General features: G+C 72.1%; 408 protein-coding genes, 5 pseudogenes and 2 riboswitches (1 of these 415 only partly in view). Of the genes and pseudogenes, 219 read left to right on the top strand and 194 right to left on the bottom strand.

Annotation, left to right across the window (positions count from 1 at the left end; all coding sequences use genetic code 11):
- Positions 1–535: pseudogene (dinB, locus tag ACIA6A_RS02065) on the bottom strand (DNA polymerase IV) (its annotated part extends 536 nt beyond the left edge of the window); the annotation flags it as partial.
- A gap of 52 nt (positions 536–587) precedes the next feature.
- Here dinB and ACIA6A_RS02060 point away from each other — a divergent pair.
- Positions 588–1004, top strand: coding sequence for a cupin domain-containing protein (locus ACIA6A_RS02060; protein WP_396095519.1), 417 nt, complete (start codon positions 588–590; stop codon positions 1002–1004).
- 100 nt (positions 1005–1104) lie between these two features.
- Entirely contained in the window at positions 1105–1485 is a 381-nt protein-coding gene (locus tag ACIA6A_RS02055) for an Hsp20/alpha crystallin family protein (protein WP_396095518.1), read from the top strand.
- 69 nt (positions 1486–1554) lie between these two features.
- Here the strand turns inward: ACIA6A_RS02055 and ACIA6A_RS02050 are convergent, their stop codons facing one another.
- Complete coding sequence (locus tag ACIA6A_RS02050; RefSeq protein WP_396095517.1) at positions 1555–2250, bottom strand: carbohydrate-binding protein; 696 nt, start codon at positions 2248–2250, stop codon at positions 1555–1557.
- A gap of 248 nt (positions 2251–2498) precedes the next feature.
- Between ACIA6A_RS02050 and ACIA6A_RS02045 the strand changes: the two genes are divergently transcribed.
- Positions 2499–3689 (top strand): beta-1,3-glucanase family protein, encoded by a 1191-nt coding sequence (locus ACIA6A_RS02045; RefSeq protein WP_396095516.1) that lies wholly within the window; start codon positions 2499–2501, stop codon positions 3687–3689.
- 3 nt (positions 3690–3692) lie between these two features.
- Here ACIA6A_RS02045 and ACIA6A_RS02040 read toward each other — a convergent pair whose 3' ends face one another.
- Genes ACIA6A_RS02040 through ACIA6A_RS02030 form a run of 3 tightly spaced genes read right to left on the bottom strand, consistent with a single transcriptional unit; the run spans position 3693 to position 6082 of the window.
- Positions 3693–4193, bottom strand: a complete 501-nt coding sequence (locus ACIA6A_RS02040; RefSeq protein WP_396095515.1) for a DUF3558 family protein — start codon at positions 4191–4193, stop codon at positions 3693–3695.
- Between the two features lie 49 nt (positions 4194–4242).
- Positions 4243–5142, bottom strand: coding sequence for a TIGR03619 family F420-dependent LLM class oxidoreductase (locus ACIA6A_RS02035; RefSeq protein ID WP_396095514.1), 900 nt, complete (start codon positions 5140–5142; stop codon positions 4243–4245).
- A 4-nt stretch (positions 5143–5146) separates the two neighbouring features.
- Positions 5147–6082, bottom strand: a complete 936-nt coding sequence (locus ACIA6A_RS02030; RefSeq protein WP_396095513.1) for a GNAT family N-acetyltransferase — start codon at positions 6080–6082, stop codon at positions 5147–5149.
- 104 nt (positions 6083–6186) lie between these two features.
- Here ACIA6A_RS02030 and ACIA6A_RS02025 point away from each other — a divergent pair, with 104 nt between their 5' ends.
- Complete coding sequence (locus ACIA6A_RS02025) at positions 6187–6936, top strand: tetratricopeptide repeat protein (protein ID WP_396095512.1); 750 nt, start codon at positions 6187–6189, stop codon at positions 6934–6936.
- On the opposite strand, the gene ACIA6A_RS02020 is transcribed toward ACIA6A_RS02025, so the two are convergent.
- The 6 genes from ACIA6A_RS02020 to ACIA6A_RS01995 form a co-directional block, all read right to left on the bottom strand.
- Positions 6920–7573 (bottom strand): SDR family oxidoreductase, encoded by a 654-nt coding sequence (locus ACIA6A_RS02020; protein WP_396095511.1) that lies wholly within the window; start codon positions 7571–7573, stop codon positions 6920–6922. The two genes, ACIA6A_RS02025 and ACIA6A_RS02020, sit on opposite strands and share 17 nt — an antisense overlap.
- Positions 7574–7577: 4 nt before the next feature.
- Positions 7578–8291 carry a hypothetical protein gene (locus ACIA6A_RS02015; protein WP_396095510.1) on the bottom strand — a complete coding sequence of 238 codons (714 nt, stop codon included), beginning with the start codon at positions 8289–8291 and terminating at the stop codon, positions 7578–7580.
- Positions 8292–8471: 180 nt separating this feature from the next.
- Positions 8472–9518: a LacI family DNA-binding transcriptional regulator gene (locus tag ACIA6A_RS02010; RefSeq protein ID WP_396095509.1), complete on the bottom strand. Its 1047-nt coding sequence runs from the start codon at positions 9516–9518 to the stop codon at positions 8472–8474.
- A 35-nt stretch (positions 9519–9553) separates the two neighbouring features.
- On the bottom strand, positions 9554–10810 hold the full coding sequence (locus ACIA6A_RS02005; RefSeq protein ID WP_396095508.1) for a DUF1996 domain-containing protein: 1257 nt from the start codon (positions 10808–10810) through the stop codon (positions 9554–9556).
- An 11-nt stretch (positions 10811–10821) separates the two neighbouring features.
- Positions 10822–12498 carry a discoidin domain-containing protein gene (locus tag ACIA6A_RS02000; RefSeq protein ID WP_396095507.1) on the bottom strand — a complete coding sequence of 559 codons (1677 nt, stop codon included), beginning with the start codon at positions 12496–12498 and terminating at the stop codon, positions 10822–10824.
- A 269-nt stretch (positions 12499–12767) separates the two neighbouring features.
- Positions 12768–13394, bottom strand: a complete 627-nt coding sequence (locus tag ACIA6A_RS01995; protein WP_396095506.1) for an alpha/beta hydrolase — start codon at positions 13392–13394, stop codon at positions 12768–12770.
- Between the two features lie 120 nt (positions 13395–13514).
- Between ACIA6A_RS01995 and ACIA6A_RS01990 the strand changes: the two genes are divergently transcribed.
- From ACIA6A_RS01990 to ACIA6A_RS01970, 5 genes are read left to right on the top strand one after another with little or no spacing between them, the layout of a single operon-like run.
- On the top strand, positions 13515–14750 hold the full coding sequence (locus tag ACIA6A_RS01990; protein WP_396095505.1) for an NAD(P)/FAD-dependent oxidoreductase: 1236 nt from the start codon (positions 13515–13517) through the stop codon (positions 14748–14750).
- 5 nt (positions 14751–14755) lie between these two features.
- Positions 14756–15436 (top strand): DUF1365 domain-containing protein, encoded by a 681-nt coding sequence (locus tag ACIA6A_RS01985; protein ID WP_396095504.1) that lies wholly within the window; start codon positions 14756–14758, stop codon positions 15434–15436.
- Positions 15433–16674: a class I SAM-dependent methyltransferase gene (locus ACIA6A_RS01980; RefSeq protein WP_396095503.1), complete on the top strand. Its 1242-nt coding sequence runs from the start codon at positions 15433–15435 to the stop codon at positions 16672–16674. The genes ACIA6A_RS01985 and ACIA6A_RS01980 overlap by 4 nt, the downstream gene beginning before the upstream one ends.
- Positions 16671–17900 carry a class I SAM-dependent methyltransferase gene (locus tag ACIA6A_RS01975; protein WP_396095502.1) on the top strand — a complete coding sequence of 410 codons (1230 nt, stop codon included), beginning with the start codon at positions 16671–16673 and terminating at the stop codon, positions 17898–17900. The genes ACIA6A_RS01980 and ACIA6A_RS01975 overlap by 4 nt, the downstream gene beginning before the upstream one ends.
- Positions 17888–18631 carry a DUF1295 domain-containing protein gene (locus ACIA6A_RS01970; RefSeq protein WP_396095500.1) on the top strand — a complete coding sequence of 248 codons (744 nt, stop codon included), beginning with the start codon at positions 17888–17890 and terminating at the stop codon, positions 18629–18631. Before ACIA6A_RS01975 ends, ACIA6A_RS01970 begins: the two co-directional genes overlap by 13 nt.
- A gap of 89 nt (positions 18632–18720) precedes the next feature.
- Here the strand turns inward: ACIA6A_RS01970 and ACIA6A_RS01965 are convergent, their stop codons facing one another.
- Positions 18721–19521: an SAM-dependent methyltransferase gene (locus tag ACIA6A_RS01965; protein ID WP_396095499.1), complete on the bottom strand. Its 801-nt coding sequence runs from the start codon at positions 19519–19521 to the stop codon at positions 18721–18723.
- A 59-nt stretch (positions 19522–19580) separates the two neighbouring features.
- Between ACIA6A_RS01965 and ACIA6A_RS01960 the strand changes: the two genes are divergently transcribed.
- The 4 genes from ACIA6A_RS01960 to ACIA6A_RS01945 all read left to right on the top strand — a co-directional run bounded on the left by ACIA6A_RS01960 (position 19581) and on the right by ACIA6A_RS01945 (position 21198).
- Positions 19581–19871, top strand: coding sequence for a SelT/SelW/SelH family protein (locus tag ACIA6A_RS01960; RefSeq protein WP_396095498.1), 291 nt, complete (start codon positions 19581–19583; stop codon positions 19869–19871).
- A 227-nt stretch (positions 19872–20098) separates the two neighbouring features.
- Entirely contained in the window at positions 20099–20266 is a 168-nt protein-coding gene (locus ACIA6A_RS01955; RefSeq protein WP_396095497.1) for a Panacea domain-containing protein, read from the top strand.
- Complete coding sequence (locus ACIA6A_RS01950; RefSeq protein ID WP_396095496.1) at positions 20263–20553, top strand: hypothetical protein; 291 nt, start codon at positions 20263–20265, stop codon at positions 20551–20553. The genes ACIA6A_RS01955 and ACIA6A_RS01950 overlap by 4 nt, the downstream gene beginning before the upstream one ends.
- 33 nt (positions 20554–20586) lie before the next feature.
- The gene (locus ACIA6A_RS01945; protein WP_396095495.1) at positions 20587–21198 is read left to right on the top strand and encodes a hypothetical protein; all 612 of its coding nucleotides are present in this window, start codon (positions 20587–20589) and stop codon (positions 21196–21198) included.
- Here ACIA6A_RS01945 and ACIA6A_RS01940 read toward each other — a convergent pair.
- Positions 21185–24412 (bottom strand): GH92 family glycosyl hydrolase, encoded by a 3228-nt coding sequence (locus ACIA6A_RS01940; protein ID WP_396095494.1) that lies wholly within the window; start codon positions 24410–24412, stop codon positions 21185–21187. The two genes, ACIA6A_RS01945 and ACIA6A_RS01940, sit on opposite strands and share 14 nt — an antisense overlap.
- A 143-nt stretch (positions 24413–24555) precedes the next feature.
- On the opposite strand from ACIA6A_RS01940, the gene ACIA6A_RS01935 reads away from it, so the two are divergent.
- The 4 genes from ACIA6A_RS01935 to ACIA6A_RS01920 are packed head-to-tail and all read left to right on the top strand — an operon-like array spanning position 24556 to position 30808.
- Complete coding sequence (locus ACIA6A_RS01935; protein ID WP_396095493.1) at positions 24556–27324, top strand: EAL domain-containing protein; 2769 nt, start codon at positions 24556–24558, stop codon at positions 27322–27324.
- Complete coding sequence (locus tag ACIA6A_RS01930) at positions 27321–28469, top strand: type III PLP-dependent enzyme (RefSeq protein WP_396095492.1); 1149 nt, start codon at positions 27321–27323, stop codon at positions 28467–28469. The genes ACIA6A_RS01935 and ACIA6A_RS01930 overlap by 4 nt, the downstream gene beginning before the upstream one ends.
- Positions 28466–29635, top strand: coding sequence for a hypothetical protein (locus ACIA6A_RS01925; protein ID WP_396095491.1), 1170 nt, complete (start codon positions 28466–28468; stop codon positions 29633–29635). The genes ACIA6A_RS01930 and ACIA6A_RS01925 overlap by 4 nt, the downstream gene beginning before the upstream one ends.
- 30 nt (positions 29636–29665) lie before the next feature.
- Positions 29666–30808 carry a 4-hydroxybenzoate 3-monooxygenase gene (locus tag ACIA6A_RS01920; protein WP_396095490.1) on the top strand — a complete coding sequence of 381 codons (1143 nt, stop codon included), beginning with the start codon at positions 29666–29668 and terminating at the stop codon, positions 30806–30808.
- Positions 30809–30841: 33 nt separating this feature from the next.
- Here the strand turns inward: ACIA6A_RS01920 and ACIA6A_RS01915 are convergent, their stop codons facing one another.
- From ACIA6A_RS01915 to ACIA6A_RS01870, 10 genes are read right to left on the bottom strand one after another with little or no spacing between them, the layout of a single operon-like run.
- Positions 30842–31489 carry a hypothetical protein gene (locus tag ACIA6A_RS01915; protein WP_396095489.1) on the bottom strand — a complete coding sequence of 216 codons (648 nt, stop codon included), beginning with the start codon at positions 31487–31489 and terminating at the stop codon, positions 30842–30844.
- A gap of 45 nt (positions 31490–31534) precedes the next feature.
- Positions 31535–31834, bottom strand: a complete 300-nt coding sequence (locus tag ACIA6A_RS01910) for a hypothetical protein (protein ID WP_396095488.1) — start codon at positions 31832–31834, stop codon at positions 31535–31537.
- Positions 31831–32436: a hypothetical protein gene (locus ACIA6A_RS01905; protein WP_396095487.1), complete on the bottom strand. Its 606-nt coding sequence runs from the start codon at positions 32434–32436 to the stop codon at positions 31831–31833. Before ACIA6A_RS01905 ends, ACIA6A_RS01910 begins: the two co-directional genes overlap by 4 nt.
- A complete protein-coding gene (locus ACIA6A_RS01900) occupies positions 32433–33251 on the bottom strand; it encodes a TIGR04255 family protein (protein WP_396095486.1) in 819 nt (272 codons plus the stop codon). Before ACIA6A_RS01900 ends, ACIA6A_RS01905 begins: the two co-directional genes overlap by 4 nt.
- 10 nt (positions 33252–33261) lie before the next feature.
- Positions 33262–34101, bottom strand: coding sequence for an alpha/beta fold hydrolase (locus tag ACIA6A_RS01895; RefSeq protein WP_396095485.1), 840 nt, complete (start codon positions 34099–34101; stop codon positions 33262–33264).
- Between the two features lie 10 nt (positions 34102–34111).
- Positions 34112–35227 (bottom strand): arabinogalactan endo-beta-1,4-galactanase, encoded by a 1116-nt coding sequence (locus tag ACIA6A_RS01890; protein ID WP_396095484.1) that lies wholly within the window; start codon positions 35225–35227, stop codon positions 34112–34114.
- A 59-nt stretch (positions 35228–35286) separates the two neighbouring features.
- A complete protein-coding gene (locus ACIA6A_RS01885; RefSeq protein ID WP_396095483.1) occupies positions 35287–36300 on the bottom strand; it encodes a LacI family DNA-binding transcriptional regulator in 1014 nt (337 codons plus the stop codon).
- A 28-nt stretch (positions 36301–36328) separates the two neighbouring features.
- Positions 36329–37174: a carbohydrate ABC transporter permease gene (locus ACIA6A_RS01880; protein WP_396095482.1), complete on the bottom strand. Its 846-nt coding sequence runs from the start codon at positions 37172–37174 to the stop codon at positions 36329–36331.
- Complete coding sequence (locus ACIA6A_RS01875) at positions 37174–38157, bottom strand: carbohydrate ABC transporter permease (RefSeq protein WP_396095481.1); 984 nt, start codon at positions 38155–38157, stop codon at positions 37174–37176. Before ACIA6A_RS01875 ends, ACIA6A_RS01880 begins: the two co-directional genes overlap by 1 nt.
- Entirely contained in the window at positions 38154–39452 is a 1299-nt protein-coding gene (locus ACIA6A_RS01870) for an extracellular solute-binding protein (protein ID WP_396095480.1), read from the bottom strand. Before ACIA6A_RS01870 ends, ACIA6A_RS01875 begins: the two co-directional genes overlap by 4 nt.
- 183 nt (positions 39453–39635) lie before the next feature.
- On the opposite strand from ACIA6A_RS01870, the gene ACIA6A_RS01865 reads away from it, so the two are divergent.
- On the top strand, positions 39636–41918 hold the full coding sequence (locus tag ACIA6A_RS01865; protein ID WP_396095479.1) for a beta-galactosidase: 2283 nt from the start codon (positions 39636–39638) through the stop codon (positions 41916–41918).
- A gap of 88 nt (positions 41919–42006) precedes the next feature.
- On the top strand, positions 42007–42384 hold the full coding sequence (locus ACIA6A_RS01860) for a hypothetical protein (RefSeq protein WP_396095478.1): 378 nt from the start codon (positions 42007–42009) through the stop codon (positions 42382–42384).
- A 5-nt stretch (positions 42385–42389) separates the two neighbouring features.
- Here the strand turns inward: ACIA6A_RS01860 and ACIA6A_RS01855 are convergent, their stop codons facing one another.
- The 3 genes from ACIA6A_RS01855 to ACIA6A_RS01845 form a co-directional block, all read right to left on the bottom strand.
- Positions 42390–42815 (bottom strand): PPOX class F420-dependent oxidoreductase, encoded by a 426-nt coding sequence (locus ACIA6A_RS01855; RefSeq protein WP_396095476.1) that lies wholly within the window; start codon positions 42813–42815, stop codon positions 42390–42392.
- A gap of 62 nt (positions 42816–42877) precedes the next feature.
- On the bottom strand, positions 42878–47131 hold the full coding sequence (locus ACIA6A_RS01850) for a GH92 family glycosyl hydrolase (protein ID WP_396095474.1): 4254 nt from the start codon (positions 47129–47131) through the stop codon (positions 42878–42880).
- A complete protein-coding gene (locus tag ACIA6A_RS01845; RefSeq protein ID WP_396095473.1) occupies positions 47119–47538 on the bottom strand; it encodes a hypothetical protein in 420 nt (139 codons plus the stop codon). Before ACIA6A_RS01845 ends, ACIA6A_RS01850 begins: the two co-directional genes overlap by 13 nt.
- A 563-nt stretch (positions 47539–48101) precedes the next feature.
- Here ACIA6A_RS01845 and ACIA6A_RS01840 point away from each other — a divergent pair.
- On the top strand, positions 48102–48650 hold the full coding sequence (locus ACIA6A_RS01840; protein ID WP_396095472.1) for a hypothetical protein: 549 nt from the start codon (positions 48102–48104) through the stop codon (positions 48648–48650).
- 35 nt (positions 48651–48685) lie between these two features.
- On the opposite strand, the gene ACIA6A_RS01835 is transcribed toward ACIA6A_RS01840, so the two are convergent.
- Complete coding sequence (locus tag ACIA6A_RS01835) at positions 48686–49729, bottom strand: MerR family transcriptional regulator (protein WP_396095471.1); 1044 nt, start codon at positions 49727–49729, stop codon at positions 48686–48688.
- 189 nt (positions 49730–49918) lie between these two features.
- Here ACIA6A_RS01835 and ACIA6A_RS01830 point away from each other — a divergent pair, with 189 nt between their 5' ends.
- The 3 genes from ACIA6A_RS01830 to ligD all read left to right on the top strand — a co-directional run bounded on the left by ACIA6A_RS01830 (position 49919) and on the right by ligD (position 52436).
- Positions 49919–50956 (top strand): LacI family DNA-binding transcriptional regulator, encoded by a 1038-nt coding sequence (locus tag ACIA6A_RS01830; RefSeq protein WP_396095470.1) that lies wholly within the window; start codon positions 49919–49921, stop codon positions 50954–50956.
- Positions 50957–51106: 150 nt separating this feature from the next.
- Positions 51107–51460 carry a hypothetical protein gene (locus ACIA6A_RS01825; RefSeq protein WP_396095469.1) on the top strand — a complete coding sequence of 118 codons (354 nt, stop codon included), beginning with the start codon at positions 51107–51109 and terminating at the stop codon, positions 51458–51460.
- Between the two features lie 4 nt (positions 51461–51464).
- On the top strand, positions 51465–52436 hold the full coding sequence (gene ligD / locus ACIA6A_RS01820; RefSeq protein ID WP_396095468.1) for a non-homologous end-joining DNA ligase: 972 nt from the start codon (positions 51465–51467) through the stop codon (positions 52434–52436).
- Here ligD and ACIA6A_RS01815 read toward each other — a convergent pair.
- The 3 genes from ACIA6A_RS01815 to ACIA6A_RS01805 are packed head-to-tail and all read right to left on the bottom strand — an operon-like array spanning position 52433 to position 54841.
- Entirely contained in the window at positions 52433–53671 is a 1239-nt protein-coding gene (locus tag ACIA6A_RS01815; protein WP_396096426.1) for an MFS transporter, read from the bottom strand. The genes ligD and ACIA6A_RS01815 overlap by 4 nt on opposite strands.
- Positions 53668–54219, bottom strand: coding sequence for a winged helix-turn-helix domain-containing protein (locus ACIA6A_RS01810; RefSeq protein WP_396095467.1), 552 nt, complete (start codon positions 54217–54219; stop codon positions 53668–53670). The genes ACIA6A_RS01815 and ACIA6A_RS01810 overlap by 4 nt, the downstream gene beginning before the upstream one ends.
- A 46-nt stretch (positions 54220–54265) precedes the next feature.
- Entirely contained in the window at positions 54266–54841 is a 576-nt protein-coding gene (locus ACIA6A_RS01805) for an exonuclease (protein WP_396095466.1), read from the bottom strand.
- 158 nt (positions 54842–54999) lie between these two features.
- Between ACIA6A_RS01805 and ACIA6A_RS01800 the strand changes: the two genes are divergently transcribed.
- Positions 55000–56001, top strand: coding sequence for an intradiol ring-cleavage dioxygenase (locus ACIA6A_RS01800; RefSeq protein ID WP_396095465.1), 1002 nt, complete (start codon positions 55000–55002; stop codon positions 55999–56001).
- Positions 56002–56652: 651 nt separating this feature from the next.
- Here ACIA6A_RS01800 and ACIA6A_RS01795 read toward each other — a convergent pair.
- Genes ACIA6A_RS01795 through rnhA form a run of 3 tightly spaced genes read right to left on the bottom strand, consistent with a single transcriptional unit; the run spans position 56653 to position 59123 of the window.
- A complete protein-coding gene (locus tag ACIA6A_RS01795; RefSeq protein ID WP_396095464.1) occupies positions 56653–57822 on the bottom strand; it encodes an epoxide hydrolase family protein in 1170 nt (389 codons plus the stop codon).
- Complete coding sequence (locus tag ACIA6A_RS01790; RefSeq protein ID WP_396095463.1) at positions 57819–58622, bottom strand: LLM class flavin-dependent oxidoreductase; 804 nt, start codon at positions 58620–58622, stop codon at positions 57819–57821. Before ACIA6A_RS01790 ends, ACIA6A_RS01795 begins: the two co-directional genes overlap by 4 nt.
- A 33-nt stretch (positions 58623–58655) precedes the next feature.
- Positions 58656–59123: a ribonuclease HI gene (gene rnhA, locus ACIA6A_RS01785; RefSeq protein WP_396095462.1), complete on the bottom strand. Its 468-nt coding sequence runs from the start codon at positions 59121–59123 to the stop codon at positions 58656–58658.
- A 209-nt stretch (positions 59124–59332) separates the two neighbouring features.
- Here rnhA and ACIA6A_RS01780 point away from each other — a divergent pair, with 209 nt between their 5' ends.
- On the top strand, positions 59333–60247 hold the full coding sequence (locus ACIA6A_RS01780) for an ATP-binding cassette domain-containing protein (RefSeq protein ID WP_396095461.1): 915 nt from the start codon (positions 59333–59335) through the stop codon (positions 60245–60247).
- Complete coding sequence (locus ACIA6A_RS01775) at positions 60244–61005, top strand: ABC transporter permease (RefSeq protein ID WP_396095460.1); 762 nt, start codon at positions 60244–60246, stop codon at positions 61003–61005. The genes ACIA6A_RS01780 and ACIA6A_RS01775 overlap by 4 nt, the downstream gene beginning before the upstream one ends.
- A gap of 17 nt (positions 61006–61022) precedes the next feature.
- On the opposite strand, the gene ACIA6A_RS01770 is transcribed toward ACIA6A_RS01775, so the two are convergent.
- Positions 61023–61391, bottom strand: coding sequence for a hypothetical protein (locus ACIA6A_RS01770; RefSeq protein WP_396095459.1), 369 nt, complete (start codon positions 61389–61391; stop codon positions 61023–61025).
- Between the two features lie 17 nt (positions 61392–61408).
- Here ACIA6A_RS01770 and ACIA6A_RS01765 point away from each other — a divergent pair, with 17 nt between their 5' ends.
- From ACIA6A_RS01765 to ACIA6A_RS01735, 7 genes are all read left to right on the top strand, one after another.
- Positions 61409–62503 carry an FAD:protein FMN transferase gene (locus ACIA6A_RS01765; protein ID WP_396095458.1) on the top strand — a complete coding sequence of 365 codons (1095 nt, stop codon included), beginning with the start codon at positions 61409–61411 and terminating at the stop codon, positions 62501–62503.
- Complete coding sequence (locus ACIA6A_RS01760) at positions 62500–63093, top strand: ferric reductase-like transmembrane domain-containing protein (RefSeq protein ID WP_396095457.1); 594 nt, start codon at positions 62500–62502, stop codon at positions 63091–63093. The genes ACIA6A_RS01765 and ACIA6A_RS01760 overlap by 4 nt, the downstream gene beginning before the upstream one ends.
- Positions 63090–64307: an NADH-ubiquinone oxidoreductase-F iron-sulfur binding region domain-containing protein gene (locus tag ACIA6A_RS01755; RefSeq protein ID WP_396095456.1), complete on the top strand. Its 1218-nt coding sequence runs from the start codon at positions 63090–63092 to the stop codon at positions 64305–64307. The genes ACIA6A_RS01760 and ACIA6A_RS01755 overlap by 4 nt, the downstream gene beginning before the upstream one ends.
- Positions 64304–64519 (top strand): ferredoxin, encoded by a 216-nt coding sequence (locus ACIA6A_RS01750; protein WP_396095455.1) that lies wholly within the window; start codon positions 64304–64306, stop codon positions 64517–64519. The genes ACIA6A_RS01755 and ACIA6A_RS01750 overlap by 4 nt, the downstream gene beginning before the upstream one ends.
- A 634-nt stretch (positions 64520–65153) precedes the next feature.
- Entirely contained in the window at positions 65154–66665 is a 1512-nt protein-coding gene (locus ACIA6A_RS01745) for a sugar transferase (protein WP_396095453.1), read from the top strand.
- Between the two features lie 89 nt (positions 66666–66754).
- Positions 66755–67738: a glycosyltransferase gene (locus ACIA6A_RS01740; RefSeq protein ID WP_396095452.1), complete on the top strand. Its 984-nt coding sequence runs from the start codon at positions 66755–66757 to the stop codon at positions 67736–67738.
- A 17-nt stretch (positions 67739–67755) separates the two neighbouring features.
- Complete coding sequence (locus ACIA6A_RS01735; RefSeq protein WP_396096425.1) at positions 67756–69684, top strand: delta-60 repeat domain-containing protein; 1929 nt, start codon at positions 67756–67758, stop codon at positions 69682–69684.
- A gap of 227 nt (positions 69685–69911) precedes the next feature.
- Here the strand turns inward: ACIA6A_RS01735 and lysS are convergent, their stop codons facing one another.
- The 4 genes from lysS to ACIA6A_RS01715 all read right to left on the bottom strand — a co-directional run bounded on the left by lysS (position 69912) and on the right by ACIA6A_RS01715 (position 75200).
- Complete coding sequence (gene lysS / locus ACIA6A_RS01730) at positions 69912–71642, bottom strand: lysine--tRNA ligase (protein WP_396095451.1); 1731 nt, start codon at positions 71640–71642, stop codon at positions 69912–69914.
- Between the two features lie 118 nt (positions 71643–71760).
- On the bottom strand, positions 71761–72612 hold the full coding sequence (locus ACIA6A_RS01725) for an LLM class flavin-dependent oxidoreductase (RefSeq protein ID WP_396095450.1): 852 nt from the start codon (positions 72610–72612) through the stop codon (positions 71761–71763).
- 114 nt (positions 72613–72726) lie between these two features.
- Entirely contained in the window at positions 72727–74199 is a 1473-nt protein-coding gene (locus ACIA6A_RS01720) for a diguanylate cyclase (RefSeq protein ID WP_396095449.1), read from the bottom strand.
- A 119-nt stretch (positions 74200–74318) separates the two neighbouring features.
- Positions 74319–75200, bottom strand: coding sequence for an alpha/beta hydrolase (locus tag ACIA6A_RS01715; protein WP_396095448.1), 882 nt, complete (start codon positions 75198–75200; stop codon positions 74319–74321).
- A gap of 189 nt (positions 75201–75389) precedes the next feature.
- Between ACIA6A_RS01715 and ACIA6A_RS01710 the strand changes: the two genes are divergently transcribed.
- The 5 genes from ACIA6A_RS01710 to ACIA6A_RS01690 all read left to right on the top strand — a co-directional run bounded on the left by ACIA6A_RS01710 (position 75390) and on the right by ACIA6A_RS01690 (position 81419).
- Complete coding sequence (locus tag ACIA6A_RS01710; RefSeq protein WP_396095446.1) at positions 75390–77660, top strand: putative bifunctional diguanylate cyclase/phosphodiesterase; 2271 nt, start codon at positions 75390–75392, stop codon at positions 77658–77660.
- Positions 77661–77685: 25 nt separating this feature from the next.
- Positions 77686–78123 carry a MarR family winged helix-turn-helix transcriptional regulator gene (locus tag ACIA6A_RS01705; protein WP_396095445.1) on the top strand — a complete coding sequence of 146 codons (438 nt, stop codon included), beginning with the start codon at positions 77686–77688 and terminating at the stop codon, positions 78121–78123.
- Positions 78124–78208: 85 nt separating this feature from the next.
- Positions 78209–79627 (top strand): MATE family efflux transporter, encoded by a 1419-nt coding sequence (locus ACIA6A_RS01700; protein ID WP_396095444.1) that lies wholly within the window; start codon positions 78209–78211, stop codon positions 79625–79627.
- A gap of 26 nt (positions 79628–79653) precedes the next feature.
- Positions 79654–80847 (top strand): threonine synthase, encoded by a 1194-nt coding sequence (locus ACIA6A_RS01695; protein WP_396095443.1) that lies wholly within the window; start codon positions 79654–79656, stop codon positions 80845–80847.
- Positions 80844–81419, top strand: a complete 576-nt coding sequence (locus ACIA6A_RS01690; RefSeq protein WP_396095442.1) for a DUF664 domain-containing protein — start codon at positions 80844–80846, stop codon at positions 81417–81419. The genes ACIA6A_RS01695 and ACIA6A_RS01690 overlap by 4 nt, the downstream gene beginning before the upstream one ends.
- A 6-nt stretch (positions 81420–81425) precedes the next feature.
- On the opposite strand, the gene ACIA6A_RS01685 is transcribed toward ACIA6A_RS01690, so the two are convergent.
- The 5 genes from ACIA6A_RS01685 to ACIA6A_RS01665 all read right to left on the bottom strand — a co-directional run bounded on the left by ACIA6A_RS01685 (position 81426) and on the right by ACIA6A_RS01665 (position 88896).
- A complete protein-coding gene (locus ACIA6A_RS01685) occupies positions 81426–82547 on the bottom strand; it encodes an LCP family protein (protein WP_396095441.1) in 1122 nt (373 codons plus the stop codon).
- Positions 82548–82735: 188 nt separating this feature from the next.
- Complete coding sequence (locus ACIA6A_RS01680; protein ID WP_396096424.1) at positions 82736–83662, bottom strand: pyridoxamine 5'-phosphate oxidase family protein; 927 nt, start codon at positions 83660–83662, stop codon at positions 82736–82738.
- Positions 83663–84011: 349 nt separating this feature from the next.
- Positions 84012–84542 (bottom strand): sigma-70 family RNA polymerase sigma factor, encoded by a 531-nt coding sequence (locus ACIA6A_RS01675; protein ID WP_396095440.1) that lies wholly within the window; start codon positions 84540–84542, stop codon positions 84012–84014.
- Positions 84543–84821: 279 nt separating this feature from the next.
- Positions 84822–87653 (bottom strand): AfsR/SARP family transcriptional regulator, encoded by a 2832-nt coding sequence (locus ACIA6A_RS01670; protein ID WP_396095439.1) that lies wholly within the window; start codon positions 87651–87653, stop codon positions 84822–84824.
- 37 nt (positions 87654–87690) lie between these two features.
- Entirely contained in the window at positions 87691–88896 is a 1206-nt protein-coding gene (locus tag ACIA6A_RS01665; RefSeq protein ID WP_396095438.1) for a winged helix-turn-helix transcriptional regulator, read from the bottom strand.
- Positions 88897–89332: 436 nt separating this feature from the next.
- Between ACIA6A_RS01665 and ACIA6A_RS01660 the strand changes: the two genes are divergently transcribed.
- Both ACIA6A_RS01660 and ACIA6A_RS01655 read left to right on the top strand, forming a co-directional pair.
- Entirely contained in the window at positions 89333–89521 is a 189-nt protein-coding gene (locus ACIA6A_RS01660) for a hypothetical protein (protein ID WP_396095437.1), read from the top strand.
- Positions 89522–89690: 169 nt separating this feature from the next.
- Positions 89691–90614 (top strand): 2-hydroxyacid dehydrogenase, encoded by a 924-nt coding sequence (locus ACIA6A_RS01655; protein ID WP_396095436.1) that lies wholly within the window; start codon positions 89691–89693, stop codon positions 90612–90614.
- Between the two features lie 17 nt (positions 90615–90631).
- On the opposite strand, the gene ACIA6A_RS01650 is transcribed toward ACIA6A_RS01655, so the two are convergent.
- Positions 90632–90784: a hypothetical protein gene (locus ACIA6A_RS01650; RefSeq protein ID WP_396095434.1), complete on the bottom strand. Its 153-nt coding sequence runs from the start codon at positions 90782–90784 to the stop codon at positions 90632–90634.
- 228 nt (positions 90785–91012) lie between these two features.
- Here ACIA6A_RS01650 and ACIA6A_RS01645 point away from each other — a divergent pair, with 228 nt between their 5' ends.
- From ACIA6A_RS01645 to ACIA6A_RS01630, 4 genes are read left to right on the top strand one after another with little or no spacing between them, the layout of a single operon-like run.
- Positions 91013–94141, top strand: a complete 3129-nt coding sequence (locus ACIA6A_RS01645; protein ID WP_396095433.1) for an FtsX-like permease family protein — start codon at positions 91013–91015, stop codon at positions 94139–94141.
- On the top strand, positions 94138–96819 hold the full coding sequence (locus tag ACIA6A_RS01640; RefSeq protein WP_396095432.1) for an FtsX-like permease family protein: 2682 nt from the start codon (positions 94138–94140) through the stop codon (positions 96817–96819). The genes ACIA6A_RS01645 and ACIA6A_RS01640 overlap by 4 nt, the downstream gene beginning before the upstream one ends.
- A gap of 2 nt (positions 96820–96821) precedes the next feature.
- Complete coding sequence (locus tag ACIA6A_RS01635) at positions 96822–97754, top strand: ABC transporter ATP-binding protein (protein ID WP_396096423.1); 933 nt, start codon at positions 96822–96824, stop codon at positions 97752–97754.
- Entirely contained in the window at positions 97747–98424 is a 678-nt protein-coding gene (locus ACIA6A_RS01630; RefSeq protein WP_396095431.1) for an ABC transporter ATP-binding protein, read from the top strand. Before ACIA6A_RS01635 ends, ACIA6A_RS01630 begins: the two co-directional genes overlap by 8 nt.
- Before the next feature lie 6 nt (positions 98425–98430).
- Here ACIA6A_RS01630 and ACIA6A_RS01625 read toward each other — a convergent pair whose 3' ends face one another.
- From ACIA6A_RS01625 to ACIA6A_RS01610, 4 genes are all read right to left on the bottom strand, one after another.
- A complete protein-coding gene (locus ACIA6A_RS01625) occupies positions 98431–98631 on the bottom strand; it encodes a hypothetical protein (RefSeq protein WP_396095429.1) in 201 nt (66 codons plus the stop codon).
- Positions 98632–98655: 24 nt separating this feature from the next.
- Positions 98656–98943 carry a hypothetical protein gene (locus tag ACIA6A_RS01620; protein WP_396095427.1) on the bottom strand — a complete coding sequence of 96 codons (288 nt, stop codon included), beginning with the start codon at positions 98941–98943 and terminating at the stop codon, positions 98656–98658.
- A 12-nt stretch (positions 98944–98955) separates the two neighbouring features.
- The gene (locus tag ACIA6A_RS01615; RefSeq protein ID WP_396095426.1) at positions 98956–99645 is read right to left on the bottom strand and encodes an NUDIX domain-containing protein; all 690 of its coding nucleotides are present in this window, start codon (positions 99643–99645) and stop codon (positions 98956–98958) included.
- 142 nt (positions 99646–99787) lie between these two features.
- The gene (locus tag ACIA6A_RS01610) at positions 99788–102022 is read right to left on the bottom strand and encodes a putative bifunctional diguanylate cyclase/phosphodiesterase (protein WP_396095425.1); all 2235 of its coding nucleotides are present in this window, start codon (positions 102020–102022) and stop codon (positions 99788–99790) included.
- 85 nt (positions 102023–102107) lie between these two features.
- On the opposite strand from ACIA6A_RS01610, the gene def reads away from it, so the two are divergent.
- On the top strand, positions 102108–102647 hold the full coding sequence (def, locus tag ACIA6A_RS01605; RefSeq protein ID WP_396095424.1) for a peptide deformylase: 540 nt from the start codon (positions 102108–102110) through the stop codon (positions 102645–102647).
- Between the two features lie 88 nt (positions 102648–102735).
- Here def and ACIA6A_RS01600 read toward each other — a convergent pair whose 3' ends face one another.
- Positions 102736–103221 (bottom strand): TetR family transcriptional regulator, encoded by a 486-nt coding sequence (locus tag ACIA6A_RS01600; RefSeq protein ID WP_396095423.1) that lies wholly within the window; start codon positions 103219–103221, stop codon positions 102736–102738.
- Here ACIA6A_RS01600 and ACIA6A_RS01595 point away from each other — a divergent pair.
- Complete coding sequence (locus ACIA6A_RS01595; RefSeq protein ID WP_396095422.1) at positions 103168–103791, top strand: MFS transporter; 624 nt, start codon at positions 103168–103170, stop codon at positions 103789–103791. The two genes, ACIA6A_RS01600 and ACIA6A_RS01595, sit on opposite strands and share 54 nt — an antisense overlap.
- Positions 103792–103822: 31 nt before the next feature.
- Here the strand turns inward: ACIA6A_RS01595 and ACIA6A_RS01590 are convergent, their stop codons facing one another.
- A complete protein-coding gene (locus ACIA6A_RS01590; RefSeq protein WP_396095421.1) occupies positions 103823–104377 on the bottom strand; it encodes a CGNR zinc finger domain-containing protein in 555 nt (184 codons plus the stop codon).
- Between the two features lie 60 nt (positions 104378–104437).
- On the opposite strand from ACIA6A_RS01590, the gene ACIA6A_RS01585 reads away from it, so the two are divergent.
- From ACIA6A_RS01585 to ACIA6A_RS01575, 3 genes are all read left to right on the top strand, one after another.
- Positions 104438–105688 carry an MFS transporter gene (locus tag ACIA6A_RS01585; RefSeq protein WP_396095420.1) on the top strand — a complete coding sequence of 417 codons (1251 nt, stop codon included), beginning with the start codon at positions 104438–104440 and terminating at the stop codon, positions 105686–105688.
- 199 nt (positions 105689–105887) lie between these two features.
- Positions 105888–106481: an RNA polymerase sigma factor gene (locus tag ACIA6A_RS01580; RefSeq protein WP_396095418.1), complete on the top strand. Its 594-nt coding sequence runs from the start codon at positions 105888–105890 to the stop codon at positions 106479–106481.
- A gap of 52 nt (positions 106482–106533) precedes the next feature.
- Positions 106534–107079, top strand: a complete 546-nt coding sequence (locus tag ACIA6A_RS01575) for a hypothetical protein (protein ID WP_396095417.1) — start codon at positions 106534–106536, stop codon at positions 107077–107079.
- 72 nt (positions 107080–107151) lie between these two features.
- On the opposite strand, the gene ACIA6A_RS01570 is transcribed toward ACIA6A_RS01575, so the two are convergent.
- Positions 107152–107514: a nuclear transport factor 2 family protein gene (locus ACIA6A_RS01570; RefSeq protein WP_396095416.1), complete on the bottom strand. Its 363-nt coding sequence runs from the start codon at positions 107512–107514 to the stop codon at positions 107152–107154.
- Between the two features lie 78 nt (positions 107515–107592).
- Positions 107593–108960: a S8/S53 family peptidase gene (locus tag ACIA6A_RS01565; RefSeq protein ID WP_396095415.1), complete on the bottom strand. Its 1368-nt coding sequence runs from the start codon at positions 108958–108960 to the stop codon at positions 107593–107595.
- Positions 108961–109127: 167 nt separating this feature from the next.
- On the opposite strand from ACIA6A_RS01565, the gene ACIA6A_RS01560 reads away from it, so the two are divergent.
- Genes ACIA6A_RS01560 through ACIA6A_RS01550 form a run of 3 tightly spaced genes read left to right on the top strand, consistent with a single transcriptional unit; the run spans position 109128 to position 113294 of the window.
- Positions 109128–111692, top strand: coding sequence for a CHAT domain-containing protein (locus ACIA6A_RS01560; protein WP_396095414.1), 2565 nt, complete (start codon positions 109128–109130; stop codon positions 111690–111692).
- Between the two features lie 60 nt (positions 111693–111752).
- Entirely contained in the window at positions 111753–112316 is a 564-nt protein-coding gene (locus ACIA6A_RS01555; RefSeq protein WP_396095413.1) for a redoxin domain-containing protein, read from the top strand.
- Positions 112317–113294, top strand: a complete 978-nt coding sequence (locus ACIA6A_RS01550; protein WP_396095412.1) for a hypothetical protein — start codon at positions 112317–112319, stop codon at positions 113292–113294.
- Here the strand turns inward: ACIA6A_RS01550 and ACIA6A_RS01545 are convergent.
- Genes ACIA6A_RS01545 through ACIA6A_RS01535 form a run of 3 tightly spaced genes read right to left on the bottom strand, consistent with a single transcriptional unit; the run spans position 113181 to position 115059 of the window.
- Positions 113181–114083, bottom strand: coding sequence for an LLM class flavin-dependent oxidoreductase (locus ACIA6A_RS01545; protein WP_396095411.1), 903 nt, complete (start codon positions 114081–114083; stop codon positions 113181–113183). The two genes, ACIA6A_RS01550 and ACIA6A_RS01545, sit on opposite strands and share 114 nt — an antisense overlap.
- 44 nt (positions 114084–114127) lie before the next feature.
- A complete protein-coding gene (locus ACIA6A_RS01540) occupies positions 114128–114568 on the bottom strand; it encodes a MarR family winged helix-turn-helix transcriptional regulator (protein WP_396095410.1) in 441 nt (146 codons plus the stop codon).
- A gap of 20 nt (positions 114569–114588) precedes the next feature.
- Complete coding sequence (locus ACIA6A_RS01535) at positions 114589–115059, bottom strand: GNAT family N-acetyltransferase (protein ID WP_396095409.1); 471 nt, start codon at positions 115057–115059, stop codon at positions 114589–114591.
- Positions 115060–115156: 97 nt separating this feature from the next.
- Between ACIA6A_RS01535 and ACIA6A_RS01530 the strand changes: the two genes are divergently transcribed.
- From ACIA6A_RS01530 to pqqB, 8 genes are all read left to right on the top strand, one after another.
- Positions 115157–115795, top strand: coding sequence for a hypothetical protein (locus ACIA6A_RS01530; protein ID WP_396095408.1), 639 nt, complete (start codon positions 115157–115159; stop codon positions 115793–115795).
- Positions 115796–116044: 249 nt separating this feature from the next.
- On the top strand, positions 116045–116716 hold the full coding sequence (locus tag ACIA6A_RS01525) for a class I SAM-dependent methyltransferase (RefSeq protein WP_396095407.1): 672 nt from the start codon (positions 116045–116047) through the stop codon (positions 116714–116716).
- 5 nt (positions 116717–116721) lie between these two features.
- The gene (locus tag ACIA6A_RS01520; RefSeq protein WP_396095406.1) at positions 116722–117966 is read left to right on the top strand and encodes a diaminopimelate decarboxylase family protein; all 1245 of its coding nucleotides are present in this window, start codon (positions 116722–116724) and stop codon (positions 117964–117966) included.
- Between the two features lie 68 nt (positions 117967–118034).
- Positions 118035–119234 (top strand): pyridoxal phosphate-dependent aminotransferase, encoded by a 1200-nt coding sequence (locus tag ACIA6A_RS01515; protein ID WP_396095405.1) that lies wholly within the window; start codon positions 118035–118037, stop codon positions 119232–119234.
- Complete coding sequence (locus ACIA6A_RS01510; protein ID WP_396095404.1) at positions 119231–120034, top strand: 2,3,4,5-tetrahydropyridine-2,6-dicarboxylate N-succinyltransferase; 804 nt, start codon at positions 119231–119233, stop codon at positions 120032–120034. Before ACIA6A_RS01515 ends, ACIA6A_RS01510 begins: the two co-directional genes overlap by 4 nt.
- The gene (locus ACIA6A_RS01505) at positions 120031–121266 is read left to right on the top strand and encodes a class I SAM-dependent methyltransferase (protein WP_396095403.1); all 1236 of its coding nucleotides are present in this window, start codon (positions 120031–120033) and stop codon (positions 121264–121266) included. The genes ACIA6A_RS01510 and ACIA6A_RS01505 overlap by 4 nt, the downstream gene beginning before the upstream one ends.
- Positions 121263–128537 (top strand): amino acid adenylation domain-containing protein, encoded by a 7275-nt coding sequence (locus tag ACIA6A_RS01500; RefSeq protein ID WP_396095402.1) that lies wholly within the window; start codon positions 121263–121265, stop codon positions 128535–128537. The genes ACIA6A_RS01505 and ACIA6A_RS01500 overlap by 4 nt, the downstream gene beginning before the upstream one ends.
- Before the next feature lie 110 nt (positions 128538–128647).
- On the top strand, positions 128648–129499 hold the full coding sequence (pqqB, locus tag ACIA6A_RS01495) for a pyrroloquinoline quinone biosynthesis protein PqqB (RefSeq protein ID WP_396095401.1): 852 nt from the start codon (positions 128648–128650) through the stop codon (positions 129497–129499).
- Positions 129500–129506: 7 nt separating this feature from the next.
- Here pqqB and ACIA6A_RS01490 read toward each other — a convergent pair whose 3' ends face one another.
- The 8 genes from ACIA6A_RS01490 to ACIA6A_RS01455 all read right to left on the bottom strand — a co-directional run bounded on the left by ACIA6A_RS01490 (position 129507) and on the right by ACIA6A_RS01455 (position 137505).
- Positions 129507–129863 (bottom strand): hypothetical protein, encoded by a 357-nt coding sequence (locus ACIA6A_RS01490; protein WP_396095400.1) that lies wholly within the window; start codon positions 129861–129863, stop codon positions 129507–129509.
- Positions 129864–129907: 44 nt separating this feature from the next.
- On the bottom strand, positions 129908–130078 hold the full coding sequence (locus ACIA6A_RS01485) for a hypothetical protein (protein WP_396095399.1): 171 nt from the start codon (positions 130076–130078) through the stop codon (positions 129908–129910).
- A 50-nt stretch (positions 130079–130128) separates the two neighbouring features.
- Positions 130129–131034: a MerR family transcriptional regulator gene (locus tag ACIA6A_RS01480; RefSeq protein WP_396095398.1), complete on the bottom strand. Its 906-nt coding sequence runs from the start codon at positions 131032–131034 to the stop codon at positions 130129–130131.
- Positions 131035–131087: 53 nt separating this feature from the next.
- Positions 131088–133400: a putative bifunctional diguanylate cyclase/phosphodiesterase gene (locus tag ACIA6A_RS01475; RefSeq protein WP_396095397.1), complete on the bottom strand. Its 2313-nt coding sequence runs from the start codon at positions 133398–133400 to the stop codon at positions 131088–131090.
- Positions 133401–133506: 106 nt separating this feature from the next.
- Entirely contained in the window at positions 133507–135087 is a 1581-nt protein-coding gene (locus ACIA6A_RS01470) for a diguanylate cyclase domain-containing protein (protein WP_396095396.1), read from the bottom strand.
- Positions 135084–135515, bottom strand: a complete 432-nt coding sequence (locus ACIA6A_RS01465) for an STAS domain-containing protein (protein ID WP_396095395.1) — start codon at positions 135513–135515, stop codon at positions 135084–135086. The genes ACIA6A_RS01470 and ACIA6A_RS01465 overlap by 4 nt, the downstream gene beginning before the upstream one ends.
- Positions 135516–135569: 54 nt before the next feature.
- Entirely contained in the window at positions 135570–136565 is a 996-nt protein-coding gene (locus tag ACIA6A_RS01460; RefSeq protein WP_396095394.1) for an NAD-dependent epimerase/dehydratase family protein, read from the bottom strand.
- A gap of 70 nt (positions 136566–136635) precedes the next feature.
- Positions 136636–137505 (bottom strand): GyrI-like domain-containing protein, encoded by an 870-nt coding sequence (locus tag ACIA6A_RS01455; protein WP_396095393.1) that lies wholly within the window; start codon positions 137503–137505, stop codon positions 136636–136638.
- A gap of 100 nt (positions 137506–137605) precedes the next feature.
- Here ACIA6A_RS01455 and ACIA6A_RS01450 point away from each other — a divergent pair, with 100 nt between their 5' ends.
- Positions 137606–138391: a phytanoyl-CoA dioxygenase family protein gene (locus tag ACIA6A_RS01450; protein ID WP_396095392.1), complete on the top strand. Its 786-nt coding sequence runs from the start codon at positions 137606–137608 to the stop codon at positions 138389–138391.
- 40 nt (positions 138392–138431) lie between these two features.
- Here the strand turns inward: ACIA6A_RS01450 and ACIA6A_RS01445 are convergent, their stop codons facing one another.
- On the bottom strand, positions 138432–139286 hold the full coding sequence (locus ACIA6A_RS01445) for a shikimate dehydrogenase (RefSeq protein ID WP_396095391.1): 855 nt from the start codon (positions 139284–139286) through the stop codon (positions 138432–138434).
- A 122-nt stretch (positions 139287–139408) separates the two neighbouring features.
- Between ACIA6A_RS01445 and ACIA6A_RS01440 the strand changes: the two genes are divergently transcribed.
- The 4 genes from ACIA6A_RS01440 (at position 139409) to ACIA6A_RS01425 (ending at position 142657) form a co-directional block, all read left to right on the top strand.
- Positions 139409–140074, top strand: a complete 666-nt coding sequence (locus ACIA6A_RS01440) for a TetR/AcrR family transcriptional regulator (RefSeq protein WP_396095390.1) — start codon at positions 139409–139411, stop codon at positions 140072–140074.
- A gap of 12 nt (positions 140075–140086) precedes the next feature.
- Positions 140087–140269: a hypothetical protein gene (locus ACIA6A_RS01435; RefSeq protein ID WP_396095389.1), complete on the top strand. Its 183-nt coding sequence runs from the start codon at positions 140087–140089 to the stop codon at positions 140267–140269.
- Between the two features lie 119 nt (positions 140270–140388).
- The gene (locus tag ACIA6A_RS01430) at positions 140389–141429 is read left to right on the top strand and encodes a LacI family DNA-binding transcriptional regulator (RefSeq protein WP_396095388.1); all 1041 of its coding nucleotides are present in this window, start codon (positions 140389–140391) and stop codon (positions 141427–141429) included.
- A gap of 367 nt (positions 141430–141796) precedes the next feature.
- Positions 141797–142657 (top strand): Cof-type HAD-IIB family hydrolase, encoded by an 861-nt coding sequence (locus tag ACIA6A_RS01425; protein ID WP_396095387.1) that lies wholly within the window; start codon positions 141797–141799, stop codon positions 142655–142657.
- A gap of 14 nt (positions 142658–142671) precedes the next feature.
- Here ACIA6A_RS01425 and ACIA6A_RS01420 read toward each other — a convergent pair whose 3' ends face one another.
- Entirely contained in the window at positions 142672–143814 is a 1143-nt protein-coding gene (locus tag ACIA6A_RS01420; RefSeq protein ID WP_396095386.1) for an ROK family transcriptional regulator, read from the bottom strand.
- Between the two features lie 92 nt (positions 143815–143906).
- Between ACIA6A_RS01420 and ACIA6A_RS01415 the strand changes: the two genes are divergently transcribed.
- Entirely contained in the window at positions 143907–145193 is a 1287-nt protein-coding gene (locus tag ACIA6A_RS01415) for a DUF1479 domain-containing protein (RefSeq protein WP_396095385.1), read from the top strand.
- Between the two features lie 20 nt (positions 145194–145213).
- Here ACIA6A_RS01415 and ACIA6A_RS01410 read toward each other — a convergent pair whose 3' ends face one another.
- The 8 genes from ACIA6A_RS01410 to ACIA6A_RS01375 all read right to left on the bottom strand — a co-directional run bounded on the left by ACIA6A_RS01410 (position 145214) and on the right by ACIA6A_RS01375 (position 163634).
- Positions 145214–155641 (bottom strand): beta strand repeat-containing protein, encoded by a 10428-nt coding sequence (locus tag ACIA6A_RS01410; RefSeq protein WP_396095384.1) that lies wholly within the window; start codon positions 155639–155641, stop codon positions 145214–145216.
- A 130-nt stretch (positions 155642–155771) separates the two neighbouring features.
- Positions 155772–156512 carry an energy-coupling factor ABC transporter ATP-binding protein gene (locus tag ACIA6A_RS01405; RefSeq protein ID WP_396095383.1) on the bottom strand — a complete coding sequence of 247 codons (741 nt, stop codon included), beginning with the start codon at positions 156510–156512 and terminating at the stop codon, positions 155772–155774.
- Positions 156509–157270 carry a cobalt ECF transporter T component CbiQ gene (gene cbiQ / locus ACIA6A_RS01400; RefSeq protein WP_396095382.1) on the bottom strand — a complete coding sequence of 254 codons (762 nt, stop codon included), beginning with the start codon at positions 157268–157270 and terminating at the stop codon, positions 156509–156511. Before cbiQ ends, ACIA6A_RS01405 begins: the two co-directional genes overlap by 4 nt.
- Positions 157271–157621: a PDGLE domain-containing protein gene (locus ACIA6A_RS01395; protein ID WP_396095381.1), complete on the bottom strand. Its 351-nt coding sequence runs from the start codon at positions 157619–157621 to the stop codon at positions 157271–157273.
- Positions 157618–158331, bottom strand: a complete 714-nt coding sequence (locus ACIA6A_RS01390) for an energy-coupling factor ABC transporter permease (RefSeq protein WP_396095380.1) — start codon at positions 158329–158331, stop codon at positions 157618–157620. Before ACIA6A_RS01390 ends, ACIA6A_RS01395 begins: the two co-directional genes overlap by 4 nt.
- Positions 158332–158491: 160 nt before the next feature.
- Positions 158492–159400, bottom strand: a complete 909-nt coding sequence (locus ACIA6A_RS01385) for a helix-hairpin-helix domain-containing protein (protein WP_396095379.1) — start codon at positions 159398–159400, stop codon at positions 158492–158494.
- A gap of 81 nt (positions 159401–159481) precedes the next feature.
- Entirely contained in the window at positions 159482–161668 is a 2187-nt protein-coding gene (locus tag ACIA6A_RS01380; RefSeq protein ID WP_396095378.1) for a putative bifunctional diguanylate cyclase/phosphodiesterase, read from the bottom strand.
- Between the two features lie 55 nt (positions 161669–161723).
- Complete coding sequence (locus ACIA6A_RS01375; protein WP_396095377.1) at positions 161724–163634, bottom strand: hypothetical protein; 1911 nt, start codon at positions 163632–163634, stop codon at positions 161724–161726.
- 153 nt (positions 163635–163787) lie between these two features.
- On the opposite strand from ACIA6A_RS01375, the gene ACIA6A_RS01370 reads away from it, so the two are divergent.
- Complete coding sequence (locus ACIA6A_RS01370; RefSeq protein ID WP_396095376.1) at positions 163788–164408, top strand: TetR family transcriptional regulator; 621 nt, start codon at positions 163788–163790, stop codon at positions 164406–164408.
- A 507-nt stretch (positions 164409–164915) separates the two neighbouring features.
- Positions 164916–166358, top strand: coding sequence for an FAD-dependent monooxygenase (locus ACIA6A_RS01365; RefSeq protein WP_396095375.1), 1443 nt, complete (start codon positions 164916–164918; stop codon positions 166356–166358).
- Here ACIA6A_RS01365 and ACIA6A_RS01360 read toward each other — a convergent pair.
- Together ACIA6A_RS01360 and ACIA6A_RS01355 are read right to left on the bottom strand one after the other, a co-directional pair.
- Positions 166337–168088, bottom strand: a complete 1752-nt coding sequence (locus ACIA6A_RS01360; protein WP_396095373.1) for a glycoside hydrolase family 3 protein — start codon at positions 168086–168088, stop codon at positions 166337–166339. The two genes, ACIA6A_RS01365 and ACIA6A_RS01360, sit on opposite strands and share 22 nt — an antisense overlap.
- An 11-nt stretch (positions 168089–168099) precedes the next feature.
- Positions 168100–169362 carry an MFS transporter gene (locus tag ACIA6A_RS01355; RefSeq protein WP_396095371.1) on the bottom strand — a complete coding sequence of 421 codons (1263 nt, stop codon included), beginning with the start codon at positions 169360–169362 and terminating at the stop codon, positions 168100–168102.
- 247 nt (positions 169363–169609) lie between these two features.
- Between ACIA6A_RS01355 and ACIA6A_RS01350 the strand changes: the two genes are divergently transcribed.
- Positions 169610–171943: an ROK family protein gene (locus ACIA6A_RS01350; RefSeq protein ID WP_396095370.1), complete on the top strand. Its 2334-nt coding sequence runs from the start codon at positions 169610–169612 to the stop codon at positions 171941–171943.
- 59 nt (positions 171944–172002) lie between these two features.
- Here the strand turns inward: ACIA6A_RS01350 and ACIA6A_RS01345 are convergent, their stop codons facing one another.
- The 3 genes from ACIA6A_RS01345 to ACIA6A_RS01335 all read right to left on the bottom strand — a co-directional run bounded on the left by ACIA6A_RS01345 (position 172003) and on the right by ACIA6A_RS01335 (position 175258).
- Complete coding sequence (locus ACIA6A_RS01345; protein ID WP_396095369.1) at positions 172003–172401, bottom strand: hypothetical protein; 399 nt, start codon at positions 172399–172401, stop codon at positions 172003–172005.
- 161 nt (positions 172402–172562) lie between these two features.
- Entirely contained in the window at positions 172563–174800 is a 2238-nt protein-coding gene (katG, locus tag ACIA6A_RS01340; protein ID WP_396095368.1) for a catalase/peroxidase HPI, read from the bottom strand.
- A 29-nt stretch (positions 174801–174829) separates the two neighbouring features.
- Positions 174830–175258, bottom strand: coding sequence for a Fur family transcriptional regulator (locus tag ACIA6A_RS01335; RefSeq protein WP_396095367.1), 429 nt, complete (start codon positions 175256–175258; stop codon positions 174830–174832).
- Between the two features lie 106 nt (positions 175259–175364).
- Between ACIA6A_RS01335 and ACIA6A_RS01330 the strand changes: the two genes are divergently transcribed.
- The gene (locus ACIA6A_RS01330; protein ID WP_396095366.1) at positions 175365–176252 is read left to right on the top strand and encodes an aldo/keto reductase; all 888 of its coding nucleotides are present in this window, start codon (positions 175365–175367) and stop codon (positions 176250–176252) included.
- A gap of 43 nt (positions 176253–176295) precedes the next feature.
- Here ACIA6A_RS01330 and ACIA6A_RS01325 read toward each other — a convergent pair whose 3' ends face one another.
- On the bottom strand, positions 176296–176697 hold the full coding sequence (locus ACIA6A_RS01325) for a hypothetical protein (protein WP_396095365.1): 402 nt from the start codon (positions 176695–176697) through the stop codon (positions 176296–176298).
- On the bottom strand, positions 176694–176888 hold the full coding sequence (locus ACIA6A_RS01320; protein ID WP_396095364.1) for a hypothetical protein: 195 nt from the start codon (positions 176886–176888) through the stop codon (positions 176694–176696). Before ACIA6A_RS01320 ends, ACIA6A_RS01325 begins: the two co-directional genes overlap by 4 nt.
- Positions 176889–177130: 242 nt before the next feature.
- On the opposite strand from ACIA6A_RS01320, the gene ACIA6A_RS01315 reads away from it, so the two are divergent.
- Genes ACIA6A_RS01315 through ACIA6A_RS01305 form a run of 3 tightly spaced genes read left to right on the top strand, consistent with a single transcriptional unit; the run spans position 177131 to position 179818 of the window.
- Positions 177131–177781: a transcriptional regulator gene (locus ACIA6A_RS01315; protein WP_396095363.1), complete on the top strand. Its 651-nt coding sequence runs from the start codon at positions 177131–177133 to the stop codon at positions 177779–177781.
- On the top strand, positions 177778–178869 hold the full coding sequence (locus ACIA6A_RS01310; protein ID WP_396095362.1) for an alanine racemase: 1092 nt from the start codon (positions 177778–177780) through the stop codon (positions 178867–178869). The genes ACIA6A_RS01315 and ACIA6A_RS01310 overlap by 4 nt, the downstream gene beginning before the upstream one ends.
- Positions 178870–178873: 4 nt before the next feature.
- The gene (locus ACIA6A_RS01305; RefSeq protein WP_396095361.1) at positions 178874–179818 is read left to right on the top strand and encodes an ornithine cyclodeaminase family protein; all 945 of its coding nucleotides are present in this window, start codon (positions 178874–178876) and stop codon (positions 179816–179818) included.
- Here the strand turns inward: ACIA6A_RS01305 and ACIA6A_RS01300 are convergent.
- Complete coding sequence (locus tag ACIA6A_RS01300) at positions 179775–180476, bottom strand: ArsR/SmtB family transcription factor (protein WP_396095360.1); 702 nt, start codon at positions 180474–180476, stop codon at positions 179775–179777. The two genes, ACIA6A_RS01305 and ACIA6A_RS01300, sit on opposite strands and share 44 nt — an antisense overlap.
- A 63-nt stretch (positions 180477–180539) precedes the next feature.
- Between ACIA6A_RS01300 and ACIA6A_RS01295 the strand changes: the two genes are divergently transcribed.
- The 3 genes from ACIA6A_RS01295 to ACIA6A_RS01285 are packed head-to-tail and all read left to right on the top strand — an operon-like array spanning position 180540 to position 183337.
- Positions 180540–181934, top strand: a complete 1395-nt coding sequence (locus ACIA6A_RS01295; protein ID WP_396095359.1) for an isocitrate lyase/phosphoenolpyruvate mutase family protein — start codon at positions 180540–180542, stop codon at positions 181932–181934.
- A gap of 1 nt (position 181935) precedes the next feature.
- Positions 181936–182925, top strand: coding sequence for a zinc-binding dehydrogenase (locus tag ACIA6A_RS01290; protein WP_396095358.1), 990 nt, complete (start codon positions 181936–181938; stop codon positions 182923–182925).
- Positions 182926–182935: 10 nt separating this feature from the next.
- Positions 182936–183337: a DUF1992 domain-containing protein gene (locus ACIA6A_RS01285; protein ID WP_396095357.1), complete on the top strand. Its 402-nt coding sequence runs from the start codon at positions 182936–182938 to the stop codon at positions 183335–183337.
- Here the strand turns inward: ACIA6A_RS01285 and ACIA6A_RS01280 are convergent.
- Positions 183321–185147: a DUF6114 domain-containing protein gene (locus tag ACIA6A_RS01280; RefSeq protein WP_396095356.1), complete on the bottom strand. Its 1827-nt coding sequence runs from the start codon at positions 185145–185147 to the stop codon at positions 183321–183323. The two genes, ACIA6A_RS01285 and ACIA6A_RS01280, sit on opposite strands and share 17 nt — an antisense overlap.
- Before the next feature lie 76 nt (positions 185148–185223).
- Positions 185224–185841 (bottom strand): DUF6230 family protein, encoded by a 618-nt coding sequence (locus tag ACIA6A_RS01275; RefSeq protein WP_396095355.1) that lies wholly within the window; start codon positions 185839–185841, stop codon positions 185224–185226.
- A gap of 312 nt (positions 185842–186153) precedes the next feature.
- Between ACIA6A_RS01275 and ACIA6A_RS01270 the strand changes: the two genes are divergently transcribed.
- Positions 186154–187761, top strand: coding sequence for an ATP-binding protein (locus ACIA6A_RS01270; protein ID WP_396095353.1), 1608 nt, complete (start codon positions 186154–186156; stop codon positions 187759–187761).
- Entirely contained in the window at positions 187761–189707 is a 1947-nt protein-coding gene (locus ACIA6A_RS01265) for an ATP-binding protein (protein ID WP_396095352.1), read from the top strand. The genes ACIA6A_RS01270 and ACIA6A_RS01265 overlap by 1 nt, the downstream gene beginning before the upstream one ends.
- Here the strand turns inward: ACIA6A_RS01265 and ACIA6A_RS01260 are convergent, their stop codons facing one another.
- On the bottom strand, positions 189708–190310 hold the full coding sequence (locus ACIA6A_RS01260) for a hypothetical protein (protein ID WP_396095350.1): 603 nt from the start codon (positions 190308–190310) through the stop codon (positions 189708–189710).
- On the bottom strand, positions 190307–191185 hold the full coding sequence (locus tag ACIA6A_RS01255; protein WP_396095349.1) for an ATP-binding cassette domain-containing protein: 879 nt from the start codon (positions 191183–191185) through the stop codon (positions 190307–190309). Before ACIA6A_RS01255 ends, ACIA6A_RS01260 begins: the two co-directional genes overlap by 4 nt.
- Positions 191186–191326: 141 nt before the next feature.
- On the opposite strand from ACIA6A_RS01255, the gene ACIA6A_RS01250 reads away from it, so the two are divergent.
- Positions 191327–191989 (top strand): hypothetical protein, encoded by a 663-nt coding sequence (locus ACIA6A_RS01250; RefSeq protein WP_396095348.1) that lies wholly within the window; start codon positions 191327–191329, stop codon positions 191987–191989.
- A gap of 76 nt (positions 191990–192065) precedes the next feature.
- Positions 192066–194513 carry a glycogen/starch/alpha-glucan phosphorylase gene (locus ACIA6A_RS01245; RefSeq protein ID WP_396095347.1) on the top strand — a complete coding sequence of 816 codons (2448 nt, stop codon included), beginning with the start codon at positions 192066–192068 and terminating at the stop codon, positions 194511–194513.
- Here the strand turns inward: ACIA6A_RS01245 and ACIA6A_RS01240 are convergent.
- Positions 194453–195034 carry a hypothetical protein gene (locus ACIA6A_RS01240; protein ID WP_396095346.1) on the bottom strand — a complete coding sequence of 194 codons (582 nt, stop codon included), beginning with the start codon at positions 195032–195034 and terminating at the stop codon, positions 194453–194455. The two genes, ACIA6A_RS01245 and ACIA6A_RS01240, sit on opposite strands and share 61 nt — an antisense overlap.
- Before the next feature lie 43 nt (positions 195035–195077).
- On the bottom strand, positions 195078–197606 hold the full coding sequence (locus tag ACIA6A_RS01235) for a hypothetical protein (RefSeq protein ID WP_396095345.1): 2529 nt from the start codon (positions 197604–197606) through the stop codon (positions 195078–195080).
- Between the two features lie 299 nt (positions 197607–197905).
- Here ACIA6A_RS01235 and ACIA6A_RS01230 point away from each other — a divergent pair, with 299 nt between their 5' ends.
- Positions 197906–198391, top strand: a complete 486-nt coding sequence (locus ACIA6A_RS01230) for a hypothetical protein (RefSeq protein ID WP_396095344.1) — start codon at positions 197906–197908, stop codon at positions 198389–198391.
- On the opposite strand, the gene ACIA6A_RS01225 is transcribed toward ACIA6A_RS01230, so the two are convergent.
- Positions 198381–199016, bottom strand: coding sequence for a TetR/AcrR family transcriptional regulator (locus tag ACIA6A_RS01225; protein ID WP_396095343.1), 636 nt, complete (start codon positions 199014–199016; stop codon positions 198381–198383). The genes ACIA6A_RS01230 and ACIA6A_RS01225 overlap by 11 nt on opposite strands.
- A gap of 17 nt (positions 199017–199033) precedes the next feature.
- Between ACIA6A_RS01225 and ACIA6A_RS01220 the strand changes: the two genes are divergently transcribed.
- Positions 199034–199903: an SDR family NAD(P)-dependent oxidoreductase gene (locus ACIA6A_RS01220; RefSeq protein ID WP_396095342.1), complete on the top strand. Its 870-nt coding sequence runs from the start codon at positions 199034–199036 to the stop codon at positions 199901–199903.
- A 171-nt stretch (positions 199904–200074) separates the two neighbouring features.
- Here ACIA6A_RS01220 and ACIA6A_RS01215 read toward each other — a convergent pair whose 3' ends face one another.
- The 3 genes from ACIA6A_RS01215 to ACIA6A_RS01205 all read right to left on the bottom strand — a co-directional run bounded on the left by ACIA6A_RS01215 (position 200075) and on the right by ACIA6A_RS01205 (position 203410).
- Positions 200075–200989, bottom strand: a complete 915-nt coding sequence (locus tag ACIA6A_RS01215) for a carbohydrate ABC transporter permease (protein WP_396095341.1) — start codon at positions 200987–200989, stop codon at positions 200075–200077.
- Positions 200986–201975 carry a carbohydrate ABC transporter permease gene (locus ACIA6A_RS01210; protein ID WP_396095340.1) on the bottom strand — a complete coding sequence of 330 codons (990 nt, stop codon included), beginning with the start codon at positions 201973–201975 and terminating at the stop codon, positions 200986–200988. Before ACIA6A_RS01210 ends, ACIA6A_RS01215 begins: the two co-directional genes overlap by 4 nt.
- 67 nt (positions 201976–202042) lie before the next feature.
- Positions 202043–203410: an ABC transporter substrate-binding protein gene (locus ACIA6A_RS01205; RefSeq protein ID WP_396095338.1), complete on the bottom strand. Its 1368-nt coding sequence runs from the start codon at positions 203408–203410 to the stop codon at positions 202043–202045.
- A gap of 638 nt (positions 203411–204048) precedes the next feature.
- Between ACIA6A_RS01205 and ACIA6A_RS01200 the strand changes: the two genes are divergently transcribed.
- Together ACIA6A_RS01200 and ACIA6A_RS01195 are read left to right on the top strand one after the other, a co-directional pair.
- The gene (locus tag ACIA6A_RS01200) at positions 204049–204324 is read left to right on the top strand and encodes a hypothetical protein (protein ID WP_396095337.1); all 276 of its coding nucleotides are present in this window, start codon (positions 204049–204051) and stop codon (positions 204322–204324) included.
- The gene (locus tag ACIA6A_RS01195; protein WP_396095336.1) at positions 204321–204731 is read left to right on the top strand and encodes a hypothetical protein; all 411 of its coding nucleotides are present in this window, start codon (positions 204321–204323) and stop codon (positions 204729–204731) included. Before ACIA6A_RS01200 ends, ACIA6A_RS01195 begins: the two co-directional genes overlap by 4 nt.
- Positions 204732–204737: 6 nt before the next feature.
- On the opposite strand, the gene ACIA6A_RS01190 is transcribed toward ACIA6A_RS01195, so the two are convergent.
- The gene (locus tag ACIA6A_RS01190) at positions 204738–205679 is read right to left on the bottom strand and encodes an MHYT domain-containing protein (protein WP_396095334.1); all 942 of its coding nucleotides are present in this window, start codon (positions 205677–205679) and stop codon (positions 204738–204740) included.
- A gap of 402 nt (positions 205680–206081) precedes the next feature.
- Here ACIA6A_RS01190 and metH point away from each other — a divergent pair, with 402 nt between their 5' ends.
- Complete coding sequence (gene metH / locus ACIA6A_RS01185) at positions 206082–209663, top strand: methionine synthase (RefSeq protein WP_396096422.1); 3582 nt, start codon at positions 206082–206084, stop codon at positions 209661–209663.
- A 48-nt stretch (positions 209664–209711) separates the two neighbouring features.
- On the opposite strand, the gene ACIA6A_RS01180 is transcribed toward metH, so the two are convergent.
- Entirely contained in the window at positions 209712–209864 is a 153-nt protein-coding gene (locus ACIA6A_RS01180) for a hypothetical protein (protein ID WP_396095333.1), read from the bottom strand.
- A gap of 353 nt (positions 209865–210217) precedes the next feature.
- Here ACIA6A_RS01180 and ACIA6A_RS01175 point away from each other — a divergent pair, with 353 nt between their 5' ends.
- Complete coding sequence (locus tag ACIA6A_RS01175; RefSeq protein ID WP_396095331.1) at positions 210218–212302, top strand: hypothetical protein; 2085 nt, start codon at positions 210218–210220, stop codon at positions 212300–212302.
- A 486-nt stretch (positions 212303–212788) separates the two neighbouring features.
- On the top strand, positions 212789–213229 hold the full coding sequence (locus ACIA6A_RS01170; RefSeq protein ID WP_396095330.1) for a hypothetical protein: 441 nt from the start codon (positions 212789–212791) through the stop codon (positions 213227–213229).
- A 180-nt stretch (positions 213230–213409) separates the two neighbouring features.
- Here the strand turns inward: ACIA6A_RS01170 and ACIA6A_RS01165 are convergent, their stop codons facing one another.
- Positions 213410–215266 carry a hypothetical protein gene (locus tag ACIA6A_RS01165; RefSeq protein ID WP_396095329.1) on the bottom strand — a complete coding sequence of 619 codons (1857 nt, stop codon included), beginning with the start codon at positions 215264–215266 and terminating at the stop codon, positions 213410–213412.
- A gap of 156 nt (positions 215267–215422) precedes the next feature.
- Here ACIA6A_RS01165 and ACIA6A_RS01160 point away from each other — a divergent pair, with 156 nt between their 5' ends.
- The 3 genes from ACIA6A_RS01160 to ACIA6A_RS01150 all read left to right on the top strand — a co-directional run bounded on the left by ACIA6A_RS01160 (position 215423) and on the right by ACIA6A_RS01150 (position 217142).
- A complete protein-coding gene (locus ACIA6A_RS01160) occupies positions 215423–215809 on the top strand; it encodes a peptidase inhibitor family I36 protein (protein WP_396095328.1) in 387 nt (128 codons plus the stop codon).
- Between the two features lie 69 nt (positions 215810–215878).
- The gene (locus tag ACIA6A_RS01155) at positions 215879–216655 is read left to right on the top strand and encodes an SAM-dependent methyltransferase (RefSeq protein WP_396095327.1); all 777 of its coding nucleotides are present in this window, start codon (positions 215879–215881) and stop codon (positions 216653–216655) included.
- Between the two features lie 31 nt (positions 216656–216686).
- Positions 216687–217142, top strand: a complete 456-nt coding sequence (locus ACIA6A_RS01150; RefSeq protein ID WP_396095326.1) for a hypothetical protein — start codon at positions 216687–216689, stop codon at positions 217140–217142.
- Positions 217143–217283: 141 nt separating this feature from the next.
- Here ACIA6A_RS01150 and ACIA6A_RS01145 read toward each other — a convergent pair whose 3' ends face one another.
- Genes ACIA6A_RS01145 through ACIA6A_RS01135 form a run of 3 tightly spaced genes read right to left on the bottom strand, consistent with a single transcriptional unit; the run spans position 217284 to position 222843 of the window.
- Entirely contained in the window at positions 217284–219860 is a 2577-nt protein-coding gene (locus ACIA6A_RS01145) for a molybdopterin-dependent oxidoreductase (protein WP_396095325.1), read from the bottom strand.
- A complete protein-coding gene (locus ACIA6A_RS01140) occupies positions 219857–220663 on the bottom strand; it encodes an FAD binding domain-containing protein (protein WP_396095324.1) in 807 nt (268 codons plus the stop codon). The genes ACIA6A_RS01145 and ACIA6A_RS01140 overlap by 4 nt, the downstream gene beginning before the upstream one ends.
- 5 nt (positions 220664–220668) lie before the next feature.
- Complete coding sequence (locus ACIA6A_RS01135) at positions 220669–222843, bottom strand: putative bifunctional diguanylate cyclase/phosphodiesterase (protein ID WP_396095322.1); 2175 nt, start codon at positions 222841–222843, stop codon at positions 220669–220671.
- Between the two features lie 67 nt (positions 222844–222910).
- On the opposite strand from ACIA6A_RS01135, the gene ACIA6A_RS01130 reads away from it, so the two are divergent.
- Positions 222911–223567, top strand: coding sequence for a response regulator transcription factor (locus ACIA6A_RS01130; RefSeq protein WP_396095321.1), 657 nt, complete (start codon positions 222911–222913; stop codon positions 223565–223567).
- A 47-nt stretch (positions 223568–223614) separates the two neighbouring features.
- On the opposite strand, the gene ACIA6A_RS01125 is transcribed toward ACIA6A_RS01130, so the two are convergent.
- From ACIA6A_RS01125 to ACIA6A_RS01115, 3 genes are all read right to left on the bottom strand, one after another.
- Positions 223615–224526: an endonuclease/exonuclease/phosphatase family protein gene (locus ACIA6A_RS01125; protein WP_396095320.1), complete on the bottom strand. Its 912-nt coding sequence runs from the start codon at positions 224524–224526 to the stop codon at positions 223615–223617.
- 168 nt (positions 224527–224694) lie between these two features.
- A complete protein-coding gene (locus ACIA6A_RS01120) occupies positions 224695–225882 on the bottom strand; it encodes a molybdopterin molybdotransferase MoeA (RefSeq protein WP_396095319.1) in 1188 nt (395 codons plus the stop codon).
- An 80-nt stretch (positions 225883–225962) separates the two neighbouring features.
- Complete coding sequence (locus ACIA6A_RS01115; RefSeq protein WP_396095318.1) at positions 225963–226862, bottom strand: MerR family transcriptional regulator; 900 nt, start codon at positions 226860–226862, stop codon at positions 225963–225965.
- Positions 226863–226997: 135 nt separating this feature from the next.
- Between ACIA6A_RS01115 and eno the strand changes: the two genes are divergently transcribed.
- Entirely contained in the window at positions 226998–228278 is a 1281-nt protein-coding gene (eno, locus tag ACIA6A_RS01110; RefSeq protein ID WP_396095317.1) for a phosphopyruvate hydratase, read from the top strand.
- A 25-nt stretch (positions 228279–228303) separates the two neighbouring features.
- On the opposite strand, the gene ACIA6A_RS01105 is transcribed toward eno, so the two are convergent.
- Positions 228304–228627, bottom strand: a complete 324-nt coding sequence (locus tag ACIA6A_RS01105; protein ID WP_396095316.1) for an STAS domain-containing protein — start codon at positions 228625–228627, stop codon at positions 228304–228306.
- Between the two features lie 627 nt (positions 228628–229254).
- Here ACIA6A_RS01105 and ACIA6A_RS01100 point away from each other — a divergent pair.
- The 11 genes and pseudogenes from ACIA6A_RS01100 to ACIA6A_RS01050 all read left to right on the top strand — a co-directional run.
- Positions 229255–229434 (top strand): annotated as a pseudogene (locus ACIA6A_RS01100) (hypothetical protein); the annotation flags it as partial.
- Positions 229429–230355, top strand: a complete 927-nt coding sequence (locus ACIA6A_RS01095) for a serine/threonine-protein kinase (RefSeq protein WP_396096421.1) — start codon at positions 229429–229431, stop codon at positions 230353–230355. The pseudogene ACIA6A_RS01100 and the gene ACIA6A_RS01095, both read left to right, overlap by 6 nt.
- A 113-nt stretch (positions 230356–230468) precedes the next feature.
- On the top strand, positions 230469–231605 hold the full coding sequence (locus ACIA6A_RS01090; RefSeq protein ID WP_396095315.1) for an inositol-3-phosphate synthase: 1137 nt from the start codon (positions 230469–230471) through the stop codon (positions 231603–231605).
- Positions 231602–232582 carry an SCO3242 family prenyltransferase gene (locus tag ACIA6A_RS01085; RefSeq protein ID WP_396095314.1) on the top strand — a complete coding sequence of 327 codons (981 nt, stop codon included), beginning with the start codon at positions 231602–231604 and terminating at the stop codon, positions 232580–232582. The genes ACIA6A_RS01090 and ACIA6A_RS01085 overlap by 4 nt, the downstream gene beginning before the upstream one ends.
- The gene (locus tag ACIA6A_RS01080; protein ID WP_396095313.1) at positions 232579–233421 is read left to right on the top strand and encodes a sugar phosphate isomerase/epimerase family protein; all 843 of its coding nucleotides are present in this window, start codon (positions 232579–232581) and stop codon (positions 233419–233421) included. Before ACIA6A_RS01085 ends, ACIA6A_RS01080 begins: the two co-directional genes overlap by 4 nt.
- Positions 233418–233996, top strand: coding sequence for an EboA domain-containing protein (locus tag ACIA6A_RS01075; RefSeq protein WP_396095312.1), 579 nt, complete (start codon positions 233418–233420; stop codon positions 233994–233996). Before ACIA6A_RS01080 ends, ACIA6A_RS01075 begins: the two co-directional genes overlap by 4 nt.
- A complete protein-coding gene (locus tag ACIA6A_RS01070; protein ID WP_396095311.1) occupies positions 233996–234847 on the top strand; it encodes a TatD family hydrolase in 852 nt (283 codons plus the stop codon). Before ACIA6A_RS01075 ends, ACIA6A_RS01070 begins: the two co-directional genes overlap by 1 nt.
- Entirely contained in the window at positions 234847–235986 is a 1140-nt protein-coding gene (eboE, locus tag ACIA6A_RS01065; protein WP_396095310.1) for a metabolite traffic protein EboE, read from the top strand. Before ACIA6A_RS01070 ends, eboE begins: the two co-directional genes overlap by 1 nt.
- Positions 235987–235998: 12 nt before the next feature.
- Complete coding sequence (locus tag ACIA6A_RS01060; RefSeq protein WP_396095309.1) at positions 235999–237381, top strand: alkaline phosphatase family protein; 1383 nt, start codon at positions 235999–236001, stop codon at positions 237379–237381.
- The gene (locus tag ACIA6A_RS01055) at positions 237378–238448 is read left to right on the top strand and encodes a polyprenyl synthetase family protein (RefSeq protein ID WP_396095308.1); all 1071 of its coding nucleotides are present in this window, start codon (positions 237378–237380) and stop codon (positions 238446–238448) included. Before ACIA6A_RS01060 ends, ACIA6A_RS01055 begins: the two co-directional genes overlap by 4 nt.
- Before the next feature lie 60 nt (positions 238449–238508).
- Positions 238509–239033: a hypothetical protein gene (locus ACIA6A_RS01050; protein WP_396095307.1), complete on the top strand. Its 525-nt coding sequence runs from the start codon at positions 238509–238511 to the stop codon at positions 239031–239033.
- 21 nt (positions 239034–239054) lie between these two features.
- Here ACIA6A_RS01050 and ACIA6A_RS01045 read toward each other — a convergent pair whose 3' ends face one another.
- Entirely contained in the window at positions 239055–239462 is a 408-nt protein-coding gene (locus tag ACIA6A_RS01045; protein WP_396095306.1) for a RidA family protein, read from the bottom strand.
- Between the two features lie 153 nt (positions 239463–239615).
- On the opposite strand from ACIA6A_RS01045, the gene ACIA6A_RS01040 reads away from it, so the two are divergent.
- The 10 genes from ACIA6A_RS01040 to ACIA6A_RS00995 all read left to right on the top strand — a co-directional run bounded on the left by ACIA6A_RS01040 (position 239616) and on the right by ACIA6A_RS00995 (position 255607).
- Complete coding sequence (locus ACIA6A_RS01040; protein WP_396095305.1) at positions 239616–240935, top strand: serine/threonine-protein kinase; 1320 nt, start codon at positions 239616–239618, stop codon at positions 240933–240935.
- An 876-nt stretch (positions 240936–241811) separates the two neighbouring features.
- Positions 241812–244742, top strand: a complete 2931-nt coding sequence (locus ACIA6A_RS01035; protein WP_396095304.1) for a glycoside hydrolase family 3 C-terminal domain-containing protein — start codon at positions 241812–241814, stop codon at positions 244740–244742.
- Entirely contained in the window at positions 244742–247621 is a 2880-nt protein-coding gene (locus ACIA6A_RS01030) for a beta-galactosidase (protein WP_396095302.1), read from the top strand. Before ACIA6A_RS01035 ends, ACIA6A_RS01030 begins: the two co-directional genes overlap by 1 nt.
- Before the next feature lie 40 nt (positions 247622–247661).
- A complete protein-coding gene (locus tag ACIA6A_RS01025; RefSeq protein ID WP_396095301.1) occupies positions 247662–248669 on the top strand; it encodes a LacI family DNA-binding transcriptional regulator in 1008 nt (335 codons plus the stop codon).
- Between the two features lie 222 nt (positions 248670–248891).
- Entirely contained in the window at positions 248892–250190 is a 1299-nt protein-coding gene (locus ACIA6A_RS01020; protein ID WP_396095300.1) for an extracellular solute-binding protein, read from the top strand.
- Entirely contained in the window at positions 250187–251089 is a 903-nt protein-coding gene (locus ACIA6A_RS01015; protein ID WP_396095299.1) for a carbohydrate ABC transporter permease, read from the top strand. The genes ACIA6A_RS01020 and ACIA6A_RS01015 overlap by 4 nt, the downstream gene beginning before the upstream one ends.
- A complete protein-coding gene (locus tag ACIA6A_RS01010) occupies positions 251086–251967 on the top strand; it encodes a carbohydrate ABC transporter permease (protein WP_396095297.1) in 882 nt (293 codons plus the stop codon). Before ACIA6A_RS01015 ends, ACIA6A_RS01010 begins: the two co-directional genes overlap by 4 nt.
- Before the next feature lie 12 nt (positions 251968–251979).
- Entirely contained in the window at positions 251980–254223 is a 2244-nt protein-coding gene (gene yicI / locus ACIA6A_RS01005; protein WP_396095295.1) for an alpha-xylosidase, read from the top strand.
- 73 nt (positions 254224–254296) lie between these two features.
- Positions 254297–254671, top strand: a complete 375-nt coding sequence (locus tag ACIA6A_RS01000) for a hypothetical protein (protein WP_396095294.1) — start codon at positions 254297–254299, stop codon at positions 254669–254671.
- A 45-nt stretch (positions 254672–254716) separates the two neighbouring features.
- Complete coding sequence (locus ACIA6A_RS00995) at positions 254717–255607, top strand: LLM class flavin-dependent oxidoreductase (protein WP_396095293.1); 891 nt, start codon at positions 254717–254719, stop codon at positions 255605–255607.
- 9 nt (positions 255608–255616) lie between these two features.
- On the opposite strand, the gene ACIA6A_RS00990 is transcribed toward ACIA6A_RS00995, so the two are convergent.
- Positions 255617–256060: an SRPBCC domain-containing protein gene (locus tag ACIA6A_RS00990; protein WP_396095292.1), complete on the bottom strand. Its 444-nt coding sequence runs from the start codon at positions 256058–256060 to the stop codon at positions 255617–255619.
- A 54-nt stretch (positions 256061–256114) separates the two neighbouring features.
- Between ACIA6A_RS00990 and ACIA6A_RS00985 the strand changes: the two genes are divergently transcribed.
- Positions 256115–256729, top strand: coding sequence for a TetR/AcrR family transcriptional regulator (locus ACIA6A_RS00985; protein ID WP_396095291.1), 615 nt, complete (start codon positions 256115–256117; stop codon positions 256727–256729).
- Here ACIA6A_RS00985 and ACIA6A_RS00980 read toward each other — a convergent pair.
- The 3 genes from ACIA6A_RS00980 to ACIA6A_RS00970 are packed head-to-tail and all read right to left on the bottom strand — an operon-like array spanning position 256674 to position 264090.
- Positions 256674–261290: an SbcC/MukB-like Walker B domain-containing protein gene (locus ACIA6A_RS00980; protein WP_396095290.1), complete on the bottom strand. Its 4617-nt coding sequence runs from the start codon at positions 261288–261290 to the stop codon at positions 256674–256676. The two genes, ACIA6A_RS00985 and ACIA6A_RS00980, sit on opposite strands and share 56 nt — an antisense overlap.
- Positions 261287–262438, bottom strand: a complete 1152-nt coding sequence (locus ACIA6A_RS00975) for a TIGR02678 family protein (RefSeq protein WP_396095288.1) — start codon at positions 262436–262438, stop codon at positions 261287–261289. The genes ACIA6A_RS00980 and ACIA6A_RS00975 overlap by 4 nt, the downstream gene beginning before the upstream one ends.
- Positions 262435–264090 (bottom strand): DUF2397 domain-containing protein, encoded by a 1656-nt coding sequence (locus ACIA6A_RS00970; protein ID WP_396095287.1) that lies wholly within the window; start codon positions 264088–264090, stop codon positions 262435–262437. The genes ACIA6A_RS00975 and ACIA6A_RS00970 overlap by 4 nt, the downstream gene beginning before the upstream one ends.
- Before the next feature lie 162 nt (positions 264091–264252).
- Here ACIA6A_RS00970 and ACIA6A_RS00965 point away from each other — a divergent pair, with 162 nt between their 5' ends.
- The 4 genes from ACIA6A_RS00965 (at position 264253) to ACIA6A_RS00950 (ending at position 266801) form a co-directional block, all read left to right on the top strand.
- Positions 264253–265068, top strand: coding sequence for an SDR family oxidoreductase (locus ACIA6A_RS00965; protein ID WP_396095286.1), 816 nt, complete (start codon positions 264253–264255; stop codon positions 265066–265068).
- Between the two features lie 22 nt (positions 265069–265090).
- Positions 265091–265825, top strand: a complete 735-nt coding sequence (locus ACIA6A_RS00960; protein WP_396095285.1) for a dienelactone hydrolase family protein — start codon at positions 265091–265093, stop codon at positions 265823–265825.
- Between the two features lie 408 nt (positions 265826–266233).
- The gene (locus ACIA6A_RS00955; RefSeq protein ID WP_396095284.1) at positions 266234–266512 is read left to right on the top strand and encodes a hypothetical protein; all 279 of its coding nucleotides are present in this window, start codon (positions 266234–266236) and stop codon (positions 266510–266512) included.
- 154 nt (positions 266513–266666) lie between these two features.
- Positions 266667–266801, top strand: coding sequence for a hypothetical protein (locus tag ACIA6A_RS00950; RefSeq protein WP_396095283.1), 135 nt, complete (start codon positions 266667–266669; stop codon positions 266799–266801).
- A 4-nt stretch (positions 266802–266805) separates the two neighbouring features.
- Here the strand turns inward: ACIA6A_RS00950 and ACIA6A_RS00945 are convergent, their stop codons facing one another.
- Complete coding sequence (locus tag ACIA6A_RS00945) at positions 266806–267390, bottom strand: TetR/AcrR family transcriptional regulator (RefSeq protein WP_396095282.1); 585 nt, start codon at positions 267388–267390, stop codon at positions 266806–266808.
- Between the two features lie 43 nt (positions 267391–267433).
- Here ACIA6A_RS00945 and ACIA6A_RS00940 point away from each other — a divergent pair, with 43 nt between their 5' ends.
- Positions 267434–268309: an LLM class flavin-dependent oxidoreductase gene (locus ACIA6A_RS00940; RefSeq protein ID WP_396095280.1), complete on the top strand. Its 876-nt coding sequence runs from the start codon at positions 267434–267436 to the stop codon at positions 268307–268309.
- Here ACIA6A_RS00940 and ACIA6A_RS00935 read toward each other — a convergent pair.
- From ACIA6A_RS00935 to ACIA6A_RS00905, 7 genes are all read right to left on the bottom strand, one after another.
- Entirely contained in the window at positions 268288–269082 is a 795-nt protein-coding gene (locus ACIA6A_RS00935; protein ID WP_396095279.1) for a S1 family peptidase, read from the bottom strand. The genes ACIA6A_RS00940 and ACIA6A_RS00935 overlap by 22 nt on opposite strands.
- A 193-nt stretch (positions 269083–269275) precedes the next feature.
- Positions 269276–270382 (bottom strand): aromatic ring-hydroxylating dioxygenase subunit alpha, encoded by a 1107-nt coding sequence (locus ACIA6A_RS00930; protein WP_396095278.1) that lies wholly within the window; start codon positions 270380–270382, stop codon positions 269276–269278.
- Positions 270383–270386: 4 nt separating this feature from the next.
- Positions 270387–271520, bottom strand: a complete 1134-nt coding sequence (solA, locus tag ACIA6A_RS00925; protein WP_396095277.1) for an N-methyl-L-tryptophan oxidase — start codon at positions 271518–271520, stop codon at positions 270387–270389.
- A gap of 10 nt (positions 271521–271530) precedes the next feature.
- Positions 271531–273858, bottom strand: coding sequence for an FAD-dependent oxidoreductase (locus ACIA6A_RS00920; RefSeq protein WP_396095276.1), 2328 nt, complete (start codon positions 273856–273858; stop codon positions 271531–271533).
- Positions 273855–275726 (bottom strand): ABC transporter permease, encoded by a 1872-nt coding sequence (locus ACIA6A_RS00915; protein WP_396095275.1) that lies wholly within the window; start codon positions 275724–275726, stop codon positions 273855–273857. The genes ACIA6A_RS00920 and ACIA6A_RS00915 overlap by 4 nt, the downstream gene beginning before the upstream one ends.
- Before the next feature lie 37 nt (positions 275727–275763).
- Positions 275764–276783, bottom strand: coding sequence for a glycine betaine/L-proline ABC transporter ATP-binding protein (locus tag ACIA6A_RS00910; protein WP_396095274.1), 1020 nt, complete (start codon positions 276781–276783; stop codon positions 275764–275766).
- Positions 276784–276811: 28 nt separating this feature from the next.
- Positions 276812–278377, bottom strand: coding sequence for a GMC family oxidoreductase (locus ACIA6A_RS00905; protein ID WP_396095273.1), 1566 nt, complete (start codon positions 278375–278377; stop codon positions 276812–276814).
- Positions 278378–278458: 81 nt separating this feature from the next.
- Here ACIA6A_RS00905 and ACIA6A_RS00900 point away from each other — a divergent pair, with 81 nt between their 5' ends.
- Entirely contained in the window at positions 278459–278878 is a 420-nt protein-coding gene (locus tag ACIA6A_RS00900; RefSeq protein WP_396095272.1) for an SMI1/KNR4 family protein, read from the top strand.
- 27 nt (positions 278879–278905) lie between these two features.
- Here the strand turns inward: ACIA6A_RS00900 and ACIA6A_RS00895 are convergent, their stop codons facing one another.
- Both ACIA6A_RS00895 and ACIA6A_RS00890 read right to left on the bottom strand, forming a co-directional pair.
- Positions 278906–279637: a cation transporter gene (locus ACIA6A_RS00895; protein WP_396095271.1), complete on the bottom strand. Its 732-nt coding sequence runs from the start codon at positions 279635–279637 to the stop codon at positions 278906–278908.
- Positions 279637–279966 carry an ArsR/SmtB family transcription factor gene (locus tag ACIA6A_RS00890; RefSeq protein WP_396095270.1) on the bottom strand — a complete coding sequence of 110 codons (330 nt, stop codon included), beginning with the start codon at positions 279964–279966 and terminating at the stop codon, positions 279637–279639. Before ACIA6A_RS00890 ends, ACIA6A_RS00895 begins: the two co-directional genes overlap by 1 nt.
- Positions 279967–280103: 137 nt before the next feature.
- Here ACIA6A_RS00890 and ACIA6A_RS00885 point away from each other — a divergent pair, with 137 nt between their 5' ends.
- A complete protein-coding gene (locus ACIA6A_RS00885) occupies positions 280104–280529 on the top strand; it encodes a hypothetical protein (RefSeq protein ID WP_396095269.1) in 426 nt (141 codons plus the stop codon).
- 92 nt (positions 280530–280621) lie between these two features.
- Here the strand turns inward: ACIA6A_RS00885 and ACIA6A_RS00880 are convergent, their stop codons facing one another.
- Positions 280622–281281 (bottom strand): MSMEG_1061 family FMN-dependent PPOX-type flavoprotein, encoded by a 660-nt coding sequence (locus ACIA6A_RS00880; protein WP_396095268.1) that lies wholly within the window; start codon positions 281279–281281, stop codon positions 280622–280624.
- A gap of 98 nt (positions 281282–281379) precedes the next feature.
- On the opposite strand from ACIA6A_RS00880, the gene lepB reads away from it, so the two are divergent.
- Complete coding sequence (lepB, locus tag ACIA6A_RS00875; protein ID WP_396095267.1) at positions 281380–282015, top strand: signal peptidase I; 636 nt, start codon at positions 281380–281382, stop codon at positions 282013–282015.
- Positions 282016–282090: 75 nt separating this feature from the next.
- Here lepB and ACIA6A_RS00870 read toward each other — a convergent pair whose 3' ends face one another.
- Positions 282091–285180 carry an ATP-binding protein gene (locus ACIA6A_RS00870; protein ID WP_396095266.1) on the bottom strand — a complete coding sequence of 1030 codons (3090 nt, stop codon included), beginning with the start codon at positions 285178–285180 and terminating at the stop codon, positions 282091–282093.
- 123 nt (positions 285181–285303) lie between these two features.
- On the opposite strand from ACIA6A_RS00870, the gene ACIA6A_RS00865 reads away from it, so the two are divergent.
- Positions 285304–285876, top strand: coding sequence for a hypothetical protein (locus ACIA6A_RS00865; protein WP_396095265.1), 573 nt, complete (start codon positions 285304–285306; stop codon positions 285874–285876).
- Here ACIA6A_RS00865 and ACIA6A_RS00860 read toward each other — a convergent pair whose 3' ends face one another.
- Positions 285877–286617, bottom strand: coding sequence for a hypothetical protein (locus tag ACIA6A_RS00860; RefSeq protein ID WP_396095264.1), 741 nt, complete (start codon positions 286615–286617; stop codon positions 285877–285879).
- Between ACIA6A_RS00860 and ACIA6A_RS00855 the strand changes: the two genes are divergently transcribed.
- The gene (locus tag ACIA6A_RS00855) at positions 286616–286828 is read left to right on the top strand and encodes a hypothetical protein (RefSeq protein ID WP_396096479.1); all 213 of its coding nucleotides are present in this window, start codon (positions 286616–286618) and stop codon (positions 286826–286828) included. The genes ACIA6A_RS00860 and ACIA6A_RS00855 overlap by 2 nt on opposite strands.
- On the opposite strand, the gene ACIA6A_RS00850 is transcribed toward ACIA6A_RS00855, so the two are convergent.
- Both ACIA6A_RS00850 and ACIA6A_RS00845 read right to left on the bottom strand, forming a co-directional pair.
- Positions 286804–287718 carry a HEPN/Toprim-associated domain-containing protein gene (locus ACIA6A_RS00850; protein ID WP_396095263.1) on the bottom strand — a complete coding sequence of 305 codons (915 nt, stop codon included), beginning with the start codon at positions 287716–287718 and terminating at the stop codon, positions 286804–286806. The genes ACIA6A_RS00855 and ACIA6A_RS00850 overlap by 25 nt on opposite strands.
- Positions 287719–287943: 225 nt before the next feature.
- The gene (locus ACIA6A_RS00845; protein ID WP_396095261.1) at positions 287944–288153 is read right to left on the bottom strand and encodes a hypothetical protein; all 210 of its coding nucleotides are present in this window, start codon (positions 288151–288153) and stop codon (positions 287944–287946) included.
- A 306-nt stretch (positions 288154–288459) separates the two neighbouring features.
- Here ACIA6A_RS00845 and ACIA6A_RS00840 point away from each other — a divergent pair, with 306 nt between their 5' ends.
- The 8 genes from ACIA6A_RS00840 to ACIA6A_RS00805 are packed head-to-tail and all read left to right on the top strand — an operon-like array spanning position 288460 to position 297816.
- Positions 288460–290064, top strand: coding sequence for an ABC transporter substrate-binding protein (locus ACIA6A_RS00840; protein WP_396095260.1), 1605 nt, complete (start codon positions 288460–288462; stop codon positions 290062–290064).
- Positions 290061–290972, top strand: coding sequence for an ABC transporter permease (locus tag ACIA6A_RS00835; protein WP_396095259.1), 912 nt, complete (start codon positions 290061–290063; stop codon positions 290970–290972). Before ACIA6A_RS00840 ends, ACIA6A_RS00835 begins: the two co-directional genes overlap by 4 nt.
- 4 nt (positions 290973–290976) lie before the next feature.
- On the top strand, positions 290977–291768 hold the full coding sequence (locus ACIA6A_RS00830) for an ABC transporter permease (protein WP_396095258.1): 792 nt from the start codon (positions 290977–290979) through the stop codon (positions 291766–291768).
- A complete protein-coding gene (gene nikE / locus ACIA6A_RS00825) occupies positions 291765–293276 on the top strand; it encodes a nickel ABC transporter ATP-binding protein NikE (RefSeq protein ID WP_396095257.1) in 1512 nt (503 codons plus the stop codon). Before ACIA6A_RS00830 ends, nikE begins: the two co-directional genes overlap by 4 nt.
- Positions 293273–294370 carry an LLM class flavin-dependent oxidoreductase gene (locus ACIA6A_RS00820; protein WP_396095255.1) on the top strand — a complete coding sequence of 366 codons (1098 nt, stop codon included), beginning with the start codon at positions 293273–293275 and terminating at the stop codon, positions 294368–294370. Before nikE ends, ACIA6A_RS00820 begins: the two co-directional genes overlap by 4 nt.
- Positions 294363–295670: an NtaA/DmoA family FMN-dependent monooxygenase gene (locus ACIA6A_RS00815; protein ID WP_396095254.1), complete on the top strand. Its 1308-nt coding sequence runs from the start codon at positions 294363–294365 to the stop codon at positions 295668–295670. The genes ACIA6A_RS00820 and ACIA6A_RS00815 overlap by 8 nt, the downstream gene beginning before the upstream one ends.
- A complete protein-coding gene (locus ACIA6A_RS00810; RefSeq protein WP_396095253.1) occupies positions 295667–296698 on the top strand; it encodes an LLM class flavin-dependent oxidoreductase in 1032 nt (343 codons plus the stop codon). The genes ACIA6A_RS00815 and ACIA6A_RS00810 overlap by 4 nt, the downstream gene beginning before the upstream one ends.
- Complete coding sequence (locus ACIA6A_RS00805; protein ID WP_396095252.1) at positions 296698–297816, top strand: LLM class flavin-dependent oxidoreductase; 1119 nt, start codon at positions 296698–296700, stop codon at positions 297814–297816. Before ACIA6A_RS00810 ends, ACIA6A_RS00805 begins: the two co-directional genes overlap by 1 nt.
- Here ACIA6A_RS00805 and ACIA6A_RS00800 read toward each other — a convergent pair.
- Positions 297790–298374: an XRE family transcriptional regulator gene (locus ACIA6A_RS00800; RefSeq protein WP_396095250.1), complete on the bottom strand. Its 585-nt coding sequence runs from the start codon at positions 298372–298374 to the stop codon at positions 297790–297792. The two genes, ACIA6A_RS00805 and ACIA6A_RS00800, sit on opposite strands and share 27 nt — an antisense overlap.
- A gap of 47 nt (positions 298375–298421) precedes the next feature.
- Here ACIA6A_RS00800 and ACIA6A_RS00795 point away from each other — a divergent pair, with 47 nt between their 5' ends.
- From ACIA6A_RS00795 to ACIA6A_RS00785, 3 genes are all read left to right on the top strand, one after another.
- On the top strand, positions 298422–299294 hold the full coding sequence (locus ACIA6A_RS00795) for a class I SAM-dependent methyltransferase (RefSeq protein WP_396095249.1): 873 nt from the start codon (positions 298422–298424) through the stop codon (positions 299292–299294).
- 133 nt (positions 299295–299427) lie between these two features.
- Positions 299428–300414 carry a LuxR C-terminal-related transcriptional regulator gene (locus ACIA6A_RS00790; protein ID WP_396095247.1) on the top strand — a complete coding sequence of 329 codons (987 nt, stop codon included), beginning with the start codon at positions 299428–299430 and terminating at the stop codon, positions 300412–300414.
- Between the two features lie 5 nt (positions 300415–300419).
- On the top strand, positions 300420–300950 hold the full coding sequence (locus ACIA6A_RS00785; protein WP_396095246.1) for a hypothetical protein: 531 nt from the start codon (positions 300420–300422) through the stop codon (positions 300948–300950).
- On the opposite strand, the gene ACIA6A_RS00780 is transcribed toward ACIA6A_RS00785, so the two are convergent.
- Positions 300951–301577 carry a hypothetical protein gene (locus ACIA6A_RS00780; RefSeq protein WP_396095245.1) on the bottom strand — a complete coding sequence of 209 codons (627 nt, stop codon included), beginning with the start codon at positions 301575–301577 and terminating at the stop codon, positions 300951–300953.
- A 75-nt stretch (positions 301578–301652) separates the two neighbouring features.
- Here ACIA6A_RS00780 and ACIA6A_RS00775 point away from each other — a divergent pair, with 75 nt between their 5' ends.
- Positions 301653–302210 carry a TetR/AcrR family transcriptional regulator gene (locus tag ACIA6A_RS00775; protein WP_396095243.1) on the top strand — a complete coding sequence of 186 codons (558 nt, stop codon included), beginning with the start codon at positions 301653–301655 and terminating at the stop codon, positions 302208–302210.
- Here ACIA6A_RS00775 and ACIA6A_RS00770 read toward each other — a convergent pair.
- On the bottom strand, positions 302183–302452 hold the full coding sequence (locus ACIA6A_RS00770) for a hypothetical protein (protein ID WP_396095242.1): 270 nt from the start codon (positions 302450–302452) through the stop codon (positions 302183–302185). The genes ACIA6A_RS00775 and ACIA6A_RS00770 overlap by 28 nt on opposite strands.
- A 174-nt stretch (positions 302453–302626) precedes the next feature.
- Here ACIA6A_RS00770 and ACIA6A_RS00765 point away from each other — a divergent pair, with 174 nt between their 5' ends.
- Positions 302627–303769, top strand: coding sequence for an LLM class flavin-dependent oxidoreductase (locus tag ACIA6A_RS00765; protein ID WP_396095241.1), 1143 nt, complete (start codon positions 302627–302629; stop codon positions 303767–303769).
- An 88-nt stretch (positions 303770–303857) separates the two neighbouring features.
- Positions 303858–304664, top strand: a complete 807-nt coding sequence (locus ACIA6A_RS00760; RefSeq protein WP_396095240.1) for a polysaccharide deacetylase family protein — start codon at positions 303858–303860, stop codon at positions 304662–304664.
- A 61-nt stretch (positions 304665–304725) separates the two neighbouring features.
- Here ACIA6A_RS00760 and ACIA6A_RS00755 read toward each other — a convergent pair whose 3' ends face one another.
- The 5 genes from ACIA6A_RS00755 to ACIA6A_RS00735 form a co-directional block, all read right to left on the bottom strand.
- Entirely contained in the window at positions 304726–305385 is a 660-nt protein-coding gene (locus ACIA6A_RS00755; protein WP_396095239.1) for a hypothetical protein, read from the bottom strand.
- Between the two features lie 12 nt (positions 305386–305397).
- The gene (locus ACIA6A_RS00750) at positions 305398–307050 is read right to left on the bottom strand and encodes a protein kinase (protein WP_396095238.1); all 1653 of its coding nucleotides are present in this window, start codon (positions 307048–307050) and stop codon (positions 305398–305400) included.
- Between the two features lie 60 nt (positions 307051–307110).
- Positions 307111–308019, bottom strand: coding sequence for a GNAT family N-acetyltransferase (locus tag ACIA6A_RS00745; RefSeq protein ID WP_396095237.1), 909 nt, complete (start codon positions 308017–308019; stop codon positions 307111–307113).
- Positions 308020–308164: 145 nt separating this feature from the next.
- Entirely contained in the window at positions 308165–309106 is a 942-nt protein-coding gene (locus tag ACIA6A_RS00740) for a PDR/VanB family oxidoreductase (RefSeq protein WP_396095236.1), read from the bottom strand.
- Between the two features lie 11 nt (positions 309107–309117).
- Entirely contained in the window at positions 309118–309474 is a 357-nt protein-coding gene (locus tag ACIA6A_RS00735; protein ID WP_396095235.1) for a cupin domain-containing protein, read from the bottom strand.
- Between the two features lie 106 nt (positions 309475–309580).
- Here ACIA6A_RS00735 and ACIA6A_RS00730 point away from each other — a divergent pair, with 106 nt between their 5' ends.
- Positions 309581–310174 (top strand): GNAT family N-acetyltransferase, encoded by a 594-nt coding sequence (locus ACIA6A_RS00730; protein ID WP_396095234.1) that lies wholly within the window; start codon positions 309581–309583, stop codon positions 310172–310174.
- A gap of 6 nt (positions 310175–310180) precedes the next feature.
- On the opposite strand, the gene ACIA6A_RS00725 is transcribed toward ACIA6A_RS00730, so the two are convergent.
- Genes ACIA6A_RS00725 through ACIA6A_RS00715 form a run of 3 tightly spaced genes read right to left on the bottom strand, consistent with a single transcriptional unit; the run spans position 310181 to position 313076 of the window.
- Positions 310181–311557, bottom strand: coding sequence for an FAD-binding oxidoreductase (locus tag ACIA6A_RS00725; protein ID WP_396095233.1), 1377 nt, complete (start codon positions 311555–311557; stop codon positions 310181–310183).
- Positions 311554–312381 (bottom strand): sulfurtransferase, encoded by an 828-nt coding sequence (locus tag ACIA6A_RS00720; RefSeq protein WP_396095232.1) that lies wholly within the window; start codon positions 312379–312381, stop codon positions 311554–311556. Before ACIA6A_RS00720 ends, ACIA6A_RS00725 begins: the two co-directional genes overlap by 4 nt.
- On the bottom strand, positions 312378–313076 hold the full coding sequence (locus ACIA6A_RS00715) for an alpha/beta hydrolase (protein ID WP_396095231.1): 699 nt from the start codon (positions 313074–313076) through the stop codon (positions 312378–312380). Before ACIA6A_RS00715 ends, ACIA6A_RS00720 begins: the two co-directional genes overlap by 4 nt.
- Positions 313077–313291: 215 nt before the next feature.
- Here ACIA6A_RS00715 and ACIA6A_RS00710 point away from each other — a divergent pair, with 215 nt between their 5' ends.
- Positions 313292–313927, top strand: coding sequence for a hypothetical protein (locus ACIA6A_RS00710; protein ID WP_396095230.1), 636 nt, complete (start codon positions 313292–313294; stop codon positions 313925–313927).
- A 66-nt stretch (positions 313928–313993) separates the two neighbouring features.
- On the opposite strand, the gene ACIA6A_RS00705 is transcribed toward ACIA6A_RS00710, so the two are convergent.
- Together ACIA6A_RS00705 and ACIA6A_RS00700 are read right to left on the bottom strand one after the other, a co-directional pair.
- Positions 313994–314377 carry a hypothetical protein gene (locus ACIA6A_RS00705; RefSeq protein WP_396095229.1) on the bottom strand — a complete coding sequence of 128 codons (384 nt, stop codon included), beginning with the start codon at positions 314375–314377 and terminating at the stop codon, positions 313994–313996.
- Between the two features lie 82 nt (positions 314378–314459).
- Positions 314460–314747, bottom strand: a complete 288-nt coding sequence (locus ACIA6A_RS00700) for a hypothetical protein (RefSeq protein WP_396095228.1) — start codon at positions 314745–314747, stop codon at positions 314460–314462.
- Positions 314748–315673: 926 nt separating this feature from the next.
- On the opposite strand from ACIA6A_RS00700, the gene ACIA6A_RS00695 reads away from it, so the two are divergent.
- From ACIA6A_RS00695 to ACIA6A_RS00665, 7 genes are all read left to right on the top strand, one after another.
- Positions 315674–316534, top strand: coding sequence for a LysR family transcriptional regulator (locus tag ACIA6A_RS00695; protein WP_396095227.1), 861 nt, complete (start codon positions 315674–315676; stop codon positions 316532–316534).
- 84 nt (positions 316535–316618) lie between these two features.
- Complete coding sequence (locus ACIA6A_RS00690) at positions 316619–317158, top strand: GNAT family N-acetyltransferase (RefSeq protein ID WP_396095226.1); 540 nt, start codon at positions 316619–316621, stop codon at positions 317156–317158.
- Between the two features lie 19 nt (positions 317159–317177).
- On the top strand, positions 317178–318284 hold the full coding sequence (locus tag ACIA6A_RS00685) for a M20 family metallopeptidase (RefSeq protein ID WP_396095225.1): 1107 nt from the start codon (positions 317178–317180) through the stop codon (positions 318282–318284).
- A 221-nt stretch (positions 318285–318505) separates the two neighbouring features.
- The gene (locus ACIA6A_RS00680; protein WP_396095224.1) at positions 318506–318784 is read left to right on the top strand and encodes a hypothetical protein; all 279 of its coding nucleotides are present in this window, start codon (positions 318506–318508) and stop codon (positions 318782–318784) included.
- 15 nt (positions 318785–318799) lie between these two features.
- Positions 318800–320203, top strand: coding sequence for a DUF4331 domain-containing protein (locus ACIA6A_RS00675; protein WP_396095223.1), 1404 nt, complete (start codon positions 318800–318802; stop codon positions 320201–320203).
- The gene (locus ACIA6A_RS00670; protein ID WP_396095222.1) at positions 320200–320541 is read left to right on the top strand and encodes a phospholipase; all 342 of its coding nucleotides are present in this window, start codon (positions 320200–320202) and stop codon (positions 320539–320541) included. The genes ACIA6A_RS00675 and ACIA6A_RS00670 overlap by 4 nt, the downstream gene beginning before the upstream one ends.
- Before the next feature lie 108 nt (positions 320542–320649).
- Positions 320650–321006 (top strand): hypothetical protein, encoded by a 357-nt coding sequence (locus ACIA6A_RS00665; RefSeq protein ID WP_396095221.1) that lies wholly within the window; start codon positions 320650–320652, stop codon positions 321004–321006.
- 48 nt (positions 321007–321054) lie between these two features.
- On the opposite strand, the gene helR is transcribed toward ACIA6A_RS00665, so the two are convergent.
- The 4 genes from helR to glgC form a co-directional block, all read right to left on the bottom strand.
- On the bottom strand, positions 321055–323181 hold the full coding sequence (gene helR, locus ACIA6A_RS00660; RefSeq protein WP_396096420.1) for an RNA polymerase recycling motor ATPase HelR: 2127 nt from the start codon (positions 323179–323181) through the stop codon (positions 321055–321057).
- A gap of 233 nt (positions 323182–323414) precedes the next feature.
- Complete coding sequence (locus ACIA6A_RS00655) at positions 323415–325211, bottom strand: hypothetical protein (protein ID WP_396095220.1); 1797 nt, start codon at positions 325209–325211, stop codon at positions 323415–323417.
- 46 nt (positions 325212–325257) lie between these two features.
- Positions 325258–325590 (bottom strand): YciI family protein, encoded by a 333-nt coding sequence (locus ACIA6A_RS00650; RefSeq protein ID WP_396095218.1) that lies wholly within the window; start codon positions 325588–325590, stop codon positions 325258–325260.
- Positions 325591–325753: 163 nt separating this feature from the next.
- A complete protein-coding gene (gene glgC, locus ACIA6A_RS00645) occupies positions 325754–326986 on the bottom strand; it encodes a glucose-1-phosphate adenylyltransferase (RefSeq protein WP_396095217.1) in 1233 nt (410 codons plus the stop codon).
- A 60-nt stretch (positions 326987–327046) separates the two neighbouring features.
- Here glgC and glgA point away from each other — a divergent pair, with 60 nt between their 5' ends.
- On the top strand, positions 327047–328270 hold the full coding sequence (gene glgA, locus ACIA6A_RS00640; protein WP_396095216.1) for a glycogen synthase: 1224 nt from the start codon (positions 327047–327049) through the stop codon (positions 328268–328270).
- On the opposite strand, the gene ACIA6A_RS00635 is transcribed toward glgA, so the two are convergent.
- Positions 328252–329154, bottom strand: a complete 903-nt coding sequence (locus ACIA6A_RS00635; protein ID WP_396095215.1) for an NAD(P)/FAD-dependent oxidoreductase — start codon at positions 329152–329154, stop codon at positions 328252–328254. The two genes, glgA and ACIA6A_RS00635, sit on opposite strands and share 19 nt — an antisense overlap.
- Before the next feature lie 44 nt (positions 329155–329198).
- Between ACIA6A_RS00635 and ACIA6A_RS00630 the strand changes: the two genes are divergently transcribed.
- Positions 329199–330860 (top strand): glycoside hydrolase family 10 protein, encoded by a 1662-nt coding sequence (locus ACIA6A_RS00630; RefSeq protein WP_396095214.1) that lies wholly within the window; start codon positions 329199–329201, stop codon positions 330858–330860.
- On the opposite strand, the gene ACIA6A_RS00625 is transcribed toward ACIA6A_RS00630, so the two are convergent.
- Together ACIA6A_RS00625 and ACIA6A_RS00620 are read right to left on the bottom strand one after the other, a co-directional pair.
- On the bottom strand, positions 330850–332484 hold the full coding sequence (locus tag ACIA6A_RS00625) for an ABC-F family ATP-binding cassette domain-containing protein (RefSeq protein WP_396095213.1): 1635 nt from the start codon (positions 332482–332484) through the stop codon (positions 330850–330852). The genes ACIA6A_RS00630 and ACIA6A_RS00625 overlap by 11 nt on opposite strands.
- 12 nt (positions 332485–332496) lie before the next feature.
- A complete protein-coding gene (locus ACIA6A_RS00620) occupies positions 332497–333297 on the bottom strand; it encodes a PhzF family phenazine biosynthesis protein (protein WP_396096419.1) in 801 nt (266 codons plus the stop codon).
- A 106-nt stretch (positions 333298–333403) separates the two neighbouring features.
- Between ACIA6A_RS00620 and ACIA6A_RS00615 the strand changes: the two genes are divergently transcribed.
- The 12 genes from ACIA6A_RS00615 (at position 333404) to ACIA6A_RS00560 (ending at position 345831) form a co-directional block, all read left to right on the top strand.
- Positions 333404–334825, top strand: a complete 1422-nt coding sequence (locus ACIA6A_RS00615) for a sigma 54-interacting transcriptional regulator (protein ID WP_396095212.1) — start codon at positions 333404–333406, stop codon at positions 334823–334825.
- Positions 334826–334827: 2 nt separating this feature from the next.
- Positions 334828–336783: a VWA domain-containing protein gene (locus ACIA6A_RS00610; protein ID WP_396095211.1), complete on the top strand. Its 1956-nt coding sequence runs from the start codon at positions 334828–334830 to the stop codon at positions 336781–336783.
- A gap of 239 nt (positions 336784–337022) precedes the next feature.
- Positions 337023–337640, top strand: a complete 618-nt coding sequence (locus ACIA6A_RS00605; protein ID WP_396095210.1) for a CDP-alcohol phosphatidyltransferase family protein — start codon at positions 337023–337025, stop codon at positions 337638–337640.
- Positions 337637–338659 (top strand): DUF881 domain-containing protein, encoded by a 1023-nt coding sequence (locus ACIA6A_RS00600; RefSeq protein WP_396095209.1) that lies wholly within the window; start codon positions 337637–337639, stop codon positions 338657–338659. Before ACIA6A_RS00605 ends, ACIA6A_RS00600 begins: the two co-directional genes overlap by 4 nt.
- Complete coding sequence (locus ACIA6A_RS00595; RefSeq protein WP_396095208.1) at positions 338656–338988, top strand: small basic family protein; 333 nt, start codon at positions 338656–338658, stop codon at positions 338986–338988. Before ACIA6A_RS00600 ends, ACIA6A_RS00595 begins: the two co-directional genes overlap by 4 nt.
- A 940-nt stretch (positions 338989–339928) precedes the next feature.
- A complete protein-coding gene (locus ACIA6A_RS00590; protein ID WP_396096418.1) occupies positions 339929–340801 on the top strand; it encodes a DUF881 domain-containing protein in 873 nt (290 codons plus the stop codon).
- A gap of 28 nt (positions 340802–340829) precedes the next feature.
- Positions 340830–341210 carry a glycine cleavage system protein GcvH gene (gene gcvH, locus ACIA6A_RS00585; protein WP_396095207.1) on the top strand — a complete coding sequence of 127 codons (381 nt, stop codon included), beginning with the start codon at positions 340830–340832 and terminating at the stop codon, positions 341208–341210.
- A 225-nt stretch (positions 341211–341435) separates the two neighbouring features.
- On the top strand, positions 341436–341888 hold the full coding sequence (locus ACIA6A_RS00580) for an FHA domain-containing protein (protein ID WP_015622093.1): 453 nt from the start codon (positions 341436–341438) through the stop codon (positions 341886–341888).
- Between the two features lie 59 nt (positions 341889–341947).
- Positions 341948–342631 carry a MerR family transcriptional regulator gene (locus ACIA6A_RS00575; RefSeq protein WP_396095206.1) on the top strand — a complete coding sequence of 228 codons (684 nt, stop codon included), beginning with the start codon at positions 341948–341950 and terminating at the stop codon, positions 342629–342631.
- A 339-nt stretch (positions 342632–342970) separates the two neighbouring features.
- Entirely contained in the window at positions 342971–343435 is a 465-nt protein-coding gene (locus ACIA6A_RS00570) for a bifunctional nuclease family protein (protein WP_396095205.1), read from the top strand.
- A 221-nt stretch (positions 343436–343656) separates the two neighbouring features.
- Positions 343657–344217 carry a MerR family transcriptional regulator gene (locus tag ACIA6A_RS00565; RefSeq protein WP_396095204.1) on the top strand — a complete coding sequence of 187 codons (561 nt, stop codon included), beginning with the start codon at positions 343657–343659 and terminating at the stop codon, positions 344215–344217.
- A gap of 48 nt (positions 344218–344265) precedes the next feature.
- Complete coding sequence (locus ACIA6A_RS00560; protein ID WP_396095202.1) at positions 344266–345831, top strand: PP2C family protein-serine/threonine phosphatase; 1566 nt, start codon at positions 344266–344268, stop codon at positions 345829–345831.
- On the opposite strand, the gene ACIA6A_RS00555 is transcribed toward ACIA6A_RS00560, so the two are convergent.
- Positions 345806–346690: a LysR family transcriptional regulator gene (locus ACIA6A_RS00555; RefSeq protein WP_396095201.1), complete on the bottom strand. Its 885-nt coding sequence runs from the start codon at positions 346688–346690 to the stop codon at positions 345806–345808. The two genes, ACIA6A_RS00560 and ACIA6A_RS00555, sit on opposite strands and share 26 nt — an antisense overlap.
- A gap of 65 nt (positions 346691–346755) precedes the next feature.
- On the opposite strand from ACIA6A_RS00555, the pseudogene ACIA6A_RS00550 reads away from it, so the two are divergent.
- Positions 346756–347523: pseudogene (locus ACIA6A_RS00550) on the top strand (EamA family transporter); the annotation flags it as partial.
- 74 nt (positions 347524–347597) lie between these two features.
- Here ACIA6A_RS00550 and ACIA6A_RS00545 read toward each other — a convergent pair.
- A complete protein-coding gene (locus ACIA6A_RS00545; RefSeq protein ID WP_396095200.1) occupies positions 347598–348455 on the bottom strand; it encodes a DUF6745 domain-containing protein in 858 nt (285 codons plus the stop codon).
- A 116-nt stretch (positions 348456–348571) separates the two neighbouring features.
- Between ACIA6A_RS00545 and ACIA6A_RS00540 the strand changes: the two genes are divergently transcribed.
- Both ACIA6A_RS00540 and ACIA6A_RS00535 read left to right on the top strand, forming a co-directional pair.
- Entirely contained in the window at positions 348572–349990 is a 1419-nt protein-coding gene (locus ACIA6A_RS00540; RefSeq protein WP_396095199.1) for an OmpA family protein, read from the top strand.
- A 441-nt stretch (positions 349991–350431) separates the two neighbouring features.
- The gene (locus tag ACIA6A_RS00535; protein WP_396095198.1) at positions 350432–351436 is read left to right on the top strand and encodes a LacI family DNA-binding transcriptional regulator; all 1005 of its coding nucleotides are present in this window, start codon (positions 350432–350434) and stop codon (positions 351434–351436) included.
- Here the strand turns inward: ACIA6A_RS00535 and ACIA6A_RS00530 are convergent.
- Positions 351428–353176, bottom strand: a complete 1749-nt coding sequence (locus tag ACIA6A_RS00530; RefSeq protein ID WP_396095197.1) for a sensor histidine kinase — start codon at positions 353174–353176, stop codon at positions 351428–351430. The two genes, ACIA6A_RS00535 and ACIA6A_RS00530, sit on opposite strands and share 9 nt — an antisense overlap.
- Complete coding sequence (locus ACIA6A_RS00525) at positions 353173–353856, bottom strand: response regulator transcription factor (RefSeq protein WP_396095196.1); 684 nt, start codon at positions 353854–353856, stop codon at positions 353173–353175. Before ACIA6A_RS00525 ends, ACIA6A_RS00530 begins: the two co-directional genes overlap by 4 nt.
- Before the next feature lie 162 nt (positions 353857–354018).
- Here ACIA6A_RS00525 and asnB point away from each other — a divergent pair, with 162 nt between their 5' ends.
- Both asnB and ACIA6A_RS00515 read left to right on the top strand, forming a co-directional pair.
- The gene (asnB, locus tag ACIA6A_RS00520) at positions 354019–355974 is read left to right on the top strand and encodes an asparagine synthase (glutamine-hydrolyzing) (RefSeq protein WP_396095195.1); all 1956 of its coding nucleotides are present in this window, start codon (positions 354019–354021) and stop codon (positions 355972–355974) included.
- A gap of 50 nt (positions 355975–356024) precedes the next feature.
- A complete protein-coding gene (locus ACIA6A_RS00515; RefSeq protein ID WP_396095194.1) occupies positions 356025–356804 on the top strand; it encodes a DUF3152 domain-containing protein in 780 nt (259 codons plus the stop codon).
- 74 nt (positions 356805–356878) lie between these two features.
- On the opposite strand, the gene ACIA6A_RS00510 is transcribed toward ACIA6A_RS00515, so the two are convergent.
- Complete coding sequence (locus ACIA6A_RS00510) at positions 356879–357409, bottom strand: cupin domain-containing protein (RefSeq protein ID WP_396095193.1); 531 nt, start codon at positions 357407–357409, stop codon at positions 356879–356881.
- Positions 357410–357513: 104 nt separating this feature from the next.
- Here ACIA6A_RS00510 and ACIA6A_RS00505 point away from each other — a divergent pair, with 104 nt between their 5' ends.
- From ACIA6A_RS00505 to ACIA6A_RS00485, 5 genes are all read left to right on the top strand, one after another.
- Positions 357514–358107 carry a TetR family transcriptional regulator gene (locus ACIA6A_RS00505; RefSeq protein WP_396095192.1) on the top strand — a complete coding sequence of 198 codons (594 nt, stop codon included), beginning with the start codon at positions 357514–357516 and terminating at the stop codon, positions 358105–358107.
- Between the two features lie 154 nt (positions 358108–358261).
- On the top strand, positions 358262–358912 hold the full coding sequence (locus ACIA6A_RS00500) for a nucleotidyl transferase AbiEii/AbiGii toxin family protein (protein WP_396095191.1): 651 nt from the start codon (positions 358262–358264) through the stop codon (positions 358910–358912).
- A gap of 14 nt (positions 358913–358926) precedes the next feature.
- The gene (locus ACIA6A_RS00495; RefSeq protein WP_396095189.1) at positions 358927–359346 is read left to right on the top strand and encodes a DUF4259 domain-containing protein; all 420 of its coding nucleotides are present in this window, start codon (positions 358927–358929) and stop codon (positions 359344–359346) included.
- Entirely contained in the window at positions 359343–359777 is a 435-nt protein-coding gene (locus ACIA6A_RS00490) for an oxidoreductase (RefSeq protein ID WP_396095188.1), read from the top strand. Before ACIA6A_RS00495 ends, ACIA6A_RS00490 begins: the two co-directional genes overlap by 4 nt.
- 320 nt (positions 359778–360097) lie before the next feature.
- Positions 360098–362584 carry a DEAD/DEAH box helicase gene (locus tag ACIA6A_RS00485; RefSeq protein ID WP_396095187.1) on the top strand — a complete coding sequence of 829 codons (2487 nt, stop codon included), beginning with the start codon at positions 360098–360100 and terminating at the stop codon, positions 362582–362584.
- Between the two features lie 36 nt (positions 362585–362620).
- On the opposite strand, the pseudogene ACIA6A_RS00480 reads toward ACIA6A_RS00485, so the two are convergent.
- Positions 362621–363054: pseudogene (locus tag ACIA6A_RS00480) on the bottom strand (M24 family metallopeptidase).
- Positions 363055–363545: 491 nt separating this feature from the next.
- A complete protein-coding gene (locus ACIA6A_RS00475) occupies positions 363546–363680 on the bottom strand; it encodes a hypothetical protein (protein ID WP_396095186.1) in 135 nt (44 codons plus the stop codon).
- A 163-nt stretch (positions 363681–363843) separates the two neighbouring features.
- On the opposite strand from ACIA6A_RS00475, the gene ACIA6A_RS00470 reads away from it, so the two are divergent.
- Complete coding sequence (locus ACIA6A_RS00470) at positions 363844–364197, top strand: VOC family protein (RefSeq protein ID WP_396095184.1); 354 nt, start codon at positions 363844–363846, stop codon at positions 364195–364197.
- 75 nt (positions 364198–364272) lie between these two features.
- Positions 364273–365016, top strand: coding sequence for an SDR family NAD(P)-dependent oxidoreductase (locus ACIA6A_RS00465; protein WP_396095183.1), 744 nt, complete (start codon positions 364273–364275; stop codon positions 365014–365016).
- On the opposite strand, the gene ACIA6A_RS00460 is transcribed toward ACIA6A_RS00465, so the two are convergent.
- Both ACIA6A_RS00460 and ACIA6A_RS00455 read right to left on the bottom strand, forming a co-directional pair.
- On the bottom strand, positions 365006–365344 hold the full coding sequence (locus ACIA6A_RS00460) for a hypothetical protein (RefSeq protein ID WP_396095182.1): 339 nt from the start codon (positions 365342–365344) through the stop codon (positions 365006–365008). The genes ACIA6A_RS00465 and ACIA6A_RS00460 overlap by 11 nt on opposite strands.
- Positions 365341–365733, bottom strand: a complete 393-nt coding sequence (locus ACIA6A_RS00455; protein ID WP_396095181.1) for a hypothetical protein — start codon at positions 365731–365733, stop codon at positions 365341–365343. Before ACIA6A_RS00455 ends, ACIA6A_RS00460 begins: the two co-directional genes overlap by 4 nt.
- A gap of 55 nt (positions 365734–365788) precedes the next feature.
- Here ACIA6A_RS00455 and ACIA6A_RS00450 point away from each other — a divergent pair, with 55 nt between their 5' ends.
- Entirely contained in the window at positions 365789–365959 is a 171-nt protein-coding gene (locus ACIA6A_RS00450; RefSeq protein ID WP_396095180.1) for a hypothetical protein, read from the top strand.
- A complete protein-coding gene (locus tag ACIA6A_RS00445) occupies positions 365956–366306 on the top strand; it encodes a hypothetical protein (RefSeq protein WP_396095179.1) in 351 nt (116 codons plus the stop codon). The genes ACIA6A_RS00450 and ACIA6A_RS00445 overlap by 4 nt, the downstream gene beginning before the upstream one ends.
- Before the next feature lie 299 nt (positions 366307–366605).
- On the opposite strand, the gene ACIA6A_RS00440 is transcribed toward ACIA6A_RS00445, so the two are convergent.
- The 3 genes from ACIA6A_RS00440 to ACIA6A_RS00430 are packed head-to-tail and all read right to left on the bottom strand — an operon-like array spanning position 366606 to position 368612.
- Positions 366606–366977, bottom strand: a complete 372-nt coding sequence (locus ACIA6A_RS00440; protein ID WP_396096417.1) for a hypothetical protein — start codon at positions 366975–366977, stop codon at positions 366606–366608.
- A gap of 43 nt (positions 366978–367020) precedes the next feature.
- Positions 367021–367977 carry an SDR family oxidoreductase gene (locus tag ACIA6A_RS00435; RefSeq protein ID WP_396095178.1) on the bottom strand — a complete coding sequence of 319 codons (957 nt, stop codon included), beginning with the start codon at positions 367975–367977 and terminating at the stop codon, positions 367021–367023.
- Positions 367978–367988: 11 nt separating this feature from the next.
- Positions 367989–368612: an NADPH-dependent F420 reductase gene (locus ACIA6A_RS00430; protein ID WP_396095177.1), complete on the bottom strand. Its 624-nt coding sequence runs from the start codon at positions 368610–368612 to the stop codon at positions 367989–367991.
- Positions 368613–368737: 125 nt separating this feature from the next.
- Between ACIA6A_RS00430 and ACIA6A_RS00425 the strand changes: the two genes are divergently transcribed.
- Entirely contained in the window at positions 368738–369646 is a 909-nt protein-coding gene (locus tag ACIA6A_RS00425; protein WP_396095175.1) for a LysR family transcriptional regulator, read from the top strand.
- A 97-nt stretch (positions 369647–369743) separates the two neighbouring features.
- Here the strand turns inward: ACIA6A_RS00425 and mgrA are convergent, their stop codons facing one another.
- Positions 369744–370739 (bottom strand): L-glyceraldehyde 3-phosphate reductase, encoded by a 996-nt coding sequence (gene mgrA, locus ACIA6A_RS00420; protein WP_396095174.1) that lies wholly within the window; start codon positions 370737–370739, stop codon positions 369744–369746.
- Between the two features lie 60 nt (positions 370740–370799).
- Positions 370800–370907, top strand: a riboswitch (glycine riboswitch).
- A gap of 69 nt (positions 370908–370976) precedes the next feature.
- Here mgrA and gcvP point away from each other — a divergent pair.
- Entirely contained in the window at positions 370977–373787 is a 2811-nt protein-coding gene (gene gcvP, locus ACIA6A_RS00415) for an aminomethyl-transferring glycine dehydrogenase (protein ID WP_396095173.1), read from the top strand.
- Between the two features lie 172 nt (positions 373788–373959).
- On the opposite strand, the gene ACIA6A_RS00410 is transcribed toward gcvP, so the two are convergent.
- Positions 373960–374160 carry a DUF5999 family protein gene (locus ACIA6A_RS00410; RefSeq protein WP_396095172.1) on the bottom strand — a complete coding sequence of 67 codons (201 nt, stop codon included), beginning with the start codon at positions 374158–374160 and terminating at the stop codon, positions 373960–373962.
- Between the two features lie 717 nt (positions 374161–374877).
- Between ACIA6A_RS00410 and ACIA6A_RS00405 the strand changes: the two genes are divergently transcribed.
- The 3 genes from ACIA6A_RS00405 to ACIA6A_RS00395 are packed head-to-tail and all read left to right on the top strand — an operon-like array spanning position 374878 to position 376462.
- On the top strand, positions 374878–375372 hold the full coding sequence (locus ACIA6A_RS00405; protein WP_396095171.1) for a peptide deformylase: 495 nt from the start codon (positions 374878–374880) through the stop codon (positions 375370–375372).
- Positions 375369–375965 carry a class I SAM-dependent methyltransferase gene (locus tag ACIA6A_RS00400; RefSeq protein ID WP_396095170.1) on the top strand — a complete coding sequence of 199 codons (597 nt, stop codon included), beginning with the start codon at positions 375369–375371 and terminating at the stop codon, positions 375963–375965. Before ACIA6A_RS00405 ends, ACIA6A_RS00400 begins: the two co-directional genes overlap by 4 nt.
- The gene (locus tag ACIA6A_RS00395) at positions 375965–376462 is read left to right on the top strand and encodes a YciI family protein (protein WP_396095169.1); all 498 of its coding nucleotides are present in this window, start codon (positions 375965–375967) and stop codon (positions 376460–376462) included. Before ACIA6A_RS00400 ends, ACIA6A_RS00395 begins: the two co-directional genes overlap by 1 nt.
- Here the strand turns inward: ACIA6A_RS00395 and ACIA6A_RS00390 are convergent, their stop codons facing one another.
- The 5 genes from ACIA6A_RS00390 to ACIA6A_RS00370 form a co-directional block, all read right to left on the bottom strand.
- Entirely contained in the window at positions 376463–377362 is a 900-nt protein-coding gene (locus tag ACIA6A_RS00390) for an alpha/beta fold hydrolase (protein ID WP_396095168.1), read from the bottom strand.
- Entirely contained in the window at positions 377359–378444 is a 1086-nt protein-coding gene (locus tag ACIA6A_RS00385; RefSeq protein ID WP_396095167.1) for a tartrate dehydrogenase, read from the bottom strand. Before ACIA6A_RS00385 ends, ACIA6A_RS00390 begins: the two co-directional genes overlap by 4 nt.
- A 3-nt stretch (positions 378445–378447) precedes the next feature.
- Entirely contained in the window at positions 378448–379704 is a 1257-nt protein-coding gene (locus ACIA6A_RS00380) for an MFS transporter (RefSeq protein ID WP_396095166.1), read from the bottom strand.
- Entirely contained in the window at positions 379691–380923 is a 1233-nt protein-coding gene (locus ACIA6A_RS00375) for an aminotransferase class I/II-fold pyridoxal phosphate-dependent enzyme (protein ID WP_396095165.1), read from the bottom strand. Before ACIA6A_RS00375 ends, ACIA6A_RS00380 begins: the two co-directional genes overlap by 14 nt.
- Before the next feature lie 64 nt (positions 380924–380987).
- A complete protein-coding gene (locus ACIA6A_RS00370; protein WP_396095164.1) occupies positions 380988–382187 on the bottom strand; it encodes an acyl-CoA dehydrogenase family protein in 1200 nt (399 codons plus the stop codon).
- A 375-nt stretch (positions 382188–382562) separates the two neighbouring features.
- On the opposite strand from ACIA6A_RS00370, the gene ACIA6A_RS00365 reads away from it, so the two are divergent.
- Positions 382563–383843: an acetyl-CoA carboxylase biotin carboxylase subunit family protein gene (locus ACIA6A_RS00365; RefSeq protein WP_396095163.1), complete on the top strand. Its 1281-nt coding sequence runs from the start codon at positions 382563–382565 to the stop codon at positions 383841–383843.
- Between the two features lie 54 nt (positions 383844–383897).
- Here the strand turns inward: ACIA6A_RS00365 and hemB are convergent, their stop codons facing one another.
- The 5 genes from hemB to ACIA6A_RS00340 all read right to left on the bottom strand — a co-directional run bounded on the left by hemB (position 383898) and on the right by ACIA6A_RS00340 (position 390713).
- Positions 383898–384875, bottom strand: a complete 978-nt coding sequence (gene hemB, locus ACIA6A_RS00360; RefSeq protein WP_396095162.1) for a porphobilinogen synthase — start codon at positions 384873–384875, stop codon at positions 383898–383900.
- 73 nt (positions 384876–384948) lie between these two features.
- Positions 384949–386289 carry an acetyl-CoA carboxylase biotin carboxylase subunit family protein gene (locus tag ACIA6A_RS00355; RefSeq protein WP_396095161.1) on the bottom strand — a complete coding sequence of 447 codons (1341 nt, stop codon included), beginning with the start codon at positions 386287–386289 and terminating at the stop codon, positions 384949–384951.
- Between the two features lie 65 nt (positions 386290–386354).
- Complete coding sequence (locus tag ACIA6A_RS00350) at positions 386355–389171, bottom strand: amino acid adenylation domain-containing protein (RefSeq protein WP_396095160.1); 2817 nt, start codon at positions 389169–389171, stop codon at positions 386355–386357.
- Between the two features lie 16 nt (positions 389172–389187).
- Complete coding sequence (locus ACIA6A_RS00345) at positions 389188–390012, bottom strand: SDR family oxidoreductase (RefSeq protein WP_396095159.1); 825 nt, start codon at positions 390010–390012, stop codon at positions 389188–389190.
- Entirely contained in the window at positions 390009–390713 is a 705-nt protein-coding gene (locus ACIA6A_RS00340) for a thioesterase II family protein (RefSeq protein WP_396095158.1), read from the bottom strand. Before ACIA6A_RS00340 ends, ACIA6A_RS00345 begins: the two co-directional genes overlap by 4 nt.
- 498 nt (positions 390714–391211) lie before the next feature.
- Between ACIA6A_RS00340 and ACIA6A_RS00335 the strand changes: the two genes are divergently transcribed.
- From ACIA6A_RS00335 to ACIA6A_RS00325, 3 genes are read left to right on the top strand one after another with little or no spacing between them, the layout of a single operon-like run.
- Positions 391212–393743, top strand: a complete 2532-nt coding sequence (locus tag ACIA6A_RS00335; RefSeq protein ID WP_396095157.1) for a beta-ketoacyl synthase N-terminal-like domain-containing protein — start codon at positions 391212–391214, stop codon at positions 393741–393743.
- Positions 393736–394485, top strand: a complete 750-nt coding sequence (locus tag ACIA6A_RS00330) for a thioesterase II family protein (RefSeq protein ID WP_396095156.1) — start codon at positions 393736–393738, stop codon at positions 394483–394485. The genes ACIA6A_RS00335 and ACIA6A_RS00330 overlap by 8 nt, the downstream gene beginning before the upstream one ends.
- Positions 394482–395744: a condensation domain-containing protein gene (locus tag ACIA6A_RS00325; protein WP_396095155.1), complete on the top strand. Its 1263-nt coding sequence runs from the start codon at positions 394482–394484 to the stop codon at positions 395742–395744. Before ACIA6A_RS00330 ends, ACIA6A_RS00325 begins: the two co-directional genes overlap by 4 nt.
- A 55-nt stretch (positions 395745–395799) precedes the next feature.
- Here the strand turns inward: ACIA6A_RS00325 and ACIA6A_RS00320 are convergent, their stop codons facing one another.
- Entirely contained in the window at positions 395800–397536 is a 1737-nt protein-coding gene (locus tag ACIA6A_RS00320; RefSeq protein ID WP_396095154.1) for a non-ribosomal peptide synthetase, read from the bottom strand.
- 144 nt (positions 397537–397680) lie between these two features.
- On the opposite strand from ACIA6A_RS00320, the gene ACIA6A_RS00315 reads away from it, so the two are divergent.
- Positions 397681–399240, top strand: coding sequence for a condensation domain-containing protein (locus ACIA6A_RS00315; protein ID WP_396095153.1), 1560 nt, complete (start codon positions 397681–397683; stop codon positions 399238–399240).
- A 16-nt stretch (positions 399241–399256) separates the two neighbouring features.
- On the opposite strand, the gene ACIA6A_RS00310 is transcribed toward ACIA6A_RS00315, so the two are convergent.
- From ACIA6A_RS00310 to ACIA6A_RS00290, 5 genes are all read right to left on the bottom strand, one after another.
- Positions 399257–400252 carry an aldo/keto reductase gene (locus ACIA6A_RS00310; RefSeq protein ID WP_396095152.1) on the bottom strand — a complete coding sequence of 332 codons (996 nt, stop codon included), beginning with the start codon at positions 400250–400252 and terminating at the stop codon, positions 399257–399259.
- A 123-nt stretch (positions 400253–400375) separates the two neighbouring features.
- Complete coding sequence (locus tag ACIA6A_RS00305) at positions 400376–401521, bottom strand: type III PLP-dependent enzyme (protein ID WP_396095151.1); 1146 nt, start codon at positions 401519–401521, stop codon at positions 400376–400378.
- Positions 401508–403118 carry an IucA/IucC family protein gene (locus tag ACIA6A_RS00300; protein WP_396095150.1) on the bottom strand — a complete coding sequence of 537 codons (1611 nt, stop codon included), beginning with the start codon at positions 403116–403118 and terminating at the stop codon, positions 401508–401510. The genes ACIA6A_RS00305 and ACIA6A_RS00300 overlap by 14 nt, the downstream gene beginning before the upstream one ends.
- Positions 403115–404725: an IucA/IucC family protein gene (locus tag ACIA6A_RS00295; protein ID WP_396095149.1), complete on the bottom strand. Its 1611-nt coding sequence runs from the start codon at positions 404723–404725 to the stop codon at positions 403115–403117. The genes ACIA6A_RS00300 and ACIA6A_RS00295 overlap by 4 nt, the downstream gene beginning before the upstream one ends.
- Positions 404726–404908: 183 nt before the next feature.
- Positions 404909–405793: an alpha/beta fold hydrolase gene (locus ACIA6A_RS00290; protein ID WP_396095147.1), complete on the bottom strand. Its 885-nt coding sequence runs from the start codon at positions 405791–405793 to the stop codon at positions 404909–404911.
- Positions 405794–405828: 35 nt separating this feature from the next.
- Between ACIA6A_RS00290 and ACIA6A_RS00285 the strand changes: the two genes are divergently transcribed.
- Positions 405829–406425, top strand: coding sequence for a TetR/AcrR family transcriptional regulator (locus tag ACIA6A_RS00285; RefSeq protein WP_396095146.1), 597 nt, complete (start codon positions 405829–405831; stop codon positions 406423–406425).
- Here ACIA6A_RS00285 and ACIA6A_RS00280 read toward each other — a convergent pair.
- Complete coding sequence (locus ACIA6A_RS00280) at positions 406422–407405, bottom strand: NAD-dependent epimerase/dehydratase family protein (protein ID WP_396095145.1); 984 nt, start codon at positions 407403–407405, stop codon at positions 406422–406424. The genes ACIA6A_RS00285 and ACIA6A_RS00280 overlap by 4 nt on opposite strands.
- Positions 407406–407483: 78 nt before the next feature.
- Between ACIA6A_RS00280 and ACIA6A_RS00275 the strand changes: the two genes are divergently transcribed.
- On the top strand, positions 407484–410726 hold the full coding sequence (locus ACIA6A_RS00275) for an NACHT domain-containing protein (protein ID WP_396095144.1): 3243 nt from the start codon (positions 407484–407486) through the stop codon (positions 410724–410726).
- Here ACIA6A_RS00275 and ACIA6A_RS00270 read toward each other — a convergent pair.
- Positions 410713–411237 (bottom strand): 2'-5' RNA ligase family protein, encoded by a 525-nt coding sequence (locus tag ACIA6A_RS00270; protein ID WP_396095143.1) that lies wholly within the window; start codon positions 411235–411237, stop codon positions 410713–410715. The two genes, ACIA6A_RS00275 and ACIA6A_RS00270, sit on opposite strands and share 14 nt — an antisense overlap.
- Before the next feature lie 278 nt (positions 411238–411515).
- On the opposite strand from ACIA6A_RS00270, the gene ACIA6A_RS00265 reads away from it, so the two are divergent.
- The 5 genes from ACIA6A_RS00265 to ACIA6A_RS00245 all read left to right on the top strand — a co-directional run bounded on the left by ACIA6A_RS00265 (position 411516) and on the right by ACIA6A_RS00245 (position 415875).
- Positions 411516–412442, top strand: coding sequence for an ABC transporter ATP-binding protein (locus ACIA6A_RS00265; protein WP_396095142.1), 927 nt, complete (start codon positions 411516–411518; stop codon positions 412440–412442).
- Positions 412439–413218, top strand: a complete 780-nt coding sequence (locus tag ACIA6A_RS00260) for an ABC transporter permease (protein WP_396095141.1) — start codon at positions 412439–412441, stop codon at positions 413216–413218. Before ACIA6A_RS00265 ends, ACIA6A_RS00260 begins: the two co-directional genes overlap by 4 nt.
- Complete coding sequence (locus ACIA6A_RS00255; protein ID WP_396095140.1) at positions 413155–414261, top strand: sensor histidine kinase; 1107 nt, start codon at positions 413155–413157, stop codon at positions 414259–414261. Before ACIA6A_RS00260 ends, ACIA6A_RS00255 begins: the two co-directional genes overlap by 64 nt.
- Entirely contained in the window at positions 414258–414869 is a 612-nt protein-coding gene (locus ACIA6A_RS00250; protein WP_396095139.1) for a DNA-binding response regulator, read from the top strand. The genes ACIA6A_RS00255 and ACIA6A_RS00250 overlap by 4 nt, the downstream gene beginning before the upstream one ends.
- 145 nt (positions 414870–415014) lie before the next feature.
- Positions 415015–415875 carry a sigma-70 family RNA polymerase sigma factor gene (locus ACIA6A_RS00245; RefSeq protein ID WP_396095138.1) on the top strand — a complete coding sequence of 287 codons (861 nt, stop codon included), beginning with the start codon at positions 415015–415017 and terminating at the stop codon, positions 415873–415875.
- Here ACIA6A_RS00245 and ACIA6A_RS00240 read toward each other — a convergent pair.
- Together ACIA6A_RS00240 and ACIA6A_RS00235 are read right to left on the bottom strand one after the other, a co-directional pair.
- Positions 415863–416846, bottom strand: coding sequence for a hypothetical protein (locus tag ACIA6A_RS00240; protein WP_396095137.1), 984 nt, complete (start codon positions 416844–416846; stop codon positions 415863–415865). The genes ACIA6A_RS00245 and ACIA6A_RS00240 overlap by 13 nt on opposite strands.
- On the bottom strand, positions 416843–417169 hold the full coding sequence (locus ACIA6A_RS00235; protein WP_396096416.1) for a PadR family transcriptional regulator: 327 nt from the start codon (positions 417167–417169) through the stop codon (positions 416843–416845). Before ACIA6A_RS00235 ends, ACIA6A_RS00240 begins: the two co-directional genes overlap by 4 nt.
- 54 nt (positions 417170–417223) lie before the next feature.
- Here ACIA6A_RS00235 and ACIA6A_RS00230 point away from each other — a divergent pair, with 54 nt between their 5' ends.
- The 7 genes from ACIA6A_RS00230 (at position 417224) to ACIA6A_RS00200 (ending at position 424820) form a co-directional block, all read left to right on the top strand.
- Positions 417224–418816 (top strand): ABC-F family ATP-binding cassette domain-containing protein, encoded by a 1593-nt coding sequence (locus tag ACIA6A_RS00230; RefSeq protein WP_396095136.1) that lies wholly within the window; start codon positions 417224–417226, stop codon positions 418814–418816.
- 12 nt (positions 418817–418828) lie between these two features.
- A complete protein-coding gene (locus ACIA6A_RS00225) occupies positions 418829–419800 on the top strand; it encodes a tyrosine-type recombinase/integrase (protein ID WP_396095135.1) in 972 nt (323 codons plus the stop codon).
- Between the two features lie 57 nt (positions 419801–419857).
- Complete coding sequence (locus ACIA6A_RS00220) at positions 419858–420703, top strand: undecaprenyl-diphosphate phosphatase (RefSeq protein WP_396095134.1); 846 nt, start codon at positions 419858–419860, stop codon at positions 420701–420703.
- Positions 420700–421695, top strand: a complete 996-nt coding sequence (locus ACIA6A_RS00215; RefSeq protein ID WP_396095133.1) for a DUF3626 domain-containing protein — start codon at positions 420700–420702, stop codon at positions 421693–421695. The genes ACIA6A_RS00220 and ACIA6A_RS00215 overlap by 4 nt, the downstream gene beginning before the upstream one ends.
- Positions 421696–421779: 84 nt before the next feature.
- Positions 421780–423006 carry a cytochrome P450 gene (locus ACIA6A_RS00210; RefSeq protein WP_396095132.1) on the top strand — a complete coding sequence of 409 codons (1227 nt, stop codon included), beginning with the start codon at positions 421780–421782 and terminating at the stop codon, positions 423004–423006.
- A 55-nt stretch (positions 423007–423061) separates the two neighbouring features.
- Complete coding sequence (locus ACIA6A_RS00205) at positions 423062–423859, top strand: lysophospholipid acyltransferase family protein (RefSeq protein WP_396095131.1); 798 nt, start codon at positions 423062–423064, stop codon at positions 423857–423859.
- Positions 423860–423873: 14 nt separating this feature from the next.
- Positions 423874–423940: riboswitch (guanidine-III (ykkC-III) riboswitch) on the top strand.
- Between the two features lie 10 nt (positions 423941–423950).
- On the top strand, positions 423951–424820 hold the full coding sequence (locus ACIA6A_RS00200; RefSeq protein ID WP_396095130.1) for an MBL fold metallo-hydrolase: 870 nt from the start codon (positions 423951–423953) through the stop codon (positions 424818–424820).
- Here ACIA6A_RS00200 and ACIA6A_RS00195 read toward each other — a convergent pair.
- Together ACIA6A_RS00195 and ACIA6A_RS00190 are read right to left on the bottom strand one after the other, a co-directional pair.
- The gene (locus ACIA6A_RS00195; protein ID WP_396095129.1) at positions 424817–425371 is read right to left on the bottom strand and encodes a LuxR family transcriptional regulator; all 555 of its coding nucleotides are present in this window, start codon (positions 425369–425371) and stop codon (positions 424817–424819) included. The two genes, ACIA6A_RS00200 and ACIA6A_RS00195, sit on opposite strands and share 4 nt — an antisense overlap.
- A complete protein-coding gene (locus ACIA6A_RS00190; RefSeq protein WP_396095128.1) occupies positions 425368–427956 on the bottom strand; it encodes a LuxR C-terminal-related transcriptional regulator in 2589 nt (862 codons plus the stop codon). Before ACIA6A_RS00190 ends, ACIA6A_RS00195 begins: the two co-directional genes overlap by 4 nt.
- A gap of 203 nt (positions 427957–428159) precedes the next feature.
- On the opposite strand from ACIA6A_RS00190, the gene ACIA6A_RS00185 reads away from it, so the two are divergent.
- From ACIA6A_RS00185 to ACIA6A_RS00165, 5 genes are read left to right on the top strand one after another with little or no spacing between them, the layout of a single operon-like run.
- The gene (locus ACIA6A_RS00185; RefSeq protein ID WP_396095127.1) at positions 428160–429683 is read left to right on the top strand and encodes a dynamin family protein; all 1524 of its coding nucleotides are present in this window, start codon (positions 428160–428162) and stop codon (positions 429681–429683) included.
- Positions 429680–431521, top strand: a complete 1842-nt coding sequence (locus ACIA6A_RS00180; protein WP_396095126.1) for a dynamin family protein — start codon at positions 429680–429682, stop codon at positions 431519–431521. Before ACIA6A_RS00185 ends, ACIA6A_RS00180 begins: the two co-directional genes overlap by 4 nt.
- A complete protein-coding gene (locus ACIA6A_RS00175; RefSeq protein ID WP_396095125.1) occupies positions 431521–432123 on the top strand; it encodes a hypothetical protein in 603 nt (200 codons plus the stop codon). The genes ACIA6A_RS00180 and ACIA6A_RS00175 overlap by 1 nt, the downstream gene beginning before the upstream one ends.
- Positions 432124–432143: 20 nt before the next feature.
- Complete coding sequence (locus ACIA6A_RS00170) at positions 432144–433511, top strand: MFS transporter (protein WP_396095124.1); 1368 nt, start codon at positions 432144–432146, stop codon at positions 433509–433511.
- Between the two features lie 16 nt (positions 433512–433527).
- Positions 433528–433884 (top strand): GntR family transcriptional regulator, encoded by a 357-nt coding sequence (locus ACIA6A_RS00165; protein WP_396095123.1) that lies wholly within the window; start codon positions 433528–433530, stop codon positions 433882–433884.
- A 10-nt stretch (positions 433885–433894) separates the two neighbouring features.
- Here ACIA6A_RS00165 and ACIA6A_RS00160 read toward each other — a convergent pair whose 3' ends face one another.
- Entirely contained in the window at positions 433895–434572 is a 678-nt protein-coding gene (locus ACIA6A_RS00160; protein ID WP_396095122.1) for a hypothetical protein, read from the bottom strand.
- An 85-nt stretch (positions 434573–434657) separates the two neighbouring features.
- Positions 434658–435362, bottom strand: coding sequence for a VOC family protein (locus ACIA6A_RS00155; RefSeq protein ID WP_396095121.1), 705 nt, complete (start codon positions 435360–435362; stop codon positions 434658–434660).
- Positions 435363–435393: 31 nt separating this feature from the next.
- Here ACIA6A_RS00155 and ACIA6A_RS00150 point away from each other — a divergent pair, with 31 nt between their 5' ends.
- On the top strand, positions 435394–435963 hold the full coding sequence (locus tag ACIA6A_RS00150; protein WP_396095120.1) for an AAA family ATPase: 570 nt from the start codon (positions 435394–435396) through the stop codon (positions 435961–435963).
- On the opposite strand, the gene ACIA6A_RS00145 is transcribed toward ACIA6A_RS00150, so the two are convergent.
- A complete protein-coding gene (locus tag ACIA6A_RS00145) occupies positions 435929–436258 on the bottom strand; it encodes an ArsR/SmtB family transcription factor (protein WP_396095119.1) in 330 nt (109 codons plus the stop codon). The genes ACIA6A_RS00150 and ACIA6A_RS00145 overlap by 35 nt on opposite strands.
- Positions 436255–436716, bottom strand: a complete 462-nt coding sequence (locus tag ACIA6A_RS00140) for an SRPBCC domain-containing protein (protein WP_396095118.1) — start codon at positions 436714–436716, stop codon at positions 436255–436257. Before ACIA6A_RS00140 ends, ACIA6A_RS00145 begins: the two co-directional genes overlap by 4 nt.
- Positions 436717–436810: 94 nt before the next feature.
- On the opposite strand from ACIA6A_RS00140, the gene ACIA6A_RS00135 reads away from it, so the two are divergent.
- On the top strand, positions 436811–437458 hold the full coding sequence (locus ACIA6A_RS00135) for a hypothetical protein (RefSeq protein WP_396095117.1): 648 nt from the start codon (positions 436811–436813) through the stop codon (positions 437456–437458).
- Positions 437459–437637: 179 nt separating this feature from the next.
- Here the strand turns inward: ACIA6A_RS00135 and ACIA6A_RS00130 are convergent, their stop codons facing one another.
- Positions 437638–438018, bottom strand: a complete 381-nt coding sequence (locus ACIA6A_RS00130) for a hypothetical protein (protein ID WP_396095116.1) — start codon at positions 438016–438018, stop codon at positions 437638–437640.
- A 68-nt stretch (positions 438019–438086) separates the two neighbouring features.
- On the opposite strand from ACIA6A_RS00130, the gene ACIA6A_RS00125 reads away from it, so the two are divergent.
- A complete protein-coding gene (locus tag ACIA6A_RS00125; RefSeq protein WP_396095115.1) occupies positions 438087–439037 on the top strand; it encodes a tyrosine-type recombinase/integrase in 951 nt (316 codons plus the stop codon).
- Here ACIA6A_RS00125 and ACIA6A_RS00120 read toward each other — a convergent pair.
- From ACIA6A_RS00120 to ACIA6A_RS00110, 3 genes are read right to left on the bottom strand one after another with little or no spacing between them, the layout of a single operon-like run.
- Positions 439034–439855, bottom strand: a complete 822-nt coding sequence (locus ACIA6A_RS00120; protein ID WP_396095114.1) for an alpha/beta fold hydrolase — start codon at positions 439853–439855, stop codon at positions 439034–439036. The genes ACIA6A_RS00125 and ACIA6A_RS00120 overlap by 4 nt on opposite strands.
- Positions 439856–439866: 11 nt before the next feature.
- A complete protein-coding gene (locus ACIA6A_RS00115; RefSeq protein WP_396095113.1) occupies positions 439867–440286 on the bottom strand; it encodes an organic hydroperoxide resistance protein in 420 nt (139 codons plus the stop codon).
- A 13-nt stretch (positions 440287–440299) separates the two neighbouring features.
- The gene (locus ACIA6A_RS00110; protein ID WP_396095112.1) at positions 440300–440743 is read right to left on the bottom strand and encodes a MarR family winged helix-turn-helix transcriptional regulator; all 444 of its coding nucleotides are present in this window, start codon (positions 440741–440743) and stop codon (positions 440300–440302) included.
- A 64-nt stretch (positions 440744–440807) separates the two neighbouring features.
- Between ACIA6A_RS00110 and ACIA6A_RS00105 the strand changes: the two genes are divergently transcribed.
- Positions 440808–441308 (top strand): GNAT family N-acetyltransferase, encoded by a 501-nt coding sequence (locus ACIA6A_RS00105; RefSeq protein WP_396095111.1) that lies wholly within the window; start codon positions 440808–440810, stop codon positions 441306–441308.
- Here ACIA6A_RS00105 and ACIA6A_RS00100 read toward each other — a convergent pair.
- The gene (locus ACIA6A_RS00100; protein WP_396095110.1) at positions 441278–442048 is read right to left on the bottom strand and encodes an endonuclease/exonuclease/phosphatase family protein; all 771 of its coding nucleotides are present in this window, start codon (positions 442046–442048) and stop codon (positions 441278–441280) included. The genes ACIA6A_RS00105 and ACIA6A_RS00100 overlap by 31 nt on opposite strands.
- Before the next feature lie 148 nt (positions 442049–442196).
- On the opposite strand from ACIA6A_RS00100, the gene ACIA6A_RS00095 reads away from it, so the two are divergent.
- Both ACIA6A_RS00095 and ACIA6A_RS00090 read left to right on the top strand, forming a co-directional pair.
- Complete coding sequence (locus tag ACIA6A_RS00095) at positions 442197–442664, top strand: heme-degrading domain-containing protein (protein WP_396095109.1); 468 nt, start codon at positions 442197–442199, stop codon at positions 442662–442664.
- On the top strand, positions 442661–443482 hold the full coding sequence (locus ACIA6A_RS00090; RefSeq protein WP_396095108.1) for an LLM class F420-dependent oxidoreductase: 822 nt from the start codon (positions 442661–442663) through the stop codon (positions 443480–443482). The genes ACIA6A_RS00095 and ACIA6A_RS00090 overlap by 4 nt, the downstream gene beginning before the upstream one ends.
- On the opposite strand, the gene ACIA6A_RS00085 is transcribed toward ACIA6A_RS00090, so the two are convergent.
- The 3 genes from ACIA6A_RS00085 to ACIA6A_RS00075 form a co-directional block, all read right to left on the bottom strand.
- On the bottom strand, positions 443479–443829 hold the full coding sequence (locus ACIA6A_RS00085) for a DUF6204 family protein (protein ID WP_396095106.1): 351 nt from the start codon (positions 443827–443829) through the stop codon (positions 443479–443481). The genes ACIA6A_RS00090 and ACIA6A_RS00085 overlap by 4 nt on opposite strands.
- 27 nt (positions 443830–443856) lie before the next feature.
- Complete coding sequence (locus tag ACIA6A_RS00080) at positions 443857–445506, bottom strand: sulfatase (protein ID WP_396095105.1); 1650 nt, start codon at positions 445504–445506, stop codon at positions 443857–443859.
- Between the two features lie 68 nt (positions 445507–445574).
- Positions 445575–446324, bottom strand: coding sequence for a TetR/AcrR family transcriptional regulator (locus ACIA6A_RS00075; protein WP_396095104.1), 750 nt, complete (start codon positions 446322–446324; stop codon positions 445575–445577).
- Between the two features lie 99 nt (positions 446325–446423).
- Here ACIA6A_RS00075 and ACIA6A_RS00070 point away from each other — a divergent pair, with 99 nt between their 5' ends.
- Entirely contained in the window at positions 446424–448547 is a 2124-nt protein-coding gene (locus ACIA6A_RS00070) for an MMPL family transporter (RefSeq protein WP_396095103.1), read from the top strand.
- Between the two features lie 22 nt (positions 448548–448569).
- The gene (locus tag ACIA6A_RS00065; RefSeq protein ID WP_396095102.1) at positions 448570–449076 is read left to right on the top strand and encodes a hypothetical protein; all 507 of its coding nucleotides are present in this window, start codon (positions 448570–448572) and stop codon (positions 449074–449076) included.
- On the opposite strand, the gene ACIA6A_RS00060 is transcribed toward ACIA6A_RS00065, so the two are convergent.
- Positions 449033–450190 (bottom strand): hypothetical protein, encoded by a 1158-nt coding sequence (locus tag ACIA6A_RS00060; RefSeq protein ID WP_396095101.1) that lies wholly within the window; start codon positions 450188–450190, stop codon positions 449033–449035. The two genes, ACIA6A_RS00065 and ACIA6A_RS00060, sit on opposite strands and share 44 nt — an antisense overlap.
- A 10-nt stretch (positions 450191–450200) precedes the next feature.
- Complete coding sequence (locus ACIA6A_RS00055; RefSeq protein WP_396095100.1) at positions 450201–451190, bottom strand: DUF808 domain-containing protein; 990 nt, start codon at positions 451188–451190, stop codon at positions 450201–450203.
- A 107-nt stretch (positions 451191–451297) separates the two neighbouring features.
- Here ACIA6A_RS00055 and ACIA6A_RS00050 point away from each other — a divergent pair, with 107 nt between their 5' ends.
- A complete protein-coding gene (locus tag ACIA6A_RS00050; protein ID WP_396095099.1) occupies positions 451298–451804 on the top strand; it encodes a hypothetical protein in 507 nt (168 codons plus the stop codon).
- Here the strand turns inward: ACIA6A_RS00050 and ACIA6A_RS00045 are convergent.
- The gene (locus ACIA6A_RS00045) at positions 451753–452340 is read right to left on the bottom strand and encodes a GNAT family N-acetyltransferase (RefSeq protein ID WP_396095098.1); all 588 of its coding nucleotides are present in this window, start codon (positions 452338–452340) and stop codon (positions 451753–451755) included. The genes ACIA6A_RS00050 and ACIA6A_RS00045 overlap by 52 nt on opposite strands.
- A gap of 193 nt (positions 452341–452533) precedes the next feature.
- A complete protein-coding gene (locus ACIA6A_RS00040; RefSeq protein WP_396095097.1) occupies positions 452534–453412 on the bottom strand; it encodes a helix-turn-helix domain-containing protein in 879 nt (292 codons plus the stop codon).
- A gap of 179 nt (positions 453413–453591) precedes the next feature.
- Here ACIA6A_RS00040 and ACIA6A_RS00035 point away from each other — a divergent pair, with 179 nt between their 5' ends.
- Both ACIA6A_RS00035 and ACIA6A_RS00030 read left to right on the top strand, forming a co-directional pair.
- The gene (locus tag ACIA6A_RS00035) at positions 453592–454431 is read left to right on the top strand and encodes an SDR family oxidoreductase (RefSeq protein ID WP_396095096.1); all 840 of its coding nucleotides are present in this window, start codon (positions 453592–453594) and stop codon (positions 454429–454431) included.
- A gap of 112 nt (positions 454432–454543) precedes the next feature.
- A pseudogene (locus ACIA6A_RS00030) lies at positions 454544–455147 on the top strand (metallophosphoesterase); the annotation flags it as partial.
- Between the two features lie 315 nt (positions 455148–455462).
- Here ACIA6A_RS00030 and ACIA6A_RS00025 read toward each other — a convergent pair.
- On the bottom strand, positions 455463–456122 hold the full coding sequence (locus tag ACIA6A_RS00025; RefSeq protein WP_396095095.1) for an HAD family hydrolase: 660 nt from the start codon (positions 456120–456122) through the stop codon (positions 455463–455465).
- A 112-nt stretch (positions 456123–456234) separates the two neighbouring features.
- On the opposite strand from ACIA6A_RS00025, the gene ACIA6A_RS00020 reads away from it, so the two are divergent.
- The 4 genes from ACIA6A_RS00020 to ACIA6A_RS00005 are packed head-to-tail and all read left to right on the top strand — an operon-like array spanning position 456235 to position 461183.
- Positions 456235–457014 carry a TnsA-like heteromeric transposase endonuclease subunit gene (locus tag ACIA6A_RS00020; protein ID WP_396095094.1) on the top strand — a complete coding sequence of 260 codons (780 nt, stop codon included), beginning with the start codon at positions 456235–456237 and terminating at the stop codon, positions 457012–457014.
- On the top strand, positions 457007–459118 hold the full coding sequence (locus tag ACIA6A_RS00015; protein WP_396096415.1) for a Mu transposase C-terminal domain-containing protein: 2112 nt from the start codon (positions 457007–457009) through the stop codon (positions 459116–459118). The genes ACIA6A_RS00020 and ACIA6A_RS00015 overlap by 8 nt, the downstream gene beginning before the upstream one ends.
- Positions 459119–459123: 5 nt before the next feature.
- Complete coding sequence (locus ACIA6A_RS00010; RefSeq protein WP_396095093.1) at positions 459124–460176, top strand: TniB family NTP-binding protein; 1053 nt, start codon at positions 459124–459126, stop codon at positions 460174–460176.
- Positions 460173–461183 (top strand): hypothetical protein, encoded by a 1011-nt coding sequence (locus tag ACIA6A_RS00005; protein ID WP_396095092.1) that lies wholly within the window; start codon positions 460173–460175, stop codon positions 461181–461183. The genes ACIA6A_RS00010 and ACIA6A_RS00005 overlap by 4 nt, the downstream gene beginning before the upstream one ends.
- Positions 461184–461373 lie beyond the last annotated feature (190 nt).

Here is a 461373-nt window from a genome sequence, read left to right as displayed (position 1 = left end):
GGCGTTCGACGGGCAGGGGGTGCAGGAATGCCAGTTCCTCGCCGGCCGGCACCACCAGCAGACCGTCGGGTTTGCCGACCGCGCTGGCCACCTTGGCCAGGAACTTGGTGCGGGCCACGCCGACGGTGATCGGCAGGCCGGCCCGGGTGCGGACCTCGGCGCGCAGGCGGGCGGCGATGGTGGTGGGGCTGCCGCTGAGCCGGAGGAGGCCGCCGACCTCCAGGAAGGCCTCGTCGATGGAGATGCCCTCGACGAGTGGGGTGGTGTCGTGGAAGACCTCGAACACGCGTTTGCTCGCCTCGGCGTAGGCGTTCATCCGGGGCGGCACCACGATCGCCGTGGGACAGAGGGCTCGGGCCCGGGCCAGGCTCATCGGGGTACGGACCCCGAACGCCTTGGCCTCGTAGCTGGCCGCGAGCACGACCCCGCCGCCGACGAGGACCGGCCGGCCGCGCAGGGTGGGGTCGTCGCGTTGCTCGACCGACGCGTAGAACGAGTCCAGGTCGGCGTGCAGGATAGTTGCCTGGTCAGCCACCTGACGATCTTCGCACAGGTGTTCGAACAACGGGGAGCGCGAGGATGATTCCATGACGACGCGACCGCCGCTTGCCGAGGCCCTCGACCTGATGCCACACCCGGAAGGCGGGTGGTTCCGCGAGACGTTCCGGTCCGGGACCGTTTTCGAACCCGAGGGGTACGCGGGCCCGCGCCACGCCGCGACCGCCATCTACTTCCTGCTGCAGCCCGGTGAGTTCTCCGCGTGGCATGTCGTGAAGTCGGACGAGTTGTGGTTCCTGCACTCCGGGTCGCTCGAACTGCGCTACGGCGGTTCGGCGGAGCAGCCGTCGGAGCCCGGGGAGGCGGTGCTGCTCGATCGGGGCAATCCGCAGGCGCTCGTACCCTCGGGAGTGTGGCAGTCCGCTTTCCCTGTGGGTGATGAACCGGTGCTGGTCAGCTGCGTGGTGTCGCCGGGTTTCGACTTCGAGGACTTCCGGTTGGCGTAGGTGTCCCAGCTCACGCCCGGGTGCGGAAGGTCCGGCGGCCCGGTCGGGTTCTAAGACTTGAGTGCCTAGCGCTCAACTTTGAACCTTGGAGGAGATCCTGATGGTCCGCGAATTCGACCGCCTGACCGCCCGCGTGTTCGAGAGCCCCACCCGTAACTCGGGTGCCCGGCTGGACGCGTACCGCGAGGGTGACAGCTTCGTCATCGACATCGACCTGCCCGGCGTCGACCCGGCCGGCATCGACATCTCGGTCGACCGGAAGGTCCTGACCGTCCGGGCCGAGCGCAAGCGCGCCGACCGCGAAGGCGTGCGTTACGTCGTCGCCGAGCGTCCGGTCGGCACCGTCAGCCGGCAGGTGTTCCTGTCCGAGACCCTCGACACCGACCGCCTCGAGGCCCGCTACGAGAACGGGGTGCTGACCCTCGCCATCCCGGTCAGCGAGCAGGCCAAGCCGCGCAAGTTCGAGGTCGCGGCAGTCTGAACAGCGGTCTGATCAGCAACAACGAAAGCCCGGGGCAGCCGCCCCGGGCTTTCGTGACGCCGGCGGGGGTCAGCGGCCGAACGCGAAGAAGTTGATGTTGGCGAAGTCGCTGCCGTCGGAGGCGGTGAACGTCAGATACAGGGTGTGCTTGCCGGATGCCGGGGAGATCGTCGTGGTCAGCGTCTGCCAGGTCTGCCAGCCGCCGGTGTCCGCGATCGTGAGGCTGCCGATCGGGGCCGAGCCGAGGGTGTCGAGGCGGAGTTCGAGCTGGCCGTTCACGCTGCCACCGGCGCCCGACGCCGCCCGGACCCCGAACTGGGTGGCCGGGGTGTTGCCGAAGTTGATGTCGTTGTACTGCAGCCAGTCGCCGTTGTTGATCCAGCCGATGTTGCGGCCGCCGCCGGTGTCCTCGGTGTCCTGGGGCTCGGTGCCCTGCTGGTTCGCGGTGTCCTCGGCCTGGATCGTCGAGTACGCGCTCGTCCCGCCCTTCGGCTCGTCGGGAGTCGGGGAGGGCGACGGTGACGGCGACTTCGACGCCGAGGCCGACGGTGACGGCGACTCGGATGCGGAGGGTGACGGCCCCGACGCGACAGGCAGGGGCGCCGCGGCGGCCGGTGCCGGGGTGGACGAACTGCCCTGGAACCACCCGATCGTGTAGCCGACCAGCAGCAACGCCAGTCCGGCGACGGCGAGCAGCACCCGCTGCTGAGTGATCTTCGAGCGGGAGCTGTACACCCCGGGCTGCGGGGACGCGGTCGTATTCATCGGGTCGGAAGGATAGCCGAGCGGTGCGCCCGTTGTCGCTCAAGACTGCCCGAAAATCTCCCGTCGTAGCCATCGGTTGACATCGTTGCGCGGCCCGCCGCAGGGTGTGAGGACGCCCCGCGATGCGGAGCGTGACGGCCAGCGCGTATCCCCCTTCCATGTCCGCCCCGAAGCGCTGCTGGCCGGCGTGGGATCCCTCCCGGTCTCGGCCGGGCCCGCGCGAACCGGGGCCGGACCCTGGAGTGCCTGTGCGCTTGAATCGCCAATCCCTGCTCGGCATCGCCGTGGCGGCGGTCGCCGTCCCCGCCGCCGTCGCGGTCATCCCCACCGCCCAGGCGGCGACCGGACCCGATCTGCTGCCGCTGACCGTCACGAACGATTCCGGCCGTACCGAGGCCGTGCACCTGTACGTGCTCGGCGAGTCCGGTGGCAAGCTCGGCTACGTCGACGCGGACGGCGTGTTCACGCCCTGGACCGGGGGCGCCAACCCGCCCGCGCCGGCCCCGGACGTGTCGATCGACGGTCCCGCGAACGGGGCCAGCACCACCATCGAGGTGCCGCGGGGCATCTCCGGCCGGATGTACATGTCGTTCGGTGACAAGCTCGACTTCAAGCTGAGTCAGGACGGCGGTCTCGTGCAGCCGGCGCCGTGGGCGGCCGGCGACGCGAACAGCGACATCCTGTTCGACTGGAGCGAGTTCACCTACAACGATTCCGGGATCTGGCTGAACAGCTCGCAGGTCGACATGTTCGCCGTGCCGCACAAGGTCGGCGTGACCGGATCGGACGGCACCACCGCCGAGACCGGTGAGCTGAAGCCCGGTGGCCGTGACGCGGTGGTGGCCGGGCTGGTCACGGACACCGACTTCGCCAAGCTGGTGCAGACCCGCGACGACGGTACGGTGCTGCGGGTGCTCGCCCCGGGCAAGGGCGCCGACGCGGGCGGCTTCGACCCGGACTACCTGGCCGGTTACATCGACGAGGCCTGGGACGCGTACGCGGACACCGACCTGACCGTGAAACCGTTCGCCGACCAGCCGGACAAGGTGTTCACGGGCCGCACCGCGGGCGACACGATGACGTTCACCGACGCCACCGGGGCGCAGGTCGCCACCATCACGAAGCCGGCCACCGCGGACGTCTGGGGTTGTGACGGCAACCTGGCCGCCCCGAACGACCTGGTCGTCGGCCCGATCGCCCGGAGCCTGTGCGCGGCGTTGCAGCGCACCACGCTGGGCTCGCAGAGCGTCGAGCCGAGCACCGACGCGTCGACGTTCTACCGCACCAGCCCGACGAACGAATACGCCAAGCTCATCCACGCGAACATGGTGGACGGCAAGGCGTACGCGTTCGCGTTCGACGACGTCGCCAACCAGGAGTCGCTCGTGCACAGCGGCGACCCGACGGCGATGAGTATCACCCTGACGCCGTTCCGGTAAAGATCAGACCCGGGGGATCACCGTCTTGGCGGTCTCCCGGGCCTTGTCCAGGTTCTCCTCGTCGCTGTCGCCGTGCACGTACACGTCGATCGAGACGGTGCCGTACAGCACGTACAGGTGGCCGGCCAGCGTGAACGCGTCCTCACCGACCCCGTCGACCGGCTCCGCGCCCTCGATGACCGTGTCGAAGTCCGCCTCGGTCGTGCGGGACAGGAACACCGCCAGCTGGCCGCCGGACTGCTGCCACTGGCAGAAGCGGGTGGTGGAGTCGGCCTCGGCGCCGTCCACGTCGGTCTGGGTGATGTCCCGCCCGGTCAGCGACGTCACCTCGGCGTCACTGAGCAGCGTGCACGGGTCCGGGAGATCCCCGGCGTCCTTGACCGAGTCACCGAGCCCGGAGTTCGCGGACGGAGTGGCGGCGGGCGGGGCGGCCGGCGAGACGGTCGACCCGCATCCGCTGAGGACGGCGAGCGCGACAGCGGCGACAGCGAGGTGGCGGTTCATGTCACCAGAGTGCCGTCCAGCTGCAAATACGCGAAAGCGACGTCAGTCTTTAGGGCGCCAGCGCGGTCAGGATCTCCTCGGCGCGTTCCCCGGCGGCGCGCGGGTCGGCGTCCGGGGAGCCGATCGACGGGTGCCAGTTGAGGTCGTAGAAGAGCTCGGTGACGCCGGCTTCCTCGTACAGCTGGGCGCCGCCCTTGATCTGCTCCCACGTGCCGGACAGCGGCACACTGTCGTCTCGCACCCCGGGTTGGACCACCCCGCGCACGATGATCCGCATGGTGTCGGGGTCGCGGCCGGACTCCTCGGCCGAGCGGCGCACGATCTGCGCGCCCCGGGAGATCTCGTCGAACGTGGCCCGGCTGCTGCTCACCCATCCGGCGGCGATCCGCCCGGCCCGGCGCAACGCGACCTCGGCGGTGCCGCCCAGCAGGATCGGCGGGCCACCGGCCTGTACGGGCGCCGGGGCCATCCGGCTCGGCGGGACCTGGTAGAACTCCCCGTCGTATGCGGCGACCTCGTCGGTGAACAGGGTCCGCAGCACCGCCAGGTACTCCTCGGTGCGGCGTCCGCGCGGGTTCGGGTCGGAGCCGGTGGCGGCGAACTCCACGTCGGACCAGCCGGTGCCGAGCCCCAGGTCGAAGCGGCCCCGGGAGAGCACGTCCAGCGTGGTGGCCTGCTTGGCGAGGTACGTGGGGGAGACGTAGGGCAGGTTGATCACCGCGACGCCGAGCCGGATCCGGGTGGTCCGGGCGGCCGCGTAGGTCAGCGCCAGCATCGGGTCGAGCACGCTGTGGTAGACCGGCGCCATCTCCTGCCCGGTGCCGACGAGCAGTCGCTGGAAGCCCCACAGTGCGTGGTAGCCCAGCTCCTCGGCGCGCATCGCGAACCCGGTCAGGGACATCGGGTCGGCCCACACCCCGGCGACCGGGGCCCCGCAGCTGATCAACATGAGGTCACCGTACGTCAATCTTCTTGATCATCTGTTGTGCCGTGAGCTCGAATCCCAGGCGCGCGTAGAGCGCCCGCGCCCGCACGTTGTAACCGTGCACGTTGAGCCCTATGGTCCGCAGCCCGCGTCCGCGCAGCTCCCGCTGCACGGCGGCGATCACCCGGCTGCCGTGACCCCGCGACCGCCACTTGGCGTCGATCTCGATGTTGTGCAACCAGCCCGTCCCGGGGTGGTGCCGGGGTGGCGGGCCCGCCCACACCCAGCCGGCCTCGACACCCTCGGCCACCACGGTCCGCAGGATCGCGCCCCCGGTCGCCGCCCCGTCGGGCAGCAGCGCGGCGATCTTCCGCTCGGCGGCCGCGCGTGCCTCGGCCGCCGGGCGTCCTTCCTCCTCGCGCAGGTCACCGGCATAGTCCTCGACGAGCGCGGCCATCCGCTCGTCGTAGTCGCGCATCGGCACCAGCGTGATCCCGTCCGGTGACGGGATGTCCACCAGCTCCCGGGCCCACTGCTGGTTGGTGATCGCATAACCCTGGCGCTCGTAGAGCCGCTGGGCGGTCACATTGGAACCGAAGACGTTCAGGCCGACCGTGGTGATGCCCCGCCCGGCGAGGTCCCGCTCGGTCAGCTCGAGGATCCGGGCGGCCCAGCCCCGCCGGCGGAACGCGGGATCGACCTCGAGGGAGCTGATCCAGGCCATGCCGGGCATGAGCGTGCCGGGCAGCGACACCCAGATCCAGCCCACCTCGGCGCCGCCGCCGACGACTGCTCGGCGCAGGACCTGGCCGGGGGTGGCCGGACCCTGCGGCAGCAGGTCGGCGATGCCCTGGGTGGCCCGCGCCTCGGCCTCGCGCACGGTAAAGCCCTCGGCCTCGGCCATCGCCTCGGCGGTCGCCATGATCAGCTGGGCGCGGTGCTGCTCGAAGTCGGCTCGGGTCATGTCCTCAAAGGTCAATTCCACCCCGAGACTGTCTCACGGTCCCCGGACAGGGGGCCCGGCCGCGAACCGCAGCGGTGGCGCCCGCCGGGCAGTAACCTCCGCATATGGGGACGACGGGGGAAACGGTCGCAGCCGGTAACGAAGCCATGTATCAGGCGGCGTTCCGGACAGGCGACTACAGCGAGGCCGAAAGCATCTTCACGAAACTGCTGTCCTGGGCCCGGGGGCGGGGCGACCGGGCCGCGGAGGCCGCCGCGCTCGACCGGCTCGGCATGCTGTTCCACTTCCGGGCCCTGGAGCGCGACCGCACCGCGGCGGACACCACCACCGAGGTGCGGTTCTTCGAGCAGGCCCTGTCGATCCGCCGGGACCTGGACGACCCGGCCGGCATCGCGGAGTCCGCCTTCGGCCTCGGGCTCGTCCATCAGGTGCTGCGCGGCGACTGGGACACCGCGATGCCGCTGTACCGGGAGGCGTTCGCCCTCGCCGAGCAGCACGGCGACCTGCTGCTGCGCTCCGAGGTGCACCGGCACATCGGCTTCTTCCACGCGGTCGGCGACCTGCAGTCCGATCTGGCCCTGCACCACCTCAAGATCTCCCACGACCTGCGCGCCGAGCTGGGCGACCCGCGCTGGATCCCCGGCGGCACGGTCGCGCTCGGCATCGCGGAACTCGCCGACGGCCTGCGCGACCAGGGCCTGGCCCACCTGCGCCAGGCCCTCCAGCAGGCCCGCGACGCCGGTCTCAGCGCCCAGCGGGTCGGCTGGATCGAGCAGTTCCTGCACGACACCGAGGCGGAGCTCCACCCGGTGGGCCGCCACCCCGCCGCGGAGGTGGCTAAAGTCCGGCCGTGAGCGCGGTCAGTGCCCGCGGGATCGGGGTCTCGCCGCCGAACAGCTCGAACGTGAGCCCGATCGTCGCCGGCTCGATCAGCGTGTGGGCCAGCACCGCGGCCACGTCCGCGCGGGGGACCGGGCCGCGACCGCCGAGGTCGAGACTGGCCGTCACCAGGCCGGTGCCGGGGTCGTCGGTCAGCGAGCCCGGGCGCACGATGGTGTGATCGAGCCCGGCGGCCCGCACGTAGTCGTCGGCATCCGCCTTGGCCTGCAGGTATTCCTGCATCGAACCGCCGAGCGACGCCGGGTCCTGCGCGCCGATCGAGGACACGAGCACGTAGCGGCGTACCCCCATGGCCTTGGCCGCGTCGGCCAGCTTGACGGCACCGCCCAGATCGACCGTCCGCTTGCGTGCGGCTCCACTGCCCGGCCCGGCGCCGGCCGCGAACACCACGGCGTCGGCCCCCTGCACGTACGCGTCGAGCGTCGCGTCGTTCTCCAGGTCGCCGATGACCGGCACGGCACCGACCGCCCGCAGGTCGTCGGCCTGGTCGGGGGAGCGGATCAGGCCGCGCGCGGTGTCGCCGCGCGCCGCGAGCAGCTTCAGGAGGCGGAGCGCGATCTGGCCGTGCCCGCCGGCAACAAGAATGTCCATGCCCTCAGTCTTCTCCGCCGGGCGCCGCCGTGAACGCGACGTCGCTCACGTCGGCGGCCAGTTCGGTGAAGTCCGTGCCGTAGGCCTCCGGCTCACGGACCCGCAGGACCAGACAGAAAGGCCGATCCGCACCGTACGTACGCAGCAGAGCACTGTGCCGATTCGCCAGGTAACGGGCGGCGGCGAGGTTCCCGTCCGAGCTGAGTCCGCCCAGGTAGATGACGGGGTGGGCGGCTCCCGGCGCCGTGAAGCGGGCCAGGATGGCGTAACGCTCCTGGTCGCTGTTCACATACTCGGCGCCGTCGACCACCACGGAGAGCGTGGCGCCGTTGTCGTTGACGCGGTAGGTGACGCCCCGCAGGACCGTGCGCAGGTGGACGGCGGCGCGCGGGTTCGCGGACGGGCCGCCGACGCAGAACTCGGTGACCCGGCCCAGCTCCTGTCGCAGGTCGGAGCCGCCGATGAGGTCGGTCTTCGCGCCGCACTCGCGGACCAGCGCGGTCAACTCGACCAGGGCGGCGACGTCGCGCCGGTGGACGCTGTCCTGGCTCGGGGCGGAGAAGTGGCGCGAGGTGACCAGCAGGGCCGTGGCGCCGGCGCTCAACCCCAAGAACGAACGTTCTTTCTCGAGGCGGCGGCGCCGGATCGCGAACTGGGCGAGCCAGACGGCGGTGCCGGCGATGACGCTGGCAAGAAGATTGATCAACAGGTCACCCACGCGTTCATGGTGACCGATGCCGGCACGCGCCGGCGGCACGGGGTCTGGCACGGTCGCGCGCGGCGAAGGGCGGGGTCAGGCGCGGTCGCGCGCGGCGAAGGGCGGGGTCAGGCGCGGTCGCGCGCGGCGAAGGGCGGGGTCAGGCGCGGTCGCGCGGCAAAAGCGGGCAGTGAGGGCGGGTCAGGCGGAGTCGCGGACGATCAGGGTGGGCTGGAAGGTCACCGAGCGGGGCAGCCGGCCCGGGGTGGCGATGTGGGCCATCAGGACCTCGGCCATCTCGGCGGCCATCTCCTCGACCGGCTGGCGGATGGTGGTCAGGCGCGGGCGGCAGTCCAGGGCCGCGCTGCTGTCGTCGAAGCCGACCACCGCGACGTCGTCCGGCACCCGGTGGCCGAGGTCCTGGATCGCTCGCAGGGCTCCCTCGGCCATCAGGTCGTTGCCGACGAACAGGCCGTCCAGGCCGGGGTGCTCGGCGAGCAGGCGACGGGCGCTGGCCTCGCCACCGGCCCGGGTGAAGTCGCCCTCCACCGTGGGGACGTCCGCGAGACCGCGGTTGGCGAGGTAGGACCGGAAGCCGTCGAGGCGGTCCTGGCCGGACGGGATGTCCAGCGGGCCGCTGATCGTGGCCAGCCGGCGGCAGCCCCGGGCCAGCAGGTGCTCGGCGGCCAGCCGGGCACCGAGGCGCTGGTCGACGTCGACGAAGCTGGCCGCCAGCGGGGCCGCCGGGCGGGCCGAGACGACCGCGGGGATGCCGAGGTCGTGCACCTGGCGGGGCAGTGGGTCCCGTTCGTGGCTGCTGATCAGCAGGACCCCGTCGACGTGGCCCTGGCGCAGGTAGCGCAGGACGTGGTGGTGATCGGCCGCGTCGGTCGGGATGATCACGAGGTGGATGTCGTGCGGGCGCAGCGCTCCGGTCGCCCCGGCGGTGATCCGGCCGAAGTAGGGGTCGGTGAAGATGCGGTTGAGGAACGACGAGTCGTGCGGGCGGTCGGGTTCGGAGATGACGAGCGCGACCGAGTTGGACTTGCGGGTGACGAGGGACCGGGCCGCCACGTTGGGGACGTACCCGGTGTCGGCGATGGCCCGCTCGACGATCTCGCGGATCTTCGCGTCGACGGTGGTCGCGCCGTTGATCACCCGGGACACGGTGGCCCGGGAGACCCCGGCCGCTTCCGCGACCTGGTCCATCGTCGGGTTCTGGCCCCCGCGCCCGCCCCGGCTGTTCATGGGCTCTGTTATAGCAGCGCCGGGGCGGGCCATGATCAGGGACGACCGTTCGTGCCGCACTTCACGATGGGCCGGATGCAGTCGTTGACCCGGCGGGCCATCTCGTCCACCGGCCACGCGTTGAAGAAGTCGCCGTGCATCGTGAAGCCGCGGCCGGAGGCGAGCCGGAAGCCGGCCGGGTTGCCGTTGACCGGGTATCGCATGACCTGGCGCAGCTTCGGCACGACCACCGGGTGGGTGGCCGGGCACGCGTTGCCGACCGGGTACGCCATGTGGCTCTTGTGATCGGCGGAGTCCAGGTTGACGCCGTCCCAGCAGTGCGGGAAGTCGAGGTAGGACTCCAGCATCGAGCCGGCCGGGCAGGTGACGAAGTCGGCCGAGGAGCCCACCTCGCCGGCCGCGAGACAGGACCAGCGGGAGATCGTGTTGTCGTTGGGGCCGGTGGCCTTGGCGTTGCCGGCGACGATCCGCAGGCCCAGCGGGAACGGCTGGGTGGTGGCGATCAGGGCGTCGCTGACCCCTTCACCGAGGTAGTAGAAGATGCCGGTGGTCGGCTCGACCGGCACGTCGTTGTTGTAGAAGGTCGGGATCCAGTACGCCGACTTGTCGATCGACGGGTTGCAGTTGCTGTTCGCGTTGAGCAGGTCGGTGACGGTGGTGCTCGCCTTGGTGGTCTCGCTGCCGAAGAAGCTGTGCATGTGCGAGGCGCCGGGCATGTTCGGGAAGATGATCGGGTCGTCGGGCAGGCGGTGGCTGGCCGGGCAGTCGGCGAGGAATTCCGCGACCCGTACCGCGCCCGGCGGGATGGTCGGTGGCGTCGCCGGGCCGCCTCCCGTCCCGTACACCTCGAATTCGGCGAGCGAGACCCCCCACTGGGTGGCGCGGGCGGTCGATTCCATCCGGACGTAGCGGCCGGTGCCGGAGACCGTGACGGTCTGGCGGCCCACGGCGCCGGTGAGACCGGCTTTCAGGGTGGTCCACGTGCTGCCGTTGGCGGAGATCTTCAGGCTGAAGGTACGCGCGTACGCCGCCTCCCAGTCGAGGACGACCGACGACACGGTCGCGGTGCCGCCGAGGTCGACCTGCAGCCACTGGGGATCGCTGAACGCGCTGGACCAGCGGGTGCCGGCGTTGCCGTCCACGGCGTTCGCAGCGGGGAACGCGGCGGATTCGGTGGACGACGCGGTGGCCGCGCGTCCGGAGGAGAGCAGGGGATCGGCGGCGCTGGCACCACCGGGGGTCGTCGCCAGGCAGGCGAGCAGGACGGCGGCGACGGTCACGATCTTTCGCATCGGGGCTCCCATCACTGGTAGACGCGGACGTAGTCGACGAGCATCCGGGCGGGGAACGGGGTGGTGGCGTCGATCGGTCCGGGGAAGTCGCCGCCGACCGCGAGGTTGAGGATCACGTAGAACGGGTGGTCGAAGATCCAGGGACCGCGGGTCGCCTCGACGGTGGCCTTGCTGGCGTAGAAGACCTGGGCGCCGTCGAGCAGGAATTTCATGCCCTTGCTGTCCCACTCGACCGCCCAGACGTGGAAGTCCTGGGAGAGGTCCACGGTGGCGTACTTCTGGCCGTAGCCGCCGGCGCCGTTGTACTGCGGGGCGTGCAGCGTGGAGTACGCCTCGGAGGTGTTGCGGCCGAGGACCTCCATGATGTCGATCTCGCCGTTGTACGGCCAGGGGCGGCCGGTGAGGAAGTCGGCGCCCATCATCCAGAACGCGGGCCAGAGGCCGTTGCCCTTGGGGACCTTGATCCGGGCCTCGACGCGGCCGTACTGGACGTGGAACTTGTTGCTGGTGTTCATCCGCGCCGAGGTGTAGTCACGGCCGTTCGACGCTTCCCGGCGGGCCTCGATCACCAGGTTGCCCTGGCCGTCGGTCTGGGCGTTGTTGCTGTTCTCGCTGTAGTACTGGACCTCGCCGTTCTGCGGGACGCCCGGGTCGTACGTCCATTTCGCGGTGCTCGGCTTCGTACCCGATCCGTCGTTGAACTCGTCGTTGAAGACCAGCCGGGTGGCCGGGAACGTGGGGTCGGCGGGCCGGGCCGGCGGGGTGGCCGGCGCGCCGCCGGTGCCGTACACGTTGAAGTCGTAGAGCGAGTAGCCGTACGGGCCGGAGCGCGCGGTGCCGTACATCCGTACGTAGCGCCCGGTGCCGGTGACGTTCAGGACCTCCTTGAAGCCCCGGCCGGTGGTGGTCGAGTAGATGTCGGTCCAGGTCGTGGCGTTCGGCGAGACCTGGATCTTGTACGCGGTGGCGTAGGCCGGGTCCCACTGCAGTTCCACCCGGCTGATCTGGGCGGTGGCACCGAGGTCGACGTAGATCCAGCCCGGGTCCACCCAGCCGGTGGTCGAGCTCGTCGCCCAGCGGGTGGCCGGGTCCAGGTCGAACGCCTTGGGCACGGTGCACGGGTTGCAGTTGACGTCGTTCTGCTCGCTCGACGCCGCGCCCGGCTTGTTGTAGGACAACAGGATGTCGCCCTGGGCGGAGTTGGCGTAGACCTGGAACTCCCACAGCGAGTACCCGTACGCGGGCAGCGCTCGTTCGGTCAGGTTGAGCCGCACATAGCGGGCGGTGCCGGTGACCGGGATGTTCTGCGCCCCGGCGTTGCCACGCAGCGTGCCGGTGGCGTCGGTGAACGTGCTGCCGTTCGTGGAGAGCTGCACGGTGAAAGCGGTCGCGTAGGCGCCTTCCCAGTTCAGGGCGACCCGGGTGATCGCCTGCGGGGAGCCGAGGTCGACCTGCAGCCACTGGGGTGCGGCCGAGAACGCGCTGGACCACCGGGTGCCGGTGTTGCCGTCGGTGGCGGCGGAGGCCGGGGTGCCCTCCCACTCGGCGGAGGACGCGGTGGTCGGGCGGCCCTGCGAGACGATCGCCTCGGCGGCCTCGGCGCGGCCACCGGTGACCACGAAGAACGTGCTGATCAGGGCCAGGGTGGCGGCGGCGAACCCACCACCGCGGAATCGGGCTGAACTCATACGGGGTCCTCCTTGGGGGATCAAGGATTGTGTCGTGGCGGTTACCGAGCGTTTACAAGGGGGAGAAAGCGCTCTTTGGAAAGCCACTGTGAACCGTCGAGTTCATGGGTGTCAATGCCTGGTGAGAGCTCGGGAAGCGCTTTCTCGATCGCGTTCCCGGAGTGTTTCAGGCATGTTGACGCAGGTCGGCGCGGTGGGGCGGTCGGGCCGGGGTCGGCACGCCGGGTGCCGAAACCTTGAGGTTCCGGAACCTGGCACCCGATATGTCGCTAATCTGCAAACGATGACTCCGTGGCCGATGCCACGAAGCCGGTGACCAGCCGGGTCCAGAAGATCGGCCGGCGCAACAGCGCGTGCGTCTCCCCGGGCACGGGCACGAACGACGCGCCGACCCGCGCCGCGTAGGCGGCCGACAACGCCGGATCCGTCACCCGGTCGCCGTCACCGTGCGCGATGAGAATCGGGGCGTTCGAGTGTGGTGCCGGTTCCCCCCGCTCGATCCACGGCGCCAGCGCGCACACCCCGGCGACCCCGGGTCCGCCGGCCAGCCGCAGCGCCGTCCGGCCGCCCATCGAGTGCCCCACCAGCACGATCGGCGCGCCCGGGTGCAGCCGCCGGGCCTCGTCCAGCGCCCAGCGGGCGTCGGTCACCGGGTCCTCCGAGGGGGCGTTCCAGCCGCGCAGGCGGTAGCGCAGCAGCCACACCGCCACCTCATCGCCGCGCGTGCGGGACCGGACAGCCCGGGCGAAAGGCACCATTCGCAGGTACGCGAGCCCGCGCCGGGCCGGTTCGGTGCTGTGCGCCTGACCGCCGTGCAGGAACAGCACCACCGCACGGGCGCCCCGCTCGGGACCGGATCTGACCAGGCTGGGCATCACGGAGCTGAGCGTCGTCACATCTGACATTCGGCGCGCGGGCCCGTTCGGGTAGGTGCTCATCGGTGTCCAATCCGGGGCGGTTCGGGTGCCGAATGGCCTGCAAGAACAACTGTTACCCGCCAGAGCTGGGGGAACCCCATGAGATCCGTCGCAGTCATCGGGGCCGGGGTGTCCGGGCTGACCGCCGCGTACCTGCTGCGCCAGGCCCGCGAGGTCACGGTCTACGAGGCCGACGTGCGCCTCGGCGGCCACGCGCACACCCACGACGTGGCCGACGCGGCCGGGGCGCTCGCCGTCGACTCGGGGTTCATCGTGCACAACCGGCGCACGTACCCGTCGCTGCTCAAGCTGTTCGCCGAGCTGCGCGTGCCGACCCAGGAGACCGAGATGAGCATGTCGGTCACCTGCCGGGGCTGCGGCCTGGAGTACGCCGGCGCGAAGGGCCCCCGCGGCCTGCTCGCCCGCCCGCCGGCGCCGAGCTACCTGGCCACGCTGGCCCAGGTGCCGGTCTTCCACCGCCGGGCCCGGGCGCTGCTGGCGAGCGGGGACGACGACATGACCCTCGGTGAGTTCACCCGCCGTCACAGCGCGCACTTCGTCCGGCACTTCGTGATCCCGCTCGTCGCGGCGGTCTGGTCCTGCGGCACCGAGGTCGTCGCCGACTACCCGGCCCGCTACCTGTTCCGCTTCCTGGACCATCACGGCCTGCTCGGCGTCACCGGCTCGCCGACGTGGCGCACGGTCACCGGCGGTTCCCGCACCTACGTCGACCTGCTGGCCAAGGAGCTGACGTCGGTCCGGGCCGCGACCCCGGTGCGCTCCGTTTCCCGTACGGCCACCGGTGTCGAGGTCCGCGACGACAGCGGCGAGATCCGCGGGTACGACGAGGTGGTCGTGGCCACCCACGCCGACCAGGCCCTGGCGCTGCTGGAGAACCCGACCGACGCCGAGCGCCGCACGCTCGGGGCGTTCGGGTACTCCCGCAACGAGACGGTCCTGCACACCGACGCGTCCGTGCTGCCCCGGGCCGCCGCCGCGCACGCGAGCTGGAACTACCTGCTCCCGGGCTGCGGTCCGGACAGCGGGCCGCCCCGGGTCACGTACGACATGAACCGCCTGCAACGCCTCGACGCCCGTAGCCGTTACCTGGTCACGCTGAACCCGGCCGGCCGGGTGCGGGACGCCGACGTGCTGGCCCGGATGACGTACGAACACCCCATCTACACCCCCACGTCGGTGGCCGCCCAGCGTGGCCTGCCGGCGCTGAACGACGGCCGGACCGCGTTCGCGGGGGCGTACCACGGGTGGGGCTTCCACGAGGACGGCTGCCGTTCCGGGGTCGCCGCCGCCGCGTCACTGGGGGTCACGTGGTGAAGCCGGTGATCTACGAGAGCACGGTCCGTCACGTGCGTACGACCCCGCTGCGGCATGCGTTCGACTACCGCACCTACCAGTGGCTGGTCGACGTCGACGAGCTGCCGGGGAACCGGGTGCTGGCGTCCTTCGAGGCCCGCGACCACCTCGGCGACCCGGACGCCACGATCCGCCGCAACGTCGACGACCACCTCGCCGCGAACGGGATCGACCTCGACGGCGGGCGGATCCTCATGCTCACCAACGCCCGGGTGTTCGGCTACGTCTTCAACCCGCTGACCGTCTACTGGTGCCACCACCGCGACGGACGGCTGGCCGCGGTGCTCGCCGAGGTGCACAACACGTACGGCGGCCGGCACTGCTACCTGCTCGGCCCCGACCAGGCCCGCGTCGACAAGAAGTTCTACGTGTCGCCGTTCTTCCCGGTCGACGGCTCGTACCGGATGAGTCTGCCGGTGCCCGGCCCCGAGCTCGCGCTGACCATCGCGCTCGACCGCGACGGTGGCCGCCCGTTCGTGGCGAGCCTGCGCGGCCGCCGCCGGCCCGTCACCACCATGGCCCTGCTGCGTCACCCCTTCGTGACGTTCGCGGTCACCGCCCGTATCCGCCTGCAGGGGGTCCGCCTCTGGGCCCGTGGCCTGCCCGTCTTCGACCGTCACGCCTCGATACCGGAGAACGTCTCGTGACCACTGTGCTCACCTCACCTGATACCCCGGCCGTCGACGCCCGGCGCTGGCCGGACCTCGCCACGGTCCCGTCCGGCCGGGTGCGGGCCCGGATCGCCGCCCGGTTGTTCCGGCGCATCACCTCGCGGCTGGCGCTGCGGGTCGCGTACCCGGGAAACAGGGTGACCGGAACGACCGGCCCGGCCATGCGGATCGTGCGGCCGGCGGCGTTCTTCGCGCGGCTCGGCGCCGGCGGGTTGATCGGTTTCGGCGAGGCCTATCAGGCGGGTGACTGGGAAGCCGATGACCTGGTCGGCGTGCTGACCGTTTTCGCCCAGCGGATGGGCACGCTGGTGCCGCCCCGGCTGCAATGGCTGCGGCACCTGCACGGCACCCGCGCACCGCGCGCCGACCGCAACACCCGCGAGGGCTCCCGGCGCAACATCCACCGCCACTACGACCTGTCGAACGAGCTGTTCGCGTTGTTCCTGGACCCGTCCATGAGCTATTCCAGCGCGCTGTTCGACACCTCGGACGACCTGACCACCGCCCAGCACCGCAAGATCGACCGCCTGCTCGACGCGACCGGCACCGGTCCCGGATCCCGCGTCCTGGAGATCGGTACGGGCTGGGGAGAACTCGCGATCCGGGCCGCTCGGCGCGGTGCCCAGGTGCTCAGCGTGACGCTCTCCGCCGAGCAACGGACACTCGCATTGCAACGGGCCGCCGAGGCCGGCGTGCCGGATCGCGTCGAGGTGCGGCTCTGCGACTACCGCGAGATCGAACCGGTCGCGGGCGGCTACGACGCGATCCTCAGCGTGGAGATGATCGAGGCGGTGGGCGCGGCGTACTGGCCCGCCTACGCGTCGGCGCTGGAGCGTCACCTCGCGCCCGGCGGCCGGATCGGGCTGCAGATGATCACCATCGCGCACGAGCGGATGCTGGAGACCCGGCACAACTACACCTGGATCCACAAGTACGTGTTCCCGGGCGGCCTGGTCCCGTCCATCCCGGCGATCGAGGCGGTGCTGGGCGACGCCGGGCTGGCCGTGCGCGACCGCCTCGACTTCGGCGCCGACTACGCGACCACGCTGCGGCACTGGCGCACGGCGTTCGAGGCCCGGCCGGCGCAGGTCGCGGCGCTCGGCTTCGACGAGACGTTCGCCCGTACCTGGACGTTCTACCTGGCCTACTGCGAGGCCGGTTTCGCCGCCGGCTACATCGATGTTTCCCAACTGGTGATTGGACGCACCTCATGACCGCCGTGATGATCGAATCCGGGGTCGCACCCAAGCTGGCCGGGCTGGTCGCGAGCGTGCTCGGCGGCCCGCTCCCGGTGCGCCTGCGGGCCTGGGACGGCTCCGAGGCCGGCCCCGCGACCGGGCCGGTGCTGGTGATCCGCGACCGGCGGGCGCTGCGCCGGCTGCTGTGGACCCCCGGTGAGCTCGGGATCGCCCAGGCCTACATCGCCGGCGAGATCGACGTCGAGGGCGATCTCGGCGCGGCGCTGCGCCGGGTGTGGCAGCCGAGGCCCGGCGGCTTCCACCTGAGCTGGTCCGAGCGGCTGCGGGCGCTGCGCACCGTACTCTCCCTGGGGGTCGCCGGCCCGAAACCGCCGGCCCCGGACATCGAGGCGCGGATCGACGGCACGCTGCACAGCCGGGAGCGCGACAAAGCGGCGATCAGCTACCACTACGACCTGTCGAACCGGTTCTACGAGCTGATCCTCGACGAGCGGATGGCGTACTCCTGCGCCTACTGGATGTCGGACGCACCCACCTACGGCCTGGCCGAGGCCCAGACCGACAAACTGGACATGATCTGCCGCAAGCTGGGTCTGGAGCCCGGCATGCGGCTGCTGGACATCGGCTGCGGCTGGGGGGCGCTGGCGCTGCACGCGGCCCGGCACTACGGGGTACGGGTGACCGGTGTGACCCTTTCCGAACAGCAACGGGAATTCGTCCTGGCCCGGGTCGGCGACCTGCCCGTCGAGATCCGGTTGCAGGATTACCGTGACATCCCGGACGGCCCCTACGACGCCATCTCCACCATCGAGATGGGCGAACACGTCGGCCGGGATCAGTACCCCGTCTTCGCGGCCCAGCTGCACCACCTCGTCCGGGCCGGCGGCAAGGTGCTGGTCCAGCAGATGTCCCGCGGCGCGCACGCCCCCGGCGGCGGCGCGTTCATCGAGTCCTACGTGGCCCCGGACATGCACATGCGCCCGCTCGGCCGGACCATCGACCTGCTCGCCGAACCGGGCTTCGAGATCCGTGGCGTGCAGGCGATGCGCGAACACTATGTCCGTACGATCGATGCCTGGTCCGACACCCTGGAAAGTCGCTGGACCGAGGCGGTGACCCTGGTCGGCGAGCCGATGGCCCGGGTCTGGCGCCTCTACCTGGTCGGCGCCGCCATGGCGTTCGACGCGGGCCGAATGGGCGTCGACCAGATCCTCCTCGAAAGGCCGACGTGGTCCTCGTAACCGTCGTCTCCCTCGCCGCGGCCGTCCTGGTCATGCTGGCGGCGTTCGCGGTGAGCCTGCGCACCGGCATCCACGGCGGCGTCGACGTGGCCTGGGGCCTGGGCTTCGCCGCGGTGGCCGCCGCGGCGGTGGCGGTGACCGGCCAGGGCTGGCTGGTGGCGGCGCTGACCGCGGTCTGGGGCCTGCGCCTGGCCGCCCACATCGCCCGCCGCTACACCGGCGAGGAGGATCCCCGCTACGCCGAGATGCTGGCCGGGCACGGCAAGCTGTACGCGCTGGGCAAGGTGTACCTGACCCAGGCGGTAGCCCTCTGGTTCATCTCCGTCCCGGTCCAGGTGGCGATCTGGCACGGCCGGGTCACCTGGTGGTCGGCGCTCGGCGTGGCACTGTGGGCGCTCGGCTTCGTCTTCGAGACGGTCGGCGACCGCCAGCTGGAACGCTTCCGCGGCGACCCGGCCACCAAGGGCAAGGTCCTCGACACCGGCCTCTGGCGATACACCCGCCACCCCAACTATTTCGGCGACGCGTGCGTCTGGTGGGGCCTGTTCGCCCTGGCCTGCGTCCACTGGACGGGCTGGCTCACCGTCTTGTCCCCGCTGCTGATGACGTGGTTCCTGGCCAGCAAGACCGGCAAACCGCTGCTGGAGAAACACCTCGCCCGGACCCGCCCCGGATACGCCGACTACGTGGCCCGCACCAGCTCCTTCATCCCCCGCCCACCACGGGCGTGAGCCGGTGCAGGCTCTGGAGCGCGGCGAGGAAGGCCCGGTGCTGATCCTCGCCCACCTCGGCCGCACCCCGGGCCGGGCCTGACGGCCGGTCAGTTCTTGCGGGCGACCGCGCCCCAGATCGCGACGTCCTTCGGGTCGGGCAGCGGGACGCCGTCCTCGGGCCGCCACTCGCTGACCACGGTGACGCCCGGCTCGATCAGCTCCAGGCCGTCGAAGAGGGTGTCGACCTCGGCGCGGGTCCGCATCCAGACGTCGGACCGGCCCGTCGCACGCATCTGCTCGTGTGCGGCCCGGTGCTCCGGCGGGGAGAAATCCATGGTGGCGTGCGTGACGACCAGGTAACTGCCGGCCGGCACCGCGTCCATCAGCTCCCGGACCAGGGGCTGTGCGGCGCCGTCGCCCGGCACGAAGTGCAGGACCGCGACCACGATCACCGCGACCGGCTGGGACAGGTCGAGCGTCTGGGCGGCCTCGGCGAGGATCTTCCCCGGCTCACGCAGGTCGGCGTTCAGATAGGCGGTGGCGCCCTCGGGCGTACTGTTCAGCAGGGCCCGGGCATGCGTCATGACCAGCGGATCGTTGTCGACGTAGACCACCCGCGACTCCGGGGCGATCCGCTGGGCGACCTCGTGGGTGTTGTCCGCGGTCGGCAGCCCGGTGCCGACGTCCAGGAACTGCCGGATCCCCCGCTCGGTGGCCAGGAACCGCACGGCCCGCTGCAGCATCGCCCGGTTCGCCCGGGCACCGATCCGCACCCCGGGGAACGTGCGGGCGAACTCCTCCCCGGACTCCCGGTCGGCGGCAAAATGGTCCTTGCCACCGAGCCAGTAGTTGTACCGCCGAGCGGGATGCGGCACCGTGGTGTCGATCCCGGCGAAGTCACCGTCCATGCTGGACACCATAGTGCGGTGCGCAACCGGGCAGTGCCCCTGAGCGATACTCGATCATTGTGACGACGAAGCAACCCCGCCTGGAGATCGAATACTGCACCCAGTGCCGCTGGCTGATGCGGGCCGGCTGGATGGCCCAGGAGCTGCTGACCACGTTCCAGAAAGAGCTGGGCGAGGTGGCCCTCATCCCCGGCACCGGCGGCGTCTTCGACATCCGCCTCGACGACGAGACCATCTGGTCGCGCAAGGAAAGCGGCCACCCCGACCTGGCCGAACTCAAGCGCCTCGTCCGGGACCGCATAGCCCCGGACCTCAGCCTGGGCCACTCGGACCGCCCCGCCACGACGTGAGGCCCGTCGCGGCGGGATGAGTGCCTTGTCACTGGCGTCCGTGGCGGGCGAGGCGGTACTGATGGTGGACACCAAGTGATTCGGCCGGGGTCGCGAATACGTGACATTCGGGTTCGGGCAGGTCCGCTACGCTGGAGAAACGCCGTCACATCAGGAGTTCGGCAGTGCCCACCAACGCGAATGACGTAGCCGCCGCAGTGCTGACTCATGTCGGCCCTGTGGAGGCGATGTGTCTCCAGAAGCTGGTCTATTACAGCCAGTCATGGCATCTCGCCCTCCTGGGCGAGCCTCTCTTCCGGGACACCATCCAGGCCTGGCGCGACGGCCCGGTGACGCTGACCCTGTGGGATCAGCCCGGGAAGGCGTCCTGGAAGACCGGCCGAGCAAGGCCGTGATCTCGACCGAGCCGATGAAGCGTTTCTACCGTGACCGCTCGCTGGCCGGGCTCGGTGTGGCCGACCTCGTCTCGGGAGGGCTCGAGGGCATCCCGCAGCCGGGGATGGACGCGGAGGAGCGCCGCAGGATCCTGGCCGGGATCCGCCGTTCCCTCAGCCGGTCCGAGCCGGGATCGCCGGAGCCGGTCGGCTCGGCTTTCGACACCAGCGGTGCGCAGAGCGGGCCGCTGGACCTGGATGTCCACCTGAACCGGGAGCGCCCGCGACGTGGCACCGCGGCTCAATGACCTCGAACCCGATCTGCATGCGTCGTCTTCGATGTGAATATTCTGCTGGATGTCGCGGATCTGCTCGGGCCGCCGTTCACGTGGGCGAAATTCAACGAGTCGGCAGTGCGGAACAACGCGGCCCCGGTGCCGAATCAGCGTGATCGTCGAGTCGACAGCCTGCGCGCGGTGGCAGTGACGACGACCGGCCGATTCGCCGGGCCGGACCTGCTGCAGGTGTGGAGTTCGGATCACATCGATCAGCTCTTGGTGCGTAAAGCGCACCAGCCTCGGAACGGTGGGGTGCCGGAGAGCTGTGGACTCGGCTGGTCCTTGGACGATGCGGAAGCGCTCCTCGTTGATCTACTCGACGAACTTGTGTATGAGAAGACGGGCGGCGGGCGGGTCGAGATCGTCGGTGTCTCGGGCAACCCACCGCTGGATCACGAGGATGCCCGGGTCTTCACGACCGCGTTGGCTGCTGCTGGTGACGCCGCCCCGCCGTCCATCAAGTACTGCGTTACCCGTGATCGCCGATTCAGGTCGGCTTCCGGGCTGAGTGACAACGTCCTGGTCCGCTATCCGGACGAGTTCCTCGACCTGGTTCGCCGTTCGCGTGCCGCGCTGGCCGTGGGCAAGATGCGCCCTCGTGCTAGCGGAGGGTGAGGGCGTACAGGTTGAGGCGGGGGTCGTTGGGGAGGGTGATGGAGCGGATCTGTTTGCCCTCGGTCAGCGGGAGCGCTGCCGCGAAGAGGCTGACCGGCGGGCCGTCGGTTCCGGTGCCGGCCTTGATGCGGTGGGGCATGGCCAGGACCTGGGTGGTTCCCGGGGCCGCGGTGCCGCACCAGTCGGCGATCGTCACCGGGGCAGCGGACGTGGTGCCGTCGGTGTAGCCGATGGTCAGGGCTGCGGTCACCGGGCCGTTGTGGGTGGTGGCCACCAGGTCGGCGGTGGTGAAGGCGCCGGCCGGGAGCAGCAGGGACTGGCCGAGCGCCCGGGTGAAGTTCGGCTGGGTGCCGGTGGGGCCGGGCGCCTGGTAGGTCACGCCGTTCCAGGTCACCGGGCCGGCGGGCGGGAGGAGGTCCGCGTCGTAGCTCCAGCCTCCGCCGTCGAAGTTTCCCTCGCCGGAGGAGGCCACGGTGGCCGTACCGTCGAGGTCGGGAGTGAGGGTGACCTGGCAGACGGCGCCCGGGGTGACGCAGGTGGTGGGTTCGACGACCTTGATCGTGGCCGTGCGGGTGACCGTCGCGGCACCGGGGGTGGTCACCGTCAACGGGACCGGGTACGTGCCCGCCGGTGTTCCGGCCGGGGCGGTGACCGTCACCTTCACCTCGGCCGACACCGGGAGGCGGCGGCTGAGCAGCGGTTTCGTCGGGGACACGGCGACCTTGAAGCCGGGCGGTGCGGTTGCCTTCACCCTCGGGATGACCGCGAGCGGGGCCTGGGCGACAAGATCGAGGGTGAAGGCTGTCGACGACGGTGCGGGGGACGCTGCCGGCAGCGCGGCCGAGGCGGGGCGCAGGGTCGCGTCGACATGGGTACGCCCGTCGCGCTGCGCGTTGTTCACCGAGGGCGGCTCCGCCGCGGTGGACGTGCCCCAGGTGGACGGCTTCGTGCCCAGCGTGTGGGTGAGCGTGCCGCCGCCGGCGATCTGGGACCAGTCGACCCAGTTCCTGGTGACCGGGCGGCCGTTGAGGGACACGCGCTGGATGTAGCGGTTGGTGTCCGAGGCGCCGGGTGCGGTGATGGTCAGGACCGATGATCCGGTGCGGATCCGGGCGGTGGGGAACTGGGGGCTGGAGACGGCCAGGAAGTTGGCGCCGCTCATCGTCGGATAGAGGCCGAGCGACGAGAAGACGTACCAGGCGCTCATCGTGCCGAGGTCGTCGTTGCCGGTCATGCCGTCCGGGCCGGTGGTGAACAGCGTCATCGCGGCCCGGACCACGGTCGCCGTCTTCGCCGGTTGGCCGGCCCAGTGGTACATGTACGGCGCGAGCAGGTCAGGTTCGTTGTTCGGGTTGTACGTGGACTTCGCGTAGTAGTCGTACGGGCTGGCGATCCAGTCCGTCCGTGCCGTGCCCGCGGGGTCGGTGAGCAGCTTGTCGTAGACGAAGAAGTCGTCCAGCCGCTTGGCGGTCGCGGCCCGGCCGCCCATGAGCTTCACGAGCCCGGCCGGGTCCTGGGGCACGAGCCACTGGTACTGGTAGGCGCCGCCCTCGTGGAACTGTTCGGCCGCGGCGACCGGGTGGTACGGCGTGAGCCAGGTGCCGTCGGTGGTGCGGGGGCGGAACTGCTTGATCGAGGAGTCCCACAGGTTGCTGTACCACTGGCCGCGGGCCGCGAACAGTGCGGCGTCGGCCTTCTTGCCCAGGCCACGGGCCATCAGGGCGAGGGAGGCGTCGGCGGCCGCGTATTCGAGTGTCGCCGAGGCGGGGTGCTTGCAGTCGTTGTCGCCGCCCTTGTGCACGCAGTCCGTACCCAGTGTGAGCCCGGACGGGATGTAGCCGCGGGCGGCGTAGTAGTCCTGCCCGGTGCGCCCGTTGTAGGGGGAGTCCGCCGGGGGCTGGGCCGTGGCGTTGGCGCGCAGCAGGGCGTACGCCTCCTGTTCGTGGCCGGCGAGCAGGCCTTTCGACCAGGCCTCGACCAGGAACGGGGTGACCGGGTCACCGGTCATGATGTTGGTCTCGCTGTTGGCCAGCGCCCAGCGGGGCAGCCAGCCGCCGTCGCGTCCGACCGCGACCACGGACAGTGCGACGTTGCGCGCGACGTCCGGGGCGAGCAGTTCGAGGAGCTGGTTCTGCGGCCGGTACGTGTCCCACAGCGAGAAGTTCTGGTACGGCGTGTAGCCGTCGGCGGTGTGCACCTGACGGTCGAAGCCGACGTAGCGCCCGTCCACGTCGCCGGCCAGGTTCGGGTGCAGCAGCGAGTGGTAGAGCGCGGTGTAGAACGCGCTGCGCCGGTCGGCCGGGCCGCCACCGATCGTGATCCGGTCGAGCTCGCCGGCCCAGGTGGCGCGCAGGGCGGCGCGGGTGGCGTCGAAATCGTACGAGTCCCCGGTCTCGGCCGCCAGGTTCTTGCGGGCGCCGTCGGGGCCGGTGTAGGACAGCGCGACCTTCACGACCACGTCGCGGTCCGTGCTCGCGTCGAACGTGACCCAGGCGCCGTTGTTGCCGCTGCCGGCCGCGTCCCGGCTGCCGGCGGACAGCGAAGACCCACGCCAGCTTCCGTACGACGTGAACGGCCGGTCGAACGAAGCGGTGAAGTAGACGGTGTGGTCGTCCTTGCCGGCGCAGAAGTTGCCGGCGCGCACCCGGCCCTCGACGGTCCGGTCGCCGACCACGTGGATCTCGGAGTCGAACACGGACTGGTTGGCCTTGCCGGTGTTGAACAGGACGTTCGCCGCGCCGGTGGACGGGAACGTGTAGCGCTGCCAGCCGGTGCGCGCGGTGGCGGTCAGCTCGGCCCGGGTCGCGTACTTCGACAGCCCGACCCGATAGTAACCGGGGGAGGCTTCCTCGTCGTCGTGCGAGTACGCCGAGCGGTAGGCGTCGGGGTCGGCACTGCTGACCGCGCCCGTGGTGGGCAGCATGGGCAGCTCGCCGGCCACGCCGCAGCCGACGCCGGAGAGGTGGGTCTGGCTGAAGCCGTAGATGCTGTTCTGCTGGTAGTCGTAGCCGCCCTGGCCGCCGGTGTCCGGGCTGACCTGCACCATGCCGAACGGCGCGCTCGCGCCGGGGAACGTGTTGCCGAAGTTCTGCGTCCCGACGAACGGATGGACCAGGTCCACCGGGTCGGGATCCGCCCCCGCGGCGGCCGCGGGAGCGCCGGGGGTCGCGAGGACCGACAGGAGCAGGGTGGACGCGAGTATCCGTCGAAACATGGGAAACCTCCTGGTGACAACGTTGTCACGGGATAGTTACCTGTGTCAATGTGCACCTCATTTGCACCTGGTGAAGGGCTCAGGTTCGGGCGGCGCCCCCCGATTGCGGCAGGTGCGAGACCCCCCGACCCGAGAAGAGCGCGATGGCAACCATCACGGAACCGCCGGCGACCGGCCTGCGCCGCTGGGCGCGGGTCAGCGTCGCTGTCACCGTGCTGGCCGCGGCGTTCGCCCTGGTGCTGAGCACCGGGATCGGTGGCCCGGACACCTCGCTGGCCATCTCCAACCTGGGCCTGTGCGCCGCCGCGATCACCGCCGCGGTCTGCTGCCTGGTCCGCGCCGCCATGTTCCGTGGCCGCCGCCGGGCCGGCTGGGCCCTCATCGGCCTCGGCGTGCTCTCCTGGGGACTCGGCCAGGTCACCGCGGTCTGGCTGGAGACGTTCACCGGCTCGGTGCCGCTGCCCTCACAGGCCGACCTGGGCTATCTCGGCATGGTCCTGCTCACGCCGGCCGGGCTGCTCGTGCTCCCGGCCGCCGCGCAGACCCTGGCCAACCGGGCCCGCAGCGTGCTGGACGGCCTGATGGTGGCCGCGTCGCTGATGCTGATGGCCTGGATCTTCGTCGTGGAGCCGATCATCGAGGCCGGCGGCGACAGTGCGCTCGGCCTCGCGGTCAGCCTCGCGTACCCGCTCGGTGACGTCGTCATCGTCACCATCGTGATCTACATGCTGGCGCTGCAGCGCCGCACCGGACGGCACTTCACCCAGCTGGCCCTCGTCGGCGCCGGCATCGTGGCGTTCGCGGTCTCCGACATCGGGTACGCGTACCTGAACCTCACCGGCGCCTACCACTCCGGTGGTGTCACCGACATCGGCTGGTTCACCGGCTTCGCGCTGATCCTGCTGGCCGCCACCCGCCCGGTCACCGCCGCGCCGGACAGCCGGTCGGCCGAGCCGCACCTCGGCGCGCAACCGTTCGGCGTGCTGCTGCCCTACGTGGCAGTGCTCGGTGCGCTCGTCACCAGCGTCGTCTGGTTCGCGAGGACCGGCCAGAGCAGCGCGTTCGTCGCGTACACCCGCTCGGCCCTGATCCTGCTCATCGTCGGCCGCCAGCTGCTCACCCTGCTGGAGAACCGGGGCCTGACCCGCAACCTCGAGGCCCGCGTCGCCGACCGCACCGCCGAGCTGTACGCCAGCGAGCAGCGCTTCCACGCGCTCGTGCAGCACAGCTCCGACGTGGTCACGGTGGTCGGCGTGGACAGTGCGGTGCTGTACCAGAGCGAGTCCGTGCAGCGCGTGTTCGGATACCCGGCACAGGTGCTCACCGGGCGGCGGCTCACCGGCGTGCTCCACGCGGAGGCGGCCGGACGGCTCGCGGACGCGCTGCGATCGGTGAGCGGGCGCCCGTACGCGTCGACGGTCCTCGAACTGACCGTGCGCCACCGCGACCGCCGGTTGCGGCAGGCCGAGATCACCGTCACCAACCTGCTCGGCGACCCCAACGTGGGTGGCCTGGTGCTCAACACCCGCGACATCAGCGAGCGCAAGGAACTGCAGGAACAGCTGGTGCACGAGGCGTACCACGACGCGCTGACCCAGCTCGCCAACCGGGCGCTGTTCCGCGAACGGGTCGCCGAGGCGCTGGAGCACCGCGCCGACGACAGTGATGTGACCGTGCTCTTCCTGGACCTGGACGGGTTCAAGGAGGTCAACGACAGCCTCGGGCACCTGGCCGGCGACATGCTGCTGGTCCAGGTCGCCGACCGGCTGACCCAGTCCGTCCGCGAGGGCGACGTGGTGGCGCGGTTCGGCGGCGACGAGTTCGCGGTGCTGATCCGCACCCCCACCGCCGACAACGACGCCGAGGCGGTCGCCCAGCGGATCGTGGACGGACTGCAGGAGCCGTTCCGGGTCGAGGAGCGCGACCTGCACGTACGCGGCAGCATCGGACTGGCCCTGTTCGCGCCCGGCGACACGAAGGGTTCGCACGCCGAGGACGCCGAACAGCTCATGCGCAACGCCGACCTGGCCATGTACAAGGCCAAGGCGATGGGCGGCTGCGCGTACGCGAGGTATGACCCGCAGATGCTCGAAGGTCTCGTCGAGCGCCTCGAACTGGAGGCCGACCTGCGCCTCGCGCTGGACCGTGGCGAGCTGAAGCTGCACTACCAGCCGACCATCGACATGACCGACAGCCGGGTCATCGGTTTCGAGGCGCTGGTCCGCTGGCAGCACCCGACCCGGGGCATGATCCCGCCGATGGACTTCATCCCGCTCGCCGAGGCCACCGGGCTGATCGTGCCGCTGGGCCGCTGGGTGCTGGAGGAGGCGTGCCGGCAGGCGATGGCGTGGGCGGAGCAGACCGGTCAGCCGCCGGTGAAGATGGCCGTCAACGTGTCGGTGCGCCAGTTCGACCGTACGGATCTGGTCGCTGAGGTCCGTGACGTGCTCACCCGGACCGGGATGCCGGCCGACCGGCTCTGCCTCGAGATGACCGAGAGCGTGCTGATGACCGACACCGAGGAGAACCTCGCCCAGCTGGTGCAGCTCAAGACGCTCGGTGTGACGCTGGCGATCGACGATTTCGGCACCGGTTACTCGTCGCTGGCGTACCTGCGCCGGTTCCCGGTCGACACCCTCAAGATCGACCGCTCGTTCGTCGAGCGGCTCGGTGAGCAGAACGACGACGCGGCGCTGGCCAGCACGATCGTCCAGCTCGGGCAGAGCCTCGGGATGTCCACCGTCGCCGAGGGCATCGAGGAGTACGGCCAGCTGGCCGCGCTGCGGGCGATGGGCTGCACGTTCGCCCAGGGCTTCTACTTCTCCCGCCCGGTGCCCGCCGCCGACGCCGGCCGCCTGCTGCTCGACGCGTCCCCCGACCTGCTGCAGAACCGCCTCCTGGAGAACCGATGACCACGGCCCTCGCCGGTGCACTGGCCCCCGAAGTGCTCTCGATCATCGACCTGCCGACGCCCTACCTGGTCACCGATCTGGGCGAGGTCGCTCGCCGGCTGCGGGCGTTCCGGGCCGCCCTGCCGGGCGTCCAGCCCTTCTACGCCATGAAGTGCAACCCATCTCCGGAAATTCTCGCTACGGTACGGGCGAACGGCGCGAGTTTCGAGATCGCGTCCCTGGGCGAGTTGCGGATGCTCGAACGGCTCGGCGTGCAGCCCGCCGACGTGTTGTACAGCAACCCGGTCAAGCCACCGTCGCACATCGCGGCCGCGCACGCCGCCGGGCTGTGGCGCTTCAGTTTCGACTCCCCGAACGAGCTGCGCAAACTCGCCGAGCACGCCCCGGGCAGCGCGGTCTTCCTGCGGCTGCACGTGGACGACACGTCCAGTTCGTTCCCGCTGTCGCGCAAGTTCGGCGCCGAACCCCACGAGGGCCACGACCTGCTCGTGCTGGCCCGGCGTCTCGGGCTGCGGCCGTACGGGATCACGTTCCACGTCGGCTCGCAGTGCGCGAACCCGGCCGCGTGGCGCCAGGCCGTCGAGATCTCCGGAAAGATCATGGCGAGCCTGCTCGACGAGGGCATCCGCCTGGAGATGCTCGACCTCGGCGGCGGTTTCCCGGCCCGGTACGTCGAGCACGTGCCGTCCATCGAGGAGATCGGCACGGTGGCGATGACGGCCATCGGCGAGCTGCTCCCGTACCGTCCGGGTCTGCTCGCCGCCGAACCCGGCCGCAACCTGGTCGCCGAGGCCGGGGTGATGGCGGCCGGGGTGATCGGCCGTGAGTTCCGCGGCGGCGCCAACTGGCTGTTCCTGGACGTCGGCGCCTACAACGGCATGATGGAGACGGTTCAGCTGCCGACCGGCTGGGACTTCCCGGTGTGGTCGTCGGTGGCCGGGCACGGCGAGGTCGCCGAGTTGCCGTTCACCGTCACCGGTCCCAGCTGCGACAGCTCCGACACCATGTTCCACGGCCTGCTGCTGCCCGCCTCGATCGACGTCGGCGACGTGCTCTACATCGGGTCGGCGGGCGCCTACACGCTGAGTTACGCGTCGGCGTTCAACGGCTTCCCGCCGCCCACCCCGCTGTTCGTCGGGTCGTGAACGGCGGCCGCCATCGGGCCGGCCGGCTGCGCGAACTCCTGATCTCCGGGGTGGCCGACTCGTTCGGCATGGCCCTGGGCTGGACCGTCCTGGTGCTGCTGGCGCTGTCCCGCGGCGGGCTCGCCGAGGCCGCGCTGTACAACGCCGCGATGCTGCTCGGCGTGGTGCTGTCGGCCCCGGTCACCGGCTGGCTCACCCACCGCTACTCCGGCCGGCACCTGCTGCGCGGCGCCGCCGGCATCGAGATGCTGCTGCGGGTCGGCGCGCTCGCCGGACTGCTCGCGGGCCTGCCGTCCGGGCTGATCGCGGTCGCGGTGGTGCTCATGCACATCGCGGCCTGGGTGGGTTTCGCGGCGATGCGGGCCGAGGTCGCGGCCGTCGACGCCGGCCCACGGTCGATGACCCGGTACGCGCTCGCGATCGCCGCGGTCGAGGCCGCCGGCACCGGGGTGGCCGCCCTGCTGCCGAACTCCCCGACCGGCGGCACCCTGATCGCGATCTACCTCGTGTACGCCGGATCCCTGCTCCCGACCATCCGCAGCGCCCGCCGGGCCCGGACCGCCCCACGCCGCACCCGCCGTCGCACCCGCGGCGGCAGTCTGGCGGTCTCCCCACGCCTGCTCGCCGCCGGCGGCGTGGTCATGCTGGTCGCCTCCGGGCCGACGCTGCTCGCCGTCCCGCTGACCACCGAACTGCACGGCCGGCACTGGGTCGCCGGCGCGGCGGTGGCGTTCAGCCTGGGCTGCCTGCTGGCCACCGTGGCGGTGCACGCGATCGGCACGATGCGGCTCCCGGCGGTGCTGCGCTGGTCGCTATGGGGCCTCGGCATGCTGGTCGGCTGGATCACCGCGCCGTACCACGCGATCAGCGTGATCGCGGCCCAGTTCCTCGCCGGCCTGAGCCAGACCGCGTTCGAGGGCGACATGGACGCCCAGGTCGCGGCCAAGGCCCCACCCGACGCGGTGACCACGGCGCTGGCCTACAGCGCCTCGTCCCGCGCGCTCGGCGGCTCGATCGCGGTCAAGCTGCTGCCCGTCATGGTGCTGGCCCAGGGCATCGACAAGGCGGTCAGCACGATGTCGCTGCTGCTCGGCGTCGCCGCACTGCTGCTGTGGGCCCTCACCAGCATGCCCTGGATCCACCGCGGGAGGGTCGCCACCGGGTAATGTCGGCGTGTCCATCCACAAAGGAGTGAGATGCGCGAGACCACCACCGTGACGATCATCGGGGCGGGTCCGGCCGGGCTGACGCTCGCCACCCTCCTGCAGCGGGCCGGCATCGACTGCGTGGTGCTCGAGAAGCACTCCCGCGCGTACGTGGAGAATCGGCAGCGGGCCGGCATCCTGGACCACCCCGCGACCGCGATCTTCGAGGAGAACGGCCTCGCCGACCGGGTCCTGACCGGCGCCCCGCCCGAGACGCAGCTCGAGTTCCGTTACGACGGCCAACCCCACCTGCTCAACGGCCCCGAGCTGACCGGCGGCCGGGCCGGCCGCCTCGTCCCGCAGCAACTGCTGGTGCGCCGCCTCATCGAGGTCTTCCTCGAGGGCGGCGGTGACCTGCGCTTCGACGCCCTCGACGTGACGATCGACCCGTCCGAACCCCGCGTCACCTACCGCGATCACGAGCTGAGCTGCACCTACGTCGCGGGCTGCGACGGTTTCCACGGCGTCAGCCGGTCGAGCATCCCGGCGGGCGTGCTCACCGAATACCCGTTCGACCACGGCATCGGCTGGTACACCTTGCTGGCTGACTCACTGCCCCCGCGACACCCGCTGCTGGCGATCAGCTCGCACGGCTTCGCGGCCCACTTCCCCCGCGGCCCCCGGGCCAGCCGCTACTACCTGCAATACCGCCCGGACGAAGACCCCAGTCAATGGACCGACGAGTACGCATGGCAGCAGCTCCGCCTCCGCCTCGGTGACACCGAGCTGCCGGAAGCGCCGTTCACCGCCCGCGAGATCGTCGAGATGCGCAGCTACGTCGTCGAGCCCATGCAGCACGACCGGCTCTTCCTGGTCGGCGACGCGGCCCACATCATCACCCCGATGGGCGCCAAGGGCATGAACCTCGCCCTCCTCGACGCCCGGGACCTGGCCCGTCTCCTCATCGACGGCGACGAGAAAGGGCTGCGAGAATACTCGTCGGCCTGCCTGCAACGCACCTGGAACTACCAGGAATTCTCCCGCTGGTTCACCGAGATGGTCCACGACGCCGGCGACGTCTCGACTGCCGGCCCCTTCCGCCGCAAACTCGCCAAGGCCCGCTTCGACCGCCTCTTCACGTCCCCACCGGCAGCAGCCGCCTTCGCCGACCTCATGGTCGGCACCCTGCACTGATCCACCTCGCCGACCTCAGCGAATACACCTGCGTCAGGCGAGATCGGGCGTCGGTGCTGAGAGGTGGTCCAGGTCGAGGAGCTCGCTGCGTCTGACGCGGGTCAGCGGGAACTCGTCGGCCGGCACGACTTCTGCGCCGATGAAGCTGACCGCCGTCCGAACCTGCTCGGATGCCTGGGCCGGTGGCCGGCATCTCGCGGCCCAGGCGTCGCCGAGGGCCATCCACAGGTGGTGCCGTTCGATCGGGTCGACGGCCTTCACGAGCCGCCCGGTGATGTCGCCCGCGGTTCGGATCAGGTCTTCGCCCGCACCACGAAGCCACGTGGCGAGCTGATCGGGCAGGTCGGGGATGTGGTCGTCGGCGAAGGTGGGCAGAGTCCCGGGCTGGACAATGACGCAGAGCGTGAGCTCGAACGGGAGGCTTCCCCAGCCGTCGGCCGCCTCGACCCGGAGCTCGACGACCTGCTCCAACGCTTGCCCCTCAGGGCTTTGGGGCTTGCGTGCCTTGGAAGCGACGACGCTCTCCAACGGACGCAGCCATGGCGTGACGTCGTCAGGGAAGGGAAAGCGACCGAACTTACGGGCGACGGCACCGGCAAAGCGGCGCGACTGCTCGTCGGTCAGTACACCGGGGGTCCGGGTGAGAGCGGCGAGCCGGTTCTTCGCGATCGTTCCCAGCACGTCCAGGTCAGCGAAGTCTCGCTCCCCGGCCTGGGGCAGGTGCGCCTAGCGAGGCCGTTTACCGTCCCGGGCGTCCTTCGCCTCGTCCGCGGTGAGCCGGATGCGGCGGGCGATCTGGACCGCCGGCCGCCCCGGCAGCACCACGTCACAGGTCTGGCTGATCAGCACCAGGCCCAGCGGTGCCGGCACCGCGACAGGTTCACCGTGCGGCCCGAGGACATGAACGCTTGTCAACCCTTCGAGGAGGTCGGCCTGCTGGTAGCCGCGCAGGGCCGCTGCCGTCGACTCGTCAAGCTTGCCCAGCTCAGCGATCTCAGCGGCGGGCATCGTGGTCTCGGTCGTCACATCGGTGCCGTGTCATCGTGCCGCGCCCCCAGGAGTTCCTGAGGACTGAAGGGCGTGCCGGAGATGTCGCGGGCGCCGGAGCGGTGACGGGCACGGAACTGGTCGACGATGCTGGGGCCTTCAGCGGACGGAGCGAGAAGTGCGGCGCGGCGTTCGTCGGGACCACCGGGAATCGCCCTCAGCAGAGCTACCAACCGGCCCAGGGTTTCCGCGTTGACGGCGTTCATCCGTCCTCCGCTCGCCCAGAGATGGACAGCGCGTCGTGAGACACCGAACAGACGGCCCAGTTGATCCCAGGTGAGGCCGGAAGCCTCATGCAGCCATTTGACACCTGAGCCCTGGTCCGGGACCTCCCCATCTCGATCATGCGCTGGGCGGGGTTTCGTGCGCGAGACCAGGCCGGTGCCCATGGTGCGAGCGGTGGATGTCCAGTCGCCGATGTAGCGCACCTGTGGTTCGGCCACCGGTGTCGTGGTCGCGGTGCCCGTCATCAGCCCCGAGAGTGCGAGCCCGCCGGCGACCATCCACGCCAAGGTTCGGGGAACGGACTGGCCGGCATCCTCGGATTCCGGCAACGACCCGTCGCGATGAACGGCACTCACCGGGGCTCACCTCCGAACCACGTCAGGAAATCTGGGGTTACCACCCAGCGGAAATAGCGATAGGCGCGTTCTGCGAGCTGCCGGAGATGCTGATCGACATCGCCGGCAGCTACGTCGTGACGTCCTGAACGGAAGGCGTCGAGATCCAGCACCCAGCTGTTGTCCGGGACAGGCTGGATGGTGGGGTCGAGCACCGCCCCCGGAGGCAGCATGCCCCATCGTGCCTGCAGGCCGTTGTGGTCGTCCAAGTGATACAGCGCCTCGTGGATGCTGTGGCTGAGGCGCACGTCGCAACCCACGAGTGCCTGGACCCCGCCGAGTGCTTCCGGCCGGACGAGTGACGGAAGAGCGGCAAGGGTCTCGAGGTCGGTGATCCGATTGATGTAACGCACGCCGAGCCGTTCCACGAAGGGCGGGCGGACCACCTGTTCGAATCGTTGCCAGGCATGGGCCACCCGGGCGGCGAAGTCCTCGCGCGATGTGTAAGCGGCGGTGTCCACAGCGAGGAAACTGTCGCCGAAAGAGATCTGCCACTGCTCGTCGGCGCTTCTCAGCTGCCATACCCGTGCAGCTCCCGGTGCCTGTGTCACCCCATCGGGAGTGATGGTGACCGCGACCTCCCGCTGCTCGGTCAGAATGGGGTAGTCGCCGCTCATGGACATGGCGAACAGGTTCGCCATGTCATCGCCCGTGGCGAGTGTGGCCAGCCGGGGAAAACGGATCTGGGCGAGCACGCGCAGGAGCGGCGCGTTCCTCAACGGCAGCTCCGCCAGCCGCTCGGCCCCGAAGGGGGTCTCCACCGTTCCATCCGCCATACTTCACACTCTACTTCACCATGGTTCGGGCGCCCGACTCCACGATGCTTTTGAGGAGACCGCCCAGCTCGTGGGGGCGTTCCACCCAGGGTTTGTGGCCGGCGCCCTCGATCAGGCAGAACCGGGATGTGGGTACGGCTGCCGCGAGCGTTCGTACCGTATGGGCCGGTCTGGGGTCCCGGTCGCCGTGGATGAACCAGGTCGGCATCGTCAGGTGGGATGCCTGGGCCAGCAGGTCGGGGGTCTCGGCGGTGAGGGCTCGGTTCGCCGCGTAGTTGATCGGCAGGTCGGTCGCGGCGTCGGCGAGGGCGTGTTGCCACGCGGTGGCCGGGTCGGCGAAGTCGGTGCACCAGGACAGGGCCCGGTATTCGGTTTCGTCGGCGGGGGAGCGGGCCGGCAAGCTCTCCAGGTGGGCGAGGCGACCCTGCTGCTCGGGGGTCATGCGTTCGGCCCGGGTGCGGTGGTAATCGGTTCGCCAGTCGCCGGCGCCGGTTCCGCTCAGGTAGATCAGCGCGGCGGTGTTCCCGGCACACGACGCGGCGTACGCGTAAGCAAGGTTGGCTCCGAAAGAGTGACCCGCGACGATCCAGCTGTCGTGGCCCCAATGGTCGCGCAGGGCTTCGATGTCGGCGACGGTGCGGGCGATGCTCTGCTCGTCGCTCGGGTCGGATCCGCCGCAGCCGCGCTGGTCGAAGCGGTGCACGACGGTGAGCGGGTCGAGCAGGCGAGCCACCGGTTCGAGGTAGTCCCAGAGGCCGGGGCCGCCGTGCAGGAGCAGGACCGGTGGGTGGCCGGCCGCGGAGCCTGTGGTCCAGGTTCGCAGCCGGACACCGTCGTCCACTTCGATCATTCGCCCGAAGTTACGGGGTCCAGCGCAGGTTCGGGTTCACGTGCCCGGTCCAGTCGAACGTGGCCATGTTGTCCCAGCCGTCGCCCGTACCGTTGATGTTGGCCGGGTCCCAGCCGTTGCCCTTGATGGCGTACCAGGTGGGTTCCCAGTAGAAGACGCCCATCGCTCCCGCGTTGCGGGCGGTGTTCTGGACGTAGGTGAACTGTGTGGCCTGCCCGGACCAGGAGGCCGGGAGGTTGTCGCAGAGCACCGTGCCGGGGATCGAGTTCTTCTCGCTGTCGGCGTCGGCGGTGGTGAACTGGTACGCCGTCTCCGCGATCACCACCGGCTTGCCGTACCGGGTCCGTACGTCGGTGATGACGTTGTAGAGGTTGGCCAGCGTGCCGTGCCACATGCAGTAGTAGCTCAGCGCCGTGATGTCCCAGGTCACGCCCTGGGCCTTGATGCCGTCGTAGAACCAGCGGGCGTTGCTCATGCTGTCCGCGTCGGCGACGTGGATCATCACCTGGGTGGCGCTGTTACAGGCCTTGGTCGCGTTGTAGCCCTGCTTGAGCAGGCTCGCCAGCGGCGCGAAGTTGTTGTTGCTGACCTGCCCCTGCGGCCAGAGCATGCCGACGTTGATCTCGTTGCCGATCTGCACCGAGTCGGGGGTGGTGCCCTGGGCTTTCAGGCTGGTGCAGATGTCGTACGTGTAGTTGTAGACGTCGGTCTGCAGCTGGGCGAGCGTGTGGGAGTTCCAGGCGGCGGGCTTGTACTGCTTGCCCGGGTCGGCCCACGTGTCGGAGTAATGGAAGTCGATCAGCAGCTTCAGGCCCTTCGCTTTGAGGGAGCGAGCTTGCTGCAGCACCTTGGCCTTGTTGTTGTAACCGCTGGCCGGGTTGTTCCAGATCCGCAGCCGGCCGTAGTTCATGCCGGCCGACTTGAGGATGTCGATCGGGTCCGCGGCGGTGCCGGCCGCGTTGTAGTACGTGGCGCCGAGGTCGAGGCTGCGCTGCAACGACGAGACATCGCCGCCGAGCATGGACAGGGTCGTGGCCGCGGAGGCCGGTGGGGTGAGGGCGGGAGCGGTGAGGAGCAGGGCGGTGGCGCCGAGGGCGGCGACCAGGGTCCGGATGCGGGGAGGCATCGTGGATCCTTCCGGTAGGGGGATATGTGCGGCGCCGGTGACAACGCCGTGGTGGAGCCCTATTGAGGAGAGGATTCGCGCAGGACCAGCGTGGTGGGCACGGTGATGGAGATCGGCGTGCGGCCGGCGATGACGTCGGTGAGCAGGCGGACCATCTCGTCGCTGATCCGGTCGAGCGGGTTGCGTACGGTGCTCAGCGGTGGGTGCAGGGTGGCGGCCAGGCCGGAGTCGTCGAAGCCGACGATGCGGATGTCGCCGGGCACGTCGCGGCCGGCCTCGCGCAGCACCGGCAGGGTGCCCGCGGCCATCGCGTCGGAGGCGGCGAAGACACCGTCGATGTCGGGGGCGCGGGCCAGCAGTTCGCGCATGGCGGCCGTGCCGCTCTCGTGGTTCCAGTCGCCGTGCGCGATGAGTGCCTCGTCGACCGCGATCCCGTGCGAGGTCAGCGCCTCGGTGTACCCGCGGAGCCGGTCGACGCCACCGGCGGTGTCCTGCGGCCCGGTGATGTGCGCGATGCGCCGGCACCCGGCGGCGAGCAGGTGCTCCACCGCCGAGCGGGCACCGGCCCACTCGTCGGCGGCCACCGAGCTGATCGACGCCTCGTGCCCGAGCACCTTGCCGCACGCCACGATCGGGATGCCGGCGCGGACGAGCTGGCCCAGCAGCGGGTCCCCGGAGTGCGGGGAGACCAGCAGCACCCCGTCGACGTGACCGCCGCTGAGGTACGTCACCGCGCGGGTGCGTTCCTCCGGGGTCGCCGCGATCATCAGGATCAGGGTCAGCTCGCGCGCGGACAGCGCCTGGGCCACCCCGCGCAGCAGCACCGCGTAGTTCGGGTCCTGGAACAGCAGGTGCTGCGGTTCGGAGAGCAGGAAGGCGATCGAGCCGGACCGGCCGGTGGCCAGCGAACGGGCGTGCTGGTTCGCGGTGTAACCGGTCCGGGCGATCGCGTCGGTGACCGATCGGACGGCCTCGGGGCTGACCCATTCCTTGCCGTTGAGGACACGGGAGACGGTGGCGTAGGAAACCCCCGCCTCACGAGCGACGTCGCGGATCGTCGGTCGCTTGCGCACTCCAGGGATCATAGTGGTCACCCTCGTCTCAGCCCTTGACCGCACCCGAGGCCAGGTCGACCTGCCAGTAGCGCTGCAGCGCGAGGAAGAGCGCGACGAGCGGCACGATCGACAGCAGCGCGCCGGTCACCACCGAGGTGTACATCGCCGGCTGGGACGCGCCCTGGTTGAGCAGGCCGCTGAGACCCACCGTCACCGGGAAGAGCTTGTCGTCGCCGAGCATGATGTACGGCAGCATGAAGTTGTTCCAGACCGCCACGAACTGGAACAGGAACACGGTCACCAGCCCGGAGCGCATCATCGGCAGCACCACCGTGCCGAAGGTGCGCCAGTCGCCCGCGCCGTCGACCCGGGACGCCTCGAGGACCTCGTTGGGGATGGCGGCGGCGGCGAAGATCCGGGCCAGATAGATCCCGTACGGACTGATGATGCTCGGCAGCAGCACCGCCCAGTACGTGTTCGTCATGCCGACCTTGGCCAGCAGCAGGTACTGCGGGATGGCCAGGATGACACCGGGTACGAGCACGCCGGCGAGCACCATGTTGAACACGACGCTCTTGCCAGGGAAGGTGAACTTGGCGAGCGCGAATCCGGCCATGGCCGACACGAGGGTGGAGGCGAGCGCCCCGAAACCGGCGTACAACGCGGTGTTCGCCATCCAGCGCCAGTACAACCCGTCGCGGTAATTGCTGAGGTCCGCGATGTTGTCGAACAGGTGCGTGCTCGGCGTGAACGTGAACGTCGAGAACAACTCGTCGGAGCTCTTGCTCGCCGCGACCAGCACCCACAGCACGGGCAGCAGGCAGTACACCGCGCCCAGCAGCAACAGGATCGTGGCGGTGGCACTGCGTTTCTTGACCAGCGTCGCGGCCATCAGTCCTCCTGCCGGAATGCGCGGGAGCCGACGAGCTTCAGGAAGCCGAAGGACAGCGCGAACGTCGCGAGGGCGATGATCACCGAGGTGGCCGCCGCGGAGTAGATGTCGTTGCGGGTGAAGGCGTCCCGGTACACCTTCATCAGCGGGGTCCACGTCGCCGAGATGGTGTTGCTCAGCGGGCGCAGGGTCATCGGTTCGGCGAACACCTGCAGCGTGGCGATGAGCGAGAACACGAACGTCATCACCATCGACGGCGCGATGATCGGGATCTTGATGCGCCAGGCGATCTGGACCTCGGAGGCGCCGTCGAGCCGGGCGGCCTCGTACATGTCCTGGGGGATGGCCTTGAGCGCGGTGTACAGCACGATCATGTTGAAGCCGGTGCCGCCCCAGATCGCGATGTTGGCGACCGCGTACAGCACCCACGACGAACCGAGCAGGTTCGGCGAGCCGAGGCCGCTGCCTTCCAGGATGTCGTTGATCGGGCTGATCCGCGGGAGATAGAGGAAACCCCACAGCAGGGACGCCACGACGGCCGGCACGGCATAGGGCAGGAAGATGGCGGTACGCGTGAAGCCGCCGACCTTGGTCCGCCCGGCGTCCAGCAGCAGGGCGAACAGGAGCGCGAGCCCCAGCATGACCGGGACGACGATGAGGCCGTACGCCCCGATCCGGCCGACGCTGGGCAGGAACTCGGCGTCGGTCAGCGAGCGGGCGTAGTTCTCGAACCCGGCCCACACCTCGGTGCGGGAGCCGGAGCCCAGGCCCAGGCCGGAGACCTTCACCTTGCGCAGGCTCAGGTACGCGGCGTAGACGATCGGCGCCCCGAGGAACGCGATGAACAGCACGATGGCGGGGGCGAGGAACGCGTACGGGGTGCCCGCGCGCCGGCTGTGGTGCCGGGGCCGGCGGCCCGCCGCCGTGGGGACGGCGGCGGACCTCTCCGTGACAGGCTGCTCGGTGGCGGGCACCGTGGTCATCCGGCGACCTTGAAGCCGGTGTTCTTCATGTCGTCGACCGTCTGGGTCTGCATCGTCGCCAGGGCGGCCGTGAACTGCGCGCTCTGCTTGGACTCCGCCGCCTTGCCGAACGCGTCGTTGAAGGCGCTGTACGCGACGTTGACGTTCGGGCCGTACGTGAACGGGTTGCCGATCTTGGCCGCGTCGGCGGCGATGGTGTAGAAGTCGGCCTGGTCCGCGAAGAACGCCGGCGGGGTGGTCAGTGCGGCGGCCGAGTCGATCGTGGCGGGGTAGACGTTCGCCGTGCTCGCCAGCAGCTTGATCGCGGCCGGGTCGGTGTTCAGCCACTGGATGAACTGGGCGGCCTGCTTCGGGTGCTTGCTCTGCTTGGTCACCGCGGTGGCGGAACCGCCCCAGTTACCGGTCTTGGGTGCGGCGGCGTCCCACTGCGGCATCGGCGCGGCGGCCCACTTGCCCTTGGTGCTGCCGGCGTTGCCCTCGAGCACTCCCGGCGCCCAGACCGCGCTGACCCAGCCGACCTGCGTGCCGTCGTTGAGCGCCGCGTTCCACTCCGGGGTGTACATCGGGGTGTTGAGGACGGCGCCTTCCTGCACGAGGCCGCCCCAGAAGCCGGCGACCTTCTGCGTCGCGGCGTCGTTGATGTTGACCGACCAGGTGTCGCCGTTGATGCCCCACCAGGAGGCGCCGGCCTGCTGGGCGAGCCCGGTGAACAGCCCGGCGTCGGTGGCCGAGAAGGTGCCCAGGTACTGCTTGGCGTCCGCGGCGTGGATCTTGCGGGCCGCGTCGGCGTACTCGTCCCAGGTCTTCGGGGCGGCGATCTTGAGCTTGTCGAGGACGTCCTTGCGGTAGAAGAACATCAGCGGGGCGTTGTCCTGGGGGACCGCGTACACCGCGTCGCCGCCCAGGGTGACCGAGTTCCAGTTCGACTCGGGGAACTTGTCCTTGAGCGAACCGGTCTCGGCCTTGATGTCCGCGAGCGCGTCCGCGGAGACCAGGGTCGGCACCTTCTGGTACTCGGCCTGCATGATGTCGGGCGCGCCGCTGCCGGCCTTGACCGCCGTGAGCAGCTTGGTGACGGCCGGGTCGCCGCCGTCCTGCTTGTTGACCGTGACCTTGATGTTCGGGTTCGCGGCGTTCCAGGTCTCGACGACCTTGTCCATGTTCGGGGTCCACGTCCAGTACGTCAGCTCGACCGGGCCGGTGGCCTCAGCGTCATCGGAGCTGTCCGAGCTGCTGCACGCGGCCGTCAGAAGAAGAAGGGATGCGGCGAACGCGCCGACGAGTGCTTTTTTCAACGATCCTCCTCGATCGGGAGGCCACTGCCGCCGGAGAAGGACGTCCGGAGCAGTGCCTGTGACCGGTTACAGTGATCTGTGTTTTCCGTCATGTCAAGGGCTTGCGTCAACCCGGTTAACGCGGTGTATCGTCCGCGCAGTTGCCTGTGACCGGTTACAGGCCCCAAGCGAAGGGAACCTTCGTTGGCGACCGATCACCCCGCGCAGCCGCTCGTCGTACGGCATCACCCGTGGACCGAGCCGCTGCGCCACCCGGCGATGAGCAACGAGCAGGACGTGCGTCCCGGCATCGCGCTGACCAGCCGTTATCTGATCCGGGACGGATCACCGATCATCCCGGTTTCGGGCGAAATGCACTACAGCCGCGTGCCGCGGGACCGCTGGGCCGAACGGCTGCGGCAGATGCGGGCCGGCGGGGTCACCGTCGTGGCCACGTACGTGCTCTGGCTGCACCACGCCGAGCACCGTGACCAGCCGCGCTTCGACGGCAACCTCGACATCGCCGCGTTCGTCGACGAGGTGCACGCCGCCGGGCTGGACATCATCCTGCGCATCGGCCCCTGGGTGCACTCCGAGAGCCGCAACGGCGGGTTCCCCGACTGGGTGCAGCAGGCCCCGGTGCGGCACCGCACCGACGACCCGGCCTACCTCGACCTGGTCCGCGAGTGGTTCGGCCAGCTCGGCGCCGCCCTCGAGGGCCGCGCGTCGCAGCACGGCACGGTGCTCGGCATCCAGCTCGAGAACGAGCTGTACACCGAGCCGCAGCACCTCGTCACGCTCAAGCGGCTGTCGCGCGAGGCCGGCATGTCCGCGCCGCTCTGGACCGCGACCGCGTGGGGCGGCGCCGACCTGCCGCCCGAGGAGGTCCTGCCGCTGTACGGCGGGTACGGCGACGGCTTCTGGGTCGACAGCGACGCCCCGTGGGACCCGTCGTTCCGCGACCACTACTTCTTCTCGCACGTCTGGGACGACCCGGGCATCGGTGCCGACGTGCGCCGCGCGCAGAACATCGCGTCCGCGCAGGGCGGCCCGCGGACGCCGTCCGAGCTCTTCCCGCCGGCCACCTGCGAACTCGCCGGCGGCATGGGTACGGCCTACCACCGCCGTCCGCGCCCCTCCGGCCTGGACACGGCGACCGTCGGCCACAACAAGATCGGCAACGGCTCCGCCTGGCAGGGCTACTACATGTACACCGGCGGCACCAACCCCGCCGGTGATCAGGGCATGCAGGAGTCGCACGCGACCGGCTACCCCAACGACATGCAGCGCCTCGGTTACGACTTCCACGCGCCGATCGGTGAGGCCGGCGTCGCGTCGGACAGCTACGAACTGCTCCGCCGCCAGCACGCGTTCCTGCGCGCGTTCGGCCCCGCGCTCGCCGAGATGCCGTCCAGCCTGCCCGTCGTGGTCCCGGCCGGCGTCGACGACAGTACGACCCTGCGCTGGGCCCTGCGCTCGAACGGCGACAGCGGCTTCCTGTTCCTGTCCTGGCACCAGCCGCACATCCCGCTCGACACCTACCGCGACGCCCAGTTCCAGGTCACCCTCGACGACGACACCACGCTGGTGCTCCCGTCGCGCCCGATCGACATCCCGGTCGGCACCCTGGCCCGCTGGCCGCTGCGGTTCCACGGCCTCGACTGGGTCACCGCCACCGCCCTGACCCTGCTCCCGGGCGACGTCCCGACGCTGGTCCTGACCGCCGAGCAGGGCATCGAGGTCGAGGCGTCGATCGCCGGCACCCCGTTCGCGGTGACGCCCGGGCTCGCCCCGACCCGGGTCGAGACCCCGGCCGGCCCGCTCGACCTGCTGGTCCTGGACGCGGCCACCGCCGCCATCGCCTGGGTCGGCGACGACCGCCTGCTGCTCAGCGCCGACGAGCTGGCCTGGGGTCCGGACGGCCGGGTCACCGCCCGGTCGGCCGAGACACCGACGATCCATGTGTACGACGTGACGGCGCGCGCCTTCACCGATCTCCCGCTCACCCCGCCGGCCGGATCCGGCGCGATCGACCCGGCCGGGACCACGCTGGTGCGGCCGGCCGGCACCGCGGTGCCCGTCGCGTACGGCAAGCACGACGGCCGTCAGTCGGCACCCACGCCGGAGATCTTCGACGAGCTCGCCGCCGTCCACCGGGTGGAACTGCCCGCCTGGGCCGGCGACGCCGGCATGGACGCCCTGGTGGAGATCGACTGGGCGGGCGACATCGCGGAGCTGCGGGTCGACGGCCGGACCGCCACCGACCGCTTCTGGGACGGCACCCGCTGGCTGGTCAACCTGCGGGACGCGGGCTACCGGGCCGGCAGCGACCTCACGCTGCACATCCTTCCGCTGGCCACGGGCTCGACGGTGCACCTCCCGGACGACGCCCACGAGCGTCTGCTGGCCACCGAGGGTCAGCTCCTGGCCGTCGACAGCATCCGGGTCATCGGCCGCCGGGTCTGGCACGAAGCCGCCCGCGGCTGATCTTCCCCGCCTGTCACCGCCCGGCCGGGCTCCCCGTCCGGCCGGGCGTGGCAGGCATCGAGCCTCTTGCGGGGCGTACGGTCGGCGCATGCAGACGCTCCCCGCCGAGACGCTGACCGCCATCGGCCGCATGACCGTGGCCGCCACCGAGCTGGAGCACCTGCTCGCCTGGATCGGCGCGGACCAGGCCGGCGGCGACGCGGCGGCCGTCTTCGCGATCCCCGGCGAACCCCTGCTCGCGGCCCGTGCCTCGGCCGACTTCGCCCCACCGGCCCACCGCGACGAACTGATCCTTTACGTCGAAGCGGCCGGCACCCAGCTCGCCCAGAGCCAGGCCGCACTGCGGGCCCTCTGGCGCGACGACGCCCGCCGTGACCCCGACCTCTTCAACGACATCGCCGGCCGGCTCCTGCGCCACACCGACAACCTGCACGAACTGCTGCGCTCAGCGCTGCCGGCCACCTGAGCCGATCAGCCCACCACCCAGCCGTACAGACGCTCGACCCGCAGGCTGAGCACCAGCCGGCCGTCCGCGACCATCACGCTGCGGTATTCGTCCCAGTCGGGGTGTTCCTTCTTGGCGATCAGGCGGTAGATCTCGACCAGCTCGTCGGCGGTCGCGTCGTGCTCGCCGGCGGCCGGGACCGACAGCGACGCGGTCACCTCGGCCGCCACGTAACCGCCGTTGGCCGGCCCGACACGGATCGACGCGCGCGGGTCCCGGCGCAGGTTGTGCACCTTGGCCAGCGTGGCCCGGGTCGAGATCCGCAGGGTACGGGTGTCCGGGCCGGCGGTGTAGTTGACGTCGGAGAGCTGGGGGCGCCCGTCCTTCTTGATGGTCGCCAGCGTGCAGAGATCGGTCGCTTCGATCGCGTTCCACAGATCGTCATCAGACATCTGCACACAGTAGAACGCCGCGGCCCCCTGGTGTGGGGACCGCGGCGTTCGTACCCGGGAGATCAGAGCTTGGCGCACTGACCCAGGCGCGGGCCGCTCACCCTGGTGGGCAGGCCGTTGTTGACCGGTGCCGGCTGGTTGCCGGCGCAGGTCAGCACCCCGTTGATGGAGCCGGCCGCGACGGTGGTCGCGGTCGTGTTGGCCAGCAGCGTGACCGGGCCCTTGACGGTGGAGTTCTCCAGCTGGACCGGACCCGAGCCGGTCACCGTGACCGGGCCGGTGATCGTGCTGGACAGCACCGACACCGTGCCCGCGCCGGTCGCGGTGACCGCCGCGCGCAGCGTCGCGCCCCGCACGTACAGTGAGGCACCCCGGGTCACCGAGATCGCGCCGGTGACCGTCGAGCCCTCGGTGACGCAGGTGACGCCGGACTTCACCGTGAGCGCCCCGACCGTCTTGTCGGCGATCGTGGTGGTGCAGGCCGGGGCCGGCTTGCCGAGCAGTTCGACCTCGGCCAGCGTGGTGGTGGCCTCACCGGTGTTGGCGGTGACGTCGAGCTTGTACTGCGAGTACCGGCCCGGCTTGGCGATCTTGAACGGCCTGGTCTGCAGCCGCCAGTCGAACGTCTGCGCCATGCGCTCGTCGATCGTCGTCCAGGTGGTGCCGTCGTACGAGCCGGACAGCTTCCACGCCTTCGCGTCGCCGGCCACCGCACCCGAGGTCAGGGTGTAGTAGTCGGCCTGCTCGCCACCGCCGGCGAACCGGTACGTCCACGACGGGGTCGCGGTCGGGAAGACCACCCGGGTGGCCGACGTGTCGTCCACCAGCGCCGGCTCCGACGCGGTGCCCTTGCCCGTCCCGGTCAGGTCACGCAGCGGGTTCGCCACCGCGTCACCCTTGGTCAGCGACGGCGGCGCCGCGTCCTTGCCGGTGCCCCACGTCGACGGCTGCGGACCCATCGCGAAGTCCAGCGTCGCACCCTTGGCCAGCAGGTCGTGCGGCAACGACGTCGACGTGTACGCCTTCCCGTTCACCTTCAGCGACTGCACGTACACATTCTTGGCGCTGTTCTTCGGGGCGTTGACCACGATCTTCTTGCCGCCGCCGAGGTTCACGGTCGCCTTGGTGAACAGCGGCGACCCGATCGCGTACGCCGGGTTGCCCATCTGCAGCGGGTAGAACCCGAGCGCGCTGAAGATCTGCCACGCGCTCATCTCGCCGTTGTCCTCGTCGCCCGGGTACCCCTGGCCGATCTCGCTGCCCAGGTAGAGCCGGGACAGCGCCTCGCGGACGGTGGCCTGCGTCTTCGACGGCTGACCGGCGTAGTTGTACATGTACGGGATGTGGTGCGACGGCTGGTTGCTGAAGCCCCACTGACCCATCCGGACGTCGCGTGCCTCGAGCATCTCGTGGATCGTGCCGCCGTACGAGCCGGGGAAGTTCGCCGTCTCCGGCGTCGAGAAGAACTCGTCCAGCTTGCCGGCCAGCGCGTCCTTGCCGCCGTACAGGTTGGCGAGGCCCTGACCGTCCTGCGGCACGTGGAACGCCATGTTCCAGCCGTTGGTCTCGGTGTAGTCGTAACCCCAGACCCGCGGGTCGTACGTCTCCGGGGTCCGGCGCCAGTTCCCGGCGGTGTCCTTGCCCTGGAAGAACTCCACGGACGGGTCGAACATGTTCACGTAGTTGAGCGCGCGGTTCTTGAAGTACTCCGCCTGCTCCTTGTACTCGGCGGCCTTCGGGCCACCCTTCTTCGCGAGCGCCTCGGCCATGTTGGCGATGCCGAAGTCGTTGATGTAGCCGTCCATCGCCCAGGACATGGCCTCGCCGGTGGCGTCGCTCGGCGTGTACCCCTTGAAGATCGAACTGCCCAGCGCCTTACGGCCGACATTGTCGTTGGGCGGGGTCACGGTCGCGTTCTTCACCGCGGCCTCATACGCCTCTTCCGCCGGGATCCCGGGTACGCCCTTGAGGTACGCGTCCGCGAAGGCGACGTCGGAACTGGTGCCGACCATGAGGTTGGCGTACCCCGGTGCGGACCACCGGGAGATCCAGCCGCCGTCGCGGTACTGCTGCACGAACCCGTCGACCATCTCGCCGGCCTCGGCCGGGGTGAGCAGGGAGTACGCCGGCCAGGTGGTGCGGTACGTGTCCCAGAAGCCGTTGTTCACGAACACCTTGCCGTCCTTGACCGGTGCCCCGGTCTGCGTCGGCGTGCTGGCCGGGCTGGTCACCGCGGACTGCACGGTGTGCTTGAAGACCGGGCTCGCGGCGGTGCCGGTGTTCTCGTACGCCGAGTTCGGGTACAGGAACAGCCGGTACAGGTTGGAGTACAGCGTGACGAGCTGGTCCTCGGTCGCGCCCTCCACCTCGACGGTCTTCATCTTGGCGTCCCACGCGGCCCGCGCGGCGTCGCGCACCGACGTGACGGTGGCGTCGGCGGCGAGTTCCAGCTCCAGGTTGTGCTTCGCCTGGTCCACACTGATCAGCGACGTGGCGATGCGCATCGACACGGTCCTGTCCGCGCCGGCGTCCACCTTGACGTACCCGGTCGACGGGCGGTTGCCGCTGGGCAGCATCCCGCTCGCGGTGATCGGGGCGTCGACGGTGGCGTACATGAACATCCGGGTCCACCCGGCGGACAGGCTGCCGCTGTTCACGTCGGACCAGCCGCTGACCGCGTTTTTCGCCGCGTCGATGGTGAGCCCGGCGTTCTCGTTCACGTTGTCGAAGATCAGGTTGCCGCTCTCACCGGGGAACGCGAAATTGAACAACGCCGCGTGGTCGGTGGGGGCGAACTCCGTCTTCAGCCCGTTGTCGAACGTCACGCCGTAGTAGTACGGCTTGGCGACCTCGTTCTCGTGCCCGAAGGCGAGCGAGCGGGCGGTCCGGTCCGCGTCCGGCGTGTCGGGGGCGGTCGACGGCATGACCTGGAACGTCTGCCGGTCACCCATCCACGGGCTGGGCTCGTGGCTGGTCGAGAACGCCTGCAGCGTCGGCCGGTTGTCGGCGTTGTTCGCCCGGTGGTATTCGTACAGCCAGCTCGTGGTGCCGGCGTCGGTCACCGGGGTCCAGAAGTTGAAGCCGTGCGGCACCGCGGTCGCCGGGAAGTTGTTGCCCCGCGAGAAACCACCCGAGGACTGCGTGCCCCGGCGGGTCTCCGCGTACTCGGCCAGGTGGGCCCGCGGCTTCGCCTTCGCGACCGGGGCCAGCGTGATGTCGTCGAACCACGCCCGGAAGCTGGAGCTCTCCGTGCCGTCCGGCTTGTCGTACGCGACCAGGATCCGGTCGACGGTCTTGCCCTTCGCGACGTCACCGATCCGCGCGACCCGCTTGTTCCACTGCGAGGTCAGCAGCGTGTTCGACGTACCCTGCGCGGTGGGGCTGACCACGATGCCGTTCGTGTCCTTGGCCCCGAGCTGGGAGAGATACGTCCCGTCGGTGAACGCCAGGTCCACCGCGGTGTACGTGGCCGGGTTGCTCGCGTCCCGGCGGTTGAACTCCGGGAACACCAGGTAGGACAGCTCGGTGTCGGCCTTGACCGCCACATCGACGTCGAAGACCTTGTTGTACGAGTACCCGCGCCCGTCCGCGACCTGGCGCCCGGAGATCTGCAGCGCCTTGAGGCCGGTGTACCCGACCCCGGACTTCGCCGTCGGGGAGCTGGCCGGCCCGTTGCCGATCCGGCTCCTCACCGGCCCGCCGGCATCCTCCGGGGTGGTGTTCGCGTCGGCCAGGTCCAGGTCGGCGAGCTGGGTGAGGTTGCCGGAGGGGTGCCCGGTGATGTTCAGCCGGTAGATCAGGAACGATCCCGGATTCGCCACCGAGTACGTTTTGGTCTGGAACCGCGCGCTGAACGTCTGCCCGGCCTGCGTGTCGACCGTGGTCCACGTGGTGCCGTCGGCCGAACCCTCCAGGGTCCAGTCCCGCGGGTCCCGCTGGGCGGCGTCGTTGGCCGAGGTCAGCGCGTAGCTGATGACGGTGGCCGGGGCGTCCAGCGTGTACTGCGCCCAGCTCGTCGGCGTGTCGACCAGCCACTTCGAGTCAGGATTGTCGTCGTTGAGGTTGTTCACACCCTCGTTGCTGTTGGGCTCACGGTTCGCCGCGACGGCGACGACCCGCTCGTAGAGGCTGCCCGGCAGGCCATGGGTGAACACGCCGTCGACGCCGCCACTGCGGTCGCCGTCGACGGTGTCGGTCCAGGCCGGCTGCGGGTCGGCGGCCTCGAACGACGACGCGAACGAGGTCGCCGACGCCGCCTGGGCCGCGCCACCGGGGGTCGCGGCCGCAGCCGTGGCCGCCAGGCTCACGGATAACATTGCGACACTCCATCGTGGCCGATGCATGCCGTCTCCTTGTCGCAGGACGTGGGGTTACGCGGGGTGTTGCGCGGGTGGGGAAACATCCGCGACACATCGTCATCGCTAAGTACATCGATCCGCAAGGTCTCGACCGCACACGATCGCGCATTTATGACATCGATGTCAGTCATCCCTCTCCACTCCTTGCGTCCTGCTTTCACCGGGCATATGGTCGAGGCCTGTGACCGCACCCATGTGCGATCTTGTGCACTTCCCACGCGCCCGTCCCACGCGCCCTCAGTGCGGCCGACGATCACCAGCCGCACCTGGCCCCGCGCCCGCAGCTTCGCGCCGGCGAGGCTGGTTCGGATCACCAGCGTCCAGCCGATATCCTCATGCGACAGTCCGCGCGACCGCCACACCATCTTGAACTCCCGCCGCTGCCGCTCCCGCCGCTGCCGCTCCCGCCGCTCCCGCCGCTGCCGCTCCCGCCGCTGCCGATAGTGCCCACTCGCTGCTCATACCTGTTCGCCGCAGCTCCGGGACCCGCGGCGGCGGGCATCATGCTTCTGTCCACCTGCTGCTACTTCCGCCCGTCGCCGCCAGCCGGTGCGCGACCGCCCCACGACCCGCTGGGCAATGCTGGGGGAGGGCGGCGGCTCCCCGGCCGCCACGATCCGCACGGCAGGTCAAGGCCAGTGCGGCCCTGCGGCCCTGCGGCCCTGCGGCCCTGCGGCCCCGATGCTCGGCAACGCCACCCTGCGCGACGACAACCTCTTGAGGTAGATCTCCGACGTGGCGAGAATGACCACCCGGCCGACGATCCGTGAGGACGCTCCGGAATGCCTTGTCGACAGGCGTTCGGGTGTCCCTCAGCTTCAGCCCTCGAGCCGTCCGCGCCGCTTGACAGCCCACCCCCTCGAACCTTGTGCACTCGCGTGGACTACAGGCCTGTTCCCCTCGGTGCGGACCGTTTTAAGGTGGGCTGGTGACCGACGTGGACACCCCCGCCACCGTGCTGGCCCGATTCGCCCGCTCCCCGCTGCGTCCCGGTCTCACCGCCGCTGAGCTGGACGCGGTCGAGCAGGAGTTCGGCTTCTCCTTCGCCGATGATCACCGGGCCCTGCTGGCGGCGGCGCTCCCGGTCGGCCGCGGCTGGCCGGACTGGCGGGACGGCGATCGTGACCAGCTCCGCGAGAAGCTGGCCATGCCGGTCGAGGGCGTGCTCTTCGACGTGGCCGAGAACGGTTTCTGGTATGCCGGGTGGGGCGCCCGCCCAGCGGCGCCGGCCGCAGCGGCGACGGTGGCCCGGGGCTTCCTGCTCACCACCCCGCGGCTGATCCCGGTCTACTCCCACCGGTACCTGCCGGCGGGCCGGGGCACCCAGGGGCATCCGGTCCTGTCGGTGATGCAGACCGACGTGATTCTCTACGGTCCGGACCTGGCCGGTTACCTCAAGCACGAGTTCGGTGGTGAGCGCCCTTCCCTCGACGGCGTCCGGGCGACCGTGCCCTTCTGGCGTGACCTCGTCCGATAGAGCCCCGGCGGGCGCGTGGTGGTTGACCAGCGTGTTCATACCGGCACGACATCCGCGACGACACAGCCGATGTTGTCGGGCGCACCTGCCTCGTAGGCGGCGGCGATCAGCCGGTCGACCGCATGCTGAGGGTCGCCCCCGGCCAGCAGGCCGGCCAGCTCCGGCACCACTGTCCACAGCCCGTCGGTGCAGAGCAGGTAGCGGTCGCCGGCCAGCGCGGTCCGCAGGGAGAGGTCGGCCTCCCCGGAGGAACCGAGCGCCCGCACCAGTAACGGCCGTTGGGGGTGGCCCGCCGCCTCATCCGCACGTAGGGCACCGGTGTCGACGAGCTGCTGCACGTAGCTGTGGTCGTCGGTGAAGCGCGACAACTCGCCGCCACGCAGCAGGTAGGCCCGGGAGTCGCCGATGTGGGCCACCCCGACCCGGCTGCCGGACCAGACCATGGCGGTGAGTGTGGTGATCGCCTGTTCGTCGCCGTCCCCGCCGGACAGAACCCGGACCGCCGCGTCGGCATCCTGCATCCCGCGCTCCAGCACCCCCAGCGGTGAGGAGGCCGGGGTCGCGGCCCGGAACGCCTCGATCGCCGCGGCGGCGGCCCGGTCGCCACCCGGGCCGGCGCCGTCCGCCACCGCGAGCAGGGTGCTGCCCGCCCAGGCCTGGTCCTGGTCGGTGTCGCGGACCTTGCCGATCGAGCAGCCGGTGGCGAACCGCAGGCCGAGGGTGGGGTTGTGCTCGCTCATCGGTGCTCCCTTGCCGGTCAGATAGTCGGTGACGAATGTCGCCAGCCGGTCGCGGGCGGCGAGCTCCGCGGCGGCCTCGGCCATGAACCTCCGGACCGCGGTCGCCGCCTCGGCACCGGGCATCTCGGCGATCGCGCGGATCCGGGCCAGCGGCATCTCGAGCCGGCGCAGCCAGGCCAACAGCCGCGCACGGTCGAGTTGCGCCAGGTCGTAGTAGCGGTATCCGGTCTCGGAGTCGACCGCGGCGGGCGGCAGCAACCCCAGCTCGTCGTAGAGCCGTAGTGCCTTGGGCGACAGCCGTGCCGCCCGGGCGAACGCTCCGATGGTCACCAGGTCCATGCGGAGAGCCTCATCCCTGCCCCAGGGGCCGAGTCAAGTCGCGGCGAAGGACAAAAGCGCGCCGGGGAGGAAGGACGCCTATCGGATGGATTCGGGCGTCGATCGCTGAGCGCGAGCGGACATCGATGTCATACTGCTGTCCCTTGCACGTACTCACTACCCGCACCGCCATGCAGAATCCGGAGCACCATGTCCGCATCCCGGCCCGCCGAGGGTTCCTTCGACCCGGCGGGGCGCCAGCCCACCCTGACCCAGGTCGCGGCCCTCGCCGGAGTCAGCCTCAAGACGGCTTCCCGGGCGCTGAACGACGAGCCGAACGTCGCCGAGGCCACCGGCCGCCGGGTTCGCGAGGCCGCGGACCGGCTCGGGTACCGGCTCAATGGCATCGCGCGCGAGCTCCGGCGCGGGGCGACCTCCGCGCTGGTCGGGCTGATCAGTGGCGACCTGACCAACCCGTTCTACTCGGCGGTGGCCAGCGGCATCGAGCGGGAGCTCCGCCAGCACGGGTTGCAGCTGGTGACGGCCAACAACGACGAGGACGCGGATCTGGAACAGGCGCTGGTCGACGCGTTCCTGCAGCGCCGCGTACGAGCCCTGCTGGTGGTGCCGAGCGGTGAGCGGCACGATTTTCTGGCGATCGAGGGCAACCGCGGGGTGCCGTTCGTGTTCCTGGACCGGCCGCCGGACGGCGTGGACGCGGACACCGTCGTGATCGACAACGCGGGTGGGGCCCGGGCGGCCGCTGAGCATCTGCTGGGTGGTGGGCACCGGCGGATCGCGCTGATCGCGGACCTGGAGCGCAAGGCGCCGCAGCGGGGCCGGATCGACAGTTTCGTGCAGTCGATGGAGTCGGCCGGTAACGATGAGTGGCGGCCCTATCTGCGGACCGATGTCCATGATGTGCACCGCGCGGAGGAGACGGTCCGGGATCTGCTGGCGCTCGATCCGCCGCCGACCGCGCTGTTCACCACGAACAACCGGCTGACCACCGGCGCGTTGCGGGCGTTGCGGGGACGCACCGACCAGCCGGCGCTCGTGGGCTTCGACGATTTCGACCTCGCCGACGTGATCGGCACGACAGTGGTGGCGCACGACGCTGTCGCCATGGGGCGGGAGGCGGCGCGGCTCGCCCATGAGCGGATCAGTGGTTATCGCGGCCCCGCCCGTACCGTGACCATCTCGACCACCGTGATCCCGCGCGGCAGCGGGGAGCGACCACCCGCCTGAGGCGGATTGTGCCGGATCGGCGCGGCGGGCGGCGCTGCGAGCTGCGGCAACGTCCCCTAAAGTGCTAGGGGCTGTGGTGGAAGTGGAGCCGCGCCTCGCCTCGACGCCACTTCCAGAACAGCCCCTAGCCGTGACGTTGGAGTACCCGTTGTGACACTGGAAATCGAACGGCCCGCCGATGTCGAGCGGCCCATCGTGCGCAGGACCGCCGAGGACGTCCGGGCTGACCGCCGCGCTGCCGCCCGCCGCCACCAGGCCGCCCTGCATGTGGTGGCGGTCACCCTCGCGTGGCTGGTCTGTGTGCCGCTCGTCCTCGGCTGGGGGGTGCTCGGTCCGCAACGCCAGGACGGGGTGGTTCTGTTCGCCGCGCTGCTGGCCGTCGTGATGCCGTTCACCGCGGCGGTGATCGCGACCCGCAGCGGGTTGTACTTCACCGGTGGGTGTTACGTGGTGCTGACCCTGGCCATGATCGTCCCCGCGGTCAGCGTGGTGCAGGCAGGATGAGGGTATGGCGGCCGAGAAGGAAGAGCGTGACGGCGTACCCCTGACCAATCTGGACCAGGAGCTCTTCCCGGATGCCGGGGTGAGCAAGCGGGAGCTGGTCGACTATCTCGACGCGGTCCGGGAGCGGATCGTCCCGGTGTTGCGGGACCGGCCGCTGTCGGTGATCCGGGTGCTGCGTGGCCAGGACCGCTTCATGCAGAAGAATCTGCCGAAACACACCCCGGAGTGGGTGCCGCGGACGACGGTCTGGGCCGAGGCGTCGCACCGTGAGGTGACCTATGCGCTCTGCAACGACCGCCGGACCCTGCTGTGGTTCGCCAACCAGCGCGCGGTCGAGTTCCATCCCACGCTGATGACGGTGGCCGACCATGATCACCCCACCCACCTGATCATGGACCTGGACCCGCCGGAGGGCGGCGACTTCGCGCTCGCGGTGGCCGCGGCCCGGCTGGTCCGGCGGGCGCTCGCCGACGTGGGCCTGGACGGAGCGGTGAAGACCAGCGGCGCGAAGGGCCTGCACGTGTTCGTCCCGCTCGACGCAAGCGCGCAGACCGGGGATGTCGCGGCCGCGACCAGGGCGGTCGCGGCCCGGGCCGAGCGCCTGGATCCGGAACTGGCCACGACCGCGTTCATCCGCGAGGACCGGCACGGCAAGGTCTTCCTCGACGCGACACGATCCGGTGGGGCGAGCGTGGCGGCCACCTACAGCCCGCGGGCACGACCGGGTCTGCCGGTCTCCTTCCCGGTGGGCTGGGACCGGCTCGGTGACATCAGGCCCACCGATTTCACCGTACGGACGGTGCCCGCGATTCTCGGCGACAGCGACCCGTGGGCGGAGTCGATGCCGGCGCCGCAGAGCCTCGACGCCGGCCTGATCGAACACGGGCACACCATCCCGGTCGCCCGGGTCGCGGCCATGCACGAGGGCAAGCGGCGGGCCCGGGCTAAACGGGCGGCGCAGGACGGGGCCGGCTAACCGGCCAGGGCGACGTCCGCCCGGCTCCGGGGCAGGTCACGACGCCCACGGAAGGGGCCGAGCAGGATGATCAGGCCGCTCACCGCGTACCCCAGGGTCATGATGGTGATCGCGGCCCGAACGCCGAAGGCGGTCGCCGCCGCGCCACCCAGCACGGCCCCCACCGGGATCGCGCCGAGGTTGACGAACTGCATGCCGGTCACCACCCGGCCGAGCAGAGCGGCCGGGCAGTAGGCCTGCCGGAAGCTGCCGGCGAGCACGTTGCCGGCGATCACCCCGAAGCTGACGCCGACCATGCCGGCGACGAACAGGACGAGCCCGGCGCCGGGGCGGGTCAGCGGCACGAGCAGGGCGGCGACGCCGGCGAAGACCTTGCAACCGACGATCGTACGGGCGGCGCCGAACCGGCCGGCCAGTCCGGGCGCGGCGGCCGCGGCGCCGATCCCGCCCAGCGCGGTGATCGACAGGAGGACCCCGACCGCGGTGGTGCTGAGCCCGACCTCCCGCACGAGGAACACGATGAGCAGCGCGTTCATGCCGGTGAGCAGCAGGTTGGCGGTCGCGCCGTGGATCGTGAGGTTGCGCAGGTAGCGGTCGTGGGCCAGCCAGCGCACGCCGGTGACGATGTCGTGGCCGATGCTCGTGCCCCGGACCACCTCGGGCCGGCGTTCCGGCCGCGGGATGCGCCACAGGAAGAACGCCGAGATCAGGAAGCTGACGGCGTCCACCACCAGCCCGGCGACCGCGGAGACGGCCGCGATCAGCGCGCCGCCGAGCGCCGGGCCGGCGACCTGCGCGGCCGACTCGGTGCCCTGCAGGATCGCATTCGCGCCGACCAGTCGTTCCTTGTCGAACATCGCCGGAAGGTACGCCGTCCAGGCGACCGTGAAGAACACCGAGGCGACGCCGAGCAGCATGGCCACGGCGAGCAGGTGACCCATGGTGAGCAGGCCCAGCCAGGCGGCGACCGGCACACTGATCACCACCCCGGCGGCGCACAGATCACTGGCCAGCATCACCGGGCGGCGTGCGACGCGGTCGATCCAGGCGCCGGCGGGCAGGCCGATGACCAGCCACGGCAGCCAGGCCGCGGCGGTGAGCAGACTGACCATGAACGCGCTCGCATCGAGGACCTGCATCGCGATCAGGGGCGTGGCGATCGTGGCGACCGACGTGCCGAACTTGCTGACGGTCATGCCCGCCCACAGGTTCCGGAACGCCGGGTCGCCGGTCAGGGCCGTCCGGGGAACCCCCGGCTCATGAAGAACACCGGTTCCCGTTCGGGGGCCGGCGGCCGGTTCGCGTACTGATTCATCAGCTCCTGGACCTTCTCGCCCAGCTCGGCGAGCTCCGCCGGGCTCAGACGCAGGAAGCTGTCGGTCGAAAACGCGGTGGACACCCATGGTTCCTCCTTGGCTGCGGGGCTGCCGATCCAGGTGGTGGCGAGTTCGACCTGTCGCTGCAGGCCGAGGGCCACGGCGGTGTCGGCGGCCGCGAGATCCGCGGCGTCCCCGGCGAAGTCGGCGACCGACCAGGTGATCGCCTGGTCGGGCATGCGCCACCAGTGCTCCTTGCGGTTGCGGGCGAGCTCGGGCGCTTCCTCGATGAGCCCGGCTCCGGCGAGAACCCGCAGGTGGTGACTGATGTTGGCGACCGCCTGACCGGTCACCCGGGCCAGCACGCTCGGCATGGAAGGGCCGTCGACCCGCAGGACATCAAGAAGCCTTCGGCGTACGGGATGAGCGACCGCCTTGAGCACGGCGGCGTCCTTGATCTGTGCCATGCCTCCACTGTGGCATGGTTAAGAGATGTTGCGCAACAGCTCTTTACTAAACGCCGGTCCACTCGGCGATGTTGCAGAACAGCTCCGCCTGCTCGAGCGCGTCATCAAGCGCGTGATGGGTGTGCTTCCCCGTCGGCTTCAGGTGCTCCGGCATCGAACGCTTGCCCACACCGCGGATCGGCACGTGGGCCTTCTGCGCGTACAACGTCTTGATGTCGAGGTGCGCCGAGTGCCCGAACGGCGAACCGCCGGTGAAACGGACCTGATACCAGTACGTGAACATCCAGTCGAAGCCCAGCGGATACCCCACGAACACCGGCCGGGCCCGGTGCCGGCCGGCCATCTCCTCGATCCAGGCGACGTTCTCCGCCATGGCCCGCGCCGGTGCCGCCCCGGTCCGCGCCAGCGCCGCCCGGTCCAGCCCGCTCACGGCCAGCGCCGCGGGCACGAAATCCGGTGAGATCGGCTGCAACTCCCGATAGAACGTGGCCGGCTCCACCCGCGCGAAGACGTTGCCGTCGAACGTCGCGGCGACCGCCATTCCGAGGGACAGCATCGAGTACGGACCCGGGATCGGGCCGTCCGCCTCGATATCGGTGGAGATGTAAAGGTCAATCGGCACGCGGGCGATCCTAGGGCCGTTCACAACTGCGGGGGAACATATTTCACTCTCCCGGTTCGTCCCTTTCCCCTCATTTACCCTCCACATGGACATCACAGGCCGCACACAGCGGGCGCCGGTTTGCTGGTTGCAATCCGTTCTCGAGGGAAGGCGACACCATGCAGGAGCCCGAAACCAACGCCGCGTACGTACGCCGGGTGCACGACAAAGGTTTGGCCTTCGACCTGCGCACGATGTCCCGCCGCCGCCTGCTCGCCGGCCTGGGCGGGGTGGGAGCGATGGCCCTGGTGGCAGCCTGCGGCACCGACTCGGACACCGCGTCGCCCAGCAGCAGCAGCAGCGCCACGTCGGCGAGCGGCTCGCTCACTGAGGTCGAATCGGAGACGGCTGGACCGTACCCCGCGGACGGCTCGAACGGCCCGGACGTGCGAACGCTCGACGGAATCGTCCGCAAAGACATCCGCACGTCGTTCGGCGACGCCAGCGGAACGGCCGAAGGCGTTCCCCTCGAATTCTCCCTCGTGGTCCAGGACCTCACCGGAGCACCGGTCACCGGGGCGGCGGTCTACGCCTGGCACTGCGACCGGGACGGCAATTATTCGCTCTACTCGGAAAGCATTGCCAAGGAAAACTACCTCCGCGGCATCCAGGAAACCGACGACACCGGAACGGTATCGTTCACGAGCATCTTCCCGGCCTGCTACACCGGCCGCTGGCCGCACATCCACTTCGAGGTCTACTCCTCGCTGGAGAACGCCACCAGCGGCGACGGCCCGATCGTCAAGACCTCCCAGATCGCCATCCCCGAGGACGCGGCGGACGCGGTCTACGAGACCGACGGCTACAGCAAGAGCGTGTCCAACATGAGCCAGGTCTCCCTCGCCACCGACAACGTCTTCGGCGACGATTCGGCAGCCACCGAACTCGCCACGATGACCGGCAGCGCCACCGAGGGCTACCAGGCCACACTCACGATCGCGGTGGACCCGGGCGGCGAGGAAACCGGAGGCGGAAACGCCCCCGGAGGCGGCGCGCCCCCGTCCGGAGCCCCCGGCGGTGACGGAACCCCGCCCTCCGGAGCTCCCGGCGGAGGTGGCACGCCCCCGTCCGGCGGCCCCGGCGGAGGCGGAACCCCGCCGTCCGGAGCCCCCACCAGCTGACCCACCACCGCACAGGCTGGCCGGCCAGGTGTCCGTCGCCCGGCCGGCCACCCGGGCAGAGGTCTCATCCGGGTTCCGATCCCGTCCCGGCCGAACCATCCAGGTCGACCGATCGTGGTACGTCGAAAAGTCGATAGCTACCGATCAATGCCCCTCGCACAATCGGACACATGACCGCGCCCGGCGACGAAGCCCTCATGATCACGCTGCTGGCAACCTTCACCGCCTGCACGGGCTACGCAGCCGGCCGCCTGCACCAATGGCGCCGGTCCCTGGCGGACCGCGAGGATGCCTATCGCGACGGCTACGACGAAGCGACCCACAACGTCTTCTCCATGGCAGCCCGCATAGCCTCCCCCCACCGCGCCACACCCACCCCGGCACCCAGTCATGCGCCGGCATCCACCCCAATGGCGGCACCTTTGCCCGCGTCAGGAGTTGGGCCGGGTCCGCGGTCGGCGCCGCTGCCGCAGGTCGCAGGTGCTGCGGGTGGGCGCCATCATGTGCCTGATGAGCTGGTCGAGGCGGCGACCTATCGGCTGCCGCCGGACCGGGTTGCCCGGGCCAAGGTTCCGGGATCGGAGCTGCCTTCCGCGGGGCCGGACCAGGACTCGGGCGGGTCCGCTCGGGCCGAGGGTTCGCGGGCCGCTGTCACGCAGCCGGTGGTGCCTCGTCCGCGGACGCCGGCTCGGAACTCGAAGATCTGAGGGCCGGGTTCCGCAGAGCTCGGAAGCAGGCCCGCACCTCCTCGACGAAGAGGTCCGGCTGCTCGAACGCGGCGAAGTGGCCGCCCCGGGCCGGCTCGCTCCAGTAGCGGATGTCGGTGAAGCGTTTCTGGGCCCAGCGGCGGGACGGGCGGGGATTCTCCCTCGGGAAGATCGTGCAGCCGGTCGGCACGGTGATCTCGTCGGTCGTGCCGATCCGGAAGCGGGCCTGGACGTCGCGGAAGCTCTCGCGGTAGAGCCGGGCCGCGGACGCGCCGGTGCCCGGCAGCCAGTAGAACATCAGGTTGTCGAGCAGGTCGTCGTCGGTGAGCGGGTTGCCGTCGGTCCAGGCCTCGAATTTCTCGATGATCCATGCGCAGAGGGCCGCGGGGGAGTCGACCAGGGCGTACCCGATGGTCTGGGGTCTGGTGGTCTGTTGCAGGGAGTAGGCGTCGCCGTCCTGGCCCGCTGTCTCGAGGTCGTCGAGGGCGGCCCGTTCGCCGGGGGTGAGATCGTCGAGGGTCGCCGGGTCCGGGGCGACCAGCGGCGGGGTCAGGTGCAGGCCGATCACCGATTCCGGGAACTGCTGGGCGATGCTGGTGCTGACGCTGGTGCCCCAGTCGTGGCCGCTCGCCGCGAAACGGTCGTAGCCGAGCCGTCCCATCAGGGTGGTCCACGTGCGGGCGATGCGTTCGACCGTCCAGCCGGCGGTGGTGGGCTTGTCGCTGAAACCGTATCCGGGCAGGGACGGGCACACGACGTGGAAGTCGGCGGTGAGCGGCTCGACGACCCGGGCGAACTCGACGATCGAACCCGGCCAGCCGTGGGTCAGGATCAGTGGGGTCGCGTCCGGGTCGGCTGATCGCGCGTGCACGAAGTGGATCCCGAGGCCGTCGATCTCGGTACGGAACTGCGGCAGGCGACCGAGCCGGTGTTCGGTGGCCCGCCAGTCGTAGCCGTCCGCCCAGTAGGCGCACAGCGCGCGCACCCGGTCGAGGGGCGGGCCCTGCTCCCACCCCGCGGTGGTGGCGGGCTCGGGCCATCGGGTCCGGTGCAGGCGGTCGCGCAGGTCGGTGAGCTGGTCGTCGGTGGCCCGGAGCTCGAACGGGGTGATCATGCCGGCGGGCCCGCGGCGATCCGGTCGCGGATCTGCCGCATCCGCTCGGGGCTGTGGTGCGGCAGCTCCCAGCGTGTCTCGAGCCACCAGGTGCAGCCCGCCTCGGCCCAGGGAGCGACCTGGGCCCGGGCCGCCACCGGATCGTCCGCCGGGGTCTCGCCCTCGGTCAGGACGTCGAGGCCGGGTGCGGCGTCGTGGTCGGTCAGCCACGCGCGCAGCGCACGGGCGTCATCGGGGGTCTCGAGGCCCTGGGGGATGACGCCGTCGCAGCGCAGTGCGCGGCGCAGGGATTTCGGCCGGGGCCAGGCCGCGACCACCCAGATCGGGATGTGCTCCTGCACCGGCGCGCCGACCTCGGCCAGGTCCGGGCGGGCGACGTCGTAGTCGTAGTGCGGACCGTGATGGCTGGTGCCGCCGGCCCAGAGGGCCCGCAGGAGATCGATGCCGTCGTCCATCATCGCGGCGCGCTCGCGCAGGTCGGTGACCTCGCCGGTGTCCGGGAGGTCGGTGGCCGTCGCGCCCACGCCGATGCCGAGGATCGCCCGGCCGCCGGACAGCTGGTCGACGGTCGCGACCTGGCTGGCGACCTTCCACGGGCGCCGCCAGGGCAGCGGCGTCAGCATCGTGCCGAGCCGGATCCGGCTCGTGAGCGTCGCCATCGCCGCGAGCAGGCTCCAGGCGTCCACGCCGGACGCTGCCTCCCATACGAAGACGGCGTCCCAGCCGGAACGCTCCGCGAGGACCGCTTGCTCGACCTGCTCGGGCCCGGTGCCGCCGGGCAGAACCACCCCGTACTTCATGCCCGCGAGATTAGCCGCGGGGTCCGACATTTTTCAGACGCGCGCCGAGGCCAGGGCTTCCTGCAGGCCACGGGCGGCGAGGCGGTCGGCGCGCTCGTTCTCGGGGTGGCCGGCGTGTCCTTTGACCCAGTGCCACTGGACGTCGTGGCGCTGGACCGCGGCGTCGAGCAGCTTCCAGAGGTCGACGTTCTTCACCGGCTGCTTGGCGGAGGTCTGCCAGCCGTTGGACTTCCACTTGGGCAGCCACTTCGTGATGCCGTCGCGTACATAGATGCTGTCGGTGTAAAGACGGACCGGCAGCGGAGCGCGGGTGAGGCTCTCCAGGGCGCGGATCGGCGCCATCAGTTCCATGCGGTTGTTGGTCGTCGAGGTGGCCTCGCCGCCGCAGAGGTCCTTCTCGCTGGTTCCCCAGCGCAGCACGGCGCCCCAGCCGCCCGGTCCCGGGTTCGGCGCGCAGGAGCCGTCCGTGTAGATCTCCACCGTGGTGAGCGCGCCCGTCATGGCGAGCACCCTAACGGATCTGAAGTGTCAGGCCGCCGGACCGGTGACCTGCGTGACGTTGCAGGTCCTCGGGGGGAACCGGGTTCCGGTCCGGCGGCCTGCCCCCGCAAACTGGGTTTGGGAGCGCTCCCACGGGCTAGCTTAGCGGTAAAGAGCGGTCTCGGCCACACCCCGGCCGGTACCCGCGGGACGGCAAGTACAGTTTCGGCATGCTTGAGAACGCCGTCGAGGTGCGGGACGTCGTCGTCAAGTACGGCGAGGTGACCGCGGTCGACGGGGTCTCCCTGTCGGTCCCGCGCGGATCGATCCTCGCCCTGCTCGGCAACAACGGCGCCGGAAAGACAAGTCTGCTCCAGGTCTGCGAGGGTTTCCGCGGCCCGGACGACGGTTCCGCGCGGGTGCTCGGCCTCGATCCGATCGCCGACCACGACGCGCTGATGCCACGGCTCGGCATCATGCTGCAGTCCGGTGGCGTCTATCCCTGGGCCACGGCCGGGGAGATCCTGCGGCTCTTCGCCTCCTACTCCGCGAATCCGCTCGATGTGGACATGCTCCTCGACCGCCTCGGCCTGCGGAAGTTCGCCAAGACCCGGTTCCGCCGGCTCTCCGGTGGCGAGCAGCAGCGGCTGTCGCTCGCGGTGGCCCTCGTCGGCCGTCCCGAGCTGGTCTTCCTCGACGAGCCCACCGCCGGCATGGACGTCGGGGCCCGGCAGACGACCTGGGAGCTGGTCGACAGCCTCCGCTCCGACGGCGTCTCGGTGCTGCTCACCACCCATCTGCTCGACGAGGCCGAGAGCCTCGCCGACCAGGTCGTCATCATGGACAACGGCGTGGTCGCCGCGACCGGCACGCCCGCCGAACTCACCGCCGCCGCCGGGATCGACCTCCTTCAGGTACGAGCGGAGCCCGGGCTCCCCATCCCGGGGCTGGCCGCCCTCCTTGACGCCAAGGTCATCGAGGAGGGTCCGGGCGAGTATGTGATCGCCGGTGCCCTGGACACGGACTCCCTGGCCGAGGTGCTCGCCTGGTTCGCCCGGGCCGGTGCGCAGGTCACCGCCGTGAACACCCGCAGGCGCACGCTCGAAGACGTCTACCTGGCCCTGACCGCGGGAGCGACCCGATGACCGCCGGCACCTTCACCCCCGCCCCGGGACGCGCTCCCATGCGCGCGATCCTCAAGAGCCAGATCCGGATGGAGCTGGTGCTCACCGCCCGCCGCGGTGAGGCCGTGGTGCTGGCGATGGGTGTGCCGCTGCTGGTGCTGCTCGGCGCCGGGCTCACCCGGGCCACCAACGTGCCCTCGGACGACCGGCTCGGCTATGTGGTGCCCGGGGTGCTGGCCCTGACCGTCATGTCCACCGCTTTCACCGGCCAGGCGATCACCACCGGGTACGAACGCAGCTACGGCGTGCTCAAGCGGCTCGGCGCCTCGCCGCTCACCCGCCCCGGCCTGCTCTTCTCGAAGACCGCGGCGATCCTCGCCCTGGTCGGCCTGCAGATCCTCGCGCTCGGCCTGGTCGGCGTGGCGGTCGGCTGGCGCCCCGGCCTCGCGCACCTGCTGCCGGCCGTCGGCGTGACCGTGCTGGCCACCGCCGCCTACTGCGGCTTCGCGCTGCTCATCGCCAGTCTGCTGCGGCCCGAGACGGTGACCGCCGGGGCGACCCTGATCTACGTGCTGATGCTGGCCGCCGGCGGGATCATGTTCGCCGCGCCCGATCTGGGCCCGGCCGGGCACTTCCTGCTGCCGCTCGCGGCGCACGCCCAGGCGCTGCGGGACACCCTCACCGACGGCACCGCGGTGCCCGGGTCGATCTGGCTCAGTCTCACGCTCTGGGCCGTGGCCGGCCTGACGCTGGCCGCCCGCAAGTTCCGCTGGGAGTAACCACCCACAGGAACCCCTCAGGGCAGCCACAGGGCTGAGAGAGGTCGCTGCCGCACATTTGTTGAGTCGTCAACGAATGAGGGAGGCGATCCGATGGACCGGGACACAGCTCTTCGCCGCACCACGGCGATCACCGGGGTGTTCGTGGCTGCCGGGATCGCCGGCACGCTGGCCGTGGGCATGGCAGCGGCCCAGGCCGCGACGACCACCAGCACGGGTACGGACTCGAGCAGCACCGACTCGACCAGCTCCGGCAGCGGCGGTTCGGCGAGCACGGACAGCAGTTCGGGCAGCAGCTCGGACAGCAGCAGTTCGGGCAGCGGCACCTCCGGCAGCAGCGACTCGCCGCAGCTCTCCAGCGGTGGCAGCGACGCCGGCCAGGCCACGTCGGGCGGGTCCTGACATGCCGCTCGTCGAGACGCTGCCGGTCGGCGCGGACACCGCGCAGTGGCCGGTCTGGGGCACCACGGCCCGGATCGTGGTCACCGACCCGGCCGCCGTCGACGCCGCCGCCGAGCTGGTGCGCGCGGAACTCGCCGCCGTCGACGAGGCGTGCAGCCGCTTCCGCCCGGACTCCGAGCTGCGCGCCGCCTGCCGGACCGGCGGTCGCCCGGTGACGGTCTCACCGCTGCTGGCCGACCTGGTCGCGGCCGCGTTGGAAGCCGCCCGGCAGACCGGCGGCGCCGTCGACCCGACGGTCGGCGCGGCTCTGTGCGGCCTCGGCTACGACCGCGATTTCGCCGCGATCACCGGGGTCGGCTTCGACCGTGATTTCACGGCGCTCCCTGGCGTGGGGCGCGACCGTGACGGCATCGCGATCACCGGGGTCGGGTACGACCGTGATTTCACGGCGCTTCCCGGCGTGGGGCGCGACCGTGACGGCATCGCGATCACCGGGGTCGGGTACGACCTGGACTTCGCGGCTGTCACCGGGCGACGGGTCGCGGCGGCGGTGCGGGTCTTTCCGGCGCCTGACTGGCGGGCCGTCGTGCTCGAGGGTGAGCGCCTGACCGTGCCGGACGGGGTGCTGCTGGACCTCGGCGCCACCGCGAAGGCGGCCGCCGCGGACCGGGCCGCCGCCCGGGTCGCCCACCGGCTCGGCGTCGGCGTGCTGGTCGCGCTCGGCGGGGACATCGCCACCGCCGGGGCCGCTCCGGACGGCGGCTGGCGGGTTCTCGTACGGGACCGGCCCGGTGACCCGGACTGTGTCGTCCGGCTGCCGGCCGGGGCGGCGCTGGCCACCTCCAGCACCGCCGCCCGCACCTGGGGACGTCCCGGCGAGCTGCTCCACCACATCGTCGACCCGCGGACCGGCACGCCGGCGCGCCCGGTGTGGCGTACGGTCTCCGTCGCCGCGTCCACCTGCCTGCGGGCGAACACGTTGAGCACCGCCGCCGTCGTCCGTGGCCGGGACGCCCCGCGGCTGCTCGACGGAACGCCGGCCCGCCTGGTCACGCCGGATCTGGACGTGGTGCGCCTGGGCGGGTGGCCGGCATGACCGACGCGCTCTGGTATTTCGGCCGGGGGACCGGACTGGTCTCGCTGGTCCTGCTCTCCGTGGTGGTCGCGCTCGGCGTCGGCGCCCGGTCCGGCCGGACCGCGTTCGGCCTGCCCCGCTTCGCGGTCAACCTGCTGCACCGCAACGCCGCGCTCCTGGCGGTGGTCTTTCTGGCCGGGCACGTGCTCAGCCTCTACTTCGATCCGTACGCGCAGCTGCGGTTCTTCGATCTGTTCGTGCCGTTCGGCGGGGCCTATCGCCCGTTCTGGCTCGGTCTGGGCACCGTCGGCCTCGATCTGATCGTCGCGCTGGTCGTCACCAGTCTGCTGCGCCGCCGGCTCGGGGCGCGGGCCTGGCGGGCGGTGCACTGGCTGGCCTATCTGTGCTGGCCGGTGGCCGTCCTGCACGGCCTGCAGACCGGCTCGGACGGCGGTACGTGGTGGTTGCGCACCGTCACGGCGGCCTGCGCCGCTCTGGTCATCGCCGCCGTCGTCTGGCGCCTCACCCCCGCCTTCGCCCGTTTCCCCGGCCGCGCGCCCCGGCGTCAGCCCCGGTCCGCCTCGCGGCGTGAACTCCAGGAGATCCGATGAGCATCGTGGACACGCTGCCCATGGTCGGCCGGCGGCTGCTCGCCGGTTCCACCGACGGGCGGCTCGACGAACACCTGCGCCGGTACGGCCGGCCGCCGCGCCTGGACGGCCCGCGGCTGGTGGGGCTGTTGCGTGCTGCCGGGCTCACCGGTCGTGGCGGCGCGGGGTTCCCGACCTGGCGCAAGGTGGAGGCCGTGCTCCGCGCCGACGGCGTCGCGGTGGTCGTGGCCAACGGGTCGGAGGGGGAGCCGGCCAGTGGAAAGGACCGGGCGCTCCTTTCGTACCAGCCGCATCTGGTTCTTGACGGCCTGCAGCTTGCCGCCGGAGCCCTCGGCGCGCGTCAGGCCCATGTCTATGTCGCCGCGGCCGCGGCTGCCGGGGTGCGCGCCGCCCTGGACGCGCGGCGTGGCGCCGGGTTGGATCCCGTCGCGGTGACGGTGACCGTCGCGCCGGACCGGTTCGTCGCGGGGGAGGAGTCAGCCGTGGTCAATGCCGTCTCCGGGCGGCCCGCGGTGCCCTCGGACAAGTGGGTGCGGGTCACCGAGGCGGGGGTCGGTGGTGCGCCCACGCTGGTGCAGAACGTCGAGACCCTGGCTCACCTGGCGCTGATCGCCCGCTTCGGACCGGACTGGTTCCGCGAGGCCGGGACGCCCGGCGAACCGGGTACGTTCCTGGCCACCGTCAGTGGCGCGGTCCACGCCCCGGGGGTGTTCGAGGCCGGCTACGGCGTCCGGCTGGGTGACCTGATCGATGCGGCCGGGGGGCCCGCCGAGCGGTTGCGGGCGGTGCTGATCGGCGGCTATCACGGCGGTTGGGTGCCGGCCCGGCCCGACCTGGAAATCAGCCGCGCCGGGCTGGCTGCCTACGGCGCGACGCCCGGGGCGGGCATCGTGCTGGCGCTGCCGGCCGGCGTCTGCGGGCTGACCGAGACCGCGCGGATCGCCGGATACCTCGCCGGGCAGGTCGCCGGGCAATGTGGTCCGTGCGTGAACGGCCTGCCCCGGCTGGCGACCACCCTGGGCGATCTGGCCGCCCGGCGGTTGCGGCCCGGGTTGACCGCCGAGGTGGAACGGCTCGCTGTGCTGGTGAGCGGGCGCGGGGCGTGCCGGCATCCCGACGGCAGCGTGCGGATGATCCGGAGTGCGATGCGGACATTCGAGGAGGAGGTCGCCGCGCATCTGGTGGGGCGTTGTGTGGCGGAGGAAGCGCGATGAGCGAAAACAGACTTCACATCGACTGGACCGCCTGCGACGGACGCGGGCTGTGTGCCGAGTTGCTGAACGAGATCCTGATCGAGGACGAGTGGGGTTACCCGCTCGCCCGCAGCGGCGAGACCGCCCCCACGGTGCCGGAACCGCTGCGGAAGAACGCTCGCCGGGCGGTGGACCGCTGTCCCGCTCTCGCATTACGCCTCGTCAATAGCTGATTTCCCATCGGGCCGGTCTTTTTTCACTATGGTGAAGAAAGACCGGCCTTAATGATCTCTCTCGGTCGGGAGCGCTCCCATATGGATCGTGGAAAACTGAGAGTGAACTGGAAACTCGCTCGGAATGGCCTCCGGCAAGCAGCAATATTGACGCGTGTCAAGTACGCAGTGGCGCGGAGACTTGCCGCTGCCGAATGGTCACGTCCTGTGCCGACAGTGGCGGTGCACAATGTTTCGTATCGAAGATCACAACTCCCCCTGTCGTAGTCGGCCGGCGGCACTGTGTTAGCGTGCTGAGTCGCGTACCGCACCAGCCGGACATATCGCTGGGCCGTATGCCACCAAACCGGACTGTGGACAAGTCTTCCGTCGTGGCTGCTTAGACCGCTATATTGTCCGCAGTGGATCGGGTGCCGCCCGCGTCGGCCGCCAGGAAGCTTTCAGCAATGTGTGTCGAACATCGATAAAGATTGCGACACGCGGGTTCGGAAATTACGCGATCTTCGTCTAGCGTTCACCGCCAGGGTGTTCCTTGCGCTTGTTTCTTGTGAGGCCAAGGGGTGGGGTGCGTGGCAACTGTGATGTGCAGGAAATTGCCGGGTGGGCGTGGGGTCTCACTGGAGGCAGAGGCGTCGTGACAACGACGGATACGGCGACGGACGGTGTCGCCACACAGGAGATCCCGCGAACCCCGCAGTATTCCGGCTTCACCGAAAGGGATCTCGGTGAGATCGCCGGGCGGGGGCAGGCCGACCGCTGGGTGTGGGAGGCGCGCTACGTCAAGCTGCTGCTCGTCGTCGACTTCTCGGCGACGGTCGCCGCGACGCTGGCCGCGTTCGTCCTGCGGTTCCAGGGTGCTGCCTACGCCGAGTGGTATCTCATCCTGTCCGCGCTCATCCCGCCCGCCTGGGTGGGCCTGCTCGCCCTGAGCCATGCCTACGAACGGCGCGTGCTGTTCGTCGGCGGCGAGGAGTATCAGCGGGTCCTGCGCGCCGGGCTGCACCTGACGGTCGGCATCGTGCTCGCGTCCTATGTGGCGCATACCGACATCGCCCGCGGCTATCTGCTGATCGCCCTGGTGCTCACCACGTTCCTGTCGTTGCTCGGCCGCTTCCTGCTGCGCGGCATCCTGCACCGGGCCCGGCGCGGCGGCGCGTGCATGCACCGGGTGCTCGTCCTCGGCCACGCCCCCGCGGTCGCCCAGCTGACCCGGCAGCTGCACCGCCGCTATCACCACGGGTTCCAGGTGATCGGCGCGTGCCTGCCGTTCGACCAGGTCGCCACCGCCGGCGCGACGCTCGGCGTGCCCGTCTTCGGCGGGCTCGGGGCGGCCGCCAACTCGGCCACCGCGGCCGGCGCCGACACCGTGATGGTGCTGTCCTGTCCCGAGCTGGACGGCCCGATGCTGCGCCGGCTCGCCTGGGAGCTGGAACGCGACGACATCGATCTGTTCGTCTCGTCCTCGCTCGTGGACACCGCGGGGGACCGGATCACCGTCCGCCCGGTGGACGGGCTGCCGATGATGCACATCGAACATCCCCGCCTGTCCGGCGCGCGGCGGCTGGTCAAGGGCCTGTTCGACATGACGGTGGCGCTGGTTCTGCTGCTGCTCCTAGCCCCGGTGTTCCTCGTGATCGCGATCGTGATCACGGTGGACACCGGCGGACCGGTGTTCTTCCGCCAGGTCCGCGTCGGCCGCGGCGGCGAGCCGTTCCGGATGGTCAAGTTCCGGTCCATGCACGTCGACGCCGAGGCCCGGCTGGCGGCGGTCCGCGGCGACAACCCCGGGGTGCTGTTCAAGATGCGGGAGGATCCGCGGATCACCCGCTCCGGCCGGCTGCTGCGCCGCTACTCCCTCGACGAGCTGCCGCAACTGGTCAACGTGCTGCTGGGGGAGATGTCGCTGGTCGGCCCCCGCCCCCCGTTGCCCGCCGAGGTCGAGAAGTACCCCGACGACATGCGGCGGCGGCTGGTCGTCAAACCCGGGATGACCGGGTTGTGGCAGGTCAGTGGACGGTCCGATCTGTCCTGGGAGGACTCGATCCGGCTCGACCTGCAATACGTCGAGAACTGGTCGCTCACCGTCGACCTGGTGATTCTCATGCGGACCGCGATGGCGGTCGTGCGGGGTTCAGGAGCGTACTGAGGCGCGCGGTTGCGTACTGGACGCGTGGCTCGGACGAAGGAACTGTGGGGTCATTTCGTGGTATCAGGTGATGGCGAGGTGAGAGCTGCGTGACGAAGACCCTGCTGGTCGCATCCAGCGGCGGCCACCTCGCCGAGCTGCACGACCTCGTGCCGCGGCTCGGCGTCGGCGCCCGCCGGTGGGTGACGTTCGACAACCCGCAGAGCCGCTCGTTGCTGCGCGGCGAGGACGTGGAGTTCGTGCCCGCCGCGACGAGTCGTGACCTGATGGGCGTACTGAAGGATCTGCGGGTGGCCCGGCGCATGCTCCGGGCCGAGCGGTTCGACCGGGTCATCAGCACCGGTGCGAGCGTGGCCATGGCGTTCTTCGTCCCGGCGACCGCCGCGGGGATCGAATGCTGGTACATCGAGAGCGCCACCCGCACCGAGGGGCCGTCGCTGACCGGCCGGCTCGCCGCCCGGGTCCCCGGCGTCCGCCTCTACACGCAGTATCAGGGCTGGGCCGGCGGCCCGTGGAGCTACGGCGGGTCCATCTTCGACGCGTTCGAGCCCGAGGCGCTGACCGACCCGCCGCCGATCCGCCGGGCCGTCGTCACGCTCGGCACGCACGAGCGCTATGCGTTCCCGCGCCTGCTCGCCCACCTGACCCGCCTGTTGCCGCCCGAGTGGGAGGTGCTCTGGCAGGTCGGCTCGACCGTGATCGACCGGATGCCCGCCGGGGCCCGCCGCCAGGTGCCGGTCGGCGAGATGCGCCGGGCGCTGGCCGCGGCCGACATCGTCATCTCGCACGCCGGGGTCGGGTCGGCGCTGGCCGCGATGCAGGCCGGCAAACGCGCGGTGTACGTGCCACGCCGCCGCGTCCACGCCGAGCACGTCGACGATCACCAGGTCGAGATGGCCCGTGAGCTGGAAAGCCGCAAGCTGGTCGTGGCCCGGGAGGCCGAACAGGTCACGCTCGAGGATCTGCGCACGGCGGCCGCGTGGTCGGTGCGAGCCGTCCCCGGCGTCCCGCCGTTCCGGTTGACCCCGGCCATGGGGAATGTCCGAACCGCCAAGGAGGAACTGTGTTCGTGAAGAGGCCGGTCACCAGGATGCTGGTGCCCGTCGCGGTGGCGGGGCTGACGGTCGCGCTGTCCGCGGTCCCGGCGAGCGCCGTGTACATCCCGCCGACCGAGGCGGCGGCCCTGGTCTCGGCGAACCCGGCGGACACCACGCCGCACGCCCAGAACGGCAGCATGCGGGCGTTCGCGCAGATCGGCGACATCGCGTACGCGGGTGGCTCGTTCACCGGCGTCAAAGCGGCCGGCGCCACCAGCTGGTCCGCGGCCGGCAACCTGATCGCCTACAACGTCACCACGGGTGCGATCCAGACCGGGTTCGCGCCGGTGCTCGACGGCACCGTGCAGACCCTGGCGGTCAGCCCCGACAACAAGCTCATCGTCGGCGGCAGCTTCGGCACCGTGAACGGGGTCGCGCGCAAGAACCTCGTCGAGCTCAACCCCACCACCGGCGCCACGATCAGCGGCTGGGTCGGCCGGGGCGACGGCGGCACCGTGCGGCGCGCGATCGTGCACGGCAACGACCTGTACATCGCCGGTGCGTTCCACTGGGTCAACGGCACCGAGCACTCGCTGCTGGCCCGGCTCAACGCCACCACCGGTGCGATCGACAGCACGTTCCAGGTCGACGCGAGCGGCGCCCGGCCGTACGCCAACTCCACCGAACTGGTCTGGGGCCTCGACGTGGCACCCGACGGTGACACGGTGGTGGCGGTCGGCAACTTCACCACGGTCAACGGCAGCGCCCGCAACCAGGCGGTCATGATCGACACCTCGACGGGTACGCCCACGGTGGCCAACTGGAGCACCGACCGTTACGTCGATCCGTGCTCCAGCACCGCGTTCCCGTTCTACGCCCGCGACGTGGACTTCAGCGACGACGGCACGTATTTCGTCATCGTCGCCGACGGTGGCTCCGGCACGGCCGGTGGCTACTGCGACCGGGCGGTCCGGTGGGAGACCGCCGACCGGGGCACCAACGTCACCGCCACCTGGATCGCCGACACCGGCAAGGACTCGATCACCTCGGTCGAGGTCGTCGACGGCGTCGTCTACACCGCCGGGCACTTCCGCTGGATGAACAACGCCAACGGCACCGACGCGGCCGGCGACGGCGCGGTCAACCGGTACGGCATCGCCGCGCTCGACCAGCAGAACGGCGTGCCGCTCGCCTGGAACCCGACCCGCTCGCCCGGCAACGCCCTGCCCACCGGCGGGGTCAGCTGGGGCCCGATCGTCTGGGAGCTCTGGAAGGGACCGAACGGCCTGTTCATCGGCCAGGACTCCGACGGCCTCGGCGACGAGTACCATGGCCGGCTCGGCTACTTCCCCGACTCCGGCGGCCGCACGATCGGCGTTCTCGACGCGCCGCAGACCGCGTCCGGCTACCTCTACCTCGGCGCCGGCGACGGGCAGATCAAGAAGATCTCGTACGCGTCGAGCGGCCTCGGCACCCCGGCGACCGTCAGCCAGCCGCAGCTCACGTCCGCGAAATCGGCGTTCGTGCTCTCCAACAAGCTGTACTGGGCGAAGTCCGACGGCGCCCTGAACGTGTCGGTGCTCAGCGGCAGCGGCGTCATCGGTGCCCCGTGGGTCGGCAGCGGCTACAACAGCTGGTTCTCGGCGGCGAGCATGACCGGGGCGTTCTTCCTCAAGGGCCGGATGTATTACACGACCGCGTCCAGCAACGCGCTCTACTACCGTTACCTCACCCCGGACGGTGCGGTGGTGGGCTGCACGGCGTACACCCTGCCGACCTCGGGCCTGGACTGGCGCACCGTACGCGGCATGACCTGGGTCGCCGGAAAGATCGTCTACGGCTCGGCGGACGGTTCGCTGCGCACCGTCGCCTTCGACCCGACGGCCACCACCGCGGTAGTGGGCGCCAACCCGACGGTGCTCGCCACCTCCAGCACGGCAGCGACCTGGAACAACCCGACCCTGTTCTTCGCAGCGTCATGATCACCCGTGGGGGGGGGGGGGGGGGGGGGGGGGGGGGGGGGGGGGGGGGGGGGGGGGCGGGGCGGGGGGGGGGGGGGGGGGGGGGGGGGGGGGGGGGGGGCGGGGGGGCGGGGGGGGGGGCGGGGGGGGGGGCGGCGGCGCGGGGGGGGGGGGGGGGGGGGGGGGGGGGGGGGGGGGGGGGGGGGGCGCCCCCGCCCCCCCCCCCCCCCCCCCCCGGGCACGTGAACCTACTGGCCGATCAGGGTGCGGAGGCGGTCGGCGCCGACCGCGAGCAGGAGCGTGGGCAGACGGGGGCCGGTCTCCTTGCCGATGACGGCACGGTAGAGCAGGACGAAGAACGAGCGCTGCGCGACCTTCAGCTCGGGCGTCGGGCTGGTGTCCGGCGGGAGGCCGGCCATCTTCTTCGGTACGCCGTAGACGAGTGTCGTCAGCCCGCCCAGTGACCAGTTGGCGGCCAGGCCCTCGGCGAGCAAACGCAGCGACTCGCGCTGGTCGTCGTCCAGGGCGGCGAGGAGTTCCTTGTCCGGCTCGGTGCGGACCCGGGTGCGGGCGTCCGCCGGCATCTGGGTGTTCACCCAGGTCTGGGCCTTGTCGAGGCGCGGGCGGACCTGGGTCAGGTCGGTGACCGGCTGCTCCGGGTCCAGGTCGCTCAGGATCCGCAGGGTCTGCGCGTCGTCGCCGGTGGTGATGTCGGCGATCGACGCGAGCGTGCGGTACGAGATGCGCACCGGGGTCACCGGCAGCGTGGTCGTCGCCGTGCGGGCCGCCCGGTCGTGCGCGACCTCGTCGGCCGGCGCGGCCGTGCCCGCGGCGATCTTGGCCTCGAGCGCGTCCCACTCGTCGTAGAGGCGCTGGATCTCGGCGTCGAACGCGACCTTGAACGACTGGTTCGGGCGGCGGCGGGCGTACATCCAGCGCAGCAGCGGCGCCTCCATGATGGCCAGCGCGTCCCCGGGGGTCGGCGCCCCGCCGCGGGAGCTGGACATCTTGGCCTGGCCGCTGATGCCGACGAACGCGTACATCGGGCCGATCGGCTGGGTGCCGGCGAACACCTCGGCGACGATCTGCCCGCCGACGACGAACGACGAGCCCGGCGACGAGTGGTCGACGCCGGACGGCTCGAAGTGCACGCCCTCGAACGCCCACCGCATCGGCCAGTCGACCTTCCAGACCAGCTTGCCCCGGTTGAACTCGCTGAGCAGGACCGTCTCGGTGAAACCGTCCTCGGCACACACGTACGTCAGGGCGGTGGTCTCGTCGTCGTAGGCGGTGACCGTGGTGAAGTCCTTGCCGCACCGGCCGCAGTAGGGCTTGTACGGGTAGTAGCCCGACCCCGCGCCGCCGTCGTCCTCGTCGGCGGCACCGGAACCCGCGGCGGCCTCGGCAGCGGCGGCGGCGTCGGCCTCGTCCAGCTTGGCGTTCTGCTTCTGCTTGCCGGCCGGGCGCCCCTTGGTGCGGTAGCGGTCCAGGATCTCGTCGATGCGCCGGCGCTCGCGCATGGCCAGCAGGATCTGCTCCCGGTAGGCCCCCGAGGTGTACATCTCGGTCTGGCTGATGCCCCGGTAGCGCACCCCGAGCTCGGCCAGCGAGTCGATCATCGCGGCCTTGAAGTGCTCGGCCCAGTTCGGGAAGCGGCTCCCGGGCGGGGCGGGCACCGAGGTCAGCGGCTTGCCGATGTGATCGGCCCACGACTCGTCGATCCCGGCCGGCACCTTGCGGAACCGGTCGAAGTCGTCCCACGAGATCAGGTGCTCGACCTCGTACCCCCGGCGGCGGATCTCGTCCGCGACCAGGTGCGGCGTCATCACCTCACGCAGGTTGCCCAGGTGGACCGGCCCGGACGGGCTCAGCCCGGACGCGCACACCACCGGCGTACCCGGCGAGCGGCGTTCCGCCTCGGCGATCACCTCGTCGGCGAACCGGCTCACCCAGTCGACGGCTCCTGCAACTTCAGCCACGATCTCCAACTTCCGTCTCGTCTGTCGGACCCCATTTTCCCGTACCCCGGGAGCCGCCCGGCACTGCCCCCCGCTCGACCACGGTGACGGCGGGCCGGAGGCCGTCAGGGGCGTCCGGTCAGAACACGATCTCGGCGACGCGGGAGATCTCGTCGAGGTCGTCGGTGGTCGGGTTGAGGAACAGTTCCTCGGCGCCCAGGTCGGCGAACGCCTGGACCACGTCCTTGACCTGTCCGGGGGTGGTGCGTACGCCGCTGACGGCGAGGTCGGTGAACGGGCCGGAGCCGGCGTAGTAGTCGGCGACGTTGGCGAGGCCCCGGCCGGGGTCGCCGAGCGCGACGTACGCGATGGCGACCAGGCGGGGTTCGCCGTCGCGGCCGGCCTCGCGCCACGCCGCGCGGGCGGCGTCGAACGTGTCACCGATCATGGCGGCCGGCAGCGAGGGGGCGACGTACCCTTCGCCGTGCTCGGCCATCCGCCGCAGGGCCCGCGGGCTGCCGGCGCCGAACAGCAGGGGCACCTGCCGGGTGCCGGCGGGCACGCCCGGGCTGGTGCCGCCACCGATCGGCTCACCGGCCCACACCGAGCGGTAGGTCTCCAGGTCGCGGTCCATCCGGCGGCCGCGGTCACCGGGGCCGAAGCCCTCGGCGAGGAAATCGTCCGGGCGCTGCCCGACACCGATGCCGAGGGTCAGCCGGCCGCCGGAGACGCCGTCGATGCCCGCGATCTCCTTCGCGAACAGGGCACCCGGCCAGACCGGGGCGAGCATGACATTGCTGAACAGCCCGATCGTGCTGGTGGCCCCGGCCGCGGCGGCCAGCGCCACGGTGTCCAGCACGCCGGGGTAGGCCAGCCGGCCCACGGTGCTGACCGCCGAGAAGCCGGCCCGTTCGGCGGCGACCGCCCACGCGGGGATCACCGCGGCTTTCACATCACGGACCTGGTTCGGGATGCCGATGCCGATCTTCACAGGAATTCCCTTCGTCGAGGAAGCAACGGAGGAAATGTATCCCTTGTGGACAAACGACCCCGCGGCCGAGGGTGCACGGCCGGGGGTGGGCGGCCGAGCGGTGGGCGGACCTGGTCAGGAGGTGGCGCCGGCCACCTGGTCGCGGCCGGCGTGCTTGGCGGCGTACAGGGCGCGGTCGGCGGCGAGGACCAGTTCGTCGACGTCGCCGCAGGGGGTGGGGATGCCGGACAGGCCGACCGACACGGTGACCGTCTGCTGCCGGTTGAGGCCGACGGTCATCGGGGCCGAGGCGATGCCGCGGCGGATGCGCTCGCCCACCATCCGGGCCTCGCCCAGGTCGGCGCCGGGCAGGACCACCGCGAACTCCTCGCCACCGTAGCGGGCCACCAGGTCGCCCGGGCGCACCAGGCGGCGCAGGCGGTCGGCGACCTCCACGAGGACCTGGTCGCCGCTGTTGTGCCCGTACGTGTCGTTGACGCTCTTGAAGTGGTCGATGTCGAGCAGCAGCATCGCGACCGGCACGCCGGAGCGCGACGACCGGGCGGTCTCGGTGTGCAGGGCCTCGGTGAGGTACCGGCGGCTGCGCAGGCCGGTGAGCCCGTCGGTGATGGCGGCGTGCCGCTGGGCCTGGACCAGGCCCGCCATTCGGGCGAGGACCAGCAGGAACAGCACGATGCAGGCGAGCATCCCGGCCGCGACCGGTGGTTCGGTGCCCAGCAGGTGCTGCACCAGCATGGTGACCGGCGCGATCAGCGCGGCGGTCGCGAGCAGGACGAGGCGGCCGGGGGTGGCGTCCGGGGTGGTGGTGGACGACGGTGCGATCATCAGCTCGACCGACGGGTGCAGCAGACCGGCGGCGAGCACGAACGCGGCCGCGATCCAGATGCCGTCCAGCACGTTGGCGACCTCGTACGAGCCGTTCATGGTCTGCATGAAGTAGGCCGTGTCGGCGAACAGGACGAGACCGAGGTGGGCGCCGAGCGCGCCGAGCGACGGGGTCCGGGGCCCGGCGCCGAGCATCAGCCGCGCGCCGACGGCCAGCAGCATCAGGTCGCCGACCGGGTAGGCCACCGACACCAGGGTGGCGAGGTTCTCCGGGGCCACCGCGACGGTGGGTGCGATGACGAGGGCGTACACGAGGAACCCGGTGCCGACCGCGACGATCGACGCGTCGACGACGCTGGCGAGGTCCCAGCCGGGGGTGCGGCGGCGCACGATGAGCAGCATGCCCGCGGCGAGCAGTGGGTACGTGGCGAGATAGCTGAGGTCGCCGGCGCTGGGGTAGACGACCTCACCGCCCGCCAGGGCCAGGATGTAGAAGATGAGATCGCCGACGACACCGGTGGCGGCTCCGGCCGCGATCAGGAGCAGGGCCGCGCGGGCCGTGCGGTGGCGGCGGGCCGCCACGATCGCGGCGGCGACCACGGATCCGTTCGCGCTCGCGTACGCGGTCACCTGGAGGGCGGCCCAGTGCGGTCCCAGCGCGATGAGCGCGTAGTACAGCACGGCCACGACGGGGGCGGCGGCGAGGCACCACTGCCACGCGGCCGGGCGCCGGGCCAGCGGTACGGCGTCGGATCTGCTCATGCGGTCAGGGTGGCCCCCGGCCGGTAGCACTGCGGTCCGGTCCGGGTGCGGGCCGGTAGTCGTTCGGCCGGTGGCCGTTCGGCCGGTGGCCGGCGCGGCACGCACCCGGACCGTCGCGGTCAGGAGTGCGGGCAGGTGTCACGCCATTCCTGGATCGCCGAGCCCGACGGGGCCGGGCACAGGAACTGCTCGTAGCGGGTGTCGTTGTCGATGAAGCGCTTGAGCCAGGAGATGCTGTACTTCGCCACCGTGACGTTCGTCGACGTGGGTGCCGAGTGTGACGCGTTGTTCAGCTCGAGGTACGCCTTGTCGAGGGTGCTCGGCAGGCTGGTGTAGAACGGCTCCGCGTGCGAGGCCACCGGCGCTACGGAGTCGCTCTCCGCCCCGATGATCAGGGTCGGCGTCTTCACCGTGGTCCACGACTTGGTGGTGTGGTACGGCGTCATCGGGATCGACGCCTGCAGGGCGGGCCGGGTCCGGGTGGCCGCGAGGCTGCCGCCGCCGCCCATCGAGTGGCCCATGACGCCGAGCCGGGTGGCGTCGATCCGGGTCCGGACCGAGCTGCTGCCGGTCAGGTAGTCCAGGGCGGCCAGCAGCTGGGTGCCGCGGCTGTCGGGGGAGTCCAGGGTGCTGGAGGTGTCGATGGTGAAGACCACGAAGCCCTGTGACGCGAGCCGCGGTCCCAGCCAGGCGACCGCGGACTGCGACGCGGTGAAGCCGGGGGAGATGGCCACCGCGCCGAACGTGCCCACGGCGGTGCTGGTCGGGTAGTAGATCGTGCCGCCGCCGAAGCCGCTGACGGCGGAGCGTGCGACGGTGACGGTGGCGGTGGCGAACGAGCCCCGGCTCGCTTCGATGCTGCTGACGGTGGGGGCGGGCCCGCGCTCGTACGGGTTCGCCGCCGCGGCCACGGCCGGGGCGGTGGTCCCCGCGAACGCCGTGGCAAGGGCGAGGGTGCCGACGAGAGCGGCGCGCAGGGCACGTGTCACTTGTGATGACATGCTTCGTACTCCCTAGGACGGGTGCGCGTCTCTGATTGAGACTCATCGATACGCTACGTGTGTGCACGTGAACAGGTAATCCTGCCGGGCACCGAACCTCGTGGTATGGCAGCGCTGTCATACGCCATGAGCTGCGGGCCGGTACCCGGTCCGGGCTCAGTCCGGGCGTGCCGCGGCCGATGTCATGACGTGGCGCGAAACCGGGAAGGCGCGGATCGGCTCGCCGGCGCGGCCGTCGCGGGCAGCACGGTGCTGGTCGCCGCGTTCCTGGTCTTCCACCTCGGCGGCTGGGGTGACGACGACCTGCGGGTGTTCGTGACCGACGCGGTCTACGTGCCGGTCTCGGTGGTCTTCACGCTGCTCTCGGTGCGCACCGTGCGCCGTCGCGGGCTCGACCCCCGGACCCGCCGGGCCTGGCAGTTCATCGCCGCCGCGTTCCTCTGTCAACTGGCCGGCCACACGTCGTGGTTCGTCGAGGACGCGATCCTGCACTCGCTCACGTACCCGGCGTTCGCCGACTACTGCTTCCTCGCGTTCGTCCCGTTCATGCTGACCGGTCTGCTGCTGCTGGCCGGCGTGCGGCGCACCCGGGCCGACGCGGTCAAGCTGGCCCTGGACGCGCTGACCGTCGGGGCCAGCACGTTCATGGTGCTGTGGTACCTCGTGCTCGGCCCGATCATCGTCGCGCGGGACGCCACGATCAGCGGGATCGCGTACTCGGCGGCGCTGCCGGTGGGGGACCTGCTGCTCGTACTCGCGCTGGCGATGCTGCTGCTGCGCCGCTCCGTCACGGTCGCCGTGCGGCTGCTGGCCGGCGCGGTGGGGCTGTTCGTGGTCGCGGACACCTCGTACGCGTACCTCCAGCTGCACGACGGTTTTGTCGGTGGCATGTGGCCCGACCTGCTGTGGCTGGCCGGCTGCCAGCTGCTGGTCCTCGCCGCCCACCGCGGCTACCACGAGGGCGGGGCCGGGCCCGGCGGTGACCGGCCGGCCCGGTCGCGGGCGGGCTGGCTGCCGTACGGCGCGATCGCGCTCGCCTACGCCCTGCTCGGCGTGCTGGCCCGGGCCGAGGGGATCTACCCGCTCGGCGGCATGATCATCGGCGCGATCCTGCTGACCTCGATCGTGGTCGCCCGCCAGATGTACGCGCTGCGCGAGAACCGCGAACTCGCGGTCACCGACGGCCTCACCGGCCTGGCCAACCGGACCCTGGTCGCCGAGCGGCTCGCCGGGCTCACCCGCCAGCCGCTGCGCCCGGGCCGGCACGCCGCCGTCCTGCTCATCGACCTCGACCGCTTCAAGCCCATCAACGACGGGTACGGCCACGAGGCCGGCGACGCGGTGCTCTGCGCGGTGGCCACGGCGCTGCGCTCGGTGATCCGCTCCGGCGACACCGCGGGCCGCCTCGGTGGCGACGAGTTCGCCGTCATCCTGCAGAACCTCCCCGATCGCGCGGTGGCCGAGCGCATCGCCCAGCGTCTCGTCGACGCGCTGCGGACCCCGGTGATCTTCGGCGCGCACCTGCTCGGCGTCGAGGCCAGCATCGGCGTGGCGATCCGCGACGAGGACACCGCCGGCGGGGAGGCGCTGCTGCAGCACGCGGACACCGCCATGTACGCGGCGAAGCGTTCCGGCCGGGGCCGCTATCAGCTCTACACCCCGGATCTCGACCTGCGGGCCCGGGACGCCGAACTGCGCCGGGCGATCGCCGGCGACGAGCTCGTGCTGCACTACCAGCCGATCGTGGACCTGGCCCACGGCGGCATCGTCGGGGTCGAGGCGCTGGTCCGCTGGCGCCACCCGGCGCGGGGCCTGCTCCTGCCGGGCGCGTTCATCGACCTCGCGGAGGAGACCGGGGCGGTGGTCCCGCTGGGCGAGTGGGTGCTGCGCGAGGCCTGCCGGCAGGGCGCCGAGTGGCGCTCGGCGCTGCCCGCCGCCGAGGGGCTGCGGCTCAGCGTCAACCTGTCGCCGAAGCAGGTCGTGCTGCCCGCCCTGGTCGAGATCATCCGCGGGATCCTCGACGAGACCGGCTTCCCGCCCGATCGGCTGGTCCTCGAGCTGACCGAGGGGGTGATCCTGGAACCGGACGCGCCGACCGTCGCACGCCTCGAGGCCCTGCGGGACCTCGGCATCCGGATCGCGGTCGACGATTTCGGTACCGGCTACTCCGCGCTGAGCTACCTGCGCCGCCTGCCGGTCGACATCCTCAAGATCGACCGTTCGTTCGTCACCGGGATCGCCGGCGACGTGGAGGCGCGCACGGTCGCCGAGGCGGTGGTCCGGCTCGGCATGGCGTTCCGGATGAGCGTGGTCGCCGAGGGCATCGAGACGGCCGGGGAGGCCCGGATGCTGGCCGGCATGGGGTGCGGCTTCGGTCAGGGCTACCACTTCCACCGGCCGCTGGAGGCCGCCGTGGCGACCGGGGTGCTGCGCTCCATCAGTATGAGCATTGACAGTTAGAGCCCTAACAGTCATAGTTCTTACTATGGACGCACCGCAGCTCACCAGCACCCTCGACCTGCTCCGCTGGATCGGCTGGGCCCAGCGCAAGGCCGGCGAGGACTGGATCAAGGAGCGCGAGCTGAGCCACGAGCAGAGCTTCGCGCTCGGCTACCTGGTCCAGCGGCCCGGCGCGATCCAGCGCGACCTCGCGCAGGTCACCCGCACCAGCGCGGCCAGCGTCTCCAGCCTGCTGCAGGGCCTCGAACGCCGGGGCCTGGTCGAACGCCGCACCGATCCCGGCAACGAGCGCAGCAAGCGGGTGTACGCCACCCCGGCCGGCGCCGAGCTCATCGCCGGGTTCCACGCGGCCATGGCCGGCATCGAGGAGAGCCTGCTGGGCCCGCTCGACCCGGCCGAACGCGAGTCCCTGCACGCGCTGCTCACCAAGGTCACCGCGGAGCTGCCGCACCCGACCCGCTGACCCCACCCGCTTCCCGCTCCCCGCTCCCCGCTCCCGTGACGGTGTCCCGCCGTCGCGCGCTGGACCCTGCCCGAAAGGCACCGCCATGACCGTCACCCCCACCGACGTACCCGGCACCAACCGCTGGTACCTCTCGTCCGCCCCGATCGTCCGCGCCCTCGTGCACCTCTGCGTGCCGATGGCCGCCGCGATGCTCGTCGGCGCCGTCTACAACCTGGTCAACGCCGGCTTCATCGGCTCGCTGCACGACACCGCGCTGCTCGCCGCGGTCACGTTCGGCGCCCCGGTGCTCGGCCTGGTCATGGCGATCGGCAACGTGTTCGGCGTCGGCGGCGGCGCGCTCGTCTCGCGGCTGCTCGGCGCGTCGGAGCACGACCCGGCCCAGGCCGCCGGGATCAGGCACGTCTCGTCGTTCGCGCTGTGGGGCTCGGTGCTCACCGGGGCGGTGTTCGGCGGCGCCGGGCTGCTCCTGCTGCACCCGGTCGTGGCGCTGCTCGGCGCGGACACCGCCGCCGTGCCCGCGACCCGGGCGTTCGTCGGGGTCATGCTCGCGTTCGTACCCGTGCTCGCCGCGTCGGTCTGCCTCGAGCAACTCGTCCGCGCCGAGGGCGCCGCCCGGCAGGTGATGCTCGGCCTGATCGCCTCCACCGCCGCGAACGTGCTGTTCGATGTCCTGTTCATCCTCGTGCTGCACTGGGGGGTCGCCGGGGCGGCGCTGGCGATGGGACTCGCGAACCTCGTGGTCATCGGCTACTTCGCGGTCTGGCTCGCCCGGCACAGCGAGCACATGAGCCTCGCGCCGCGCTGGTTCACGCTCGCGCCCGAGGTGCTGCGCCCGGTCCTCGGCGTCGGCGTCGGCACGCTGCTGCAGTCCGCGTTCCTGATCGTCACCTCGCTGGTGCTCAACGACCTCGCCGCCGGGTACGGGGACGGCCCGCTCGCCGCCATGGGTGTCGCGGTCCGCATCGCCCAGGTGCCGGAGTTCCTGGTCATGGGCGTCACGTTCGGCGTACTGCCGCTGCTCGCCTACTCGTACGGCAAGGGTGACCGGGCCCGTCTGACAGCGGCGCTGCGCGGCTCCGCGGTCGCGGTGGGCGGCATCGCGCTGACGTTCGCGGTGGCCGTGTTCGTCTTCCGCGACCAGGTGTTCTCGGCGTTCGTGGCGGACCCCTCGGTGCTCGCGACCGGCGTCACCATCCTCACCGCGCAGCTCGTGGCGATGGTCGCGAACGGCTTCACCGGCCTGCTCACCTCGCTGTTCCAGGCCACCGGGCGGGCCCTGGCCGCGACCGTGATGTCGGTGACCCAGGGCGTGCTGTTCATCCCGGTCGTGCTGCTCGGCAACCTCTGGTTCGGGCTGGGCGGCATCGTCTGGGCGCTGACCGTCACCGAGGTCACCGTGGTCCTGGCCGGGGTGGTGCTGTGGCTCGGGTTCCGGGCCGCCATCGACCGGGGCCTGGCCCAGGGCAGCCTGGAGCGCGCCCTCGAGCTGGCCGAGGCGTGAGCAGGCCCGGTGGGTACGTTGAGGTCATGAGCCACTCCTCCCTCGGTCATCTCGAATGTTCCCGGACCGGCGAGCGCTACGACGCCGACGTGGTCCAGGGGGTCAGCGCGGCGGGAGTGCCGCTGCTCGCCCGCTACGACCTGGAGCTCGCCGGGCGGAGCATGACGCGCGAGGCCCTCGCCGGGCGGACGCCGACACTGTGGCGATACCACGAGGTGCTGCCGGTGCGGGACCCCGCCGCGGTGGTCTCGCTGGGGGAGGGGATGACGCCCCTGCTGACACTTGCACGGTACGGGGCCCGGATCGGCGTACCGAGGCTGCTCATGAAGGACGAGGGGCTGATCCCGACCGGCACGTTCAAGGCCCGCGGGGCCGCGGTGGGTGTGTCCCGGGCGGCCGAGCTCGGTGTCACCGGCGTGGCCATGCCCACCAACGGCAACGCCGGCGCCGCCTGGGCCGTCTACGCCGCGCGCGCCGGGCTGCGATGCCTCATCGCCATGCCGCTCGCGGCGCCGGCCATCACCCGCACCGAGTGCGTCGCCGCGGGCGCCGAGCTGCTGTTGGTGGACGGGCTGATCGGCGACGCCGCCACGGTGGTCAACGCGCTGGTCCGGGAGCGCGGCGGCTACCAGGAGGTGTCGACCCTGAAGGAGCCCTACCGGCTCGAGGGCAAGAAGACGATGGGGTACGAGATCGCCGAGCAGCTCGGCTGGCGGGTCCCGGACGTCATCCTGTACCCGGCCGGCGGCGGGGTCGGGCTCATCGGCATCTGGAAGGCGCTGCTGGAGATGCGGGAACTGGGGCTGATCGGGGAGAAGCTGCCCCGGCTCGTCGCCGTGCAGGCCACCGGCTGTGCCCCGATCGTCGAGGCGTTCCACGCCGGGGCCGAGGTGAGCACCCCGTTCCCGGACGCGCACACCGTCGCGTTCGGCATCACCGTGCCCAAGGCGCTGGGCGACTTCCTCGTGCTACGGGCCGTACGCGAGACCGGCGGCACCGCGATCGCGGTCAGCGACGACGCGTTGCTGGCCGAGCTGCGGCAGCTCGCGGCGGACGAGGGGACGTTCATCTGCCCCGAGGGCGCGGCCTGCATGGCGGCGGCGCGCGAGCTCCGGGAGACCGGCTTCATCGCCGAGGGGGACACGGTCGTGGTGCTGAACACCGGCACCGGCCTCAAATACCCGGAGACCGTCGAGGTCGCCGCTACCGTGGTCGGATGACCGCAGACAGCCCGTGGGAGCCGCCGTTCGCCGGCACCGAGGCCGAGCATCTCGCCGGTGCCCTCGACCGGCTCCGGGTGACGTTCCGGTGGAAGGCCGACGGCCTGGGCGCGAACGGGTTGCGGGCCCGGATCGGCGCGTCCGCGCTGACCCTCGGCGGGCTGCTCAAGCACCTCGCGCTCGTGGAGGACTCCATCTTCGTGATGAAGTTCCGCGACGAGCTGCCGATGGCCTGGGCCGGGACCGCCGCCGGCGCCGAGGACTGGGAGTTCGAGTCGGCGGCCGAGGATCCGCCCGAGCGGCTGTACGCGTACTGGGACGACGCCGTGGCGCGCTCGCGGGCGACGTTCGGCGCGGCGATGGCCGGCGGCGGCCTGGACCAGCCGGCCGCGATCACCGGCCCGGACGCCCAGGTGGTCAGCCTGCGCCGGCTGGTCTGCGACCTCATCGAGGAGTACGGCCGGCACACCGGGCACGCCGATCTGCTGCGCGAGTCCGTGGACGGGCTGACCGGCGAGGACCCGCCGCCCGGGTGGCGGCCCCGCTCGGGCCGCGACCCGTTCGCGTCCTGAGCGCGGTCAGCTCTCGGTGATCCAGGAGGGGTTCTCCTGCAGGAACGTGTCGACCTTGTCCTTCTTGACGGACTCGAGCAGGTCCATCGTCGTGTCGCTGAGGATCTCGACGCTGCCGATGCCGGAGATCGACTCGCTGTTGAACGTGCCGTCGTTGGTCTTGATGGTGATGAGGTCGTCGGGGTTCGTGCCGCGCAGGGCGAACGCCCAGTCCTCCAGCGAGATGCCGCCGTTGTCCACCGTCATCGTCCTGCCGACGGCGGTGACCAGGCCGGGCAGCTTCGTGGGGGAGCTGAGCCCGTCCTTCACCGCCTGCCTGATGATGGCCTTGAGCAGCTGCTGCTGGTGACGCTGCCGGCCGTAGTCGGAGTCGCGCAGCGCGAGCAGGTCGCGCTGGCGGGCGAAGTCGAGGGCCTCCACCGGGGTGAAGCAGTGGTCGCCCTTCGCGTAGAAGTTCGCCGTGACGCCGGCGACCTTGCGCGGGTTCGCCCCGGACGAGTCGGTCTTGTACGGCACCGCCTGCTTGCCGTCCGCGGTGTGGCCCACGTGGATCGAGGTGACGTCCTCGTCGACGTACATGCAGACCTTGCCGAGGACCTTGACGACGTCCTTGAAGCCCTCGAAGTCGATGATCGCGCCGGCGTCGGGGGTGATGCCGGTGAGCTCCTTGACGGTCAGCGCGAGCAGCTCGAAGCCGTGCGCCTCGGCGGCGGCACCGTCGAGGCCCCGGCTACCGAACGCGAACGCCGAGTTGATCTTGTTCTTGCCGCCGGGGTAGCTCTGCGCGCCGTTGTCGTACGCCGGGATGTCGACGTAGCTGTCGCGGGGCAGCGACACCATGTAGATCGGCGAGTGGTCGGCCGGCAGGTGCACCAGGATGATCGAGTCCGACCGGCTGGGCTCCTTGTTCTTCCAGCTGGGCCGGGTGTCCAGGCCGACGAGAAGGATGTTCTTGGCACCCTTCACGTCGGCCCGTTTGCGCTCGGTGGTGGTCTTCGCCTTGCCGATGAGGTTCTGTTCGGTCACGGCCCCGGTGGCGGAGCTCAGCACGACCTTGGCGCCGACCAGCGAGCCGCCGCTGGCGATGACCAGGAAGACCCCGGCACCGATCAGCCAACGGGCCCACACCGGGGACGGGCGACGCCTCGCTCGCGCTGTTTTCCTCACACTGTTCCCTTTCGGCCGTGGACCCTCGGTACTTAAGACGGGTTCGGACCCGGCGAACGTTGCGTCGGTCGGGGAAGCCGGATGTTAGCTCAGCGAATCCAGGGATTCCTGTGTCACAAAACGCCTGGAAAGCCTTCCACGGCATCAGATCATCCGATGTCAGGTACCGAATGTGATCTCTGTCTCGCCGCCTTCGCGAGGGCCCGGTACTCCGCCCACGGGACCACCGGCCGGGCCAGCTGCCGCTTGGCGAGATAGCGGTCGGTGGTGGCGCGGCACCGGCGCATCGTGGCGACGACATCGGCCGGGCCCCGGCCGGCCGGCTGCGTCACCCCGGACGGCGTCAGCACCCAGGCGTCACCGTCGCGCTCGAGCGTGCCCCGGACCAGCGCGTTGTGCAGGGCGCTGAGCTTCTCGTCGTGCCGGTGCACCAGCAGGCTCGCCGGTCCGGGCGCCGCGGCGCCGCCGTCGACGGCGAAACCGCCACCGGGGTGGTCGGCCACCGCGGTCCGGTGCAGCTGGGGGGCGCCACCGGCGTCGAGCGAGGCGAGCACGGCCGACGGGTACGCGGAGAGCACGTCACTTCCCACCACAGTGGACCCGATGACCGTGGAGACGCCGGTGGTGCCCGCCGCGACGACCTCCACGGACGCCGGGGTGACCTCGATGAGCAACCGCATGAAGTAGAAGTCGGTGAACCAGCGGGCCGGCACCGACGGATACACCCGCGAGCCGGGCTGCCGGGCGTACAGCCGCAGCCACAGGTCGCGCAGCTCGCCCTCCGGCTCGGTGTGCACGACGTCGGCGCAGGTGGCGGTGCCCCGGACCAGCACGTGCGGCGGGTCGGCGAGGCCGCTGCCGGTGGGGTCGGAGAACAACAGGGCGACCCGCCCGTCACGGCGTACGTTGAAAGCCTTCTGGGGGAAGCCGATCGAGGTCGTCAGCAGGAAGCCCCCACCGGCCCGGGGAAGCCCCGAGGCCGGCCAGGCGACCGGCGTGCCGTCCTTGGCGAGAGTGACGAATTCACAGGTGCGGTAGGCGTCGACGAGCGGCGCCACGGAGGGATCGGCAAGCATCACGCCGCCATGATGCAGCAGCGCGGAACCGGCCCGGAAGCCCCCGTCGCCGATCCGGACCGGCGTCCCGGCAAAAGATCACGGTAGGGTGCTGAACCGCGGCCCGGCGGCGATCCGTATGACCGGGCAGGACACCCAGCGGCACGCGATCCGGACGGAACCGCCAGCATGAGGACGTCGCACAGCCGGCCCACCGAGCCCCTCCTGCCCGACGTCGCGATGCCCGACGTTGCGATGCCCGAGGTGGCGATGCCCGATGTCGTGATGCGGGACTTCATGGAGCTGGACGGGCCGCCCGAGGACGGCGATCTGCTCCTGCAGCGGACCCTGCGACAGGTGCGCGCCGAGTTCAGACGTCGAGGCCGGTCTTCAGGGCCCGCAGCGCGTAGTGGGCGCGGGACTTGACCGTGCCGACCGGGACCCCGAGCTCGGTGGCGACCTCCTCGGTCGACGCGCCGCGCAGGTAGACCTTCGCCAGGATGTCGCGGTGGGCCGGGCTGAGCCGGCTGAACGCGTGCCGCATGGAATGCGCCGCCAGCGCGCTGGCGGTGGTGTCGTCGCCGCCCGGGACCCAGGTGAAGTCCATGAGGTTGACCTCGGCCGGGCGGGTGCGGCGCATCCGGACCGTGTCGATGACGAGCCGGCGGGCGACGGTGAACAGCCAGCGGCGGGCGCCCTCGTCGTCGCGGGGCACGGCCTCGATGTGCCGCCAGGCCCGGAGCATGGTCTCCTGCAGCAGGTCCTCGGCGGTCTGGCGTTCGCTGCGGGTGAGCCCGAGCAGGAACCGCAGGAGATCGCCGGCGTGGTCCGCGTGCAGGGCGGTCATCCGGTCGACCGGCCCCACGGCCGGTGGGGCACTCGGTTCCAGGACGGTTGTCACGACAATTCCCCCGGTGCAGACGAATGCGGATGGACCGCTTTCCGGCAACCGTAGGAGGACCCACTGATATCCCAGTGACAATGGACTGACGAACGAGTGTAGTGACCGGCTGTAGCTGTTTATCTGCGCATGGTCGTCAATGCGGAGGCCGGGGTGTCGTCCGTTCATTATGGTTCTTCCGGGCTGTGCGTCAACAGCCATTCACCGAACGTCATCGACTCCACGGTGAACTCGACGGCCCCGCCGCCGTTGTCCTGGGGTATGCGCAGGGACGGGGTCTCACCGGGCCGGGCTGAGTAGCCGGACCCGTTCCCGGATCGCCCGCGCCACCGGCGACCGGCCGTCCGGGACGAGCGCCAGCGCCTCCCGCCAGACCTCGGTGGCGGCCGCGTCGTCGTCGCCCTCGGCGAGCACGTCACCGATCAGCGCGAGCGCGTCCGCGGCCGGGGCGTCGGCGGCCGCCCCGCGGTAGGCGCCGGCGGCCTCCCGCCACGCCCGGACCGCCTCGTCGGTCCGGCCCCGGTGGTGGTGCATCCGCCCGAGGACCAGCCACGCGTCGCCGATGCCGCTGAGGTCCTGATACCCCTCGAAGATCCGCATCGCCTGCCGCGCGAGCTGCCCGGCCTGGTCGTGCAGGCCCAGCGCGGTGCTGGACGCGGCCATGACGACCAGCGCGTCCGCCCGCTGCTTGCCCGCCCCGCCGCGGCGCATCCCGGCGAGCTCGGCGATCGCGTCGGCGTGGCGGCCCTGCTCGCGCCGGATCATCGCCAGGTTGATCCGGACCCGGGTCAGCTCCCCGCTCAGCCCCAGCTCCGTCAGCAGCTCCCGGCCCCGCTCCAGATGGAAGACGGCCTTGTCGAAGCGGCGCAGGAAGTAGTGCGCCCCGGCCAGGCTGCGATGCATCCGGGCCTGTCCCGGGAGATCGTCGGCGATCGCCGCGCCCTGCAGGGCCACCTGCGCCGTCGCGGCCCAGTCCAGCCACCGGCCGCTGTGCTCGAAATGCTGCTGCATCGCCAGTGCCAGCCGCCACGCGTCACCGGCCCGGCCGTCCGCCGCGGCCGACCGGACCAGCTCGGTCAGGACGGGCTGCTCGGCGGTGAACCAGCGCATCGCCTCGGTGCGACCGGCGAAACTCAGCCCGGCGTCCGCGCCGCCGGCCTCGGTCAAGGGCTCGAACACGGGGTACGCGAGCAGGTGCCGATGAGCGGCATAGGCACTCGCCCGGTAGAACCGCCCGGCGCCGGCCGCGGCGCGTTCGCGCTCGGCCGCCGTGTCGTGCTCCGCGCTGAGCTCGATCGCGTAGGCCCGCAGCAGATCGTGGGTCCGGTACCGCCCGGGCTGCCGCTCGATGATCAGGTGGGCCCGGTTGAGCTCGCCGATCAGCGCCCGGGCGGCCCGCACCGGCACGCCGGTCAGGGCTGCCGCGGCGGCGATCGACAGGTCGCGGACCGGATGTGCGGGCATCAGCCGGAACAGCCGCGCCGCGCCGTGCGACAACGCACGGTACGACCAGGAGAAGACGACCCGCAGATCGGTCCCGGGATCGCTGCTGTCGAAACCGTCCAGACTGCCCTGGGCGGCGGCGAGTTCCCCGGCGATGCGTTCCAGCGGGACGTCCGGGCTCCCGGCCGCCCGGGCCGCCACCACGGCCAGGGCCAGCGGCAACCGCCCGCAGCTCTCGATGATCCGCTGCACCGCCCCGGGCTCGGCGCCGACCCGCTCGGCACCGATCCGGCGGCTCAGTCCCTCCCGGGCCTCCACAGCCGTGGGCAGGCCCAGCGGCAGCGGATGGGCGCCGGAGGAGGTGAGCAGCCCGGTCAGCCGGTTGCGGCTCGTCACCAGCACCAGGCACCCGGGGGCGCCGGGCAGCAGATCGCGCACGTGCTCGGAGTCGCGGCAGTTGTCCAGCACGATCAGCACCCGTTTGCCGGCGAGCGCACTGCGGAACAGCCCGGCCTGCGCGTGCGGCTCGGCGGGCACGTCCTGCGGGGCGATCCCCAGTGCCCCGAGGAATCCCCGCAGCGCCTCGCCCGGGCTCATCACGGACCCCTGCCGGTCGAATCCCCGCAGGTCGACGTAGAGCTGCCCGTCGGGGTAGCCGGCCGCGAGCAGATGGGCCAGACGCACGGCGAGCGTGGTCTTGCCGACGCCGGGCATCCCGTCGATCGCGATGACCTGCGGCCCGCCCGGCCCGGTCTGTCCGGCGATCCGCCCGGCCCGCGCGACCAGGTCGCCGCGCCCGGCGAAGAACGGCTGGTCCGGGGGCAGCTGAGCGGGCCGGTAGACCGCGCCCGGCGCCACGGGGGCGGTAGCCGCGGCGGTGATGGTGGTGGGCGCCGCCCGGCGCCGGGCGGCGTCGTAGGCGTGGCGGAGTTCGGGGCCCGGGTCGACGCCCAGCTGGTCACGCAGGCGTTCCCGGACGGCCCGGAACGTCTCGATCGCCTCCGCCCGGCGGCCGTCGGCGGTGTAGGCGCGCAGCAGCCCGGCCTGCAGGGTCTCGTCGAGCGGGTGGTGCTCGGCGGCCTGCAGCAGATACGGCAGCACCCGTCGGGGCTCGCCGGTGCGGGTCGCCGCGTCCGTCGCGTCCCGGACGGCCCGGACCCGTTCGGCCTCGATGCCGGTGAACGCGGGGTGGGTGTGACCGGCCGGTTCCAGGCCGGTGGCGCACCGGCCCTGCCACAGCGTCAGCGCCGACAGGTAGTCCTCGAGCGCGCGCCCGTGGTCGCCCGCCCGGGTCCGTTCCCGGGCCTGCCGGACGTCGGCGCGGAAGCGGAGCAGGTCGACGTCGTGACCGGTCACGCTCAGCTGGTAACCGGAGAGCCGCCGGCTGATGAAACGTCCCGCGTCGCGGGCCGCGAGCCCGGGCTCCAGGACCCGGCGCAGGGCCCCGACCTGCCGGTGCACCACGTTGGCGGCGCTGGCCGGGGCGTCGCCGGCCCAGAGCAGCTCGGCGAGGTCCCGCATGCCCACGAGAGCACCCGCCCGCGCCAGCAGCAGGGCGAGGACGAGCCGGGGCTGGCGGGCACCGGGATCGAGCTCCGTGCCGCCACGAGTGACTCGTAGCGGACCCAGGAGCTGGAACCGGACCGGCCCGGTGGTGGCGTCGCGCATCGCCGCCACGGTATCTCCTCACGACGTGAATCAAGTACTACCGACGATCATGGTTCTGTCGGATACCCGGCGCTCCCGGGTGCCCGTTCACCGGCCCGGGGACGTCCGCGCGGGGGCCGGCCCGCCCGACCGCCCGGTCGGCCAGGTCGTCGATGGCGGCGGCCGAGGCCAGCAGGCGGGCGCCGGCGAGCACCGGGTCGCCGGGCACGGCACCGGCCACGATCCGCGGGGCGGACAGCACCAGCCCGGTCACGGCCGCGCGCACCGCCTCCGGGCCGGCGCCGAGGTCCGGCGCGAGCACCACCAGCTCCGGGTCGGCGATCAGGCAGGCCAGCACGACCGCGCCGGCCACCCGGCGCACCGGCGGGGGGACCCGGTCCAGGTCGAGGTGCGCCAGGTCGAGGTGCGCCAGGTAGCGGTCCAGGACACCCGCGGCCCGGTGCGCGCCCTCGTGCGGCCGCCCGTCGCGGACCAGGGTCACCGTCGTCTCCGGATCGGCCGCGACCAGGACGAACGCCGGGTGTCCCCGGCCGGCCCCGATCCGGGCCTCCGCGATCGCCGCGAGGTAGGCGTTGCTGTGTACTCGCACCGGGGCGTCGAGCCGGTCCCGCAGCTCCCGGGCCGGCGGCCCGGTCCCGGGCGGCGTACCGATCACCACACCGGACAGACCGGCCGTCCGGGACCCCGGGCCGGGACCGCGCACCGGCCGTCCGGCCGCCCCGGCCCGCCCGGCCGCCGGCGGGTGCCGGGCCCACGACCCAGCGCTGCCCGACCCAGCGCTGTTCAACCCGGTGCTGCCCGACCCCGGTCCGCCGTCCATTGCGGGGGCCGCGGTGGCGCGGACGACGAGGTCGGCCAGTTGTGCCGGGCCGGCGCCGCCCGGTGCGGTGACCGCGGTGCCGTCGCCCTCGAAGCCGCCGGCGACCGCGGTGATCGACCCGCCCGCCACGTGGACGGTGACGAACCGGGTGGGGGGCAGCCGGAACAGCCGGGGCTTGGGACCACGTACGGTCGGCCGCCGGGTGACCGTCCGCACCGTTCCCGTCTCGGTGAGCTCGCGGAGCAGTTTGTTCGCGGTGACGATCGACATGCCGACCGCCGGTGCCAGCTCGCGGATGGTCAGCTCGCCGCGCCGCTGCAACGCCTCCAGGGTCGCCACGACGAGGCCCCGGCGCAGTTCACGGTTGGTCCGCGACCACCGGGTGTTACCGGTGGCCGGCGGTGTCTCTCCTGTCGCGGTCATCAACCACATCGACGTGCGGGCGAGTCCGGCGTTCACCGTCGGGACGTAGTTTCGCGGAACGCCGTCCGCCGCCGGCGGCACCGCGGCTTCACAAGATCCGCACTGGTTCGGCACTACGGCCGCCTACCGTGGTGCTGCCTGATCCGAGCCCGCCACTGCCACAGCCCGGCCGGGGGGCGTCCGGGGTTGTGGACGAAGGGGCCCGGTGTGCGAACCGGGCCCCTTCCGGCCGGCCGGTGTCGCCACGCCGGGCCCAGGACGCAGAACCGCACGAGCATCATCGGCGCGGTGGTCGACGGTGCGGTCCGGCGTTACCGCGCCGCCGGCTCCGGCCCGGTCTGCGTGGTCCGGCCCGGCCACCCCTCGCCGGGCCGTCCCGTCTCGGGCTGGGAGGACCTGCGGATGCCGGACCTCGAGGAGCATCTCACCGTCGTCCATGTCGAGCCGGTGGCAACCGTTCGCCGCGCCGAGCTGCGCCGCCTGCGGACCCCGACAATGGTGCTGGTGGGCGGTCCTGCAGCACGAGCACCACAGCGGCCGGTATGCGCACCGGGACCATCCGGCGGCGTTCACCGGGGCGGTGGCCGGCTTCCCGCACCTGGTGGCGGCCGAGCGGGAGGTATGAGCTACGTCACCGTGTACCGGAATGAACCGGGGCTTTTGCTGCTCGTTTGTAGCGGTGAGGTGGCCAGCGTCCCCCCGTGCGGTGGCCACCTCCTCACTCTGCGTCCCTTGTGATCATCGGCACTCACGTTTTCCTGAATGCTGGACACTTTCTCGCGTTCGATAGCGATGTGAGCGCAAAGATCTGGATCCCGCACAAGGCCGGTCTGGCCTACTTCGACAACCTCCCGCCGGAGGTGGTCGTCGAGGTCGCCGACAATCCCGACACCCTGCCGTCCGCACCCGGGGGCGTCGAGTTCTGGGTGCCGACGATCCTGGGTCAGCCGTCCCTGCGCGGCCTCGCGGGCGAGCTGCCGGACCTGCGGGTGGTGCAGTTGCCCAGCGCCGGCTCGGACGCCTGGACCGGCGTCGTGCCGCCGCACGTGACGCTCTGCGACGCGCGGGGCGTGCACGACGCGGCCACCGCCGAATGGGTCGTCACCGCGATCCTGACCAGCATCCGGGCGTTCCCGGCGTTCCAGCGCGCGCAGCGGGCCCGCGAGTGGGCGCACACCTGGCTGGCGCCGACCGCCGACGTGGCCGGCAAGCGGATCCTCATCATCGGAGCCGGCAACATCGGTACGGCCACCGCGCGCCGGCTCGCCCCGTTCGAGGTCGAGCTGACCATGGTGGCCCGCACCGCCCGGCCGGACAGCGGCGTACGCGCCGTCGAAGAGCTGCCGGAGCTGCTGCCCCGCGCCGACGTGGTCGTGCTGCTGGTGCCGCTGACCGACGGCACCCGGGGGCTGGTGGACGCGGAGTTCCTCGCCGCGCTGCCGGACGGCGCCCTGGTCGTGAACGCCGCCCGGGGCCCGGTCGTGGACGCCGCCGCGCTGCGGGCCGAGCTGATCGGCGGCCGGCTCCACGCCGCGCTCGACGTCACCGACCCCGAGCCGCTGCCCGCCGACGACCCGCTCTGGGGGCTGCCGAACGTACTGATCACCCCGCACGTGGGGGCGATCACCGAGGGGATGCTGGACCGGGTCTACCGGCTGGCCGCCGCGCAGGCCGCCCGGCACTTCGCCGGTGAGCCGCTGCGCAATCTCGCCCGCTGAGCATCGGGGCCGGACGGTCAGGGTCGTACCGCGGGAGCCGCTTTTCGCAACGCGTTCCGGGCGCGCAGTTCCAGCGCGTCGTCGACGGTCTTGCGGCTGGGGGCGTGCTCGGCATCGTCGTCGTGCCCGAAAAACGACGTCGCGGTGACCGTGCGCGCCACCGGGTCCACATCGGTGACGGTGCCGAGCAGGAACTCCGCGTTGCGCTGCCTGCGTCATATCGAACTCCTTCTCCGTGGCCCTCCGATCCTGGGGACGGTCCAGCCCGGTGGATCGTGACAGTTCGTCCATATCGGAGCCGAAAATGTGCCCGGGGGCCGATCAACAAACCCCACCGCGGCGGCGTCTTACCTCTATAGTCGCTTCCGCGCGACGGGGGACGTGGGAGGAAGCACGGGATGAGTCTGGTGGTGCGACGTGCCGGTGCGGCACGCTCGCTGCTCGCGGCCGCGGGGGCCCTGGCGCTGATCGCCACGCTCCTGCTGACCGGTCTCGTGGCGTTCAGCCGCCAGGTGGTCGCGGCGGGAGCGGCCGGGGTCGTGGCCGCGGCACCGGCCGAGAGCGCCGTGCTGGTGCGCGGGTCCGCCGGGAAGGGCGCCGCCGGGCTGCGCGAACGCGACGCGGCCGTGCGCGGCCGGTTCGCCGGCGGCCTGGGTTCCCGCCCGGTCTCCGTCGCCGGCGCCGGGTACGCCGCCGGCCGGGAGCTGTCGGGCGACACCGGCGACGCGGTCCCCGACTCCGGCGGCGTGGTCTACGCCGCGGTGGCGTTCCTGGAGAACCTGCCCGCGCACGCCGAGCTCACCGCCGGTGCCTGGCCCGAGGCGGGTGCGTCACCGGTGCGGGCCGCGGTGGGCGCGGGCGCCGCGCGCGTCCTCGGCCTGGGTGTCGGTGACCGGGTGCCGGTCACCGACCGGGTCGACGGTTCGGTCACCGAGCTCGTGGTCAGCGGCGTCTGGCAGCCGCGCGTGCCCACCGACCCGTACTGGCAGCTGGCCCCGGACGTGGCCGCCGGGGTGGGCGCCGGCTCGGCGACCTACGGCCCGCTGGTCGTGGACCGGGCCGACTTCGACCTCCGCTTCATCACCAGCGCGTCCGCCGCCTGGCTGGTGCGGGCCGACCTCGCCGGCGCCGGCGTCCCGGACGTGCGCCGGGCCGCCGACGCCGCCGCGGCCGAGCGCACCGAGCTGGCCGCCGCGACCGGTCTGGGCAGCTCCGCCGTCGTCGAGAGCCGGCTGGGCGACCTCGCCGACCGGCTCGCCCGCGCCGACCTGGTCGGCCGGTCCGCGCTGGTCACCCCGCTGCTGCTGGTCGCGGTGCTCAGCGGCCTCGCCCTGGTGCTGATCGCGGCGCTGCTCACCGAGCACCGCCGCGGCGAGTCCGCGCTGCTGCGGGCCCGGGGCGCCACCTCCGCGCAGCTGGCCGGCCTGTCCGCCGGGGAGGCCGTCGCGGTGGTCCTGCCCGCGGTCCTCGTCGCACCCCCGCTCGCCGCGGCCGCCGTGCGGTACGCCGCGTCCCGGTCCTGGTCCGGGCTCACCGTCGCCACCGCGGCGGGGTGGTGGCCCGCTCCGGTGCTGTGGCTGGTGGCGATCGCCGCCGGGGCCGGCTGCGCCGTCGCGATCACGGTCCCGGCGCTGCGCGGGCGCACCTACGTCGACGACCTGGTGGCCGGGTCCCGCCCGAACCGCCGCGCCGCCGTCCAGCGCGCCGGCGCCGACGTCGTGCTGATCGCCGTCGCGGTGCTCGGCTGGCTGCAGCTGCGGCAGTACTCCTCACCGGTGGCCGCCGGCGCGTCCGGCGGCCTCGGCATCGACCCGCTGCTCGCCGCCGCCCCGACCCTGGGCATCCTGGCCGGTGCCACGCTGGCCCTGCGGCTGCTGGCGCCGGCGGCCCGGATCTCCGAGCGGCTCCTGGGCCGTGGTCACCGGTTCGCCCCGCTGTTCGGGATGTGGCAGGCCGGCCGCCGCCCGCACGCCGGCCCGGTGCTGCTGCTGGCCCTGGCGGTCGCCGCGAGCACGGTCGGGTGGTGCCTGGCCGCCACCGCGGAGCGTTCCGGCACCGACCAGGCGGACCACGACGCCGGCGCCGACCTGCGCCTCGTCGAGACCACCGGGACGGCGCCGGCCGGCCGGCTCGCGACGCTCACCGGCCTGCCCGGCGTCACCGAGGTGCTGCCGGCGTGGCGCGAGAGCGTGCAGGCCGGTCCGGACGCGGACCCCGCCGATCTGGTCGCGATCGACGCGGACGCGGCCGGGAAGGGCGTACACCTGCGCTCCGATCTCTATCCCGGCGGTGCCGCCGCCCTGACCGCGGCCCTGACCTCGGCTCGGCCCGCCCCCGCGCTGCTGGAACTGCCCGCGGGCGGGCGGCTGACCGGCCGCATCGAGCTGGCCGGATCGCTCGGCGTGCCGTCGCTGACCGCCGTGTTCGTCGACCGCGACGGCGCCGACGTGCCGGTCCGGCTGGAACGCGGCCTGTTCAGCGTCGAGCTGCCCGCCCGCAACGGCCCGCTGCGGCTGGCCGGCGTGCTGACCGGCACCGACGCCGGATGGTGGAACGAGGCGGTGACGATCACGATGTCCGGGCTGGCCGTCGACGGCACGCCGGTGCCGCTGGACGACCGGTGGACGGTCGCCGGGCGCATCGAGAAGGCCGGGGACGTGCGGGTCGCGGACGGCGTCCTGGAGGTGACCATCACGCCCGCGGGCACCGGCCGGGTCCAGTTCGGCGTGGTCCGCCCGGTCGCACCGGGGCCGGTGCCGGTGGTCGCCACCGCCCGGGCGCGGGACAATCTGCGGCTCGGCGCCGGCCGCGACACCACGCTGCGGATCGGCGGCGCCGACGTGCCGGTGCGCCTGGCAGGCACGATCGTGGCGGTGCCGGGCTCGGCGAGCGACGCCGCCGTGCTGGTGGACCTGCCGACGCTGCAGGCCCGGCTGCTGTACGGGGCCGGGCTGACCCACGGTGTCCAGCAGTGGTGGCTGACGGTGCCCGCGGCGACGCACCGGGAGGCGGCCGATCGGGCCGCCGCCCTGCGCAACCTGCGGGTGATCGACCGCCGCGACGCGGCCGCCGCCGCGGCCACCGACGCGTACGGCGTGGGCGGCCGCACCGCCCTGTTCGCCGCGGCGATCGGCGCCCTGCTGCTGGCCGCGGCCGGGGTCCTGGTGGACGTGCGGACCACCGCCCGGCGGCGGATCGGCGAGCTGGCCGTGCTGCACACCCTCGGCGCCGGCCCGCGGATGCTGGCCCGGTCGATGGTGACCGAACAGGCGTTCCTCGCCGGCGTCGGCGTGCTCGCCGGCCTGGCTGTCGGCGTCGGCGTGGCGGCCACTATGGCGCCGCTGCTGATCCTGACCCCGCAGGCGTCGCGCCCGGTCCCGCCGCCGTTCCTCGTGGTGGACTGGTGGCGCGCGGGCGGCACCGCGGCGCTGCTGCTGGCCCTCGCCCTCGGGCTGAGCGCGCTGGCCGGCTCGACCCTGCGGCGGCGCCTGGCCACCGCCCGGCTGAACCTGGGAGCGGACAAGTGAGCACGGTCCTGCGCCGGATCCGGGCGTACTCCGGTCATCTCGGGTTGTCCGCCACCCTCGCGCTCGCCGCGGCTCTGCTGGCCGTCGCCGCGCCCCGGCTGGTGAACGACTACACCGACGGTGGCCTGCGCGGCGACGTCAGCGCGTTGCCGTGGGCCGCCCGCGACCTCTCCTACACCGCGACCCCGGCGCTGGTCGGCGACGCCGACCCGCAGGACGGCCCGCGGATCCTGGGTGAGATCGAGAAGGCGCTGCCCGCCCCGGTGCCGGGCTTCGTCGAGGACCGCTGGTTCGTCGCCGACACGGATGTGCCCGGCGTGGCGGTGTCCGGCCCGGCCCCGTACACCGGGCCCTGCCGTCCGTCCCTGCGGATCCGGCACCAGAGCGGTTCCGGCGAGGCCGTCACCGTGGTCGAGGGCCGGTCCCCGGCCTCCCGGACGGTCGCCGAGGCGATGGTCTCGCGGGAGACCGCCCGGCTCGGCGGCCTGCGCGTCGGCACCCGGCTGGACCTCGCGGACACCACCGGCGGGCAGACCCCGATCCGGGTCGTCGGCATCTTCGAGCCCCGGGCCGCCACCGCGCCGTTCTGGGACGGCCTGGACAACGAGCGGCTGCTCTGCCCGATCCCGGACGACGGTTTCACGTTCCGGGCGGACCTGCTCACCGACGCGCCCGGGGCGCTGCTCGCCGGGCGGGGGACCGGTCGGCTCGCCTACCACTGGCGTTTCCGGCTCGCCACACAGACGCTGACCGTCCCGGACATCGAGCCGCTGATCACCGCGGTCGTCGACGGCCGCCGCACGGCCGGGCAGCGGGACCTGCAGCTGTCCACCGGTCTCGACGGTGCGCTCGAGGCGTTCGACGAGCAACGGCGCAGCGCCGAGGCGACCGTGGCGATCGTCGGTTCCGGTCTGGCCGCCACCGTGCTCGGTCTGCTGGTGCTGGCGGCGCTGCTGATGGCCGACCGGCGGCGCGAGGAGTTCACCCTGCTGCGGGCCCGGGGCGCCACGGCCGGCACGGTGGGCCTGCGGACACTCGCCGAGACCGCGGTGGTGACCGTGCCCGCGGTCCTGGCCGGCTGGTTCGCCGCCACGTGGTTCCCCGGCCGTCCCGGGGGTCTGGAATGGGTCCTGATCGCCGCGGTGCTGGTGCTCGCCACCGGCGTCGGGCCGGTGGTCGCCGCCCGCTCCCGGGCCCACGGCGGACGGGTCGTGCCCCGGTTCAGCGCGCGCCGGGTCACCGTGGAGGTGTCCCTGCTCCTGCTCGCCGTGCTCGGTGTCGTCCTCGTGCGGCGCCGCGGCCTGCAGGACGGCGTCGACCCGTTCCTGTCGGTCGTGCCGTTGCTGCTCGGGGCGGCGGCCGCGCTGCTGGTCGTGCGCCTCATCCCGTGGCCCCTGCGGCAGGCGGTCCGGCTGGCCGCCCGCGGGCGGGGCCTGGTGGCCTTCCTGGGCCTGGCCCGGGCGGGCCGGGGCGCGCCGCTGGCCGCCGGGCCGGTCGCCGTGCTGATCGTGGCCACCGCCACCGGGGTCTTCACCGCCGCCGTGAGCACCACCATCGGCGACGCCCGCGACGACGCCACCGATCTGGCGATCACGGCCGACGCGCAGGTGACCGGATTCGGTTTCGCGCCGGACACCGGCGCTCTGCTGACCCGGGTGCCGGGGGTGACCGCGGCGGTCCCGATGCTGATCGGCTCCGGCGTGCCGGTGGTCGGCGCGAACGGGCGCCGCCGCACCCAGGACCAGCTGGTCGTGGTCGACGGAGCCGCCGCGAACGCGGCCCTGGCCCGCCGCGGCGACGGGCCGCGCCTGCCCGGGGCGCTCGGCGCCGGCCGGGACACCGGCCCGATCCCGGCGGTGGTCTCGTCCGAGACGGCGGCGCTGGTCGGCACCGGCGGCACCGTGAGCGTGCAGGGCCAGTTCTACCCGTTCCGGGTCGCCGCCGTCACCGACAGCCTGCCCGGCCTCGGCCTCGGCGGCACCCGGCACTTCATCGCGCTGCCGTGGAACGCCCTGCCGGTGCCCGCGGTCCAGCCACTGGTGCCCACCCGCTACCTGATCGCGGGTGAGGGGTTCGGCGCGGACGCGGTGCTGGCCGCCGCCGACGCGGGCCAGCGGGAGTACTACCTCGGGCTGCTGCGGCGCACCGTCGACGCGGACGCCACCGAGGTCACCGACGCGCAGCTGCCCCGGCGGGCCGCGATGGTGACCTGGGAGCAGTACCGCCACGATCTGCAGTCCGACGGCGTGAACGCGCTGCTCGGCTTCGTCTTCACCGGCGGTGCCGCCGGTTCGGTGGTGCTCGCCCTGCTCGCGGTCGGCCTGGCCGTGCTCGCCGACGCCCCGGGCCGGGGCCGGTCGCTGTCGCGGCTGCGCACGCTCGGCCTGACCGGCGGCCAGGGCCGCAACCTGCTGGTCCTGGAGCTGGCGCCGCTGCTCGCGGTGGCGTTCGTGGCCGGGACCGCGGTCGGCTGGGCGCTGCCCCGGCTGATCGGCGCGGCGCTGGGCCTGGACGCGTTCACCGCCGGCATGCCGGCCCGCGTCGGGATCGACCCGCTGCTGCTGGTGGGGGCGCTCGGCCTGCTGGTGGCCGGCCTGGTCACCGCGGTGACGGTGGAGAGCGCGGCGCACCGCCGGATGCGCCTCGGTGAATCGCTACGCCTGGGAGAGGAGAACTGATGATGGGTCCTGATCTCGGCGAACTGCAACGCCGGGCCGCGGAACGCGCGTCGGCCCGCGCCGGTGGTGCCGACCGGCTGCGCGGGCACATCGTCTGCGACGGCCTGGTCCGCATCTTCAAGACCGAGGGGGTCGAGGTCGTCGCCCTGCAGGGCCTCGACCTGGTGGTCGACCGCGGCGAGCTGATCGCGGTGGTCGGCGCGTCCGGCTCGGGCAAGTCGACGATGCTCAACATCCTCTCCGGCCTGGACGTGCCCACCGCCGGCATCGCCCGGGTGGCCGGTTTCGACCTGCTCACCATGAACGCGAAGCGCCGGCTGCGGTACCGCCGCAAGGTCGTCGGATTCGTCTGGCAGCAGACCGCGCGCAACCTGCTGCCGTACCTCACCGCCCGCGAGAACGTCGAACTGCCGATGGGCCTCGCCGGCCGGGTGAACCGCAAGCGGGCCCTGGAGCTGCTGGAGATGGCCGGTGTCGCGCACTGCGCGGACCGCCGGCCCGGCCAGATGAGCGGCGGCGAGCAGCAGCGCACCGCGGTGGCGGTCGCGGTCGCCAACGACCCGGAGATCCTGTTCGCCGACGAGCCCACCGGGGAGCTCGACGAGGCCACGGCCGCCGACGTCTTCGGCGCGCTGCGCACCATCAATGCCGAGCTGGGGGTGACGATCGTGGTGGTGACCCATGACCACGCCGTGTCGGGCCAGGTCCGCCGGACCGTCGCGATCCGCGACGGCCGGACCGCGTCGGAGGTACGCCGCAGCGCCCGCACCGGCGCCGACGGCGCGCAGGAGATCGTGTCGCAGGAGTACGCGGTGCTCGACCGGGCCGGCCGTATGCAGCTGCCGTCCGGTTTCGTGGACGCGCTGAGCCTGCGCGACCGCGTCAAGCTGAGCCTCGAGCAGGACCACGTGCAGGTGCGGTCCGGCGATGAGTGACATCCTGATCCGGGCCGAGGGCCTGGGCCGTGATTTCGGCACCGGCGACCGCGCCGTGCACGCGGTGCGTGACGTGTCGTTCGAGACCGGCCGGGGCGAGCTCGTCGCCGTCCGGGGCCGCTCCGGCGCCGGCAAGACCACGCTGCTGAACATGATCGGTGGTCTCGACCGCCCCACCCGGGGCCGGGTCGAGGTGGACGGCCACGACGTGTCCGGGGCGAGCGAGGACGCCCTGCTCGGCCTGCGGCGCGGCACGATCGGTTTCGTGTTCCAGTCGTTCGGGCTGATCCCGATCCTGTCGGCGGCGGAGAACGTCAGCGTCCCGCTGCGCCTCGCCGGCCGGGATGCCAGGGAGCGCGACGAACGGGTCGGGCTGCTCCTGGAACTGGTCGGCCTGGGCGCTCAGGCGGCCCAGCGGCCGTTCGAGCTCTCCGGTGGTCAGCAGCAGCGCGTGGCGGTGGCCCGGGCCCTGGCCAACGACCCGCCGCTGCTGATCGCGGACGAGCCGACCGGCCAGCTGGACTCGGACACCGGCCGGGCGATCATGGATCTGTTGCGCGCGCTGGTCGACGCCCGGGGCATGACCGCGCTGGTGGCGACCCACGACGCGAGCCTGATGGACCGCGCCGACCGGGTCCTCACGCTGCGCGACGGCCGGTTGGAGGCCTGAGAGTGCTCAGCCCCGGCCCTTGAGGACGAAGCCCATCCCGAGCAGCCAGGGGAAGATCGCCAGCACCGCGCCCTTGACGTCACCGAACGCCAGCATGCCGAGCGCGATCAGGCACAGCACGACGCCGATGAGCAGCGGCGCGCGCCCGGGTGGGCGCCGCCGGTCGGGCAGGCCCGCCACGATCTTGTCGAAGTCGTCGGCGGGCACTGCGGCACCTCCGTGGGGGACGGATCAGAACGGGGGCGCGTCCTCGCCCATCAGTGCGAGCACGACGCCGCCCTTGCCGCTCTTGAGGCCCTGGACGACGACCTTGCCGGTGCCGCCGTCGGGCAGCTCGAGCGTGAAGGTCTTGCCGACCGGGCTCTTGGGGCCGTTGCCGGCGCTGTTCGCGGGCCGGAAGTCGCCCGCCCACGGCGGGGTTCCGCCCTTGCGAGCGGGCTCGCTGAAGAGCGCGGCGGTGCCGGGTGTCCTGGTGCCGTCAGCGGCGAGAAGAGTCGAGGCGGTGCGAAAGGTAGCCATATACCCGCAAGGCTATCCTGCGACGGGCCCGATGGCGCTACCGAAACCGCGGAACGGGCCCCGGAGTGCGGCCCATTGCAGCAACATGATGGTTTTCGCGTCGTTTATCCGCCCGTCGGCGGTCATCGCCAGGGCCTCGGCGAACGGCAGTTCGACCACCGCGATGTCCTCGCCCTCGTCGGCCAGCCCGCCGCCGGCCGTGGTCCGGGTGGCGGGGGAGTACGGCGCGGCGTAGAAGTGCAGGCGCTCGGTGACCGAACCCGGGCTCATGTACACGTCGAAGACATGCTCGAGGTCGCCGATGGTGATGCCCAGCTCCTCCTCGGCCTCGCGGCGGATCGCGTCCTCGGGGTGGTCGTCGTCGAGCAGGCCCGCGGCGGTCTCCAGCAGCATCCCGTCGGGGTGACCGTTGACGTACACGGGGTACCGGAACTGGCGGGCCAGCAGCACCGTGCCGCGCCCGGCGTCGTACGGCAGGATCGTCGCGCCGTTGCCGCGGTCGTAGGTCTCGCGCTGCTGGGTGCTCCAGGTGCCGTCGGCGCGGCGGTGGTCGAACGTCGTGCGGCGCAGGACGTGCCACGCGGCGGCGAGGACCTCGACGTCGCGGACCCTGACGTCCGGGTTGCCGGTCAGGTCGCGCCCGGTCCGGTCGAGGCCGGTGCGGCCGCGGGCGTCGGGGACGTCGGTGCCGGGGATGCTCATGGCGCCGAGGGTAACGCCCAGATGATCTTCAGGACGGCACCGGCGTCGTCCGGCATGCCGGCCAGGATCCCGGTGGCCCGGTCCGGCGCGGCCCGGTCCGGCGCGGCCCGGTTGGGCGCGGCCCGGTTGGGCGCGGCCCGGTTCAGGCGGTGGGCTGCCGGTCCCGGACCGAGGCGGCGAACCCGGCGGCCGGCATCGGCTTCGCGAACAGGTAGCCCTGCGCGACCGTGCAGCCCAGCAACTGCAGCTCGGCGACCTGGGCGGTGGTCTCGATGCCCTCCGCGACGGTGGTCAGGCCGAGGACCTGCGCCAGCCGGATCACCGCCTCCGCCACCCCGGCACCCCGGGTGGTGCCGTCCAGTTCCGCCACGAAGCTGCGGTCGATCTTGAGGATGTCGACCGGGAGCCGGGTCAGCAGGTGCAGCGACGAGTAGCCCGTACCGAAATCGTCGACGGCGACCCGGATGCCGTGCCGGCGCAGCGCCTCCAGGGCCGGCACCGCGACCTGCTCGTCCACGATCGCCGACTCGGTGATCTCGAGGACCAGCGCTTCGGCCGGCAGCCCGGTCCGGGTCAGCACGGTGAGCACGTCGCCGAGGAACGACGGTTCCCGCAGCTGGCGGGCCGAGACGTTGACACTGGCGTACAGCTCGGCGGCGCCGGGCAGGTCCCGGCGCCAGTCCTGGACCTGGCGGCAGGCCTGCTCCAGCACCCACCGGCCGATGCCGGTGATCGCCCCGGTGCGCTCGGCGATCGGGACGAACTCGTTCGGCGCGACCGGTCCGAGGACCGGGTGCCGCCAGCGCAGCAGGGCCTCCACCGCGACCGGACGGCCGGTGCCCAGGTCCACCAGCGGCTGGTACGCGAGCTCGAACTGCCCGTCGTCCAGCGCCGTCTCCAGCGCGTCGCTCAGCGTCGCGTCGCGGTTGCGGCGGTCGGCCATGTCCGGGTGGTACACGCGCCAGCCGTGGGTGCCGGCGCGCTTGGACTCGTACATGGCGACATCGGCGCGGTGCTGGAGCTCCTTGGCGGTGTCGCCGGGGGCCGGCAGGGCCATGCCGATGCTGCACCGGATGGTGATCGTCTCGCCCGCGACGTGCAGCGGATTGCCGGCGAGGACGGCGAGCACCCGCTCGGCCACGGCGACCGCCTCGCCCTGCGCCCCGATCCCGCGCAGCAGCACCACGAACTCGTCGCCACCGACCCGGGCCGCGAGGTCCCCGCGCCGCACCGACTGGCGCAGCAGGCGGGCGAACTCGACCAGTACCCGGTCCCCGGCGTGGTGCCCGAGCCGGTCGTTGACCTGCTTGAACCCGTCGAGGTCGAGCAGCATCAGGGCAACCGGCTCATGACGCTGGGTCGAGCGCTCCAGGGCGTCGGCCAGCCCGGTCACGTTCGCGAGCCGGGTCAGCGTGTCGGTGACGTTGAGCCGGCGGCTGTCCTGCAGCGAGATCAGCTGGCGGACCGCGAGGGCGGTGGTCATGACGGTCTGGCCGAGGGTCAGCCCGCCCCAGACCAGGAACGCGTGCTCCCGCACGGTCACCACGAGCAGCAGGACGTTGCCGAACCCGACCGCCACGTACGGCAGGTGGGTCGACCAGGCGGGCATCCGCGCCGGGCCGGGCGCCCCGGCGTCACCGGTGGGGGCGGCGCACTGCTGCATGGCGGCCACGGTCATGATCAGGGACGCGAGCACCAGCGCGACGTTCGCGTACGCGTTGCCGGTGGAGGCCTGGCCGTCGACGCGTACGGCGGAGAACGCGGTGTCCCCGACCGCGTACAGCAGGATGCCCGCGAGCAGGACCGTCAGCGGCTGGCCGAGCCGGGCGACGGCACCGCGCAGCAGCACCGCGCTGACCGCCACCAGCAGCAGCAGGTTCCCGAACGGGTAGCCCAGCTCGAAGATCCAGCGCAGGTCCGGTTCCCGGCGCAGCGCCTGGTTCAGCACGAAGTACCAGATCAGCATGAAGCCGCTGCTGAGCACCGTGACGACCTCGGCGATGAACGCGAGCCGCTGGCGGGTCTCCAGGCGCTGGGCCGAGACCGACAGGGCGGCCGCGGTCAGGCAGGCGAACATGGCCAGGCCGCTGCCCACGCCCACCCACCACCAGGGCTGGGAGTCGCGCACCGCGTCGACGGAGAAGCTGATGGTGCTGGCCAGCGACAGCCCTCGCCCGGCCGCGGCCAGCCGCCAGGTGGTCCGGGCGGTCGTCCGGCGGGCGGCGCGCAGACCGTACGCGAGACCGAGCGCGTCGAGTACGAGCAGCGACAACCCGAGCACGGCGCTGCTCGCCCCGGCGTTCGTGAGGGCGACGACCTGCCCGAGCAGGGTGACCCCGATGAGCGCGAGAGCGGCCCTGGGCAGCTGTCCGATCATGCGAGTCCCATCGGTCGGCAACAGGCCCGATGCAGCGCTCGTGCCCATTGCACCCGATCTGCAACCGGGGACTACTTTGGGGGCCATGACTGTTCTGCCGATCCGGCTCGTCGGTGATCCCGTGCTGCGCGCGCCCGCCGTGCCGGTCACCGATTTCGACGCCGAACTGGGCAAGCTCGTCGCCGACCTCACCGAGACGCTCGCCGACAGCGGGGGAGCGGGGCTGGCCGCCCCGCAGCTCGGCGTCGGCCTGCGGGTGTTCGCCCTCGCGCCGCAGCTCAGCGACGGTGAGTTCGACCACCTGGTCAACCCGGTGCTGGAGTTCCCGGACGAACAGGATCAGGACGGCCCCGAGGGCTGCCTGTCCATCCCCGGCATCTACCTCGACACCCGGCGCCGCAGGAACGTGGTGGCCAAGGGCTACACGAAGCACGGCGACCCGATCCAGCTGGTCGGCGAGGGGCTGCTGGCCCGCTGCGTCCAGCACGAGACCGACCACCTCGACGGGGTGCTGTTCATCGACCGGCAGCGGCCGGAGCAGCGCGAGCGCCTGCTGGCCACGCTGCGCGAGGCCGCGTGGACCGACGGCTCGGACCTGCCGGAGATCCGTACCAGCCCGCACTGACCCCGGCGGGCGAACCCCGGACGTATCGACTATCGTGGTTACCGACGCCGTTGCGAGTTCTTCCCCCGTGGAATTCGCAGCGGCGTCCCTATTTCTCCCAGGGTGCCGCCACCGCGAGGAGGATCTCCTCCAGGTGGGCGAGCGGGTCGGCCGGCGCGTCGCGGAAGTAGCCCTCGTACCAGACCCGGAACGCCGCCACCGTGGCCGCCGCGTGCAGCCGCAGCCGCCAGTCCGGGGAGCCCCCGCGCCGCGCCGCGACCAGCCGGGCGATCTCGGCCTCCTGATCCGGGCGCACCCCGATGTACGCGGTCCGCAGGTGATGGGAACCGGCGACCACGATCCGCAGGCCGGTGAGCCAGTCGCGGTGCCCGATCACGAAGCGCCCCAGTTCCAGCATCGCCAGCCGCAGCACCTCGGTGTCGCCGGGCCCGGGCGGTGCGGTGCCGAGGAACGCCGTGACGATCCGGGCCATCCGCCGGACCGGCTCGGCGACGACGTCGTCCTTGCTGGCGAAGTAGCGGTGGAACGTCCGTGGCGCGATGTCCGCGGCCGTGCAGATGTCGGTGACGGTCACGTTGTCGTAGCCGCGTTCGACGAACAGCCGCCACGCCGCCTGCTCCGTGTCACCGGGTACGGCTTCGGTTCGTCGATCCTCGTCGGCGGCCTGTGCATGCTGCCCGGCGGCATCATGATGCTGCTGCTCTCCCCGGTCTCGGCCAAGCTCGCCCCCCGCACCGCGCTGACCGTCGGTGCGTTGATCATCGCCGCCGGGTTCGGCACCCGGATCGTGCTCACCGGCCACCTCTGGCAGGTCGTCCTCGGGGCCACCATCGCGGGCGCCGGCACCGGCATCGCGTACGCGGCCATGCCCGGCCTGATCATGCACGCCACCCCGCGCTCGGAGCTGGCCGCGGCCAACGGCCTCAACACCCTGTTCCGCAGCGTCGGCAGCTCGCTGGCCAGCGCGATCGGCGGCGCCATCCTGGCCTCGCAGACGATCTCCCTGGGCGGCCACGACCTGCCCTCGCTGGGCGGTTACCGCCTGCTGTTCGGCATCTGCGCGGGCGCCGCGGTCCTGGCCGCGCTGCTCGCCCTGGTCATCCCGCGGTCCTCGGCCACCGCGGACGCCGCCCTCGCCGACTGACCGGCCGTCGCGACCTGCGCCTGCCGCGGCCTCAGCTCCTCCGGTCGCGGTAGGCGCGCATCTTCGCGCGGCTGCCGCAGATGCTCATCGTGCACCAGCGGCTGCGCCCGGCCGGGCTGTGGTCGTAGTAGACCCATCGGCACCCGTGCGCCGCGCAGGCCTTCAGCCGGGGCCAGGTGCCGTCCGCCGCGGCGGCGGCGATCACGGCCGCCACCTCGGCGATGATCCGGTCGGCCGGCGCGAGGCCCGGGCCCGGGACCGTGCGGGCGGCGCCGGCGGCGTCGATCTCGAGGATCAGAGAGCCACGGCCCAGCACCGTACGCAGTGAGCGGCGCGACCGTTCGTCCACCGCGACCCCGGCGTGGGCCCCGCACGCGTCCCGGATCGCCTCCCGCAGCTCCCGGATCACCGCCACGTCGGCGTCCCCGAGCCCGCCGGTGGGCAGACCGTGCGCGTCGCCGAACGACGTCAGCCCCGCCGGATCGGTCAGCCGGTCGGTGCCGCCCTCCAGGTCAGCGGTGTTGGCGAGGTCCTGGACGAGGGCGAGCGCGGCCGGTGCCGGAGCGCGGTCGCCGGGCTGTGCCATGCGGCCACGTTACCGCTGTGCCACGATGACCGGTAACCGTTACCGGAAGGACCGCATGAGATGGTAACCACGGATCCGCCCCGCTCGTCCTTGCTGCGCCGGGACCCGGATTTCCGCCGCTACTGGGCCGGGCACACGATCTCCGCGTTCGGCACCCAGCTGTCCGCGGTCGCACTGCCGCTGGTCGCGGTGCTGACCCTGGACGCGGGCGCCGGGAAGGTCGCCGCCGTGGCCACCGCCGCGTACCTGCCGAACGTGCTCGTCCCCCTCGTCGCCGGGCACCTGCTCGAACACCGCCGGCGACGCGGGGTCATGGTGACCGCCGACGTGCTCCGGGCGCTGCTGGTGGCGGTGGTGCCCGTCGCGTACACGATGGATCTGCTCTCGATCCCGCTGCTGGCGGCGGTCGCGTTCCTGATCGGCGCGGCGAGCGTGGTCTTCGACACCGCGAGCTTCGCCTACCTGCCCGCCATGGTGGCCGAGCGTGACCTCGCCGCCGCCAACCGCGCGGTGCAGGGCTCGGCCACGGTGGCCCAGGTCGCCGGTCCCGGGCTCGCCGGTGGCCTGGTCGCGCTCGCCGGGCCGCCCGGGGCGCTGCTCGCCGACGCGGTCAGCTACCTGGCCAGCGCGGTGGGGATCGCCGCCGCCCGCCGTCCGGAGCCGGCCCCGCCGCGACCCGAGGGCCCGGCCGGCTTCTTCGCGGGGCTGCGCCCGATCGTCACGGACCCGTTCCTGCGGTCACTGACCGTGCACGCCGCGGTCTACAACGCCGCGGCCCAGATCCTGACCGTCAACCTCACCCTGTACGTCGTGGGCGAGCGCGGTCTCACCCCCGGGGCCTACGGCCTGATCCTCAGCGCGGGCGGAGCCGGTTCCTTCCTCGGCACCCTGATCGCCCTGCGCCTCGCCGCGGCGCTGGGTTTCGGCCGGGCGTTCGCCGCCGCGCTGGTGCTGTCCACCCTGGTGCCCCTCGGCTACGCGGTCCTGCCCGGTCACGGCGCCGGGTTCGCCGTGGCACTGGCCGCCGCGCAGGCGGTGGCCGGCGTGGGCCTGGGCATCGCGAACGTGCTGTCGGTGACGTTGCGCCAGGTCGTCGCGCCGCGGGACGCGCTGGCCCGCACCGGCGCCGGGTACCGCCTGTTCATCTACGGGGTGATCCCGGTGGGCAGCGCGCTGGGCGGGGTCCTCGGCGAGGCGTGGGGCAGCCGGGCCGGGGTCGCCGCCGGTGCGGCCGGGGTGGCGACGTCGATCGTGCCGATGCTGACCCGCCGCATCCGGGGGCTGCGCACGCTGCCCTCGCGGACCCCGTGATCACCCCATCGGGCGGGATCGGGCGGCCTTCCGGGTGGTCCCGGGTCCACCGTGTCGCATCGGCGGGACGTGACGTGGCGTGGTCTATGGTGAATCGGTATATCTACGACCGCCGATGGGCGTTCCGGGCGCCGGATCCCCTCCCGGCCCCCATGCCGGGGGCTCAGCATGTCGGCGGGCGGTGACCTCGGAGGCAACAATGATCGACACCGCGCCGGCCGGGGACATGGCCCTGCTCGTCAGCAGGGCCCTCGACGGGGACCACGACGCGTGGAACAGGATCGTGGACCGGTTCAGCGGACGGGTCTGGGCGATCTGCCGGATCCACAACCTCGGTGCCGCGGACGCCGCCGACGTGTTCCAGCAGACCTGGTTACGGGCCCTCGAGAAGCTCGGCGCCCTGCGCGACCCGGACCGCTTCGGCGCGTGGATCGCCACCACCTGCCGCAACGAGGCCCGGGCGACGCTGCGCCGCAGCCGGCGCACCCAGCCGGTGGACGACACCTGGGTGCTGGACCGCGAGGCCGGCCCGGACGGTGACCCGGAACACCCGGTCCTGGTGGCGGCCCGCGACGCCGAGCTGTGGGACGCGTTCTCCCGGCTGGGTCCGCGCTGCCAGCGGGTGCTGCGGGTGCTGGTGGTCGAGGCGGAGGACCGGCGGCCGTCCTACGAGCTCGCGGCGGCGGCGCTCGACATGCCGATCGGCAGCCTGGGGCCGACCCGCAAGAGATGCCTCACTCAGCTGCGCCAATTCCTGACAGAAGGTATCGACGGCGGAACTCGCGAATCGTGACAGGTACCAGCGTGCTACGCAACGCGTTCTTCCCCCGCCCCGAGGAGACCCCGTGACCGACCCCCACCAGAGCGCCGACCGGGCGCCGGACGACCTCCCACCCGAGGAGGAAGCGCTCATGCGGCGCATCGAGGCGATGTTCGACGAGACCGACCCGGTGCCGGCCGGGCTGGTCCGGCTCGCCCAGGAGAGCTTCATCCTGCGGTCGCTGGACGCGGAGCTCGCCGCGCTCGTGGAGGACTCCGAGAGCGCGTCGGCCGAGCCCGCGGGCAGCCGCGCGATGGCGGTCCGGGGCCCCGGCACCGCCCCGCAGCCCCGCCAGCTCACGTTCCAGGTCGTCGACGAGCGCGGCCACGACGAGATCGTCATCGCCGTCCAGGTCGAGGCCGTGGGCCGGCGCCGGCGCCTCACCGGTCACCTCGCCCCCCAGGGCCCGGCCGTCATCGAGGTCCGCCAGGCCGCCACCGCCGAGCCCCGCAGCGTCGACGCCGACGGCCGCGGCCTGTTCATCATCGACGACGTCCTGCCCGGCCCGATGAGCCTCACCCTGCGCCGCGCCGGCGTCCCGGCCGTGGCCACCGAGTGGACCCTGGTCTGACCGCGGGCCACCCCCGCACCCGCCCCCGGACCACCTCCGTCTGAGGTCCGGGGCGCTGCCGTGCCCGGTGGGTCACCCGCCGTCCAGGGTGCTGAACTGCACGCCGGCCAGCCGCCAGCCCCCGGGCAGCTCGACCCAGGTCTGGCCGGCCCGGACGGTCAGCGCCATCTCCTGACCGCGCCAGACCGACCGGCTGCGCTGAACGCACCGGACGACGGCCGCGTGACCGTAGTGGGACACGTCCACCTCGTCGCTCTCGAGACTGAGGTAGGCGAGATCGGCGAACTTACCGGTCCACTGTGCCTTGTCGAGCACGTGGCCCCGCTCGCCGATGGAGCGGAAGTCGTCGGCCAGCAACGCGTTCAGGGTGCCGGTGTCGGCCCGGAGCTCGGCGTCGTCGAAAGCGCGATGGAGCCGGTGGATGTCAGAGGTCACGGGCCGATTGTGCCCGGCCGGGTGGCACGCGGGACGGCCCGGGACCACGTGTGGTCCCGGGCCGTCGGTGCGGCTGTGTCAGAGCGGGGTGCCGGGCAGCAGGTGGACCGTGGCGCCCAGGCCGGGCCGGGCCGGGCGGCCGGCGACGAGCTGGTCGAACGCGGCCCGGGGGCTCAGCGACGCGTCGTCGCCGCACAGTGCCGCCACCGCGGCGCTGATCTGCGGGGCGGTGAACGAGGTGCCGCTCCAGGTCGCCCACGCGTCGGTGCCGAACATGACGTCGGTGCCGATGTTGTTCTCCGGCGGGAGCTTGCCCTCGACGAACGTGGACACGATGCCCACGCCCACGGTGGAGCAGTGCACCCAGGACCCGTGGTTGGAGAACGTGGCCGGCTGAAGGTCGCTGGTGAGCGCGCCGACCGCCTTCACGCCCGGGAACGCCGCGGGGTACAGCGGCAGGTCCTGGCCGTCGTTGCCGGCGCTGGCCACGATGAGCACGTTGGGGTGCTCCTCGGTGATGTGCTGCACCGCCTCCTGCATGGCCAGCGGCGGGATGCCGTCCACGGCCGGCGCGCCGAACGAGGCGTTGATCACCAGGCGCTCGCCGCCGGCGTCCTCGGCCGCCTTGATCAGCATGTCCGCGGCGGCCTCGTCGGTACCCAGGCCGTCGGTGGTGGTGAAGCGGTAGACCACGACCTCGCAGTCCGGGGCGATCTGGCGCACGATGCCGGTCGCGAACGTGCCGTGCCCGCCGAACCAGTCGATGCGGTCGAGCGGGGCCAGCACGTTCACCGGGTCGACACCCTCGCGGACGACACCGGTGTCCCAGCCGTCGCCGCGGGCCGCGGCGGTCAGCCCGGTGTCGATGACGGCCACCCGGATCGGGGCGGTGGCACCGTGCGACGCGAAGACCGCCGGGGCGACCGTGCTGCCCGGGTACGAGTCGCCCTTGATCACATAGCCGAGCGGGACGATCGAGTTGACGTTCGCGCTGATCCGCTTGTCGCCGCGCAGGCGCTTGGCATCGGCCCGCAGCGCGGCCGCGTCCTTGGCGTCGCGGCTGCGGTACACCCGGGTGCGCCGCCGGCGGGGGCTGCGCTCCGCCCGGTCGTCGGCGTCGTACCCGGTGAGCAGCTCGTCGAGGCCCGCCTGGTCGAGGCCCTCCTCGTCCGGGTCCACCTCGATCACGAGCTGGTTCAGCGAGGCGAGCATCGCGCGGGTGCCGGCGTCCGGCAGGAAGTGCAGGAACGGGGTGGCGTGCTCGGCGGTGGCGGTGAGCTGGCGCCGGCGGATCCGCTCGAGCACCACCTCCTGCTCCTGGCGGGCGCTCTTGTCGGCGTTCGGGCTCGCCAGCTTGGAGACCTGCAGGCGCACGGCGATCTGGTCGTGGGCGAGCTGATCGGGGGTGCGCGGGTCGGGCAGCGGCCAGCGGGCGGCAGCGGTCATGGATTCTTCTCCCTTGTCGTCGGTAGTCTGACGGCGGGTTTCTCCGTCAGGTCATCCGGGGCGGTACGAGATGGGTGCGGACTCTTATGGGTGAAACGGCTACGGGCTCCGTAGTGGACGCCGGTGCTCGTCTCAGGGACGAGGCCGACGCCGCCTACAGGAGAGTCGTGCTCGATCCGGTCAGATACGCCGCGGGCGCAGAAGCTCTGGTGGTGTCGGCGACCACCGCCGGTGACAGCGAGGCTCTGGTGGCGAGCCTGCGGGCCCTGGCCTGGGTGCGGCACGTCAACCTGGACAACGAGGCCGCCCGCAGACTTCTCGACCGGGGGGTACGCCTCGCCGCGCGCTGCGGCCTCGATCAGCGCCTCGGCGATCTGCTGATGACCCGCTCGGTGGCCCTGCAGGAGCTCGGGCGCTACGACGCCGCCGCCCGTGACCTGCGCCGCGCCGAGCCGCTGGTCGACACCGCCGAACGGCCCGACCTGCGGCTGCAACTCGCCGTCCTCGACCACAACCGGGGCCGCCTGCAGGCCGCCGCCGACGCGTACACCGGCCTGCTCGGGGACCCGGCGTGCCCGCCCATCGTCTGGGTGAAGGCGGCCAACAACCTCGCCCACGTGCAGACGCTGCTGGGCCGCCCGCACGAGGCGCTCGGCCACCTCGACCGGGCCGCCGAGCTCGCCGCGGACATGGGCACCCGGATCCCGGCCGTGATCGCGGCGAGCCGGGCGTTCTCCAGCTACCACGCGGGCCGGCTCACCGAGAGCGTGCGCCGGTTCGAGGAGGCCGGACGACTGCACGCGGCGGCCGGCCTGCCGCTGGGTGAGCACCATGTGGAGTACGCCGACGTGCTGCGTGACCTGCGGTTGCTGGACGAGGCGATGGCCGCGGCCCGGTCCGCGCACGCCGAGTTCGAGCGGCACGGCGCCCGGTTGATGGCCGCGGAGGCCCGGCTGCGCTGCGCCCGGCTCGCGCTCGAGCTGGGCGACCCGGCCACGGCGGTGCTCGACGCCGAGGCGGCGGTGCGCGACTTCCGCCGCCAGCGCCGCCCGGCCTGGGCCGCCCGCGCGACCGTCGCCGAGGCGGAGGCCCGGGCCGCCCTCGACGGCGACTCGGTGGCGGTGCTGCACCGGCTCCGGCGGGCCGCGGCCACCCTGCGGCGGCTCGGCCTGCGCGAGGAGGCCGCGTACGGCTATCTGGCCGCCGGCCGGGCCGGGCTCGCGCTGCACCGCCCGGACGACGCCCGCCGCGACCTGACCGCGGTCGGTGAGCTCGCCGACGGCCAGGCCCTGCTCGTACGGTTGCGCGGGCACCTGGCCCGGGCCCTGCTCGCCGAGGCCCGCAACCCCGGTGCGCAGGATCCCGGTGCGGTGCTCCGGGCCTGCCTGCGCGGGCTGCGGGACCTGGCCCAGCACCGGGCCGCCCTGCCGTCGCTGGAACTGCGCGTGCTCGCCTCCGGGCACGGCGCCGAGCTGGGTGAGGTGGGGCTGCGCACGCTGCTGCCGGGCGGGTCGGCGACACGGGTCTTCGCGTGGCTGGAACGCACCCGGGCCGCCGCACTGCTGCGGGTCCACCCACCGGCCACCGGCGTCGACGAGGACGTCGTCGCGCTGCGCAACGTCGAGGAGGAGCTGCGGACCGCGCGCCTGGGCCGCGGCGAGGAGCCGGCCACGCTCCTGGCCCGGCTCAACTCCCTGGAGACCCGGATCCGGCGCCGCTCCTGGTCCGGTGACGAGGGGGTCGGCGGCGAGGCAGCGACCCCGGCGAGCGTCCCGGAGCTGCGCCGCGCGCTGGACGGGCAATGGCTCGTCGAGTACGCCGTGGTCGGCGACCGGGTGCTGGCCGTGGTCATCGAACCCCGGCGGGCCCGGATCGTGGAACTCGGCACGGTGGCCCCGCTGCAGCAGGAGGTGGCGGCCGCCGAGTTCGGGCTGCGCCGGCTGCTCAGCGGCACCCGGTTCGCCGCGGCGGCCCGATCGGCGGCCCAGGAGGCCGTCGACGCCCTGTCCCGGCTGCTCATCGCGCCGGTGGGGGTGCCCCCGGACGTGCCGCTCGTCGTGGTGCCGTCGACGCAGCTGCTCGGCGTACCCTGGTCGGCCCTGCACCGGGCCCCGGTCTCGGTGGCGCCGTCCGCGGGTCTCTGGGCGCATGCCCGCCGGGCGCGGCCGGTCCCGGCCGGCGGTGTGGTCGTCGTCGCCGGTCCCGACCTCGAGGACGCCCCGGCCGAGGTCAAGGCGGTGGCGGCCGAACACGAGCGGGCCCGGGTGCTGCTCCCGCCGGAGAGCACCGCCGAGACCACGATCGCGCTGATCCGCGACGCCGGTCTGGCCCACTTCGCCTGCCACGGCCGGTTCCGCTCGGACAGCCCGCTGTTCTCGTCGCTGCAGCTCAGCGACGGCCCGCTGACGCTGTACGAGATGCTGGCGCACGGGGTCGCCCCGCGCCGCGTGGTGCTCGCGTCGTGCCATTCCGGGGCCCAGCAACCGTACGGCGGCAATGAGGTCCTGGGTTTCGCCGGTGCCATGATGTCGCACGGCAGTGCCGGGGTCGCCGCGGCCGACGTGCCGATCCCGGACGGCGCGTCGGCCGGCGCGATGACGGTGCTGCACCACAGCCTCGCCCGCGGCGACACGCTCCCGGCCGCGGTCTGGCACGCCCGCGCGGCCCTCGCCGAGGGTGGCGCGGAGGAATACGTCGCGTGGTACGGCCTCACCGCGTACGGTCCGGGGTGAGCGACCGGGGTCACAGAGACCTATCAATTCCGTAGGAGATTACCGGGTATTCTGGTCGACATGTCCGTTACCTCGGCCCAGCCGCGACCCGGCACCGACGCCGCGTTCCAGCGCCAGATGGAGCGCGACGCCGTCTGGCACCGCATGATCGCCCCGGGGGCCCGGGTCCCCGACCTGGCGGTCATCGAGGCCGACCTGGGCCCGGTGCACCTGCGCCGGCTGCTCGACACGGGCCCGCTCGTGCTCATCTTCTTCCAGCACGCGGGTTCCGCCGACTGCGCCACCGCACTGTCCGGCTACGACCGTGCGCTCGAGGGTCTCGACGCCCACGTGGTCGCGGTCAGCCCGCAGCGCCCGGAACGCCTCACCGAGCTCAAGCACCGCCTCGGCCTGCGCATGCTGGTCGCCGCCGACCCGCGCCACCTGCTGATCGACACGTTCAACCTCGGCTTCCTCAGCCCGGCGGCGAAGCCGGCGCTCGGCACCGGCCGCGTGACCCTGCCCTACCCGGCGGTCGTGGTCGCCGACCGTCAGGGTGTCATCCGTTATGTCGACGTCAGCCCCGACCCGGCGCCACGCACCCCGGCGGCCGCCATCATCGACGCCGTCGCACCCCGCACCTGAATGGACGCCTGCGGTCCGGCCGGGGCCGAGGCCCTCCTGGCGCACGGCCATGCCGGCGTGGCCCGGGAGTTCGCCGGCCGTGGCGACTGGCAGTGCGCGCGGGTGCTGGCCCGGTCCCTGAGCGCGGCCGGTGACCGCGACGGCGCCGAACGCCTGCTCCGCCCGTTCGCCGCGGCCGGCTGGTGGCCGGCCGTGGAAGCGCTGGCCGTCCTGCTCGGCGAGCCCGGGATCGACCTGGTCCGCTCGCACCCGGAGACGCTGGCGTCGCTGCTGGGCGCGACCGGCCGGCTCGACGACCTGCTGTCGCTGGCCCGCGGAGCCACCGGCACCCCCGCCGTGCTGCGGGCGCTGGTGTCGGCGACCGCCGGGCGCGGGCGCGACGACGAGGTCGAGGCGGTGCTGCGCGAGCACGGCGACCCTGCACTGCTGCTGGCCGAGGTGTGGGAACGGCAGGGCCGGGTGGACGAGGCCATCGCGCTGCTGCGCCCGGTCCCGGCGGCGGTGCCCGGCGCCCGGGCCCACCTCGCCGGCCTGCTCGGCGAGCTGCTCGTCGACCGGGGCCGCCCGGACGAGGCGATCGCCGTCGTCGACGAGCTCGGCGACCCCGGCTGGCAGGTGTGCCTCACCCGGGCCCGGCTGCTGATCCGCTGCGGTCGCGCCGACGAGGCCGTCGCCCATCTCACCGCGCACCCGGCGGCCGCGCAGCCCTGGGAGTCCGCGCCGGTCGCCGAGATCCTGACGCTCGCCGGCCGCCCTGACGAAGCGCTGGCGGCGCTGCGCCGGGGCGACGACAGCGACCTGCTGGTGGCGATGCTGATCGAGCGCGGCCTGCTCGGCGAGGCGGTGTCCATCATGGACGACCGGTCACGGCGTCCGGCCGACCCGGTCCCGGACCCCTGGGGCGATCTCCCCGGCCCAGCGCTGCAGGGAAACTGCGTCCGGAGCGCCGCCGGTGGGGGAGAACAGGGTGAAACCTGACGCCCCGTGCTCCAGCACCGCGGTGGTCAGCTCCTCGATCCACTGCCCGGTGGAGCCGCCGGCCCAGCGGCCCGTGTCGTCGCGGGTGGACGGCAACGGCCGGTCGGTGATGCGGCCCGGCAGGTTGTACACGGTCCGGATGTCGCGCGGGTCCCGCCCCGCGTCGATCGCCGCCCTGTCGATGACCGGCCGCGAGGTACGGTAGCGCTCACTGAGCCAGTCGGCTCCGTGGCCGGGGATCCAGCCGTCCGCGACCCGCCCGGTCACGGCCAGGGACTTCGCGCCGACCGAGCCGGTCCACACCGCGGGGGCCGGCACCGGCGCCGGGTCGATCCGCTCGACCCGGTAGTGCGCGCCCGCGTGGGTCACCGGCGGGCCGCCCCCGGAGAGCTTCCTGATCAGCACGATGGCCTCCTCGAACGCTTCCACGGCCGCGGCGGGCGACAGCGGGGCCGCACCCATCGCGGCGATGCGTTCCCAGATGCCGCCCGCGCCGGCCCCGAACACGACCCGGCCGCCGGACAGGGCCGACAGCGAGGTGATCGTGCGCGCCAGCATGGGGGCCGGGCGCAGCGGCACATTGGTCACGTTGACCAGACCCGCTATGCGGTCGGTGCGGCCGAGGACGAAGCCCAGGACCGCGTACGCGTCCAGCCGGTCGCCGAGATAGGGATGATCGGAGAGCGAGAAATGGTCGAGCCCGGCCTGATCCGCCTGCTGGACACCGCGCAGCAGGTCCGCTGTGTCCGCGATGGCATGCTGGGTGCCGAAACCGAAAAGAATGGACATCCGTGTCCCCCGATTTTTAGTTCGCAGTACGAACTATAGGGGCCTCAGGTGGGATCGGGGAAGACCACCGGCACCTCGTTGTCGAGCACGACCCGGGCGAGCAGCCCGGCCAGCGCCACCCGCTCCGGGCCCGTCAGCCCGGCCGGCAAGCCGTCGATCCGACGGCACGTCTCGTCGTAGAAGGCGGCGGCCAGCACCCCGCCCCGCCCGGTGAGCCCCACCCGCACCCCGCGGGTGTCGTCCGGGTCGGGGAACCGGTGCACCAGGCCGATCCGCTCGGTGCGGTCCACCAGCCCGGACAGGCTCGACCTGGCGAGCCCGAGGACGCCGCTCAGCTCACCCATGGCGTACTCCCGGCCCATGAGTACGCACAACAGCTGACCCTGCTGGGAGGTGATGCCGTGCTCGCGGGCCGAAGCGGCGTAGACCGCGTCCACCAGGAACGCGGCCCGGACCAGCGCGGTCACCACGCCCATGCTCGCCATGCCGGCAGCCTACTGCCCGCTCAGCCGACCACCGGGCTGCGGCGCTCGACCAGCACGACGTCCCGCCAGGTGCCGTGCAGCCGGCCGACCTTCTCGCGGAACCCGATCGTGCGGAACCCGCATCGCCGGTGCAGTGCGAGACTGGCCGCGTTCTCCGGGAACACCCCCGACTGGATCGTCCACACCCCGGCGGCCTCGGTCGACGCGATCAGCGCCGCCATCAGCGCGCGGCCCACCCCACGCCCGGCCGCGGCCGGATCCACGTAGACCGAGTTCTCGACGACCCCGGCATACACCGGCCGGGCCGAGACCGGCGAGCAGGCCACCCACCCGGCGACCGTGCCACCGGCGACGGCCACGAACCGGTGCGCGGCGAGTTTCCCGTCCCCGAAGGCCGTCCATGACGGCGTCACGGTCTCAAAGGTGGCATTCCCGGTGGCGATGCCGGCGGCATAGATCCGCAGCACGTCACCGGCATGCGCATCCGTCATCGGGACAACCTCGACACCCACCCCGGCCCCACCCTCTCCATCACGCTGCCCCGAGAATAGCCGCGCCGTGGTGCCGCACGATCGCTACTGTCCCGGCATGGGGTCGGACTGGACGTGGGAACTGCGGGTCCCGGTGGCGGGGGAGATCGCGCTGCGTGAGGCGTACGCGCTGGCGGCTGAGCGGGATCTGCGGCCGCGGCGACCGGACGGCCTGATCAACCTGTTCGGTCCGGACGCCGAATCCCGCCAGGTGGACGATCCGCGGGTCGCCGTCGCGGCCATGGCGACCGGTGGTGGACACGGCCAGTTCTGGACCGGTGAGGACGTCGACGTGTTCGTGAGCTGGGACGACGGGGTTCTGACGTGGTCGCTGGACTCGGTCTTCCGCCCGCGGCGGCCCGGGCCGGGGGCCGACGGCTTCCGTGAGGTGCACGCGCGCCTGACGGACCTGTGGCTCACCGCCGCCCAGCGTCTCGGCGCCGGGGTCGGCCGGGTGCTCGACGAGTGGTCCTCCGAGCAGGTGTGGCACCTTGCCGGAGGTGACTGGCCGGCCGAGCTCGGGTGGCTGACCTACCTCGGCCCCGGCGGCGACCTCCGGACGCCGTTGCCGCCCGACGTGGCCGCCCGGACGCGCCGGCTGGACGGCGGGGCGCTGCTGGTCACCCTGCTCGATGATCCGGCCGCTGTCGACGCGCTCCGTTACGAGGACATCCACCGGGAGTGGCTCGGGGTCTGATCAGGATTCGCCGGCCGGGCGCGGCGCCCGCGACGGCTGTCCGGACCGGACCTGCACCGGGCACCGTGGAATTGTGGGCCCCCGCGACATGAACCTGTGCCGACTTCCGTGTTCACAATGGAACAACTGCGCTGGACGGATCGGGCATAGCGGAGCAAATACGGTTAGTTGACCTTGAAATCGGAGCCCTGTTGACTCGGCGCCGACCGCGGAGAACCCGCGGGATCGGCGACCGAAGGACACGATCTCATGGGCCGCGACGAAGCGTTGTCGACGCTGACCGAGATGGACGCGTTGCGCGATTTCTACTGCTCCGGCGACCGCTCCCTGTTCGACGTGTGGGAGGACGGGGGTGCCCGCGGGGACTCGGTGACGCCGTCGACGTCGTCGCCGGAGTACCGCGCCTGGATGCGGGACCGGGTGCTGGCCGCCGGTGGTGGCGCGGTGCTCAGCCTGGGCTGCGGGAACGCCGCCGTGGAGCGGGAGCTCATGGGCGCCGGTCTGCGCGTGCTCGCGGTCGACGCGCTGCAGGAGGCCGTGGACGTGGCCCGGGCCAAGGGCGTCGACGCGGTGCGCGCCGACATCATGACGTGGGCGCCCGCCGGGAGCTGGCCGGTCGTGTACTCCGACGGGCTCTTCGGGCACCTGTACGCGTACCACGGCGATCTGTCCTTCGTCTTCGACCGGATCCGTTCGTGGCTGGTCCCGGGCGGGACGTTGATCGTCTCCAACGACGCGCCCCGCGACGGCGGGCCGGTGCAGCAGGCGCCGGGGGTGCCGGGGTTCCGCTGGCTGTCCGGTGAGTACCTGCGCGACCAGGCGCTGGCTGTGGGTTTCCGGGACGCGGTCGTGGAGAGTTACCGCTACGAGCGCCCGCTGTCCGGCCCCCGGACGCGCGCCGTGCTGACCGTGACCGCCTGATGCCGATGAGCGCCGGTTTCGCGAGCCGGCTGGACCCGGTGCTGCCCGCGGTGGCCGAGCATTTCGGGACCCCGTTCCACATCTACGACTTGCAGGGGCTGCACGAGACCGCGACCGCGTTCCAGGACGCGTTCCGCGGCCTCGCGTCCCGGGAGTACTTCGCGGTCAAGGGCCAGCCCAACCCGGCCATGCTGCGGCGGTTGCGGGAGTACGGCTTCGGGTTCGACTGCAGCTCCCCGGCCGAACTGGCGGCGGCGACGATGGCCGGCGCCACCGGCGAGGACATCTGCTTCACCTCCAACAACACCAGCCTCGGCGAGCTCGCCGAGGCGCTCGAGCTGGGCGCGATCATCACCGCTGACGACGAGACGGTGGTGGACAAGCTGATCGCGATGGGCGCACGGCCGCGGTCGCTTGCGCTCCGGGTCCATCCGGGTACGGCCGGAGCGGTCGGCGAGTCCTACCTGGGCGACACCGAGTCGGCCAAGTTCGGGGTGCGCGTGGACCGCCTCGCCGCGGTCGCCGCGAAGGCCGCCACCCTGCGCCCGCACCGGTTCGGGCTGCACATGATGCTCGGCTCGGGGATCCTGCGCCCGGAACCGTTCCTGCTCACCCTCGACCTGCTGCTGGAGCAGGTCGCCGCGCTCGGCCTCGACGTCGACTTCCTCAACCTGGGCGGGGGGATCGGCATCCCGTACCGGCCGCAGGAGCAGGCGTTCGACCTGCCCGCGTTCGCCCGGGCGGTCCGGGAGCGTCTCGACGCCGCCGGGGTCCGGCCGCGGATCCTGTTCGAGTGCGGGCGTTACATCCTCACCCCGCACGGTGTGCTCGTCACCCGGGTGCTCAACCGGATGAGCAAGTGGCGCGAGATGGTCGGCGTGGACTCCGGCATGAACGCGCTGATCCGGCCGGGGATGTACCCGCACGCCTACCACCACATCACCGTCCACGAGGGGCAGGGTCGCCCGCTCGAGACCGTCGACGTGGTCGGGTCGCTGTGCGAGAACAACGACAAGTTCGCGATCCAGCGCCGCCTCCCGCGCACGGCCGAGGGTGACCTGCTGCTCGTGCACGACACCGGGGCGCACGCGCTGTCGATGGCGTTCACCTACAACGGGCGGCTGCGCCCCCAGGAGCTGATCCTGCACCCGGACGGCACGGTGGAACGGATCCGTCGCGCCGAGACGATCGAGGACTACTTCGCGACGCTCACGTGTGACGCCGACCGGCTCGAGGTCGTGCGACAGTGACGCCCTCGTTGCCAATGACGCCCTCGTTGCCAATGACCCCCTCGTTGCCGGTGACGCCCTCGTTGCCGGTGACCCCCTCGTTGGTGACCCGCGAGCAGCTGCTGGCGCTCGCGGGGACGTCCGGGCAGCCGGTCCTGGACCTGTCGCTGGGCGTGCCGGCCGATCCGCCGCCGCGGGTGGTGCCGGGCCCGGCGGCGCTCGCCGGGGGGTACCCACCCAGCGCCGGGACGCCCGCGTTCCGGGCGGCGGCCGCCGGCTACCTGCTGCGCCGGTTCGGGGTACGCACGGACGCGGTCGCCGCCTGCGCCGGGGCCAAGGAATTCGTCGCCGGGTTGCCCGTGCACCTGCGTCGCCTGCGCGCCGACCCGCGGCGGGACGTGGTGCTGATCCCCGCGCTCTGCTACCCGACGTATGCGGTGGGGGCCGAGCTGGCGGGGCTGCGGGCGTACCGGATGCCGGTCGGTCCTGATCTGCGGATGCGTCCCGAGGAACTGGCGCCGGACATCGCCGGGCGCGCTCTGCTGCTGTGGGTGACCAGCCCCGGCAACCCGGCCGGGGTGCTGGAGGACCTGCCGGCGCTCGCCGCGTGGGGCCGGGAGCACGGTGTGGTGGTCGCGTCCGACGAGGCCTACGCCGAGACGACCTGGGCCGGCCCGCCGCGCACGATCCTGGGCACGGGCACGGGCACGGGCACGGGCACGGGCACGGGCACGGGCGTGGGCGTGGGCGTGGGCACGGGCGTTGGTTCGGGTTTGAGCGCGGGCACGGGCGTGGGCTCGGGCGCGGGCTCGGGCGGGGTGCTCGCGGTGCACAGCCTTGCCAAGCGCTCCAACGCGCCCGGCCTGCGCGCCGGCTTCTACGCGGGCGACCCGGACCTGGTTCGTGCGCTGATACGCAGCCGTCGCGACGCGGGCCTGATGGCGTCGGCCGCGTCCCAGGACGCCGCCGCCCAGCTGCTCGCCGACGACGGGGCCGCGGACGCCCAGCGCGACCGCAACCGGGCCCGGGTCACCGGCCTCGTCGACGCGTTGCGGCACCACGGATTCCCGTGCGACCGGCCCGGCGGCGGCCTGTTCGCCTGGGTCGCGGCCCCGGCCGGTGACGGTGCGGCTTTTGCGCGGCGGCTCGCGGTGGACGCCGGGGTCGTGGTCGCGCCCGGCCTCGGGTACGGACCGGCCGGCGCCGGATCTGTCCGGATCGCCGCGGTGCGCGATCCCGCCGAGGTGGCCGCCCGGCTCGCTCTGCTGAGACCTGAGGAGACGGTGTGATCGACGAACTGTGGGAGCGGCGGGCCGAGCTGTCGCCCGCCGACGACAAGGCCGTACACGTGGTGACCGAGGCCCTCGACCGGCTGGACCGCGGCACCGACCGGGTCGCGACCGTCGGCCCGGACGGCGGGGACGTGATCGTCGACGAGCGGGCCCGCCGGGCGATCCTGCTCGCGTTCCGGCTGTACGGGCTGACCGACTCGCAGGCCGGCCCGTTCCGGTACCGGGACCGGCTGCCGCTCAAGCACCGGTTCGACGGTGTCCGGATGGTGCCCGGCGCGATCGCCCGGTTCGGGTCCCACCTGGCGCCCGGGGCGGTGCTGATGCCGTCGTTCGTCAACATCGGCGCGTACGTCGGGTCCGGGACCATGGTCGACACCTGGGCGACGGTCGGGTCGTGCGCGTCCGTCGGGCAGCGCGTGCACCTGTCCGGCGGCGTCGGCCTCGGCGGCGTGCTCGAACCCGCCGGGGCCGTCCCGGTCGTGGTCGAGGACGACGCGTTCGTCGGGTCCCGCTCGATCGTCGTCGAGGGCGCCCGGGTGCGGACCGGCGCGAAACTCGGCGCGGGCACCCTGCTCACCGGCACCACCCGGGTCGTCGACGCGCAGACCGGCGAGGACCTGCCGCGCGGCGAGGCACCGGCCTGGTCGGTGTGCGTCACGGCCTACCGGCGCCAGAGCTTCCCCGGCGGCGACTTCAGCACCCCCTGCCTGCTGGTGCTGCGCCGCCTCGCGCCGGGCGAGACCCCGGACAACCTGCAGATCAACGACCTCTTCCGAGAGCACGGGTACGCCGCATGAGCACCTTTTCCGCCGACGACCTGCGCGTGGTCGAGGGGTGGCGTGACGTCTACGACTTCCTCTACGAGGACGGCTGGGCCGATGTGATCGGCGAGGACTTCACCGGCTGGGACAGCGTGTACGACGGGACGCCGATCCCGGTCGCCGAGATGCGCGAGTGGCGGATGGCCACCGTGGACCGGGTGCTGGCGCTGCGACCGCGCCGGGTGCTCGAGATCGGCGTCGGGGACGGGCACATCCTGGCCAAGGTCGCCCCGCTCGTGGACCGCTACGTCGGGACGGACCTGTCCTCGGTCGCGATCGACACGTTCCGGGCGAAGCTCACCCACCATCCCCGGCTCGCCGCGAACGTCGAGCTGCACCCGTACGCCGCGCACGAGACCGGCCGGCTCACCGAGACCTTCGACACCGTGATCCTCAACTCGGTGGTGCAGTACTTCCCGGGCCTGGACTACCTGCGGGCGGTCATCGACGCGGCGTCGGCCCGGCTCACCCCCGGCGGCCGGATCTATCTCGGCGACGTGCGCAACGCCCGCAGTGCCCGGGTCCTCGCGTCGGCGGTGCAGCTGCGCCGGATGCCGGCCGGGACGTCGCCCGAGCGGCTGCGGCGCGAGGTCGCCGCGCACCTCGGCCAGGACCGCGAGCTGCTCGTCGACCCGGCCTGGTTCGCCGCGCCCGGCCCGGCGGACATCCAGCTGCGCCGTGGGTACGCCCACAACGAGCTGACCCGCCACCGGTACGACGTCGTGCTCCACCCGGACCGGTTCTCCCTGGCAGAGGCCCCGGTCCTCCCGTGGGGCGGCGACCTGGGCGCGCTCGGGCGGCACCTGCGGGCCGAACGGCCGGGGCGGCTGCGGGTGGTGGACGTACCCGACGACCGGCTCGCCGCCGAGGTGGCCGCCGACCGAGCCCTGCACGACCCCGGCGCTGCCGTGCATGCGTCTGGCGCTGCTGTGCACGAGCCCGGCGCTCCCCTGAACGAGACCGGCGCCGCCTCGCCCGGGCCCGCGGCCGGCCGGGACGGCTCCGGTTCGGCGGTCGATCCGGAGTCGTTCCATGAGATGGCCGCGGAGCTCGGGTACCGGGTCGCGGTGACGTTCGCGCCCGGTGACCCCGGCGCGGTGGATGTGTTGTTCGTGGCCGGGGACAGTGCCCCGGCCGTGTGGACCGACGTGCTGCGGCCCGGTGACCCCGGAGCCGGCACGAGTGACAGGCTGAGGAGCGACAGGTGACCACGCAGACCGCGTACCGTCCGGGGCCGGACCGCGACGAGACCCGGACCGGGCTGCTCGCCGCGATCCGGGAGCGGGTGACGGCCGGCCCGTCGGCCGTGGCACTGGTCGAGGGGGACCGGGCCCTCACCTACGCCGAGCTGTACGCCGAGGCCCAGGGCGTGGCCGCCCGGGTGGTGGCCGCCGGGGCCCGGCCGGGTGACCCGGTCGGGCTGGCCGCCGTGCGCGGGGCGGACACCGTCGTCGCGATGCTCGGCATCCTGCTCGCCGACGCCGGCTTCGTGCCGCTGGATCCCACCGACCCACCCGGCCGCCTCGCCGGCATCGTGCGCGACGCGGGTGTGCACATCGTGGTCACCGGCCCTCGCTTCAGCTCCGCGTTCACCGGCGCGGGGTTGCGCTGCGTCGCCGCCGCCGGACCGGTGGCCGAGGCCGATCCGGTCGCGGTCGGTCCCGCGGGCCTGGGCTGGGCCGACGACCCGGACGCGCTGGCGTACGTCATCCACACCTCGGGCACCACCGGGCGGGCCAAGGGGGTCGGTATCCCGCGGCGGGCGCTCGAACACTTCAGCCGGGTCGCCGTCGACTACTACGAGATGCGGCCCGGCGACCGGATCCTGCAGTTCGTGTCGATGTCGTTCGACGCGTGCATCGAGGAGGTGTTCCCGCCGCTGCTGGCCGGGGCCACGATCGTGCTGCGCGACGACGAGATGATCTCCTCGATCGCGGGGTTCCTGGACCGGTGCGCGGCCTGGGAGATCAGCGTGCTGTTCCTGCCCACCGCGTACTGGCACGAGCTGGTCGACGCGATGGTGCGCGACGGCCTGCGGCTGCCCGCCTCGGTGCGGGTGGTCACCGCCGGTGGGGAGGAGATCCGCTCGGACCGGGTCGCGGGCTGGCGGGCGCTGCCGCTCGACCCGCGGGTGCGGCTGGTCAACGAGTACGGCCCGACCGAATGCACCGTCGTCGCCACCGTCGACGAGCTGGCCGGCCCGCGCAGTGACGCCGAGCTGCCCACCGAGCCGACCGTGGGGCGCCCGCTGCCCGGTGTCGCGTTCCGGGTCGTCGGCGAGGACGGTGCCGACCTGCCCGCCGGACAGGACGGCGAGCTGCTGCTCGGCGGCCCGGTCGTGGCGGTCGGGTACCTCGGCCAGCCCGAGCTCACCGCGAACCGTTTCGGCGTGGGGCAGGACGGGCAGCGTTACTACCGCACCGGTGACCGGGTGCGGCTGCGCCCGGACGGCCGGCTCGCGTTCCGGGGCCGGATCGACCGCCAGCTCAAGGTCCGCGGCTTCCGGGTCGAGCCGGCCGAGGTCGAGCGGGCGCTGCTGGCCCACCCGGCGGTCCGCGACGCCGTCGTCGACCTGGACCGGGCCCGTGGCGCGCTCGCCGCCTACCTGATCATGGACGGTACGGACGTCGGTGCGCTCCGGGCGTACCTGAAAGATCATCTCCCCGCGCACAGCGTGCCGTCGCGTCTCGTGCCGGTGGCGTCGTTCCCGCGCAACGACCGTGACAAGGTCGACTTCCCGGCCCTGCACGGTGCGCCGGAGCTGTCGACCGTCCCGCAGGAGGACGGCACCGAGCTGGAGCGGCAGGTGGCCGCGCTGGCCGCCGGGGTGCTGAAGGCCGGTGCGGTCGGCCTGGACGAGTCGTTGCTGGACCTCGGCGCGCATTCGCTGAGCCTGGTGCAGATCAGCACCCGCATCACCCGCGACCTGGGTGTCCGCCTGACGATCGCCGACCTGCACGCGACCCCGACCGTCCGGGCGATCGCCGCCCTGGTCGCTGCCCGCGCCGCGGATGAAGCCGGTCCCGCGGCGGAGGGGAGGGCCGGCCTCGTCGCGAGGGAAGGCGGCCTCGTCGCGAGGGCAGGCGGCTTTGTCGCGAGGGAAGGCGGCCTTGTCGCGGGGGCAGGCGGCTTGGTCATGGGGGCAGGCGGCTCTGCCGGGGATGAGGTCAGCCCGGTTGCTGCGGGGAAGACCGGCCTTACCGGGGCCGATGGCGGCGTCGGGGCCGGCCTTGCGACTGCGGGTGTGGTGCGGCCGCTCACCGAGTTTCAGCGGGACACGTGGCTGGCCGAGCAGTTCCATCCCGGTACGCCGCTGCACACCATCGGGCTGCGGTACCGGATCACCGGGACCGCCGACCCGGCGCGGATCCAGGCGGCGCTCGACGGGGTCGTCGCCCGGCACGACGCGCTGCGGGCCACGTTCCGGCAGGACGGTGACGAGCCGGTCATGGTGTTCGGCGGTCCGGCCCGCCCGGTGCCGCTCGCGGTCCACCACGCCGGCGGCGACCCGGCCGCGCGGTTGCGGGCGGAACGTGGGCGTACCGTCCTCGATCCGGCGGCCGGCGGTCTGATCGCGGCGACGCTGCTGCTGGGCGACGACGGGACCGAGCTGGTCGTGGCCGTGCACCACCTGGTCTTCGACGGCTGGTCCGCGACGACGCTGGCCGAGGACCTGGCCGCGCTGCTCGACGGTGTGGAGCCCGAGCCCGCCGGGGACTACGCCGGTCACCTGGCGGGCCCGCGGCCGGACTCGCTGCCGTACTGGAAGCAGCGGCTGGCAGGTCTCGACACCGAGGTGCTGGTGCCGGCCGACCGGCCGCGCCCGCCGGTGCGGTCGTTCCGGGGCGGTCTCGTCGAGCGGCCCGTCGACCCGGGGCTGCTCACCGCCGCCGGGGAACTCGCCCGCCGGTCCGGGGCCAGCGTCGCGACCGTCGTGCTGGCCGCGCTGCAGGCCGTGCTGTCGCGGGTCACCGGGCGCACCGACATCACCGTGCTGTCGCCGGTCGCGCACCGCACCGACGCCGGACGGGAGCGGACCGTCGGCGCGTTCATCACCGTCGTGCCGCTGCGCACCGACGTCTCCGGCGACCCGGACTTCGCGACACTGGTGACCCGCGCCCAGGACACCGTGCTGGGCGCGCTCAGCCACGACGACCCGCCGATGGGGCGGCTGCCCGCCGCGCTCGGGCTGCCGGGCCGCCCGGACCGGGGACCGCTGACGCAGGTCATGCTCATCGTGCAGAACACCCCGCCTGCGATCGCCACCAGCGGCGACACCCGGGTGGAGTTCCTCGGCGGCACCCACCCGGACATGACCAAGCTCGATCTGACGTTCAGCGTCGACTTCCCCGACGGCGCCCCCGTCCTGTACGCGGAGTACGCCGCGGAGCTGTTCGACGCGGCGAGCGTGGAACGGCTCGCCGACGAGGTGCTGACCCTGCTCGCCGCCGGGGTGGCCGACCCGCGGCAACCGGTTGCCAGGCTGCCCCTGTTCTCCGCGTCGCAACGGGTCCGGCTCCTCGACGCGGCCTCGGCACCGTCCGCACCGGACCTCGGTGCCCCGGCGGACCTGATCGCCGGGTTCGCCCGCACCACCCCGGACGCGATCGCGGTCAGCCTCGGCGACGAGCGGTGGACGTACCGGCGCCTGGACGACGAGGCGGCGACGCTCGCCACGCGGCTCAGTGCCGCCGGGGTGGGGCGCGGGGACCGGGTCGCGATCCGGTTGCCGCGCAGCCCCGGCAGCTACGCCGCGATCCTGGCGGCGTGGCGGGTCGGCGCGGCATACCTGCCGGTGGACCCGGACTACCCGGTCGACCGCCAGGAATACCTGCTCGCCGACGGCGACGTCCGGGCGGTGATCGGCCCCGGCGGCATCGAGGCGAGGCCGGCCACCGCGGGTTCCGCCGCCCTGGGTTCCGCCGCCCTGGGTTCCGCCGTCGCGCAGGGCGACGCTGCAGGGTCCGACGGCGTGCGGGGTGACGGCGTGCGGGGCGACGGCGTGCAGGGCGACGGCGTGCAGGGTGACGTCGCGTACGTGCTGTACACCTCGGGCACCACCGGGAAGCCCAAGGGTGTGCTGGTGTCGCACGCCAACCTGCGGCACGCCGTCGCCGGCTGGCGGGCGGCCTACGACCTGCGTCCCGGGCAGGTCCACCTGCAGGCGGCCGGGTTCTCGTTCGACGTGTTCGCCGGCGAGAGTCTGCGGGCCCTGGCAACCGGTGGCCACCTGGTCGTCTGCCCCCGGGAGACGCTGCTCGACGCGGACGCGCTGCACGAGCTGCTGCGCACCGAGAAGGTCGCGGTCGCCGAGCTTGTCCCGACCGTGCTGCGCGGTCTGCTCGGCCACGATCGCCTGCCCGACCTGCGGATCCTCGCCGGCGGGGCGGAGAAATGGTACGTCCACGAGTATCGCCGGGCCCGCGCGCTGGTCGGTGCGGGCGGGCGGGTCGTCAACTCGTACGGCGTCACCGAGGCGACCATCGACAACGCGTACTTCGACGGTGACGTGGCCGGGATGGGTGACGACGCGGTGCTGCCGATCGGGCGGCCGTACCCGGGCAACGTGCTGACCGTGCGCGACCCGTACGGCGAGCCGGTCCCGTACGGCACCGCGGGCGAGTTGTGGATCGGCGGCGCGGGGGTGGCACTGGGCTACCACAATCGTCCCGAGCTGACCGCCGAGCGGTTCCGCGACGGGTGGTACCTGACCGGTGACGCGGCACGGGTGCGTCCCGACGGCACGGTGCACCTGCTCGGGCGGCTCGACGATCAGGTGAAGGTCAGCGGGCACCGGATCGAGCTGGGGGAGGTCGAGGCCGCGCTGGCCGCGCTGCCCGGGGTCACCGCCGCGGCCGCCGACGTGCGCGACGGTCGGATCGCCGGATACCTGGTCGGTGTCACGGGACGTGAGCCGGGGCTGCGCCGGGCTCTGCAGGACACGTTGCCGCACTTCGCGGTGCCCGCCCACCTGGTGTCCGTACCGGAGCTGCCGTTGACACCCAACGGCAAGGTGGACCGCCGCGCCCTGCCGGACCCACCACCGGAGAACCACGACGCGGCGCGGGCCGAACCGGAGACCGCGACCCAGCGCGGGCTGGCCACGATCTGGGCGACGCTGCTGGGCCGCGGACCCGGACCCGACGACGCGTTCTTCGCGCTCGGCGGTGACTCGTTCTCGGCGCTGCGGATGGCCCGCGCGGTGCACGCGGAGTACGGCGTGCGGATCGCGTTGCTCGACCTGTACCGCAACCCGGTCCTGCGGGACCTCGCCGCCCACCTCGACAGCCTGCTCGCCCCGGCCCCCGACCCGGCGGCACCGGCGGCCCCGGCGGCCCCGGCCACGTTGCTGCAACGGCTCACCCGCGACGACACGGACCCGACCCGGGGCACGCTGATCTGCCTGCCGTACTCCGGTGGGCACGCGCTGTCGTTCGAGCCGCTCGCCGCGGCCATGCCGGACGGCTGGGCCGTGCACGCGCTGCAGGTGCCCGGCCGGGACTGGAGCAGGCCCGACGAGCCGTCACCCACGTTCGACGACCTGATGACCGCGACGCTGGCGGAGGTCTCCGCACTGCCGGGACCGTTCTATCTGTACGGCCACTGCCACGGTTCCGCGATGACCATGGAACTCGGCCGCCGCATGGAGGCGGCCGGGATGCCGTTGAAGGGAGTGGCGGTCGGGGCGATGTTCCCGATGGCCCGGCTGCCCGGCAAGGTCGCCGACTGGGTGTACCGCCGCTTCCAGCCCGACCGGCTCGTCTCCGACCGGGCCATCCTCGACGAGATCCGCGCCCTGGGCGGCGGTTTCGACGAGTTCGCCGACCCGGCCGAGCGGGCGTTCGCGATGCGCGCGGTCCGCCACGACGAACGCGGCTCCGAGGACTTCTACGCCCGGACGCTGCGCGACGACGGCGGCCCGAAACTGAAGGCCCCGATCCTCAGCGTCGTCGGTGACAAGGACCGGGTCACCGAGCTGTACACCGAGCGCTACCGGGAATGGGAGCAGTACTCCGACGACGTGTCGCTCGCGGTCATCCCCAAGGCCGGTCACGGGTTCCTCAAGCATCAGGCGGTGCCGCTGGCCGGCATCCTCGGCGGGGACTGGCCGGCGCCCGTACCCCGCGAAAAGCTCGACGGCCCGAAACCCAGCCTGCGCCGCTTCGGGGTGGTCGCGGCCGGGCAGTTCGTGTCGCTGGTCGGCAGCGCCCTCAGTCAGCTCGTCATGAGCCTGTGGGTGTTCCAGCAGACCGGGAGGATCACCGACTTCGCGTTCATCAGCGCGGTCGCCCTGCTCCCCGGCATCCTCGCCGGCCCGTTCGCCGGTGCCGTCGCCGACCGCTACGACCGCCGCAAGGTCATGCTCGTCTCCGACGGCGCGGCCGGCCTGGCCACGATCATCCTGATCGGTCTCATGTGGGCGGACAACCTGCAGATCGCCCAGGTGTACGCCCTGTGCGCGCTCACGTCCCTGGCATCGGCCTTCCAACGCCCGGCCTACGCGGCCGCCATCTCCCAGCTGGTCCCGAAGGCGTTCCTCGGGCAGGCGAACGGCATCGCCCAGCTCGGTGTCGGAGCGGGAGCGCTGTTCGCCCCGATGCTCGCCGCGCCGCTGCTGGCGGTCCTGCCGCTGCAGTCGGTGCTGCTGGTCGACGTCGCGACGTTCCTGGTCGCGGTGGTCACCCTGCAGGCCGTGCGGTTCCCGGACCGGGCGTTCAAGAAGCGCGAGGAGACCGTACGGGCACAGATCCTGCACGGCTGGCGCTTCATCGCCAAGCGCCCGGGCCTGGTCTCGGCCCTGTGGTTCTTCACCGTCGACCACATCTTCTACACCGCCGGGTTCGCGCTGATCGTCCCGCTGATCCTGATCGAGCACGACACGGCCACCCTCGGCCTCGTACTCAGCGCCGGCGGCGTGGGTACCCTGGTGGGCGCCCTGATCATGAGCGTCTGGGGCGGCACCGTCCGCCGTACCGACGGCATGATCGTCTTCATGGCGGTGAACAACATCGGCCTCATGGTGGTCGGCCTGTTCACCGAGCCCTGGCTGCTGGTCCTGGGCATGTTCACCATGTCGGCCTCCGAGTCGCTGATCAACGGCCACTGGATGTCGCTGATCCAGGCCAAGGTCGGCTTCGACCTGCAGGGCCGGGTCCTGAGCATCTTCATGACCGTGATGATGCTGACCATGCCGCTCGGGTACGTCCTGGTCGGCCCGGCCGCCGACCACTGGTTCCGCCCCCTGCTCGAACCCTCCGGAGCCCTGGCCGGCACGCTCGGCCCGGTCCTCGGCACCGGTCCGGGCCGGGGACTGGCCCTGGTCATCGTGGTCAGCGGCATCATCATGACGCTGTGGGCGGCCCGGGGCTGGTTCAACCGCCGGTTGCGCTTCGTCGAGGACGCCCTGCCCGACCTGACCCCCACCGGTGAGATCGAGGACCGCGACACCCAGCAACGCCTGGCGGACGCCCGCCTCTGACCCGTCGACGGAGCGGGGGCCGCACCCGGCCCCCGCTCTGGTGGTCGCCGCCGGCGCGTGCCAGGATCGACGCGTTCCCCTGCCCCGGCGCGTCATCAAGGCGGTGTCCCGTGAGAGTGCTGTTCCTCGGCACCGCCGCCGGCGGCGGGCTGCCGCAGTGGAACTGCGGCTGCCCCGGCTGTGCCCGGGCCCGCCGCACCGGCACCGAGCGCACCGGGGACGGCCTCGCCGTGACCGGCGACGGTGACGCGTGGTACCTGATCAACGCCTCTGCGGACATCCGCACCCAGCTGCTGCGCACCCCCGGCCTCGCCCCGGCACCGGGGACCCGCCGCACCCCCGTGCGCGGCGTGCTGCTCACCAGCGCCGAACCCGGCCACACCCTCGGCCTGGCCGCACTGCGCGAAGCCGAGTCCCTGACCGTGCACGCCACCGAGACGGTGCTGGCGGTGACCCCGTCGCTCGCCCTCGCCGCCGCTCGCACCGAGGTGACCACCCGCCCGGTCGTCGCGGGCAAACCGCTCGACCTCGACGGCGGCCTCACCGTCACCCCGGTGGCGCTCGGCACCAGGAAACCCCGCTACGCGGCCGCCGCGCCGGACGCCACCGACGGGGTGACCGGCTACCGCGTCACCGCCAACGGCCGGACCCTGGTGTACGCCCCGTGCCTGCCCGGCTGGAGCGAGTCCTTCACCGAGGCCACCCTCGGGGCCGACGCCGTGATCCTGGACGGCACGCACTACCGCGAGGACGAGATCCCCGGCCGCAGCGCCCGGGCCGCCGGCCACCTCCCGATGGTCGACTCCCTGCCGCTGATCACCGGCCACCACGGCCCGGCCTACGTGTACACCCACCTCAACCACACCAACCCGGCCGCCCACGAGGACACCACCGAGCACCGGACGGTGACCGCGTCCGGTGCCCGCGTCGCCCCCGAGGCCGGCGACCTCAGCTTCGCCTGACGAGCGTTCAGAGATCCCCGAAGCTCGTCACCCCGGCCGCCGCGGTCAGCTCGGCGCGGATGTCCGGGCACGTCTCGCGCGCCTGGGCGTCGATCACGTCGCCGTCGAGCTGGTCGAGATGGTCGCCGTACAGGTCGGCGATGCTGGTGGTCAGCTGGGCCATCACGCCGATCTCGGTGCCCGGCTCCTTGATCCGGGGCGCTTCCTTCTCCAGGTACGCACAGAGCTCGTCCGCCGGGATCGGGGCGGCGGCGGCCGGGGCGTCGGCGGGAGCCGGGCCGGCGGTGGTGGGGGAGGAGGAGCAGCCCGTCAGTACCAGGGCGAGCACCAGGGTCACGGAGGCGAATACCGGTCGTGGAGTCATGGCCCGAGGGAAACCCGCCCCGCTTAAGGACGTCTTAACGCCCGTCAGGACGTCGCGCCGGGCTCGTTGACGATGATCGGCTCGCGGTACAGCACCTGCAGCAGGAGGTCGCCCTTCTTCGTCTCCCTCGTCGACCAGGGGAGCCGGCCCCAGGTGGTGCCGCTGTCCTGGTCCTGGCCGACGAGCTTGCCGGTGTCACGGTCCTCAGGGTGCATCACACGGGTACTTCGCCGCCACCCGAAAAGTGTTCGCACCGGGCGGCTGCCTAGGTGAGGGCGTTCCGCAGAGCTGTGGCCAGCCAGCGCAAGTCCTCGGTGGCGTCGGACGCGCCGCGTTCCCCGCGCACCCGGGAGACCAGCCCGCGGTACCGCTCCGCGCCCGCGTCGATGCCTGCCTCGAGGGATACCAGGATCGCACCGAGATCGGCATCGCCGAACATGGTGGCGACCAGGTCGGCGGCGGCCGGCTCGTCGGGGCGAACGCCGTTGTCCCTGGCTCGGGCGACGGTGTCCACGATCTGCCGGGCCCACCAGATGCGTGCACCAGGTGGCGTGGTCCGCCCGGGTACGGGGGTGTTCAGTTCCAGGAACGTCCGCATCCGGGCCCGGAAGTCCGGGTCCTGCAGCAGTCCCGCCACGGTGATCCAGGCGTCCACCTGCTCGGGCGACGGATCATCGGGCAGGTCGATGCGCAGGTCGCGTACCCGGTCGCGCAGGTCCGGGCCGATGTCGAGACCGCCGTACACGTCCGCGGTGAAGTCGTCGATGATCCGCAGACGTTCCGTGGCGGACAGCCGTGCCAGCCGGTTCATCAGTGCTGTCTCCTCAGTGGTGGATCGGCGTTTCGACACGGTGGACAGGACGGCCCGGCTGACCTTCAGGGCACGGATCTGGGCGTCGATCGCGGCCACGTGCGCGTCGGCGACCTCGGCGACGGTGGCCCGGCCGTCGAGCACCCGCCGTACGTCGTCGAGGCCGAGCCCCAGCTCCCGTAACGTGCGGACGAGGTCGACGCGGGCCACGGACGTGGCGTCGTACAGCCGGTAGCCGCTCGGTGAGCGGCTCACCGGCGGGACGGCTCCCTCGTCGGACCAGAAGCGCAGGGTTCGTGCGGTGAGGCCGGTGCGGCGCGCGAGCCGGCCGATGGTGAGCAGGTCTGCTTGTTCGTCCATGGGTGCATCCTCGACGTTGCAGCGGCTGGAAGGTCAACCGCTCACCGCGAGCGTCACGAGACCCGTTGCCGGGCCTGCAGTGATCGGGCGAGTTCGTCGGGGGTCATCGGCCGGGCGAAGTGGTATCCCTGGGCGTACCGGTAGCCGGCGGCGAGAAGCCTGGCCGCCTGTTCGGGGGTCTCGACGCCCTCGGCGACGGCTTTCATGCTGAGTCCGTTGGTGAAGCCGATGATGTTCTCGACGATGACGGCGCCGGTGCCGTCGGAGGCGTCACCGCTGACGAAGGACTTGTCGATCTTCAGGACGTCGACCGGGCAGTCGAGCAGCAGGCTCAACGACGAATGGCCGGTGCCGAAATCGTCCAGCGCGATCTGCAGACCGAGTGCTTTGAGCGCGGTGATGGCCTGCACCGCGGTGTCGGCGCTGAGGACCGCTGTCTCGGTCACTTCGATGAGCAGGCGGCTCCGGTCGACGCCGGCGCGGTCGATGATGCCGGCGATGGCCTGGGTGAAGCCGGGTTCGGCCAGTTGCCGGGCCGAGACGTTGATGCTGATCCGGGGCGGGGCGTCGGTACCGTAATCGCGCTGCCAGGCCGCGGCCTGGCGGCAGGCCTGGTCGAGGACCCAGTAGCCCAGCTCGATGATGAAGCCGTTGCGTTCGGCGAGCGGGATGAAGATGTCCGGTGACACCAGGCCGTGCTCGGGGTGGCGCCAGCGCAGCAGGGCCTCCACGCCGGCGAGTTCCCCGTCGGGGAGGGTGACGATGGGCTGGTAGAGCAGGTGCAACTGCTCGCCGGTGATGGCCCGGCGCAGGTCGGTGCTGAGCCGGGCGGTCTCCTCGGCGAGCGTGTCCATGATCGGGTCGAACCAGGCCCACCGGTCGCCGCCGGCCGCTTTCGCGGCGTACATGGCCACGTCGGCGCGGCGCAGCAGTTCCTGGGGGTCGTCGGTGTGCCGGCTGTCGGTGACACCGAGGCTGACCCGGGGCAGGGCCTGCGTGCCGTTGAGGTCGACCGGGTCCCGCAGCACGGTCAGGGTGGTGTCCAGCAGCGTGTCGAGCTCGCCGGGTGCGAGGTCGTCGAGCAGGACGACGAACTCGTCGCCGCCGAGACGCGCCACGGTGCCCCGCGAGCCGGTGACCCGGTCGAGGCGCGCGGCGACCGTACTGATGAGAACGTCTCCCATGCCGTGGCCGAGCCGGTCGTTGACGGTCTTGAAGTCGTCGAGGTCGAGCACGAGGACGTGCAGGGTGCCGCCGTGCCGGAGCAGCTCACCGGTGCGGTGCTCGAAGAACGCGCGGTTGCCGACGTCGGTGAGCTTGTCGTGGGTGGCGTCGTGCTCGAGTTGCCGCTGGTAGTGCCGCATCCGGGTCAGGCTCGCGTCGACGGTGTCCAGCAGCTGCTGGTTGTCGCGCAGCACCACGATCTGGCGGGCGATGACCAGGGCGGTGAGCAGCACCGACGCCACCTCCATGATCACCGTCTCCCGCGGGTCACCGGTGCCGGTGAGCAGGAGCAGGGCATCCGCGGCGGCGACGGCGACGTAGGGCACCGGGTTGATCCGGCGCGAGCGGCGCCGCGGTCTCGGGCCGGCCGGTGCGGTGCGCATCTGCCGGGCCGCGGCGAGCTGCACACTGAAGGCGGCCGTCGACACCGCCACGAAACTCGACGACAGATAGGGCTTGTCGATGAGGAAGGGGGAGAGCCCGCCGAGAACGGAGCTGACGGCGGTGCCCGTCGCCAGGTGGTACAGGGCCCGGCGGTTCAGCAGTCCGGCACCGGCGAAGGCCACCTTGGCGAACGTGATCATCGAGACGAACGAGATCATGCAGATGGACAGCATCGCCGCCGCCGAGCCGGTCTGTGCACGCCAGAGCTGGTGCTCGCTCAGGGAGAAGTGCCACAGGAACGCGCTGGTGGTCACGAGCACCACGCAGGAGTCCAGTGCGAACCGGACCCAGTCCGCCCGGCTGCGCTGCCAGGCCGGCAGGCGCAGCAGGGCCCAGATCACGATCGCGGTGACGGCCAGGTACAGGACCATCGTCAGCGGGCCGAGGCGCTGCGACGGTGCGGTACCACCGACGGCGTCGTGGGCGTTGGCCAGGATACCGACGCCCAGCAGGGCACAGGCCAGGCTCACGTGGTGCCAGAAGCGGCGGGTGCCGGCGTCGAAGCGCGGGTCCCGAGCCGCCCGGCGGCAGCTGTGGGCGGCCAGGCCGGCCATGACGGGCAACGGGAGCCAGCCGAGCACCGGGTGTGCGTGGACGTGTCCCAGACCGGCGCCGAACCAGAGGAAGCTGGCGGCCAGCAGCACGCCACCGGCCAGCATGGGCGCGCGATCTCGGGTGAGGTGCCGTGTCAGGGGCATGCTGGGCGTCCTCCGCTACCGGTGCCGGGACTCGTGTCGATCGGTTCACCGGCGGCCGGGTTGAGGAGATCCCGCGTTGCACGAGAGGTGCGGATCAGCGCGGCGGTCAGCCGGCGACGATGAAACGGGCCTTGCCGGCCTTCTTGGCCGTGTACATGGCCAGGTCCGCCTCGCGCAGCACGTCGTCCGCCTCGTCCCCGGGGCGGTTGAGGGCGATCCCCACGCTCGCCGTCACCGTCGCCGTGCCGCCCCGCAGCAGGTAGGGACGGCCCACCGTCTCCACGATGCGGGCCGCCGCCACCCGGACGTCCGCGGTCAGCGCGAGACGCTCGGTGAGCACGGCGAACTCGTCGCCGCCGAACCGGGCGATGGTGTCGCTCGCCCGCAGGCAGGTGCTGAGGCGGCCGCCGACCTCGCGCAGCAGGGCGTCGCCGCTGGCGTGGCCGAGGCGGTCGTTGACCTGTTTGAAGCCGTCCAGGTCGATGAAGATCACCGCGAAGGACTCGCCGGTACGGGCATGGGTGACCAGGGCGTGGGTGACGCGCTCGTGGAAGAGACTGCGGTTGGCGAGACCGGTGAGGGGATCGTGGAAGGCGAGGTGTTCGAGCTCGCTCTCGCGTTCGCGCAGCCGGTGCTCGACCTCCTCGCGGCGGGCGATGTCGCCGCGCAGGTCGGCGGTGGCCTGCTCGACCTGGGTGACGGCCCGGTTGCGGGCTCCGGCGAGCACCCCGACCAGGACGGCGAGGATGATCGTGATGCCGAGGCAGGAGCCGGTCGCCACCGTCCGCAGGGTCTGGTCGGCGCCGGTCAGCAGCGCGTCGGTGGGATGGACGGTGAGGCGCCACACCCGCTGGCCGACGCTGACCGCGCGTTCGCGGACCAGGGCCGGGTCGGTGTCCTGCCGGCCGGGGACCGTGCTGGCGATGACGGTGCCGGTCGGCTCGTTCACGACCACCCGGACCACGCCGCGGGCGTGGTCGCTCAGCGTGCGGTCGAGGAAGTCGGCGCCGTGCACGCCCATGACGAGCCAGCCCCGGAAGACGCCGGTACGGGTCGTCACGCGGGCCACGAGACTGAAGGACGCCGCCGGCACCGCCCGGCCCCGGTCCTTGATCAGCACGTACGCGCGGGTGGCGGTGAGGTCTCCGCTGAAGCGGGCCGCGAGCAGCGCCTCGCTGAGCTCCGGGGCGGTGCCGACGTCGGTGCCGGGGGCGACCGGGGCGCCGTCCAGCGAGCGGGAGTAGATCACGAAGTCGTGCGACGGTCCGGGACCGGACGGGGCGAGGGTGAGCCCGGTGGCGCCGTGGGCCCGCCAGTAGCGCTGGGCGGCGGGGATGCCGGTCTCGGTGACCCGGCTGACGAACGCGAGGCCGCTGGCGCCGGGCAGCCGGTCGGCGTCCAGGCCGTCGGTGATGTCGTGGAAGTCGTCGCTCTCGAGGTCGGTCTGCGCGGCCACCGCCCGGGACATGTCGGTGAGCGTCTCGCCGTACCGGTTGATCTCGTCGGTGACGGCGGCGCTGACCTCGGTCGCGTAGCGGTCCATCGACTGGGCCTCGTAGCGTTGCTCGCTGCGGCTCAGCGTGAAGCCGACCAGCGCGGTCACGATGCTGCCGGCCAGGAGCACCGCGGCGACCAGCAGCACGGCGGTCCAGCGACGGCGGGCGCCGGCCGCCGTATTCCACGTCACATGTCACTCATCGGCAACCGGCCGGGAAACCTGACCGCACCGCCGGGACCGTACCGCTGGGGCAGCGCCCGGACGTTGCGTCCGAAACCGGTCGCGGAGTCCGGGGTGGCCCCGAACAGGTCGAGGACCCCGGTGACGACCAGGATCGTCCGGACCACGCCCCGGGCGTTGATGATCTCCGCCCGTTTGCCGGACTCCCGGGCCCGCAGGCAGCCGGCCACCACCGCCCCGACGGCCTCGGAGTCCAGGAACAGGGTGTCGTGCAGGTCGACCACCAGCAGCGGGGCGGCGTTGTCGGTGGCGGCGTCGGACAGTTCGCGGCGCAGGTCGTCGCAGGCGTCGCCGTCGACGTCGCCGGAGAGCCGGACACAGACCTCCCGGCCGCCGTCGATCATGACCCGGGTGATGCCGTAATGGTCGGAGCTCATCGTCCTGTTGTAGCAGCAGGCCCCGGTGACGTCCCTCGATCGGATGGTCCCCGGCTACCGCGCCGATCGGAACGCGGAGATCAACGCCCGTTCCTTCTCCGGGCTCAACCCGGCCCTGCGCGGCCGCTCCAGCCCGCGGGCCCGTTCGAAGGCCAGGATGTCGGCGATCATGGCGGCCCGGTCCCGGTGGTGCAGGCCCGCGGCCACGGCGGCCGCTCCGGTACGGGTGGACCACCCCTCGTGTCCCGGCTCGACCAGCCACATGGCCAGGGAGTCCGTACCCATGTACTGCTCGACGCCCTGCTCCACGAGCCATGACGCGGGCACCTCGACCACCGGCCCGGTGTGCCCGCCGGCGGCCCGGCACAGCTCGACCCATGCACCGAACGGCACCACCGGGCCGACCACGTCGTACGCGCCGGTGGTGCCGCGCCGCGCGCTGTCGAGGATCCACGCGGCCTGGTCGCGGACGTCGACGACCTGGGTCGCCACGTCCGGGGTGCCGGGCACCAGCAGCGGCTCCCGCGGTGAGCGGGCGGCCCGGGCCACCCACGCCCCGGACCGGTCGCTGGTGTCACCGGGCCCGCCGATCAGCCCGGACCGGGCGATGAGCAACCGGTCCCCGAGCACCGCGGCACAGGCCCGCTCACAGGCCACCTTCGCCTCGCCGTACAGCTCCCGGTCCACCTCGTCGAGGTCGGTGCCGTCCCGCAGCGGCGACGACTCGTCGGCCCCCGGCTTGTCGAACGCCGCGTACGCGTTGCCCGACGACACGTACGTCCAATGGCCGGCCTGATCACCCAGGGCGGCGACGGCCCGGCGTACGAATCCGGGTTGCCAGGAGACGTCGACCACCGCGTCCCAGTGCCGGTCCCGCACCCCGTCGTAGGCGGCCGGGTCGGTGCGGTCGGCGCTGACGAGCCGGCTGCCGTCCGCCACCGGCCCGCTCTCACCACGGGCCAGGCACGTGACGTCGTGCCCCCGGCCGACGGCCTGCCGGGCGATCTCCCGGCCGAGCCACTGCGTCCCACCGAGCACCAGGATCTCCATCCGCCGAGCAGACCAGCCCGTCGTACGGTCAGGCAAGCCACGTTCGCGCGTGGCTGAACGCCAGGAGCCGTCAAGCCGGTTCGACGGGCAGCCAGAGTTCACAGGTCGCGGTGCTGAAGTCGTCCGCACGATCGAGCACCGCCACGATCTCCGGGCCCGGCCGCAGCCGCCAGGGGTTGGAGGGGAACCACTCGGTCGCGGTGGTGGCCCAGGTGTGCTGCAGGGTCCGCGGATGCGGCCCCGTGGTCCGGACGACCACCCATCGGCCGGCCGGGACCTCGATGACGGCGAGACCGCCGGGGACCGGCGTGGCCGCGGACACCGCGACCCCGTGCAGGTAGGTCAGCTCGCTGCCCTCGGTGCGGTCGGGGTCGAGGTCGGCACTGACCGCGAGCAGGCCCGCCGGCTCGGTGTCACCGAGGGCCCCCAGGCGCGGGTGTTCCTCCGCGGGCAATGCGGTGAGGTGCTGCCGGATGTGCGGGTTGACGCCGTGGTGGAGCAGCGGTACGCGGGCGGCGTGCCCCACCAGCCGGAACCCGGGTCGGTCGGCGATGCGGGTGTCCATGCGTTCGCCGCCTTCCACGGTCAGGTGGAACCTCAGCCGCGGCTGGGTGCGCAGGGGACCGCCGGCGCGGCGCACCTCACCGGGGCCGGCGCCGTGGACCGCCCGGAACGCCCGCCCGAACGCCTCGGCCGAGCCGTATCCGTGCCGGACGGCGACGCTCAGCAGGTCCTGCTCACCGCGGACGACATCGGCGGCGGCGACGGTCATGCGGCGCCGGCGCACGTACTCCGACAGCGGCATGCCGGCCAGCGACGAGAACATCCGGCGCAGGTGGTACTCGGTCGTGCCCAGCGTGCGGGCCACGACCGTGACGTCGAGGTCCCCGGGCAGGCCCTGTTCGACGAGGTCGACGAGCCGGTTGAGTGCCGGGATCATGAAGCCTCCGTACCGGGTCGATCGTGGTGGACGGCGCGCCGACAGAGATGGCGCGAAAAGTGTCGGGTGGCCGGGGCCGGTGCCGTCGCACGATAGCGGCATGGACGACACGACCCTGGTATCCCGCTTCCTGCGCGACGGCTTCGTGAAGCTGGCGGGTGCCGTCGCGCCCCGCGTGGCCGCGGACTGCGCCCGGCTGCTGTGGCGGGAGACGGGCTGCGACCCCGGCGATCCGGCGACGTGGACGAAGCCTGTGCACCGGGTGCCCGGCATGGCGCAGGGGCCGTTCGCCGCCGCGCCCAACTCCCCGTTCCTGCACCACGCGTACGACCTGCTCGTCGGCGCGGGACGCTGGGAGCCGCGCTACTCGCTGGGCACGTTCCCCCTGCGTTTCCCGCACGAGCAGGAACCGGCGGACGACGGCTGGCACATCGAGGGCAGCTACCTGCCCGAGGGCGAGAGCTGGTACTTCACCGATGTGCGCTCCCGGGGCCGGGCGCTGCTGATGCTGTTCCTGTTCAGCGAGGTCGGCGAGCGCGACGCCCCGACCCGGATCCGGGCCGGCTCGCACCTCGACGTGCCGGGAGTGCTGCAGAAGTACGGGTCGGCCGGGGCGAGCGGCCTGACCCTGGCACCCGAGCTGGAGGCGGTCTCCGCTCACCGGCCCCTCGCCCTCGCCACCGGCTCCCCGGGCGACGTCTTCCTGTGCCATCCGTTCCTGGTGCACGCGGCGCAACCCCATCACGGGGCGCGGCCGCGTTTCATGGCCCAGCCGCCGTTGCTGCCGGCCGTGCCGTACGAACTGGCGCGGGCCGACGGCGCGTACTCACCCGTGGAGATCGCGATCCGCCGGGGCCTCGGCCTGGACACCCCCGGCGCCGGCTGACCCGGTCGTCCTCGCCGGTCCCGGCATCGTCGCGATCGGCCTACCCGTGGGCGGACAGCGCCCTGAAGTCGGCGGCCATCGCGGCGACGTCGGGCCGGTGGCCGGTGAACAGCTCGAACGCCGCGGCGGCCTGGTGCACCACCATGCCGCCGCCGTTGAGGGTGCGGCAGCCGAGCGCCGCCGCGGCCCGCAGCAGCGCCGTCCGTGGTGGGCTGTAGATGATGTCGGTGACCCACAGTCCAGGGTGGAGCAGCTCGGCCGGCAGGGGCAGCCCGGGGTGCGCGGCCATGCCCACCGGCGACGCGTTGATCAGGCCGTCGGCGTGGGCGAGCAGCTCACCGAGCCGGTCCGGGGTGGCTCCGCGGGCCGGCCGGCCGTGTCCGCGCAGTGCCGCGGCCAGGCTCTCGGCCCGGCCGGGGTCCGGGTCGACGACGGTGAGCCGGCCCGCGCCGAGACCACTGATCGCGTACGCGACCGCGTGTCCCGCCCCGCCGGCGCCGAGCTGCACCACCTCGCCCAGGCGGGCCCCGGGCAGCCCGCGCACGAAACCCTCGGCGAAGCCGGCCCGGTCGGTGTTGTGCCCGGTCGCCCGGCCGTCGCGGAACACCACGGTGTTCACCGCCCGCAGCTCGGCGGCGCCGGGGGAGAGGTCGTCGAGGTGCCGGACGACCTCCTGCTTGCAGGGGTGGGTGATGTTCAGGCCGTGGAAGCCGAGCCGCCGGGCGGCCCGGAGCAGGTCGCCGACCTCGCTCGGGGCGGCGCCCAGCCCGGTGATGTCGATGAGCTGGTACAGCAGGCGCAGGCCGGCCCGGTCGGCCGCGCGTTCGTGCAGCGCCGGGCTCAGCGACGCGCCGATCCCGGCGCCGATGAGGCCGACCAGACAGCGTTGCGGCACCCGGCACCTCCATCAATGTACGAACTGGTACGTTAGTTAACCGGGCCTGCCGGGTCAACAGAGCACGCGTGGGGCACTGGGCATCGGATGGGGCACTGGGCACCGCGTGGGACACTGGGCGCATGGCAGCCACCCCGGTCCCCGCCGAGCAACGCCGCCGGGACGCCGGGCGCACCCGGGCCGAGATCCTCGAGGTCGCGTCCGCCGAGTTCGCCGACCGGGGTTACGCGGGGGCGCGGGTGGACGAGATCGCCGCCCGGACCCGCACCACCAAGCGGATGATCTACTACTACTTCGGCGGCAAGGAGCAGCTCTACGTCGCCGCCCTGCAGGCCGCCTACGCCCGGATCCGCGCCGCCGAGCAGCGCGTCGACGTGGCCCACCTCGACCCGGTGGCGGCCATCCGGCGCGTCGCCGAGGTCACGTTCGACCACCACGAGGCCGACCCCGACTTCATCCGGCTGGTCAGCATCGAGAACATCCACCGCGGTGAGCACATCGGGCGGTTGCCGAGCCTGGTCCACCTCAACACCCCGGCGGTCAGCCTGCTCGGCGGGATCCTCGAGCGGGGCCGGGAGCAGGGGCTGTTCCGCGACGGGGTGGACGCGCTCGACGTGCACATGGCGATCAGCGCGTTCTGCGTCTTCCGGGTCGCCAACCGGCACACCTTCGGCGCGATCTTCGGCCGCGATCTGGTCGATCCGGCCCGGCGGCCGCACTACCGCACCATGCTTGCCGATATGGTCGTTGCATACCTGACCGCACCCCCACCTTCACCATCACCATAGGAGCCGCAAGGCATGGTTCCCGAGAACGTCACCAACCCGCAGTTCCGCCGGGACACCACCGGTGAGGACGCGGAGCCGGAGCGCGCCCCCGCCGACCACAGCGACGAGGCGATGGCCCGGCTGCGCCGCCCGTTCGACCCGCAGCCCGCGGACCGGACCGTGACGCCGCGCCCGGGGGACGGCACCCCCGCCTAGCTCCCGCCGCCCGGACCTCGCCGCCCGGACCTCGCCGCCCCCATCCCTCGCCTCTGGCGGTCGCGGCAAATCATGAGAACGCGCCGGATGCGGTGCTCGTCCCGGTTAGCCTGAGCGCGATGACAAACCGGGCGCCCACGATCTACGACGTCGCCCGCCTCGCCGGGGTGGCCGCGTCGACCGTCTCGCGCGCCTTCTCGCGCCCGGGGCGGGTCGCCACCGGCACCGTCGACCGGATCAAAGCGGCGGCCACCGAGCTCGGTTACCGCACCAACGCCATGGCCCGGGCGCTGCCCACCGGCCGTACCAGCATGATCGCCCTCATCGTCACGGACGTGACCGACCCGGAGACCGCCGAACTGCTGCGCGGCGCACAGGAGGCCGCCGGGGAAGCCGGCTGGACCACGGTCGTCGCCGACGCCCAGGACGACGGTCCCAGCCAGCGCGAGGCCCTCGAACGGGCGCTGTCCAGCGTCGACGGCGCGGTGGTCGCCGCCCCGCACGCCCCCGACGAGGCCCTGCGCGAACTCGCCGCCCACCGCCCGGTGATGCTGCTCGACCGCAGGCTCACCGGGCTGCCCAGCGTGGTCCCGGACATCCAGGACGGTATGCGGCGCACGGTCGCGCACCTGGCCGGCCTCGGTCACGGGCTGGTCACCTACGTCGCGGGCCCGGCCGACGCCTGGGCCGACGGGATGCGCCGGCGGGCCCTGCGCCAGGCGGGCTGCGAATTCGGCGTCCAGTCACGACGGATCGGCCCGTTCCCGCCGACGGTCGCGGGCGGCATGACCGCCGCCGGGGAGCTGCTGCACCGGCCCACGACCGCCGTGATCGCGTACGACGACCTGATCGCGATCGGCCTGATCCGGGCCCTGACCGCGCGCGGCATCCAGGTGCCGGGCGAGGTGAGCGTCGTCGGTTTCGGCAATGTGGCCGCGGCGGCGCTGATCAGTCCCGGACTGACCACGGTCGGTTCACCGCTGCGGGAGATGGGCGCGATGGGCGTACGGAATCTGCTGGCCCTGCTCGACGACGCCGGCCCGCGCCCGGCCGACCAGGTCTCGCTCCCGACCCGCCTGGTCCTGCGCGGATCGACCGCGGCCCGCCGTCGCCCGTTCACCGCCCCGGCCCGCGGGGGCACCCTGATCGCGGTGCGCTGACCGGCCCGGTTCGGCCGAGGCGAGATCGGGCCGGTGGGCAGGACCGTGAGCAGCGCCCCGCACACGCCCTCGTTCTCCCGCCCGAGGAGCGTGGCCGTCGGATCCGGTGGCGTATTGCGGCGATCGGCCTGTTCATCGCCCCGGAGGCCGGAGCACCTCTACTGGCCCCTTTCATCCCAGCAACCTAGGATGATTTAGGGGGTGCGGCCTGGGTCACTGCCGGGCCGCGCGGGCACGGGGAGAGGCGGCCGGCTGTGTAGCGTCGGGATCTTCCCGGACCGGGCTGGGCTTTCCGGGCTGAGCTTTCCGGGCTGGGCTTTCCGGCTGGGCTTTCCGGCTGGGCTTCCGGGCGGGTTGAGGAGATGGCATGACGGCGACCGTGACGACCACCGAGGCGCTGCCGGACGGGCCGGTCGACCTGCGGCTCGTCGTGGTGGACATGGACGGCACCCTGCTCGACGAGCACGGCCGCGTGCCGGACGCGCTGTGGCCCCTGCTCGACGACATGCGCGCGCGTGGGGTGGTCTTCGCGCCGGCGTCCGGCCGGCAGTACGCGACGCTGGCCCGCGAGTTCGAGCGCGCCATCGACGGTATGTCGTTCATCGCCGAGAACGGCTCGTACGTCGTCCGGGACGGGGTCGAACTCAGCTCCGACGTCCTCGACCCGGCGTTCGTCCGCGAGGTGATCGGGGCGCTGCGCGCGCTCACGGCCGCGGGCTCGGACCTCGGCGTCGTGGTGTGCGGCAAGCGGTCCGCCTACGTCGAGCGGACCGACGACGCGTTCCTCGGTGAGGCCGGGCGCTACTACGCGGCACTGTCCACGGTCGACGATCTGCTGGCGGTCGGCGACGACTTCCTCAAGGTCGCCGTCTACGACTTCGCGAACGCCGAACGCGACACCGCGCCGCACCTGGCCCGCTTCCACGACGGCACCCGCCGCGTCGTGGTCTCCGGCCCGCACTGGATCGACCTGATGAGCGCCACCGCCGACAAGGGTGCGGCGGTCCGCCGGCTGCAGGCCGAGCTCGGCATCACCGCGGCCCAGACGGCGGCGTTCGGTGACTACCTCAACGACCTCGAGATGCTCGACGCGGCCGGTCTGTCGTTCGCCATGGCCGACGCCCACCCCGAGGTGGCGGCCCGGGCCCGTTACCGTGCTCCGTCGCACCGCGACCACGGTGTGGTCACGGTCCTCGCCGATCTGCTCGGGCGGCCGGCCCGCCCCTGATCCCGCGGGCTGTCTCAGCCGGCCCGTGTGGCGGCCTCGACGATCGCGCCGCGCAGGCGGGTGACGGCGTCGGCCCGGGCCCCGATGAGGGACGGCTCGGCGGTCAGGGTCGCGGCCCGGACCGGGACCGGGCGGGGCAGCTGCCCCGCCTCGGCGGCGATCGCGGCGAGCAGCGCCGGGTGCCCGCCCCAGGAGCCGCCGACGATCACCGTTGCCGGGTCGGCGAGTGCCACCAGGGCGTTCAGGACGCCGCCGACGGCTCGTGCGAGGCCCGCGCGTACCGCGGGGTCGGCAGCCGCGGCGAGGAGGCGGCCGGCGTCGATCGCGGTGGAGCCCGGCCGGCGCAGGGCGAGGTGCCCGAAGACGTCGATGAAGGACATCGCCGTGCCGTCCGGGCCGGTGGTCGTCAGGTGGGCGAGCTCGCCGGCCAGCCCGCTGCCGCCGCGCCGGACCTCGCCGTCGCTGACGATCGCGCAGCCGAGGCCTTCGCCGAGGTGCACGTACGCGAAGTCGTCCCGGTCCGGTGCCGCGTCCCGTTCGGCGCGGGCCGCCCAGTTGACGTCGTTGTCCACGGTCACCGGCCCGTCGACGTGCGGGTCCAGGACCGCCACCGGGTCCAGGTCGCCGAGCAGGAACGGGGCGTCCGGCATCCGGCGCAGGCGCCCGGTCCGGCGGTCCACCGGGTCGGCCGCGCTCACCACCGCCAGCCGCGCCCTCGCCGGGCGGGCGGCGGCGATGGAGGGGGCGGCGCTGGGGGTGAGGGCCGCGGTGAGGGCGGCGGCCACGTCGCTGGGGACCGCGGGGATGTCCAGGGGGTGGGTGGTCCGGGTGCGGACGTCGCCGTACGCGTCGACCCGCTCGGCCACGATGCCCTCCGGCCCGATGTGGATGGCCAGGGCGGTGCCGGCGTCCGGGGTCAGGGCGTAGTAGGAGCCGACCCGGCCCCGGCCGCGGCCGCCGGGGGTGCGTTCCCCGGTGTCGGCGAGGATGCCCCGTTCGGCCAGGCGCCGGACGCTCTCGCCCGCGGTCGGTTTGGAGAGGCCGGTCGCGGTGGCGATCTCGGCCCTGGTCAGGCGCCGGTGCCGGATGAGCGCGCGCACGACGTGCTCGTCGGTGAGGGTGCGCACCAGGTCCAGGGACGGCTTCGCGGGATCCACCCCGCCGATTCTAGGCAGGACTCTTGTCTGGAGAGCGGCCGACCCGTACCGTCCTTGCAAGTAAGGAGACTTGACTAGAAGGAGTCGCCACCATGTCGGTAGCCACGTTGCCCGCGTTGCCCCACTGGGAAGAGACACCGGCCGACCTCAGGGCCGCGATCCGCGAGGTCAAGGCCGCTCTGCGTACGAGAATCGCCGCGTCCGGCCGTACCGTCGAGGAGGTCTTCGCCGTGGTGGAGGACCGCGTGCGCGCCGCCGTCGAGGAGATCGAGGCCGTCCGCGGCCGGGGCGAAGCGGTCTGGCCGGTGATCGACTACGCCGACATCGCCGCCGGCACGGTGACCCCCGACCAGCTCGCGGCCCTGCGGCGGCGCGGCTGCCTCGTGGTCCGCGGGCACTTCGAGCGCGAGCAGGCCCTCGGCTGGGACCGCGACATCGTGCGCTACGTCGAGGACAACCACTTCTTCGAGAACTACCGCGGCCCGGGCGACGACTTCTTCGGCAGCGTGGGCTCCAAGCCCGAGATCTACCCGGTGTACTGGTCACCGGCGCAGATGCAGGCCCGCCAGAGCGACCGGATGGCCCGGGTCCAGGCGTTCCTCAACAGCCGGTGGAAGCACGAGTCCGAGGGGACCCGGTGGTTCGACCCGGAGCGCGACTCGCTCTATCCCGACCGGATCCGCCGCCGCCCGCAGGGAGCCGGCTCCGGCGGTCTCGGCACCCATCTCGACCCGGGCACCCTCGACCTCTGGATGACCGAGGCGTTCCAGAAGGCGTTCCGCCATCTCTTCGACGGGACCCCCGAACAGTACGATCCCTGGGACGCCGCCCACCGGACCGCGGGACCGCAGTACCCGGGCAGCACGATGTGCTCGGCGTTCCGTACGTTCCAGGGCTGGACCGCGCTGTCCGACATGGACCACGACCAGGGTGTCCTGCACACCGTGCCGGTCCCCGAGGCCATGGCCTACCTCATGCTGCGCCCCCTGCTGCCGGACGTCCCGGACGACGACATGTGCGGTGTCACCGTCAACCAGGTCTTCCCCGCCGGCGAGAAGTGGCACCCGCTGCTGATGCGGGCGCTCAGCGGCATCCCGGACGTCCGCGCCGGCGACTCGGTCTGGTGGCACTGCGACATGATCCACAGCGTGGCCCCGGTCCAGGACCAGCGGGGCTGGGGCAACGTCATGTACATCCCGGCGGCCCCGTGGTGCCCCCGCAACGAGGCGTACGCGGCCTCGGTCCGGGAGGCCTTCGAGACCGGCTCCAGCCCGGGCGACTTCCCCGGGGAACACTACGAACGGACCTGGCCGGACCGTTTCCACCCCGCCGACCTCAACCCCACCGGCCGCCGCGGCCTGGGCCTCGACCCGCTCTGACCGGTACGGGTCGCCGCCGGTCAGGAGCGGTCGGCCGGCTCCGGGGTGGTGGGCTTGCGGGGTCCGCGGTCACGGGCTCCCACCCGGGCCACGCCGCCGCCGAGGACCATCAGGACGGCCAGCAGGATCAGGCCGGTCAGGTCCTTGCCGGTCTTGGGCAGGCCGTCGCCGCCGTTGTCCGTACCGGTCGACGGGTTGTCGTCGGTGCCGTCGCCGGTGTCGTCCGGGTCATCGGTGTCGCCGGGGTCGTCGGTGGCGGCGGCGGTGATGGTCAGCTCGGCGGTCGCGGTGTTGTTGACCGTGTTGCCCTCGGCGCTGGTCGTGCTGATCTGCACCGTGACCGGGTACTTTCCGGCCTGGGCGGTCCTGGCCACCGCGAGGTACAGCCAGAGTTCGCTGCTCGAGCCGACCGGGGCCTCCGGGCCGGTGCAGGTGACCGCGTTGGCGTCGACGTCCGGGGCGGCCTCGCAGGTGAGCTGGACCGTGTCGGCGGCGGTGGCCTGGGCGGTGAAGGCCGCCGTCGACGCGTCGAGCAGCACCAGGGCCTTGGTCAGGGTGGTGCCGGCCGGCGGGTCGATCAGGAAGCTGACGTCGGAAGCGCTCTGCGAGCCGTTGTTGCTGTACGGGAGCTTCAGCAGGATCGGCTTGCCCTTGACGACGGTGGGGGCCGGGTCGGAGTACTCGATGTCGAGGTCGACGGTCGGCGCGACCACGGTCAGGTTGGGCAGGGCCAGATCGCCGGTCCCGCCGCAGGTGCCGGTGGTGCCCGCGTCGACGCAGCCGCCGGTGAGGGTGGTGCCGACCGTGGCGGTGGAGCTGACCACCAGCGGCAGCGCCAGTTGTACGGTCTCGTCGGCGGCGATCGGCAGGGTGCAGGTCACCACGCGCTCGCTGCTGCCCTCGGCGCAACCGGCCGGCAGGGTGCCGTGGGTGGTGCCGGTCGGCAGCACGATGGTCGCGGTGTAGGGAGCGGCGTCCTGCGGGCCGCTGTTGCTCAGGGTGATCGGCAGGACGGTGGTCTGCCCGGGCGCGGGGCGCGGGATCGACGGGGCGCCGACGGTCACCGTGACCGTGTAGCCCGCGGCCGTGGTGGTGACCAGGGTGCCGGTGCCGGTGACGAAGTCGCTCACGTCGGCGTTGTTCGCCAGTTTGACGCCGGCGGCCTGCCAGGCGGTGCCCGCGGTGACCGCGGTGCCGACCGTCACCGCGATCGTGACGGTGAGGTCCTGCCCGGCGATGAGGCCGGTGACCGGGCAGGTGATCGTCGAGGTGGTGACCGTGCAGGCGGCGTCGCCGGCGGTGGCACCGGTGACCGTCATGCCGGCGGGCTTGCCGGCCAGCGGCACCGTGAGGGTCAGCGCGTCCTGGTCCACCTCGGAGCTGATCGCGATCGTGCCGGAGCCGGCGGTGCCGGCCGGGACGGTGGCCGGGGTGATCGTCAGGGTCGCGGTGTCGCGGACCGGCCGGTCGGCGGCCTGCTCGACCACGGTGGCCGAGCCGCCGCAGACCGCGGTGCCGGTGCCGACGGTCACGCAGCCGGCGGCGACGAGGTCGCCGTCGACCGCGGCCGAGGACACCACGACCGGGACGGTCCAGAGCTTGCCCGCGCCCACCGCCTGGTCGAAGCGGCAGCTCAGGGTCGTGGTGCCGGCGGCCGTGCAGTCGATCGCGGCCTGGCCCGACAGGGCGCCGAACGCGCTGTTCGAGGGTGCCGTGACGGTGGCGGTGACGCCGGTCGCGTCGGACGGGCCCGGGTTGACGACGGTGACCGCCAGGCTGGTGATGTCGGCCGGGCTGAGCGTGCCGCCGGGGCCCACGAGGGACGCGGTGACCGGCGCGACCGGGGTGCCGGTGACGGCGAGGGTGCCGCCGCCGGTGGCCGACTCGGTGCCGGCGGTGAGTGTGATGCCGGTGGCGGTCCAGGTGACCCCGGCGCGCAGCGCGGCGGTGGCGTTGACGGCCAGCGTGATGAGGCTGCCGGTGCCCTGGGCCACGGTGACGCCGGTGCAGCGGACCTGGTTCGGGGAGGTGTCCCGGGTGCAGGTCGAACCGTTCGGGCCGCCGTACCCGGTGACCGTCAGGCCGGCCGGGAGACCGGTGAGCGGGACGACGATGGTCGTGCCGGTCACCGCGGTCGTCGCGGTGCTGGTCGTGCGGATGAACGCGTTCGTGGTCGTGCCGGGCGTGACGGTGGCGGGGGTGACGCTGAGCTGGACCCGGCCGCTGAACGGGACGCCCAGCACGATCGGGGGCAGGTCGTCGTCACAGCCGGTGTCACCCACCGAGTCGACGCAGCCGCCGGGCAGCGGGGTGCCCGCGGTCGCGGAGGCCGGCACGTTGACCGGCAGGGTGAACCGGACGTCGCTCGCCGCGTCGACGTCGACCGTGCAGGTGGCGACCGTGGTCGTGGTCAGCACGCAGTAGCTCACGCTGGGCGTGCCGAACGTGGTGCCGGCCGGCGCCGTGAAGGCGACCCGCCTGGCGCGGGCGTTCGACGGTCCGCTGTTGGCGACGGTCACCGCCAGGGTGGCGACACCGCCGGGCAGGACCGTGCCCGGCGCGGGCGGGACGACGGTCACCGTGAGCGTGCTGGCGGCGGCGCCGACGGTGGCGACAGCGACGGTACGGGTGACCGTGGCGGCCGCCTGCGCGACGGCGATCGCCGGGCTCCAGACGCCCTGGGCGGCGGCGGCCGTGGCGCTCAGCGTGAGCGCGATGCCCGTGCTGCCGCCCGCGGTCAGGCTGATGCCGGAACACGTCGCGGTGCCGGTGGCGATGACGCAGTCGGTGGTGCCACCCTGCCGCGCCGCGGTGACGGTGACCCCGGTGGGCAGCCCGGCGAACGGGACGGTGACGGTCAGTCCGGCGCGAGCGTCGGCCGAGGTCACGGTCACGGTCGCGATCCGGGTGTTCCCCGGGGTGATCGACACGTTGTCGGCGCTGACCGTGAGCGCCTGGGAGAGGGTGCGGCTCACGTTCACGGCAGGCAGCGGGTCGTCGCCGGTGCAGGCGCCGTCGGAGGCCTTGTCGAGGCAGCCGCCGCCGAGCACGGCGGGTGCCGCGGCGTCGGCCGGGATCGGGATCGGGATCGACCAGAGTCTCGGGGCGGCGGTCGCGGCCAGGTCGAAGCGGCAGGCCAGGCGGTCGGCGGCCGGGTTGGGCGCGCAGTCGGCGAGGACGTCGCCGGTGAGGGCGCCGAACGTGGTGCCGGCCGGTGCGACGACGCCGGTGGTCACGCCGGTGGCGTCCGAGACGCCAACGTTGTCCACGGTGACGGTCAGCGTGGTGGATCCGCCGGGTTCGGTGGTCCCGGCCGGGAGCGACGACACGTACGTGATGTCGACGTCCGGGTCGCCGGTGCCGATCAGCGTGGTGGCGGTGCCGATGCTCTGCCCGGAGCCGTCGGTCAGGGTGACCGCCGGTTTCCAGGTGACGCCGGTGCCGAGGTTCGCCGCGGCGGTCGCCGTGACCGTGAGGACCCGTTGCGAGCCGGTGCTCAGGTCGACGCCGGTGCACACGATGCCGGCGGTCCGGGTACAGGTGGAGCCGGCCGGACCGGTCGCGCCGGTGATGGTGAAGCCGGCCGGCAGCGCGCCGGTGGGCACGGTGAGCGTCAGCCCGGTGCGGGCCGCGTCGGCGTCCGCCACGACGTATCCGCTGACGGCCGGGCCGCCGGGGACGGCGGTGCCCGGGTCGGTGCTCAGGGTGACGTCCTCGTCGAGCGGGGTCTCGAGGTCGATCGGCGGGAAGTACGTGTCCGGCGGGTTCGTGCAGGCGCCGTCGATGTTCGCGTCGTAGCAGCCGTCGTCGTAGGGCTCGTCGGTCTCGGCGGTGGCGGGCACCACGATTCCCAGGACGAACGTGAGGTCGCCCTCGGGCAGGTCGCGGGTGCAGTCGACCAGCGTCGCCGTGCCGGTGCAGAACGTCGACGCGGGCGTGGTCAGCGGCGCGAACGTGAGGCCGGTGGGCGGGACGAACCGCACCCGGGCCTGCCGGTACAGCGACGGGCCGGCGTTGGTGACGGTGACGTCGAGGTCGCCGGTGCTGCCGGGCAGCAGCGTGCCGGGGGCGGGGACCTGGACGGCCACGGACAGCGGGTGCACGGGGGCGCCGACGGTGGCGGTGGGCACCGTACGCGTCGCGGTCTCGGCGCCCCGCACGATGGTCACCGAGGGCGACCAGGGGGCGGCCGCGGCGCCGGGGTCGGCGCTGAGCGCGAGGGCGATCCGGACGGTGCCGCCGGCGGCGAGGTCCACGCCGGTGCACTCGGCGATGCCGCCGGTGACCGGGCAGTTCGTGCCGCCGCGGGTGGCGGTGGTGAGCGTGAGACCGGCCGGCAGCGTCGCGGTGTCGATCCGGACGGTCACGCCGTCCCGCTGCTGCGACGACTGCACACTGAGCGTCGCGGTGCCGGTGTCACCGGGGGTGATCGCCGGGTTGTCGGCGCTCACGGTCAGCAGGCTGTCGAGCGTCGCGCGCAGCGTGATGTCGGGCAGGACCACGTCGTACGTGCCGCCGCAGGCGTTGTCGCCGTCCAGGTCGGCGCAGCCGCCGGTGACCGCGGTGGCGGTGCTGCGGTCGGCCGGGATGCGGATCGGCAGGGTCCAGGTCAGCGGGTCGTCGGTGGCGGCGAGGCTGACCCGGCAGGCGAGCGCGGTGCCGGCCGGGGACGCCGTGCAGGAGTCCGCGGCGGGGCCGGAGAGCGGGCCGAACGTGGTCCCGGGCGGCGCGTTGACGGTCACCGGCGCGTCGGCGGCGTCGGACGGGCCGGTGTTGTCCAGCGTGAGGGTGACCTCGGCGGTCTCACCGGGCAGCACCGTCCCGGCCTCGGGCCCGGTCGTGGTGCCGGTGAGCCGGTAGCTGGCGGTGCCGGTGTTCAGCAGTACGCCGGTGCTGGTCGCGGTGGCGTTGTCCTGGTCGGTGACGGTGATCCCGGCGGCGGTCCAGGTCGCGCTCGCCGGGGCGGCGGCGGTGACCGACAGCGGGATCCGTACGGTGGCGGCGTTGCCCGCGGCGATGCTCACGCCGGTGCAGCGGACCTGGGTGGCGTCGCTGACGCAGGTGCCGTTCGGGGCGACGCTGGGCGTGCCGACGAACGCGTAGCCCGGCTTGTCGGTGAGCGGCACGACGATGGTCAGGCCGGTCTGCGCCGGGTCGGTGGCCACGACGACCCGGGCGACGCCGGTGCGGCCCGGGGTCACGGTGGCCGGGGTGGTGCTGATGGTCACCTGCTGGCTGAACGGGGTGGCCAGCTGCAACGGCGGGATGGGCTTGTCGGTGGGCTCGGTGCACGCGTTGTCGTTGTTCAGGTCGACGCAGCCGCCGGGCAGCGGGGTCCGCGGGTCGGCGCCGGCGGGCACGTCCAGCGGCACCTCGAAGCGCAGCGGGTCAGCCGCCGCGGTGATGCTGAACGTGCAGGTCAGCCGGGTTCTCGCGGGGTTGGCGGTGCAGCGCTGGGCACTCAGGCCGGTCAGTGTGCCCAGCGTGCTGCCGGCCGGGACGGCGATGCCGATGGTGGCGGTGGCCCGGTCGGACGGGCCGAGGTCGTCGACGTCCACGGTCAGCGTGCCGGAACCGCCGGGCAGGATCGGGTTCTGCGGCGCGGTCACGACCGCGGACAGCGGGGCGACGGGCGGGCCGACGACGGCCAGCTGCCGGTCGCCGGTGAGCTGGTCGCCGCCACCGGCGTCGACGGTCACCCCGGTGGCGGTCCAGGAGGTGCCCTCGGCGGCGGCCGGGGTCGCCCGTACGCGCAGGGTCACGCTCGTGGTCTGCCCGTCGGCGACGGTGATGCCGGTGCAGCGGATCTGCCCGCCCGCCGTGGTGCAGGCGGCGTCGGCGGGGGTGACGGTGAGCGAGCCGGGTACGGCGCCCAGCGGCACGGTCAGTGTGAGGTTGCTCAGTGCGCCGTGCAGCGCGGTGACACCGACGGTCGCGGTCTCCTCGGTTCCCGGGGTCACGGTCGCGGCAGCGGTGACGAGCTGGGCGCGCCGGTCGAACGGCACCTTGAGCACGATCGGCGGGACCGGCTTGTCGCCGGTGCCGGCGCAGCCCGGGGTGCCGGACAGGTTGACGCAGCCCCCGCCGTGCGGGGTGAACGGGTCCGCGTCGGCGTCGACGAGCAGCGGCAGCACCAGGTCGGGCGTGCTCGCGGTGGCCGCGAGGGTCACGGTGCAGGTCACCGACACGGTGTCGCCGGCGCGGACGCAGGACGTCCCGGCATCGCCGGTGAGCGGGCCGAACGTGGTGCTGGTGGGCGCGGTGACGGTGAACGTGCGGGCGGTCGCGTCGGACGGGCCGGCATTGGTGACGACCACGGTCAGGGCGGTGGTGCCACCCGCGGTGACGGTGCCGTCCGGGGGACCGGTGACCGTCGCGGTGACCGCGTCACGCGGCGGGCCGGCGACGGCGACGGTGCCGGTCCCGGTGACCGAGTCGGTGCCGTCCGAGACGACGATCTCCGAGACGGACCAGGACACCGGGGGTACGACCGAGGAGGCGACCGCCACCTGCACGATCACGTCCTTCTGGGTGCCGGCGGTGAGCGTGACCCCGGTACACGTGATCGCGGTGGGTCCGGTCGTGCAGGTGCCGCCGTCGACGGTCGCGGACGGGGCGGTGAACCCCGGCGGCAGCTCGTCGAGCGGGATGCTGACGCTCAGGCCGCTCTCGGGGCGGGTGGCCTTCAGCGTCACCCGGCCGGTACCGGACAGGCCGGGGACGATCGTGCCGGGCGTGGTGCCGACGGTGAGGACGTCCGCCAGCGGCGTGGCGAGGTAGATGGCCGGGATACCGGGGTCCCCCGGGGTGCCGGGGATGCCCGGGTCGCAGACGCCGTTGTTGTTGAGGTCGACGCAGCCGCCCTCCACCGGTTCGTCCGGGTCGAGGCCGGGGGCGAGCACGATCGGGAACGCGTAGTCGGCGTCGGCCTCGTCGGCCAGGTCGAACGTGCAGACGGCGCGGAGGTTGTCCGGGCTGAGCGTGCAGTCGTCGGCCGTCGGCGCGGTGAGCGGGCCGAACGTGACGCCGGCCGGGGCGATCACCTGGATCTGGGCGTTCACCGCGTCGGACGGGCCGAGGTTCTCGACGTTGACGCCGATGGTGCCGCCGTCGCCGGGTTGCAGGGTGCCCGGGTCGGGCACGGTGACCGTGGTCCGCAGCCGGTAGCCGGCGGCCCCGACGGTGGCGAGCAGCGGCGAGGCGGTGACCTGGTCGGTGCCGTCCGAGACGGTGACGCCGGTGGCGGTCCAGGTGGTGCCGGTGGCCGCCGAGGGGACCGCCGCCACCACGATCGCGATGCCGGCGCTGGTGCCGTTCTCGGCGCCGACGCCGGTGCAGACGATCGAGGCGCCGACGGTGCAGGTGGCGCCGGACAGGGTCGCGCTGCGCACGCTCAGGCCGGCGGGCAGGACGAGCGGCACGGTGACGGTCAGGCCGCTCAGGTCGCCGTGCACGGCGTTGACGTCCAGCGTGGCGGTGGCCTCGTCACCCGGGGTCACCGTGGCCGGGGTGGCCGAGACCGTGACCCGCTGGTCGAACGGCACCTTCAGCATGATCGGGTCGAACGCCACGTCGGGGGCGCCGCCGCAGGTGCCGTTGTTGTTCAGGTCGACGCACGCGCCACCGTATGGGGTGGTGACGTCCGCGCCGCCGGGGATGACCACCGGCAGGGTCAGCTGTGGGCTGGAGACACCGGCGGCGAGCGTGACCGTGCAGGACGCACTCGCGCCGCCGGGGGCGACGGTGCAGGCGGTGGCGGCGGCACCGGCCGGGGTGCCGAACGTGGTGCCGGTCGGCGGGATCACCCCGAACACGGTGGCCGGGGCGTCGGAGGGCCCGGCGTTGCGGACGGTCAGGTTCAGCTCGGTGGTCTCGCCCGGTTCGACGGTGTTGTCCGCCGGGCCGGAGACGGTCGCGGTCAGCTGGTACTCGGGGGTGCCCGCCACGGTGAGGGCGCCGCCGGTGGTGACCTGTTCACCGCCGTCGGAGACCGTGGCGGGGCTGACGTTCCAGGTCGCCGGCGGTGTCACCGAGGAGGCCACCGCCACGGTCACGCCGATCGTGCGGGCGGCCGCGCCCGCGGTCAGGTCGACGCCGGTGCAGGAGATCGCGGTCGTCCCGGCGACGCACGACGCGCCGGACGGGGCGGTGGTCCCGGTGACCGTGAAGCCCGTGGGCAGGCCGGTCGTCGGGATGGTGACGACCAGGTCGTCCTCGTCCTGGGTCGAGCTCAGGCCGACCGTGCCGGTGCCGCTGCGACCGGGCACGACGGTCGCCGCCGTGGTGGTGACGGTGAGCCGGTTCGCGATCGGGGTACGCAGCTGGATGGACGGCAGGGGCACGTCCTGCGGGTCGTCGCAGTCGGTGTCGTCGTTCAGGCTTGCGCAACCGCCGGTGAGCGGCGTCGCCGGGTCGGCCTGCGCGGAGACCAGCAGCGGGAGCGTCAGCGTGATCGCCGGCCCGGCTTTCGGGATGTCGTCGGTGCAGCGCACGGTGGTGGGGGAGAGCTGGGTGCAGTCCGCGGCGGCACCGGTGCGCGGGCTGTCGAACGTGGTGCCCTGCGGCGCCACGACCACGTAACTCGCGTTCCGCGCGTCGGAGGGGCCGTTGTCGGAGACGACCACGGTCATCGTGGTGGGCTGCCCGGGCCGCACGGTGCGCGCGGCGGGTCCGGTGGCGGTCGCGGTGAGCGTCCAGCGCGGGTCTGCGGTGACGATGGCGCCGGTGGCCGTACCGGTGGAGTCGCCGCTGGTCGCGGTGACCGGGTCACCCGCCCCGGCCGACCAGTTCGCGGTGACGCCGGGGGCCAGGGTTACCGGCACCGAGACGGTGACCGTGCCGGTGGCCGGCACGGTGACGCCGGTGCAGCGGATGCCGGCCGTGCTGGTGCAGGTGCCGCCGCCGGTCGTGGTGACGGCGCCGACGGCGTATCCGGCCGGCGGCGCGGGCAGTGTGATCGTGGTGCCGGTCGCCGGGATGATGCCCAGGTTGCGTACCCGCACCGTCGGCGTGGCGGGGCCGTCGCCGGGCACCGCGGTGGCCGGCGTGATGCTCACCCCGGCGTCGAGGTTGACGTCCGGGTCGCTGACCGTGAACAGGCGCCCGTCGCCGCTGACCGCGACGCCGTTGAGGCTCGCCGTGACGCCGGTGACGGTCCAGGTGACCCCGGGCGCGGTCGTGGTGGTCGCCGCCGCCCGGACGCTGACGGTGGCCGTGCCGCCGCCCGGCACGGTGACGTTGGGGCAGGTGATCGCGGTGGCGTTGGTGCCACAGGCGACGCCGCCGACGGTCGCGGAGACGACCGAGATCCCGGCGGGCTTGTCCGCGAGCGGGATGGTGACCGTGGTGGTCGCGTCGGACGGGCCGTCGTTGGTGACGGTGACCGTGGTGGTGGCCTGCTTGCCGGCCGCCAGGGTGTTCGGGGTGACGGTGACCGAGCCGCTGGTGCTCCGTGCGGCGAGCCGGTTCACCAGGGTGCCGCCGCCGCTGACGCTGATCGTGGTGCCGGTGACCGCCGCGACCGGGGTGCTCACCGCGGTGATGGTCGACGCGGCCGGGGACCAGTCGGCGGCGGAGACGGCCGACGCGGCCAGCGACACCGGCAGCGACACCGCCACGTTGCCGTTGCCGGGGACGGTCACCCCGGTGCACACGACGTGGGTGGTGTTGGTCGTGCAGGTGCCGCCACCGCCCACGGTCGGGGTCCCGAGCGTGTATCCGGTGGGCGGGAGCGGGATCCGGATCGTGGTGTTCGGCGCCGCCACGTCACCGGTGTTGGTCACGGTGACCCTCGGGGTGCCGTTCTCACCGGGCGCGAACGACGCCGGGGTCCGGTTCACCGCGCCGAGCTTCACGATGCCCGAGCAGATCGACTCGCCGACGATGACCGAGCCGTCGAGCACGGCACCGCCCTCGAGCAGGCCGATGTCCAGCGCGCGCACGGTGTAGTCGAGCTTGCCCGTGCCGCTGTTGTAGGCGACGATCCGGCGGTCGACGGTCGCGTTGAGCACGCCCGGGACGCCGACGGCGAGGTTCGCGGACGGGTTGACCACCGCGCCGCCGATGTTCAGGTTGGCGATGTCCGTGGTCGAGGCCAGCGTCGAGGCGTTCATCGTGCAGCTCGTGCTGATCGCCCCGACCGAGACGGCGCCCAGCAGGCTCAGCCCGGCCGTCCCGCCCGAGCCGGTGGCGCCACCGGGGGCCGACGGTCCCGCCGAGGCGCTGACCGCACCGAGGTTCAGCACCCCGGGCACGTTGGTGCCGACGACGTTGGCGCTCTGCGCGGCACCGCCGGTGACCGTGTTCCACGTCCTGGCCGGGTCGGGCAGCCTGATGTCGAGCGGCACCAGGCCGAGCAGCACGTCGATGCTGATCCGCGCGCCCTGCCCGGTGGCGGTCACGGCTCCGGCCGCCGCGTACGCGGCTATCGGCGGCCCCATCAGAAGCACAAGGAGAAGCGTGATGGCTGCTAAAGCCACCTTTTTCATCTTCTGGAGCGCGCGGGTCGGCACCAGCGAACCCTAGAACGGACTTATCCGAGCAGTCTTCGTTTTTCGGATTTTGGGGGTACGCCGCTCGCTAACCGCGTACCGGGTGGAAACCGTAGGGAAGCTCCAGCCGGTGCGCGTGCAACAGGGCCTCGTCGGCCAGGATGTCGGCGGTCGGGCCGTCGGCCGCGATGCGGCCGCCGTCCAGGATCACCGAACGGGCACAGAGCTGCATCGCGTACGGGAGGTCGTGCGTCACCATCAGCACGGTCACCGGCAAATCCACCAGGATCTCGGCCAGCTCACGCCGGCTCGCCGGGTCCAGGTTGGACGACGGCTCGTCGAGCACCAGCAGCTCCGGGCGCATCGCCAGCACGGTGGCCACGGCGACCCGCCGCCGCTGCCCGAACGACAGGTGGTGCGGCACCTGGTCGCGGTGCTCCGCCATGCCCACCGCCTCGAGCGCCTCGTCGACCCGGGTCCGCAGCTCGGCGCCGCGCAGCCCGAGGTTCGCCGGTCCGAACGCGACATCCTCGGCGACCGTCGGCATGAACAACTGGTCGTCCGGGTCCTGGAACACGATCCCGACCCGGCGGCGGATCTCGGCCAGCCGGGCCCGGTCGCGACCGTCCACCCGCAACCCACCGATGTCGACGGTGCCGGCGCCGCCGTGCAGCACGCCGTTGAGGTGCAGCACCAGCGTCGTCTTGCCGGCGCCGTTCGGGCCGAGCAACGCCACCCGCTCACCCTCGGCCACCGTGAGGTCGACACCGCGCAACGCCACGCTGCCGTCGGGATAGGCGTAGGTCAGGCCCTGGATCGCCAGGCTCATCGCAGGACCGCCAGCAGGGCGATCGCCGCGGCCGCCATCGGCAGCACAGCCGACTGCGCCCACTGTGCGGCCGTCGCCCCACCCGCCTCCGGACGGGGCAGCCGCCCGTCGTAACCGCGCGACACCATTGCCAGGTAGACCCTTTCGCCCCGCTCGTACGCCCGCAGGAACAAGGATCCCACGCTCACCGCGAACGCCTTCACCTGCCACAGGAACCGCGGGTCGTAGCCGCGCGACAACCGGGCGATCCGCATCCGCCGGGCGTCGTCGGCGAGGATGTCGAGGTAGCGCAGCATGAACGTGGCGATCTGGGTGAACACCGACGGGCAGCGCAGCCGGTCCAGCCCGAGGATCAGGTCACGCATCGTGGTGGACGCCGCCAGCAGCAGCGACGCCAGCACGCCCAGGGTGCCTTTGGCGAATATGTTCCACGCGCCGTACAACCCGTCGACCGACAGCGACATCCCGAGCCAATCGACGCGCTCGCCGTGCCCCGCGAACGGCAGGGCCACGGCGAGCAGCACGAACGGCAGCTCGATGGTCGCGCGCTTGGCCAGCCACCATCCGGGTACGCGCGCCAGCACCGTCACCGCCACCAGCAGCAGCGCGTAACCACCGAACGCCCACACCTCGGTGCGCGGGGTGGCCACCACCACGATCGTGAACAGCAGCGTCGTGAGGACCTTCACCTCCGGCGCGAGGCGGTGCACCGGGCTGTCCCGCTCCAGGTGCAGCGGATGCGCGTGACCCGCCCCCATCTAGACCTTTTCTTTCGTGTCGCGCCGGCGCGCGAGCCAGAAGACGCCGCCGCCGATCCCGAAGGTGATCAGCACGCCCAGCACACCGGAGAGGCCGGTCGACAGATACTCGTTGTCGATGCCCCTGATGCCGTAGTCCGCGAGCGGGCTGCCGGCCATCTGGTGGTCCTGCTCCTTCTGCAGCATGCACGTGCCGCCGGTGATCTCGCCGCCGGCGTCGAACGTGCAGCCCTCCCGCGCGGTCGCGTCCAGGCCGTCGGGGCTGCCCGAGGCGAACGAACTGACCACGCCGGCCAGCAGCAGGGCGACCAGCAGGCCGCCGGCCAGGAACCAGCCGAGTCGCTTGCTCACACCGCACCTCCGGTGGTGACGACGGGCTCGGCGACCGGTGCCGCCGGGCGGAAACGGCGCAGCGCGTACACCAGATCGGGGCGGACCCGGGCCACGGTCGCCACCGTGGTCGCCGCGATCAGGCCCTCACCGATGCCGATCAGCACGTGCACACCGGCCATCGTGCCGGCGACGGTGGCCAGGGAGAGGTCGGTGGTGCCGCCCAGCCAGTACTCGAACACGAAGCCCTGCGACGCGAGGACCACACCGACGACCGAGGCGATGAAAGCGGTCGCCCCCACCCCGCCCGGGGTCTTCGGCAGCACCCGCATGAGCCCGGCGACGAGCAGGTAGCCGGCGGCCGTACCGATCAGGGCCATGTTCGTGATGTTGAGCCCGAGCGCGGTGAGGCCGCCGTCGGCGAACAGCAGGCACTGCACGATCAGCACGGTCGAGACGCAGAGCGCGCCGACCCACGGCCCGACCAGGACGACGGCGAGCGCGCCGCCGAGCAGGTGGCCGGAGACGCCGGGCAGCACCTGGAAGTTGAGCATCTGCACCGCGAAGATGAACGCGGCGACCAGCCCGGCCATCGGTGCCAGCCGGTCGTCGAGGTCGGCCCGGGCCCGCCACACGCAGAACGCGAGTGCCAGCACGGCGAGGACGGCGAACAGTGCCGACACCGGCCCGTCCACGATCCCGTTGGCGATGTGCATCGCCTGTGTGTCCATCGATCCTCCCCAGGAACGCCGATGTGGCTTCCGCAGCATATTTGGCCGACCCAGCAGTTGCACAGTATTGGCAACTAGGTCACATGTGCGGCGCCGCGCCGGGTCGCCGAAGACACGTGGGGCCCGGCCGTTCCCGGCCGGGCCCCACACGCACTACTGGTTACTTCGCGGCTACCAGAGCCTGGGCGCGCTCCGGCCACGTGCCGACGGTCGGCGCGAGGCGCATCCCGGCGGCGGTGATCATCGTGCGCAGGGTGGTCACGTCGGCGGCGGCGAGCTCCGCGTACGTGGTGATGCCGCCGGCCGCGAGGGCCATCGCCATCTTCGGGCCGATGCCGGCGATCCGGGTCAGGTCGTCCGGCTCGTGGTCGAGCGACCCCTCGGGCGCGTCCGCCTGAGCGGCGGCCTGTTCCTGCGGGGTGACGGCCTCGTCCTCGGGGGAGACGGCCCGGTCCTCCGGCGAGACGGCCTGGGCCGGGACGACGGCGACGGGCACGACGGCCGCGGCCACCGGTTCCGGCTCGACGACGGGTTCCGGCTCGACGACCGGCTCGGGCTCGACGACCGGCGCGATCTGCACCGCGACGGGCTCGGGGACCACGAACGGCTCCGCCTTCGGTGCCGCGGCAGACTCGGCCGCGACGGGCGGCTTGGTCTCGGTGAACAGGTCGGGCTCGGGAGCCGCGTCCGACGTGGTCTCCACGAACAGGTCGGGCTCGGCGACCGCGACGGGCTCCGGGTCCTTGACGGGCTCCGGGTCCTTGACGGGCTCGGCCGCGACGGGCTCCGGGTCCTTGACGGACTCGGGCTCGGCGGCGACGACGGGCTCGGTGACGACGGGCTCGGCGGTGGGCCGGGTAACGGTTTCCGGCTCGCTGACGGCGGTGTCGGCGACGGGTTCGGTGCTGGATTCATCGGGGGCGGTACGGGGTTCGGGGATCACGGCGGTGACCGGCTCAGCGACCGGTGCTGCTGCGGGGGTCGCCGGGGCGGACTTCATGCCCCGGGCCAGCCAGCCGGCAATCACCCCGACCACGAGCCCGCCGACGAGGAAGAGGAACGATGCCACGGCTTGCCTCCGGACGGCTTTTGGCGTTGATGTAGCGCGCATCATAGGGGAGAGCTGCGCCGCCACGTTCACGCACCGCCGTCAGTTGTGTGCCACCACCGCCCGGCGTTCGCCCAGGAAGTCCGGTTCGGTCATTGGTCTGCCGAAATGGTAGCCCTGCGCGAGCCGGTAGCCGAGCCGGTGCAACTCCGCCGCCTGTTCCGCGGTCTCCACGCCCTCGGCCACCGCCAGCAGGCCGAGACCGTTGCTCACCTGGATCAGCGCGGTGGCGATGACCGCGTGCCGGCCCGCCATGGTGATGCTGTCCACGAACGATTTGTCCACTTTGAGCACATCGACCGGGATCGTCTGGAGCAGGCCCAGCGACGAGTGGCCCGTACCGAAATCGTCCAGGGCGATCCGCACGCCGAGCTCGTGCAGATCCTTGACCGCCTGCACGGCCTGACCGCCGCCGAACACCGCGGTCTCGGTGACCTCGACGATCAGGTGCCGCGCGCCCAGCCCGGACCAGGCCAGCACCTCCGCGACCAGGCCCGGGAACCCGGGCTCGGCGAGCTGCCGCGCGGACACGTTGACCGACATGCGTTCCGGCGCCTGGTCGCCGTACGTGGTGCGCCACATGACGGCCTGTGCGCACGCGGTCTTCAGGATCCAGGCGCCGAGCTCGACGATGAGCCCGTTCTGCTCGGCGACCGGGATGAAATCGGCGGGGCTGACGAAGCCGCGTTCCGGGTGCTCCCAGCGCACCAGCGCCTCCACCGACACGATGCGGCCGTCCGGCAGCGACACGATCGGCTGGTAGACGACGCGGAACTGACCGGTGTCCAGCGCGGTCCGCAGCTCCGCGCCCAGCCGGGCCTGCTCACCCGCGACCACGTCGAGTTCCGGCAGGTAGGGCCGGTGCCGCACACCGTCGTGCTTCGCCGCGTACATGGCGATGTCGGCACGACGCAGGACCTCGCCGGGGTCCCCGGTGCCCGTACCGTCGGCGCTGCCGATGCTGGTGCCGATCAGCAGGTCGTGCCCGTCCACCTCGACCGGCCGGTCGAAGCAGGCGGAGAGCCGCTCGACCGCGCCGCCCAGGTCTCCCGCCACGAGCACGGCGAACTCGTCACCGCCCATCCGGGCCACCAGGTCGCCGGCGCCCATCGCACCGGCCAGGCGCCCGGCGACCAGCTCGAGCAGCCGGTCACCGACGGGGTGCCCGAACCGGTCGTTGACGTCCTTGAAGCCGTTGAGGTCGAGCATGGCGACCCGCGGGGAGCCGGCCGCCGCCAGCCGCTCCTCGAACACCCGCCGGTTCGGCAGCCCGGTCAGCGGGTCGAGCAGGGCCAGGTCCTCGAGCTGCCCGGCCTGCCGGCGCACCTGGGCCACGAACCCGAGCAGCCGGGCCATCACCAGCAGCACCAACAGCGTCGAACCGATCCCGACAGCCTGCCAGTCGACCCGGTCGGGGTCCTGGGCACCTTCGACGAACAGCACCGCCGGCACCAGCATGGTCGCCAGCCCGGGCAGCAGCAGCCGCCGGGACCCGGTCCGTTCCCGAGGGGCGTCCGGGGTGTGCGCGGACGGGTGCAGGGCCGCGCCCGCCCAGCAGAGGTAGGCGCAGGCGAACGAGCCGAGGACCCACCCGCCGTACGCCGGCAGCAGCGCGGGGAACACGTTGTAGACGACGTTGCCGCTCAGGGTCACGACGCAACCGAAGGCCAGCATCCAGCCGCTCGGCCCGCGCCGCCCGCGCCGCAGGATCAGCGGGCTGACCGCGGCGACCATGACGACGCTGGCGGTCGGGTACGCGATGGTCGCCAGCCGGACCAGGACCGTCGCCGAGGTGTCGGCGGCGATCGGGCCGATCACGAAGACCCAGTAGACCAGCCCCAGGCCGGTGACGATCAGCGCGGCGTCGATCAGCCCGGCCCGGCTCGGCCGCCGGCCGCGCACCAGCCGGAACAGGGCCAGGACGAAGAAGGGGTACGCCGACAGGTAGCAGGCGTCGGCCCACGACGGGAACAGGCTCGACGGGCTGAGCGCGTACACGAGGTCGCCGGTGGCCCAGAAGAATTCGCCCACCGCGAAGACCAGCCACGCACGCGGGTCGGGTGGCCTGTTGCGCCGCACACCGAGCAGGGTGAGCACGACCGCGACGTAGCCGATCACGGCGGAGAGGATGCCGGAGTGCGCCGCCGACGGCAGTGCCGTATAGCCGGCGCAGGCCGCGACGCCCATCACCGGCCAGAGGATCCACCACCGGTCGGCGAGTCTCAGCACACCCGCTCTGTTCGGCGCCGGACCCGCCCGCTTGAGGAGATCTTGAGGAACGGCCTCAGATCCGCCCGGCGGCCACCGTGAGCGCCGAGACCCCGGCCACCGCGTCCAGGTCCACCCGGTCGTCGGCGTCGGCCCAGCTGCGCGTCGAGAACGTCTCCCCGGCGCCGACGCCCTGATGCCGCAGCCCGTCGAACGTCACCTGCCCGGCTCCGCGGCCGACCCGCAACCGCACCGGCACCGCCTCGGCCGTGCGCACCTCGAGAAGATTGACCCCACCCGACATCCGTACGTTCAGGGTCCCGTCCGGCGGCGGCAACGTCAGATCGATCCGGCCGGCGCCCCCGCTGATGTCGACCGCCCCGACCCGTCCGCCGCGCAGGTCGATGGTGCTGTGCTCCACCCCGCCGGCCATCCGCAGATCCCACCGCACCCGGTCACTGAGCACGATCTCCACCGCATCCGGATCCCCCTCCAGCCGCAACCGGATCCGGCCGTCGCGGTCCTCGGCGTCCGGGGCGGCGGCCTGTCCCTCCGGGGTGCTGATCCGATACAACCCGTCGCCGAGATCGGCGGTGCGAAGACTCACGGTCCGTGCCCCGTCCACCACCTCGAAACCGGCGGCGGTACGACCTCCGCGCGGCGCCGTGGCAACATGCGACACCCGCGCGGCGGCGGCGGGCGGCGCCCACTGCCGGTGCCCGTCCCCGGCGGCCGACCCACCCGGCCCGACGGTGACCACGGCGATCCCGGCGAGCACCAGCACGACGGCCACCACCCCGGCCCCGACCAGCCACCGGTTCCCGGGCCCGCCGGCCGGCTCCACGCCGCTGCCCCGTCCCTCCCCGCTCCCCGCACCCGGCCCGCTCCCCACACCCGGCCCGCTTCCCGTGGCCAGCCTGCTGTTCATGGTCCGGTCGCCGTGCGTGGTCCGGTCGCTGTCCGTGGTCCGGTCGCCGTGCGTGGTCCGGTCGCTGTCCGTGGTCCGGTCGCTGTCCGCGGTTCGGCCGGTGCCGGTGTGCGGTCCGGTTCCCGCGGCCGGAACACCGGGCGCCGCCGTCCGCCCGCCCCGGGTCGAGAAGGGGGCCGCTGCCCAGACATGCTCCGGGGTACCCGCCGGCCACGACGGGAGAACGAACGGTCTGTCCTTCCGCGGCCCGCGCCCGGCGGCCGCACCGTCCGGTCCGGGTTCACGCTCATCGCGGCTCGCCGCCGGGCCGGTGACCACATAGTCGCCCAGATCCGCGGGGCGGTGCGGGCCGGTGTGGCCGTGCTGGTCTCCCGGCCCCGAGTGGCCTTCGTGTTCCGGGCGGCTTTCCGGTTCCGGGCGGTCGTCCGGGCTCGAGAAGATGTCCAGTCCCAGGTTGGCGTCATGGCCCCGGCCGGCGTCACGGTTTCGTCCGGCGTAGTGGCCCAGGTCGGCGTCGTGGCTTCGTCTGGGGTGATGGCTCAGGTCGGCGTCGTGGCCTCGGTCAGTGTCGTGGCTCAGGTCGGCGTCGTGGCCTCGGCCGGCGTCATGGCCCAGGTCCGTGTCCAGGCCCGGGTCGGTGTCCAGGCCCAGGTCGGTGTCATCGCCTCGACCGGCGTCATGGCCCAGGTCGTAGTCCAGGCCCGGGTCGGTGTCCAGGCCCACGTCGGTGTCATCGCCTCGGTCGGCGTCGTGGCGGCGGGTGTCCTCGGGTCCCGGATGGGTGGCGGGGCCCGCGGGCGTGCCTTGCTCGTCCGCCGCGGCCCAGGGGTCCGCAGCCGGCGGTGGGGGAGCGCTCTCCCCGGGCGCGCCGGGCGGTGTGGTGGCCGGTCGGTGGTTGGTCAGGGCGAGGGAGAGGGCGGCGCGGGCCAGGGTCGGGCCGTTCCAGCCCTCGCGGTCGGTGCCGGTCAGCGGGATCTCGATGGTCGGTTCATCCTCCGGGCGCGGGGTGTCGGGCGCGGGCCAGTCGGGGGGATTGGCGGGCTCGGCGTTTCCCTGCATGGCGGGTGCCTCCAAGTCGAGGCCCCGGGCTGAGGGCCTCCAGGTCGGGTGCCATCCAGCGGTACGGCCGAAATGCCCGCCCGGGTCGACTTCCAACGAAACTTGCGTGTTCCGCATATTTGCGTGGCGCGCAACTTGAGCTACGGTGGGGGCATGGGGCTGCGAGAATCCAAGAAGGCGGAGACCCGGGCCGCGCTCGGCTGGGCCGCGATCCGGCTGACCGTGGAGCGCGGCTTCGACAACGTCCGGATCGAGGAGATCGCCTCCGCGGCCGGCGTCTCGCCCCGCACGTTCAACAACTATTTTTCCAGCAAGGCCGAGGCCATCACCTCCCGCCATCTCGACCGTCTGCTCCGGATCGCCGGCGAACTGCGCCGCCGTCCGCCGGAGGAACCGCTGTGGACGGCGCTCACGAGGGCCACGCTCAGTCAGTACGAGTCCGGCCCCGAGGTGCTGGCCCACCCCGTCCCGGACCGGGTCCAGTGGATCGCCGGCCTGCGCGTCATGGTCGCCGAGCCCGGTCTGCGCGGCGAGATGCTCCGGGCCGGGGCGATCGCCGAGGCCGAGATCGCGGTCGCTGTCGCCGAGCGCACCGGCACCGACCCGGGGACCGAGCTCTACCCGCACCTCGTGGCGGCCACGCTGATCGCGGCGCTCAACGCCACCCAGGACCACCACCTGCGCGCCGGCATCCCGGCCCCGATGGAGGACCTGCTCCCCGCCGCCCTGGCCCAGATCGCAGCCGGCCTGCCCCCACCACCACGCCCAGCCTGACCCGGCCCGACCCCCCGACCCGACCCGACCCGACCCGGCCCGACCCCCCCCGGTCCGACCCCCCCGACCCGGCCCGGCCCGACCCCCCGACCCGACCCGGCCCGGCCCCTCGACCCGACCCGGCCCCCCGACCCGACCCGGCCCCCGGGACCCGACCTGACCCGGCGCCGATTCGGCCCCGTCTGATCCTGGCCTCGCGAAACCGCAGCCGGGACTGACCACCGCCCCGACCCCGACCGCATCTGGCCCAGCCTCACCGCAGCCGCCGACCCGGACCCGTCCTGGCCGCCGACCCGGACCCGTCCTGGCCGCCGACCCGGACCCGTCCTGGGCGCCGACCCGGACCCGGCTCGACCCGGCCTGACCGCGGCTGCGTGCTGCACGTCCGGGCGCGCACGAACGTGCCCTGCACGGGACGTGGGCGGGCGGGTTGATGGCGGCTGTCCATTGAAGATCGCGCCTGCGGAGACGTGGGCTGATGACCCGTACCCATGGAAGGGATTTATTGTGATTGATGTAGTTATCGCTGGTGCCGGACCGAACGGGTTGATGCTTGCCTGTGAGCTCGCCCTCGCCGGCGTCCGGCCGGTCGTGCTGGAGAAACTGACCGGCCCGACCACCGAGCAGCGGGCGAACGGCCTCGTCGGGCAGGTCGTGCGGGTGCTGGACCGGCGTGGGCTCTATGAACGCCTGACCGGGGACGCCACACCGCCCGTGCCGGCCGAGGGTTTCGTCTTCGGGGCCTTCCCGCTCGATCTGACCGGCATCGGGGACCACAGCTTGTTCACCCTCATGGTGCCGCAGCGCCGGATCGAGCAGATGCTCACCGAGCGTGCCGCCGAGCTGGGTGTGGAGATCCTGCGGGACCACGAGGTCGTCGGGCTGGAGCAGGACGAGCGGTCCGTGACCGTGCATCTGCGGGACCGGCCGCCGGTCGAAGCCGCCTACCTGGTCGGCGCGGACGGGGGCCGCGGCACCGTGCGCAAGCTCGCGGGGATCGCTTTCCCCGGCGTCACCACCGACGCGTCGGTGTGGCTGACCGGGCATGTCGCGGTGGATCCGGCGGTGGTCGACGGGGACGGCGGGCTCGTCATCGACGGGTACGGCACGGTGCCCCCGTTCCGGCACACCCGCACCGATCGTGGGGTGATCGTCTGGGCGCAGCCGCCGGGGCGGGATCCGATGGTGTCCACGGCGGAGTGGGGCCGGCCGGCCGGGGGCGAGGCGACGCTGGCGGAGCTGGCGGCCAGCGTGGAACGGGTCACCGGTGGCCGGGTCGGGTTGCGGGCGCCGACCGGGCCGGGGCCGCATCTGATGCGCCGGTTGGAAGGGGGCAACACCCGGCTCGCGCAACGGTATCGGCAGGGCCGGGTGCTGCTGCTCGGCGACGCCGCGCACGTGCATTCCGCGATCGGCGGCCCCGGCCTCAACCTGGGGCTGCAGGACGCGGTCAACCTGGGGTGGAAGCTGGCCGCCGAGGTGCGCGGCGTCGCGAGGAAGGGGCTGCTGGACACGTACGAGAGTGAACGCCGTCCCGCCGCGCAGCGGGTGACCATGCACACCCGGGCCCAGTCCGTCCTGATCGGACCCGGCGGTGAGGTGACCGCGCTGCGGGAGCTGTTCGGGGAGCTGGTGGCACTGCCGTCGACCCGGGTGCGTCTCGCCGCTCTGCTGGCCGGCACCGACGTGGTCTACGACATGGGGGCGGCGACCGGCCCGTTGGTCGGGCGGCTCGCCCCGGATCTGCCGGGGTTGCGGGAGGTGACCCGGTCGGGCCGCCCCCTGTTGATCGACCCGACCGGGAATCTCACGCCGGGGCGGGCCGATCATCATGTCGACCCGGCCGCCCCGACGGCGATGCTGGTACGTCCCGACGGCTATGTCGCCTGGCAGGGCGACACGGCCGACGGACTCCAGGAGGCGCTGGACTACTGGATCGAGAGCCCGTGACCGTACGCGAACAGCGGCGCGACCGTGTCGTTCGGTACGTCCTCGCGCGACGCCTCGACGGCCGCCATGGACGACGGCAGCTCGAACGGGAGCGTGCCCGTCGCCGGGAAGCGGCCGAACAGGATGTCCAGCAGCGCCTCGTCGCTCGCGCCGAACGTGCCGGTCAGGGCCGCTGAGTCGATCCCGGTGAGGACGGCCGGGCGGTCCAGCATCACGTCGACGACCGTGGGCAGGTCCAGCGTGCGCAGCGGGGCGAGTTCCTCATCGGTGTAGTCGAGGCGGCCGGCGTGGAAGAACGCCTCGAAGCCGCCGCCGCGCTGCTCGAACGGAGCGCCGCGCCGCACGATCGCGACGTCCGCCTCGGCCGGGGTGCCGACCACCGTGGCGTAGCGGGCGGCGACCGCGGGGTCGACCCCGTCGAGGTGGACCGACGTGCCCTCGGCCAGCGGGAGCAGGGCGTCGTTGCGCAGGACGACGACCGACCTGCGCTGGGCGTCGAGGCCGGCCGCCATGAACTCCGGGGTGCCGACGGTGGAGGCGACCACGGTGGTGTCGACGAAACGGCGTTCGTCGAACAGGCCGAGGCGGAACTTGTCGCGCAGGATCCGGCGCACGGACACGTCGACGCGGTCGGTGCCGATCCGGCCGGATGCGACGAGCTCGACGATCAGTTCCGCGCAGTACTCGCCGCCGAGCTGGTCCACGCCCGCGTTGAGGATCTTCTCGACCCGTTCGAGGCGGGAGAGGTTCTCGACGCCCCAGGCGCGGGCCGGCATCGGCGCGCCCATCACGTTGTCGGCGTCGGTGACCAGGCCCCAGTCGGTGCAGACGACACCGTCGAAGCCGTAGTGGTCGCGCAGCAGCCCCTGGACGATGCCGTGGCTGAAGCTGAAGCCGACCTCTTCGTACGGCGTGCCGACCGGCATCCCGTAGTACGGCATGACCTGGGCGACCCCGGACGCGAACGCCGCCTCGAACGGCTTGAGGTGCAGATCCCACCGGCCGCCGGGGTAGACCTGCTCACGCCCGTACGGGAAATGCGCGTCCTCGCCGTTCATCTGTGGCCCGGCGCCGGGGAAGTGCTTGACCATCGCGGCCACGCTGTCGCCGGTGAGCGACGCGCCCTGCAAGCCCTCGACGTAGGCCGTGATCAGCGCGGACACCACATCGGCGTCGGAGCCCAGGGTGCCGCTCGTGCGCGCCCAGCGGGGCTCGGTCGCGAGGTCGGCCATCGGGTGCAGCGCGACCCGGATGCCGGTGGCGAGGTACTCCTGGCGGGCCACGTCGGCGAAGCGCCGCAGCACCGCCGGGTCCTTGATCGCGCCGAAGCCGATCGGCTCGGGCCACAGCGAGTAACCGCCGGCCGCCGCGCTGGTCGCCGGATTGTCGAGCACGCCGTGGCGCGGGTCGGTGGAGACGGTGACCGGGATGCCGAGCCGGGTGGTCCGCGCGAGCTCCTGGACCCGGTTGTGCCACTCGGCGATCCGGGTCGGCGTGGTCGGCCGCAGGGTCAGGATGTTGACGTGGTTGACGAGCTGCTCGCGGACCAGCCAGTCGGTCGAGGGGAACATGTCGGGTGCCGCGCCGGCCGGTTCGTACAGCGTGCCGTCCGGGTTGACCGCCGCCATCGTGTGGAACATCAGACCGGCCTTCTCGGCCAGGGTGAGGCGGTCCAGCAGATCGCTGACGCGCTCCTCGACACCGAGATCGGGGTTTTCGTACGGGAACATGGTCCGGCCTTTCAGCGAGCGCCGCGGATGAAGTGGACGAGGACGGAGCCGACGAGCGCCATGACCGCCCCGAACAGGAACAGGGCGCCGTAGTTGCTGCCCGGACCGGCGCCGATGGCCAGGATGGGGGCGGCGATGATCGGCACCAGGGACTGCGGGAGCGCGTTGGCGATGTTCATGACGCCCATGTCCTTCGCCGCGTCGTCCGGGTTCGGCAGCACGTCGGTGGCGAGCGCCAGGTCGACGGCCAGGTAGAGACCCTCACCGAGGCCGAACAGGGCGGCGGTGGCGAGGAAGATCCCGAAATTGTCGGTGAATCCGATGATCAGCAACGAGACGGCGACGACGGCGCCGGCCACGAAGACGAACGGACGGCGCTTGCCCGTACGGTCGGAGAGCCACCCGCCGAACGTCGAGCCGATCAGCATGCCGGCGGTGGTCAGCACCGTGGCGATCAGCACCGCGCCGGCGACGTTGTCGGTGGTGTACCCGAACCGGTCGATCAGCAGGTACGCCTGGTACGACGTGAGCGACGCGATGCCCATCCAGACCATGAACCGGCTGAGCACGTTCCACGCGAAGTCGGGGTGCCGCCGCGGGTTGATGTAGAACGTCCGGCCGAACTCCTTGAGCGTGTACCGGCCGAACGTGCCCTTCTGGGCCGGACGGTCCTTGACGACCGTCACGAGCAGCGCGACCGAGACGACGCCGATCAGCGCGGGCACCATGAACATCAGGAACGTCTTGCCGGACAGCAGCGCCGCGAGCCCGGTGCCGACCAGGATCGCCACCGAGGTCATCAGGCCGAGGATGCCGCTGACCCGGCCGCGCTGGTGCTGCGGGATCTGGTCCGGGATCAGCGCGGTGATGGTCGACAGGGAGGCGTTGATGCCGAGCTGGGCGAGGGCCCAGCCGGCGGTCAGCACCAGCACGCTGCCGCCGGTCGCGACGACCAGCAGGCCGAGTGCGCCGACCAGGATGCCGCCGATCAGCCACGGGCGCCGCCGGCCGAATCGGGAGGTGGTGCGGTCCGACATCGCGCCGAAGAACGGATTGCCGATCAGGGCGAGAAGGGCACCGACGGAGAGTACGGAACTGAGCGCGGAGTTGCGGTTGTCCGGGGCGATCTGGGCGACCCGGATCGACAGGGTCACCACCACCGGGGTCAGCACGGCGACATAGATGCCGAGCTGGGCGAACGCCATGGCGGCGATCAGCCGGGCCGGGGCATCCGGCCGGTCGGGGGCCACCGCGGTGGTTCGTACGTCCGTCATGGGTTCGACTGTGGTCATCACGCACCTCGATGTACCTGGGACTGTCCGCCTCCCACCGGCGGCCTCGTCCTCGAAGTTATCGATCGGAATGCCGCTAATCCAAGGCCAAATGACGGCCCAGTTTCCGTTGAATTAGCTATGCGTTTCGTATCCGCTCGCTCTTTGGGGGCTTTCTGTCCGTTTTAGGTGATCCCGGCACCCGCAATTACGTCTGTTTACGGCAGAACCCCGGGCGTACTCTGGGTCCATGACCCCCCGCCCGGGCGGCCGGCGTGTCCACGTCGTCAGCCGCGACTACCTGCTCTCCCTGGTCCGCGAGACCGGTGGGATCAGCCGCGCCGGACTCGGCCGCCGCACCGGCATGGCCCGGGTCACCGTCAACGGCCTGGTCACCGAGCTGATCACCGCCGGTCTGCTCGCCGAGGGCGCGGCCGGCCCGGCCACCGGACCCGGACGCCCGGCCCGGCTGCTCACGCTGGGACCCGCCGCCGGCTGCGTCGTCGGCGCCGTCGTCAACGGTACGGGGGTGCGCGTCGCGGTCGCCGACCTGACCGGCACGATCCTCGTCGAGCACGACCGCGACCTCGACCACAGCTCCGTGGCGGCCGACCTCGACGCCGTCGCCGACCTGATCCGCGGCTGTGTCGCCGAGGCGACGTCGTCGCACGAGCCGGGCCGGATCTGGTCCACCGTCGTCGGTTTCTCGGCGCCGATCTCCACCGCCACCGGCGCGATCGTGGCCAGCAGCGTGCTGCCCGGCTGGAGCAACGTCGTCCCGGCGGCCGAACTCACCCGGCGCCTCGGGCACCGCGTCACCGTGCGCAACGACGCCGACCTGAGCCTCATCGGCGAGGTGGCCCACGGCGCCGCCGGCGGCCACCAGAACGTCTGCTACCTGCGGATCAACACCGGCATCGGCTGCGGCCTGCTGCTGGAGGGCCACGTGCACCACGGGGCCACCGGTGCGGCCGGCGAGATCGGCCACGTCCAGGTCGACGAGACCGGCGCGCTGTGCCGCTGCGGCAACCGCGGCTGCCTCGAGACCATCGCCTCACCCCGCGAGATCCTGGCCGTGCTCGCCACCACGTACGGCGAGACGCTCACCGCCGAACAGGTCACCGGCCTCGCCCGCCGCGACGCCGCCGCCGAACGGGTCCTCGCCGACGCCGGCCGCATGATCGGGCGGGTCGTCGCCGACCTGGCCAACTCGATCAACCCGTCCCTGGTCGTGCTCGACGGCCCGCTGATCGAGCCCGAGGGCACCATCATCACCGGTGTCCGCGAATCCCTGCGCCGTTACGCCCAGCCCGAGGTCGCCGACGCCACCGAGGTGCGGGCCGGCGCGCTCCACGGCCGCGCCCCGATCGTCGGCGCGGTCACCGCCGCGGTCGACGCCACCCCCGCCGCCCGCGGCAGCCGGGTCTTCGACACCGCCCCGGACGAACACGCCTCCCCGGGCCGCCGCGAACGCGCCGTGCGCCGCGGCATGATCACCGACCTGCTGCACACCCGCGGCGCGACCGAACGCAGCGACATCGTCAGACTCACCCGCCTGCCCCGCGCCGCGGTCATCGAGCTCCTCGCCGAACTCGCCGCGGCCGGCACCGTCGAGACCACCGCACCGCCGCCCACCGAACGCCGCGCCGGCCGGCCGTCGCCGCGCTACCGGCTCGCCGCACCCCCGGGCCTGCTGCTGGGCCTCGCCATCAGCGCGTCCGGCATCCGGGCCGTCATCACCGACGGCGGCGGCACCGTACGCCACGACGCGACGACGGCCGTACCCATCGGTCTCGACGGCGCCACCCACCTGCGCCGCGCCGGGGAATTCGGCCGCGACCTGATCCTGGGCGCCGGTCACCGGCTCGCCGACCTGCGCGCCGCCGCGGTCAGCGTGCCCGCCCCGGTCGACCCGGCCACCGGCCGCTTCGGCACCCGCGGGGTGCTGCCCATGTTCGCCGGCTTCAACCCGTCCGACGAGATCGCGGCGGTGCTGGGCGTCCCGGTCACCGCCGAGAACAACGCCGACCTGGCCGCCCTCGCCGAGAGCCGCCGCAGCGGCGCCCGGGACCTGCTCTACCTGCGCGCCGACCAGTACACCGGGGCCGGCATCATCGCCGCCGGCCGCATGCACCGCGGCGCCATCGGCTACGCCGGCGAGGTCGGCCACCTCAACGTGCGCGAGGTCGGCCCGTTCTGCGTCTGCGGCAGCCGGGGCTGCCTGTCGGTCTACCTGTCCCCGGCCTACTTCGCGGCCCTGCTCGACCACGGTGCGGCACCCGCCCACCCCACCGAGGCCGACCTGCTCACCCTCGCGGCCGGCCACCACCGCCCGGTCCAGCGCGCCCTCGCCGACGCGGGCCGCCTCATCGGCCGCTCGGTGGCCTCGCTCTGCAACGTCCTCAACCCGGCGGTCGTCGTGGTCGGCGGCGGCTTCGCCGCGGCCGGCCCGTTCGTCGTCGACGGTGTCCGCGAATCCCTGCTGCGCCACTGCTCACCCAGCGCCACCGCCGGCCTGACGGTGATCCCCAGCGCCCTGGGCGCCGACGCCGAGGTCCTCGGCGCCATCGCATCCCTGCTCTGACATCGCCGGAGCCCACCCCGCCGGTGCGCGGTCGGCGGGGTGGGCTGCGCCGTCCGGAGTCAGTCGGCCCGGTAGCCGTCGAAGTAGCCGGCGGTCTGCGTCTCGATGGCGTAGGCGGCGCCGTCCAGGACGTTCGTCGCGATGACGTTCCACTGGTTCTGGTATGCCGTCTTCCAGCTGTTGCAGGTGCCGGTGCGCTGGAAGCACACCCGGACCGACTTGGTGCCGGTGGGCCGGATGTTGATGTCGGAGCAGCTGGACGTGGTGAAGAGCCAGCCCTGCCCCGGCACCCGGGCGCCGGACATGATCCGGAACGGCTTCGCGTCGCCGTAACAGCTCTGGACGGTGGCGTCGCCCGCCGGAGCCGGCGCCGCCTGAGCGGGCACGGCGAGCGGCGCCGCCACGCAGGCGGCGGCCACCGTGGTGACCGCGATCGCCCGGCCGAGTGCCTTGTTCATGAGTGTGTCCCTTCGATGACGACGGTGAACCCTGCCCGCACAGGCAAACATCGCCATCTACACCGGACCTACACAGACGCAGGAGCCCGGCCGGTCTGTGACCGGCCGGGCTCCTCAGGCAGTGCTGAATCAGGATCGTGCTGAATCAGGATCGTGCTGGATCAGACGAGATCGAAGCGGTCGAGCTCCATGACCTTGGTCCACGCGGCCACGAAGTCCGTGACGAACTTGTCGCGGGCGTCGGCGCTGGCGTAGACCTCGGCGAGCGCGCGCAGCTGCGAGTTGGAACCGAACACGAGGTCGACCGCGGTGGCGGTCCACTTCACCTCGTCGGTGGCCAGGTCGCGGATCTCGTACACGTGCTCGTCGGACTTCGACGCCACCCACCGGGTGCCGGGGGAGAGCAGGTTGGTGAAGAAGTCGTTGGTGAGCACACCGGGCTTGTCGGTGAACACGCCGTGCTTGCCGCCACCGACGTTGGTGCCGAGCGAGCGCAGACCACCGATGAGGACGGTCATCTCGGGCGCGGTCAGGTCGAGCATGTACGCCCGGTCGACGAGCAGCACCTCCGGCTGGGTCTTCTCGCCGGCCCGCAGGTAACCGCGGAACGCGTCGGCGCGCGGCTCCAGGACGCGGAACGACTCGACGTCGGTCTGCTCCTGGGTGGCGTCGGTGCGGCCCGGGCGGAACGGCACCGTCACCTCGGTGCCGGCGTCCTTCGCGGCCTTCTCGACGGCGGCCGAACCGGCCAGCACGATCAGGTCGGCGAGCGAGATCCGGGCGCCACCGGCGGCGTTGAACTCGCCCTGGATACCCTCGAGCGTGCTCAGCACCGTCGCGAGCTGCTCGGGCTGGTTGACCTCCCAGCCGCGCTGCGGCTCGAGGCGGATCCGGGCACCGTTGGCACCGCCGCGCTTGTCGGTGGACCGGAACGTCGCCGCGGAGGACCAGGCGGTGGAGACCAGCTGGTCGACGGTCAGGCCGGAGGCCAGGACCTTCGCCTTGAGGGCGGCGATGTCGGCGTCCCCCACGAGCTCGTGGTCGACGGCCGGCACCGGGTCCTGCCACAGCTGGGCCTCGGGGACCCACGGGCCGAGGAAACGGCTGACCGGGCCCATGTCACGGTGCAGGAGCTTGTACCACGCCTTGGCGAACGCGAGCGCGAACTCGTCGGGGTTCTCCAGGAACCGGCGCGAGATCTTCTCGTACGTCGGGTCGAAGCGCAGCGACAGGTCGGTCGTGAGCATCGTCGGGAGGTGCTTCTTGGTCGCGTCGAACGCGTCCGGGATGATCGCCTCGGCGTCCTTGGCGACCCACTGCTTCGCGCCACCGGGGCTGGTGGTGAGCTCCCACTCGTACCCGAAAAGGATCTCGAAGAAGCGGTTGCTCCACTGGGTCGGCTTGTCGGTCCAGGTGACCTCGAGGCCGCTGGTGATGGTGTCGCCGCCCTTGCCGCTGCCGTGCGTGCTCAGCCAGCCGAGGCCCTGCGTCTCGATCCCGGCGCCCTCGGGCTCCGGGCCCACGTTGGTGTCGGCCGGGCCGGCACCGTGGGTCTTGCCGAACGTGTGACCACCGGCGATGAGCGCGACGGTCTCCTCGTCGTTCATCGCCATCCGGGCGAAGGTCTCCCGGATGAAGTACGCCGCGGCGCGGAAGTCCGCACTGCCCTTGGGGCCCTCGGGGTTGACGTAGATGAGACCCATCTCGGTCGCGCCGACGTCCTCGGCCATCTTGTCGTCGCCCACGTAGCGCGCGTCACCGAGCCAGGCGTCCTCGGGACCCCAGAAGATCTCCTCGGGCTCCCACACGTCCTGCCGGCCGAAACCGAAACCGAAGGTCTTGAAGCCCATCGACTCCAGCGCGACGTTGCCGCCGAGCACGAGCAGGTCGGCCCACGAGATCGACTGGCCGTACTTCGCCTTGACCGGCCACAGCAGGCGGCGGGCCTTGTCCAGGTTGGCGTTGTCGGGCCAGCTGTTCAGCGGCGCGAACCGCTGGCCGCCGTCACCGGCACCACCGCGGCCGTCCTGGATCCGGTACGTGCCGGCGGCGTGCCAGCTCATCCGGATCATCAGACCGCCGTAGTGGCCGAAGTCGGCCGGCCACCAGTCCTGCGAGCTGGTGAGCACCTCGGTGATGTCCCGCTTGATCGCCTCGACGTCGAGCCCGGCGAACGCCTTGGCGTAGCTGAAGTCCTCGCCCAGCGGGTTGCCCTTGGCGGAGTGGGCGTGCAGCACCGACAGGTCGAGCTGGTTGGGCCACCAGTCCTGGTTCGTGTGCGGCCGGCCACCGGTCTTGGGCTCCGGTGCGTCGATCGCCGGGTTCTCGCTCTCGCTGCCGGTCGCGGTCACCGAGCTGTGGTCGATCGGGCAGCCGCCCTTGTCCTGGGTGTCGCTCATGTGCTTGTTTGTTTCCTTCCGAGCCGGGATCAGTGGGCGATGCTGGTGGCCGCGCAGCCGGGGCAGGTGCCCCAGTAGACGACCTCCGCCTCGTCGACCACGAAACCGTGGTCGTCGGAGGCCGTGAGACAGGGGGCGTGGCCGACGGCGCACTCGACGTCGGCGATCGCGCCGCAGGAGCGGCACACGACATGGTGGTGGTTGTCGCCCACGCGGGTCTCGTAGCGGGCGATCGCACCGGCGGGCTGGATGCGGCGCACCAGACCCGCGTCCGTGAGAGCACGCAATACGTCATACACCGCCTGGTGCGAGACCGTGGGGTGTTCGGCCCGCACGAGCGCGATGATGGTGTCGGTGTCGACGTGCGGGTGGTCGTGCAGCGCGCCGAGGACGGCCAGTCGCGGCCGGGTCACCCGCAACGAGGCCACCCGGAGCTGTGCCTCGAAGTCGGATGTCACCGGATCAACCTAGGGCCTTTTCTGGAATAGTTCAAGTTTAGCCGCGCGGCCTGGGGGTCAACGCTGGTACCCCTCTCGCACCCGGCCGGTGGCCTAGCGTCGGGGCATGACCCCAGAACTCGTCCTCAACAACGGCGTCACCATGCCCGCGCTCGGCCTCGGCGTCTTCCAGAGCCCGCCGGAGGAGACCGCGGCCGCGGTCGAGACGGCGCTGAACCTCGGTTACCGCCACATCGACACCGCGGCGGCGTACGGCAACGAACGGCAGGTCGGCGACGGCATCCGCCGCTCCGGCATCGACCGGGGCGACGTCTTCATCGAGACCAAGGTGTGGGTCAGCGACTACGGTTACGACGAGACGCTGCACGCCTTCGACAAGGCCACCCGCAAACTCGGCGTCGACCAGCTCGACCTGCTGATCCTGCACCAGCCGGCCACGGACCGCTTCGATCGTACGGTCGCCGCGTACCAGGCCCTCGAGAAGCTCCTCGCCGACGGCCGCGTCCGGGCGATCGGCGTCAGCAACTTCATGCGCCACCACCTCACCGACCTGCTCGCCCGCACCGAGATCGTGCCGGCGGTCAACCAGATCGAGCTGCACCCGTACTTCGCCCAGCCGGACGTCCAGAAGGTGGACGCGGAGCACGGCATCCTCACCCAGGCCTGGTCACCCATCGGCGGCATCACGTTCTACCCCGGCTGGGGTGAACAACGCCGCAACGTCCTGCAGGACCCGGCGATCGCGGCGATCGCGGCGGCGCACGGCAAGACCCCGGCCCAGGTGATGCTGCGCTGGCAGCTCCAGCAGGGCCGCTCGGCGATCCCCAAGTCCACGAACCCGGGCCGCATCGCCGAGAACTTCGACATCTTCGATTTCGAACTGACGGCCGGCCAGCTGGCCGCCCTCGACGCCCTCGACACCGGCATCCGCAACGGCCCCGACCCCGACGTCCCCCGTACGGCGATGTTCGACCGGGTCATCCCCGAGGACTGAACCCCGCGACGCGAGGCCGTCCCAGGACGGCCTCGCGTCATGCTCAATGAACGAACGGGATCGCGAGCTGGCCGCCATCCAGCTTCGAGTAGAGATCCGGCCGAGCCGACAGCACCCAGGTCTGGGAATCGATGGCCGCCCAGGCGGCACTGGTGGCGGAGTAGGCGCCGACGAGTCCGTGGAGTTCCGAGACGGCCTCCCAGTCCGTGGCGTCGCCGTCGAGGAGGACGGTGGCCTCGTGGCCGGCCAGGAGGCGAAGCCGGTCACGATCGGTGGCGAGCTGTACGGCTTCCACGAGGCAGGCGAGCGGAAGCCCGGCCGCCGCGCCGTTCTCGCTGACCTGGGTCAGTGCTTCACCGACGGCAATTGACTGGTCGGCGTAAGCCAGTATCGCGGTGGCGTCGAAAACGAGGCTGACACCACGCGGGTGCTCGGGGTCGCTCATGCGTCGGCGGACCTCGGCGGGAGCCCGATCTGCGCCCGCATGCGGTCATACACCTCGGGGGTGAGGCGGGCTCGCGCCGCGTCGATCTTGACCTTGGCGCGGGCGAGGCCCTCGGGCGTGACCACGATCCCGGCCCCGGCGACGAGGTCGGCCAAGGTGTTGCCGGTCCCCGGCACGTGCTCTTGCTCCATGACTATCATCCTAGCTCCGTCGGGCCTTTCCTGTCCCGTCCGGCTCTGTCCCGTCCGGCTCTGTCCCGTCCGACGAGGTGCCGGGCTGCTCTCCGTTGGATCGAGGTTCGCGAAGGGTTGCCCCATGCAAAGTAGTCTAACGCCAACCCCCGCCGGGGATGCAAGCCGGTGAATTAGAAAACCTGTACGAATTTTTCTGGACTGAGTGTCCAGCTCCTGGACTTTTGGTCTAGACTCCCAGCATGGAGCAGGTGCGGGACGGAATTCTGGCCGCGTTGGTGCCGGTGGTCGAAGGGCTGGCGGCGACGTTCGGCGCGTCGTGTGAGGTCGTGCTGCACGACTACCGGCGGCCGGACGCCTCGGTGGTCGCGGTCGGGGGGAGCCTGACCGGCCGGCGGGCCGGCGGGGCGATGAGTGAGATCGGCCTGTCCGTGCTGGCCCAGGGCGACGAGGCGGTCAACGATCTCAACTACGTCACCCGTACCCGGACCGGCATGATCATCAAGTCGTCGACGCTGCCGCTCAAGGATCCGGCGGGGCACCTCTTCGGCGCGCTCTGCGTCAACATCGACGTCACGGCGTTGCGCACGGCCCAGGACCTGCTCGCCGACCTGGCCGGGCTGGCCCCGCGGGAGCTGCCCACCACCACGTTCAGCGACGATCTCGAGGACGTCGTCGACGCGGTCGTCCGGGCCGCCGAGCGGGCCATCGGCAAGCCCGCCCGTGACCTCACCCGGGCGGAGCGGCTGCACGTCGTGCTGGGTCTGGAGGAGCAAGGGGCCTTCCTCGTCCGCGGTTCCGCGTCGCGCATCGCCACCGCGCTCGGGGTCTCCCGGGCCTCCCTTTACGCGGATCTCGCCGAGGTCCGCCGCCACATCTCGGAGTCGACATGAACCTGCACGATCCGCGAACCCCCTATCTGCTGCTGGACCGGTCCGTGGCCGAGGCCAACATCGCCCGCCTGGCCGCCCGGACGGCCGCTCTGGGGGTGACGTTGCGGCCACACCTCAAGACCACGAAGTCGGTGGACGTGGCGCGACTGATCCTCGGTGACCGGCCGGGACCGATCACGGTGTCCACGCTGGCCGAGGCCGGGGCGTTCGCCGCCGCCGGGTTCACCGACATCCTGTACGCGGTCGGCATCTCCCCGGCCAAGGTCGACGACGTCCTCGCCATCGATGCCCGGGTGACTGTGCTGCTGGACAGCGTCGAGCAGGCCGAGGCGGTGGCGGGGCGGGTCCCCGCGCTGATCGAGATCGACGGTGACGGGCACCGTGGCGGTCTGGCCCCGGACGACCCCACCCTGGAACGGATCGCGGGGATCACCGACGTCGTCGGGGTGCTGGTGCACGCGGGGGAGTCCTACTACGCCCGGTCCGTGGCCGAGCTCGAAGCGGCCGCGGAGCACGAGCGGGCGGTCGCCGTCGCCGCCGCCGAACGGTTGCGCCGAGCCGGGCATGCGTGCCCGGTCGTCAGCGTGGGGTCGACCCCCACCGCGCACGTCGCCCGGGACCTGACCGGGGTGACCGAGGTGCGGGCCGGCAACTATGTGCTGTTCGACCTGGTGATGGCCGGGATCGGGGTGTGCCGGGTGGAGGATCTGGCCGCCTCGGTGGTGGTCACCGTGATCGGGCACCGGGCGGAGCGGGGCTGGATCATGACCGACGGCGGCTGGATGGCGACCTCACGGGACCGGGGCACCGCACGACAACCCGTCGACCAGGGGTACGGCCTGGTCACCGCGCTGGACGGCACCGCGTACCCGGATCTGGTGATGGCCGACGCCTCGCAGGAGCACGGGATCCTCGCGGTGCGGGCGGGCAGCGGGCAGCCCCTTCCCGATCTCCCGGTCGGTGCCCGGGTGCGCATCCTGCCGAACCACGCGTGCGCGACCACCGCCCAGCACGACGGCTACCACGTGCGGGCGGACCCGCGGGCCACGGCGATCGACGGCTACTGGCCGCGGGTCCGGGGCTGGTGACCCGATGACCGTCCGCATTCTCACCGAGGAGCGCACCGCCGCGCTCGTAACCCGCGAGCTCGCCCTCGACGCGGTGCGCCGGGCCCTGATCGCGGCGGCCGGGGACGGCAGCGTGACGTTCCCGCCCGTCGCGGGGCACGCCGTCGACGCCGGGAACAGGTTCACCGTCAAGTCCGCGGCCGCGACCGGGCTGACCGGGGTCAAGGTGGGCAGCTACTGGCCCGCCAACGCGACCCACGGGCTGGCCCGGCACGGCTCGACCATCGTGCTGCTCGACCAGGCGACCGGCCGGTTGCGGGCCGTGGTGGAGGCCTCCACCGCCAACGCGTTCCGGACGGCCGCCGCCGACGCTGCCGCCGCCGAGGTCCTCGCGCGCCCCGATGCCCGTGTCCTCACCGTTTTCGGGGCGGGGGAGCAGGCCTTCCACGAATGCCTCGCGCTGAGTGCGGTTCGTCCTGTCAAGACGGTCAACGTCGTCTCCCGTACGCCGGAAAGGGGCCGGGCGTTCGTCGCGAGGCTCGCGGAAGCGGGTCTGGACGCCCGGCTCGCGACCGCCGCCGACGCCTGCGCCAGCGCGGACATCATCGTCACGGCGACCACTGCCCGCGCCCCGCTGTTAGACGTCGCGTGGGTGCGGCCCGGCACCCATGTCGCGAGCATGGGCTCCGACGCGGTGGGCAAGCGCGAGCTACCCGCCGAGCTGCTCGCCACCGCGCGGGGCTTCTGCGACCTGCCCGCCCAGTCGGTCACCATCGGCGAGTACCAGCACGTCCCGGGGATCACCCCGGCCCCGATCGGTGCCGTCCTCTCCGGGTGGGCACCGGGCCGGCTCACCGACGGCGACGTGACGGTGTTCGACAGCTCGGGGATCGCCCTGCAGGACCTGTTCCTGGCCGAAGCCCTGCTCAGCGCGGATCCCACGCCGGATCCGCCCCGAACAGGCCGGTGAACCCGTGGGATCCGGCCGGGGTGACCCGGACCGCGCGACCGGTGCCGATGCGGGTGACCCAGCCCTGCGCCAGGACGTGGTCGCAGACGGCGGCCCCGGCGACACCGGCCAGGTGCTCGCGGCGTTCGGTCCAGTCCACGCAGCCCCGGGCGAGCGGGCGCCGCGACGACGCCACCGCGCCCAGCGACTCCAACCAGGCGAGCCCCGGGCCGGTGACCGTGAACCCGGCGGCGCGCGACAGATGGCCGGTGCGTTCCAGTGCGTCCGTGACGGCCACGCCGAGGCGCCCGGCCAGGTGGTCGTAACAGGTCCGGCCGCGGGCCAGCGCCGCCGAGGCGGTGGCCGCCCGCAGCCCACGCGGCGGTTCGGGCAGCGGTCCGGGCATCGCCGGCAGGTGGGCGGCCAGGTCCTCGACGAGCTGGGCGGTCCGGGCGTCGGCCAGGCGCACGTAACGGTGCCGGCCCTGCCGGAGCTCGCTGAGCATGCCCCCGGCAACCAGCTTGTTGAGATGCTCGGTCGCGGTCGCCGGAGCCACCCCGGCATGCCCGGCCAGCTCCCCGGCGGTCCACGCCCGGCCGTCCAGCAGGGCGAGGCAGAACGAGGCCCGGGTCTCGTCGGCGATCAGGGCGGCGAAGCGGGCCAGTGCGGACGCGGTCATGGCCCTATTCTGCGGCGGCGACGTTTCGGCGGTCGCCGAACGGTCCCGGCCGTACCGTGGGCCATGCCCGATTTCCACGACCTGCACCGCCCCGGCGACCCGTTCCTGCTCCCCAACGCCTGGGACGTCGCGTCGGCGGCGGCCCTGGCCGGTGCCGGTTTCCCCGCGGTGGGCACGACCAGCCTCGGCGTCGCGTCCGCGCACGGTCTGCCCGACGGCCGGGGCCACGGCCGGGCCGAGACCGTGGCCCTGGTGCACCGGCTGGCCCACCTCCGAGTCCTGGTAACCGTCGACATCGAAGCCGGTTTCGGCGCCGGCCCAGCCGAGATCGCCGACCTGGCCGCAGAACTCGCCGAAGCCGGAGCAGTCGGCCTGAACATCGAGGACAGCAGAACCCCCGCAGCCCGCCAACCCCTCGCAGCCCGCCAACCCCTCGCAGCCCGCCAACCCCTCGCAGGCCGCCATGCCCCCGCGGACAGCTGGGCTGTCGCGGACGGCCGGGCCGCTACACCGCACCACCCACACCCGACCGGTCGTCGCCCTGCACACCCCGCACCGAATCCCCAGCACGCCGGAGACGGCCGGACCCCCGCACATGGCCCGGCCTCCGCGGACCGTCAAACGGCTTTGGACGGCGGGGCCTTCGCGCACGGCGAGGTCTTCGCGCATGGCCAGGCCTTCGCGGACGGCGGGGCCTTCGCGCACGGCGAGGTCTTCGCTCATGGCCAGGCCTTCGCGGACGGCGGGGCCTTCGCGCACGGTCAGGCGTTCGCGGATAGCCAGGCCCTCGCTCGCGGCCAGGTCCTCGCCGGCAGTGAAGCCTTCGCCCACAGCCAGGTCCTCGCGGACAGCGAGACCTTCGCTCGCGGCCGGGCTCTCGCCGACAGCCAAGCCTCTACGGCCGGCCAGGCGTCCGGGGGCGGCCAAGCCTCTGCGGCCGGCCAGGCGTCCGAGGGCGGGCAGGCGTCCGGGGGCGGGCAGGCGTCCGGGGGCGGGCAGGCGTCCGGGGGCGGGCAGCCGGGCGGCCATCTCGCTCCGCCCGAGGTGCAGGCCGCCCTGATCACGGCGATCAAGGACCGGGCGCCGGATCTCTTCGTCAACGCCCGCACCGACACCCACTGGCTCGGGTCCTCGCCCACCCTCGACGCCACGGTCGCCCGGCTGCGGACCTACGTCGCCGCCGGTGCCGACGGCGTGTTCGCGCCCGGGATCAAGGACCCGGACGCGATCCGGGCGGTGATCCGGGCCGTGGACGCGCCGCTGAACGTGTTGCTGCTGCCCGGGATGACGGTGCCGGGCCTCGCCGGGCTCGGGGTCGCCCGGATCAGCACCGGGTCGATGCTCTTCCGGGCCGCGCTCGGTGCCGCACTGGACGTCGCGCGGTCCGTGGCCCGCGGTGAGCCGGCTCCGGACGGGCTCCCCGGTTACGGGGCGGTCGACGCTCTGGCCAGGAATTAAGATGACGCCCATCATGATGACGATGCGTGCGGTCGTGCTCAGCGAGCCGGGTCCGGTCGGCAACCTGCAGATCCGGGACCTGCCGATCCCGCGGCCCGCGCCGGGCTGGGTCCGGATCGCGGTCCGGGCCTTCGGGCTCAACCGGTCCGAGGTGCACCTGCGCCGGGGCCTGGCCGAGGGTGCCCGCCTGCCGATCGTGCCCGGCATCGAAGCCGTCGGGGTGGTCGACGACGCCCCGGACAGTGACCTGCGGCCGGGTCAGCAGGTGGCCGCGCTGATGGGCGGGATGGGTCGCTCCTTCGACGGTGGGTACGCCGAGTACACCGTCGTGCCGCGCGCGCAGATCGTGCCGTTCACCTCGGAGTTGCCGTGGGACGTGCTCGGTGCGGTGCCGGAGACGCTGCAGACCGCGTACGGGTCGCTGGCGATCGGTCTTGATCTTCAGCTGGGGCAGAGCCTGTTGATCCGCGGTGGCACCTCGTCGCTCGGGTTCGCCACCGCGGCCCTGGCCAAGGCTCTGGGCGCCACGGTGCTGGCCACCACCCGCCACCGTGACCGGCTCGACGTGCTCGCCGCGCATGGTGTCGACCATCCGCTGGTGGACGACGGTGACGTGGCCCGGCAGGTCCGCCGGATCCTCCCGGACGGGGTCGACGCCGCGCTCGAACTGGTCGGCACCCCGACCCTGCCCGACACGCTGAACGCCACCCGTGTGCACGGCACGGTCTGTTTCGCCGGGATGCTGTCCGATCAGTGGACGGTCCCGGAGTTCTACCCGATCGCCTACATCCCCCGCGGCGTACGCCTGACCGGCTACGGCGGGGACGCCGCCGACCTGCCCGCCCCGGTCCTGCAGCGGGCCCTCGACGGCATCGCGGCGGGAACGTTCGCCATGGGGCCGTTGCGCACGTACCCGCTGGACCGGATCCGGGACGCGCACCAGGCGCTCGAGGACAACAGCGGCAGCGGCAAGATCGTCGTGACTATCTAGGATGGACGGTATGGCGAGCTGGTACGAGTCGCACATCGATCGCAAGATCCGCGAGGCGCAGGAACAGGGTCAGTTCGACGACCTACCGGGCAGTGGCAAGCCGCTCAGCGACCACGGCCAGGAATACCAGGAAGACTGGTGGGTGCGCGACTGGCTGCGCCGCGAAGGCGAGTCCGGCGGTGCGCTGCCGCCGACCCTGGCGGTCCGGCGCGAGGCCGAGGACCTGCACCGTACGGTGGATCAGCGCCGTTCCGAGACCGAGGTCCGGGCGTACGTGGTGGCCCTCAACGAGCAGCTCCGCAAGGCCCGCGCCGGCCTGCTCGACGGGCCTCCCGTGCTGCTGCCCCCGCTCGACGCCGACAAGGTCGTCCGCGGCTGGCGGGAACGCCGAGGGCTCAGCTCCGCTCCGTGACCCCGAGCGGCTCGGCCGTCAGGGTGTCGCAGTGCACGAACGCCTTGTCGATCGTGACGTCGGTGAACCAGAGGACCGGCAGCGTCAGCGGGGGCGGCGCCTCCGGGGTGAACACCACCGGGATCAGGCCGAACAGCTTGCCCGCGAACCGGGTCGCATAGAACGTGACGTCGCCCTCGATGGTCAGTTTGCGGCTCTCGAACAGGGTGCGGCGGCCCTCCCGCTCCGGCGCACTCAGTGCGAACGGCTCGGTGACCGCCTTGTCCATACTGAACTTCAGCGCCCGCAGGCCGCCGGTCGCGGTCGGCAGGTCCACCACCCCGTCGTACGTGGATTCGTACATCGTCAGCAGGTCCGTCTCCAGCAGCGCGGGGCGGGCCGCGACCAGGGGTACGTCACCGGCCCGCCCGTCCTTGAACACCCGCGGCCCCAGGCAGGGGATGTCCTCGAGGCCCGGCGCCGGGGACGGAGACGCCGAGCTGTCCGGGGAGGCCGGGGCGCGGCCGGTCGAGGATGAAGCGGTAGCTGACGGTGAAGCGGTGGCTGACGGGGACGCGGTGGCTGACGGGGACGCGGTGGGTGACGGTGGGCCGGGCAGGGTCGGCAGCGGAATCTGCGGGGTGACACTCGGCGCCGGCTCGGCGGTGACGGAGGGCGAGGCGTCCGGAGAAGCGTCCGAGGAGGACGCGGGCGCCGCACTGCCGTCGTTACCGAGGCCGATCAGGTCACCCACGCCGTCGATGAAGTCGTTCCAGTCCTCGGTCAGCGGATTGCCGGTCTCCCCGGCGTCCGGGGACGAGGACGAGGACGAGGACGAGGACGAGGACGAGGACGAGGACGACGGGGACGCACCGGGAGTCGTTCCGGTTCCCCGTGCCGTCGGCGTCTTGCCGGCTGCGGGAATGTTGACCTTCGGAGCTTCCGTCCCCGCACCGGACGACGCCGCCGCGGCGCTGGTGGAACGGGACGGCATCCCCTCAGGGCAGTCGTCGTCGGCCCGGGCCGGGGCACGGCTCCCGGCGGCCAGCACCATCGCGGTCACCGCCAGCGGCACCATGGTGATCACCAGCGCCCTGCGATGAACCCGGCGCCCCGGCGACCCGTCCTCCCCACCCGCCACCGCTGAACGTCCCGCTCCGGGTGAGGCCCCCGTGCCGGGCTGGGCTGGGGCCCCCGTGCCGGGCTGGGGTGAGGGCTCCGCGCCGGGCTGCGTGGCCTCGGCGGTGGGCGGTGTGGTCCTGCCGGTTTCCGCGTGGGCGTCGGCGAGACGGTCGGGCCTACCTGACATACCGTCGGGCGGGCGGGTGACCACGTCCGGTCCCAGGCCGGGGACGATCTCCGGGGTCGAGGTCATGGGGGCCAGGTCGACCGTATCGCTGGGTGGGGCGGTGGGGGAGCGCGGGCCCGGGGACTGCCGGGGGCGGGGGACCCAGGCCAGGACGAGGGCTCCGCCGATGATGCCGAGCAGCATGCCCAGGCCGAACCCGCCGAAGTTGAGGCCGATGAGGCTGTAGACCGCGGTCAGCAGGCCGAGGATGCCGTAGAACAGTCGCTGGCCGGGGGTTGTCCAGGTCAGGGCGCCGCAGAGGATCAGGATCAGCGGCAGGAGGTAGCTGAGGAAACCCTCGGGACCGAAGTGGACCTCGAGGTCCCCGATGGTCTGGTTGGCGCTGAGGAAGAGTTCCAGGCCGGCGATCAGCAGCAGCAGACCGCCCCAGAACGGCCTGGTGCGGCGCCAGGTGCGAAAGCCGGGGCGGTAGGTGTCGCGGACGGCGCTCCGCAGGCCCGCCCAGGTTGTCGGTGTTGCCACGTGCTCCCCTCCGAGTGTGCGCCAGGCATGGTCGAGGCCCGCGGCGGTGCGTCCGCGGGCCTCGGGTCCGTGGGGGTCAGAAGCACTCCGGCGGGGCGCCCTTGAGGTCGACGTTGATCTTGAGGTTGAGGCCGGTGAGGGTGAACGTGCCGGCCGTGGTGGAGACCGCGGTCTGGCGCAGGCCGGTGATGGTCACGTGTTCGGCCTGCTGGCCGAAGTCGCCGGCGTGCGGGTCCGCGTCCTTGTTACCGATCTTGAGGGTGCTGGCGTCCTGGCCGATGTTGATGTCGGTGAACTCGGTGTCGCCGCTGAGTTCGCTGACGCCGATCAGCAGGTTGGTGGCCCGGGCCGGTTTGCCGGGGGTGCGGCCCGCGCGGATGGTGAGCGACACCGGCGAGCCCGGCACCTTCACCGACTGGCACAGGTTGGCCAGCGAGGCCGAGTTGATGCTCGAGATGGCGACCGGGATCTGGGTGCCGTCGACGGTGTGGACCGTGCCGCCGTACTGGGCGAAGCCGGAGCCGTCGAGCTCGTCGGCGGAGATCTTGAACGACCTGCCGGACACCGCGAACGAGGCCGCGAACGCCCCGTTGGCCATGCCGATGACCAGGGCGGTGGCGGCGGCGACGGGCACCGCCGCGGCCACCGCGAATCGACGCCAGCTGGTCCGGCCGTGAAGCGGTTCGCCTGTCACCCGTTCCTCCTAGGGATTGAGGGGTTGAGCCGTGGTTGACGAGCGGAATGTTGCCCCTACCGGCCAGTAGGGACAAGGGGTCCGGCTACCGGCCGGTAACGTCCCAGAAACATGATCGAACTACGGAGGGTCACATCCATGCCAGCCAATGCCGACAAACGTCACAAGACCACCGGTGTGACCGTCACCACATGTGCGTGACGGGCTAATGTCACGAATGGGTAACGACTGTCAGGAGGCTCACAGCTACGTGCACCCGAGGTGCTGTGACCAGGCGTTCAAGTCCGGGCGAAGGATGCCGAATAAGGTCACGTGAGCGAACGTGAGCGGGAGCGGCTGCGCGCGCTGCACGAGTACCACCTCCTCGACGCCCCCGCGGACGACGAGCTCGAGGCCGTGGTCCGGGTGGCCGCGATGGTGGCCGGCGTCCCCACCGCGACGCTCAACCTCATCGACGAGCAGCGCCAGTGCCAGCTCACCACGACCGGGTTCGTGGGCGGCGACTCGCCCCGCGAGGACTCCATGTGCGCGGTGCGCTTCGAGACCGGCGAGTTCACGTACGTCCCGGACGCCAGCCTCGACCCGACGTTCGCGGCCAACCCGTGGGTCACCGGGATCCACGCGGCGGTCCGCTTCTACGCCTCCGCGCCGCTGGTCACGCCACAGGGCCACGCGCTCGGCAGCCTGTGCGTCTTCGACGCCGAGCCCGGCGAGCTGGACCGGGTGCAGATCGCCCGGCTCAAGGACCTCGCCCAGGTCGTCCTCGCGCTGTTCGAGCGCCGCCGGCAGTCGCGGATCAACGCCCGGTTGTTCCTGGAGGCCGAGGCCCGCCAGCAGTTCACCGACGCGGTCCTGGAGACGATCGACGTCGCCGTGGTCGCCGCCGACCCGGACGGTCACCTGACCCTGTTCAACCGGGCCAGCCGCGACTGGCACGGACTGGACGCCGACCCGTCGGTCGAACCGGTCGAGTTCGCCAATCGGTACGCGCTGTTCCGCGCCGACGGTGTCACCCCGATGCCGGTCGACGAGATCCCGTTGCTGCGGGCGCTGCGCGGGGGTGCCGTCCAGGACGCCGAGATGGTCATCCAGCCCGCCGGGCGCGCCCCCGTGCACGTCGTCGTCGGTGGCCGGGCGCTGACCGCGGCGGACGGGCAACCGCTGGGTGCGGTGGTCGCGATGGCCGACGTCACCGCCGACCGGGCCCAGCGCGACGCCCTGGAACAGGCCCTCGCCGAGTTGCGCCGCTCCAACACCGAGCTGGAGCAGTTCGCCGGGGTGGTCAGCCACGACCTCGCCGCCCCGCTCGCGGTGGTCAGCGGCTACCTGGAACTGCTCGCCGACAACTACCACGATAACCTCGACGCGCAGGCGCACAAGTGGATCGACTCGGCGACCCGTGCGGTGGGCCGGGTCCAGGGGCTCATCGACGCGCTCCTCTCGTACGCGAGGGCGGGTAGTGAGCCCTGCCGGCGCGCCAGGGCCGACCTGGGCGAGGTCGCCGATCAGGCGCTGATGGATCTGCGGGAGGTGGTCGGCGGCGCCGGGGCGACCGTGTCCGTGGCCGCCGGCCTGCCCCGGCTCGCCGTCGACCCGACGCTGATCCGCCAGCTGCTGCAGAACCTCATCGGCAACGCGGTGAAGTACCGCCGCCCGGACCGGCCGTGCCGCGTCGAGGTGGCCGCGGCGCCCGACGCCGACGGCTGGCTCGTCACCGTCACGGACAACGGCATCGGCATCGCCGAGGCCGACCGCGAGCGGGTCTTCGAGATGTTCACCCAGGTCGACGGCGCCAAGGCCGGGTACGGCGTCGGGCTGTCCACCTGCCAGCGCATCGTCCAGCGGCACGGCGGCCGGATCCGGGCCGAGCCGGCGCCCGGCGGCGGCACCCGCATCGCCTTCACGCTGCCGGAGGCGTGATGGGCTCCCTCGGGCGCCGGCTGCACGCCGGTTTCGTGCTGCTGATCCTGCTGTTCCTCGCGTTCGTCGTCGCCCAGCTCCTGGTCAGCGAACGGACCCAGACCCGGCACAGCGAGCGCGCCGAACGGCTGGACGCCGCCCACGACGCGAACGTCGCCGTGCTGCAGCACATGACCGACGCGGAGACCGGCGTGCGCGGCTTCCAGCTCACCGGCGAGCCGATCTTCCTCGAACCGTACGAGAAGGGCCGCGTCGGCGCGTTCACGTCGTTCGACGCGGTGTCCGCCGGTTCCTCGGACCCCACGGTGCTGCGCCTGCTGGCCGAGGAACGGGCGGCGGCCGCGCAGTGGCTGTACACGTACGCCACACCCGTCGTGAACGCCGGCGAGGCCGACCCTGAGTACCCGCTCACCCGGCGCGGCAAGGACCTGTTCGACCGGGTCCGGACCGCCAACGCCGCGGTGGACGCGGCGATCGTGAGCGAGCAGGCCGACGTGGCGGACGCCGACCGGCAGGAACAGCGCCTGGTCCAGCTGGTGTTCGAGCTGTCCGGGCTCGCGTTGCTGCTCGGCGGCATGGTGTTCGCCGCATGGAGCCGCAAGAGCCTGATCGCCCCGCTCGAGCACATCCGGATGACGCTGCGCCGGCTCGCCGCCGGTGAGCTCTCCGCCCGTGCGACGCCGTCCGGGCCGCGCGAGCTGCGCGCGGTCATCGGGACCCTCAACGACCTCGCCGCCGAGACCGAGCGCCTGCACGCCGCCGACCGGGCCCGGATCCAGCGCACCGACCTGCGCCAGGCGGTCGCCGTCCAGCTTCGCGACGTCAGCGAGCCCGAGCTCACCGGGCGGCGGGTGGCCGCCATGATCGGCGAGGCGCTGGGTGCCGACGCGGTGCACGGGCACATCGCCCTCGACGCCGATCGCGGCCTGAGCGTGCGCTGGCCGGACCACGCGCCGTCGCTGTCGTCGCGGACCGTCCAGGACGTCCTCGGCGGGGAACCCGGCGCCGCCCTCACCGTGCCGCACATCGCCGGGGCCGTGGCGGTGCCGCTGGCCGCCGACGCCGACTGCCCGGCGGGCCTGTTGTACGTGGTGCGCCGGGACCGGCCGCGCTGGACCGACGAGGAGCGCCGTCTGCTGGTCACCCTGGCCCGCGAGATCGACCACGCGGTACGCCAGCAGCGCCTGCACGACCGGCAGTCCCGGCTGATCGGCGAGCTGCGGGTGCTCGACGAACGCAAGGACGTGTTCGTCTCCACCGTCACCCACGAGCTGCGCACGCCGCTGACCAGCATCCTCGGCTACACCGAGATGCTCAACGACGGCGACGGCGGCGACCTGTCACCGCTGCAGCAGCGCGGGGTCAGCGCGATCCTGCGCAACGCGCACCGGCTCCAGGCCACGGTCGGTGACCTGCTGCTGCTGGACAAGTCGGGCCACGCGATCGAGAAGGCGGACCGGGCGGACACCGGCGCGACCGGACCGGTCGACCTCGCGGCGCTGACGGCGGGCGTGCACACGGAATTCGCCCCGCTCGCGCGCAGCCGCGAGGTCGGTCTCGACGGCGACGTCGCCACGGCCTGGGTGCACGGCGACGCCCGGCGGCTGGAACGCGCGGTGCGCAACCTGTTCGACAACGCCATGAAGTTCACCGGTGCGGGCGGGCACGTCAGGTACCGGGTCACCGCCGGTAACGGCAGCGCGGTGCTCACCGTGACGGACACCGGCATCGGCATCCCCGACGGCGACCTGCCCGGCCTGTTCACCCCGTTCCACCGCGCGGCGAACGCGATGGACCGGGCGGTGCAGGGACCCGGCCTGGGGCTGGCCATCGTCCGGACCATCGTGACCGAGCACGGCGGCACGGTCACGGTCGACTCCCGGCTCGGTGAGGGCAGCACGTTCACGGTCACCGTGCCGGTTGCCGCCGTCGCGCACCGGCCGTGATCAGTCGCTGCGCACGTCGCGGTGCACGGCGAGCACCGCACCGGCCACCACGGCCAGGGTCCACAGCTCGAAGGTCCGCAGCGCGCCCGTCTCGGCGGCCACGGCCTGCAGGTAGGACGTGAACGGCAACGGCAGGGTGAGGCCGCCGTACATGCCCTCGATCAGCAGCACCCACGCGGAGAAACCGATGAACAGGTACGCCGCCCGGCGCGCGATGGCCGCGCTGGCCGCCCCGAAAACGGCCATGACCGCGGCGACGGTCAGCGTCCGGCGGTAGTAGGCCGACTCGCCCTGCATGAGCGTGGTGATGCCGCTGAGCGCGGTGAACACGACCGCCACCAGTACCGCCGTGACGAGCTGCGCGAGCAGCACCAGCAGGCGGCGCGGCCGCGCAAGGTACAGCAGGATCGCCGTACGGTGCTGGTAGTGCTGGGTCACGCCCATCACCGCGAGGCCGAACGAGCCGATCCCGGCCATCAGCCCCCACATGTCGGCGCTGATGATGCCGAGACTCAGGCCCAGCGTGCCGAACGCGGCGATGGAGACCCAGCTGGACCGGATGGTCGCCATCCGGTACAGCTCGCTGCGGATCAGGGTGATCATCGGGCGCTCACCCGGTCCAGGAAGATCTGCTCCAGGTTCGGGGCGTCGCTGCTCAGCTCGTACACCGGCACCTGCGCCTCGAACGCGAGATCACCGGCGTCCTCGGCGGACAGTCCGGTCACCTCCAGGGCGTACCCGTCGGTCTCCACCTCGGCACCGGCCTGTTCGAACGCGCGCCACAGCTTCTGCGGGTCCCGGCCGCGGACCCGCAGCTTGCGGGTCGTGGAGCCGTACAGGTCGGCCAGCGGGGCGGCGAACTGGATCGTGCCCCCGGCGATGATGACCACGTCGTCGATGAGCTGGGCCAGCTCGGCCAGCAGATGACTGGAGATCAGCACCGTGCCGCCGCCCTGGGCGTGCGCCTTGAGCAGCTCCCGCAGCCACGCCATGCCCTCGGGGTCCAGCCCGTTGGCCGGTTCGTCGAACACCAGCACGGACGGCTCACCCAGCAGCGCGGTGGCCACCGCGAGCCGCTGGCGCATGCCGAGCGAGTAGTCACCGGTGCGCAGTCCAGCCTCGCCGGCCAGCCCGACCTGCTCCAGCAGCAGCTCGACGCGCTCCGCCTTGACGCCGGCCAGCAGCGCCTGGGTGTGCAGGTGCGCCCGCCCGGTCTGTCCTGGATGGCTGATGCCCTGTTCCATCACGGCACCGACCTCGCGCAGCGGGTGCTTGAGATCGCGGTACCGCTGCTTGTTGATCAGCGCGGTGCCGGAGGTCGGCCGGGTCAGGCCGAGCAGCATCCGCAACGTCGTGGTCTTGCCCGACCCGTTCAGGCCGAGGAACCCGGTGACCCGGCCCGGCGCGGCGGTGAAGCTGACCGCGTCGACGGCGGGAACCCGGCGATAGGTCTTGGTCAGTTCGACGGTCTCAATCATCGTGCCGCGGATTATGGCAGGCGCCGGCGAGCCGCGGGCACCCCCGTTTCGATCGACGGCAACCGGTTGGCACCGGGACGCGTACCCGGTGGCACCCGGGCGGGGCGAGTCTGGTGTTCCCCCGATCAAGGAGTTCCGCTGATGCGCCTGCGCCGGACCGCTCTCGCCGCCCTCGCCGCGGCCGCGCTCGTCGTGCCCACCGTGACGACCGCCGCCCTGGCCTCGACGCCGTCGCCCGCCGCCCCGGTGTCGGCCGCCGCGGTGTCGGCCGCCCCGGTATCGGCCGCGCACAAGGGTTCCGAGCCGTCGGAGACCGTCGAGCCGAGCAAGAGTGCGACAGCCAAGCCGACGAAGACCGGCAAACCGGCCAAGCAGGTCAGGTTCGCCGCGGACGGGCGGGCCACCGCGGTGGACGCCACGGCCGGCACGGTCACCCTGTACGTCAGGAACGGCACCAAGGAGGTCCGCAGGAGCACGATCACGGTGTCCGTACCCAGCTCCGCCAAGCTGCGGGTGAACGGCCGGAGGCTGACGCTGTCCGCGGTGACCGCGGGCTTCCGGATCGATGTCGTCGGCCGCAAGGTCGACGGGGTCTGGACCGCGAGCGTGCTCATCGCCACCGGGAAGGTCCGGGCCACCCCGTCACCCTCGGTCGCCCCGTCGACGTCGCCCTCGGTGGCTCCCTCGCCCTCGGCATCCGCTCCGGGAGACGACTCCGACGACGACGGCGACCACGACGCGGGCGACGACCACCCGTCGGCGTCACCCTCCGTGTCGCCTTCGGTCGATCTCAGCGACGACTGACCGCTCGGCAAGATCCGAAACGCCGCGTTCACCGCTTCGGTGCGCGGCGTTTCGGACATGGGCAGATACTGGCGGCGTGACTGTGTCCAACGACGGCGGCACCGCCGACGAGTTCGAGATCGATCTCCTGCGCAACCTCGCCCACCAGCGCGGCACCACCCGCCAGTCGGCGAGCGCGCAGGACATCTACCAGGCCCTCGCGCTGACTGTCCGTGACCGGCTCGTGGACCGGTACGTGCGGACGGCCGCGACCTACTACGAGACCAACCCCCGCTTCGTGTACTACCTCTCCGCGGAGTACCTGCTCGGCAAGCAGCTGTCGCAGAACCTGCTGTACTCCGGCACCCAGCACGACGCGTGGCTGGCGCTCGAGAAGCTCGGCGTCGACCCGGGCGAGCTGGAGAAGCTCGACGTCGAGCCCGGCCTCGGCAACGGCGGTCTGGGCCGGCTGGCCGCGTGCATCCTCGACGCCCTGGCCACCCAGGACGTCCCCGCGGTCGGCTACGGCATCCGCTACGACTTCGGCATCTTCAAGCAGACGTTCGAAGCCGGCGCGCAGGTCGAGCGGCCCGACGACTGGGCCTTCTACGGCAACCCGTGGGAATTCCCCGCCCCGGACGACCAGCAGCAGGTCGGGTTCTACGGCCACGTCGAGGACGGCAGGTGGACGCCGGGGGAGATCGTCCTCGGCGAGCCCAGCCACATGCTGGTGCCCGGCTACGGCACCGGCACGGTCAACCTGATCCGGCTCTGGCGGGCCCGCGCGAGCCGGGCGTCGTTCGACCTGTCGCTGTTCGGCGAGGGCCGCTACGGCGAGGCCGTGAACGCGATGGTGCGCTCCGAGAACATCACCAAGGTGCTGTACCCGGACGACAGCACCGAGCTGGGCCGCGAACTGCGCCTCAAGCAGCAGCACTTCCTGGTGACCTGCGCGCTGCGCGACATCGTGCGCCGCTACCGGCTGCGCAACAGCGACTGGGACGGGTTCGCCGACAAGGTCGCGATCCAGCTCAACGACACCCACCCGGTCATGGCGATCGCCGAGCTGACCCGGGTCCTCGTCGACGAGGAACACCTGGAGTGGGGACGGGCCTGGGCGATCGTGCGGCGGGTGTTCGCGTACACCTGTCACACGCTGCTGCCGGAGGCGCTCGAGACCTGGCCGGTCACCCTGGTGGAGCGGCTGCTGCCGCGGCACATGGAGATCATCTACCTGATCAACCACCACTTCCTGCAGGAGGTGGCCCAGCACTACCCCGGCGACCAGGCCAAGCTGCGCGAGCTCTCGATCATCCAGGAGGAGCCCGAGCGCCGGGTACGGATGGCACACCTCGCCGTCGTCGGCAGCGCCGCGGTCAACGGGGTCGCCGAGCTGCACTCCCGGCTGCTGCGCGAGACCACGCTGCGGGCGTTCGCCGCGATGTGGCCGGAGCGGTTCCACAACGTCACCAACGGCATCTCGCCGCGCCGTTTCCTGGCGCTCGCCAACCCCCGCCTCACCGGGCTGATCACCGCACGCCTCGGCGACGACAAGTGGCTGAGCGACCTGGACCGGCTGTCCGGTCTCGAGGGTGCCGCCGACGACAGCGGCTTCCGGGACCGGTGGCGTGAGGTCAAGCGGGCCAACCGCCGCGACCTGGCCAGCTACGCCCGCACCGCGACCGGTGTCGCGCTCGACCCGGACGCCATGGCCGACGTGATGATCAAACGGTTCCACGAGTACAAGCGGCAGCTGCTGCGGGTGCTGCACGTCATCACGATCGTCCAGCGGATCCGCCGCGGCGACACCGCGAACCTCGTGCCACGCTCGATCGTGTTCGGCGGCAAGGCGGCCCCGGGCTACTACGCGGCCAAGCGCGTCATGCGCCTCGCCAACTCGGTGGCCGACCTGGTGAACACCGACCCCAAGCTCTCCGCGTACGTGAAGATGGTCTTCCTGCCGAACTACAACGTCTCGCGCGCCGAGCTGATCATCCCGGCGGCCGACCTCTCCGAGCAGATCTCGCTCGCCGGCAAGGAGGCGTCCGGCACCAGCAACATGAAGCTGGCGCTCAACGGCGCCCTGACCATCGGCACCCTGGACGGCGCCAACGTGGAGATCCGCGACCGGGTCGGCGCGGAGAACTTCTTCCTGTTCGGCCTCGACACCCAGCAGGCGGTGGCGCTCAAGGAGTCCGGATACCGTCCCCGCAGCTGGTACGAGTCCGACTTCGAGCTGCGCGAGGCGATCGACTTCGTCGCGGCGGGGGAGACCCACGAGCTCGCCGAGGACCTGCTCAACCGCGACGAGTACCTCACGCTGGCCGACTACCGCGCGTACGTGGACTGCCAGGACGAGGTGTCGCGGGCCTGGCAGGACCGTGAGGCCTGGACCCGGATGTCGATCCTCAACGCGGCCCGCAGCGGCTTCTTCTCCGCCGACCGCACGGTCCGCGACTACGGCCGCGAGATCTGGAACCCGGGTCAGCCGGCCGTGCAGACCGTGGCTGCCGAGGGGCAGAGCTTGAGGGAGGCGGGGAAGTAGCGGCGGTACGCGAACGGGCCGATGTGGTAACTCACGGTCAGGCCGTCGAGGGTGGCGTCGCGGGCCGGGACGGCGAACTCGTACAGGATCTCGATCGTGTCGTCCGTCCGGGGCCGGATGCGGTATCCCCGGGGGCTGTGGCGTTCCAGGGCGTCCCACGCGCCGGGCAGCGGGAGGCCGTGGATCGCCACCGACCCGGCGCCCAGCACCGGGTACCGGGTCCCGTCCCAGACGAACGGGCCGGCCGTCGTCGTGAGACCGTGCACGCCGGTGAGCGTGACCTCGTCGACGACGACGGTGTGATCGGTGCCGTTGTGCAGTTCCACCGCGCCCCACAGGACGCCCTGGTCGGTGGGCTGGACGCGGCCCGCCAGCCCGCCCAGGGCGCCGCCGTCGAGCGGGCCGTCGCGCCGCAGCGGACCGGGCCCGAGGCCGAACACCCCGATCAGGACGGCGGTGACCAGCACCGCGATGATGGCGAGACCGATACGGCGCTCGCGCGCGATGCTCTGAACCGGCATCTGATGATCGTTGCCGGGCGGGGCCGGACCGGTCATCGTCCGTTCAGGTGAGCCGGGTGGCGCAGCGTGCCCACAGGGCGGGCCATCCGGTCCGCAGCCAGGACGCCGGCACCAGCAGACCGTGGGCGGCGATCCGGTCCCGGAACCCCTCCGGCACGCCGCCCAGCTCCCGGGCGTCCGCCCACGCCCCGGTCCAGATCTCGTCGCGCAGCGAGGTGGCCGGGAAGCCCGGCACGCGTACCCGCCGCCGCGCGGTGACCGCGGTGACCCGGCCGGCGTCGCCCAGCCCGCCCCAGGACGCGACCGTCAGGACGGCGGCGCGCAGCAACGGGCCGGGTGGCCGGGCGGCCATCGCCGCGGCCAGGAGCGGGTCGTCCGCCGCGATCAGGGTGCCCAGCGCCGCGCGTACCCGCAGTGCCACGATCTGCGCCGTGCGCGCGGGTGCCACCGCCGGCCGCCGGCCCAGCTCGCGCAGGGTGCGTGGAGCCGGTTCGTCGCGGAGCAGCGGGGCCAGCCGATCGCGTACCGCTGCCGGAAGGCCCCCGATCGCCTCCGTGAGCGGACGACCGGCCGTCGCCGTCCACAACCGGGCCAGGGCCGCCGGGTCGTCGAGCGCGTCCCGGACCGCCCGCCGCAGCGCCGCCGCCGTGAGCCGGCGCAGCGCGACCAGGCTCTCCGGGACCGGATCCGCGCCGATCAGCGCGGTCAGCGCGGGCTCCGGGCGCACCGGCGGCGCCGCTGCGCACGCCGCGACCAGCTGATCCTCGAACCGCGGGGACGACGGTCGCCGCCGGGCGGTCCGGACCGGCACGGGTTCGTGGTCCGGCACCTCCGGCATCGGTACGGGCAGAGCGCGCACCCAGGCACCGACCCGCTCGGTGAGCTCGGCCGGGGGATCCACGTTGAACCGCGCCTTGATCTGCTCCAGCCGCCAGCCCCTGCCGGTGCGCCCCACGCTCACGTTGGCCAGGATCGTGCCGTCCGGCCCGCGCAGCGCCAGCAGGGCGGTCGTCCCCTCGGCGGCCTCCTCGTCGTAGACGGCGATGCAGTTGCCCATGTACCGCGCCCACTCGGTGAGCGTGCTCCCGGTGCGGGCGACCTCGATCCGGGCGTCGGTACCGGGCAGGACGCTCCCGTGGGCGGCGGCCACCGCGGGTGGCACGGCGAACTCGGCGACCCGTCCCGCGGCCGCGTCCGCGCCGGCGACCAGACCGGTGAGCAGCGCCGCCCAGTCGCGGGGCCGGGCCGCGACGGTGCCGCCGAGCGCGACCAGCTGCGCGGCCCGGGCGGCGGCGAGCGGGATCGAGCCGGTGTCCCCGTCGTCCTCGGGCGGGGGCAGCGCGTGCGGGCGGTACCGCTGGTGCTGGAGCAGGGCCCCGGCCAGCCCCGTCAACCGGGCCTGGGCGTCGCTCAGCTCGCCCAGCCAGAGCAGGTCACCGACGATCTCGACCCGGTGCGGTTCGACGCCGGGGGCGGCCCGCAACCGCTCGGCCAGCACCGGGCGTTCGCCGTCCTGGTCCTGGGCCCAGGTGCCGAGCCGCTCCGGCGAGAAGTAGCCGACCCGCTCCCGCCAGCCGGCGAGATCCGCGTGGCGGATCCGGTCCAGGGCCGCGAGAGCGCGGGGTTCCTCCCGGAAGCCCCGGTCGGTCAGCATGTCGTCGGCGGCGGCCCAGGCCACGGCGACGTGGTCCCGGGCGGTCGTCAGGCGCCTGCGGACCCCCTGTTCCTGCTTCGGGCTCAGGGCGTTCTGCTTGCCGAGTAACCTGGCGAAATCGTTCAGGTACGCGCTCGGGCGGGCCGGGTGCGCGGTGTGCCCCGCGGCCGGGCGCACCGCGTCGGTGAGCTCCCGCCTGCTCAGCAGCGCCGCACCGGCCTCGATCTCCGCGCGGTGCCGCCGCAGCCCCTGCTCCACCCCGTGGTCGACCACCGCGACGGCGACCCGGGCCAGCACGGTCGCGGCCAGGGCGTCGTGCAGCGCCCGGAGGTAGCGGTCCTCCCAGAACGAGTACGGCGGGTACCAGAGCGCCGCCGCGCTCAGGGTGGACCCCGGCCCGACGGCCCGCTCGACGATCGTGTCCTCGTAGAGCTGCCGGCGGTAGAACAGCGGCGCGTAGAGGCTCTCGGCGCTCTGCGACCGGTGCAGCCGCTCGGTGCGCCGCGTCGCCACGATGGTGGCGCAGGACCGTCGCCAGAGGTCGGTCAGCACGGTGAGGCGCCGCCGCCGTGTCAACGGCTCCAGCACCCGGCCCAGGTGGGCCCCGACGACGGACGGCAACCCGTGCGGGAACGGGTCCTCGTCGCCCGGGAGACCCATCAGCTCGACCAGCTGTTCCGGCCCGAGCAGGTCACTGACCGCCACGGCATAGCGCAGCACCGGCCACCGTCCGGCCCCGATCGCGTCGAGGGCGGCGGCCCCCAGCGGTTTCGTGGCGTCCGGCCCGAACAACGCGACCAGCAGCGCGGCGCCGGGCCCGGTCCGAGCGGCGAACCGGGGCACGGCGAGCGCGGCCAGCACGCCGTCGCGGCGGTCGCCCGTACCCCCCGTCGGTCCGCGCGGAGCGGAACCCACCACCCAGCGCGACCCCCGCGCCCGCGGCGACCACACCCCCGGCCGCGACCAGCTCACCCAGCGCGGCCAGCGCTTCGGCCCGCACCGCGTCCCCGGCGTCCGCGGGACCGACGGCGACGGGCGTGCCGGGCGCGAACCGGCCGGCCGCGGCGGGTGAGCTGGTCGCCGCCGGGACGACACACTCCGCGGCCCGCACGGCGACCCCGCCCGCCAGCATGATTCTCACCGGACCATGATGACCGGCCCGTCCACCCGGTTTCGGTACGGTGTATCGGCTGGTGCCGCGATGCCATGATCGTGCTGTGACGACGGACGTGCTCCATGAGTGGTCGGTGCGGCGGGCGATGGCCGCGGCGGCCGTGGTGAGTTTCTCGGCGGCCGTCGTCGTGCAGGTGGTGCTCGGTGCGGTCCTGCGGACGGGCATCGGCCCCGCCGTCGTCTTCGTGGTCGTCTACACCCTGGTCTTCACCGGGGGATCGGTGCTGCTCGATCGGGCCCGGCCCACCCGCCTGCGGGCCACCGCCGAGGGCCTCGAACTCGCCGGGGCCCGCCGCGACGGGGTGTTCCTGCCGTGGCCGGTCGTCACGGCCGTCCGGGTCCGCTGGTTCTGGCCGGTCGCGACGCTCGAGGTGACCGTGCCGGAGGCGCAGACCGGCCGGGTGGTCCCGCTGGCCCGTGGCGGCCGCGGACCGCTCCGGAGGCGCCGGGCGGGCCACGTACGTTTCGTCGTGCCCCTGGCCGGTCTCCCCGCGCCCGCCGCGACGATCGGCGCGGACCTCAAGGGGTAGGGGCTTCACCGGTGCCGTGGCGCGCGACCATCGTGCGGACGGCTTCGTCCACGACCTCGGTCGTGCGCTCAGGGGTCACCGTCCAGTCGGGGAGCACCAGGCGTGGCCAGAACAGGTAGTTGGAGATCATCCCGAGGAACTGTGTCACGGCCATCTCCGGATCGGCGATGTCCGCGGCTCCCGCGTCGTGCTCGGTCACGAGGTAGGTCCGGACCGCCTCGAAGTACGGCAGTTTGCCCTGGGCGAAATGTGCCTTGGCCAGTTCGGGGAAGCGTGGCAGCTCGGCGATGACGATGCGGAACAGGTCGGTCATCTCCGGCTGGACCACCAGCGCCGCGTAGCGCCGTCCGAGAACCGTCAGGCCGGCCGTCAGGTCGCCGGCCGGCGGCGCGTCGGCGACGTGCTTCTCGGCCCACGAGTCGATGACTATGGCGTCGAACAGTGCTGCCTTTGTCGGGAACTGCTTGAACAGCGTCGCTTTCGAGACACCGGCGCTGTCGGCGACCCGCGCCAGGGAGGCCCGGTCATAGCCCAGCTCGAGGAAGAGCCCGGTGGCAGCTTGCACGATGAGCGCGCGTTTCTCCCGGGCCACGCGCTGGTGGTAGGCCGACGGTGCTGGGGTCATGCGCCCATCATAGCGAGGTGAGTGGGTTGACTCACCATTGCCAGGGGCGTAGCTTCGCCCATGGTGAGCCGATCGACTCACCACTTGCTCCAGCACTCGGAGGACCGCATGTCCCGCTTCGCCCATCAGACCGTTCTCGTGACCGGCGGCAGCGGCGGGCGGGCGCCAGCCACGTCCGCGCGCTGCACGCCGAGGGTGCCAACGTCGTCATCGGTGGCATCGATGCCGGGCGTGGCGCCGCCCTCGCCGCCGAGCTGGGGGACCGGGCGCACTTCGTCCGCCTCGACGTCGCCCGGGAGGAGTCGTGGGCCGCCGCCGTCGCGGAGACCGAGATGGTGTTCGGCGCGCTCACGGTCCTGGTCAACAACGCCGGGGTGCAGAACCCGCCGGCCCTCGTCGAGTCCACCGACCGGGCCACGTGGGATCGGATCCTCGACATCAACCTCACCGGCACGTTCCTCGGCATCAAGGCGGCCGCCCCGGCGCTACGGCGCGCCGGGGGAGGAACGATCGTCAACATCGCCTCCACCATGAGCCTCGGCGGCACCGCGTTCTACGCGCCCTATGTCGCGAGCAAGTGGGCGATCCGCGGGCTCACCCGGACCGCTGACCTCGAGCTGGGCCGGGACAACATCCGCGTCAATGTCATCCACCCCGGGGTGGTCGCCACGCCGTTCATCACCGAGCCGGCGGCCGGCAGCGACACCCCGATCGCCGACCTCTACTCGCCCGAGCCGTTCGCCGTCGCGCGACTCGGGCAGCCGGCCGACATCACGGCGCTGCTGGTGTTCCTGGTCTCGCCGGACGCGGCCTTCATCACCGGCGCCGAGTACGTCATCGACGGGGGACTGCTGCTCGGCCCCGCCCTGCAGAAGCAGGCCGCGTGAGGACCGCGGACCGGCGCGGCGACCGGCCGGTACGCCGACCTGCGCGCGGACCCGGCCTTCACCTTCCACCTCAGGAACGGCGCCTCGATCATGGGGCACGTCGGCCGGGAACGGGGACGGCCCGCGGCCCCGCCGGTGAGCGGGACCACGGGCCGTTGCCGGTGGTGGCTTCTAGCCCTTGACGCTGCCCGCGAGCAGGCCGCGGACGAAGTAGCGCTGCAGGAGCAGGAAGATGGTGACCGGGACCAGGATGGACACGAAGGCGCCCGCGGACAGCAGGTGCCAGGCCGTGCCCCGGGTGCCGCTGAGGTTGGCCAGGGCGACCGTGAGGGGTGCGATCTCCGTGCCACCGCCACCGAACACGAGGCCGACCAGCAGGTCGTTCCAGACCCAGAGGAACTGGAAGATGCCGAACGCCGCCAGGGCCGGCCGCAGCAGCGGCAGCAGGACCCGGAAGAAGATCGCCACGTGGCCCGCACCGTCGATGCGGGCCGCCTCCAGCAGGGTGGCCGGGATCTCCCGCATGAAGTTGTGCAGCAGGTAGATGGCCAGCGGGAGACCGAAGATGGCGTGCGAGAGCCAGATCGTCCAGAACGTGTTCGCCAGGCCGCCGTCCACGTACAGCGTGAGCAGCGGGATCAGGGTGACCTGCAGCGGCACGATCTGCAGCGCGAAGATGACCAGGAACAGCAGGTCACGTCCGGGGAACTTGATCCAGGCGAACGCGTACGCCGCGATCGTCGCCAGCGTCAGCGGGATCAGCACCGAGGGGATGGTGATCACGATGGAGTTGACGAAGTACGAGCCGAGCCCGGCGCCGTCGTTGGCGTCCAGGACCGCCTTGTAGTTGTCGAGCGTCACCTGCGGGTCGGTGAAGAACGTCCACCAGCCCGTCGTCTTGATCGCGCGTTCCGGGCGGAACGACGAGACGAGCAGGCCGAACGTCGGCAGGGTCCACAGGATGGCGATCACGACCGTCACGATCGAGGCCACCGGCGAACTGAGCTTGCGCTTCATGAACGAACTGTTGGACTCGTCCTTGACGGCTTCCGGCAGCACCGGAGTGGTCGGTAGGGCGGTGGTCATAGCGCCTCCGAACGCTTGAGCTGCCGGACGTTGTAGACGACGATCGGGATCACCATGATGAACAGGATCACCGCGAGCGCGGCGCCCAGCCCCTGGTTGCCGCTGCGGAAACTCTGGCTGTAGAACTCGTTGGCGATGACGCTCGTGCCGTACTGGCCACCGGTCATCGTCCGGACGATGTCGAACACCTTCAGCGTGCCGATGGCGATCGTGGTCAGCACCACGACCACCGCCGGGCGGATCGCCGGCAGCGTGATGAAGCGGAACATGCCCCACGTGCTGACACCGTCGAGGCGGGCGGCCTCGATGATGTCGTCCGGGATCGCCTTGATGGCCGCCGACAGGATGGTCATCGCGAAGCCGGCCTGGATCCAGATCAGCACGATGATCAGCAGCAGGGTGTTGAGCCAGTTGATCAGCAGCCAGTTCTGCGGGGTGCCGCCGAGCCAGACGACGATCTGGTTGAGCAGGCCGATCTGCTTCACATTGGCCTGGTCCGGCCGGTACGCGTAGACGAAGCTCCAGATGATCGACGCGCCCACGAACGAGATCGCCATGGGCAGGAAGACCAGCGCCTTGGCGAACGACTCGAACTTCGACTTGTCCACCAGGATCGCGTAGACGAGGCCGATCGCGGTGGCGACGAACGGGGTGACCAGGACCCAGATGACGGTGTTGCCGAGCACCTTGAGCTGCTCGCTGTCACCGAAGATCGTCTGGTAGTTGTCCAGCCCGATGAACGAGTTCCCGGCCGCGTCGAAGAACGACTGGAAGATCGTGCGCACGCCCGGGTACACGAGCCCGACGGCGAGCATGAGCAGGGTCGGCAACAGGTAGAAATACGCCGTCAGCCGGTCGGCCAGCTTGCCCCGGAACAGGGTGGCCAGGAACAGGATGATGCCCACGACGGCGGCGAAGAGCAGGATCGCGGCGATCATCAGCCCGAATTTACCGGCGTTGGTGTCTGCGGTTAACACGCGACCCATACCTCCTTAGCAAGAGAGGAGAAGAGGGCCGGTCGCCTGTGGCGACCGGCCCCGGGGATTGCCTAGCTCACTTCGCGGGCCACGCCTTTTCGACGTTGTCGACCGTGGTCTTGGTGTCCTGACCGGTGATCCAGTTCGTCATCTGCTTGAAGATGGCGTTGGAGCCGACCGCGGCGGGCATCTGGTCCGAGCCGTCGAAACGGAAGACGGTGCTCGGGTTCTGCAGCAGCTCGGCCGACAGCTTGTCGATCGGGTTGCTCACCTTGGTGGTGTCCAGGCCCTTGTTGGCCGAGATCCAGCCCTGCGACAGGCCGGCCTTGATGTTGGCCCAGGTGTCCGTGGACAGGTACGTCTGGAACGCCTTGACCTCGGGACGGTCGGAGAACGCCAGGTTGAACTCGCCACCGCCGAGGACCGGCTTGCTGGCGGCGTCGTTGCCCGGCAGGTAGAACGCGAAGACGTCGCCGTCCTCGGCCACCTTGGTGTCCTTGTCGAAGTTCGCCGCGTAGAAGCTCGCCTGACGGTGCAGCGAGCAGGTGCCCTCGAGGATCGGCAGGCCCGCCTCCTGGAACGTGGTGGTGGCGATGCTCTTGACGTCGCCGAGACCGCCGTTCACGTAGGCCGGGTTCTTGAGGTACGCGCCGACGGCGTCGAGCGCCGCGGTGGACTCGGGGCCGTTGAACGGGATCTCGTGGCTGACCCACTTGTCGTAGGCCTCCGGCCCGGACAGCCGGAGCATGAAGTCCTCCATCCAGTCGGTGAGCGGCCAACCGGTCGCGTCACCGCTGGCGATGCCCGCGCACCACGGCTTCTTCTTGTCGGCGACCATCTTGTCGCTGAGCGCCTTGAGGTCGGCCAGCGTGGTCGGCACGGTGTAGCCGGAGTCCTTGAACTCGGTCGGCGAGTACCAGACCAGCGACTTCACGCTGGCACCCGACGGCGCGGCGTAGAACTTGCCGTTGGCGCTGCCGTACGCCTTCCAGTCGGCACCCCAGAACTTGTCCACGTTCGCGGCGACCTCGGCCGGGGCCTCGACCGCCTTGCCGGTGGCGACCAGCTGCTGCAGCAGACCGGGCTGCGGCACGATCGCGAGGTCCGGCGGGTTGCCGGCCTGCGCGCGGACCAGGATCTGCGCCTCGAAGGCCTTGTCGCCCTCGTACTTGATCGTGACGCCGGTGCACTGCTCGAAAGGCTTGTAGGAATTCTTGTACGCGGTGTCCTCCGGCGTGACGATGCCCGTGTATACGGAGACCGTCTTGCCCTTCAGATCGCCGTACGACGCGTACGGCGCGCAGTCGATGGCCTGCGCCGAGGCGCCCGCCTCGGCGTCCGTGTCGTCGCTGCTGCTACAGGCGGTCATTCCGAGCACCAGGCCAACGCCCACGGTGCCGGCGAGCGCGCCCCTCAGGCGCTGACTCTTCGCAAGACCGAACATGCCTCTCCCTATGTCACATCACATCACGCCGGGGCGTGACAACGCCGTCACCGTCTCCGGTTCCCCCGGCTGTCAGTCAAGAGCGCGAGGACGTGTTTCGCAATGTTTCCGAATGATCAACCGAGTAACGATTCGGCAGCGGGTCGAGGCCGTAGGGTGCGGTTATTGGTCTTCTTCCAGTGAAAGCGCTGGCCAGGAACCACTTCTGAATGGCTTGCGTCTATGCGGTGACGTTGCTGACGGTGCAAGATTTTTCATGACTCACGCCGTGGGAGCGTTCCCGGCGTGTCGCTTCCGGCAAGATCTACGGCCGGATCGTGCCCGGATGCGACGAGCCTCACAGCGAACGGGCACCGTTCCCACACCGTCCGGGCATCTCCGGCCTTCCGGCATCGCCACCGGCCTCCTCAGCGCCGTGCGGCGGGGGCCACCCGCCCCCGCCGGGTTCCGGCGCACCGATCCGGCGCACTGTGTCGTCGCCGTCAGGGGCACCGCTGGGTCTTCCCCCAGGGTTGCTGTACGACTATAGTCGTACGCACATGGGCGCGTCCTGGTCGGATCCAGGGCGGCCCACCTGCGACCAAGAAGGTATGACGATGCAGCAGCAATTCATCACACCTCAGAGATATGCTTCCGGTATGACCGAGCGCATCACGCTGAGCCTGCCCGACGACGTTGCCGCGACGCTGCGTGCCGCGGGCAACATGAGCGCCTACGTGACCGAGGCTGTCCGGCGGCGCACCGTGCGTGACCGGCACAACGAGGCGATGCGCGCGGTCGGCCTGGATCCGGAGGCCCTCGGCACCGAGGAGGCCAAGCGGCGTACCCGCAGCCGTCTGTATGTCTCCCCGGAACGGCAGGTCGCTGGCCGGGAGTTCGCCCGCCGGCTCGCCGCCGGGGAGGTGACCCTGTGAGGATCGCCGTCGTGTTCGACGCGAGCGCCGCGCGGGCCTACGCGCAGCACAGTATCGATGTCGGGGAAATCCTCGCGGAGATCACCGATGCCATCGACAATGGCGAAGATGTCCGTGCGGCTCTGCCGGCAATGAGCTACCTGACTGCCCTCACTGCCGACAACGCCGCGCATCTGCGACGGCTGGCCGGTCATCCCGCCGTCGCTGTGGTCGGCAACCGGCCCGAGCACGCCTTTCCGGCCGGGGAGATCGCAACTTCCTACGGCGTGCCCGGCGACACGGCGGCCTCGCTGTCTCTGGCGCAGGAGTACGGCACCGTTCTGCTGACCCGGCACGGTGCGGCCTTGCGCCGGAGCCCGCACCCGGAGATCGCCGATCGCCCCATCGACATCACCGGCGGTGAGTGAGCCGCGTCAGCGTTGTTCGCGGTCCCGGTAGGTCCAGGAGCCGGCGCCGAGGGCCGAGCCGCGGGGGCCCTGGTCGCCGCTGGTGCGGCTGATCTCGCCGTCGGCGAAGGTGCCGGTGGGGCGGCCCGCGATGCGGGTGTCGGCCGGCGCGGGTGCGGCGGCCTGGACGGGTGGTGACATGGCCTGGCGGCGGGCCGCGAGGTATTCCGCCGCCGCGCGGTCCTCGTCGTTCGGGGTGGCCATGAGCGCGTAGAGCAGGCCCACGAGGCCGAAGACGACGGTGAGGCCGATCGGGACCAGCAGGGACGTCCCCGAGGCGCCGGTCGGGACGACGTCGTCCCGGTGGGCGTGCACCGTCATGGCGGACATGCCCGTGAAGTGCATGCCGTTGACCGCGATGCCCATGATCAGGGCGGCGCCGAGGACGCCGGCCGGCCGGCTGACCGTGGCGGCGAGCCAGAGTGCCGCGGTGGCGGCGACGACCGCGATGGCGATCGACGCGGCGACCCGGCCCGGGCCGTACGTGATGCCGCCGTTGAGGTGCATGGCGGCCATGCCCATGTAGTGCATCGCCGCGACGCCCAGACCGGCCAGCACGCCGCCGATCACGATGCGCACGGGACGGCCGCGGGTGCCGCCGAACACGATGAGCAGGCCCGCTCCCACCGCCGCGACGGCGAGGACCGCGCTGGCCGCGGTCAGCGGGACGTCGTACTTGATGGTGGTGCCGACCACGCCGAAACCGAGCATGGCCACGAAGTGCATGGTCCAGATACCGGTGCCGCCGATGGCGACCGCCGACAGCGTGAGCCACCAGGCCCGTGCGCCGGTCGTGGCGGCCTGGCGCAGGCGGATCGCGCACACCAGTCCGAGCAGTGATCCGAGTACGGACAGTGCGTAACTGATCGCCGGTGTCACCCAGCCGTGCTGAAAGTGATGGACTTCCATGTTGCTGTACCCCCCAGGTAATTCCCCGGGCCGCATCTTGCCTGCTGGAGGTGGCCATCGCGGGGTCCGGAGGGCGTACCGGACCAAGATCGGCCCGTTCGGACTACCCGAGGCCATCTGACCAGCCGACAGTCCGGTGTCCCACGGACTGGAAGGGGGTCCTCCTGCGGGCCTCCTGTGCGGTCGATACGACCGGCTTCGGGTACTGTTTGTCGCCAGGCCGAGGGGCGCTGCGACGGGGAAACCCGCCACGCTCGGCTGAGACTCGTGACGGGCAGATCCTGGCAGGGGTCCCACACCGACCAAGGGCGCCTCCGAGAACTCCGCGGAGGTGGTCACATGGCAACAGCTGTGCGGAACGACGTGGCTCAGATGGACGTGGCACAGACACTACGTTCGCTGATGGCCGAGCGCATCCTCGTGCTCGACGGCGCGTGGGGCACGATGCTGCAGGGCGCCAAGCTCACCCCCGCGGACTTCCGGGGCGAGATCATCGGCGCCGAGCACCCCAAGGACGTCACCGGCGACCCCGACCTGCTCAACATCACCCGGCCCGACATCATCCTCGACGTCCACCGGCAGTATCTCGCCGCCGGCGCCGACATCACCACCACCAACACGTTCACCGCCACCAGCATCGGCCAGGCCGACTACGGCCTCGAGTCGATGGTGCGCGAGATGAACATCCAGGCCGCCCGGCTCGCCCGGCAGGCCGCCGACGAGATCGGCGGCAAGTTCGTCGCCGGGTCCATCGGCCCGCTGAACGTGACGCTGTCGCTGTCGCCCAAGGTCGACGACCCGGCCTATCGCGCCGTCACGTTCGATCAGGTCAAGGCGTCGTACGCGGAGCAGATCTCGGCCCTGGTCGAAGGTGGCGTCGACCTGCTGCTGATCGAGACGACGTTCGACACGCTCAACGTCAAGGCCGCGGTCGCCGCCGCGCGTGAGGTCGCCCCGGCGCTGCCGCTCTGGATCTCGGTCACCATCGTCGACCTGTCCGGCCGCACGCTGTCCGGGCAGACCGTGGAGGCGTTCTGGCGCTCGGTCGAGCGGGCCCAGCCGCTCGTCGTCGGCGTCAACTGCTCGCTCGGCGCGGCCGAGATGCGCCCGCACGTGGCCGACCTGGCCCGCCTCGCCGACACGTACGTCGCCTGCCACCCCAACGCGGGCCTGCCCAACGCGTTCGGCGGCTACGACCAGCAGCCCGCCGAGACCGCCGCACTGATCGGGGAGTTCGCCACCGCCGGCATGGTCAACATCGTCGGTGGCTGCTGCGGCACCTCCCCGGCGCACATCAAGCAGATCGCCGGCGCGGTCCAGGGGCTCGCCCCCCGGGTCATCGCGGCGCCCGCGCCGGCCACCCGGTTCAGCGGCCTGGAGCCGTTCGAGATCGGCCCCGACACCGGGTTCGTCATGATCGGCGAGCGCACCAACGTCACCGGCTCGGCGAAGTTCCGCCGGCTCATCGAGGGCGGCGACTTCCAGGCCGCCACCGACGTGGCCCTGGAACAGGTCCGCGGCGGGGCCAACCTGCTCGACGTGAACATGGACGCCGACCTGCTCGACAGCGAGCAGGCGATGACCACGTTCCTCAACCTGATCGCGACCGAGCCCGAGGTGGCCCGGATCCCGGTGATGATCGACAGCTCCCGCTGGTCGGTGCTGGAAGCCGGCCTCAAGTGCGTGCAGGGCAAGGGCGTGGTCAACTCGATCAGCCTCAAGGAGGGCGAGGAGCCGTTCCTGGCCCAGGCCCGCAAGATCCGCGACTACGGCGCCGGCGTGGTCGTCATGGCGTTCGACGAGCAGGGCCAGGCCGACACCACCGAACGCAAGGTCTCCATCTGCGGACGCGCGTACGACCTGCTCGTGAACGAGGCCGGGTTCGCGCCCGAGGACATCATCTTCGACCCGAACGTGCTCGCCGTGGCCACCGGCATCGCCGAGCACAACGGGTACGCCAAGGCGTTCATCGACGCGCTGCCGCTGATCAAGGCACGGTGCCCGGGTGCCCGTACCAGCGGTGGCATCTCGAACCTGTCCTTCTCCTTCCGCGGCAACGACGTCGTGCGCGAGGCCATGCACTCGGCCTTCCTGCTGTACGCGGTCCGCGCCGGCCTGGACATGGGCATCGTCAACGCCGGCCAGCTCGCGGTGTACGCCGACATCCCGGCCGACCTGCTCGAGCTCGTCGAGGACGTCATCTTCGACCGCCGCGAGGACGCCACCGACCGGCTGGTGACGTTCGCGTCCACGGTCACCGGCTCCGGCACCAAGCGGGTCGTCGACCTGTCCTGGCGTGAGGGCCCGGTCGCCGAGCGCCTGTCGTACGCGCTGGTGCACGGCATCGTCGACTTCGTCGAGGACGACACCGAGGAGGCCCGGCAGCAGTTCGCGCGCCCGCTCGAGGTCATCGAGGGCCCGCTGATGGACGGTATGAAGGTCGTCGGTGACCTGTTCGGCTCCGGCAAGATGTTCCTGCCGCAGGTCGTCAAGAGCGCCCGGGTGATGAAGCGCTCGGTGGCCTACCTCGAGCCGTTCATGGAGGCCGAGAAGGAGAAGGCCCGCCTCGAGGGCCGCGTCGACACCGGCCGCGGCCAGGGCAAGGTCGTGCTCGCCACGGTCAAGGGCGACGTGCACGACATCGGCAAGAACATCGTCGGCGTGGTGCTGGGCTGCAACAACTACGAGGTCATCGACCTCGGCGTGATGGTGCCCACCGCGAAGATCCTCGACGTCGCGCTGGCCGAGGGCGCCGACGCGATCGGCCTGTCCGGCCTGATCACGCCGTCGCTCGACGAGATGGTCGCGGTCGGTGCCGAGATGCAGCGCCGCGGCCTGAGCCTGCCGTTGCTCATCGGCGGCGCGACCACCTCCAAGCAGCACACCGCGGTCCGGATCGCGCCGGTGTACGAAGGTTCCACCGTCCACGTCCTCGACGCCTCCCGCGTCGTCGGAGTGGTCTCCGACCTGCTCGACGAGGGCCGCGCCGAGACCCTCGACACCGCCAACCGGGTCGAGCAGGAACGGCTGCGCGAACAGCACGCCAACCGCCGCTCCCAGCCGATGCTCACCGTGCACGAGGCCCGCGCCAACCGCGAGGTCGTCGACTTCACCGACCTGCCCACCCCGTCGTCGCCCGGTCTGCACGTCGTCGAGCCGTCGATCGCCGAGCTGCGCACGATGATCGACTGGCAGTTCCTGTTCCTCGCGTGGGAACTCAAGGGCAAGTACCCGGCGATCCTCGACCAGCCGGTGGCCCGCGAACTCTTCGACGACGCCAACACCCTGCTCGACACAATCATCGAGGACGGATCCTTCCAGGCCAAGGGCGCGTACGCGTTCTGGCCCGCCCACGCCGAGGACGACGACATCGTCCTCGACAACGGCTACCGTTTCCCGATGCTGCGCCAGCAGACGGTCAAGCCGGCCGGCCGCGCCAACCGCTGCCTCGCCGACTACATCGCCCCCGGCCGCGGCGACCACCTGGGCGGCTTCGCGGTCGCCATCCAGGGCGCGGAGGAACTCGCCAAGAAGTACGAGGACGACCAGGACGACTACCGCGCCATCATGGTCAAGGCCCTCGCGGACCGCCTCGCCGAAGCCTTCGCCGAGCACATCCACCTGCAGGTCCGCCGCGAATGGTTCGAACCGGACGCCGACCCCGATCTCGCGGACCTGCACGCGGAACGCTTCCGTGGCATCCGCCCGGCACTCGGCTACCCGGCCAGCCCGGACCACAGCGAGAAGAAGGAACTGTTCGAGCTCCTCGAGTCCGACAAACTCGGCATCGGCCTCACCGAGTCGTTCGCGATGACCCCGGCGGCGGCGGTCAGCGGCCTGATCTTCGCCCACCCGCAGGCCAAGTACTTCACGGTCGGCCGCCTGGCCAAGGACCAGATCGAGGACTACTCCAAGCGCCGCGACATGCCGATCGACGAGGTCGAGAAGTGGCTGCGGCCCAACCTGGCGTACGACATCGCATAACCGCGCGACGTCCGGTTGTGGAGACCCCGCAACCGGACGCCCCGGCGGTCATCGGCCCGGGTAGTCTCCGGTGAAATTCCAGGAGAGCAGAACAATCAGGTACCAGAGGCCATAGAGCCCGACCAGGACGGCCAGCCCCCAGCCGAGCCACTTGACCACCTTCGGCGTCCGCCTGCCTGCCACCCGTTCAGCCTGCCACACGATTCACCTCCCGCCGCCGCGTTGCCGAGGTCTTCGCACCGGCACCGGGCGGCTCTCGCAATCACTCCAAAACCGGTCGCGCAACTGCCCGCCGAAGTCCGCCCCATCACCCCGATGCTTGCGGCATCTTTCCTGCCGGAGTGGTCTCCGGAGCGCGAAATCCGGCGCACGGTTCTGCCGACGTGAGTGCGACGCTCTGCTGTGCGGGCGCCACTCGATCCACAGTGGCTCCCGCTAGCACTTCATAGAGAATTCTGTCCATAGTCCATTCGGGGAAGAATCCCACGTGGAGCTTGCCGACCTATGCAACCATGGCTATATGGGGGCGCAAAGGCGCATACGGAAGGCTCACGATGAAGAATGCGAAAGGTGGGCTGGTCGCTTTCCTGGTAGGTTCCATTCTGACCGGAGCAATCTATGCCGACCAGGGCTTGGGGAAGGCTGCACTGTGGGCGAACCTGCTCGTACTTCCGAGCATCATTGTCCTGGGCTGGCAGCAGTATGCTGAATACGTTGAATCCCGGCGCACCGATGAAGATCGGGCCTCTGTAAATTCGGAAAGTATCGAACGCTGGGAAATAAAATTGGCCGAGATCCTCGAGGGTCATTATTCGGACGAGTACGCCCGACAGTTGCGCGGCGCAAGTGAGATCAAGACGACATGGAAGGTTGCGGAAAAGAACCTTCAAGGCGGCCGTCGGCCGCCTGCGGCCATAGCGGCGGCTGCCTACAGCGCTGCTGATCGAGAACTTAAGACTTTTCATTCTCTACGCGTACCGCGCATGGTAATTCTAGGGGCAGCAGGAGCAGGGAAAACTACATTCGCCTTGCGCCTTGCCTTATCAATGTTGGGCGAAGCGGGCCGCAGCCTTCCGGTGGTGGTTTCTGCGGACTCATGGCGCGTTGACCAAGAAAATTTCGCAACCTTCATGGAACGGGAGATGGCTACGGCATACCCATCGATCATGGTTGGCAAGAAGCCGAGCTCGCGCCGCCAGGGGCCATCATCTGTAGCTGCCCGATTGCTGGCGTCCGGAAGAGTGACGCCCATTGTCGACGGCTTGGACCGACTTTCCCGGACCGGACAGGCCACCGCACTTTCCTCGATCAATATTTGGCTCGGTAAGGACCGTTCGTTGATCCTCACTTGCACAGGTGAGGACTACCGATGGCTGATGGAGAATGAATCCCCCGTACTTCTGTCGGGATCAACCGCAATTGAGATACAGCCCGTCTCCCCCAAGGCTGTCATCGAATACCTAGCTCACAATACGACCGGCCTCGTTGAGGTACGCTCGAAGCGGGATCCCTCGTCTGATTTGAATGTCTTGGCATCGTACGCAACAAGCCCACTTCTCGCCTCGGTGCTCCGCGACGAGCTGACGGCCCAGGGATGGTCTCACGATCGTATGCATGAGCTCGCCTCGCGGTCGGCCGACGATCTCCGGCGCCAGATATTCAGCGCTTTCGCACGTCAAACGTTTCAGAACGTTTCGGATATCTTCGGCGTCTCGCCGCTCACTGCGCAACGGTGGACATACAAGATTGCGCAGGGTACCTCCCAGCGGGGCCTCACGCGATTCGGCTGGTGGGGAATTGTATCCTGGTTGCCCAGATGGGCTCTCGCACTGGCCTCCGGGTTGATAGCTGCCATCATGGATTTCACGACAGGTGTAGCGTTCGGAGGGATCGGCCCTACAGCAATCATCGTGAATTCGGTGAACAGCATGGTCGTGGGTGCAACAGTCATGCTGGGCGTAGGTTTGGGGATGCGAACGCGTCCCTCGCGCATCGCCCTCCGCTGGCCGACTCTCAGCGAGCTGGCGCTTGGGCTCATCAGTGGTGCCTCCATTGGATTCGTGAGCGGTCTGGCAATCTACATCGCTCTCGTCATCGGTCACCGGACAGCGAGCTGGGGCCTGGTTCCCGCAGCAGTGTTGGTCGGATCTACGATAGGCCTGATAACCGGTCTCGCCTCCGCGTTCGACTCTGGCCCCGGCAAGCAGGACGGGCTAGCGCCCGAGCTGATCGTGAAAAGAGCGCGCCAAGGCGCCGTGGGATACGCGGCCGCCGTGAGCGGCATGTCGACGATCGTATACTTCTGTGCATATCGGTTGGCGATACCACTTTTCCCGACCGCAGGTGACTGGGGAACACCTACACGTATAAGTTTCGCCGGCGCGGCAATGGGGGCGTCAAGCACCTTCATCGCGATGGTCGGTCTCACGAGATGGTGCCAATTCCGAATTTCTCATGTGTGGCTCACGCTTGCGCGTTGGACGCCGTGGCGCCTTATGAAATATCTGGATGCCCTCGTGACGGTAGGTTTACTCATACCTGCCGGACCTCGTTATCGCTTCGTCCATAGCCAGCTGCAAGAAGCGATCATCTCGATGAGGCCAGAAAGGAAACGGATCGAACTAAGAGTAAAACGATGATGAAGTCTCACATTAATGGGTGGACGAGCAGCATCATGTGAATGTTTCCAGCGGCTGACTCATCTGCCGCACTCCGGTGGCTCGTGGTAGTCGGAGGTGACGACGGTGTGCTACGCGTCGACATTCAACTTCGCAACGGGCGCTCGTCCACCAGCACAACGACGGAGCTGCCGAGCTCATGGGTGGACTGCGCGGGCAACGTCGAGTGCCTCCGCCCGCGGGTCGGCCATGTCCTGGCGCTCCTGTCCGTATCGTTCGGCCCCGGCCATCGACTGCTGAACCCAGTGCCCGTTTACCCGTTCATGACCTCGCAGGTGCCCTCATGTGCCGCTGAGAAGCGCGTGGTGCGTTGGTTTCCTCCGACGTGTGCCTTGATCGTCGATGAACCTGGTAGCGCGCGTCGGGCTGGGTCAGGTGGTCCCTGACGATCTGGCACGGGCACCACATGCGTGGCACGGCGGGTCTCAGAGCGCGGTGTGGCCGGACGTGGCCGCCCATCTGATCGTGCAAGGGGCGGAAGGGGAAGCGACCTCGGAGCTTGCCGGTCTACCTCGGACAGCGTCGCCCTGGGCGGTGGATCACCTGGTACCCAGCCTGCTGGCCGAGCTCGCCATCCCGGAATTGTCAGCGCAGCAGGTTGGCGACCTGGTAGCGCGGGTGTTCGGATACGTCGCCGCCATCCGGGCCGGCACCGACGAGTTCGCGGCGGTCCGGGCACTGGCCCGACTTGCTCCGGACAATGACTATCCCGATGGCGATATCGGCGACGCCTACTCTGCCTCGGAATGGCTGGACTGCGAGTGTCATGTCAACTCGCCCGAACGCGACGCCGCCACCGCCATGGAGAGCACCCTCCGCGGCAGCGAGCCCTTGGTCATCGACCCAGGACTCCTGTGGGCCCTGAGCACCACGTGGTTCCGGCGATAGTCCAGTCCGACTGGCGCACCGGTATCCGATCTGCCCTGGAGTGAACCGGCTCGGCGAGGCGGGGCGGGGCACCCGGCCGGGACAGATTTCCGTCCGGTGCGGCCTTGCCTGTACGGACGCCCCGGACGCGGCGGTGCAACGTCTCGCCGGGTGGAGGTCGTGGATCCGCAAGCGGGGTCGTCACAGGGGGTGGCAGGTGTCGGGCTCGCCGGGGCGTGCGTCGTAGCAGCCGTACTGGAGGCCGTTCGCTGACTGGTCGAGGCCGGCGTCGGTGAAGTGGACGAGCGACACCCAGCCCCACTGGCCGTTGTCCGCCCGGGTGTACGCCCACCAGAAGTTGGTGGACGAGTTCTCCTTGTACGACTCGCCCGGCTGCTGGCCCAGGAACCAGTGGGCACTGTTGCCGGTGAGGGTGCCCACGCGCGCGGACGCGTGGTCGGGGCGGCTCATGACCGGCACGTTCGGGGTTCGCAGGGTGCAGTGCTGGCCGTGGACCCGCGCCGCGGCGATCCAGCTCGGCACGGTGCAGTGGCCGCCGCCGCCTCCGATGACGTGGTTGGTGAGCCAGTCGTCCAGCACGGTGAGGTTGGCGCTGCTGAGGTAGTCGACGCTGGCGTACATGGCGTCGGTCCAGGATCGGCTGTGGTCGGGGCAGTCGATCAGGTCCCATACCCGTACGTGGTGGCCGGTGGTCTGGGCTTGGATGATCTCGTCCCAGTGCACCGTCTCGATGGACTTGTCGTCGCTGTAGGTGCAGTCCGCGTTCGTGGCCGGGGCCGGGAAGCTGATCACCGGGACCAGGTCCGCGTTGTACTGACCGGCGTCGGCGGCGAAACTGCCGTCCAGGAACGCGTACGTGTCGGTCTGTCGCGTCAGCAACCCACGCACCGAGTCGTAGCCGCCGGCGCCGGCCGGGAACTGCTCATCGTTGTGACTGCCGGTGATGACCACCTGCACCGGCCCCCAGTGCCGCGCGGTCGCGTCGACGTGGAACAGCATGCCGCGGTACGCCTCGAGCGCGCTCATGATCTGCTCGGCGACCACGAGAGGGTTGTTCGGCGCAGCGCCCGCGTCCGTGGGGAGCGTGCAGCCGGTCGGGGTCTCCACGCAGTTGATCGCGACGAAGAGGAAGACCGGTTGGTGGTATCCCGGGTAGACCCGGCCGCCGGTGGCGTTCACCCGGGCGCTGAGTCCTTGCAGGTACGTCGGCTCGAAGGGTCTCTCGGTGATCCGGGCGCCGCGACTGTCCCGGCAGGTGTCGCCCTCGACGTGGTGGCAGAGCACCAGCGCGCCGTCACGCAGGGAGACGTCGGTCCCGATGCTGGTGAAGCCGTGGTCGAGGGCGTCATGCAACGGCCGCGGGTTGAGGTGGTCGTCGGATGCGTGCCCGTGCTCCAGGGGCGTCACACCGGCCACCGCTGCCGCGACGGGTGCCGCCGCGGCCGGCCGCTGCCGGGGTTCCTGGCCGCGCAGGACGAACGCGGCGGCGACGCCGGCGATCACGACGGCGCTCAGGGCGCCGATGACCAGCGCCCGGCGCCGGCCCGGCCGGCGCGTGGTGAAGTATGCGTCGATCACCACGGGTTCCCCCGGGGACCTGGTGACGACCTGAGGCGCGGGTACGGCTCGTGGCGCGCGTTCGTCGGCCTGCCGGGCGGCGTCGAGCAGCGCCGACACGCGGGTGCTGGCCACCACGAGCCGCTCCGCGTCGACGTCCGTCAACGGTGTGCGGGCGATGACGTGCGCGGCCCGGGCGACGGCGACGACGAGAACCGGATCGGTGAGGTGGCGCAGGTCGCCGGCGAGCACCGACGCCACGTCGTCCTTGTCGACGGACAGGCCGGGGGCCAGCCGGTGGGCCCGGATCACTTCCGCCAGGTGGCGCAGGGAGCCGGGCTGCCGCCTGCGACGGGGCGCCGGCGAGCCGGGCGGTGGGGTGTACACACCGACCCGGGCGGCGTGCACCACCGCGGCATTGAGCTGGGAGGCCAGGAGCTGCGCGGCCTCGTACACCTCGATCCACCACGCTTCCCGCACCCTGATCCTCTCTCCCGAGCCTGCCATCGATCGACACCCTAGCCGGACCGTAACTGTCTGACCAGGACAGATAGCGCTATCTGGGGGACAGATCACTGTTGTCCGGGCCGATCGCGCCGGCCCACCATCGAACCGTTCAACCATGAAGGAGGATCGATGGACGAAGGTCAGAAGTCACGCCGTACGGTTCGAGCGGTACTGGCGGTGGTGTTCGCTCTCGTGGCGACCGTGGCCGGCGCCGTGGTGAGCTCGCCGGCGCAGGCCGCAAGTTGCCACGCCTCGGGGTATGCGTGTCTGTACGCCGACAACGGTTTCCTGAAGTTCCAGGACGACTTCCGGGCGGACCGGGCCCTGCCCAGCGGCTGGAACAACACGATGAGTTCGTTCCGGAACCGGACGACCTGCGCGGTACGGCTGTACGACTCGGCCGGCGGCACCGGTAAGTACGTCACGGTCCCCGCCCACACGGAGGTGCGCAGCCTGGGCAACAAGTTCGGGAAGTTCTGGAACGACCGGGTCAGTTTCCTCGATTTCTGCCCGTGAGCTGACCGGCCGGGGAGGCATTGCCTAGGATCACTGTCTCCCCGCCGCCTCAGCGCAGAGGATGTCCTGATGACCGATCCCCGCATCGACGCGACCCGGCCGAGCAGCGCCCGGGTGTGGAACTACCTGCTGGACGGCAAGGACAACTTCGCCGTCGACCGGGAATTGGGGGACGCGCTCTGTACGGCGAATCCGGCGATCGCGGCCGTCGCGCAGGCGCAGCGGCGGTTCCTCGTCCAGGCGGTGACGCTCCTCGCCGGTGAGGCGGGGGTCCGGCAGTTTCTGGACATCGGCACCGGTCTGCCCACCGCCGACAACACCCACGAGGTCGCGCAGCGGGTGGCGCCCGCGTCACGGGTCGTCTACGTCGACAACGACCCCCTCGTGCTGGTGCACGCCCGTGCGCTGCTGACGAGTTCAGCCGAGGGAGCGACCGCCTACATCGACGCCGCCGTGGAGGATCCGGAGCGGATCCTGAGCGAGGCCGCCCACACCCTGGACCTCGGCCGCCCGGTGGCGTTGACCATGATCGGCATCCTGGGCAACGTCGCCGACTACGAGCAGGCCCGGTCGATCGTGGCGCGGCTGCTCGACGCGGTCCCGTCGGGCAGCTACCTGGCGGTCAGCGACGGGACGAGCACCAGCGCGGCGAGTGTGGAGAGCCAGCGGGTCGCCAAGCAGAACGGGCACCCGTACAACCTGCGCACGCCCGAGGAGATCCGCGGCTACTTCGAGGGCCTGGAGCTGCTGGAACCCGGCCTGGTCCCGACGTCCCGGTGGCGGCCGGCACCGGGAACGGCACAGCCCGACCTCGACGTGTACTGCGCGGTGGGCCGCAAGCCCTGATGCTTGACCGTTATCTCTACCGTTTCCGGCTATGAGACGTACTACGGCACTTGTCGCGGCAACGGTGTTCGTGGCTCTGGTGGCGGGATGCTCGGCGGACGCGGCCCCGCGTGACGGGTCACCCACCCCGACCGATGCCGCCGAGGTCGAGCGGGTGGCGGGGGTGCACCTGCCGGCGTCGGCCGAGTTGCTCAGGGCGGAGACGGTGGGTTTCCAGGATTCGCAGGTGTGGGCGGTGTTCCGGATGCCGGCGAAGGAGCTGGACGGTTTCCTCGAGCGCGGGAAACTGCCCGACCCCGAACCCGGCCTGCACGCGGTCGCGGGATCGTTCGACACGGTGCCGGGATTGGATCCGGATGCGGCGGTCACGGTCTCCGGCATCAACCAGTGGGACGCGGTCTCGCCCGAGGGTTACTACCGCAAGATGATGTTCGACCTCGACGACCCGGGCGAGGTGACCACCTACCTGGTCGCGGTCATGCCATGACCAGGCAGGTGGCGAGAGGTCAGGGCGCGGAGGACGGCGGGGGCCGCTCGGCGCCGGTTTCCTCGCCGAGGGGGTCGTCGGCACAACATCGATTCCTATGAATGAGCTGTGGTTGATCTTAGGCCGGTCATACCGGAAGGGTCATTCCGCCGGGGCGGCGGCCTGCAGTGCCAGCCAGATCCGGTCGCTGGTGAACGGCGGGTCGGTGAAACGGATGCCGGTCGCGTCCCGCAGCGCGTTGGCCAGGGCCGGGGCCACCGGGTTGTACGGGCTCTCGCTCATCGATTTCGCGCCCAGCGGCCCGATCGTGTCCTCGGTGGACGCGAACACCACCTCGGTGTACGGGATGTCGGCGAACGACGGCAGGTGATACTGCCGGAAGCCGGTCGTGGTGACCTCGCCGGTGCCCGGGTCCAGCACCATGCGCTCGGTGAGCGCCGAGCCGATGGCCTGGGCGACGCCGCCCTCGACCTGGCCGCGGCACTGCAGCGGGTTCAGCACCCGGCCCGCGTCGGCGCTGTGCACGCTGCGCAGGATGCGGAGTTCGCCGGTGCCCGGGTCGACCGCGACGCGGAACCACTGGGCGTTGAACGCCACCGACCGGGGGCTGCCCTTCCAGTGCCCGTGCCCGCTGACCGGCGCCGCCTCGCCGGCGTCGATCCGGGCCCGCAGCTCCTGCGCCGCGGCCAGCACGGCCTGACCGGCGACGACCACGCCGGTGGAGGCGAACGCCCCGGTGTCGTGGGTGACCACGTCGGTGTCGGACTGCCGGATCGTGATCCGGTCGGTGGTGGTGCCGAGCACGTCGGCCGCGATCTGGGCGTGCACCGTGGTGCTGCCGTTGCCGAACTCGGACGTGCCGACCGCGATCTCGTAACGGCCGTCGCCCAGCAGGGTCACGGTGGCGTCGGCGAAGTGGCCGCCGGGCGGTCCCGCGGCGATCATCGCCATCGCCATGCCGTCCCCGACCAGCCAGCCCGCGGGGGCGTCGGCCGGGGGTGCGGCCGCGGCGTCCCGGATCGCGGTCAGGCACTGGTCGAGGCCGTAGCTGGCGATGGTGAGGTCGTCGGCGTGCGAGCCGGGCGCGGTCATCGGCTCACCGGGGAGCACCACGTTGCGCTCACGCAGCAGCACCGGGTCCAGGCCGAGGCGGCGGGCCAGTTCGTCCAGCACCGACTCGACGGCGAACGACACCTGGCCGAGACCGTACCCGCGGAACGCCCCGGCCGGGACGGTGTTCGTGTAGACCGCGTACGCGTCGGTCCTCTTGTTGGCGCAGCGGTACACCGAGATCGACTCGTGGCAGCCGTGGAACATGACCGACGGCCCGTGGTTGCCGTACGCGCCGGTGTTCGAGACCACCCGCAACGACAGGGCGGTGAGCGTGCCGTCGCGGCGGGCGCCCGCTTTCATCCGTACGGTGAAAGGGTGTCGGGTCGTCGCGCCGGTGAACTGCTCGGCGCGGGTGTATTCGTGCTTGACCGGCTGCCCGGTGGTGCGCACCGCGAGCGCGACGAGGTCCTCGACCAGCATCTCCTGCTTGCCGCCGAAGCCGCCGCCGACCCGCCCGGTCAGCACCCGCACCTGGTCGAGGTCCAGGTCGTAGAGGTCGGCCAGGGCGCGCCGGGTCAGGAACGGCGTCTGGGTGCTGGAGCGCAGCGTGAGCCGGCCGCGTTCGTCGAGCCAGCCGATCGCGCCGTGCGTCTCCAGCGCGGCGTGCTGCACCCGGCCGGTGCGGAAGGTCTGCTCGTAGACGACATCCGCCTCGGCGAAACCGTCCTCGACCGACCCGATCTCGTCGTCGAGCCGGCCGATGACGTTGGACGTCCCGTGGACTGCGGGGGCGCCGGGCAGCAGCGCCTCCTCGGGGTCGAGCACGGAGGGCAACACGTCGTACGTCACGCGCAGCAGCCGGCAGCCCTGCTCGGCGGCGCCCTCGGACTCCGCGACGACCGCCGCGACCCGCTGCCCGACGAAACGGACCACGTCGTCGAGCACCCGGGTGTCGTACGGGTCCTCATCGGGGTGTTCGTGCCGGGCGGTGGAGAACCGCCGCTCCGGCGCGTCACGGTGGGTGAGCACGGCCCGGACACCGGGCACGGCCAGTGCCGCGGTCGCGTCGATCTCGAGGATCCGGGCGTGCGCGTGCGGCGACCGCAGCACCGTGAGGTGCAGCATGCCCGGCACGTCCACGTCGAACGTGTAGCGGGCGGTCCCGGTGACGACCTGCGGCCCGGCGGGCGCGCCCAGCCCCGCCCCGACCGCCTCGCCCGCGGCCGGTTCCTCGACGGTGCGCACCCCGTGGATCGCGTCGGCGACCGCGCGGTAACCGGTGCACCGGCACAGATTGCCCTTGAGGGAACGGGGCAGGTCGGCGAGCCGGTCGTCGTCCAGCGCGGCCGTCGTCATGATCATCCCGGCGGTGCAGAACCCGCACTGGAAGCCCTGCGCGTCCAGGAACCGCTGCTGCACCGGGTGCAGTCCGTCCGCCGGGGCCAGCCCCTCGATCGTGGTGACCCGCTTGCCGGCCGCGCGGAACGCCGGATAGACGCAGCTGTGCACCGGCTGCCCGTCGACGTGCACCGTGCAGGCCCCGCAGTCGCCGGTGTCGCAGCCCTTCTTGACGCCGAAACAGCCCTCCTCGCGCAGGAACGTGCGCAGGCACTGACCGGGCCGGGGCTCGCGGTCGTGGTCGGCGCCGTTGATCCGGACCGTCATGCGGCCAGCTCCGCCCGGATCTCCCGCGCGAACCGCACGGTCAGGTGCCGGCGCCAGGCCGGCAACCCGTGCACGTCGTCGGTCCACGCGTCGTCCGGGATCAGGTCGCCGATCCCGTCGACGAGGTCCTGCTCGGACGGCATCGCCGGGAAACGCAGCTGGTAGGGCCGCACGGTCGCGGCGGTCACGGTCAGGACGAAGCCGCCGGCCGGGGTGCGGCGCCCGGCCAGCAGCGCGGCCGACCGGCCGTGGGTGAACAACGACCCCTGACGGTACGCGGTGGGCCCGGTCAACGACCCCGCCGGAAGGGTGACCGAGCGCAGCAGCTCGCCGTCGCGCAGCACCGTGCGCCCGTCGCCGGTCACGAACGCGGTCACCGGGACCCGCCGCTCGCCGTCCGGCCCGAGCAGCAGGCACTGTCCGTCGAGCGCCGCGGTCAGCGCGATCATCGGCCCGGCGGGCAGCGCGGCGCAGAGGTTGCCGCCGACGGTGGCGACGTTCCAGATCTTGAAGCTGGCCAGGAACGCCTGGCAGCAGCCGGTGGTCAGCCCGTGGAACGCGGTGAACCGCTGCGCCCCGCCGAACCGGGACAGCTCGGCCACCGTGCAGGTCGCGGCGATCTCCAGCCCGTCGTCACGCACGGTGATCGGGGGCCAGCCCGCCGCGGCGAGGTCGAGGAGCCGGACGACCCCGGGCCGGGGCTCACCGAACAACGCCGTGCCGCCCGCCAGCCACGCGTCCCCGGGCCGCCACTGCCCGGCCCGGGCCGGGCTCACCACCTCGGTCACTGTGTGCAGATCCACGCACGCTACGTTACTCGCGGTGTGTTTCCGCTCAGCAACGCGTCGGCTGTCAAAGGTTTCGCGTACAGGTACCCCTGGCCCCGGTCGCAGCCCAGCGTCCGCAGCTCGGCGGCCTGTTCGGTGGTCTCGATGCCCTCGGCGATGGTGTCCAGGTGCAGCACCTGGGCGAGCCGGATCACCGCCTCGGCGATGGCCCGGCCCTCGGGGGTGCCGTTGAGCTCGGCGACGAACGCCCGGTCGATCTTCAGGATGTCGACCGGCAATCGGGTCAGGTACTGCAACGACGAGTAACCGGTGCCGAAATCGTCGATCGCGACCCGGATCCCGTGCTCGCGCAGGGCCTGCAGGACCGGCGCGTGGGTGTCGTCGACCAGCGCCGACTCGGTGATCTCCAGGACCAGGTCGCGCGGGTCGGTGCCGGTGCGCCGCAGCACCGCCAGCACGTCGTGCACCAGGGTCGGGTCCTGCAGCTGCCGCGGCGAGAGGTTGACGGACATGTAACCGCCGTCCGGCCGTACGGTCAGGGCCTGCTCGAGGACCCACAGGCCGATGCCGCTGATGTCCCCGCTGCGCTCGGCCAGCGGGATGAACCGCACCGGGCTGATCGGCCCACGGGTGGGGTGTGCCCAGCGCAGCAGCGCCTCGGCACCGGCGGTCCGCCCGCCGGCCAGCTCCACGATCGGCTGGTACAGCACGTGCAGCTCACCGCGCTCCAGGGCGTGCCGCAGGTCCTCGGCCAGCGCGGCGTCCTCGGCCCGGCGGTCGGTCATCGCCGGGTCGTAGCTGGTGAACGTGTGCGTGCCGGCCCGTTTCGCGTGGTACATAGCCAGGTCGGCGCGGCGCATCAGGTCCTTGACGGTGTCCTGCTCGGTCCCGTCGGTGACCCCGATGGACGCCCGGATCGGCACGGTGTCGTCGTCCAGCGTCACCGCCGGGGTGTCCAGCAGTCGCTCGGCGACACTCTCCGGGTCGACGGCACCGGGCAGCCACACCGCGAACTCGTCCCCGCCGATCCGCGCACAGGTGTCACCGTGGCGCACATTGGCCCGCAGATGGTGGGCGAACGTGACCAGGAAGTGGTCGCCGGCCGGGTGCCCGTACGCGTCGTTGACCAGTTTGAAGCCGTCGAGGTCGATGAGCAGCAGCGCGCCGGTCTCGTGGCGGCGCAGGCTGCGGGTGATCGCGTTGTCGAGGCCGGTGCGGTTGGCGAGACCGGTGAGGACGTCGGTGACCACCAGCTCCCGGCTGTCGCGCAGCGAGATGACCTGGCGCGCCATGATGGCGGCGGTCATCACGATCAGGCCGACGACCAGCCCGCCCCAGGGCAGCAGGTCGTCCTCGCGGAACGTGACGGTCAGCATCAGGCCACCGCCCAGCGCCAGCGCCAGTACCGGCAGCCGGGCTGACCACGACGGCTGGTCCGCGAGCCGCTCCCGCACCGCGGGGGAGCGGGTGCCGGTGCTCAGCATGATCGGGGACAGGGTCATCAGCAGGGCACCGAGCACGATGCCCGCGTTGACCGGGACCGAGGACTCCGGGTGCAGGCCGCGCAGCGCCATCGACGACCAGACGGTGTCCGTCACCGCGTAGACGAGCATTCCGGCGACCAGCGGCGCGACCGGATGGGTGACCCGGGGCATCGCCCCGCCGAGCAGGAGCGTGCTGGCCGCCATGAGCAGCAGCAGATCCCCGATCGTGAAACCGATCGTGGCCGTCCAGAGCGGCCCCGGCTGCCAGTGCTCGAGCAGCGGGTCCAGGGCGAAATACCAGATCAGCATGAAGCCGCCGGCCAGCACGGTCAGTATCTCGGCACCGAACGCGGACCAGCGGCGGGCGCCCCGCAGCTCCCCGACCCGGCTCGTGAACGCCGCGACGGCCAGCAGGACGAACATCGCCATGCGGCACGAGGTGGCCACCCACCACCACCCCATGGCGTCCCGCGCGACGGCGGCCCCGGCCACCGCGCCACCCAGCACGGACGCGCCCCGGCCGAGCGCGGCCAGGCGCCAGGACAACGGGTACGGGCTCCGGCGTGCCGCCAGCAGGAAGTACACCACCCCGGCCGTGTCCAGGACCAGCAGCGTGGCCATGAAGATCCACTGGCGGGCGTCCGGGTAGCCCGCCGCGGTCACTGTGCCGGCCACGGCCACCGCCGTCGCCGCGTACCCGGCCCTCGTCACACTCTTCGCATCGGCAGTCCGGTCACCTTTCTGAACCGCGCGGGGCCGGTGATCCGTACTGTTGCGCATGAGGGTCTTGCTGGTAGAGGACGACGAGTCCATCGCCGAGCCGTTGGTCGACGGACTCGCCCGTTACGGCATCGTCGCCGATCACGTCGCGACCGGCGCGGCCGCGCTCGCCGCCCCGCCCACCGACATGGTGCTGCTCGACCTCGGGCTGCCCGACATCGACGGCATCGAGGTCTGCCGCCGGCTGCGCCGCGACGGCGACATCCCGCTGATCATGCTGACCGCGCGCGGCGACGAGACCGACCGCGTCCTCGGCCTGGAACTCGGCGCCGACGACTACCTGCCCAAACCGTTCAGCGTCCGGGAACTGGTCGCCCGGATGCGGGCCGTCGACCGCCGGACCCGGCCCTCGGCCGAGGTCCCGGTCCGCACGCACGGCCCGCTGAGCATCGACACCCGCACCCGGGAGGTACGCCTGCACCGCATCCCGGTCTCGCTCAGCCCCAAGGAGTACGACCTGCTCCTGCTGCTCGCCGCGGACCCCGGAGCCGTGGTCGCGCGCCGGCACATCCTCGACACCATCTGGGGTCCCTCGTTCTTCGGGCCGGGCAAGACCCTCGACTTCCACGTCGCCAGCCTGCGCCGCAAACTCGGCGACGCCGGCTGGATCGAGAACCGCCGCGGCGTCGGGTTCCGGCTGGTCGTCCAGGCCTGACCCGGTGGCTGCCGCCCGTCGTCTGCCCTGCTCGACGTCGCCGCGGGTCAGGCGGTGTCGAGCTCCGCGAACGCGGCACGGTGGTCGCTGCCCGGTGCCTCGACCACCCAGGACCGCTGGGTGGACATGCCGCGCTGCAGGATGTGGTCCGGCCGCATGACGGGAAGCTTCGACGGCCAGGTGAATCCGAAACCCGAGCCGGCTTCGACCTGGGTGTCCTCCAAGGGCTCGAACGCGGCGAACTGGCGGTCCGTCGTGGTCGTGTTGAGGTCGCCGGCCAGCAGCAACCGCGGGCTCTCGTCCGCCGCGATGGTCCGGGCCAGCGAGGCCACGGTCTGGTTGCGTTCGGCGGTCGCCGCGGGCCGGGCCGAGGCGAGGTGCGCCACGTAGATCCGCAGCGGCCCGTCCTGGGTCGGCACCGTGACCCGCAGGGCCCGGGTCCACCCGATCCCGATGTCGACCGGCGACATGTCGGACAGCGGCACCTTGCTCCAGATCCCGACGGTCCCGGTCACCGTGTGGTGGATCCAGGTCCGGTCGAGCGCCAGGCCCGCGGCGGCCCGGTTGCCGACGGTGAGTTCCTGCAGCACCAGCACGTCGGGGTCGGCCTCGGCGACCGCGGCCAGCGCCGTCCGCGGCTCCGGGTTGGTGGCTCCGAGGTTGAGGGTGGCGACCCGCAGATCGTGGTGGTCGGCACCGGACCGGGGCACGAGAACCGGACCGAACATGACTGTCCACAGGATCGAGGGAACCAGGCTCACCACGAACGCCCACCGGGACCGCCGGACCACCGACGCGCCGAGCAGCAGCGGCAGCACCACCCCGAACCAGGGGAGTCCACTGTCGATCGCCGTCCCCAGCCATCCCGGCACCAGCGAGTGCAGCCCGAGAACACCGGCGACACCCACCGCGACGGCCGCCGTCACCGCACTCCCGATGCGCCATCGCCGGTTCTTCACGTCGCCAACCCTAACGAACTTCGCCGACCGCCCTCCGTCATTCCCGGCTCCCATGGACGGCGTCACACCGGGCACCGCGACGGCAAGGACCGGTCCTGGCCGTAGGAACAGCCGAACCGATCGATGCCCGGAGTGCCCTGCGAAGACCGTCCGGCAGCCGCCGCCCGCTCATGACCATCCCCGCAGCGACAGCAGATCGGCTGCCGCGCCGCCCACCCAGCCGTCCTCGAGCACGGCGAGAGCATCCGCCGCGGCCGCACCCGCCAGACTGGCCGGCCGCGATCCCGGCACCACCATCGCGTGATCACCTCGCGTCACCACCGGCACGAGCCGGGTGATCCCGGACGTCACCCGGACGTCGCCGAGCACCGGCAGCCGCAGCAGACCCGCCGCGGCTGTCGTCACCGGGAGCGCCCCGCTCATCGCGGACAGCAGGGGCCGGAGCAACGTCACCGCGGCGACCAGGCCCGCGAACGGATTGCCGGGCAGCCCGACGAGCCACCTGCCACCGGCAAGCGCGGCGAGGACCTGCGGATGCCCCGGCCGGCACGCCACCTGATCGACGACCATCCGTGCCCCGGCCCCGTCGAGAACGTCCCGCAGGTGGTCGGCCCGCCCGGCCGACGACGACCCGCTGACGGCCACGATCTCGGTGTCCGTGGCGGCGATCGCCTCGGCCAGCAGCCGGGGATCGTCGCGCACGATGCGATGGTCGGTGACGGATCCTCCGGCCGTCGCGGTCAACGCCGTGATCATGGGGCCGAAGACGTCCCGGACACTGCCCGCGCCCGGCACGCCGCTGGGCACGATCTCGTCGCCCGTGACCAGCAACCGCACCCGGGGCACCGCGTGCACCGGCACCACGTCGACCCCACCCTGGGCCAGCAGCCCGCACACCGCCGGGGTCAGGCGCCGGCCGGCGGGCACCAGCGGATCGCCGCGCCGCGCATCCTCCCCGGCCCGCCGGATGTGGCGGCGTCGCCCGGCGACGCCGGAAACCGTCGAGCCGTCGACGACCACCTCCTCGTACGGGATCACCGCGGTTGCCGTGGCGGGCACGACCGCCCCCGTCATGATCTCCACCGCCTGCCCCGGCGTCAGGGGTGCGGCCCACGGCGGCGCACCGGCGAGCAGCCTGCCGGTGACCTGCCACGGACCGGAGCCGCACACGGCATACCCGTCCATGGCGGCCGTGTCGAAACCCGGCAGATCCGTGCGGGAGTGCACGGGCCCGGCCAGGACCCGCCCCGCGGCCTCGCGCAGGGCGACGGTCTCGATGGGCAGTGGGGCGGCCACCGTCGCGGCTTTCGCGAAGGCCTCGCGCCACGGGATCCCGTTCGTATGATTCGCAGACATCACCGCGAGTGTCACATCCGCGCGATCGCGCCGCCGGGCAGCCCTGCCCGGACCGGCCCGCCGCACCATCACCGCCGTCGTCACGGCCGGTCCTTGCGGCGGGTGAACCAGCGCATGACGTCGAGGGCGTGCGAGGCCGGCTCGGAGATCGGGTGGAAGATGTGCTCGATCACGCCGTCGAGCACGACCAGGGTCAGCCGGAGATACAGCGTCATGTCCCCGGCCGTGAACGTCGGCAGCCCGATCGCCGCCGCGAGCGTCAGCCGGGGATCCGGCACCAGGGGGTAGGGCAGGCGCATGCGGTGCACCAGCTCGCGTTGGTAACCGGCCGGCTGGGCGGACAGCCCGTAGACCCGCGCCGCACCGACCCGGAGCAGCTCACCGTGATGGTCGCGGACCCAGGAGGCCTGCTCGGTCCCGGCCCGGGCGCCGGGGATCTCGCTGAGCCCGTTGGTCAGGTCGACCCCGGGCCGCCCGGTCAGCGGGAACACGAAGATGATGCTGCGACCCGCACCGAGCGCCCCGAGATCGACGGGCTTGCCGTCGGTGGCGTAGAACCGCAGCGACGGCATCCGGGCCCCGACCAGCCGGCCCGGATCGTGAATGCCGGCGTCACCCAGCTTGACGACCTCGCCCGCCGCGGCGTCGAGCCGGGCGTCGAGGGCCTCGCGTTGCGCGGTGAGCTGACCGATACGTCTCTGCAGCTCGGTGATGGCACTGCGATAGGTGGCCAGCGCCGCGTCGCACGCGTCGGGCCTGTCGTTGCCGTCCGCCAGCGACTCGACGAACGGACGGGTCTCCTGCACGGTCAGCCCGAGAGCGGTCAGCTCCCTGATCTGCGCGACCATCCGCTCGGCTATCGGTTCGTACTCCCGGTAGCCGTTGCCCAGCCGCCGGGGCACGACCAGCCCGGCCGCCTCGTAATAACGCAACGCGCGAACGGTCGTCCCGGTCCGTCGCGCCAGCTCTCCCACTCGCATGCTGAGGACCTTAAACCCGCACCTCAAGGTACGGGTCAACGTGACGAGCCTCGCCTGTGGACAACCGGTTCTCGATCTCCCCGGTCTGTAAGACTTTCGCCCCGACAAGCCCATCACCGGACACGGGGAGTCAGCATGACCGTGATCGAGAAAGTCATCGGCCGCCAGATCCTGGACAGCCGGGGCAACCCGACCGTCGAGGTCGACGTCGTCCTCACCGACGGTTCACGGGGCCGCGCGGCGGTCCCCTCGGGCGCCTCCACCGGCATTCATGAGGCTGTCGAGCTCCGCGACGGTGACCCGGCCCGCTTCCACGGCAAAGGCGTGCGCCGGGCCGTCGCGGCCGTCAACGGGCCGCTGGCCGCCGCCGTGACCGGCCTCGAGGCGCAGGACCAGTCCCACGTCGACGAAACCATGAAAGACCTCGACGGTACGAAGGGGAAGAGCCGTCTCGGTGCCAACGCGATCCTGGGGGTGTCCCTGGCGACGGCCCGGGCAGCGGCGGCCGCCCAGCGCGAACCGCTCTACCGGTATCTCGGTGGCCCGGAGGCCACTGTCCTGCCGATCCCGATGATGAACATCCTCAACGGGGGTGTCCACGCCGACAACGCGCTCGACATGCAGGAGTTCATGATCGCCCCGGTCGGTGCGACGTCGTTCGCCGAGGCCGTCCGGATGGGTTCCGAGGTGTTCCACACCCTCAAGAACAAGCTCGCCGTCGCCGGTCACGACCTCAACGTCGGTGACGAGGGTGGCTTCGCCCCGGAGCTGACCACCGCGGAACAGGCTCTCGACTTCCTGATGCTCGCGATCGAGGAGAGCGGATACACCCCGGGCAGCGACATCACCCTCTGCCTGGACCCGGCAAGCTCGGAGTTCTACTACGACGGCGTCTACGACTATGTCGGTGAAGGCCGCAAGCGCTCGATCGACGACCAGGTCGGCTATGTCGCCGAGCTGTGCGAGCGGTATCCCATCTCCTCGATCGAGGACCCCATGGCGCAGGACGACATCGTGGGCTGGACCCGGCTGACCGAGGCGATCGGTCATCGCGTGCAACTCGTGGGCGACGACGTGTTCTGCACGGATGTGACCAGGCTCCAGGCTGGCATCGCCGGCGACTACGCCACCTCGATCCTCGTCAAGGTGAACCAGATCGGCACACTGACCGAGGCCCTGGCCGCGGTCCGTGCCGCCCACGACGCGGGCTACACGGCCGTCATCTCGCACCGGTCCGGCGAAACCGAGGACACCACCATCGCGGACCTGGCCGTCGCCACCGGGTGCGGGCAGATCAAGACGGGTTCGCTGTCCCGCTCGGATCGCACCGCGAAGTACAACCAGCTGATCCGCATCGAGGAAGAACTGGGCGACCGAGCGAAGTATCAGGGCGCCGCCCTCACCCTCCGCCGCTGAGTTGTCCTGCTCGAGGCGCCCGCGGTCAGGAGAGGGTGTGCCGGAGCAGTTGGCGCGGCACTCCGGCCGCGGTCAGCTGGCCCGCGATGGCGGCGGTGCTGTTGTCCAGGAAGATCGCCACGCGCTGGTCGTCACAGATCGTGCACGCGGCGGCGAGCGTGCCGAGGTTGATCGAGTCCAGGTGCGAGACGTCACCCAGGTCGAGGATGAGCCGTGACGGCCGGACCCGCCGCACCGCGTGGTCCAGCACCCGGCGCAGCTCAGCCGCACAATCCGGACCGACAACCCCATGTGGCTGGATGATCAGGTCGCCGTCGGGCCGAGACTCCATATCCACGCTGTCAGACATCGCGTTACCTTCCGGTTTGTCCTGCGTGTCCAGCCGTCAGCGTAACGGTGATCACTCCCGCGGTCGACTCCGGCCACGAGGACAACGGCGCTCACCCGGCGCCGGAAACGGAGCCGGCGACCGCGATACCACGGCAGCGAGGGGGTGATACCTGCGAGAACATTCGACAAGAAAATGTCGCCGCGTCCCGAAGAATCGATCAAGGCGCCCGGTGCGGCGCCGGGCGCACGGTTCGAGCGCTGGGTCCACGGTTCGAGCGTTGGGCTCGCGGTTCCAGCGTTGGGCCCATGGTTCGAGCGCTGGGTCCCGCGGGCCGAGCGGCGGGGCGCATGGTTCGTCCTGCCGCTCCGCCACGGGCTGGCCTGTTCGCACCCGCCAGGCCGGCCGGTGGTTGCTCCGGGCCGGTGGCCGGGCTGTCGCCGCGCCGTGGCCGGGCTGTCGCCGCGCCGTGGCCGGGCGGACCGCTGACCGGTGCGCGAGGTGCGTCGAAGCGGGGTGGCGGGGGTTCATGCGGGCGACTCATAGACGGGCCGAGGGAATGGGGCTTGAACGGAGTGTGTGCGGGTCATCAACAGGGAGGGACTATGCGATGTGGATCACGCATGGCCCGGTGGTGGGAAGGTTTCCATGGGGGAGGTCCCGGGCAAGGGGCGGCCCGTGGAAGATCGGTACCGGCTGGACGAGCGGCTCGGCGTGGGTGGGATGTCCGTCGTGTGGCGGGCGTATGACCAGGTCATGGAGCGCTACGTCGCCATCAAGGTACTTTCCGTGACTGGAGTGCGGCGGGTCGGTGCGCTCGAGGTGGACGGGCCGGGCGCCCCGGTGGCGGGGGCGGATGCACCGGGTGGCCGGGCTGACGGCGGCTGGGCTGACGGTGGCCGGGCTGACGGTGGCCGGGCTGACGGTGGTCGGGCTGGCGGCGGCTGGGCTGGCGGCGGCTGGGCTGACGGTGGCCGGGCTGACGGTGGCTGGTCGGGGGAGGTCTCGGCCGGGGGTGATCGGCTGCGGGTCGAGGCTCGGGCCGTGGGTGGGCTGCGGCATCCCAATGTCGTCGAGGTCTACGAGTTCGGGGAGGAGCCCGGGGAGTTCGGGGCGCCGGCTACCCCCTACGTGGTCATGGAGCTGGTCGAGGGGCGGACGCTGGCCCAGGTGTTCGCGGACGGGCCGTTGCCGTGGCGGACGTCCGTGCGGATCTGTTCGCAGGTGGCGGCGGGGCTGGCGGCCGCGCACGCCGGTGGGGTGGCTCACCGGGATGTGAAGCCGGGCAACGTCATGGTCACATCCGGCGGGGTGAAGCTTCTCGACTTCGGGATCTCCGCGCCGATCGGGTCGGCCGACGAGCAGGACGGTGAGGTGCTGGGGACCCCCGCGTATCTTGCCCCCGAGCGGCTGGACGGTGGGCCGGTGCGGGCCGCGGCCGATGTCTACGGCGTGGGGCTGCTGCTGTACCGCGCGCTTGCCGGGCGGATGCCGTGGCAGGCGTCGACGGTGACCGAGATGGTCCGGGCCCATCTGTACGCCGAGCCGCCCGCGCTGCCGGTGATCGAGGGGCTGCCTCCCGTGGTGTCCGCCCTCCTGCAGGACTGCCTGGCCAAACGCCCCCACCAGCGGCCGGCCGCGGCTGAGGTGGCCCGGATCCTGGAGGACTCGTTGCGGCCGGTGAGCGCCCGGCTGTCGAGCAGCCGGCGGCACTTTCGTCGGGAGCGACGGAAAGTTCCTTCTCGCTGATCGGAAACTTTCTTCATATCGAGGGTTTCCTTTCTCCCGGGGCCTGGGTTAGCGTCGCTTCACGTAACACAAGCGACACAAAGTGTTACGTGGGACCCCCGGGAGGATGCTGCATGCGTACCGGAATCTGGTTCATCGGCGCTCGTGGCTCGGTGGCTGTCACCGCCACTGTCGGGGCTGCCGCGTTGCGGGCCCGGCTGGCCGACGCCACCGGGTGTGTGACCGAGCTGCCGCCGTTGCGCAGCCCGGCCCTGCCCGCCTGGTCCGATCTTGTCTTCGGTGGGCATGACGTGGTCACGCTGCCGCTGGTCAAGAAAGCCGACGCGCTCGCCGCCGCCGGGGTGCTGCCCGGGCGGCTCGTGGCCGCGCTGGCCTCGGAACTCGCCGCGGTCGAGAAGGAGCTGCGGCCACTGCCGACCGGGGACACCCAGGCCGTGGTCGCCGAGCGGATCGTCGCCGATCTGCGGGACTTCCGGGACCGGCACGCACTGGACCGGGTGGTGGTCATCGACGTCGCGACCACCGAACCCGTCATCGAGCCGCATCCGGCGCACGCCACGCTGGCCGATCTCGAGCAGGCGCTGACCGGCAGCGAGCCGGTGCTGCCGTCGAGCGCGCTCGGTGCGTACGCGTCCATGAAGGCTGGTTGTTCCTTTGTGGACTTCACGCCGTCGACCGGGGCGCGGCTGCCGGCACTGGCCGAGCTGGCGTGGCAGGAAGGCGTTCCCTACGCCGGCAATGACGGCAAGACCGGGGAAACCCTGGTCAAGTCGGTGCTCGCGCCGATGTTCGCGCTGCGGCACCTGCGGGTGACGAGCTGGTCCGGGCTCAACCTGCTCGGCGGCGGCGACGGCGCCAACCTGGCCGACCCGGCCGCGAACGCCGCCAAGGTCGCCAGCAAGCAGCGGGTGCTGGGCGACGCGCTCGGCTACGAACCCGAGGGGACCAGCCGCATCGACTACGTCGCGGAGATCGGCGACTTCAAGACCGCGTGGGACCTGGTCACGTTCTCCGGTTTCCTCGGCACCGCGATGCGGATGGAATTCACCTGGCACGGCTGCGATTCCGCCCTGGCCGCGCCGCTCGTGCTCGACCTGGCCCGGCTCACCGCGGCCGCGCACGCCGCCGGCCGCAGCGGGCCGCTCACCGAGCTCGGCTTCTTCTTCAAGGATCCGCTCGGCGACGGACCGTCCGCCCTGGCCGAGCAGTGGGCCGAGCTCGTGACGTTCGCCGCCGGGCTGCGGGGATGAAGAATCCACTCCGTACGCTGACCGAACTCGTCCGGGCACCGGCGGCGCTGTCCGTCCCGGGTGATGTCCTGGCCGGGGCGGCCGCGGCCGGAGTGCTCGGCCGCCGCAGTGCCGGGCTCGCCTCCGCGTCGGTGCTGCTCTACTGGGCGGGCATGGCCGCGAACGACTGGGCCGACCGCGACCTGGACGCCACCGAACGCCCCGAACGGCCCATCCCCTCCGGCCGGATCTCACCGACGGCCGCGCTCGGAGTCGCCGCGGGACTGACCGCGGCCGGACTCGCGGTCGCCGGTCGCACGGGCGGCGGACGGGCGTTGTCGGTTGCTGTCCCTTTGGCCGCCGCGGTCTGGGCCTACGACCTGCGTCTCAAGAACACCGCGGCCGGCCCGGCGGGCATGGCGTTGTGCCGCGCGCTCGACGTGCTGCTGGGGGCGACACCGGGCCATCCGGTACGAGCGGTGCCCACCGCCGCGGCGATAGCCGTCCACACGTACACGGTGACGGCGCTGTCCCGGCACGAGGTGTCCGGCAGCCCGTCGGCGGCGTTGCCGTCGGCGACCCTGGCGACCACCGCCGCCCTCACCGCTGTCGTGGCCGCTACCCGCCCGGCCCGGCCCGGGGGCAACGCAGAAAGAGCCGGCAACCCGGAAAGAGTCGGCGACCCGGAAAGGTCCGGCAGCGCAGTAAGGTCCGGCAACGCGGAAAGAACGGTCGTTCTCGCGGGTGGGCGGGGCCGGGACGCGGTTACCGCAATTCTCGTGGGGGAGTACGTCCGGGGTTACGGGCCGGCGCAGGCGCGGCTCTTCGCTGATCCGGGCGCGGGCCGGGTGCGGGCCTCGGTGGGGGCGGGGATCACCGGGCTGCCCGCGCTGCAGGGAGCGCTGATCTCGCGGTCCGGTCGGCCGTTGGTGGGGCTCGCCCTGGCCATGGCGGCGCCGCTGGCCCGGCGGCTCGCACGGACGGTCTCGCCGACGTGACGGGGGATCCGGGGCTGCGGTTCGGGTACGGGACGAACGGGTTCGCCAATCATCGGCTGGGGGACGCGCTCGCGGTCATCGCCGACCTCGGGTACGTGGGGGTGGCGCTCACGCTGGACCACGACCATCTCGACCCGTTCGCGGCCGGGCTGGCGGGGCGGGTGGCGAAGGTCGCCGATCAGTTGCGGGACCGGGGGCTCGGGGTGGTTGTCGAGACCGGCGCCCGGTATCTGCTCGATCCGTGGCGCAAGCATGCCCCGACGCTGCTGCACGACGACCGGAAGGTGCGGCTGGACTTTCTGCGCCGGGCCGTGTCGGTGGGGGCCGATCTGGGAGCTGAGGCCGTCTCGTTCTGGGCCGGGGTGCGGCCGGACGAGGTCGCCGCGGACGTCGCGTGGCAGCGGCTGGTGGACGGGTGTGCCGAGATGACCGCGTTCGCCACCGGGCAGGGCGTTCCGGTGGGGTTCGAGCCGGAGCCGGGGATGCTGGTCGAGGATCTGGCCGGGTGGCACCGGTTGCGCGACGCGATGGGGGCTCCGGACGGGTTCGGGCTGACCCTCGACATCGGGCACTGCCGGGCCGTCGAGCCCGATCCGGTGCCCGACTGCGTGGCCGCCGCCGCACCGTACCTGGTCAATGTGCAGATCGACGACATGCGGCGCGGGGTGCACGAGCATCTGGAGTTCGGGGACGGGGAGATCGCGTTCCGTCCCGTGCTGCGGGCGTTGCGGGACGGCGGATACCGGGGGCTGGTCGCGGTGGAGCTGCCGCGGCACTCGCACGCCGCTCCCATGGTCGCCCGGCGCTCGCTGGAGTTCCTGACGGAGGCCGCGCGATGAGAGCTGAGGAGATCCGGGCCGCGCTCACCGGCGTACCGGAGCACTTGTGGTTGACCGACGCCGTGGCCCGCGTGCGTGCCGACCCGGACGCCGCCGGGTCGCTGTTCGCCCGGGCCGGGCGCAAGCTGGGCCGGCAGCCGGTGGCGGACGGCTGGACCGCCGCGGAGGCCGGCCGGGTGGTGTTGCTACTGGCGCTGGACGATCCGGAGCGGGTCGCGCGGCTGTACTGGCAGGGTGATCCGGCCGAGCGCCTGGCCGTCCTGCGGGCGCTGCCGTTGCTGGACATCGGCGCGGCCGGGGTGCCGTTGGCCGAGGACGCGTTGCGGACCAACGACAAACGGCTGGTCGCGGCCGCGCTCGGGCCCTACGCCGGGCATCTCGACGACGCGACCTGGCGGCAGGGGGTCGTGAAGTGCGTGTTCATGGGGATCCCGCTGGCCGTCGTGGACCGGCTGGAGGAGCGGGCCGACGACACGTTGACCGGGATGCTCACCGCCCTGGCGGTCGAGCGCGAGGCGGCCGGCCGGGCCATGCCTGAGGATGCCGAAGCCCTGGTCACGAACAAGGAGCAATGATGCGCGTCTTCGATCCGCACATCCATATGACCTCCCGTACGACCGACGACTACCGGCGGATGGCCGATGCGGGGGTGCGCGCGGTGGTCGAGCCCGCGTTCTGGCTCGGGCAGCCGCGCACGAATCCGGGGTCGTTCGCCGACTACTTCGACTCGCTGCTCGGCTGGGAACCGTACCGGGCGTCGCAGTTCGGGATCCGGCACCACGCCACGATCGCGCTGAACCCCAAGGAGGCCAACGATCCGCGGTGCAAGGGGGTGCTCGAGCTGCTGCCGCGCTACCTCGACAAGGACGGGGTGGTCGCGGTCGGGGAGATCGGGTACGACGCCATGACCCCCGCCGAGGACGAGGCGTTCGCCGCGCAGCTCGATCTGGCCGTCGCGTTCGAGCTGCCCGCGCTGGTGCACACGCCGCACCGGGACAAGGCCGCCGGCACGAGGCGCACGCTGGACGTGGTGGCCGCGTCCGGGATCGCCGCCGAGCGGGTCGCCGTCGACCACCTCAACGAGGTGACCGTCGCCCCGGTCAAGGACAGCGGCTGCTGGATGGGGTTCTCGATCTACCCCGACACCAAGATGACGCCGCCGCGGATGGTGGAGATCCTCAAGGCGTACGGGACCGAGCGGGTGCTGGTGAACTCCGCCGCCGACTGGGGGCACTCCGATCCGCTGCTCACCGTGGCGACCGGGGAGGCGATGCTCGCGGCCGGGTTCACCGAGGACGACGTGGACCGGGTGCTGTGGCGCAATCCGATCGCTTTCTACGCCCAGTCGGGCCGGCTGGATCTGGCCATGGACACCGCGCCGCAGGACACGTTCGCCGGGAGTTCCATCAAGCGTGGCGGCAGCTGATGCGGCTGCGGCACCCCGACGGGACGGCGGTGCATCTGTCCTACTGCACCAACGTGCACGCCGCCGAGGACTTCGCGGGGATCCTCGCGCAGCTGGACACGTACGCGGTCCCGATCCGGGAACGGCTCGGCACCGACGTGCTGGGCCTGGGGCTGTGGCTGGCCGCGCCGGTCGCCGCCGGGCTCGCCGCGGACGTCGCCGCACGGCAGCGGCTGCGCCGGGCGCTGGACGAACGGGGGCTGGAGGTGGTCACCCTCAACGCGTTCCCGTATCAGGCGTTCCAGGCGCCCGTGGTCAAGCACGCGGTCTACCAGCCGGACTGGACCACGCCGCACCGGCTCGCGTACACGATGGACTGTGCCCGGATCCTGGTCGACCTGCTGCCGGACGACGCGGTCCGGGGATCGATCTCGACGCTGCCGCTGGCCTGGCGCGACCCCTGGGACGCGGCCCGCGCGTCGGCCTGCCGCCGGGCCCTGGACGACCTGGCCCGGCAGCTGCACCGGCTGCCCCGGCCGGTGCGGGTGGCGTTCGAACCGGAGCCGGGCTGCATCATCGAGACCACCCGGGAGGCGGTCGCGCTGCTCGGCGACGCCGACACCTCCGTGCTGGGGGTCTGCCTCGACCTGGCCCATCTCGCCTGCGCGTGGGAGGACCCGGCCGTCGCGGTGGACCGGCTGCGCGCGGCCGGCATCCCGGTGGTGAAGACCCAGATCTCCGCGGCGCTGGCCACACCGTACCCGCGCCGGGACGCGGCCGTGCTCGGCCAGTACGTGGAACCGCGCTTCCTGCATCAGACCCGCGGCCCGTACGGGCTGTCGGCCGACGACCTCGACGAGGCGCTGAGCTCCCCGGGCGGGGAGGACCAGCCGTGGCGGATCCATTACCACGTGCCGTTGCACCAGGCGCCCGTGCCGCCGCTGGAGAACACCGCGTGGATGCTGCCGGAGGCGTTGCGGGAACTGGCCGGTGGCGACACCGCGCTGTGCGACCACTTCGACGTCGAGACGTACACGTGGCACGTGCTGCCGCCGGCCTCGCGCCCGGACGGGCCGGCCGAGCTGGCCAACGGCATCGCCTCCGAACTGTTCTTCGCCCGAGCCCAGCTCACCGCGCTGGGCCTGTCCACCACCTCTTGAGGGGGTACCGCTGTGAACCCGGTCGTGGTCCTCGACGTCGTCGGTCTCACCCCGCGCCTGCTGGAGCACATGCCACGGCTGTCGCGCCTGGCCACGTCCGGTTTCCGGGCGCCGCTGGGCACGGTGCTGCCCGCGGTCACCTGCTCGGCGCAGTCCACGTTCCTCACCGGCGCGCTGCCCGCCGAGCACGGCGTCGTCGGCAACGGCTGGTACTTCCGCGACCTGGGCGAGGTCCTGCTCTGGCGGCAGCACAACGCGCTGGTCGGTGGCGAGAAGGTGTGGGACGCGGCCCGGACGCTCGCCCCCGGCTTCACGGTGGCCAACATCTGCTGGTGGTACGCGATGGGCGCGGCCGTCGACTGGACGGTCACCCCCCGGCCGGTCTACCACGCCGACGGGCGCAAGGACCCGGACTGCTATACGTACCCGCCTGAGCTGCACGACGACCTGGTCGCCGAGCTGGGGACGTTCCCGCTGTTCAGCTACTGGGGCGCGAACGCGGGCATGCCGTCGTCGGAGTGGATCTGCCGGGCCGCCGTGAAGATCATGAAGGACCACGAGCCCGATCTCACCCTGGTCTACGTGCCCCATCTCGACTACGACCTGCAGCGGTACGGGCCGTCGGGCCCCGAGGCGGTCGCCGCCGCCGCCGAGCTGGACGCGGTCCTCGCCCCGGTCCTGGACGCCGCTCTCGAGCGCGGGGCGACGGTCGTGGCGCTCTCCGAGTACGGCATCACCGACGTGAACCGCCCGGTCGACGTGAACCGTCTGCTGCGCCGGTCCGGGTACCTCGACGTGTACACGCAGGCCGGCATGGAGTATCTCGACCCGTGGACGTCGCGGGCGTTCGCCGTGGCCGACCACCAGGTGGCGCACGTGTACGTGGCCTCCGCCGAGGACATCGCGGACGTCGCCAAGCTGTGCGCCGAGCTGCCCGGGGTGTCCGAGGTGCTCGACAGGACGGACCAGGCGGCGCACGGGCTCGACCACGAACGCTCCGGGGACCTCGTGCTGGTCGCGGAACCGGACTCCTGGTTCACCTACTACTACTGGCTCGACGACGCCCGCGCCCCCGACTTCGCCCGCCTCGTCGAGATCCACCGCAAACCCGGGTACGACCCGGCCGAACTGTTCTTCGACCCGGCCGGGCCGGCCGCCGCCAAGGGTCGCGCCGGGCTCGCCCTGCTCCGCAAGAAGATCGGCCTGCGCTACACCATGACCGTGGTCGGCCTCGACGCCGGCGCCCGGGCCGTCCGGGGCTCGCACGGGCGGCTGCCCACCGACCCGCTCGACGCCCCGGTGCTGCTCTGCTCCGACGCGTCGTCGGCGCGGGAGTCGTACGCGGCCACCGACGTCAAGGCCCTGCTGTTGCGGCTCGCCGGGCTCACCGCATGACCGTCGACATGGCCCCGGAGACCGACGCCGCCGGGCTCGCCCGCCGCTGCGAGGCCGCCCTCATCGAATACCTGGACCGGCAACGGCCGCACTGGCCGGACGGCACGCCCCGGGGAGTGCTCGACGCCGTACGCCGCTTCGTGCTCGCCGACGGCAAACGCGTGCGCCCGCTGTTCTGCTACTGGGGCTGGCGCGGCGCCGGGCGCCCCGACGGCCGGCCGATCGTCACCGCCGCCGCCGCGCTCGAACTGTTCCACGCGTTCGCCCTGATCCACGACGACATCATGGACGGCTCCGAGACCCGCCGCGGCCGCCCGACCGTGCACCGCCACTTCGCCGACGTGCACACCAGCCGATCCTGGAAGGGCGACCCCGTCCGGTACGGGTACAGCGCCGCCCTGCTCTGCGGCGACCTGTGCGCGGCCTGGGCCGATCAGTTGTTCCACGAGTCCGGCCTGCCCATCGAATGGATCCACCGTGGCCACCGCCTCTTCACGGTCATGCGCACCGAGGTCATCGCCGGGCAGTACCTCGACCTCGTCTCCGGGGTCGGCGACGGCTCGGTGGCCGGCGCCCTGACCGTCATCCGGATGAAGGCGGCCCGCTACACGGTCACCCGCCCGCTGCAGATCGGCGCCGCCCTCGCCGACGGCGGCCCGGAGCTGCACGCCGCGCTGCAGGCGTTCGGCGACCCGCTCGGCGACGCGTTCCAGCTGCGCGACGACGTCCTCGGCGTGTTCGGCGACCCGGTCCTGACCGGCAAACCCGTCACCGACGATCTGCGCGAGGGCAAACCCACGGTCATGCTCGCCATGGCCCGCGACCGGGCCGGCCGCGCCCAGGCGGCCCGGATCCGCGAACTGTTCGGCACCCCCGACCTCGACGACGCCGGGGCCGCCGAGCTGCGCGACATCATCACCGCCACCGGCGCCCGCGACGGCATCGAGGACCTGATCACCCGCCGCACCACCGAGGCGATGACCGCCCTCGCCGCGGCCCCGCTCAGCGTTCCGGCCCGGACCGCCCTGGAGGAGCTGGCCTCGTCAGTGGTCGCCCGGGACCGCTGATCGCGTTTCCCCCCGGGCGGGCAGGCGGCGCTCATCGGACCGGCGACTAAGCTCTGCACCGTGCCCTACGGAATCGTGCTGCTGCCGGATCCCGGGACGAGCGCCGCGCTGGTCGCGCTCGCGGCCACGATCGGGGCGGACGCCGGCCCGCTGATGCTCGTCGGCGACCAGGCCCCGCCGCACGTCAGCGTGCTGCACGTGGACGGCGGGTCCGAGGAGGACCTGCGCTACTGGGCCCGCTCGCACGCCCGGGACTTCACCGTCAAGATCATCGGCCTGCTGTTCGCCGCCGTGCCGCCCGGTGACTACTACGTGCCCGAGGGCGGCTACTACGCCGGCCTGGAGGTCGTCCGGCGGCCCGGCCTCGACGAGTTCCACCGCGAGACACTCGACTGGGCCGAGAGCGCGGGCGCGACCCCGCTCGGCGCGGTGGGCACCGACTACCGGCCGCACGTCACCCTCGGCATGACGGCGCGCCCACCCCGGCTGCCGGACCTCGACACCCTGCCCTCCGGCGAGTTCACCCTGAGCCCCGCCATCGCCCCGCTCGGCCCGTACGGCACGTTCCCCACGCTCGCCCGCTGACCCCCACCTCGCACTCCGGCGTCAGCTCGCGGTGGCGGTGACCTCCACCTCGAGGACCGCGCCCGGCAGGAAGAGGCGGCTGACCTCGACGGTGGTGCTGGCCGGTGGGGGCGTGCCGGGGAAGAACCGGCGGCGGACCGACGCGTACGCGGGCAGGTCACCGAGGTCGGTGACGAACGTGCGGAGGTGCAGGACCGCGCCGAGCCCGGACCCGTGCGCCGCCAGCAGCCGGCCGATCAGGTCGAAGATCCGCCCGGCCTGGGCCGCCATGTCACCCGGCGCCACCACCACGCCCGCGTCGTCGACCGCCACCTGGCCGGAGAGCAGCAGCAACGCGCCCCCGCCGGCCAGGTCCACCCGCGCGACGTGGGCGAACCGGTCGCCGAACGGTGCGGCGACCGACGCGGGATTGTCCAGTGTGGTTCTCATGCGACGGACGCTACCGATCACCCTGCCATGCCACCAGCGACTGTTTCGCATCACGGCCATGCGTGAACGGCATGGGCCGGGTGGGCATCGGCCAACCCTGCCCAACGACGACCCGGTAGGCCGGTGACGGGCGGGTGGATCACCGTGCGCTCCGTGGACATTCCGGCGTACGGCCATTGCCCGCGCGCCCGGATCGGCACCACCATCGTCGGCATCCCCGACCGTAGCGGAAGGATCCGACCCCACGTGCCGACCAGCACCCCCAGCCCCGGCGACGACGGGGCCGCCACGGCGGATCTCAGCGGCCGCCGGGTCGGCAGTGAATACGTCCTGATCTGCCCGGTGGGTCAGGGTGCCACCGGAACGGTCTGGCGCGGCCTGGAGAGTTCCACCGGTGACCAGGTGGCGGTCAAGCTGCTGCACGAGGGACTGGTGCGCCAGCCGAAACTGGTCACCCGCTTCGTCCAGGAACGTTCGATCCTCAAACTGGTCCGCCACGAGCACGTCGTCGGGGTCCGGGGCCTGTTCAGCGTGGGGGAGTCGCTCGGGCTGGCGATGGACTTCGTCGCCGGCGGCAGCCTGCGCGAACGCCTGCGCCGCGACGGCCCGGTGGCGCCCGGCGAGGCGGCCCGGCTGCTGGCCCAGGTCGCCGCCGCGCTGGCCGTCGCGCACGGGCTCGGGGTGGTGCACCGCGACGTGAAGCCGGACAACATCCTGCTGCAGGCCGACGGCGAGCACCCGGACGTACGCCTCACCGACTTCGGCATCGCCCGGGTCCTCGACAGCCCCGGCCTGACCAGCTCGCACGCGGTGATCGGCACGCCGCACTACATGGCCCCGGAGGCGATCAGCGGCGGCGAGGCGGCCCCGGCGGCCGACGTCTACGCGCTCGGCATCGTGCTGTTCGAGCTGGTGGCGGGGCGGACGCCGTACGCGGGGGAGTCGTTCGCGGTGCTGCGCGCCCACCTGGACGACCGCCCCCGCCGCCCGGTGGGCATGCCCGGCCCGGTGTGGGCGCTGATCGTCCGCTGCCTGGACAAGGATCCCGCCCGCCGCCCGGAAGCGGCCGCGCTGCAGGACAGCCTGCGCACCCTCAGCCGCGAGATGGCCGGCGTGCCCGCCCTGCCCGGGGTGCCGGCGCCGCCGGTGGGGGACCGGGGCGACGCGCGACCGGGAGCCGCGGCGGACGTCCCGCGGCCGCGGCCGAGGCGCCGTCCGCAGAACCGGCCGCACGAGTGGGCCTGGGGCCGGCGCGGCCTCCTCGGGCTGATCATCCTGGGTGTCCTGGCCGGTGGCTGTCATTCCTGGCGCGACAGTCCGGCGGCGCACCCGGGCGAGCCCGTCCCGGCCCGGCCCGGCTCCCCGGCCGGTCCCGTGACACCGGTGACGTCGGTCGCCCGGCCGTCGTCCCGTGCCGCATCCGCCGCGTCACCCGTCACGGGATCGCCGGGAAGTACTGATAAAAACGGCTAAATCGGTCAAGGGTGCGGCGGCACCGCTGAGGGCGCCGCCGGCCCGGGCTGCCTGAGTGCGGCCGGCACCGGTCCGGCCGATGGCACTCAGCGCGACGACGGCCTGGGTGATGCCGGCCCGGGTGACGACGGCCTGGGTGATGGGGCCCCGGGTGACGACGGCCTGGGTGATGGGGGCCTGGGTGATGGGGGCCTGGGCGATGACAGCCTGGGTGATGGGGGTCAGGGGGACGGCAGCCGGGCCGGGAGTGGGCCGTCGTGCGCGGGGCGGGCCGGCTGCGACAGTGACGGCATTGACGGGCGGGCCGGGAAGCGGAACGGGTGGCAGTGCGGGGCCGGGTACTCGAGCAGGGCCCTCGGGCATCTGGTGATCGCTCGACCGTGTCATGCGCCGGGTGACGCCGTCTCGGTCGTGGGGCGGCTGGAGGCTCCGCCGGGGACCGGGGCCGATGGACGTGCTCGACCTGGACGGCGACACCGGCGAGCACCTGCGCGCCCACCCGGTGCAGGAAGCATCACGACGGTGGTCCGGTCACCGTGGACGTGCGCCGGGGTGGACCGTACGTGGTGCGGCTGAGCTGGCGTTGTCCGGGCCGTGCGATGGTCCCCGGTGGCAGTACCCGGGGGTCGGCATTCGGCTGGTGATCCATTCACCAGCATTACCGGGAGATTTCGGCACAAGCGTCCTCGGATGTTGCCAGACGCATTGTGGGCCATCTATGGTTGGCAACCATCCACCGCAATTCCCGCTCCCGGCACCGGCCTGTCTGTCGAAGCGCTTCGACACCGGTTGAACTGCCATAACTGTTCGCACCCTTTCCGGAAAAGGTGATCCGGGAGGGGCGATTCCGCGTGTCCTCCGCGAAGGAAAATGACCATGCGAAACAGATTCCTGCGACGTGGCGTGGCCGCGGTCGCGCTCACTCTTCTGACGCTGCCCCTGGTGCCCGGCGCCGCGCTGGCCGGGCCCGAGTATCCGTTCCGTGATCCGCGGTTGAGCCTGGACAGACGGGTCGGCGACCTGGTCGGGCGGCTCACCCTCGACGAGAAGATCTCGCTGCTGCACCAGTACCAGCCGGCCATCCCGCGGCTGGGCATCAAACTGTTCAAGGCCGGCACCGAGGCGCTGCACGGTGTGGCGTGGTCGAACGACGCCGACAACGGCGGTGCGGTCGTCACCGCGAGCGGCACCTCCTTCCCGCAGGCGGTCGGGCTGGCGAGCACCTGGGACCCGGCGCTGCTGGAGCGCGTCGGTGACGTCGTGTCCGACGAGGCGCGCGGCTACCACCAGCAGAACGAGCGGGTGTTCGGGCTCAACCTGTGGGCCCCGGTGGTCAACCTGCTGCGCGATCCCCGGTGGGGCCGCAACGAGGAGGGCTACTCGGAGGACCCGCTGCTGACCGGCGCGATCTCCACCGCGTACGGGAAAGGGCTGATGGGTGACGATCCCCGCTACATCAAGACCGCGCCGACGCTGAAGCACTACCTGGCCTACAACAACGAGAAGGGCCGCGACGTCACGTCGTCGAACGTGCCGCAGCGGGTGCTCAACGAGTACGACCGGGCCGCGTTCAAGCCCGCGCTCGAGGCCGGCGCCGCGACCGGGGTGATGGCGTCCTACAACCTGATCAACGGGCGCCCGGCCACGGTGGACCCCGATCTCGCCGGCCTGGTCCGCTCGTGGAGCGACAAGCCGCTGTTCAACGTCAGTGACGCGTACGCGCCGTACAACCTGACCGGCTCGCAGCAGTACTTCGCCACCCAGCCGGAGGCGAACGCCGCGGTGGTCAAGGCCGGGCTGGACAGCTTCACGATCAACGATGCCAACGGTGAGCCGATGGCCACCGCGCTGAAGACGGCGCTGCAGCAGGGTCTCATCGCCGAGAGTGACATCACCCGGGCGGCGGGGCACGCGCTGAGCATCCGGTTCCGGCTCGGTGAGTTCGATCCGGACGGTGGCCCGTACGCGCGGATCGGTGCCGACGTCATCAACGCCCCGGCGCACCAGGCTCTGGCCCGCGAGACCGCGGCCGAGGCGATGGTGCTGCTCAAGAACGACAAGCGGGCGCTGCCGCTCGCCACCGGCAAGAAGGTCGCGGTGGTCGGGCCGCTCGGCGACGTGCTCTACAACGACTGGTACGGCGGCCACCTGCCGTACCAGGTCACCGCCGCGGACGGGATCCGGGAGCGGGCCGGGTCGGTGACCACCAGTGAGGGCTCGGACCGGATCGCGCTCAAGGACGTGACCACCGGACGGTACGTGACCTCGACCGGCACCACCGACACCACGCCCGTGACGGCCACCGGCACCACCGCGGACGCCGCCGCCCAGTTCGACGCCGTCGACTGGGGACAGGGCGTGTCGACGCTGCGCAACGTCGCCAGCGGACGCTATCTGGGCTACAACTGGGGGCCGTTCCTGACCCGCGACGAACAGCCCAACGGCTGGTACGTGCAACAGCAGTTCAAGCTGGAGGAGCAGGCCGACGGCACGGTCGTGCTGCACTACGCCGGCAACGAGACGAGCGAGAGCTGGTTCGGCGCGAACACGTACCTCACGGTCGGCGCGGACGGCGCGCTGACGCTGGGCTCGGCCACCGCCGAGGGCGCCGCGCACTTCGAGAAGCAGGTGCTGACCAGCGGCATCGACCAGGCCGTGGCGGCGGCGAAGAGCGCGGACACGGCCGTCGTGGTGGTCGGCAGCATGCCGTTCATCAACGGGCGTGAGGCCGACGACCGCACCACCACCGCGCTCGCGGAGGGCCAGCAGGAACTCCTCGAGGCGGTGCTGAAGGCGAACCCGAGGACCGTCGTGGTGCTGCAGACCAGCTACCCGGACACGATCAACTGGGCGCAGCAGCACGTACCCGCGATCGTCTGGACCACCCACGCGGGTGCCGAGACCGGCCACGCCGTCGCCGACGTGCTGTTCGGCACGACCAACCCGGCCGGCCGGCTCACCCAGACCTGGTACGCCTCCGACGCCCAGCTGCCGGCGGACCTGAACCAGTACGACATCATCACGACCGGCCAGACGTACCTGTACAGCAAGGTCAAGCCGCTCTACCCGTTCGGCCACGGCCTGTCCTACACCGACTTCCGGTACCGGAACCTGCGCGTGCAGGGCACCAAGGTCACCGTCGACGTCACGAACACCGGCAGGGTCGCGGGTGACGAGGTCGTGCAGCTCTACACGCACCAGCGCACCTCGCGGGACAAGCAGCCGGTCAAGGAGCTGCGCGCGTTCCAGAAGGTCAACCTGAAGCCGGGCCAGACCCGCACGGTAACCCTGCGCTTCGACCGCGACGACCTGGCCCACTGGGACGTCACCCGGCAGCGCTGGGTGGTCGAGTCGGCCACCCACGACGTGCTCGTCGGCTCGTCCTCGGCGGACATCCGCCAGCGCGGCACGCTGCGCGTCAAGGGTGAGACCATCCCGCCGCGCGACCTGACCCGCACCACCCGGGCCGAGGCGTTCGACACCTACCAGGGTGCCACGCTGGTCGACGAGTCCAAGCCCAGGGGCACCGCGGTCGGCTCGAACGCCGACGGCACCTGGATCGCGTTCAAGGACGCGGTCGCCGGTCGCACGTTCACCGCGAAGGTCGCCAAGGAATCGGCCGGGACCGGCACGATCCAGATCCGGCAGGGTTCACCGACCGGCAAGCTACTCGGCACGGCCCAGGTCGATTCCACCGGCGACCGCTATGTGTACGCGACGACGAGCGCGACCCTGCCCAGGGCCCGGGGCGACATCTACCTGGTCCTGAGCAACGGCATCCGGATCGCCGAATTCCGGGTGCGATGATGCGGCGCCTGCTCACAGCGCTGCTCGTAGCGGTCCTCGGCGTGTCCGGATGGGGGACTCCCGCCCGGGCCGCCCCGTCCCCGGCAGCCCCGTCCCCGGCAGCCCCGTCCCCGGCAGCCCCGTCCCCCGCTGCTCAGCCCAGGGTCACCTACGACAGCCACTCGATCATGATCGACGGCGAACGGGTGCTGCTCAACGCCGCGGAGTTCCATTACTTCCGGCTGCCCAGTCCCGACCTGTGGCGCGATGTGCTCGAGAAGTACAAAGCGGCCGGATTCAACGCCGTGTCGCTGTACTTCGACTGGGCCTACCATTCCCCGAAACGGGGCGTGTACGACTTCACCGGCGTCCGTGACGTGGAGCGCCTCCTGCGTACCGCCGAGGATCTGGGTCTGTGGGTGGTCGCCCGGCCCGGCCCGTACATCAATGCCGAGACCACCGGCGGCGGTTTCCCGGCCTGGCTCAAACGGGTCCCGGGCCGGGCCCGCAGCAGCGCTCCGGGATACACCGAGGCGTATCGGGAATGGCTCGGCCGGATCAATCCGATCATCGCCCGGCACCAGGTGACCCACGGCGGAACGGTGCTGCTCTACAACGTCGAGAACGAATACCAGGCGAACACCGACGCGCAGTACATGGAAGATCTGCAGACGCTGGCCCGCGCGACCGGCATCGACGTGCCGGTCACCACGAACGTCTGCTGCGACGCGGCGTCCTGGGCCTCGACCTGGGGATCCGGGCCGGGCGCGGTGCAGATCCCGGGTGTCGACGACTACCCCCAGACGTTCGACTGCGGCAACGCGGCCACCGTCTGGGGCGACTGGGGTGAGGGCGTCACCGAACGGATCCGTGCCGACGCGCCGGTCTTCGCCGCCGAATACCAGGCCGGTGCGATCGACCTGAACAACGCGGGATACGACAAGTGCCGGGAGCTGACCGGCCCGGCGTACATGAAGTATTTCCAGAAGAACAATCTGATCGAGAGCGGCGCCACCGCGCTGAGCTATTACATGGGTTTCGGGGGGACCAACTGGGGCTGGCTCGGGCAGCCCAATGACGTCTACACGTCCTACGACTACGGCGCGGCGATCACCGAGGCCCGCCAGCTCACCCCGAAATACGACGAGTTCAAACGGCAGGGCTATTTCCTGCGCGCCCTGACCCCGTTGCGCAAGACCGATGCGACGACGGGCCCGGCGTCGAGCAATCCGCTGCTGCGCACCGCGGCCCGGACCGATCCCGACACGGGTACGCAGTTCGTGCTGCTGCGCCACACCGACCGCGCGGCGCGGTCCGACGACACGTCGACGCTGGACTGGACCACGCCGGACGGCCACTACGCGGTGCCGGTACGGCTGCTCGGCCGGGACGCGAAGATCCTGGTCGCCGGCTACGACCTGGGCGGCCAGCGGCTCGCGTACTCCACCTCGGAGATCCTCACCCACGAGCCGATCGCCGGCCGTGACGTGGCCGTCCTGTACGGCACCGAGGGCACCGCGGGCGAGACGGTCCTGCGCTACCCGTCCCGACCCCGGGTGACGGTGCTCGACGGCCGGGTCTCGTCCTCGTTCGCCGGGGGAGACCTGCGCCTGTCCTACACCCACCAGGGGCTCGCCCGGGTCCTGATCACCGGCGGGGGCCGCCGCCCGCTGCTGCTCATGCTCGGCACCGACGCCGAGGCCGCCACGTTCTGGCGCGCCGACACGTCCGCCGGCCCGGTCCTGGTCCGCGGCACCGACCTGCTGCGCTCCGCCGAGCTGGAGCGTGGGGCGCTCGCGCTGCGGGCGGACACCGCGAAGCGCGGCGAGCTGGAGGTGTGGTCCGGCGGGCGGTCACGCGGCGTGACGGTCAACGGGCGGGCGCTGGCCGTGCGGGGGACCGCGAGCGGCTCGGTGACCGGGTCCGTGGCCGGCCCGGCGCCGGTCCGGCTGCCCGTGCTGACCGGGTGGCGGGAACACGCGGAGGCTCCCGAGGCCCAGCCGCGCTTCGACGACGCGGCCTGGCGGGTCGCGGACGCCGGCCTCGCGTCGGACGACTACGGGTTCCACAGCGGGGCCGTCTGGTACCGCGGGTCGTTCACCGCCGCCGGCACCGAGACCTCCGTCGACCTCAACGCCGTCACCGGCCGCCGGGGCACGTACCTGGTGTGGGTGAACGGACGTTTCCTGGGCTCGGCCGCCGGTGGCACCCAGGCCGACTCCGACGCCCCGGCCAACCCGGATCCCGGGCCCGGTCACTTCGCGGTCCCGGCCGGGCTGCTGCGGGCCGGGAAGCCCGCGGTCGTCTCGGTGCTCGTGCAGAACATGGGCAACAACGACGACTGGACCGCCGACGACGACCGGTTCCGGCAGCCGCGCGGGCTGGTGCGGGCCTCGGTCGCCGGGGCCACTGCCCCGGTCACCTGGCGGATCCAGGGCGCGCGGGGCGGCGAGGACCTGGCCGACCCGATGCGCGGCCCGCTCAACACCGGCGGCCTGTACGGCGAGCGCAACGGCTGGACGTTGCCGCAGTTCCGGGACGTGGGCTGGCCCCGGGCCACCGCGGGCGTCCCGGTGGGGGTCACCTGGCGGCGTACCGCATTCCGGCTCGACCTGCCCCGCGGGCAGGACACGTCGGTGGCGCTGCGCTTCCCGGACCCGCCGCCGGCCGGGCAGCGGGTGCAGCTGTTCCTGAACGGGTGGAACCTCGGTCATTACGGCGGCGGGATCGGCCCGCAGACCGATTTCGTCCTCCCGGCCGGGCTGCTGCGTGAGCACGGCACGAACACGCTGGCCCTGGCCGTGGTCGCCGACCGTGCGGGGAGCCTGGGTGCACCCCGGCTGGTGACCGCGGGCACGCGGCGTGGTGGAGTGCCGGTCTCGGATGTGGCCGGTCGTTAGGATGCGCTCGGAGCACAGGACGCGGGACGGGGGAGGGGCGATGCCGACGATCAGCGACGTCGCCCGGGCCGCCGGGGTGTCGATGAGCACGGTGTCGTACGTGCTCAGCGGCCGCCGGCCGATCTCCGCCGAGACCAGTGCGCGGGTCCGTGCGGCCATCGCTGACCTCGGGTATCACCCGCACGCCGGGGCCCGGGCGCTGGCCAGCAGCCGGACCAGCGTGCTGGCCCTCGTGGTGCCGTTGCGCGCCGACGTCAACGTCCCGGTGATCATGCAGTTCGTGACCGCGGTGGTGACGGCGGCGCGCGCGGTCAACCACGACGTGCTGCTGCTGACGAAGGACGAGGGCACCTCCGGGCTGGAACGGGTCGCCGGGGCCACGATGGTCGACGCGCTGATCGTCATGGACGTGGAGAGCGACGACCTGCGGCTCCCGGCGCTCGGCGCGCTCAAGCAGCCGTCGGTGCTGATCGGGCTCCCCGACGACCCGGCCGGCATCGCGTGTGTCGACCTGGACTTCGCCGCCACCGCGATGGAGTGCCTGGCGCATCTGGCCGGGCACGGGCACCGGCGGATCGCGCTGGTCGGTCCGTCGCCGTCGGTCTACGAACGCGGGACCACGTACGCGGGCCGGTTCCTGGACGGTTTCACCAAGGGTTCGCGGGAGCTCGGCCTGGAGACGGTCGCGCACTCCTGCGAGCCGGGGACCGCCGGGGTGCGTGACTGCCTGGCCTGGATCGACACCGAGCAGCCGGGCACGACCGCGCTGGTGGTGCACAACGAGGAGGCGCTCGGCCCGCTGCTCGAGGAGCTGCGGGCGCGGGGGCGGCGCATCCCCGGCGACCTGTCGATCGTGGCGGTCTGCCCCCGCGACGTGGCGACCGCCGGGCCGGTGCGGCTCACGTCGGCCGACATCCCGGCCCACGAGGTCGGCACGCTGGCGGTACAGACGGCGATGGACCTGCTCGACGGCCGCCCGGCCCCGGGCGCCCGCCTGCTGCCCCCGATCCTGGTGGAACGCGACAGCTGCGCGCCACCGCCCGGTTAGGCCCGGCCCGGGACGTACCCGGCGATCTGCCGCGCCCGGCCGGCGGAGGGGGCCGTCCAGCCTGGTGGGACGGGGATCCGTCGAGAAATCTCCAGGACACACTGTTGACATCGGTGGGCAGCAAAACCTAGCGTCTGCCCCAGCCCCATCGTCGAAGCGCTTCGATCATGCTGTGTCGAAGCGCTTCGACGGTCCCGGAAGCCACCCCCTGGGAGTGACGGCATGTTCAGACCACGACTCGGCATCGCACTGATACTTTCCCTGTCCCTCGGCGTCGCCGCCTGCGGTTCCGGCGGCGACAGCGACGAGGGCGCCGACGCGAAATCGTTGACGCTCTGGCACTACGAGGCGCCCAACAGCGCCATGGGCATCGCCTGGAACAAGGCGATCGAGCTGTTCAAGACCAGCCACCCGGGCGTCGAGGTGAAGTTCGAGGAGAAGAGCTTCGAGCAGATCCAGCAGAACGCCGGGATGATCCTCAACTCCGACAGCGCGCCGGACATCCTCGAGTACAACAAGGGCAACGCGACGTCCGGCCTGCTCAGCAAGCAGGGCCTGCTGACCGACCTGACCGACGAGGTCACCGCGCGCGGCTGGGACAAGAAGCTCTCGCCCAGCCTGCAGACCACCGCCAAGTACGACGACGACGGCATCATGGGCAGCGGCAAGTTCTTCGGCGTGCCCAACTACGGCGAGTACGTGATGGTCTACTACAACAAGGACCAGTTCAAGAAGTACAACCTCGCCGTGCCGACCACGTACGAGGAGTTCACCAAGGCCATGGACACGTTCGTCCAGAACAAGGTGACCCCGGTCGCGAACGGCGGCGCGGAGTACCCGGCCCAGCAGATCTTCTACGAGCTGGCGCTGTCCAAGGCCGACCGGGCCTGGGTCGACGACTACCAGCTGTACAAGAACAAGGTCGACTTCAAGGGCCCGCAGCTCACGTACGCCGCGCAGACGTACGCCGACTGGGTCGCCAAGGGTTACATCGGCAAGGACTCCGCCGGTATCAAGGCCGAGGACATGGGCGTCAGCTTCATCCAGGGCAAGTTCCCGATCATGTACTCGGGTTCCTGGTGGTACGGCCGCTTTGCCGACGAGATCAAGAACTTCGAGTGGGGCACGTTCCTGTTCCCGGGCAGCTCGCTGCACCCCGGATCCAGCGGCAACCTCTGGGTCGTCCCGGAGAAGAGCAAGGCCAAGAAGCTCGCGTACGACTTCATCGACATCACCATGACGCCGGAGATCCAGAACCTGCTGGGCAACAGCGGTGGCGTGCCGGTCGCGGCGGACACCGCGGCGATCACCGGTGACAAGAACAAGGAACTGATCGACAACTTCGCGAAGCTGTCGGCCGCCGACGGGCTGGCGTTCTACCCGGACTGGCCGGCCCCCGGGTTCCAGGACACCCTCACCTCCGGGGTCCAGGGCCTGATCAACGGGTCCAGCACGCCGCAGAAGCTGCTCGAGGACCTGCAGAAGCCGTACGACGAGAACCTGGCGGACCTGGGCAAATGAGTTCGCGACAGGGAGGCCGCAACGCCGGCTACGGGCTTTACCTGATCCCCGGGGTGCTGGCCTCCCTGGCGGTGATCGTGGTGCCGCTGATCATGACGGTCGGGGTCAGCTTCACCAAGTGGAACGGCATCGGCGAGGCCAAGTGGATCGGCGTCGACAACTACACCCGGCTGTTCGCCGACGACCTGTTCTGGGCGTCGTTCGGGCACATCCTGCTGCTCATCGTGGCGATGGCGATCATCCCGACGTTCTTCGGCCTGGTCATGGCGGCAGTGCTGTTCGACTACGTCGCCAAGGTGCTCGGTGAGCGCTGGGCCAAGCTGTTCCGCTCGGGGTTCTACCTGCCGCAGGTGCTGCCGGTCGCGGTCACCGGCATCATCTGGGTCTGGATCCTGCACCCCAGTTTCGGGGCGCTCAACCGGATCCTGGACACCGTCGGGCTCGGCTCGCTGAGCCGGGACTGGCTCGGCAACCCCGACTACGCGTTGTTCAGCGTCATGGGCGTGATGATCTGGTTCCAGTTCGGCTACCCGATCGTCATGTTCATGTCCGGCCTGCAGCGCGTCGACCCGGAGCTGTACGAGGCGGCGGCGCTGGACGGCGCCGGCTGGTGGTCCCGCTTCCGGCACATCACGGTCCGGATGATCCGCCCCGAGCTGTACGTCGTGCTGGTCACCACCACGATCGCCGCGCTCAAGATCTTCGGGCAGGTGTTCGTGCTGACCGGCGGCGGACCGAGCAACGCCACGCTCGTCCCGTCGTACTTCGCCTACAAGAACTTCTTCGAGAAGGCCCAGGTCGGCTACGGCTCGGCGATCTCCACCGTGCTCACCGTCATGATCGTGATCCTCGCGATCGTGTTCCTGCGCCTGCAGAACCGCCAGGAGTCCCGCTCATGAGCGTCATCACCGCCGCCCCGCCGACGCAGGCGCCCCCGGCGACCCGGGCGAAGAAGCACCGCAGCCCCGGCCGCTGGGTCGTGCTGGCGATCCTGCTCGCCCTGCTGCTGCTCGTGATCGCGCCGATGCTGGTGATCACGGTCAACGCGTTCAAGACGCCGGCCGACTACGCCAACAACGGGCCGCTCGCCCTGCCCGAGTCGATCAGCTTCCAGGGCATCATCGACTTCTGGGAGCGCATCGACTTCACCCGTAAGCTCTTCAACAGCCTCGTCACCAGCCTGTCGGTGGCGGTGCTGGGCGTGCTGCTGAGCGTGTTCAACGCGTACGCGCTGGGCATCGGGCGCGTCCGCGGCCGGATCTGGTTCCTGGTGTTCTTCCTGGTGGCGAACCTGCTGCCGCAGGAGGTGCTGGTCTACCCGCTGTACTACATCTCCAAGGAACTGCACCTGTACGACAGCCCGATCTCGATCATCATCATCTTCACGGTGATCCAGAGCGCGTTCGGCACGTACCTGCTGACCAGCGTCTACGAGGAGTTCCCCCGGGAGCTGCTGGACGCCGCCGAGGTCGACGGCGCCGGCCGCTGGCTCACGCTGTGGCGCGTCGTCGTCCCGGTCAGCCGGCCCACCCTCGCCGTGCTGTTCACGTTCTTCTTCATCTGGACGTGGAACGAGTTCTTCCTGCCGCTGATCTTCCTGGTGTCCAACGACAACCAGACGGTCCCGGTGGCCCTCGGCGTGCTGCAGGGCGACCGGCTGATGGACGCGACCACCACCAGCGCGTCCGGGCTGATCGGCATCCTGCCCGCCCTGATCTTCTTCCTGATCTTCCAGCGCACCCTCACCCGCGGCATCACCGCCGGCGCCATCAAGTAAGGGACGGCCTCGTTGAAATTCACCGACGGTTACTGGCGCAAGCGGGACGGCCTGACCGTCCTGCACCCGGCCCAGCTGCAGGACTCGCGGCACGACGAGACGTCGCTGACCGTGTTCGCCCCCGCGAAACGGGTCCAGAGCCGCAGCGACACCCTGGACGCCCCGATCATCACGGTCACGGTGACCGCCCCGGCGCCCGACGTCATCCGGGTCACGCTGGGCCATTTCCTCGGCGCGCGCCCGGCGTTCCCGAATTTCTCCATCGAGGAGACGGCCAACGCTCCGCACGTCGACAGGACGAGCCTGACCTCCGGCGCGCTCACCGCTCAATTCCGTGACGGTGACCGCTGGGGCCTGGACTTCCTCGCCGGCGGCAAGCGCCTCACCGGCTCCGGCTGGAAGGGCATGGGCATCGTCGACACCGCCGACGGTGAGCACTACGTGCACGAACAGCTCGACCTCGGCGTCGGCGAAGCGGTCTACGGGCTCGGCGAGCGGTTCGGCCCGCTGGTCAAGAACGGTCAGAGCGTCGACATCTGGAACGAGGACGGCGGCACCGTCAGCGAGCAGGCGTACAAGAACGTGCCGTTCTACCTCACCAACCGGGGGTACGGCGTCCTGGTCGACCACCCCGGCAAGGTCTCGTTCGAGGTGGCCTCCGAGGTGGTGTCGCGGACCCAGTTCAGCGTCGCCGGCCAGTCGCTGTCCTACCTGGTCATCTACGGTCCCACCCCGGCCGACGTGCTGCGCAAGTACACCGCGCTGACCGGCCGCCCGGCACTGCCCCCGGCCTGGTCGTTCGGGCTGTGGCTGACCACGTCGTTCACCACCAGCTACGACGAGGAGACGGTCACCGGGTTCGTCGACGGGATGGCCGAGCGCGACCTGCCGCTGAGCGTGTTCCACTTCGACACGTTCTGGATGCGCGAGTTCAGCTGGTGCGACTTCGAGTGGGACCCGCGGATCTTCCCCGACCCGCCAGGCATGCTCAAGCGCCTGGCCGACCGCGGGCTGCGTACCTGCGTCTGGATCAACCCGTACATCGCCCAGCGGTCGGCGCTGTTCGCCGAGGGCATGGCCAACGGCTACCTCGTCAAGCGCGCGAACGGCGACGTGTGGCAGTGGGACCGCTGGCAGGCCGGCATGGCGCTGGTCGACTTCACCAACCCGGACGCCGCCGCCTGGTACGCCGGCAAGCTCAAGGTGCTGCTGGAGATGGGCGTCGACGCGTTCAAGTCGGACTTCGGCGAGCGGATCCCCACCGACGTCGTCTGGCACGACGGCTCCGACCCGGAACGCATGCACAACTACTACGCCCAGCTCTACAACAAGTGCGTGTTCGACATCATCCGGGAGACCCGCGGCGAGGGCGAGGCGGTGCTGTACGCCCGGTCCGCGACCGTCGGCGGCCAGCAGTTCCCGGTGCACTGGGGCGGCGACAACTCCGCCACGTACGAGTCGATGGCCGAGACCCTGCGCGGCGGGCTGTCGCTCGCCGCGTCCGGGTTCGGTTTCTGGAGCCACGACATCGGCGGCTTCGAGGGCCTGCCCGACCCGGCGGTGTTCAAGCGGTGGATCCCGTTCGGGCTGCTCACCTCGCACTCGCGGCTGCACGGCAACCAGACGTACCGGGTGCCGTGGCTGTTCGACGAGGAGTCCGTCGAGGTGCTGCGCGCGTTCACCCGGCTCAAGCTGCGCCTGATGCCGTACCTGTTCGCGGCCGCCCACCGCGCCCACGACGAAGGCCTGCCGGTGATGCGGCCGATGGCGCTGTCCTTCCCGGACGACCCGGCGGTCACCCACCTGGACCGGCAGTACATGCTCGGCGACGACCTGCTGGTCGCCCCGGTGTTCAGCGAGGCCGGCGACACCGATTACTACGTCCCGGCCGGCCGCTGGACGAAATACCTCACCGGCGAGACCGTCGAGGGACCGGGCTGGATCACCGAGACGCACGGTTTCGCCAGCGTGCCGCTGCTGGTCCGGCCGGGCGCGGTCATCGCGGTCGGGTCCCGCGAGGACCGGCCCGACTACGACTACCGCGACGGGATCACGCTGCGGCTCTTCGAGCCCCAGGACGGCACCCGTACCGTACGGGTACCCGGGCCCGATCCCACGGAATTCACCGTGACGGTGTCCTCGTCCCACCTCCGGGTGACCCGTTCCGGCGCGGAACTGCCGTGGCGCGTCCAGATCGGAACCTCGGAACCGGTCGATGTCCCGGCGGACCGGGAGAGCGTCGACATCGCGGTGTGAACTCCATGGTGGACCCGGTTCCGTCGCACTCCGGGTCCACCATCGCACTGATGACCGGTGATACGTTGCGGTCATGTCGGAGTGTGAGCGTCTCCTCGCCGAGTACGAGGCGCTGCGGGCGGAGATCACCCTGCGGTCGCTGGACCGCGACGTCGTGGTCAGGCAGGCACTCGTGGCACAGCAGGCCGCGCACCTGGACGAGACCCGGGCGCAGCAACGGCTCAGCGAGCTGCGGGAGGCCTACCGGGCCGACCCCACGGCGTTGTGCCTGGTCGCCGCCGCGGACCAGGCCGAGGGCGCCTACGAGGACGCCCGGATGGCGGCGCTGACCGTCAGTCAGGAGGCCTCGGCGACCGCCAAGAAGGCCCTCGCCCGGGCCGAGGCGGACAGTGACCAGCTGCACGAACTGGGCCTGCGGCTGCGCGAGGCCCGCCGGGCCCGGCTGTGAGGGCGCCCGGGCCGTGACAAGCTGGGGCCGTGACAAGCTAGGGCCATGCGCGTTTCGATCTGGCCCGGTGCCGCCCAGCCCTACTCCGACATGCTCGAGGTCGCCCAGCACGCGGCGGCGACCGGGTGGGACGGCGTCTGGGTCGCCGACCACTTCATGCCCAACGCTTCCCCCGGCGTCGACCCGCGCCATCCGGTCCTGGAAGCCGGCTCCCTCGTGGCCGCGCTGGGTGCGGTCGTGCCCCGGGTGCGCATCGGCACCCTCGTCTACGGCAACACGTACCGGCACCCGGCGCTGCTGGCGAACATGGCCGCGACCGCCGACCACATCTGCGGGGGACGGTTCACGCTCGGCGTCGGCGCCGGCTGGCAGGTCAACGAGCACGAGCAGTACGGCATCGAACTGCCGCGGGTCAAGCAGCTCCTGGACCGCTTCGAGGAGGCGCTGCTGGTGCTACGCGGCCTGCTGCGGGAGCCGAGCACCACCATCGACGGCACGTATTACCAGCTCACCGACGCGGTCTGCGAGCCCAAGCCGCTGCAGGACCCGCTGCCGTTGCTGATCGGTGGCAAGGGCGAGAAGCGGATGCTGCGCATCGTCGCCGAGCACGCCGACCTGTGGAACAGCTGGGGCCTGCCGGAGACGATCGCCCACCGCATCTCCGTGCTCGACGCCCACTGCGCCGCGGTCGGCCGGGACCCGGCCGCGATCTCACGGACCGCCCAGGCCCTGGTCGTGGTCGACGGCCCGGTGCCGCAGGCCGGCCCGCCGGCGATCGGCGGCACCCCGGCGCAGCTGGCCGCGACCGTCGAGGAATACCGCCGGATCGGCCTCGACGAGCTGATCGTGCCGGACGGACTGCTCGGCACCGGCGCCGACCGTCTCAAGGCGATGGACACGGTGCTGTCCATCGTGCGTGACCAGGGTTTGCTGTAGCAGGGGTGATCAGGCCGGGAGCTCGGGATCGTCGAGGACCGAGGGTAACGCCACGGTCAGCATCGTGGCCCGCACCGACCGCAGGAGCCGGCCCATGAAGAAGCCGCCGACGCCGGTGAAACCGGTGTGCTCCCAGGTGAAACGGGTGCCGCCGGGGATCGGCCGGAGGCGGTAGGCGACGAAGCTCGGCGCGGCCCCCTCGTCGCCGATCCACGAGTAGCGCAGCAGCGCCGGCGCGCCGACCTCGAGGACCTCGCAGTCGACGACGCCGCGCCAGCCCGCCACCGGCTCGGCGACGAACCGGAACGTCGTGCCCGCGACCGGCGCGAAGCCCTCGGGGCGGCCGCCCCGGCCGGTCGTGGTCCAGCGCGGGACCAGCTCGGGATCGGTGAGCACACGCCAGACACGCTCGATCGGATGCGGATAGTCGCGGGTGATCCGGAACTCGCTCATCGCCATCCCCTTTTTACTGTGACTGTAAAAATACAGTAGCAGTAAGATCGACCCGTGAGCCTGCGCGAGGAGAAGAAGCGGCAGATGCGGCAGCACCTGTCCGACACGGCGACCCGGATGTTCGTGGAGAGCGGGTTCGACGGCGTCCGGGTGGCCGAGGTGGCGCGGGCGTGCGGGGTGTCGGAGAAGACGGTGTTCAACTACTTCCCGACCAAGGAGGCGCTGCTGCTCGACCGGCTCGAAGGCACGACGACGGCCCTGCGGGAAGCGCTCGCGTCGACCGCGCACCCGCCGATCGAGGCCGCGCTGCGCCTGCTCGACGCCGAGCTCGACGGGTTCGCCGGCAACCCGGAGGGCTACCGGCGCTTCGGTGAGCTGCTGGAGGCGGCACCGTCGCTGCGGGCCTACCGCAACGACATGATGGACCGGTTCGTCGCCGTGGCGGCCGAGGCGCTGGCGGCCCGCGCCGGCGTCGACCCGGCCGATCCGGAACCGCAGATCACGGCCGCCGCCCTGCTCGGCCTGTGGCGCGTGCAGTACCAGAGCCTGCGCCGCCACCCCGGCGAACCGGCGACGGTACGCGCGGAGGTGCGGCGGGCCGCGGCCGTGCTGCTCAACGGGCTGGAGAAACCGGGCCGGGTCCGGAACCCCCGTCCGCAAGGTCGGTGAACAGGGTCGGGCCGGTCTCCTCCGGGCGGTGCGGGGCCAGCATGCGCACCGCGTGGTCGGGGACGGTGATCTGCTCCAGGGTCCGGCCCGCCCACAGCATCAGCGACAGGTCGACGCCGGGGGCCGGGGCCGGGGCGCGGGAGATGATCCAGACCGCGGCGGCCGGCACCTGCGCGGCGGCGACCAGCGGGGCCGGGCCGGCCAGCAGGAAGTCCAGGTCGAAGTCGACGAGCAGGCGCAGCATCGTGGCCCGGTTGCCGGGGTCGACCCCCTCGAACGCCTCGTCCAGCCACAGTGGTCGCGGCGCGTCCGGCGACTCGGTGTACAACGCGACCAGCGTGGCCAGCAGCGGCTGCAACAGGGTCACGACCTTGCCGCCGCCGGAGTCCACGCCGTGCACCTGCTTGGTCAGCGGCTTGAAGTCGCTGCCCTGCACCCGGAACTCCGCCACGACGTCGAACCAGGTGCGGTAGTCCAGCAGCGCGGCCAGGTGCTCGGTCCAGTCCTGGGTGCTGCCCTGCCCGGCCTCCTGCGCCTCGCGCACCCGGTCACCGAGGAACTCGCGGATCTGCTCCTGCGACGCCGCCGACTCGATCGTGCCGTTCTCCAGCGCGCGCAGGATCGCGTACCCGGCGCGCTGCCCCTCGGCCGGGTGGCGCCGCAGCCGCAGCGTGGTCCGGTTCGCGCCGGTCGGGTGCCGCTCGAGGACCTTGTTGACCAGGGTGAGCAGCGCCAGGACCTTCTTCAGCCGGTCCCCGAGGTGGTCGATGAACGTCGACGACAGCAGTTCGGTGTAGATCTGGTCGAGCTTCTCGTTGTGCGCGGTGGCCAGCTCGGCGACCAGCTCCTCCAGATGCCGGATCGCGTCGGCGGGCGGGTGCTGGGTCCCGGACGCGTCGACCAGCACCAGCACGGCGGGCAGCCCGGCGTTCTCCTCGGCGTCCACGGTGATGACCGACCGCCCACCGGAGGCCTCGAGCACCGTGCGCAGCTCGGCCACCGGTGTCCCGACGACCTTGGCCATCGCCGCCTGCGTGCGCCGGGCCCGTTCCTGCGAGGTCTCCGGCCAGTTCGCCGGCCGCAACACCCGCACGGCCGCCCCGGCCTGCGCCAGCGCCACCTCCAGCGTCCGGGCCGGGTCGCCGGCCGGCTGCGGTGGCGTGGGAGAAGGCGGTGCCGTGGGAGACGGTGGTGGTGTGAGCAGGTCGCGGGCGGCGGCCAGGCCGGCGTCGACCGGCACCCACCAGGCGGCCAGGGTACCCGCGCGGCGCTGCTCGGTGGCGGCCAGGTCCCGTTTGCGCTGCTCCACCTCGCCGGTCACCCGCGCGGCGACCTCGGCCAGCTGCACCCCCCGCTTGCGGCTCGCGTCGATCCGGACGTCGAGCTCGGCCCGCTGGGTGTCCAGCCGCCGGGCGAGTTCGAGCTGCTCCTGGTCGTCGCGCGCGACCGACTCCTCGGCCTCGGCGGCCCGCAACCCGGCGGCCTCGGCCTCCCCGGCGGCGTCGGCGGCCTGCCGGGCGGCTTCCTCAGCGGCGTCCGCGGCCGACGACGCGGCCTCCGAACTGCTGCTCAGGTCACGTTCGGCGGCAGTACGCCCGGCCAGGGCGAGACCGAGGTCGGCCACCGCCTGCGCGGCCCGGTCCAGCTCGGCGGCGACGACGTCGAGCTGGTCGTCGGTGACCGGCAGGCGCTGCGCGGTGGCGTGCGCGGAGACATCGGTCCCGGCCTCGTCGGCCCGGTCCTTCGCCCTGGCCCCGGCGTCCCCGGCCCGGGCCATGATCTCCTCGGCCCGGTCCCGCTCGGCGTCGGCCGCCCCGACGGCCGCCCCCGCGGCGATCGCGTCGGCGTCGTCCGGCGCCGCGGCCGCGTCGGCCCGCAGCCGTGCCACCCGGTCGTTCAGCCCGGCGGCCCGCTCCCGCAACTCCTCGGCGGCCCGCTGCCCGGCCGCCGCCCGGTCCCGCAGGTCGGCGATCCGCCGCAGCCGCGCGGCATGCCGGGCGGCGACCCCGATCAGCTCGGCCCCGTCCGGCCCGGGCCCGGCCCGCCCGGCCGCCACCGGCGTCCACCACGACCCGTCCCCACCGACGAGAACACCCACGCCGGTCCCGCTCACGTCGGCCCTGGCCTCGCCTTCGCCGGACGCCCGGCCGGCGGCGGTGACGCCGGGGGACGACGGGGCATGCGGGGAGCCGCTCGGGGCGTACCCGACGGCGGAGAGAAGGCGGCGGACGGCCCCGGCCGTTTCCCCGGCGTCCTCGGCCGGCTGCAGCACATCCGCGAGGGTCCCGCCGGCCGGTAGGGCGACGCCGGTCACGGGCGTCCCGCCGGCGAGGATGTCTCCGCCGACCGTAAGGGTGCCGTCGGGCGTGAGGGTCCCGCCGGCGGCGGCGGTCCCGCCGACCGCGTGGGTCCCGCTGACCGCGTGGGTCCCGCTGACCGCGTGGGTCCCGCCGGCCGGGGTCGAGTCCGCGTGGGTCCCGCCGGCCGGGGTCGAGTCCGCGGGGGGAAGGGTGAGCACCGTTTCCAGGCCGTCGCGGGTGGGGGACCAGGTGGCGTCCGGGGTGAGCCAGGCGTCGAGGAGGCCGGCCGCGTCGAGGGCGGCCTCCACGTGGTCGAGGATGCCGGTGGGCAGGCCGGGGACCGGGTCGACGAGTCTCCACAGGGGAGCGCCGGTCGCGGACGGGAAGGGTGGGCGGTCGCGGCGGGTCCAGCGGGCCGGGCCGGCCGGGTCGGGGTCGTCGGTGCGGTCCAGGCGGTCCGCCTCGGTGGCGGCGGCCAGGGCTTCGCGGTCCGCGGCCGCGGCCTGGGTGCGCAGGGTGCCGACCTGTTCGGTGAGCGGGGTGACCGCGGGTTCGAGCCAGTCGGCGGTGATCAGGCCGCGCAGCACCGCCCGGGGGCGGGCCCGGCCGACCGAGGCGCCGACCTGGGCGAGCCAGCGTTCGCGCAGTGCCACGTCCGGGGCCGGGTCGCCGGTGCGGACCGACCAGCGTTCGAGGTCGTCGGAGAGTTGCTGCAGCGCCGACGAGAGCGTCTCGGCCGCCGCGTCGGTGGTGCCCTCCCGAGTGTCGAACTCGCGGCGGGCCGCGGTGGCCTTCTCGTCCGCGGCCTCCCAGAGGGTGACCGCCTTCGCCGCCGTGCGCAGCAGTTTGCGCAGCACCGAGACGCTGCCGCGGCGTTCGGCGACGGCCGCGGTGAGCCGGTCCAGGTCGCCGTGGCCGGCCCAGCCGGGGGCGTCGTCGCCGAGCCCGGCGCGGACCACCGTCTGCGCGGTGTGCCCGGCCACGGTCCCGGCCCGGCCGCGGGCCGCGTCGGCGCCGCGCCGGGCGTCGTCCAGGCGGGCGGCCCGGCGGTCGCTCTCGGCGCGGGTGCGCGCGGCGTGGTCGGCGGCGACCCGGGCGTGCCGGCGGGCGTTGCCGGCCTCCTTGCGCAGCGTCTCGGCGTGGTCGGCCCGGCCCGCCGCGTCGAGGTACGCCTTGGAGCGCAGCAGTTCCTCGTACCGGGTCTGCGCGGCGCGGGTGGCCTGCAGCAGCTCGTCGGTGCGGGTGGACTCCCCGTCGAGTTCCGCGCGGGCCTTGTCGAGGCGGCTCCCGGCGCCGGCCACGTCGCGCCCGGCCCGGGCCACGGCGGCGTCCGCGTCGAGCAGGTCGTCGGCGTGCAGGCGCAGCACCGCGTCGGCCCAGGGGCGCCAGGCCCGGGTCACGTAGCCGGCGATCGCGTCGCGGGCCTCGCGGGCGGAGTCCCGGTCGCGGCGCAGCTGTTCGAGCTGCTGCCAGCCCTCGGCGAGCTCCTCGACCTCGGAGCGGGCGATCGGGGGCAGCGCGGAGCGGATCTGCCGGGTGAACCAGTCCGGGTTGAGGCGCTGGCCCAGGTGCGGCGTGCGCAGCACCTTGAGCATCTCCAGCACGGTGGAGTACCGGTCGGTGTCGGCGAACCCGAACAGCTCGGTGGCGAGCCGTTCGGCGTACCTGCGGCCGCTGTCGAACACGGTCAGCCCGTCGACGCCGAGCAGTTCCCTGGGCTCGACGACGGCCTGGCCGGTGGCGAGGTCGAGGCCGGCACGGACCCGGGCGGTGCCCCGGCAGGTGATCCAGGACGGGGGCATCGCGGCGACCCCGCGCTTCGCCTGCGCGTACAGCATCGTGGTGTAGAACTCGGGGCCGGCCGGCCCGACCCGGCCGTATTCCACCCAGGCCCAGCCGCGGTTGGTGGTCGCGGACGCGTCGCGCCGGTCCCGGGCGTCGTCGGTGGGTTCCACGTAGTAGCGGAACGCCTTGTCGGACTGGCCGAACGTGTCGACGTACTGCCGGTCGAGGTCACCGGCGAGCATGATCAGCGTGGTGAGCGCCATCAGCGTCGACTTGCCGGACTGGTTGGCGCCCACGAACTGGCCGCGGCCGTCGGCGAACCAGTACTCGGCGACGTCGAACTCCCACAGGTTGACCACGCCGGCGCGCAGCACCTGCCACCGCTCCCGGGCCGGGGCGGGCAGCTCGTGGCCGGTCATGGCGTCGCGCCACGCGGCCAGCTGACGGTCGGTGGCGGACGGTCCCAGGGTTGTCATGCGTGCCTTCGGGTGGTGTCGGTGATGGTGACGCCGGGTGCGCGGTACCGCCCGGCGACGCTCAGCAGGGTCCAGGAACCGTCGGCCGCCACCCGGAGCAGGCCCAGCTCGCCGAGTCCGGCCTCCGCGTCGGCGCGTACCGTGCCGGGCACGGTCTTCTGGGCCTTGTTGAGATAGTCGCCGCGCCAGGCGGTCAGGTCCTCGACCACCTCGTCGACCTGCGCGGACGTGAGCGCGACGGTGCCGTCGGCGGCCCGGGTGCCGTGCTGGCCGGCGAGGTCGGCCATGAGCAGCGCCACCCAGTCCGCGGCCCGGGCGCGGGGCCAGTCCGCGACGGTCGCCCGGTGCTCGTCGTCGGTCAGGACCAGGACCATCCCCTCGGTACGGACCTCGAGCCGCCCGCCCGTCATCCGCGCGACGTCGTTCGCCCGCCGCCCCCGGCCCGCCCGCAGCTCGTCCGCGTCCGGCACGTCGGCGTAGAGCACGGCGGGCGTCTCGATCAGCGCGCGCAGGTGCAGGACGGTGCGGGTCGTCCCGGTGTGCTCCGGTTCGTCCGGGACGTCGGCCAGCGCGAGCTCCAGGATGTCCGGGCTGGTCATCAGCAGCAGGGCGTCGCGGTCGACGTCGTACCCGGCGCCGGGCCCGGACCCGCGCTCGGTCCACTCGTCGAGCATCGCGTCGTCGCTGGTGCGCCGGCGCAGCACGCCCCACGTGTCGAGGACCTTCGCCGCGTCCCGCAGCGCCTTGCGCTGGGCGCGTTCGTCCGGGTCGTAGCCGGTGACGCTCAGGCCGGGCGCGGCGAGCAGGTCGCGGACCATGTCGGACAGGCGCTGCAGGGTGACCGCGCCGGAGATCTCCTCGCAGCACGCGGCCAGGCAGCAGACCAGGGACAGGACCCGCCGGGCCGGGGCGTCGTGCGGGCGCGGCGGGGCGGTCACGGCGGCGTCGATCGGGACCCGGATGAGGCGTACGGCGCGGCCGACGCGTTGCACCCGGTAACCGAGGCGGCGCGCGGTGTCGCTGACCGCCTGCAGGTGCCGATGCACGAGGCGCAGCAGTTCCGGGTCGGTGGACGGGGTGACCAGCGGGCGTTCCAGCAGCCCGGTGAACGCCCGCTGCGCGTCGCGCACCGCCGCGCTGGTGCTCACGCCGGCCTCCCCGCGTCGCGGGCCGCGGAACCGGCCGCGGTGGTGGCAGCACCGGTGGTGGCGGCAGAACCGGTGATGGCAGCCGCGGGGGCGGTGGATCCGGTGGCGGCGGAGGCCACGGCGGTGATGTGCAGGCGGATGTCGGGGTGCACGAGGCGCCCCTGCGGGGTGTGCACCACGGCGGCGGGGGCACCCGCCGGGGCCGGCTCGGCGCGCAGCACCCAGCGGTCGTCGCCGGTGCGGGCGGTGCGGATCCCGGCGGCGTCGTCGCGGGTGCCGGCCACCACGGCGAGCATCACCAGCAGGACGTCCAGCTCGGGGTTGGTGAGCTCGTGCCACTGCGACAGCCGCTGCCCGGACCGCGCGACGACCGCCGCCTCGGTGCGGGCGGCCGCCGACTGCGTCTCCAGCGCCCGGGACCTCGCCGCGCGGCGGCCCTCGGAGCGGTCCTGGATGCGGGCGGCGGTGCCGGTGGTCGCCTTGGGCCCCTGCTTGCGCAGCCGGGCCTCGACCGGCACCGGTTCGGCGTCCCAGAACGAGGTGGCGCCGGGGCTGCCGGCCGGGTCGGGGGCCACCCCGGGCAGGTGCCGGGCCGCGAACAGGCCGGTCGCCGCGCACCACAGGTCCCACCCGGCCCGGTCGTCGGCGGTGGCCTCGATCCGGCCGGCGAGGGTGAGCAGCTCGGCGCGGCGCGACACGTGGCCGCCGACCGCGGCGAGCGTGCGCTGGCCTCGTACCAGAGGGGAGATCGTGTCCCTCATCTGCCGGCGCAGGCGGCGGGCCTGGCACTGCGGCCCGTCGAACCACCGCCCGAGCGTGGCGAGGGTCCGGGTGAACGTGGCGGCCAGCTCGCCGACCGCCGCGTCACCGGCGGACGCGCCCAGCGACCGCACCGCGACCCGCCGCCAGGCCGCGGCGTCGACGGTGCCCAGCTCGCGCACCAGGCCGGTGATGGTGTCGGAGTGGGTGTCGATCCCGGCGCCCCACATGTCGACGTAGCGCCGCAGCGTCTCCTGGACCTGGACGAGCTTGTCCGGGTCGGGCGCGCCGGCCTGCGCCCCGGCGAGCCGGGCCTGCCAGGCGGCGGCCGCGTCGGCCATCGCCCGGTGCGTCGTGCGGATCACCGACCACGCGGCGGCCGCGGCGGCGGGATCACCGCCCAGGGTGTCGCGCAGCGTCGTCAGGTGCGCGGTCAGCACGCTCGGCGCGAACGTCGCGACGGCGGCGTCCGCGTCGTCCTCGTCCATGCTGCGCACCGCCCGGTGCAGGGCGGCGGCGGCCGGGGTGAGCTGGTAACGGTCGAGGTTGCGCAGGAAGTCCTCGTCGCGCCGGGCCCGGTCCTGCCAGACGTCGACGACCTTCCAGCTGCGCAGCCGGCGCATCCGCGCGTCGAGGTTGAACCCGGGGGCGTCCAGGATCGCCGGATCGGTGCCGGCCCGGCGCAGGTGCCCGCGCAGCAGGTCCGGCAGGTCCGTGGCGGCCACCCCGGTCAGGGTGTACTCCTGCTGGGCGAGCAGCACGTCGACGATCAGGCGGTACTGAGCGGCGCGGGGACCGGCCAGGTAGGCGGCCTGGGGGAGCCCGGCGGGCAGCCCGGCCAGCTGCCAGACGCCCTCGTCCTCGTTGTCGTCGGTCGTCACCGGCTGCGCCACGGTTCACCCCGTCCCTCGCTCGAAGAACTGCGAGCATAAGGGCGGGGTACGACAGGCCCGGCCCGCCGTGGCCCGGCAGTGAGAAGGACCATGCCCCTGCCACATCATCCTTTCCGGCTACATCACCTGACATGGGTGGGTTTCCCCTGACACGCTGCGGCAATGACAAAGCGGCGCTGGCTGATCACAGGTTGTTCCTCCGGGATGGGGCGGGCTCTCGCCGAGCATCTCGCGATCGCGGGGGAGGATGTCCTGGCGACCGCCCGCGACGTGACCACGCTCGCGGCACTGACCGGACCCGGCGTCCTGACCGCGACGCTCGACGTGCGCGACGAGGCACAGTGCGCGGCGGCCGTACGCCTCGCGGTGGAACGTTTCGGCGGGGTGGACGTCCTGGTCAATAACGCGGGCTACGGCCAGTTCGGCACCGTCGAGGAGATCACCGACGCCGAGCTCGAGGCCCAGTTCGACACCAACGTGTACGGGCCGTGGCGCCTGATGCGACACGTCCTGCCGGTCTGGCGCGAGCAGGGCAGCGGCCACGCGATCTTCTCGTCGTCGGTGTCCGCGTCGCACGCCTTCCCGGGCCTGTCGGCCTACACGGCGAGCAAGTTCGCCCTCGAAGGCCTCGCCGAGGCGGTCGCGGCCGAGACCGCCCCGTTCGGCGTGCGGACCACGATCCTGCAGCTCGGCATGTTCGCCACCGGGTACGGCGACAAGCTGCGCCTGCCCGCCCACCGTATCGAGGCCTACCAGCCGCTGGTCGCCGGCATGCTCGACGGCGCCCGGGCCATGGGCGCGAGCACGCAGGCCAGCCCGCCCGAACTGTTCGCCGAGACCGTCCGGCGGATCGTGGACATGCCGGCCCCGCCGCTGCGGATCGCGTTCGGTTCCACCGCGCTGGACCTCGTCGACTCCGCACTCGCCACCCGGCGCAACGATCTTGAAGCGGCGCGCCGCCACCACGTACCCGCCTAGGCACTCAGTAAGGTCTCTCGGCATGAAGCTGCGCGAGGAAGAAGTCATGGTGCCGGGTCCCGGCTCCGCGATCCGGTCGATCGTCATCGGCCCGGCCGGCGCGGGCCCCTGGCCCGGGGCCCTGCTGTACACCGACATCTTCCAGCTGACCGAGTCGACGCTGCGCACGGCCCGGCGGCTGGCCTCGCACGGCTTCGTGGTCTGCGTCCCCGAGATCTACCCGCACGGCGAGCTGGCCGGTGTCGTGCTCGAGTTCGACGACGCCGGCAAGCAGCGCGGCATGGCGGGCGCGGCCGCGACCACCATCGAGCAGTTCGACGCCGACCGGGTCGCGGTGCTCGACTACCTGGAGCAGCGCGACGACATCACGGCCCTGTTCGCGACCGGCTTCTGCATCGGCGGTCACCTGGCGTTCCGTGCCGCGTTCGACCCGCGCGTCCAGGCCACGGTCTGTTTCTACCCGACCGGCCTGCACAACGGCGCGCTCGGCGCGGACGCCGACGCGGGCTCGCTCGCCCGGGCCGCCGACATCCACGGCCGTCTCCTGGTCGTCTTCGGCTCCCAGGACCCGCACGTCCCGGCCGACGCCCGCCTGCGGATCCTCACCGCCCTGTACGCGGCCGGCCTCGACGACCTGGAACTGCACCTCTACCAGGGCGGCGAACACGCCTTCATGCGCGACATCGGCGCCCGCCACGACCCGGTCCTGACCGACCTGGCGCTGACCGAGGCGGTCTCCTTCCTCACCGGCCGGTGACGGCCCGGCGGTGGGGTCGGCACCGGGACGCCCGCCGCCTGCGGGGAGACCCCCGCTCCGGCCGTTTCCTCCGGGCCGGAGACCAGGACCGTGGTGGTCACCGTGGTGCTGGAGGAACTGGCGGGGCGGGTGCCCGCGGTCCCGGTCATCGTGCGGCGGTGATCCGTAGTGGACGGTCGGCCGGTCCGCACCCCACCAGTCCCAGTAGCGACACGGTTACTCCCTGACACCGAAAGGCGGCGTTCCCGGCCGTACGGATGACCGTGGGTGGTTCGTTGCGCACGATGGGAATTCTGCTTCTTGCAAGCGCTCTGAACTGGGAAAACAGCCAATGTCGCGAGGTTGTTCCGGGGTGGGGAGGGGCACAGGTGACACCCACGCTGAGTCATCACGTTACGGTTGTTCACTATGACGACCTACTCCGGCCCAGCAAGGCTGATCCTCGTGGACGGCACCCCTGTCGCGGGCATGGCTTCGCTGAGCACCAACCAGCGCGGCGGCCTCAACGGCTGGGGCGGGACCTTCCGCCCCGACCAGGCCAGCGCGGAGCTGCGCGAAGCGGGCGAGGGCCTGCAGGTCGAGCTGCCGTACGAGCAGTTCGGCACCGTCGCCGTGACCGGCACCCGCAAGCTGCTCGCCACGCAGATGCTGATGTCCCTCGTCGGCCAGGGCCCCGCCCCCTTCTGACCCTCCGGGGTTGATCCCGCCCGGCGGCGAGGACCGTGCGTGCTGCTGCGCGCGGTCCTCGCCGTTGCTCTTCGGCGCCTGCCGTTCCCGCCCGTACGGGCGCCGGGCGGGCGCATACTGGAAGGTGTTCGCAGGTCAGCGAGGGGAGACCGTCATGATCAAGCGTTTTGTCACCCTGGGTGCACTCACGCCGCTGCTCATTCTCCTGATCATCTGGGCGCACGGTAACGCCCAGCGGGTCGAGCGCCGCACCGATCAGACCGTCTGCACCATCCGTAACGCCTGCTGAGCGCTCAGGCGCGCAGGCCGTCGATCAGCAGGTTGACCAGGAGCCGGGCGTTGTAGTCGGGGTCGTTCTCGGTGCCGGCGCAGAGGTTGCCGATGGCGCGCATCAGCTCCAGCGGGCGGATGTCCGGGCGGACCTCACCGGCTCGCACGGCGGCGCCGAGCAGGTCCGTGCAGACCGGCAGGAGCCGCTCCAGGAAGTAGGCGTGCATGGCCTTGAAGCCGGTGTTGTCGGACTGGAACGCCTCGGCCAGGCCGTGTTTAGTGACCAGGAAGTCGGCGAACTGGTTGAGCCACTGGCCGAGGGCCGCGTGCGCGGTGGGCCCGGCGGCCAGCAGGGCCGGCCCGGCCGCGGCGCACGCCTCGATCTGGTGGCGGTAGACCGCGATGATCAGGTCCGCCCGGGTGGGGAAGTGACGGTAGATCGTGCCCAGGCCGACGCCGGCCCGGGCGGCGATGTCGCGGACCGGGGCGTGCACGCCCGCGATGACGAAGATGGCGGCGGCGGCGTCCAGCAGGGTCTGCTCGTTGCGCCGGGCGTCGGCGCGTTTGCGCGGTGTGGTGGGGTCGGGCACCGTGCCATTCTGCCCCATCACCCGGATTGCTAAACGGAACAGTGTTCCGTATGTTGGGGGCATGACACCGCGATTCGGGATCATGACCGCGCCGACGCAGGTCGGCTACGACGACGTGCTGCGGGTGTGGCGGGAGGCGGACGAGATCCCGGCGATCGAGCACGCCTGGTTGTACGACCACCTGATGCCGATCGGCGGCGACCCGGACGGGCCGACCTTCGAGGGCTGGACGCTGCTCACGGCGCTCGCCGCCCAGACCGTACGGCTGCGTCTGGGTCTGCTGGTGACCAGCAACCGCCTCCGCCCGCCGGCCATGCTGGCGAAGATCGCGACGACCACGGACATCGTCTCCCGCGGGCGGCTCGACTTCGGGATCGGGGTGGGATCGCGGCCGGGTCACCCGCTGGCCCGCCGGGAGTACGCCGCGCACGGCATCGCGTTCCACGACACCGCGCACGCGGTCGGCAGCCTCGCCGAGGCGTGCACGATCATCCGGCGGCTCTGGACCGAGGAGCAGCCGTTCGACGTCGACGGCGAGTATTACCAGCTCACCGGCGCGTTCGGCAACCCGAAGCCGGTGCAGCGCCCACATCCGCCGATCATGATCGGCGGGCGCTCCGCCGCGACGTTGCGGGTGGTCGCCGAGCACGCCGACCTGTGGAACATCCCCGGCGGCGACATCGCCGACGCGATCGGCCGGTCCGCGCTGCTCGACCGTTACTGCGCCGAGATCGGCCGCGACCCCGCCACCATCACCCGCTCCATCGTCCTGCAGGCCTCGTACGAGGATCCCGCCGCGACCCGGGACGCGATCGGCGAGGCGCTCGGCGCGGGTTTCGCGCACATCATCGTCGGCCTGGCCGCGCCGTACCCGGTGGGGGTCGCGCGGTGGGTCGCCGACGAGTTGTTCGCGCCTCAGGGCAGCGTCACCCCGTAGGCGGCGAGCGGCTCGCGGATCGGCTGGTAGTAGGTGACCCCGCCGGAGGTGCAGGTGCCTGTGCCACCGGACAGCAGACCCACCACCACACCCGTCGCGGCGACGTAGAGCGGGCCACCGCTGTCCCCGGCCTCGGCGCAGATATTGGTACGGATCAAGCCGGAGACCGTGCCCTCCGAGTAATTGACCGTGGCGTTGAGCGCGGTGACGGTGCCGCAGCGTACGCCGGTGGTCGCGCCGCTGCGGCAGACCGCCTGGCCGATCGTGGCGGTCCCGTACGCCGTCAGCGGTGTCAGCCCCGGGTACGTGTGCACGGCGCTGGGGTGCGGCACCAGCGTGTTCGTGTAGCGCACCAGCCCGAAATCGTCACCCGGGAAACTCGACCCCGCGCGGGACCCGAGCACGGTCGCCGCCCCGGTGGACCATGTGGCGCCCGCGGCGGTGCAGTGGCCCGCGGTGAGGAAGTAGGCGATGCTGCCCGAGCGCACGTTCACGCCCAGGGAGCAGCGGCCCGTACCGGAATGGATGCTCTCGCCCCCGGCGATGAGCGTGCTCAGGCGGCCCGGCTCGTGCCGCACCACAGCCCCGGACGCCCGCAACGCCGCGACCTGCGTCGCGCTCACGGTGTCGTCGACGGTCACGACCGTGCGCCCGGTGCCCGGGTCCAGGACGACGGCCGTGCCGGGGGCGGTGGGAACGGTGGAGGCCTGGGCGGGCGCCGGGACGATCAGCAGCAGGATCGCGACCGGAACGGCGAACAGGAAGCGTCTCATCCGACCAGCATCCACTGTGGTCGATGGCGTCGTCAGCAGCGCCGCAGAACAGACCCGGGCCCACCAATCGTCAGGTATCCGCCGTTAATCGCCGCTCAGCCTCTGCCGACAGCGGTGGGGCGCACCACGAAGACCACCCGGTCGGCGGCCGCGCGTCAGCCGGCTGCCGACCGGGTCCTCGAGCCGGGCCGGCTCAGGCCAGGCGGGTGCGGACCCAGTCGTGGAAGGCGGAGATGTGGTGTTCGCTGGGGACCAGGACGCCGCCGGACGCGTAGGCCTGGGAGGCCATGCCGGGCTGGCAGGCCTCGCAGGCTTCGAAGTCCTGGCGGTTGACCCGGTCGAAGAGCTCGACCGAGCGCGACAGATCCACCCCGGACGCTATCACCGACGGCAGATAGAGCCAGTCGCACTCGACGATCGTGCGGTCGGCCGCGAGCGGGAACATCCGGTGGATGATGACGTGGTCGGGGACGAGGTTGATGAAGACCTGGGGCTTGATGGTGACCGCGAAGTACCGTCGGTCCTGGTCCGGGGCGATGCTGTCGATGGTGGCCACGCCGGGGCTGCCGTCGACCGTGAAACCCTGGATGTCCGGGCCGAACTCGGCGCCGTGGCCCACGTAGGACTGGGCGGCGTATCCTCCGGCGAATTCCGGCAGGACATGCACGAGCTCGGGGTGGATGGTCGAGCAGTGGTAGCACTCCATGAAGTTCTCGATGATCAGTTTCCAGTTGGCCGCCACGTCGTACCGGATGCGCCGGCCGACCTCGAGGTCCGCGATGCCGTAGCGTTCGACGGACTCGAGGTCGCCGAGGCGCTCGACGCAGGCACCCTGGACCTCGTCCTCGAACGACGGCGGTTCGCCGGGGGCCAGGCAGACCCAGACATACCCCAGCCATTCGCGTACGTGGACCCGGCGCAGTCCGTACTCGACCCGGTCGATGTCCGGCATCTTCACCAGGTTGGGGGCCGCGACCAGCGTGCCGTCCAGGTCGTACGCCCAGGCGTGGTACATGCACTTGAAGGTGCGCTTGACCGACCCCTCGTCCGCGGCGCACAGCTGCGCGCCGCGGTGCCGGCACACGTTGAGGAACGCGCGGGCCTCGCCGGACCGGTTGCGGGTCACGAGCACGGATTCGCGGCCGACGGTCACCGTGCGGAACGCGCCGGGTGCGGCGATGTCGGAGCCGCGGACGACGCTGAACCACATCGTGGCGAAGACGCGGTCCTGTTCGATCGCGAACAGCGCCGGGTCGGTGTAGTAGTGGCCGGGCAGCGTGGGCAGCAGGCTGCTGGTCATGGTGTCACCCCTGGAAGCGGTGCGGGTCGAACAGGGCGATCGGGAGTTTCGTCGTGCCGGTGGTGGCGAGGTCCGCGATGATCTCGCCGACCACGGGCACGAATTTGAAGCCGTGACCGGAGAATCCGCACGCCACCGTGACCGACGGCGTGCGCGGGTGCGGGGCGATGATGAAGTGCTCGTCGGGCGTGTTGCTGTACAGGCACGTCTTGGCCCGCAGGAACGTCCCCGGCAGGTCGGGCAGGTGCCGCCGCGCCCGGGCCGACATGTCCGCGATCTCGGATTCGTGGACGACCCGGTCGATGGTTTCCGGCGTGGTGGGCACGCCGCGCCGGAAGAACGCGATCTTCGCGCCGCCGGACGGGCCGTCGATGGCGGGGAAGCCGTACACCTGGCTGCCGTCGCGGTCCTCCCAGATGTAGATCGGGAAGTTCGCGGGCCGGAACGGGTCCACGCCACCGGACGGCTGGAACCAGTACTGCACCTGGCGCTCGATGACGAACGGCACGCCGAGGTCGGCCAGCAGCTGCGGCGCCCAGGGGCCGGGAGTGATCACCAGGTGCCCCGCGGTGTAGCTGCCGGCGTCCGTGTCGACGCGCACCCCGCCGTCGGCCGTCGGTTCCCAGCGGACCATCGGCTCGTCGAAGCGCAGATCGGCCGTGGTCAACTGAAGATGCGCGCGGACGGTCTCCTCCGGCCGGACGAATCCGGCTTTGGCCTCGTAGAGCGCGACCTCCTCCGGGTCCGGGTCCATCGCGGGGAAGCGGCGGCGCAGCTGCTTCGCGTCCAGCATCTCGTGTTCGAGACCCCACTGCTGGGCGCTGCGCAGACTGCCGGCGACGGTCAGGCTGTCCGGCTGACCGACCATCACCCCGCCGGTCAGGCTGATCACGTCCCGGCCGGAGTCGTGCGCCAGCTTCTCCCACAGCTCGTACGCGCGCAGCAGCAACGGCACGTACTCGGGGCTCTCGAAGTACGACTGCCGGGTGATCCGCGAACCGCCGTGGCTGGCGCCCCGGTCGTGGGCGGGCCCGAACTTCTCCAGGCCGAGCACCCGTTGCCCGCGCGCGGCCAGATGGCAGGCGGCCGCGCTGCCCATCCCGCCCAGTCCCACCACGATGACGTCGTAGCTCGCCATGACAGATCTCCTAGCGCCGGATGCGTTCGTGTTTCGGGTCGAACAGGGGTTCGGCCGCCACGGTCGCGTCGATGAACCGGTCGAAGTAGCCGACCCGGACCGGGGTGCCCGGCACGGACAGCGCGGCCGGCAGCCACGCGTACGCGATCGGTGCACCCACGCTATGACCGTAGGCGGCGCTGGTGACGTAGCCGGCGGGTACGCCCCCGGAATACACCGGTTCCTTGCCCATCGGTACGTCGCCGGTGTCGTCCAGCAGCAGGCAGGTGAGTCTGCGCCCGGGTGGGGGCCGGCCGGCGAGGGCGGCCCGGCCGGTGAAGTCACCCTTGTCGAGGCGCACGGCGAAACCGAGACCGGCCTGGTACGGATCGTCGTCGGCGGTCATGTCGGTGCCCCACGCCCGGTAGCCCTTCTCGAGGCGCAGGCTGGTGAACGCCGCCCGCCCGGCCGCGACGGTCCCGAGCCCGGCCCCGGCCGCCCAGAGCGTGTCCCAGAGCCGCCGGCCCAGGTCGGCGCGGGTGTAGACCTCCCAGCCGAGCTCCCCGACGTAGGACACGCGCAGCATGGTCACCGGGACGTCGCCGAGGTGGCCTTCGCGGGCCTTGAAGTAGCCGAAGCCGGTGTGTGACACGTCGATGTCGGCGAGCGGGGCGACCAGGTCGCGGGCGCGGGGCCCCCACACGCCGAGGCAGCAGGTGCCGCCGGTGATGTCGCGGACCGTGACGCCGGGCGGGGCGGCGCGCAGCAGCCGGTCGAGGTCGAGCGGCCCGTTGACGCCGACCTGGAAGCGCTGCTCGCCGAGCCGGGCCACGGTGACGTCGCTGAGGATGCCGCCGGTGTCGTCGAGCAGCAGCGTATAGACCACGGTGCCGACCGGGCGGTCCACGTTGTTGCTGGTCAGGGCTTGCAGGAAGGAGACCGGGCCGAGCACCTCGAGGCGGGTCAGCGGGGTCATGTCGTACAGCGCCACGGCTTCGCGGGTGGCCTTCGCCTCGGTCGCGGCGACCGGGGACCAGTGCCGCGACGACCAGGCGTCGCGCTCGGGGACGTCGCCGGGCGCGTTCGCCGCGTACCAGAGGGGCCGTTCCCAGCCGCCGGCCTCGCCGAAGACCGCGCCGAGCGCTTCCTGGCGTTCGTGGAACGGGCCGACCCGCAGGCCGCGCACCGACGGCGGGTCCAGCGGGTGGATGATGTCGTACACCTCGACGAAGCTGCGGATCGAGCGTTCCCGCACGTACGACGGGGACAGCTGGGCCGCGTCGAAACGGTTGAGGTCGGCCTCGTGCAGGTCGACGCCGGGGCGGCCGTCGACGATCCACTCGGCCACGGCCCGGGCGACACCGGCGGAGTGGGTGACCCAGACGGCCTCGGCGGTCCAGAAGCCGCGCAGCGACAGGGATTCGCCGAGCAGCGGGAACCCGTCCGGCGTGAACGAGAACACCCCGTTGAAGCCGCTCTCGATGCCGTCCAGCGCCGGCAGCAGCTCCACCGCCGCGTCCCAGGACCCGGTGAAGTCGTCCGGGGTGAACGGCAGGATCGAGGAGCCGACGGCGGTCACGTCGACGGGCATCGGGCGGTGCAGGTACGAGCCGATGCCCAGGTGGTCGCCGTGCGAGCGGAAGTACAGGTCCCGGTCCTGGTGGCGCAGGACGGTGTCCGGGGGCGTGGCGACGGTGGTGCTGCGGGCGTACTGATGGGCCATGGGCAGAAGCGGGACCGGCACGCCGGCCAGGGCCCCGACGGCCTGTCCCCAGAAGCCCGCGCAGTTGACCACGACGTCGGCGCGATAGTACGCGCCGGGGGTGCGCACGCCGGTGACGTGGCCGTCGGCGCGCTCGATCGCGATGACCTCCTGGCCGCCGTGGAACACCGCGCCGCGGTCGATGGCGAGCCGGGCCTGGAAGTGGCAGGCGGCCCCGGCCCGGGCGAGGCCGTCGCCGGGCACCAGCAACCCGCCCAGCACGGTGTCGCCGAGCAGCGGATACCGCTCCCGGCACGCGGCGGCGCCGATGATCGAGGACGCGATGCCCCAGGAGGTGGCGAAGCCGTGCCGGCGGTGCAGCTCGGCCAGCCGCTCGGGGGTGGTGGCGACCTCGAGACTGCCGACCGGGTCGAAGACGCCCAGTTCGGTGTACTTGTCCACGGTGTAGCGGGCGAGCGCCGACATGGTCCTCGACGGGTTCGTCTGGAAGATCAGCCCGGGGGCGTGGAAGCTGGAGCCGCCGGTGTCCTCGAGCGGTCCCCGCTCCAGCACCGTGACGTCGGTGACCCCGCGCCGGGTCAGCTCGTCGGCCAGCGCGCACCCGACGATCCCGGCCCCGATGAGCACAACTTTCATGCCGAGCGTCCCTTCGAGAGTCCCTGGGTCAGCCGGTCGAGCACGATGCCGAGCAGCACGATCGCGAAGCCCGCCGCGAGGCCCTTGCCGAAGTCCTCGCGCTGGGCGAAGCCGGCGACCACGTCGTAGCCCAGCGCGCCGGCGCCGACCAGGCCGCCGACCACGACCATGGCCAGGACCATCACGATGCCCTGGTTGGCGGCGAGCAGCAGACCGCCGCGGGCCATCGGGAGCTGCACCTTCCACAGCAGCTGGGTGGGGGTGGAACCGGCCGAGCGCGCCGCCTCGACCACGGTCGCGGGGACGTCGCGGATGCCGCGCTCGACGAGCCGGACCACCGGGGGCACGGCGAAGATGATCGCGGCGACGATCGCGGTGAACCGGGTCGCGCCGAACAGCGCCACGGCGGGCAGCAGGTAGACGAAGGACGGCATGGTCTGGGCGGCGTCGAGCAGCGGCCGCAGCCCGGTGGCGAACCGGTCGTGCCGGGCGCAGAGCACGCCGAGCAGCACGCCGATCGCCATCGTGACGAGCGTGGCGACCAGCACCGTGGCGAGCGTCTGCATGGCGTGCAGCCACAGGCCGAGCCCGGCGATCCCGGCGGCGGCGAGGGCGGCGATCAGCGCCGAGCGCCAGCCGCTGACCAGGGTGCCGAAGACCGCGACGACCAGCACGAAGAACCACCAGGGCGTGGTGGTCAGCAGGCTCTCCAGCGGGTTGAGCAGGACCGCGCTGACGGCGTTCCTGATCGCCGTGGTCGCGTCGTACCCGTGGAACTCGACCCAGTGGGTGATGTCGTTGACCGCCGGCGCGAAGGAGAACGTCGGCCACGAGTCGCCCCAGGGGAGCAAAGCCGCGACGACGGCGACGATGACGGCCGGATATGTCCGCTTGATGGACCGGCCGCGCGCGGCGGATGTCACCCGGTCCAGGACGATGGCGAGGACCACGATGGCCAGGCCGGCGTCGAACGCGGCGCCGACGTTGACCCGTTCCAGGGCCTGGACGATGGTCGAGCCCAGGCCGGGCGCGTCGATCAGCGCGGTGACCACGGTCATCGACAGTGCCAGCATGATCGTCTGGTTGACCGCGAGCGCGAGCGCCGGGCGGGCCATCGGCAATCGCACCTTGCGCAGCACCTGCCAGCGGGTCGAGCCGAGCGCGGTGGCCGCCTCGACCGTGGTGGGGGACACCTCCTGGATGCCGAGCTGGGTGATCCGGATCGTCGCCGGGACCGCGTAGATCAGCGTGGCGATGACCGCGGCCGGCTCCCCGATCAGGAACAGCAGCGTCATCGGGGCGAGGTAGGCGAACGTCGGCATGATCTGCATGACGTCCAGCACCGGCCGCAGCACCGCGCCGACCGCGCGGACCCGGGCCGCGAGCACCCCGATCGGCACGCCGGCGACCACCGACAGCAGCACGGCCGACAGGGTCAGCGCGAGCGTGTCGACGCTCTCGTCCCAGAGGCCGAGCACGCCCAGCACCAGGAACCCGGCGACGGCCAGCGTCGCCGCCCGCCACCCGGCCAGCAGGAACGCGACCGCCCCGGCGGTGCCGATCAGCCCGGCCGCGCCGAGGGCGGCCAGCAGCGCCTGGATCCCGCCGACCAGCTCCACCACGCCCAGGCGCACGTAGTTGAGGCCGTAGAGGAAGACCGGGCTGGTGTCGCGGTTGTCGTCGACCCAGTTCCGCACATCGGTGAAGAACCGGAACGCGGCCGTGTCGTCGGTGTCCGCGGCCCCCGCCGACCGCACGGCCAGATAGGCGCCCACGGTCACCACGACCAGGACCCCGATGACGGTACGCCGCCCCGGGCGCGGGATCCGGGCCAGCCGCGACGTCGTCGCCGCGAGAACCGCGGTCACGCTCCGCCCCCTCGCGGCAAGCCGCACCGTGCCGCGGTCATGCCGCGACCCGATCATGGTGTCCGGCGATGATCGGCAGCAGTTCGTCGACGCCGACCACCTTGTCGCCGACGCGCAGGGGGCCGCCGGCGTGCAGGATGAGCGGGATGGCATCGCGGATCAGCATGGTCCCGGGCAGCGGCTCGCCGGTCGGCTCGTCGGCCGCGGTCACCGGGCGGGCGATCCACCGCACGCTGAGCACGTCCGCGCGCGGCACGTCCCGGACGAAATCCGCCACGTAACCGTCGGCGGGCGCCCCGACGAGCTCCTCCGGTGTGCCGAGCTGCACCAGCTCGCCGTCGCGCAGCACCGCGATCCGGTCGCCCAGCGTCAGCGCCTCGGACAGGTCGTGGGTGATGAAGACCATCGTCCTGCCGACCTCGGCGTGCAGCCGGCGCACCTCGGCCTGCATGTCGCGGCGGATCAGCGGGTCGAGCGCGCTGAACGGCTCGTCGAACAGCAGCACCGCCGGATCGGTGGCCAGCGCCCGGGCCAGCCCCACCCGCTGCTGCATGCCGCCGGACAGCTGATCCGGGTACTGGTGCTCGTGCCCGGCCAGCCCGACCAGGTCCAGGACCTCACCGGCCCGCCGGTGGCGGTCGGCCTTCGCGGTGCCCTGGATCTCCAGGCCGTACGCGACGTTGTCGATGACCTGGCGGTGCGGCAGCAGGCCGAAATGCTGGAAGACCATGGCGACCCGGTGCCGGCGCAGCTCCCGCAGGCGTTTCGGGTTCATCGCCCGCACCGGCTCCCCGTCGATGCTGATCTCGCCCGACGTCGGCTCGATCAGCCGGGTCAGGCAGCGCACCAGGGTGGACTTGCCGCTGCCGGACAGGCCCATGACCACGAAGACCTCACCCCGCTCGACGTCGAAGCTCACGTCACGGACGGCGGCCACATTGCCGGTCCTCTCGCGCAGCTCGGCCCGGGACAGCGCGGCCAGCTCGGAGCCGGGCACCCGCTGCGGTTTCGGGCCGAACACTTTCCACAGGTGGTCCACGGCGATGGTGGTGGGCATGTCCGGTCCCTCGGGATAGGTGGTCGGATCAGTCGGTGCGGTCGGCCCTGATCAGGTCGGCGGCCTTCTCGCCGATCATCAGCACGGCGACCACGGGGTTGACCGAGGTCATGGTCGGGAAGACCGAGGCGTCCGCGATCCGCACATTGGCGAAACCGCGCAGCCGCAGCGCCGGGTCGACCACGGCCAGCTCGTCGGTGGTCGCGCCCATCCGGCACGTCCCGGCCGGGTGATACACCGTGTGGTGCGCGGCCCTCCCGTACGCGGAGAGCTCCTCGTCGCTCTGCAGCTCCGGACCCGGCGCGATCTCCCGGGTGATCCAGGACGCGAACGGCTCGGTCGCGGCGACCTCGCGGGCCAGCCGCAACCCGTCCACCACGGTCTGCTCGTCGTAACCGTCCGGGTCGGTGAAATACCCGAAATCCAGCGCCGGTTTGGTGTCCGGATCCGCGTCGGTCAGCCACAACCGGCCCCGGCTGCGGGGGCGGGGCACGTTCGGCGTCATCGCGAAACCGTGCGCCGGGACGTCGTACCCCAGGCGTTCGGTGTTGACGGTGAAGGTGAGCTGATAGAGGTGGAACATCAGGTCGGGGCGGTCCCCGTCCGGGTCACGGCGCACGAACAACCCGGCGTCGGCGTCCATCGCGGACTCCGGCGGCACCGGCCGCGACGCCTCCCACAGGATCAGCGACTCCGGGTGGTCGAGCAGGTTCGCCCCCACCCCGGGCACGTCCGCCGCCACCTCGATGCCCAGCGCCTCCAGGTCGGCGGCCGGCCCGATCCCGGACAGGAGCAGCAGGCGCGGGGTGTCGATCGCGCCGGCGCTCAGCACGTACTCGTCGCCGGTGATGGTCTCGGTTCTCCCGTCCCGCCGGACCCGGACCCCGGTCACCCGGTCGCCGGAGGTCTCCAGCCGGTACGCCCACGTGTCGGTGAGCACGGTCAGGTTCGGCCGGTCCAGGTAGGGGTGCAGATACTCCACCGACGACGACGACCGCACCCCGGTGTCCGGGTGGTAGCCCACCGGGAAGAACCCGGTGCCGTCCACGAACGGCTCCGCGTTGAAATCGTCGCGGACCGGCACCTTCAGCGCGGTGTGGCAGGACGCGATGAAATCCACGGCCAGCTGATTACGCTCGACGACCGGCACGATGGAGATGGCGAGCCGCTCCCAGTACGGCAGCATCCGCTCGTACGACCAGCCGGCGGCCCCGGCGGCCACCCAGTCGGCGAAATCCGCGGCCGGCGGCAGGAAACTGATCATCGTGTTGTGCGACGAACACCCGCCCAGCACCTTCGCCCGCGAATGCCGGATGTGCGAATTGCCCCGCGGCTGCGGCACCGTCGGATAGTCGTAGTCGAACTCCGTCTCCAGCAGGTTGATCCAGTTCCGGAGCTGCAGGACCCGGTCGTCACCGACATCGGACGGCCCACCCTCGATCAGGCAGACCCGGACACCCGGATCGGCGGAGAGACGGGAGGCGACCACCGCACCCGCGGTCCCACCGCCCACGATGACCACGTCGTACCCGCTGGGATTCAGCTCCCGCCACCACCTTGAGTCGCTGCGTGGTGACAGCTTCAGGTGATCCACTGTCGAGGGTCAATGGTGACCGCAGACTTTTACCTGTGCGCAACAATCCTTCGCGCCCCTGGCTCTCGTAGGATGCGAACTATGCTGGCCGTCTCCTGGCGCGATGTGGTCCTCGCGGTACTCCCGTCCGCCGAGCTCACCGACGGTGCGCCACCGGCCGCGCTCGGCACGGCCACCGACCGGCTCGGCCGGCCGCTGCCACCCGACCTGGTGTCGCTGCTGACCGACACGGACGGCATCCGCGACCCCGACGGGCAGGCGCTGGTGTGGCCGATCTCGCGCATCGTGCACGACAACGAGGAGCTGCGGGATCTGCCGGCGTTGAAGGATCGTGAGGCTCTGCTGTTCTTCGGGGACAGTGGTGGGGGCAAGGATCTTGTCGCTTACGACGCGATGAGTCCGGCTCATATCCTGATCTGGGACCGGGACACCGATGAGCGGATCCCGGTCGCGGTCAACCTTGCCGACTACTTCACCCGGGTGCTGGTGGAGGACTACTGACGGCGCTTCGCTCGCGCTGGGTGGGGGTCACTGCCGAGGTGGGGCGAGATCGTCAGGCTGTTTTGTGCAGCAGGCGCCGGCGCAGCTGCCGGGCCGGGGCAGGGGCGTGCCCTCGCCGGTGGGCGGGGGTGGGCAGCAGAGGTTGCCCTGCCAGGCTTCGCGGCCTTCTTTGATTGCTACGGCGGCGATTGCCAGTGCGGCGATCGGGTCGGCCCAGCTCCAGCCGAACAGGCTGTTGACCAGGAGGCCGGCCAGCAGGACGCCGGACAGGTAGGTGCAGAGCAGGGTCTGCTTCGAGTCGGCGACGGCGGTGCGGGAGCCGAGCTCGCGACCGGCGTGGCGCTGGGCGTAGGACAGGCCGGGCATCACGGCCAGGGAGACGGCGGCCAGGACGATGCCGGTCGTGGAAGGTGCCGCGTCGGTGCCGCCGAGCAGGGCACGCACCGATTCGATGCTGACGTAGGCGGCGAGGGCGAAGAACGAGATGGCGATGACGCGCAGGGCGGTCTTCTCCCGCTTCCCGGGATCGGATCCGGCGAACTGCCAGGCGACCGCCGCGGCGGAGGACACCTCGATGACCGAGTCGAGGCCGAAGCCGAGCAGGGCGGTCGAGGAGGCGGCGGTGCCCGCGCTGATCGCGACGACGGCCTCGACGATGTTGTAGGCGATCGTGGCGGCGACCAGCCGGCGGATCCGGCGGGTCAGCACCGCGCGGCGCCCGGGCGCGGCTGCGGCGAGGGGGAGCGGCGGAAGGCTCATCAGCAGCAGTCCTGGCCGGCGGCGTCGGGGCAGGCCGCCGGGTCGACGGCCAGCACGAGGCCGAGCAGGTCGTCCAGGGCGTGCCGGATGCGGGTGTCGGTGAGTTCGTACCGGGTGCGCCGGCCCTCGGGGACGGCGACGACGAGGCCGCAGCCGCGCAGGCAGGCCAGGTGGTTCGACAGGTTCTGCCGGGTGACACCGATCAGGTCGGCCAGCTCGGCCGGGTAGCCGGGTGCGTCACGCAGGGCGAGCAGCAGCCGCGCCCGGGTGGGGTCGGACAGGGCGTGGCCGAAGCGGGCAAGGATCTGGCCGGGTGTCACCGTCTCCATGACCCAACTATACAGTCATCGCTGTATTCAGCGAAATCTGTATAGTGCCCCGGGTCTGCGATCATGCGGGCGTGCTGAAATTCTTCTCGGTTTTCCGGGTCACCACCAAGCATGTCCGGGTTGCGGAGTCATCCTCTGTGGAGCTTCCGCGCAGCGCCGAGGTCATGTGGGCGTTCATGGCGTCCGCGGCGTCGTCCGTCGAGCTGCAGGACGACACCGAGAGCGGGGTGACCCTGCCCGGCAGCCCGGAGGGCCTCGGCGAGATCCAGGTCTTCATCCATCAGGACGGGGACGTCCGGTGGGCCAGCGCGATCGAGGTCGTCGAGTTCGAAGCCGGCCGGCGTGCGGTGACCGTGGGGATGGGTTACGAGCTCCCGGCGTACGTGGGCCTCACGATCGACCCGCTCGGGCCGGATTCCTGCCGGGTCCCACAGGACATCCGGATCGATTTCCCCCCGGGTTCCCCCGTGGCTGAGGTACGACAGCGCCGCGAAGGCTGCCAAGCGTCGTTGCGCAGCTCGGTGTCGCGGCTCGTGGAGCTGGCGCCCGGGCTACCGGCCTGATCGGGCCCGGGTCGCCTCGATCGCCTAGACCGCCTCGAGCGCCTCGATCGCCTCGATCGCCCGGGCGCCCTGCAGGAGCAGGACCTGGCGGGTCATTCGTATCGGTATCTCAGCGCGTCCGCCTCGGTCTGCTCGATGGCGGCGATGGTCAGGTCCGGCATCCGCAGCTGGGCGAGCGTCACCTCGGCCGACGTCGGCTGGGCGTCGGCCGGCAGCCACTGCTCCGGCTTCCACGTGCCGCTGCGCAGGAACGCCTTGGGGCAGTGCGGGTACACCTCCTCGATCCCGACCACCAGCGCGCTGGCCGGGGGCTTGCCCACGGCGGTCAGCCGCGTCAGCAGCTCGGGGCGGGTGGAGACGCAGGCCCGGCCGTTCAGCCGCAGCGTCGTGGCGCGTCCGGGGATGACGAACATCAGCCCGGCCCGCCCGGTCGCGACGACGTTCTGCAGGGTGTCGAGGCGTTTGTTGCCGGTCGCGTCCGGGATCGCCACCGTCCGGGAGTCCAGGACGGCGACGAAGCCGGCCGGGCCGCCGCGCGGGGAGACGTCGCAGTTGCCCTCGGCGTCCACGCTGGCGACCAGGACCAGGGACGCACAGCCGATCAACCGCCTGGTCTGCTCGGTGAGCTCGGTCATCTGCTTGCGCACGGCCGCGTCGCCGGGGAGCGCGTAGACGTCGCGCAGCGTCTCGAGGTCGGACACGGCGTCCTGGCGCAGCGCGTCGAAGGCGGTGGCGGGGGCTGCTGGCGTCATACCACCAACCCTACGTGGGGGGACGGCTGGACGCTCCGGGCTGACCGGCGCCGGCCTCACGGCGCCGGCGCGTTGAAGCGGGCGCGTAGGCTCCGGGCGTGATTGACGAGCAGACCGGGAAACGTCGTGGGTCGTTCTGGCGTGAGCTGCCGATCCTGGTCGGGGTGGCGATCCTGGTCGCCGTCCTCGTGCGGACGTTCGTGCTGCAGACGTTCTTCATCCCCTCGCCCTCGATGCAGCACACGCTCGACATCGACGACAAGGTGCTGGTCAACAAGCTGGTCTACGACTTCCGCGACCCCCGCGACGGGGAGATCATCGTCTTCGAGGCGCCCCGGCGGTGGCAGACCGGTGACGAGGGCGAGGATTTCATCAAGCGGGTCATCGGGGTCGGCGGCGATCATGTGCAGTGCTGCGACGCCGCGGACCGCATCATGGTCAACGGGCACGCGCTCGACGAGCCGTACATCTTCCGGGGTGCCGACGGGGTGCCGAACGCCGCCGCGAGCGCGCCGTTCGACGTCACCGTGCCCGATGGCCGGATCTGGGTGATGGGTGACCATCGTGAACAGTCCGCCGATTCGCTGGCGCACTGGCAGGCCAGTCAGAACATTGAGGAGGCGACGATCCCGGCGGGTTCCGTCGTGGGCCGTGCCTTCACGGTCTTCTGGCCGGTCGGCCGGGCGACGTGGCTGACCGTGCCACCGACGTTCGACGGTGTTCCCGCGTCCTGAGCTGCGCGGACCGGGCCGGAGTGTCGGTCCTGTTCCGGTCGTCGATGAAGCTCACCGAGCGGTTCGCGACCGACATCACGCCGGGCGACTGCTTCCGGTGACGGTGGCCATCAGCGCGTCGATGCGTGCGGTGGTGCCCGGGCCGTACCCGTCGTGGCCGCCACCCGTCAGCGGTGCCGTCAGGTGGGCGAACTCGGCCGGGGCGAACATGGTCGTCAGCGCGGCGCCGGTGCGGATGCCGAGGGCCCAGAGCTCCCGGGCCGTGTCGTGCCCGCCCCGGCGCTCGGCCAGCAGGGCCCCACCGATCGCCCACGCGCCCAGCAGCGACAGGTCGTGCCCGCCGCTGATGTCGTCGCGGGCCCGGATGAGCAACGCCGCCGCGGCGGCCGGCGGCCGGCCGGTGGTGGCGGCCAGGTGCAGGACGGCGGCGGCGACGCGCAGCAGGACCCGCTGGTGCGGCTGCGGGTCGGTGAGGTGGTGGGCGGCCCGGGCGATCTCGGCGGCGCGGCGCAGCATTGTGGCCGGGTCGCCGCGCTGCCAGGCGAGGTTCGCGAGACCCAGGTGGGCCTGCGCGTGGTCCCATTCCTGGGCCTGGCCGCTCACCGCGGTGTCGTGCAGGCGGCGTTCGGCGCCGGCGTCGCCGTCCAGGGCCAGCTGGGTGTCGAGCAGCACCCGCACCGAGCGGGCCTCCGGGTCCGCGCCGATCAGTTCCATGTGGCGCACGCTGCGGGCCAGCCACGCGACGGCGGTCCCGGCGGTGCGCGCGTCGACCGAGTTGCCGGCCCCCTGCGCGGCCATCCCCATGCCCCAGTGGTCACCGGCGGCCTCGAAGCAGTCGTACGCCTCCTCGGCGTCCTCGAACACCCTGGCGCCGTCCATACTCTCCCGGATCGCCGACCGGGCGAACAGACCGAAGGCCCGCACGTACGGGTCGTCGTGCGCGAGCAGCCCGTCGACACCGGCCCGCGCCTGGCCGGAATGGAGGTCGCGCATCAGCGGCAGCACCCCGGCCAGCGCGGTGTTGCGTGGGGATATCCCGGCCGCCCGGTTGCTGAGCACCGCGCGCAGCGTGCGGTTCGCCAGCACCGTGAGGCGCATCGGTCCGGTGATGCCGGCGTTGACCCCGATCAGCAGGCTGACCAGGGCGATCCGGTCGGCGTCGGCGCCCTCGCCGCGCAGCAGGGCGGACCGGCTGCGGGCCACCGGGTCACCGGCGTGCAGCAGCGCCCCGCCCCACGCGCTGACCTCGAGGTGCAGCCCGCGGATCATGGCCGGATAGAACAGCGCGGCGGCCAGGTCCACCGCGGCCGGTTCGTCACCGGTGTCCAGCGCCCAGCGCAGCGCCGCGAGCAGGTTCTCCTGCTCGCGGGCGACGACGCCGATCGTCTCCAGCTGGCGGGGCCCGACGATGTCGGCGGACAGGCCGACCGCGAGCGCCCGGGCCCAGGACACCAGCCCGGTCATCGCGGGGGCACGGTCGCCGAGCCGGGCCTCGCCGTACTCCCGGACGGTCTCCAGCATCCGGTAGCGCGGCGGGCCGGCACCGTCCTCGATCACCAGCAGCGACTGCTCGACCAGCACGGCCAGTCCCCGGCGCACGTCCGGGCGGCCCGCCACCGCGGCGGCCGTCGCGGCGGTGAACGGCGCGGGGATCACCGCGAGCCGTTGCAGCAGCTCGCGTTCGTCGCCGGCGAGCAGCTCCCGGCTCCAGTCCACCATCGCCCACAGGCCGGCGTGCCGGTCGGGCAGCCCGCGCAGCGCGGCGTCGAGCAGCGTGAACCGGTCGCTCAGTCCGGCCAGCACGTCGTCGATCGGCATGTGCCGCAACCGGGCCGCGGCGAGTTCCAGCGCCAGCGGCAGGTTGTCGAGGTGGTGGCACACCCGCAGCGCCCGCCCGGTGTCCCAGGCGGACATCGCGCCGCCCGCCCGGGCCCGGGCCTCCAGCAGGGCGAGGGCCTGGTCGTCGGGCAGCGTCGCGAGGCGGTGCACGACCTCCCCGGCCAGCCCGAGCGGGGCCCGGCTGGTGGCGAGCACGGCCACGTCGGGCGCGGCGTCGAGCAGGTCGGCGACCACGGCCGCGGCGGCGTCGAGCAGGTGCTCGCAGTTGTCGAGCACGACCAGCCCGTCCAGCTCCGCCGCGGCCACCCGCAGCCGGTCGCGGGGGCTGAGGACCCGGCGTTCCGGGGCCAGCGCGGTGGTCGTCTCGCTGCCGCCGAGCGCGGTCAGCACGGCCGGCGCGACCTGTTCGGGGAGCCGCAGACCGGCCAGCTCGACGACGCGGACGGCACCGGTGGCCCGCCGGGCGACCTCGGCCGCGAGTCGCGTCTTGCCCGCGCCACCGGTCGCGACGACGGTGACCAGCGGCGCCGTGGCCAGGGCGGACCCGACCGCGGTCACGTCGCGCTCGCGGCCCACCAGCACGGTGCCGGGCCGTCGCCACGAGGCCGGCATCACCGAGCGTACGGCGCGCCGCGGCCCGGTGCCGGTCAGCTCGCCGCGCAGCAGGGCGAGGTGCACGTCGGCGACGACCGGCGAGGGGTCGGTGCCGTAGCGGTCGGCCAGGTCGGCGCGCAGGCGGGCCACGACGTCGAGCGCCTCGGCGTCGCGGCCCTGCGCGGCCAGCACCCGCACCAGCAGCGCCGCGGCGGGTTCGTCGGGCGGGGTCCGACCGGCCAGGCGCCGCAGGTCGTCCTGCTCGTGGGCGCCGGCCCCGGCCAGGGCGCACTCGGCCCGCACCGCGGCGACGTCGGCGAACAACCGGGCCACCTCGGTGCCGGTCAGGTCGGGCACCTCGGGGAACAGCGCCCGCGCGGCGTCGGCGGCCGTCCGCGCGGCCGCCGGGTCGCCGGCGCGCAGGGCGGCGCGGGCCCGGGCGGCGAGCTCGCGGGCCGCCCCGATGTCGGTCTCGACCGCATCGGCGGGGGTACGGTAGCCGCCGGGCACCGCCACGACCGGCACGCCCAGCCGCCGGACCCGTGACACCAGGGCCTGCACCGCGCCGGTGGTGTCCTCGGGTGGGTCGCCCTGCCAGACCGCGTCGGCCAGCGCCGCCGCGGACACCGCCCGCCCGCGCGCCGCGACCAGCTCACGGACCACCACCGCCAGGCGTTTGCCGCCCACCGGCGTCCCGTCGACGGCCAGCGGGCCGAGCGTTGTGATCCGCACCCGTGCAGGCTACGGCGTCACCGTTTCCCAGGGACTGACCCGGTCCCGCGGGCCGAGCTCGGCACCGCTCCCGCGAACCTGATGAGGGTGGCGGTTCGTGCCGGGCCCGGGCACGATCGGTTCGTGCATGATCTTGTCGAGCTGCTGCGGCTGCCACCCCTCGAAGAATCGCACCGGCGGTCCGGTGACTGGACCGCGGTGGAAACGGCCGTCGGCGCCGTCCTGCCCGGCGACTACAAACGGTTCGTCGACGCGTACGGTCCCGGTGCGATCGACGACCACCTGCTGGTCTGCGCACCCGGCGCGACCCCCGGCTGGACCGACCTGCTGGAGAACAACGAGACGGCCCAGGAGAGCTGCCGGATCTGGTTCGGCGACAGTTCCCTCCAGGCCGGGGCCTGGCCGCTGGGTGACCCGGCGCACTGGGCGGGCGACGACCGGCCGGACTGGTTCCGGCCCGGCGACGATCTGATCTCCTGGGGTACGACGCCCAACGGTGACTTCCTCTTCTGGCACGTCAGACCGGGCGTCGCCCCGGCTGACCACCCCGTAGTCCTGCGCGAACGGGGCCCGGCCTTCGAACGCTTCGAGGGCGGCTTCACCGAGGTCCTCACCGGCCTGCTCACCGGCACCGTCCACTCCCGGTACCTGAGCCGGTGGCTGACCGCCCCGCACTCCTACGGCCCGGCGTCCTGATCAGCTGAACAGGGACGTCACGTCGTACCCGTGGCTGACCATGAGGTAGAGCATGGTGACCGGAAAGGTCAGCACGGTCGTGGCCGCGCAGGCGAGCACGGTCCGGACGGTGACCTTGCGGGCCCGCGGGCCGAGCCACGCCGCCGCGGCGAGGCCGCCGCCCCAGGGCAGGGCGGCGGTGAGGGCCACGGTCCCCGCGAGCATGATCGCGTCACTCCCGGCGAGGGCGATGACACCGGGTACCCCGACGGCGACCACGGCGCCGGCCACGAGCAGGCGCAGGCTCCGGGGACGCAGAGCGGCCCACCCGCGGGCCGGCTCCCGCCACAGCAGGGCCACCGCGAAGCAGGCGGCGACGGTCCCGGCCAGGGCGATTCCGGCGGCGACGGTCACCACGGTCGCGAGCTCGTGCTGGCTCATGTCCACCACGCCGGCACCGTCGGCGTTGAACCAGTCCCGGACGCCGACCACGGCCCGTCCGGCGATCTGAGCGGCCAGCACGGCGGCCACCGCGGCGGCCGGGCGGTGGACGGCGGGCCGGGTGGCCAGGAAGACTCCGGTCGCGGCGAGGGCCACGGCGAAGATCGGGAACCAGACCGGCCAGTACCAGACGGGACCGCCGGCATCCTCGTAGCCGTCCCTGGTGCCAAGTTTGCCCGGCACCGCCGCACCGGCCCCGGCTGCCACGGCGCACACGGTGATGACCACGCCGGCCACGGCGGTGGTGACATTGCGGGGCATGCGGACCTGCTTCAGCGGCGTCGGATCACGGTCACCCCGATCAACGGCGAAACCCCCGGCCCGGGTACGCGGCCCCGGCGCCATCACCATCCACTCCGCGAACCCGGCCGGCGCCGCCAAGATGGCCCAGGTGCTGCGGCACTGGGGTTACCCGGTGCGCATCGCGTCACATTCCCCGGAGGTCGGCTACCTCGGCGAGTCATCGATGTAGTCCGAGGGCCTGCCCTCCATCAGGCCGGGAAGCGGTCCGGGGAGCCGCTTCGCGACCGTGAGAAGGGCCTCGACGCTCTCGCGGAGATCGTCGTCGGACAGGAAGTTGTGTGGGTTCTCCGGGTGATGGATCATGTTGCGGACGGCACCCGGAAGGGTCATGTGCTGAAGGCTCACCGTGCCGTTCCGATTCATCTTCGAGTATGGCGTCGCCCGATCAAGTCCGTGGCCGACGAGCCAGTCGTCGAACGCCTTCACCTCGGTCCTACCGGCGTGATCCTGCAGGCGCCCGAACATCGTCGTGTGGTTGACGATGAACGTCTGCCGATCGATGTCGGTCAGGTCGTCGAGAGTCGCCCAACCGCTGTCGATCAGGTCCTGGTGTTGCCAACTCAGTGGCAGGGGACGGCTTTCGACGCGATCGGCCAGCACGCGGAGGGTGAGCGTGACGTCGAGGTTCGCGATGAACTCCTCGAGCAGCGCGTCGTCCGAGTCCCATGCGGCCAGCAGGCTCACGACGAACGCCCGGAAATCCCAGATGTACGGTGCGAGGTCCGCCGGCGTGAGCGAGGCGAAGTCCACGCCGGTGAGGGCCGCATGAAAGTCGTCGAAGGAAAGCCGTAGGTCGGCAGTCCGGTTCCAGCGCGCCACGGCATGGTCGAACGTCGTCTTCGTCTCCTGATGGGAGTAGCCGAGATGACAGAGCCGGAAGAGAGCCTCGTCCAGGGTGGTCTGAAATCCTGGCCTTGTCTTGACGACGCCGGCGGCATACCGGTAGTCGACGTCGGTGAGACTCCCCGGTGGGAAGAGCCAGTGGTGATTTCTCCACCGCCGGTTCTGACCCCAGTCGATGTCGATGCCGTTCAGTGACAGCGTGATGGCGGTACCCACGGTCAGATCCTCGCGCGGCAGTCAGTCTGAGGAAGACGCGGGCCCCACCACGATCAGGTAGACCAGGGTGAAAGCGGCGAACAGCCAGACCGTCCAGGAGCGGGCCCCGACGGATGACGGTTCTGGCCATCGCCAGAGCCAATCACACCCGCCGATCACGGGCAACGAGGCCGGTGCGGGTGGCCGGATGGCCCGGCCCGGCGGGCGGGCCATCCGGCGGCGGCGCTAGGCCGGGCTGTGCACCGTGGTGCGGTACAGGAAGCCGTGCAGAGCGGCCGTCAGCGCTTCGCGATCTGGACCATCCTCGATGTACGGATACCCGTGATGGTGGAGCAGGTCGGCCATTACCTCGATCAGAACGTCGGAGAACCGGGGATCAGCCTCCGGCGCCGAGAGAGGGTACGTGCGCGACGAGCGTTCCTTGGTTACGGTCATGACAGGTCGCCTCCTGGTGGCGATCGAGGCCTCCGGTGAGTGTTCGTAGCACTCCCGGAGGCCGCCTTTTCGCTGACGCACCAGTGAATATAGACGCTGATATGCGGAAACAGCCGGACGGCGAAGCCTTGATCCGGGCTGGGAGATCGCACTATCTGAAGCGCCTTGACAAAGTGTCCAACCCGGCATGGTGCCCTTGTCAGCGCGCGGGCGAACAGTGTCCGCACCATGGGGGTGCACTCGTGCTGGACAAAAAGTCCAACCCGGCGCCTTGCGGTAATCCTAGTTCAGCTATAGGAATTAGGTATGAACCGCAGGAGCGCCGCTGTCGTCCTCGCCCTAGCCATGGCCATCGCCGGTTGCGACTCCGCCGGCGGCACCGCCGCCGGCGCCGGGCAGCCGGTCAGCGGCGGCTCGCTGATCTGGGGCGTGGAGACCGAGCCGATCACGTTCAACCCGCACCAGTACGCCCAGGCCAAGGCCCGGCTGCTCGTCGCGAACACGTTCGAGGGCCTGCTCACCCACGACGAGAAGGGCGGCTACCTGCCCTGGCTCGCGACCGGATACGAGGTGTCGCCCGATGGGAAGTCGTACACGTTCAAACTGCGTACCGGAGTCCTGTTCAGTGACGGAACGGCCTTCGACGCCGCCGCGGTCGAGGCGAACATCGACCAGCTCCGGGCGCCCGGTTACGCCCCGGCCGTTGCCGCCGTACAGCTGAAGAACCTGACCGGGGTCGAGGTGGGCGACCCCGGCACGGTGGTGTTCCGGCTGGCCCGCCCGGACGTGCTGCTGCTCGACTTCATCGCGTCGCCGCAGGGTGCGGTGGTGTCGCCGAGATCGCTGGCGCAGGCGAAGAACCTCAAGGCCGGCGGGCCCGAGCTGGCCGGCACCGGGCCGTTCGTGCTGGACCGGTACATCTCCGGGCAGGAGGTGCATTTCGCCCGCAACCCGAGGTACTGGGGGAGCCGGCCCGCCTACCTGGACGAGGTGACGTACCGGTTCCTGAAGGAGTCGTCGGTGCGGGTCGGGGCGCTGACGTCCGGGCAGGTGCAGGTCATCGAGGGGGTGCCGGCGACCGACCAGGCGCTGATCACCGGGGACCCCGCGCTGACGTTCGCCACGGGACTCAACTCCGGCTCGGCGTACTCGTACTACCTCAACGTGGCGCACGCGCCGTTCGACGACCTGCGGGTGCGCCAGGCGTTCCGCGACGCGGTCGACGTGGACACCGTGCTCACCGCGGTCTACCGGGGCACGGCCACCCGGGCGTGGAGCGTGATCGGGCCGACCAGCCCGTTCTACGACCGGACGCTGGAGGGCACGTACGGCAACAACCCGGCGCGGGCCAACCGGTTGCTCGACGAGGCCGGGTGGACCGGGCGCGACGCCGACGGCTTCCGGACCAAGGACGGCAGGCGACTGACCGTACGCCTCGTGCAGAACGCGCCGTTCGTCCGGGACCGCCGCGACATCCTGGCGCAGACGATCCAGGCCGCGGTCAAGCAGAGTGCCGGCATCGACCTGAACGTGGCCGTCGTGGACCAGGGCACCGCCACGAAGGCGCTGACCGACGGCGCTTACGAGGTGTTCGACAACTCGCGGGCCGACACCGACGCCGGGGCGGCGCTGAACCTGCTGCTCAGCTCGCAGGGGGCGATCAACCGCACCGGGGTCAGGGACGCCGCGCTGGACGCGCTGCTCGAGCAGGGGCAGTCGAGCACCGCGGTGGACGCCCGGCTGGCGGCGTACACGAAGGTCCAGGCGAAGGTCGTCACCGACGAGGCGCTGATCCTGCCGCTGTACGCCCCGGCCGACCAGATCGCGGCGAGCCGGAGCGTCGGTGGTCTCGGTTTCGAGCCCACCGCGGGCGTCCCGGTCGGCGCGTACGGCGTCTGGCTGGCGCGATGAGGGCGGTGCTGCGCCGGCTCGGGGCCGGGGTGGTGGTGCTGTGGGCCGCCGCGACCGCCGCGTACCTGGTGCTGCTCGCCGCGCCGGGCAGCACCGTGGACACCATCGTCGGTGACGGCGCGGACACCCCGGCGATCCGGTCGCAGATCATCACCGAATGGGGTCTGGACCGGCCCGCGGTGGTGCAGTACGTCGCGTACCTGTGGCGGGCCGCGCACGGTGACCTCGGCCGGTCGTACCTGTTGCAGCGCCCGGTGAGCGAGGTCGTCGGTGGCCCGGTGTGGCCGACGGCGCAGCTGGCGCTCGCCGCGTCGGTGCTCGGGATCCTGCTGGCGTTCGCTCTGGCGCTGACCACCCGGCGGCCGTGGGCGCGCCGGGTCAGCTCGGCCGCCGAACTGGTGCTGGTCTCGACGCCACCGTTCCTCATCGGGATCGTGCTGCTCAGCGTGTTCTCGTTCCGGCTGGGGCTGTTCCCGGTCTCCGGTGCCCGGGGCGGGGCCGCGCTGGTGCTGCCCGCGCTGACGCTGGCGCTGCCGGTCGCCGGGGTGCTGACCCAGGTGCTGCGCGACGGCCTCGACCGGGCCCTGGACCAGCCGTTCACCGTCACCGCCCGGGCCCGGGGCCTGCGGGAGAGCGCGGTCCTGCTGCGCCACGCCCTGCGGCACGCGCTGCTCCCGGCGGTCGCGCTGCTCGGCTGGCTGGCCGGGGCGCTGCTCGGCGGCGCGGTGATCATCGAGCTGGTGTTCGGGCGCCCCGGCCTCGGCCAGGTCACCCTGACGGCCGTGAACAGCAAGGACATGCCGGTGGTGCTGGCCGTCGTGGTCCTGGCCGCGTTCGTGTACGTCGTGGTGAACACGATCGCCGACCTCGCGTACCTCGTCGTCGACCCGCGGCTGAGAAGGGACTGACGCCATGAAGCTGTCCGCAGCGTTCCTGGCCGTGGTGGTGCTCGCCGTCGCCTGGCCGTCGTCGCTGGGCGGGGACGACCCGCTCGCCGCCGACCCGTCGCACGTGCTGCAGGCGCCCGGCCTCAGCCACTGGTTCGGCACCGACCAGCTCGGCCGCGACGTGTTCGACCGGGTCGTCTGGGGCGCCCGGCACTCGCTGTCGATCGGCGTGACCGCGACGCTGATCGCGGTCACCGCCGGGATCCTGCTGGGCGTGCTGGCCGGGCTCTCGCACCGGTACGCCGACGAGGTGCTCAGCCGCGGTTTCGACGCGTTGTCGGCGTTCCCGTTGCTGCTGCTGGCGCTGCTGTTCATCGCGGTCGCCGGGCCGGGCACGCTCGCGCTGACCGTCGCGATCGGCATCGCCACGCTGCCGCACTACGCCCGGGTGGTCCGGGCCCAGACGTTCGTGGTGCGCCGCGCCGGGTACGTCACCCAGGCGGTCGCGTCCGGGGCGTCGCGCACCCGCCTGGTGGCCCGGCACGTGCTGCCCAACGTGCTCGGCCCGCTCCCGGTGCTCGCCATGATCGGGCTGGGTGAGGCGGTGCTGTACGCCGCCGGGCTCAGCTTCCTCGGCATGGGACCGCAGCCGCCGTCGCCGGAGTGGGGCGCGATGCTCAACGACGGCCGCGGCTACCTGCGGATCGCCTGGTGGGCCTCGATCCTGCCGGGCCTGGTGGTCACGCTCACGGTCGTCGCGCTGACCGTCACCGGCCGGCACCTGCAGCACCGCTTCGAGGGACGGGAGCCGCGATGAGCACCCTGGTGGACGTCGAGGACCTGCACGTGAGCTTCGGTGCCGTGCACGCGGTGCGGGGCATCTCGTTCACCGTCGCGGCGGGCGAGTGCGTGGCGATCGTGGGGGAGTCCGGGTCGGGCAAGAGCGTCACCGCCCGTACCCTCGTGGGTCTCGCCGGCCCCGGCTCGGACGTGCGCGCCGGGCGCCTGGAGCTGGGCGGGCACGACGCCCGCCGCTACGGCGACCGGCAGTGGCGCGCGCTGCGCGGCGGGTTCGCCGGGCTGGTGCTGCAGGACGCGCTGGTCTCGCTGGACCCGCTGCGCCGGGTGGGCGCCGAGATCGGGGAGGCGCTGCGGGTGCACCGGCGCCGGGAGACCCCTGAGGAGCTGCTGGCCGAGGTGCACGTGCCGGAGCCGGGACGCCGGGCGCGGCAGTACCCTCACCAGCTCTCCGGCGGGCTGCGCCAGCGCGCGCTCATCGCCTCGGCGCTGGCCGGGCGGCCGCCGCTGCTCATCGCCGACGAGCCGACCACCGCGCTGGACGTCACCGTGCAGGCGCAGATCCTCGGACTGCTCGCCGAACGCAAGGAGGCCGGCGAGGCCCTGCTGCTGATCAGCCATGACCTGGCGGTGGTGGCCCGGCTCGCCGACCGGGTGCTGGTCATGAACGACGGGCTGATCGTCGAGGCCGGGCCCACCGGTGAGCTGCTGGCGGGGCCCGGGCACCCGTACACGAAGACGTTGGTCGCGGCCGCCTCGCTGCAGCGCCGTCCGCGGCCGGCACCGCGCGAGGGCCTGGTCGTGGACGCCACCGGCCTGCGCAAGACCTATGGCCGGCAGACCGTGGTCGACGACGTCGGCCTCACCGTCGGCCGGGGCGAGATCGTCGGGCTGGTCGGCGAGTCCGGCTCGGGCAAGACGACCGTCGCGCAGCTGCTGTTCGGCCTGACCGAGCCCACCGGCGGGACGGTGCGCTTCGAGGACCGGCCCTGGTCCGGTGTCCCGGAACGCCGGCGCCGCCCGCTGCGCCGCAGGATGCAGCTGATCTCGCAGGATCCGCTCTCGTCGTTCGACCCCCGCTGGACGGTACGCACGATCGTCGCCGAGGCGCTGCCCCGCGGCGAGTCCCCGGAGCCGTTGCTGGAGCGGGTCGGCCTCGACGCGGGATTGCTCGACCGCTATCCCCGGCAGCTCTCCGGCGGGCAGCGGCAGCGCGTCGCGATCGCCCGGGCCCTGGCACCCCGGCCCAGCCTCATCATCTGCGACGAACCGGTCTCCGCGCTCGACGTCTCCGTGCAGGCCCAGGTCCTCGACCTGCTCGCCGGCATCCGCCGCGACGACGGCACCGCCCTGCTGTTCATCTCCCACGATCTCGGCGTGATCCGCCACCTCGCCGACCGGGTCCTGGTCATGCGCGGCGGCCGGGTGGTCGAGCACGGCCCGGTCGAGGACGTCTTCGCCCGGCCCGTCCACGAGTACACCCGCGCGCTGCTGGCCGCGGTCCCCACGCTGGAGGTCTCCACATGAGCTCGCCGTTCCCGCTCGCGGTCGCGCTGGACGGGCTCGGGTGGCACCCCGCGGCCTGGCGCACCTCACCGGTCCCGGCGACGGCCGTGTTCGGTGCGCAGTACTGGGTGTCGCTGGTCCGCGAGGCGCAGGCCGGGCTGATCGACCTGGTGACGTTCGAGGACACGTTCGGGCCACCCGGCGACGAGCCGGGCGAGCTCACCGGGCGCCTCGACGCGGTGCTGGTCGCGTCGCGGGTCGCGCCGGTGACCGAGCACATCGGGCTGGTGCCGGTGGCCACCACCACGTTCACCGAGCCGTTCCACCTGTCCACCGCGCTGGCCACGCTGGACCACCTGAGCGAGGGCCGGGCCGGGTGGCAGGTCCGGGTGTCCGACCGGCCCGGCGAGGACCGGCTGCTCGGGCGGGCCCCGGCCACCGCGCTGTACGACGAGGCCGCCGACGCGGTGGAGGTGGTCCGGCGGCTCTGGGACAGCTGGGCCGACGACGCGGTGATCCGCGACGCCGCCACCGGGCGCTATGTCGACCGGGACAAGCTGCACCACGTCGACTTCGTGGGGGAGTGGTTCTCGGTGAAGGGGCCGTCGATCGTGCCCCGGCCGCCGCAGGGCCGCCCGGTCGTCGCCGCCCTCGCGCGCTCGGCGGTGCCGTACGAGTTCGCCGCCGGCTCCACCGACCTGGTGTTCGTCACCCCGTCGGACGCCGGCGACGTCGCCGCGATCCTGCCCCGGGTGCCCGGTCCGATGGTCTTCGCGGACCTCGTGGTGTTCCTGGACGACCACGCCGGCACCGCGTGGGACCGCCGGACCCGCCTCGACACGCTGCACGGCTCCCCGTGGCGGCCGGACGCGCTGGTCTTCACCGGCACCCCGGAACAGCTCGCCGACCTGCTGCTCGACTGGCGTGAGGCGGGCGTGGACGGCTTCCGGTTGCGGCCCGGCGCGCTGCCCTACGACCTGGAGGCGATCACCCGGTTGCTGGTACCCGTGCTGCAGGACCGGGGGGTCTTCCGCACCCGGCAGCCGGGCGGCACGTTGCGGTCCCGCCTCGGCCTGCCGCCCGCGCTCAACCGTTACGAGGTGCCCGTTGCCTAAGCAGATCATCCTCGCCGCGCACTTCCCGGGCGTGAACAACACGACCGTGTGGAGCGACCCGGCGGCCGGCAGCCAGATCGCGTTCAGCTCGTTCGCGCACCTGGCCCGCACCGCCGAGCGGGGCACGTTCGACTTCTTCTTCCTGGCCGAGGGGCTGAGCCTGCGCGAGCAGCGCGGCCTGATCCACGACCTGGACGTGGTGGGGCGCCCGGACACGCTCACCGTGCTGGCCGGGCTCGCCGCCGTCACCACCCGGCTGGGCCTGGCCGGCACGCTCAACGCGACGTTCCACGAACCGTACGAACTGGCCCGGCAGCTCGCCAGCCTGGACCACCTGTCCGGGGGCCGGGCGGCCTGGAACGTGGTCACGTCGTCCGGTGCGTTCTTCGGCGAGAACTTCCGGCGCGGCGGGTTCCTCGACCACGCCGATCGCTACACCCGGGCCGGGGAATTCATCGACACCGCGCGGGAGCTGTGGGACTCGTGGGCCGCGCTGGAACCGGACCGCGACACGGGGATCTTCGCCGACACCGGCTCGTTCGCGCACACCGGGCCGCAGTTCGGCATCTCCGGGCGGTTCGGCGTGCCGCGCAGCCCGCAGCGACACCCGGTGGTGCTGCAGGCCGGCGACTCCGAGCAGGGCCGGGAGCTGGCCGCGGCGAAGGCCGACGCGATCTTCTCCCGGCACCACGAGCCGGCGGACGGCCGCGCGTTCTACCGCGATGTCAAGGCCCGGGTGGCCCGGCACGGGCGCGACCCGGACAGCCTGAAGATCATCCCCGGGGTGTCGTTCGTGCTCGGTGACAGCGCGGCCGACGCGCAGGAGAAGGCCCACCACATCCGGCGTCAGCAGGTCAGCCCGCAGACCGCGATCCTGCTGCTGGAACAGGTCTGGAACCGCGACCTGTCGGCCTACGACCCGCAGGGGCCGCTGCCCGCCGTCGAACCCCTGGTGGAGGCGGAGTCGATCAGTCAGGGCCGGGCCGCGCAGCACGCCGACCGGCTGGCCACGGCGGCGGAGTGGCGCGCGACCGCCGAGCGCAAGAACCTCAGCATCCGCGAGCTGATCATCGAGGTCACCGGGCGGCAGTCGTTCATCGGCACGCCGGCGCGGGTCGCCGCCGAGATGGACGAGTACGTGCAGACCGACGTGTGCGACGGGTTCATCCTCGTGCCGCACCTGACCCCGGGCGGGCTCGACGACTTCGTGGACACGGTCGTGCCGCTGCTGCGCGAACGCGGCGTCCTTCGTTCCGAGTACACGACCACCACGCTGCGCGGACACCTGGGGCTGGCATGAAGTTCCTGCTCATCACGCTGATCACGCACACGTCTGCGGCAACGGCGCAGGCGCGCCTGCGCGAGGTGGTCGACAACGCCGTGCTGGGCGAGGAGCTCGGCTTCGACGGGTACGGCGTGGGCGAGCGCCACGAGCGCCCGTTCCTCTCGTCCTCGCCGCCGGTGGTGCTCAGCCACATCGCCGCGAAGACGTCGAGGATCCGGCTGTTCACCGCGGTCACCACGCTCAGCCTGCTCGACCCGGTGCGCGCGTTCGAGGACTACGCCACGCTCGACAACCTCTCGGACGGCCGGCTCGAACTGATCATCGGCAAGGGCAACGGCGCCGCCCAGGCCAAGCTGTTCCACGTCACCGCCGAGGACCAGTGGGACCGCAACCGGGAGGGTTACGAGCTGTTCCGCCGGCTCTGGCGCGAACCGAAGGTGACCTGGTCGGGGCGATTCCGGCCACCGCTGGTGGACGCCGAGACCTGGCCGCGCCCGCTGCAGCAGCCGATCCGGGTCTGGCACGGCAGCGCCACCAGCCGCGAGTCGGTCGAGCTGGCCGCACGGTACGGCGACCCGCTGTTCTCGGCCAACGTCAGCAACCCGATCGAACCGTACGCGGAACTGGTCGCCCACTACCGCGACCGCTGGCGGCACCACGGGCACGACCCGGCCGACGCCCTGGTCGGCGCCGGCAGCGCGGGCTATTACGCGGCGAAGACCTCCCAGGAGGCGATCGAGACGTACCGGCCGATCTTCGAGCAGCGGCTCGCCACGTTCCGGCGCGCCGGGGTGGAACCGGTCTTCACCACCCTCGAGGACGCCGTCGCACGCAGCTCGATCCTCATCGGCAGCCCCGCGCAGATCACCGAGAAGGTACTGCGTTACCACTCGGTCCTCGGCCACGAGGTCATGCACCTGCACGCCGACGGCGACGGACTGACGGAGAAACAACACTGGGCCACACTGGAACTGTTCCAGAGCGACATCGCGCCCGTACTGCGCCGGGAGATCCCGAGCCGGCCCCTGGAAGGGGAATTCTGATGCCCGTACCGCTGTCCATCCTGGATCTCGCCAACGTCGTGGCCGGCGGCACCACCGGCGACGCCCTGCACCGCAGCATCGATCTGGCCCGGCACGCGGAGGACGCCGGCTACGCCCGCTACTGGGTCGCCGAGCACCACTTCACCGCCGGGGTGGCCAGCTCGCAGCCCGCCCTGCTGCTCGGGCAGATCGCCGCGGCCACCGACCGGATCCGGCTCGGTTCCGGCGCCGTGCAGACCGGGCACCAGACGCCGCTGTCGATCGTCGAGCAGTTCGGCCTGCTGGACGCGCTGTACCCGGGCCGGTTCGACCTCGGTCTGGGCCGCTCCGGCCAGAGCCGGCAGGAGGCCCTGGCCGCGCCCCGCGCCCCCGTGCCGGACGCGGAGGAACGCGTCGTCGACGGTCTGCTCATCCCGAAGCCGTTCTCGTTCGTGAAGCTGTACGCCTCGGGGCGCTCGAAGCTGCTGATGCCCCTGCTGCGGCAGCCCGGTGCCGAGACGCCGCCGTTCGCCGAGACGCTCGACCAGATCGAGGCGCTGCTGGCCGGCCCGATCACCGACGATCTCGGCAACGCCGGGTCGGCCGTGCCGGGGGAGGGCGCCGACCTGCAGATCTGGTTGCTCGGCAGCAGCGGCGGGGAGAGCGCCCGGGCCGCCGGGGAGCGCGGGCTGCCGTTCGCCGCGAACTACCACGTCGCCCCGGCCACGGTCCTCGAGGCGGTCGCGGCCTACCGGGCGGCGTTCCGGCCCTCGAAGGCCCTGGCCGCACCGCACGTGATGGTGTCGGCCGACGTGGTGGTCGCGCCGGACGACGCCACGGCCCGGGAGCTCGCCGAGCCGTTCGCCGTCTGGGTGCACAGCATCCGCACCACCGGCGAGGCGGTGCCGTTCCCGTCCCGGGAGCAGGCCGCCGCGCACGTGTGGGACCAGCGGGGCCGTGACCTGGTGGCCGACCGGGTACGGACCCAGTTCGTCGGTGCGCCCGCGACCGTGGCCGAGCGGCTGCGGACGTTGCAGCGGGTGACGGGGGCCGACGAACTGCTTGTCACCACGATGACGTACCACCACACCGACCGGGTGCGCTCCTTCGAGTTACTCGCCAAGGAGTGGTTCGGCTGACAGGTGGCTGCGCCGGCCCTCGTGGTCCAGGATGCCGATGATCTCGGCGGGGCCGTCGTGCGCGCCGAACGCGTGCGGGATCATCGTGGAGAACTCGGCGGCCTCGCCGGCGTGCACCAGGATGGTCCGCTCGCCGAGGCTCAGCGCGACGGTCCCGGACAGCACCGTGAACCAGTCCCACCCGGGGTGCACCCGCTGCGGGCCGGAGGCGGCGAGCGTCGCGGTGAGCCGCAGCTTGGCCACCGTCATGCCGGTCGGCCCGGACTCGCGCGACAGCAGCCACATGGTGCGCCCGCGGGCCTCGTCGCGCAGCGGCCGGATCACCACGTCGCCGTCGTCGGCGGGCTCCACGAGCTGGTCGAGCGTGGTGCCCAGGGCGCGGGCGATCGGGGCGAGCTGGTCGAGGGCGATGCGCCGGTGCCCGGTCTCGATGCGGCTCAGCGTGGACGGGCTGAGGTAGCACCGGGAGGCCAGCTCGTCGAGGGACCAGCCGAGCGCGGTGCGCAGCCCGCGGATCCGCATCCGGACCAGGGCGTCGAGATCACCGTCTTGCTTCATACGCAAGATACTATGTCGTCGACGCAATGCTCGCCTACCGTCGGGACATGGCACACGATCACGGGCACGACCACGGCCACCACAGTCACGGCCACCACGACCACGCGGAGGACACCTACGCCGAGATGCTCGATCTCGACGCCGAGGTGCTGCACGAATACCACGCCGGCCTGCAGGATCTGCTGCACCAGCTGTCCGGCGACCCGCGGCGCATCCTCGACGTCGGCAGCGGGACCGGCACCGGCACCCTGGCGCTGGCCCGCAGCTTCCCGGCCGCCGAGATCCTCGCCCTCGACGTCTCCGAGGACCTGCTCACCCGCCTGGTCGCCAACGTCCGCGCGCAGGGCATCGGCGACCGCGTCCACCCCGTACGGGCCGACCTCGACGCCGGCTGGCCCACCCTCGAACCGGTCGACCTCGCCTGGGCGTCCGCGTCGATGCACCACCTCGCCGACCCCGGCCGGGTGGTGGCCGACGTGCTCGCCACCCTGCGCCCCGGCGGCCTGTTCGCGATCGTGGAGATGTCCGGCTTCCCGCGTTTCCTGCCCGACGACCTCGGCTTCGGCCGGCCCGGCCTGGAGGCCCGCATGCAGGCCCTGGTCGCCGAGCAACGCGCCCACGACATGCCGCACATGGGCGACGACTGGGGCATCCGCCTGACCAGGGCCGGTTTCACCGTCGAGGCGGAACGCCACGTCCCGATCGAGCTCACCGCACCGCCGCGGCCCGCGACCGGCCGCTACGCCCAGGCCGCCCTGCGCCGCCTGCGCGGTGGGCTCGCCGACCGCCTCGACCCGGCCGACCTGGCCACGCTCGACGACCTGACCACCGCCGGCGGCCCGCGCGCCATTCTGGACCGCGACGACCTGACCGTCCGTACCGACCGCTCGGTCTGGATCGGCCGGCGCCCGGTGGCCTGATCCCGCCGGCCTGATCCCGCCGGCCTGAATCGTTTCCCGTTGCGGGATACTGCAAGATCCGCTGATTGACCCTTTCCATCGACCCTCCCGGATGCTTGAGTGTCCTGGTCGGACGGTGCCGGGGGGAGGCTCGATGACGGCTGTCGTGCCGGTGCTCACGCGATGGGGTGTGGGTGCGGACGCGGATCTCGTCTACCGGGCGCTGGTGCAGTTGCGGCCGCGGGACGTCGCCGGGCTCGCCCGGGAGCTCGGCATGAGTGCCCGGCGGGTCGGCGACGCGGTGGACGAGCTGGTGGCGATCGGCGCGGTGGCCCCGGGGGCGGGGCTGTTGCGGGCCACCGCCGTGGACCAGGTCGTCGATCGGCTGCGCCGGCCGCCGGGCGGGCGGACGCGCGATGATTCCCGGGACCGCTGGCGGCGGCACGTCGCGGCGGTCGACGGGCTCGGGCCGCTCGCCGTCGCCACGGCGCGCCGGTGGACCCTGGGCGCGGCGCGGGCCCGGGTCACCCAGCTGGCCGAGGCCGAGCGCCACGAACATCTGGCGATCAACACCGAGGTCGTGTTCAGCAACAGCTCGCTGGCCGCGGCCCGCCCGCTCGACCAGCGGCTGCTGGACCGCGGCGTCCGTGCACTGGTCGTGCAGCGCCCGCCGCGCGACGGTGACCGGGGGATACCCGCGCACAGCGTCGCCACCGTGCCGGTGGGGTCCTGCCGGCAGACCGACGACGTGCCGCTGAAGCTCATCGTCTTCGACCGGCGGGTCGCGTTGTTCCCGGCCGACCCGCTCGACCGGGACCAGGGCTACGTGGAGGTCGCCGATCCGGACGCGGTACAGCGCTGCTGCGCCCTGTTCCACCGGCTGTGGTCGCGGGGCCGTGATCCGTTCGCCGAAGGGGTGGCCCCGATCGACCTGTCCCGCCGGGAACGCACCCTGGTCGTGCTGCTGGCCGCCGGTCACACCGACGTGACCGCGGCCGCCGAGCTCGGCATCAGCCCCCGCAACGTCTCCTACACGATGCGGGCGGTGATGGACCGGGCCGGCGTCGAGAACCGTTTCCAGCTCGGTCTGCTGCTGGGAGCCACCGGCACGATCCGCCCACCTCACGACAACGAGGAATGATGACCATGCGTACGAGGATCGGTGCCCTTCTGGGCGTCACGGCACTGCTGCTGGGCCTGGCCTGGCCCGCGCCCTTGGCCTCCGCCGCGGGGACCGGCTGGCCGGCCGCACCGTGTGCCACCGGGGCGTTCGGCGCGCTCGTCCGCGACGGGGAGCACATCCTGGTGCCGGCGACCGTCACGCCCTGCGGCCGGTGGGACGAGGACCTGCGGTTCACCGTCGCGGGATTCCGCCCCGGGGTGAGCCCGCAGGTGTTCGCGAGCGATCTGCGCGCGTACGCCCGGACGGCCCCGACCCTGGTCACCGCCGATCTGGTCACCCAGCTCACCGAGGACATCGGGCTCTGCCTGCTGGCGTCCGCGACCGACCGGGTCGCCTGCGTCCGGGTGACCCTCGACCCGTTCGGCAGCGGCCTCGCCGCGGTCCCGATCCGCACCGGCGACGACCTGGTCGCCGCTCCGGTCGTCTTCCGCGACGAGGACCACCCGCACCTGCCCAGCCCGTGGTGCCTGACCTGCCTGGTGATCGAGCCCTGATCAGGGCGCGGCCGGCCGGCGCGGCGCGAGCGTGTAACTGAACGAGATCACGAAGTCGATGCCGAGGACGACCGCCCACGGCGCCATGACCCGCCACAGCGGCGCCGCGACGCCCGGCCCGCCGGCTAGGAGGGTGAAGATCGCGAGAACAACGGCCGAGACGGCGTACGCCAGCAGGTGCCGCAGCCATGTCCGGCGCTCCTGGGCGGCGTGCGCCCGCCCGGTGAGCCGCGGGGGCCGTCCGGTCGCGGCCACCGGCCGATCGCCCGCGGCTTGCTCGTGCGCGGCTTGCTCGTGCGCGGCTTGCTCGCCCGTGCCGTGTCCGGCCGTGGCGGGCGGGGTGTGGTGGAACCGGCGGGCCACCTGGGCGTCGGCCCAGCGCAGCATGGAGTGGCCGAACGCCACCGAGACGCCGAGGTAGACCGCCGCGAGGCCGTGGGCGGTGCCCGCCGGGGCGCCGCCGCGCAGGTCCACGACCGCCAGCGCGAGCAGGGCGACGTCGGTGAGCGGCACCATCAGCAGCAGGGCCGCACCGAGGCGGGGCCGGCGCCACGCGTAGCGGGTCAGCAGTCCGGCCAGCAGCAGGACCCAGAAGCCGATCTCGCAGGCGACGATCGCGACCACCACGGCGTACCCCCCGTTTTCGCACGACTGTGTTTTATCGTTTATAACACGGTCGTGCGACAATCGGGTGTGCCAAAAGTGGTCGACCATCGGGAACGTCGCAGCGAGCTGGCCGCGGCCGTCTGGCGGGTGATCGGCCGCGACGGCGTCGCGCACGTGTCGATCCGCGCGGTCGCCACCGAGTCCGGGTGGTCCTCCGGCGCGCTACGGCACTATTTCGCGACCCGTGACGAACTGCTCGCGTTCGCCTGCGAGCACGTCATCGACAAGGTCACCGCCCGCCTGGAGGCGCTGCCCACCGACGGGCCGGTCCGCGACGCGGTGCGCCGGGTGCTGCTGGAGACCATGCCGGTCGACGTCGCGCGCCACACCGAGGCGTCCATCGTCTTCTCGTTCCTGGCCCTCGGCCTCGGCGACGCCGAGCTGGCCCGGGTGCAGCGCCTGCACTTCACCGGCATGTACGAACTGTGCCTGCGCCTGTCCGGCGACCGCCCCGCCGTCGCCCGCCGGATGCACGCGCTCGTCGACGGCCTCACCGTGCACGTGCTGGCCGGGCACCTCACCGTGCCGGAGATGATCGCCGGGCTCGACGCGTTCCTCGACGAGGTCTACTCGTCGAAGCCGCCGGTCCAGTGATTCTCGTCGACCTGGTACGCCTCGACGGTGAAGCAGTCCGGTTCGTCCCGGAACCCGGGCAGCGTGCGCGCGTGCCCGGCCCGCTCCAGCGCCCGCTCCCGGCTGGAATAGACGCCGAGCATCTTCGGGTCGTCGCCGTACTCCTCGTCCCAGTTCAGGGCCCCGCCGGCGTCGCGGTGGAGCACCGCACCGCCATCCTGGGGCCGGGCGTGCCGCACGTGCCAGAGCAGGAAGACATCCACAGTGGAGCATTATGGCCACCGCCGATCACCGATCCGCCGGGGGGCGGTGCGCCGATCATCGCGTACGGCCGGTCCGGTCAGATGATCGACCACGGGCGGCCGGCGTGGCCTGCGAATGGGCCGTCCGGGGCGGCACTCTATCTAGCCCATGGGAGATATGGGTAGCCTGGGGTCATGCCCTCCCTGGACTTCCACTGGTTCCTGCCCACCAACGGCGACAGCCGGGACATCGTGGGCGGGGGACACGGCACCCCGGTCGGCAGCGCCGGGGGCCTGCGCCCGCTCACCATCGGTTACCTCGGGCAGATCGCCCGCAGCGCCGAGCAGCTCGGCTTCACCGGGGCACTCACCCCGGCCGGTGCCTGGTGCGAGGACGCGTGGCTCACCACCGCGATGCTCACCCAGGTCACCGAGCGGCTCAAGTTCCTCGTCGCGTTCCGTCCCGGGCTCGTCTCGCCCACCCTGGCCGCGCAGATGGCGTCGACGTTCCAGCGCCTCAGTGGCAACCGGTTGCTGCTCAACGTGGTGACCGGCGGGGAGTCGCACGAGCAGCGGTCGTACGGCGACTTCCTCGACAAGGACGCCCGCTACGAGCGTACGGGGGAGTTCCTCGGCATCGTCCGGGCGCTGTGGCGCGGTGAGACCGTCGACCACGACGGCAAGCACCTGCGGGTGGAGGGCGCGCAGCTCAGCCGGCTGCCCGACCCGGTCCCGGAGATCTATTTCGGCGGCTCCAGCAAGGCGGCCGGCCCGGTCGCCGCCGAGCACAGCGACGTCTATCTGACCTGGGGCGAGCCGCCCGCGCAGGTCAAGGAGAAACTCGACTGGATCCGCTCGCTCAAGCCGGACATGCGGTTCGGCATCCGGTTGCACGTCATCGCCCGCGACACGTCCGAGGCCGCCTGGGCCGAGGCCGACCGGCTGCTGTCGCACGTCTCGCCGGACGACATCGCGACCGTGCAGGCGGGCCTGCGCCGCAGCGAGTCCGAGGGTCAGCGCCGCATGCTGGAGCTGCACGGCGGCTCCCGCGACGGCCTGCTGGTCGCGCCGAACCTGTGGGCGGGCGTCGGCCTGGTCCGCGGCGGCGCCGGCACCGCGCTGGTCGGCAGCCACACCGAGATCGCCGACCGCATCGCCGAGTACGCCGACCTGGGCATCACCGAGTTCATCCTGTCCGGTTACCCGCACCTCGAGGAGGCCTACTGGTTCGGCGAGGGCGTCCTGCCCGAGCTGCGCCGCCGCGGCCTCTGGCGGCACCCGGCCGGTGACGCCGGCACGGCGCAGGGCAGCATCCCGTTCGCCGGGGTCGCCCGCTGAGGGTCCGGTCCCCGTCCGCTGCGTTCGATCGTCCTGTTGCGCCGCTTTGCCACACTCGCGGACTGCAACGGGGGGATCAACAGTGACGATGAGTAGGCGTGCCGTCATGCGGGCGGCGTTGTTCACGGGTGCCGGTGCCGCCGGTGGTGCGGTGGGGATGAGCAAGATCCCGCGGCTGGCCGGCTGGGACCGGCCACCGCTGGGCGGGGGGTACGCGGCCGCGGCGGACGCCCCGGAGGTGCTGCTGAACCCGGGTGTCATGGTCCGCTACTACGTGCGGACCAGTGAACCGGTGGTGGCTTTCACGTTCGACGACGGGCCCGGCCCGCAGTGGACCCCGATGGTGCTCGACACGCTGGACGAGGCCCGGGTCCCGGCCACGTTCTTCATGGTGGGCCGGCACCTGGCCACCCACGAGGCCCTGGTACGCGGCCGGCTCGACCGCCACGAGGTCGGCAACCACTCGTGGTCGCACGACGACCTGGCCACCCTCGACCGGCCCGGGGTGGAACGCGAGCTGGGCCGTACCCACGAGGAGATCGAACGGGTCACCGGGCGGGCACCGGCCCTGCTGCGCCCGCCCTACGGTCACCTCGGCGGGTCCACGGTGCTGGCCGCGGACGCCTTCGGGTACGACATCGCGCTCTGGTCGCACCAGATGCGCGAGCGGCGCTTCCGCGACGACCCCGACGGCCAGGTACGCGACATCGTGGACAGCGTGCGCCCCGGCTCGATCATCCTGGCGCACGACGTCGGCAAGTCCCTTCGCCTGCTGGCGCTGACCCGGCTCGGCGCCATGATCGACGGCCTGCGCGCCCGCGGGTTCCGCTTCGTCACGGTGTCCGAGCTGGCCGCCCTGGACAGCGGCGCGCCGTCACCGGCGCCGGCCCACTGACGCCCACCCACTGACGCCCACCCACCGACGCCCACCCACCGACACCGGCCCACCGAACCGCTCAGGGGGCGAGTTCCGTGGTGAACACCGGCCACCCCTCGTCGGCGATCTTTCCCTCGTCGACCCACGTCTCGGTGTGCGCGCCCCTGAGCACGAAGTTGCCGAAGTCGCCCTCCGGGGCAAGGACCCAGGCCTGCTCCTTGTCACCCGGGACGCAGTCGCGCATCCGGAGGACGCCTTTACGGGTGTCGGTGACGCACTGGTCCGCGCCGGACCCGCCGGCCGCCGGGGCCGCCATGACGACGACGGTGTTGCGGGTGTCCTCGGTGCGTTTGCGGACCTTGGCCGCCTTCATGATCATCCGGGCGGACTCGCTGCCCTTGGTGCCGGCGAAGTCGACGGTGCCGTCCGGGTGCGACGTCAGCAGGTAGCCCTTGCCCGCGTCGAGCGACGACGAGATCTCCACCGGGACGCCGATGCCGATCTCGTAGTTCTTCAGCGTGGAGACGTCCGCGGCGACGAGTTTCGGCCCGCTGGTCGCCGGTGCGGCGGTGGGTGTCCGCGGCGGGGCCGGGGACGAGGTCGCCGACGGCTCCGGTGCCGGTGACACCGAGCTGGGGGCCGGTGCCGGCGTCGGGGCGGCCACCGGCGCCGGGCCGGCACAGGCGGTCAGAGCGGCGGTGCAGGCGGCCGCCATCGCCACCCGGTACGTGCGGAACATGAATCGGTCTCCTCAGAGTTCGCCGCGGTCGACGAGCGTGTACTTGTCGGCGAACAGGGCCTCACCGACCTCGGTCACGTCCGACCGCTTCCTCTCGGCGTCCCACATCAGCCAGCCGTGCTCGTCGCTCTTGATGCTGTAGGTGGGGCGGCCTTTCGCGTCCTTGTCCCCGGTGGCCACCATGGCGAACAGGGTGGCCGCGGTCGGGGCGCAGGTCGCGCCCACCACCGGCGACGCGGCCCGGCCCGGGACGTAGTCGACGCCGAGACAGTAGTCGTCGCCGGCGTAGCCTTCGCCTGCCAGGGAGCGGATCATGTAACGGACCCCGACCGGCTTCAGGACGAACTCCGCCTCGGGGCCCGTACCGTCGGAGAGGTCCAGCTCGTCGGTCGTGCCGTCGATCATGAAGTAGCGGTTGCCGGTCGTCAGCTGGATCGAGAACCGCCGGTCGCCGGCCAGGATCGCGGTCTGCGCGTCCGCCGGCGTCGTGGCCGGCCCGGCGGTTTCCGAGGCCGGCGCCGAGCCCGAGCCCGCTCCTCGGTCCGACGCGGACGGCTCGCCGCCGAACCGGTTCGCCTGATGCAGCACACCCAGCCCGCCACCCAGCAGCACCAGCCCGGCCACGGCCGCCGGCGCCGCGCGGCGCAACACACGCGACCGGGAGGAAGCGACCCGTAGCCCGTCCGCCCCGCCCTGGCCGGTGGTGGGACGGGACGCGCTCGAAACGGGGGCGGGACGGGCCGCTCCCGGATTGCCGGTTGCGGCGTCGAGCGAGCCGGGATGAACCCGCCACGCGGTGCCGGCGGTGTCGTCGGGTGGGCGGACGGCGACCGGTACGGACGGGGACCGCTGGGTCGAGCTGCCCAGCAGCGCGTCGAGCAGTTCACGGGCGGTCGGGCGCTGCTGCGGGTACTTGGCGAGCGAGGCCTCCACGAGGGCGCGCAGCGGTGCCGGCACCCCGGTCAGGTCCGGTGGCTGGGTGAGGATCCGCACGGCCGCCGCGGCCGGGGAGTCGGCCGTGAACGGGGTGCGGCCGGTCGCCGCGTAGGTCACCACCGCACCCCAGGCGAACACGTCCGCGGCCGGCGTCACTTCCTGCCCGTACGCGGGATCGAAGCGCTCCGGTGCCATGTAGGCGACCGTGCCGACCATCTGGTCGGTGCGGGTGTGCATGCTGGTGGCCTCGAACGCGCGGGCGATGCCGAAGTCGATGACCTTGACGCCGCCGAGCGCGATCAGCACGTTGCCGGGCTTGAGGTCGCGGTGGATCACCCCGGCACCGTGGATCGCGGTCAGCGCGGTGGCGATGCCGACGGCCACGCCCTGCAGCAGGTGCCCGGTCAGCGGCCCGCGTTCCTGCACCAGCGTGTTGAGCGCCGGCCCGTCGACGTATTCGACGACGAGGTAGGGCGGGTCGTGGTCGGGGTCGGCGTCGAGCACCGCGGCCGTCGAGAAGGAAGGCACCTGCTGGGCCCGGGTGACCTCGCTGCGGAACCGGCCCCGGAATTCCTCGTCGCCGGCGAACTCGGGGCGGACCATCTTGACGGCGACCGTGGTGCCGTCGGCGGCCCGGCCGCGGAACACCGTGCCCATGCCGCCCTGACCGAGCCTGCTGAGCAGCTCGTAATCGCCGAGCCGGACGGGATCACCAGGACGTAAAGGCATGTGCATGACCCGGGCGATCGTACTCGTCGATCACCCGGGCCGCGACCCGTGCCGGGTCCGTCAGGCGGGCCAGACCATGTCGAGCTGCCGTTCGAACACCGTGTAGCCGCCGCGCGCGAACGCCCGGGCCATCGGCACGTTGCCGAGGTCGGTGGCGGCCCGGATGCGGGGGACGCCCTGAGCGGCGAGGATGCGGGTGCCCTCGGCGAGGATGTCGTCGATGTAGCCGTGCCCGCGCAGTTCCGGCAACACCCCGAGGTAGGCGATGATCGGGTTGTAGCCGTTGTGTGCCGGGATCACGAACCCGGCGGGGGAGCCGTCGGGCAGTTCCGCGATCCGCCACCACTCGTACGGGCTGGCATAGCGCGCCAGCTCGTCGTCGTAGGTGAGCTGGGCGGACTCGGCCGGCGACATCCGGGTCAGCTCGTCGCGGTGGTGCGCGTCCAGGGTGCCGTCCAGGACCCGGGTCATCAGGTCGATGAGCTCGGTGGCGTCGCGGGGCTCGCGGAACGTCAGCCGCCCGGACGGGGCCGCGATCGGGGTGCCGGGCTCCCGGTGCAGGCGGAGCCGTTCGACGAACACCGTGGCGCCGGTGGCCTCCAGCGCGGCGATGCGGGCCCGCATCCCGGTACGCACGGCGTCGTCGTCGCGCCAGTCCGGCGGCAGGTAGCGGGTGTACTCCGGCGGCGCGGGCAGGGTGGCCAGTGCGGCGCGCAGCAGCTGCTCCCCGGCCGCGGCCTCGGTCATGTCGAAGACGTCGAGCACCAGGGGGTGCGGGTCACCGGCCCGGGACCAGAAACCGGCGCGGGCGAGGAGCCGGTCGTCGTCGTCCACCGCCACCCACAACCATGGCAGGTGGCGCCGGCCGGCTTCCAGGTCACCGGCGACCTCGGTGTTGAGGACGTACGGGAATCCGAGGAACAGGTCGATCTCTTCAGTCCCGCGCAGCGGGCGAAGGTGCAGCGTCACGGCTAACTCTCCGGGGAGAAGGGCGCCCGCGGGAAGGAGCGGGCACGGTGATCATGCGGTTCATCGCGTCACGCCTCCTTTCGGTGTCGATGAGGTGCGTAGGTGTACCCGGCCCGCCGCGGTCGCGGCAACCGATTTACCGCCGCTACAGGTCGATGACCAGGCGGGACCCGGCCGCGCGGGACACGCACAGCATCATGCAGTCGTTCGCGGCCTTCTCGGCGCCGGTCAGCACGACGTCGCGGTGCTCGACCTGTCCGGCGAGGACCTTGGTCTCGCAGCTGCCGCAGATGCCCTCCTCGCAGTCGCTGAGCACGTCGAACCCGGCACCGGTGACGACCTTGAGGGCGCTGCGGCCGGCCGGGACCGCGAGCTCGATGCCGGAGCGTTCCAGCCGCAGCGTGAACGCGCCCGGCTCGGCGACCGGCAGATCGGGTGCCGCGAAGTACTCCGCGCGCAGCCGTTCGCCCCGGCCGCGGGCGTCGAGCGCCTCCTGGACGGCGGCGGTGAGCGGGCCGGGCCCGCACACGTAGACCAGGGCGTCCGGCAGCTCGACCAGCAGGTCGTCGAGCAGCTCCGCCACCGGCGGCCGGCCCGCCACCGCGGTCTCGTGGATGCTCACCCCGGCACCGAGCGCGCGGACCCGCTCCAGGAACGGCATGCGCGCGGCGCAGCGGCCGAGGTAGGCCAGCCGCCACGGCGTCCCGTCGGCGCCGAGCCGTTCGGCCATCGGCAGCAGCGGGGTGATGCCCACGCCGCCGGCGATCAGGACGACGGCGGGGGCGGGTTCCAGCGCGAAGTGGTTCCTGACGCCGCGGACGGTGATCCGGTCGCCGGGGCGCAGGCTGCGGTGCACCCACCCGGACCCGCCCCGCCCGGCCGGTTCGTGCCGGACCGCGATCGTCAGGGTCGCGGCCCCGGGGGTCCCGCACAGCGAGTACTGCCGCACCGAGCCGTCGCTCACCACGACGTCGAGGTGCGCGCCCGGCGTCCAGGCGGGCGGCGCGGCCCCGGTGGGGCCGGCCAGCTCGACCGCCAGCACGTCGTCGGCCTCCAGGCGCAGCCCGCGGACCATCAGCTCCGTCACCGCCGGCTCCGTCACGGCTTGTGGACCACGTAGACCTTGCGGAGCCGCTCGGTGACGGTCCACTCACCCAGCCACCCGATCGGGAAGTAGGCGGTCGACCCGGCGGTCACCTCGACCGGCTCGCCACCGTCCTCGGTGACCACCATCCGCCCGGCGATCACGTGGATGATCTCGCCGCGGGTCCGGAACTCCCACCGCGACGTCCCGGGCTCCGACTCCCAGATCCCGGAGATCACCCGCCGGTCCCCGGTGGCGAAGTCGACCCGGCTGCGCACCGTGATCTCCCCGCTCAACGGTTCGGCACTGGGCGGCCCCAGCAGGGATTCCGTGAGGCCGGTGGCCTCCGCCGGCCGGTTGACAACAGTCACGCGCGCGCTCCCTCACGGTCCGCTCGGACACAGTCGCCCAAGTATTGGATCCCAAGACTGTATATCTGGATCCGTGGCCGCGCCAGGCGGCGTCCTACGATGGGCTGTGACCTCCGATCTCACGACCACGCCGGCCCTCGCGGCCGGGACGCTGTCCGCGACGGCGCAACCCCTGATCGACGGAGCCGGCGGGCTCGTACTGCGGCCCTGGGCCGACGGCGACGCGCCGGTCTTCCTCGCGGCCTACGCGGATCCGGAGATCCAGCGGTGGCACACCCGCCGGCCGGGAACCGCGCGGCGGGTGCTGGAGTGGTTCGAGCGCTACCGCCAGGAGTGGGCCCGGGAGACGGGCGCGCACTGGGCCGTGACCCGCGACGGCGGCGAGGTGCTCGGGCGGATCGCGCTCAGCGGCGTCGAGCCCGGCGACGGGATCGCCGGGATCGGCTACTGGGTGCTGCCCGCCGCCCGCGGTGCCGGGGTGGCGCCCCGGGCGCTGACCGCGCTCAGCGCGTGGGCGCTCGCCGAGGGCCGGTTCCACCGGCTGCACCTGGACCACTCGACCCGCAACGAGAGCTCGTGCCGGGTCGCCCTCAAGGCCGGCTTCCGGCTCGAGGGCACCAAACGCAGCGACGCGGTGCACGCCGACGGCCGCCACGACATGCACCTGCACGCCCGGATCCGTGGCGACGCCCCGGCCTAGGGCGGATCAGAAGACCTTGCCGGGGTTGAGGATGCCCTTCGGGTCGAACAGGTCCTTGATCTGCCGCTGCAGGCCGTGGTTGGTCTCGCCGAGCTCGCGGGCCAGCCAGTCCCGTTTCAGCGTGCCGATGCCGTGCTCGCCGGTGATCGTGCCGCCCAGCTCGAGCGCCAGGGCGAAGATCTCGCCGGCCGCGCGCCGGGCCGCCGGCGGGATGTCGCGGGCCGCCGGGTCGACCACGATGATCGGGTGCAGGTTGCCGTCGCCGGCGTGCGCCAGGGTGCAGATCGGCACGCCGTGCCGGGCCGAGATCACCGTGATCTCCTGGATCGCGTCGGCCAGCCGGGAGCGAGGGACCGCGATGTCCTCGATCAGCGGCCGGCCGAGCCGTTCGATCGCGGGCAGGGCCGCCCGGCGCGCCGCCAGCAGGGCGGTGCCGTCACCGCTCACTTCCACCGATTCCGCGTACGGCCGCAGCGCATCCGCCACCAGCGCCGACTCGCCGAGCCCGTCGGTCTGGGCGATCAGCAACGCCGCTCCGCGTGCGCGCAGCGTGGTGCCGAGGTGGGCGTCGACCGCGGTCAGGGTCGCCGCGTCGAGGAGTTCCGCGACGGCCGGCTGGACCCGGGTGGCGCTCAGGGCGAGACAGGCCGTCGCGGCGGTGGCGGCGTCGCGGAACGTCGCGGCGACGGTCGCGGTCTCCACCGGGAGCGGGCGCAGGCGCAGGGTCGCCGACACCACCACGCCGAGGGTGCCCTCGGAGCCCACGAAAAGGCCCGTCAGGTCGTACCCGGCAACGCCTTTGAATGTCGCCGTGCCGGTCCTGATCCGCCGCCCGTCGGCGAGGACGACCTCCAGGCCGAGCACGGAGTCGCGGGTGACGCCGTATTTCGCGCAGCGCAGGCCGCCCGCGTCGGTGGCGATGTTGCCGCCGATCGTGGAGATCTCGTGGCTGGCCGGGTCGGGGGCGTAGCGCAGGCCGTGCTCGTGGGCGGCCCGGTCCAGGTCGGCGGTGATCACGCCGGGTTCGGCGACCGCGGTGGCGTCGTCCGCGCGCACGGCCACGATCCGGTTCATCCGGGACAGGTCGAGGACCACGGTGCCGGTGCCCGCGGTCGACGCCCCGGTCAGGCTGGTGCCGGCCCCGCGCGGCACCACCGGCGTGCCGGCCTCGTGGGCGAGCCGCAGCACCCGGCTGACCTCGGCGGCGTCGCGCGGGAAGACGACGGCGGCGGGCCGTCCTTGCGGAGGCCACCCCGATCGATCGGTACGCCGTGACTCCAGCACCCCGGCGTCGCTGGTCCACGCGACATCCGCGGCCGGCAGCCACTCCGCCGCGGACGGGGCGGCGGCGGTGGCCGGGGTGCTCAGGTGTCCGGTCGTCACTTCTCGACCGGCCTTGCCGGGTCCGAGCTCCACGCCGACCACGAGCCCGGGAACAGCGCGGCGTCGATCCCGGCGATCGCCAGCGCGGCCACCTCGTGCGCGGCGGTCACCCCGGAGCCGCAGTACACGCCGACCTTGCCGCCGGTGAGGCCGGCGAACCGTTCCCGCAGCTCGGCGGTGGGCAGGAACCGCTGGTCGCGCAGGTTCTCGCCGGTGGGGGCGCTCAGCGCACCGGGGATGTGCCCGGCGCGGGGGTCGACCGGCTCGACCTCGCCGCGGTAGCGCTCGCCGGCCCGCGCGTCGAGCAGCACCCCGGGCCCGGGCAGCGCGGCGGCCTCGTCGGCGGTCAGCGTGGGCAGGTGACCGGGGGAGAGCACGATGTCGCTGGGCTGCCGCGGGCCGGCGTCGCCGGTGGCCACGTCGTAGCCGGCGTCCACCCAGGCGGCGAGCCCGCCGTCGAGGATCCGCGTCGTGCCGACCCCGGCCCAGCGCAGCAGCCACCAGGCCCGGGCCGCGGCCAGTCCGCCGCTGTTGTCGTAGACGACCACGCCGCGGCGCCGGGTGACACCCCAGCGGCGGGCGTCGACCTGCAGGTCGGCCAGGGCCGGCAGCGGGTGCCGGCCCTGGGCCGGGTCCGTGGCATGGGCGGCCAGCTCGGTGTCCAGGTCGACGTAGACGGCCCCGGGCAGGTGCCCGTCGCGGTAGTGCTCGTGCCCGTCCGGGTCACCGAGCGCCCACCGTACGTCCAGCAGCACCGGCGGGCCGGGATCGGCGAGCCGGGCGTGCAGCTCAGCGGCGGTGACCAGCACGTCGGCGCGGCTCATGCCGTGGCCCGGACGATCTCGGCGCCGTTGCGCAGCTTCTCCAGGAACAGCACGATCAGGGCGGCGACCGTACGGTGCGTGACGTCGTTGAGGATGTCGTGCCGGCCGCCCTCGATGACGACCGGCGCACCGGGGTACCGCACGGCCTGGAGCGGGCTGATCGTGTCGGCGCCACCGTGCACCCCGAGTGTGGGGATACTCCCATAGCCCGTAGGCTCTATCAACTCTGTAGGAATTGGGGCCGAAAAAAGCGAGGCGCCGCCGCTCAGTACCCGCTGGTGGTTCGGGCACGCGGTACGTGCCTCGACCTCGGCCTCCAGCCCGCTCAGGTCGAACGTGGCCAGGTCGACGACCGCGCTGGGCCGCGCCGGGCTGCCCGGGAGACCGGCCAGGACCAGGCCGTCGAGCCCCGGCACCGCACGCCGGGCCAGGGCCAGCGCGAACAGGGCGCCGGTATCCGACCCGGCCACCACCCTCGGCCCCGGCAAAGAGTCGTCGACCAGCAGTTTCTCCGCCGCGGCTAGGCTCGCGGGCAGGTCGGCGGTCACATCGGGCAGCACCCGCACCCGGTACCCGTCGGCGGCGATCCGCCGGCCGAACCGCGCATACACCCCGGTGGTCTCACCGCGCCCGGCGGCGACGATGACGGTCCCCCGGGGGGCGATGCCCTCGGGTTCGTCCCAGAAGTCGGTCATGTGCACAGCCTCGCCGATGCCGGGGGTGCGCGTCCAACAATGTTCCGCTATCACCATCGACAACCGTTCGTTATCGATCGAGACTCCTGCGAAGAGGTCAACCAAATCGGTGTGTCCCGGCAGCGACCCGCGGCATGCGTCACCCCGCATCCATCCGAGGTATCGACCAAAGTCAACCCTCCCCTTTGAGGCATGCGACTCGTAATCTCAACGCCATGGAGCGGCGAGATCGTCAGATGCAGATCATGACTCTCATGGGCAACCGCATCGATCAGGAACATGCGCTGATCAACAGCCGCATGACATGGCTGATGACGCTCAATGGGTTCCTGCTTGCCATCTATGGCGTTGCGGTGACCAACTCTGACAAATTTGCCAGCGGCAAGGCTTTCGGGATCGTCGTCATCGGAAGCAGTGCGGTAGGTGCGATTTGCAACGCCTCCGCCATTTACTCACACTATTGGGCATCGCGCGCCTTGAAAGAGACGGAACAAACGGCGCGGTGGGCGCTTGATGATAAGCACATCGATGAAGACGATATGAAGGATCCCGCATACTTGTTCCGCCTGTTCGGGCGCGATCCCGGCGCCGTGGGGTCCGGAGGTCCGGCTAAGTCGAAAGCCACACATCCCTTCTGGCCTCTGCACAAATTGATGCACCCGTGGAACCTTTTGCCGATCGTTTTCGACGTCGCCTTCGTCTTGCTCCCCTTCGTTGAGCTGGAAATCAAACTCAAGGGTTCCAGCTATAGGGTGCCGCCCCTTATGGCAGCACTACCGCTGCTGCTCCTGCTCTTGACTTTCGTGTCTTTTTTGCACGAGCGGCTGATGGAGAGGCGGCGCGCTGGTTGAGACGGCACGACAGCCGCGCGCAAGCAGGCAGACCCACGCGCTTGACGCTGCGCTTGTGCCCAGTCGTCAGAAGGTGGGGCAGAGGTGCCTGCGAACCGCTTTCAAGATCTTCGCTGACTTCACCTTCCCGAATCCAGTTGGGTGGTCCGGTGACGTGAATCTCTTGCCCGCAAGTTCGATCAGCTTGTCCTTGTCATCCGGCCACTTCTTCACTGAAGAGCACTGGCTACGACCACGGCTGACAGCCCGGTCGGGCTTCTCCCCGACGATGTCGGGGTCGATATCGACGAGGTCGTTGATATAGGCAGCGGTTGCTTCCATCGAGATGGAAGCGGCTCCATCGGACGTGGGAGTCGCTACGCTTCCGTGCTTGCCTGCGGTTGCTTCGTTGCTGGTGCAGCCGGCGAGCATAAGCAATGCGGTCAGAACGAGAATTCGGTGGAAACTCACTATGGATTGATCCTTGTGATGAAGCTTGCGTGGGCGGCAGTCGTGCGGCCGACCTTGGGAATCCACCAGCGAGCCATCCCGGTCAGACTTTAGTGCCGAGGGAATATCCGAGCTTTTCGACCACCCGGGCTGCCTCGACGAGATTCCCGGGCCGTTCGTCTTCGACAGCCCGAACCAGGTCGGCGGCGTCCTCGTGGTCCTGCCAGGCGTGATCATGTGGAGCGTGCACCACGAGGCCGCCCTCCTGGACGAAGCGCAGCTCCCAGACCACATGCATAGGCGCTTGGCGTTTGGCCACCATGAGGCGGGGTGTGCTGCGGCCGGTGCCACGCAGGTCGAGATGGGGCAGCAGGTACTCACGGAAGATCATGGGTGTCCTCGTCGGTCCAGGGGAGCACTGTGATCAACGAGGGTGGCCGGCTTTAGAAATGCGTTCAGGCGGTCGGCAGGCTCTATGTCCCGACTGTGATCTTGCGGACTTCCATGACGCCTGAAAGGGAACTCAGAGCCTGCAGACCGTCGTTGCTACTCGATCGGCGCCGCACCGACCTGAATCCACCAGCGGTCGCTCGAGTTCTCGCCGCCGCGTGCCTGAGCGTAGGCGGCGCTGTTGCTCCGACGCATTGGCCACTCGGGCTGTGGGACTTCCTCGATGGCGTCGCCGCGGTCCGGGACGCGGCCCCGAGGGCGAACGACCGAGGCCCCGAACTTGCGTCGAGCCCGGGCTTTGCATGCGGCAGGGATCAGATTCCCTGCTTGTCCACGTCGGTGACCCGCACCGAGATCGACGTGTTCCTGCTCGCTGTCGACAGTGACTCCGTCGGCACGGTGTACTCCTCTCCGGTCACCTCCAGCGGTCCGATGATGGGACCGCTTTCATCGCCCTTGATCGGGTAGGTGACGTCCCATGTTTCGTCCGATGACAAGTCCGGACCGACGTAGCCCAGCTGGACTTTTCGGCGGCGAGGCCGCGCCGCATTTCAGCGGGTCGGCAGCCTGTCGTGACCACATTGGTGGGGTGGATGCCATTGGTATGACCGCTTACGGCTTACTGAACGGGACGGTCACTATGATCGTCGCGCTTGACAGCAAACGTGACGGTCGCCGTGTCCGCTCGTACCTCGTCCGGCAGCCCGGCCTGCTTGGTCGTGGCGTTGCGGTGCCCGTCAGGCGAGGTGGACCCTTGGCGTGCTGAGCATGCGGAACAGGAAGTACCGCATGCAGTCATGATGCAATGACCGCCACCCGTTGATTATCGATCGGTGTTACTTATCAATCGGTTGCTACGGTCGCGCCATGGGACCTGTCCTCGACATCGTGGCACTGCGCAGCCTCATCGGCGTCGCCGACTGCGGTGGCTTCCACCGCGCCGCCGAGGTGCTGCGGATCAGCCAGCCCGCGGTCAGCCAGCACATCCGCCGCCTCGAGAAGGCGGTCGGCCGTCCGCTCGTCGAACGCCGTGGGCGCGGCGCCGCCTTCACCGCCGACGGCCAGGCGCTGCTCGCCGAGGCCCGGCGCATCCTCACCGCGCACGACGACGCCCTGCGCCGGCTCGCCGGGCCCGAACCGGCCACGATCACCGTCGGCACCACCGAGCACGCCGCCGACCTCATCCTCCCGATCGTGACCGAGGCGCTCGCGGTCTCGCACCCCGATCATGCCGTCCGCTTCCGCATCGACCGCACCGCCCGCCTCGACGACGCGGTCCGGCACGGCACGCTGGACCTGGCGGTCTCCATGTCGGAGATCTCCAGCGCCCGGGCCGAGCCGGTCGGGTCGCTGCCGCTCACGTGGTACGCCGCACCGGGCTGGAGCCCGCCGGCACCCGGCGGCGCCTGGCCGGTCGTCGCGATCGAGGAGCCGTGCCTGCTGCGCGGCCGGGCTCTCGACGCCCTCACCGGCGAGGGCCTGCGCCCCTACGTGGTCTGCGACAGCGGCTACCTCGCCGGGGTGGCCGACGCGGTTCGCGCCGGCCTGGGCGTGGCCCTGCTGGCGGGCACGGCCCCCGAGGGCCTGACCGCCCGCACCGACCTGCCCCCGGTCGCCCCGGCGGCGCTCGGCCTGCACGCCCGCCCCGGAGCCGTCCCCGGCCTCGCCGCGACCGTCCTGGCCGCGCTGCGCACCGCCCTCGGCCCGGCGGCCGGCCGTCCGGCGTGAACGGGGGCCGCGATCGGCCCGGCAGCCGGCCGTCCGGCGTGAACGGGGGCCGCGATCGGCGCTACTGTCCGGACGGAGGCTGACATGGATGATCGTCGGAGACTGACCCGGCCCGACGCGGGGTTGCGTGACACCTGGCTCGCCGCGTACGCGGAATGGCCCGCGGGTTCCCACGTGGACGCGTCCGGGCTGCGTGACGGTGACGACGTGCGCAGCCCGGAAGGCTTCGCCGCGTGGGTGGCGAAACTGCTCGGCTGCGCGGACCCGGGGGCACCGCTCCCGCCGGGCCACGTCGTGCACTCGACCTACTGGTGGATCACCGAGGGCACGTCGGTGCTGGGGTCGGTCGAGCTGCGGCACGACATCGGCCATCCGCTGCTGCTGGCGGCGGGCGGCCACATCGGCTACAGCGTCCGGCCCGGGCGGCGCGGGCGCGGCATCGCCACGTGGGCGCTGGCGGCGACGCTCGACCAGGCCCGGTCGCGCGGCCTGGACCGGGTGCTGCTGACCTGCTCGCCGGAGAACGCGGCGTCCGCCCACATCATCGAGAGGGCCGGTGGCGTGCTCGAGGACATCCGGGAGACGGCGGTCGGACCCAAGCGGCGGTACTGGATCTCCTGCTGAACTCGTCGATGATGGGGTGATGGACGACTTCCTGGAGGTTGCCGGGCGCCTGATCGCCGTGCCGTCCACCGCGGACCGGCCGGCCGAGCTGGAACGCGCGCTGGAACTGGTGCTGGCGTACGTCGGGCCGGGGTTCGAGGTCGAGCGGTTCAGCTCGCGCGGCAAGCCCAGCGCGCTGGTGTGGCGGACCGGGCCGCGGCCGCATTTCCGGGTGCTGCTCAACGGGCACCTCGACGTCGTGCCCGCCCCGGACGAAATGTTCACGGCCCGGATCGAGCACGGGCGGATGTACGGCCGGGGCACGCAGGACATGAAACTGGCCGCCCTGGTCATGGCCGGGGTGTTCCGTGACGTGGCGGCGGATCTGCCCTACCCGGTCGGGCTGCAGCTGGTCACCGACGAGGAGGTCGGCGGGTACGACGGCACCGCGCACCAGATCGAGCGGGGCGTCAGCGCGGACTTCGTGGTGATCGGGGAGCAGAGCGGGCTGCGGATCGTCACCGGGTCGAAGGGCATCCTGCAGGTCCGGTTGACGGCGACGGGGACGGCGGCCCATGCCGCGTACCCCTGGCTGGGTCGTAATGCCCTGCTGGTCCTGAACGAAGCGATCGCGCGGGTGCTGGACCGCTATCCGGTGCCGGCGGCCGAGGCATGGACGACCACGGTGACCGTCGCCCGGATCGAGACCGGGAACCGCGCGGTCAACCAGGTGCCGGCCGAGGCCACCGCCTGGCTGGACATCCGGTTCCCGCCGGAGGACACCGCGATCAACGGGCGCGACGCGGCGCAGGTGCGGGCGTATCTGTGCGAGCTGTCCGGCGTGGAGGTCGTGGTGGACAGTCTCGGGCCGCCGCACCGGGCCGAGCCGGACACCGGTTTCGTGCGGGCGTTGCGGGCGGCGGCGAACGAGGCCGGGTTCAGCGGGGCGTTCCTGCGCAAGCACGGGGCGGCGGACGGGCGCTTCTACTACGCCGCCGGGACGGACGCGGTCATCTTCGGGCCGGGCGGCGACGGGCAGCACGGACCGGGGGAGTACGCCGACCTGTCCACCGTCGAGCCGTACCGCCGGGCCCTGACGTCGTTCCTGCGCCGGAAAATTTTCTCGGGCGTCCAGCACGGATCGTGACGGGTCGCCGGGACCCGTCGTGTTCAGGATCTTCCCAGGGTGGGGCGGTCGCCGGGCCGGCGCCGGACATCGACGCACGGTGACGAAACGGTCGTTGCGCCGTGTCACCAACCTGTGGAGAACCTTTTCTGGGAAAAAGCTTTGAACCCCTGCGGTGATCGCTTCGTACTGATGGCTGTCGACGACGTTTGTCCTACGAATGCATGACGAAAGGGCCGAGCATGAGTCGTGTCCACTACGGCACCCGAGGCGTGAATCGCCTGTCGCGCCGACGGGTTCTCGCCATCGCCGCGACGGTGGGGGTGGGTGCCTCCGTAGCCGGTGTCGCCGGGCTGAGCCTCGCCGGTGAGAGCGGCGGAGCGGGTGCCGGCAGCGAACCGCTGGTGCTCTCCCTGCGTGACGCGAAGAAGGGCACGTTCGATGTCTTCTTCGGTGGTGAGAAGGTCGTCATCGAAGATGCTGATCTTGTGAAGAAGCTGCTCAAAGCCGTCAAGCGCTGACCAGGAAGGTAGACGATGTCATCGCACCGCGAAGCACCGGAGATCAGCAAGGACCCGGTCGCCGACAGCGCCGACCTGTACGCGTTCGTGAGCCCGGACCACCCGGACACGGTCACGCTGATCGCGAACTACGTCCCGTTGCAGCTGCCGTCGAGCGGCCCGAACTTCTTCGAGTTCGGCGACGACGTGCTCTACGAGATCCACGTCGACAACAACGGTGACGGGCGCCCCGATCTGACGTACCAGTTCCGTTTCCGGACCGAACTGCGTAACGACCGGACCTTCCTTTACAACACCGGTCCGATCGAATCGCTGGACAGCGAGAACTGGAACCGCCGGCAGTTCTACTCGGTCACCAAGGTGGACGAGCACGGTAAGCACACCGTGCTCGCCGAGAAGCTGCCGTGCCCGCCCTGCAACGTGGGCCCGCTGTCGATCCCGGACTACGACAAGCTCGCCGAGGACGCGGTGCACAAGCTGAAGTCCGGCGAGAAGGTCTTCGCCGGGCAGCGTGCCGACCCGTTCTTCGTCGACCTCGGCGCGATCTTCGACCTCGGCACGCTGCGGCCGTTCCAGGACAAGCACCTGGTCGGGCAGAAGCTGTTCAACTACGCCGGCAAGGCCGTCAACGCCACCGACCAGATGAACGTGCACAGCATCGCCATCCAGGTGCCGCTGCACATGGTCCGCAAGGACGGCAAGAAGAAGGTCCGCGGGCGCGACCCGGGCGCGGTCATCGGCGTGTGGACCGCCGCCAGCCGGCGTCAGGTCCAGGTCCGCAACGGCCGCAAGAACGACGAGGACGTGTACGTGGGCCCGCAGGTCCAGGTCTCGCGGCTGGGCAACCCGCTGTTCAACGAGGTCATCGTCCCGATGGCGCGCAAGGACGAGTGGAACAGCCTGCCGCCGAGCGAGGACAAGAAGTTCGCCGAGTTCGTCGAGACCCCCGAGCTCGGGGCGCTGCTCCCGGTGCTGTACCCGGGTCTGTTCGACAACCTCGCCGAGCTCAACAAGGCGAAGACCGCCCGTGCCGACCTGGTCGCGATCCTGCTCACCGGCATCCCGGACGGGCTGATCGACAACTTCCAGAACAACACCGGCACCACCCAGGCCGACATGCTGCGCCTGAACACCGCGGTGCCGCCGTCGAAGCAGGAGAACGGCTTCGGCCTGCTCGGTGGTGACCTGGCCGGCTTCCCGAACGGCCGGCGCGTCGCCGACGACGTGGTGTCGATCTCGCTGCGGGCGATCGCCGGCGTGACCGTGCCGCTGGTGGACGAGAAGTTCAAGCCGGACGCGGCCGCCGCGCTGGTCGAGCAGGGCCTCACCGCCAAGGACGCCAGTTCCAAGCTGCTCAAGAGCTTCCCGTTCCTGGGCATCCCGTTCGACGGCTTCAACAACCCCGAGGCGGACAAGTGAGCGTCGGCGTGCACCACCATCACACCCTCGCCCCGTCCGGGCAGGGCACGGTGGTCCTCAACATCGGGCAGGGCATCGGGGCGATGGTCATCCACACCCCGGGCAGCCTGCACGGTCACGAGATCGAGGTCAGCCCGGTCGACGACGCCGCGACCCGCACGCACGCCGCGGTCCGGGCCCGGTACGTCCGCGACGGCGTCCGGTTCAGCGTCGTCATCGACAGCCTGCCCGCCGGCCGGTACGTCGTCTGGCGTGACCCGGTCACCCCGCTGGCCGAGGTCGAGGTCGCCGGCGGCTGCGTCGCCGAGTACGAATGGCCTGAGACGCCGGACAGGTAGCTCACCCCCCACGAGGGACCGCCGGGTCCGATCAAGGACAGATTGCTGGCCCGGCGGCCCCGTCGCGGCTCATGGTTGCCTCCCATCCGTGCATCGAGGGAGACAACCGTGAGCGACACGCTCGAGCCCGGCGACGCGCTGCCGGTCGACCAGCCGCTGTACGCCGCGGCTGGTCGTTGCCGTCTGGTCTTCCAGAGCGACGGCAACCTCGTCCTGTACTGCGAGCGCCCGGCCGGGTGGATCCCCCGCTGGTCCACCGGCACCGGGGGACAGCCGGTGGACCGCGCCGTCCTGCAGGAGGACGGCAACCTCGCCCTGTACCACCAGGGCGCCCCGGTCTGGTCGTCGGCGACCTGGATGCACCCGGGGGCCCGGCTGGTGGTCCAGGACGACGAGAACGTGGTGATCTACCAGGACGACGTGCCGGTCTGGGCCAGCGTCACCTCCCTCGACGGGCCGCCCTGACGTGTCACCCTGGGTGTATCTGCTGCGCGGCGGGCCACCGGGCCGAGGTCATGGCCGAGCGGCAGGCTCTCCTGTCATGATGACCAGCTGCTGCGTCGCCCGGGTCATCGCGACGTAGCGGTCCACCGCACCCTCGACGCCGTCGCCGAAGCGCTCCGGGTGCACGAGCACGACCAGGTCGAACTCCAGGCCCTTGGACAGCTCCGGGGTCAGCGACCGGACCCGGTCCGTCGCCCGGAAGCCGGGGTCGCCGATCACACAGGCGATCCCCTCCTCGTGCGCGGCGAGCCAGGACTCCAGGATCGCGCTCAGGTCCGGCACCGATCCGTGTACGACGGGCACGCCGCTGCTCCGGATCGACACCGGCACGTTCGCGTCGGGCAGCACGGCGCGGATGACCGGCTCCGCCTCGGTCATGACCTCCTCGGGGGTGCGGTAGTTGACGCTCAGCGCGGCCAGGCCGGCCCGCTCGATCCCGACCCGGGCCAGCCGCTCGCGCCACGACTCGGTGAAGCCGTGCCGGGCCTGCGCACGGTCCCCGACGATCGTGAAACTGCGCGCCGGGCAGCGCAGCAGCAGCATCTGCCATTCCGCGTCGGTCAGCTCCTGCGCCTCGTCCACCACGATGTGCGCGAACGGCCCGGCCAGCACGTCCGGCTCGGCCTTCACCAGCGCGCTGGTGTCGGTGAGGGCGTCGCGCACGTCGTCGGCCCGCAGCATCGGCAGCCAGCCCTCGTTGTCGTAGTCGGAGGCGAGGATGTCGTCGAAGACCGTGTCCATGCGCTGGCGTTCCGCCGCGGCCGCCGTGTCGTGCCGCTGCTGCCGCCGGGACGCCTCCGGGTCGCCGAGCCGCTGCCGGGCCGCGTCGAGCAGGGGCAGATCCGCGACGGTCCAGGCCCGCGGATCGGCACGCTGCAGCTTGCGTACGTCGTCCGGGCCGAGCCACGGCGCGCACCGCCGCAGGTACGCGGGCACCGACCACAGGTCCGCCACCAGGTCGGCCGCCTCGACCAGCGGCCACACCCGGTTGAACGCGGTGGCCAGCTCGCGGCTGCGGCGCAGGTCCGTGGCGGACACGTCGTGCTTGTCCACCAGGACGGCCAGCAGCTCCTGACGGACCAGGTCCCGGGCGTCGTTGTGGGCGATCCCGGGCTCCGCCGCCTCGAACGCCGCCGCCCAGTCGTCCGGGGTCAGCCGCAGGCCGTCGACCGTCATCGCCGTCGCGGGCGGTTCCTCGTAGAACCGCACGGCCGCCTCGATCGCCGTGACCATGGCGGCGGACGACTTCAGCCGGGACACCTCCCGATCGGTCTCGGGTGCCGCCGTGGCCCCTTCCGCGACGAGGTCCCGTACGGTGCAGGTCCGCACGCCTTCCTCACCCAGGCTGGGCAGCACGTCGGCGACGTAGGCCAGATAGGGCTCGTGCGGCCCGACGAACAGCACGCCGCCCTTGCGGTGCCCGAGCCGGGGATCGGAGTACAGCAGGTACGCGGTGCGGTGCAGCGCGACGACCGTCTTGCCGGTGCCCGGCCCACCGTCGACGACCAGCGCCCCGCGCGACCCGGCCCGGATGATGGCGTCCTGGTCGGCCTGGATGGTGCCGAGCACGTCGCGCATCCGGGCGGAGCGGTTGGTGCCCAGGCTGGCGATGAACGCGGACTGGTCGTCGAGCGCGGCGGCATGCCCGGTGAAGCCCTCCGGGGTGAACACCTCGTCCCAGTAGTCGCCGACCTTTCCCCGGGTCCAGCGGTACCGCCGGCGGCTGGCCAGCCCCATCGGGCCGGCGTGGGTGGCCCCGAAGAACGGCTCGGCGGCGGGGGAGCGCCAGTCGAGCAGCAGCGGGCGTCCCGCGGCGTCCTTGAGCCCGAGCCGCCCGATGTACACCGGCTCGGGGTCGTCCTCGCGCACCATGTGCCCGAGACACAGGTCCAGCCCGAAGCGCTTCAGGGTGCGCAGCCGGGCGGTCAGCCGGTGGACCTCCATGTCCCGGTCCATCGCCGCCTGCCCCTCGCCGCCGGGCGCCTTGAGCGCGGCGTCGAGCCGCTCGGCCAGGTCGGCGGAGGTCTGCTCGAGGCTTCGGGTGATGGCCGCGAAGTGCCGCTCGTCCCCGGCGATCAACGCCGGCGCGGCCTTGGCGGACAGCCGTTCGGGAAGGTCGAACGCGCTGGTGGTCAGTGGCTGCACGAGATCCCTTTTCTCCAGATTTTTGGCCTCGGCCGATCATTCTGCGGCACACCCGGGGTCTTGCCACAAGCCCCGGGGTGCGATATACGTTAGGAGTGGAAGGGGTGCTTTGTCCCCCTGGTCCGCCGCTCTTCTCCCCCTTCTTGACCTGGGCCATCCCTCTGCGTGACCGTTCACGAGCGGGAGGTCCGGAGCGCGCCAACCGTGCCGTCGGCAGCCGGCCGTCAGAACTGCTTCCTGATCCAGGTCACGCAGCCCCGGTCGAGCTCGTCGAACGAGACGCCGAGGTTCTTCTGCGCCGCCTCGTCGAACGACGTGCCACGGACCCGGTACACGTCCGTGACGAACCCGAGCATCCGGTCCCGGCCGTACTTCTGGGCCATGCAGTCGACGGCGAACGCACCCCAGCCGTAGAACTGGTCGACGGTCGGCAGCTTGGACGTGATGTCCGGCCGGAGCACGTCGATGGAGTCGTAGGGCCGCTTGCTGTTCACCAGTGCGCGGACAGCCGGTGCGCGGTCACTGCGCACGGCCGGGCGCCCGTCGTACGACACGTACTCGGCGAAACCCTCCGACAGCCACTCCACGTCCATCTCGACCGGCAGCTTGCCGATCCCGGTGCCGTCACCCGCGACGACGTGACCGAGCTCGTGCTGGATGATCTCCCGCAGGCCGGCACCGCTGTCCAGGCCCGACGACTTGAGCACGACCTCGTACTGGATGTGGTTGATGTCCTTGGCGTACCCCTGGTACCCGTCGAGGTCGTCGTCCTCCTTGAACCAGGTGCCCCACTCCTTGTCGGTGGCAAGGTAGATCCGGTACTTGTCCGGGGACGAGCCGATGACCTGCGCGTACCGGTCCGTGACGGCGGCCGCCTTGTCCGCGGCGGCGGCGACCTCCGCGAGCCGCTTGGCGTTGCCCCGGCTGGCACCGACCGTCACCCGCTCGCCCTGGGCGAACACCATCCCGCCGCGCTGCCACGGGGTCGGCTCCCAGGTGTCGCTGCGCTTGGCGGAGCCGACCCCGGAGATCAGCCAGTTGTCCTTGTCCTTGCGCAACGTGAGCTTCTGGTTGATCCGCGGGGTGCCCAGCGGCCCGACCTGCTGGGAACCGGCGCACTCGGGCACGCTGAAGCAGTAGTTGATCCGATAATCGGACTCCCAGCGCACGTCGTTCTCACTCGTGAAGTTCGACGACGTGTCCTCGTACTCGAAAGAGGTGACGCCGAGCGCCCGAAGTGCGGTGAAAAGATCCTTGTAGTACGCCACGACCTTCGGCTTGCCGGGGTCGACGGAGGCGAGCCAGCCCTTCAGGTCACCGTCGAGCAGCGCCTTGGCCTGCCCGGCGAGCGCGGTCTCCACGAGCCGCTGGGTCGGGACATGCGGGGCCGGGGTTCCGCCCGAGACCCTGGTGGGCATCGTGAAAGGCTCGCCGGTGGCGACGTACCTGGTGAAGCCGGGCTCGCTCCCGCTCGCCGAGGTGGTCAGCACGACGGCCACGGCGGCACCGGCCACGAGCACCCCGGCAAGGGCGGAACCGATGACGAGCCGCTTGCGCGACCGGCGCGGGGCCTGCACCGCCGGCGCGGTCGGGCCGATGGGTGAGGCGGCCCCGGCGGACGCGGTGGGTCCGACGGGCGCGGGCGGGGTGTTCGGCGCGACCGGTCCGGCCTGGCCGGGCCACGGCTGGAAATACGAGGGCATACCGGGCGGCGTGAACGCGGCCGGGCCGGGGCCGCCCTGCGACGGCGCGGCGGGGCCGGGCTGAAACGTGCCGGGCCGCGACGGCGTGGCCGGGCCGGCGGGCTGTGGCGGGCCGGGTTGCGGTTGCGCGGCGGGGCCGGGCTGGGCCGAGCCGGCCTGCGTCGGGTCGGGCTGGGACGGGCCGGGCTGGGACAGTGCGGCGGGGCCGGGGGCGCTGGGCCTCGGGGTGCTGGGCCTCGGGGTGCTGGGCCTCGGGGTGGTGGGCATGCCGGGCCGGCCGTCGGGGGGTTCGGGGAACGCGGAGGAGCGAAGGTGCACGATCGCAGATCTAAGCAGCTCACACCCGTTCTCGCTGCCCCGTGGGCTACCCGTCGGTGCGCAGCGGCCAGACCTCGACCACGCCGTGGGCGACCGCGCACGGGGTCCGGGACACCATCGTGATGGCTTCCTCGAGCGTGTCCGCCTCGATGATGCCGAAGCCGGCGACCGGCAGCGCGGCGCTCAGGAACGGGCCCTCGGTCGTGGTGACCCCGCCCGCGCCGGGGTTGCGGACCTGGACGGGTGTTCCGGCGATGCCTGTCTCGGCGCCGCGCCGGACCAGCTCGGCGTCGTGGGCGTGGGCGGCGTCGCGGACGGCCGGGTCGGTCCGGTCGTAGCCGGCCTCGTCGCCGTATCCGATGGTCACGAACCTGGCCATGCTGGCTCCCTCTGCCGGACGGTCGCTACCGGTAGTGCCCTTTTCGCCGGGGTTCTACCACTCCCGCAGAAAGAAGGGCCAGGGCCAGCGCATGCTGGGCCCCGGCCCGGCCTCGGCGGGAGCTGCGATCCGCACCCCCCACCGAGCTACGACATGGTCTTGCTCAGAGGTCTACGGTCTGACCTTTGCCGACGACGACGATGCCGGCGTCCGAGACCGTGTAGCGCTTGCGGTCGCGGTCGAGGTCGACGCCGATCTCGGCGCCTTCCGGGATGATCACGTTCTTGTCGATGATCGCGTTGCGGATGACCGCGCGGCGGCCGACCTGGACGCCTTCCATGAGGACCGCGCCGTCGACGTGGGACCAGGAGTTGACCCGGACGTTGGGGGAGATGACCGAGCGTTCGACCAGGGCTCCCGAGACCACGACGCCGGGGGAGATCATCGACTCGATGGCGCGGCCGGCGCGGTCGTCGAAGCCGTGGACGAACTTCGCCGGCGGCCAGGAGCCGTGGTTGGTGAAGATCGGCCATTCCATGTTGTAGAGGTTGAAGACCGGCAGCGTGGCGATGAGGTCCATGTGGGCGTCGTAGAACGAGTCCAGCGTGCCCACGTCGCGCCAGTAGCCACGGTCGCGTTCGGTGCTTCCGGGGACGTCGTTGTCGCGGAAGTCGTAGACGTTGGCCTCGCCCTTCTCGACCAGCATGGGGATGATGTTGCCGCCCATGTCGTGCTTGCTGTCGGGGTTCTGCGCGTCGCGGGAGACCGCCTCGCACAGGGCCTTGGTGGTGAAGACGTAGTTTCCCATCGACGCGTAGATCTCGTCGGGGGAGTCGGGGAGTCCTTCGACCTCGGTGGGCTTCTCACGGAAAGCGCTGATGCGCTTGCCGTCGGGGCCGACGTCGATGACACCGAACTGGTCGGACATGGATTTGGGCTGGCGGATGCCGGCCACGGTCACCGAGGCACCCGAGGCGATGTGGTCGTTGACCATCTGCTTCGGGTCCATGCGGTAGATGTGGTCGGCGCCGAAGACGATGACGTAGTCCGGGCTCTCGTCGTTGATCAGGTTGAGGCTCTGATAGATCGCGTCCGCCGAGCCGGCGAACCAGCGCGGGCCGAGCCGCTGCTGGGCCGGGACCGGCGTGACGTAGTTGCCCAGCAGTGTCGACATCCGCCACGTCTTGGTGATGTGCCGGTCGAGCGAGTGCGACTTGTACTGGGTCAACACGACGATCTTCAGATACCCGCCGTTGGCGAGATTCGAGAGAACAAAGTCGATCATGCGGTAGATGCCGCCGAACGGGACGCCGGGCTTGGCCCGGTCCGCGGTGAGGGGCATCAGGCGCTTGCCTTCGCCACCTGCCAGAACGATCGCGAGCACCTTTGCAGCCATGTCCGAGAACCTAACTTTCCGAGGGCGCCCGCGCCAGTCGAAAGGCTTAAGCTACGTCACGTGACCGACTCGCGTTCGAAATCCCCCAGCGACACTCTCCGCGTCGACCTGATCACGCGGGAATACCCCCCGGAGGTCTACGGCGGCGCCGGCGTGCACCTCGAATACCTCGCCCGTGACCTGCGCCCCCTCGCTGACGTGCGGGTTCACTGCTTCGGCGCGCCGCGCGACGAGCCCGGGGTGACCGCGTACCCGGTGCCCACCGAATTGACCGATGCCAATCCCGCGCTCCGCACCATGGGGATCAACCTGGCGATGGCCGCCGGAGCCGCCGGGACCGGCATCGTGCACAGCCACACCTGGTACGCGAATTTCGCCGGTCACACCGCGAAACTCCTGCACGGCGTCCCGCACGTGGTCACCACGCACAGCCTCGAGCCGCTGCGCCCGTGGAAGGCCGAGCAGCTCGGTGGCGGTTACGCACTGTCGTCGTTCTGTGAGCGCACCGCCATCGAGGGTGCCGACGCGATCATCGCGGTCTCCGGCGGGATGCGGCGCGACGTGCTCGCGGCCTATCCCACCGTCGACCCGGACAAGATCCACGTGGTCTACAACGGGATCGACACCGAGCAGTACGCCCCGGACCGCGGCACCGACGTGGTCGAGCGCCTCGGCATCGACCTGGACCGCCCGAGCGTGGTGTTCGTGGGGCGGATCACCCGGCAGAAGGGCCTGCCGTACCTCCTGCGGGCCTGCCACGACCTGCCGGGCGAGGTGCAGATCGTGCTGCTCGCCGGTGCGCCCGACACCCCCGAGATCAAGGCCGAGGTCGAGGGCCTGGCGATCCAGCTGCGCGACGCCCGTGACGACAAGGGCGTGATCTGGGTGCAGGAGATGCTGCCCAAGCACGAGGTGGTGCAGGTCCTGACGCACGCCACGGTGTTCGTCTGCCCGTCGATCTACGAGCCGATGGGCATCGTCAACCTGGAGGCCATGGCCTGCGAGACGGCCGTGGTGGCCACCGCGACCGGCGGCATCCCCGAGGTCGTCGCGAACGGCGAGACCGGCGTGCTGGTGCCGATCGAGCAGCTCGCCGACGGCACCGGGACCCCGGTCGACCCGGACAGGTTCGTCGCCGACCTCGCCGCCGCGCTGCGCTCGGTGCTGGCGGACCCGGCGCGGGCCGCCGAGATGGGCCTGGCGGGCCGCCGCCGGGCGGTCGAGAAGTTCTCCTGGGCGACCATCGCCCAGGACACCCTCGAGGTCTACCGCACGGTGCTCTGAAGGATCGCCTGAGCGACCGCGCGCCCGGACTGCCAGGCGGTCTGGACGCGCGGCTTGCCGAACGCGTCCCCGGCGAGCCACACCCGCCCGTCGGTGGCGTACGCGGCGTCCCCGCCGGGCTGCGGCTGGGCGTAGGTCCACCGGTGCGCGTGGATCGCCGGCTCGGCGGCGATGCCCAGCAGCTCACCGACCGCCTTCGCGAGGACCGGCCCGGCGGCGGACGGGTCGTCCAGGTGCTGCCGGGCCAGCCCGGCGGTGGAATGGGCGACCAGCACGGGCGCGCGGTCACCGCGCCGGTCACCGTCGTCACAGACCGTGGCCAGCACCGGGTGGTCGTTCACGAACGCTCCCGGCAACTCGGCCCACACCCTCTCCGGGTACGTGAGCACGGCCGCGATCACCGGCTGCCACACCTGGGCCCGGGCGGCGCCGGCGACCGCGGCCGGTGGGTCCAGGCGCAGGGCCTGGGGACCCGGCATGGCCAGCACCACCGCGTCGGCGTCCACGTCGAGCGTGGTCAGCACCGTCGCCAGCCGCACGTCGAGGCCCTCGGCCAGGTCTTCCGCGAGCGAGCGCAGCCCGCCGGGAGCCGCCCAGCGCACCGGCCCGGTCACCGGCTCCCCGGGGAAGACGCTGAACGTGTCGGTCCACGGCCGGGCCAGCCCCCGCGCCCGCCAGCGCTCGGCCAGCGCGTGGAAGCCGGGGTCGTCGGCGACGAAGTACGCGGCACCGATGTCGGCGTAGCGCCCGTCGATCCGCTTGCTCGCGAGCCGCCCGCCGGCCACCCGGCCCCGCTCGACGACCCGCACGGTGACCCCGGCCGCGGCCAGCTCCCGCGCGCACGACAACCCGGCGATCCCCGCACCTGCCACCACGACATCCATGAGTCCGAGCGTAGGCGCTCGACGGCGTCGGGCAGACTGTGGCGATGCGACGTCCCCCGATACGGCTGGTCCTGGTGCTCGCCGCGGTCCTGCTGGGCGTCTCGGTCCTCGGGATCGGCCTGCTGCGCGCCGCCACCTACGTGGGCCCGGTCGCGGCGCCCCTCGACGCCGCCGGTGCGGCCGCCGACGGGGCCGCCGAGGGGCTCGCCGGTGACGCCGTCGTGCCCGCCGCGGGTACGGCCGGGGCCTGCGCCGGGGTGCCGGTGAAAGCCACCCGTGAGCTGCGCGGCATGTGGCTGACCACGGTCATGAACATCGACTGGCCGAGCCGGCCCGGGCTGTCCGAGGCGAAGGTCAAGGCCGAGTACCTCGGCTGGCTCGACCTGGCGGTCGCGCGCCGGCACAACGCGATCTTCGTGCACGTCCGCCCGTCCGGGGACGCGTTCTGGCCCTCGGCGTACGCGCCGTGGTCGGAATGGCTCACCGGCAAGCGCGACGGGGTGGCGCCGGGCTGGGACCCGATGGCGTTCATGGTCACCGAGGCGCACGCCCGCAACCTGGAGTTCCACGCGTGGTTCAACCCGTACCGGGGCACCCAGCCGGGGCCGTCCGGGCCGGGCGCCGATGTCACGAAGCTCGCCCCGGACCACCCGCTGCTCAAGCACCCGGACTGGGCCATCGCGTACCCCGGCGGCCCGACCTCCCGGCTGTACTTCGACCCGGGCAACCCCGCGGCCCGCACGTTCGTCGAGGACGCCATGCTCGAGGCGGTGTCGCTGTACGACATCGACGGCGTGCACTTCGACGACTTCTTCTACCCGTACCCGGAAGGCACCGGGAACGTCTTCCACGACGAGGCCAGCTTCGCGAAGCGCTCCGACAAGGGCCAGTCCCTGGCCGCGTGGCGCCGGCAGAACGTGGACACGCTGGTCCGCGAGATGAGCGAGCGGATCAAGGCGCTCAAGCCGTGGGTGAAGTTCGGGATCAGCCCGTTCGGGATCTGGCGCAACCGCAGCACCGACCCGGCCGGGTCGGACTCGGCCGGGCTGCAGAGTTACGACGCGCAGTACGCCGACACCCGCAAGTGGGTCACGTCCGGCTGGCTCGACTACGTCGTCCCGCAGCTGTACTGGGCGATCGGGTTCGAGAAGGCCGACTACGCCAAGATCCTGCCGTGGTGGTCCCAGCTGGTGGACGGCTCCAACACCCAGCTGTACATCGGGCAGGGCGACTACCGGGTCGGGGAGAAGGGTCCGTGGAGGCAGCCCGACCAGCTGGACCGCCAGATGACCCTCAACGACCGGTACAACGTGCTGGGCAGCGTGCACTTCAGCGCCAAGCAGATCCGGGCCGACCGGCTGGGCGCGGTCACCCGGTACGCGTCGCGGCACTACGCCGCGCCCGCGCTGGTGCCGGTCATGAAACAGCTCCCGGCCAAGCCGCCGGCCGCGCCCCGGGTCACCGCGGCCCGGCGCACCGGCACCACGATGACCGTCGAATGGCAGGCCGGGGCGGGCGCCGAGCCGGCGTCCTGGGCCCTGTACCGCGTGCAGGGCGCGGCCGCCGAGCTGGTGTCCACCGGCCGGGTGGGCGCCCAGGACGTGGTCGACCCGGTGCCGCCGGCCGGCCCGGTGACCTACTGCCTCAGCGGGCTGGACCGTTCCGGCAACGAGAGCGCGATCAGCGACCCGGTCGTCAGCCCGTGACCCGGCCGTCCGTCACGTCCAGGTGGCGGGTGGTCTGCACGGCGTCGAGCATCCGGCGGTCGTGGGTGACCAGCAGCAGCGTGCCCGGGTAGTTCGCCAGCGCCGACTCGAGCTGCTCGATCGCGGTCAGGTCCAGGTGGTTCGTCGGCTCGTCGAGCACCAGCAGGTTCACGCCGCGCGCCTGCAGCAGGGCCAGCGCGGCCCGGGTGCGCTCGCCGGGCGACAGGGTGCCGGCCGGGCGGCGCACGTGCTCGGCCCTGAGCCCGAACTTGGCGAGCAGCGTGCGCACGTCCGCGTCGGCGAACTCCGGCACCGCCGCACCGAACGCGGCCATCAGCGGCTCCCCGCCCAGGAACAGCCCGCGCGCCTGGTCGACCTCGCCGACCACCACCCCCGGCCCGAGGTGCGCGTCGCCGCTGTCGAGCGGCAGCCGGCCCAGCAGTGCCGCGAGCAGGGTGCTCTTGCCGGAGCCGTTCGCGCCGGTGATCGCCACCCGGTCCGCCCAGTCGACCTGCAGCGTGACCGGGCCGAGAGTGAAGTCGCCGCGCCGCACGACCGCGTCGCGCAGCGTGGCGACCACCGCACCGGCCCGGGGCGCCACGGCGATCTCCATCCGCAGCTCCCACTCCTTGCGGGGCTCCTCGACGACGTCCAGGCGCTCGATCATCCGCTGGGTCTGGCGCGCCTTCGCGGCCTGTTTCTCCGTGGACTCCGTACGCAGCGCCTTGCCGATCTTGTCGTTGTCCTTGGCCTTGCGGCGCGCGTTGCGTACGCCGTTCTCCATCCAGCCGCGCTGCATCTTCGCGCGGTCCTCGAGGGAGGCCTTCTTGCCGGCGTACTCCTCGTAGTCCTCGCGGGCGTGCCGGCGCCCGGTGGCCCGCTCCTCGAGGTACGCCTCGTAGCCGCCGCCGTACAGGTTGACCTGCTGCTGGGCCAGGTCCAGCTCCAGCACGCCGGTGACCGTCCGGGTCAGGAACTCCCGGTCGTGACTGACCAGCACCGTGCCGGCGCGCAGCCCGCCGACGAACTCCTCCAGCCGGGCCAGCCCGTCGAGGTCCAGGTCGTTGGTGGGCTCGTCGAGCAGGAAGATGTCGTAGCGGCTGAGCAGCAGCGACGCCATCTGCGCCCGGGCCGCCTGCCCGCCCGACAGCGCGGTCATCGGATGGTCCAGGCCGACCGCCAGGCCCAGGTCGGCGACCACCTGAGCACCGCGTTCGTCGAGGTCCGCGCCGCCGAGGTCGAGCCAGCGCTCCAGCGCGACCGCGTACCGGTCGTCGGCGCCGTCGGACCCCGCGCCCAGGGCCTCGGCCGCGGCGTCCATCGCGGCCTGCGCGGGACCGACCCCGGTGCGGCGGGCCAGGAAGTCACGCACGGTCTCACCGGCGCGGCGCTCCCGCTCCTGCGGCAGATAACCGACGTTCGCGGTGGGCGGGCTCAGTGACACCGTCCCGCTCTCCGCGGGCAGGATCCCGGCCAGGGTACGCAGCAGTGTGGTCTTGCCCGCGCCGTTGACCCCGACCAGGCCGATCACGTCGCCCGGGGCGACGACCAGCTCGAGGCCCTGGAACAGCATGCGGTCGCCGTGCCCACTGGCGAGGTCCCGGGCGATCATCGTGGCGCTCATCGGGAGCAAACTCTATAGGCGCACCCCGTCGCCGGTTACCTTGACGCCCGCCTCGCCCGGGGTGAGCGTGACGGTGAGCTTCCCGGGACGGCCCATGTCGGTGCCCTGCGACAGCTCGACGGTGTCATCGCCCAGGCCCAGGTCGCGCAGGTAGGCGCCGAACGCGGCGGCCGCGGCACCGGTGGCCGGGTCCTCGTAGATGCCGCCGACCGGGAACGGGTTGCGCACGTCGAAACCGGCCGGCCCGGTCCGGAACACCAGCTGCACGGTGGTCCAGCCGCGATCCTCCATGAGGGCTTTCAACACGGGTACGTCGTAGTCCAGCTCGGCGAGCCGCCGCCGGCTGTTCGCGGCGACGACCGGGTGGTACGCGCCGGCGTACGCGATCCGGGGCGGCAGGGCCGGGTCGAGCTCGGCCCGGTCCCAGCGCAGTGCCGTGAGCAGCTCGGTCAGGTCCTTGTCGTCGATCTCCGTGCTGCTCGCGGGCACGCTGGTGAGCGTCGCGCGGCCGTGCTCGTCCACGGTGACCGGGACCTCACCGGCGTTCGTCCGGAACACGTAGGTGCCCGCGCCGCGCCGTTCGCCGAGCGCGACGGCGGTGGCCACCGTCGCGTGCCCGCAGAACGGCACCTCGGCGAGCGGGCTGAAGTAGCGCAGCCGGTCGCCGGTGAGGAACGCGGACTCCGAATATCCCAGGTCGGCGGCGATGGCCAGCATCTCGTCACCGGTGAGGCCGGCCGCGTCCAGGACCACACCGGCCGGGTTGCCGCCGGCCGGATCGGTGCTGAACGCCGCGTACCGAAGGATCTCCACGTCTGTCATGCCTGCGAGCGTGCCCGGCGCGGCTCGCCGCGACCACGGCCAATCCGGATGCTCTGGTCTTGGTCGTTGGCCACCGGTGCGGAGTAGCGTTCGGGAAGTGCCAGAAGCTTCCACGCTTGTCCCCACACCTCCCACCGATCTTCCGCGCACCCTCGGCGAGCTCCGTGCCTCCGGGCACGAGTTCCGCACGGTGAAAGAGGAACTGCGCGACAACCTGCTCGACCGGCTGCGCCGCGGCGCGCCGCGCTTCCCCGGCATCGTCGGGTACGACGAGACCGTGCTCCCCGAGGTCGAGCGGGCGCTGCTCGCCGGCCACGACATGGTGCTGCTCGGCGAGCGCGGCCAGGGCAAGACCCGGCTGATCCGGGGCCTGATCGACCTGCTCAACGAGTGGGTGCCCTACATCACCGGCTCCGAGCTGCGCGAACACCCGTACCAGCCGCTCGTCCCGGCGTCGCGGCGGCTGGCCGACGAGACCGGTGACCTGCTGCCGATCTCGTGGCTGCACCGCTCCGAGCGCTACGGCGAGAAGCTCGCCACCCCGGACACCAGCGTCGGTGACCTCATCGGCGACGTCGACCCGATCAAGGTCGCCGAGGGCCGGGCCCTGGGCGACCCGGACACGATCCACTTCGGTCTCGTGCCGCGCACCAACCGTGGCATCTTCGCGGTCAACGAGCTGCCCGACCTCGCCGAGCGCATCCAGGTCTCGCTGCTCAACGTGCTCGAGGAACGCGACATCCAGGTCCGCGGCTACCAGCTGCGGCTCCCGCTCGACCTGCTGCTGGTCGCCTCGGCCAACCCCGAGGACTACACCAACCGCGGCCGCATCATCACCCCGCTCAAGGACCGCTTCGGCGCCGAGATCCGCACCCACTACCCGCTCGAGGTCGAGCTGGAGCAGGAGCTGGTCCGGCAGGAGGCGAACCTGTCGGCGTCGGTGCCCGAGCACCTCGTCGAGATCATCGCCCGTTACACCCGGGCGGTCCGCGAGTCCCCGGCCGTCGACCAGCGCTCGGGCATCTCCGCCCGGTTCGCGATCGCCGCCGCCGAGACCGTCGCCGCGTCCGCGCTGCGCCGCAGCGGGCTGCGCAACGAACGCGAGGCCGTGGCGCGGGTCTGCGACACCGTGTCGGTGACCAGCACGCTGCGCGGCAAGGTCGAGTTCGACAGCGGGGAGGAGGGCCGCGAGGTCGAGGTGCTCGCCCACCTGCTGCGCCTCGCGACCGCCGAGACGTTCCGGGCCCGGCTGTCCGGCCTCGACCTGTCCGGCTTCACCGAGCTGGTGGCCGAGGGCGCGATCATCGAGACCGGCGACCTGGTCTCCGCCGAGGAGCTGCTGGCGCAGATCGGCACCGTGCCCGGTCTGGCCAAGGTCCTCGACCGGCTCGGCCTCGGCGACGCGCCCAGCCCCGGGCAGGCCGCCTCGGCGATCGAGTTCGTCCTGGAGGGCCTGCACCTCACCCGCCGGCTGGCCAAGGAGCTGACCGACGACGGACGCACCCTGTACGGGAGCTGAGCATGGCTGGAAACCGCTTTCGGTACGGGGCGTGGCGCGACGGGCCCGATCCGCTCGCCCCGCCCTACGACGTGCGGGCCGCGGTCGACGAGGTCGGCGAACGGGTCCTGGGCGGGGAGAGCCTGCGCGACGCGCTGCGCGACCTGCTGCGCCAGGGCCCCCGCGAGGGCCGCGGCCTCGACGAGCTGCGCGCCCGGGCCCGCCGGATGCGCCGTGACGCCCTGCGCCGCGGCAACCTCGACGGTGCGGTCACCCGGGCCCAGCAGCTGCTGGACCAGGCCCTCGCCGCCGAACGCGACGAGCTGCGCGCCCGCCCCGGGGACGACGACGCCCGCTTCAACGAGGCCGTCCTCGACAACCTGCCCCGCTCCACGTCCCGCGCGGTCGAGGAGCTCGCCGACTACCGGTGGGCCAGCGACGAGGCCCGCGGCCTCTACCAGCAGATCCTCGACGGACTGCGGCGTGAGGTCGTCGAGCAGCGCTTCGCCGGCATGAAGGAAGCGCTGCAGGGCAACGACCCGGCCACCGACGCCCGGGTCGCCGAGATGGTCGGTGACCTCAACGACCTGCTCACCAGACACGCCCGGGGGGAGGAGACCGACGACGCCTTCCACCGGTTCATGGAGAAGCACGGCGACTTCTTCCCGGAGAAGCCGGCGAACGTCGAGGAGCTCATCGACTCCCTGGCCCGCCGGGCCGCCGCGGCCGAGCAGCTCATGCGCTCGCTCAGCCCGCAGCAGCGCGACGAGCTGGCGAGCCTCATGGACCAGGCCCTCGGCGACGGGCCGCTGCGCGGTCAGCTCGGCGAACTCACCGACAACCTGCGGGCGCTGCGCCCCAACCTCAACTGGGGCCGCGGCGAACGGGTCCGCGGCAACCAGGACCTCGGCTACGGCGACGCGACCGCGGCCCTCGGTGAGATCGGCGAGCTCGACGACCTGCTCGACCAGCTCGGCCAGGACCACCCCGGCGCCACCCTCGACGACATCGACGTCGAGACGGTCGAACGGCAGCTCGGCAGGGGTGCGGCCGACGACGTCCGCCGCCTGCGCGAGCTGGAACGCGAACTGCGCCGGCAGGGCTGGGTCACCCGCGACGACGAGGGCCTCACGCTCAGCCCGAAAGCGCTGCGCCGGCTCGGGCGCACCGCCCTCGCCCAGGTCTTCAAGGACCTGACCAGCAAACAGCGCGGCAACCACGACCTGCGCGACGCGGGCGCGGCCGGCGACCTCATCGGCTCGTCGCGGCGCTGGCAGTTCGGCGACTCCCAGCCCCTCGACGTGGTCCGGACCATCGGCAACGCGGTCCGGCGCGGGGGAGCGGGCACCCTGCCGGTCAAACTGGAACCGGACGACTTCGAGGTCGCCGAGACCGAACGCCGCGCGTCGGCGGTGGTCGCGCTCTGCGTCGACCTGTCCTACTCGATGTTCCAGGACGGCCGCTGGGGCCCCATGAAGCAGACAGCACTGGCGCTGTCGCATCTCGTGGCCACCCAGTTCCCCCAGGACTCCCTGCAGATCATCGGTTTCGGCCGCTACGCCATGCCGCTCACCCAGGGCGAACTCGCCGCGATCGACCCCGACATGGTCCAGGGCACCAACCTGCAGCACGCCCTCAAACTCGCCAACCGCCACCTGCGCCGCCACCCCGGGGCCGAGCCGGTCGTCCTCGTCGTCACCGACGGCGAGCCCACGGCCCACCTCGAACCCGACGGCGAGGCCGTCTTCACCTGGCCCACCCTGCCGGAGACGGTCGAGCTGACGGTCCACGAGGTCGACCAGCTCACCCGGTACGGGGCCACGCTCAACCTCTTCATGCTCGGCGACCAACCGGGCCTGCGCCGCTTCATGGACGCGGTGGCCCGTCGCAGCGGAGGCCGCGTCTTCAGCCCCGAGGCCGCCGAACTCGGCGCCTACGTCGTCGACGACTACGTCCGGAGCCGCCGCGGCAAACGCTGATCCCACCGCCCTCACCCCGCAAAGGCGTGCGGTGCGTCACGCGTGGCGAACAGTCCGGTACGGGGTGATGGGCAGGTGTGCGGGGCTGGATATAGTTTCGGCGAGCGATCAGCCCGGTGGGTGCGGCCTGTCTTCCAGGGGGACGGCAGCCGTGCCGATGTCACCGGGCGGGGTCGCAGGGCCGGGCGGGTTCGTCCGCGGGTGGGGTCCCGTGGCCGGTTCGGGGGAGAGGGGGCGCCATGACGCAACAGGCTGCGCCCAGTACGGTCACCAACCGCATCTGGACCATCCCCAACGTGATCAGTTTCGTACGCCTGCTGGGTGTGCCGCTGTTCCTCTATCTGCTGCTCGGGCCGCAGCACGACGTCGCGGCCGTGATCGTGCTCGTGGTCGGGGGCACCACCGACTGGGTCGACGGCTACGTCGCCCGCCGGATGAATTCCGTGAGCCGGCTCGGGGAGCTGCTCGACCCGTTCGCCGACCGGCTGTACATCCTGGCCACCCTGGTCGGGTTCACCCTGCGTGAGGTCGTGCCCTGGTGGCTGACCGCCGCCCTGCTCCTGCGGGAGGCCGTGCTCGCCGTCGCCCTGCTGGTGCTGCGCCGGCACGGCTACGGCCCGCCGCCCGTGCACTACGTCGGCAAGAGCGGCACGTTCGTGCTGCTCGCGGCGTTCCCCGTGCTGCTGCTGGCCGAGGCCGTGCCGTCGACCGACGGGTTCACGGTGCCGGTCGGCTGGGCGCTGGCCTGGTGGGCGCTGGGCCTCTACTGGGCGGCGGCCGTCCTCTACCTGGCGCAGACGCGGGCCCTGCTGCGCGCCGACCGCGCCGCGTCGGCGCGCGAGGCTGTCGCCGGATGACCTCGCCCGACGACGGCCGGCGGCAACCTCCCGCAGCCGCGCCCGGTGCCGGTGCCGATGTCCCGGATCCCGACGGTGGCGGGGCGAAGCCGCAGCGGACGTTCACCCCCGACTTCCTGACCGAGCTGTTCCGCAACCCGCTGGATCCCGGTTACGCCGACGCCGCCGCCCGCAAGGCGCGCGGTGAGGGCCCGGCCGGGGCCAGGAAACGGCTGCTCAGCGCCGTCAGTGCGCTGACGCTGGTCGCGCTCGGGTTCCTGCTGGTCGTCGCCTACCGGCAGACCGTCGCCGACGAACCGGCCCGGATGCAGGCCCGGGACACCCTCATCGACCAGGTGCAGAGCCGCCGGTCGGGGACCGCGGAGCTGCAGGCCCGGGCCGACCGCTTGCGCACCGAGGTGGCCGACCTGCGGGAACGCCAGCTGGGTGGGGCCGCGATCGCCAGACTGCGCGAGCTGGAGGCGGAGACCGGCCTCGCCTCGGTACGCGGTGAGGGCACCCGGGTCACCGTCGGTGACGGTCCCACGCCGATCGACCCGGTCACCGGGGAACGCAGCAGTGACGCCCGGGTCCGCGACACCGACCTGCAGCGGGCCACGAACGCGTTGTGGGCGGCCGGGGCGGAGGCCGTCGCGGTCAACGGCCAGCGGCTCACCGCCACCTCGACGATCCGGCAGGCCGGGGAGGCGATCCTGGTCGATTTCCGGCCGGTGACCACGCCGTACCAGGTGGTCGCGATCGGCCCGGACTCGCTGGCCGACGACTTCCGCGGCGGCGCGGCGGGCCAGTTCTTCCGGGCGCTGAACACCCGGTACGGCATGTCGTACGACGTGGCCGGGATCGGTGAGGTCACGCTGGACCCGGCCACCGAGCCGAACCTGCGCCAGGCCAGCCCGTCCACCCCGCCGCCGACCCCGACGGCGTCCTCGTCCGGTGGCGTCCCGCCGTCCCGCGGCACGAGTCACCCCCCTGATCCCTCGGCAGCTGTGTCCACCACCCCGTCGGAAGGCGGCAGATGATCCCGGTAATCGCGCTGATCGCCGGTGTCGTACTCGGCATCGTGTTCCATCCCACCGTCCCACCGGCGCTGCAGCCGTACCTGCCGATCGCGGTCGTGGCGGCACTGGACGCCGTCTTCGGCGGTGTCCGCGCCAAGCTCGACGGCATCTTCGACGACAAGCAGTTCGTCGTCTCGTTCATCGCCAACGTCGTCGTGGCGGGCCTCATCGTCTACCTCGGCGACCAGCTCGGCGTGGGCGGCCAGCTGTCCACCGGCGTCGTGGTCGTCCTCGGCGTCCGCATCTTCGGCAACGTCGCGGCCATCCGCCGGCACCTCTTCCGGGCCTGATCCGATGACCGACGACACCCAGCGCCCCCGGCCCGGCGACGAACCCACCCGCCCCCTCACCCGGCCGCCCGCGAAGAACCCCCGCACGGCGGACGACGAGGTCACCGAACGCCTCACACCCCCGCCCCAGGACGACGACGAGACGGTGCGCCTCCAGCACCTCTTCCCGCCCCAGGAGCCGGCACCGTCCCCCTCCGCGGCCCCGGAAGCCACTCCGGACGCCTCCGGCACCACGCCCACCCCGGCTGAGCCCGGACCGCCCCGCCCCGGTCCAGATGGTGCGGGCCCGGATGTCACCGGTCAGGCAGCCACGCCGGGTCCGGGTTCGCCCGGCCCGGCATCATCCGGCCCGGCATCATCCGGCCCGGCATCATCCGGCCCGGCATCATCCGGCCCGGCATCATCCGGCCCGGCATCATCCGGCCCGGCGTCATCGGGCATAGACGCGGCATCGCGAGGCACGGACTCGCCGGGCCCGGAGCGGACCCGGCTCGACCCGGAGCGTCTCGACCGCGCCCGCAGCGAGTACCCGGCGCCGGTAGCGGTGCCCGCGACGGCCGAGCCTCCCGCGCCGCCGACTTCCGCGCCGCCGACTTCCGCGCCCGCGCCCGCGGTTCCGGCGCCCGGGAGCCCGGCGCCCGGGAGCCATGCACCTGCGGGTCCGGCACCTGCGGATCTTGCACCTGCGGGTCCGGCACTTCGGGGCCACGCACCCGAGGTCCCTGAGCCGGTCGGCCCTGAGCCGGTCGGCCCTGAGCCGGTCGGCCCTGAGCCGGGCGGCGCTGCGTCTGTGGTCACCACGCCGCCGGTGCCGGGTCGTGCGATCCCGCCGGAGCCCGGTCCGAGCCCGGCGGGCACGGGCATTGAGCCGGTGGTCTCGCCGTTCTTCACGTCGCGCAAGCCCGGGTCCGCACCGGCTGACCAGCCCGGCCCGGTGGTCGTGCCGGGGGCCGGTCGCGACCAAGATCACCAAGCCGGGGGGCGGGACGGCGGTGGCTCCGGAGCCGTGCCCACCGGAGCCGGGACCCCGGCCGCGACTCCGGCCGCACCGTCACCCGAAACGGTGATCGACCCGGTTGATGACGTCGACGGTGCTCACGGCGTACCGGAAAAGGGGCGCAAGCTGACGTCGGCGGGTGCGCTCATCGGGGTTCTTCTTGCCCTGTTCGGTTTCACGCTCGTGGTGCAGTTGCGCAGCAACGACGCGGATTCCGGGCTGGCGTCGGCCCGGCAGGAGGACCTGGTCCGGATCCTGTCCGACCTGGAGGCCCGCGATCAGCGGCTGCAGCAGGAGATCAGCGGTCTCGAGCAGAGCCAGCGGCAGTTGACGTCCGGGGTCGCCGGGCGGCAGGCGGCGCTGGCCGACGCGGACAAGCGCGCCGACGATCTGGGGCTGCTCTCCGGTACGCTGCCGGCCCGGGGGCCGGGGCTGGTGATCGTGATCGATCCCCGGGGGCAGCAGATCAAGGCGTCGCAGATCCTCAACGCCGTGCAGGAGCTGCGCGGTGCCGGCGCCGAGGTGATGGAGCTGGTGGGGGACAACGGCGGCGCGGTACGCATCGTGGCGTCGTCGTATTTCGTCGATGCCGAGGACGGCGGGATCATCGTCGACAACAAGCAGCTCAGCGGCCCCTACCGGCTCATGGTCATCGGCGTGCCGGCGACCATGCAGACGGCGCTGCAGATCCCCGGTGGGGTGGTGGCGTCGGTGAGCCAGGCCGGCGGTAACGTGACCATGGAGCAACGGACCACGGTCGAGGTGACCGCGGTGCGTCAGCCTGCCAGCCTGCAGTATGCGCGTCCTGTCTCCTGACCGGGCGCGCTTCTCAACGGAGGAACGAGTGATTCCCGAGGATTTGCGGTACACCGCCGAGCACGAGTGGGTGTCCGGCGACGGCACCGGTCCCGTGCGCGTGGGTATCACCCACTTCGCGCAGGACGCGCTCGGTGACATCGTCTACGTGCAGCTGCCCGACGAGGGCACCGCGGTGCAGGCCGGTGACAACCTGGGCGAGATCGAGTCGACCAAGAGCGTCTCGGAGATCTACGCGCCGATCTCGGGCACGGTGGTGGCGCGCAACGCCACGCTGAGCGACGAGCCGGAGCTGATCAACGCCGAGCCGTACGCGGCCGGCTGGCTCGTGGAGATCACCCCGGACGACCCGGCGTCGGTCGCGGCCCTGCTGGACGCCGACGCCTACCAGGCCCTGACCGAGGGCTGACGGACGGGCCGTGAGGCTCGCCCGCGCGTCCGGTTGCCCGGTATTTCCGTGCTGACTAGGCTCGCGGGGCACCAGTACAACGTGTTGTTACTTCGAAACCGATAAGTCGTGCGTCCCGGGCCACCGGGCAGCGGCGGCGGGGGGCGCTGCGCTCCGGGCGGAAACGTCCGGGTCGTTCACCCTCCGTCGTCGGGCGGCGACCGAAACAGATCCGTGAGGTGGTCCATGACGCGCCCAGACGACGAGTTCCCCCCGCTCGACGTCACGTCCACGCTGAACCTCGGAGCGCTCGACGAGGTGCTCGAGGGGCCTGAGACCGACGTGGTTCCGAGCCGGATGTCCGGCTCCCTGCCGCCGGGCATGGCCCTGCTGGTGGTGCGCCGCGGTCCGAACGCCGGGGCACGGTTCCTGCTGGACCATGACGTGACCACGAGCGGCCGGCACCCCGACAGCGACATCTTCCTTGACGACGTGACGGTCTCGCGCCGGCACGCCGAGTTCCACCGCGACGGCGGGACCTTCACGGTCCGCGACGTCGGTTCGCTCAACGGCACCTACGTCAACCGTGAGCGGGTCGAGTCGGCCACGCTCAGCAACGGTGACGAGGTGCAGATCGGCAAGTTCCGTCTCGTCTTCATCGCCGGCCCGAGGCCGGAGGGCGAGGGCGGCCAGGCGTGAACCCGGCGGGGGCGGCCGCACACGACCCGGGCAGCCGCCCGGGTCGTGATGCTGCGCTGATGAGTATCGGGGAGGTGCTGGCCCAGCTGCGCACCGAGTTCCCCGACACGACGATCTCGAAGCTCCGGTTCCTCGAGGCCGAGGGCCTGGTCGACCCGCAGCGCACCACCTCCGGCTACCGCAAGTACTCGTGGAACGACGTGGCCCGGCTGCGGTTCGTCCTGACCGCCCAGCGCGATCAGTACCTCCCGCTCCGGGTCATCCGCGAGCAGCTCGAGGCCCTCGAGCGCGGTGAGGACCCGCTCGCCCGGTCCCGGCCGTCGCTGGTCGCGGTCGGGTCCGAACCCGAGACCACCCCGGAGACGACGGTGGACACCCGGGTCTCCCGCGACGACCTCATCGAACGGACCGGGGCGGCGGAGCAGCTCCTCGCCGAGATCGAGCAGATCGGCCTGGTGACCTCCCGCCCACCCGGCTGGTACGACGGCGACGCGGTGGTGATCGTCGAGGCGGTGGTGGGCCTGACCCGGTACGGCCTCGAGGTGCGTCACCTGCGGGCCTTCCGCACCGGGGCCGACCGTGAGCTCGGCCTGTTCACCCAGCTCCTGGCCCCGCTGGTCCGTCAGCAGGACCCGGCGGCCAAGGCCCGGGCGGCGGAGACGGCCCGCGAACTCCAGGCCCTGTCCCAGCGGCTGCACTCCGCGCTGGTCCGAGCGGGCCTGCGGGACACTCTCGGCCGCTGATCCCGCCCGTCACGCGGCGCGACGCACCGGCGGCTCACCCCTGGGAAGGGCTGTGCGGCGTTACGCCCTCCGCTGAACCTGTCGTCCGTTTCGGTGATCGTGGGGAGATCGTGGGACGGGTGGTGCCAGGGGTGTCCCGAGGTACGGGCGGGGATACGCTCGGATCGCGGTGGTTCGAGCGCGGATGGCAGGGTGGAGCCAGTGGGATCGGACACGGACCTCGTGTGGCGCCTGCCCCCCGGCGCCCGTGTACCGTGCAGGATAAGGCGGGATCAAGCCTGACGATCATCGTTCGTGATGATCGACGGGGCGGCTACGACGTGCGACACGGAGGCGGCGGTGCGCGAGCTGAGCGTGGTCGGGGTTCGGGTGGAGCTGCCCAGCAACCAGCCGATCGTCCTGCTCAGGGAGGTCGACGGCGATCGGTACCTGCCGATCTGGATCGGTGCGGTGGAGGCGACCGCCATTGCGTATGAGCAGCAGGGCGTGAAGCCTGCCCGTCCGTTGACCCATGATCTGCTCCGGGACATCCTCACGGCGCTCCAGGCGCCGCTGCAGGCGGTCGAGATCACGGAGCTCAAGGACAATGTGTTCTACGCCGACCTGCTGATCGGCGACAACCTGCGGGTCTCGGCCCGCCCGAGTGACTCGATCGCCCTGGCACTGCGGGTGGGTGCGCCGATCCGGTGCGCCGATCAGGTGCTGACCGAGGCGGGCATCGTCATCCCGGACGAGCAGGAGGACGAGGTCGAGAAGTTCCGCGAGTTCCTCGACCAGGTCCGCCCGGAGGATTTCGCGGGCTGACCCGGGGCAGGACGACACACCACAGCCGCGACCCGGGCCGACCGCCCGGAGCGCGGCTGTGGTGTTCCCGGCCCGGAAACCGTGGCGGGGCAAGCGAAGCGGGGCCCGGCGGTCGTCCGTACGCGGCGTGTCGCGGCATTACCTCCCTGTTTCCGGGAACACTGAGTTATAGGCTCGTCGGGTCAAGGTGAAGCGGCACCGCGCAGCGGGGAGGTAGTCGCGTGCACGACTCTGATCCTCAGGAGGGTCCTCTCGTCGGCGAGGACGGCGAGGTCGGGTACCGCGGGGTCACCGCGTGTCAGGCGGTCGGCATCAGCTACCGCCAGCTCGACTACTGGGCCCGTACGACGCTCGTGGTTCCCAGTGTCCGGGATGCTACCGGTTCCGGCACGCAGCGCCTCTACTCCTTCCGTGACCTCGTGGTGCTCAAGGTGGTCAAGCGGCTGCTGGACGCCGGGGTCTCGTTGCAGAACATCCGCAAGGCCATCGAGACGCTGCGGTCGCGGGGCGTCGAGGACCTCGCCGGCATCACGCTGATCTCCGACGGCACGACGGTGTACGAGTGCCGGTCGCCGGAGGAGGTCGTCGATCTGCTCCAGGGCGGCCAGGGTGTGTTCGGCATCGCGATCGGTGGTGCGTTCAAGGAGATCCAGGGTTCCCTGTCGCACCTGCCCGCGGAGCCGGTCTCGTCCCCGCAGCCGGTCGGTGGCAGCGCCGCCCCGGCCGAGCCCGCCGCCGGTGACGAGCTCGCCGCCCGCCGGGCCCGCCGCCGCGCCGGATAGGTCAACCCACGGAAAACGCGTCGTCGCGGGCCGCGCTAGATTCCTCGGGTGACTGATCCGTTCGAGGCCGCCGGGTCGCTGCGTACGGCGTACCGGCGCGTCGACTGGGCGGCCACCCCGCTCGGGCCCACGCAAACGTGGAGCCCCGCCCTGCTCGGCGCGCTGGACCTGGTGCTGAACACCCGGTTCGCCGCCACGCTGTTCTGGGGCCCGAGTTACACCCTGTTGTACAACGAGGCGTACGTGCCGCTGATCGGCGACAAGCACCCGCACGCCCTCGGTGCGACCACCGCGTCGGTGTTCCCGGAGATCTGGGACACGATCGGCCCGATGCTCGACACGGTGTTCGCCGGCGACGGGGCGGTCTGGTTCGAGGATCTCCACCTGCTCCTGGAGCGGCACGGTTTCGCCGAGGAGACCTACTTCACGTATTCGTACTCCGCGGTGCACGGGGCCGGCGGTGCCATCGAGGGCGCGATCGACATCGTCACCGAGACCACCACGCAGGTGCTGGGCCGGCGCCGGCTGGAACTGCTGAGCCGCCTCAACGACCAGCTCGCCGGTGTCGAGGCGGTCGCGGAGCTGGTCGATCGGGCGCTGCCGGTGCTGCGTTCGCACCCCGCGGACCTCCTCGATGTCGATCTCCTGCTCACCGGGGCGGACGCGCCGGCCGGACTGGGCAAGGACGTGCTGGTCGAGCGGACACCGGCGGACGGCACGCGGGTCTGGGTACGGCTGGGCGACGCGGTGTTGTCCGCGCGGCTCAGCCCGCATCTTCTCGCCGACGCCGCGTACCTGGGCTTCGTCCGGCTGGTCGGGTCGGCGCTGGCGCAGGGGCTGGACCGGGCCCGGGCCCGGCAGGCCGAGCGCCGGGTCAGCACGACGCAGCGGGAGCTGGCCGAGGCGTTGCAGCGCAGCCTGCTGGTGCCGCCCGCGCAGCCGGAACACCTGCAGGTCGCGGTCCGTTATCAGCCGGCCGCCGAGGGGGCGCAGATCGGCGGGGACTGGTACGACTCGTTCCAGTTGCCGGACGGGCGGCTCACCGTGGTGGTGGGGGACGTGACCGGCCACGACCGGTTCGCGGCGGCCGCCATGAGTCAGATCCGTAACCTGCTGCGCGGCATCTCGTACACGGTGGCGCGGGTCCCGTCGACGGTGCTGACGGCGCTCGACGCGGCGATGACGGGTTTCGGCGTGGACGTGTTCGCGACCGCGGTGCTGGCGCAGTTCGAGCAGGACGACGGGCAGGTGGCCCGCAACGTACGGACGATGCGCTGGTCGAACGCCGGTCATCCGCCGCCGCTGCTGCTGTCGCCGGACGGCACCGTGCAGGTGCTCGAACGCCGGGGCGAGCCGCTGCTGGGCACCCGGTCGAAACCGCTGCGCTGCGATCACACGGTCGAGGTGGGGCCGGGGGCGACGGTCGTGTTCTACACCGACGGCCTGGTCGAGCGCCGGGGGAGGCATCTCGACGACGGGCTGCGCGACCTCACCGCGCTGCTGCGGGGCCAGGCCCACCTCGACGCGGAACAGATCTGCGACCTGCTGCTGGACCACTTCCTCGGCGCCACCGAGGACGACGTGGTGCTCACCGTGCTGCACGTAAGAGCGTGAGCAGCAGCGCCAGCGGGGGCCAGGACGAACGACCCCGCCGGGTGACGGCGTAGCAGCGCAACCAGACCTCCGGACCGGTCAACGGCATCAGCCGTACGCCGGGGAGCGTCGCGAGCCCGTCCGGCAGCAACGCCACCCCGTGCCCGGCCACGATCAGGTCCTGGACGAGTTCGAGACTGTCGGCGCGGTGCACCACGCGGGGTTCGAAGCCGTCCAGCGACGCGACGGTGCGGACCACGTCCTCGTCGGCGGTGTTGCGGGAGTTGACGATCCAGTCGGTGTCGCGGACGTCGCCGAATCCGGTGGCCGCGGACGTGGCGGGCACGCCCAGGCCCCATCGGACCCGCCACAGCGGCACCACGCTCAGGGCCGGGTCGAACGTGGCCGGCGCCAGGTTGTAGTCGTAGGTCAGGGCCAGGTCGACGCGGTCGGCGGCGAGCAGGCCGTACGCCTCGGACGGCTCGTGCTCGGCGATGCGCAACCGCACCCGGGGGTGGTCGCGGGCGAGCGTGGTGATGACCGGCAGCAACGAGCGGCGCACCGCGGAGGCGAACCCGGCGACCCGCAGTGTCCCGGCGGGTTCCGCGGCGGGGTCGAGGTCGAGGCGGGCGGTGTCGACGGCGGCGAGGATGGTGACCGCGTGCGCCGCGAGCCGTTGCCCGGCGGGGGTGAGCCGGACCCGCCGGCCGTCCGGTTCGATCAGGTCGGCGCCGGCTTCGCGGGCCAGCACGGACAGTTGCTGCGACACCGTCGACGTGGTGACGTGCAGCTCCTCGGCGACGGCCCGCATCGACCCGAGCCGGGACAGCTCGAGCAGGAAGCGCAGGCGGCGGGTCTCCACCGGAAAATCATTCAGCATGTACGAACGGTTTGTCCATGATTCTCACGTGGACGTGAACAGTCTTCCGCGGTTGTAATGGGTCGATGCGTGGTACCGCTTACGCCCTGGCCTCCATGGCGATGATCCAGCTCGGGCTGGCCGTCTCCGTCCACCTCATCGGCCCGCTGGGTTCCGGTGGCACCGCCTGGCTCCGGCTCGCCTGGGCCGGGGTGATCCTGCTGGTCGCCGTGCGTCCCCGGCTGCGTGACTTCACCCCGACCGGGCTGCTCACCACCATCCTGCTCGGCGTGGTCACCGCCGGGGTCACGATGCTGTTCATGGCGGCGATCGCCCGGCTGCCGCTCGGCACGGCCAGCGCCCTGGAATTCCTCGGCCCGCTCGGGGTCGCCGTCGCCCGCGGCCGCAGCCGGGTGTGGCCAGTGCTCGCCGGGGCCGGGGTGCTGCTGCTCACCGAACCGTGGCACGGTGGCATCGACCCGCTCGGTGCCACGTTCGCGCTGGCCGCGGCGGTCTGCTGGGCGGCGTACATCCTGCTCACCCAGCGGGTCGGCGACCAGGTCCCGGGCGTCGCCGGCCTGGCGGTGTCGATGGGGGTGGCCGGTCTGGCCGCGACGCTGGTGGCCGGCCCGGCGGCGCTGCCGCGGATGACATGGCAGCTCGTCCTGGCCGGGTTCGGGCTGGCGCTGCTGCTGCCGGTGGTGCCGTTCCTGCTGGAGTTCCTGGCGCTGCGCCGGCTGACCACCGCCGCGTTCGGCACCCTGATGAGCCTCGAACCCGCGTACGCCCTGATCATCGGCCTGCTGGTGCTCGGCCAGGTGCCCGGCTGGGGTGCCGTGGCCGGCATCGCCCTGGTGGTGACCGCCGGGGTGGGCGCGGCCCGCGGAGGGAGCCGGGCACTGCCCGGTGACAGTGCCCGGCCCGCGGATCAGCGGATCGACCAGCCGTCGCGATACCCGACGGCGGGGCTCGAAGGGACGGGGACACCGGCATCCGGCAGCGACACCGGGCCGATCCGGGCGGGGCGTTCCACCAGCACACAGACCTGATCGCCGGGCCACCACCAGCCGGCCGACCGGGCCAGCAGCGCCCAGTCGTCCAGCCGCGCGGCCTGCTGCGGGGAGTACCCGGTCAGGCCGAGCCGGCGCAGCACGTCGTAGTAGGCGATCCAGGACGCGTCCTGCTGGCCGTACCAGCAGACCGGCAGGGTCGACGGCGGCCCGAGCGCGGCCCGGACCGGCACCGCGACGCTCGCGACCAACGCGGTCCAGAGCGCCTCCCGCACACCCTGGCGCAGCACCGTCCGCAGCGGCACCCCGCGTTCCAGGGCGGTGACCGGTGGCAGCTGCCCCTCGACCGTGACGCGTCGTCCCTTGGGAACCCTGGGTGCCGCGAGGTCGGGATGGTCGGCGGCGTCGTCGAGCCCGGCCATCATGCCCGACCAGCCGGCGGCGATGTCCACCGCGACCGGTGGCCGGCCTTCCGGCTCCACCGGTCGCAGCCACCGCTGCATGCCGTCGTGACCGGGAACGCCGGTGACCCGGTCGAGGGCCTGCCGGGGAGAATCGGCCCACACGAACGCGGGCCGGGCCCGGCCGTGCCGGGCATACAGGCGGGAAACAACGGCGACGGCGGCGTCCCGGTCGGCGGGCTCGGTGGACAATCCCACGTCGAGCCACTCGCGGCGGAGATCAGCGGCCTGGTACCAGTGGTCCAGAACGGCCTCGGCGCTCCTGGACCGGACCGCTTTGGGCTGCACGGCTCTGGGCCGTACGGGGGCGGTCATCGACCGAGGGCGCAGACGCCCTTTCGCATCGTGTCAATCATGGGCAGCAGATTGCCAGACCGTCTCCGCGGCCCGCAACCCGATTGTTCGCGTCGGCCGATCCCTATGCTGACGTGATGCGCGCAGCCCTCGCCGTACTCACCGTGCTGGTCCTCGGTGCCGCGGCGTGCGAACCGGCTCCGTCCGTCCACCCCGGAGTGCCCGCTTCCGTCCACGCCGGAGTGACGGTGGCGGCACTGACCCGGGCCGGCACCACCGTGGTCCTGACCGTGCGGGTCACCGCCGGCACGGACCCGGTCGCCGCGTCCACCTGGTTCAGCCGGTACGGCACCACGGCGTACGACGGTGGTCGCTTGCTCGACGGCACCTCCCGGCGGGTCTGGGCCACCGCGACCCGGGCCGCCGACGACCCCCGCTGCGTGTGCACGCTCGCGAGGGACCTGGGCGCGGGGGAGAGCGCGCAGCTGCAGGCCGCGTTCACCGGCGTCCCGGCGGCCGTCACCCGGATGTCGGTGCTGCTGCCGGGCCGGGGCGTGGTCACCGGCGTCCCCGTACGCAACGGCCCACCGCCCCTGCCCCCGCACGGCCTTGCGCTGGACCTGACAACGGTGTTCGCGTCGGAGTCGGGCGAGCTGAGCTCCTACCGCGAACGCCTCGACACGGCGATGACCATCCGCGGCACCCCGCAGCACGCGGAACTCACCCTCGACGCCGACGTCCTGTTCACCCCGGGCACCGCGAACCTCACCCCGGCCGCGACCGGCCTCATCACCGCGGCATCCGAAGCCGTCACCGGCCCGTCCGACTCTGCTGCGGCGGTGGCGGTGGCGGGGGAGCTGACCGTCACCGGGCACACCGACGACACCGGCCCGGCCGCCCGCAACCGGGAGCTGTCCCGCGAGCGCGCGGCGGTGGTCGCCGACGCGATCACCCCGAAGCGCCCGATCACCGTCGTGGGGGAGGGCGAGCGACTCTGGGCGGTCCCGAACACCGACGCCGTGAGCCGGCACCTCAACCGCCGCGTCACGATCGGTTACCGTCCGGGACCGCCGTCACCCGCGCCGCCGGTCCCGCTTCCCGACACCACCGGGGTACGCGGTACGGGCCCCACCGGGGTCACCGTCACGCTGCCGGACGACGGTGGGGACGTGGCGTTCGTACCGTCGACGGTCGGGGTCGTCGGCGACGCGTTGCTGGTCGGTCTCGTCGCCCGCAACGTCGGTGACCGCGACGTCGTGCTGGCCGGTCTGCTGGGTGCCCGCCCGGCCCTGGCCCGCGGCGACGTCGATCCCGGGGGGACGTCCGGCAGCGCCGGGATCCGCCTGCTCGACGGCACGACCGCGTCGTACCCGCTCGACTACCGCGCACCGGCCGGCGACTGGACCTGCCTGTGCGAACGCGACCTGACCCGCCCGATCCCACCCGGCGGCGAACGGGCCCTGCCACTCTGGTTCCCCCGCCCGGCCACGTCGGTCACCGCGGTCACCGTCGATCTGCCCGGCCTGTTCCGCATCACCGACATCCCCATCGGCTGACCAATCCCCGTTTCGGCCCGGCCCCGTTGCGACCCGGCGCCCGTGCGGCTTGGTTCCCCTGTCGGCCCGGCCTTCGTGTGGTCCGGCTCCCTGTCGCCCGGACCCCGATCCGGCCCGGCCTGCAGCGCCGGCTCGGTGACCTAGGCCGGCGGTCGGCGCAGGGCCCGGCGCGCGGCTGCCGCTGTGTGTTCCCGTATGCGTTCCCAGCGGGTCCTCCCGGTTCGGACCTCGGCGCACGGCAGCGCCGACCGTGCTTCTCGCTGGGTTCGCTGGATGCTCAGCATCAGTGCCACCGGGTCCATGACCGCTCACTTCCTGTCGCCGTTAACGATCACGTGACCGTTAACGGCGATGGTCCACCGCTACCCGGGGTCGCGTCAAGCCGGTTTTCGGGCCCGGGCGTCCCGGTGTGTCCGGGGCGCGGATTACGATGCGGTCATCGTGGGAGAAGAACAGCAGGACGGCGCCGGTGCGCGGCGGGTCACCCTGCGGGACGTGGCCAAGCTCGCCGGGGTCTCGCACCAGACCGTGTCGCGGGCCATCAACGACAAGGGCGAGATCGACCCGGAGACCCGGCGCCGCGTCCTCGACGCCGCACGGGAGCTGCGCTACCGCCCGTCGCGTTTCGCCCGGGGGCTGGTCAGCAGCGGCACCACCACCATCGGCCTGCTGGTGCCCGACGTGGTCAACCCGTTCTTCCCCGAGCTGATCGCCGGTGTCATCGACGCGGCCCGGGACCGGGGCTGGCAGGTCGTGGTCAGCAGCGCCCAGGACGACGTCGACCGCGAACCCGAGCTGCTGCGCTCACTGTCCGGGCAGGTCGACGCGCTCATCGCGTACCTGTTCCAGCCGGACGACGTCGTTGCCGCCGCGATCGGGGGCGTGCCCCTCGTGCTCATGAACCGGCGCCCGCGGGACCCGGCGTTCGCCGGCGTCGACATCGACGTGGAGACCGGGGTGCGGGCCGCGGTCCGGCACCTCGTCGCCCGGGGGCACCGCCGGATCGGCATGATCGACTGCCCGCACGCCCAGGATCCCGCGCGCCGGGCCGTGTTCCTCGACGAGACGGCCGCCCAGGGCGTGCCGGTGCCGGACGGCGCGGTCGTGGCGGTCGCCCAGTCCATGGCGGGTGGCGAGTCCGGCCTGGCCGCGCTGTACGCGACCCGGCCGCAGCTCACCGCGGTCCTCGCGTTCAACGACGTGGTGGCCCTCGGCGCCTACCGGGCCGCCCGTGACCTCGGCCTGACGATCCCCGCCGACCTGGCCCTGATCGGTTTCGACGGTCTCAGCCTGGGCGAGCTCCTCGAACCGCCGCTGACCACGATCTATCTCGACAAGCGGCGGATGGGCGAGCTCGCGGTCGCCCAGGCCCAGAAACTGATCGCCGGTGAGCCCGCGCCGCTGGTACTGCAGGGCACCGAACTCCTGCTCCGCGGCTCAGTCTGAGGGGGCCGACAGCGGCAGCCGTACGGTGAAGGTCGTGCCCATGTGGGGTTTGCTCGTCACCTCGATGCGGCCGTCGTGGTCGGTGACGATGCGATGCGAGATGGTCAGCCCGAGGCCGGTTCCGCCGGTGGCCCGCTGGCGGGTGGGGTCGGCACGCCAGAAGCGGTCGAAGACCCGGGACACGTCGCCGGCGGTCATGCCGACGCCGGTGTCCTGGACGGTGAGGACCGCCGCGGTCTGCGCGGCCCGGACCCGCACCAGGATGTGGCCCTCCTTGTCGGTGTATCTGATGGCGTTGCTGAGCAGGTTGCCGAGGACCTGGCGCAGGCGGTCCGCGTCGGCGGTGACGGTGACCGGGAACGGGGCGTCGACGGTGAGCGCGACCCCGGCCTCCGCGGCCACCGCGCGGTGGGCGGTCGCGCCGCCGGCGACCAGGTCGGCGAGGTCGACCGGTGACTTGGTGTATTTCAGGTCGCCGGCCTCGGCCAGCGCCAGGACCTGCAGGTCGTCGAGGATGCGGCGCTGCAGCATGACCTCCTCGTGCAGCGACACGAACAGCTCCTTGCTGGGCTCGACCACCCCGTCGGAGAGGCCCTCGAGATACCCGCGCAGGTTGGACATCGGCGTACGCAGCTCGTGGGCGACGTCCGCGACCAGCCGGCGCTGGCGTTCCTCGCTGCGCTGGACCGCCTCCGCCATCGCGTTGAACGAGGAGGAGAGGCGGGCCAGCTCGGTCCGCCCGCGGGTGGGGACGCGCACGTCGAGCCGGCCGTCGGCGAGCTGGCGGGACGCCTCGGTGAGCCGGGCCACCGGGTCGCTGACCCGGCGGGCGATCCAGAGCGTCCCGGCGAACGCGACCGCGACCAGGCCGAGCAGACCCAGGGCGGCGGGGCGGCCGAGCTGACCGACGTCGGTGCCGGCTTTCGCCCCGAGATAGAGCTGCAGCGGTACGGCCGACGAGCTCGTCACCCCGTAGGTGAACGTGGAGTAGAGGCATTTCTCCAACCGGGCGGGGATCCGCACGTCACCGCCGACACAGCGGTTGTAGGTGCCCCAGATGTCGATCAGCCAGTAGCTGTCGTTGAGGACCTTCACCTCGGCCTTCTTCAGACAGGCCGGGTATTTCGTGAGCTGGTCGCGGTTCAGGTAGGGCGCCTTGTCACTGCCGAGCACCGCCTCCGGGCCGTCCCCGTCGACCGGTTCGGTCTCCTCCGCGATGCAGCGGACCGCGACCAGGGCGGCGCGGTACTGCGCCACCTGCCGGACCATCCGGGCCTGCGGGGCGGCGTCGGCGGCCGTGGTCAGCACGTTCTCGGTGAACAGGTCGTGCGGCATGACGGAGGTGACCTTGAGCGCCCACGGGACGTCCGCGTCGGCGATCTCCCTGGCCAGCTGCGGGCGCGCGTCGACGCCCAGCGCGGCGCCCTGCACCGGGCCGGAGGTGTCGCCGGCGATGGTGTCCGAGTCGACCAGGGTCTGCCCGTCCTCGGTGCGCAGCTGGATGTGCAGCCCGGTGCCCTGCGACAGGTCCGCGATCGCGGTGTCCAGGCCGGGCCAGCGGCCGCGCAGCAGCCCGAAGCGCTGCACCGCGTCGACGATCTCCTCCTGCCGGTTCACGGTCTCGCGCTGGGAGTTCTCGTACTGCCGGGAGGTCAGGCTCAGGATCAGCGACGCGGTGGCGGCGATCGCGGTGACCGCCACGACCATCACCAGCACGAAGATCCGCAGCCGGAAGCTCACTGCTCGGCCATCCGGTACCCACGGCCGTAGACGGTCTGCACGTACCGGGGTTCGGCCGGGTTCGACTCGATCTTGCGGCGCAGGTTCACGACGTGCGCGTCGACGGTGCGTTCGGACACGTCGTGCTCGAAGCCGAAGGTCTTGTCGATGATCTGCCCACGGGTGAAGACGCGGCCCGGCTCGCGGGCGAGCAGCTCGACGATCCCGAACTCCTTGGCGGTCAGGGTCAACGGCTCACCGGCCACCCGTACCTCGAAACGCCCCGCGTCGACCTCGAGCTCACCCACCCGCAGCACCGACGACGGGGTGTCGGTGGTGCCGATGCGGCGCAGCAGCGCCCGCACCCGGGCGGTCAGCTCGCGCGGGCTGACCGGTTTGGCCAGGTAGTCGTCGGCGCCGATGTCCAGGCCGAGCAGCATGTCGTTCTCCGACGAGCGGGCGGTGACCAGCAGGATCGCCACGTCCGACTCGGCGCGCAGGATGCGGCACACGTCCAGGCCGTCGACCAGCGGCATCATCACGTCCAGCACGAGCAGGTCGGGCCGGCGGGCCCGGGCCATCTCCAGCGCCGCCCGGCCGTCGCCGACGGTCAGCACCTGGTGCCCCTCACGTTCCAGATAGAGCCGGATGAGCTGGGCGTGCTTCGGGTCGTCGTCGGCGATGAGGATGCGAGCTGTCACGGCTGACGATTCTCGCCGATCGCGGCAACAATGTGCGGTTCTCGTGAAGAACCCGACCGATTTTCGCGTCATCACGAATCCGGGTCACTTCCTCACAAGTTCCTCACAGCCGGTTTCCTAACGTTCGTCCCACGCAATCGCCGTCAACGACAGGAGTACGCGATGTGTGGTCTTGCCGTCTTCGTCAGCAGCCGTCCGCAGGCCGGGGTCCCCGACCCCGCCACGGCGTCGGCCTTCCAGATCGCGCTGGAGACGATGCACCACCGCGGGCCCGACGACACCCAGGTCGAGTTCAAGGACGGGCTGGCGTTCGGGTTCAAGCGCCTCGCCATCATCGACCGTGAGGAGGGCGCCCAGCCGGCGCACTACCCGGCCGACGGCCCGCAGGCCGGGCGCTGGACCGTGGTGTTCAACGGCGAGATCTACAACTACCGCGAGCTGCGCGCCGACCTGATCCGCGAGCACCAGGCCAGTTTCGCCACGCACGGCGACAGCGAGGTGCTCGCCGCGGCGTTCCACTACTGGGGTGCCGCCGCCCTGCCCCGGCTGCGCGGGATGTTCGCGTTCGTGGCCTACGACCACTGGACCGGCACGGTGCACGCGGCCCGCGACCCGTTCGGCATCAAGCCGCTGTACGTGCTGGAGACCTCCGACGGGCTGTTCCTGGCCAGCGAGCGCAAGGCGCTGCTGGCGTTCAGCGGGAACTCCGGTGCCGCGCTGGACACCGACGCGCTCGCGCACTACCTGACGTTCCAGTACGTGCCGGAGCCGATGACCCTGCACCGGCACGTCAAGCGGCTGCCGGCCGGGCACCGGATGACGTGGACCCCGACCGGCGGGCAGCGCCAGGAGCGCTACTTCCGGCCGTCGCTGCGACCGCTGAACCTGCAGCCCGAGGTCGCGTACCAGGCGATCCAGGACGCCCTGCGCGACAGCGTGCGCAAGCACATGCACGCCGAGGTGCCGGTCGGCGCGTTCCTGTCCAGCGGCGTCGACTCGTCGGCGATCGTCGCGCTGGCCAAGGAGGTCAAGCCGGACCTGCACGCGTTCACCGCCGGGTTCGACGACGCCGCGTATTCCGAGATCGAGATCGCCCAGGACACCGCGAACCAGCTGGGCGTGCGGCTGACCCCGACGATCATCAGCGAGGACGACGTCATCCGGGAGCTGCCCCGGATCGTGCAGCTGCTCGACGACCCGGTGGCGGACCCGTCGCTCGTACCGCTGTACTTCCTGGCCCGGACCGCCTCGCAGCACGTCACCGTGGTGCTGTCCGGCGAGGGCTCGGACGAGCTGTTCGGCGGTTACACGATCTACCGGGAGCCGCTGTCGCTGGCGAGCATCGACCGGCTGCCCGCCGGCATGAAGCGCGGCCTGCGCAACCTGTCGCACGTGATGCCGGAGGGGATGAAGGGGCGCAGCTTCCTGGAGCGCGGCACCACCCCGATCGAGGAGCGTTACTACGGCAACGCGCGCATCTTCTCCCCCGAGGAGAAGGCAACCCTCATGCGGTTCACCGCCGAACCCCACACCAAGATCACTTCGCATCTGTACGCGGAGACGGCAGACGTCGACGACGTGGCGTCCATGCAGTACGTGGACCTGCACACCTGGCTGCAGGGTGACATCCTCGCCAAGGCCGACCGGATGTCGATGGCGCACTCGCTGGAACTGCGCGTGCCCTTCCTCGACCAGGCCGTGTACGCCGCCGCGGCCGGGCTGCCCACCGAGCTGAAACTGCCCAGCCACGGCCAGGGCACCAAGATGGCGTTCCGGGAGGCCATGCGGGGCATCGTCCCCGAGTCGGTGCGCGACCGCCGCAAGCTGGGCTTCCCCACCCCGACCCGGGTCTGGCTCAAGGGCCAGATCGGGGACTGGATCGGCGCGCTGCTCGACGGTTCCCAGGCCGGGCACCTGCTCGACCTCGGGTACGCCCAGCGCCTGCTCGCCGAGCACCGCGCCGGGGAGGCCGACAACTCCCGCAAGGTCTGGACGGTGGCCATGTTCTGCCTCTGGCACGCGATCGTGGTCGAGAAGTCGATCACCCCGGTGGCCCCGCGTTTCCCTAGCGCGCTGCGCCCGGCGGCCCCGCACCCGGCCGCCCCGGTGGCTGCGTGACGCACCGCTCAGCCCATCGGCGCCCCCGCCGATCAGATGGTGTGGGACGCATGCGCATCGCCACCGTGGCGCTGGCCGCCGCGGTGGCGACCGGACTGGGCCTGGCCTCGTGCCGGGCCCTGCAGCCGGTGGCCGCACCGGCCCCGGACGCGTCCGCACCGGCCGTCGCGCCGGAGCTCACGTCCCGCGCCCCGGCCCGGCCGGCCCGCACCACCCGCAAGGCGATCACGTACCCGGCCGGGGGCGGCGGCGAGTGGCGCACGGCCCCCGCGTCCACCCTCATCGGCGGTGACACCGGCACGCTGCTGCGCTACCGCGTCCTGGTGGAGAAGGACATCGACGGCCTGAACGTGCGCCGGTTCGCCGACGCGGTCAGCGAGACCCTCGAGGACCCCCGGGGCTGGACCGCCGGCGGCACCCTGCGCCTGCGTCGTACCGGGCCGGGTGAGGCCGCCGACTTCACCGTCTATCTCGCCACGCCGCGCACCCGCGACCGGCTGTGCGAGAGCGCCCCGGACGGCTACACGTCCTGCCGCAACGGCGACAAGGTGGTCCTCAACGTCGCCCGCTGGGTCAAGGGCGTCCCGAACTTCGGCGCGTCCCTGGCCACGTACCGCCAGTACATGGTCAACCACGAGGTCGGTCACCGCCTCGGCCACGGCCACGAACGCTGCGGCGGCGCCGGCGAACCGGCCCCGGTCATGCAGCAGCAGACCCTCGGCCTGCACGGCTGCAAGCCCAACCCGTGGCCCTACCTCGACGGCGAGCGCCACACCGGCACCCCGGGAGCGTACGACGACCCGGTGCCGCCCCAGGACAACGGAGCCTGATCAGCCGGCGGGCCGGCCGCGCGCTACAGGTTGACCGCCGGGCAGTGCCCGAGGACGCCTTCCCCGCCGAGGAGTCACTGCGGAGCTGTGCGCTCTGCACCGATGGAGACGGCAACGAGCGTGCAGGGCTCGGAGCCGTAGTTCCGCCACGCATGACGCGTGCCGTTCTGAACGATGACGTCTCCCTCGCGGAGCACGGTTGCCGAGCCGTCGCCGAGCTCGAGCGTCGCCTCGCCGCGAACGACCATCAGGTAGTCGATGGTGTCGCTGGTGTGCATGCCGTCGGGTTCCGACGCCGCCGTCACGCCGGGCATGTCCACCTCGAACGTCGCTGCCGCCGCGGCGAGGTCCACGTCCGGTGCCGGCGTCGCGCCCTCCGGTGGATGAGTGATGACCACGAAACGTGACCCACCCACGGGCGGGAAGTACGTCGCGACGGGACGGGGTGAACCGTCGTCGGGGAACGTGGGGACGTCGTCGCGGCTCCACAGCCGGTGCGCTGCGAAGCCGGGCATCAGCTCCGACGTGACGGGATCCACGGTGCGGTCATCGACGACGCGAGATGTGCCCTCGGTGTCGTGTCCGGTGACAATGCGCCTGGTCATGGGGGTTCCTTCGGTCTCGGACGCTGCGCGTGATGAGTCCTGGTCTCATCAGCATACATCGGTATGAGACTTGGTCTCATCGGTACGTCGGCTACGATCGGGCTGTGTCTCGTTGGCTGCCCGACTCGCATGCGCGTCTCGAAGATGCAGCCCTCGAGCTGTTCGCCGAGCGCGGCTTCGACGCGGTCTCGACCACCGAGATCGCGCAGCGCGCGGGGCTGTCCAAAGCGACGTTCTTCCGCTACTTCCGCGACAAGCCGGAGGTGCTGTTCTGGGGCCAGGACCTCCTCGCCGACACGTTCAGGCAGGCAATCGCAGGGGGCCCCGCGGATGCGTCGCCTCTGCAGCTGGCGGGCGCTGCAGTCCTCGCCGCGGACGGCATCTTCGACGCTGACCGGCATCGTCATGCTGCGCTCAGGGCGCGGCTGATCGCGTCCTCGGCGTCCTTGGGGGAGCGTGCGGCGCGGAAGCGTGCCGTGCTCGCTGCGGCGATGACCGACGCGCTCCGGGCACGCGACGTCTCCGACAGCACGGCAGATCTCACCGGCCTGGTGGGCGCGGCCATCTATGGTGCCGCGTACGAGCGTTGGGCCGCGAGCCCCGTCTACCGCTCCTTCGCCGATCTCGCTCAGCGCGAATGGGACCGGATGGAGCTCGCCGCGATCGACATGTCCACACATGCACGCTTGACAACGTAGGCGCTCAACGAGTCGTCCCCCGACCGGCTGGACGAGGCGATACGCGGCAACCCGTTCGCGTTCGTGCGGCGGGAGTCCGGGTTCCGGAACACGTCCCCGGTCCGGCCGCGGCACGGGCATCGGACTGTCGTACCCGGGCGGTAGGTTCTGCGGCGTGAGTTCGAACATCGACGACTTCTACCGGGATGTCGCCACCATCGCCCTCGCGGTGGGGCGCAAGCACCGCTTCGTGCTGGGCGGCGGGGTCGCCTGGCTGGTGAACGGCCTGGTCCGGCGGCCCACCGAGGACATCGACCTGTTCACCGACACCGCCGGTGCGGTCGAGGCGGCCGCCACCGACGTGACCGCGGCGCTGAGCGCCGCCGGTTACCAGGTGTTCCGGGAGGTGGCCGACGAGATGTTCGAGGGCATGGACGAGGACCTGCGGGAGTATCACGTCGCCGACGGGCGGCGGGCGCTGCGGTTGACGCTGACCCGGCTGGACCGGCGGCGGGCCCCGGTGGTGATGGACGTCGGGCCGGTCATGCACCTGGACGACCTGATCGGCTCCAAGGTGGCCGCGCTGGTCAACCGGCGTGAGGTGCGCGACTACATCGACGTCGCCGCGGCGCTGGAACGTTATCCGCTGGAGCGGGTGATGGAGCTCGCCCACGCCATGGACGACACCCTCGAGGAGGAGGACATCGCCGACGCCGGTCGCTACCTGGACCGGCTCGACGACGCCCGGTTCGCTCTGTACGGCCTGACCGCATCCGATGTGGCCCGTCTGCGGGAGCGTCTCGCCGGCTGGCCCCGCACGACATAGAGGGGTATCCGATCATGGGAACCTGGGATTCCGGGGCGTTCGACAACGACAGCGCCGCCGACTGGTGCGGCGCCCTGCACGACATGGACCCCGCCGAACGGGTGGGCGCGGTCCGGCGGACGTTCACCGCGGTGGCCGACCACGACGGCGAGTACCTGGACAGCGACCTGTCCTGCGACGCGATCGCCGCGGCGGCCGTCGTCGCCTCGCAGTTGCCGGGCGGCACACCGCTGACCACGCCGTACGCGCCGACGTTCCTCATCGAGGGCGGCACTCTCGAGGTGCCCGCCGACATCGCGCCGCTGGCCCTGCGCGCCCTGGACCGGGTGGCCGGGCCGGACTCGGAGTGGCGGGAGCTGTGGGAGGAATCCCCCGACGGTTACCGCGCGGCACTCGCCGAGATCGCGGTGATCCGGGGCATCCTGAAGCCATGACCAGCGTGTACGAGGCGGCGGGCGGGATGGACGCGATGCGGCGGCTGGCGGGCGCCTGGCACGCGCGGGTGCTGGCCGACGAGGTGGTGGCGCACGCGTTCAGCCACGGCTACGACCCGGACCACACCGAGCACCTCGCCGCGTACTGGGCCGAGGCGCTCGGCGGGCCGGTGTCCGGGATCGCCGAGAGCCGGGTGGTCCGGATGCACAGCGGCAACGGTGTGCACGAGGAGATGGACCGGCGGGCGATCGCCTGTTTCGACGGCGCCCTCGACGACGTGGGGCTGGCCGCGGGCGACCCGGTGCGCCGGGAGCTGCACGACTACTTCGCCTGGGCCACCACGACCACGATGGCCGCCCACCCGGACTCACCCGACGAGGTGCCGGACGGCCTGGTCATCCCACGGTGGCGCTCGATGTCAGGACGCTGACCCGCCACCAGCCGGCGTTGTGACCCACCGCAACCGATCGGCAACCGATTGCGTCCCCAGGTGCAACCCGCCGGGCAGATCGTGGTTCCAGCGAGGCCAGTCACCACCGGAAAGGCTCCCCAGATGCGCGCCAAGATCACTGCAACAGTCGCCGTTTTCGCTGCCGTCATCGGCCTCGCGGGCAGCGTGGCCGGCCCGATCTACGCGGCGATCGCCGCCTGAGTCACCCGCACTCCACAGCACGGTCCCTTCCGTGGCCGGACGCGCTCCCGCGTCCGGCCACGGTGCTGTGCGGGTCAGGCAATAGACTCGACCCCATCATGAATCTGACCGATCGCCTCCCGGGCACCGCCGAACCCGACGCCGTCTTCGACGCCTTCCAGACGTGGGTCACCGAGCAGGGCCTGACGCTCTACCCGCACCAGGAGGAGGCGCTCATCGAGGTCGCCACCGGGGCGAACGTCATCCTGAGCACCCCGACCGGCTCCGGCAAGAGCCTGGTGGCGACCGGCGCGCACTTCGCCGCCCTGGCCGACAAGCGCACCACGTTCTACACCGCGCCGATCAAGGCCCTGGTCTCGGAGAAGTTCTTCGCCCTGTGCAAGGTCTTCGGCGTGGAGAACGTCGGCATGCTCACCGGCGACGCGCACGTCAACGGCGACGCGCCGATCATCTGCTGCACCGCCGAGATCCTGGCCAACCTGGCGCTGCGCGAGGGCGCCGACGCCGACGTCGGCCAGGTCGTCATGGACGAGTTCCACTTCTACAGCGAGCCGGACCGCGGCTGGGCGTGGCAGGTGCCGATCATCGAGCTGCCGCAGGCCCAGTTCATCCTGATGTCCGCCACGCTCGGTGACACCACCCGCTTCGTCGAGGACCTCACCCGGCGCACCGGCCGCCCGACCGCCACGGTCACCAACGCCGAACGGCCGGTCCCGCTGCTGTTCTCGTACGCGAAGACGCCGCTGCACGAGACCATCGAAGAGCTGCTCACCACCCATCAGTCCCCGGTATACATCGTGCACTTCACCCAGGCATCCGCCCTGGAGCGCGCCCAGGCGCTGATGAGCATCAACATGTGCACCCGCGCCGAGAAGGACGCGATCGCCGCCGCCATCGGCGACTTCCGGTTCACCGCGGGCTTCGGGCGCACGCTCTCGCGCCTGATCCGGCACGGCATCGGCGTGCACCACGCCGGCATGCTGCCGAAATACCGCCGGCTGGTCGAGACTCTCGCGCAGGCGGGCCTGCTCAAGGTCATCTGCGGTACGGACACCCTGGGCGTCGGTATCAACGTACCCATCAGGACCGTGCTGTTCACCGGGCTGAGCAAGTACGACGGGGTGCGTACCCGCCTGCTCAAGGCCCGCGAGTTCCACCAGATCGCCGGTCGCGCCGGCCGGGCCGGCTACGACACCCTCGGCACGGTCATCGTCCAGGCCCCCGAGCACGTCATCGACAACGAGAAGATGCTCGCCAAGGCCGGCGACGACCCGAAGAAGCGGCGCAAGGTCGTCCGCAAGAAGCCCCCGGAGGGCACGATCGGCTGGGGTGAGCCCACCTTCGACCGGCTCGTGTCGGCCGAACCCGAGCAGCTCACCTCGTCGTTCCAGGTGTCGCACGCGATGCTGCTCAACGTCATCGCCCGCGGCGGCAACCCGTTCGAGGCGATGCGGCACCTGCTCACCGACAACCATGAGGAGCCGGCCGCCCAGCGCAAGCACATCCGCCGGGCCATCGCCATCACCCGCGCGCTGCTCGCCGGCGGTGTCATCGAGAAGCACGAGGGCACGTACCGCCTCGTCTCCGACCTGCAGCTCGACTTCGCGCTCAACCAGGCGCTGTCCCCGTTCGCGCTGGCCAGCCTCGAACTGCTCGACAAGGAATCCCCGGACTACCCGCTCGACGTGGTGTCCATCATCGAGTCCACCCTCGAGGACCCCCGCCAGGTGCTGTCGGCCCAGCAGTTCAAGGCCAAGGGCGAAGCGGTCAACGCCATGAAGGCCGAGGGCATCGAGTACGACCAGCGCATGGAGTTGCTGGAACAGGTCACGTACCCCAAGCCCCTGGTCGAACTGCTCGACGCGGCCTACGAGACGTACCGCCGCGGCCACCCGTGGGTCGCCGACTACGAGCTCAAGCCCAAATCCGTGGTCCGCGACATGTACGAACGCGCCATGACGTTCACCGAGTACGTCTCGTACTACGGCCTGTCCCGCTCCGAGGGCCTGGTGCTGCGCTACCTCGCCGACGCGTTCCGGGCCGTACGCCAGACCGTCCCCGAGGACGCCCGCACCGAGGAGCTCACCGACCTCATCGAATGGCTCGGCGAACTCGTCCGCCAGGTCGACTCCAGCCTGCTCGACGAGTGGGAACGCCTGCGCAACCCGGGCGCCGAGGTCGCCGAGGTCTCCCCGCTCGACGACCGGCCGCCGGCGGTCACCCGCAACGTCCGCGCGTTCCGCGTCCTGGTCCGCAACGCCCTGTTCCGCCGCGTCGAGCTGTTTGCCCTGCGCCGCCCGGACGAGCTCGCCGACCTCGACGCCGAGACCGGCTGGACCACCGACCGCTGGATCCAGGCCATGGAGGAGTACTACGCCGAGTACCCGGTCGTCGGCACCGGCCCGTCGGCCCGCGGCCCGGCCCTGCTGCACATCGAGCAGGGCGCGGCGTCCTGGAAGGTCCGCCAGGTCTTCGAGGACCCCGAGGGCGACCACGACTGGGGCATCGAGGCCGAGATCGACCTGGCCGCCAGCGACGAGATCGGCGCGGCCGCCATCCGCATCGTCGCGGTCGGCCCGCACTGACCCCGCACCGACGCACCAGGTCGGTGCCGGTCGTGTTCAACCTGCGGTATCCGGTGGCGGTGCACGCGACGATGTCCCCGATGCGCGCACCGTGCCGGCCGGGCAGGTAGACGCCGGGCCCGCGACCAGGGGCGTGGGGACACCCACGAGATGCGGGTCCTCGTGGGTGTCCGGCCCGATCCCGTGGCCGGTGCGGTGCAGGAACGCGTCGCCGTACCCGGCGGCGGCCGGATGCCCCCGGGCGCGACGGCGTCGACCGCGGCCCGCTGAGCGGCCTGCAAAATCGGATGACAGGCAAGGAAGTCGGCGGGTGCGGCATCACCCATGACATAGGTACGCGTGCAGTCGGAGCGGTAGCCGCCCGGCATCGTCGCGCCGATGTCGACCACGACCGGGTCACCGGCCTCGACGACCCGCGACCCCGCTCCGGTGGTGCGGGCCGGCCCCCTCCGGCCCGGCCCGGCCGCCACGATGACGAAGCCGGTGCTGGCATGCCCGGCGTCCCGGATCGCGTCCGCGAGTCCGCGGCGACGGCGGCCTCGGTGCGCCCGGGCCGCAGCCACCGACCCATCTGCCGGTGTACCTGGTCGACAGCGGCCCCGGCCTCGGCCAGCGCGTCGATCTCGGCGGCTGACTTCACCGCGCGCAGCCTGGTGGGAGCCTGCACCCACGCCGCGTGGGGCAGGAGCCGCTGCAACGGCAGAAGATGCCAGGCGGGCATCGTGCCGGTCACCGCGACCCGCCGGGCGTCCCGGAGCTGCCCGGCCAGGAGGATCCCGGGGTCGGCGCCGTCCGGATGGTCGATCAGCCGTATCCTCGCAGCGGCTCCGCTCGTCCCCCGTCCGATGCCCACTCGCGCCCGGCCGTTGTCCGCCCCGCCGTTGTCCGCCCGGCTATGGCGTGTTCGGCCAGGGCGCGTTCGGCCAAGGCGCGTTCGAGGCGGGGCACGATCAGCGTGGGTTCACCCGTCGCGGGCAGGAAGCAGGCAGGTCAGACGCTCGTTGACCGGCGCGGGGTACCCGGTGAGACAGCACAGGTCGGTGCCGGGCGTGACCAGCAGCGCGTCGCTGCCCTGCGGCATCACCACCGACCGCATCGCCTTCGTCGACGGCTTCGCCCGCTGTCGCGGTCGCCCGCCCGCCCGCTGTCGCTCTCGTGGCCGTGCTCGTGGTGGCTCGGCTGATCGCTCTTCTGGCCGGCGAGCATCCGCCGGGCGTGTGCCGGCCGGTCCCCGGTGTCCATCCTGCCAAGATAGCCACATGGAACGTGTACTCGGCATCGGCGGATACTTCCTGCGCGCCACCGACCCGGAGGCGCTGAGCGCCTGGTACCGCGACTGCCTCGGCCTGGCAACCGACGAGAACGGCACATGGCACCAGGAGCCCGGGCCGACGGTCTTCGCGACCTTCGAGTCCGGGACCGGCTACCTCGGGTCACCCACCCAGCAGTCCATGATCAACTTCCGGGTCCGCGACCTCGACGCGATGCTCGCCCAGCTGCGGGCCAAGGGCGCGGACGTGGCCGACGACATCCAGGACATGGCGGGGGTCGGCCGGTTCGGCTGGGTCACCGACCCGGAGGGCCACCGCGTCGAACTGTGGCAGGCCGAGTGACCCCTCGTCCGGTCCCCGAATTCGAGGTCCGATCCCCGCCAGACATCCGCGCCGGGACGCGGCAGGCTTGGCGGCATGGAAACCACTCTGGACGGCAAGGTTGCCCTGGTCACCGGCGGCAGCAGGGGGATCGGGGCGGCGGTGGCGGTGCGGCTGGCGCGGCAGGGAGCCGACGTCGCTTTCACGTTCCGCAGTGACAAGGAGCAGGCGGACGCCGTGACCGCACGGATCCGCGCGGAGGGCCGCCGGGCGATCCCGGTGTGCGCCGACAGCGCCGACCCGGGTGCGGTCGTCGCGGCCGTCGACCAGGTTGCCGAGACCGGGGGGCGGCTGGACATCCTGGTCAACAACGCCGCGGTGTTCATCGTCGGCCCGCTCGAGGAGCTCACCCTGGAGCAGTTCGACCAGACGGTCGCGGTCAACGTCCGGGCGCCGTTCGTCGCGTCGCAGGCCGCCGCCCGGCACCTGGGCGCGGGCGGGCGCATCATCACCATCGGCAGCAACATGGTCGGCCGGACCGTCTTCCCGGGCTTCGCGCTGTATTCCATGAGCAAGACCGCGCTGACCGGCCTCACCAAAGCCCTCGGCCGGGAGCTCGGCCCCCGCGCCATCACCGTGAACCTGGTCAACCCCGGCGCCACGGACACCGAGATGAATCCCGCGGACGGCCCCATGGCCGGCACCATCCGCGACTTCATCGCGCTCGGCCACTACGCGGATCCGGCCGACATCGCGGCGGCCGTGGGCTTCCTGGCGAGCCCCGACAGCCGCTATCTCACCGGCGCGACGGTGAACGTGGACGGCGGCTTCACCATCTGAACCCCGGCCGCCCGGTGAACATCGCGGCGACGTCCAGCAGGTCCGGGCAGCCGAGGGCACCGTCCTCGAGCGGCCCCCGGCAGTATCCGGCTCCGCTCCCGCACTCCGCGTGCCGGTCGACGATCCGGAGCAGCGCGGCGGCGTTCGCGCGGATCCGGTCACCGGAGAGCACCCCGGTCAGGCTCACGTATTCCTCGGGGGACATGAACACCATGCCCGGCACCGCGGGCGGCGGCTCCGGCAGTTCCAGGTCGAGGAGGTCGACCGTGTCCGCCGCCTGCACGTCGATCTCCAGCTGCTCGCGCAGCCACGCGACGAGTGCGGTCATCCGGCGGCGTCCAGGCATCGTACGGAAAGGGCGATGTTGACCTCCCGCGGTCCGTCGAAGCTCTGGTGGATGGCCTCCACCTCGACCCGCCGCCGATCCTCCCGGACCGGGTCGTCGTTCGTGCCGGCCAGGCAGCCCGGGACGGTGAGGTCGTCGACGACGAACTCGTAGAACGTCTGGTCGCCCAGGGGGTTGCGGGGCTCGCCGTCCGCCTCGAACGCGAACCGGCGGATCTGCTGGTTCGACCACGGCACCGTGCCGGTCAGCACCTCGGCCGTCGCGGTGTGCGGGTCGTGCGCCACCCGGGTCAGCAGGCTGCCGGCGAGAGCCCCGACGGCGACCAGTGCGGCTCCGGCGACCAGCGCCCGGCTGGTGGAGAGGGTCGGCATGAGCGCACCTTAATGCCTGGTGGATCGCGGTAGGGGGCGGTGCGATCATGGGCCGATGGGGGAGCCCGTGGAGCTGCCCGAGCCCCGGGACCTGTGGCGCCGCGGGGTGGCCGCCTGCACCGTCGCGACCGCGTCACCCGGGTTCGCCCCGGACCGGACCTTCGGGACGGACGGACGGTGGTGCACCGGGGACGGCAACTGGCACGGCTCGTCCTGTTCGGGATGAGCCGCGACAGCGCCACCCCGTTCGCGCCGGTGCCCTACGACCTGGTCGCCGCCGCCCCCGGCTGGCTGCCCTGGGACGATCTGATCGCGGTGCAGTCGCGCGACGAGCTCGGCTTCGTGCTCTGGTACGCCGGCGGCGGATGGACCCGGGGGCAGTGCCTGGACCCGGACGGCGAACCCGTCGACGATGGGTGGTACGAGGCGGTGCGGCACCTTGTGAACAGGGCGGCCGTCCTCGAGGTGATGCACTTCCTGCTGTTCGAGTGGGGTGGCCTCGAGACCGGCCCCGGCGAGGTGGCGGCGAGAAGGTTACCGCCACCACCGGACAACTCCTCCACCGGGCGCTAGCGGGGTGAGGATCTCCTGCGGGAACTCTTCACCTCGCTGACCGGCCCGCGCCCCGACGTGGCCACCGCACTACGGGTCGCCACCGTCGGCGGCATCATCACCCCGCACACCCGCTGACTCTGCCGACCGGCGCCGAACGCCCTCCTGCGGAGATCCGGCCTCATCGTGCTCTGCGGCGCGTGGCCCCGGTTCGAACAGCCTGACACGAGGTGCCTGCCCGGCGGCCCGCAGACGGCCCGGCCCGCGCGCAACGGCCCACCATGAGACGGACTGGCCCGGGAGCGGCCTGGCGCCCGGTCCTATGCCGCTTGGGCGAGGCGGCGCAGGGACGGGTGGCGGGCTTCCCAGGCGGCGCGGACGGCGCGGGGGAGGTTGAGGTCGGGCCAGAGCCGGGTGAGGGTCGGGCCGTGCAGGTGGGTGCGGAGTTCGTCGACGCGGACGGCCTCGCGCAGAACGTTCTCGTACATCCAGAGCAGCATGGTGTGCTGGCCGAGGTCGAAGGTGCGGTGCGGGTTCCACCAGAGGCGCAGGGGCAGCTCGACCAGCCCGGACGTCGGGCCGGTCAGCTCGCTGAGCGTGCCGGTGACCAGCACGGGGCGGCCGGGGCGGGCCAGGTGGACGACCGGGCTCGGAGCGGCCGGGGCGTCGCGTTCGCGGGTGAACACCCCCACAGCGTAGACGCCCACCGCGCCCGGGCCGATACCACCTAGCCTCCTAGGATGCTTGAGGGGGTGTGATCGGGAAGTAGTTGCCGTTGTCCAGGTCGGCGAGGACACCGGGCCGGGTGGGTTCCCAGCCGAGGGTCCGGCGGGTGATGAGGGTGGATGCCGGGTAGCTCTGCGTGACCAGGTTCGCGAGGAACCCGAAGTACCCGGGCACCATCAGGACGTCCAGGGGAATGCTCACGGCGGGCAGTCCCAGACGGTTGCCGATGGCCTCGGCGATCGTGCGGAGCGGGAGGTCCTCGTCCCCGACCGCGTGCCAATAGGAGCCGGCCGGCCCCTTTTCCAGCGCCAGGCGGAACAGAGAGGCGACGTCGCGGGCGTGTACGGCGTTCCACAGGTTCGCGCCGTCCCCGGGGTAGCCGACGAATCCTTTCTGCTCGGCCAACGCGATCAGCTGCTTGAGGAAGCCGGTGCGATCGGTGGTGCTGTGCGCGATGGTGGCTATCCGGACGACCGAGGATCGCACTCCCCGTTCGGCGAGGCCGATGACCGCGGTCTCGACGACGTTGCGGGCGTGCAGGGTGCCCTTGTGTTCGTCGCCGCCGGGCAGGGCCGGGTCCTCCTCGGTGGCCGTGCGGCCCAGCCGGTGCTGCCCGGCTGAGCCGATGCTCCCGGCCGTGACCAGCGGTTTCCCGGTTCCCGCGAGGGCGTCGCCGAGCGCGAGCACGATCGGGAGCTCCGCGGCGGCCACCGCGTCGAGTCCGCCGGTCGGCAGCAGGTCCTGCCGGTGCGCGACGTGGACGACGCCGTCGGATTGCGCGGCGGCTTCCCGGAGGCCGTCGAGGTCTTCGAGGTCGCCACGGCGCACTGTCGCGCCGTACGCGGTCAGTGTCGCCGCCGCGGCGTCCGACCGGGCCAGGCCGGTGACCTCGTGCCCGGCGGCGATGAGCTCGGCGATGATGTATGAACCGGAGTGACCGGTCCCACCGGTGACGAAAACGCGCATGTCGCTGTCCTTCAGCTGATAGTGGTGACGCCGACGAAGAAATTGGTGTGCTTGACGGAATGGGTGACCAGGCCCAGTTGCAATAGGCCGAGGTTTTCCAGGGCCCGTGCCATGGACAGTGGTCCGGCATCCAGCGGGCGCAGTCCCATGCTTTCGATGAAGGCCGAGACGTGTGCTTTCGCCTGCGTGTCGTCACCGGCGAGGAACACGTCCAGCGGGCGATCGCCGGCCGCCAGGACGTGGGAGAACACGGTGTTGAACGCCTTGACGACCGGCGCGCCGGCGGGGGCGGCCTTGGCGATCTCCTGCGCGCCGGAGCTGTTCCCGGGGGTGACGAAGCCGGTGAGACCGGCGTCGACGGGGTTGGAGATGTCGATGATCACCTTGCCGTGCAGGGCATTCCCGTACGCGCTGACCGCCGCGGCCGCCCCGGCGTACGGCATGGCGAGGACGACGATGTCCCCGGCCGGAGTGGCGCCGGGTACGCCCACGGTGGCGCCGTCGAGTGTGGCGGCCAGGGCCGCGGCCCGGGCCGGGTCGCGACCGATGATCTCGACGCTGTTGCCACCGGCGAGCGCCCGGCCGGCGAGGGCGCCGGCCATGTCACCCGGGCCGATGATGCTGATGCTGCTCATGAATTGCTCGCTTTCCGGAATGGAATGTCAGGTACCCATTGAGGTTGTCATTTTCCGGAATGGGCGTCCAAGACCTCTTTCGGTGGCCGCGATACCCTGAGGGCATCGCCGGACCGGGAGGCCCCATGGATCTGGACCTGCGCAAGGTGCGCTATTTCGTCGCGGTCGCCGATCAGCTCCACTTCGGCCGCGCCGCCGAGGAACTGCACATCGCGCAGCCGGTGCTCAGCCGGCAGGTCCGCGCGCTGGAGCACGATCTCGGCACCCCGTTGCTGATCCGGGACAGTCACGGCGTCGCGCTGACCGACGCCGGCCGGCAGTTGCTCACCGACGCCGGGCTGATGCTGGCCTCCGCGCAGGCGGTGCGCCGCCGGGTGACCGTGGCGGCGCGTGGCAGGCGGCGGCTGATGATCGGCTTCCGGGCGGGCGTCGCGGTCACCGCGGCGGTACGCGAGTTCGCCGCCCGGCACCCGGACGTGGTGGTGGACATGCAGCGGGTGGAGGGCGACGACCAGGCCGCGATGCTGCTCGACGGCCGCGTCGACGTGGCCTACGTGCGGTTGCCCATCGACGAGGCCGGGCTGCGCGTCACCCCGTTGTACGCGGAGCCGCGGGTGGCGGTGCTGCCGGCCGGGCACCGGCTGGCCGGCAAGGAGCAGATCACCGAGGCCGACCTGGCCGGCGAGCCGCTGGTCTGGCCCGGCACGAGCGCGCAGCCCACCCGGCGCCCGCACCCCGATGCCGGATATCTGGTACGCGGCGTGGACGAGACGCTCGAGCACGTCGCGGCCGGGCGGGGCGTCTCGTTCCTGGCCCGGTCGGCGACCGTGTTCCACTCGCATCCGGAGGTCAGCTTCGTGCCGGTCCCGGAGCTGGCGCCCGAGCAGGTGTGCCTCGCCGTGGTGGCGTCGCGTGCCGAGCCGCTGGTCGACGACTTCGTCACCGCGGCCCGGGCGACGGCCGGGATCACCGCGGAATGCGGCAACTACGAGATGTGGCAGCTCGGCGGCGACTCTTCACACCTAGGTTCCTAGGATGCTCTAGAGGGTGTGCGTCCGGCTACCGCGCGCAAAAGTGACCCGCCGGGCGGACAGAACCTGTACGCCGGGCGGGTCGTGGTGGGGGACAGCGTCACCGATCCAGGACGGTGGCGTCGATCTCGGCGAGCTCGCTGTCGCTGAGCTGCAGCGTGTCGAGGGCGTGGACGTTGTTCTCGAGCTGGGTGACGCTGCTGGCGCCGATGATGAGGCTGGTCATGCGGGGGTCGCGCAGGGCCCAGGCGAGGGCCATCTGGGCGAGGCTCTGGCCGCGGCGCCCGGCGATGTCGTTGAGCGAGTGCAGGCGGCCCAGCGTCTCGGCGTCCAGGGCGTCCTCGTTGAGGAAGCGGCTGGTGCGGATGCGGGAGTCGTCCGGGATGCCGTTGAGGTAGCGGTCGGTGAGCAGGCCCTGCTGCAGGGGGCTGAACGCGATGGCGCCGGCGCCGGCTTCCTCGAGGGTGTCGAGCAGGTTGTCCTTCTCGGTCCAGCGGTTGAGGATCGAGTACGACGGCTGGTGGATGAGCAGCGGGGTGCCGAGCGACGTCAGGACGGCGGCGGCCTCGGCGGTCTGGGCGCTGGTGTAGTTCGAGAGGCCGACGTACAGGGCCTTGCCGCTGCGGACGATGGCGTCGAGGGCACCCATCGTCTCCTCGATCGGGGTCTCCGGGTCGGGACGGTGGTGGTAGAAGATGTCGACGTAGTCGAGGCCGAGGCGGCCCAGGGACTGGTCGAGCGAGCTGATGAGGTATTTGCGGCTGCCGAAATCGCCGTACGGTCCGGGCCACATGTCGTAGCCGGCCTTGCTGGAGATGATCAGCTGGTCGCGGTAGGGCTTGAGGTCGCTGCGCAGCAGCTCGCCGAAGTTGGTCTCGGCGCTGCCGTAGGGCGGTCCGTAGTTGTTGGCGAGGTCGAAGTGGGTGATGCCCAGGTCGAACGCGCGGCGCACGATGGCGCGCTGGGTCTCGAACGGCTTGTTCTCGCCGAAGTTGTGCCAGAGGCCGAGGGAGAGGGCGGGGAGCTTGAGTCCGCTCTTGCCGGCCCGGCGGTAGGTCATCGTGTCGTAGCGCGTCTCAGCGGCAGAGTAGGTCACACACCACAGCCTAGGGATAGCGGCGCGGAAGTTGATCACTGGTAGGTTTTTCGGTAGCCGAACACCCGCGCGGGAGAGACCGTCAGCCAGGGCAGTCAACTGGTCAGGCGGCGCCGAAGGGGCAAATCCTCCCCGGAACCTCTCAGGCAAAAGGACCGCGCGGGGAGGCGACTCTGGAGTTCGTCGTGGGTAACAGAGGGGGAGGTTGTGTGCCGACCTTCTGCCGCGGGAGCTGTCATGACGTTCGCCCATCGCCACATCGGTCCGGATGAGGACGCGCAGGCCCAGATGCTCAAGGCCATCGGATATGCCTCCGCCGAGGCGCTGATGGATGCCGCTGTTCCCGAGGTGATCCGCTGGCACGGCGCTCTGAAGCTGCCGGCCGCGGCGTCGGAGGAGGAGGCGATCGCCGAGCTGCGGGAGATCGCGGGCCGCAACACGGTGGCGACCTCGATGATCGGGCTCGGGTATTACGCGACGTTCACGCCGGCGGTGATCCGGCGCAACGTGCTGGAGAACCCGGCGTGGTACACCGCTTACACGCCGTATCAGCCGGAGATCAGTCAGGGCCGGTTGGAGGCGTTGCTGAACTTCCAGACGATGGTGACCGACCTCACCGGGCTGACGACGGCGAACGCGTCGATGCTCGACGAGGGCACGGCGGTCGCGGAGGCGATGACGCTGGCGCGCCGGGCGTCCAGGAGCAAGAGCAACGTGTACGTGGTGGACGCGGACACGTTCCCGCAGACGTTGTCGGTGCTGCGGACCCGGGCGGAGCCGCTGGGCATCGAGTTGAGGCTGGTGGACCTGGCGGTGGGCGAGGAGCTGCCGGCCGAGTTCTTCGGGTTGCACCTGCAGTGGCCGGGTGCCTCGGGTGCGGTGCGTGATCACGCGCCGCTGGTCGAGGCGGCGCACGCGGTGGGCGCGCTGGTGACGGTGGCGGCGGATCTGCTGGCGCTGACGTTGCTGCGGACCCCGGGGGAGATCAGGGCGGACATCGCGGCGGGCACGACGCAGCGGTTCGGCGTACCGCTGGGGTTCGGTGGTCCGCACGCCGGTTATCTGGCGGTGCGGGCCGGGCTGGAGCGGTCGCTGCCGGGTCGTCTGGTGGGGGTGTCGAAGGACGCGGACGGCGCGCCGGCGTACCGGCTGGCGTTGCAGACGCGGGAGCAGCACATCCGGCGGGAGAAGGCGACCTCCAACATCTGTACGGCGCAGGTGCTGCTCGCGGTGATGGCGAGCATGTACGCGGTGTACCACGGTCCGGCGGGGTTGCGGGCGATCGCGCAGCGGGCCCACAACATGGCGCGGGCGGTGCAGTCCGGGCTGGCCGGTGCGGGTGTGGAGGTCACGAACACGGCGTTCTTCGACACGGTGACCGCGGTGGTGCCGGGCCGGGCCGCCGCGGTGGTGGCGGCCGCGGAGGCGAGCGGGGTGAACCTGCGGCTGGTGGACGCGGACCGGGTGTCGGTCGCGGCGGACGAGACCACGACGCCGGCGGACGTGGCGCGGGTGCTGGCGGCGTTCGGTGCCGCGGACGCGCCGGAGGTGGTCGACGGGATCCCGGCCGGGTTGCTGCGGCAGACGGATTACCTGACGCACCCGGTGTTCCATTCGCATCGTTCGGAGACGGCGATGCTGCGTTACCTGCGCAAGCTGTCGGACCGGGACTACGCGCTGGACCGGGGCATGATCCCGCTGGGGTCGTGCACGATGAAGCTGAACGCGACCACCGAGATGGAGCCGGTGACGTGGGCGGAGTTCGCGAACATCCACCCGTTCGCGCCGGCGTCGCAGACCGTGGGCTACGAGGCGCTGGTCGCGCAGCTGGAGGGCTGGCTGGCGGAGGTCACCGGGTACGACGCGGTGAGTGTGCAGCCGAACGCGGGGTCGCAGGGGGAGCTGGCGGGTCTGCTGGCGATCCGGGGTTACCACCGGGCGAACGGTCAGGCGCACCGGGACGTGTGCCTGATCCCGTCGAGTGCGCACGGCACGAACGCGGCCAGTGCGGTGATGGCGGGCATGCGGGTCGTGGTGGTGGCCTGTGACGAGATGGGCAACGTCGATCTGGCGGATCTGGACGCGAAGATCGAGAAGCACCGGGACGCGCTGTCGGCGATCATGGTGACGTACCCGTCGACGCACGGGGTGTACGAGAAGGGCATCGCGGACCTGTGCGGCAAGGTCCACGACGCGGGCGGTCAGGTGTACGTGGACGGGGCGAACCTGAACGCGCTGGTCGGGTTCGCGAAGCCGGGGAAGTTCGGGGCGGACGTGTCGCACCTGAACCTGCACAAGACGTTCTGCATCCCGCATGGTGGTGGCGGTCCGGGTGTGGGTCCGGTGGCGGTGCGCTCGCATCTGTCGCCGTACCTTCCGGGTGATCCGTTGTCGCAGGAGCCGGACACGCACGCGGTGTCGGCGGCGGCGCACGGTTCGGCGGGGATTCTGCCGATCTCGTGGGCGTATCTGCGGATGATGGGCCCGGACGGGCTGGCGGCGGCGACGTCGGCGGCGGTGCTCGCGGCGAACTACGTGGCGGTTCGGTTGCGGGACCACTACCCGGTGTTGTACGCGGGTAACGAGGGTCTGGTCGCGCACGAGTGCATCCTGGATCTGCGGCCGATCACGAAGGCGACCGGGGTGACGGTCGACGATGTGGCGAAGCGCCTGATCGACTACGGGTTCCACGCGCCGACGATGTCGTTCCCGGTGGCGGGCACGTTGATGGTGGAGCCGACGGAGAGCGAGGACCTGGCCGAGCTGGACCGGTTCTGTGCGGCGATGATCGCGATCAAGGGTGAGATCGACCGGGTCGCGGCGGGGGAGTGGCCGGCGGACGACAACCCGTTGCACAACGCGCCGCACACGGCGTCGGCGGTGACGGCGGACGAGTGGGAGCACGCGTATCCGCGGTCGCTGGCCGGTTTCCCGGCGGGTGTGGACCGGACGGCGAAGTACTGGCCGCCGGTGCGGCGCATCGACGGTGCGTACGGTGACCGGAACCTGGTCTGCTCGTGCCCGTCGCCGGAGGCGTTCGAGGACTGACGGGGTGCGTGAGAAAGGGCCAGGTCTGGCCCTTTCTCACGTGCTCGGCTGCATCGGCGGAGCCGGGCGGGCCACCCGGAGGACCGGGTGTCGCTCTCGGCTTCGTCGCCGGGATGCCGGGACTTGCTCGGGCTCTGTGCGGTGGGGCTCTGTGTGCTGGGGCTCTGTGACTTCAGGCGGCGAGGGCGTGGCGGGCGGGGCCGCGGTGCGGGGCGATGACGCTGCAGTCGGGGAGCAGCTCGCCGGTGTCCTCGAAGACGATGACACCGTTGCAGAGCAAGCTCCATCCCTGTTCGGGGAAGGTTGCCACGATCCGGGCCGCTTCGCGGTCCACGGCTTCAGCGGCGGGGCAGGTGTTCTGGTGCTGGCACATCGGGGATCTCCGGTAGGGGTTCTGTGTTGTGTTTCACATCAACGGGGCCGAACACTACTCCCTCCGAACGAATCCGGCGGGGCCGAGTGACGGGGCCTCGTGTCGTGAATTCACTGTTCATTTGACGGCCGGTACCACCACTTTCCGACACCCGCGCAAACGGGTCCACCGGGTTATCTGGCCTCCTGCCTGCGCGGTCACCGTCCGTCATGGATGTTCGGGTGGTGGTGGGCCGGTGGTGGTGTCCCGGCCGAGCTTGTGACAGTGCGGTGTACCACCGACGGACCGCGCGTGCGAAACCTCACCCGTTCGGCTATGCCATTTCGTCCGATCGGCGCCGATCCGGTGACGGGCTGTGCTGAACGGCGCCGAATCGGTGATGGCCGCCGGGGTGGTGGCGCCGGTGACCCGAGGCTTGGGAATCCCGGGACGTGGCTGCGGTTCCCGTGGTCCATGCCTGCCACGGTACGTCGCATGGGAGCGATTCCACAGTGCCGCTCCGCGGTCACTTTCCGTCAGCGCGCCGACAGGGTGAACAGCACGCCGGAGGGCCCGGCCACGACCTCGGCGGACGCCGGTGGGGCCGGGCCGGCGCCCGGGTGGGCCGGGTCGTCCGATCATCACAGCGGGTGACGGAAATTGGTCACCAGGAATTGCTTGCATCGGCCAGGGAATGGTCGTGAACCGTCGCGACGGCACCCCGGTAGGTTGGACGTCATGACTGTGCGTCCTATCCGATTGTTCGGTGACCCCGTCCTGCGTATCGCGACCGAGCCGGTGACCGTGTTCGACGCCGCTCTGCGCGAGCTCGTCCAGGACCTGGAGGACAGCGTCCGCGAGCCGGACCGGGCCGGGGTCGCCGCGCCGCAGATCGGCGTCAGCGTGCGCGCGTTCTCCTACAACGTGGACGGCGTCGTCGGGCACCTCGTCAACCCGGTGCTGTCCGGCTTCGAGGGCGAGCAGGACGACGAGGAGGGCTGCCTGTCGCTGCCGGAGATGGGCTTCGCGACCCCGCGGGCGATGTCGGTGACCGCGACCGGGGTCGACGTCAACGGCGAGCCCCTGACGATCTCCGGGACCGGCCTGCTGGCCCGGGCGTTGCAGCACGAGACCGACCACCTGGACGGACGGCTGTACATCGACACGCTCACCGGCGACACCCGCCGTCAGGCCCTGCGGGAGCTGCGCCGCCTGCCCCGCCCCACGGCATGAGCACCGGCCGCTTCGAGAAGCTGTACGCCGAGGCGCGTGACGGTGCGGCCGAGATCCCGTGGGACGTGCCCCGGCCCAGCCGGCTGCTCGCCGCGTGGGCCCGTGACGGTGCCGTGTCCGGGGCCGGGCGCAGCGCCCTGGTCATCGGGTGCGGCCTGGGCCGCGATGCCGAGTTCCTGGCCGGGCTCGGTTTCGCGGTGACCGCCTTCGACATCTCCGGAACCGCGGTACGCACCGCGCGCGACCGCCATCCCGGCACGCTCGTCGAGTACGGCGTCGCGGACCTGCTCGACCCGCCCCCGCACTGGCACGGCGCTTTCGACCTGGTCCTGGAGAGCAACACCGTGCAGGCGCTGGCGGCCCCGGAGCGCGAGCGGGCGATCGCCGCCGCCGGCCCGCTGGTCGCCCCGGGCGGCACCCTGCTCGTGCTGGCCGCGGCCGCGAAGGCCGGCCCGGACGACGGGCCGCCCTGGCCGTTGACCCGCGCCGAGATCGACGCGTTCGGGCTCGGACCCGGCACGGTGGAGCTGCTGCGCGACGAGGACGACCCGCTGACCGCACGCTGGCGGGCCGAGTTCACCGCACCCCGCTGATGCTGTACCTCGTCTACTGCCGGGACCGGCCCGGCACGGCCGGTCTGCGCGCGGAGCTGACCGAGCGGCACTGGGCGTTCATGGACGACTACGCCGAGGCGATGATCGCCCGGGGGCCGACCCTGACCGCGGACCGCGAGCACGCCACCGGCAGCCTGCACATCGTCGACCTGCCCGGTGCGGAGGCGGCCCAGCGGTTCGCCTACGAGGAGCCGAACCACCGCGCCGGCGTCTACGCCGACGTGCTGATCCGCCGCTACGACGACCGGCTCGGACGCACGATGTGGGAGTTTCCCCGCACGTCCGGCTTCCTGATCCTCGCCACCACGCCCACCGCGGTGGTCACCGTGCCGCCGGCGGAGAGCCTCATCGCGTACGGCCATCTGCTCGCCGACGACGGCACCACCCGCACCGGCACGGCAGTCCTGGCGGAACACCCCGGCGTCCAGGACGGGGACACCGAGGTCCACCCGTGGCAGTTCGGCGGCCGCCGGTGATCACCCGCCGGTGTCGCTGAAGAACTCCCGCAGCGCGTCGGCGACCTGCCCGGGAACCTCTTCCGGCAGGTAGTGGTCGGCCGGTAGCGCCGCACCGGAGACCGTCGTGGCGTAACCGCGCCAGACCGCCGGCACGTCGTAGGACCGCCCGACGAAACTGTGCTCACCCCACAACGCGAGCAGCGGGGCCCGCACGAGGTTGCCGGCGCCGGCGTCCGCGGCGTCGTGCACGAGGTCGATGCCGGCGGCGGCCCGGTAGTCCGCGCACGAGGCGGCGATGGCGGCCGGGTCGGAGAAGCAGCGGACGTACTCGGCGACCGCGGCCGGGTCGAACGCCGTGCCACCGTGGTGGCGGGCCCGCATCCGGGTCGTGATCCAGAACTCGGGGTCGTTGCCGATGAGCTGTTCGGGGATGCCGTTCCCGGCGGCGAGGAAGAACCAGTGGAAGTAGCCGAGGCCGAAGTCCTTGCCGGCATGCTCGAAGGCGTGACGGGTCGGGACGATGTCCAGCACGGCCAGCGCGGTGACCGCGCCGGGGGCGTCCAGGGCCAGGCGGTGCGCGACCCGGGCGCCGCGGTCGTGCCCGGCCACGGCGAACCGGTCGAACCCGAGCGCCGCCATCACCGCGAGCTGGTCGGCCGCCATGGTCCGCTTGGCGTACTGCGGGTCGCCGGGGCCGCTGGCGGGCTTGTCGCTGTCGCCGTAGCCGCGCAGGTCGGTCAGGACGACCGTGTGCCGGTCGAGCAGCAGCGGTGCGACCTCGTGCCAGATCAGGTGCGTCTGGGGGTAACCATGCAGCAGCAGCAGCGGCGGGCCGGCACCGCCGACCGCGCAGTTGATGGTGACCCCGCCGACGTCGACGCGGCGGTAGCGGAACGCCGGCGGCAGGGGAACGCTCACGGGCGGGCCGACCGCACGGCGGCGGCGACCGCGGTGCCGAGCCCCACGGTGGTGCCGTGGCCGCCGAGATCGGGGGTGAGGGTGTCACCGCCGCGCGCGACGACGTCCTCGATCGCGGCGAGCACCGCGGCACCGGCGGCGGGCTCACCGAGGTGGTCGAGCATCATCGAGGCGCACCAGATCTGGCCCAGCGGGTTCGCGATGCCCCGGCCCGCGATGTCGGGGGCCGAGCCGTGCACGGGTTCGAACAGGCTGGGAAAGGTGCGCTCGGGGTTGATGTTGGCGCTCGGTGCGATGCCGATCGTCCCGGTGCAGGCCGGGGCGAGGTCGGAGAGGATGTCACCGAACAGGTTGCTGGCCACCACCACGTCGAAGCGGTCCGGGTGCAGCACGAACTGTGCGGCCAGGATGTCGATGTGGTACTTGTCCACCGTGACGTCGGGATAGCCGGCGGCCATCGCGGCCACCCGCTCGTCCCAGTACGGCATCGTGATGGAGATGCCGTTGCTCTTGGTCGCCGATGTCAGGTGCTTACGCGGGCGGCTCCGGGCCAGCTCGAACGCGTAGCGCAGGATCCGGTCGACCCCGGTGCGGGTCATGACGGTCTCCTGCATGACGGTTTCGCGGTCGGTGCCCTCGAACATCCGCCCGCCGATGCTGGAGTACTCGCCCTCGGTGTTCTCCCGGACGACGACGATGTCGATGTCGCCGGGGCTCCGGCCGGTCAGCGGACCGGTCATCCCGCGCAGCAGTTTCGCCGGGCGCAACGAGACGTACTGGTCGAAGCGCCGCCGGAACTGCAGCAGGCTGCCCCACAGCGAGATGTGGTCGGGCACCACCTCGGGCCGGCCGACCGCGCCGAAGAACAGCGCGTCGAACCCGCGGAGCCGTTCGAACCAGTCGGCGGGCAGCATCGCACCGTGCCGCTGGTGGTAATCCGTGCTGGCGAAGTCGAACGCGACCGGTTCGATCCGGAAGCCGTGCACCTCGGCGGCCGCGGTGAGCACCCGCCACCCCTCGGGGACGACCTCCGTGCCGATCCCGTCACCCGGGATGACAGCGATCCGGTACGACCTGGTCATCGCTCACCGTCCGATCGTGGCGGCGGGTCGTTCGAGGTCCGCCGCGGTGCGGGCCCGTTCGGCCCAGCGTACGACCGGTGGCAGGACCAGCCCGGTGGCGGCGAAGAGGACTCCGGCGACCCACCAGCCCGGCCGGCCCCATTGTTCGGTCAGCGTGATGAGCAGGGCCGGGCCGATGGCGAGCCCCAGGCCGAGGCCCATGCCGAACAGGCCCTGGTACTGCCCGACGGCGTGCTCCGGGGCCATCGTGAAGGACAACTCGAACCCGGCCGCGGCGTGCCAGAGCTCACCGACGGTGTGGATGACCGCCGCGGTCGCCAGCAGGGCGATGGTGAGCCACCCGGGGATGTCCCCGGTGACCGAGATCAGCGCGGTGGCGATCAGGAACGCGAAACCGGCGCGGCGGAACGCCCGGCCACCGGCGGCCGGGGTGGTGATGGAGCGGCTGGCCCGTACCTGGAAGAGGACCACGATCGCGGTGTTGACCAGGATCACCATCGACACCGTCCACTTGGGGGTGTCAGCCCGGGCCACCAGCCACACCGGCAGGGCCACGGTCAGCACCCGGTACTGGATCGCCATCACCCCGTCCAGCACGGTCAGGGCCAGGTACGGGCGGTCGCGCAGCGCCACCCAGCGCGGCCCGGCACCGTGCCGGCTCGGGGCGAGACCGGGCAGGAACAGCACGACCGCTGACGCCGCCGCGTACGACACGGCACTGCCCGCGATCACCAGCACGTACGCGGCACCGGTGTCGACCGCGGCCGCCCAGCCCGCGAGCAGGGCACCGACCGAGACGCCGACGTTGGTGACCGCGCGCAGGTACCCCCGGAACTCGGCGGGCCGTTCCCCGCCGTACGCCTGCACCAGCGGCCCGCGGGCCCCGGGGATCGCCGCTTGCGCGACCGCCCCGAGGCCGGCGAAGACCACGAACGTCCAGAAGTCGTGCGCGAAGCACAGCCCGGCCATCGACACCGCGCCCAGTGCCAGCGTCAGCGCGTAGATGGTGCGTGCGCCCGCCCGGTCGGCCAGGTGACCGACCGGCATCCCGGCGGCCAGCGACACCGCCCCGGCCACGGTCAGACCGACGCCGACCTGGGCCGCCGGCAGGTGCACGGCCCGGGTGAAATACAGCACGCCGGCTGTGATGTAGATGCCGTAGCCGTTCATGGTGAGCAGCGTGGCGACGGTGATGAGCCGGGCCGGGCGACCCTTCGGGAGCAGCGCGGCCATCCGGGCGCCGAGCTCAGGCCCCGGCATCGGCGGCGGCGGGCTCGCGTCGGCGCAACGTGGTGAGTAAGCCGCAGAATTCCTCGATCTCCACGGTGGACATGTTAGCCCGCAGCATCACGCGCAGGCCGGATCGGCCGCGCCCGACGATCGGGAAGAAGACCGGCGGGACCGAGAAGCCGGCCCGCAGCAGGTCCTGCGACAACGCGACGGTGGCGTCCTCGGCACCGACCTCGACGAACCTGATCGGCAGGCCGTCACCGCGCTCGGGCGTGTCGATCAGGCTGTCGAACAGCGTGATGTTCGCCCGTAGCCGGTCCTGCAGCCCGGTCAGCTCGGCCGAGGCGTGCAGCTCGGCCGAGGCGACCAGGGCGCCCAGCCCGGCCGTGTTGATCCGCTGCGACCACATCAGCGGGCCGGCGCTGCGCAGTGCCGTGTCGAACCGTTGCTTCGAGCCGCGCGGGCCGAGGAAGATCGCACCCCCGGACGCGCCGAAGCCCTTGTTCAGCGAGGTGATGATCAACGTACGGTCGTTGATCCCACCCATCGCCTCCAGCACCACACCGCGCCCGCGCTGCCCGACGGTGGAGATGCCGTGCGCCTCGTCGAGCAGCAGGAACAGGCCGTACTTCTCCTGCAGGCGCAGCAGCTCGGGCATCGGGGCCTGCCCACCGATGCTGTACACGCCGTCGGCGACGTACGCGACCTGCCGGTGCTGCTTGCACAGCTCCTCCAGCGCGCCCATGTCGTTGTGCGGGATCGTCACGATCTCGGCCTCGTCGGCCACGTTCGGCTTCATCGCGTTCAGGCAGAAGTGGGCCTTCTTGTCGAACACCATCAGCGGCGCGACGTCGCCGGTCAGCAGGCCCGACGCGACCAGCGGCAGGCTCGTCCACGCGGCGGTGGCGCAGGAGTTGACGGTGACGGCCTCGACGTCGAACAGCTCCGACAGCGCGTCCTCGGCGTCGCGGAGCACCCCGAAGCGCATGGTCCGGCGCGACGAGGAGGTGTTCAGCGATCCCTCGGCGAGCAGGGCCTCGGCCGCGGCCCGGACCAGGCGCGGATGCGTGTCCAGGCCCAGGTACGAGTAGGACGCCATGTTGACGAACTCGTGGCCGTCGGCGAGCACCCGGTGCCGGCCGTCGCCGAGCCCGGCGACCACGAGGTCGTACAGGCCCGCGTCGCGGGTGACATCCCAGAAGTCGGCACTGATCCGTACGGACTTCTTGATGTTGAGAAACTTGTTCATGCGATCTCTATCTCGTCGGTGAGCGGAATCGGGAGGACGTACGCGACCAGCGGTGCCCGCCCGGTCAGGCCGGCACCGCCACCGGCTGCAGCAGGGGCTCGGCCGCCACCGCGGGTCGCGTCGTGTGGCGGATCCCGGCGCTGCGGTACAGGCTGTCGTGGATCCCGTCGGCGATCAGGAGCCCTTCCAGGTCCCGCCGGATCTTCGCGATCGGCGAGTCCGCCTGGTAACCGGCCGCCCCGAGCAGCAGGCCGAGCTCACCGGCGGCGTGGTGGGCGGTGTCGATGCCGTGCGCCTTCATCTCCCAGCCCCACTGCTCGGCCCGGTCGTTGCCGGCGTGGGCCAGCTGGGCGGCCATGGCGGTGCCGAGCAACGCGGTCACCAGCTGCGCGTGCGTACGCCCGAGGGTGACCAGCGCGGAGTCACGCAGCCGGGGCACATCCCCGCTGTCCCGCCGCTCGGTGAGGCCGGCGGTGACGATGTCGAACACCGCCGCGGCGGCACCGATCCCGGTGGCGGTGACCAGCGACCGGTAGGAGGCGAAGTGCTTGCGCAGCAGGAACATCCCGTCGCCGCGCAGCACGTCGCGTTCCGGGTCGACGGCCACCTCGTCCAGGTCGAGGATGCCCCACGTCCATCCGGCCACGCCGGTCGGCGCCACCGGCTGACGGCGGATGCCCGGCGCGGCGGCGTCGACCGCCGCGGCGGCCAGCCTGCCGTCCGGGTCCTGGAAGAACACCACGAACACGGCCGCCTCGGTGAGCCGGCTGATCCACTTCTTGCGGCCGCTGACCAGCCATGTCCCACCCGGGCCGAGCGTGGCCCGGGTACGCGCGGCAGCCGGGCGTGAGCCGCCGTGCGGTTCGGTGATGGCGACGCCGGCCAGCCCGCCGGCCGCGATGCGCGGCACCCACCGCTGCCGGGACGCGGGGTGGCCGTACTCGTCGATCAGCTCGGCGTGGCCGAGGGTCACCGCGTCGCGCAGGTCGATGTCGCGGTAGCCGCAGATGAACTGGGCCAGCACCGCGTACAGCGGGGGGTCGGCCCGGGTGACCAGGAATCCGCGCTCGACCATCGCCTGCCGGACGGCCTGGAGCCGGTCGGAGCGTTCGGTCCCGGCCGGCAGGTCGATGGGGTGGGCGGCGAGCACCTGGTCGAGCCCGGATTCCATGGCGGCCAGCCGGTCCCAGTCGATCTGGTCGCCGGGATCGAGCACCGGCCGCACCGCCCGCAGCCAGGAGCCGCTGCCCGTGCCGGCGTTCACCACCCACCGCCCTGGGCCGCGACGGGGTTCTGGTGCCGCTCCGGAGAAAAACCTATCGACCTTCGAGATTGACGTAGTGCTCCCATTCGGCTTTACCCCCGATTTGTGGATCGATCGAAACGGCCTCAGGCGGGGGATGCAAGATCCCCATCGTGATCGGCCATGATCTATATGCGTATTCGAGGTTTCCACCCCGTGTCGATTCACGTCAAGTCGACGGCTGGTATCTCACTCTGGCAAGTTGTTGCCAGAACGCCGGTCTTGCGACCCGCGATAGGATCGGGCACACTGACCAGTGTCGATCATTGTGCGGTTTACCGCACAATGATGTAAGTCTCAATGATGTAAGCGGTGTCAGACCACGGGGGTTATGCAATGACACTCATCCAGGGCAGTTCCGTGCGCCGTGCCCCGGCGCCGGACCGCCCGCTCTACCTCGCGCTGAATCGATTCACCGGCGACGTCGTCGACTACCGGCGCTTCGCCGGGGAGTTCGACGTCGACATGGTCTTCATCACCCTCGAGTCCGGGCTGTCCGCGATCGACACCGGGTGGGCACTGGACGTCGTCGTGGTCGACGACCTGTCGCTGGCGACCGTGCTGCCCGTGGCCCAGCGCCTGATCGCGCGGCACCGGCCGTTGACCGGTGCGGTGGGGCTCTCCGAGAAGGACGTGGTGGCGGCCGCCCGGCTGCGCGAGGCGCTCGGGCTGCCCGGGCCCGGCGTCGACCTGGCCCACCGGTTCAAGGACAAGGTCGCCATGAAGTCCCGCCTGGAGGCGGTGGGGCTACGGGTTCCGCGTTTCCGTCCGCTGGCGGCGTTCGCGTCCTCGCGGCCGGCCGAGGTCGCCGCCGCCCTCGACCAGGCGCTGGCCTTCCCGATCATCCTCAAGCCGGTCGACGAGGGTGCCTCCCGGGGCATCATCGAGGTCCGGACCCCCGCCGAGCTCGAGGACGCGCTGGCCGGGATCGACGTCCGGTCGTACGAGGCCGAGGAGTTCGTGGACGGGCCGATCCTGCACGTCGACGGCATCATGCGGGACGGCGCGCTGTGGTTCATCAGTTCCAGCGAGTACATCGGCACCTGCCTCGACTTCGCCCGCTCCGGCGCCCCGTTCGCCTCGGTGATCCTGGACCCCGGGCCGCGGCGCAGCGCCGCGGAGGAGTACACCCTGGCGTGTCTCACCGCGCTCGGCCTGACCCAGGGGCCGTTCCACCTGGAACTCATCGAGCCCTCCCCGGGTGTGTTCGTCTTCCTGGAGGCCGGCATGCGTCCCGGCGGCGCGGAGGTTCCCCACCTGCACGCCGAGCATGTGCACATCGATCTGTACGGCGAGGCGTTCCGCAGCCTGCTCGACCTGCCGCCGCTGGCCGACCGCAGCACGTACGGCGACCCGACCGGGCTGGGATATCTGCTGTTCGCGGTGCCGTACCCGCTGCCGAGCCGGGTGACCGCCCGGACCAGCCTGATCGGCACCGTCGAGCACCTGTACGCGGAGGTCCTGCCCGAGGTCGGTCACGTCTTCACCAAGGACGGCGGATATGTCGACGTCGGCGGCAGATTCCGTTTCCGTTCCCCGAATGAGGAACAGACCCGGGCGGCCGTCGACGCGGCACTGAAAGCCTACCGGCTCGAATCGGCGCCGGTGACCCCTTAGTCATTCTTGGCCGACCGCATCACGGTCGGCCAAGAATGCATTCGTCGTTCGTGCTCAGCGCTGATTCAACAGGGCGGCCGCTTCCGAGGCCCAATAGGTGAGCACGATATCGGCGCCCGCACGGCGAATACCGATGAGGGTCTCCATCATCGTGCGTTCCCGGTCGATCCAGCCGTTCGCCGCCGCGGCCGCGACCATCGAATACTCGCCGGACACCTGATATGCCGCCACCGGCACGTCCGCGATGTCCCGCACCGCCCGGATGATGTCCAGATACGCCCCGGCCGGTTTCACCATGACCATGTCGGCGCCCTCGTCCAGGTCCAGCCGGGCCTCCCGCATCGCCTCGTGCGCGTTGGCCGGATCCTGCTGGTAGGTCTTGCGGTCACCGACGAGCTGCGAGTCGACCGCTTCGCGGAACGGCCCGTAGAGAGCGGACGCGTACTTGACCGCGTAGGCCAGCACCGCCGCCTCGGGGTGACCGGCCCGGTCCAGGGCGGCCCGGATCGCCGCGACCTGACCGTCCATCATGCCGCTCGACCCGAGGACATGCGCGCCGGCTTCGTACTGCGCCACGGCCATCTCACCGTAGATCCGCAGCGTGCGGTCGTTGTCCACCTGACCGTGCTCGTCGAGCACCCCGCAGTGCCCGTGGTCGGTGAACTCGTCGATGCACACGTCGGACATGATCACCATGCTGTCGCCCACCTCGGCCCGCACATCGCGCAGCGCCACGTTCAGCACGCCGTCCGGGTCGAGGCCGGCGGCGCCCACCGCGTCGTGCTCCCGCGGGATCCCGAACAGCATCACGCCGCCGATACCCGCCTGCACGGCCTCGGCGACCGCTTTGCGCAACGAGTCACGGGTATGCTGCACGACGCCGGGCATCGCGGCGATCGGGAGCGGTTCGGTGGCGCCCTCCTTGACGAACATCGGCAGCACCAGCTGACGCGGCTCCAGACTGGTCTCGGCGACCAGTCGCCGCAGGGCAGGGGTACGCCGAAGTCGTCGCGGCCGCTGTTCCGGAAACACCGATATCCTCCATGATGTCGACTGTGGCCGAGCCTACGCCGCACCGGTGATCACCGGAGCGGGGGTGAGGCGCTCACCTCCCGTCCGGGTCGTACAGCACATCCGCGTAATCCGTCTCGCCGGCGTCGCGGTTCCAGTCGCGCAGCTGGCGGGTGAACACCTCGTGCGGCATCACCCGCAGCCGGTCCAGGAACCAGGAGCGGGTCTGCTCGACCCGCTGGTCCAGCAGGCCGGCGGAGGCCGTCGTGAACATCACCTGCCCGATCCGCTGGCTGGTGGCGCCGAACGCGTCGGGAAGGACCGTGCCCGGTGGTACGTCGATGCGGGCGAACTCCACGTCCGGCAGTTGCCGCAGGTGCTCCGGCGTGGGACAGGACAGCATGACGCCGGCCCGGCTGGGCAGGTACGACGAGCCCACCGTGCCCGGCCGGACCTTGACCGCCGGTGCCGGCGACTCACCGAGGGCGCACAGCACCGCCGCCTCCCCGAGGTCGACGTTGAACTTGCAGTGGATCTCCTCCTGTGTGAGGGCACCACCACGCCGCAACGCGCACTCGCTGAACGCGATCCGGCCGGTCCCGCGATCGTGGAACAGTTCCATGTGGAAGACGCCGTCGCGAGCCCCGAGCGCCGCCAGCGCCGCGTGCACCACCGGCCCGGCCAGGTCGTACGTCCACCGCTCGGCATGGGGGTCGAACTTGCGCATCCGCAGCGGCGCCCCCGACTCGATGACCGACAGGCAGGACGCGCCGTACTCACCGAGGCCGTAGAAGACGACCTCCCCGTCGGACACGACACCGTCGGCGGTCCACTCCTCGCCCGCCATGAACTCCTCGGCGACGAACGTGCGGTTCGGCGTGCGCCGCCGGCGGTAGGCGCGGGCCGACGCGACCAGTTCCGCGTCGTCGCGCACGCGCGAGGTCAGTTCCGTCCCGGCCCCGGCGACCGGCTTGAGCACCGCGGGCGTGAACGGCAGGGGCGGTGCGTCACCGTCGAGGAGGTGGATGTCCTCCACCAGCCAGGTACGGGCGGTGCGCACACCCGCCGCGCGTACCCGCTGCTTCTGCAGGAACTTGTCGCGGAACAGCACGGCGGTGCCGGGATCGACGGTCCGGCAGCCCAGAGCGGTGCCCAGCAGGGCGGTCGTCACCAGGGCCCGCTCGTCGGTGGTCTGCACGGCGTCGAAGCGGTGGCCGGCCAGCCCGGCGCGGTGCAGGGCGGTCAGCACCGCCTCGGGGTTGCGGTGATCGTCGCAGAAGACCGCGGTGCCGCCGTCCGGGATCTCCTGCAGGCCGTTGTCCCGGGCGTAGGGCCCGTACACGGTCACGGCGTCGACGCCCAACCGGTGGCAGGCGCTGAGCACGTACCGGTCGACGCCGATCAGGAGCAGGGAGGCGCGCTTGGCCTCGGGCATGGTTCCCCCATCGTGAACGGGCTGGGTGGTCGTCCGGCGGCACTGTCCGGCGGCACTGTCCGGCGTCACCGGCCGGCGGCGCTGAGCTGCCGGACGAGCTCGACGAGCTGTGCCGCCGTCGAATGACCGTAGAACTGCCTCGGTGACACCTTCGGCAGGTTCCGTTCCCGCATCTCGGCCAGGGCGCGGACGACCAGCAGGGAGTTCCCGCCCAGGGTGAAGAAATTGTCCTGCAATCCCACCCGGGTGTTCAGCAGTTCGCTCCAGATGCCCAGGATGTCGTCGGCGACGTCGCCGGGCGCGGGCTCGGGGCCGCCGGGCTCGGGGCCGCCGGGCTCAGGGGCGGGGTCGGGGGCAGGGGCCGGCCCGGTCCGTGGATCGGGCAGCCCGGTGACGTCCGGCTTCCCGTTGATCGTCAGCGGGATCCGGGCGACGGCGGTGATCGTCGTGGGCATCATGTGCTCCGGGAGCATCGTGGTGGCGTGCGCGCGCACCCGCGCGGGGTCCCCGGCCGCGTCGAGGACGACGTACGCGTCGATCCGGCTGCTCGCCGGGTCGTCCGGCCGCTCCCGGTTGACCACCACGGCCGCGGCGCTGACCGCGGGTGCGCCCAGCAGCACCGTACGGATCTCGTCCAGTTCGATGCGGTAGCCGCGCACCTTGACCTGGTTGTCCAGCCGGCCGAGGTGATCGAGGCGGCCGTCGGGACGCAGCCGTCCCTTGTCACCGCTGCGGTAGACCCGTTCGCCGGTCACCTCGTCGCGGACGAACCGCTGCCCGGTCAGCTCGGGCAGGCCGAGGTAGTGGCTGGCCACCCCCGCGCCGCCGACGTAGATCTCACCGGCGGGACCGGGTGGCAGAACCCGCCCCCGGTCGTCGCGGACCGACACCGACCACCCCGGCAGCGGCCGGCCGACCGATCGGGAGCCGGCCACGACCTCGGCCGGGGTGACCGTCTGGGCGGTCACGTGCACGGTGGTCTCGGTGATGCCGAACATGTTGACCACCCGGCAGTCGGTGGCCGGGTGCCGGGCGAACCACGGGGCCAGCATGCGGACGTCGAGGGGTTCGCCGCCGAAGACGACCAGGCGCAGGGCCAGGGCCGCGCCGGCGCGCTGATCGGTGCGGACGAGCTGCGCGAACGCCGACGGTGTCTGGTTCAGCACCGTGACGCGGCGCTCGGCCAGCAGGGTGTGGAACTCCTCGGTGTCGCGGGTGACCCAGTAGGGCACCACGACCAGGCGGCCACCGGTGAGCAGGCACCCCCAGATCTCCCACACGGAGAAGTCGAAGGCGCTGGAGTGGAACAGCGTCCAGGTGTCGTCCGGGCCGAGGCCGAGATCGCCGGCGGTGGCCCGCAGCAACGCCAGCACGTTGCGATGGGGTATGACCACGCCCTTGGGTGTCCCGGTGGACCCGGAGGTGTAGATGACGTAGGCGGGGTCGTCACCGTCGCCGGACCCGTGCGTACCGGCCCGGGTCCGGCCCGCTCCGAGGTCCGCCAGCGCGGCGGGGGTGAGCAGCCGGCTCCCGGGAACCGCGGGGAACTCCGGCGCGGACGTGACGATGACGGGCAGCGCGGCGTCCTGCGCGGTGAAGCTCAGGCGCCCCGCCGGATAGCGCGGATCCATCGGTACGTACGCACAGCCCGCCTTGAGCACGCCGAGCAGGGTGATCACCAGCTCGGCGTCGCGTTCCAGGCAGACACCGATCCGGCTGCCCGGGGCGATGCCCAGCGCACCCAGGCCGGCCGCCACCGCCCCGGCCCGCTCGTCGAGCTGCCGGTAGGTCAGCTGCTCGTCGCCGGCCAGCAGCGCCACGGCGTGCGGCTGCCGGGCGGCCATGTCCTCGAAGGCGCGGTCGATCCGCCCCGGAACGTGCGGGCTGCCGACCGTTGCGCCGGCCCGCAGGAGCTCCGCCCGCTCGGTGTCCGGCATCAGGTCGAGCCCGGACACCGGCCGGTCCGCCGCGCCGTGCGCCAGTTGCCCGGCCAGATGGGCCACGTGCGCGCAGAACCGCCGGGCGACGGCGGCGTCCACGATGCCCCGGTCGAAGTGGCAGACCGCGCGCGACGAGCCCCGGTCCACCTGGACGGTGAGCGGGAAGACCGGTGCCAGGCAGGCCGTGTAGCTGCCCTCCTCGAAGGCCGGGCTCAGGACGACGCCGACCGGCGGCGCCTCGGCCGGCGTGATGGGCGCCCGGTCGAACCGGCGCAGGAAGTCCGCGCCGGACACCTCCGGATGCTCCTGCACCGGGTGGGCGCGCAGGTGCTCGCCGGTGTCGCCGTCCAGGTCGAGCACGTCCAGGTCCAGCACGCCCAGCTCCAGCACGCCCAGCTCCACCGGCTCCCCGCCGCCGTACCGGCTCACGGCCAGGGCGATCGCGGGCACGAGGACCCGGTCGGCGTGCTCGCCGAGCCCGGTGAGGTCGATCAGCGCACTGCCGGTGACCCCGCGCAGCTCCGGATCACCCAGGCCCCATTCGAGGTCGCCGCGATACGCGAGGCCCGGCCGGGCGGCGGCGCGGCGGACGGGCACGCTCTCGCCGGATCCGTCCAGCAGGAGCCGGGCGATGCGCCGCAGCGTGGCCGGCGGGACGGCCGCCCGGACCGCCACCAGCACCACGTCCGTGGTGCCGTCGGCGTAGCGCAGGGCCACGACCCGCAACGGCGGGCCGCCCGGGTGGATCGGCCGCAGGGACTCGGCGCGCCGCCGGTCCACGGCCATCGGTTCGTCCGCGCCGGCGGGGACCGGGGTCTGCCAGACCCGGATCGGGTCGGGCATCGCCGCGGACAGCAGGTGCTGGGGGTCCGCCGGGCCGGGCAGCCGCAGCACGAGGCTGTGGCATCCCGCGGCGGGATCGTCGATCGTCGGTGTGGTCACGGGTGGAGCCTCCTGGTCATCGGGAGGTGAAGCCGCCGTCCACGGTCAGCACGCTGCCGGTGACCTGGCGGGAGTCGTCCGCCGCGAGCCACAGCGCCGCGTTCGCGATGTCGGACGGTTCGATCAACGCGTTCATCGGCTGATCCCGGACGAAGATCCGTTCGTGCTCGGCCACCGGGACCTCCAGCGACCGGGCGATCTCGCCGAGCATCCGGCCCTCGAGCACCGGGTCGTCACGGACCGACCCGGGGCACAGCGCGTTCACGCGGACCCGCATCGGTGCGTAGTCCAGGGCCGCGGCCCGGGAGAGTCCGATCAGGCCGTGCTTCGCCGCGACGTAGCTGGCGAAGTGCCGGTAGCCGACCGTGCCCGCGGTCGAGGACACGTTGATGATGCTGCCGGACCGGCGGCCGACCATCACCGGGGCGACCGCCTTCATCATCCGCCAGGCGCCGGAGAGGTCGACGTCGAGCATGAGCGACCACTCCCGCTCGGTGATGTCGTGGGTGATCTTCCCGGAGGGCGAGGCGATGCCGGCGTTGTTGACCAGCACGTCCACCGTGCCGAACCGGTCCAGGGCCCGGTCGACCGCGAGTGCGCACTGCCGGGCGTCGCGTACGTCGACCGCGGCGGTCACCGTGGCGGCGCCGGCGCGCTCGCACAGGGCGGCGGTGTGGTCCAGCTGGCCGGCTGATCCGAGCGGGTAGGGCACGTCGGCGAGGTCCCGGGTGATGTCCAGCAGGAGCAGGTCGGCCCCCTCGCCGGCGAACCGGAGCGCGCAGGCGCGCCCGAGACCACGGGCCGCACCGGTGATGATGGCGGTCTTGCCGGCCAGTCTCACGCCGTGCTGCCGGCGATCACGCGCAGCAGATGTTCCGCCTCGTCGACGAGGTACATGTGCCCGCCGGGGAGTTCCTGGTACCCGAACGGGCCCCGCGTCACCCCGGCCCATTGCCCGGCCTGCTCCCGGGAGACGAGTTCGTCGTGGTCGCCGCGCAGGGCGGTGACCGGCACCGAGAGCGTCCCGGTGCCGGTCGCCCGGTAGTTCTCGTGCATCTCCACGTCGGCGCGCAGCGCCGGGAGCAGCACCTCGATCATCTCGGGATCGTCGAAGGCCGCGTGCCGGTAACCGGCGAACCGTTGGACACCGGCCAGGAACTCCATGTCGGGCAGGCCGGTCGCGCGTTCGGCGCGGCCGTCGTGCGGTCCCGGTGAGCCACTCACGAACAGGTGGCGGAGCCCGGGGTGCCCGGTCCGTTCGAGTTCCCGGGCGATCTCGTAGGCGAGCACCGCGCCCAGGCTGTGCCCGAACAACGCGACGGCCGCCCCGTCGCCGGTGCCGGCCAGGATCTGCGGTGTCAGCCCGGCGACGGCGTCGGCGACCTCGGTGTACGGGTCGTCCAGGAAGCGCTCCTCGCGCCCCGGCAACTGGACCGGGAGCAGGGTGACCTCCGGTGGTGCCAGCTTCTCCCACTCCCGGAAGAACCCGGCACCACTGCCCGCGAAAGGCAGGCAGGCAAGAAAGAGCTGTTGTCCCCCCATGGACCCTCTTCTTTCCTCGTCATTCACGACGTGTCGCAGCGACCCCGGTCTCCCCGGGCCGTTGTGCAACGTAGCCCCGTGATCGAGTGGTTGTAAAGACCGGGATGAATGGGAGGCGGGCGGCTGCCGGCCGACTCACAGCGGATTCACAAATACCGGTACGGGTCCCGCTGCTGATGCCCTGGGCAGGGCATGCGGGGACGGATCATTGCGGGATCAAGCAATTCTTGTGCTCTTTGGTGACGTTGCTCACTGCCGGGGTCGGCCCTGGCCCGGCGCGGTGGTCGGTGGGTGTTTATGCACTGCTTTGACCCACCTTAATCATGATCAAGTAGTGACCGTGGCGCTACCCGCTGGTATGGTCGACCATGATGACTGTCGATCTCTTGGCGCCTGCCGGGTGGGTTTGGCGCTTGTCGAACGGGGGAGTGCGATGATTTATGTACGCGGGGCCATATTCACGGATCTGAGCAATGAACGACGCCGGGATGTGCGGCGATGAGCACCCGCCAGCCCCCGGTAACGCCGACGGAACAGATCCTCACCGACATCTGGCGTGACGTTCTCGAACACGACGATATCGGTGTTCTCGACAATTTCTTCGAAGTCGGCGGATATTCCATGCTCATGCAGATGGTGCGTGAGCAGATAACGCAGCGCATCGGCGTCCGGCTGACCCTTCCGCAACTGTTCATCCATTCCACGATCCGGTCGTGCGCCGCTTTCCTCGACGGCTCGGTGCCGCAGGAGGAGCCGGTCACGGCTCCGCGGGAAACGGCGCGGAGCTCGGCGCCCGGTGCGCCGCAGGCCGGCCCGCGCGAGACGGATATCGCCGTCATCGGACTCGCCTGCCGGTTCCCGGACGCGGTGGATGTCGACCAGTTCTGGGGCAATCTCGTCTCCGGCGTGGACAGTGTCAGCCGATTCGCCCCGAAAAGCATCCCCGGCCCCGGTGGCCGCACCCGGGAATACGTTCCCGCGGGCGGTTTGCTCCAGGCGCCGGAGTGGTTCGACGCCGGCTATTTCGACTACACCCCCCGTGAGGCCCTGCTCACCGACCCCCAGCACCGGGTCCTGCTCGAATGCGCGGTCGAGGCGATCGAGGGCGCCGGCTACGACCCGGACCGCTTCCCCGGTCTGATCGGTGTCTATGCCGGGTCCAGCCTGTCCACCTACACCGAGGTCCTGCGGGCCAAGCAGCTGGAGGACGGCTCGATCACCACCTGGGACATCCTGACCGGCAGCACCAGCGACTACCTGGCCAGTCGCATCGCCTACAAGCTGGGGCTGCGGGGGCCGTCCGCCAACGTGCAGGCGGCGTGCGCGACCTCGCTGTACGCCGTGCACTTCGCCGCGCGGGCGCTGCTCACCGGGGAATGCGATCTCGCCCTGGCCGGCGGCACCTCGGTGCGGCTGCCCGCCATGCTCGACAACTACCGGATCGGCGGCATCACCTCGCCCACCGGCGCGTGCCGCCCGTTCGACGCGGCCGCGGACGGCGTGATCGGCGGGCAGGGCTGTGGCGTCACCGTGCTGAAGCGACTGTCCGACGCCGTCGCCGACGGCGACCACATCTACGCCGTGCTGCGGGGTTCCGCGGTGAACAACGACGGCCGGGACCGCGCGGGATTCACCGCACCGGGGGTCCGTGGGCAGGTCGAGGTGGTCCGGGCCGCGCACCACGCGGCGGGCGTGACCCCCTCGTCCATCACCTACGTCGAGGCCCACGGCACCGGCACCCGGGTCGGGGACCCGATCGAGGTCGCCGGGCTGAACCAGGCGTTCGCCGACGGGGAGCCCCGGGAGCACCCCTGCCTGCTCGGCTCGGTGAAGGGCAACATCGGGCACACCGACGCCGCCGCCGGGATCGCCGGTTTCATCAAGGCGGTGCTCGCCGTGGAACGCGGGATCATCCCGCCGAGCCTGCACTACTCCGAGCCGAACCCGGACATCGATTTCGCGGCGGGCCCGTTCGCCGTGGCGACCGAGGCCACACCGTGGGCACCGGCCGGGCTGCCCCGCCGGGCCGGGGTCACCGCGCGCGGGCTCGGCGGTGGCAACGCGCACGTCGTGCTGGAGCAGCCGCCGGCCCCGCGGCCGAGACCGGAGAGCACCGCGGAGCAGGTGCTGGTGCTGTCCGCGCGCACCCCGGCCGCCCTCGACGAGCTGACCGCCCGCCTCGCCGCCCGGCTGACCGCTGATCCCGCGCTCGACCTGCGGGATGTGGCATGGACACTGCAGGTCGGCCGGCGCCTGCACGGTCACCGCCGGTACGCGGTGGTGCGGGACCGGCCGGACGCCCTGCGGGTACTGGCCGGCGGCGCACCCCAGCGGCTGGTCACCGGGGACCGCGCCCGCGACGGTCGCGCCGTGGCCCTGCTCGTGCCGAAGGGGGCCGAGGAGGAGCACGTACGGCGGTGGACGGACCTCGGTCTGCACCCGGACCTCACCCTGGACCCGGACAGCAGCGACGCCGAGATCCGGTCCGCGCTGGACACGCCGGGCCGGGTGTTCCTGGAGACCGGCGACACCGGCCTGTCCGCACGGCTGCGGAAGCACCCGCAGTGGACCGGCGACCACATCGCCGTCACGGTCACCGACCCCCTTGCCGCGCTCGGTGAGCTGTGGCTCGCCGGGCTGCCGATCCACTGGGCCGCGGCCCACGAGCAACCGGGGCGACGGGTGCCCCTGCCCGCCTATCCGTTCCAACGGCAGCCCTACCTGCTGGAGGCGGGGCCGCCCGCCGCACCGGGCGCGGTCCCGGCGTCCGCCCCGGCCGCCGGACGCGACACGCAGCAGACCGTGTCGCTGCTGTTCACCGAGATGCTCGGCCTGCCCGATGTCGACCCCGGGGACAGCTTCTTCGACCTCGGCGGGGATTCGCTGGTCGCCGACGAGCTGATGGCCAGGCTCGGACAGCTGCTGCCGGTGGAGCTCGAGGTGCGCTCGATGTACGAGGCGCCGTCGGTGCGGGAGCTCACCGCGCTCGTCGAGGAACGCCTGCGCGACTCGTCGGTGCGTCATGGCTGAGGTGCGGGTGATCGAGCGCCCGGCGCCGGCCACCGCGGTGGCCACCCTGTACTCCTTCCCGCACGCGGGCGGGGCAGCGGGGGAGTACGCGCGGTGGGCGGCCCACACACCCGGTCTGCGGCTGGTGGCCGTCCAGCCACCGGGCCGGGCGCACAACCTCGGGGCGGGGGCGTTCACCACGATGGCGGAGCTGGTCGGCGAGATCGTCGCGCGGGTGCGGTTCACCCCACCGTTCGCCCTGTTCGGCCACAGCCTCGGCGCGCTCGTCGCGTTCGAGGTGGCCCGGGCGCTGGTGACCGAGCCCGTACACCTGTTCGTCTCGTCGTTCCCGGCTCCGCCGCTGACCCGGACCGACCGGCCGTTGCACGTGCTGGACGACCCCGGGCTGCGGACCGAGGTCGAAAAACGCTGGGGCCCGCTGCCCGCGGCGACCCGGGCCGACCCGGAACTGCTCGCCGCCGCCCTGGCCTGCTACCGAGCGGATCTGCAGGTGCTGGAAACCTACGAGTACCGGCCCGGACCCCGGCTGCGATGCCCCGTCACCGCCATCGTGGGGGAGCAGGAGCCGGGTGGCGCGGCGTGGATGGCGGGGTGGCGCGACCACACCGAGGCAGCTTTCGACCTCCGCGTACGGCCGGGGGGTCACTTCCACACCCGGGAGGACCTCGACGGGCTGGGTGGACTGCTCAGCGACACCGTCCGCAGCGGACTGATCCGGGCCGAACGCGGCGTGACCCGGTGAACGCACGGACACACCGGAGCATCACCGGGACCTACCTCAAGTTCTACCGCGGCGCCAACGACGGTGTCGCCGAGCTGATGCCCCTGACCGGGGCGCAGCGCCGGTTCCACCACACCCGGTCCGCCGATCCCCGGGGCCGGGTCCGGATCCTGCCGGTGTTCCTGGAGTTCCCGCCCGGGCTGCTGACGGCCCACCGGCTGGAACGCGCGACGCGGGCGGTGCTGCTCCGGCATCCGGCGTTGCGCGGGGTCGCCGACACCGCCGGCGGGCTGCCGGTGCTGCGCATAGGTCCCGTCCCCGCGGGCCCGCTGGTACAGGAGATCTTCGCGCCGGAAACCGGGGACCTCGACGGCGCCGTGTGGGCCGCCCTTGAGGACTGGCCCACCACGGCCGGATCGTTGCGGGTGCTCCTGGCCCGCGATGGCCGGCGGGATCTGCTGGTCCTCGGTCTCGACCATCTGGTCTGTGACGGTGAGTCCACCGGGCTGGTCCTGGACGAGCTGATGTCGGCCTACCGCAGCGGAGCGGCCGTGCCGGACGCCGAGGTCACCGCGGGACTGCACCGCTACCGGGAGGTGGTGGAGCAGCGGCTGGCCGTCGAGCACGCGGCGAGCGGGCCGGAGGCGCTGGCGCACTGGACGTCGCGGGTCCGTGACGCGGGGCCCGGCCGGTGGGGCCGCGACCGGGACCCGGGCGGACCCGGTGGGCAGGTCTCGGCCTGGCACCGGCTGTCCGCCCCGGGATCGGCCCCGGACCGGCCGTTCCCGGTGTTGCTGGCCGCCGGCCACCGCGCGCTGGCCGGTCTGCCGGGAACCGCACCGGTCGCCTACACCTGGGGCGGGCAGGACGACACCGGGGTGGTCGGCTGCTTCATCAACACCGTGCTGGCCAACCCGGGGGGCGGCAGCGTCCAGGAGAGCTGGTGGGAGGACCTGGAGTTCGCGGACACCCCGTTCGACGAGGTCGTCCGCGCGGCCCGGGCGTCGCACGCGCCGTGGACCGGCCACCTCGATCTGGTGCTGACCCTCATCGACCGCACCCGCCGCCCGGCGCCGGTGCTGGACGGCGTGCCGGGCCGGTTCCGGTATCCGCCGGGCCACCGGATCGAGGATCCGATGATCGTCACGGCCGTCCATGACCGCGGCGAGCTGTCGCTGCGCATCGATCACGACCCCACGATCGTGCCCGGCGCCGACGCGACCGGCGTCGCCGGCACGCTGCGGGAGGCTTTCGCGGACGCCGGCCGGGTCGCGGGCTGAACCCGCCGCCGGCCGGGTCGCGGGCTGAACCCGCCGCCCGGCCGGCCTCCCGGTGTCACTCGCTTTCCGTCGGCACCGCCCCGGCGGCGGTGACGATCGTCGTGACCGCCGCGCTGAACTCGTCCAGGGTCGTCTTCTCGAACATGATCCGCACCGGTACGCGGTGACCGAGCTCCGCACCGATCCGGCCGGCCGCGCGTACCGCGAGCAGCGAGTGCCCACCGCGGGTGAAGAAGTCGTCGTGGTCGCCCAGGTCGATGCCGCCGAGCAGACCGGACCACACCCGCCGGACCACCTCGCGTACCGGATCCGTGGTGGTGTCCGGGTCGCCCGTGGTGTCCGGGTCGTCCGTGGCGGGCATCGCGCCGGCGGCGGGTGTGACGGGTATGGCGCGCAGGGCCACGAGATCCACTTTGCCCCGGTCGGTCATCGGCATCCGGTCGGCGAACGCGATCGCGGTGGGCACCATGTGGCCCGGCAGCCGGTCCCGCAGGTAGTCGTGGATCCCATCGGCCGAGCGCCGCTCCGCCGGGGCCACCACGTACCCGGTGAGTGTCTCGTCCTGGGCCAGGACCACCGCGTCCCGGACGTCGGGGTGCGAGAGCAGGACGGAGCGGACCTCCCCGAGCTCCACCCGGAGTCCGTTGATCTGGACCTGGTCGTCGTCGCGGCCGAGGAACTCCAGCACGCCCGCGGTGTTGCGCCGGACCCGGTCGCCGGACCGGAACACCCGCCCCCGGTCCGGCAGGGTGACGAAGCGCCGCGCCGTGAGCCCGGCGTCGCCGAGGTAACCGCGGGCCACGCAGGCGCCGCCGATCAGCAGCTCGCCGTCCGGTGCGAGGTGCAGCTCGGCACCGGTGATGCCGAGGCCGATCGGGACCTCCGGCCCGGTGTCCGTGGCGGCGTCGAACTCGTGGTAGGTCACCGCCACGGCCGTCTCGGTCGGTCCGTACCGGTTGAACAGCCGGACCCCGGGCAGCAGGGCGGTGACCCGGCGGGCCACCGCGGCCGGGAGCCGGTCCCCGCCGCTGATGAGGTACCGCAGGGTGGTGGCGTTGCGCAAGGCCGGCTCGTCGAGCAGCAGCGGCAGGATCGCCGGGGGGAGCCGGACCGCGGTGATCCGGTGCTCGACGAGGGCGGTGGCGATGGCGAGCGGGTCCAGGTGGTCGCCCTCGGCGAGCGACACCACCGTCGCGCCCGCACCGAGCGGCCACAGGACGTCGGTCAGCGAGGCGTCGAACGTGTACGGCGCCACCTGCAGCAGCCGGTCGCCCGGCCCCAGTGGCAGGCGCTCGGCGAGCCAGTCCAGGTGCGGCGTGAGGTTGCCGTGCTCGACGACCACGCCCTTGGGGGTGCCGGACGATCCGGAGGTGTAGATGACGTACGCGGGATCGCCCGGTGCCGCGGTGCCGGCCGGTTCGCCGTCCCCCGGCCCGTCCACGTCGAGCGTGGTGACGCCGTCGAGCCGGAACCGGGCCGCGGTCGCGTCGTGCACCAGCGTCACGGCCGGTGCGCAGTCGGCGCGGACAAGTGCCAGCCGGGGTGCCGGTTCCTGCAGGCCGAGCGGCACGAACGCGGCGCCCGCCCGCAGCACGCCGAGCATGGCGACCGCCATGTCGGCCCCGCGTTCCAGCGCCAGCGCGACCCGCTCGCCGGGGCCGGCCCCGGCCCCGGTCAGGCGCCGCGCGAGCCGTCCCGACCGTTCGATCAGCTCCGGGTAGCTCAGCTCCCGTCCGGCGCTGTCGAGCCAGGCCGGTCCCGTGTGCGGCGCCTCGAGAACCCGGGCATGCACCAAACCTTTGTCCGACATCATCATCCCCCCGCGGGCGGAGCGCTCACCGAGGTTCGCGGCGGCCACCGGCACGGGTGGGTCATCCGGGCGGACATCAGGAGCAATCCATAGATAGCCGTAGATCGCGTGGGTAGCATAGCCGACATGGGATCCGTGTCGAGTACTCCGCTGGAGGCGGCGCCGCTGCGCCGGATGGCCGCCGTGTGGGAGCAGATGTTGCAGACGGACGGGATCGGCCCGGACGACTCGTTCTTCACCCTGGGCGGGCAGTCCGTGCTGGCCGGTGCCCTGGTCCGGGCGGCGGGTGAGCGGTTCGGGGTGCGGATCCCGATCCGGGCGCTGTTCGAGCACTCCCGGCTGGGTGACTTCACCGAGCACGTGCTGGGGCTGACGGCACCCGCGTCGGCCCGGCCGGATGCCGCCGCCCCGGACGTGCCGCTGGCGATGACCGCCTTCCAGCAGCGCATCTGGCTGGCCGAGCAGATCGATCCGAGCGTCCGCAACCACGTGCCGCTCGCCTGGCGGGTGGCGGGCCGGCTGGACCCCGGCCGGCTGCGTGAGGCGCTGGCCCGGCTGGTCGCCGGCTACGAGATCCTGCGGACCCGGTTCGTCGAGGAGGACCACGGGCTGGTGGTGCGGCTGCGGGAACCCTGGACCCCGCCGGTGGAACCGCTCGATCCGCGCCACGGCCCCGATGCCATGACGGACTGGCTGGACGCCGCCCTGCGCCGGCCGTTCGACCTCGAGTCCGGACAGCTGTTCCGGGTCGCCCTCGGTGATCTCGGCGACGGGCGGCAGGTGCTGCTGTTCTGCCTGCACCACCTGGTGATCGACGGCGAGTCGATCCCTGTGCTGCTCGCGGAGCTCGACCGGCTCTACCCGGCCGCCCCGGTCCCGGCGCGACCCGTCGTGCAGTACCGGGAGTTCGCCGCCTACCAGCAAGCGCAGCGCGACAGCGACGCCTGGAACGCCGACCTGGAGTACTGGACCGCCGCGTTGGCGGGGGCACCCGCGGACACCCCGCTGACCCCACCGGCGCAGCCGGAACCGAACGGGGCGTTCCGGATCCCGTTGCCCGCCGGGCTGCTGGACTCGCTGGGCGGCGTGCAGTCCGGGCACGGTGTCAGCTGGTTCATGGTGGTCGCCACCGCGCTGGCGGTGACCCTGCACCGCCGGACCGGCCTCGACGACGTCACGTTCGGATCCCCGGCGGTGGACCGCGACCAGCCCCGCTTCGCCGGCCTGCTCGGTCCCTGCCTGAACACGGTGGTGCTGCGCTCCCGGGTGTCCGCGGACAGCACCGTGCTGGACGCTCTGCTGCGGATGCGCGGTGCGGCACTGGGCGCGCTGGAGCACCAGACGATCCAGTTCGACGACGTGGTCACCCGGCTGAAGCCCGCCCGGCGGTTCGGGCACACCCCGTACGTGAACGTCACGCTGAACATGAACCTGCTGGACGGCCACGCCGCCGTGCTGGGCGGGGCGAGCCTGACGCCGGTGCTGAATGACTCGTTGCGCAGCGAGAACGCCAAGTTCGGCCTGACGGTGACGGTGGCGCACCAGGACGGCGAGCTGATCGCCCTGGTCGCCCACCGCGGCGATCAGCTCGGCGCCGGCCCGGCCCGGGAGCTGGCCGGCGACCTCGCCGGCCTGCTCACCCGTTTCCCGCGGGCCCTCGACGAGCCGGTCCTGCGGCGCGACTGAGCCGCTCCGGAACGCCTCAGTGCTGGCCCGGCAGGTGCGTGATGGGATGCCCGGAGACCTCGTGCGGCTGGTACAACTCCTCGAGATAGCTGATCTCGTCGGCGTCGAGCTCCACGTCCACCGCGTCGATGGCGTCCTGCAGGTGACCCATTCTGGTGAGGCCGACGATGGGCGCGGTGATCTCCGGCTTGGAGAGCATCCACGCCAGCGCGAGCTGCGCCATCGGCAGCTCACGTTTGGCGGCCAGCTGGGCGAGCCGGGTGACGATCTCGCGATCGGTGTCGCGGTACAACGACTTGCCGAACACGTCGGTCTCGCTGCGGGCGCTGACGGTGTCCCACTCGCGGGTGAGCCGTCCCCGGGCCAGCGGGCTCCACGGGATGACGCCGATGCCCTGGTCGGCGCAGAGCGGCAGCATCTCGCGTTCCTCCTCGCGGTAGATCAGGTTGTAGTGGTTCTGCATGGTGGTGAACGGGGTCCAGCCGTTGCGCTCGGCGATGTGCTGGGCCTTGGCGAACTGCCAGGCCCACATCGACGACGCACCGATGTGCAGCGCCTTGCCCGCCTTGACCACGTCGTGCAGCGCCTCCATGGTGGTCTCGATCGGTGTCGCCGGGTCCCACCGGTGGATCTGATACAGGTCGACGTAGTCGGTGCCGAGCCGGTGCAGGCTCTTGTCGATCTCGGCCATGATCGCCTTGCGGGACAGGCCCACACCGTTGGGCCCGGGACGGGTACGCCCGTGGACCTTGGTCGCCAGCACGATCTCGTCGCGGTGGCCGTACTCGCGCAGGATCTGCCCGACGATCTTCTCGCTGCTCCCGGCGGAGTAGACGTTGGCGGTGTCCACGAAGTTCACCCCGGCCTCCAGGGCGTGCAGCAGCATCGGCCGGGCCTGGTCGAGGTCGAGGGTCCAGCCGTGCACGCCGTTGCCGGGCGTGCCGAAACTCAGGGCCCCCAGGCAGATCCGGGACACGTCCATGCCGGTCGAGCCGAGCTTGACGAACTTCACGATGATTCCCCCCGATGGGATCGGTTCCGCCGACGTCGAACACTCGATGTTGGCAAGGGCGCCGCCGTCATCGCAAGGGTCGGCGGCGAGGAATCGAGTGAGAAGCGTCAATGTCCGAGGGGGTCACAGCACGATGAAGTCCGGGGCCGGGTGGCGCAGGAAATCGTGGTGGGAGATGTCCCAGCCGTAGGCGCCGGTGCGGGCGAAGACCAGGACGTCGCCGATGCCGAGCCGGTCCACGCGCCGGGCCCGGGCCAGTACGTCGCGCGGCGTGCACAGCTCACCCACCGCGTCGACCTCGACATCGGACACCGTCGGGCGTTCCCACGGGTGGTCCCAGGCCGGGCGCGGCAGCACCGTGAACGGGTGGCTGTATCCCCAGGCGGCGGGCAGCCGGAAATGGTGGGTGCCGCCGCGCAGCACCGCGAACCAGCGCCCGTGGGTGAGCTTCAGGTCGACGACCTCCGCGGCGTACCAGCCGGCGTCGGCCGCGAGGAACCGGCCGGGTTCGACGATCAGCTCCACGCCGGCCGGCACCCCGACCGACGACAGCGGGGCCAGGTCGATGCTGTCGTCGCTCAGGTAGTCGACGCCGAACCCGCCGCCCGCGTTCACGATCCGCAGGTCCACACCGTGCTCGGCGGCGGCGCGCGCGGACCAGGCCAGACAGTCGGTGAGGAACCGGGCGTGGGCCGCGCCGTCGAGATTGTTCGACACCGCGTGCAGGTGGAAACCGATGATCCGGACGTGGTCGTGGGGGAGGGCGAAGAAAGCACCCAGGGCGGCCTCGTCGACACCGAACGGGGTGGGTGTGCCGGTCATCGCGTGGGTGCCGCCGGGGCCGGCGGTCGCGCGGTTCACCCGTACACAGGCGTCCACGACGACCCCCGCGGCCCGGGCCAGGTGATCCAGCCGGAGCAGTTCCTGGCCGCTCTCGATGTTGATCTGCGCGCCCGCGGCGACGGCCGCGGACAGCTCCGCGCCGGTCTTGGCCGGACCCCCGAACACGATCCGCCGGGCCCGGGCGCCGGCCGCCAGGCGCAACTCACCGCCGGACGCGACCTCCAGGCCGTCACACACCTGAGACAGCGCCCGTACGACCTCCGGGTGCCCGTTGGCCTTCACCGCGTACAGCACGGTGGTGCCGGCGGGCAGCGCCGCGCGCAGCTGCGCGACCCGGTCCCGCAGGACCTGCCGGTCGTAGACGTAGGCGCACACCGGCGACGGCAGGTCACGCAGTGCGGTGAGGACCGGTTCAGGCGCGGGCATGCAGGGGATTCTCCACCGGCAGGTACTCGTCGCCGGCCCCGGCCAGCCGCATCCGGACCAGCGCCTTGTGCGGCACCGTCGGCGCGGTGAACGCGGCGTGGTCCGGGCCCGGCCCGCCGACGGCGTCGTAGACCTCGTCGACGACCGCGCGCACGATGCGCCACGCGGCGTCCTCGGCCAGGCCACCGTCGGCGAGCCGGATGATCAGCTCACCCAGGTGGGCCTGGAACGCGGTGTAGCCGATCTTCGCGCGCAGCACCTCCTCGTCGGCGGTGCCGACCACCGATCCCGGCCACAGCTCGACGTGGTGCCCGGCCGCGGCGAGCCGGCCCGGGTGCAGCCGCAACCCGGCGAAGTCGCGCACCGCCAGCCGGTGCGGCACCCCCGCCACGAACGTCGGCAGGCAGTTCTGCAGATGCGCCTCCAGCGCCACCCCGCGCAGGGTGAGCCGCAGCAGCGGCGGCAGCACCAGGCGGGCGTACGCGTCCAGGAAGGCCCCCGCCGCACCCGGGCCGGCGGCGCGTCCGGTGGTCCTCGCGAACGCGGCCACGAGCTCGCCGGCCACGAACGGCAGCGCACCCCCGGCGACCGCCCGCTCACCCGGCTCCAGGCGGCCGGTGAGCCCGTCCCGCATGATCGCCGACACGTCCCGGCCCGACCCGGCGGGCACCGCGGCCCCGGCCGGCTCGGCCATCAGCAGCAGCCGGCCGGCGTCCGGGTCCTCGGCGACCAGGCGGTGCAGCAGTGCCGAGACCGGGGCGCCGTTGCGGGTGCTGGCCACCGAGATGCTCCGCCGCGTCGAGGTGACCTGGATGTCCAGCGACACCTTCACGTACCGGCGGCTGCCGTCCGCGGCGGCGGGCAGCAGCAGCGTGCGCAACGCCGCGGTGGGCACGGCGTCGAGCTCGTCGTCGAGGATCCGCATCACCCCGTCGGCGAGCAGCGCCGCATACCGGCTGCGCAGCACCGCGTCCCGCTGCCAGGCGTGCACCGGCAGCAGCCGGTAACCGGGCGGCGGCGCGGACAGCCACGGGTACGCCCCGCGCAGCACCTGCCCCACGTCGTCACCGAGGTGGGCATCGTCGCGCACGGCCACGAACCCGAGCCGGGTGTGCCCGGCCTCCAGGTCGTGGGCCAGCACGTCGCTGGTGTCCCAGCCCAGCCGGGTCCGCCCGCACGGGTGCAGGTTGTGCCCGGCCACGGCCAGGCGTTCCCCGGCGATCGCGTCGGCGTCCGGGTCACCGCCGGGCAGTGCGTGCTCCTGACGGGTCATGGCGACGGCCAGGTTGACGACCGCGTTGCGCAGTTCCGCGGCCAGCCCGGCCGCTCCCGGCAGCCTGGCCGGCAGCAGGTCGGCGGGGTCGGCGGCGCCCGCGGCGGGATACTCGACCCGCCCGAACGCGTGCACCCGGCCACCCGGCCCGGGCGGCACGATCCGTTCCCGGACCAGGGCGCCGCGCAGCCGCCGCCCCACGATGTCGGCGGCGACCGGCAGCGCGGCGGTGAACGGTGCGGTGAGCCCCGGCGCGTGCACGTCGAGTGCGGCGGCGGTGTGCCCGGCGGTCAGGGAGAGCCGGCGGGCGAGACTACGCGTCATAGGGCGGCCATCGGGTTGTCGAGGTGGACCCACACGTCGTCGAGCGGGTCGGTGGCCAGGCGCATCGCCGTGGTCGCCTTGAGCGGCAGCGGGTCGGTGAGCATCCGTGCGCCGTCGCTCGTGCCGGCCGCCGCGACGGCCTGCGCGGTGACCGCCCACAGCTTCGCCGGGTCGGCACCACCGCGCTCGAGCACCGCGACCAACTGCCCGGTCACCGTGCCCAGGACCGCGGCGGCCAGCTTCGTGCGCAGCACCGCCGGGTCGTCGCTGGGCAGATCACCGGCCAGCGGCGGCACCTGCACCCCGGCGGCGGCCAGCCGGCGCGCGCTGACCCGCACCCCACCGAAGTCCCGGTACAGGATCCGCACCGGGCGCAGCTCCCGGTCCAGCACGACCAGGGTGTTCTGCCCGTGCGCCTCCAGCGCGACACCCCGGTCGAGCACGGTCAGCAGCGGCGGCAGCAGCAGGTGCATGAAGTCGTGCCACCACGCGTACGGGGCGGCGGCCGCGTGGATCAGCAACGGCCGCCCGTCGTACGGGTCGGGGGCGGCCAGCGCGGCCAGCGGCAGCACGATCTGTCCGGGGGCGGTCCGGGGCGCTTCCCGGCGCAGGTGGGCCAGGTGCCGGTCGGCGACCCCGTCCACGAGGACCGCCCCGGCCCCGGTCTCGGCCAGAACGTCCAGCGGCAGATCGGCGGTCAGCTCCCGAAGCAGCACGGACAGCCGCGGCCCGTTGTGCACGGCGGCCGGCGACACGGTGCGGACGGCGGAGGTCATCTGGATGTCCACCGCGGTCTTCACGTGCCCGGCCCCGGTGTCGACGGTCCGCAACGACATCAACGGCCGCACCGGCCCGGTCTCGCCGTCGGGCACCAGCCACGGATGGCGCTCCCGCAGCCGCTCGGCCTGCCACGGATGGGCGAGCAGCACCGGCGGCCCGTCGCCGTACCACTGGTCCGCCGGCACCCGTAGCTTGCGCAACCGGAACGTGGGCCGGTGCTCCGGCGCGTAGGCGAGGACGTCGGCGACGCCGAGCCCGGTCCGGGTCCGGCAACAGGGATGCAGCGGATGCCCGTCCACCACCAGCTGTTCCACGGTGGCCAGATCAACCCCGGGACGCAGGGTACGGGTGGCAGCGGCCGGCCGGTCGGCGTAGGCGAGAGCCAGATTGGCGACACTGTTGGCGATCTCGTCGCGGAAGCCGTCCGCCCAGCCCAGGGCCGTGACCAGCGCGACCGGATCGGTGAGTGCCGCACCCGCGACGGTGGCGGTGAGCCCGGCTCGCACCGCGGCGAACGGCCGCGCCGCCGCCGCGGGAAAAACCACGTCCCCGACCCGTGTGGTCCGCTCTGCGGTCGCGGAACGGCCCGGCGCCCCGGACGCGGTCGGCGCGGTGGCGGTGCTCCCGGAGAACGACCGGCCCGCACCGTCCCGGGCGTGCGCCGGCCCGGTGGCCGAGCCGGCTCCGGGGAGGGGCTCGCGGTCGAGGGCGCCGAGGAGCCGGGCCAGGATCTCGGCCCGGGCCTGCGGCAGCGCCCGGTCGTAGGATCCGGTCAGGTCCGGACGGACGATCGAGAGCTCGGTGGACACATCCTCATTCTCCGTCACCCCAACATCCTAGGATGCTTTAGCGGGTGTGCGCGACTCCACACGGTCACGGCATGGTCAAAGACAAAAAGGAATCAACGACTACCTGCTATTTGGATCTGAGCAGTTCACGGACCCGAGAAAGACCCGGCCCGGGGTCCAGGACGCCGGGAACCCCGGTGTTCAAGATCACGGGTAGGTGGCTCAGCGGTGCCCGGCGGTGAGAAACATGCTGATCCGGTCGGTGACCAGGTCCGGGAAGCGTGTCGGCAGGTCGTGGGTGGCGTCCGGGATCACCTCGGCCCGGGCGTGCGGCATCACGCGGTGGATGCGGTCGGCGACGGCGCTCGCGTCGTACAGCTGGCTGCGGGCTCCCAGCAGCACCAGCGTGGGCGCGGTGACGGCGGCGAGTTCGTCGTCGGTGAGCGGGGTCGCGCCGGGCAGGCGGCGGCGGAACGCCAGGGAGACCTTGACCTGTTTCATGAGGTTGTCGTCGCGCAGGGTGGCGTTGCCGAGGGGCCCGGCGAGGCGGCGCCGGACGGGGCTGGGGGTGAGGGCGGCGAGGCCGCCGGCGATGACCCAGGCGAGGAAGCGGGTGCTGATGGTGCCGAGGCCGGCGGGGTCGATGAGGGTGAGGCCGGCGGCGTGGCCGGGGTGGTGGTGTTCGTGCTGGAGGGCGAGCCAGCCGCCGTTGGACATGCCGACGAGGTGGGGGTGGGTGAGGCCGAGGCTGTCGAGGGCCTGGTGGAGGGCGTCGGTGGCGTCGTGGGTGGTGGTGATGGGGGTTCTCTGGTGGCTGGCGCCGGGTTCGCCGAGGAGGTCGAGGGTGATGACGGGGTGGTGGGTGCTGAGGGCGGCGATGTAGTGGTGCCAGGAGAGGGTGTTGCCGCCGGCGCCGGGGAGCAGGACGACGGGGGTGCCTTCGGTGGGGCCGAAGCGGTAGGCGGTGACGTCGCCGTAGGTGGTGGGTGCGGTGACGGGGCGGGGTGTGGGTGGGCCGAGGTCGGTGAGGGCCTGCTGGTAGACGGTGTGGAATCGTGTTCGGGCGCGGTCGTTGGTGAATTCGCTGATCCGGGCCGGCGTTTTCATGGTACGAACGTATCACAAAAAGGGGACGGTTCCTGATGCCCAAGCGGGTCGACCACGACGAGCGGCGCCGGCACATCGCGGCGGCGTTGCTCACGATCGCGGAGCAGCGCGGGTTGCAGCACGCCAGCATGCGGGAGGTCGCGGCGGCGGCCGGGGTGTCGGTGCGGCTGTTGCAGTACTACTTCACGACCAAGGACGAGCTGGTCCTGGCGGCGCTGGGATTCCTCACCGCGGAGCTGGACGCCCGGTTCCGGCGGCGGATCAGGGAGCTGGGGTCGCCGCCGGAACCGCGGGACGTGGTGTACGCGACGTTGCTGGCGGTGCTGCCGACCGACCCGGAGAGCGTGCGGCTGACCCGTACCTATGCTGCTTTCTACAGTCTGGTGCTGGTGGAGCCACATCTGGTGAAGGACGGGACGCCGCAGCCGGACGGGTTGGAGCGGTTCCTCGCGGGGCAGTTGCGGGCGGCGCAGGAGGCGGGGGTGGCGCGGGCCGGGCTGGATCCGGATCTGACCGCGGCGGGGCTGCTGGCGATGACGAACGGGCTGGGTTCGAGTGTGCTGGGTGGGCAGCGCGACGCGCAGGAGGCGGTGCGGGTGCTGAGGTACCACTTGGACGGTCTCTTCGTCTAGCTGAGGGCGCGGGCTTCCTTCTCGGGGCTGAGGCCCAGGGTGGTGCGGCCGGGGCGCGCGGTGGGGGTGCCGGTGTACGTCTGCAGCCAGGCCCAGGTGTCGGTGACGGTGTCGCGGGCGGGCCGGGGTCGCAGGCCGGCGTTCAGGGCTTTGGTGACGTCGCCCTGGTGGATGTAGGCGTGGTCGTCGCCGGGTGGCATCCAGATGGGTAGTTCGGTCCAGGGCTGGATGCCGGCGGCGAGGATCCTGTCGGGTGGGGTCCAGCGCAGGTCGGCGTGGGAGCCGGTGACGTCGTTGGCGGTGTCGAGCAGGTCGCCGATGGTGGTGTGCCCGGAGGGGCTGACCACGGTGTAGGCGCCGCTGAGTCCGCGGGTGGCGGCGTCGAGGGTGAACGTGGCGAGGTCGCGGGCGTCGATGATCTGCAGGGGCAGGTCGCGGGGGCCGGGGGCGAGGGTGGGTCCGCCTCTGGCGAGGCGGTGCAGCCACCAGGGGAGCCGGCCGATGTTCTCGTACGGTCCGAGGACGAGTCCGGCGCGGGCGTGCAGCACGGGTACGTCGAAGTGCTGGTCGGCGGCGAGTTCGGCGCCGCGTTTCGCGGCGGCGTAGTCGGTTTCGTCGCCGGCGTCGGGTGATCCGTCGACGACGGGTGATTGTTCGGTGATGGGTGTGGGCCCGGCGCCGGTGTAGACGTTGCGGCTGGAGATGTAGGCGTAGTGCCCGGCGTGGCCGCTGAGGGTTTTCGCGGCGTCGCGGACGGCGGTGGGTGCCCAGGACCAGGTGTTGACGACGAGGTCGAAGGTGGTGCCGCGCAGCGCGTCGAGGCCGCCGGGCCTGGTGCGGTCGCCGGTGAGGGCGGTGACGCCGGGTGGGGCGGGCCGGTTGCCGCGGTTGAGGACGGTGGTGTCGTATCCGCGGTCGAGGGCTTCGTCGAGCAGTGCCCGGCCGACGAACTCGGTTCCCCCGAGGACGAGAAGTCTCATCCGTCGATCCTGCCCCGGGTGTGTCGGGTTGGCGACGGGCGCTGGGCGTGTCGGTGGATCGCGATGATTGTTGGTCGGGTGGCTGGGGTCGAGACGGCGTTGTTGCGTGCGGCGGGGTCGGTGGTGTCGCTGGCCGGGAAGTGGTGGCTGGGTAAGCGCCGGGATCGGCGGGAGCGTGGTGCGCCCCTGATCGAGTTGATCGGTGCGGGCATCGCCGACGATCTTGGGGTGCGTAAGGCGGGGCGGCGTCTCGACGACATCATGGATGTGGTGTTCGAGCGGTTGCAGCCGTTGGTCCGGCGCCGCGACGGCGGGTTGCCGGAGGGTGAGATCGTCGCCGCGCTGGACGCGGTGGCGCGCACGCTGGACACGGCGGATCTGTCGGATGCGGCGTTGTTCGCCGATGATGTCGATCCGGTGCTGGTGGCGGCCCGGTTGCGGCGGGAGTTGCCGGGTGTTCCGGAGCGGGCCGGGCTGGGTGAGGCCGCGGTGTTGTTGTATGCGCGGGTGCTCGACGAGTCGTGTGTGTGCTTGACCCAGCTTGTGGTGCAGCTGGGGCCGTTCCAGGCGCGGGCGTCGGTGCAGGTGCTGGAGCGGTTGACGGTGGTGGCGGAGAGTTTGGCGCAGGTGCTGGCCCGGGTGCCGGTGACGAGTCTGGACGCCCCGGCCGGGGACCGGCATGACGACGAGTTCCGTGGCCGTTATCTGCGGCAGGTCCTGGACAAGCTGGATCTGCTGGAGTTGTTCGGGGTCAATGTGCACCGTTACCGGTTGCGGACCCCGTTGAGTATCGCGTACATCAGTCTGGCGGTGAGTGGTGCCGCGGTCCGGCGTCGGGGGATGCGGTGGGATCCGGGCCGGTTCCGGCGCGACGGTGCCGATGGCAGCGCGTCGGTCCGGGCGGAGCAGGCGCTGGGCAGCGCTGACCGGATCCTGTTGCGTGGTGATGCGGGTTCGGGCAAGACGACGTTGCTGCAGTGGATCGCGGTGACGGCGGCCCGGCAGGGTTTCACCGGTGATCTGGAGTCGTGGAACGGGCGGACCCCGTTCCTGGTCCGCTTGCGTGATCATGTGAAGCAGGGGCTGCCTGCCCCGGAGCGGTTCCTCGACAAGCTCGCGGCGGTGGTCGCGGCGCAGATGCCGGCGCTGTGGGTGCATCGCCGGCTGGCAGCGGGGGCGATCCTGCTGGTCGACGGGGTGGACGAGGTTCCCGAGGGTCAGCGGCGCGAGGTCCGGGAGTGGTTACGCGGTCTGCTGCGGGAGTATCCGGATCTGCGGGTGGTGGTGACGTCCCGTCCGGCGGCGGCGTCGGCCCGCTGGTTGGACGTGGAGGGTTTCACCTCGATCGTGCTGGAGCGGATGAGTCCGGCAGATGTGAAGGCGTTGATCCGGCACTGGCACGAGGCGGTTCGCCGGGCGGGGGACCTGCCGTGCGAGCCGCACCGGTTGCCGGGTTACGAGCAGCGGTTGCTGGCTCAGCTCGATGGCAGTGCTCACCTGCAGAACCTTGCCGGGAGTCCGTTGTTGTGCGCGATGTTGTGCGCGTTGAACCTGGACCGGGACAGCAACCTGCCTCGTAACCGTATGGACATCTACCAGGCGGCGATCGACATGCTCCTGCATGAGCGTGACGACAAGCGGGGCGTGCACAACGAGTTGAGGGAGTTGACCAGCGGTGATCAGGCGCAGCTGCTGCAGGAGGTCGCCTGGTGGCTGACCGAGAACGGCCGTGCCGAGTTGTCCCGGGAGGAGGCGGAGGCCCGCGTCGAGCGCCGTCTGGCCGGGATCCGGCACATCACCGACTCGGCCGGTCCTGTGCTGGACCACATGATCCAGCGCAGCGGCGTGCTGCGTGAGCCGGTGGTGGGCCGGGTCGACTTCGTGCACCGCACGTTCCAGGAGTACCTGGCGGCCCGGGAGGCGGCTGACCAGGGCCGGGCGGGGGCGTTGGTCGCCCACGCCCACCTCGACACGTGGCGCGAGACCATTGTTCTGGCGGCGGGTCATGCGAATGCGGTGGTCCGTCGGGAACTCCTCACCGGTCTCCTCGATCTTGCCGAGCAGCAGCCCCAGCATGCCCGGAAGCTGCGCCTGCTGGCGGCGGCGTGTCTGGAGACCTCTCCGGCGGTGGACCCGGGGGTCCTGTCCCAGATCCGAGCCCACCTGCGGGGCCTGATGCCGCGGTCCCTCGCGGAGGCGCCGTCGCTGGCCGCGGTGGGCGAATCCATCTTGGCGGAACTGCCTGCCGATCTGAGCACCCTGAGTGAGGCCCGGGCCGCCGCCGTGGTCCGGACGGTGGCTCTGGCGAACGGCCCGGCCGCTCTCACCGTACTGGCCCGGTATGCCACGGATCCGCGTCCTCGTGTCCAGCGGCAGTTGATCGCCGGGTGGGACTACTTCGACCCTCTGGACTACGCGGAGCGGGTGCTCGCCGATGCGCCTCTGGACAACGGCTCGGTCAAGGTGGGCAATGTGTCCCTGCTCCCGGGGCTGTCTCGGCTACGGCACCTCAGCAGTACGGGGGTCGAGGTGACCCAGAGCATCGACGTCAGCTTGCTGGCCGGCGTCCCCTTCCTGCATGAGGTGAGCCTGGATGGCGGGCTCACCGGAGAGTTGGGGGACCTCGCCGGCCACACCGGTCTTCATTCGCTCACGGCTGACGTTCGCGGCCGGCACCAGGACCTCTCGTGGCTGCGGGGGCTACCGGAACTCACCATGTTGTTCCTGTGGGGCACCCACCCGGACCAGGATCTGACCATCCTGGCTCAGCTGCCGAACCTGAAGAAGCTGGCCTTGCACGGTCATGTCGACATCATGCGGATTCTCGCCGGGCTCCCCGGGTTGGAGCTTTTCTCGGGGGCGATGCCGGCGGGGTGGGACCCGTCGACGCTGAATGCCCTGGTGGATCTCAAGGCGCTGGTGCTGGTCGCGGTCGGTGAACCTCGTGGTGGGGTCACCGCCCTGGTCAGTCACCTTCATCGTCCTGAGCTGCTTTACCTGGGCAGATGCGGGTGGTTGACGGACCTGACCGCGCTGGCGGGGCTCGTCACCCTGACGAAGCTCTCGATCGAGGAAGTGTCAGCCACGGATCTGGGGCCCCTGGCCGGGCTGCCCCTGGTGCGTTCTCTGACCATCGGGAACGGCGGCCATCACCTCGATCTCACGCCCCTGGCCGGGCTGACGCCGTTGCGGGATCTCAAGATCACGAAGTCGCCCGCCGGTCTTGACCTGGCACCGCTGAGCGGTGGAAAGGTCACCGTCCATCTGCCGCGTGGGCTGCCGGTGCGTGGGGCTGAGGGTGTTCGCGTCAAACGGTTCTGAGCAGGGGGAAGGCGTGGCGGGTGTGCCAGTTCGGGCCGGGTTCGGGGGTGCCCTGGATGAGGTGCAGGGCGGTGATGTGAGCGGTTAGGGGTAGGTGGGCCTCGACGTCGGTGGCGGCCTGGGCGAGGACCGGGCGGGGGTGGTCGTGGGCGATGGTGAGGTGGGGGACGACCTCGGGGAACGCGCCGCCGTACGGGAGGGCCCGGGGGAAGGCTGTGGTGATCGCCTCGGTGAGGGTGATCAGGGGTTGGGCGGGGTCGGGGGCGAGCCAGACGACGGTGTCGCCGAACCAGGCGGTGCGGGTGAGGGTGATGGCGGGCAGGGGGTGGGCGGTGGTGATCGCCTGGAGGGTGGTGATGACCTCGGGGGTGATGTCGTCCGGGGGCAGGAACGGGTGGACGACGGTGATGTGGGCGGGGACTCCCCAGCTCGCGGCCCGGTCGAGGTGGGCGCGGTGGTGGGCGACCGCGGGTTCGGCGGCGGGGACCGGGATGATCAGCGCGGTCTGCATGGGGCCTGATGGTGCTGGGTCGCTGCCGCGGGCGCAACGGGGTGAGCCGGGCGCCCGCGGCAGCTGAACCGGTGCGGACGTCCCGGTCGGGGCCGGCCCTGGCGGGCTGGTCCCGGACCGCACCGGGCTCCAGTGTGGAGGTGGGGTTGGGTGGTTCGGCAGTGGCGGGCAGGGCTGTGGTGTCGAGCCGATCGTCCGATGGCCCCCTGACGGATGTCATGGGGTGGGCATGACACGTCTCCCCGGTGCGGGGGTGGTCCGGGCGGCACAGTGGTGGCATGGCTGTGGTGCTGGACGGTGTGGTGAAGCGATTCGGGGCGGTGACGGCGGTCGACGGGTTGAGCCTGTCGATCGGGCCGGGGGAGGTGGTGGCGTTGCTGGGTCCGAACGGGGCGGGCAAGACCAGCACCGTCGACATGGTGCTGGGGTTGTCGGACCCGAGTGCGGGGTCGGTACGGGTGTTCGGGCGGCCGCCGCGGGAGGCGGTGGCGCTGGGGCTGGTGTCGGCGGTGATGCAGTCCGGTGGCCTGTTGAAGGATTACACGGTGGAGGAGACCGTACGGCTGACGGCGGTGTTGTTCGCCCGGCCGCGGTCGCAGGTGGACGCGGTGCTGGAGCGGGCCGGCATCACCGATATCCGTAAGCGGCTGGTGGGGAAGTGTTCGGGTGGGCAGCAGCAGCGGTTGCGGTTCGCGATGGCGTTGTTGCCGGATCCGGAGTTGTTGATCCTGGACGAGCCGACGACCGGGATGGATGTGGGTGGGCGGCACGATTTCTGGTCGGCGATCCGGGAGGACGCCCGGTCGGGCCGGACGGTGATCTTCGCGACGCATTACCTGGAGGAGGCGGACGCGTACGCGGACCGGGTGGTGTTCGTGCGGCGGGGCCGGGTGGTGGCGGACGGGTCGGCGGCGCAGGTGAAGGCGATGGCGTCGGGGCGCACGGTGCGGGCGACGTTGCCGGGTGCCGACGAGGCGGTGCTGGCGGGTCTGCCGGGGGTGGATTCGGTGGAGGTGCGCGGTGATGTGGTGCTGGTGCAGGCGAAGGATACCGATGAGGTGGCGCGGTTCCTGTTGACGCGTACCCCGGCCCGGGATGTGGAGATCACGTCGCGGAATCTGGAGCAGGCGTTCCTGGCGTTGACGGGCGATGACGAAGCGCTGACGGGCGATGACGAGGCGTTGACGGGGGATGAGCGGAAATGACGACGATGCCGCGGGATCGGGCGCTGCCGAGGCTGGGTGGGTTCTCGCTGGGGATGATCGGTCTGGAGTTGCGGCGGCTGGTCCGGAACCGGCGCACGGTGATCTTCACGCTGGTGATGCCGGCGGTGTTCTATCTGTTGTTCGGGTCCAGTGCCGACTACCGCGAGCAGCGGGTCGGTGGCGGTAACCTGGCCGGGTTCGTGCTGGTCAGCATGGCGGTGTACGGGGCCATGCTGGCGACCACGAGTGGTGGGGCGATGGTGTCGGTGGAGCGGGCGGCGGGGTGGAGCCGGCAGTTGCGGTTGACGCCGTTGCAGCCGGGGGCGTACATCGCGGTGAAGCTGGTCCTGGCGATGATCATCGGGTTGGTGTCGGTGGTGGTGGCGTTCACCGTCGGTGCGGTTGCCGGGGCGCGGTTGCCGGCGACCGCGTGGGTGGCGTGCGGGGTGCTGGCGTGGGTGTGCGCGCTGGTGTTCGCCGCGTTCGGGTTGTTCATGGGCTATCTGCTGCCCAGTGAGAACGTGATGCAGATCCTGGGTCCGGGGCTGGCGGTGCTGTCGTTCGCGGGCGGGCTGTTCGTGCCGGTGGATCAGCTGGGGACGACGTTCGCGCGGATCGCGGCGTTCACCCCGGTGTACGGGGTGGGGCAGATCGCCCGGTACCCGTTGACGCATGAGGGGAACCTGTGGCTGGCGGCGCTGAACGTGGCGGTGTGGACGGCATTGTTCGCGGCGGGCGCGATGTGGCGGTTCCGCAAGGACACCGCTCGCGTCTGACGTGGTTGTTCGCGGCGGTCTGGCTGTTCTACCTCGGGGAGAACCTGTCGGCGTTGCTGGCGGCCGGCGGCTGGGCCCGGGATGTGGGTCTGGCCGCTCTGGCCGGGTTCGCCACCCTGTACGTGACGGTGGTGGCGTCGTTGCGCCACGAGCGGCGTACGGCGGTGGTGTGGTCGGTCCTGGTGGGGTTGCTGGTCCTGACCGTGGTGCAGGTGCCGGGTGCCGGGTTCCACGCGCTGACCTGTCTGGTCTATGTGGGTGCGGTGGCGGTGGCGGTGTTGCCGCTGGTGCAGGCGGTGCCGTTCGCGGTGGCGCTGGTGGTGCTGGCGGAGGGTCTGGCGTGGTTGGTGCCGGGCTGGGAGGACAACGGTTACGGGCTGGCGGTGCTGCTGGGGTCGGCGGCGACGTTCGGGTTGCGGCTGGCCGGGGAGCGGCAGGGCCGGTTGCGGGTGGCGCAGGCGGAGCTGGCGGTGATGGCGGTGCAGAACGAGCGGGCCCGGATCGCCGCGGACCTGCACGACATCCTGGGGCATTCGCTGACGGTGGTGACGGTGAAGGCTGAGTTGGCGCAGCGGCTGCTGGACGTGGATGTGGAGCGGGCGCGTAAGGAGTTGCGGGATCTGGAGGTCCTGGCCCGGGACGCGTTGTCGGATGTGCGGGCCACCGCGCTGGGGATGCGGGGGATCTCGTTGCCGGGGGAGATCGCGGCGGCGCGGGAGGCGCTGGCGGCGGCGCATGTGGTGGCGGATCTGCCGGGGGCGGCCGACGAGGTGCCGTCGCGGCACAGGGAATTGTTCGCGTGGACGATCCGGGAAGCGGTGACGAACGTGGTGCGGCACAGCCGGGCGGGGCGTTGTGAGGTGCGGTTGACGCCGGGCAGCGTGGAGATCGTGGACGACGGGCCCGGTGGTGCGTCACCCGCCGCGGACGGGCAGGGCCTGGCCGGGTTGCGGGACCGGGCCCGCAGCGCGGGTGCCACCTTGTCGGTGGGGCGGCGGGCGGACGGGCCGGGCTTCCGGGTACGGGTGGAGGTGGCCGGATGATCCGGGTACTGCTCGCCGACGATCAGGCCCTGGTCCGTGGGGCGATGGCGGCGCTGTTGGACATGGAGGCCGATCTTCAGGTGGTCGCGGAGGTCGGGCGCGGTGACGAGGTGGTCGCGGCGGTGCGGGCGAACGCGGTGGAGGTGGCCCTGCTGGATGTGCAGATGCCGGGCCTGGACGGGGTCGCGGCGGCGCGGGAGCTGCGCCGGGGGGTGCCCGGGTGCCGGGTGCTGATGGTGACGACGTTCGGGCGGGCGGGGTATCTGCGGCAGGCGATGGCGGCGGGGGCGCTGGGGTTCGTGGTGAAGGACACCCCGGCCCGGCAGCTCGCCGACGCGGTCCGCCGGGTGCATGCCGGGTTGCGGGTGGTGGATCCGGTGTTGGCGGCGCAGTCGCTGGCGCAGGGCGATTCACCGCTGACGGAGCGGGAGACCGATGTGCTGCGGGCCGCGGCGGACGGTGGCACGGTCGCTGATGTGGCCCGTGACCTGCATCTTTCTGAGGGGACGGTGCGGAATCATCTGTCGTCGGCGATCGGGAAGACCGGGGCCCGGACCCGGGCCGAGGCCGCCCGCCTCGCTGCGGAGAGTGGTTGGTTGCTTGGCTGAGAGTTACCTGAGCGGACTTTAGGGTTTCTGCCGGTGCAACCGGACGGCAACCGTCCGCGACCCGGTCCCGCACCCGTCGCCACGAAAAGTTCCCCCTGTCAGCCGGTGAGCCGTCACCGGGCGACAGATCCGAGGGGGAACACCGATGTCCGCAACCGCAACGATCGCCGGCCGTGAGCTCGACACCCTGGTCCGCGAGCACATGGCCCTGGTCGGTCACCTGGTCCGCGAGATGTTGTTCAAGGTCCCGGCGCACGTGCACCGCGACGACCTCGCCTCGGCCGGCTACACCGCCCTGGTCACCGCCGCCCGCTCGTTCGACGCCGGCCGGGGCATCCCGTTCGCCAAGTTCGCCGCGGTACGGGTCCGGGGCGCGCTGCTCGACGAGCTGCGCGGCATGGACTGGGCCAGCCGGTCCGTGCGGGCCCGCGCCCGGCGCGCCGATCTCGCCCGCCAGGAACTGACCGCGAAGCTGGGCCGCACCCCCAGCCCGCGCGAGCTCGCCGAACTCCTCGGCGTCGGGGTGTCCGAGATCGCCGCCGTCGACGACGACGTGCAGCGCGCCGCCGTGCTGTCGCTGCAGGGTTTCGCCGCCGGTGCCGCCGAGGACATGGTCACCGAGGCGTCGCTGAACCCGGAGGAGATGCTGCTGCACCGCGAGCGGCTCGGCTACCTGCACGACGCCGTCACCGTCCTGCCCGAGCGCCTGCGGTTCGTCGTCGAGGCGTCCTACCTGCAGGAGCGCCCCCTCGCCGAGGTCGCCGCGGAGCTCGGGGTCACCGAGTCACGGGTGTCGCAGCTGCGCACCGAGGCCCTCGCCCTGCTCAAGGACGGCCTGTCGCGGCACCTGGAGCAGCGCGTCCCGGCCGACGCCAAGGGTGACGGCTGCGTGTCGCGGCGCCGGGCGGCCTACGCGGCGCAGATCGCGAACCGCAGCACCATGGCGACCCGCCTCGCCGTCACCGACGCGCAGGGCTTCCAGCGCAGCGCCGCCTACGCCGCCTGAGACCGGGCCGGGGCCGGCGGGCCGGTCAGGGTCAGCGCCATCGCGGTCAGGGTCAGCAGCACCCCGGCGACCGCGCAGGCCGGCACCTGCCAGTCCGGGCCGGCCGGATAGTACGGGCCCGGCGTCAGCGCGCTGTGCACCGTGTACGCGGCCCCGTACCCCGGCTGCCAGGTCAGCATCCGCAGCAGGTTGCCGTACAGGGCGACGACCGCCGGTGACACGGCGAGCAGCGCGAGCCCGGCCGGCACCGCGGCCCGGCGCGTGGCGCGGTACGTGAACGCCGCCGCGGCCGGCCAGCCGCCGAGCATTCCCAGCAGCATCCCGGCCACGGTCAGCGGCACCAGCGCCGCACCCGGCCGCGCCCACGCGGTCAGCGCCACGAAGCCGTAGCCGAAACCGTCGTCCGGCACTCCGTGCACCGACACCACCACCCCGTCACGGACCGCCTCGAACCGCTCGGGGCCCCGGGGCTCGACCGTCCAGCCGTCCGCCGTGAACCGCCCGGCGGCGGCCGTGGGCGACCAGACGGTGGTCAGCTCCTGCTGCGCCGACACGGCCGGCGGGGTCCAGGGTGACGCGGACCCCCCGATGTCCTGCCGCGCCGCGTCACCCCGCTCCAGGCCGTCGGCCAGCTGCAGCAGGGCTCCCGCCCGTGGCACCGGGGTGAACGTCCGCTCGCCGGCCCAGGACCCGGCCGCCGCCCCGGCCGCGCCCATGACGAGGGTGATCAGCATCGCGGCGACGACCGCGAGGGGCCGCCCGGCCGGCAGCCGGAACCGCTGCCGCAGGCCGCTGCCGATCAGGTGCCACGCGTCCGCGGCGGCCGGGCGGCGCCGGCCCGGCTCGGTGGCCTCCATCAGTGTGGTGACGACGTCGTCGCCGTGCCGGGCGCGGAACCGCCCCGGGAACGCCCACATCAGCCGCCGGTAGTCACGCTCCAGGCCGGCCCCGGCCGGCTCGATGCCGCTCATGCGGTCACCGGCCCGGAGCGGCGCCGGCCCAGCTCGGTGGTCGCGGCCGCGGCGTTGCGGCGCAACCGGTCGGCCTGCGCGGCCAGCACCGCCGCGCCGCTGTCGCTGAGCCGGTAGTAGCGTCGCAGCCGTCCGTCGACGGCTTCCTCACGGTCGACGACGATCAGTTCCTGTTCGGCGAGGCGGTCCAGTGCGCCGTACAGGGTGCCGGGGCGCAGTGTGACGTCGCCGGCGGACAGGTCGGTGACAGACTGGATGATCGCGTACCCGTGCAGCGGCCGGCCGGCCAGCGCGGTCAGGATGAGGAACGTCGACTCGTGCATGACCGCTACCGTACGTGCCACTGAATATAACGTCAAACGTAGTATGAGGATCGCGTGCTCAAAGCTGTCTCACTCACCCACTCCCACGACGGCGACCTGCTGTTCAGCGGCATCGACCTGGTCCTCGGCGACGGCGACCGGGTCGGGGTCGTCGGTCCCAACGGCGCCGGCAAGACCACCCTGCTGCGGATCCTCGCCGGGGAGCTGACACCCTCGGACGGCACCGTCACCCGCGGTCCCGGCACCCGCGTCGCCTACGTCCCCCAGCAGATGGGCGACACCGACGCCACCGTCGGCGAGTTCCTCACCGCCGGGCTCGGTGAACTCGCCACGGTCATGACCCGGCTGCGGCACCTCGAACAGCAACTCGCCGACGGCGGTGACGTGCTCACCGCGTACGGGGAGACCCAGGAGCGCTGGACCACCCTGCGCGGGTGGACCGCCGGGGCCCGCCTCGACGAGGCCCTGGACCGGCTCGGGATCGCCCACCTGGACCACGACCGAGGCGTGCGGCAGGTCAGCGGCGGGGAACAGGCCCGGCTGCTGCTCGCCCGGACCCTGCTCGACGACCCCGGCGTGCTGCTGCTCGACGAACCCACCAACCACCTCGACGCCGAGGGCGCGGCCTGGCTCGCCGGCTGGCTGGCCGGATACCCCGGCGCGGTGCTCACCGTCAGCCACGACCGGGCGTTCCTCGACGCGACCGCCACCCGCATCATCGAGCTCGACGGCATCCACGACGAACCCCAGGACTACCCCGGCGGCGGTTACACCGCCTACCGGGCCGAGAAGACCCGCCGCTGGCAGAAACTCCTGCTCGACTACGAGGCGCAGGAGAAGGACCGGCTGCGCTGGGAACGCGACATCGAACAGACCATGAACCAGGCCCGGCACGTCGAGGGCACCGTACGGTCCGGGTTCGAGGCCCCGCACCTGCGCAAGATCGCCAAGAAGGTCGCGCGCAAGGCCAAGGTCCGCGAACGGCGGCTGCGCCGGCAGATGGAATCCGTACGCTGGATCCAGGCCCCCCGCACCCGGCCCCGGCTCACCCTGGCGTTCCCGCGCGACGAACAGGTCGTGGGGGAGCCCGTCGTCACCGCCCGCGACCTCACCGTCGAGCGCGGCGGGCGTACCGTCATCGCCGCCGTCACCGCCCGGATCCGCCGCGGCGACCGGATCCTGATCACCGGGCGCAACGGCTCCGGCAAGACCAGCCTGCTGCACGCGCTGCGCGACGCCGCCACCGTCGACGTCGCGGTCCTGCCGCAGACCGACGACGGCCTGCGCACCACCGTCACCGTGATGCAGCACTTCCGCTCCCACGTGCCGGTGTACGCCGAGGACGCCGAACGCCTGCTCGCCGCGCACCAGTTCGGGCCCGACCAGTGGGACGCCACCCTGCGCAGCCTGTCCTCCGGGGAACTGCGCCGGCTGCTGCTCGCCGTCATGGTCAACAGCCCGGCCCGGGTGCTGCTGCTCGACGAACCCACCAACTTCCTCGACTTCGACGCCCTCGACGTGCTCGAAGCGGCCCTGCGCAGCTACCGCGGCACCCTGGTCGTCGTCACCCACGACCGGTACTTCGCCGACGCGATCGGCGCCGGGCAGACCTGGCATGTCGGCGACGGGGTCCTCACCACGAACTGAGACCATGACCGGATGTCGTTTCTGGTCCCCCGCCAGCAGCCGGGCGTCCCCGCCATCGCCGGCAGCGCCGAACAGGTCACCGAGGCCTGGCTGCAGAACCGGCGGCTGTCCGAGCACACCCGCGCCGCCTACCGCCGTGACGTCGGCGGCTGGCTGGCCTGGTGCGCCGGCCGCGACGTCGACCCGCTGCACGCGTCCTTCCTGGACGTCAACGCGTACGCCCGCGGCCTGGAGGCCCGCGACCTCGCCGCGACCACCGTCGCCCGGAAACTGTCCGGGCTGTCCAGCTGGTACGACTTCCTCGCCAAACTGCGCGCCGTCGACCACAACCCGGTCGGCGGGGCGGACCGGCCGTACGTGGCCCGCGACCACTCCGCCACCATCGGCCTGAGCCCCGAACAGGTCGACGCCCTGCTCGCCGCCGCCCGGGCCGAGACCGGGCCGGCCGCCGTCCGGCACCGCGCCGCCCTGACCCTGCTCGCCGACCTCGGCCTGCGCGTCGGGGAACTCGTCAGCCTCGACGTCGGTGACCTCGGCGTCGAACGCGGGCACCGCAGCCTGCGGTTCATCGGCAAGGGCGGCCGGCACCGGCGCCGGGCGCTGACCCCGGACGCGGCCGCCGCCCTCGACGCGTACCTCGCGCAGCGCGCCGCCGCCGAGGGCACCACCGCCGACCGCCTCGACGGGCCGCTGCTGGTCACCGCCGCCGGCGCCCGCCTCGACCGGCACGCCATGTTCCGGCTCGTGCGCCGCCTCGCCCGGGAGGCCGGCATCGAGAACTGGGCGAAACTGTCCCCGCACTCGCTGCGGCACTCGTTCGCCACCACCGCCCGTTCCGAGGGCGTCCCGCTGGAGGACGTGCAGGACGCGATGGGTCACGCCGACCCGCGCACCACCCGCCGCTACGACCGCGACCGGTACAACCTCGACCGGGATCCGGCCTACACGCTCGCCGCGGCGCGGGTCCGTCGCAACGGCTCCTGAGCGACCCCCTATTCTCGACGCCGGTCAGGCAATCGAGATCAAACGGACGAGGTTGGGTTGAACATCTTCGAAGCGGTCCTGCTGGGCGCGGTGGAGGGCTTCACCGAGTTCCTGCCCATTTCCAGCACCGGTCACCTGACCATTCTGGAGAAGCTGCTCGGCTACCAGATCGACGCACCGGACATCACCGCGTTCACCGCGATCATCCAGTCCGGCGCGGTCATCGCGACGCTCATCTTCCTGCGTACCGACATCATCCGGATCGTGTCGGCCTGGCTCAAGGGGGTGTTCAACAAGGAACACCGGGCCAACGCCGACTACCGGTTCGGGTGGGCGGTCATCCTCGGCTCGCTGCCCATCGGCATCATCGGCCTGCTGTTCCAGGACACCATCGAGGGCACCCTGCGCAGCCTGTGGTTCGTGGCCGGCGCGCTGATCCTGTACAGCTTCGTCATGTGGTTCGCCGATCACGCCGCCACCCAGGTCCGCCACGTCGAGGACGTCACCTGGAAGGACACCCTGGTCATCGGTGTCGTGCAGTGCCTGGCCCTGGTCCCCGGCGTGTCCCGCTCCGGGGCGACCATGACCGCGGGCCTGCTGCGTGACCTCGACCGGGTGACGGTCACCAAGCTGTCGTTCTTCCTGAGCATCCCGGCGCTGCTCGGCGCGACCGTGCTGCAGACCGTGACCGAGTTCGACGGCATCTCCACCGCCAACGGCGGCGTCGGCTGGCCGGCCACCATCACCGCCACCGTGGTCAGCTTCATCGTCGGCTGGTTCGCGGTGTCCTGGCTGCTCAAGTTCGTCGCCAAGCACTCGTACTCGATCTTCATCGGGTACCGGCTCGTGCTCGGCACGCTGCTCATGGTCCTGCTCGCGACCGGCACCATCGACGCGAAATGACGCCCGCGGAACAGGCGGTCGCCCACGTCCGCGCCCTCGGGGCCGAGGGTGTGCTGCCCGTTCCGGACGCCCGGATCACCGTCAACTTCCACCCCGACCGGCTGCTCGGCGACGGAGCCACCGTCGCCGAGCACCTCGCCACCGACGGGGTCTACCGCAGCCAGTTCGAGACCCGGATCTCCAACGGCGGGCTCACCGCGTACCCGGGCGGCGACCGGCACCGCTGGGAACAGCGGATCTTCGCCGGCGCGTACCCGAGCGAGGCGACGCTGGGACGGCCCGTCTACGGCGGCCTCAACCTCGCCCGGCACGCCGACGGCGCCGCACCCCGCTTCGGCAGCTGCCACCTGCTGCTGCGCGCCGAGGTCGCCGGCCGGTCCACGTTCAGCCACGGCGACAGCGCGAGCGAACCCACGGTGTTCGGCACCGCCGACCGCTTCGGCGCGATCTGGGCGGCCCTGCTCGACGAGGCCGGCCGCACCGGGCGGGCGCTCGGCCTGACCGCCGCGTCCCCCGAGGAGTGGACCGCCGCCCTCGCCGTGCGGCGCCCCGGTCCCGGCCGCGCCATGGACGACTACGTCGAGACCCAGATCCACGGCGGCCTGCGGCTGCACGACGACGTCGAGGCCGTCGTCTGCGATCCTGCCTTCGCCGGTACGGCCACCGCGGCGCACCTCGCGTCGATCGCCCCGTTGCGCTGGCATCCCGGGTTCGTGCTGGAGGCCACCGGATTCCCCGCCGACCTGCGCGGACCCGAGGCGGCCGAGCTGGCCCGGGCCCTGGCCCGGTCACTGGGCACCCCGGTGATCGACGCGGCGGTGATCGGCGCCGCCACCCACCGCCCCGGCGACCTCGCCCGGTTCGGCACCCCGGCCGAGGTCCTGCAACTGCTCAAGTACCTGTGGCACATCCTGGTGCTGCGCGGCCGGCCCCGCTGGCCGTCCCCCCGCGGCGGAGTTGTCAGCGGCGGAACTGTCACATGTCCGTTATAGATCGACATCCATCTCCATAGCCTCCGTGGCGATAACTTAGTGCGTGCAAGCCGACACGCCCCGTTATACCCCTGGAGTGCGACCGTGACCGACGTCCGGACCGACCGTCTGCCGCTGTTCCCCTTCCGCAGCCCCGGCGACGACCCGTTCACCCCCGTCACCGCCGCCGACCGGCGCCACCTCGACGGACCCGTCACCCGGGTCCGCCTGCCCACCGGCGGCTGGACCTGGCTCGTCACCCGGCACGCCGACGTCCGCGAGATGCTGCGCTCCGACGCGTTCAGCGCCGACATGTACCGCCCCGGCTTCCCCCTGCTGCGCCGGTTGCCCCCACAGAGCCCCGAGGCCCGTCGCGGCGGCTTCATCCGGATGGACGGCGACGAGCACGTCCGGCTCCGCAAGATGCTCACCGCCGAATTCATGGTCAAGAACATCCGGCGGATCGAACCCCTGATCACCACCGTCGTCGACGACGCCCTCGACACCCTCACCGCCGGCGACCGGCCCGCCGACCTGATCGCCGGTTTCGCACTGCCGGTGCCGTCACTGGTCATCTGCCACCTGCTCGGCGTCCCGTACGCCGACCACGCCTACTTCCAGCAGCGCAGCACCGTCCTGCTCGACCAGAGCGCCGGCCCCGCCGCCGTCCGCGACGCCATGACCGGGCTGCGCTCGTACCTCGGGCACCTCATCGAGGCCAAGCGCACCAGCGGCGACCCCGGCGACGACCTGCTCGGGCGCCTCGTCAGCGACCGGGTCCGCACCGGCGAACTCGAGATCGGCGAACTCATCGGCATGGCCGTGCTGCTGCTCATCGCCGGGCACGAGACCACCGCCAACATGATCGGCCTCAGCGTCCTGCTCCTGCTGCAACGCCCCGACGTCTGGCAGCGCCTGCGCACCGCCGACGACGACACCGTCAACGGCATCGTCGAGGAACTGCTGCGATACCTCACCATCGTGCGCACCGGCCTGCCCCGCCAGGCCGTCCGCGACATCGACCTCGGCGGCCGCCGGATCCGGGCCGGCGAACCCGTCACCGCCCTGCTGTCACTGGCCAACCGCGACGACACCACGTTCCCCGACGGCGACACCTTCGACCCGTACCGGGCCGCCCGGCAGCACATGGCCTTCGGCTTCGGCGTCCACCAGTGCATCGGCCAGCCCCTCGCCCGCGCCGAACTGCGCGTCGCCCTGGCCCGGCTCGCCCGCCGCCTGCCCACCCTGCGCCTCGCCACCGACCCGGCCGCGCTGCCCACGAGGGACAACTCGATCGTGTACGGCCTGGCCGAACTCCCCGTCACCTGGTGACGCCGTCCCGGCGGGACCCCCGGCCACCCCGCCGTCGTGCGATCATGACGGCGTTATGGACAGGTCCTGGCGGGTGCCGTGGGTGTGGCGGGCCCTGCTGCGTCTCTCCCGGGTGCTCGTGACGCCGATCTGCCGGCTGCACGTCACCGGGCAGGTCCCCGCCCACCTGCGGCACGGCCCGCTGATCCTGGCCGCCAACCACATCAGCCCGATCGACCCGGTCATCGTCGCCGCCGCCTGCCACCACGCCGGCGTCGCACCCCGCTTCATGGCCACCGCCGGCCTGTTCGACGCCCCCGTGCTGGGCCGGGTCATGCGCGCCGCCGGGCACCTGCGCGTCGACCGATACACCGACCGGGTCGCCGAGGCCCTGCCGAACGCCGCCGCCGCCCTGCGCGCCGGCTCCGTGGTGCTGGTCTACCCCGAGGGCCGCATCGGCCTCGACCCCTGGATGTGGCCCGAACGCGGCAAGACCGGCACCGCCCGGATGGCCGCGCTGTCCGGGGCGCCCGTGCTGGCCGTGGCCCAGTGGGGCTCGCACGAGGTCATGCCCTACACCGCCCCGAAACACCTCGTCCGGTCCGTGCTGAGCGCGATGGCCCGCCGCCCCCACGTCCGGGTCCATTTCGGGGCCCCCGTCGACCTGACCGGTCTCACCGGCTCCCCGGGAGCCCGGGCCATGCGCGCCACCGACCGGATCATCCAGGCGATCACCGACACCCTGGTCCCGCTGCGCCCCGGCGAACCCCACCGGCCCCGCAGGGTCGACGCCACCCGCACGGTCGACCTGTCGCGCACCCGGCCCCACCCCGATGCCGGGGGCACTGTGGACGGCTCACCCCGGCGTGTTTGATATGTTCCGGACCGGAAGCGCGCCGACGCCGCTTTCCCGGACGAGACGTGCGCCGTACCCGGTCTGCCAAGACGACGCTCACGGGAGCGTCATGACCGCACCACGCGTCGACTTCACCTCGACCACCCCGGCACCCGGCACGATGGACGTCCGGTGGATCCACGGATCACCCTCGGCCAAGCACAACACCGACCCCGACATCCAGGTGCACGCTTACGACGAGCACACCATCGTGCTGCGCCAGAACAAGGCCGTCGACTACGAGGCACCGTTCCTGTTCCTGCTGTTCGGCAACGACCGGGCGGTCCTGCTCGACACCGGCGCCACCACCTCGCCGGAGCACTTCCCGCTGCGGCGCACCGTCGACGACCTGATCTCGCGCCGGCTGGCCGGCCACCCGCGCGACGACTACGAGCTGCTGGTGCTGCACACCCACGCCCACGGCGACCACATCGCCGGCGACACCCAGTTCACCGGCCGGGACAACACCGTCGTCGTCGGCGCCGACCGGGCCACCGCGTGGGCGTACCTCGGCATCGGCGAACCCGGCCGGGCCGTCCCCCTCGACCTCGGTGGCCGCGTCCTGGAATGCCTGGCCACCCCCGGGCACCACGAAGCGGCCATCACGTTCTACGACCCGTACACCGGGCTGCTGCTCACCGGTGACACGGTCTATCCGGGGCGGCTGTACATCAACGACGCGGCGGCGTTCCGGCGCACCCTGGACGACCTCATCCGGTTCACCGGGACCCGGCCCGTCACCCATGTGCTCGGCTGCCACATCGAGATGACCACCGAACCGGGCGTGGACTACCCGATCCGCACCACGTACCAGCCCGACGAACCACCGCTGCAGATGACCACGCAGCAGCTGCGCGACATCCGCGCGGCGATCGACGAGACCGGCGAACGACCCGGCCGCCACCCGTTCGCCGACTTCATCCTCGTCTACAACGACTAGGTCGGGCGGCGCTGGCGCAGGTAGGCGAGGACCGCCTCCCGCGTCGTGCGCACCCCGAACAGGGCCCGGGCCTCGGCGATGCGCCGGTTCGCCGTCCGTAGCGACAGGAACTCCGCGGCCGCCGCCGCGGCGATGGTGTCACCCGCGGCGAGGCGGTCCAGCAGGGCCCGCTGCTCCGGTACGAGCTGCACCGCCGCCGGCCCGTCCTGCGCACCGGCCGGGAGCGGGGCCTCGACCGGGCCGGTGCCGAGCTGGACCGCGCCGAGCCGGCCGAGGTCGTCGACCAGGGCCCGGCCGATCGGGCTCTCCGCGTCGCACACCGCCACCACCCCGGCACCCCGGGCGGCGGCCAGGATGACCAGCCGCAGCGTGTCCGGGTCACCGACCCGGCCGTGCAGGACCAGTTTGTCGACGGTGACGTCCCAGGCCGGGTCGGGCAGGGCGAAACCCTCCCGGACCGTCCAGCCGTCGCGGTGCAGGCGGCGGACCACGGTGTCGGCGTCCGGGATCGAGGCTACGACGTGACGGGGAGCATCGGTCTGTCGGTTCACCGGCCATCCTCACGATCGGATCGGGCGTCGGACGGCTCGAGCTGGGTGAGGGCCAGGGCCGCCGCTTCGGTACGGGTCCGGGCCCCCAGTTTGCGCATACCCGCGCGGATGTGGGTGTCCACCGTCTCGGTGGAGATGCCCAGCTGTCCGGCGATGCGCCGGGTCGGTTCCCCAGCGGCCACCAGCCGCAGCACGTCGACCTCGCGGCGGGTGAGCCGGCTCCCGGACCGTGGACTGCGGCTGTCACGCTGCACGTGGTGCCGTCGCAGCCCACGCCGGGCCCGGCCGGCGAGGACCACCAGCCCGGCCTCGTCGGCGAGTTTCTCGGCTTCCAGCAACGCCCCGACGGCCTGCTGCGGATCGGTGTCGCGCAGCCCGGCGGCCAGCAGGCAGCGGATCTGTTCCCGGAGCACGACCCCGTGCCAGGCCCCGGCGACGGCGGGGAACCCGGTGCCGGTGGCCCACGCGGTCAGCGTGTCCCGGGCGACGGCCGGCAACCCGGCCGGGATCGGCGGCCCGGTGTCGGTGATCGGCCCCCCGGCGACACCCCCGGACCAGCTCCGCGCCCCGGAACCGGCACGGGCGGAGGTGCCGGAGTCGAACGCCGCCCACCGCGCGGTGATCTCCCGCAGCCCGGCGAGCAGCCCGGCCCCCGCACCCGATCCGGGCGTGGCCGCCTCGGCGGCCCGGTCCGGCTGCCCGTCGAGCCAGGCGGCCTCCCGCGCGACCCACGCGGCCGCGGGATGGGTGTCCGGCCGCGACAGCCGGCCCCGGGCGGCGGCGAGCAGCCCGGTGTCCGCCTCGACGAGCGCGGTGGCGGCCACCGCGTATCCCCGGGCGTCGGCGGGCAGGGCCCGGTCGGCGAGGTCCCCGCTGCGCCGCACCGCGTCATCGGCCACGGACCCCACCTCAGCGTCCGTACCCGCGGTTGCTGGATCCGCGCTGGCTGGATCCGCGCTGTCCGGGTCTGCCGGGCCGGGGTGAGCGGTCCGGGAACCGCGCAGGACGTCGGCCCAGTCGGCCACCGCCAGGAAGCGGGTCTGCCAGCTGTAGGCCAGGGTCGTGGCCGCCACCGTGGCGGCCTGGCGGGCGACCGCGGCGGCCTCGGTGAGGCGGGCGTCGGCGACGAGGTGTTCGACCAGCAGCCAGGAGCTCCAGCGGCCGGTGAGCGGGTCGGCGCGCTCGGTGCCGGCGGCGGCGAGCTGGGTGTCCCAGCCGGGGACCCGGTGCGCGGCGCGGACCGCGGCGAGGGCGGCGGCGACCCCGGGCGGCGGTGCCGGGTACCGGGCGGCGATCTTCTCCGCCGCGTCGAGGGCACCGGACGGGTCCGCGGCCAGACCGGCGAGCAGCAGGATCCGGTCACGGGCGGCCACGACCGCGGCCGCGGCGGCGTCGGGCACGGGCCGGACCGCGTCCCGGGCCGACACCGGGTCACCGGCCTGCAACAGGGCCTCGCCGCGCAGCACGTCGGCCTCCACGCCCAGCGACGCGGCGGTGGTCAGGACCCGGGCCGCGGCGTGCGGGCGCCCGGCGGCGAGCAGCGCGTCCGCGGCGGCGATCCGGACCCGGGGGTCCGGGTTGACGCCCGGCAGGTCGCAGGCGAACAGCAGCAGGTCACCGCGGTCGGTGCCGGCGGTGCGGTCCGCCGCGCTCAGGGCTTTGCGGTACGCGCCCTGAGCGTCCCCGGCCGCGGCGAGGTGCCGGGCGGCCTCGGCGTCCGGGGTGAGCCCGGCCAGGGCCCGGTGCAGCTCGAGGCGGGCCTCGGCGTCGAGCAGCCCGGCGGCGGTCTCGGCGAAGTAGCCGGACACGGGCACGACACCGGTGCCGTCACCGGTGATGAGCCCGGCCTCGGCCAGGGCGGCGGCACCGGGGCCGAGCAGCGCGGCGGGGGCTGGCCGGCCGAGCAGCCCGAGCGCGGCCAGGGCGGTGCGGGCCGGTCGGGGCAGGTCGGCCAGGGCGGTCGCGATCGCGTACGCGACCTGGTCGATGTCGTCCTGGGGGGTGCCGCGCCCGGTGCCGGTGTGCCGGGCCAGGGTGACCACGGCGAGGGGGTTGCCGCCGGCCCGGGCCACGACGGCGGCGACCTGCGCGTCGGTGAGCTGCGGGGCGGTGCGCCGGGCCAGGTCCTCGGCGTCGCCGGAGCTCAGCGCGGGCACGTCGAGCCACGCGGTCGCCGCGGCCCGCAACGCCGCCACGACCGCGGGGGAGATCCGGTGCGGGGTGCGCAGCGCGACGACCACCCGGATGTGGGCGGCCAGGTGCGGCAACGCGGCCAGGGTGGCCGGGTCGCAGTACTGCAGATCGTCGACGACGAGCAGACCACCACGGACCCGGGAACGGACCGCCTCGGCCAGCAACGGCACGTCGTGGGTGGGCAGCCGGGCCTTCACCGCCCGTGACAGCGCCAGCGCGGGCACGGTGGCGAGCATCGCCAGGCCGCCGCCGGTGAACTCCGGCCCCGCGGCGGTCGCGGCGACCTTGCGCAGCAGCGTGCTGCGGCCGGACCCGGGCGCGCCGCAGAGCACGACGAGGCCGGGTCTCCGCAGATGGGCAGCTGCCAGACCGGCCAGGTCCCGCTGTGACACGCACGCCCCCCATTTCCGCTGCGGCCCCCCGGCAGCGTTGCCTTGGCACGAACACGGGAGTCGCGCGCGCTCCCGTAATCCGTAAAGTTGTCGTGCGGCAGGCGATCCGGCCCTGCCCGTGAACCGGGAAGGCAGCCCCCTTTGTCTGTGACGACAGCCGCAGTGCGCACATTCTCTCCGAATGTGTGCTCGGCTGACGAGTCGTGACCACCGGTCCGCTCACCACCAGGGTGGCGACCCTGTGTGACGAGATCGTCGCACGGGTCGGTCCCGAGGCCGGTGAACAGGTGCTATACGTCCGGCAGCGACTCGCCGAGCCGCTCCGGGTCGCGATCGCCGGGCGCCTGAAAGCCGGAAAGTCGACACTCGTCAACGCCCTGATCGGCCGCCGCGTTGCCCCTACGGCCGCCGGGGAGTGCACCCGGGTGGTCACCCGGTTCCGGTACGGCACCGCCGACCGGGTCGACGTGGTGCGCCGCGACGGCACCCGGGTGAGCCTGCCACTGGGTGACGACGGGATGATCCCGCAACGCCTCGGCGTCCCCGCCGTGACCATCGCCCACGTCGACGTGACCCTCACGAGTGACAACCTGCGCGACCTGACCGTCGTCGACACGCCCGGTCTCGCCTCCACCGACACCCAGGTCTCGGCCCGCGCCCAGCAGCAGCTCGGGGCCGGCGCCCCGTTCGACGGCGACATCGACGAGGACTCCACCTCCGAGGTCGCCGCCGCCGAGGCCGTCGTCTACGTGTTCACCCAGGCGGTCCGCGCCGACGACCTGCGCGCCCTGGAGTCGTTCCGGGCGGTGTCGGCCCGGCTCGCGTCCAGCCCGATCAACGCCCTCGGCGTGCTCGGCAAGGTCGACACGCTGGTCGGCGGCGCCGGGGACCCGTGGCCGGTGGCCGGCCCGCTCGCCGAGCAGCAGGGTGCGCTGCTCGCCCGTACGGTGTCCGAGGTCGTCCCGGTCGTGGGTCTGCTCGCCGAGACCGGCGAAGCCGGCCGGCTCACCGCCGCGGACTGTGCCGCCCTGCTGCGCCTGACCACGATGCCCGCCGGCGAACTGCAGGTCCTGCTCGCCTCCGTCGACCTGTTCCGCACCCGTCCGGCCCCGGTCAGCCCCGAACACCGGGCCCGGCTGCTGAGCCTGCTCGACCTGTACGGCGTCGGGTTCTCCCTGGCCCAGCTCGCCGCCGACCCGCGCCTCGGCTCCGGGGAACTGATCCGCCGGCTGGTCCTGGCCTCCGGGTTCCCCCGCCTGCGGCACACCCTGGACCAGACCCTGCGGTGGCGCGCCGACGCGATCAAGGCCGGCTGGGCACTGTCACGCCTCGAACGCATCGCCGGGCACACCGCCGCCGGCCCCGACCGCGAAGCACTGCGCGACGCCACCGAACGGCTGCTGCGCGAACCCGCCTACCACCGGCTGCGGCTGCTGGAGGTCGCGCAACGCGTCGCCACCGGCCGGGTCAGCCTGCCCGTCGAATGGGAACAGGAACTGATCCGCCTCGCCACCTCCGAGGACGCCCGGTGGATCCTGCGGCAGCCGCACGCCGGCCCCGGCGAACTGGCCGCCGCCGCGGTCGAGGCCGCCAACCGCTGGCGGGTGTACGCGGTCGCCGGCGCCGGCCCCGCCCAGTCCCGGGTGGCCCAGGTCGCCCAACGCGGATTCCACCTGCTGGCCCGCACCATCCGGGCCGACCCGACACCGAGTGGAGCCGGCCGATGAGCGACCTCGCCGCGGTCCTGGACACCGCGGTCCGCAACGCGCTCGCCGCGGTGCGCACCGCCGACTCCGACGCCGCCGCCGACCTCGCCGAACTGCGCCGCCGGCGGGTCACCCGCCCCTCGGTCGTGCTCGTCGGGGAGACCAAACGGGGCAAGAGCAGCCTGCTCAACGCCCTGCTCGGGGTGCCCGGCCTGTCCCCGGTCGACGCCGCCGTCGCCACCGCCACCTACCTGCACTTCACCCCCGGCCCGACGACAGCCGTGTCCGCGTACGTCCCGGGGGTCGCCGAACCGGTCGAGCTGGACCCGCGGCAGCTGGCCGCATGGGCGACCGGCCGCGACCTGCCCGACGGGGCCCGGCCGCCGCGCCGCATCGAGGTCACCCACCCGGCCCCGCTGCTGCAGTATCTGTCCCTGCTCGACACCCCCGGCGTCGGGGGACTCGACCCCGCGCACACCGCGGTGGCCCTGGACGCCGTCGAGAACGCCACCGCGCTGCTGTTCGTCGCCGACGCGTCCGCCCCGCTGTCCCAACCGGAACTGGACTTCCTGGTCGCGGCCAGCGAACGGATCGCCACCGTGGTGTTCGCCCTGACCAAGGTCGACGCGTACCCGGGCTGGCGGCGCATCGCCGACGACAACCAGGCCCTGCTGCGCGCCAAGGCACCCCGGTTCGCCGACGCGTCCTGGTTCCCGGTCTCGTCCCGGCTGGCCGAGACGGCCCGCGACCTGCCCGCCGCCGACCAGGCGTCACTGGTCGCGGCGTCGCACATCGCGGAACTGCAGCACGCCCTGGTCGACCTCGCCGGCCGCGGCCACCAACTGCAACTCGCCAACGTGCTGCGCGCCGGCCGGGCCGAACTGGGCCGGCAGGAACAGGCCGCCACCGCCCGGCTCAGCGCCGCCGACGCCGACCCCGCCGAGACCGCCCGGGTCCGGCAGGAACGCAACGAACTCGCCGCCCGTAAACGCACCGAGTCCCGGCAGTGGGCGCTGCTGCTCAACACCGAGACCCAGCGCGCCCGCGTCGAGATGGTCAGCACCCTGCGCACCAAGGTCAGCGCCCTGCAGGCCGACCTCACCAGCCGCGTCGACACCCTGCGCGGGGAAGCCCTCACCGCACTGCCCGACACCGTCGACGCCGCACTGCAGGCCCTCGCGCTCACCCTCTCCGAGGACCTGCGGTCCACGTTCCGGCAGGTCGGCGAACGGGTCCTGGCGCAGGTGTTCGACGCCCACGAACTCGACGCGGTCCTGGACCGCCTCAACGCCACCCTGCGGCACGCCCTCGACGCCGGATCACCCCGCGACGGCTCCGGCGACAACCTGCTCATCGCCCTGTCCGCCGGCGGGATCGCCGTCATGGCCGGCCGCGGCGCCCTGTTCGGGGCCTCCGTGCTCGGGGTCAGCGGCGCCGTCGCCGGCGGGCTGCTCATCCCGGTCGCCGGCCTGGGCCTCGGCGTCGCCGCCGGCGGCTACGTCCTGTACCGCCGCCGGGTCCAGACCGACCGGCAACAGGCCCGGGTCTGGCTGCGCGACGTGCTCGGCGAGGCCCGGGCCGCCCTGCAGGACGAGATCTCCTACCGCTTCACCGACCTGCAGTACGCCCTCGGCGTGGCCGTCGACGACGCCGTCGAACGCCGCCTGCGGGAACTCGACGCGCACATCGCCGACATCGACACGGCCGTCGCGGAAGACGCCGCCGGCCGGGCGAAACGCCGCGCCGAGGCCACCCGCGACCTGCAGCGGATCCGCAACCACATCCGGCACGCCGACGAGGTCCTGTCCCGGGCCCGCGCGCTGGCACCCGTTCCCGCACCGATCGGTCAGGAGATCTGATGAGCGACGAGCACGGCTGGCCGGACTTCGCCGACGACCACGGCGACCACGGCAGTCACGACATCCACCACGAGATCCCCGAGATCCACGAGGCCCTTCTCCCTGACGAGCACCACACCCCGGACCTCGACGACCCCGACCTCGACGACCCCGGCCCGGCCGACCCCGGCCACCACGACTTCGCCCCGGCCGACGACCCGCACGACGACCCCGCCCCGGCCTGGGACGACCACCCGTTCACCGACGTCGTCGACGACCAGCACCACGAGATCGTCGACGTCACCGACGGGCACAGCCTCGGCCCGATCGGCACCGACCCCGACGCCACCGCCGAACCCGCCGACGACCTGGCCGCCCTGTTCCCACCCGCGGTCGACGTCGGCCCGCTGCCCGAACCCGTCGACGGGTTCCCCTGGATCGACACCGGCAGCCTCGGCCCCGCCGACCTCGTCGACGCCGCCCACCACCCGGTCGCCGCCCACGAACTCGCCGAGTACGCCGCCGAGGAACTCACCCCCGGCGCCGACCCCTGGGCCACCCTCGCCGCCTCCGACGACCCCGCCACCAGTGCCCTCGCCCGATGGTGGAGCCAACACGGCTGAGGATGGCATCATCTGCGCCCATGACCGCAACCACGGCCCCGGCGAGCACCCGGCGGGAACGCACCGGATGGTACTTCTACGACTGGGCCAACTCCGCGTTCTCCACCACCGTCATCACGGTGTTCCTCGGACCGTTCCTCACCACCGTCACCGAACTGGCCGCCGGCTGCGAACTCGGCGCCGACACCTGCCACGGCCGGGTCCACCCCCTGGGCCTGAGCATCGCCGCCGGCTCCTACTTCCCGTACCTGGTCTCCCTGTCGGTCCTGCTGACCGTGTTCGCGCTGCCCGTCATGGGCGCCATCGCCGACCGGGTGCCCCGCAAAAAGCCCCTGCTCGCCGCCACCGCGTTCACCGGCTCCGCCGCCACCGCCGCGATCGGCTTCGTCACCGGCGACCGCTATCTGCTCGGCGGCGTGCTGTTCATCATCGCCAACATCGCGTTCGGCGCGTCGGTGGTCGTCTACAACTCGTTCCTGCCCCGCCTCGCCGGCCCCGACGAACGCGACAAGGTCTCCAGCCGCGGCTGGGCCCTGGGATACCTCGGCGGGGGAGTCCTGCTGCTGCTCAACCTCATCGCCGTGCTCACCCTCAGCGTCGACGGCGACCACCAGCGCACCCTCGACCTCGCCCGCTGGTCGATCGTCTCCGCCGGGATCTGGTGGGCCGCGTTCACCCTGCTGCCGCTGCGCTGGCTGCGCGAACACCCCACCGCCCCGGTCACCCAGCAGCACGGCAACCTCATCACCGGCGGCTTCCGCCAGCTCGGGCACACCCTGCGCGGACTACGGGCGTACCCACTGACCCTGTTCTTCCTCGCCGCGTTCCTCGTCTACAACGACGGCATCCAGACCGTCATCTCCCTCGCCAGCCAGTACGGCACCGAGGAACTCCACCTCGCCCAGAGCACCCTCATCGTCACGATCCTCATCGTGCAGTTCCTCGCGTTCGGCGGCGCCCTGCTGCTCGGCGCCGTCGCCGCCCGCATCGGCGCCAAGAACACCGTGCTCATCGCCCTGGGCCTGTGGCTGGTCGTGCTGCTCGCCGCGTTCTGGCTCCCCGAGGGCGCAGCCGTGCCGTTCATGGCCCTCGGCGCCGGGATCGGCCTGGTCATGGGCGGCAGCCAGGCCCTGAGCCGCTCCATGTTCAGCCAGCTGATCCCCACCGGCAAGGAGGGGGAGTACTACGGCTTCTACGAGATCAGCGACAAAGGCACCAGCTGGCTCGGCCCCCTCGCGTTCGGCCTCGTGTACCAGCTCACCAACAGCTACCGCATCGGCATCGTGTCGCTCGTGGTCTTCTTCGTCGCCGGTGGCATCCTGCTCGCGATGGTCCCGCTGCGCCGCGCCGTCATCGCGGCCGGGAACACCCCACCGCACCTGATCTGAGCCTCGAAGGACGACCATGGACATCAGCATCGACCCCGCGTCGGCCACCCCACCGTACGAACAGGTGCGCCTGCGCATCGCCGCCCTGGCCGCCGCGGGAGACCTGAGCGCCGGCACCCGCCTGCCCCCGGTGCGCACCCTGGCCACCGACCTCGGCCTCGCCGTCAACACCGTCGCCCGCGCGTACCGCGAACTCGAACACGCCGGCCTCGTCGAGACCCGCGGCCGGGCCGGCACCCTGATCACCGCCGCCGCCACCGGCACCCCACGCGCCGCCCAGCAGGCCGCCCGGCGGTACGCCGAGACCACCCGCACCCTGGGACTCACCCCGGAAGCGGCCTTGGACCTCGTCAAGGCCGCCCTCACGGCATAGCCACCACAGGTCAGCCGGCCTCGCGCAGCTCCTGCAGACGGGCCTCCATCTCGGCGAGCTCCGCCCGCAACCGGTCCGCCTCCTTCTCCACCTCGGCCCGCTCCACCGACACGATCTGCTCGACCGCCTCACGCACCCCCGGCACATCCACCAGCGCCACGATCTTCATCGCCTCCGCCGGGCGCACCACATACGGCTTCGCCAGCGCCTTCGCACCCTGGTTCGCCGCCACCGTCCACTCACCGTCGGCATACGCCAGCGTCACCGTCAACCCGGCCGGCGGCTTCGCGGCCTTCGCCGGACGCGCCGCGGCCTTGCGCGGCGCGGGAGCCGGCGCCGCCACGGGAGCGGGCTCCTCGACCACCGGCGGCGGCGGGGGAGCGGCCAGCACGAACTCCGGCTCCACCCGCGGCTCCGGCACCGGGGGAGCCGCCTTCTTCACCGGTCCCTTCGGCGCCACCTCCAGATCGGCGGGGGAGAACGGCAGCTCGTCACGACCGAACTTCACCACCACCCACTCCTCCGACTCCGCCGGATCGGTCAGCGCCACCACCTGGCCCACCTGACCCGCGATCTGCCCCGCCGACTCGGTGAACATCACCCGCGGCTTACGCCCCGCGGCCAGCCCGTCCCTGATCGCCTGCAACTCATCGGTACCCAGCCCTCGCACACCGGTCTGCGCCGCCATGCCACCCACCCCTCATCGAACAAACGTTCCAACGCGGTATTTGTACCAGGCGGCACCGACAACACCACCGCCGACCGGTCCATGATCACGCAAACGCGACCCGGTCCGTCACGCAGTACTCCCGGCCCACCGGATCCCGCAACGTCGTCCACTCCGGCGTCACCCGCACCACCGACGCACCCAGCGCCACATGACGCTCCACCTCGGCCACCCGGTCCACCGCCGCCAGATCCACATGCATCCCGGCCGGGCCACCCACCCGCTGCAACAACAACCGCAACGGCATCCCCGCCGGACGCACCAGATAATCGAACTCCGAGCCCGCGAACGACCGCCGCTCCCACCCGGTCACCGCGGCCCAGAAATCCGCCTCCGCGTCGAAACCCGCCACCGGGATGTCCAGACACATCTGATCCACCACCGCCGGACCCGCCGCCGGCACCACCGGCCCACCGGCCCCACCCACCAGACAGAACACCAGACCCGCGGGGGAGCGCAGCACCACCGACCCACCCTCGTCCCGCACCACCACCGCACCCAGGCCCACCACCCGCCGCGCCTGCGCCGCCACATCCTCCACATGCAGATCCAGATGCGCCCGCGCCGGGCCGTCACCCACCACCTGCACCCTCAGATACGCATCCCCGTCCACCGGCAGCAACGTCGCGACCTCACCACCCGGCCCCCGCCGCGGCGACAACCCCGACCGCGTCACGAACTGCCAGAACGACTCCGCGCCCCGCGAGGGCGAATCGAGAAACCCGGTGGTCCACCGCACGGCGCTCGTCATGACCGCAGATCATTCCGTACGGTGACGAGCTGTGTCGCACCTCTACCTCATGGTCGGCCTCCCCGGCGCCGGGAAAACCACCGAGGCCATCCACCTCGCCACCACCCACCGGGCACTGCGCCTCACCCCCGACGAATGGATGATCGCCCTGTACGACGGGGTCCAACCCGACGGCAAACGCGACCTCGTCGAAGGCCGGCTCCTCACCGTCGCCCTGCACACCCTGCGCCTGGGCACCAGCGTCGTCCTCGACTTCGGCCTCTGGAGCCGCGACGAACGCTGGGCCCTGCGCTGGCTCGCCGCCACGACCGGGGCCACCTGCCACCCGATCTACCTGCCCGTCGACCGGGACACCCAGCACGCCCGGATCGCCCACCGGCAAGCCACCGCACCACACGCCACGTTCCCGATGACCACCACCGACCTGGACGCCTGGCGACAACAGTTCCAGGAACCCGACACCACCGAACTCGACGAGAACACCCCGATCCCCGGCCCACCACCGGGCAGTACGACCTGGGCCGGGTGGGCCACCGGCCGATGGCCCACCCTGGACCTGACCGGCGTCACGCCCGCTCGATCGCCTCGGCGATGTCCCTGATCCGCCGCAACCGCGCATCCCACGCCGCACCGACCCCGGCCAACTGCGCCACCGCCCGCGCCAGCTGAGCCTCGTCCACCCGGAACCGCCGCTCCCGCCCGGCCGCCACCGCGTGCACCAGCCCCACCCGCTCCAGCACCACCAGATGCTTCGCCACCGCCTGCCGCGTCACCGGCAACCGCTCACTCAACCCGGTAGCCGTCCCACCACCGTCACCGAGCAGCAGATCCAGCATCCGCCGCCGGATCGGATCACCGACCGCCGACCACAACGCGTCGTCCACCGCCACACTCACGCCGGTGAACCCACCGACACCGCGTACACCGGCAACCGCGGCAGAAAATGATCCCAGCCGTTCACGTGGTCGGCATGCTCCGCCGCGACCCGCGCCTGGTCCCAGCCCCGCTCCCGGAACCCGGTCTCGGTCATCCGCAGCACCGTGCCACCCGCGGACGGCTCCATCTCGAACACCACCAGGAACGAGTTGTCCGCGGCGGCGGTCTCACCCTCGGTATACGCCCACCGGAACGAGAACAGCCGCGACGGCACCGCGTCCACCACCGTGAACTGCACCCACTTACCGTCCCGCGTCATGTCCCCGAACCCGATCCGCCCCGCACCACCGGCCACGACGGGGAACTCCGCCTCGTCCGGCCACCACCGCCGCAGATGCTCCGGACTGCTGACCACCCCGAACACCGTCTCCGGTGCCGCCTCGACGAACAACTCCCGCTCGATCGACCCGTACTCCATGACAGCCACCCTCTCGCGCAACGTTTGGTTGCGCATGAGACTAGCAACCTTTGGTTGCACAAAACAACGGGGGAGAAGCCCTACCCTCGACCGGGTGAGCTTCAGCGGGTACGCCACCAACGTCCGCAACCCCGACCTGCCCCACCGCCACCGAGCCTCCGCACTACGCTCCTGCGTCCAGCACTACCACCCCCTCGGCTTCGCAGCGACCATCAGCTACCTCGAAGAACTCGCCGGGCCGTACCAGCACGACGAACAAGCACTCCTGAACGCCCTCGACCACCTCACCACCAGCCGCCACCTCTGGCACAACCACCTGCGCGCATACGCCACCGACCGCCGCACCGCGAAACAACACGGCCACCGCCGCCCACACCCGGGGGAGACCAACCCCAACCAGGGCCCAACCATCTGGTACGGAGCACCGCGCCCCGCGGCCCTGCACGCCCTGACCTTCTGGACCCGGCACCGGCTCCCCGCCATCACCGGCTGGAACGACCCGGGCGCCCATCACATCACCACGATCACCGCCGCCTGCCTCGCCACCGGGGGACAACTGTCACCCGATCACCACGCCCACCTCGACACCGCGGCCACCCAGGTGCGGGATCGACTCACCGCCGGCCTCTACGACGAGGACGCCGCGGCCTATGTCCGCGCCAGGGGACTGCTACGCGTAGCCGACCTCATCAAAACCGCCGCGAACGGTGCCGCGCGACAACACCATCCGGTTGGTCGATAATTGACGTTATGTCAACCTGAGCGCGAAAGGGGCTCCGGAAGCCGCTGGATCGACGCCCCTGAATCCCCGGAGAATCACTCTGACACCAGCACGCCGCCGCCCGAACCGAGCCGCGCAGGAACGGCGGCACGCGGCCCGTCGCTGAAGTCCAGGGTCGCCGGCATGGGCGCGGCTCGGCCTCATCGGCTCCGCCGTCGCGAGTCGGCTGGCTCATCAGCGGCGCCGGCCTCGGCGAAACCGGCGATCGTTCCGACCTGGACCCGGCCGCGTGTGCACGGCAGCCGGACGGTGGCCGGCGACATGACAGCGACCGTTCCGGCCCGGACGCGGCTGCCGTGCGCACGCGGCCGGATCATGGCCGGCGACATGACAGCGATCGGCTTTGGCGAAACCGGCGTTTTGTGCTGGTCCGGCTGTCGATCCTCACCGACCGCGACGTTCCGTTTGACCTGGACCCGGCCGACCGCTACCTGCTCGCGCATCTCCGGCCGGCTGGATCCGATCATGCCGACGGCCGGGTTCTCCTCCCTCGGCTCGCCCGGCGGTTCCATCGTCGCCAAGAAAGAACGTTCGTTCTGCCCCACTGCAGGGCTCGCCATAGCCGGACAAATGCTGCATAATATACCTTATGCATGATACTGGCAACATTTCGGCCGAGACGCTCGTTGCGGAGTTTCTGGCCGCCCGGGCTGTTCGGAAGCCGTCCGAGCACACCCTGCTCGCCTACCGGCGCGACCTCACCGCCGTGCTCGCCGTCGTCGGTGAGGATGTCACTCTGGGTGACCTCTCCCCCCGTACGCTGCGGGCGGCTTTTGCGATCTTCGCCGGCGGGCGGGCCCCCTCCTCCGTCTACCGGGCGTGGTCGACCTGGAATTCGTTCTTCGGGTTCCTGGTGGTCGAGGGAATCGTGCCGGGCAATCCGATGTCAGCGATCGGCAAACCGCGGTTCAGGACCCCCTCCCCCAAGCCGCTGCGTGGTGAGGACACTCCTGAGCTGCTGCTGGCGGCGGTCAACCAGGTCGACGAGCGGCAGCGGGATCCGTGGCCGGAGCGGGATGTGGCCGTGCTCGCGCTGGCGTTGTGTGCCGGGTTGCGGTTGTCGGAGATGTTGTCGTTGCGGACCGGGTCGGTGCTGGGGCGTCCGGGTGAGCGGCGGGTGGAGGTGGCCGGCAAGGGTGGGCGGCCGCGGTCGGTGCCGATCGAGCCGGAGCTGGATGCCGTGGTGGAGCGGTATGTGGACAGCCGGCGGGTGCGGTTCGGGCGGGTGCGGCCGGATGATCTGCTGTTCGTGGACCGGCACGGGTTGCCGTTGCGGCGCGGTGGTCTGCAGTATCTGGTGCAGTCGTGTTATCGCCGGGCCGGGGTGTCGGACCGGGTGCCGCGGGGGGCGCAGTTGCATGCGTTGCGGCATACGTTCGCTACCCGGTTGGCGGAGGACGGGGCGAATGCGTCGGAGATCATGCGGTTGCTGGGGCATGCGACGTTGACGACGTCGCAGGGTTATATCGAGGTGACGGCGGCACAGCAACGCGCGGCCGTCCGGGCGAACCGGACGAACCGCGCGCTGGGCAGTCTTTAGCTGTTCAGGAAGGCCAGGAGCGCTTCGTTGAACTCGACGGGGTGGCTGGCGTTGATGCCGTGCGGGCCGTCCTTGATGACGACGAGCTTGGCGCCGGGGATGGCCGCGGCGGTGAGCTTGCCGCTGTTCTCGAGCGGGACGATCGCGTCGCTGTCGCCGTGGATGACCAGCGTCGGGATGCTGATCTTAGCGAGGTCGCCGCGGAAATCGGTGCGGCCGAACGCGGCGACGCAGTCGAGGGTGCCCTTGGCGGAGGCGACGTGAGCGAGTTCCTGGGCGTACCGGACCTGGGCGTCGCTGACCTTGAGGGTCTTGCCGGCGGTGAAGAAGTTGGTGGCGAAGCCGTCGACGAAGGCGATGCGGTCGGTGGTGATGCCGTCCTGGAACGCCTTGATGGTGTCGTCGTCGAGGGCGCCGTCGGGGTTGTCGTCGCCCTTGTGCAGGTAGGGCGGGACGGCTCCGGCGAAGACGGCTTTGGCGATCCGGTCGCTGCCGTAGGTGCCGAGGTAGCGGGCTACCTCTCCCCCGCCCATGGAGAAGCCGACGAGGGTGACGCCGGTGAGGTCGAGGTGTTTGAGCAGGGCGTCGAGGTCGGCGGCGAAGGTGTCGTAGTCGTAGCCGTCCCAGGGCTGGCTGCTCTTGCCGAAGCCGCGGCGGTCGTACGTGATGACGCGTTTGCCGTCGGCGATCAGTGCCGGGATCTGGGCTTCCCAGCTGCGGCCGGACAGGGGCCAGCCGTGGATGAGCACGACGGGTGCGCCGGTGCCGAAGTCCTCGTAGTAGAGCTCGACGTCGTTGTTGACGCTCAGGTGGGGCATGGGGTGACCTTTCAGGCGAGGGCGAGCTTCACGTCGACGTTGCCACGGGTGGCGTTGCTGTAGGGGCAAACCTGGTGAGCTGCCTCGAGAAGGGCGTTGCCGGTGGCTTCGTCGACGCTGGGGAGTTCGGCTTCGATGGTGATGGTGAGGCCGAAACTGCCGTTGCCGTTGGGGCCGATGCCGACGTCGACGGTGATGGCGGTGTCGGTGAGCTGGATGTTCTGCTTACTGGCGACGATCTTGAGGGCGCTGTGGAAGCAGGCGGCGTAGCCGGCGGCGAAGAGCTGTTCGGGGTTGGTGAGGGCGCCGCCGGGGCCGCCCATCTCCTTGGGGACGGCGAGGTCGAGGTCGAGGACACCGTCGCTGCTGCGGGTGTGTCCGCCCCGGCCGTCGCCGGTGGCGGTGGCGGATGCGGTGTAGACAGCGGTCATGGTGGGGCTCCTTCTAGAGGGTGGCGGCTGTTGCTGAGCCGCGGACACGGCCGAGCAGGTGGTACAGGGTGGTGAATTCCTCGACGGTGAGGTCGAGGGCGCAGGAGAGGCGTTGCGGGATGTCGGCTACCCGTTGTTCGAGGGCGGAACCCTGCTCGGTGGGGCTGATCCAGACGACGCGTTCGTCGTCGGTGCCGCGGGTGCGGTGGATGAGGCCCTGGGTTTCGAGGCGTTTGAGCAGGGGCGAGAGGGTGCCGCTGTCGAGGTGCAGGATGGCGCCGAGGTCGCGGACGGTGATCCGGTCGCGGGTCCAGATGACGCGTAGGGCGATGTATTGCGGGTAGGTGATGCCTTCCGCGTCGAGTGCGGGCCGGTAGAGGCCGGTCATGGCGCGGGAGGCGGCGTAGAGCTCGAAGCAGAGCATCGCTTCGAGTCCGGTGCGCGTGTCCTCGTCCATGACCAGAACGGTAGCCCGCAATTAAGTTGTGCGCAACCGAATTGGTGGGCTCTACGATGCGACGGTGATTACTTTCGTGGCGTTGCCGCTGTCGGCGATGCGTGCCCTGATCGACGGTGACCTGCCCACGGCGAGCGCGGCCGCGGGACACGAGCTGTCCCCGTGGCTGATGAGCGAGAAGTGGCTGTGGGAGATCCGCGCCGAGCAGCTGGGGAGTGAGCCCGCCGACGCGGAGTGGGTGGCCCGGGCCGCGTTCGCCGACGGGGTGCTGGTCGGGCATGCCGGGTTCCACGGCGCACCCGACGAGCAGGGGCGCGTCGAGGTCGGTTACACCGTCGATCCCGCGTACCGTCGCCGGGGTTTCGCCCGGGCGATGCTCGCGGAGCTGATCCGGCGGTGCGAGGCCGACCCGCGGGTGGCGATCCTGCGGGCGAGCATCGGTCCGGAGAACGTGGCGTCGCTGGCCACGATCGCCGGGTTCGGGTTCGAGCAGGTCGGTGAGCAGTGGGACGAGCAGGACGGCCTGGAGCTGCTCTACGAGAGGGTGACGACCAGCGGGCGGTGATCGGAGACGCCGACGGCCGGGGTGCGGATCTGCACGACCCGGCCCAGCGGTGCGGCGCCGCGCGGGTCGGCCAGGATGTGGTCGAGCTGGGCGTGCGGGGCCGGTGACGGGTACGTGGGCCGGCGCGCGAGGCTGCGCCAGCCGGTGAACGCGCGGACGGGTCCGGTGGGCATGTTGAGGTCGCCGAGCAGGATCCTCGGGGCGGGCAGGGCGCGCAGGGCCCGGACGGCGGCGCGCAGTTGGCGCAGGTTCCAGCCGGGGACGAACGACAGGTGGGTGTTCGCGACCGTCATCGGGCCGGTGGGGGCGTCGATGACGGCGGCGATCAGGATCCGGGGTTCGTCCTTGAGCAGCAGGACCTTGCCCTCGGGGACCCAGACCGGGGAGCGGATCGGGGCGGCGGGCAGTTCGGTGATCTGCCAGCGCAGCACCGGCCAGCGGCTGATCAGGGCGATGCCGTACAGCGGGTGGGCGTTGTCGGCCTCGGATTTCCAGGGGTGCCAGTTCTCCCCCGGTGTCCCGGCGACCGCGGCGGCGAAGCGGTGGGCGGGGGCGCCCATGGCCTCGGCGGCGATGGCGGTCAGGTCGAGGTGGCCGCTGCGCGGCTGGGCGCGGTCGACCTCCTGCAGGCCGAGTACGTCGGCGTCGAGGTCGGCCACGGCGGCGGCGACCCGGTCGGCGTGTACGTTTCCGTCGGACAGGGACCTGCCGTGCAGCAGGTTGAAGGTGGCCAGGCGCACGGGACATGACATTAGCGGCTGTGGGTCGGGAGGGTGGTGCTGTGTTCAAGGCGGCGTGCTGCTTGCTGGTGGTGCTGGCGTTCGTGGGGATGGCGGGAATCTGGCTGCGCCGTGGCCGGGGGCTGTGAGCGTGGACGAGAATGATCGGATGAGTGACGACGAGAAAGTGATCGCCCGGCTCGAGGAGCAGGAGCGGCAGCTGGTCTTCGCCCGGTTCGAGCACGCGGACGCGTGGCAGCTGGGCAGTCTGCTGGTGGATCTGGGTACGGCCCGGGACCTGCCGATCGCGATCGACATCCGGCGGGGCACGCAGCAGTTGTTCCACGCGGCGTTGCCGGGCAGTGCGGCCGACAACGACCACTGGATCGTGCGCAAGGTGCGGGTGGTGGAGCGGTTCGCGGCGTCGTCGTACCTGGTGGGGCGGCGGCTGGCGGCCAAGGGTGAGGTCCTGGACGCGAAGTTCGGGGTGGATCCGGCCGATTACGCGACGCACGGTGGTGCTTTTCCGGTACGGGTGTCGGGTGCCGGTGTGGTCGGTGTGGTGACGGTTTCGGGGTTGCCGCAGGCCGAGGACCACGCGCTGGTGGTGGAGGCGATCGAGACCTACCTGTCGTGATTCTTCCTGAGCCGTCGGGCGGGCTCACGTCGCGCGAGACCGTCATGAAGCGGGTGCGGGTCGCGGCGCAGATCGCGCAGCAGAACGCCGACTATGCGGCCATCCGGCGGGCCGCCACCGACGCCGAGGACCTGGGCGCGGACATGGTGGTGAACTGGGACCATTTCTACCCGTTGGACAAGACCCGGCAGGGCCGGCACTTCGAGGCGTGGACGATGCTCGGGGCGTGGGCCGAGTCGACGTCGCGGGCCGAGATCGGTTGTCTGGTCAGCGCGGTCTCGTACCGTAATCCGGACCTGCTCGCCGACATGGCCCGCACGGTGGATCACATCAGCGGGGGCCGGCTCGTGCTCGGGATCGGGGCCGGGTTCCGGGAGTGGGAGTACGAGCAGTACGGGTACCCGTTCGGGTCGCCGGGGCAGCGGGTGCGGGAGACCGCGGACGCCCTGGAGCGGATCCGGGCGCGGTTCGCGCTGCTGGACCCGCCGCCGACCCGGGACATCCCGATCATGATGGCCGGTGGCGGGGCGCGGATGCTGGGGCATGTCGCACGGTATGCCGATATCTGGCACACGTTCGCGGACGGACCGGAGTTCACGGCCAAGGCGGCGGTGCTGGACGCGCACTGCCGGGAGCTGGGCCGTGATCCCGGTGAGATCGAACGGTCGGTGTTCGTCACCGGTGGTGACCCCGCGGAGCTCGGCCCGGATCTGCTCGAGCGGGGTGTCACCTTGTTCGTGCTCGTGACGAAAGGCCCGGACTTCAACCTCACCGACCTGAGGAGATGGGTGGCCTGGCGGGACGCGGTGAACGGTTAGGCGCGTTCGCGGCGGCGGCCGCGGCTGCCCAGCGGGGTCTGCGACATGTCCACGGTCTGCGAGGTGAGGTTCTTGAACGCGTACCCGCGGGAGGTCAGCCACTGCTCGGCGGCGGCCTCGGCCTCGGCGGTGACGACCGGGATGTCCTTGTCCTCGGCGGCGGTGCCCTCGTAGCGGAACGTGAAGAACGGCCGGGTCGCGATGTCGTACGTGATCGACCCGGCCGGACTGAACGCGGCGTAGGCGACGTCGTGGCCGGCGGCGTCGGCGAGCAGGGTGGCGCGCTGGTCGGCGGTCAGGACGTCGAACGCGCCGCGGACGGTCACCCGGATCGTGCGTGAGCTCATGCTGGTGACCCTAACCGCCGGGTAAAGCTATTTTCCCGGTGCCGCCGGGCCGAACGCGGTGAGGAACCGGTCGCGGAACTCGTCCATCGGCCAGACCGGGGCGTCCGGTCCGGGGCGCAGGCCGTCGGTCCAGCCCCAGCCGGCGATCTGGTCCAGGACGTGCTGGTCGTGGGCCACGATGGTGACCGGCACGTCGTGGCTCGCGGTGTCGCCGACCACGACGGGGGCGGGCTGGTGGTCGCCGAGGAACACCAGGACCAGGTTGTCGTCGCCGTACTCGCGGACCCACGAGATCAGGTTGCCGACCGAGTAGGCGATCGAGGTGGCGTACGCGGTGCGGATCCGGTCGGTGTCCTTCCACACCTCGGCGGTGGAGGTGGCCTGCTCGTGCTGCGCGGAGTAGAGGGAGCCGTCGCCGAGCTGGTCCCAGGCGGCTGTCGAGGGCAGGGGCGCCCACGGGGTGTGGCTCGACACGAGGGTGATCTCGGCCAGCAGCGGTCCGCGGCCGGGCCGGTGGTACTCGTTGTCGGTGAACGATTTCAGGGTGAACTGGTCCGGGACCGGTGACCAGCCGAACGCGGGCCCCTGGTAGCCCAGGGTGTGGGAGTCGTAGATGTGGTCGTAGCCGTAGAAGGCGCCCTCGGGCCAGGCGTAGGTGACGCCGGGTTCGACCCCGACCGTGCGCCAGGCGCCGGCTTTGCGGAACGCGCTGGTGAGGGTGAGCCGGTCGCCGGCGACGAGGCTGCGGTAGCGCTGCTGGTTGTCGATCCACACTCCGGACTGGAACGTGGAATGGGCCAGCCAGCTGCCCCCGCCGGCGGTCGGTGAGGTCAGGAATCCGCTCCTGGACGCGTACCCGGCGGCGGTCAGGTCCTTGGTGCCCTGGGCCAGGGCCGGTCCGGTGACGGCGGCGAGTCCGGGGTCCTCGAGTGCGGACCGGCCGTAGCTCTCGACGAACGTGAACACGACGTCCTTGCCGCGCAGGCCGGTGAGCAGCTGGTCCGGTGCGGTGTCGCGGAACGCGTCGACGGCGGCCGCGGCGGTGAACGCGCGCTCGTCGCGCACCGCGGCGGGGATGGTACCGATCTTGTCGCGGGCGAGGGTGACCACGCTGTCGGAGGCGACCGGGATGCCCGGCACGAACGCCACTCCGGACGCCGCGAGCGTCACCCAGGCCACGACCGCGGCCAGCACCGTACGCCGGGAGGCCGTCTGATGCCGGGCGGCGGTCGCGGCCAGCCGGCGCAGGGCCAGGACCGTGCCCACCGGGATGCCGGCCGTCAGTACGACGATCCCGGCCACGGTGAGGATCGCCCCGGTGAGCCCGAACGAGTCCCGGACGAACCGGTAGCCGTCGGCGAACAGCGACCAGTCCAGCACCGGGTCGAACGGGCGCACGAGCACACCCCGGAACCCGATGTCGATCAGTTTGAGGACGGTGAGCACCCCGAGGATCACGCCCAGCACCGTCGCGGTCACCGTCCGGGCCCGGCGGGGCAGCACGAGCAGCACCGCGGCGGTGGCGAAGCCCTCGATCGGCACCCGGATCAGCGTCACCCAGGCGGAGGTGCCCTCGGGGAGCCGGGCGATCCGTTCGGGGACGATCAGGCAGAGCAGGACGAACAGACCGGCGAGCCCGGTCAGGGCCCCGCCGGTGACACGGCGCGTGCGAGACAACTGGTGATCCTTCGAAGTGTGCAGGTGAGGCCATACTCCCCTGCACACGCCCGGTAGGCGAATCCGGTTCAGGTGTCGAGCTCGGCGAGGCCGGCCAGGATGCGGTCCAGGCCGAAGCGGAAGTCCTCGTCGGTGTGGCCGATGGTGGCGGTGTTGTCCCGGTCGGCGAACAGGCGGCAGAACATGGGGTACCGGTTCGGGGTCAGGACCGTGCCGAGGAACGCGAAGTAGTCGCCGCTCACCGTGGCGCCGCCGTCGGCGATGGCCGGGTCCAGGGTCAGGCGGGCCTGTTCGCGGACGTAGCCGGAGATCAGGGTCACGGCGCGGAGCTGGTCGTGGGCGCCGAGGGTGGTCTGTGACAGGGCCCGGAGCATGTGCTCGCCCCACAGCAGTTCGTTCGGCATGCTCGGTGGTCCGGCGGTGGGCACCTGCAGGACCCAGGGATGGCGCCGGTACAGGTCGTAGATCTGCCAGGCGATCGTGGCCAGCGACTCCCGCCAGTGTCCGGGGTCGGGTGGCGCCATGGTGGCCGGTGGTGCGGCGGCGGCGTCGCTCATCACCACGACGAGGTCGTTCTTGGAACGCACGTGGCGGTACAGCGACGTGGTGACGGTGCCGAGGGCGGCGGCGACCCGGGCCAGTGACACGGCGGCGAGGCCTTCGCGGTCGGCGACGTCGACGGCGGCGGCCACGATCCGGGCCAGGGTGAGGCCGCGTCGTGTCCCGGTGCCGGGCTCGTCCGCGGAGGCCGGGTCGCCGGCATCGCGCCAGGCCAGTTCGACGCCTGTCGGCGTGGGTGCCCGGTGTTGTTCGCCCATCTCGGCCGTCCCCCTGTTGTCGTGCGTGCACCGGCAATCCTATAGTGGCGAAGTACGTTCACCACTTAGGTGAACGGCATACGCCAGGAAGAGGGACGCGTGACCCGATACGCCATGCGGATGGCCCGATGGAGCGCGACGAACCCGTGGAAGGCGATCGCCACGTGGTTCGTGCTCGTCGCCGTCTGCCTGACCACCGGACTGCTCATCGGCCCCCGGAGCACGGTCGACGCCGACTTCTGGACCGGCGGGTCGGGCCGCGCACAGCAGATCGCGGCGCAGGGCGACCTCACCGATCCCCTGACCGAGAACGTGCTGATCACCGCCCGCAACGGGCCTCTCGACCCGGCCGCGGCCGACGCGGCCGCCCGGTCCGTGACCACCCGGATGCGAGCCCTGACCGCGGTCGGCGCGGTGGCTCCCCCGGTCCGCGCACCCGACGGCTCGGCCGTGCTGGTGGTGGTGACCATGCTCGATGACACCGCTCACATCGACGCGCTGCTCGCCGCCACCGCCGCCACCCAGGACGAACACCCCACACTGCTGGTCGAGCAGACCGGCGGCGCCACCATCGACAACGCCATCGCGGTGCAGGTACGTGACGACCTGCTCCTGGCCGAGGCGCTGACCGTGCCGGTCACCCTGCTGATCCTGCTGATCGCGTTCGGCGTCGTCATCGCCGCGGGCGTGTCGCTCGTGCTCGCGACCTCCTCGGTGCTCGCCGCGATCGGTCTCGCCGCCGTGGCGTCACAGGTGTTCCCGGACGTCGGTATGACCACCAACATCGTGCTGCTCATGGGCATGGCGGTCGGCGTCGACTACTCCCTGTTCTACGTCACCCGCGAACGCGAGGAACGGGCGAGGACCGGCGGCACCCTCGACCGCGTCACGTCGGTCGAACTCGCGGCGGCGACCTCCGGGCACGCCGTCCTCGTCTCCGGCCTCGCGGTGATCGTGTCGATGGCGAGCCTGTACCTCGGTGACATCGCGGTTTTCTCCTCCCTCGCCACGGGCTCGGTCATCGTGGTGGCGGTGGCGATGATCGGCTCCCTGACCGTCCTGCCCGCCCTGATCGTCACACTGGGCCGGCGCATGGACAGCCCCCGGGTGCCGCTGCTCGGCCGCTTCACGCGCCCGAACGACAACCCCAGGGTGTGGCGCGCACTGCTGCGGCCCGCACTGCGGCACCCGTGGCTGACCTTCACCGGCGCCACCCTCGCGCTGGTACTGCTCGCCCTGCCCGCGCTGAACCTGCGGCTGACCGCGGCCGGGCTCGACACGATGCCCCGCGCCATCGGTGCGATGCAGACCTACGACCGGCTCACCACCGCGTTCCCGTCCGAGGGCGCCGCCCACCTCGTCTCCGTGCGTGCCGACGCCGGCACCGCGGCCCGGGTGACCGCCGCCCTCGCCGCCATCGTCACCGACGTACGGGACAACCCCCTGTTCGTGGTCCCCACCGGCACCACCACGCGGGCCTCGGCCGACCACCGGGTGCACACGATCAGCCTCGGCACACCGCACACCGCGGACTCCGAGCGCGCCGGGGACTCCCTGAACCGGCTGACCGAGATCGCCGCCCACCGGCTGCACCCGATCCCCGGCGTGACCTACGCGGTCGGCGGCGACGTCGCCAAGCACCACGACGAGATCGCCGTCCAGGCCGCGAAGATGCCGTGGGTGGTGGGATTCGTCCTGCTCCTGACACTGCTGATCATGTTCGGGGCGTTCCGGTCCGTCCTGGTCGCGATCACCGCGGTCGGGCTGAACATCCTGTCCGCGGCCGCCGCACTCGGGGTCCTGGTCGCGGTGTTCCAGAACGAGTGGGCCGAGGACCTGCTCGACTTCCGCAGCACCGGCGCGGTCATCTCCTGGGTACCGCTGTTCCTGTTCGTCGTCCTGTTCGGCCTGTCCATGGACTACCACGTGTTCCTGATCAGCCGCATCCGCGAGGCCGCCGGACAGCCGGGCACCTCCACCCGCGACGCGGTGGCGGGCGGCATCATCAGCTCCGCCGGCGTGCTGACCGTCGCCGCGGTCGTCATGATGTCGGTGTTCCTCACGTTCGTGTTCACCGCCATGGTCGAACTCAAACAGCTCGGCCTGACCCTGGCGGTCGCCGTGCTGCTGGACGCGGTCGTCATCCGGATCCTGATCCTGCCCGCACTCATGGTCCTGCTCGGCCGGGCCAACTGGTGGCCGGCGAAACCGGGGCGACGCTGACGAGCGCACTACACTGCGGGGCGTGGACGGCGCCTGGCACGGACTGCTCTTCGACAACCCGGCCGTACGCCTCGCGCCGGCGTTGACCTGGTCCTTCCGCATCCCGGCCGGGGACGGTGACCTGGAACTCGACTGGCTCCCGGTCGACGGCCCCGGCCGGCACGCGATGGCCGGCCGGGAGGTCGTCAGCACGTCGTACGCCGAACCCGGCGAGGCCGGTTATCGCAACCACCGCTTCGACCGCATCCGGTTGCTGATCACCGGCCAGGACCACGACCTGATCACGGTGACCGCCACCGTCAGCGGTGACATCGACGGCCTCGGCCGCGACGAGATCACCGTGACCGGCCGGCTGGCGTTCACCGGCATCACCGTGCAGCTCAGCGACACCGTGAGCGGTGCCGGCGCCCTGGCCCGCCTGGCCGCGTTCACCGACGTGAGCGGTCTGCGCGAGGTCCCCGACCCGCGCGGCATCGCCTACCGGTTCAGCCCGGATCCACGCCCATCCGGACAACGTCGTCGCGGCTGAACGTCACCACGACGTCGTCGGCACCGAGCCACCACGTGCCGTCGCCCTGCTGCTGCGCGGCGACCACCCACACCTCGCCGGCCGCGAAGCTCAGGTGCAGCGCCGCCGGGGCCCGCACCCCGAGATCGGTCAGGTCCGGGTGCCAGATCAGCCGGCTGGCGGTCACCGGACCGGACCGCAGCGCTGCCCACCGCGGCTCGTCCTGCACCGCCCACACCCGGTAGTCGTCGCAGATCCGCATCGGCGCGGCCTCGAGATGCAGGCTGAAATTGCCGAACTGACCGCTGCGCCACTCCAGCGAGTACGCCAGGCCGTCGTCGAGAACCAGTTCGACGCCCATCAACGGGCTGTCCTGCTCCCCGAGGCCGGCATATGTCACCCGGGTGATCCGCCGGCCGGTCAGCGCGTCCGCGGCCGCGATCAGCTCCCGGCGCCCGGGCAGCAGAGCCAGGTCGTCCCAGCCGTCGATCACGTCACCGAAACCGTGCAGCCGGGCCACATACTCCAGCGCGGGGAACAGCTGCGACGGCCGGTCCGACAAGGACGTGATCAGATGATCAGCCGTCCACGGTGCGGGCAGCGGAAAAGTGTCCAGCTCCCAGCGAAGATATTTGTTGTACGGACGGACGCGCCCGTACAACGCGAACAACGTCCACAGCAACCACGGTGCGGCCTCGATCTCCTCCAGCCGTGCCAGGTCCTCGAGCCCGGCCCGCCGGTTCTTCGCCGCCCGGTACACGAAGTTGATGTAGCCGTCGAGCTGCTCGCGGACCATCGCCCGGGCCTCGTCCGGGCTCAGCGTCGCCTGCGCGCGTACCAGCGCGGCGACCTGCCCGTCGAGGCGGTCCAGCACCACCACCGCACCCCGGAACGCGTACCGCTGCCACCGGTCGGACACGTCGGCCAGATCGGCGAGCGACACCGGGGCCGTGTCCAGCCCCGGTGTCCTCGTCGTGTCCGTCCACTGTCCGCCGTACTCACGGACCACCACGTACACGTCATGGTCGGAATGCTCGGTGTCCTGACCGCGCGCCTTCGACCCGGACAGGATCAGCCCCACGACCTCCGGATCCGCCTCGGCGCGGGCGAGCAGCTCCGCGTACGCGTCAGTCACGCGTGGCAGCCTACTTCTGGGTGCCGGCCCCGTCAGCCGAGTTCTGCTCGGGTGCGACGGCGTCGTGGGCGTCGTGGGACTTGCGGCGGTGCACCGTCAACGTCATGACGACCACGATCAGCGCGCCGACGACCAGGCCGACGATCGCGCTGGCCACCGTGTTGACCAGCCAGCCGACCAGGCCACCCAGCGCACCGGTGGCGTCGTGAGCCGCCTCCTCCATGTGGTGCACGAACTCGTACAGCACGTGCAGGCCGAGCTCGTCCGCCCCGACCAGCAGGATGTGCCCGCCGACCCACAACATCGCCGCGGTCCCGATCACGGTCAGCGCCGTCAGGACCCTCGGCATCGCCTTGACCAGGCCGCGCCCGAACCGTACGACCCCGGCGCTGGACTGCTCGGCCAGGCGCAGACCGACGTCGTCCATCTTCACGATCAGGGCGACCGCCCCGTACACCAGCACCGTCATGGCCACCGCGACGACCGCCAGGATCACCAGCCGCGACACGAACGACTCGTCGGCCACCTCGTTCAGCGAGATGACCATGATCTCGCCGGACAGGATCAGGTCGGTCCGGATCGCGCCGGACACCAGCGTCTTCTCATCCGGCGCCTGCTCGTCACCCGCACCGTGCACCTCATGGTGGGCGATCTTCGCCCACACCTTCTCGGCACCCTCGTACGCCAGGTAACAGCCACCGATCATGAGCAGCGGCGTCAGCAGCCACGGCACGAACTGGCTGAGCAGCAGGATCACCGGCAGGATGATCAGGAACTTGTTGCGCAGCGACCCCACCGCGATGCGCTTCACGATCGGCAGCTCACGCTTGGCCGCCAGGCCCCGCACGTACTGCGGGGTGACCGCGGCGTCGTCGATCACCACGCCGGCCGCCTTCGCCCCCGCCTTCGCGGCGGCCATCCCGATGTCATCGACAGACGCGGCTGCGGCGCGGGCCAGGACGGCCACATCGTCCAGCAGTGCTGCGAGTCCTGCGCTCAAGGAAAAGTCCTCTCAAAGTCAACCAGCGGTACGGTGCCCCTCATTGTCGTCCATACCCACACGGGCGTGCCCCCAGCCCATGTTGATCAAGCTGGCATCATGGGCCGATGCGGCCTGCCACCCGCCACGAGCTCCACCACGGCTTCCAGCACACCCGCACCAGCCGCCTCACCAGGACGGCCGCACTGGTGGCGCCGGCGGTACCGGCGTTCGGCTGCCTCGGCGGTGCCACCGGCGCACTGACCGCCCGGCTGACCGGGACCGGCAGCACCGGTACCCGGATCCTGCTCATCGCGGTCCCCGCGATCCTCGCCGTGGCCACCGTCGTCATCGGGGCCTGGACCCTGATGTCCACCGCCCGGATGGGCGCGACACTGGCCGGGAACCGCCTGACCGTCCGCTGGTTCCGCACCCGCTCGGCCGACCTCGGCTTCGTCACCGCCGCGGTGGTCGCGATGCTCGCTATGGTCCAGCAGACCGACTCCACCCTCACTCGACGGCGTCCTGACCGACAACAGCGGCCTGACCTCGAATCAGAGCCGCTTCACGTCCACCGGAACCATCAGCGCCGCCGGCTGTGCCGGACCCGCCACTCGTCGGCGAGCAGGCCATAGCCGAGGCAGTCGAGCCACTCGCCGTCCCGGTGCAGGGAGTCCCGGACGGTGGAGGACTCACGGCGCATCCCGACGCGTTCCATGAGACGCCATGATGCAACGTTGGCAGCGAAGCACGTGGCCGTCACCCGGCGCAGCCCGAGATCCTCGAAACAGAGCCGGAGCAGTTCACGGATGGCCTCGGTGGCGAAACCATGGCCGGCGTGCCCAGGGTGCAGCACCCATCCCAGTTCGGCTTGCACGCTGCGGGCGCGTTCGGCGATCTCCGCCTGCGCCCAGGCGTCCTCGTTCTTGACCATGAGGTCGCCGATGACCGCACCATTGCGCTCGATCACCAGGGTCCTGGCAAGACTGTCCGGGGCCTCGAACCAGGTCCGGTGCTCGTCCAGGGTGGCAGAGGCCCGGGTGAGCCAGCGGCTGACCTCCTCGCGCCGGCGGAACTGCCAGGTGGCGACGGCATCGCCCGCAGCTGCCGGCCGCAACGTCAGCCGATCGGTGCGCAGCGGCCAGGGCACCGCAGCAAGATCGTTGTTCATACCCGTACCGTTCCGCACGGCGTGACGGCGCGGAAGACCCGCGTGTTGCCATGCCGGTGCAATGACGCCCCGGCCAGAACCTCTCCATCGTCTCGGAGCACGTCCGCGGACACGAACTCCTCCAGGTGATGGTGTTTCTGCGCAGGCGCTTGACCTTCCAGGCATCGGCGGCTGAGATTCTCGACCTGAGCGGTCAGGGTCGCGGGTGTGTGGGCAGGGCGTTGGTGTGGCGGGTGGCGGCCCAGCTGGCCAGCAGACGCAGGGCGTCGTCGGCGGTGGAGCCGACCGGGGCGCTGAGCAAGGTCATGTACAGGCCGGGGTCGGCGGTCAGCTGCATGGTCTCGAAGTTCAGGTCGATGTCGCCGACGGCCGGGTGACGGAACTGTTTGACGCCGGTGCTGTGCAGGCGCACATCATGGGCGGCCCAGCGGGTCCGGAACTCCTCGCTGCGAGTGCACAGCTCACCGACCAGGTCGGTCAAGGACTTGTCGTACGGGTCGCGGCCGGCCTCGGCCCGCAGCATCGCCACCGTCGTGGTCGCGATGCGCTCCCAGTCGCGCCAGAAGTCGCGTGCCCGAGGGTTGAGAAACGCGAAACGGGCGTGGTTCGGCGGCCGGGTGGTGTCGTCGAACATGGGCGCGTAGAGGGCCTGCGTCAGCGGGTTGGCGGCGATGACGTCGCCGCGGCCGTTGTTGACGAACGCGGGAATGTCGGTCATCAGCTCGAGAACGCGTGCCACGCTCGGGCGTACCTGCGGCGCGGAAGGCTTCCGGCGGGCGCGGGAAGCCGGGCCGGCCGCGCGGGCGAGGGCGGTCAGGTGTTGTTGTTCGGCTTCGTCGAGGTGCAGGGCCCGGGCGAGAGCGTCCAGGACGCTGTCGGAAGCACCGGCGAGGTTGCCCCGTTCGAGCTGGGCGTAGTACTCGACGCTGACGCCGGCCAGGTCGGCCACCTCGCTGCGACGCAGGCCCGGCACCCGCCGGTTGCGGTTGTAGCTCGTCAGTCCGGCCCGCTCGGGGGTGATCTTGGCGCGGCGGGAGCTGAGGAAGGCTTTCACCTCGTCACGGTTGTCCACGTCTTCCAGGTTAGGCCGGTTCGCCGGGGCGAGTGGTGTGCTGTCAGTACACCTTCCAGCAGCGTCTTCTTCGTACCCGGGAAAGGCGGTTCTCTGGATGACGTCACCGCTTCACTGGTCCTGCGGCACCGTGGGACCTGACCTGACGCGGCGTTTCTCTTCGACAGGACGTGAGCATCATGGTGGAGAAGCAGGTCCTTCTTGTTACCGGTGCGAGCCGGGGTATGGGTGTGGACATCGTGAAGGCGGCCCTGGCCTCCGGGTACGCGGTGGTCGCGACCGGCCGTGACCCGGAGCGGGTCGAGAAGGCGGTCGGCTCCGCCGAGAACCTGCTGACCGTACGGCTCGACGTGACCGATCCCGCCAGTGCGCGGGCCGCGGTGCAGGTCGCCGTCGACCGGTTCGGCCGCATCGACGTGCTGGTCAACAACGCCGGGAACTTCATCGCCGGGTTCTTCGAGGAGATCACTCCGGACGACTTCCGGGCCCAGGTCGAGACGAACCTGTTCGGACCGCTGAACGTCACCCGGGCGGTGCTGCCGGTGATGCGCGCGCAGCGGTCGGGGCTGGTCGTGTCGATCTCCTCGGTCGCCGGTTTCCTCGGCGCGGAGTTCACCTCGGCGTACGCGGCGTCGAAGTTCGGCCTCGAAGGCTGGATGGAGTCCCTGGCGCCGGAGGTCGCCCCGTACGGCATCAAGACAATGATCGTGGAGCCCGGATTCTTCCGCACCGACCTGCTCACCCCGGAGTCGACCAGCTACGCCGAGGCGATCATCGACGACTACGCGCACCGCACCCAGCAGACGGTGACCGCCTGGAGTGGCATGAGCGGCTTGCAGGGCGGCGACCCGGCGAAGCTCGCGGCCGCGCTGGTACAGCTCACCGGTTCGGCCGAGCCGCCGGCGCGGTGGGCGGCCGGCGCCGACGCGGTCGGTGCTCTGGAGATGAAGGCGAAGATCCTGCTGGATCAGGCCGGCGCGCACCGGGAGCTGTCCTCGGCGCTCGCCCACGACGCCTGAGCCGGGTCGCCTGCTCAAACGACGGCCTGGCCGCCGTCTACCTGTGGAAGCGCCTGGTCCGGGACACCACCCGGTCACGCCGGGCCCGCGTCGTCGGCACCGTGATCGTGGTGCTGCTGGCATCACCGGCTACGGGATGCGCACGGCGGTGACCCCACCGCGCGTCGACCGGGTCCGGATCCCGGTCGCGAAGCTGTCGCGCAGCCTGGACGGCGTGCGCCTGGCCGTGGTCTCCGACATCCACCTCGGCCCGATCGCCCGGGCAGCGCATTCCCCGCGGATCGTCGACGTCATCAACAGTGTCGATGCCGACCTCGTGGTGATCGTCGAGGAACTCGGCCCCGCTCCGCGGCATCCGGCACGTACTTCGTGACCGGCAACCACGAGTACTACTCCGGGTACGAGTCGTGGGTCGACGAGGTGCGAAGCCTCGGCATGCGGCCGGACTTCCCGAAACCTTCGCCGGCCGACCGGTCGTGCTGATGGCACATCAGCCGTTCCAAGCCGTCGAAGCAGCGAAGTACGGCGTCGGCCTGCGGGTCTCCGGGCACACCCACGGCGGCCAGATGTACCCCTTCGCCGCGGTCGCCCGGCCCCAGCAACCGATCCTGTCCGGCGACGTCGACGGGACACCCGTCTACGTCACCAACGGCGCCGGTTTCTGGGGCCCACCGGAGGCCAGGCCAGGGCCTGACAACCTCGTTGGCCGCGCATAACAGTCATTATGGTGTAGCCGTCGTTATGTCCGTTTTTGAATTAATGGATTGTCGGTAATAGCAATACGATAATTAAGAGATGCGGGGAGCTGCGCCACCAGATGCTGTCGCTTCGCAGTTGATCTGGCGAGCCCGGCGGTGACCGTGGCGAAGGTGTGGCGAGTTCTCATCCGAGTTGGCGACCCGGGCGAGAAGGTGAAGATCTCGGTCGTTCGCGCGAGTCTCGGGGCGATGAGAAGGCTGCGCTCTTGCCTTGTGACGTGGCAGGACGCGCGAGTTCTGAGAGAGGCCTTCTCTCAGCGTTTGGCGCGTTGGTCAGTTCGCAGGCATGGGGATGGTGTCCAGCCAGGCGCTGAGGATTGGCAGGACGGATTGAAGATCAGCGCTGTTCACGGTTGCGCTGGCGGCGGCACGAGCTTCCGGAGTCGCATTGAATGCGATGGCGCAGCCGACCGTGCCGAACAGTGGCACGTCCGAACGCCCGTCGCCGATGGCCGCGCATTGCCGGAGATCTACGCCCAGCTCGGTGGCCACGCTGATGGCGAAGTCGCGCTTGGCCTGCTCGTCAAACTGCTGGGCGACCTCTCCGCTATAGCGGCCGTCGATTATCTCCAGGCGAGGTCCGCATGTCCGGTCGAAGTGGAAGCGGCTGCACAGGTGAGTGCCGACGATATCCCAGGCCAGCGTTGCCAGTACGGGCACGAGCGAGTGGGTACGGCACCACAGGACCGTCTCGGCTATGCCGTCCACCAGCGGCAACGACTCCAGGAACGCGTGCGCTTCCGTGGGTGTCCTTTTTGCCCAGCCGCGAGCTTCGAGCATGGCAGCGTCGTAGCTACTCAAGGTGCCGGCGCCATAACCGGCCTGGATCTGTTCGATCTCCTTGGCGTTGCCGAGGAGTCCGGCAAGGTGCTGCCCGCTGCTGGTCGGCGTCAGTGTTCCGTCTATGTCGAAGAACACCGCTCCACGGATCACGGCAGGGACATTACCGCGCCGCGTGTTGGCTCATTGGGCAGGTCGCCGTGTGTTGAGACAGCCGTCAAGGGGTGGCGAGTTCTCATTCGAACTGGCGAGGAATGATGTTCCGGTGCATCGAACACGGCATATCGGGCTGCCCGGGCTGAACGAGAACTTCGAGGCGATCTACCTGGACGATCTGGGTATCGAGCAGCGCGTGCCGTGGGGCTGGCTGCCCGAAGTCGTCGATGAGCTTACGCGGCCGGTGAGGTCTTTCCCGTCGTATCGGGGCCAGCGCAACTTTCCAGGCTGGTACTGGTCGGCGACGATGGGCCGCCGGGTCGGCTTCGAGTCTTGGGTGGAACGCGACCATCTGGTGGCGCTGGACTTCGACCCTTCAGTGACCGGGGTCGTGTCGCAACCGTTTTGGCTGCTCTGGCCCGATGAAGGCAAAGACCGGCGGCACGCACCGGACTTCCTCGTTCGGCTGGATGACGGCGGGGTGTTGGTGTTGGACTCTCGGCCGCTGGAACTGATCGAGGACGCGGACCGGCAGGCGTTCACGGTCACGGATCAGGCTTGCGGGCTGCTGGGCTGGCGCTACGCGGTCTGGGACCGGTTGGAGCCGGTGCTGGTGGCCAACCAGCGGTGGCTGGCCGGCTACCGGCATCCGCGATGCTTCGACGTGCAGGTCGCGGGGCGCCTGCTGGCGGCGTTCAAGAAACCGCGTCCGTTGATGGACGGCGCCGAGGTCGCAGGTGATCCGCTCGGGACGCTGCCGGTGCTCTACCACCTCCTTTGGCGGCGGGAGCTGGTTGCCGACCTATCGCTGGTGCTGTCGCACCGCACGGTCGTGCGGACCGCGCCCACGAACGACCGCTTGGCGATGGCGGGTGAGCGGGATGGCTGAGCGACCGGGCGTGTTGCGGGTCAACGACCGGGTGGTCTTCGCGGCCGCCACGCACACCGTGGTGGCAATCTCGGGTAACGCAATCCGGTTGTTGTCGGCGGCCGGGGCGACGACCGTGGTGGCGTTGCCGTTCCTTCTGGCTGCTGCCGATTTCGAACTGGTCGGCGCCGCGCCGGCGTCTCGGGTGGATCCGCATGGGCTGCTGGATGCCCTTCCCGCGCAGGCATTGCGAGCCGCGCGGGACTGGGAACGGCACCTCATCGAGGTCGAGACCGGCCTGGTTCCGGGCGAGGACGCGGTTGCGCGGCCCGAGTACGACCCGGCTGTGCATCCGCTCGCTGCCCGGGAGGCGGCGAAGGCTGCGGAGTTGACCGCGGCTGGGTCGAAGACGAGTTTGCGCACGGTCCAGCGGATGCGTCGCCGTTACCGCGAGCAGGGCCTGTGGGGTCTGGTCGACGCCCGGAACGCACGGGCGGCGAAGCCGACGGGCAACGTCGACGCGCGGGTGGTCGCCGCGGCGGCCGCGGTGGTCGAGGCACAGACCGCGACGTCGACGGGCACGAAGTCGAGGGCGATCCGGCAGATTCGCCAGCTGCTCGACGACGAGCACGGCGAGGGCGTGGTCGAGCTGCCGTCGCAGGCAACCTGCTATCGGCTGCTGGAGGCGCTGTCGGCGGGCAAGCACTCGTTCGGGTCCGCCGTGACGCGCCGGCAGACGGCGAACAAGCCGGCTGGCGCCTACGCCGCGACCACGGCGAGCCGTCCCGGTGAGCAGGTCCAGTTGGACAGCACCCCGCTGGATGTCATGGCGGTGATGGACGACGGAATCCTCGGCCGCGCCGAACTCGTGCTGGCAATCGACATCGCGACCCGCACGATCTGCGCCGGGGTGCTGCGACCGGTCGGGGCGAAGGCCGTCGACGCGGCACTGCTGCTGGCCCGGGTCACGGTCCCGGAGCCGATGCGGCCGGGCTGGGACGCCGCGCTGGCGATGTCGGCGTCACGGATCCCGCACCAGCGGCTGGTCTCCCTGGACGCGCGGATCGCCCTGGCCGCAGCCAAGCCGGTGATCGCTCCGGACACGGTCGTGATCGACCACGGCAAGGTGTTCCTGTCCGAGGTGTTCCTGCGCGCCGCCGACACGCTCGGCATCTCGGTCCAGCCGGCGCACCAGCAGACACCGACGGACAAGGCGATCGTCGAGCGGACCTTCGAGTCGATCAACACACTGTTCTGTCAGCACGTCGCCGGCTACACCGGCCGCGACGTCACCCGACGCGGCCGAGACGTCGCCGAACGAGCCGTCTGGACACTTCCTGACTTGCAAGAACTGTTCGACGAGTGGGTGATCGCCGGGTGGCAGTCGAGACCACATGACGGGCTGCGCCATCCGTTCAACCCCGCTCAGGCCGCCTCCCCGAACGATGCCTACTCGGCGCTGGTCGCCGCGGCCGGCTACGTCCCAGTGGCGTTGACCGGCGAGGATTACATCGAGTTGCTGCCAGCGGACTGGCGGGCCATCGGTGACGGCGGCATTCAGATCGATTACCGCACCTACAACTGCGCTGAGCTGCGCCCCTACGCCCGCAAGAAATCCGGCGTCGCCAACCGGGCCGGGCGGTGGGAGGTCCACTACGACCCCTACGACGTCTCCCGGGTCTGGGTCCGCAACCACCACCACGGCGGCTGGATCACCGTTCCCTGGACCCACCACAGCATGGTCGGGCAGCCCTTCGCCGACTTCACCTGGCGCGCCTCCCGCAAGGTCGCCGCGCAGCGGGGTCTGGACGACACCAACGAGATGGCGGTCTCGGTCGTGCTCGCCGCCCTGCTACGCCGCGCCGAGGATGGCCCTGGCAGCGGCCGGGCCCTGGCGCGCACCCGCACCGCCCACGCTATGGACAACCACCTGCCACCGGAGCTGACCGCCGCAGCAGTGGCCGGCCCACTGCTTCCCGAATCCACGCAGACGGTTGAACCTTCGGTCGCGGCCGAGCCGGCGCCGGAGCTGGAGCCCGTTGAGCAGCCGCAGGTTCTGGTCGGTGAGGTCGTGCCGTTCGCGTTGTTCGACCCATTCGCCGACGACCTGGAGGCGGGCCGGTGAGCACCATGTCGATTGACGCCATGGGCGAACTCCCGGCCGAGGTCCGGCACCCGCTGGCCACCAAACAGGGCTGGGCCTCGTTCGTCGCCCAGATCAACCCGGAACCGCCCCGGCTGCTGCCTGCGGAGGACTGGACGCGGCTCACTTTGTTCGAGCGTGAGCTCTACAACGAGGCCCGCCAGGACTACCACTCGGCGTTGCTGCTGGTCGCCACCCCGGACATCAAAAGGATCATTCACACCGGCACGAAGCTAATCGTCAACAACCGCGGCAAGCAGCTCGGCCGCCGCGGCCTGATCGTCTCCGGCGCCAGTGGCACGGGCAAGTCCACCTCGATCACCCAGCTGGGCAAGAAGTTCCAGATCGAGCTGGAACGGCGCAGCCCTGGCGTCCGCGACCGCATCCCGGTCGTCTATATCGTGGTCCCGCCCGACGCCACCCCGAAGATGCTGGCCACCGAGATGGCGGTCTTCCTCGGCCTGCCGACCTCCCCCCGCGACAGCCCCCAGTCGGTCACGCACACTGTCGCCTCGGTGATGCGCCGGGTCGGCACCGGCATGGTCCTGGTCGACGAGATTCACCGCATCGATCTGGCCACTCGGCAGGGCAAGAACGCCTCTGACCAGTTGAAATACTTCTTCGACACAATCAGCGCCACGTTTGTTTACGCTGGCTTGGACCTCGACGAACACGGCATGTTCTCCGGCATGCGCGGCCGGCAGATCGCTGGCCGGTTCATCCCGGTCAACACCATGCCGTTCACCCACCGCACCGCCCAGGACAAGCAGGACTGGGCGAAACTGGTTGCGGCAATGGAGCACGCCCTGCGGCTGCACCGCCACCAGCCGGGAACCCTTGTCGAGCTGGAGGGCTATCTGCATGACCGCACCGGCGGCATGATCGGCAGCCTCGACCAGCTCATCCACGAAGCCGCCAACGACGCCATCAACGACGGCTCCGAGAAGATCACCAAGTCGCATCTCGACGCGGTCATTCTGGACATCGCCGCCCAGGCCCAGTTCATCCCGCCCCGCCAGCGCCGGCCAGGTCAGCGATGAAGACATGGCAGCAGACCGCCCAACAGCTTCCCGTCCAAGTCAGACCGATCCAGGGCGAAACAACGATCTCCTACGTCTTCCGGCTGGCCGACGCCAATGACCTTGCCCGGCCCACGATCCTGCTCGGCGCTCTCGGCCAGCCCACTCGGGGCCTGACCCAGTTCCTGATCGACAACTACGACGTCCGTCTCAACTCGCTCGCCCTGCAACGGCTGGAGACGTTCACCGGCACGCCCCAGGGCCACCTGAGAACGGTGCTTCCCGGGCTGCACCATCCCGGTGACGCGCTCCCGGAGGAAATCCCGGCCATCCGCGTCGTCAAGGCGTGGAACCTGCGCGATTACTGCGATCACTGCACCGCCCGGCTCCCGGGCCGGCAAGCGGTCAAGACCTACACCTTGTATTTCCCCGCGCTCTGCCGCAAACACAGCCGCTGGCTCGCCACCAAGACGGACCTCACGCACACCCCGGAAATCATCACCGCCCACCGCCGCCACGGCCGTCTACTTGCCTCCGCCGGCGACCGTCAATGGACCTACCAGCAACTTCACCGCGCGAGCTGGATCGTCAGCGAGTGGGCACGCAGCAGCTATCGCGCGATCCCCCGGCTGCACGAACTCTGGCAAGCCAGAGGCAAACTTCTCACCGGCCTCCACACCCCGTTCAACCCCTCTAACCTGCTCGTCTATCCCGAAGCCATCGCTCTCGCCGAGATCTTCTGCGACCTCGGATGGCGCCGGCACGTCGCGATGGTCCGCGAGCTGGAGATGACGAACTTCTACCGGCGCATCGCCGCACGTCTCAACCAACCCCAAGATTTCGTCGACTGGCTCAGCCGTCCCTCGATGCGCCTACGCCGCCGCGGCGGCTACGACTGGATAGCCAACCCTCTCCAACAGTGGATCACTCAACTCCGCCACACCCACCAGAAGATCCGCACCAAGTTCTACGAACGGCACAACGGCTTCAGCCCGACTCCCTTCCCCGAAACTCGCCACTTCAAGTGAGGAACCATGAACAATGACCAGACCGAACCCAGCTGGCGAACCGCAGGTCAACCCCCCTCCGCCTCGCCAACTCAAACGAGAAGAGACAGATGCGAGGGACTGTCAAGAAAACGGTGTAACTCGATCTTGTCGAGGGGTCAGTTGCGGCGTGCGGACAGGCGGCCTTCGAAGGCTAGGTCGAAGGCGTTGA

The organism is Actinoplanes sp. NPDC051494, from assembly GCF_044454705.1.
GTDB lineage: Bacteria > Actinomycetota > Actinomycetes > Mycobacteriales > Micromonosporaceae > Actinoplanes.
Note: the sequence above shows the minus strand (reverse complement) of the source record. Positions and strands in the feature narration are given on the sequence as shown.

Bases quoted from the DNA above. Each gene is read 5' to 3' on its own strand.
- ACIA6A_RS00950 (WP_396095283.1), top strand. From the start codon at position 266,667: ATGATCAAGCGTTTTGTCACCCTGGGTGCACTCACGCCGCTGCTCATT.
- ACIA6A_RS01315 (WP_396095363.1), top strand. From the start codon at position 177,131: ATGGAGCAGGTGCGGGACGGAATTCTGGCCGCGTTGGTGCCGGTGGTC.
- ACIA6A_RS01240 (WP_396095346.1), bottom strand. From the start codon at position 195,034: ATGCCGGTTCAGAGCATCGCGCGCGAGCGCCGTATCGGTCTCGCCATC.
- ACIA6A_RS00700 (WP_396095228.1), bottom strand. From the start codon at position 314,747: ATGATCTTCCGTGAGTACCTGCTGCCCCATCTCGACCTGCGTGGCACC.
- ACIA6A_RS01035 (WP_396095304.1), top strand. From the start codon at position 241,812: ATGCGAAACAGATTCCTGCGACGTGGCGTGGCCGCGGTCGCGCTCACT.
- ACIA6A_RS02035 (WP_396095514.1), bottom strand. From the start codon at position 5,142: ATGTTGATCAGCTGCGGGGCCCCGGTCGCCGGGGTGTGGGCCGACCCG.
- ACIA6A_RS01700 (WP_396095444.1), top strand. From the start codon at position 78,209: ATGACCGTCACCCCCACCGACGTACCCGGCACCAACCGCTGGTACCTC.
- ACIA6A_RS02020 (WP_396095511.1), bottom strand. From the start codon at position 7,573: ATGGACATTCTTGTTGCCGGCGGGCACGGCCAGATCGCGCTCCGCCTC.
- ACIA6A_RS00110 (WP_396095112.1), bottom strand. From the start codon at position 440,743: ATGGACGAGGACACGCGCACCGGACTCGAAGCGATGCTCTGCTTCGAG.
- ACIA6A_RS01940 (WP_396095494.1), bottom strand. From the start codon at position 24,412: ATGTTTCGACGGATACTCGCGTCCACCCTGCTCCTGTCGGTCCTCGCG.
- ACIA6A_RS00515 (WP_396095194.1), top strand. From the start codon at position 356,025: ATGCGCATCGCCACCGTGGCGCTGGCCGCCGCGGTGGCGACCGGACTG.
- ACIA6A_RS01115 (WP_396095318.1), bottom strand. From the start codon at position 226,862: ATGCGAGTGGGAGAGCTGGCGCGACGGACCGGGACGACCGTTCGCGCG.
- ACIA6A_RS01175 (WP_396095331.1), top strand. From the start codon at position 210,218: ATGAAGAATGCGAAAGGTGGGCTGGTCGCTTTCCTGGTAGGTTCCATT.
- ACIA6A_RS00695 (WP_396095227.1), top strand. From the start codon at position 315,674: ATGGGACCTGTCCTCGACATCGTGGCACTGCGCAGCCTCATCGGCGTC.
- ACIA6A_RS01765 (WP_396095458.1), top strand. From the start codon at position 61,409: ATGCCGCTCGTCGAGACGCTGCCGGTCGGCGCGGACACCGCGCAGTGG.
- metH (WP_396096422.1), top strand. From the start codon at position 206,082: ATGGCCGAGCGCATCCTCGTGCTCGACGGCGCGTGGGGCACGATGCTG.
- ACIA6A_RS01920 (WP_396095490.1), top strand. From the start codon at position 29,666: ATGCGCGAGACCACCACCGTGACGATCATCGGGGCGGGTCCGGCCGGG.
- ACIA6A_RS01085 (WP_396095314.1), top strand. From the start codon at position 231,602: ATGAAGAATCCACTCCGTACGCTGACCGAACTCGTCCGGGCACCGGCG.
- ACIA6A_RS01810 (WP_396095467.1), bottom strand. From the start codon at position 54,219: ATGGCACAGATCAAGGACGCCGCCGTGCTCAAGGCGGTCGCTCATCCC.
- ACIA6A_RS00355 (WP_396095161.1), bottom strand. From the start codon at position 386,289: ATGCCCGAGGCCAAGCGCGCCTCCCTGCTCCTGATCGGCGTCGACCGG.
- ACIA6A_RS00465 (WP_396095183.1), top strand. From the start codon at position 364,273: ATGGAAACCACTCTGGACGGCAAGGTTGCCCTGGTCACCGGCGGCAGC.
- ACIA6A_RS00330 (WP_396095156.1), top strand. From the start codon at position 393,736: ATGGCTGAGGTGCGGGTGATCGAGCGCCCGGCGCCGGCCACCGCGGTG.
- ACIA6A_RS00410 (WP_396095172.1), bottom strand. From the start codon at position 374,160: ATGTGCCAGCACCAGAACACCTGCCCCGCCGCTGAAGCCGTGGACCGC.
- ACIA6A_RS01155 (WP_396095327.1), top strand. From the start codon at position 215,879: ATGACCGATCCCCGCATCGACGCGACCCGGCCGAGCAGCGCCCGGGTG.
- katG (WP_396095368.1), bottom strand. From the start codon at position 174,800: ATGAGCGACACCCAGGACAAGGGCGGCTGCCCGATCGACCACAGCTCG.
- ACIA6A_RS00955 (WP_396095284.1), top strand. From the start codon at position 266,234: ATGACGACCTACTCCGGCCCAGCAAGGCTGATCCTCGTGGACGGCACC.
- ACIA6A_RS01260 (WP_396095350.1), bottom strand. From the start codon at position 190,310: ATGATCACCCTGATCCGCAGCGAGCTGTACCGGATGGCGACCATCCGG.
- ACIA6A_RS00250 (WP_396095139.1), top strand. From the start codon at position 414,258: ATGATCCGGGTACTGCTCGCCGACGATCAGGCCCTGGTCCGTGGGGCG.
- ACIA6A_RS01550 (WP_396095412.1), top strand. From the start codon at position 112,317: ATGGACGCCTGCGGTCCGGCCGGGGCCGAGGCCCTCCTGGCGCACGGC.
- ACIA6A_RS01010 (WP_396095297.1), top strand. From the start codon at position 251,086: ATGAGCGTCATCACCGCCGCCCCGCCGACGCAGGCGCCCCCGGCGACC.
- ACIA6A_RS01695 (WP_396095443.1), top strand. From the start codon at position 79,654: ATGAGCCACTCCTCCCTCGGTCATCTCGAATGTTCCCGGACCGGCGAG.
- ACIA6A_RS01775 (WP_396095460.1), top strand. From the start codon at position 60,244: ATGACCGCCGGCACCTTCACCCCCGCCCCGGGACGCGCTCCCATGCGC.
- ACIA6A_RS02000 (WP_396095507.1), bottom strand. From the start codon at position 12,498: ATGAGTTCAGCCCGATTCCGCGGTGGTGGGTTCGCCGCCGCCACCCTG.
- ACIA6A_RS01440 (WP_396095390.1), top strand. From the start codon at position 139,409: ATGGCAGCCACCCCGGTCCCCGCCGAGCAACGCCGCCGGGACGCCGGG.
- ACIA6A_RS00720 (WP_396095232.1), bottom strand. From the start codon at position 312,381: ATGAGCCGCGCCGACGTGCTGGTCACCGCCGCTGAGCTGCACGCCCGG.
- asnB (WP_396095195.1), top strand. From the start codon at position 354,019: ATGTGTGGTCTTGCCGTCTTCGTCAGCAGCCGTCCGCAGGCCGGGGTC.
- eno (WP_396095317.1), top strand. From the start codon at position 226,998: ATGACCGTGATCGAGAAAGTCATCGGCCGCCAGATCCTGGACAGCCGG.
- ACIA6A_RS00165 (WP_396095123.1), top strand. From the start codon at position 433,528: ATGGACATCAGCATCGACCCCGCGTCGGCCACCCCACCGTACGAACAG.
- ACIA6A_RS00920 (WP_396095276.1), bottom strand. From the start codon at position 273,858: ATGAAAGTTGTGCTCATCGGGGCCGGGATCGTCGGGTGCGCGCTGGCC.
- ACIA6A_RS00170 (WP_396095124.1), top strand. From the start codon at position 432,144: ATGACCGCAACCACGGCCCCGGCGAGCACCCGGCGGGAACGCACCGGA.
- ACIA6A_RS00610 (WP_396095211.1), top strand. From the start codon at position 334,828: ATGGCTGGAAACCGCTTTCGGTACGGGGCGTGGCGCGACGGGCCCGAT.
- ACIA6A_RS01305 (WP_396095361.1), top strand. From the start codon at position 178,874: ATGACCGTCCGCATTCTCACCGAGGAGCGCACCGCCGCGCTCGTAACC.
- ACIA6A_RS00980 (WP_396095290.1), bottom strand. From the start codon at position 261,290: ATGACAACCCTGGGACCGTCCGCCACCGACCGTCAGCTGGCCGCGTGG.
- ACIA6A_RS00315 (WP_396095153.1), top strand. From the start codon at position 397,681: ATGGGATCCGTGTCGAGTACTCCGCTGGAGGCGGCGCCGCTGCGCCGG.
- ACIA6A_RS01935 (WP_396095493.1), top strand. From the start codon at position 24,556: ATGGCAACCATCACGGAACCGCCGGCGACCGGCCTGCGCCGCTGGGCG.
- ACIA6A_RS00685 (WP_396095225.1), top strand. From the start codon at position 317,178: ATGGACGACTTCCTGGAGGTTGCCGGGCGCCTGATCGCCGTGCCGTCC.
- ACIA6A_RS00120 (WP_396095114.1), bottom strand. From the start codon at position 439,855: ATGCCCCACCTGAGCGTCAACAACGACGTCGAGCTCTACTACGAGGAC.
- ACIA6A_RS00380 (WP_396095166.1), bottom strand. From the start codon at position 379,704: ATGCCGGGGCCTGAGCTCGGCGCCCGGATGGCCGCGCTGCTCCCGAAG.
- ACIA6A_RS00430 (WP_396095177.1), bottom strand. From the start codon at position 368,612: ATGAGCAGCATCAGCATCATCGGCCCGGGTGACATGGCCGGCGCCCTC.
- def (WP_396095424.1), top strand. From the start codon at position 102,108: ATGACTGTTCTGCCGATCCGGCTCGTCGGTGATCCCGTGCTGCGCGCG.
- ACIA6A_RS01090 (WP_396095315.1), top strand. From the start codon at position 230,469: ATGCGTACCGGAATCTGGTTCATCGGCGCTCGTGGCTCGGTGGCTGTC.
- ACIA6A_RS01145 (WP_396095325.1), bottom strand. From the start codon at position 219,860: ATGACGGTCCGGATCAACGGCGCCGACCACGACCGCGAGCCCCGGCCC.
- ACIA6A_RS01290 (WP_396095358.1), top strand. From the start codon at position 181,936: ATGACGCCCATCATGATGACGATGCGTGCGGTCGTGCTCAGCGAGCCG.
- ACIA6A_RS00445 (WP_396095179.1), top strand. From the start codon at position 365,956: ATGAGCCGCGACAGCGCCACCCCGTTCGCGCCGGTGCCCTACGACCTG.
- ACIA6A_RS01360 (WP_396095373.1), bottom strand. From the start codon at position 168,088: ATGTTCCCGTACGAAAACCCCGATCTCGGTGTCGAGGAGCGCGTCAGC.
- ACIA6A_RS00945 (WP_396095282.1), bottom strand. From the start codon at position 267,390: ATGGGGCAGAATGGCACGGTGCCCGACCCCACCACACCGCGCAAACGC.
- ACIA6A_RS01835 (WP_396095471.1), bottom strand. From the start codon at position 49,729: ATGGACCTGGTGACCATCGGAGCGTTCGCCCGGGCGGCACGGCTGTCG.
- ACIA6A_RS02005 (WP_396095508.1), bottom strand. From the start codon at position 10,810: ATGCGAAAGATCGTGACCGTCGCCGCCGTCCTGCTCGCCTGCCTGGCG.
- ACIA6A_RS00890 (WP_396095270.1), bottom strand. From the start codon at position 279,966: ATGGAGACGGTGACACCCGGCCAGATCCTTGCCCGCTTCGGCCACGCC.
- ACIA6A_RS01890 (WP_396095484.1), bottom strand. From the start codon at position 35,227: ATGCCTCCCCGCATCCGGACCCTGGTCGCCGCCCTCGGCGCCACCGCC.
- ACIA6A_RS00175 (WP_396095125.1), top strand. From the start codon at position 431,521: ATGAGCGACGAGCACGGCTGGCCGGACTTCGCCGACGACCACGGCGAC.
- ACIA6A_RS01665 (WP_396095438.1), bottom strand. From the start codon at position 88,896: ATGACCGCGACAGGAGAGACACCGCCGGCCACCGGTAACACCCGGTGG.
- ACIA6A_RS00635 (WP_396095215.1), bottom strand. From the start codon at position 329,154: ATGGATGTCGTGGTGGCAGGTGCGGGGATCGCCGGGTTGTCGTGCGCG.
- ACIA6A_RS00555 (WP_396095201.1), bottom strand. From the start codon at position 346,690: ATGCTGAATGATTTTCCGGTGGAGACCCGCCGCCTGCGCTTCCTGCTC.
- ACIA6A_RS01610 (WP_396095425.1), bottom strand. From the start codon at position 102,022: ATGATCGGACAGCTGCCCAGGGCCGCTCTCGCGCTCATCGGGGTCACC.
- ACIA6A_RS01860 (WP_396095478.1), top strand. From the start codon at position 42,007: ATGCAGACGCTCCCCGCCGAGACGCTGACCGCCATCGGCCGCATGACC.
- ACIA6A_RS01225 (WP_396095343.1), bottom strand. From the start codon at position 199,016: ATGACCCCAGCACCGTCGGCCTACCACCAGCGCGTGGCCCGGGAGAAA.
- ACIA6A_RS00085 (WP_396095106.1), bottom strand. From the start codon at position 443,829: ATGAGCTCACGCACGATCCGGGTGACCGTCCGCGGCGCGTTCGACGTC.
- ACIA6A_RS01850 (WP_396095474.1), bottom strand. From the start codon at position 47,131: ATGTTATCCGTGAGCCTGGCGGCCACGGCTGCGGCCGCGACCCCCGGT.
- ACIA6A_RS00245 (WP_396095138.1), top strand. From the start codon at position 415,015: ATGTCCGCAACCGCAACGATCGCCGGCCGTGAGCTCGACACCCTGGTC.
- ACIA6A_RS00385 (WP_396095167.1), bottom strand. From the start codon at position 378,444: ATGACCAGGTCGTACCGGATCGCTGTCATCCCGGGTGACGGGATCGGC.
- ACIA6A_RS01375 (WP_396095377.1), bottom strand. From the start codon at position 163,634: ATGCAGGGAAACGCCGAGCCCGCCAATCCCCCCGACTGGCCCGCGCCC.
- ACIA6A_RS01425 (WP_396095387.1), top strand. From the start codon at position 141,797: ATGACGGCGACCGTGACGACCACCGAGGCGCTGCCGGACGGGCCGGTC.
- ACIA6A_RS01015 (WP_396095299.1), top strand. From the start codon at position 250,187: ATGAGTTCGCGACAGGGAGGCCGCAACGCCGGCTACGGGCTTTACCTG.
- ACIA6A_RS01285 (WP_396095357.1), top strand. From the start codon at position 182,936: ATGGCGAGCTGGTACGAGTCGCACATCGATCGCAAGATCCGCGAGGCG.
- ACIA6A_RS00680 (WP_396095224.1), top strand. From the start codon at position 318,506: ATGAGTCGTGTCCACTACGGCACCCGAGGCGTGAATCGCCTGTCGCGC.
- ACIA6A_RS01750 (WP_396095455.1), top strand. From the start codon at position 64,304: ATGAGCGAAAACAGACTTCACATCGACTGGACCGCCTGCGACGGACGC.
- ACIA6A_RS00300 (WP_396095150.1), bottom strand. From the start codon at position 403,118: ATGACGCGTAGTCTCGCCCGCCGGCTCTCCCTGACCGCCGGGCACACC.
- ACIA6A_RS00835 (WP_396095259.1), top strand. From the start codon at position 290,061: ATGAGGGCGGTGCTGCGCCGGCTCGGGGCCGGGGTGGTGGTGCTGTGG.
- ACIA6A_RS01880 (WP_396095482.1), bottom strand. From the start codon at position 37,174: ATGGCCGCGACGCTGGTCAAGAAACGCAGTGCCACCGCCACGATCCTG.
- ACIA6A_RS00625 (WP_396095213.1), bottom strand. From the start codon at position 332,484: ATGAGCGCCACGATGATCGCCCGGGACCTCGCCAGTGGGCACGGCGAC.
- ACIA6A_RS01265 (WP_396095352.1), top strand. From the start codon at position 187,761: ATGGGCTCCCTCGGGCGCCGGCTGCACGCCGGTTTCGTGCTGCTGATC.
- ACIA6A_RS00125 (WP_396095115.1), top strand. From the start codon at position 438,087: ATGCATGATACTGGCAACATTTCGGCCGAGACGCTCGTTGCGGAGTTT.
- ACIA6A_RS01830 (WP_396095470.1), top strand. From the start codon at position 49,919: ATGTCCGCATCCCGGCCCGCCGAGGGTTCCTTCGACCCGGCGGGGCGC.
- ACIA6A_RS00460 (WP_396095182.1), bottom strand. From the start codon at position 365,344: ATGACCGCACTCGTCGCGTGGCTGCGCGAGCAGCTGGAGATCGACGTG.
- ACIA6A_RS00880 (WP_396095268.1), bottom strand. From the start codon at position 281,281: ATGACGCCAGCAGCCCCCGCCACCGCCTTCGACGCGCTGCGCCAGGAC.
- ACIA6A_RS02055 (WP_396095518.1), top strand. From the start codon at position 1,105: ATGGTCCGCGAATTCGACCGCCTGACCGCCCGCGTGTTCGAGAGCCCC.
- ligD (WP_396095468.1), top strand. From the start codon at position 51,465: ATGGCGGCCGAGAAGGAAGAGCGTGACGGCGTACCCCTGACCAATCTG.
- ACIA6A_RS00155 (WP_396095121.1), bottom strand. From the start codon at position 435,362: ATGACGAGCGCCGTGCGGTGGACCACCGGGTTTCTCGATTCGCCCTCG.
- ACIA6A_RS00495 (WP_396095189.1), top strand. From the start codon at position 358,927: ATGGGAACCTGGGATTCCGGGGCGTTCGACAACGACAGCGCCGCCGAC.
- ACIA6A_RS00485 (WP_396095187.1), top strand. From the start codon at position 360,098: ATGAATCTGACCGATCGCCTCCCGGGCACCGCCGAACCCGACGCCGTC.
- ACIA6A_RS00280 (WP_396095145.1), bottom strand. From the start codon at position 407,405: ATGAGACTTCTCGTCCTCGGGGGAACCGAGTTCGTCGGCCGGGCACTG.
- ACIA6A_RS00405 (WP_396095171.1), top strand. From the start codon at position 374,878: ATGACTGTGCGTCCTATCCGATTGTTCGGTGACCCCGTCCTGCGTATC.
- ACIA6A_RS00900 (WP_396095272.1), top strand. From the start codon at position 278,459: ATGCTGGCCGTCTCCTGGCGCGATGTGGTCCTCGCGGTACTCCCGTCC.
- ACIA6A_RS01250 (WP_396095348.1), top strand. From the start codon at position 191,327: ATGCGCCTGCGCCGGACCGCTCTCGCCGCCCTCGCCGCGGCCGCGCTC.
- ACIA6A_RS01975 (WP_396095502.1), top strand. From the start codon at position 16,671: ATGACCGCCGTGATGATCGAATCCGGGGTCGCACCCAAGCTGGCCGGG.
- ACIA6A_RS00995 (WP_396095293.1), top strand. From the start codon at position 254,717: ATGCGCGTTTCGATCTGGCCCGGTGCCGCCCAGCCCTACTCCGACATG.
- ACIA6A_RS01760 (WP_396095457.1), top strand. From the start codon at position 62,500: ATGACCGACGCGCTCTGGTATTTCGGCCGGGGGACCGGACTGGTCTCG.
- ACIA6A_RS01405 (WP_396095383.1), bottom strand. From the start codon at position 156,512: ATGAGCCTGGCGATCCAGGGCCTGACCTACGCCTATCCCGACGGCAGC.
- ACIA6A_RS00115 (WP_396095113.1), bottom strand. From the start codon at position 440,286: ATGACCGCTGTCTACACCGCATCCGCCACCGCCACCGGCGACGGCCGG.
- ACIA6A_RS00715 (WP_396095231.1), bottom strand. From the start codon at position 313,076: ATGACCGACTTCTGGGACGAACCCGAGGGCATCGCCCCCCGGGGGACC.
- ACIA6A_RS01755 (WP_396095456.1), top strand. From the start codon at position 63,090: ATGAGCATCGTGGACACGCTGCCCATGGTCGGCCGGCGGCTGCTCGCC.
- ACIA6A_RS00855 (WP_396096479.1), top strand. From the start codon at position 286,616: ATGCGGACCTGCTTCAGCGGCGTCGGATCACGGTCACCCCGATCAACG.
- ACIA6A_RS00215 (WP_396095133.1), top strand. From the start codon at position 420,700: ATGACGCCCGCGGAACAGGCGGTCGCCCACGTCCGCGCCCTCGGGGCC.
- ACIA6A_RS01295 (WP_396095359.1), top strand. From the start codon at position 180,540: ATGCCCGATTTCCACGACCTGCACCGCCCCGGCGACCCGTTCCTGCTC.
- ACIA6A_RS01460 (WP_396095394.1), bottom strand. From the start codon at position 136,565: ATGGAGATCCTGGTGCTCGGTGGGACGCAGTGGCTCGGCCGGGAGATC.
- ACIA6A_RS01990 (WP_396095505.1), top strand. From the start codon at position 13,515: ATGAGATCCGTCGCAGTCATCGGGGCCGGGGTGTCCGGGCTGACCGCC.
- ACIA6A_RS01670 (WP_396095439.1), bottom strand. From the start codon at position 87,653: ATGCGCGACGCCACCACCGGGCCGGTCCGGTTCCAGCTCCTGGGTCCG.
- ACIA6A_RS01300 (WP_396095360.1), bottom strand. From the start codon at position 180,476: ATGACCGCGTCCGCACTGGCCCGCTTCGCCGCCCTGATCGCCGACGAG.
- ACIA6A_RS00490 (WP_396095188.1), top strand. From the start codon at position 359,343: ATGACCAGCGTGTACGAGGCGGCGGGCGGGATGGACGCGATGCGGCGG.
- gcvP (WP_396095173.1), top strand. From the start codon at position 370,977: ATGACGTTCGCCCATCGCCACATCGGTCCGGATGAGGACGCGCAGGCC.
- ACIA6A_RS01565 (WP_396095415.1), bottom strand. From the start codon at position 108,960: ATGACCGCTGCCGCCCGCTGGCCGCTGCCCGACCCGCGCACCCCCGAT.
- ACIA6A_RS00285 (WP_396095146.1), top strand. From the start codon at position 405,829: ATGCCCAAGCGGGTCGACCACGACGAGCGGCGCCGGCACATCGCGGCG.
- ACIA6A_RS00940 (WP_396095280.1), top strand. From the start codon at position 267,434: ATGACACCGCGATTCGGGATCATGACCGCGCCGACGCAGGTCGGCTAC.
- ACIA6A_RS01330 (WP_396095366.1), top strand. From the start codon at position 175,365: ATGACCCCAGAACTCGTCCTCAACAACGGCGTCACCATGCCCGCGCTC.
- ACIA6A_RS01585 (WP_396095420.1), top strand. From the start codon at position 104,438: ATGGTAACCACGGATCCGCCCCGCTCGTCCTTGCTGCGCCGGGACCCG.
- ACIA6A_RS00785 (WP_396095246.1), top strand. From the start codon at position 300,420: ATGCGTACGAGGATCGGTGCCCTTCTGGGCGTCACGGCACTGCTGCTG.
- ACIA6A_RS01715 (WP_396095448.1), bottom strand. From the start codon at position 75,200: ATGTCATCACAAGTGACACGTGCCCTGCGCGCCGCTCTCGTCGGCACC.
- ACIA6A_RS01020 (WP_396095300.1), top strand. From the start codon at position 248,892: ATGTTCAGACCACGACTCGGCATCGCACTGATACTTTCCCTGTCCCTC.
- ACIA6A_RS01800 (WP_396095465.1), top strand. From the start codon at position 55,000: ATGCAGGAGCCCGAAACCAACGCCGCGTACGTACGCCGGGTGCACGAC.
- ACIA6A_RS00790 (WP_396095247.1), top strand. From the start codon at position 299,428: ATGACGGCTGTCGTGCCGGTGCTCACGCGATGGGGTGTGGGTGCGGAC.
- ACIA6A_RS01430 (WP_396095388.1), top strand. From the start codon at position 140,389: ATGACAAACCGGGCGCCCACGATCTACGACGTCGCCCGCCTCGCCGGG.
- ACIA6A_RS00630 (WP_396095214.1), top strand. From the start codon at position 329,199: ATGCGACGTCCCCCGATACGGCTGGTCCTGGTGCTCGCCGCGGTCCTG.
- ACIA6A_RS00475 (WP_396095186.1), bottom strand. From the start codon at position 363,680: ATGCGGTCGGTGGTGATGCCGCAGGGCAGCGACGCGCTGCTGGTCACG.
- ACIA6A_RS01525 (WP_396095407.1), top strand. From the start codon at position 116,045: ATGGGCCGCGACGAAGCGTTGTCGACGCTGACCGAGATGGACGCGTTG.
- ACIA6A_RS01210 (WP_396095340.1), bottom strand. From the start codon at position 201,975: ATGGGTCGCGTGTTAACCGCAGACACCAACGCCGGTAAATTCGGGCTG.
- ACIA6A_RS01345 (WP_396095369.1), bottom strand. From the start codon at position 172,401: ATGAACAAGGCACTCGGCCGGGCGATCGCGGTCACCACGGTGGCCGCC.
- ACIA6A_RS00690 (WP_396095226.1), top strand. From the start codon at position 316,619: ATGGATGATCGTCGGAGACTGACCCGGCCCGACGCGGGGTTGCGTGAC.
- ACIA6A_RS00260 (WP_396095141.1), top strand. From the start codon at position 412,439: ATGACGACGATGCCGCGGGATCGGGCGCTGCCGAGGCTGGGTGGGTTC.
- ACIA6A_RS00810 (WP_396095253.1), top strand. From the start codon at position 295,667: ATGAAGTTCCTGCTCATCACGCTGATCACGCACACGTCTGCGGCAACG.
- ACIA6A_RS00265 (WP_396095142.1), top strand. From the start codon at position 411,516: ATGGCTGTGGTGCTGGACGGTGTGGTGAAGCGATTCGGGGCGGTGACG.
- ACIA6A_RS01205 (WP_396095338.1), bottom strand. From the start codon at position 203,410: ATGTTCGGTCTTGCGAAGAGTCAGCGCCTGAGGGGCGCGCTCGCCGGC.
- ACIA6A_RS01120 (WP_396095319.1), bottom strand. From the start codon at position 225,882: ATGTCTGCGAATCATACGAACGGGATCCCGTGGCGCGAGGCCTTCGCG.
- ACIA6A_RS01105 (WP_396095316.1), bottom strand. From the start codon at position 228,627: ATGTCTGACAGCGTGGATATGGAGTCTCGGCCCGACGGCGACCTGATC.
- ACIA6A_RS00675 (WP_396095223.1), top strand. From the start codon at position 318,800: ATGTCATCGCACCGCGAAGCACCGGAGATCAGCAAGGACCCGGTCGCC.
- ACIA6A_RS00005 (WP_396095092.1), top strand. From the start codon at position 460,173: ATGAAGACATGGCAGCAGACCGCCCAACAGCTTCCCGTCCAAGTCAGA.
- ACIA6A_RS01480 (WP_396095398.1), bottom strand. From the start codon at position 131,034: ATGGACGAACAAGCAGACCTGCTCACCATCGGCCGGCTCGCGCGCCGC.
- ACIA6A_RS01545 (WP_396095411.1), bottom strand. From the start codon at position 114,083: ATGTCCATTCTTTTCGGTTTCGGCACCCAGCATGCCATCGCGGACACA.
- ACIA6A_RS00045 (WP_396095098.1), bottom strand. From the start codon at position 452,340: ATGAACAACGATCTTGCTGCGGTGCCCTGGCCGCTGCGCACCGATCGG.
- ACIA6A_RS01795 (WP_396095464.1), bottom strand. From the start codon at position 57,822: ATGATCACCCCGTTCGAGCTCCGGGCCACCGACGACCAGCTCACCGAC.
- ACIA6A_RS00290 (WP_396095147.1), bottom strand. From the start codon at position 405,793: ATGAAAACGCCGGCCCGGATCAGCGAATTCACCAACGACCGCGCCCGA.
- ACIA6A_RS01415 (WP_396095385.1), top strand. From the start codon at position 143,907: ATGTCGGTAGCCACGTTGCCCGCGTTGCCCCACTGGGAAGAGACACCG.
- ACIA6A_RS00750 (WP_396095238.1), bottom strand. From the start codon at position 307,050: ATGCCTTTACGTCCTGGTGATCCCGTCCGGCTCGGCGATTACGAGCTG.
- ACIA6A_RS01555 (WP_396095413.1), top strand. From the start codon at position 111,753: ATGTCCGTTACCTCGGCCCAGCCGCGACCCGGCACCGACGCCGCGTTC.
- ACIA6A_RS01310 (WP_396095362.1), top strand. From the start codon at position 177,778: ATGAACCTGCACGATCCGCGAACCCCCTATCTGCTGCTGGACCGGTCC.
- ACIA6A_RS01900 (WP_396095486.1), bottom strand. From the start codon at position 33,251: ATGGCGGATGGAACGGTGGAGACCCCCTTCGGGGCCGAGCGGCTGGCG.
- ACIA6A_RS00545 (WP_396095200.1), bottom strand. From the start codon at position 348,455: ATGACCGCCCCCGTACGGCCCAGAGCCGTGCAGCCCAAAGCGGTCCGG.
- ACIA6A_RS00895 (WP_396095271.1), bottom strand. From the start codon at position 279,637: ATGAGCCTTCCGCCGCTCCCCCTCGCCGCAGCCGCGCCCGGGCGCCGC.
- ACIA6A_RS01150 (WP_396095326.1), top strand. From the start codon at position 216,687: ATGAGACGTACTACGGCACTTGTCGCGGCAACGGTGTTCGTGGCTCTG.
- ACIA6A_RS00015 (WP_396096415.1), top strand. From the start codon at position 457,007: ATGGCTGAGCGACCGGGCGTGTTGCGGGTCAACGACCGGGTGGTCTTC.
- ACIA6A_RS00075 (WP_396095104.1), bottom strand. From the start codon at position 446,324: ATGGGCGAACAACACCGGGCACCCACGCCGACAGGCGTCGAACTGGCC.
- glgC (WP_396095217.1), bottom strand. From the start codon at position 326,986: ATGGCTGCAAAGGTGCTCGCGATCGTTCTGGCAGGTGGCGAAGGCAAG.
- ACIA6A_RS00180 (WP_396095126.1), top strand. From the start codon at position 429,680: ATGAGCGACCTCGCCGCGGTCCTGGACACCGCGGTCCGCAACGCGCTC.
- ACIA6A_RS00800 (WP_396095250.1), bottom strand. From the start codon at position 298,374: ATGAAGCAAGACGGTGATCTCGACGCCCTGGTCCGGATGCGGATCCGC.
- ACIA6A_RS02030 (WP_396095513.1), bottom strand. From the start codon at position 6,082: ATGACCCGAGCCGACTTCGAGCAGCACCGCGCCCAGCTGATCATGGCG.
- ACIA6A_RS00805 (WP_396095252.1), top strand. From the start codon at position 296,698: ATGCCCGTACCGCTGTCCATCCTGGATCTCGCCAACGTCGTGGCCGGC.
- ACIA6A_RS01350 (WP_396095370.1), top strand. From the start codon at position 169,610: ATGACCCCCCGCCCGGGCGGCCGGCGTGTCCACGTCGTCAGCCGCGAC.
- ACIA6A_RS01485 (WP_396095399.1), bottom strand. From the start codon at position 130,078: ATGCACCCTGAGGACCGTGACACCGGCAAGCTCGTCGGCCAGGACCAG.
- ACIA6A_RS01530 (WP_396095408.1), top strand. From the start codon at position 115,157: ATGGGGTCGGACTGGACGTGGGAACTGCGGGTCCCGGTGGCGGGGGAG.
- eboE (WP_396095310.1), top strand. From the start codon at position 234,847: ATGCGGCTGCGGCACCCCGACGGGACGGCGGTGCATCTGTCCTACTGC.
- ACIA6A_RS00395 (WP_396095169.1), top strand. From the start codon at position 375,965: ATGCTGTACCTCGTCTACTGCCGGGACCGGCCCGGCACGGCCGGTCTG.
- ACIA6A_RS01680 (WP_396096424.1), bottom strand. From the start codon at position 83,662: ATGCTTGCCGATCCCTCCGTGGCGCCGCTCGTCGACGCCTACCGCACC.
- ACIA6A_RS01955 (WP_396095497.1), top strand. From the start codon at position 20,099: ATGTGTCTCCAGAAGCTGGTCTATTACAGCCAGTCATGGCATCTCGCC.
- ACIA6A_RS01390 (WP_396095380.1), bottom strand. From the start codon at position 158,331: ATGGACACACAGGCGATGCACATCGCCAACGGGATCGTGGACGGGCCG.
- ACIA6A_RS00140 (WP_396095118.1), bottom strand. From the start codon at position 436,716: ATGGAGTACGGGTCGATCGAGCGGGAGTTGTTCGTCGAGGCGGCACCG.
- ACIA6A_RS02010 (WP_396095509.1), bottom strand. From the start codon at position 9,518: ATGAACAGCCGGGGCGGGCGCGGGGGCCAGAACCCGACGATGGACCAG.
- ACIA6A_RS01855 (WP_396095476.1), bottom strand. From the start codon at position 42,815: ATGTCTGATGACGATCTGTGGAACGCGATCGAAGCGACCGATCTCTGC.
- ACIA6A_RS00820 (WP_396095255.1), top strand. From the start codon at position 293,273: ATGAGCTCGCCGTTCCCGCTCGCGGTCGCGCTGGACGGGCTCGGGTGG.
- ACIA6A_RS01055 (WP_396095308.1), top strand. From the start codon at position 237,378: ATGACCGTCGACATGGCCCCGGAGACCGACGCCGCCGGGCTCGCCCGC.
- ACIA6A_RS01620 (WP_396095427.1), bottom strand. From the start codon at position 98,943: ATGGCTACCTTTCGCACCGCCTCGACTCTTCTCGCCGCTGACGGCACC.
- ACIA6A_RS00930 (WP_396095278.1), bottom strand. From the start codon at position 270,382: ATGACCAGCAGCCTGCTGCCCACGCTGCCCGGCCACTACTACACCGAC.
- ACIA6A_RS01630 (WP_396095431.1), top strand. From the start codon at position 97,747: ATGAGTGACATCCTGATCCGGGCCGAGGGCCTGGGCCGTGATTTCGGC.
- ACIA6A_RS00400 (WP_396095170.1), top strand. From the start codon at position 375,369: ATGAGCACCGGCCGCTTCGAGAAGCTGTACGCCGAGGCGCGTGACGGT.
- ACIA6A_RS00160 (WP_396095122.1), bottom strand. From the start codon at position 434,572: ATGGCGGCGCAGACCGGTGTGCGAGGGCTGGGTACCGATGAGTTGCAG.
- ACIA6A_RS01790 (WP_396095463.1), bottom strand. From the start codon at position 58,622: ATGAAGTACGGGGTGGTTCTGCCCGGCGGCACCGGGCCCGAGCAGGTC.
- ACIA6A_RS00240 (WP_396095137.1), bottom strand. From the start codon at position 416,846: ATGAGCGGCATCGAGCCGGCCGGGGCCGGCCTGGAGCGTGACTACCGG.
- ACIA6A_RS02040 (WP_396095515.1), bottom strand. From the start codon at position 4,193: ATGAACCGCCACCTCGCTGTCGCCGCTGTCGCGCTCGCCGTCCTCAGC.
- ACIA6A_RS01030 (WP_396095302.1), top strand. From the start codon at position 244,742: ATGCGGCGCCTGCTCACAGCGCTGCTCGTAGCGGTCCTCGGCGTGTCC.
- ACIA6A_RS01215 (WP_396095341.1), bottom strand. From the start codon at position 200,989: ATGACCACCGCCCTACCGACCACTCCGGTGCTGCCGGAAGCCGTCAAG.
- ACIA6A_RS00650 (WP_396095218.1), bottom strand. From the start codon at position 325,590: ATGGCCAGGTTCGTGACCATCGGATACGGCGACGAGGCCGGCTACGAC.
- ACIA6A_RS00235 (WP_396096416.1), bottom strand. From the start codon at position 417,169: ATGCACGAGTCGACGTTCCTCATCCTGACCGCGCTGGCCGGCCGGCCG.
- ACIA6A_RS01535 (WP_396095409.1), bottom strand. From the start codon at position 115,059: ATGACGGATGCGCATGCCGGTGACGTGCTGCGGATCTATGCCGCCGGC.
- ACIA6A_RS01780 (WP_396095461.1), top strand. From the start codon at position 59,333: ATGCTTGAGAACGCCGTCGAGGTGCGGGACGTCGTCGTCAAGTACGGC.
- ACIA6A_RS00910 (WP_396095274.1), bottom strand. From the start codon at position 276,783: ATGCCCACCACCATCGCCGTGGACCACCTGTGGAAAGTGTTCGGCCCG.
- ACIA6A_RS01190 (WP_396095334.1), bottom strand. From the start codon at position 205,679: ATGGAAGTCCATCACTTTCAGCACGGCTGGGTGACACCGGCGATCAGT.
- ACIA6A_RS00305 (WP_396095151.1), bottom strand. From the start codon at position 401,521: ATGCCCGCGCCTGAACCGGTCCTCACCGCACTGCGTGACCTGCCGTCG.
- ACIA6A_RS00840 (WP_396095260.1), top strand. From the start codon at position 288,460: ATGAACCGCAGGAGCGCCGCTGTCGTCCTCGCCCTAGCCATGGCCATC.
- ACIA6A_RS01720 (WP_396095449.1), bottom strand. From the start codon at position 74,199: ATGAGCAGATCCGACGCCGTACCGCTGGCCCGGCGCCCGGCCGCGTGG.
- ACIA6A_RS00860 (WP_396095264.1), bottom strand. From the start codon at position 286,617: ATGCCCCGCAATGTCACCACCGCCGTGGCCGGCGTGGTCATCACCGTG.
- ACIA6A_RS00755 (WP_396095239.1), bottom strand. From the start codon at position 305,385: ATGTTCCGCACGTACCGGGTGGCGATGGCGGCCGCCTGCACCGCCGCT.
- solA (WP_396095277.1), bottom strand. From the start codon at position 271,520: ATGGCGAGCTACGACGTCATCGTGGTGGGACTGGGCGGGATGGGCAGC.
- ACIA6A_RS01045 (WP_396095306.1), bottom strand. From the start codon at position 239,462: ATGAGAACCACACTGGACAATCCCGCGTCGGTCGCCGCACCGTTCGGC.
- rnhA (WP_396095462.1), bottom strand. From the start codon at position 59,123: ATGACGGGCGCGCTCACCACGGTGGAGATCTACACGGACGGCTCCTGC.
- ACIA6A_RS01070 (WP_396095311.1), top strand. From the start codon at position 233,996: ATGCGCGTCTTCGATCCGCACATCCATATGACCTCCCGTACGACCGAC.
- ACIA6A_RS00450 (WP_396095180.1), top strand. From the start codon at position 365,789: ATGGGGGAGCCCGTGGAGCTGCCCGAGCCCCGGGACCTGTGGCGCCGC.
- ACIA6A_RS01580 (WP_396095418.1), top strand. From the start codon at position 105,888: ATGATCGACACCGCGCCGGCCGGGGACATGGCCCTGCTCGTCAGCAGG.
- ACIA6A_RS00580 (WP_015622093.1), top strand. From the start codon at position 341,436: ATGACGCGCCCAGACGACGAGTTCCCCCCGCTCGACGTCACGTCCACG.
- ACIA6A_RS01590 (WP_396095421.1), bottom strand. From the start codon at position 104,377: ATGGCACAGCCCGGCGACCGCGCTCCGGCACCGGCCGCGCTCGCCCTC.
- ACIA6A_RS00845 (WP_396095261.1), bottom strand. From the start codon at position 288,153: ATGACCGTAACCAAGGAACGCTCGTCGCGCACGTACCCTCTCTCGGCG.
- ACIA6A_RS01130 (WP_396095321.1), top strand. From the start codon at position 222,911: ATGAGGGTCTTGCTGGTAGAGGACGACGAGTCCATCGCCGAGCCGTTG.
- ACIA6A_RS00200 (WP_396095130.1), top strand. From the start codon at position 423,951: ATGACCGCACCACGCGTCGACTTCACCTCGACCACCCCGGCACCCGGC.
- ACIA6A_RS01435 (WP_396095389.1), top strand. From the start codon at position 140,087: ATGGTTCCCGAGAACGTCACCAACCCGCAGTTCCGCCGGGACACCACC.
- ACIA6A_RS01465 (WP_396095395.1), bottom strand. From the start codon at position 135,515: ATGAGCTCCGACCATTACGGCATCACCCGGGTCATGATCGACGGCGGC.
- ACIA6A_RS01505 (WP_396095403.1), top strand. From the start codon at position 120,031: ATGAGCACCTTTTCCGCCGACGACCTGCGCGTGGTCGAGGGGTGGCGT.
- ACIA6A_RS00760 (WP_396095240.1), top strand. From the start codon at position 303,858: ATGAGTAGGCGTGCCGTCATGCGGGCGGCGTTGTTCACGGGTGCCGGT.
- ACIA6A_RS01455 (WP_396095393.1), bottom strand. From the start codon at position 137,505: ATGATCCCGGCACTCAACCGGCTCGTCGACCTCGTCGAACAGGGCCTG.
- ACIA6A_RS01660 (WP_396095437.1), top strand. From the start codon at position 89,333: ATGTCGAGCCGGTGGCAACCGTTCGCCGCGCCGAGCTGCGCCGCCTGC.
- ACIA6A_RS01965 (WP_396095499.1), bottom strand. From the start codon at position 19,521: ATGGACGGTGACTTCGCCGGGATCGACACCACGGTGCCGCATCCCGCT.
- ACIA6A_RS00605 (WP_396095210.1), top strand. From the start codon at position 337,023: ATGACGCAACAGGCTGCGCCCAGTACGGTCACCAACCGCATCTGGACC.
- ACIA6A_RS01160 (WP_396095328.1), top strand. From the start codon at position 215,423: ATGGACGAAGGTCAGAAGTCACGCCGTACGGTTCGAGCGGTACTGGCG.
- ACIA6A_RS01845 (WP_396095473.1), bottom strand. From the start codon at position 47,538: ATGGTGTGGCGGTCGCGCGGACTGTCGCATGAGGATATCGGCTGGACG.
- ACIA6A_RS00965 (WP_396095286.1), top strand. From the start codon at position 264,253: ATGACAAAGCGGCGCTGGCTGATCACAGGTTGTTCCTCCGGGATGGGG.
- ACIA6A_RS01520 (WP_396095406.1), top strand. From the start codon at position 116,722: ATGAGCGCCGGTTTCGCGAGCCGGCTGGACCCGGTGCTGCCCGCGGTG.
- ACIA6A_RS01690 (WP_396095442.1), top strand. From the start codon at position 80,844: ATGACCGCAGACAGCCCGTGGGAGCCGCCGTTCGCCGGCACCGAGGCC.
- ACIA6A_RS00765 (WP_396095241.1), top strand. From the start codon at position 302,627: ATGCCCTCCCTGGACTTCCACTGGTTCCTGCCCACCAACGGCGACAGC.
- ACIA6A_RS01735 (WP_396096425.1), top strand. From the start codon at position 67,756: ATGCTGGTGCCCGTCGCGGTGGCGGGGCTGACGGTCGCGCTGTCCGCG.
- ACIA6A_RS00540 (WP_396095199.1), top strand. From the start codon at position 348,572: ATGCGCGCAGCCCTCGCCGTACTCACCGTGCTGGTCCTCGGTGCCGCG.
- ACIA6A_RS01255 (WP_396095349.1), bottom strand. From the start codon at position 191,185: ATGATTGAGACCGTCGAACTGACCAAGACCTATCGCCGGGTTCCCGCC.
- ACIA6A_RS01875 (WP_396095481.1), bottom strand. From the start codon at position 38,157: ATGACCACGGTGCCCGCCACCGAGCAGCCTGTCACGGAGAGGTCCGCC.
- ACIA6A_RS00035 (WP_396095096.1), top strand. From the start codon at position 453,592: ATGGTGGAGAAGCAGGTCCTTCTTGTTACCGGTGCGAGCCGGGGTATG.
- ACIA6A_RS01895 (WP_396095485.1), bottom strand. From the start codon at position 34,101: ATGATCGAAGTGGACGACGGTGTCCGGCTGCGAACCTGGACCACAGGC.
- ACIA6A_RS01645 (WP_396095433.1), top strand. From the start codon at position 91,013: ATGAGTCTGGTGGTGCGACGTGCCGGTGCGGCACGCTCGCTGCTCGCG.
- ACIA6A_RS02025 (WP_396095512.1), top strand. From the start codon at position 6,187: ATGGGGACGACGGGGGAAACGGTCGCAGCCGGTAACGAAGCCATGTAT.
- ACIA6A_RS00205 (WP_396095131.1), top strand. From the start codon at position 423,062: ATGGACAGGTCCTGGCGGGTGCCGTGGGTGTGGCGGGCCCTGCTGCGT.
- ACIA6A_RS00960 (WP_396095285.1), top strand. From the start codon at position 265,091: ATGAAGCTGCGCGAGGAAGAAGTCATGGTGCCGGGTCCCGGCTCCGCG.
- ACIA6A_RS00270 (WP_396095143.1), bottom strand. From the start codon at position 411,237: ATGCAGACCGCGCTGATCATCCCGGTCCCCGCCGCCGAACCCGCGGTC.
- ACIA6A_RS01930 (WP_396095492.1), top strand. From the start codon at position 27,321: ATGACCACGGCCCTCGCCGGTGCACTGGCCCCCGAAGTGCTCTCGATC.
- nikE (WP_396095257.1), top strand. From the start codon at position 291,765: ATGAGCACCCTGGTGGACGTCGAGGACCTGCACGTGAGCTTCGGTGCC.
- ACIA6A_RS01025 (WP_396095301.1), top strand. From the start codon at position 247,662: ATGCCGACGATCAGCGACGTCGCCCGGGCCGCCGGGGTGTCGATGAGC.
- ACIA6A_RS00340 (WP_396095158.1), bottom strand. From the start codon at position 390,713: ATGGGGGGACAACAGCTCTTTCTTGCCTGCCTGCCTTTCGCGGGCAGT.
- ACIA6A_RS00225 (WP_396095135.1), top strand. From the start codon at position 418,829: ATGTCGTTTCTGGTCCCCCGCCAGCAGCCGGGCGTCCCCGCCATCGCC.
- ACIA6A_RS01615 (WP_396095426.1), bottom strand. From the start codon at position 99,645: ATGAGCATCCCCGGCACCGACGTCCCCGACGCCCGCGGCCGCACCGGC.
- ACIA6A_RS01370 (WP_396095376.1), top strand. From the start codon at position 163,788: ATGGGGCTGCGAGAATCCAAGAAGGCGGAGACCCGGGCCGCGCTCGGC.
- ACIA6A_RS01325 (WP_396095365.1), bottom strand. From the start codon at position 176,697: ATGAGCGACCCCGAGCACCCGCGTGGTGTCAGCCTCGTTTTCGACGCC.
- ACIA6A_RS01705 (WP_396095445.1), top strand. From the start codon at position 77,686: ATGGACGCACCGCAGCTCACCAGCACCCTCGACCTGCTCCGCTGGATC.
- ACIA6A_RS00095 (WP_396095109.1), top strand. From the start codon at position 442,197: ATGAGTGACGACGAGAAAGTGATCGCCCGGCTCGAGGAGCAGGAGCGG.
- ACIA6A_RS00990 (WP_396095292.1), bottom strand. From the start codon at position 256,060: ATGAGCGAGTTCCGGATCACCCGCGACTATCCGCATCCGATCGAGCGT.
- ACIA6A_RS00470 (WP_396095184.1), top strand. From the start codon at position 363,844: ATGGAACGTGTACTCGGCATCGGCGGATACTTCCTGCGCGCCACCGAC.
- cbiQ (WP_396095382.1), bottom strand. From the start codon at position 157,270: ATGGGGGCGGGTCACGCGCATCCGCTGCACCTGGAGCGGGACAGCCCG.
- ACIA6A_RS00935 (WP_396095279.1), bottom strand. From the start codon at position 269,082: ATGAGACGCTTCCTGTTCGCCGTTCCGGTCGCGATCCTGCTGCTGATC.
- ACIA6A_RS00710 (WP_396095230.1), top strand. From the start codon at position 313,292: ATGGAGCGGCGAGATCGTCAGATGCAGATCATGACTCTCATGGGCAAC.
- ACIA6A_RS00335 (WP_396095157.1), top strand. From the start codon at position 391,212: ATGAGCACCCGCCAGCCCCCGGTAACGCCGACGGAACAGATCCTCACC.
- ACIA6A_RS01475 (WP_396095397.1), bottom strand. From the start codon at position 133,400: ATGCCCCTGACACGGCACCTCACCCGAGATCGCGCGCCCATGCTGGCC.
- ACIA6A_RS00510 (WP_396095193.1), bottom strand. From the start codon at position 357,409: ATGACCAGGCGCATTGTCACCGGACACGACACCGAGGGCACATCTCGC.
- ACIA6A_RS01200 (WP_396095337.1), top strand. From the start codon at position 204,049: ATGACCGAGCGCATCACGCTGAGCCTGCCCGACGACGTTGCCGCGACG.
- ACIA6A_RS00795 (WP_396095249.1), top strand. From the start codon at position 298,422: ATGGCACACGATCACGGGCACGACCACGGCCACCACAGTCACGGCCAC.
- ACIA6A_RS01355 (WP_396095371.1), bottom strand. From the start codon at position 169,362: ATGACGGACGTACGAACCACCGCGGTGGCCCCCGACCGGCCGGATGCC.
- ACIA6A_RS00375 (WP_396095165.1), bottom strand. From the start codon at position 380,923: ATGAACAAGTTTCTCAACATCAAGAAGTCCGTACGGATCAGTGCCGAC.
- ACIA6A_RS02060 (WP_396095519.1), top strand. From the start codon at position 588: ATGACGACGCGACCGCCGCTTGCCGAGGCCCTCGACCTGATGCCACAC.
- ACIA6A_RS01075 (WP_396095312.1), top strand. From the start codon at position 233,418: ATGAGAGCTGAGGAGATCCGGGCCGCGCTCACCGGCGTACCGGAGCAC.
- ACIA6A_RS01320 (WP_396095364.1), bottom strand. From the start codon at position 176,888: ATGGAGCAAGAGCACGTGCCGGGGACCGGCAACACCTTGGCCGACCTC.
- ACIA6A_RS00010 (WP_396095093.1), top strand. From the start codon at position 459,124: ATGTCGATTGACGCCATGGGCGAACTCCCGGCCGAGGTCCGGCACCCG.
- ACIA6A_RS01540 (WP_396095410.1), bottom strand. From the start codon at position 114,568: ATGGCGAGCATGGGCGTGGTGACCGCGCTGGTCCGGGCCGCGTTCCTG.
- ACIA6A_RS01635 (WP_396096423.1), top strand. From the start codon at position 96,822: ATGGGTCCTGATCTCGGCGAACTGCAACGCCGGGCCGCGGAACGCGCG.
- ACIA6A_RS00595 (WP_396095208.1), top strand. From the start codon at position 338,656: ATGATCCCGGTAATCGCGCTGATCGCCGGTGTCGTACTCGGCATCGTG.
- ACIA6A_RS02050 (WP_396095517.1), bottom strand. From the start codon at position 2,250: ATGAATACGACCGCGTCCCCGCAGCCCGGGGTGTACAGCTCCCGCTCG.
- ACIA6A_RS01000 (WP_396095294.1), top strand. From the start codon at position 254,297: ATGTCGGAGTGTGAGCGTCTCCTCGCCGAGTACGAGGCGCTGCGGGCG.
- ACIA6A_RS00425 (WP_396095175.1), top strand. From the start codon at position 368,738: ATGGATCTGGACCTGCGCAAGGTGCGCTATTTCGTCGCGGTCGCCGAT.
- ACIA6A_RS01450 (WP_396095392.1), top strand. From the start codon at position 137,606: ATGGACGACACGACCCTGGTATCCCGCTTCCTGCGCGACGGCTTCGTG.
- ACIA6A_RS00435 (WP_396095178.1), bottom strand. From the start codon at position 367,977: ATGCGCGTTTTCGTCACCGGTGGGACCGGTCACTCCGGTTCATACATC.
- ACIA6A_RS01490 (WP_396095400.1), bottom strand. From the start codon at position 129,863: ATGACTCCACGACCGGTATTCGCCTCCGTGACCCTGGTGCTCGCCCTG.
- ACIA6A_RS00455 (WP_396095181.1), bottom strand. From the start codon at position 365,733: ATGCCGACCCTCTCCACCAGCCGGGCGCTGGTCGCCGGAGCCGCACTG.
- ACIA6A_RS00830 (WP_396095258.1), top strand. From the start codon at position 290,977: ATGAAGCTGTCCGCAGCGTTCCTGGCCGTGGTGGTGCTCGCCGTCGCC.
- ACIA6A_RS00575 (WP_396095206.1), top strand. From the start codon at position 341,948: ATGAGTATCGGGGAGGTGCTGGCCCAGCTGCGCACCGAGTTCCCCGAC.
- ACIA6A_RS00600 (WP_396095209.1), top strand. From the start codon at position 337,637: ATGACCTCGCCCGACGACGGCCGGCGGCAACCTCCCGCAGCCGCGCCC.
- ACIA6A_RS00365 (WP_396095163.1), top strand. From the start codon at position 382,563: ATGACACTCATCCAGGGCAGTTCCGTGCGCCGTGCCCCGGCGCCGGAC.
- ACIA6A_RS00050 (WP_396095099.1), top strand. From the start codon at position 451,298: ATGCGGCCTGCCACCCGCCACGAGCTCCACCACGGCTTCCAGCACACC.